Genomic DNA, 461,373 nt, shown 5'->3' on the forward strand with positions numbered 1-461,373 from the left:
TCTGTAAATCTGGGCTCATCGATACCTCCCTCAAAACTGAAGACATTCAATCAATCTCGGTGTCTTCGAGGCCCACAAAAGCATCTACTCCCGGTTCTTGAGAGCAAAAATGTTGATCTTGTCTTCTGTGACTTCCTCCTCAGGGGGTTGATCAGCGCCAGCCGCCGATCAGGTACGTGAACCCGGTAGCGGGTTCACGGGTACGTTGGGGCTCGGATCGATGGCCGCGCCGGGAAACTGAGACACCGCACCCGGTTCGGCAATGATTCGATTGAGCCCATCTCGCATGTGTTCGATCATTACATCATCGGCAACCTTCATGTCACGCGCCTCGATCGCTTCGACGATCCGGCGGTGTTCGGCGATCCGTTCCTGCGCCGACACATACGTTCCGCGCATCGCACCAAGGCACATCCGGGTCTCCACCAGAATCGTCTCGTGCAACCGCGACAGTCGCGGGCTGCCGGACTGTTCGACCAGTGCATGGTGAAACGCCATGTCAGCGTCCGCAATCTGCGGACCGTTCGGCTCGTCGGCATAGCGTTCCATGTCCGCGACACAGTCGGACAGGACCGCAGCCGCTTCATCAGGAGTTCGTAGTATCACCTGTTCGAGCGCAGCCCGTTCCACCGCGGTGCGGGCCACATACATGTCACGTATGTCGCCGTCGTCCATGGTGATCACAAACAGGCCGCGGTTACGGTGGCTGACCAGCAGGCCTTCCTGGGTCAGCCGCTGCATCGCCTCGCGAAGCGGGCCACGACTGACCCCGAGTTCGGCGGCAAGCCCGGATTCCGTCAGCTGGCAGCCCGGCGGAAAATCTCCACTCGCGATGGCATTACGCAACTGTCGCGCAATGATCGCCGGCGTCGATTCCTGCACCAGCGGCTGGAGGACACGGGAACGCGCCGAGCGCTTGCGAGCCGGTTCCGGGCGGGCCGAAAATGGAGGTTTTGTGGGGTCGGACATCATTCCACCCTCTGATAGGTCAATGTTTCACCACATGCGCCGCCCATCGAGACATCATTGCAGCCCGCGGTCCGACCATCTGCAGACGACGGGCAGGCGGTCGACAAACCCGCATCTTGGTCGATTGTTGACAATCTACCGTAGAGTACCGGGTGGACAGAGGTCGACGCAACGCCGAGCCCCCCAAATCTGACTCCAACAGCCGCTCGCACGTAGCTCTCGGCTAAGCTGTTCATCTATCGAAGAGTCTCGATCGATGATCGGAAGTGTTTGTGCCAGAGGACCTTCAGCGTTCAGCGGATCCTGCGTACGCGGTGCTGGCAAACGCGATCCGCAAGCGCATCATCTCGGGTGAACTGCAGCCCGGCGCACGCCTGCCGACCGAGGCCGAACTGCGCAGCGAATACGGGGTCGGCCAGAGCACGGTCCGTGAGGCGATTCGCTCTCTGGCCAGCCAGAATCTGGTCCACACCACCCGCGGGGTCACCGGCGGAACCTTCGTATCGGTCCCCAGCATCGGTCACATCAGCGCGCATATCGAAACCGGCGTCACCCTTCTGACCGCTGCATCGGCGGTGACCGTCGACCAGCTGATGGAGGTCCGTCAGCTCATCGAGGTGCCTGCCGCAGGCGTCGCGGCCTACCGGCACACCGAGGCGCAGCTGGACGAACTACGTGCCACCATCTTCGACCCGTCCGGCACCATCGGCCCGGAAACATACGAAAAGAACCAGGGTTTTCACCTGGTGCTGCTGCGCGCAGCGAACAATCCGCTCCTCGAGCTGGTCACCGCACCCGTGTTCCGGGTCCTCGGAAGCCGATTCGGGCGAGAATCGGCCCCCGAGGGGTTCTTCACCTGTGTCGCCGACGATCACGGCGCGATTCTTGATTCATTCGAGCGACGCGACTCGATCACCACGATGAACCTCATGCGACGCCATCTCGATCACCTCGGCGACGCCTACAAGCAGATGGACCTTCTGCTCACCGATCCTGATCGGCTTACTCACCGGTCCTGATCGCCTACTCGTTGATCCTGATTGCCTACTCGTTGATCCTGATCGCATTGAGCGGCGGAACTTTTCGCTGCCATGCGATCTGATCCTGAAGAGCCTGTGCCACCGCGAACAGCACTTGCTCGCCCCCACGGGCGGCGGTGAGCTGGGCGCCGATCGGCATACCCGAAACCGGATGAAAACCGACCGGAACACTCAGTGTCGGCCCGTCGTGCAGCGACCACGGATAGCTCAGTTGACCCATCCGACGAGACTGCGCGATCACGTCGTCTCCACCGACGATGTGCGGAACATCGACCGGAAGTGTCGGCGTGAGAACAACATCGATGCCGGAGAAATATTCGCGCATTCCGGCGCGGAAAAGATCACGTCGACCGAGAGCCTCTTCTTTGGCCGCCGCCGAGATCGTCAGCCCCTGCGAGATACGCGCGCGGGTCGCCTCCTGAAACAGCTCCGGCTGATCACGTAACCGAGTCCGATGCAGGTCGGCGAGGTCGGCGTAGATGATCGTGTAGACGATGTCTTGCGCGTCTTCCATACCCACGAGCGGATCCCGGATGACGCTGTGTCCCATATCTTCCAGCAGCCGACCGGTGTCGGCGACCGCCGCCAGGATCGCCGGGTCGACGTCATCGGTGATGAACGGAACGGGCATCGCGATCCGCAGACCGTCCGGTAGGGCAACATTCGGGGTCGGCGCCAGCACGTCGAAAACCGCCTTGACCTGCTCCACCGATCGCGCAAGTGGTCCGACGGTGTCGAATGACGAACTGACCGGAAAGATCCCGGCGGTGTCGATGAGACCGAGCGATGGCCGCAGCCCGACCACGCCACATGCCGACGCGGGCAGTCGGATGGAACCACCGGTGTCGGTCCCGAGCGCGACATCGACGAGGCCGGCGGCCACCGCGGCTGCGGAGCCGCCACTCGAGCCGGCCGGAACCCTGGTCGGGTCCCACGGATTACGCGTTCCGCCGGCTGCCGAATTCTGCGACGTCACCCCGATGGCAAACTCTGCCATGTTCAGGGTGGCGGTGATCTGTGCGCCTGCCGCGCGCAGACGTTGCACCACCGAGGCGTCGCGTGTCGCGACCCGGTCGGTGAAAAACGTTGATGCACAGGTCGAACGGACACCGGCTATCTCGATGTTGTCCTTGACGCCGATACGAACACCGGCCAGTGGCCCGGTGGCCGCAGGAGTCGGATCAACCCAAGTGATCACCGAATTGACGGTGTCATCGACTTTCCGGGCTTCGCGGGCGGTGCCGGCTTCGTCGCCGGCACCGCCCTGCGAGAGATTCAGCTCGCCACCTTGGCATCGCGCAGTTTCGCGGTCTCCGCGTCGTTGACAACCCACTTCTCTGTGTCGACGACAACGCCGTAGTCGCGACGTGCGTCTTCGGCCGTCAGGTACTCATCCCAGACGTCCGACAACACCGCGAAGGCGTCCCGCTCGAAAGGATCACCGAATCCGCCACCGGAGGGCATCTTGATCTCCAGGGTTTCCCCGGCGTGGATGACCTCGTTGGTGACCTTCGAGTACAGCACCTCTTCCCGATCGGTACCCGGGTTGCGGGTGAACGAACCGGAAACGCCTGTGGAGCCACCTAGCGCACCTGCCGGGGCGTCGCTGCGGTTGTCGGCCTCAGAGCCGAGGAACGTATCGGTCTCCATCAACCACGTACGCACACTGCCGATGCCGCCGCGCCACTTGCCCGGCGCCGGTGCCTCTTCGCGAAGCTCGTAACGTTCGGCACGCATCGCGTGATTGAGTTCGAGTTCCTCGATCGGGTTGTTACGGGTGTTCGCCATCAACGTGTCGACGGCGTCCATTCCGTCTTTGCCGTTACGCGCACCGTAGGAGCCCTCGTTGATCTCGATGTAGACCCAGTACGACTCACCGTCGGCGGCCACACCCGAATAGGCGATGGCGCACAAGGCAGCCGACGAACCAGCGATCGCCCGGTCGGGAAGTACCGGTGCCAGTGCGAGGTTGATCGAGTCGAAGATCCGGTTGACCTGTGAGAACCGCGCGAAACACGATGCCGGGAAGTCCGGGTTGAAGATCGTGCCCTCGGGCGCGTAGGCCTTCACCGGCCGGAAGCAACCGTCGTTCTGGGGCACGAACTCCTCGGTGAGTTCTTCGTCGAGAAGTATGGTCCGAATTGCGCTGACCGCCACCGGCAGTACCGAACCCTCGAACGGAACGTTGAAGGCCGTGGGGACCTGCGGGTTGGAACCGGTCAGGTCGATGAGGACGTTGTCGCCGTCGACCTGCACGCGGACCGCAACCGCCACCGGCTCGCCGCGGTTCTTGCCGTCATCGTCGAGGTAGCCGACGGGAGCCTCGTAGCTGCCGTCGGGGATCTCACGAATCTTGGCGCGCAGCATGGACTCTGAGTAGTCCATCCATCGCTCGGCTGCGCTCATCACGATGTCGAGGCCGTACTTCTCCAGCAGCTCGACAAAGCGCTTCTCGCCGATACGCGAGCAGGCGATCAGTGCTTCGAGGTCGCCGCGGTTCTGCTCGGGGGTACGGACGTTGTCCAGGATGTGCTGGATCAGCATGTCGTTGCGGACGCCGGCGTCAAAGATCTTCATCGAATCCATGAGCTTGCCTTCGGCCCAGACGTCGACGACGTCCATGCACAGACCCGGGAAGTTGCCGCCGATGTCCGAGACGTGCCCGGTGCAGCCGGCGAAGCCGATGTGCTGGCCTTCCCAGAAGATCGGGATCACCACGCCGTAGTCCGGCGAGTGCGCTGCACCGTGATACGGATGGTTGTGCAGGACAACATCGCCCGGCTTGTAGGTTCCGGCCAGTTTGCGGTTGATGCCCTTGATGTAGGCCGGGATCGAACCACAGTGCATCGGAGTCGAATCCGACTCACACAGTTCGCGTCCCATGACGTCGAAGATGCCGGCACCGAGGTCTTCGGATTCGCGGATCAGGCTGGAGTACGCCATCCGGTAGAGCACCTGGGCCATTTCCTTGGCCATCGAGTTCAGGGCACCACCGATCACGCGCAGGGTGATCGGGTCGACCTCGACGTCATTCCAGACGCGGTGGCCCTCCGCCGCCAGCGAGACGCCGGTTTTGGGCATCAAAGTCTTGGCCATGTCAGGAGTTCCTCTCGATGATGATGTGACCGACGGCGTCGACGGTGGCCCGCTGGCCGATACCGACGATCGTCGTGGAGTCGAACTGCTGCACGATCGCGGGACCCTCGAACACGTTGCCCGCCTTCAGCAATTCACGTTCGTAAATGGGTGTCTGGACCCATTCCGGGTCGGCGTTCTCCGACTTCCAGAACAGCGCCCGCGTGGTGGTCGCGATCGCGGCGCTCGCGTCGGCGTCGCCCTTTTCGATCTCGGCGATACGGACGTGCTCGACTGCACCGACACCGGTCACGCGAATGTTGACCAGCTGCACCGCTTTGTCGTCGAACCGCTGCGAGTAGGTGCGCCCGTGGGCCTCGTGGAAGGCCTCGGCCGTTGCTGCCACCCAGGCCTCGTCGATGTCGCCGTCGGGGGCGTTGACCCGGAGCTCGTAACCCTGTCCGACATAACGGCAGTCGACACTGCGCTCCAGCGAGATGTCGTCGTCGCTGATGCCGTCGGCCTTCAGCTGGGCCACCGCGTCGGTCGCCAGTCGGTCCATCTGGGTGCGGATGAGCTCGAGATCGGGTTCGTCAGAGGACGTCCAGACCGTGGTGGGAACCTCGTACCGGATGTCGGTGGTCAGCAGACCCACCGCGGAGGTGATTCCGGGGTGTCCGGGGATGATCACGCGCGGGATGCCGAGCTGGTCGGCGATCTGCCACGCGTAGAGCGGTCCGGCGCCACCTTCGGCGATCAGCGAGAAGTCGCGTGGGTCATAGCCTTTGCGCACGGAGTGCAGGCTGATGGCCTCGGTCATCGAGTGGGCGAGGATCTTGAAGATGCCCATCGCAGCATGCTCGACATCGGAGCCGAGCTTGTCGGCGATGTGGGTCTGGACCGCTTCGGTGGCCAGCTCGGGCTTGATCGCCATGGTCCCGGACAGGAAGCTGTCTTCGCGCAGCCAGCCCATGACGACCATCGCGTCGGTGGACGTGGGCTCGGTGCCGCCACGGTTGTAGCAGGCAGGCCCGGGCACGGCGCCGGCGCTGCGGGGACCGACACGGAACATGCCACCGTCGTCGATGGTGGCAATCGATCCGCCGCCGGCACCGATGGTGTCGACCTCGGCCATCGGGACCATCGCGTGGTAGTCACCGACCTGGGTGTCGAGCAGATGCTTCATACGCAGCTTGCCGTCGGGTGCGACGCCGATGTCGGCGGAGGTGCCACCGACATCGAGGGTGATGACGCTGGGGAAGCCCGACGCCTTACCGATCGCGCAACCACCGAGGAGTCCGGCGATGACACCGCTGGTCAGCAGCGACACCGGAATGTCACTCGCGCTGCGCGAGGTGACCAGTCCGCCTGCCGACGTCATGAGGTGCACGTCTTCGCCCACCTGTGCGGCCTTCGCCTTGGCAGCGAGATTTGCGATGTAGGTCGAGGTCTTGGGACCGATGAAAGCGTTGAGGGCGGTGGTGGAGAACCGCTCGTACTCGCGGTACTGCGAGGCGACCTCGCTTGAGATGGAGATGAAGACGCCCGGATATTCCTCGGAAATGATCTCCTTGACGCGCTGCTCGTGCACCGGATTGCGGTAGGCGTGCAGGAATGCCACGGCGATCGCCTCGACGCCGCGTTCGCGCAGGAGCTGCACCTCGCGGCGGACGGCGTCCTCGTCGAGCGGCGTCAGGATGTTGCCTTTGGCGTCGATGCGCTCGGCGACGGTGCGCCGGTTGCGACGCGGCACGAGCTGCCACTTCTGCCAGGGCAGATCCTGGTAGTTCGAGTAGTTCAGGGGCCGCTTCTTGCGGGCGATGTGCAGGATGTCCCGGAAGCCGTCGGTGGTGATCATGCCGACGTCACTGCCGTTGTGCTCGAGAACGATGTTGGTCGCCACGGTGGTGCCGTGAAAGAACATCTCGATGTCGGACGGAACGAGCCCCGCGCGCTTGGCGAGCACCTCGATACCGTCCATGGTCCCGATCGAGGGGTCATGGTTGGTCGACGGCGTCTTGTGCACGGTGACGTTTCCGTCGTCGTCCCACAGCACGAGGTCGGTGAACGTGCCACCGACATCCACTCCAATACGTTTCATGGAAATCCATTCTCTCAACTGCTGTCACCGACCACGCCAGGGCTGGATTCGGTCTCGTCTCATACTGCGAACAAGAGTCCGAAACCGAAGCCACTGTGACCTCGGCCATGCCGGTCTCTGGTCCACATCCTGCAATACCTCGGAACTTTTCGCCAGTGTCGGCACCAAATTCGTCGGAAATTGCCAGGATCTCCACCTTGACGGCCACATACCTCTGATGTTTAGCTCGGTACGGCGGACCGCGCTCGGTCCCATGCCCGCAAATGAGGAGGCAACGTGACGGTCCATCCCGCAACCCTGGGTCGATTTTTCGAGGATTACGAGATCGGGGACGTGTACCAGCACCCACTCGGGCGAACGATCACCGAGACCGACAACGCATGGATCACCTGCCTGTCGATGAACACGAACCAGAATCACTTCAACAGCCACCTGGCTGCGCAGAATCCGATCACCGGCGGCCAGATCATCGTCAACTCCGGATTGACCATCGCCGTGGTGCTCGGATTGTCGGTCATCGACATGAGCCAGAACGCCGTGGCCAACATGGAGTTCACCGACGTCAAACTCCAGCATCCGGTGTACGTCGGCGACACTCTGTACGCGGAATCCGTCTGCACCGGCCTGCACAAATCGAAGAGCCGCCCGTACGCCGGCGTTGTCTCGATGATCACCCGCGGTGTGAACCAGGACGGCAAGATCATCATCAGTTGGAAACGCTCGGTCATGGTTGCCACCCGCGAGAGCGGCATCGGGCAGAACTATTTCCCCGAGGTCGAAGGGGAATCGTTGGCCTCACTCGCCGAAGCAGTGAAGAACGAGGGAACTCAGTGAAACCACTCGAAGACGTCCGCATCATCTCGCTCGAGCAGTACGGCGCGGGTCCGTTCGGCAGTGTCCACCTGGCCGACATGGGCGCCGACATCGTCAAGATCGAAGACCCGAATGTCGGCGGCGACGTCGGCCGTTACGTACCGCCCTACAACAAGGGCGAGGATTCGCTGTTCTTCGAAACCTTCAACCGCAACAAGCGGAGCATCTCGCTCGACCTCACGACCGATGCCGGCCGGGCGGTCTTCGAAGACCTGGTGCGGACCAGCGATGCGGTCTACTCGAACTTGCGCGGCGACGTACCGGCCAAGTTGCGGATCCGCTACGAGGACCTCAAACACCTCAACCCGGCCATCGTCTGCTGCAGCCTGACCGGCTTCGGGATGACCGGCCCCCGCGCGAACGAACCCGGCTACGACTACATCCTGCAAGGCCTGGCCGGATGGATGAGCCTGACCGGCGACCCCGACGGCCCACCCACCAAATCCGGGCTCTCCCTTGTCGACTTCTGCGGCGGATACATCGCCGCGCTCAGCCTGATGGTCGGGTTGCACGCAGCCCGCCGCGACGGCGTCGGCGGCGACTGCGATCTCTCGCTCTACGACACCGCGATCTCGATGCTCACCTATCCCGCCACGTGGCATCTGAACGCCGGCTACGAGCCCGCCCGCACCAAGAACTCCGCGCACCCATCACTGGTGCCGTTCCAGGCATTCGAGGCCTCCGACGGCTGGCTGGTTGTCGGCTGCGCCAAGGAAAAGTTCTGGACCCGGCTCATCGAGGCCATCGACCTACCCGAACTCGGCGCCGACCCGCGGTTCGAATCCTTCACCACCCGAGGCGAATACAAAGACGACCTGTTGCCCGTCCTCGAGAAGCGGTTCGCCGAGAACACAGTCGATCACTGGCTCTCGCTGCTCACACCCGCAGGCGTGCCCAGTGGACCGATCAACGATGTGGCGCAAGCCCTGCGGGAACCGCACACCATCGCACGTGGGCTCATCGCCAAAACCGAACATCCGGTCTGGGGCGAGATCGAGCAGGTTGTCTCGCCGGTCCGGTTCGGCAACGAGGAGATCGTGCATCGCCGGGCGCCGCTGCGTGGCGAGCATTCCGCCGACGTCCTCGCCGAGCTCCCGGGTTACACCGCCGAACGCATCGCCGAACTGGGCAAGGCAGGCGCTTTCGGCCCGGACACCGAGATCGCATCGCGATGATCGGCCAGCAACTGGCCGACTGGGCTGCCGGCCTCGGTCACTCCGACATACCCGCCGAGGTTCGACACGAGGCTGCACGGCACCTGATGGACGGGGTCGGAAATGGCATCGCCGCAAGGAAATTCGGCGACGGTGACGCCGGACTGACTGTCGCCCGAGAACTCGGCGGACCACCACAGGCGCATCCGCTCGGGGACCGGACCGCGATCTCCGCACCTGCGGCCGCCTTTGCAGGCGGAGTCCTGATGCACGCATTGGATTTCGACGACACCCACGCCGGAGCGCTGGTCCATCCCACGGTGGTGGTCGCCCCGACCGCCCTGGCCGTGGGAGAACAACTCTCATCCTCTGGCACCGAGGTACTCACCGCAGTGACGGTGGGACTCGAACTCGCCTGCCGAATCGGTGCGGCGGCTCCACATGCGTTCCATGCCAGAGGCCTTCACGCCACCGGCATGGTCGGACCGCTGGCCTCGGCTGTCACGGCCGCTCGGCTGCACGTCTTCTCCGGGTCCAAAACAGCCGACGCGCTCGGGATCGCAGGCTCGTCGGCGAGTGGTCTTCTGGAGTTCCTCGAAACCGGTGACAACACCAAGATCGTGCACCCGGGCTCGGCCAATCTCAATGGCATCTTGGCAGCACGGTTGGCGGCACAGGGTGTCACCGGACCGGCTTCGGTACTCGAAGGTCCCCGTGGGCTCTTCGCGGCACTGGCCGGCCGGGCGCCGGACACCGAGGCACTCCTCGGCGACCTGGGTGTCACCTGGCAGGCAGGCAACATCGGGATCAAGCCGTACCCGAGTTGCCAATTGATGCACGTCTCCCTCGACGCGGTGGCCGCCGCACTCGGCGACCGATCCGTCGATCCGGGTTCCATCGAGTCGATAGTCCTGCACGTCCATCCCGACAGCGTCCCTATCGTCTGCCCACCCGAGACCGGGAAGCGTTCACCCCGAACGATTTACGATGCAAAGTTCGACCTTCTCTGGAGTGCCGCTTCCCTGGTGCACGACGGAAGTGTCACCCTTCATTCATATTCTGATGCCGCGATCCGCCGCGCAGAGGTACTCCGGACCGCTGCGAAAGTGGTTGTTCAGACCACCTCAGCCACCGGTCCGGCCGCCGACGCACCGGGCCACGCCGAAATTCATCTCACCGACGGCACCACGCTGATCGGTGACGTCGTCGGCAGTCGTGGCACCACGGCAGTCCCGATCTCCGACGCCGACCTCATCGCAAAGTTCGTCCAGAACTGCGGCAATCACTCGGCCGCAACCGAACTGGCCGAGTTCCTGCTTCACCTCGACGATGCGCCGTCGTTGCACACCCTCACCACGCTGGCCGCCGACATCGTCACCGATCTCGGCTGACCACACTTCTTTCAGACCAGGAGCACCATGGACTTCACCTTCACCCAGGAACAGAACGACTTCCGGGCCGCATTGCGTCAGCTTGTCGACAAGGAGATCATTCCGGTCGCCAACGAGTGGGAGCGCTCCGGCCGCTACCCCACCGAGATCGTCGAACACCTCAAAGCCATGGGGCTTTTCGGGATCACCACACCCGAGGAATACGGCGGCCTGGCCCTCGACATGGTGTCGTTCACACTGGTTTACGAGGAGATCGCCCGCGGCTGGATGGGTATCGCCGGCATCCTCGGCAGCCACAACCTGTCGTGCTGGATGATCGCCAAACACGGCACCGAAGCCCAGAAGCAGCAGTGGCTTCCGAGGCTCGCCACCGGCGAATGCCGTACGGGCATCGGCCTGACCGAACCCGGTGCAGGCACCGACCTACAGGGCATCACCACCACCGCAACCAAAGACGGCGATCACTATGTCGTGCGTGGAATGAAGACCTGGATCACCAACGCCCGCCACGCAGACGTGTTGCCGGTCCTGGTGAAAACCGATTCGACCACCACCCCCGCGCACAAGGGGATGAGCCTGTTGCTCATCGACACCTCGTCCAAAGGTTTCGAAGTCCAACGTGATATGGGCAAGCTCGGATACAAGGGCACCGAGTCGTGCGAGATCCTGCTCGACAACGTCCGGGTCCCGGAAGACGCACTCCTCGGCGGGGTCGAGGGTCGCGGTCTGCAGCAAGCCCTTTCGGGTCTCGAGATCGGCCGCCTCAACATCGCCGGACGAAGCGTTGGCATCGCGCAGGCCTCCTACGACGCCGCGCTCAACTACGCCCGCGAACGCACCGCATTCGGCAAACCGATCGCCGACTTCCAGGCCATCCAGCTCAAACTCGCCGACATCGCCACCCAGCTCCAGGCCGCCCGCCTGATGACCTACTGGGCCGCATCCAAGGCCGACTCCGGAGCGCGGATCGACATGGAGGCCGGCATGGCGAAGTACTTCGCCTCCGAAACCGCGATCACCGCCAGCCTCGAAGCGATGCGCGTGCACGGCGGCTACGGCTACTCCACCGAGTTCAACGTCGAACGCTACTACCGCGACGCCCCGCTGATGTCCATCGGTGAAGGCACCAACGACATCATGCGCACCGTCATCGCCAAGGCACTCGTCGCCGGCCACGGATCCATCGGATGACCACGAGCGCCCGGTCCTACCTCTACGTACCGGGCAACAGGCCCGACAGGTTCGACAAAGCATTGGGGTCCGGCGCCGACGCCATCGTCCTCGATCTCGAGGATGCAGTTGCACCGGCCGACAAGCAGCGGGCTTCCGAAGAGGTCGAACGCTGGCTGTCCGGTGTCGAGAACCACCCCTGCCCGATCTGGATCCGCGTCAATGCCGGGGACCGTCAGGCCGACGACGTCGCGATGGCGGTCCGGGCGGGTGCAGATGGGATCTTCGTGCCGAAATGCAGTGAGGTACAGGCGCTTGTCCTGCTGGACTATGACTTGGTCCGGCTGGAAAACGAATACAAGCGGATGCCGCTGGCGGTGTCTCCTCTGCTGGAGACCGCTCAGGGCATTCTCGATGCTCCGGACATCGCCGCCGCGCCGCGGGTGGCGTTCCTGCAGATCGGTGAGGTCGATCTGGCCGCTGACCTGGATATGGAACCCAGCTCCACCGGTGAGGAACTGCTGTGGGCGCGGTCGCGGGTTGTGGTGGCGTCGGTGGCGGCGCGGATCTCGTCACCGCTCGGGGCTGCGTCCCCGAACATCCGGGATACCGATGCGTTTGCCGACGAGACCCGTCGGCTACGCCGGCTCGGATTCTTCGGGCGCGCCTGCATCCATCCCACACAGATCGCGACCGTTCACACCGTGAACACCCCGTCGCAGCGGGACGTCGATGCGGCGGCCGCGATCGTGCAGGCATTGGAAACTGCCGACAGTGGTGTCGCGACAGATTCCGACGGGAACCTGATCGACGAGGCTGTCGTACGGTCGGCCCGGAGAGTTCTCGAACGGGCCTCGAACTGACCGGTGCGATCTGACCCGGGGGTCCTCAGCTGTCAGCGGTGATCGACAGACCTACGGTCCCACCCTTGCCACGCCGTAGCAGGCTGGCCTTCACGGTGATCCAGCCGATGATCCCGTATTTCTTGGTCACGACCTTGCGGACGTGGTCGGTGCCGGCCTCGTCCAGAACAGTACCGGTTCCGTGGATCGGTTCTCCGAAGGTCTTCTTGCCCCGCGCATCACACGCCTGCACGATCACCGCCGGATTGCGACGCAGCCGTTTGACTTTCCAGGAGTCGGTGGTAGTCCACATCAATAACTTGTTGCCGTCCAGAGCAGCCCACAGCGGTGTGGCCACCGGGGTCCCGTCTTTGCGGAACGTGGTCAGTTGCACGTACTTTGCGGTACCTGCCTGCCCGAATGGTGCAGTCATGTGAACCTTCCTGATCGGCCGATAACACCGATGCTACGCACCACCGCTTTCGTACCTGTTACATCGTCGATCCGGATGTTCTCCAATCGAGTCACCATCAAGAAGATGTCGGTGGAGGCCATCGCCCCCACCGACATCCTGAACTCGTTATCCGTTCGCCTGCGACCACCCCGCAGGTACGGGTGTCAACTCATCCAAATATTCTCGGGCAGAGGCGATCCCAGGGTATAGAGATCGACGCCGTGTACGTTTTCGCCGTAGATGACCGAGGGTACCGCCTGCGCGTACCAGATTCCTGGCACTATCGCCACCAAACGCTCCTGAGCGATGTCATATGCGGCCTTGCGATCGGCGTCGGACTCGGCGATTCGGCCGGCGTCGAGTGCCTTGTCGAGCTCAGGATCATTGGTTCCCACGAAATTGCCCGGTGACTTGGAGTGAAAAGCAGTCCAGAGCGGGAAATCGGGATCCTGGATGATCGCCGAGGTGACGAGCATTTGGAAATCACGTTGCCCTGCACGTGCGGTGAGGGTCGCGAAGTCGAGTACTTCGACGTTGATGTCGACATTATCGTAGGCGGCCAGCTGCGTCTGCAAAGCTTCGGCGAGCACCCGGGTCTCAGGAACCGGATAGGACAGGAATGTGAACGAGACCGGCTTACCCTCGGCGGCCAGCTCGTCGAACAACCTCTGAGCCTCTACCTTGTTCGAGTCCTGAAGCGCGATATCGGCGAAGAAGGGCGATTCTTCCGCGAACAGGGTCTGCGGGATCACACCTTCGCCGTTGAAGACGACGGTGTTCAAAGCATCTGTGTCCGTGGCCAACTGAACGGCGCGGCGGGCCCGCACGTCGTCGAACGGGGCGCGTCGCTCATTCATTCCGATGATTTGCCCACCACCGGTCGGCACGATCTCGGTCCGGAAGCCTGCGGCTTCTGCCTTGCTGATGCTGGACATGCTCGACTCCGAGGACAGCTCTGCTCCGCCGGTGGTGATGGAATTGAGTCGCTGATTGCTATCTGCCACCGTCTTGATGACGAGATTGTCCAGGTACGGTTTGGGCGCATCCCAGAACTCAGGATTCTTTTCCAATTCGATCGAGTCTTGGCGAGTCCACTTGGTCAGCGTGAACGGACCGGCGCCGACCGGATTTTCGTCATAGGCCGCGGCCCCCTTTTGCAGGGCAGTGGGCGAAGCGATCCAGTTCAGTGCGCCGGCCACCAAGGATTGAGCAAACTGCTGGTTCGGTGCGGCCAGGGTGACTTTCAGGGTGGTCGGATCTATCACCTCGTTGCTGGCGATCTGCGCTGCCTGCCGGATCGATGTCGAGCCAAGAGCCGGGTCGCGCAACCGATCCCAGTTGAACTTGACCGCCGCGGCGTCCAGTGGGGTGCCATCGGTGAACGTCAGTCCGGGTTGCAACGCCAGCGTGAACGTGGCGCCATTGTCGGTGGACGAGAAATCGGTGGCCATCTTGTATTCGATTTCGAGCGTCTCAATATTGTTGATCATCAACGTCCCGTATAGGGCATTGCCCAATACCGGCTGGTGGGCATAAGTATTCGACAACGACCCCGGATCAAGAGACCGTGGCTCCCCGACCTGCAATACCCTCGCCGTTCCGCCGGATACCGGATCCCCTTCATCTTCCTGGGCACCCGTTCCCGTGGTGCTACCACTTTCACCGCCGCAAGCGGCGACGAACAGGAACAGGGCAACAGACAATATCGCTGTGGCAACTCTTCGAAAATGCCTGTGCGCAGACATGGTTGACCTCTCAGGTTGATGGAGATCGAGGCGACAATCCTCGAGTGCGTCAAACAAACGTCGACGGAAGCAGAGAAGGCGTGCTATCGCAGATCTGCGAACACCCCCGAGAACGCCCCGACGCCGTGTCGGTGATGTGAATCACAAGAATAACCATACGATGCGGTCAAGTTAATGTCCAGATCCCCCGAACAACCGCGTCGCGACCGCCGCGGGCAACGCCATCCGAGGTACCCAGCGTCACCCTGTTTGCCCGATCGAGGCTGCCAGAAAAAGACTCGGCCGGGCCTTGCTCACGCAGGGTCCAATGGTTAGGCTCACCTAACCGCACAGCGGGACTGATGGAGGGGTGGAAACCCGCAGGTTGGTGACCATGGCCGCCTCCTGGACCGATGCACTGGTCGCGATGGACATTCCGATCACTGCGGAGTACGTGACGGAGGGTTACGCGGGCGAGAACAATCGATTCGAGTGGACCCCGGAACACCAGTCGGAAATCGTCGCCTCCACCGGCACCGAGTCGGTTACCGTGCCGCAGCTCGCCGCCTTCGAGCCAGACCTCATCCTGGTCGGATACATCGGCAGCGAAGAAGAATACGAGCGGCTCAGTCAGGTGGCCCCCACCATCCCCGTGATGGCCATCGACTCCATCATGGATCCGTGGCAAGACGTCACCCTGACCACGGGCAGGATCTTCGGCAAGGAGGATCAGGCGCAGACGATGGTCGACGACGCGGAGGCCCAGGTCACTGCGTTCAAGACGGAATACCCTGACGCGCAAGGGAAGACCTTCTCGTTTGGCCAGTTGTCCCCGGACGGACAGATCGGCCTGATCGCCGACGAGAACGATCCGACATCTCAACTTCTCGCATCCATGGGCTTTGTTCTCGACCCGAAGATCAAGGAAGTGGCCGCGGGCCAGAGTCGCGTCCTCGTCTCACCGGAACGCACCGATCTCCTCGACTCGGACCTGCTGATCCTCTGGCCGCTGGACAGCGGTCCTGAGGCATTCGACGCCCTACCGGGCTGGGCGGACCGCGCGGCAGTGCAAAGCGGCGCAACGGTATTCGTGGACAACAACAACTCGTCCGCCCTGGCCAACCCGACCATCTCGTCGGTGCCGTACGCACTGGACCTCATCGGACCGGCGGCAGCGAAGATCCCCGCCTAGACTCGTTCAGAGTTGCTGGGGCTCAGACGTCTCTGGCAATTTCACAGAACGTCTTGTACGTGGCCTTGAGCGTTTCGGCGGCCACCGCCGAGTCGGCAATCCCGCCGGTCCGTCCGCATCGCCAGGTGTCGAGCGAGATGTGCATGAGCGACATGAACACCGACACGATGACCCGAACCCGCGGATTGTCGGTGTCGGTGTCCATTCGCTGAGCAACCGTGTCGGTGATGCTGCGGAACTTCTTGTCACCGAGTTCGATACTTCGCGCATTCACCGAGGGCGCGTCCTGGATGATCCGGTTCATCGTCTCGAATCGGGTGAGGTCTACGGCGCCGACCGGACACTGCCCACCGAGGATCTGCACCTGCGCGTCGACCAACGCCTTGATCTCATTCCCCGTTCGGGGCTGGGCGTCCAGCGAGGCGGCCATCGCCACGATCATGTCTTCGATCGGCGCGAGCACCACATCTTCTTTGGTGGCGAAATAGCGGTTGAAGGTGCGCGGCGAGATGTCGGCCGCATCCGAGATCTGATCAACAGTGGTCGCCTCGAAGCCCTGCTGGTCGCATAGTTCAAGCGCCGCAGCGATCAGTCGATCGCGCGTCTGCAGCTTCTTCCGTTCCCGAAGACCGGCCTTGACCTGGCCCGTTCGGGGTTCCGCGAGTGTCACGTCCACATGATAACCCCGCACAGGGGGATTTTCGCAGACCCTGCCGTTTGACCATGTCCGAATATTGTCTCTTGACGACTTCTGTCTGACTCTGCCATTATTGGCTCTGCGTTGCTTTTCATTGCCGATTCGTCAGCCCTCTAGATTTGAGGATCTCGTGGCTTCATCCGACACCGCCATCTCCCAAAAATTGTCCGACCCCCCAACAACCCCGACCGCCGACCCGCGCCGCTGGTTGGCATTGGTGATCATCGCACTGGCCCAGCTCATGGTGGTGCTCGACGCCAGCATCGTCACCATCGCATTGCCTTACGCCCAAGCAGATTTGGACATTTCGGACGCCAATCGTCAGTGGGCCCTCACGGCCTACACCCTGATGTTCGGTGGACTGCTCCTCCTCGGTGGCCGGATGGCCGACTACCTGGGCCGTCGCCGAATGTTCCTGATCGGCCTCGCCGGATTCGCCGCATCGTCGGCCATGGCCGGATTTGCCTGGGACGCGATGTCCTTCTTCGCCGGACGCGCCCTCCAAGGCGTGTTCGCAGCCATCCTTGCACCGGCAGCCCTGTCACTGATCACCGTCACATTCATCGAACAGAAGGAACGTGCACGCGCCTTCGCCGTGTACGCAGCCGTTTCCGGAGGTGGAGCAGCAATCGGCCTCATCGCCGGCGGTGCGCTCACCGAGTACTTCTCGTGGCGCTGGACCCTGCTGATCAACACGCCGATCGCCATCATCGCCGCCATCGGCGGGGTGCTGGTAGTGATCCGCGACCGGCCATCCAAACGCACCGGCGGATATGACCTGCCCGGCGCTGTCACCGTGACCCTCGGCCTGATCAGTCTGGTGTACGGATTCACCAAGGCCGCCGAATCCGGGTGGGGCGCGACATCAACCATCCTGCTGTTTGTCGCCGCCGCCGTATTGCTGGCCGCATTCGTGACGATCGAGGTCCGTACCCCCAATCCACTGCTGCCACTGCGCATTCCCGGTGAGATCAGCCGGGGCGGCGCCTATCTGGTCGCCTTCATCACCCCAACGGCCATGTTCGCCATGTTCCTGTTCCTCAGCTACTACTTCCAGAACACCCTTGGCCACCCCCCGTTGTGGGCCGGGGTCCTGTTCCTGCCGTTCCCGATCACCGTCATCATCTCAGCCGGCTTCACCAGCTCACTGCTGCCCCGATTCGGACCCCGTCCGCTGCTGATGTCCGGCACGGCACTCGGCGCAACAGGTTTTCTCCTTCTGGCACAGTTGGATTCGAACTCGAGCTGGGTGGCGCACGTATTGCCCAGCGAGATCCTCATCGCGTTCGGCATGGGCCTGGTGTTCGTCTCGTCGCAATCGACGGCACTACATCGGATCAAGGAAGCTGATTCCGGCGTGGCCAGCGCACTGCTGAACACCTCCCAGCAGGTGGGTGGATCAGTCGGTGTCGCACTTTTGAGCACGATTGTGGCGCAAGCCTTCTCCGGACACAGCGGTTCGGCCATGACTCAGGATCCGGCAACCGGAGCACCGGTCCCGGTCGATCCGGCTGCCTTCACGGAAGCCAATATCTACAGCTACGACGTGGCGTTCTACTGGGGCGCCGGATTCATGGTCCTGGCGTTCCTGGTCTCGACATTCATGATCCGAATGGGTCGTCACTCACTGGGTGATGAACCGCAGAACGCGGCGGTCGTCGCAGCCTGAGAACCTTTTTCCTGCCGAGAACCGGGTCGCAGCCTTCGGGCGCGGCCCGGTTTTCTCTCTTCTCGGCTGTGCGCACCCGGTAAGTTCAGTCCTTGACCCTCACACAGTGTCAGGTTGCAACGTGGAGACCGCCATGAACACCATCGGAGATTTTGCCAAGCTCGGCCGGGTATCGGTCCGAATGTTGCGGCACTACGACTCGATCGGGCTACTCACACCGTCACGTACCGACCCACACAGTGGTTACCGGTTCTACGAGGTGAACCAGCTCGAGCGGCTCAACCGCATTGTTGCACTGAAGGATCTGGGTCTGCGCCTCGACGAGGTGCGCCAGATCGTCGACAACGAGCTCACCGGTTCCGACCTGCGCGCGATGTTCCGGCTGCGCCAGGTGGAACTCGAGTCGCAGATCCGCCACGACCAGCATCGCCTCGCCCGGGTGGACGCCAGACTCCGACTCATCGAAGGAGAAGAAGGCATGTCTGAATCCATCATCACCACCAAAACCGTTGCACCGACCAAGAATGTGGGACTGCGCGCGTTGGCCGCCAGCACCACCAACGAGGACATCGGACCGACCATCCGACAGCTGTATCCGCGCATCGGCGAAGCACTTCATGCCGCGCGCGAGACCCCCGTGGGCCCCAGCGTGGCGTACTACTCCCCCGCCCCCGAGGAATCCGAGGACGCGGTGTGGATCCACGCCACCTTCCCCGTCCTGTCCGGATCGGTTCCAGGTCTCGACGCCTTCGAGATCCCGGGCGGCGAGGTCGCGTCCCTGATCCATCACGGAGCGATGGATTCGATCGACTCGGCGTACCAGACCCTCAACCGCTGGGTCACCGATCAGGGATTCACCCTGACCGGGCAGGGCCGGGAAATCTATCTCGAAATGGCTGACAAGGAATCCGATTGGGTCACCGAAGTCCAGGTCGACTTCGTCCGCTGATCCGCACGCAGCCTGGGATTTCGAGCCCGACCAGCCTCATTCCCGCTGGTCGGGCCCGGGTTCGGTTTCTTCGTCTGACTCATGCGGCCGGGACGGTGGTGACACCCCACATTCGCGCTTTCGTTGCTCCAGTTGCTCGTGACGGCGGGATCGCATCAACTCCCGCGCCTCGGCGAGGGCCTCGTCAGGGTGATGGGCGCGATTGACCAGTGGTTTGCGTTCCGGATCGATGAATACCGGCGGAATCCACGCACACCGACCCGCATCCGGCCCTTCGGTGAGCATCACCGTCTGCCATTGATTGACCCCCGGACCGATCAGCTTGTGATGCTGCGGACATGCCGGCGCCTCGTTGACGATGTCCGTGAACCCGCCGAGCACCCATTCCCGAATGTGATGCGCTTCGGCCCACAGCGCCGGATTCGAACATCCTGGCGTCGAGCAACCGCGATGAGCAGCAAACATCGCCAGCCGCTGCGACTCGCTCGCCAACCGACGCGCCCGCCCGAAGTACAGGATCTCGTTCGAGTGATTCTCGAAGATCGCCAACGATTTATCGCTGCGCACAGCGAGCTTCACTGCATCACCGATGGGCAGGATTGTTCCGGTTGCCGTGTACGCCACACCTGATCCGTACGGCTGCACCGGATTCCGACTTCCACATGGCACCATCTCGCCCGGTACCTCGACCTCGACCTCGACCTCGACAATGTCATCGTCGTAGTCGTAGTCGGCGCTGTCGATGACCACGCCTGCACCGGGTGAAGGTCGCACCGATTCGTCGAGCTGATCTTTCGTCATCGAGATGATCACCTGCACCGGCAAACCACGGTGCGAATCGCCCAGTTGCCCGGACTCGATCAAATACAACAACGCGGCCTTCAACGCATCATGATTGCGCTGCGCCTGACTACGAATGTCGTTGTCAGCAGAGGCCTGCAGGATGTCTTTGTCCAAGGCGGGGTCATCTACCGCACCCGACGGGGACAGCGGGTCACCAGGATTGTTCATCCCTTTCGCGGCCCAGACCGTCAACATCACGTCGAGCAACGCGCGCGTCACCGGGTCCAGATGACCCGTGATCTTCGACATCAAGTTCGTAGACTGCTTACCCAGGCTCAGACCGCGATGGCGGGCGCGGTCCGCGTCGTCGGTCAACGTGCCGTCGGGATCGAGATACTCGACAATCCGCTCACCGATCCGCTCCACTTCTGTCGGGGTGTACCGCTGGCACAACTGGGCCATCGCGGCCTCGGTGTTCTCCCGCTTTTCCGCATCGACCTTTGCGGGGATCTTGGCCATCACGTCCATGACGATCGCGGCATGATCGAGATCGATCGCACCGTCCCTCAACGCCGCCGCTGTCTCCGGATACCGCGGTTCGATGACCTCGCCACTGGGCGTCACCGATGCTGTCAGAGCGTCCATTGCCTCCAGCCGTTTACGGGCCGCCCCGGGCCGCAGCCGAAACAGGTTTTTGAGCATCGCCACCGGTGAGCCGAAGCCTGCCTTCGAAAATGCCCGTCGCACAGTCACTTCCCGCAATACCGGCAAACCAGCGGCCTGCAACCGTCGCGTCGAGGTTTCGATGCGCTGAAGCACCCGCACGCAGTCCTCATCAGAGATCGGCATCAAATCCATTGTGGCGATGCGCTCAACAGCAGCATCGAGCTCGAGCAGCGCAGCATTTGTGGGCATGTCGATAGCGAACTGATCTGACACCCCGGACCCCCCAGCCCCTGTGAACGAATACGAACAGCCGTAGTGATTTCTCGGAATCCCACGTATTTCGGAAGCGCTTGAACACCAGTGTAGCCCAAAATCACCACTGGTTCAAACATATGTTCGAATAGACCTCGACAGTCTCACTCTTCGTGCCCGCCAAAAGCAAGAACCCCTGCACCGATGTGGGTGCAGGGGTTCTTGTTCAATTGGTCAGCCAGGTCAGCCAACGACCAACGTCTCGCCGTCGTCGCTGGTGGTCACCGGGACGACGTCGCCGTCGGTGATCTTGCCGGCCAGCAAAGCCCGGGCAAGCTGATCGCCGATGGCCTGCTGCACCAACCGGCGCAGCGGACGAGCACCGTAAAGCGGATCGAATCCGCGTGTGGCGAGCCACTTCTTGGCGTCCTCGGAAACCTCCAGTTGCAGCCGGCGTTGCGCCAGACGCTTGCCCAGCTGTCCGAGCTGGATGTCGACGATCGACACCAACTGTTCGGCCGTCAGCGCGTCGAACACCACGACGTCGTCGAGTCGGTTGATGAACTCGGGCTTGAAAGCCGACCGGACCGCCGCCATCACCTGGTCCTTGTCGCCACCTGCTCCCAGGTTGGACGTCAGGATCAAGATGGTGTTGCGGAAGTCGACCGTGCGGCCTTGACCGTCGGTCAACCGGCCTTCGTCGAGCACCTGCAGCAGGATGTCGAATACGTCCGGATGCGCCTTCTCGACCTCGTCGAACAGCACCACCGTATAAGGGCGACGCCGAACGGCTTCGGTCAACTGACCACCGGCCTCGTAGCCGACATAGCCGGGAGGAGCACCCACCAGCCTTGCCACGCTGTGCTTTTCGCCGTACTCGCTCATGTCGATGCGAACCATGGCGTGTTCGTCGTCGAACAAGAACTCGGCAAGAGCCTTGGCCAACTCGGTCTTACCGACACCGGTCGGTCCGAGGAACAGGAACGAGCCCAGTGGCCGGTTCGGGTCGGCGACACCGGCCCGAGCGCGACGAACCGCGTCGGACACAGCCTCGACGGCCAGCTTCTGGCCGATGACCCGGGAACCGAGTTCGTCTTCCATCCGAAGCAGTTTCTCGGTTTCACCCTCGAGCATGCGGCCGGCCGGAATACCGGTCCAGGCAGCGACCACCTCTGCCACATCGTCGGGTCCGACCTCTTCCTGCAACATCACGTCGCCGGTCGGATCTGCACCCGACTTCTCAACGGCGGCAGCAAGTTCCTTCTCCAAGGTCGGGATTGTGCCGTATCGCAGTTCAGCTGCCCGGCCGAGATCGCCATCGCGTTCGGCCCGCTCCGATTCACCGCGAAGTGTTTCGAGGCGTTCTTTGAGGTCACGCACCGAGTCGATGGCGTTCTTCTCACCCTGCCAGCGGGCGGAGAGCTCGTTGAGCTTCTCCCGCTGGTCGGCGAGCTCTTGACGGAGCTTGTCAAGACGAATCTTCGACGCGGCGTCGGTTTCCTTCTGCAGCGCGACCTCTTCGACTTCGAGCCGACGAACGATACGTTCGACCTCATCGATTTCGACTGGGCGCGAATCGATTTCCATACGGAGTCGAGATGCCGCCTCGTCGACAAGGTCGATGGCCTTGTCCGGCAGGAACCGCGACGTGATGTAGCGATCACTCAGCGTCGCGGCGGCCACCAGTGCGGAGTCCGTGATCCGGACGCCGTGGTGCACCTCGTACCGCTCCTTGAGTCCACGCAGGATGCCGATGGCATCTTCGACCGACGGTTCGCCGACGTAGACCTGCTGGAAACGGCGTTCGAGGGCCGCATCCTTCTCGATGTACTGACGGTATTCGCTGAGCGTGGTGGCACCCACCAGTCGCAGCTCACCGCGGGCGAGCATCGGCTTGATCATGTTGCCTGCGTCCATCGCGGAATCGCCGGTGGCACCGGCACCCACGATGGTGTGCAGCTCGTCGATGAACGTGATGACCTGTCCGGCAGAGCCTTTGATCTCTTCCAGAACGGCCTTCAGGCGCTCTTCGAACTCGCCGCGATACTTGGCTCCGGCGACCATCGAGCCCATGTCCAGGGACACAACGGTTTTACCGCGCAAACTCTCCGGGACGTCACCGGCGATGATGCGCTGGGCGAGCCCTTCGACGATCGCGGTCTTACCCACACCGGGTTCACCGATGAGGACCGGGTTGTTCTTGGTCCGGCGGCTGAGCACCTGGACCACGCGGCGAATCTCGGTGTCGCGGCCGATGACCGGATCGAGCTTGCCTTCACGCGCGGCGGCGGTCAGGTCGGTGGAGTACTTCTCCAAGGCCTGATAGGTGTTCTCCGGGTCGGCGGAGGTCACGCGAGCGCTGCCGCGGACTGCGACAAACGCATCCTGGAGAGCCTGGGCGGTCGCGCCGGCGCCGGACAGAAGTTTGGCGACGTCAGAGTCACCCTTGGCCAGGCCGACAACCAGGTGTTCGGTCGAGACGTACTCGTCGTCGAGTTCACCGGCGAGCTGTTGAGCTGCCGAAATAGCCGCGATGCTCTCGCGGCTGAGCTGCGGGGTCGAGCTGGCGCCGGAGGCCTTGGGCATCCGGTCGACGAGCTGTTGTGCCGCGGTGCGAATCTGAGCAGGATCAACGCCCACCGCCTTGAGTAGGGGCGCAGCGATCCCGTCGGACTGATCGAGAAGGCCCACAAGCACGTGAGCAGGCCGGACATCGGGGTTTCCGGACGCGGCTGCATCCTGGATCGCGGCCGACAACGCGGCCTGTGTCTTGGTGGTGGGGTTGAAGCTGTCCACGAGTCACCTTCCTTCGAACATCGATACAAATACACTACGAGCGCCATTGCACCCGTTCATGACCTGTAACACACAGAGAGTTGAGTCTGTTCCACTCAACTGTACATTTCTTCGGAATGTCAGTTCGACGCGGGACCGGCGCTGCGGTCGCGGGCCGATGCCCGCTCCCCACCTCACCGAATCGTGTACACCAGGCCCAACCCGTCGCGGGCCAATTCGGTCATGAAGGTCTGGGCCCGACGCAGGAACTCATTGACATAGCCCGCATCCGACCATGGAAACTCCTCCTTGATCACTGCGTCATCGACGGGGTCGAAGAGCACGATGTCCCGTGCAACCTCGTCCACCACCTCCGGCGGCAACACATGCACGAAACCGATGTGCCCACCGTGCGGACGCACCGGCGTCACATTGCCTTTCACCAGTTCCAGCGAGATGCGCGGACGCAGGAATCCGTCCTGCACCGTGAACACATGCTGGAGTTCACGCCACGCCTTGTCCAGATACAGCATCCGCGGCCGGTCAGCCTCCGATCCCCAGGCGTCCATCAGCGGATCATCGGAGAGGTATGGATAGGGATCGTGGCGCGCAGCGACGACGTCGTCGGGTTGAAGCGGATATGCATAGTATCGAATGCCCATGTCCCCGAGGCTGTCACGGCCGAGGAGCGCGAACACCGACTCAGCGGCCACCTGTGCATAACCAAAACCGTTATCCACAGCCACGCAGTGCAGAGCGATCCACCGATTCCGGGAGGAGACCTTCAACTGCGGCCACAGAATTGCGAGGTGGTTGAAGTGCCATGATCACAAGCCGCTTTGCTCATCACCGACCGTGACGGTCCAGTGTCCATAACCCGACCGTCAGCGCGATCTGACCGGCGAGTGTGTTCGGATCCATCCCGATGAGAGCATGGATGCGGGAAAGTCGATGGCGGACCGTGTTCGGGTGCAAAAACAGTTCCTCCGCGGTGCGCTTGAGGGATACGTCGTTGTCCAGGAATGTCCGCAGAGTCAGGATGTGCTGGGTTCCGCGACTCTCGTCGGCATCGAGTAGTGGGTAAATCAGCTGGTCCACAAAGGGTTTGAGGCGAATGCTCGACTGCTGCTCGAGAAGGCTGTCCAGTCGCGCCAAATTATCTGGCCCGACAGACGCGCCTCGCCGGACCGCGAGATCCAGGGCCGCACGGGCCTGAGAGATCGCCAAACCCAGGTCAGGGAGTGCCACTTCGCCTGAATATCCACACGGCAGACCGACGGCTGATGCCACGGCCTCGAGATTGTCCGAACGGGCGGTGACCATCAACCCCACCCCGGGCGATTCACCCACGATCCCCTCAGGGGCCTGCATCTCGAGGACGGCGCCTGCGCCGCCAGGCCAGGCAGACACGACATAGGTCGACTCCGCCGGAAAATTGACTTCCAGTACCTGGACGAATGCCGCCGGATTGAGGAGCCGGTCCTCGACGAGCAGTAGAAGCTGCCCAACACGCTCTCGCGCCAGTGCCGCCTCCACGTCGCGGCCACGCAACGCCGCCTGCACAAACATCGTCAGCTGGTTCAACGACCTCGGGTCGGGAGCGCGACCGTCGCCGGACCAGATGAGCTCGCCCACATCAGCTGAGCCGGCGCGTACGTCATGGTCAGGCGACGCCGGGCCGGAACCGGCAGTCCAGGTTTGCTCACCGAACCGCAATTCCAGTTTCCCGCCGAGCACCGCCGCCGCCTGCTCGAGAAGGTGCGGCAGCGAATCGCGCGCGCGCAGCGAAGCGAGCATCCGGGTGATCAACTGCTCGGTGGTGTGCAGCAGATCCACCTCGGACTTGAGCTGCCACTGGGTGAGAAACTCCCCGATCATGCTGAACGGCGCACCCGCAGGCGCCAGGATCAATGGCAGATCAAGCCTGTTGCAGGCGGCGACCAACGCATCGGGAGCAGTCGTGTGTACGTCGCCGATCCCGAAACACACTCCGGCCGCGTGCGCCGAGACCACGTCGACAAATCGCGTGAACTCGTCGTCCGAATCGAGCATCGCGCCCACGGTGCAGACCAGCTCACCCCCGCGGAGATAACCCGAGGGATCGGCGAGCTCGGTGACGTGGACCCATCGAACCATCCGGTCGACGTCCGCCTGTGCGGCCGGGTGCAGCATCAATCGCAACGCTTCTTCACTGAGCAGCCGGCCGATCGTCGGCCCGATGGGGCGCTCGCTGCCGATACCACTTACGTCGCCCATGGACAGGACAGTAACCGCCTCCCGTCGACCCCACACTGCGAGGCGTTGGATGTTTACACAAAGCCGGCAACTCCACATAGTGGGTTACTTGCGAGTTGCTCCCCCCGATTGCGGAGAGGATGACTTCGGGTGAAGGTTTCTCCAACAACAGGCCATCTACAGGAGAACCCGCATGGAAGACACAACCCTTCAGGCATGCGGGGACGAGACCCTCGCCAGGGAGTTCACGCTCTGGTCGTCGTTCGCCTTCGCCTTTGCCTTCATCTCCCCGATCGTTGCTCTGTACGGAATCTTCGGACTGGCAATGACTACCGCGGGCCCGAGCTTCTGGTGGGGATTCCTAATCGTGTTCGGCGGCCAGCTGTTGGTCGCCATCATCTTCGCGATGCTTGTCTCCAAATGGCCGATCGAAGGATCGATCTATCAGTGGTCGCGGCGGCTGATGGGGACAACATATGGCTGGTTTGCCGGCTGGGCCTACATGTGGACGCTTGTCATCGCAATGGCAACAGTTGCTTTGGGTGCCGCCAATTTCATCGCAGGCATCGCCGGGATCCAGGATCCGGGCAGTGGCACACTGGCACTCATCGCACTGGCGATCTTGTTGGCGGGCACCGTGATCAATTTGGCGGGACGCAAAGCACTCAAACTCTTCATGACCGCGAGCATCATCGCCGAGGTGATCGGTTCCGTCGGCCTGGGTGTGTGGTTGCTGTTCTTCCACCGCAACAACGGACTCGAGGTGCTGACCGAGGGTGGCGGCGACGGGTCTGACTTCACCACCTATCTGACCGGTCCCTTCCTGATGGCGGTGGCGTTCATCGGGTGGTCTTTTGTCGGCTTCGACAGTGCCGGAGCGATTGCTGAAGAAGTACACGAACCGCGGAAGAACCTGCCAAAGGCAGTCATCTTCTCGCTGTGCTTCATTGCCATCGTCGTGATGTTCTCCGCGCTGGCAATCATCCTCGCAATCCCCGACATGCAGGCGGTGACAAGTGGTGAGGTGAGCGACCCGGTTTCGGCGACCCTGACCGCGGCCCTGGGCAGCGGCGCCGCCAAACCCGTCGAGCTTCTCTTTGTCATCGGTTTCGTCGCGAGCTTCCTCGCGTTGCAGACGTCGGCGTCGCGCGTCATCTGGGCCTACGCCCGCGACAATGCCCTCCCCTACTCGAATGTGCTTGCACGCGTTGAAGGAAATGCCCGGATTCCGCGGTCCGCGGTCTTCGTCACGACAGTGGTCGGAGCCTCACTGTTCTTGCTTAGCATTGTCGCCGAAGATACCTACACACTGATGGTCAACTTCACCACCGGCGGCTTCTACCTGGCCTTCCTGTTCCCGCTCCTCGGCGTCCTTGTGATGCAGTTGCGCCGCAGGTTCGTCCCGGGGCCGTTCACGTTGGGCCGGTTCGCTTTACCACTGACCGTCTTTGCGACAGTCTGGGTTATATTGCAATTCATCAACATCGCGTGGCCGCGGGTGGCATACCCGGATCGCTACCTGGACTGGTCGGTGTGGATCGGAACCGGCATTCTCGCCGTCGTCGGGGTTGCGGTGCTCGCAACCATTCGTCGACGTATCAGCGAGATCGACGACACGTTCGACTTCGATGACACGTACGAAGACATCGGCGTCGGGAGCCCACAGTGAGCACACCAAAGGCGGGTCCGGTCGCGCTCGTGACCGGTGGTGCCAGTGGCATCGGCCGCGCGGTCGTTGATGAACTGACCCAAAGTGGTTGGGCAGTAGCAAGTCTCGACCGCGACCACGCCCCCGATGCCGCATACAGCACCACCGCAGATGTCTCCGACAGCGCCGCCGTCGCGGACGCGATCGCGGCCATCGAGTCGAACCTGGGACCGATCAGCGCGGTGGTTTCGGCCGCGGGCCACTACGAGATGATTCCGATCACCGACATCGACCGGGAGTCCTGGCACCGCATGCTGCGGGTTCACCTCGGTGGCTTTACCAACGTCACCCGCGCAGTGCTTCCCGGAATGATTGAGAGGGGTGCGGGATCGCTGGTCGCGGTCGTGAGTGAGCTCGCCATCGGCGGCGGCGACGAGGACGCGCACTACGCAGCCGCGAAAGGCGCGCTGATCGGGCTGGTTCGCAGTCTTGCCATCGAGCTGGCCCCGAAGGGAATCCGGGTCAACGCGGTGGCGCCAGGACCGACGGATACCCCGATGCTTGCCGCGGACTCACCGTGGCGAGCCGAGCCGTACCTCCAGACGCTGCCGCTACGCAGACTCACATCGCCACACGAAGTCGCGCTGGCCGCGGCGTTTCTCGTCGAGAGCGGGACCTTCTGCGCCGGGGAGATCCTGAACGTCAATGCAGGAGCAGTGATCTGAAGGTGACATCTTCAACACCGACACCCCGGCTATCCCGGAAATCCTTGCAGGGCAAGGTCGCGCTCGTCACCGGCGCACTGGGCGGCATGGGTCGCGTGCACTGTCGACGACTTGCCGCCGAAGGCGCCCTGGTCGCGGTGTCCGACGTTGCCGACACAGACGAATTACATTCCCTGGCAGCCGAGATCAACGGGATCTCGGCGCCCGGCGACCTGTCCGACCCGGATGCCGTCGCGGCGATGGTGCAGGAGCTTCGCCGACACTGCGACTCCATCGACGTCCTGGTGGCCAATCACGCGTACATGACGATGGCACCGTTTCTCGATCACGATCCCGATGATTGGTGGCGCATCATCGACACCAACCTCGGCGGCACGTTCCATCTCATCCAGGCAGTGGTGCCGCACATGCGCGAGGCCGGCTCCGGCCGCATCGTGATCGTCACCAGCGAGTGGGGGTTGACCGGCTGGCCGGCCGCATCGGCGTACTCGGCATCAAAGGCCGGCCTGGTCGCTTTGACCAAAACCCTTGGCCGCGAACTGGCACCGGAAGGCATCATCGTCAATGCCGTCGCCCCCGGGGTGATCGACACACCGCAGCTCGAAGTCGACGCACGGGAGGCCGGACTGAGTGTGACCGAGATGAAATCCGTGTACGCGCAGTCCATTCCGGCCGGCCGGGTAGGGTCGCCGACTGAAATCGCAGACGTCGTGGCCCTGCTCACCGACTTCTCGATGTCGGCGATGATCGGCCAGGTCGTCAGCGCCAACGGCGGATCCACCCGCAGCAGAGCCTGAGTCGTGCGTACATCTCATACACCCAGAACTTTGGAGACCCCATGACCAACAAGCACACCGTCTTTGACACCGGCACCGTCGGGCAGGTCGATGCAACAGCAGTACCGCGCTACGCGGGGCTGTCCACGTTCGCGCGACTACCGCGTATGGAAGACATGGAGAATTACGACATCGCCGTCGTGGGTGTGCCGTTCGACTCCGGCGTGACCTACCGCCCCGGAGCTCGATTCGGGCCGGGCAGTATCCGTGAAGCCTCCAGACTGCTCAAACCGTTCAATCCCGCACTCGACGCCGAACCGTTCCGCTCCGCACAGGTGGTCGACGCCGGAGACATCGCGGCGAATCCCTTCGACATCGAGACCGCGATCAACGAGACACGTAACGCCCTGTCGCACTTGATCGGTCCTACCGGACGTCCCGTGCTCACCTTGGGCGGAGATCACACGATCGCGTTACCGGCTCTGCAGGCGGTCCACGCGGTGCACGGACCCGTTGCCCTCGTGCACTTCGATGCCCACCTCGACACCTGGGACACCTACTTCGGGGCTTCCTGCACGCATGGCACACCGTTTCGCCGCGCTTCCGAACAGAACCTGATCGTCAAAGGACACTCCGCGCACGTCGGCATCCGTGGTTCGCTGTACGACCGGCAGGACCTGGTCGACGATGCCGAACTCGGCTTCACGATCGTCCATTGCCGGGACATCGAACGCCGAGGTATCGACGACGCCCTCAACCGTGTCCTCGAGCGGGTCGGTGATCATCCCGTCTACGTGTCGGTCGACATCGATGTGCTCGACCCCGCGTTTGCTCCGGGCACCGGCACACCGGAGGCCGGTGGCATGACGAGTCGTGAACTGCTCCACGTGCTGCGCGGCATGAAGGACCTGAACATCGTCGGCGCCGACATCGTCGAGGTTGCACCGGCTTACGATCACGCTGACATCACCGCGGTTGCGGCCTCGCATGTCGCGTATGAATTGCTCTCGATCATGGCGATGCGGGTTTCGCGATGACGCCATCGCATTCGGCCGCGGAGCCCGTTCAGTGGCCTGGTGGCAAGACTTCTGCGGCCGCCTTCACCTTTGACGTCGACGCCGAATCCGCGGTGCTGTGGGGAGACCCCGCAGCCGCGTCGCGCATGAGCGTGATGTCGCATCAGGCCTACGGCCCCCTCGTGGGCGTTCGGCGGCTACTCGATCTACTCGACACACATGCGATTCAATCGACGTTCTTCGTACCCGGTTTCACGGCGCACCGATATCCGGATGTCGTGCGCGACATCGCCGCCGCCGGCCACGAAATCGCCCACCACGGGTACTTGCACGAGCAGCCGACCGCGTTGACCGAAGAGCAAGAGATCGAGGCCATCGATCGCGGACTCGACGCGCTGGCCGAGGTCGTCGGTATCCGGCCCGTCGGGTATCGGGCGCCCATGTGGGACCTGTCATGGCGCACCCCGGAGTTGTTGCACGAGCGAGGATTTCTGTACGACTCGAGCCTGATGGACGCCGATCATCCCTACGAGCTGGCCATCACGCCGACATCAGATCAGTCTCTCGTCGAGATCCCGATCCAGTGGGCCCTCGACGACTGGGAGCAGTACTGCTTCTTGCCCGACCTCTCAGGATCAGGCTTGATCGAGACCCCACGCAAGGCGCGCGAACTCTGGCAGGACGAGTTCGAAGGGCTGCGGGCAGTGGGAGGTTGCTGGGTCCTGACCAATCACCCGTTCCTGTCCGGCCGACCGTCGCGGGCCCATCAACTCGGGAAGCTGATGGCGCACGTGAAGTCGTGCGACGACGTCTGGGTAGCACCACTCCACGAGATCGCCGAGCACGTGCGGACATTGGACCTGACACCGCGCACGATCACCCCGATCAGCACACCCGAAGCCGGCGCCTAGCCAGACCCCTTTGTGGCGCGTTCCAGAATCGCTGTGCTCAAGCGCGGGCTCGTCTGCGCATAGTGTGGGGAAAGGCGATTCTGCCGACACAGAGGAGACTGCCCGTGAAGCTGTCCATCGTCGATTTGGGGACTGTTGCTCCCGGCACCACGGAGAAGCAGGCCCTGGCCGATTCTCTGGAGACCGCCCGCCACGCCGAAAGCTCAGGCTTCCACCGCATCTGGTTCGCCGAACACCACCTGAGCCGTTCGGGAGCCTCCCATCACCCTGAACTGCTGATCGCGGCCGCGGCGACGCAGACTTCCGACATCCGGCTCGGTTCCGGAGCCGTACTGATGAACCACTACAGCCCATTCAAGGTCGCGGAGATGTTCCAGCAATTGGAAGCGATGGCCCCCGGGCGCATCGACCTGGGCATGGGTCGCGCGACGGCAGGTCCTGTCATCGATATGGCCTTGCAGCAGAACAGAGAACACCAGACCCACGTCGACCACCAACAACAGGTACTCGAAACCCTGTCGTGGCTGTATGACGCCTTTCCCGACAAGCACCCGTTCGCCGGACATCAGCTCATGCCGTCGGTACCCGAGGTCCCGCAGACCTGGCTTCTCGGGTCGAGTCCGAACGGTTCGAACCTGGCGGCAGGCCTTGGTATCGGCTACACGTTCGCCGGTTTCATCCGCCCGACCGAGGCAGCGCCTGCGCTACGCCACTACCGCAAGAACTTTCGTGCCCAAGGCTTCGGGCTCGACACTCCGCGCGCGATCCTGGCCGTCAACGTCACCGTCGGCGAAACCAGGGCCGACGGCGAACACCTCGCGAACTCCGCGAAAGGGTTCTACGCACGCCTGAGCCGTGCCGGACGCTCTGCGGGATCGGTGACCATTCCGTCCGCTGACGAGGCAGTCCGGGAGATGACCGATGCGGAGAAGAGCGAGCCCACGACCATCGTCGACGGTAGCTGGCCCCGGTTCGTGGCCGGCGGTCCTGACGACGTGCGCGCAACTCTGGAACAGATGGCCGAGGAGAGCGGCGCCGATGAAGTGATGCTCCAAGACCTCATCGCCGACCCCATCGCCCGGCGCCAGTCCCATGACTACATCGCGCAGGCGTTCGGCCTATCACCACGGCACGGTTCCACCAACGCTGCCGGGGAGGCCGTTCATTGAAATCCCCCACGCCCACGGTGTCGGCAGGCCAGGGAATTAAACGGACCGCAGTTCTATTTATATGGTCATGAAGAACATCGGATTTCTGTCGTTCGGGCATTGGTCGGACTCGCCGGGCTCACAGACGCGATCTGCCGCGGACACTCTCCTGCAATCCATCGATCTTGCGGTTGCGGCCGAGGAACTCGGAGCGGACGGCGCCTACTTCCGTGTGCACCACTTCGCCCGCCAACTCGGCTCGCCTTTTCCGCTGCTCGCAGCGGTTGGCGCAAAAACAAATCGCATCGAGATCGGCACCGGCGTGATCGATATGCGCTACGAGAACCCGATGTACATGGCCGAAGATGCCGGCGCTGCCGACCTCATTTCAGAAGGCCGACTGCAGCTGGGAATCAGCCGCGGATCCCCCGAGCAGGTGATCAACGGTTACCACTACTTCGGTTACGTACCCGGCGACGGCTCCAATGACGCCGACATGGCACGCGAGCACACCGACGTCTTCCTCAAGGTCATCTCCGGCGCCAAGTTCGCCCAGCCCAACCCGTCGCCGATGTTCCCGAATCCGCCCGGTGCGCTCGGTATCGAACCGCAGTCGCCGGGCCTGCGCGACCGGATCTGGTGGGGCGCGGGTAGCCGCGCGACCGCCGAATGGACCGCGAAACAGGGCATGAACCTGATGAGTTCGACGTTGCTGGCCGAGGACACCGGTGTCCCCTTCCACCAGCTACAGGCCGAGCAGATCGAGCGATTCCGCGACACCTGGAAAGAGGCCGGCCATGAGCGGGAGCCACGAGTATCTGTGAGCCGCAGCATCTTTGCACTCGTCGACGACCGCGACCGCGCCTACTTCGGTCGTGGCGGCGACGACGCCGATCAAGTCGGTGTCATCGACGGAGGCATCGCCCGGTTCGGTCGCAGCTACGCCGACGAACCGGACCGACTGATCGAGCAGCTCCGCGAGGACGAGGCGATCGCCGCGGCCGACACCTTGCTGCTCACCGTGCCGAATCAGCTTGGCGTCGACTACAACGCCCACGTCATCGAATCGATCCTCGAACACGTCGCGCCCGCACTCGGCTGGCGCTGACCACCGGGTCGAAAAAGGGCCGCCTGCACACGCGCTGCCCGACGTACCATCGCGATATGGACGAACCCGGGCGACAACCGCCGGGTCGGCGAGGTCCGCCGGAGATCCGCATCGCGCCCCCACAGGTATCCGCCGCCGACCACCGACCCCACCTCGTCGACGCCGCCGCGGTCGTATGGCTTGTCGCGGCGACGACGTTGGCCGCCGCCGCCGCCGGGACAGCCTTCGACTACGTGGAAGTGCACGATGCGGTGGCCGATCACTTCACCGCGGCGCACCCCGCGACCGACCCCGACGACACCGCCGAGACAGTGGACTTCATCCTGATCGGCAACGGAGCCGTGGCATTGTTGATCGTGGCGATCGCGGTCGTCGGGTTCATCCGGGTCCGCGACCGACTCAACTCTGGACGCACGGCACTGGCCGTCATCGCCGCACTCGCGGTGGCCGTCGAGATCCAGTACTGGCTGGTGTCCGAGCCTGCCCATGAGGTGGTCGGCGGGGTGATCTCAGTTCTGCCGCTCGTGATGGCCGGTTTCGCGGTGATCGGTAGTGCTCTCCTGTACGCACCCGCCGTGGGCACGTGGCTCGATGCACCCCTGCTCGCGGACGGAGGGTGATCCCTGCCGAAACAATTCGCTACATAGGCCTTGTATTGAAAACAGACCCGTTGTAATTTGGACGTGTGTCGACCGCCAAGGAAGACGCCGAGGCAGTGGGTACAACGCCAACAACACGTACGTACCGATCCCCGCGGCGACGTTTACAGGCGGCTCAAACCCGGGCCGCCGTTCTTCAGGCCGCCAACGAGCTGTTCGCCGCGAACGGGTGGGTTGGCACCAGCATGTCGCTCATCGCGCGCACCGCAGGTGTATCCATTGAAACCATCTACGCCACAATCGGATCCAAGGCCGAAGTGTTGAAGCTTGTTGTGGACGTGGCGGTCGCCGGTGACGACGAACCCGTCGCATTGGCCGATCGACCCGAATACGTCGCGCTCGGACGCGGGCCCACGCTTCGAACCAGAGCCCGTGCGGCGGCCGAGTTGATGGGCGCCATCAACGAACGCACGTCCCGCCTGGACGCCGCGCTGCGGCAGGGTGCGGCGACGGACGACCGCCTCGCCGAACTTCTCGGCACGCTCGACCGAAGCCGCCGCGAGCAAACTGCCGCCGGTGGCCACCTGATCGCGGGCCGCAAGCTCCGCGACACCGAATTCGACGAGATCTGGATGCTCACGAGCATCGCGGTTCACGACCTGCTCGTCCGCGACTCCGGTTGGAGCCGGGATCGGTACGAGAGCTGGCTTGCCGACCGCATCGAGGAACTGTTTTCACGCCCGGCGTGACAAGCCAGGCCCGCCGAAAGGCATGAAAGATGAACACCGATCCGACCGCACCCGCCGACACGCGGATCAACAGCATCGTGCACGCCGCGCTGCGCCGAGACATCACCCGAACGAAGACCGCGCTTCGACAACAACATTCGCCAGATTCCGTCCAGCGGACGGCAATTGCCGACCACCTGATCTGGATGGCCGGGTTCCTGCACCGGCATCACACTGCCGAGGACGGGTTGTGGCCGCTGATCCGGCAGCGCAACCCCGACGCCGGTCCGCTGCTCGATCAGATGGAGGCCGACCATGCGCGAGTCTCTCCGGCGATCGATCGCTTGGCCGCAGCCGCCACGAAATACCGCGCTTACGACTGGGCACTGCCGGAGCTTGCGTCTTCGGTCGAGGCGCTCGAGAACGAACTCCTCCCACACTTGCGTCGGGAGGAGGACGAGATGATGCCGATCGTCTCGCGCACTCTCACCCGTGCCGAGTTCGACGAGTGGGACCAGGCGACGAACATCGCACCAAAGAGCAAGCGCGAACTGGGGATCGAGGGACACTGGCTCATCGACGGTCTCGATCAGGAACGGTACGACCTCGTCGTCGATCTCGTGCCCCCGGTTGTACGTTTTATCGTGCTCCACGGGTTTGCCCGTCCGTACCGGCGCGCGTGTACCGCGCGGTGGGGGCCGAACGTAGACGTCACCCCGCGACCGCAACGCGCTGACCGCAGGTTTCGCACCGATGGCACGGTGAGCCTGCACATCGACGCCGAGCCGGGAGTTCTGTACGACGCCGTCGCCGACGTCACCAACATCGGTGGACGAAGCCCCGAATGCCGCTCGTGCACATGGCTTCCCGGTTCACAGCCTCAGGCGGTGGGAGCTCGGTTCCGCGGACACAACAAGTTCCGGTACGCGCGCTGGTCCCGGGTCTGCGAGATCGTCGCTGCCGAACCCGGCGGCGAGTTCACGTTCCGCACGATTCCCGAGCGCATCGACCGGACCCGGCACGACTCGACCACCTGGTCGTACACGTTCACGCCCGATGGCAACGGAACGCTGGTCACGCACTCCTACCAAATCACCGTGCTGCCCGCGCGACCACTGATCTGGCTCTATTCCCGGCTCTTCCCACACCACACCGACATGCGGCCGCACATGCTTCAAAACCTCACAGCGCTGCAGCGGCAGACCGTCGGCAGCGAGGTTCACGCAGCCGCCCGGGACACCTGACGCTCAGATCTGTGGTCTCGGTAGGCTTCCTTCCATGGCCGGACCCGGTGAGAGCGTCAGTTGATGGAGACCGTCCTGCTCGGATCCGGTGCCGCCGACGGATGGCCGAATGCGTTTTGCCGGTGCGATTCCTGCATCTCCGCGTTGCGTCGTGGTGACATCCGTGGGCAGACGGCGGCCCTTGTCGACAACACACTCCTGATCGATTGCGGACCGGAGGCACCTGCTGCCGCCAGCCGACTCGGACGCACGCTTGCGGATGTCCGCACCATCCTGATCACACACGACCACCCGGATCATTTTGGACCGCAGGCGTTGTTGTTCCGATCATGGATTACCGGTGCCGGACCGATCGACCTGGTGGGTCCGGTTGATGCACTCGATCGAGCAAGAGACTGGATCGGACCGAACGATCCGGTCACTTTACGGACGGTCGCTGCCGGTGATCGAATCATGCTCTCCGGCTATGAGATCCGGGCGCTGGCAGCGAACCACCACGTCTACCGCGACGGCGACTGCGTGCTGTACGACGTCACGGGTCCGGACGGTTCACGGCTCCTGTGGGCCACCGATACCGGTCCGCTGCCAGACGACTGGTTCTCCGAGAACACCGGTGCGCGCTATGACGCGGTCTTTCTCGACACCACGTTCGGGGATACACCCCACTCCCCCGGCCATCACACACTCGACGACGCACTCAAGACGATCACTGCCCTGCGTGCCTGCGCTGCCGTCCACGACCTGACGGAAGTTGTCGGGGTGCACCTGAGTCATCACCATCGGTCGATCGATCACGTTGCGTCGGAACTCTCCACTGTGGGAGCACGGCCCGGCGCCGACGGCGACATCATCGGTCGCTTGGTTCGCGCACCCAGGTAGACGGTCGCGTCGCTATCCTCATCCGGTGGCCCCTTCATCTGCCGGTACCCGCCGCTGTCCCTGTACCAGTGGTCTGACGTGGGAAGACTGCTGCGGACCCATCTTGGCCGGTGACCGGCAGGCCCCCACCGCCGAAGCACTGATGCGTTCGCGCTTCTCCGCCTTCGCGGTCGGTGAGCGCGACTATCTCTTGCACAGCTGGCACCCGCGAACCCGGCCCGATTCGCTGGACCTCGACGAGTCCATGCGCTGGCGTCGCCTCGACATCGAATCCACAAGCAAGGGTTCGCTTTTCGACTCCGTCGGCGAAGTCACCTTCACCGCGTTCTACCGGATCAAGGGCGACGGCGCCGGAACCCTGCACGAGCACAGCCGGTTCGAGCGACTCGACGGACGCTGGGTGTACGTCGACGGCGTCGTCACCGACTGAACCGTGACGGACTGAGCGATTTTCGATGAACCGACGGTGATCAGGATCCTGTGGACGAACCGATCGATGACCCGCCACCACTGGTGGAGCCCGACCCCCACCCCGCGCCGAGGACAAGCGCGCCGGTTACACCGAGCAGGTTGGGATTCAGGTTGCAGACGCTCACCACCGCATAAACCCCGTTGGGGATGTCCTCGAAAGTCCCGGACACCACGTTTTCACTGTTGGCACCTCGCAGCAGGTAAATCGCAGTGATCGCACCAGAGTCTTCGAGTTCCTGCAGCAAGGCAAGAACATCGATGTCAGGGTTACCCAGGATGTACTCGAGCAACACCGGGCCGACGACCGGCGCCGCTCGAACCGCGTCGACCACAGCGGTGGTACAAGAGCCCGGCAATGTGATCGACCCGATGAGCGGCACCCGCGGCACATCGGTGGCCGTGTAGGTGATGGAATTGCCGCTGACCTGGACGGAGTACCCGATCCCCTGGGCAATTCCTATTGCCGGGACGACACCGGGTTCAGCGGGTTTCGCATTGACGAGCGCGGGAGCCGCAAGAGCGGTCGCAGCCACAGTCGCGAGAGTGAGCACGGTTCTTGCGAGCACGTTACGAAGCATCGCATGCCTTTACGTAGGATCGTGAATAATCATTTCGATCGTAAACCCTAGCTAGATATCACAATCCGCGCGGCGAATCCGCTCAATGTGTCTGTTCAGCGTCCGGATCGGGTGTGACGTGGCGGCGGGACAGTTCGTAAATCGCCCTGAACACGCGTCTGGATGATTCGGCCCACGGCATGAGAATCGGGAAGACGTGGAACATCCCACGTTCCTCCATCGCGTGTACCCGCACGCCTGCACCCTCGAGGTTGGCGACGAACTCCCGGATGCCATCGCGGAACATCTCGTCAGCGCCCCAACACACAAATGTCGGCGGGAACCACGCCGGATCGGCGGCGGCGTACACCGCGGAGACCCGTTCGTCGTTCGGCTGGACGCCCTGCAGGTACGGCGCGGCCGGCAGGTTCCAGGGCAGGATGTCGAGCTGCGCGTTTTCGGTGATCGACGGGTGGTCGAAGTCAAAATCGACCTCAGGGGAAAACAATGCGATCGCGGCCGGAGCGGGCAGATCCTGCCGGTGGAGATGCGAGATCAGGGATGTTGTCAATCCACCTCCGCCGGAGTCACCGGCGACAACGAGGTGCTCCGCCTCGACACCACGGTCGAGGAGTCCCCGATAGACGTCCGCGGCGTCGAGCATGCCGGCAGGGAATGGGAACTCGGGGGCCATCCGATAGTCGGCGATGAAGACTTCGGCTCCGGTTATCCGCACCAACGATGAGGCAAATGCGGCATACATGATCGGTGAAGTACCGATGTATCCACCGCCATGGAGGTAGAGGATGGTCGCGCCGATCGCCTGTTTGTCGTCGGTTTCATCGACGTAGGCGTCGGTGCTGGCCTTCGCCCGGCACCAGATTCCTTCGATTCCTCCGATCGTGTCGTCAGTGATCTCGACGCTGTCGGTGGCCTCGACGAACGGCGGCACCACCACCCGGCAGATATCGTCGAGAATTTTCTCCATCGACCGGAACTCCTCGATCGGTAGCCCCATCGAGTAACCCATGAACGAACGGACGGCCTGCCGGGTGACCGATTGGCCAAGGTTGTCGAGCAAACCGCCAGGCCCCTCCCACGGCCGCCGGAAAGGCACCTTGGCCAGCCCGTTCAGCATGCTATCCGCCAGACCCATCACGGCCAGAGCAGTCACCGGCTTGGACGCTGTCTTCACATCGGGACGATCAGCCATCACCATGCCATCCATCCTATGGGCGGATGGTCACAGATTGTGGTCGTCGCGCCGGCACCGAGATCCGAACTGAATCAGGCTGTGATAATCGGCCGAAAACATCGAGGGGGGCTCAGGAGCCATATTTCGAGTTCACAGGGACGTCTGCGCTGCCCTGTTCAGTGGTGATCACAGGCCGCGATGACGGCACGTTTACAGCCGCAGAAGACCAGCTCTGACTTGTGCAAGCAATAGCCAGCATCTAGGCTCGGATGATGGTCATAGGTCAGCCCGTCGAGGCACCCACCCGCGCAGACAACTCCCGCTGGTACGCCCTGGCCGCAGTCTGTTTCGGCATGATGCTGACATTCCTCAACATCACCGCAACCATCTCGTCCGTTCCGGCCATCGAGGAGGATCTTCAGGCGGGCAGCGCGACGATGGTCTGGATCCCGAGCATCTTCGCGCTCGTGGTGGCCAGCCTGGTGCTGTCTTCGGGAACCCTCGGCGACGTCATCGGTCGCCGGACAGCGTTCGTGATCGGGTCGGCCATCATGTCGGCGGGCAGCCTCTGCTCCTTCCTCGCACACTCCAGCGGATGGGTCCTCGCCGCACAGGCCATCACCGGAGTGGGCGCAGCGCTCGTCCTACCCAACAGCCTCGCCATCATCAGCAACAGCTTCACCCAACCCAAGGAGCGCACCGAGGCCATCAGTATCTGGGCCGCCTGTTCCGGGCTCGGACTGGCCATCGGGCCGCTCTCTGCCGGTGCGGTTCTGGGTGAGTTCTCTTGGAACGCAGTCTTCTTGGTGAACGCCATCGCTGCTCTCGTCGTGACCCTTGTCGCGCCGTTCGTGGTTCCGCAGAGCAAGGTGGCCGGCGCACATCTAGACCTTCCCGGACTCGTCACCGCTACTGCCACCATCGCCTCCCTGACGTTTTGGGTCATCGACGGATCACACAACGGATTCGGGTCGACGCGTGCAATCGTCGCGATCGTTGTATTCGTCTGTGCCCTGGCCTTGTTCATCGCATACGAGCGCGCCGTCGACGCGCCGATGCTCGACTTGAAACTCTTTCGTTCACCATCGTTCTCCACCGTCATGGTGGTGAGCGCCACCGTCCTCTTCGGGTTCACGGGCCTGTCCTTGATCTCGGTACTCTTCCTCGAACGGGTCGGCGCGCTGAGCGCGTGGACGACCGGTCTCCATCTCCTGGCACTCATGGCGACATACGTGGTGGTCAGCGGGATCGCGCCACGACTGCTGCCGCGCTTGGGTTTCAAGGTGATGCTCACCGGAGGATTGCTGATCACCTCTGCCGGCTCACTGCTGTTGTTGCGGGTACACCCGAATGATGGCTGGACCGACCTCTCCATCGCATTGGTGGTCCTGGGCATCGGATTCGGTTCACTCATCGCGCCCGCCACCGCCGCCGCCATGAACAGCGTGGCTCCCGCCCAAGCCGGGATGGCCAGCGGCACCGTCAACATGTTCCGCCAACTAGGCGGGGTTCTCGGGACCAGTGTGCTCGGATCAATCCTGACAGCACAGCTGGCCGAAGGTCTACTGACACAATCGCCCGCCGAAGCCTTCGAGTCCGCCTTTCACGTCTGCGCGGTGGTTGCCGCGATCGTGTTCGCGGTCGTGGCGATACCTGCCGCTCTATTCGTTCACAGCCGCCCGACGCACAACTGACCCGCATTCAGCGAGCCTTCTTGAGGATTGGGTCGGCGGCGGGGTACGAATGGTGGACAACCAGATCAAGGGGCGACAATGAGCGAGTGGTACTACAACCTCTCCACAGGCGAGGTCAAGGAAAAGATGCCGCGGGGTTTCGACCGGATGGGGCCATACCCGACCGAGGACGCCGCACGCCATGCCTTGGACTTGGCAAAAGAACGCACCAAGGCAGCTGACAAGTACGACCAGGACTGAGCATCGCCGGATGCACCCCACCGCATCGAACGCACTACGTCGATGCCTTCGAACTCTGATCCGTACCGTGGACCGGGCCGGCGCCGCCGATGGTTCCGCCTTCGACGAGCCCGACCTCATACGACCTCACGTGGGTTCAAAACGGTTCGGCTGGACCCACTTCGGGATCATGATCCCCGACCTACCCGAACCGCATCGATTCTTCTCGGTCATGTCACTGGTCGGCGCGACCGGTTCGCTGGCATTCGACAACGATCAGGCCCTGGCTGCGCAGCCCCGTGACAACGCTGCGGTGGTCGCGGGCACTGCAGCATCACATCCCGCACATTTTGGGAACTACGCGATCGGAATCGATTTCGTCTCGCACCCGGACGGCTCGCTGATCAAGTTCGGCGACGACCTGACCCTGACCGGCACCTACCCGAAGTATCAACTGACGGGCAGCCTCAATGGAGTCGACATCTCCCTTGAACTCCGCAATACAGACAAGGTGTCGTGGTTCTTTCGCACACCGGTCTACAAGCATCTGAGCCTTCTCACCGAATACCGCGGAACGTTCAGCCACCGGGGCGTCGACACCGCCGTCGAAGGGTTGTGCGCATTCGAGTACGGTGCCTGCCCGAGCCCGTACCTGTTGCGCTCCAAGCCACTTCCCGCATCCCTCAAGGCACCGCTGGACTACTTCGTCTACCACATCATCAATCTGGACGACGACAACCAGGTTCTGCTCAGCCAGTATTCGATCGGCGGCACCCCGTTGATGACCACCGCGCTGCATCGATCCCGTACCAGCTACGGAACCCGTTTTACCGACGTGCAATTCGAGGTGACCGCCGTACGAGACGCACCTGAGCCAACACCCTATGGAACGCCCATGCCGCTACCGCGGTCCACGCGCTTTGTGGTGCGAGACGGTGCCGGCAAACCCTGGCTGGATGTGCACACCGACATGGACACCCCCTTCACCTACGGTCTCGGCACCGGATTTGTCAGCGGATTCGCTTACACCGCAACGTGGCAGGGCCGTGACATCACCGGTCGCGGATACGTCGAATACATCGATCGCCGTACCCGCTGACCGATCAACGTCGACGAAGTGCCGGGTCGAGGAGCGACGGCGGAGTGTCAACCTTCTCATCGGGAGCGAGGTCAACACCGGGAGCGACTATCTCATCGATCGCGTCGAGGACATCACCCGGCAGAACGGTGTCCGCGGCCGCGAGTTGAGAATGCAGATGATCCATCGTGCGCGGACCGATGAGCGCACTGGTGACGGCCGGATGCGCGGTGACGAATCCGAGCGCGAGCTGGATCATCGTCAGACCTGCTTTGTCGGCGACCACCGCCAACTGTTCAACTGCCTCCATCTTTGCGCGATTGGTGGGGATGGCCGTATCGAACCGCTGCGGCATGAAAGCGGAACGGCTCGTGGTGATTTCGCGATCCTTTCGGATTGCGCCGGACAGCCAGCCAGAGGCCAACGGGCTCCAGGCCAACACGCCGAGTCCATACTGCTCGGTGACCGGCAGGACGTGGGATTCGATACCCCGCTGCAGGATCGAATAGCTGGGCTGTTCGGTCACATACCGGCTCGCGTGATTCGATCTGGCGGACCACTGCGCCTGCACGATTCGGTACGCCGGGAATGTCGAACTCCCGAAGTATCGGATCTTTCCTGCGCGTTGCATATCCGTGAGTGCCGACAAAGTCTCCTCGTCGCTTGTAGTCGGATCCCATCGATGAATTTGGTAGAGATCTACGTGATCGACGCCCAGTCGACGCAGGCTGTGGTCGAGTGCGGTGATCAGCCAGCGGCGCGAACCACCCCGATGGTTGCGCTCATCGCCCATCGGCATGGTCGCTTTGGTGGCCAGGACGACGTCGTCGCGTCGGCCTGCGATCGCCGCACCAACCATCTCCTCCGACTCCCCCTGGCCGTACATGTCGGCGGTATCGATGAGGTTGACGCCCGCGTCGATTGCGGCGTCGACGATCGCGGCGGACTCCTCCGTGCTGACCCGACCGATACTGCCGAAGTTCATCGCGCCCAACGCCAGCGTGCTGACCTGCACACCCGTCTGACCCAAAGTGCGGTACTGCATGTGATCTCTCCTCGATAGGGATTTCGGAGGAACGCCCGACTGGTGCCGCATCAACTGCTCTGGCATCCTGGATAAACGGATCGACGTTCCGTTAACCAACATACGGAACAAGGTTCCGTTTGCCAAGGGGAATCCTCAGACAGGGGCGAAGTGGCCGAGAACGAGAGCAGTCCGGGGTCGCCGGTGCCGAAGAAGCGTGCCGACGCGCGCCGAAACAATGAGGCGCTGCTGGACGCAGCAGCGGCCGCATTTGCCGAGTCCGGCGTCGATGCGGCAGTTCGCGACATAGCCGCCCGGGCCGGGGTCGGGGTCGGCACGATCTATCGCCACTTCCCGACACGCTCCGACCTCATCGTCGCCGTCTACCGGCACCAGGTCGAGGCGTGTGCCGAGGCGGGCCCCGCACTGTTGGCCAATGGCACTTCGCCACACGCGGCCCTGGCGTCGTGGATCAATCTCTTTGCCGATTTCCTCGTGACCAAACACGGCCTCGCAGAGGCACTTCAGTCGGACGAGGCGGGCTACCGGACGCTGCACGCCTACTTCATCGACCGACTCGTACCGGTCTGCGCCGACATCCTCGAAGCCGCCCGAAAGGCCGGGGAAATACGTTCTGACATAGGCGCTTACGAGCTGATGCGTGCGGTCGGGAATTTGTGCATCGGCAACGAGCACGACGAGGGGTACAACGCTCGGCGCATGGTCGGGGTCCTCATCGAGGGCCTTCGCCTCGCCTGACCGCCGACCACCGCGATCCGACGCGGCCGGTAGTCGCCGTCAGCGCGGCACCGGGATCTCGATCGGCCCGACTCCGGGAACGGTGATCGTGGTGGGTGCAGCGGGGCGGCGACTGGTCGATTCCGCACGGCCGGTGCTGACCGAAAGCGTGATCGTGCTGCCCGGTATCGCCGACTCACTCGGTGTCACCGACACAACCGTCCCGGCTCGCTGCCCGCCGGCCACGTTCTCGGTGGTCACCTTGAAACCCTCCCCTTCGAGGGTGGACGTCGCCAGATCAGAGGACATCCCGACCACGGACGGAACCTGTTTGCCGCCGACCCCGGCGACATACCTGGGATCATTCTTCGGTAGCGCCGTTTCGCCGAACTTCCCGGCAACCGGCAGCATCGCCGAGAACCAGGTGCGGGCCGGCTCGTTTCCGCCGTACAGACTGCCGTAGCCACACTGCCGCAGCGGATTCGAGCAGAGTTCGGAGATCACCGGTGAATCGTTGTAGACGTAGGTGGCACCGGCCAGGTTGTTGGTGAAACCCAGGAACGCCGATGACCGGTTGGCCTCGGTGGTGCCGGTCTTGCCGGACATCGGAAGGCTCCAACCCACCGAGCCCGCGGCGCCTGCTGCGGTTCCGGAACCACGGTCGTCCTCACTCATGGCGTTGGCCAGGGTGTTGGCCAGACCTTCCTCGACCACCCGCTCGCAGGCCGGGCGTTCGAATGGCACCTCCTGGACCGCCGGACCGCCCTGCGCATCGAGGATCTGATTGCCGTTGGCGTCGCGCTTCGGTTGAGTGATCGACGCGATCGGATTCGGCGGGCACCACACACCGCCCGAAGCGAGCGTGGCGGCGACGTTGGACAGTTCCAGGGTGTTGACGGCGGTCGGTCCGAGAGTGAACGAACCGAGGTTGTTCTCTTTGACGTAGTCGGCCAGACTCTGATCGCCGTAACCCGATGAGCCCGGGGCCGTGTACGAGCGCAAGCCCAGCCGCACAGCCATGTCAACGGTGGGCTCGACTCCGACGTCCTGCAGCAGTTTCACGAACGCGGTGTTCGGCGACTGGGCCAACGCCTGGGTCACCGTCATCTTCGCCGGATAGTTTCCGTCGTTCGATACGCAGTAGGTATTGGCGGGGCAGCCGTTGACGCCGCCGCTACTGCCCATGCCCTTTGCCTGCACGGTCTTCGGCACCTGCAACGACGAGCTGGCACCCAGGCCACGCTCCATCGCGGCGGCAACGGTGAAGACCTTGAACACAGACCCGGCTCCGTTACCGACCATCGAATAGGGCTGCGGCTGAACGGTCTGCCCGGCATCGCGATCCAGGCCGTAGTCGCGACTCGATGCCATCGCCAAGACGTCGTGCGACTCGGTACCCGGCCGGATCACGTCCATCACGTTGGCAACACCCTCGAGGTCCGGCGATGCGTACGTCCGGACGGAGTCGTGGGTTGCCTTCTGGATCTCGGGGTCGAGCGTGGTGCGGATGAGGTAACCGCCACGCGTGATCTCATCCCGGCTGATCCCGTTGTCGGCGAGGAACTGCAAGGCATAGTCACAGAAGAACCCGGCGTCACCGGCCGCGATACAACCCTGATCGATCGTGCGCGGCGACGGCAGCACGCCGAGCGGAAGGTCTTTCGCCGCTTGGTACTCGGCGGCACGGGCCGGGAAGTTCGCGATCAACGTGTCGAGCACGATGTTGCGTCGTTCCAGAACACCTTCGGGGTTGGTGTACGGATCGAGCGCCGAACTCGACTGCACCATGCCGGCGAGCATCGCCGATTCAGGAACGGTGAGGTCTTTGGCAGGCTTGCCGAAGTAGGTGTCCGCGGCGGACTGAATGCCGTAGGCGCCGTTGCCGAACGGGACCAGGTTCAGATAGCGGGTGACGATCGCCTTCTTGGCCTCTTGCTTTGCTGCGGCCGCATCGAGGTTCTTCTCGCGCATGGCCTGCTCGGTCAGGCTCGATTCCAGCGACTGCGCCATCCGGATCTCACGGAGTTTGCGAGCCGCGGTGGTCTCCGTCGCGGCTCGACGTTCAGCATCGGTGCGGGCCAGGACCAACAGTTGGTAGTTCTTCACATACTGCTGGTCGAGGGTCGATGCACCCTGCTGCACCTCGCCGGAAGCCTGGTTGGTGACGAATGCGCGCATGGTCCCCTTCCAGTCGACGCCGTCGTGTTCGAGGAATCGCCGGTCTTCGACGGAGATGATCGCGCGGACCATTTCCGGTGAGATGTCGTTGTAGCCGACCTGGAATCGACGCTGATCGTAGAGATAGGCGATCGGCCTGCCGTTGGTGTCGGTCATGGTTGTCACCTCCGGCACCTGACCCCCGACCAAGTCCGACTCGACGTTCTCGAGAGTTCCGGCAGCACGCCCGGCCGTGAACCCCACGCCACCGGCTATCGGGAACAACAAACCTGCGACAAGAACGCCTGCAAGCACACAACAGCCCAACAAGCTCCACAACGACCTAGATTTCGACACGATCGATACATTACGGACAAAAGGGATCGCGGAAACTTTGAGAGGCGAAACCGCACGCTATCGCAAACCTGGTGTGGCGTCGTGAACCAGGGAAAGGGTGTCCTTGATCATCGATTGCGCGACGCCGGCGGGGCTGCTGTCGCCGCCGAACATCGTGATCGATCCGAAGTCACCGCAGTCGAAGATCGCTGCTTTGTCGGGCCACCGGAGCAGGCCCAGTTGTGAATCGGCAGGAACCACGCGCAAAGACACCGTCACCAGGTCGGGGAGGTCGTGGTCTGCGACAGCGACCTGACGCAGTCGCAACCCCCGTCGTCCGGACCGGAACACCGAACGCTCGATCTCCGAGGTGATCGGTTCGAGGAGCACCTCGGCATCGGCTGGATCGCGCGCCCACAACAGTCCGGTCAGGATCCGGAGCTGGGTCGCCACATCTTCCCCCGACAGTTCCGTGGTGGCATCGTTACCCATCACTCCGGTCTGCCGGGCGGTGGCGGTCGCCAGGTCCAGGGTCACGCCCTCACTCAACTGGTCCAGAACGTATGTGGCGGTGGAGCTCAGACATCCACTCACCGACGTCACCGATATCCCCTGCCCGAGCGACCGCGCGAGGTCGACGGCAGGCAACATCCCGCCGACCGCGCCAGAAATCCTTACCGCGCAACCGAAGTCGATTGCCAACTGCTCGAGTTGCTTCCATCCGTAGAGCGGCGTCGACGTCGTTGCCGTGACCAGATGCGCACCGCACCGGATCGCGATCGTGGCGTCCGACACCGCCTGCGACGCGTCCATGTCGGCCGACGGGACCGCCTGCACCACAACCTTCGCCTCGACCTCACCCAGGAAATCAGCGAGATCGGTGAGTTCTTTCCACTCGGACAGAGGCGGAACCTCGCCGTCGCACACCACCTGCGATTGGTCTGTGCGTACCGCGACAACACTCAGATCGACGTCATGCCGCTTTCGACACTCATCGCGGTGCGCGCCGATCTGGTTGATATAGGCCCGCGCAACCGGCCCATATCCAAGAACCGCTATCGGAAGTCCGCGCATCGCCCCTCCCTCAGTTCTCCCGTCCACCAAGCCCCGACGTGCGTGAACAGTTCCGTTCACGTTCGCACACCGACCCCGAAACCCGCACGTCGTTCACGTCACCTCACTAGAGTGACTCAAATCACATTACGGCGCGAGTAGAAGGAACCACCATGAAAACGAAAGCCGCGATCCTGACAGAACTCAACACCGACTGGAAAATCGACGAGGTCGATCTGGGCGACCCGGTGTTCGGCGAGGTCCAGGTGCGGTTGGCGGCATCGGGCCTGTGTCATTCCGACGCCCATATCGTCAACGGCTCGAGCCCCATCCCGATCCTTCCGGTGCTCGGCGGACACGAGGGCGCAGGCGTCGTCACCAAAGTCGGACCGGGCGTGGCCGGCCTCGAAGAAGGCGATCACGTGGTGCTCGCCTTCGTGCCTGCCTGCGGCACCTGCCCCTCCTGCGCTCGCGGCCTGCAAAACCTCTGCGACAAAGGGGCCGGATTGCTGACCGGCCAAGCCATTGCCGACGGCACGTTCCGGGTCACGAAAGACGGTGCCCCCGTTCTTCAGATGTGCCTGCTGGGCACCTTCGCCCCCTATGTCACCGTGCATCAGGCATCCGTGGTGAAGATCGAGAAGGACATCCCACTGAAGACTGCCGCCCTACTGGGATGCGGCGTCTCGACGGGCTGGGGTTCGGCCACCGAGATCGGCAACACCAGACCCGGCGACACCGTCGTGGTTGCCGGGATCGGCGGCGTCGGTATCAACTCGGTCCAGGGCGCGGCCTACGCCGGGGCGCGCCACGTGGTGGCGATCGACCCCGTCGAGGGCAAACAAAAGACTGCACTCGACTTCGGCGCCACACATTCCTTCTCCTCGATGGAGGAAGCGCTGCCCCAGCTGGCCGATCTCACCTGGGGCACCATGGCGACCACGGTCATTCTCACCATGGGCGAGATCAAGGGCGAGTACATCCAGCAAGCCCTGTCACTGACCGGCAAGGGTGGCCAGGTGATCGTCACCGCGATGGGCCCGTACGACCAGATCGCCACCGACCTGAATCTGTTCGAACTGACATTGCTGCAGAAGCGGGTGCAGGGAGCGATCTTCGGAGGCGTCGGGCCGAGAACCCAGATCCCCAAGCTGCTCAACCTCTACCGTTCGGGCGCCCTCAAGCTGGACGAGCTCGTCACCACCACCTACCGGCTCGAGGACATCAATCAGGGCTACCGGGACATGGCCGACGGAAAGAACCTGCGAGGCGTCGTCGTCTACGGAGACGACGACTACTGACGGGACCCTGGAGCCCGCAGTAGCGAAGCCCTCCGGGACGTCGCACAGCAGAAACACCCACCGCCACGTGCGGTGGGTGTTCACGTTTGAGCCGCTAGGACCCCCTGAGCGACCCAACTTACTCCAATCCTCATAAGGATAGCAATACTTGTAAACCTGAGGGATTCACGCTTACACTTCCTCCAGAAATGTGGTCTGCGTCACGACCGCACTTTGTGTCATTCGTTCAGGACCCGGCGTCATTCCTCACGACAGGAGGCCCACCTTGGTACAGGCGGCCCGCTACACAAGCCAAAGCTCGTTCGGTCTCGCCGAGGGGTGGAATCTGAGCCGAGTCACCGAACCGAGCCGATTGTTCGGCGCCAACGGGATCCGATCCGGCCCCGATGGGCGCGTCTACATCGCGCAGGTCGCGGGCAGCACGATCAGCGCACTCGACATCGACACCGGCGATGTCGAGACCATCAGCGCCCAGGGCAGCGACATCGTCGCTCCTGACGACATGGCGTTCGATGCGAGCGGCGACATGTACATCACCGAGTACTACGACGGCCGCGTCAGCGTCCGGAGCCCTGATGGGAGTACCCGACTGCTGCGCGACGATCTTCCGGGCGCCAACGGGATCACCATCCACCAGGGCAGATTGTTCGTCAACGAGTGCCGCATCGGCGGACGATTGATGGAGATCAACCCCGCCGGTGGCGCCCCCAAGGTGCTCGCCGACAACCTCCCGATGCCCAACGCCATGGAGGTCGGCCCCGACGGGATGCTCTACTACCCGCTGGTCGCCACCAACGAGATCTTCCGGATCGACCCCAACGGTGGAGAACCCGAGCGCGTCGCCGCCGACCTCGGTGGCCCGACTGCGGTCAAGTTCGACTCCGCAGGATTCATCATCTCCACCCAGGTCGGCTCCGGCCAGGTCCTGCGGATCGACCCCCGCAGCGGCGACAAGACGGTGTCCGCCCAGATCGGGCCCGGCCTCGACAACCTCACCTTTGTCGGCGATCGACTCTTCGTGTCCGGCTTCACCGGTCAGATCACCGAGATCCTCGGCGGCGGCGAGACCCGCACCGCACTCCCCGACGGCCTGACCTGGCCGCTCGACCTGACGGTGGGACCGGACGGCACCCTCTACATCGCCGATGGAACGTTCCTGCTCGCACTCGAGGCCGACGGCGAATTGCGAACTCTGGGAATGCTTTTCAGTCCCGGCTACCCCGGTTACATCCGCGGCATGACGGCAATCGGCAAGGACCAGTTCATCGTTGCAGGCAACGGCGACGTCTCGCGGTACGACGCCGCCCAGGCCGAAAGCGAAGTCCTGGTCACCGGGCTCGATCAGGTCTACGGTGTGGCGGTTTCTGGTACCGGCGCCATCGCGGTCGCCGACTTCGGTGCCGGCGAAGTGCACTCCGTCGGATCCGGCAGCTCAGAAGTCCTGGCGAGCGGGCTCGACCATCCGACCGGCGTTGCCTTTACTGCCTCCGGAACTCTCCTGGTCTCCGAATCCGGTGCGGGACAGGTCGTTGCGGTGACCGGTTCGGGCACCGACACCGTTGTGGACGGACTCGAGCGTCCACACGGTCTCCTGGTTCAGGGCCAGACGCTGTACATCGTCGATGTCGGGGCCAAGACACTCATCGCCTTTGACCTGGAAACAAAGAGTCGCCAGACCATCGCGACCGACCTCCCGGTCGGCGCTCCTCCCGGGGTCACTCCGAAGCCGCTGCTCGGCCTGGTGCCGTTCTCCGGACCCCAGGGTCCGTTCACCGGTATCGCAGCCGGCCACGACGGCACCATCTACATCTCCGGTGACGCCGAGGGCAGCGTGCTGGCACTACGCAAGGAGGCCTGATCACAGCCATGGCGAACTCCCCAACCGACAGCAACGGTTTCGTCGATCTCACCGGCCGGGTCGTCATCGTCTCGGGCGCCGCCGGAGGTGGTATCGGCACCTCGGTGACCAGCCTGATCGCCAGGGCCGGTGCGACCGTCATCGCGGTGAGCCGATCGAAAGACAACCTCAAGACCCACATCGATCCCCTTGTGGGCGAAGGTCTCTCCGTCATCCCAGTCGCCGCCGACGCCGCCACCGACGAGGGCATCGCCGCCGTCATGGACGTCGCACGTCAGACCGAGGGTCGGCTCTACGGACTGGTCAATGTCGCCGGTGGCGCCGCTCCGGCCACCTGGATGCCTGCCACCCGGGTGACCCGCTCCGACTGGCGAGACCTGTTCACCCAGAACCTCGAGACGATGTTCTTCATGAGTCAGGCGGTCGCCGCCGAACTCAAGGCACAGGAACTGCCCGGATCGATCGTGTCGATCTCGTCGATCAGCGGAATGAACACCGCGCCTTTCCATATCGCCTACGGAACGGCCAAGGCGGCTCTGGTGGCGGCCACGCGCACCATGGCCGTCGAGCTGGCCACCGACAACATCCGGGTGAACACCATCGCGCCCGGTGTGACCGCAACGCCGTCCTCCGAGATGTATGTCGACAAGGATCCGGAGCGGGACCGACGCGCAATCGCGATGGGCCGCCGGGCCCGCCCGGAGGAACAGGCAGGCGCCATCCTGTTCTTCTTGTCCGATCTCTCGAGTTACATCACCGGACAAACCTTGCTCGTCGATGGGGGCCTGAACCTCAAGTGGACACATATGGGCGCCGACCACACCTCGCTGTTCCTCAAGGACGAGAACTTCCGCGCCGCCATGACGCAGTGATCCTCGTCGTCGCAGACGCACTGAGTACGAGCCCGACAACACGCTCCGAGTAAGCAATCACGACAATATATTTCAGGAGAATGTCATGACCGACACAGTCGACAATATCCAGAGAATCGTCACCACCACCGACGACGAGCCCCCAGTGACCCCGCTCGAGATCGGCGTTGAGGCGTATACCTCGAAGGACTACCTGCGCGCCGAGCAAGACAAACTGTGGAACAAGGTGTGGCAGCAGGTTGGCCGAGTCGAAGAGATCCCCAATGTCGGCGACTTCCTGACCTACGAGATCATGGATGACTCGTTCATCATCGCCCGGTCGACCGCGGACAAGATCAACGCGTACCACAACGTGTGCTCGCATCGGGGGCGCCGGCTCGTGGACACCCCGGACGGCAAGCATGAGGCCAAAGGGAATTGCCGGACCTTCGTGTGTGGCTTCCACGGATGGACCTACGACCTCGACGGCCAGAACACCTGGGCGGCAGAGCGTTCGGATTGGCCAACCGGGCTGACCGATGAGAAAGCCCGGCTCAAGAACATTCAGGTGGACACCTGGGGTGGTTGGATCTGGATCAACATGGATCCGGACTGTGAACCATTGCGGGACTACTTGGAACCGGCGGCAAGCCTGCTCGACCCGTTCCAGCTCCAGAACATGCGATACCGGTGGCGCAAATGGCTTGTCTTCGACTGCAACTGGAAGATCGCACTCGAAGCGTTCATGGAGACCTATCACGTCCCCTACACCCACCCCGAGTTCCGGGCCTACGGAACCTTTCTCGGCTGGTCCAGAGCGCAGGGCAAACACAGCAACATCGGTTACGACGCACCAAAGGGCATGGAAGACAATCAGGCCAAGCTGCGGGTGGCCGATGGTCCCGACGCCCGCATCTCGACGATCGACCTGCAGAACTTCACCTGGGAGAACGCCAACACCAACACCACCCGCACACTCGTTGACGCCGCGCAGCGGCTGGTGGACGAGCTGCCAGAGGGCACCCCGCCGGGCGAGGTACTCGCGCACTGGCTCGCCTCGGCCCGCAAAGACGATGCCGATCGTGGCGTGATCTGGCCAACCGTCGATCCGGCGACCGTCTCCCAGAGCGGCACCGCCTGGCAGATCTTCCCCAACTTCCAGATCGGGCACGCGCTGAACAACATGCTCTGCTACAGCGCCCGGCCATACGGCGACGACCCCGACAAGTGCTATTTCGAAGCTGCCGTCTTCGAGTTGTTCCCGGAAGGCGAAGAGCCGCAGACGGAGTGGGAGTACGCGCCGCCGGACGACCCGGGCTGGCGCACTGTTCTCCCTCAGGACTTCGTCAACATGGCCGCAATGCAAAAGGGCGTGAAATCGCGTGGGTTCTCCGGCCCCAAGCCCAACCCGTATCGCGAGCGCAGCATCGTCAACCTGCACCACAACCTCGCCAAATACCTGGGCACCGGCGCGCCCACCGATCTGGCCTGATCCCCTCCACCACTACCAAAGTCCCCGAACCTCGAGCTTAGGAATCACCATGCAGAACTGCGCACCTACGCAGACCCCGGACGTCGACAAAGCGGCCCTTCGGGAAAAGTACCTCCTCGAGCGAGACAAGCGCCTGCGCCCGGAAGGACAGCAGCAGTATCTGGAGGCAGAGGGCGAGTTCGCGGACTTCTATGAGGGCGATCCGTACACGCCGGTGGCGCCCCGGGAACCGATCACCGACGACATCGAGGTGGTCATACTCGGTGGCGGCCTGTCCGGACTCATCACCGCGCACCGTCTGCAGGAGTCCGGCGTCACCAACTTCAAGATCATCGAGCTCGGTGGAGACTTCGGTGGTGTCTGGTACTGGAACCGGTACCCGGGAATCCAAATCGACTCCGACGCCTACTGTTACCTGCCACTACTCGAAGAGACCGGCTACATGCCGAAGGAGAAGTTCTCCAAGGGCGACGAGTGCTTCGAACACGCGCAGCGGATCGGTAAGCATTTCAACCTCTACGACCACGCGATCTTCCACACCCTGATCCAGTCGCTGCAGTGGGACGACGAGATCAACCGCTGGCAGATCAAGACCAACCGTGGCGATGAGATCCGCGCCCGTTTCGTGATCATGTGCCAGGGCCCCTACAACCGTCCGAAGCTCCCGGGTATCCCCGGCATCAAGGACTTCAAGGGCCACACGTTCCACACCGCCCGCTGGGACTTCGACTACACCGGCGGCGACCTCCACGGTGGACTCGACAAGATCGGTGACAAGAAGATCGCCGTCATCGGCACGGGTTCCAGTGGCATCCAGGCGATTCCGCACCTGGCGAAGGGCGCGAAGCACCTGACCGTCTTCCAGCGGACGCCGTCGTACATCTTCGAACGCGCCAACTACCCCACCGACCCCGAATGGGTTCAGAGCCTCGAACCCGGTTGGCGTGCAGCACGTCAGCGCAACTTCCACAACGCGGCGTTCGCGTTCTACAACCCCGGCGAGCCCGACCTCATCTGCGACGGCTGGACCGAGGTCGCCCGCAACTTGGCCGCGAAACTGAACGCCACCGAAAACTTCGAGGGCTGGGCCGAACTGGCGGATCCCGCAAGGTTCATGGAACTCAAGGAGGACGAGGACTACCGGTCGATGGAACGGCTGCGGCAGCGCGTTGAGTCCATCGTCGAAGATCCTGTGACCGCAGAGGTCCTGAAGCCGTACTACCGCAACATGTGTAAGCGTCCGGTGTTCAACGACGAGTACCTGCCGACCTTCAACCGCGACAACGTCACGCTCGTCGACGTGTCCGAGACCAGGGGTGTCGAGCGCATCACCGAGAAGGGCATCATGGTCGATGGCGTCGAGCACGAGTTCGATTGCATCGTGTTCGCCAGCGGCTTCGAGATCACCACCGCCCTCGACCGGCAGTACGACATCGCACCGTTTGCCGGCAAGAACGGAACGTCGCTGTATGACCACTGGGGTAAGGGATTCCGCACCCTGCACGGCATCATGGCCAACGGGTTCCCCAATCACTTCGCCACCGGGTTCATCCAGGGCGGCGTGACCGCGGCCACGACGCTGATGTTCGAACAGCAGGCCGACCACATCGCGTACATCGTCAAGGAAGCACAGGATCGTGGCGCCACCTATGTGGAGCCGACCCCTGAAGCCGAAGACGGCTGGGTGCAGACCGTCCGCCAGTATTCGGTGGACAACAGCACATTCACCACCGAATGCACACCCGGCTACTACAACAGCGAGGGTGAACCCAACGGGCGTTCATTCCTCGGAGATCCCTTCTGGGGCGGCTTCTACGAGCTCACCGAACTATTGGAGGGGTGGCGCGGCACCGGCAAGCTGGAAGGTCTGGTGCTGGACAAATGAGCACCGAACTCAGGTTCGACGATCGGGTCGCCGTCATCACCGGCGCCGGTCGCGGTTTGGGCCGGGAGTACGCCCTGCTCCTCGCGTCCAAGGGCGCGAAGGTGGTGGTGAACGACCCGGGTAGCGCGATCAGCGGCGAGGACGTCGACAGCGGTCCGGCGGATGAAGTGGTCGCAGAGATCAAAGCCGCGGGCGGCGAAGCCGTCGCCAACACCGACACGGTGGCCACCGCCGAGGGCGGCAAAGCGATCATCGACACCGCGATCAACACCTACGGCAAGATCGACATCCTCATCCACAACGCGGGCAACAACCGCTACGCACCGTTGACGGAGATGTCGTACGAGGATTTCGATGCCGTCCTCGACGTGCATCTACGGGGCGCGTTTCATGTTGTGCGACCGGCATTTCCGCTGATGTGCGAGGCCGGATACGGACGTGTGGTCCTGACCTCGTCGATCGGCGGGATCTACGGCAACAAGAACGTTGCCAACTACGGGTCCGCCAAAGCCGGGATCATCGGGCTCTCGAATGTTGCGGCACTCGAGGGCCACGAGCATGGCGTGACCTCAAACGTCATCCTTCCGGCCGCCCTGACCCGGCTCGCCGAGGGCCTGGACACGTCGGCGTATCCGCCGATGGGCCCGGAATTGACCGCCCCCGCGGTGGGATGGCTTGCACACGAAACCTGTTCGATCACCGGCGAAATGCTGGTCGCGATCGCCGGCCGCATCGCGCGGGCGTTTGTCGCGGAAACACCGGGTGTCTACCAACCGTCCTGGACGATCGAGGAGGTCGGCGAACAGATCGCCACCATCCGCGACACCAGCGACCCCTGGATTCTGCCGGTGGTCCCGTCGGGTCACATCGAACACATCACGAAAAGCTTCACGACAGCCATGGAGGGCAGTGCACGTGTCAGTTAAGGTCTACGAACGAATTCTCGACCTCTTCGAGGCCGAGGGCATCAACACGATCTTCGGTATCCCCGATCCGAACTTCGTTCACCTGTTCCACCTCGCCGAAGAACGCGGCTGGAATGTTGTTGCCCCGCACCATGAAGAGTCGGCAGGCTTCATGGCCGAGGCCGTTTCCCGGATGACCGGCAAGGCCGCCGTGTGTATCGGCACCCTGGGCCCGGGTCTGGCCAACCTCGCAGGCGCCATCATGTGCGCCAAGGTCGAGAACTCTCCCGTCATCTTCCTCGGCGGCCAGCGGGCCCGGATCACCGAACAGCGAGTCCGCCGCGGACGGATCCAGTTCGTCCAGCAAACCGCGCTGGTCGAGAATTCCGTCAAATACAACGCGAGCATCGAATACGCCGACCAGACCGACGAGATCATCCGCGAAGGCCTGCGCAAGGCCCTGTCGGGCACACCGGGACCGGTGTACATCGAATACCCGCAGAATGTGATCCTCGAAGAGGTCGAGGACCGGCCGATCCTCCCCCCGTCCAAGTACCGCCTCGTGGGTCAGACCGCAGGCCAGGACTGGATCGACAAGGCCAAGGAACTCATCGGCGCGGCCAAGCAGCCCGTTCTGCTTGTCGGACACGGTGTTCACACCTCGCGCGCGGGCGCCGCGGTCAAGGAACTCGCCGATCTGATGGCCTGCCCGGTCATCCAGACCTCGGGTGGCACGTCGTTCATCGAAGGTCTCGAAGACCGCACGTTCCCCTACGGCTTCTCCAAGTCGGCTGTCGATGCCGTGGTCAAGTCCGACCTCTGCCTGGCGGTCGGTACCGAACTCGGCGAACCCGTCCACTTCGGGCGCGGGCGCCACTGGGTACCGAACGAAGCGAACCGCAGCTGGATCCTGATCGAGCAGGACCCGTCGGCCATCGGTGTCAACCGGCCGATCGATGTACCCCTCGTCGGCGACCTTCGTGCAATCGTTCCCCAACTCGTTGCGGCTCTGAAGGATTCGCCCCGCACCGCCACACCGGAGCTGGAGCAGTGGATCAAGGGCGACGCCGCGCAGCTCGCGGAGCTGGCCGAGACGGCGCCGTCAGGCCAGACACCGGTGCATCCGGCGCGTCTTATCGTCGAGGCCACCAAAGACTTCCCCGCAGACGGGATCATGGTCCGCGACGGCGGCGCCACCACCATCTTCGGCTGGACCTACTCGCAGGCCAAACCGCATGACGTGATGTGGAATCAGAACTTCGGCCACCTCGGTACCGGACTTCCGTACGCCGTCGGCGCAGGCGTTGCCGATGGCGGCAAACGTCCGATGATGCTCATCACCGGCGACTCATCGTTCCAGTTCCACATCGCAGAACTCGAAACCGCGGCCCGACTGAAGCTTCCGCTGGTCTGCGTGGTGGCCGTCGACTACGCCTGGGGCCTGGAAGTTGGTGTCTACAAGCGCACCTTCGGTCATGGATCCCGGGAGACCGGCGTCCACTGGAGCACCGAAACCCGCTTCGACAAGATCGCCGAGGGCTTCGGTTGCTACGGCGAATACGTCGAACGGGACGAGGACATCGCCCCCGCCATCAAGCGGGCCTACGCCAGCGGTAAGACAGGCGTCATCCATGTGGCCGTCGACCCGAAGGCCAACTCGGAAGAGATGCCCAGCTACGACGAGTTCCGGACCTGGTACGCCGAAGGTCAGCAGTGAGTCATACAGCGCAACAGAGGTATCGGGCAATATCGATGAATTGGGGAAATCATGCGTGAGTATCTGAAGTTCTACATCGATGGCCAGTGGGTGGATCCGGCGCAGTCGGGCACCTTCGACGTCATCAACCCCGCCACCGAAGAGGTCGCGGGCACGGTGGCCGCCGGTTCTGCCGGTGACGTCGACCGGGCGGTTGCCGCTGCCCGTAAGGCTTTCCCCTCGTGGTCGGCGACCTCCGTCGCCGAACGGGTCGCTGTGCTGGAAAACATTGCGGTCGAGTACCAGAAACGCATGCCCGACATCGGTGCTGCCCTGACCGAAGAGATGGGTGCACCAAAAGAGCTGGCAGGCGGATTCCAGGTGAATCTGGGTGCCGGACACCTGAGCACCGCCATCGAGGTCCTCAAGGGCTTCACCTTCGAGGAGCAGCAGGGCAGCGCGCTCATCGTGAAGGAACCGATCGGTGTCTGCGGGCTGATCACGCCGTGGAACTGGCCGCTGAATCAGATCGCGGTCAAGGTGTTCCCCGCCCTGGCCACCGGCTGCACCATGGTCCTCAAACCGTCGGAGCGTTCGCCGTTCGACGGTCAGATCTTCGCCGAGATCCTCGAGGCCGCCGGCGTCCCCGCCGGTGTCTTCAACCTCGTGCAGGGCGACGGACCGGGGGTGGGTGTTCCGCTCTCGAGCCATCCCGACGTCGACATGATCTCGTTCACCGGATCCACCCGGGCCGGAATCGAGATCGCGAAAAATGCTGCGGCCGGCGTCAAGCGGGTCACCCAGGAACTCGGAGGCAAGGGCCCCAACGTCATCCTCGACGACGCCGCCTTCGCCGACAACGTCAGTACCGGCGTGGTCACCATGATGCTGAACTCGGGACAGACCTGTAGCGCGCCCGCGCGCATGCTGGTGCCCAACGAGCGGATGGAAGAGACCATCGGCATCGCCAAGGCCGCGGCCGCCACGGTCACCGTGGGCGATCCGAACGGTGATTTCTCCATCGGCCCGGTGGTCGCGAAGTCGCAGTTCGACAAGATCCAGGAACTGATCCAGCAGGGCATCGATGAAGGTGCCACCCTGGTTGCCGGTGGCCCCGGCCTACCGGAGGGGATCACCAAGGGCTACTTCGTCCAGCCCACCGTCTTCGCAGATGTGAAGAACGACATGACAATTGCCCGCGAGGAGATCTTCGGGCCGGTCCTGACGATCCTGGGCTACGACAGTGTCGACCACGCCGTCGAGATCGCCAACGACACCGAATACGGCCTGGCCGCATTTGTCGCAGGCGCCGATCTCGACGCCGCGCGCGCGGTGGCCCGCCGAATTCGTGCGGGGTCGGTGGCGATCAACTCCGCCTTCGATTTCGGCGCTCCGTTCGGCGGCTACAAGAAGAGCGGTAACGGACGCGAATGGGGCGAGTTCGGATTCCACGACTACCTGGAGATCAAGGGCATCATGGGATACGCGCCGGAGGGTGACGGCGAATAGCGATGAGCGGTAACGATCTGGAGGCTCTACTCGACCACCATGCAATTCGCACGTGCCTCGCCCGGGTCGCCCGCGGCGAGGATCGGCGAGATGCGGAACTGATCACTACCTCCTACTGGCCGGACGCCACCACCGACTTCGGGATCTTCGCCGGCTCTTTCGACGAATACCTGGCGTGGGTGGTGCCGGGCTCGCCGGCGATCACCGTCACCCAGCACACCCTCGGGCAGACATTGACGGAGCTGAATGGCGATGTGGCACTGTCCGAAACCCACATATCGGCTTATCACCGGGTCAACATGGGTACCGAGGAAAGCGATGCCGTGATCGGCGGGCGATATCTCGACCGGATGGAAAAACGGGGCGGCGAATGGCGTATTGCGCACCGCACCATGCTCTATGACTGGGTCCGTAACGACGGCGCGTCGGCGGACTGGTCGCAGGGCTTGATGGGTGCACCGCTCTCCGGTGACCATTACACCGCCAGATCGGTCGGCGATCACAGCGAGCACTTCTTCGCTGCAGCCGATCGGCTCTGAGGGTCTCCGGTGAACTCTCTCGAGGGCAGGGTCGCTGTTGTGACCGGCGCCAGCCGCGGTATCGGAAAAGGTATCGCGCTGGCGCTGGCGCAGCAGGGCGCCACGGTGTACGTCACCGGCCGCACGGTGCGGGCGGGGGTGGACCCGTTGCCCGGGACCATCGGCGAAACGGCCGAGGAATGTGACCGCCGGGGCGGCAAAGGTATTGCCGTCGCGGTGGATCATTCGCAAGACAACCAGGTTGCCGCACTGTTCGACCAGGTTCGGCAGGAACAGGGGCGCCTGGACCTTCTGGTCAACAACGCCTTCGCGCTGCCCGACGATCTGACCGATCCGGATCCCTTCTGGGAGAAGCCACTGTCCAACTGGCAGATGATGGATGTGGGTGTGCGATCAAACTTTGTCGCCGCCTGGCACGCCGCCAAGATCATGGCGCCACAGAAGTCCGGCCTGATGGTGGCCATCTCTGGATACACCGGGGTGTCCTACACCTATGGGGTCGTCTTCGGTACCGCCAAGTCGGCTGCCGACCGCATGTCGCGAGACATGGCCGTCGAGTTGAAACCATTTGGCATCACGTCGATCTCACTGTGGCAGGGGTTGACATTCACAGAGCGGGCGGAGCGAAATCTCGCTGCGATCGAGCACCTCGGCGAACAGGCCGCGACCCGACCCGAGAATGGTTGCTCCCCCGAGTATCCGGGACGGGTGATCGCGGCTTTGCTCAACGATCCCGGTCTCCTCGATCGCAGCGGTGGAACCTTCATCACCGCCGAGCTCGGCGACGACTACGGCATCAAAGACATTGACGGCAGGGCGATTCCGTCGCTGCGTTCCACTCGCGGATCGCCGATCTGGTCACCCGTCTGACATCAAATGCAGTGCACCAATCACCAGAACTGGAGGACATCGTGAGTACGTTGGCCACGCCGGAGCGGCAAGCAAAGTTGGAAGAACTCATCGACCGTCAGGAGATCCTCGACGCCCTGACCCGGTTCTCCCGGGGTATGGACCGATTCGATCGAGACTTGTTCCTGTCCGCATTTCATACCGATGCCACCATCGCTGCCGGCGAGTTCGTCGGTGGTCCGACCGACCTGTACGACTGGGCCTCCCCCATGCACGAGCAGGGCCAGATCGCCACCCACCACAACCTGCTGAACCACACCTGTGACATCGAGGGCGATGTGGCCCATACCGAGACCTACTATCTGTTCGTCGGCCGAAATCGCGACGACAGCAACTGGATTGCCGGCGGTCGTTACATCGACCGGGTCGAGCGCCGCGACGGGCAGTGGAAGATCGCCTTGCGCACCAACGCGATCGAGTGGTCGGGCCTGGTTCCGACCATGGACATCCCGTTCAGCGATGTTCCGGATGTCTTTCTCAACGGCACCCCGTCACGCAGCACCGGCGATCCGTCGTATCAGCGTCCGCTGTCGAACATCCGGCCCGCCTTCATTCCCACCTGATCCGGCAACCGATTCACCGAACCCCCAGTATCTAGGAGAAGGACCATGACCACACTTGCCGTCGAGCGGCTTTCGGACACCGTTGGAGCGAAGGTGCTGGATGTCGACCCCGCTCGTCTGACCACTGATCCCGATCTGGCCGATCAAGTCGCCGAGGCCCTCGAAACCCATTCCGTACTACTGTTTCCGGAGCTGAACGCCGACGATGAGACACTGGTCGAGTTCTGCCGCAAGCTGGGCAAGCTGATCAACTTCTCCCACCTACCGCCGGAGACCGCCGAGGTGATGGAGATCAGCTTCGATCCCAGCAACCCGAACGCCGAGTACTTCGCCAGCAACTGCTTTTGGCATATCGACGGGTTGCTCGACGAGATCGCCCCGAAGACATCGATGCTGACCGCTCGGGTGACGTCGGCCGAAGGCGGTGAGACCGAGTTCGCCAGTACCTATGCGGCCTACGAGGCGCTGACCGACGAGGAGAAGGAACGGTTTGCCGACCTGCGGGTGGTCCACACCTTCGAGGCCATCCAGCGGCTGACCTATCCGAATCCGACACCGGAACAGGTGACCGAGTGGGCTTCTCGCTCTGTTCGTGAACATCCGCTGGTGTGGGAGCACGATTCCGGTCGGCGCTCACTGGTGCTGGGGGCGACGGCATCCCACATCGTCGGCATGGACATCGACGAAGGCCGCGCACTGCTGAAGGAACTGCAAGAACGCATCACGGCACCCGGCCTGGTCTGTCAGCACAGCTGGTCCGAGGGTGACACGGTGCTCTGGGACAACACCGGCCTGGTCCATCGCGTCCGAGACTTCGACCGGCTCAAGCCACGAACAATGCACCGATCCACCGTCGCAGGCCAGGAGAAGATCAAATGAGTGACCGCACAGCAATTGTCACCGGGGGCGCCTCCGGGATCGGCAATGCCATAGCCAAACGTTTTGCCGCTGATGGCAATCTGGTGGCCATCTTCGATATCAACGGCGCCGCTGCCGAGGCCGCGGCCTTCGAGATCGAGAAGGCCGGCGGCAAGGCCATCGGCCTCGCCGTCGACGTCACCGACCGGGACCGGATCGACTCGGCCATCGCCGAGGTCAAGTCCACGCTGGGACGTCCGACGGTCCTGGTGAACAACGCCGGCCTGACCGTCGCCGAACCGTTCCTCGACATCACCCTCGAGACCTGGAATCGTGCGCTGGCAATCAACCTGACCAGCGCATTCCACTGCTCTCAGGCGGTGATCCCGGAGATGCTCGAAGAAGGCTGGGGTCGGATCGTCAACATCTCATCCTCCAGCGTCCACAGCGGATCGCCCGGTCTCGGCAGCTATGTGACCGCCAAGTCCGGTGTGGTCGGACTGACGAAGGTGCTGGCACTCGAATTCGGCAGGCGCGGAATCACTGTCAACACCGTGCCGCCCGGATTCATCGACACCCCGATGCTCCGCCGGACCGTTGATACGGGGTTGGTCGACGTCGAGGCGCAGGTTGCCAAGACCCCGGTCGGCCGGATCGGTCAGCCCGAAGATATTGCGGCCACGTGCGCATTCCTCGTCAGCGAGGAAGCCGGCTACATCACCGGACAGATCATCGGTGTCAACGGCGGGCGGAACACGTAATGCCCGAAGATGTACGCGTATCTGTTGTTCCCCGGATACCGCCGGCCCGCAGAGCGGATTGGTCCGCCGAGATGCAGGCCTTTGTCGACGGATTCCGTTCATCGGTCGCGAGTGCCGGACCAGAAGAGGGTCGGCAAGCGGGCGACAACCTGCTCGGCACGCTGGCCCGCTACCCGTCGCTGGCAATGGCTTTCCTGACCTTCAACAAACATCTGTTGTCGGGGTCCGCGTTGTCGGTCCGCGAGCGTGAGCTGCTGGTATTGAGGGTGGCGCACCTACGGAATGCCGAGTACGAGTGGGCACAGCACGTCATCCTCGCCGACCGGGCCGGTATGACCGCCGACGAGATCGCCCGGATCGCCACCGGCCCTGATGCCCCGGAATGGATTCCGATCGAACGCGCCCTTCTGCAATCGGTGGACCAGTTGCTGAACGACGGCATCGTGAACGAGCAGACGTGGGGTGTGCTCGCCGGTGAGTTCGACGAGCAGAAACTGATGGACGTGGTCTTCACCGTCGGCTGCTACTCGATGCTGGCAATGTCGTTGCGGTCCTTCGGAATCGAGCCCGAAGACGGGTTGCGCCCCTTCCTACCTGCTGCCCGCTAGCCCCTGGACGAACATCAGTACGTCGGTGGCGGACTGTCGCGTCCCCGCTCCTCGCGGAGTTTCTGAGTGAGTTGCTCTTCCAGTTGACGCTGTCGGCGGTTGGCCATCCGTTCCTGCTGACGGCGTTCGTGTTTCGCTGCGGTGCGCGACTGTTGGCGGGTTTCCGGTTTGACGCACGATGCAGTTGGCTGCCGGCTTGGTGAGCCGCGTTGGTTGTCGAAGACGATGAGCCTCAAGGTGGGGAACAGATCGTCGCCGGTCCAGCCTGGGCCGTGGTAGTTGCGGCCTTCGGGTGTGGTGAAAATCAGCCGGGTCCGCCCGGTCTCGGAGTCGGGGTATTGGTCGTCGAGCCAATCGGAGTACGTCTTCAACAGATGGTGAAAACGGCACAGCGTCTTCATCTCTGACGGATGGGTGCAACCACCGGCTTCAGGCTCGTTGTGGTTGTACTCGCAGGTGTGGTCAAGGTCGGCGCCCCAGGCCTTGTGCTCACATCCAGGCCACATGCAGTAGACGTCCCGGATTCGAAGGTAAGTGTCCAAGACGACCGAGGGCCGGTATTGATCACCAGGTTGGGTGGCCGGGAGTGGAATCACCTGTGGAAACGGCGCTGTGACGACGGCACTGTCGCCGCCGTCATCGGGGAGGTTCTCGACTGAAGGGTTCTGAGGTCGGCGCACGTACACGTTCGGCCGCTTCGGTTTTGGTGTCCCCTGCTCGGGCAGCGCTGGTTCTGGCTGCACTGGTTCTGGTTGCTCCGACTGTGCGGGCGCAGGTTTGTTGCCCATTGGCCGCTGCACGGTTTCCGGGCGGGCTGCGATATCGCGAACGTGATCGGCAGAGATCACGCCGTGACCATCCAGAAATCCTGGATTCTCGGCGCGACCGTCGAGGGTGACGTGATCGGTGATCACGTGCAGCACGATCTTCACGTCCACACCCGAAACCAATTGGCCGGCAGGAACGGTGACAATCTCAGCGGTGCAGGGGTGTTTTGGGTCGTTCGGGCATTCACAAAGGAACTCACGGCCCATCACCGTGGCGAACAACGCATCAGCCATCCGGTCAGACTTCTTCCGCGGATCGGCCTTACACGTGGCCATGGCCAGCTTCTCCAACCGCGCCATGATCATCGCCAATTCCTCAGCCGTGGAATGCGCGTCCATCACCGCCATCCCGTGGTCGGTGTTGTTGGCCCACACCCCACGATTCTTCTTCGCATCCTCCCGGTTGTTGCGGACCAGATCCGGATCGCGGCGGAAAATGATCGCATCAACCATGTCTCGCATCCGACCCTTCGACCACGACCCACGCCGACCCAGCGCCTCGGCGATACCGCGATCGATCTCAGTCATATGGGCCGAACCCTCGATCAACTCGGTCCGGGCAATGATGTCAGGGACATGGTGTGCAGCAACCCGTCCCGCCTTCAACAGCGCATTGACCGCAGGCAGGCGATCCCGCAACGCCACCCCGCGATTGATCTGCAGCTCCGCGGTCCGTTGCGTCAACCCCTGCGCCGCAGACAATCTCGCCGCACACTGGGCGAACGGATCAAGAGCCCGCATCTCCGCCTCAGACCCGGCGGTGGGCTCGACGAGATGTCTGTGCAGCATCGCCGCAGCGGCGTATCGCTCCCACTCCATCCGCGACTGCTGGGCCATCGCAAGTTCGGTGTTACGTAACAACTCGTTGACACCCAGCGACTCGACAGGGCCGATTTCATCGTCCCCACCTGCATTTTCGACCTCTTCATCGAACATACAAGCGAGTCTAGATCAGGTGTCCGACAATCCGGATTGACTGCGAACGCGCCCCGAGCAATCGGCGCTACGCCAGGTCGCTGAGCACCGCGGGAGACCAGGACGGCCACCGCGCGACACCGACGAGTGTGCCCGCCGTGTACTCGGCGACAACTGAAGGCGCGACACCTTCGGCGGTGTTGTAGACGGTCGCTTCGTCGGCACGCCCGATGGCAACGGCGACCAATGGCCACAGGCGACGGTAGCGGTCCCGGATCTTGGTCTCCGGCACGGCATGACCGCCTGCCCGGGTGCGGTACTCCACACGCCGCACCGCAAGTGATTCCGGGACGATCATCGCGTGCAGTGCGACCGTGAATCCGGCGCGCTGGGCGTCGTCGATCAGGTTGAGTTTCGAAGCGTGAGAAAACACTGTTTCGGCAATGAACGAGCGACCCTGCTCGATCAATTGGTTGCGCGTGGCCGCCGCGATCTGAGCGGCCTCATACGACTTCGCCTGAGCCTGGTCTGGCCAGCGCTGCGCGGCGATCAGGTCCGCGTTGACGAACACACTTCGGGGCAGCAGCGGCAGCAAGGTCAGTTCGACAAAGGTCGACTTTCCCGACCCGTTCGGACCGACGACAAGATCGAGGCGCTTCACTCGTTGTCGAGGACCGCGGTGGTGCCGTCGGGTCGGTATTCGACCAACCGACCGGCCTCATCAAGTGCAACGGTCGTGACACCGCGCGAGGCCAGCACGCTGCGATAGTCGGCCTTCGCGAGGTCTTCGGTGATGCGCGCCCGGATCTCGGCGTTGAATATCCGTCCCTCGACATCACCCAGGTCGCTTGTCGGTAGATCACCGTTCAAGACTGCCTGAATTCGGCGGGCCGAGGCGGTTTCGTGTGCGGTCACAGAGCGGCCGACGAGTGCCCAATGTTCGAGTTGCTGACGTCCGGTGCGTTGTTGACGGCGACCCTCGGCGATCGCGCTGTCGACCAGATCCGCGTCCATGCGCGTCACCTTGTCTGCGGCTCCTGGCATCGCGATCTCCTTGTGGTAGCAATGTGCTACCCGATTGTAGCAACCAGCTACGCACACCCGCCGGGAACGGCAGGCATTCGTTCAGTTGCCGGTCCAGACAGGGGCCCGTTTCTGCGCAAACGCAGCGGGCCCTTCTTGGGCATCTGCGCTGTTGTAGCAGTCTTCGGCGGCGGCCCTGGCCGCGGCCAATGCCTCCGACCGGCCCATCTCGGTCGCGATCATCACTGTGTCGCGCGCGGCCTTCACCGATAGCGGCGCGCCGGCCAGGATGTCCTTCGCAAGCGCGATCGCCTCGCTCAGCAAGCCCTCCGGCTCGGCGATCCGGTTGACCAGGCCGATTTCATAGGCGCGCTGCGCGGTAATCGGTTTTCCGGTGAGCAGGATTTCCATCATGATCCGTTGCGGGATCATGTGGATCAGCGGCGACGCCCATGGTGAACTCCGGCCGACCTTCACCTCGGTGACGGCAAACTTCGCGCTGGTGCTGGCTACACACAGATCACAGGCCTGCGCGATCATCCAGCCGCCCGCGAAGGCGTATCCGTTGACCGCCGCGATGGTCGGTTTCGACAGTTCGACGGTGTCATAGGGAAGCGCGAACATGTCGCGTGGCGGCACCGCAATCCCGGCCGCGACCATCTCCTTGAGATCACCTCCGGCACAGAATGTCTCACCGGCGCCGGTCAGGATCGCCACCCGTAGCGCGGTGTCGTTCTCGAAACGTTCCCAGGCATCACGCAAGCCTTCGCGAACCTCCAGCGACAGGCAGTTACGGGTGTCGGGACGATTGATCGTGATGATCGCTATCCCGTCGTCGCGGGCATCGAACAGGACGGCGTCGCTCACTAATATCCCCTCTGCTGAATGATGTGCGCCTCGCGCGAGAGTTCTTCCTGGAAGTCCGGATGCGCAATGGCGATAAGGCGTTTGGTGCGCTCGGCCAAACTCTGGCCACGTAGCTGCGCGGCGCCGAACTCGGTGACGATCACGTCGACATCACTGCGCGGCGTGGTGACCGGACCCGACAGCTGGGCAGTGATGCGGCTTATCGTTCCCTTCTTCGCGGTTGCCGGGAGCGCGATGATCGCGTGCCCACCCGGCGAGCGTGCGCCCCCGCGAACAAAGTCGAGCTGACCACCGGTGCCGCCGAGATAGGCGGCGCCACTCTGCTCGGCGTTGACCTGCCCGGTCAGATCCACTTCCAACGCCGAATTGATGGTCACCAAGTTGTCGAGTTGCGCCATCACGGCCGCCTCATGGGTGTACGCCGTGTTGCACATCCGGAGTTCGGGGTTCTGATGAGCGAAGTCGTACAACCGCCGGGTCCCGATCAGGGCACCGGCGATACTCACGCCGCGGTCGATCCGCTTGCGGGCGTTGGTGACTGCCCCGGCCTCGATCAGGTCCACCAGCCCATCGCCGACCATGCCGGAATGCACACCCAGATCGCGGCGATCGCGCAGGAGCCGCAACATCACCTCCGGGACCGCGCCGATACCCATCTGGATGACCGAACCGTCACCGATGAACGCCGCCGCATGTTCGGCCATCGCCAGATCGGTGTCGCTGATCGGTGCAGACGTCACCTCGACCGGAGTCCGCGAGACGTGCACGGCGTAATCGATCGCGGTGGCGGGCACCTTCTCGCCGCAGGTGTACGGCACCTGATCGTTGACCTCGGCGATGACGACGCGCGCCCTGGCGACCGCGGCCTGCACGTAATCGCTGATGAGTCCGAGGCTGTGGTTGCCGTCCGCATCGGCGGGACTGACCTGTATCAATGCGATGTCGCAGCCCATGTGACCGCCCGCGATCATCGGGGCGATCTGGCCGACGTGGCACGGAACGACATCGAGCTCATGGGCCTTGCTCATCACCCGCAACGAGCCCATCGCACCCATGCTCGACAGCGAAAAACTCTTGGCGGTCTCCGGCGTGAAGAGCCCGGAGAAGCTGGTCGAGATGAACGCCGACAGCCCGCCCACCTCGTGACCCTGCTCGATCAGGGCTTCGATGAGTGTCGTGGGTTCACCACAGGCCTGACCGATCACGATCCGATCGCCAGGGAGCAGATACCGCTGCAGGTCGATCGCCGTGGAAGCCGCCATCAGGACCAGGCCCCGTCTGCCGAGCGCACCTGGGCCTTGACCTCTTCGGTGTTCTCACCGAGTCTGGGGGCCGCACTGTCGATCCGTCCGGGTGTTCGGGAGAACCAGGTGGGCGGACCGGGGAAACGGACTGAACCATAAGGCGATTCGACCTCTTCGAAGAAGTCCACCGCCTCCAGGTGCGGGTTGTCGAACAGTTCGTCGAGTGACCGGACGGGCGCAGCCGGGATATCCAACGAACGCAGCAGGTCGAGCCACTCCTGGGTGGTGCGTTCTGAAAAAGTTTCTCCCAGAAGCGAGTACACCTCGTTGATCCGCGCGGCGCGCTGCCCGAGGGTGGCGAAATGCTCACCCGCCCATTCGGGGGCGACGGCGGCAACAAACGCGTCCCATTGCTTGTCGTTGTAGACCAGCGCCGAGATGTGTCCATCCTTGGTGCGGTACGGCTTTCGGTTCGGCGACACCGCGCGGTGATAGGCCGCCGGTCCGAGGGGCGGCGTGAACATCGCACCGCCGGCGTGTTCGACCAGCATGAACGCGGCCATGGTCTCGAACATCGCCACCTCGACCTCTTGACCTTCGCCGGTGCGTTCGCGATGGAACAGCGCCATCGTGGTGGCGTAGAGCGCCGTCATCCCGGCGACCTTGTCGGCGATGATCGTGCCGACATAGCCGGGCTCGCCGGTGAGCTGTTCCTGCGCATACGGCAGTCCGCATTCGGCCTGGATGGTGTCGTCGTAGGCGGTGAGGTTCGCGTCCGGTCCGCGGCGGCCGTACCCGTAGCAGTTGGTGTAGATGATCGACGGGTTGATCGCGGCGACCGCGTCGTAGTCGAAGCCGAGTTTGGCGATCGCCGTCCCGCGCATCGAGTGGATGAACACGTCGGCGCCGCTGATCAGGTCACGCAGGACCTGCTTGTCCTCGTCGGTTCGCAGATCGAGGACAACGCTGCGCTTGCCGCGATTCACGTTCACGAACACGCCACCCATGCCCGGTTCGGGACCCACCGAGATGTATCGGGTGTTGTCCCCGGCCGGGATCTCGATCTTGATGACGTCGGCGCCCATGTCTGCCATCACCTGAGTGCAGTAGGGGCCCATGACCATTGCCGTCAGATCGACCACGCGTACGCCGACCAACGGACCTGTGTGTTTCATCCCTAACCCGCCTCTTCGACAACGAACCCAAGCTATCAGGTCAATGTTTACAAGGATAGTGGTATGACTAGCAGGTGGAGATTTTCAAGCCGATCGGAAACGTCCTGGACCGCGCGGTCACGGAGCGCCCGGATGCCGCCGCGGTCGAGGCCGCCTCCGGCATCTGGACGTACATCGAACTCGATGATCAGGCCCGGCGGGCCGCAGGCGCACTGTGGTCATTGGGCGTACGTCCGGGCGATCGGGTCACCGCCTGCCTGCCCAACGATCTCGACATCGTGGCGGCATTCCATGGCGCCCAGCGGATCGGTGCGATCTGGGCCGGCGTCGGAGAAGCACTGTCGGCAGGCGAGCAACAGGACATCATCGACCTGTGCGGACCCACTGCGGTGCTGTCGGGAACGAATGGCAAGGTGACCGGCCCGGAATGTGTTGAGCCCGAACGATGGTCCGAGTTGCTTCGCAGCGACTTCGAGGCACCGGATGTGGAGCCGGACATCGATTCACCGGCCGGGATCGCGTTCACCAGCGGCACCTCGGGTCGCGCCAAGGCCGTGGTCCACAGCCACCGAAATCTCCTGTTGCCCGGTGCCGTGCTCAACAAGACCCGCGGATGGGGTCCCGACCTGCGCAAGGGCGACAGCTTCCCCCTGACGATCCTCAACCTCATGGTTCTGTCGACACTGCTCACCGCCCAGGCCGGCGGGTGCGCGGTGGTGATGAACCGTCGTGATGTCGATGGCCTCATCGAGTGGATCAGCACCCGGCGCGTGACGGTGTGGAACGGTGCGCCCGCGCAGCTCTACGACCTCGCCCGCCGTCCCGACGCCGACCTGAGCTCGTTGCGTGAGGTGTGGAGCGGCGGCGGCGACACGTCCGACGCCCTGCGGCAGGAATTCGCCGACGCCCACGGACTGATCCCCCGCGTCACCTACGGCCTGACCGAGGCACCCACTGTCGTCTCGATCGATCCACCCGATGGCCAGTGGCGAGTGCGGGCCAGCGGGCAGATACTGCCGCACTTCGACGTCGCCGCGTACGACGACAACAACAATCGACTGCCTGCAGGCAAATCCGGAGAGCTGAAGTTGGCCGCTGCTCCCGGCGGAGAATGGGCCGGAGCCTGGCGACCCCTGCTCGGGCACTGGGGTCCGGACGGGCTCGATGAGGCAGCGCCGGGCCCGCTACCGACCGGCGACATCGGAACCGTCGACGGCTCCGGGTGGCTGACGGTGATCGACCGCAAAAAGCTGGTGATCATCCGTGGCGGGGCCAACGTCTATCCACTCGAGGTGGAGCGAGCAATCAGCACGCACCCGGACGTCGAGAAGGTGGCGGTGTACCCGATCCCCGATGACCGCCTGGGACAGCGAGTGGCGGCGGTGGTCGAGAGTTCGTTCTCCACATTGGATTTCGACGATCTCAGGGCGCATTGCCGTCGCGAGGTGTCGTCGTACAAAGTCCCCGAGACCTGGACCCAGGTCGATGCGCTGCCGGTGAACGCGATGGGCAAGGTGCAGCGGGCCGGGCTTGCCGAGTTCGTTGAGCAACAACGCATTCCCAGCCGACAGGTCACCTCGAAGGGAACCACCGCGTGAGCGAGCTGTTCAATCTCAAGGGCAAAGTCGCAATCGTGACCGGCGGATCGTCAGGCCTCGGGGTTGCGGTCGCTGAAACCCTGGCCGAGGCCGGCGCCCGGGTTGCGGTGGTGGCGCGGCGCAAAGACAGGCTGAGCGCGGTCGCCGAACGGATCAACGGTCTTGCGGTCGCTTGCGACCTGTCCGACCTCGAACAGGTCGGCACGATCGTGCCGACCGTGGTGGACGAACTCGGACCACCGGACATCATCATCAACGGCGCAGGCAGCATGTTCACCGAGGAGAAGGCGGAGTCCGAGCCGCTGGAGGCCATCCGGCAGACCCTCGGCCTGAATCTGATGGCACCTTTCCTCTTGGCCCAGAGCGCTTTTCCCCACCTGGTCGAAGCAGGCGGCGGTTCGATCGTGAACATCTCGTCGATCAGTGGCCAGGTCGGCATCCCCGGGATCCCGCAGGCGTCTTATGCCGCAAGCAAGGCCGGGCTGTCCGGGCTGACGGCCGAACTCGCGGTGCAGTGGGCCAGGCACTCGATCCGGGTGAACACCGTGGCACCCGGCTTCTTCCGCAGTGAGATCACCGGCCCGCTCTACACCAGCGAGCGGGCCTCGGAGTACCTACGCCGCAACACACCCCTACCGAAAGAAGGTTCCGCGCAAGACATTGTCGGCGCCGTGCTCTGGCTCGCCTCCGACGCCGGGAGTTATGTCACCGGCCAGACCATCGTGGTCGACGGCGGATGGACAGCACGCTGACTCCCGCTGATTAGCACCTGCAAGCATTGCAATCCTTACGAGGATTGACGTAATGTCGGCCACATTGTTGCCCCACTTGGGGCGGTTGAAAGGACTACTTCTCTCATGTTTTCGGCAGTTGTCATCGAAAAGGGCGAAGCAGGGCAATCCGTTGCCCTCAAAAACGTCGAGGAATCCGAGCTTCCCGAGGGAAACGTCCAGATAGACGTGGACTACTCCTCACTCAATTTCAAAGACGCACTTGCCATCACCGGCAAGTCCCCGGTGGTCCGCAAATTCCCGATGGTGCCCGGCATCGACCTGGCAGGCACCGTCACGGCCAGCTCGCACGGCAAGTGGTCCACGGGCGATCGGGTCGTCCTCAACGGCTGGGGTGTCGGTGAAACCCACTGGGGCGGCTTCGCCCAGCGCGCCAGCCTCAACGGCGACTGGCTGGTACCGCTGCCCGCCGAGTTCACCGCCAAGCAGGCCATGGCGATCGGCACCGCCGGTTACACCGCGAGCCTCTGCGTCGAGGCGCTGGTCAACGCAGGCGTGCGCCCCGAGCAGGGCGAGATCCTGGTGACCGGAGCCACCGGCGGCGTCGGCAGCGTTGCGATCGCACTGTTGACCAAGGCCGGCTTCACCGTGGCCGCCTCGACCGGCAAGACCTCCGAGGTCGAGTATCTCCAGGCGCTCGGAGCGTCCACCGTCGTCGATCGGGCCGAGCTCTCCGAAAAGGGCAAGCCGATGCAGAAGGAACGCTGGGCAGGTGTTGTCGACTCGGTCGGCAGCTTCACCCTGGCCAACGCCTGCGCGCAGACCCGCTACGGCGGCACCGTTGCCGCCTGCGGTCTCGCCCAGGGCATGGACTTCCCGGCATCGGTCGCGCCGTTCATCCTGCGTGGGGTATCGCTCCTGGGCATCGACAGCGTGATGGCACCCATCGAGCGACGGATCACCGCCTGGGCCCGCCTGTCCCGCGACCTCGATCCAGGCGCCCTGGAGTCGATCGCCACCGAGATCTCCCTTGCGGAATCGATCAAAGCAGCCGACCAGTTGATGGACGGCACCGTGCGTGGCCGCATCGTTGTCGACGTCAATCGCTGAAACAGGAGTACACACATGACCACTAGCGAGACCGAAGCCGTCCAGCTCGACCTGACCGACGTCGACCACCGGGTGGGCAAACCCGTTGGCGGCGGGCAACTCTGGGACCCCTGCAGCACCTCGGACATCCGCCGATGGGTGATGGCGATGGACAACCCGAACCCCTTGCACTGGGATGAGGAGTTCGCGCGCAATTCGAAGTTCGGTGGGCTCGTGGCACCGCAGTCCATCGCGGTGGGCCTGGACTACGGACACGGGGCGGCGCCTGCCTGTGTGGGGCATATCCCGAACAGCCACCTGATCTTCGGTGGCGAGGAATGGTGGTTCTACGGCACACCCGTGCGACCGGGCGACAAACTGTTCCAGGACAGGTGGTTTCACGACTACAAGGTGGCCGAGACGAAGTTTGCCGGCCCCACCATGTTCTCCCGCGGCGACACCGCCCACAAGAATCAGCATGGGGCATTGGTCGCCAGGGAGCGGTCGACCGCCATCCGCTATCTCGCGGCCGAGGCCACCAAGCGCGGTATGTACGACAACGAGATCGGCGTGGTCAAGAAGTGGACCAATGCCGAGCTACTCGAAGTAGAAAAGCTCCGGGACGACTGGCTGATGTCCAACCGATTGGGCGTCTCACCGCACTTCGATGAGGTCAACGTCGGCGACAAACTCCACCGCCGGGTGATCGGTCCACACACCATCGCGAGCTTCACCACCGAATACCGCGCCTTCCTGTTCAACATCTGGGGCACTTTCCAATGGGTTGCACCCGAAGGGGTCGACGATCCCTGGGTCTATCAGGATCCGGGGTGGGTCGAGGGCTTCGGCTTCGACGAGGAGGGCGCCAAGATCGATCCACGCAAACGGGACGGCCTATATGTCGGCCCCTCGCGTGGACACATCGACGCCGACAAGGCCGGTGAGGTCGGCATGGCACGCGCCTACGGGTACGGCGCCACGATGGGTGCCTGGTGCACCGACTTCCTCGCCAACTGGGCCGGCCATGACGGCATGGTCCGGCACACCAAGGCCGATTTCCGCGGACCCGCATTCGAGGGAGATGTGACCTACTTCGACGCCGAGATCGTGGACAAAAAGGCCGACTCCGAGTGGGGCGTACCGCTTGTCCAGATCAAGCTGAAGCTCACCAGCCAGGACGGCACCACACTGGTGACCTGCACCGCCGAGGTCGAACTACCGCTCTGACAGACCCAGCCGCGACAAAGACGACAACGAGGTCAGCCTTGAGTACTCAGATCACCACCGAATCGACCGCCGCAACGTCGGTGGTATCTGGTCCACCGCTGAGCGAAGAGCCCGGCCTCGGCACACTCACGATGCCGGGCTTTTTGCGTGAGGTGACCGAGTTGTACGGCGACCGTGAGGCACTGGTGATGCACACCCCCGAGGGTGTCATCCGCTGGTCCTACACCGAGCTGTGGGAACGTGCGGTCGAGGTGGCCCGGGCGCTCCATGCCTCCGGCATCGGCAAAGACGGTCGTGTCGGTGTACTCATGACCAACCGACCCGAGTGGATCACCGCGGTGTTCGGCACCGCACTCGCCGGCGGTGTGGCCGTCACCCTCAGCACGTTCTCGACCGCCGCCGAGTTGGACCACCTGCTCGGGGTCTCCGGCGTCTCAGTGCTGTTGTTCGACCGCAAGGTGCTCAAAACCGACTACGCGAGTGTGTTGACCGCGCTCGAACCTGCGATCAACGACGCGGCCCCCGGCGAACTCCATTCGTCGAAATACCCTTTCCTGCGTCACCTTGCAGCGGTTGGCGATGGTTCCGATCTACCGGGTGCGATCGAGACCTGGGATGACTTCGTCGCCCGTGGTCAGGCCTCACCGCGGGAGCTGGTCGAGGCAACGGCCGCAGCGGTGAAGCCGAGCGATACTGCGGTGCTGTTCTTCTCGTCGGGATCAACCAGCAAACCGAAGGGCATTTTCAGCGCCCATCGTGGGGTGTCCATTCAGCTGTGGCGATTCCGACAGCTCTACCACTTCGGCCCGGAGGACAACATCCGGTGCTGGAGCGCGAACGGATTCTTCTGGTCCGGCAATTTTGCGATGGCACTGGGCAATACGCTGTCCAGCGGCGGCTCACTCGTACTGCAGACGACCTTCGATGCGACCGAGGCGCTGGAGCTCATCGAGTCCGAAAAGGTCAACTTCCCGTTTGCCTGGCCGCATCAGTGGGCGCAATTCGAATCCGCACCCAACTGGGCCACCGCAGATCTGAGCAGCTTGCGATTTGTCGACCATCGCACCCCGGTGGCGCGCCATCCGTCGGTCACAGCGGAGTGGATCGAACCCGGTTATGCCTACGGCAACACCGAAACCTTCACGATCTCAGCCATTTACCCGGCAAACACCACCGAGGAACAAGCCGGTGGCAGCAGCGGCAAACCCCTACCGGGCGTGACGTTCAAGATCGTCGACACGTTGTCCGGCAAGACCGTGCCGGTGGGCGAACGGGGCGAGATCTGCGTCAAGGGACCGACACTGATGCTCGGCTATCTCGGCACACCACTGAGCGAGTCTGTCGACGACGAGGGCTTCTTCCCCACCGGCGACGGTGGGTATGTCGACGGCGAAGGCCGGTTGTTCTGGGAAGGACGCCTCACCGACATCATCAAGACCGGCGGCGCCAACGTCTCACCCCTCGAGGTCGATGAGGTTCTGGTGGCACATCCCGGGGTCAAGGTCACCCGCACCGTTGGTGTCCCCCACGACACGCTCGGCGAGGTGGTTGTCGCATGCATCGTTCCGCATGCCGGCGCAGATCTGAAGCCCGATGAGATCCGCGCGTACATCAAGGGCGAATTGGCCAGTTACAAAGTGCCCCGGCATGTTCTGTTCTTCACCGATGACGAGATCACTCTGACCGGTAGCGCCAAGATCAAGACCAGCGATATCCGCGATCTCGCAGCGAAGAGGCTCACCCCCGCATCCCGATGATGTGGGGTTCTGGCGATGTCCACCTGCGGGTTTCGTCGCCAGAACCGCACACTATCGGAGTCTGGCGGCGAGCGCCTCGCGATGTTGTGCGGGCGAACCGAATAGTGATCGATTCAGGATGGCCCGCTTGAGGTAGACGTGGATGCCACTTTCCCACGTGTAACCCATTCCGCCGTGGAGCTGCATCGCACTGCCCGCCACCTCGACGGCCATGCCGCCGGTGAACGACTTGGCCATCGCGACGGCCACCGCGGCGCCCGGCTGGTCGGCAGCGAGCGCACGTACGGCCGCGTCGACGAGCTTCTGTGCGACCGTCACCTGAACGAGCATGTCTGCGCAGGCATGTTTGACGGCCTGGAACGATCCGATCTTGCGGCCGAATTGTTCTCGCACCCCGACATATTCGACAGTTGCCGCCATTGCTGCCTCGCTGAGCCCGAGGCTGTCACAGGCCACACCGAGCGCGGCGCGATCGTGAAGATGACGCAATGCCTCTGCGCCTTCGGATTCGAACTGCCACACCGAGTCCGCCGACACCACCACGTCCGCTGCGGTCACACGACCGAAGCTGCGGGTGAGATCGACAACCGGCTGATCGACAATGGTCAATCCGGCGGTGTTGCGATCGAGGGCCACGATGACGGTCATACCGGGTTCATCCGGATCGAGTGCCGGGATGAGAAGCCGGTCGGCATGAGGTGCGCCCAGGACCAGGTCGGCCTCACCGTTCAGCTGCCATCCGGCCTCGCTGCGGGTGATCCGGAACGTGGTCTGATCAACCTCGTCGAGGTTGTTCTCGCCTTCGACCACAACGATCGGAACCACATCGCCAGATACGGTGTCGCGCAGCAATTGGTCGCGCTCAGGAGCCGGCGCCAGCAACTCCAGCAGTCCCAGGCTCAGCGTTGCGACGGCCGGGTATGGGCCGGTCGTCACCGCTCGGCCCGTTTCTCGGAGCACGACGGCAACCTCGGCGAAGGTCGCGTCGGCACCGTCGAAGTCCTCGGCAGCCTCCAATCCCAGCCACCCGGAACCAGCAACCAACTGCCAGTCGACCGGCGTACCCACCTCGGCTTTGGCAAGCAGATCGCGTGCCACCGCGCGCAGTTCCCCGTGCAGTTCGGAAAGGTTATCGGTGGGCATCAGGCTCCTGCCGGTTCTCGCGGCAGGCCGAGGCCTCGCTCGCCGATGATGTTTCGTTGTATTTCGCTGGTCCCGCCTGGGATGGTCCATTCCCACGATCCGATGAAATCCAGGACCCAGGAACCCGATTCCCATCCGCTTGACAGCGGTTTGCGCAGATGGGTCTGTGCCGACAGCCCGGCGACCTCGGCACCGAAGTCGGTCAGCTCCTGCAGCAACTCGCTGTAGAACAACTTCACGATCGAGGCATCCGCGGGCCCGGGGTGATCATTCGTTGCAAAGTCCGAGCAGAGTAGACGCAGTCCTTCGATCTTCGTCTCCAGCATCGCCAGCCGATCCGCCACCAGCGAATCATCCACTGGCACACATCCGTTTCGTCTGGGTCTGGAACACTCTTCCACCAACCACCGAAACCCGCCGTGCGCCAGGCGCTCCGACAATTCGAGCATCGTCATTCCGCGTTCGGCACCGAGAGTCTCCTGGGCGACCTGCCAGCCGGCGTTCTCCGGCCCGACGAGGTTCTCGGCCGGAATCACCACATCGTTGAGGAAAATCTCGCAGAAGTGTGATTCGCCGGTCGCCTGCCGGATGGGCCGGACCTCGACGCCGGGTGTCTGCATGTCGAGCAAGAAGTACGAGATACCGCGCCGTTTGGGGGCATCCGGATCTGTCCGGGCCAACAGCAGACACCAATCCGAGTGCAGCGCACCACTTGCCCAGAGTTTCTGGCCGTTGACGATGTAGTTGTCGCCCCCAACGCCATCAGAAACTCTGCGGGCGGATGTCTTGAGCGCGGCCATATCTGAACCCGCACCGGGTTCGGAGAATCCCTGACACCAGATCTCGCCGCCGAGGATCGCCGGGAGGTGACGTTCGCGCTGTTTCTCGGTACCCGCGGCCAGCAGCGTCGACGCCGCGTGGTGGATCGAGACGAATGGCAACACCAGTCGTGGTGCGTCGTGGGCGGCGAGTTCCTGATAGAGCACCACCTGCTGCTCGACGGTCATGCCGCCGCCCCACTGCGCCGGCCAGTGCGGCACGGCGTAGCCGGCCTCGTTCAGCTCGGCGAACCATTGCTTCTGGAAGCGGACGAACACCTCGTCCGAGACACCGGTCTGCGCCGCCCGCCAGTCCGCCGGAATGTGTGTCACACACCAGTCCCGGACCGTCGCTCGAAAGTCCCCGTTCCGAAAGTCACTGCGCTCTGCTGCCATCAGGTGCGCGCCCGTTCCACGAGTGCCAGAAGACGATTGCGGTGTTCCTCGGTCTGCATCGTGACGACTTCAGCGGCGAACCCGGCCTGCAGAGGTCCGGCCAAAGCCTGGCTCAAGTGCATGTTCACGATCCGTTTTGTGCTTTGCAGCGCCTCGCGGGGTTGCGCGGCCAGGCGCTTCGCAAGGGCGCCTGCCTGATCGGCGAGTTCGTCGGGGGCACAGGCACGGGTTGCGAGCCCGAGTTCGACCGCGGTGGCCGCCGGGATCCGGTCGCCGGTGTACAGGTACTCCCTCGACCTCAAGATCGGGGTGAGCAGCGGCCAAAATGCCGCTCCCCCATCACCGGCGGTCAGGCCGACCGCCACGTGAGGATCGGCGAGATAGGCCTTCTCCGAGATCAGGACGATGTCGCACAACACCGCGATGCTGCATCCCAAGCCCACGGCCGGACCGTTGACGGCAGCGATGATCGGCAGCGGGAAACGCAGCATCTCATCGATGATCTCGGCACCTTCGCGGATGCTCTCATCGCGGCCGGCGGGGTCGTCGAGAAATGAGGTGATCCAGGCGAGATCCCCACCGGCGCTGAACGCCCGGCCGGAACCGGTGAGAATCACGACGGCCGCGTCGCGGTCAGCAGCGATCTGCCGCCAGACGTTGGCCAGGGCCCAGTGCAGATTCTTGTTCACCGCACCCAGGTCATCGGGACGATTGATGGTCACCGTCCGGACCGGGCCTTCGCAGGTCACCGTCAATTCGTCGGGCAGATCGTACTTCACCGGTCCCCCAATGGTTTTCACTGAACGGGTTTTCATTGAATGATCGCCACCGGCTCGGGCACCGTGGCAAGAGTGTTGCCGAACAGGCCGGTCAGGCCTTTGCGCCCCACGCGAGAGGTGAGGGCGGCGCCGGTTGCGGACAGACCCAGCGGTAGTCGTCGCAACGGCAGGCTGTACCGCGAGAGCCACGAGAGGGTGGTCTCGTCGCAGAAGCCGGTGGCCCCGTGCAGTTGATGAGCGACGCGGAACACGACGTCTGCCGCCTCCACTGCGGCCAACCGCAGCGCCAGTGCATCGTCGACGGCCTCGGCCTGCCGCGCCTCGATGCTCCACAACGCGTACTTGGCAAGGACTTCCACGCCACTGCGCTCCACCTCCGCATCGGTGAGCTGGAACTGGACACCTTGGAGTTGGGCCAGCGGTCGGCCGAACTGTTCACGCATGAGTACGTGCGCTCGGGTGAGTTCGAGAGCCCGGTCGAGCATGCCCAACAGCGTCCAGCAGGGCAGCACCAGCCCGAGCGCCAGATCCTTCTCGCCATTCTTGTCGATCGACGTGAGTGCCAGCGGTGCAACAAAAGCCGATGTGCGCGGCGGCGCTATCGCAGGCAGCACGGTGACGGAGCTGCGCACACCACTCAATGCGACTGCAGACCATCGCAATTCGATGTCGGCGATCGCAGCTGCCGGACCATGATCGGCAACCACCACCAATCCGTCGACATCGAGGTCAACCGGCCTGGCGAGACGCTCTGCCACCGGATACGGGATACCCCAATAGCCGGCACTTCGACACAGCGCAGCCGCCGCCTCGAGTTCATCGGCATCTCCGCGAGGATTGAGCTCCCAGGCACCGAGGCCCGCGAAAACCGATTCCAGGGGTCGTTCCCGACCCGCCGGGTCGACCTCTGCTCCTTCGAGAAGCCGGTCGCCACCGGCGGCTTCGAACGCGCGCAACGCCGCAGTGCCGTATTCCGTTGCTTCCGGGGTCAAGTCGATGTTCATGATGCCGCCAGCAGGTTGCGGGCAAGCAGGATTCGCTGCATCTCGATGCTGCCAGACGCAACCGTCGCCGCCTGCGAGTAACTCCAGTGCGCTTGCACGTCCAGCCGGAATCGTTCTGCCTCTTCACCCGTCAGGGGCGCGTATGTGGCCAGCTCGGTCAGCACATTGGCGCTGGTTTGGTCGAGTGTGGTCACCGCGATCCGGTACAGCGCGGCGTCGGCCGGGCGTACCCGCCCTTCGCTCTGCATCGACACCACCCGATACGCCAGCAGCCTGGCCCGTCGACAATGAACCAACATCCGGGCCCAGCGGGCGTGGAGTTCGGCAGGCAGGTCATCCCACGCATCGCCCAGCACCGTAGGTGCTTCCTGCAGCAACCGCTCGCATCGGGCGTACCTGGCGATGCCCACCCGCTCGAACGCGAGTACCTCCTGGACGACTTTCCATCCCTCGTCCACCGTTCCGAGGACGTGGGCCTGCGTGACCTTGAGGTCGTTGAAGAAGACCTCGTTGAGGTGATGGGGGCCCAGCATCGCGCGGATCGGCCGGACTTCGATGGCCGGATCGGACATCGGAACCAGGAAGACCGTCAGACCGTGCTGCTTTCGCTCACCCGACGAGGTGCGGGCGAGAAGGAAGCACCACTGGGCCATGGTCGCGTATGAGGTCCAGATCTTCTGTCCGGAAATGCTCCACCCGTCACCCTCCCGTCGCGCTGCGGTGCGCAATGAGGCCAGGTCAGAGCCGGACCCCGGCTCGCTGAACCCCTGACACCAGATCACCTCGCCGCGCGCGATCGGCGGGAGATGCAGCTGCTGCTGCTGCGTTGTCCCGTGGCGCATGATTGTCGGCCCGACCCAGTTCACGCCCATGTATTGGGCACCGCGCGGTTCGTGATGTGCCCACATCTCCTCGCGGACCACCGTCTGCTCCCAGACCGAGGCACCCCGCCCGCCGAACTCCTCGGGCCAGGCCATACACAGCAGGTCACGATCAGCCAGAAAGCGACAGAAGGCCTGCGCGGTTTCGAGATCGTCCGGGTCATCGGTGAACGCACCCCGAAACTCTGCCGGAACATTTTCCTTGATCAGCCAGCGAAGGTCGTCGCGGAGCGCGTTCGCCGCCTCACCCAACGTGAAGTCCATGCGAGCACGGTAACTCAATCCTCATAAGGATTGGAATACTTGAATGGTAAGTCTCGTCAGATTAAGCTGGCCGAGTGAATATAAGGTGGCGAGCGTGACATCTGCCCAGAGCCGCCGCGTTCCACAGCGTCGGATTGCCGAAACCGTTGCCGACGAGCTGCGGGACAACATCCTCGCCGACGACAACTACCGTCTCGCGACCCAGGAACAACTGGTCAAGGATTTCGGTGTCAGCTACCCCTCGATCCGCGAGGCCTTGCGCATCCTGGAGACCGAAGGCCTGGTCACCGTCCGCCGCGGCAACGTCGGCGGCGCGGACGTCCACCGCCCCGATGAGACCTCGGCTGCCTACCACCTCGGGCTTTCGCTGCAGGCCGGCCGCGTCACCCTCAAAGACCTCGCCGACGGGCTACAGATGCTCGAACCCATGTGCGCCGCGGAATGCGCCAAGCGCGAAGACCGCCTCGAGGTTGTGGTCCCGGCCCTGACCAAGGCCATCGACGAATCCGTCGAACACATCACCAGCGGCGTCGACTTCACCAACTCCGCCCGCGACTTCCACGACCTGGTCGTGGCGTTCACCCCCAACGCGACCATCCGTTACGCCGTGGGCAGCTACGTCGCACTGTGGTCGGCGCAGGAAGAAGCCTGGGCGGAAGCCCGCACCCGGCACGGCGAATACCCCTCCCAGATCGAGGCCGAAGGTGCGGTCCACGCCCATCGCCGCCTCGTGGAAGAGATCGCAGCCGGACGGGCCGACGAGGCCGCCCGCTTTGCCCGCGCCCACCTCGCGGCAACACAGGCACTGGTGCTGGAGCGCTATGGCGATCGGGTTGTCAACGCGTCGGCAGCCATGTCTCGCCAGACCATCCAGTCCAGCCGGCGGTCCCGCATCTGAGTTTCCCCACGGGGCAGCTCATACTGGGAAGTTTTCAGCCCTGACCCACATTGGCCGACACAGCATCAAGTTGAAGTAGTTCGGTGTCAGTCAGTTCCAGGTCGACCGATGCCAACAGAGCGCCCAATTGCCCCGGGACCCGCGCGCTGGCGATGGGCGCGACCACGGTCGGCTGTTGGCGTGTCCACGCCAGGGCGACACTGGCGATCTCCACGCCCCGAGCTTGCGCGATGACCGCCAGCTCGTTGACCACGGCCAGACCTTCGGCGTTGAAGTAGCGGTCGACGATCTTGCTGCGCGCAGCGGCGTCCACGTCGGACTGCGTCCGGTACTTGCCGGTGAGAAAGCCACTGGCGAGAGCCCAGTAGGGCATCACACCCAGGTCGAACCGCTCGGCAAGTGGGCGCAGTTCCGACTCGAAGGGCTCTCTGGCAACCAGACTGTAGTGCGGTTGCAGGGCAACCGGTTTCGCAAAGTCATTTGCTTCGCAGATCGACAACCACTCCGAGATGCGCTCGGGCGAATAGTTCGAAATGCCGAGATGTCGAACCTTGCCTGCTCGAACCAGCGCATCGAACGCGCCCAGCGTCTCCTCCAGCGGCACACTGGGATCGTCGTAGTGCGCGTAGTAGAGGTCGATGTGGTCGGTCTGCAGGCGGCGCAGGGATGCCTCTGCTGCCTTGGCGATATTGTCCGGTGCCAATCCCAGAAATTCCGGATGCCGACTCACCTTGGTGGCCAGGACAATGTCGTCTCGCCTGCCACGTGTGGTGAACCACTGCCCGAGGATCGTTTCCGACTCGCCGCCCGAGTTGCCCGGAATCGAGGCCATGTAGCTGTCCGAGGTGTCGATGAAGTTCCCACCCGCGGAGACGAACTCGTCGAGCACTGCGAACGACGTGTCCGCGTCACTGGTCCAGCCAAAGGTGTTGCCGCCGAGATTGAGCGGGAATACGTCGAGGTCAGAGCGTCCGATCCGAGTCATGGCATCTCCAGGTCATTGGGGGTCGCCCAGGACGATACCCTCGCGACGCGGGTCGACTCCGCCAGACCAACCCTGATCAGTCCGTACCAGCGCGCTCAGGCCGCTGGACTGATCAGCGACGTCCACTTGATGTCCCAGCTGCCGAAGGCCAAGGATCAGAGGATCTGCGGCACCATCGTCTGCCGTGTCGATACCCGGATGCTCGCCGCCGACATTGGTTTTCGGGGTGTTCGCGGCACCGAAGTCGACCATTGACACGGCCTGCTGGGGATCCAGTCCCCAATCGATGAGTCCCACCAGTGTTTTCACGACGAACTGGATGATCACCGAGCCCCCTGGTGATCCGAGTACCATCTCGAGCTGACCACGTTGATCGTCCTGCGGCCCAGCGAAGACGAGCGTCGGCGCCATCGAACTACGCGGTCGCTTGTTCGGTTCCACCCGATTTGCCAGCGGAAGGCCCTGCCCGTCAGCAGGTTCCGCCGAGAAGTCGGTGAGCTGATTGTTCAAGATGAAGCCATCGACCATGTGGAATGACCCGAACGCCGACTCGACCGTGGTCGTCATCGACGCCGCGTTGCCATCCTTGTCGACAACGGAGACATGACTGGTGCCGTGCTCGACTCCGGCATACCAGCCCATGGGTTCACCGGTGTCGAATGCACCTGCGGTAGCGGTACCCATGGATCGTTCCGGATCTATCAGCGAAGCACGGTCTTTGAGGTACGCGGGGTCGAGCAGCGCATCTGAGTTCCCACCCGGTAGCGGCACAAAATCTGAGTCGGCGATGTACTTGTCGCGATCGGCATAGGCCAGACGCTCAGCCTCGGCGATCAAATGAACCCCCGTAACAGAGGGCTCGCCACCATTGGCGTCGACTGCGGTCGGACCGTACTGGTCGAGGGGAAAGTTCGAGAGAATGCCGAGCGTGGAAGCCACGGCCAGACCGCCCGAGGACGGGTTCGGCATTCCGCACACCTGGTTATCGCGATACCCGACGCATATCGGTTCACGAACCTTTGCGTCGTAGTTCGCAAGGTCCTCGAGTGTGATCAGTGACGGTGTCATCCCGTTCTCGGTCGAGCCCGCCTTCGCAACAACGGATTCCGCGATGGGACCGGTGTAGAACGCGTCTGCGCCCTCTGACGCGATAGCGCCCAGAGTTTTCGAGTATGCGGGATTCGTCAACACGGTCCCGGCAGGCTTGGCGGTACCGTCGGGATTCAAGAAGTACTCACGGGCGGCCGGATCGGCGGCCAGTTCTGTGGTCGATGCAGCGATGGCTGCCGCCATCCGGGGACTGATCTCGAATCCACTGTCGGCCAATCGCGTCGCAGATCCGAACAGGCTCTGCCAGTCCGCGCTTCCGTGCTCATCGTGGACGTCTTCGAGGAGTCGCAACACGCCCGGCACGCCGATGGATCGGCCACTCGCACGCGTATTCGGCACCGGTTGGGTCCGGTTGGCATCGTCAACCCAGCGAAGGTAGTTCTCCGTGGCGGCGGCCGGCGCCACCTCACGACCGTCGTAGGCCTGTACCGATCCGTCTTTCGCGTCGTAATACAACGCGAAAGCGCCGCCTCCGATACCCGAGCTCTGCGGCTCCACCAGACCGAGCATCATCTGGGCGGCGACCAGTGCGTCACCCGCGCTTCCCCCGTCGGCCAACACCTCGCAGGCGGCCTCGGTGGCCAACGGATTCGCGGTGGCCGCGGCGAACGAGTTCGTGTGCACCGCGACCATATCGCTGCGATAGCCGGTGGCAACCTCGGGATTTGTCGAAATATCCTGCGCCGCTGTGGCACCCGGGGCCGGCGATGCGGCAGCGGCAACCGAAGTGGTTGCCGAGTCCGTCGGGATGGCGCAGACGTCAGCGGACTGTGCGTTTTCGTTCGACGGCGTCGAACAGGACACCGTCAGCGAAAGTGCGACCACCGCCGCCGTGACGCCGGCGACCCGACGGACCCGTACCACCAGCGGTTCTACCTTCTGACCAACTTCACGATCCACAACAGGATCACCGAACCGAGTAGCGCCGTGAGGAATGTGAAGAACCATCCACCGCTTGCAGTGTCAAAGGCGAAACTCAGGAGGAAGCCACCGAGGAAGGCGCCGATCACACCGACAACGATGTTCAGCAGGATGCCCATATCCTTGTCGGTGCCCATGAACTTGCTGGCGATCCAGCCGGCGAGACCGCCGATGATGATGTAGCCGATGATTCCGACTGATGTGGTGGTGGTCGACCGCTCGGCCAAGACCTCGACTGCTTGATACGTGGTACTCACGATTCTCCCTACTTCGGTGAGAGGCTTCTGGTTGCCCACCGCGGGCGACCATCCCTCCCAAGAGGACTGCCCGCTGACCGAGAATCGTAAACCTCGGGCCGGCGAACAGTGCTTCCAGTCTGGTCTACGCGTTCGTCATCCGTCCCACGACTGGCAGATCCGGTCGGATCTCCAGCCTGAACACATCCCGCGTCAACACCACCGACACCGGGTTCACGTGCGACTTCAGCGCAGCGCCACCAGGTTTGCCACCGAATTGCGAACGTCGGAATCGATGACCTTGGCAACAAGGTTGCCGATCGGGCCGTTCATCACGCCACCGCTGATCGATGCGCCCAGGTCGAAGACAGAGCCGTCACCGTCAGGAGTCACCTTCAGCTCGATGTCGATGTGAACACCACCACGTCCACGCCCGGAGAGTTCGAGGAGTTGAGGTTTCTCAAACCGCGTAACCGTCCAATGGATCGTGTTCCGGAAACCTTTGACCTTTATCAGGGACGACACCTTCGTTCCCAGCTCGACCTCTTCCGGCACCGGGCTCTTCCATCCCGCAAAGATCGTCATCCACTCGTCGAACCGACTCAGGTCCGAAGCCATCGCCCACGCGGCATCCGGGTTCAGATCGGACCGCACCGAAACATCCACACCAGCCATAAAAGGACCTCTCCATCATCGTTGTCGTCCCGGGCGCCGGGAACCGGTATCAAAACAGCTGTGGCAGAACCAGAACCATCACAATGGTCCACAAAACATGGGTGAAGATCGGCGCCAGGACGCCGGCCGTTGCCCGACGTTCGAGGGCACAGACCAGCCCCAGCAGAATCGCCGCGAAACCCAGCATCGGATTGCCGCTGGCAAGCGTTGCGATCACGTAGATGACCGTCGAGAAGATCACCGGTGCATAACCTTTGAGCGCGGAGTAGACAGCACCCCGGAAGAACATCTCCTCGGCGATGCCGTTGACGATCGCGGTCGCGAGCACCAGCGCGATACCACCGCTGTCGGCATGATCGAGAACGTCGGCGATGTAGTCGCGCAGCGGTGGGATCTCCCTCGTCAGGAGACCACCAACCACAAAGATCGCACCGAGAACGAGACCGGCCGCAGCCCCGATCCCGGCCGCACGCACCGGACCACCACGCGGTGGCGGGTACGCACCGAGCCGTAAGCGGCCCGACAACAGCGCGCCCACGATCCACACCGCGGCGAGCGCAAATGTCATGGGATAGAAAGCTGAGTCGCCCGGTTTGATCGACAGTGAAATACCCAGGAACACGCTGCCGACGATCAGGACGACGGCAACGACGATTCGACGCCACAGCATGGCCCGCCGCGACTCCGGAGGTTCGACGGAATCGTCTTGGACTGTGCCGACCAGGAACTCGAGCTTCTCGGGCAATGCGATCACAACGCGTGCCACAACTTGTCGAGGCCGGTGGTGCCTGCCACTGCCCCCACCACCGTCCGGACCGGTGCGACAACACGGTCGCGCACAGCCCTTTTCACCCGCATCAGATCCCCACCTGCCCAGGAGGGGTCGGTGTCGGCGAGGTGATGGATGTCTGCCAGTTCGTCCACCGGCCGCGGCATCGGGCTTTCGACCGACCGACGCACCGCTTCTCGGATGGTCAACAGTCCTCCTGCCGGATCGGGGACATGGTCGCGAATCGTGTGCTCCGAGGCTTTCATCGGATGATCCAGTGAGCGCACCAGATCCGACGCGAGGCCACTGGGCACCGGAACCAGAAGACCCCCGAAGAAACCGGCAAGCCGGACATCGACGCCTGGCATCACCACTCCCACCCGCGGCAACCCGGTCGCACGCAGGTATGCGAACAGCAGTGAACTATACGATGAGTTCTCGGCGCCGGCGATGTCGTAATACCCCGGCGGCACCGTTTCAAACGCAGAGGCTGCGAGGTAATGGACGGCGTCGCGTACCGAGATGGGATCCATCGGGTTGTCGACCCACGACGGAAGCGGGATCACGGCAAGCCGATCGGACATGTAGCGCACCATCTCGAACGACGTCGAACCGGCACCGATCACCACCGCGGCCCGCAGCCAGACCAATTCGGGGCCGCCCTCGATGTCGAGCGCGCGACCTACTTCGGCCCGGCTCTCCAGGTGCTCCGAAAGTTCGTCGCCGTGAGGTACGAATCCGCCGAGATAAACGATGCGTCCCACCTGATGATCACGCGCCGCCGCAGCCACATTCTGTGCTGCCGACTCGTCGTCTCTGCGGAAGTTCTTCTGTCCGATCCCGTGAACCAGGTAGTAGACGACGTCGATCGGACCTGCCGCCTTCAGTCCGGCGCGCACCGATTCGGGATCCATTGCGTCCAGTTGTACGGTGCGGACATCGTCGAACCACCCGAACTGCTTCAGCCTGTTCAGATTCCGCGACGCTGCCACCACCTCGTGCCCGGCCGCGAGCAGCGCCGTGACCAGTCGGGCACCGATGTAGCCCGTTGCTCCCAGTACTAGTATTCGCATGTCATGGCCGTCCGTTGGATCTGCGCGGTCTTTCGATGGCGGGGCCCCTGTACTGGAGCGGATGTGCCCTCATGCTTAGCATCCGAACCCACCGAACGCAGAACTCGAAGGATCCGTCAGGTCCCGAACCGGCGCCACCGACGCCACCCGATGCGGTAACGCAGCTCCCAGGCCAACTTCGCCAGCCCCCGATCCATCCGGTAGGTGGTTGACGCCGCTTTGCGGGCGCTGCGCAGCGGTCACACAAACACTCCAGGCACCGAACGCGCTGAGCGTTCGGTGCCTGGACCCGAGGTGGTTGGTGCGGGTAGGTTACGCCGCCGCGAGTGCCTTTGCCTTCAGGTGCTGGAACTCATCTTCGGTGATCGTGCCTGCATCCAGTAGCGCCTTCGCGGACGCGATCTGATCTGCCGGCCCTGCGGTTCCGGCCGCCTGCTTGATGTAGGTCTCTGCCTGCTTCTGTGCCTGGAGCTGGGCATCGCGAGCCCGCTCAGACATTCCGCGACCACGCGCGATGAGGTAGACGAAGAGGGTTATGTACGGCAACAGGACCAGGAAGAGAATCCAAACCGCCTTGACCCAACCGGACGTCTTGTGGTCACGAAACAGATCTATCAAAACGTTGAAAAGAATCATCAAATACGCAATGAAGGCGAAAATCACCAACGTGTACCAGATGAAGTCCCAGAATGAATCCCACATAGCCCGCGTGCTCCTTGCTCGGCAGATCGCCGGCTATCGGCGACCAATGAATCATCGCACGTCAGCGATCGAAATCCAGGTTATAACGCGAGCGGATTTGTGCCCTATTCAAAGCTTGGCTAATCAAATGGCGAACGCTGTGCAACAAATCGGTCAACGCGTGGTGGATATACCACCATCAACGGGAATCACCGCACCGGTGAGATAGGCGCCCGCTCGGCTCGTCAGGTAGACGACGGCGCCGACCATGTCGTCAGGACGGCCGATGCGGCCCAGTGGAGTACCCGACTCGATCTCGTCTCGTCGCTCATCCAACATCGCCCGCATCATGCGGGATTCGAAAGGTCCTGGCGCGATGGCGTTTACGGTGATGTTCCGGGAACTCAGATGGCTCGCCAGATGACGGGTGAGCTGGTGGACCGCAGCCTTGGCCGCCGAGTACGAATACGACGGGGTCTGCGGCACCCGGATCCCGTCGATGCTTCCGATCATGACAACCCTCGAAGGGTCCGGCGGCGTGGCGGCCCGATCGAGCGCAGGCAACAAAGCCTGCGTCAAGAGAAAGGGCGCACGGACATTCAGTCCGAGGACCTTGTCGAAGGCGGACGCCGGGAACTCATCCACCGGGGCACCCCAGGTCGCTCCGGCGTTGTTGACCAGGATATCCAGCGAATCGACCTGACCCAGCACATCTTGCGCGAGCTTTGTGCAACCCTCGGGTGTCGACAGGTCGGCGCCGATTGCGATCAACCCTGCGTCGGAAGCTTTCTCGAGCGCGTCGGGCTTGCGGCCTGCGATGATCACCCGGACCCCACGCTCGTGGAGACCATGGGCGATCATCGCTCCGATCCCGCTGGTACCTCCGGTGACCAGGGCAGTTTTTCCGCTGACGTCGAACAGATCGGTAGTCATGCTCTGTTGATATCAAGCCTGCCCCCACAAAGTGCGGGAATCAGCCTTGCGCACCAACCCCTTCACGCACCGAGTCGTCGATGGTGGAATTGACCCCACCCACCCGGTAGGTGGCGGCGCGGTGGTGGTCGGGCAACAGATCGCCCTTGCCGAAGAGCTTGTGCCGCAACGTACCCGGCACATACTCGCGGTCATACGCACCGCGGGCCTCGAGAGCCGGGACCACATGGTCGATGACATCGGTGAACGTACCCGGGGTCACCGCATATGCGAGGTTGAAACCGTCGACGTCGGTGAATTCCGCCCACTCGAGCAATTGCGCGGCGACACTCTCACCCGACCCGACCAGCACGGGGCCCATACCGCCGATGCCGCCCCAGGCCGCGATGTCCCGCACCGTCCACTCCTTGAGGTCGCCGGAGGCCTGACTGAAAGCGGCCACGGCCGACTGGATCGCATTGCTGTGGACATTGCCGATCGGCTCGTCGAGGTCGTACTCCGACAGGTCGATTCCCATCCAGCCCGACATGAACACCAAGGCGCCCTCGGCGCTGGCGTAGCGCTGATATTCCTCCGCCTTCGCCTGCGCGGCTTCCTCGGTCTCGTCGGTGATGATGGTCAGCAGCGTGTAGATGCGGGCGTCGTAGGCATCGCGTCCGGCGGCGACCAGCTCCTGACGGATACTCGTAACCAGTGTGCGCAGAAGCTCTTTGGTGGGCGCGCCGACAAAGACGGCTTCGGCGTTCTGGGCGGCGAACCGCACTCCGCGCGGTGACGCCCCGGCCTGATAGATCACCGGCGAACCCTGCGGCGACGGCTCCGACAGATGGATGCCCGGCACGCTGAAATGCTCACCGCGATGGCCGATGTGGTGAACTTTCGCCGGATCGGCGAACACACCATGGTCTTTGTCGCGACGCACCGCATCACGCTCCCAAGAGCCCTCCCACAACTTGTAGAGCACTTCGAGGTATTCGTCGGCATGGTCATAGCGGGCGTCGTGCTCGAGCTGATCGACCTCGCCCATGTTCCGGGCCGCCGACGGCAGGTAACCGGTGACCACATTCCAGCCGATCCGGCCGCGGGTCAGGTGGTCGAGGGTCGAGAGCCGACGCGCAAACGGGTACGGGTGCTCGAACCCGGTGCCCGCGGTGATCCCGAAACCGAGATGCTCGGTGGCGTGGGCCATCGCCGAAACCAGGAGCAGCGGATCGGCGACCGGGATCTGAGCGCCCTGACGAATCGCCGCCTCATCGGTGCCGGCGTAGACGTCATAGGTGCCGAGGACATCGGCGATGAAGAGGCCGTCAAAACCACCGGCCTCCAGGACTTTCGCCAGGTCGACCCAGTAATCGAGGGTGTTGTAATCCCACGACCGGTCCTGCGGATGCCGCCACAGGCCGGGCGATTGATGAGCGACGCAATTCATGTCGAACGCGTTGAACCTGATCTTGCGGGACATCAGTAACCGACCTCTCAACTCGTACACGGCCGATGTCGGCCGGCTCGATTTTCTCCCCGTCGGATCGGCGCCGGAAACACTTAGGCCCACGCTGAGCTGAACACCGCGCTAGATTTGACGAGGTGACCTCGCCCGCGCCCGATCCCAATGACCGTCTGACGCCTGCGATTGTGCTGGCAACCACCGAACAATCGCGCAACACCGTCATCGACGAGATCCGCAGCCGCTACGGCCGCGACTACACCGTGAAATACGCCGATAGCGGCGATGCCTGCCTCCACATCGTCAAAAGCCTTGTGGAACAAGATGTCCCAGTGGCGTTGATCCTTGTCGAGCTCGAACAGCTCGGTGCATGGCAGGGCTCTGACCTGCTCCAGAAGCTGCGGTTCGTCGTACCCAGCGCGAGGAGGGTCGCCCTCATCCCGGCCATACGGTTCGGGACCTCGTATGACGAGTTACGAGCCGGTGTCGCCGAAGGACGCTACGACACCTACCTCGGTATCCCCCGCGGCCAGCGCGACGAAGAGTTCCACGCGGCCATCGTCGAGTACCTGTCGGACTGGGGCTGGTCGGTCGCCGCACCCGAGGTCGCGTTCCTGCAGATCGTCGCCGACGGTCCGTCGCCCGAACTGGCCGAGATCCGCGACTTCCTCGACCGGATGGGCATGCCCGTCCAGATCCACGACCCCGAGTCCCCCGCCGGTCGGGAGATCCTCCAGTCGGTGACGGGCGACTCCGAACTGCCGATCCTGCATCACCCCGGAAAACCACCACTGTCTCGGCCGACGGTCAGCGACGTCGCCGCCAGCATCTACGGCACCCCCGACAACATCCCCGAAGGCACGGTCGCCGACCTGCTCGTGATCGGCGCCGGTCCCGCGGGCCTGGCCGCCGCCGTCTACGGCGCATCCGAAGGTCTGTCCACCACGGTCATCGAGACCGGTGCAATCGGCGGGCAGGCCGGAACCAGTTCGATGATCCGCAACTATCTCGGCTTCCCGCGCGGGATCTCCGGTATGCGGCTGGCACAACGGGCCAGGATTCAGGCCGGCCGATTCGGGGCGCAGTTCTTCTGCGGTCGCGGCGTCACCGAGGTCGAGATCGATTCGCGGTTCGACCATCACCACGTGATGGTCGACGAGGCGCGGATCTGCGCGCGCACGATCGTCATCGCCACCGGTGTCGCCTATCGCCGATTCGGTGTCCGCGGCTGCGAAGACCTCGTCGGATCGGGTGTCTACTACGGCGCTGCCACCAGCGCGGCCCGCGAGATGACCGGCCGCGACGTCGTGGTGGTCGGCGGCGGCAACTCTGCCGGACAGGCAGCGATGCACCTGTCGCGGTTCGCCCGGTCGGTGACGATCGCGATCCGCCGTGAATCGCTGACAGAAACGATGTCGGACTATCTGATCCGGGAGATCGAGGCCAGTCCCTGCATCACGGTGCGCGGACACACCGAGGTCACCGACGGCGGCGGCGAAGGCCATCTGGAATGGCTGGAGCTGTGCGACAACCAGAACGGCTCATCGCAGCGCATCACCGCGTCGGGCCTGTTCCTGCTCCTCGGAGCGGCACCGACGTGCGACTGGATCCCACCACAGGTCAAGCGTGACGAGCGCGGCTTTCTCATGACCGGGCGGTTCATTCCCAAGGAGTACTGGCGGGGTGGCCTGCCACCGGCGTTCCTGGAGACCACGGTGCCGGGGATCTTCGCCGTCGGCGACGTCCGGAGCGGATCGATGAAGCGCGTGGCGGCAGCGAGCGGCGAAGGGGCCTCCGCGGTTCCGCTGGTCCACGACCGACTACAGCAACTCCGACTGGAGAACCTGCCACCGGCGCACTAGATCAGCCCAACTTGTACACGCGCCGGGCGTTGTCGCGAAATACCTTCCGGAGCAGATTGCCGCCGTAGGGTTCCAGGACTTCCAGCTGGCTCCCGACGATCATCTGCAGCGTCGCGTTCGGTTTGTCGCCCGGGTAGTTGGACCCGAACATCAACCTGTCCGGCCCGAACGCCGTCACCGCGTGTTCGATCAGCGGGCCGGTCATGTTGGTCAGCGTCTGCTGGGTGCCGATGTTCCCGGAACGCTGATGGCCGTAGCCCAGCAACGGGAACGCGATACCCGACAGCTTCGCAACCACATTGCGGCAACTCGCCAAAGCCGAGATGTCCTCGCGCCAGGCCCGCAACAGCTCGTGCCGCTGCGCGGCGGTACTGCCGGTTGTCTGCCCCATCGGACCGAACAGCCCGACCGGGGTCCCGAGATGGTTGAGGACGATGGTGGTGTCCGGGAACTCGCGCGCCAAGGCCCGCACGTCTCGGAGCTGATGCGAATACACCCAAGCCTCGAATACCAGTTTGTGCTCTGCAACCGCGGCGAATCCGGCCAGGAATTCCGGGTCCATCAACACGCCCTCGGCTTCGACCCAGCTGCGAACCTTGGGGTCGGGGTGCCAGGCCGACACACAACGAATACCGCGAACCTTGTCGCTGATATCGAGATGCCGATCGATGAGCTGCCCGAACGTCGAATGGCGCGGATCGCCTCTGGCGACGATCGCAGCGAGTTCGGGGGCGCCGTCTATTCCGAACGGAAGGTTTGCCACCCAACGTGTTTCATCGGTTGAACCGAAGGGTTCATCGAAGACCCAATCGGTCTGCATGTACACCACTGATTCGACCGGGACACCCGCCGTCGGTTCCGCACCTCGGAAGTCGGAGTAATAGTGCTTCGGAAGGTACGGCCGCGCCACGATCCGGGGATCGAGGACGAGTTCACGATCGCCCTGCGCCACCGCATACCGGAAGATGGCCTTGCCGAGCACCGGGGCGGCCCGAGAGAGCCGGGCTCGCCGCGTGGACTCCCACGGAGAATGCAACGGATCCCAATGATGGACGTGTGTGTCGATGATGCTGGGAACAACCCGCCCCAGTAGGCCCGAATCACCGGCGGCCGCTACCCGCGCCTGAACCCCGGACCATTCGGTAGGACCGGCGAGCGCCCTGTCGCGCACATAATTACTGGCGCGCTCCTTTGCCATAAGAAGACTGTACCCAGCTGACTGCCATCACTTGATCGTAAGTGGGAGCAAAACACAATAAACTGTGGCCAGGGTGGCGAGGCCGACCAGATTCGCTCGATGAACTGCGCGGTGCGCAACCATCGAGCATGCCTCTCACCTGGCAATTGTAGGCAAATCAACGGAGAGGCCGGGGCTGAGCGTGGGTACCCATACGCGGCACGTGCTGTTGCAGGTGCGCGATGTGCTGGCTCGGGATCCGGAAAAATTCACCGCCAACTTCTACAACCGACTATTCGCAACAAATCCAGCGCTCCGTGAACTCTTTCCGGCGAATATGGCACGGCAGCGAGAAACCCTGTTCCGGGTAATCGATTATGTCTTTGAAGCGGTCCCCGACCGGGAGAACCACGCACTGCTGCTGGAGTTTCTCGGCCAGCTCGGTCGCGATCACCGGAAATACGGTGTCACAGAAGAGAACTACAACGAGTTCTTCGTCGCGCTGATGCGCGAGATCGCATCGGTCATGGGTGAGGCCTGGGACGAGGAGGCAACAAACGTCGTCTCTCAGGCGTTGATGCTGACGACAGGCGTCATGCGTGGGGCCGCGCATTCTGCAAAGGGTCCGGCGACCTGGCCTGCCACCGTTGCCGAAAAATATCGACTGTCAAGAGATCTCGCAGTGGTCCGGCTACGGACCGGCGAGCCGCTTCGATATGCGGCCGGGCAGTACCTCGAAGTACAGATCCCCCAGTGGCCGCGGATCTGGCGGCACCTGTCACCGTCGATCCCTCCGAATCCCGACGGCGAACTCGAGTTCCATGTCCGCGCGATCCCCGGCGGAACCGTCAGCAACTCGGTCGTCACCGAAACCCAGGTCGGTGACGTCTGGAATCTGGCGCAGAGTCACGGCACCCTCCATGTCGACCCCACCGGTAACGACGTGCTGATGGTCGCGGGCGGAACAGGGCTGGCACCGTTGCGCGCGATCATCATCGATCTGTCCCGTCTCGTCGCCCCGCCTGCGGTGCACCTGTTCTACGGTTCGCGGTACCCCGCCGACCTATATGACTTGTCGCGGCTGTGGCAGATCGCCGCCATGAACCCATGGCTCAAGGTCACCACGGTGGTCGAGGACACCGACGACCCCTGGTGGAGCACGTCGAGCGAACATTCCGGGCGGATCACGTTCGAACGCATCCAGGGACAGCTGTCGGATGCGGTCCTCGCGTACGGCAAAGACTGGACCTCACACCAAGTCCTGATGGCCGGATCCCCCGAGATGCTCGTCAACACCCGTCGACGATTCCTGATCGCCGGAATCCCGGCCAGCCGCATCCAGCACGACCCGTACTGAACGACCGCAGGCCGATCTGGGCTGAACCAGACCGATCCGCTACTGCGGGACCAGCGGTGGTAGTAGTTGCGGGAGTTGCGGGAGCGGCGGTAGCAGGGCCCCATCTTCTCCTGGCACGCTTGTCGACGGTGTCGTCTCGCTCGGCGACGAGGGCGACTCGCTGGGCGGCGGTGTCGTCTCGCTCGGCGGCGGGGGCGACGGCGACGGCGACGGCGGGGTCTGCGTGATCGTCGTCGGTGGTGGGACCACGGTGACAGTGGTCGGTTCCTCGATCACCGGCGGAGCCTGCGTTGTGGTCTCGGGCACGGGTGTGGGCGAGGAAGTCGTCGTCGCAGGTGTGGATTTCTTCGTGGTGGTCGTGGTCGTACTCGTTGTCGTGGTCGTCGACTCTGCAGAGGTCGGATGGTCTTCGACGGCGGTGGTGGGTTCCCCGGAATTGCCGGTCATCACCACTGCGGTGATCACGCCGATCGCCACCAACAGAGCGGCCGCAGCCGCGGCCGACAACAGCACCCAACGGTTGTTGTCGCTCCCGCCGGTCGCGGCAGCTCCGACCATCGCGGCGCCGTAGGCAGTTGCGTACTGCCCGTCATCGGTGACCTGCACCGGCAGTTGCAATGCGTATTCAAGGGATGGCGCGACACCGGGAATCGCTGCACCGGGACCGAGTACCACAATGCCCTGCAACGCACCGGATGCGTAGGGGATGACCCCCACCGCATCGCCGACGAGCTGTGCTCCATCGGGTTCGGTGACCGGTGGACGCGCCCCGATACCGGAGATCTCGCTGGCCCCGACCACCACGCGGGTGTTGGTGTCGACAAGCGCAACGGACTGTCCGGGGAACAGTGCACCGGAGCGGTCGAGGTCGGCGACGAGCACCAGACCGCGAGCGCCGAATATCACTGCCGCGATCTCCGCGTAGGCCACCGGAGACCCCACCACCGTCGTCCGGGCAAACCAGTCCGGTGTCGATGATGCGGTATTCGATGATGCAGCCCCGGCAGCGCTTTGCGGCGGCATCAGATGTGCGGGAAGCCGACCGGAGTCGATGATGTCACCGATGGCAAGGGTGGTCGCGCTGTCGGCACAGGCAATCGTGATCGCCCCCGGCATGATCGGCGCGGATTGCACAAGCTGGTAGATCGCGTCGAAGACGTCGTCGGGGGCCGAACGCTGCAGCTCCAGGAAGTTGCGGGCCAGCACCTCGCCGGTGCTCGCGTCGGCCACGACCGACGCGATCTCCAGGTCGGTGACAGATATCCCGACTACCTGGCTCATGGCTTATATATCGCCTTACTGATTGCTCGTGTTACCTGTGGACGCGAAGCCCGGTGGAACTGATCCACACTCCGGCGGGTTATCGATTGCCGCGTTCTCGTCGCGGTTTCCACACTACGAGAGCGTTGGTGCGAGGGACAGGGACGAGGTCACCTCTGCGCGGCGAACGTTGCGCGAGCTCGGCTTCGAGTTCGCGCACGCGGCTCTGGAGCGCATCCACCTGATTGGTCAGTTCGATGACCCGTTTGATCCCGGCGAGGTTCACACCGTCGTCCTGCGACAGGCGCTGCACCTCACGCAAGAGTTCGACGTCGCGGCTGGAATAGCGGCGACCGCCGCCTGCCGCCCGCTCCGGGGTGACCAGTCCGAGACGGTCATAGGTCCGCAGCGTCTGGGCGTGCATCCCGGCGAGCTCGGCCGCCACCGAGATCACGAACATCCGTGCCGATTCCGTCGCTTCCCGGTCTCGGGCTTCCCGGTCTCGGGTTTCTCTGTCTCGATCATCCGGCGGCGGCTCGGTCATGACTTACCCCAGTTTGCACGCGGGTCGAACCCGCTGGCTTTCTCTGCGGCGGCGTACTTGTTCAACGCCTCGATCGCGGCGTCGTCCAACGTCGGCGGGACGGCTACCTTGACGGTCACCAACAGGTCACCGGCACCACCGGTCCGCTTGGCCACACCGCGTCCGCGAACCCGGAGGGTCCGTCCGTCCACGGTGTTCGGCGGGATCTTCAACCCAACACTGCCCTCGAGCGTCGGCACCGACACCGTGGCGCCGAGTACCAACTCCGAGAAGCTGACCGGCAACGTCACCTTGATGTCGTCGCCGCTACGGGTGAAGGTGCGGTCGGGTGCCACGTTGACGGTGACATAGAGGTCACCGGACGGGGCGCCACGGAGACCGGCTTCGCCCTGACCTGCCAGTCGAATGCGGCCACCGTTCGAAACACCCGGCGGGATCCGCACGGTGATCGGACGGGTCCGGATGGTTGCGCCGTTGCCTTCGCAATCGGGGCACGGATCGTCGATCCGCGAACCGGTGCCACGGCAATCGGTGCAGGGCTCGCTGAATCCGAATGCGCCCTGGTTACGACTGACCACACCGGCGCCGTTACAGGTCGGGCAGACCCGCGGGCTGGTGCCCGGCTTGGCACCGCTGCCATGACAGCTGGTGCACGGCGCAGAACTGGTGATCGTGAGGGTGGTCGAGGTACCCAACGCAGCTTCTTTGAAGCTGAGCGTGGTCTCGGTTTCCAGGTCGTTGCCGCGCCGGCTCCGGGTCTGTGTCCCCCGCGATCCGCCACCACTGCCGCGGTTGAACAACCCGCCGAACAGGTCGCCGAGGTTCGCGTCGGATCCTCCGCCCGATCCGTCACCGAACAGGTCGTTGATGTTGAATTCCTGGCCACCGGACTGTCCGCCGTAACCACTGGGGTATCCCCCGCCGCCGGCTCGGGTGCCACGTCCACGTGCTCCGGCGAACATGCGCCGGGTCTCGTCATAGTCTTTGCGTTTTGCCGGATCGGACAAGACGCTGTGCGCCTCGGAGACGAGCTTGAATCGCTCCTCTGCCGCGGCGTCGTTCGGGTTGGCGTCGGGATGCAATTCCCGGGCCAGCTTCCGATAGGCCTTCTTGATCTCGTCGGCGGACGCACCGGGCGCGACGCCCAGCGCTTTGTAGAAGTCCTGTTCCAGCCACTCACGTTGTGGGGCCACCAGGCGTCACCTCCTTCTGTAGATCTTCGCTGTTTTCGTTTGCGTTGTATTCATTGTGTGCCGAAGATGCCGGCCCAGGCACTCGAAGTGCCTGGGCCGGTCAGCTCCTAATCCTGTGGCGGCGTCGTGTCTGCGGGCGCCGGCCCGTCGACAACAACAACCATCGCCGTGCGCAGGACGCGATCACCGAGGCGGAAGCCCTGGCGATACACGGTCCCGATCACCGGGCGAGCGCCCTCGCCCTCGTTTTGCACGGCCTCGTGCAATGCGGGGTCGAACTCGTCGCCCTCGGCTCCGAAGGCCGCGAGGCCGGCGGAACTGAGCGTTTCGGTGATCTTATCGGCCACTGCACGCAGAGGTCCGGCTTCGAGATCACCATGTGCCCGCGCCCGGTCCAGGTCGTCCAGCACCGGCAACAGCGACCTGATCAGGTCACCCTTGCCGTACTGCTGAGCCGAGACCTTCTCCCGTTCGGCACGCTTGCGGTAGTTGGCGTACTCCGCATGAACGCGCTGCAAGTCGGCCAGCAATTCAGCCTCCTTGTCCGAGCCCGCCGCGTCAGCAGCGACCTCATCGATTGCGGCATCCACTGTGTCCACCGAATCCGGTTGCGCCCCTTCTGTCTCCGGAGCGTCCGTGTTCTCGCCGGGGCGCACCTCACCCGTTTCGGGGTCGATACGCCGCTTGTCGGTCACGGTCACCGGTTCGGATTCGGGACGGGTCACTTGTTGTCTCCGGCGTTTTCAGAGCCGTCGACACCCTCGTCGACAACCTCTGCGTCGACGACGTCATCGGCGCCGCCGGGCGTCGGTGCACCCTCTTCGGCAGCGGCGTTGGCGTAGATGGCCTGACCGAGCTCCTGCGACTCGGTGGTCAGCTTCTCGACGGCCGACTTGATGGCGCCGAGGTCGCTGCCCTTGAGCGCTTCGCGAACACCTTCGATCGAGCCCTCGACCTTGGTCTTGAGATCGGCGGGAACCTTGTCGTCGGAGTCCTTGAGGAACTTCTCGGTCTGGTTCACCAGCGACTCGGCCTGGTTGCGGGTCTCGGCCTCTTCACGACGCTGACGATCCTCGTCTGCGTGAGCTTCGGCATCCTTGATCATGCGGTCGATCTCGTCCTTGCTCAGGCCCGAGCCGTCCTGGATACGGATGGTGTTCTCTTTGCCGGTGCCCTTGTCCTTCGCGGTGACGTGCACGATGCCGTTGGCGTCGATGTCGAAGGTCACCTCGATCTGCGGGACACCCTGCGGGGCAGGAGCGATACCGGCGAGCTCGAACGATCCGAGGAGCTTGTTGTGCGCAGCGATCTCGCGCTCACCCTGATAGACCTGGATCTGCACCGAAGGCTGGTTGTCTTCGGCCGTTGTGTAGGTCTCCGACCGCTTGGTCGGGATGGTGGTGTTGCGCTCGATGAGCTTGTGCATGACGCCACCTTTGGTCTCGATGCCGAGGCTCAGCGGGGTCACGTCGAGCAGCAGCACGTCCTTGACCTCACCGCGCAGCACACCGGCCTGCAGTGCGGCACCGACGGCCACGACCTCATCGGGGTTCACGCCCTTGTTGGGCTCGCGTCCACCGGTGAGCTCCTTGACCAGTTCGGTCACGGCCGGCATACGGGTCGAACCACCAACGAGCACAACGTGATCGATGTCGGCAACCGAAACGCCGGCGTCCTTGATCACGGCCTGGAACGGCGCACGGGTGCGCTCGAGCAGATCGCCGGTGATCTTCTGGAACTCGCTACGGGTGAGCTGTTCGTCGAGGAAGAGCGGGTTCTTGTCCGCGTCGACGGTGATGTAGGGCAGGTTGATCGAGGTGCTCTGTCCCGAGGACAGTTCGATCTTCGCCTTCTCGGCAGCCTCACGCAGACGCTGCAGGGCCATCTTGTCCTTGGTCAGGTCAATGCCGTTCTGGGCCTTGAACTTGTCGACCAGCCAGTCGACGACACGCTGATCCCAGTCGTCGCCACCGAGGTGGTTGTCGCCGGAGGTCGCACGGACCTCGACAACGCCGTCGCCGATCTCCAGGAGGGACACGTCGAAGGTGCCGCCACCGAGGTCGAACACGAGGATGGTCTGTTCTTTTTCACCCTTGTCGAGGCCGTACGCCAACGCAGCCGCGGTGGGCTCGTTGACGATACGCAGGACGTTGAGGCCGGCGATCTGGCCGGCTTCTTTGGTCGCCTGACGCTGGGCGTCGTTGAAGTACGCGGGCACGGTGATCACGGCGTCGACAACTTCGTCGCCGAGGTAGGCCTCTGCGTCTCGCTTGAGCTTCATCAGCGTGCGGGCGCTGATCTCCTGCGGGGTGTACTTCTTGTCGTCGATCGCAGTGGTCCAGTCTTCGCCCATGTGGCGCTTGACGGAACGAATGGTGCGGTCGACGTTGGTCACAGCCTGGTTCTTGGCCGGCTGTCCGACCAGGACCTCGCCGTTACGCGCGAATGCGACCACCGACGGGGTGGTGCGGGCGCCTTCGGCGTTGGCGACGACGGTGGCTTCTCCACCTTCGAGCACTGACACCACCGAGTTGGTGGTGCCCAGGTCGATTCCTACAGCACGAGCCATTTCTTGCCTCCTATAAGCAGTGCATCCGCAGCAGCGCGGCGCACGGACGTTCACGTTTGTGGTTGTAACTGAAACCTCAGCGCGATCGACTCAACTTCTACCGAGTCTCGACGTCTCAGTCAAGTCCGGTTGAGTCGGAGACGCTCAAGTCTCACGTGGTTTGTAACCGCAGGCATCGCGAATGTGTTCCCAACCTCGCAAAAAAGTTGAGCTTTGTCGACTCAAGTGTGACGCTCCCTCGGATGATCACGCCCGATCACCGAGTGCTTCCGATCACCCGAATCGGATACGGGTGAGGTCTGTCACGAATAGCGCGCCGGGGTTTGCGGATGCCACATGGTTGCCCTACGCTAACTAAATCGTGTGACTTAAATCTGCACAAACTGTTCGTAAGCCTATGGAGAGCCTTTGATGTCCACACCCACCAATTCGCCGTCATTGGCGAAGACCCCACCAACCGGGCCGATCGTGGCAGTGCTGGCATTCGCCGGCATCGTGGCCTCTCTGATGCAGACGCTGGTCATCCCGATCATCCCGCATCTGCCCGAATACCTGAACGCACCGGCGTCCGACACCGCGTGGGCCGTCACGGCCACCCTGCTGGCCGCTGCCGTGGCAGTTCCGACAATGGGCCGCCTCGGTGACATGTTCGGCAAGCGGCGCATGATGCTGATCAGCATCGCGCTGCTCGTCGTCGGTTCCGTCGTCGCCGCACTCTCTTCGAGCGTCATCCCGATGATCGTCGGCCGTGGCCTGCAGGGCCTGGCCGCGGGCCTCATCCCGCTGGGTATCAGCGTGATGCGCGACATCCTGCCGCCTGCGAAGCTTGCCGGCGCAGTTGCCATGATGGGCGCTTCGCTGGGTGTTGGTGGCGCACTGGGACTTCCGATCGCCGCGATCATCGCCGAGTACGCCGACTGGCATATGCTCTTCTGGGTCTCCGCAGTTCTTGGCCTGGTCGCAGCCGCACTGGTCGTCCGCATGGTCCCCGAATCTCCGGTACGCACCGGCGGCAAGTTCGACTTCGCCGGTGCGATAACCCTCGCCATTGCCTTGATTGCGCTGCTGCTGCCCATCTCGAAGGGTTCCGACTGGGGCTGGAGCAACAGCAAGACGATTACCCTGCTTGTCATTTCGCTCATCGCATTCCTCGTCTGGGGTTGGTGGGAACTCCGCACCGCCAAACCGCTTGTCGACCTTCGGGTGTCCGCTCGCCGGCAGGTCCTACTCACCAACGCCGCGTCTATCGTTTTCGGGTTCGCCATGTTCGCCCAGACGATGGTCTTCCCTCAGATCGTTCAGCTACCCGAGGCCACCGGCTTCGGACTCGGTGGATCGATGCTCGTCTCGGGTCTGGTGATGGCACCGTCCGGCATCATCATGATGCTGATCTCGCCGATCGGATCGAAGATCACCAACGCCGTCGGCCCCAAGATCACGCTGATGATCGGTGCCGTGATCGTGGCACTCGGATACGGCATGGGTGTTGTTGCGATGCACTCGATCTGGCAGCTCATCGTGATCGCCCTGATCATCGGCGCCGGAACCGGTATGGCCTACGGCGCGATGCCCGCTCTCATCATGGCAGCGGTTCCGCCCACCGAGACCGGTGCGGCGAACAGCTTCAACACCCTGATGCGTTCACTCGGCACCTCGTTCGCCAGCGCCATCGCCGGCGTCATCATCGCCAACATGACGATGACACTCGGCTCCGCGTCCTTGCCCTCCGAGGACGGATTCCGGATCGTCATGGCACTGGCTGCCGGCTCGGCGATCGCAGCGTTGATCATCACCGCGTTCCTGCCCAAGTTCCGGGCACCGAGCGCCGCAGAGGTTTCCGATGCCGCGGCCGATCACGAGGCTGCACTCACATCGTCCAAGTGAGCATCACCGGATAGCAATCCGATCCCCCGAAGGCGCTGCAGCTGCAGCGCCTTCGGGCGTCATCGGGTCACGAGAACAATCAAGAGGAGAAGGCGAGAATGTCGAAATCACCTGTGATCGTCGGAGTCGACGGTTCTGAAAGCTCGGATCAAGCCGTTGTATGGGCCGCGAACACCGCCCAGCTGACCGGCAGTGACCTCGTTGTCGTCGGCGTCTACGAACCACAGCTCGGCGGATACGCTGCGTCGTCGTTGGCATACACCGGCGACCTCGTCGCCATTCTCAAGAAGGCTGCCGAAGACACCGTCGCAGCTTCCGAGCAGCTGGCCCGTACCACCGCCCCGTCGGTGCAGGTGTCCGGCCGGGTCGTCCCAGGGTCCCCCGCTTCGGTGCTGACCCACGAATCGGCCGACGCCGCAATGGTTGTCGTGGGTAGCCGCGGCCTCGGTGCAGTCCGTGGCCTGATCGCCGGATCTGTCAGCACGGGTGTGGCAGCGCACGCCACCAGTCCGGTGGCCGTCATCGCCCATGCCCCGGGCACCGGTCCGGTGGTGGTCGGCATCGACGGCTCCGAGATCGCCGATCGTGCGCTCACAGCAGCGTTCGAGCAGGCCGCACTGCGGGGAACCAGCCTCACCGTCGTCCACACCTGGACGGACATGGCCACCAACACGTTCGGCGGGGTCGGAATCACCGACGAAATGATCCAAGAGGTCCGGGACGAGGCCAACAAGCTTGTCGCCGAACGAGTTGCGGCCCACTCAGTCGGATTCCCCGGCGTCGGGGTCTCGACCGTTGTCGCCGCGGACGGACCCGCACACCAGCTGCTGACCGCTGCCGCCGAAGGAGCCCAGCTCCTGGTCCTCGGCAGTCGTGGACGCGGCGGTTTCACCGGCCTGCTGCTGGGGTCTGTGAGCCAGACGGTGCTGCACCATGCGCCGAGCCCGGTCCTGATCATCAACTCCCACAACAGCTGATCTTCCGCGTACTGCACTCGGCCCCGCATGCTCTACGGAGTGCGCGGGGCCGAGTTCGGTAAGTGGTGTGTGGTCGGGTTACGAGTCACAGCGCAGTCAGATCACAGAACGGTGAGGATCCGCGGTCCGTCTGCAGTGATCGCAATCGTGTGCTCGCAATGGGCGGCGCGAGCACCGGATGCGCTTCGCAGCTCCCACCCGTCGGCGGCATGAACGTATCTGTCGTCGCCACCACGGATCAGCATCGGTTCGATCGCGATCACCAGTCCGACACGAAGTTTCATACCGCGGCCCGCCCGTCCCTCATTGGGGACGTGTGGGGCTTCATGCATCGCCTTGCCGATGCCGTGACCGCCGTGGTTTTCGAGCATCCCGTATCCGGCTGCGCGAGCCGGTCCTTCGATCGCATGCCCGATGTCGCCCATCTGACCGCCGGGTTGGGCGGCTTCGATACCGCGCAACAGCGCGGCCTCGGTTGCTGCGATCAAGTCCACGTCGGCCGGATCAGCTTCACCCACAATAAAACTGACCGCGGCATCACCACACCAGCCGTCGAGGAATGCCCCGCAGTCGATACTCACCAGATCGCCGTCGCGCAACTTTCGCCCATCGGGGATGCCGTGCACGATCGCATTGTTGACGCTGGCGCAGATGACTCCGGTAAACGGCGACGGAGCCCACTTCGGGTGGTAGTTCAAAAACGGCGACTTCGCTCCGGCCCCGGAGATGACGGCAGCTGCCACATCGTCGAGTTCTTTGAGAGTTGAACCGACAGCGGCGTGCGCCTCAACCGCGCTCAGCGCCCGCGCCACCACCCGGCCTGCCTCGCGCATCATCTCGATCTCACCCGGTGACTTGAGTTGCACCATTGCCACGCCCCTTTCGCCGTCCCCCGCCATAATCCTCCACTACGAAGCCCGGGGGACGACGCCTACTCTGCGTCGACCGCATCCGTCGACGAGGCGGCCGCAGACGTGGCCTGCGCCTGGGTCTCGGGTTCGGTCCAGCGGGTTTCCGGTTCGGCGCTTGCTTTGCCGTCAGGACCTGCGGCGTCAGGGGTATCGGCGGTATCGGGGCTGTCTGCGGTATCGGGTGCCCGGTGTTTCCCGACGTACTCTGCCGGTGCCGCTTCCCGGTCCGCAGCTGTTACGTCTTCAGCGGGCGCCTCGAACGAAACCGGTGCCGCTGCCGTCCTGGCGGACCCCGACGAGGACCCGGACGTCGAGGATCCGGACCATGAGGATCCGGACGACGACTGGAACAGGTCGGTCTCGACCCGGATGCCCGACGGTCCGCCCACACCGACCCGCAGAATGTCGCGATCGAAGTTCGGGATCGGCAGCGGGATCAAGCCCGCGTCGTCGTTGAAGAACTCGAGGGATGTCGGGTCCGCGATCGCGTAGACGTACTCGGGTGAACCGGCCTCCTGACTCACGCTGAAGATGAACAGCACTCCCACACAGCTGCCGACACTTGAATGGGAGGCCTGGGCGAAGATCGCCATGCAGCTGACGTTCTCGACGAGTCCGAGCGGGACATCACCGATCGCCGTCGCGAACCCACCCAGAGCAAGAGCAGAAGCGTCGCCGGCACCAGCAAACGCAATGGTGACGCCGAGCGGCAGCGACGTCGCCTTCGTGGTGCCCGGCTCCTGTTTGAAGCTGAACTGCGGAAGGTTGACCGCAACCGCCGCAGACAAGAAACCCCAGGCATTCGCTTCAGCGGTGCTGCCTGCCGATGCGAATTGCGAGTCCGCGTAGGCCAGACCCGGTCCGGAAATCTTGGCTTCGGTACCGCCCAGAATGAGCGTGCCGAAGATGGGCAAACGCAGGTCTTTGCGCGCGGCTGCAGTGCTGTTGAGGTCGACCGGCAAGCCGAGCAGCGGCAACAATTCCCCAACCGGCGGATCGATACTCCCCGTGCAATCGAGATTGCCGGTGGCTACGCCACTCCCACCGGCGCATTCGACAAGCGGCCCGAACTCGAACGCCGACGCCTGCCCGGCGCCGAAGGTGACAGTGGCACCCATCGCCGCGGTCATCAGAGCCGCAGTGGCCACCCCGGCCCGTTGTTTCTGGCGGCGAGCGCTCTTGGACTTCTGCGAACCTGCTCTTGCGCCTCGCGACATTGCGGACCGCCTCTCTGCTGGACTGAATCGAAATTACAGTCCGGTCAGGGCCGCGAATCCCAAATCGCCCGATTACCCAAAAGTGCACATAACGGTCCCCGGGCCCGGACAACGCCGTCCGAACGGTGGTGTCACGACAAAGTAGGGAGATCTGACTCATAGAACCGGGTTGTCGACGCCGGGTTTTGGCGTCCCATCTGGAAGAATCTGCCGCGTGAGTGCGACCGTGACCGACCTGTCCGTCGCATCACACTCTCCTCATACCGCCCCTGGCAACGAATACCGAGTCGATCTCGACGGCCTACGCGGCATCGCGATCACTCTGGTGGCGGTCTTCCACATCTGGTTCGGCAGGGTCTCCGGCGGAGTTGACGTCTTCCTGACCCTGTCGGGTTACTTCTTTGTCGCTTCGCTCCTCAAGCACGTCCTCGCGACGTCCCCTGCCACCGCCGGCTGGACGAACACCCTGAACCCGGGGCCGCGGCTGTGGCGCCTGGCCCGACGACTGCTGCCAGCACTGCTCACGGTGCTCGTGTTCATCGTGGTGATGTGCCTGATCCTCATGCCCAGGACCAGGTGGGCGCCTTTGGGCAGTGAAGTGATCGCGTCGGCGTTCTACTACCAGAACTGGCATCTGGCGCTCGCCGCCCAGGACTACACGGCAGCCGACTCGGCGAACAGTCCGCTGCAGCATCTGTGGTCGATGTCGGTGCAGGGGCAGTTCTTTGTGGTCACCCTTCTCGCGGCGCTGGCGCTCGGCGGGGTCCTGAAGGTGTTGGCCATGCGATTTCCCACGTTCCGCAAACCAGTGGTGATCAAGTCGATCATTGGCACGGCGTTGCTGGGGGTCGCACTGCTGTCGTTTGCTTGGGCGCACCATCGCCACGGCATCAATCAGCCGTTCAACTACTACGACACCATTGCCCGCACCTGGGAACCGATCGCCGGCGGGCTGCTCGCGGTCGCGATGCCCCGGGTCCGGATGCCCCAGTGGCTGCGCAACACCCTCGGACTCGTCGCCCTGGGCCTGATCATCACGTGCGGCTGGTGGATCGTCGGAGTCCAGCAGTATCCGTCGACGATGGCACTGGTACCCGTCGGCGCCACGCTGCTCCTGATCTGGAGCGGCTCACGGCAGACCGCACCCACCGACATCACCGGACCCGCCGCGGTCAGCTCCTGGCTGGCCCACCCCTCGATCGTCTGGCTCGGTTCCATCGCCTACGCGCTGTATCTCTGGCACTGGCCGCTGCTGATCTTCTACTTGACCTGGCGTTACAAGGACAGCGTCAACGTCATCGAAGGGGCAGGCATCATTGCGGCCTCACTGGCACTGGCATGGGCGACAACCAAGTTCATCGAAAAGCCGCTGCGCCAACCCAAGGAAAAGCGACTGCGTCAATCGAACCAGGCCCCCGTGGACGCGCAGCGCCGCCGGCAATGGTTGAGCTACGCATCGGTTCTCACGTCGACGCTCGTCGTTCTCACGGCCGTCGCCGGAGTCGGCATCGTCGCGTGGAACAACCACGTCAAGAACCTGACCATCGACACCGAGAACCTCGACCCCCGGCTCTACCCGGGAGCCCGCGCCTACCTCGACGGCACACCTGTTCCCCACGTCGAGGCAGAGCCCACTCCGGATGTGGCCGACAAGGATTGGCCGATAACGTCATACGACTCCGTCATCTCCGGATGGAAGGACGGTTCGATCAATGTCGGGGTCTACGGCGACCCCACCGCGCAGCGGACCGTCGCTCTCGTCGGCGGGTCGCATGCCGAGTACTGGATCACGGCGCTCGACGCAGTCGGCAAACAGCAGGGCTTCAAGGTCACGACGTATCTGAAGGTCGGGTGTCCGCTGACCACCGAGCACGTCTTCACCTGGTTCGGACAGAAGTATTACCAGTGCAACGAATGGTCGCGGGACGTGATGGACCGTCTCGCCATCGACAAGCCAGATGTGGTGTTCACCAACAGCACTCGGCCGGTCGAAGGTGAGGTCACCGGCGACTTCGTCCCGCAGGATTACATCGACATCTTCAGCGAGTTCCGCGACCGCGGCCAGAAAGTCATTGCGGTCCGCGACAATCCATGGACTGTCGGCAAAGAGAGCCCGCCGGAGTGCCTGGCGCTGGGTAAGAAACCGTCGGCCTGCGGCGTCGAGCGGTCGCTGGTGATGGCGCCGACCGATCCGGCACTGGCCATCGCAGGCGACTTCCCCAACATAAGCTTTCTCGACTACACCGACGCGATGTGCGACGCCACCTACTGCCCGGCGGTCGTCGGAAACATCCTGGTGTGGCACGACTTCCACCACCTCAGTGCCACGTTTGTGCGGAGTCTGATCCCGGCGCTGGGCACCGACATGCAAAAGGTGTTGTCCGGCTGGTGGTGAGTACGCAGAAGGCCGGGGCCGCGCGCGGCTATCGGTTCGATCTCGACGGTTTGCGCGGGCTGGCGATCACGCTCGTGGTCGTCTTCCATATCTGGTTCAATCGGGTCTCCGGCGGGGTTGACGTCTTTCTGACCCTGTCCGGCTACTTCTTTGCGGCATCGCTGCTCAAACACATCCTGGCAAATTCCGCCGGATCGGGCTCGACGTGGGCCGCAGCCTTGAATCCGCTCGGCCGGCTGTGGCGCCTTGCCCGACGATTGGTACCGGCGCTGGTCACCGTGCTGGTCGCCGTCGTTGTGCTCGCCGTGGCCGTGCTGCCGCGGGCCCGCTGGGAAGGGCTGGGCGACGAGGTGATCGCCTCGGCGCTCTATTTCCAGAACTGGCATCTGGCGCTGGCCGCACAGGACTACGCCGCCGCAGACTCGGCAAACAGCCCGATGCAGCATTTGTGGTCGATGTCGGTGCAGGGCCAGTTCTTTGCCGCCACGCTGGTGGCACTACTGCTGGCCGGCGGAGCGGTCCGATTGATCGGTGTCCGCTCGGAGACCTTCCGGCGCCCAGCGGTCATACGCGGCGCACTGGCCGGCGTCATCGCCCTCGCGGCGCTGGCATCGTTCGCCTGGGCGACACATCGACACGGAATCAACCAGCCGTTCAACTACTACGACACCTTTGCCCGGGCCTGGGAGCCGCTACTCGGTGGCCTCCTGGCGTTGTGGATGCCCCGTGTTGCGTTGGCGCAGTGGATCCGCAATGTGACCGGCGCCGCAGCACTGGTTCTCATCGTCAGCTGTGGATGGTGGATCTCCGGCGTCGACGAGTATCCGTCGACGATGGCTTTGGTACCCGTCGGAGCGACGGCGCTGCTGATCTGGATCGGATCGACTCACACCGCTCCGGCCGTGCCCAATCCGTCCGCCATACCCGAGCCGGCACAGGTGAGTTCGTGGCTGGCCCATCCTCGACTCGTCTGGCTCGGATCCATCGCCTACTCGCTGTACCTCTGGCATTGGCCCGTTTTGATCTTCTATCTGGCCTGGCGCTATCAGAGCGACGTCTCGCTCCTCGAAGGTGCCGGGATCGTCGCGGTGTCGGTGGTGCTCGCTTATCTGACAACCAAATTCATCGAAGTGCCACTTCGGGCCGGCCGAGCGAAGGTCAAGCCGGCGCGCATCAACGGGCGCCGCACAGTGATACCGGGCTACGCCACGGCCCTCACGTGTGTGCTCGTGGTCCTCACCGCCGGCACCGGTCTGGCGATCCATGAATGGCAGTCCCGTTCGGCAAACCTGATCATCGACGCACAGAACCTGGACCCGGAGCTGTATCCGGGCGCCCGGGCATTTTGGGGCAACGCAGCGGTTCCGAGGGTCAGTCCGCAACCGAATGCACTTGCCGTCAAGAATGATTGGCCTATCTCGTCGGGCGATGGAGTTGTATCCGGATGGACTGATGGTTCGGTGCGGGTGGGTGTTTACGGCGCTCGTGATGCCACCCTGACGATCGCAGTGGTCGGTGGCTCACACTCCGAACATTGGCTGACCGCTCTCGATGCGATCGGCCGGGAGCAGAACTTCCGGGTGACGACCTACCTGAAGGTCGGTTGCCCGTTGATCACCGACACAATCCTCACCCCGATCGGCGACGAGTACCCACAATGCAACGAGTGGTCGCGGATGGTGATGGATCAGCTTGCCGTCGACCAACCCGACGTCGTCTTCACCACCAGCACCCGCCCCGCCGACGGCGAGGGTTCCGGCGACTACATCCCGTCCGACTACCTCGACATCTTCACCGAGTTCCGCGACCGCGGTCAGCAGGTGATCGCAATTCGCGACACCCCATGGGCGCTCGGCCCCGAGCTGACTCCGCCGGAGTGCCTCGCGGAAGGCAGATCAGCCATCGACTGCGGGGTCGATCGCGAGCAGGCGCTGTCCCCGGAGGATCCCACCCTCGCCATCCGATCGCAGTTCCCGAACATGTCGTTTCTCGACTTCTCCGACGCCCTCTGCGACGACACCAATTGTCCGGCGATCGTCGGAAACATCCTGGTGTGGCACGACTATCACCACCTGACCACGGCTTTCGTCTCGAGCTTGACCCAGGCCATGTCCGACGGCCTACGGGATGCGCTGCCCGGCTGGTGGTGACCCTGTCGGTGGCGATCCGACTGCTTGACTAGCTCTCGGTGCCTGCCCACCGCGCGATGTCCGCATCTGTGATCTCGACCGGAGCGGCGGCCGGTTGGGTGATACGGATGTGGTTACCGAAGGGATCGCGCAGCGCACAGTCGATACCGTAGGGCTGCTCTGCCGGCTCCTCGGTGAACTCCACACCCTTGGCCAACAGTTCTTTGTAGGTCTTGTGGCAGTCGTCCGTGGTCAGGGTGGCGGCCATCCCGAGCGCCCCTTTGGTCAGGACGTCACGAACCTGCGCTGCCACGTCTTCGGTCATCGAAGGCGGTGCAGGAACCTCGAGGAGGATGTGCCGGCCGGGGTCGGACGGCAGTGCGATGGTGAGCCACCGCATGAAACCCATGTCGACGTCGTCCGCGACTTCGAAGCCGAGCTTGCCGACGTAGAAGTCAAGCGCTTCATCCTGATTGAGAACCATGACCGAGTGGATTCCGATTTTGTTGAACATAGGTGAACAGTAGAGCCCGTCAGTGTGTTGGCGCTTCTCCGAAACTGCTCGGTTTCGACCAGGTCTTCACAAAGCACACCGGCACACGCAACGGTTGTGCGCGAGCGCGGAATTCACTGGGCGAGCTACCCGTGATGGCTCGGAAGGTCCGGCTGAACGTGCCGAGGCTCTCGAAGCCGACTTTGCGCGCGACGTCCGTCACCGATGCATCCGGACCACGTAGCAACGCCATCGCCCGCTCGATCCGTCGCCGTTGCAGGTGCCGATGGGGTGTTTCACCGAACGTCGCCCGAAAGGTGCGGATGAAATGGGCAGGCGACATGTACGCGATGGCCGCCAGCTTCGCGATGTCCAACTCGCTCGCGTACTGGCGGTCCATCATGTCTCGGGCGCGCAGCAGGCGCCGATTTTGATCTTCAGCAGGGCTCATCGACACACCAGAAGCCTAGTGGTCCGTTGACCCGCACGTCAGACGACGTTGTATTGACGCGGCGCCAGCCGAAGCCGACAGCGAACACCTGCGCCTCTACGGTTTCTCCTCGAACACTGCCACAATAAGTTCGGGCACATCCGACGGTCTCAGGACCACTGATCCCACGCGAGTTTGATGGACATCACGACCACCACCGACAGGAGCGCGATCCGAATCACGCCCGTGCCGCGGTTGAGCACCGTCCGCGACCCGAGGATCGATCCGACGACGTTGGCAACGGCGAGTATCAAACCCAGTGCCCACCAAATGTTTCCACCGATGGCAAAGACCACCAGCGCTCCGAGGTTGGTGGCCGAGTTGGCGATCTTGGCCAGCGCCGCACTCTCGATGAAGTTGCGCGACAACAACGCGGTGAGCGCGATGATGAGGAACATACCGGTCCCCGGACCGAAAATGCCGTCGTAGTAACCGATCACGGCAAACGTGATACATGCACCGATCATCTGCTTGCCGGTCAGCGGCGGACTCTGGCCACTGTTACTCCCGAACGAGGGCCGGACCGCGACAAAGATCCCCACCGCCAGCATCAGCACGATCACCAACGGCCGGATCACGTCGGCCGAGATCGCTGCCGCCGACAGCGCACCGGCAGCAGAAGAGACAAACGCGATCGGTACCGACACCAGCGCCAGCTTGCGAGGAACCGTGACCGCTCTCGAATAGTTGAATGCGGCCACACTCGTCCCCGCGATCGCCGCGAGCTTGTTGGTTCCCAGCGCCGTCGCCGGCACCGCGCCCGGAAAGGCGATCAACATCGCCGGGATGAGGATCAGCCCGCCACCGCCGATGACAGCGTCGATCCAGCCTGCCACCCCCGCCGCCGCGAGCAACAACACCAGGACATCCCAGTCCGGAATCATCGCGCCCACCTGTCATGCATCACTGCACCGTAGATCGCAGGCCATTGTGATCCGGATCTCCCGTCTAGCAAGTGAACAGATGGTTACGGCATGCTGTACGCGATGCTTTCCCAGAACTCCACGCGCAACGCGATCGCGACGACCGTCACCGAGACGGGTCGCCCGCGGACTCGCCGCGCTTATCTCCATCACGTGGACCTGATCCGCGCGGCCACATTTTCCCTGGTCATCTTCGTGCATTGCCTCACCGCGACGACCGACGAGTTCAACAGCATGCCGGTGAATTCAACGACGCTGCTGCTGCATTTCACCCGGAACATGTTCTTTGCACTGACCGGGTTCGTGTTGATGTATCAGAATTTCGATCGGACTGATTTCCGGACGGTCCACTTCTGGCGTCGTCGGATCAAGCTCGTGATCATCCCGTATCTCATCTGGTCATTCATCTATTGGGTGATCGAGGACATGTGGGATCGCGGCCGCCTCGGCGAGGTTCCGGGAAGCCTGGACGAGTTCTGGGATCTGCTCAAGTGGGGCCTATCGGGCTTCCATATGTACTTCCTGTTCGTGATGCTGCAGGTGTACCTGCTGTTCCCGTTGGTCCTGTGGATTGTTCGCGCGACCAGGAACCACCACGCGGCGCTGCTCGCGGCCAGTTTTGCGGCCCAGATCGCGATCGTCTCGATCATCACGTACTGGGAGCCGCCTGCCGACTGGGCCGGCGTCTGGTGGCACTACTACGCCACATTCGTCCCGTACCAGTTCTTCATCTTCCTGGGCTCGGTCGCCGCGGTACATCGCGAGCAGATCCGGCTCTGGCTGCAGGGCAAGGGCTCGTGGCTGTTCGCGGCCCTGCTGCTCACCGCGGGTTTCGCGCTCGTCGCGTTCTGGCGACGCGTGTGGGGCCTGGACCAGATCCCCATGTACGCAAGTGCCGCCTTCCAGCCGACGCTGTTGCTCTTCCTGGTCGTGGCCATCACCTGCCTGTACGCGCTGGGCCAGCACTGGACCGACACGTACCGGCTACAGACGCCCGGTTTCGACCGGTTGGTCAAGTACGCATCGAACCGGTCGTTCAGCGTGTTCCTGTGCCACGCCATCGTCATCTTCGCGATCTTGCACCCACAGAAGAACGGACAACCGTGGATCAACACCCTCGGCTCCCCGTGGGCCCCGATCCTGATGTACATCGGCACGATCGCGGGTTCGCTGCTGCTGGTCGAGATCCTGCGCCGCCTCCCCGGTTCGTCCTACCTGACCGGACGCCCACGCCTTCCGCTGCCAGGTCAATTCACCAGCACACCGCCTAGTTCGTCAGGCTCGTCAACAACGCCCGCGGTCGCGCCAGAAATGTCTCGCGAATGACGTTCCGGGCCACCGTCCACACCGCGCAATCGCAGTCGGCGTAGACCCCGCGAGCATCGACCCCGACATCACGGCACAGCGCGATCGCGCGCCCGAGGTGGAAGTCCTGCGTCACGATGAGAACGTCGTCGAAGCCGAAGACGTCCCGGGCCCGACGACAGCTGGCCGCGGTGTCGTATCCTTCCGGGTCGTCGACGATCGCGGTGGCCGGGACGCCATGTTCTTCGAGGTAGGCCCGCATCACAGCCGGTTCGTTTCCGGCCTCGGGGCGCCCGTTGCCGGAGTTGAGGATTCGCTCCACCCGGCCCGTTCGGTACAGCTCGAGGGCGGTCTCGAGGCGGCCCCGCACATACGAGCCGGGTCCCTGATCATCAACCTTCGACCCCAGCACCAGGGCAATGGGCGCCGACGGTGCGTCAGGGGCCGAGAATTCGCGGTCGAACGCCATCACATAAATCCACGTGGCAGCCACTGCGATGACAAACTGGACAGAGATGGCGACCACACCGATCAACACAAGGATTCTGACGCGATTTATGGCAGACATCACAATCAACCTTACCGATTAGTAACTTAGGTCTACCTGCGCAATAGTGCTGTGAAGCTAAGCCTTAACGTACCTATCGGAGAACACTGCGTGCACTCTGCGCTGTGTACTGCCATCCCGGTGAACGCCCGCCTTCTGTTTCGAAGTAGCTGCAACGGAAGTCGGGGAGTTCGGTAAGAGAAAGGTCGAGACGCCGTGAATGCCACGACGATCACCCTAGGAACCATCGGGGCGCTCCTGAGCCTCGTGTGTTGGGCCCTATTCCTCCGTGGAGTCGGCCGAATCTTCCGGACGATCATGAAGGGTCAGCCGGCGCCAGATCGCTGGCGCCCCTTCATCCCGCGCTTCAAGACGATGATGGTCGAATTCATCGCGCACACCCGGATGAACAAGTTCCGGACCGTCGGCTGGGCGCACTGGCTGGTGATGATCGGCTTCCTACTCGGATCACTGCTGTGGTTCGAGGCCTACGGACAGACGTTCAACCCGGAATTCCACTGGCCGATCTTCGGTGACACCTTCGCCTGGCATCTCCTCGACGAGATCCTCGGCCTGGGCACCGTGATCGGCATCATCGTGCTGATCATCATCCGACAGATCAATCACCCCCGCGTGCCCGAGCGCCTCTCCCGGTTCGGTGGCTCCAACTTCAGTGCCGCGTACTTCGTCGAGATCGTCGTCCTGCTCGAGGGCCTGGGCATGATCTTCGTGAAGGCCGGCAAGATCGCCACCTACGGCCACGCCAACGCCGGCTCCGACTTTTTCACCATGCAGGTCGCCAAGCTCCTGCCCGCGAGCGCGGTCATGGTCTCGATCTTCGCGCTGATCAAGCTGATGAGCGGCATGGTCTGGCTCGCTGCCGTCGGCCGCAACATCACCTGGGGCGTTGCCTGGCACCGGTTCGCGGCATTCTTCAACATCTACTTCAAGCGTGAAGACGACGGCGGCGTTGCACTCGGTGCGGCCAAGCCGATGATGTCGGGCGGCAAGGTCCTCGACATGGAGACCGCAGACCCCGACGTCGACGCGTTCGGTGCAGGCAAGATCGAGGACTTCTCCTGGAAGGGCTGGCTCGACTTCACCACGTGTACCGAGTGTGGTCGCTGCCAGAGCCAGTGCCCGGCCTGGAACACCGGAAAGCCGTTGTCACCCAAGCTGCTCATCATGTCGCTGCGTGACCACGGTTACGCCAAGGCGCCGTATCTGCTGGCCGGCGGAAAGAAAGACCTGGGCGGCGACGAGGTGGGTCTGGTCGACGCCGAGGGAAACGTCTTGCAGGACAAGCTCGACGCGATCCCCGAGTCCGCCCGTACCGAGGCCGAGCGCAAGCTCGTCGGTGAGAGCGAGGGCACCACCGGTGCCGTCATCGACACCGAGACATTGTGGAGCTGCACCCAGTGTGGCGCCTGTGTGGAACAGTGCCCCGTCGACATCGAGCACGTCGACCACATCATCGACATGCGCCGCTACCAGGTGCTGATCGAGTCGGACTTCCCGACCGAACTCGCCGGACTGTTCAAGAACCTCGAGAACAAGGGCAACCCCTGGGGCCAGAACTCCAAGGACCGCACCAAGTGGATCGACGAGATGGACATCGAGATCCCGGTGTTCGGCAAGGACGTCGAGAGCTTCGAAGGCTTTGAGTACCTGTTCTGGGTCGGTTGTGCCGGTGCCTACGAGGACCGCGCCAAGAAGACCACCAAGGCCGTTGCCGAGCTGCTCGACATCGCAGCCGTCGACTTCCTGGTCCTGGGTGAGGGCGAGACCTGTACCGGTGACTCCGCTCGCCGCGCGGGCAACGAGTTCCTGTTCCAGATGCTGGCGCAGCAGAACATCGAGATGCTCGGAGAGCTCTTCGCCACCGCCCCGCAGCAGAAGAAGAAGATCGTCGTCACCTGTGCGCACTGCTTCAACGCCCTTGGCAACGAGTACCCGCAGGTGGGTGGCAACTACGAGGTCGTGCACCACACGCAGCTGCTGAACCGACTTGTCCGCGACAAGCGACTGATCCCGGTCGCCGAGGTCAACGAGGACATCACCTACCACGATCCTTGCTTCCTGGGTCGCCACAACAAGGTCTACGACGCTCCCCGCGAGCTGATGGCCGCCTCGGGCGCCACTCTCAAGGAGATGCCTCGCCACGGCGAGCGGTCGATGTGCTGTGGCGCCGGTGGCGCCCGCATGTGGATGGAAGAGAGCATCGGCAAGCGCATCAACATCGACCGGGTCGACGAGGCCCTGGGCACCAACCCCAAGAAGGTTGCCACCGGTTGCCCGTTCTGCAAGGTGATGTTGACCGACGGTGTCACCGCACAGACAGCAGGAACCGAGAACGAGGGCAAGGTCGAGGTTGTCGACGTCGCGCAGCTGATCCTGGAGTCCGTCAAGCGCGGTGCTCCCGAGATCAAGCGGGGTGGACGGTTCCTCGGAGCCGCCTCGCTCGGCCTCTCTGCTCCGACGATCGAGCCCGAAGTCCAGAAGGCACCAGAGCCGGCAAAGGTCGCAGCGCCCGCAGCTGTAGCCACCGCCTCGACCGACACCATCGAGAAGCCGAAGGTCGGCGGCGGCCTGGGTATCGGCGGCGGAGCCAAGAAGCCCGGCGGCGGTGCACCTAAACCAGGTGGAGGCGCCCCCAAGCCCGGCGGCGCAGCCAAGAAGCCAGGTGGACTCGGTATCGGCGGCGGCGCGAAGAAGCCCGGCGGCGGAGCTCCCAAACCAGGTGGGGCAAAGCCTGCGGCAGCAGCACCAGCGGAAGCCGCAACCGAGGCACCCACAGCCGAGGCACCGGCAGCCGAGACCGCTCCAACCGAAACCGCAGCACCCGCTGCCAAGGGTCTGGCCATCGGCGGCGGCGCCAAGCGTCCGGGTGCACCCCGGCCCGGCGGCGCAGCCAAGAAGCCGGGCGCAGCCAAGCCCGCAGCAGCCGAGCCCGCAGCGGCAGAACCTGCTGAAGCACCGGCAGCCGAGGCCACTCCCGAAGAGGCCAAGCCGGCAGCTGCACCCGTGAAGGGTCTGGCCATCGGCGGCGGTGCAAAAAGGCCGGGCTCGCCCGGGGCCAAGCGTCCGGGAGCACCTCGTCCCGGCGGCGCAGCCAAGAAGCCGGGCGCAGCCAAGCCCGCAGCAGCCGAACCGGCCGCGGAACCGGCTCCTGCCGAAGCCGCACCGGAAGAAGTTGCACCGGAAGAAGTTGCAACCGAAGCCGTGACCGAGGCTCCGAAGGAGCCCACGGTTCAGGTCAAGGGTCTGGCCATCGGCGGGAAGGCCAAGCGTCCGGGCGCAAAACGTCCCGGAGCGCCGAAGCCTGCCGCAGCAGCACCAACTGCGGAACCGGAGACGGTTGACACGAAGGCCGCCGTGCCCGAGGCAGCCGAGCCTGAGACGACTGAGCCCGAGGCAACTCAGGCCGAGCCCACTCAGACCGAGCCCACTCAGGAGATGTCGACGGAGACCCCATCGACAAACGGTGAGGCGCGGACGCTCAGCGAATCCGGACCGGCAAAGGCCAAGGGCTTCGGCATCGCAGCAGGCAAGAAGCGGCCGGGTAAGAGCTGACCTACCCGGGTCAAAATTAGAGAAACTTCACACTGAGCGCGGTCGCGGCCGCCGGTCTTGGCGAAATACAACGCCAAGTCGGCGGCCGCTGCCGTTTTCGATACAACGCGTCGGCGCCCAATACCCGTTCCAGCTGCAATTTTTGGGGCTTGCCGGGCAAAAAAGAGACCAGTTCGAGGGCAATCCCCTCGCAGCCTGAAACCCACTTGCCCGGTACTGGCACCATAAGGACGTGAGCAGACCACACGTTTCGCATGTTTACCGCGACCTGAAACCACTCGAGCAATCGGCAAAGCTTCGCAATGTCGCCTACGAGATCCGCGGACCCGTCACCGCCCACGCGGCCCGCCTCGAGGCGGAGGGTCATCGAATCCTCAAACTGAACATCGGCAATCCCGCCCAGTTCGGCTTCGAGGCCCCTGACGTCATCATGCGCGACATGATCCACGCTCTCCCCTACTCGCAGGGCTACAGCGACTCGCTGGGCGTCCTGTCGGCCCGCCGGGCCGTGGTGACGCGTTACGAGCTCCTACCCGACTTCCCCTATTTCGACGTCGACGACGTGATCCTGGGCAACGGTGTGTCCGAGCTGATCACCATGACCATGCAGGCGCTGCTCGATGACGGCGACGAAGTCCTGATCCCGTCGCCGGACTATCCGCTGTGGACCGCGATGACAGCGTTGTCCGGCGGCAAGGCCATCCACTACGCGTGCGACGAGGAAAACGGCTGGAACCCGAACATCGCCGACATCGAATCGAAGATCACCCCGCGCACCAAGGCACTGCTGGTGATCAACCCGAACAACCCCACGGGCGCGGTCTATTCACGCGAGGTCCTCACGGAGATCGTCGAGTTGGCGCGCAAGCATTCGTTGCTGATCCTCGCCGACGAGATCTACGACAAGATCCTCTACGACGAGGCCAAGCACATCAACATCGCCTCGCTCGCGCCAGACCTGCTCTGCCTCACCTTCAACGGCCTGTCCAAGGCGTACCGCGTGTGCGGTTACCGGGCCGGCTGGGTCGCCATCACCGGACCCAAGGATCACGCAAAGGGTTTCGTCGACGGCATGAAGATGCTCGCATCGACTCGCCTGTGCGCAAATGTGCCCGGCCAGCATGCAATCCAGGTCGCGCTCGGCGGCTACCAGAGCATCGATGCCCTCGTCCTCCCCGGTGGACGCCTACTCGAACAGCGCAACATCACCTGGGAGAAGCTCAACGAGATCCCCGGCGTCAGCTGCGTGAAGCCGATGGGCGCGTTGTACGCGTTCCCGAAGATCGACCCCGAGGTGCACGAGATCCACGACGACGAAAAGTTCGTCACCGACCTCCTCCTGCGCGAGAAGATCCTGGTTGTCCAGGGAACGGGCTTCAACTGGCCCAGCCCGGACCACTTCCGCGTCGTCACCCTGCCCTGGGCCCGCGACCTCACTGACGCCATCGACCGCCTCGGCAACTTCCTGGCGAGCTACAAGCAGTAGTTGGTGATCGAATCTGCAGTTGTGAAGGCGTCGGCCGAGAAGAGTCCTTCACAATTGCAGACTCGATGCCTCCCATAAGGCCTGGCGGACCTCGTCCAGTGATGTTCGCCGTCGTACTCGACCGCGACCTTCCACTTACGCCAGCCCATGTCGAGACGGATGTATGCGTGCCCGTACTCGTCGACGATCTCGATCTGAGTCTCGGGCGTCGGTAGCCCAGATCTGATGAGCCACAATCGAGTTCGGGTCTCGGGGGGCGATTCCGCTCCACTGTCGACCAGTGTCAGCACTGCATGGAACTGGCGCACCCCGCGATAGACCGCCACGAAATCCTTGCGGAGCTCATGCGTGGTCAGAAGCCCGCGCGCAACAGAGTTCCTGCCCGAGAACGGCCCATCCAGCTTCCCCATGATCTTTGGACGCGGACTCGGCCAACGGGGCTCCCGACGATTTGAGTCTGCAGTTGTGAAGGAATCAGCCGAGAAGACCTCTTCATAACTGCAGTTTCGAGGAGATACCCAGGTCAGGGCGGGTTGATTTATATGTGACTGCTGGTAACGTCTAACGCATCACAGCGAACTCAAAGGGGAGTTGATGACCGCTATCGATAGCGAAGGGTCCGCACCACCGGTTGTATGGCGCCGACGGACGGTTGTCCGCGACGGGGTCCGACTGGCGGTTTTCGAGTCGGGCGAGCCCACGACCGACCGACCGACCGTTGTCCTGGTGCACGGGTGGCCTGACACCCACCTCCTCTGGACATTGGTCGCGGCAGACCTGGCATCGCGCTATCACGTGGTCGCCTACGACACCCGCGGCTATGGCGAGAGCGACCACCCGCAGGGCGATGCACCGTATCGGTTACCTGAGCTCGCCGCCGACCTGTTTGCGGTGATCGACGCGGTGAGCCCGGAAACTCCCGTTCATGTTGTCGCCCATGACTGGGGTTCGGTACAGACGTGGGAGGCCGTCACCACGCCCGGTGCCGAAGCCCGCATTGCTTCGTTTGTCTCGGTGTCCGGCCCCAACCTCGACCACCTGGGCCTGTGGGCCCACGAACGCCTACGCCATCCCACGCCGAAGTCGTTGGGCCAGGCCCTGTCTCAGGCAGTTTCGTCGGCCTACACCGTCATCTTCCAGCTGCCTGTTGTGCCGAATGTCCTGTTCGGCATCGGCTTACACGCTCCGGTCTGGCGTCGATTCCTCACCGGCCTCGAAGGCACCGACCCCAAGAACATGACCCTGGCGCCCACATTCCGCGCCGACGCGGTGTCCGGTCTGCGCTACTACCGCGCCAATATCCGCGAGCGGATCACCAACCCCGACCCACGCAGCACCCGGGTTCCGGTGTTCGAAGTGGTCAACACCCGCGATGTGGCCCTACGAAGCGCGATCTTCACCAGTACCCACAAGTTCGCGGATCGACTGTGGCGCACAGACACTCCCACCGGACACTGGCTGCCCTACACCAACCCGGGATATCTGGCCGACATCGCAACTCAGTTCATCGAGTCGATCCGAGGAGACGAGATGTCACCCACCATCGCGCGAACCCGCCAGAAGGGCGAGCATCGATCGCTGAACGGCAAACTCGCAGTGATCACCGGAGCCGGCAGTGGCATCGGACGCGAGACCGCCTACCTCTTCTCCGAGAACGGTGCCGAAGTGGTGCTGGCCGACATCAATCTCGATGCCGCCCAAGAGACCGCCGCGGAGATCACCGCCACCGGCGGCACCGCACATGCCTACGCACTCGACGTTTCCGATACCAGCGCGTTCACCGAGTTCGGTGAGCAGATCACCAAAACGCACGGTGTCGCGGACGTGGTGGTCAATAACGCCGGAATCGGTTTGGCCGGACACGTTCTCGACGCCACCGACGAACAGATCCGGCGCCTCGTCGACATCAACCTGATGGGTGTCATCACCGGCAGCCGGGTGTTCGGCCGCAAGATGGTCGAACGCGGCCTCGGCGGGCACATCGTCAACCTCGCGTCGGCCGCGGCGTTCATGCCGCAGCAAGGTCTGGGCGGCTATGCCGCCACCAAGTCCGGCGTCCTGATGTTCTCCGAATCGCTGCGTGCGGAACTGGCCGAGCACCGCATCGGCGTATCGGCGATCTGCCCCGGCATCGTCGACACCAACATCGTTGCCGCCACCGAGTTCGCCGGTGTCCCGGAAGATACCGAGAAGCGGTTGCAGGACAAGATGAGTGGACGCTACAAACGACGCGGCTTCACCCCTGATCGGGTGGCCACTGCGATCCTCCGCGCCATCGCCGACAACAAGGCCGTGGTTCCGGTGACCATTGAAGCAAAGGTCGGCTACCGCATCTACCGCTTTGTTCCTGCCCTGTCACGCCGGATGGCACGCACCAAACTCTTTTAGCACCAGCGTTTTCGGGAGGATGAAATGTACAACTTCGATCCGGGACCAATCGAACTCCATGCCCGCAATGTCGAGTTCGATTGGAAGGACACACCTCTGCACTGGATTCCGGACCACCCGGTCCCGTCCAATGTGGTCAGCATGCTCAACCTGTTACTCCCAGAGGGAGAACGCTGGTTCGTCCAGACGTACAACGAGGCCGTGCCGCTGGTGAAGGACGAGGAACTCGCAGCGGCCATGCGCGGATTCATCGGCCAAGAAGCGATGCACGCCGAAACCCACGACCGCGTGCTGTGGGAGTTCATGGAAGCGCGCGGCTTCGATCCAACACCCTTCCAGAAGCAGATGGAATGGGTGTTCCGCAAGGTGCTCGGGCCATCGCAGCATCCGGATGCCGAAGTGCGGCACAAACATCTGGTCGAGCGCCTCTGGCTGATCGCGGCCATCGAGCACTACACCGCCATCCTGGGCGACTTCTCGCTCAACAACACCTGGACCGAGTACAACGCCGACCCGGCGATGGCAGATCTGTTCCGTTGGCACGGCGCCGAAGAGGTCGAACACCGCGAGGTGGCCCACGACGTGGCCACCTACTTCGGTGACAGTTACCTCAAGCGCGGCCGGGCGATGCTCGCCGTACTGCCTGCTCTGTTGTTCGTGATCCACCGGGGCACCCGATTCCTGGCGGTCAATGATCCGACCGGCAAGATCGGCTACGCGAAGACCATGCTCGGATACTTCCGAGGCGCACGCATGGGACTGCTACCCACGGTGCGATCGATCGTCTTGGCCACCTTCACCTACTTCAAACCGTCCTTCCGACCGACCCAGGTCGGATCCACAGCACAAGCCGTCGCCTACCTCGCGTCGTCGCCGGCAGCAAGGGCCGCGCACAAGTGAATCAGCGCCGCCTCGAGCACACCACCACGATGACCACCGCGCCTCCACATCTGCGGGGCCGCTATCAGCACGATCCCGCGATGCGAGTTGCCAGCGCCATCGGTAAGGTCTGGTTTCCGTTGTGGGGCAGGTTCACTCACCTGAACATTCCCGATCAGACCGGTCGCGTCACCACGCTGGAAGTCGTCGGTCGCGAGGTTGTCGCGCACGACAACAACGTGGTCGCGCTGACCATGGCCGCACCCGATGGCGGCGAACTGACGCCTTGGTATGCCGGGGCACATCTGGACCTGTTGTTACCGTCGGGCCGAATGCGGGAGTACTCCCTGTGTGGAGACCCGGCCGACCGCCACCGGTATCGCATCGCGGTCCGGCGAATCCCGGAGGGTGGCGGCGGATCGATCGAGGTCCACGACACCCTCGACGTGGGCTCCTCGGTCCGGATCAAGGGGCCGCGCAACGCATTTCCGCTTGCCGCACCTGGCCATGGCTCACCGGCAAAGAAACTGCGATTTGTCGCAGGCGGCATCGGGATCACACCGATTCTGCCCATGCTCGGCGCGGCACAACGTCTCGGACTGGATTGGTCGATGGTCTACACCGGCCGCAGCGCCGATTCACTACCGTTCCTCTCAGAACTCGCCGACTACGGCGACAAGGTCACGGTCCGCACCGACGACCGGCACGGACTGCCCGCCGCCTCAGACCTGCTGGGGCCGATGCAGGCCGGGACCGCCGTGTACTGCTGCGGCCCGCCACCGATGCTCAACTCGATCCGCACAGAACTACTCGGACGTGGCGACGTAGAACTCCACTTCGAGCGGTTCAGTCCACCACCGGTGGATAATGGGAGGCCGTTCACGGTCAGTCTCAATTCGAACGAACAGCAGATCCCGGTCAGTGCAACAGAATCCGCGTTGGCCGCGATCCGGCGCGAGCTTCCGTCCGTTCCCTATTCATGCCAGCAGGGCTTCTGCGGAACCTGCAAGGTCCGGGTACTCGCGGGCGAGGTGGATCACCGCGACAACATCCTGACCGAACCCGAACGAGAAGCGGGCGTGATGCTCACCTGCGTCTCCCGCGCCGCAGGCGACCACCTCCGCCTCGACCTCTGAACTCCAACCATTCCAGCCCAGGAGACTCCCATGGCGTCAGCCGACATCCCACAACCTGACCACTCCGTCGCACCTGATCACAACGTCGCACCTGATCACACCGTCGCGATCATCGGTGCCGGGTTCGGTGGGCTTGCCGCCGGAATCAAGTTGCAGGAACGCGGTATCGACGATTACGTCATCTTCGACCGCAACGATGATGTCGGCGGGACCTGGCTCGCCAATCAGTATCCCGGCGTCGAGGTCGACATTCCGTCCGTCACCTATTCGTACAAGTTCGCGCTGAACCCTGACTGGTCGCAAGTATTCGCCCCCGGCTCAGAACTATTGCAGTACGCCCGCGACATCGCCGAGCGCTACGGCATCCGCAGGCACATCCGTTTCGGAACACCGGTCACGGCAGCCGATTTCGATGAGGCCACCGATCTGTGGACCATCACCACCGCCTCCGGCGACACGGTCACCGCACGGTTCCTGATCTCCTGCCACGGCGCACTGTCGACGCCCGCCACCCCAAATCTGCCTGGTCTGGACAACTTCTCGGGCAAGGTTCTGCGGTCGGCATCATGGGATCACGACTACGACCTGACCGGCAAGAAGGTCGGAATCATCGGCACCGGTGCCACCGGGATCCAGATCATCCCCACCATCGCACCGCAGGTGCAGCATCTGACCGTGCTGCAACGCACCGCGATCTGGGTCCTTCCCAAGCCCAATGCGCCCATCCCCGGATTCCTCCGCAACATCTACCGGCGGGTCCCCAAACTCCAACTGCTGCCCCGTTTTCTGATAGACACCACATTCGAGATCTCCGAGACGGTCGGCGTCGTCTACAACAAACAACTACCGGCCATCACTCGTGGCGTGGAGAAGTTGTGTCAACGGCATCTGCGCGGCCAGGTGAAGGACAAGCGTCTGCGCGAGCAACTCACCCCGCACTATGGCTACGCGTGCAAGCGTCCGTCCTTCTCCAACGACTACTTTCCCACGTTCAACCGGGACAACGTCGATCTGGAAACCGCATCGATCGACCGGATCACCAGTACGGGAATCGAATTCACCGACGGCCGCACCCTTGACATCGACACCTTGATCCTGGCAACCGGGTTCAAGATCTTCGACCTGCCCTACCAGATCACCGGGATCGGCAACCAGGACCTGGCCAAGACATGGGATTCCGAGCGGATGCATGCCTACGAGGGCATCACGGTACCGGGCTTCCCGAATCTGTTCCTCACGCCAGGTCCGTACGGTGTCATCGGGTTCTCCTGGTTCGACACCATCGACCTGTGTGTCACCCACGCGGTGCAGGTGGTGGCCAAGGCCGTGCAGTCAGGTTCGTCGCGGGTCAGTGCCACCGACGCGCAGACCACCGAATTCGTGGAGAAGATGCGCAAAAAGGTGCGCAACACGGTCTTTGCAAGTCCGCGCTGCGCCGGGTCGAATACGTATTACATCAACGCCCAGGGCGATTCGCCCTACCTTCGGCCGACCACCCGAATCGAGTCTGCACTCTCACTCCGCAAGGCCCTCAAAGAAGGTTACGAATACTCGGCCTGACGTTCAGCGGGACTCCACGATCTCAGACTCCGCATCCTCGTCCACGACGCTCTCAACCACCACGGCATCACCGAGTTGCTTGCCCCGTAGCGTGAACCATGCGATCGGCGCCGCCAGGCCGGCGGCGGCTATCGCCGCGATGACAGATGTGTGCAGCCCGTCGACAAATGCGTCCTGAATGGTCACCATGATCTGCTGACCCGATGGACCGCCGATGTCGGATGCCATCTGAACACCGGCCATCACCGAGTTCTTCGCTGCATCAACAGCTTCCGGCGGCAGGCCGACGTTGTCGAGTTGGGTTCCGATTCCGGTGGTGTACATCGAGGTGAGGATGGAACCGAGGACTGCCACGCCCAGCGTTCCGCCGATCTCTCGGGTCACGTCGTTGACCGCCGATCCGGCGCCGGTCTGTTCCGGGGACAGAGAATTGGTGATGATGTTGGTCGCCGGGCCCTGAACAAGCGCCAGCCCCATCGCCATCAAACTCATCGACCAGATGATCAGCCCCCAGTACGAAGCTTCCCGTCCGGCCAACAGGACCAATGCGAATCCGCATGCCATCGTCGCCGAACCGAGGGCCGCAACCCGGCCGGGTCCCAGGCGCCGAGCCAGAATCATTGCCAGCGGCGAGAACACCGCCATCACCACCGCAAACGGGAGCGTGTGAAGGCCTGCCGACAGCGGGCCATATCCCTTGACCGCCTGGAAGTACTGGGTGATCAGGAAGATGAATCCGAACAGGCTGAAGAACGCTACCGCGATCAACCCGGAAGCAACAGAGAAGTGCCTGTTCGCAAAGAGCCGGACATTGAGGATCGGATGCGCCGCGCGTAGTTCCCGCAGCACGAAGAGCGTGAGAATGACTGCTGCACCGATGAATCCGGCAATCGTCGTGACCGATCCCCAGCCGTGGTTCGGCCCTTCGATGACGGTGTACACCAGCAGCGAGACACCCACGATGGACGCGATCGCACCGATTGCATCGAAGGAACCAGACTGCGACTTGCCACCACTGGGCACCACGAGCGCAACACCGACCAGTACCGCGGCCGCGATCGGCAGATTGACCCAGAACACCGACGACCAGGAGTAGTGCTCGAGCAGCCAGCCACCGAGGACCGGACCGATGGCCACCGCGATACCGGATGTACCGGCCCAGATGCCGACGGCGATCGCACGCTCCTTGAGGTCGGGAAACAGTCCGATCAGCAATGACAGGGTCGCCGGAAACACCATCGCGGCAAACAATCCGAGACCGGCCCTGGTGGCGATGAGTTGCCCAAGCGTCTGCGATTCGGCGGCAACCACCGAGACCGCGGCAAACCCCAGGACACCGATCACCAGCAGTCGGCGACGACCGAAGCGGTCTGCGAAGTGGCCTGCCGTCAGCAGCAGTCCCGCGAAGGTCAACGTGTACGCGTCGACGACCCACTGCAGACCTGAGTTGTCAGCGGAGAGGTCACGGCTGATGGTCGGCAGTGCCACGTTGACGATCGTGTTGTCGATCATCACCAACAGCACGGCGCCACAGAGGGCAACAAGTGCCCACCAGCGCTTGTCGGTTGCCGGCGATGTCGCCGGCGCAACCAGGGTCCGATCACTCATCGATACTCCTCGAGTAGAAGGTTGATCTATTGTTGTAGGACACTGTTCTACTTAAGAAGAACATTGTGCTACAACGGTGTCAAGGGATTTCCAGAACCTTTATGGAAGGATCGACGTCGTGGCTGTCAGATCGTCGGGACCGGCAACAAGAACTCCGGCCGGTGACGTGCGCGGATTGCTGCTGGCCGCCGCGCTGCGCGTTCTGGACGAACACGGCGAAAAAGGTTTGACGGTTCGGGCAGTGGCGACCGAGGCCGGAGTGGCACCGATGGGTGTCTACAACCATTTCGACGGCAAAGCCGGACTGCTGACCGCAGTGGTCACCGAAGGATTTGAGCGGCTACGCGCAATGGTCGGCGGTGCGGCCGATTCCGACCCACGAGCCCGGCTCAGAGGTTCTGGTGTGGCGTACCGCGAGTTCGCCCTGCAGTCGCCGACCCTGTACCGCCTGATGTTCTCCGGCCAGTGCAAGCCGGAAGGTGACCTGGCGGAGACCGCCTTGTATGCGCTGACCGAGATCGTTCGGCACGGACAGGCCGCCGGAACCATCCGAGCGGGCGATCCGATGATCCTGACATTGCAGATCTGGGCCTGCGTGCACGGCGCCGTCAGCCTCGAACTCGACAGCCGGGAGTTCGACGGCGGCGGACCTTCCGGCACCAATTCGCACTGGCCCCTCGTTTACGAGCAGACCCTTGACCTGATCAGCCGGGGTGTCGCGCCCTAGCTGGGAATAACACCTAGCTCACCCTCAGTCCAAACGACGGAACCCTCAGGGCAAAACGATCGGGGGCTGCCCGGGGATCGGATTCGGGATCGTGTTCTGCCTCGGGCGCGGCGGCGTGACCCGCCGTGTGGTCGGTGGTGGTGGTGGCGGCGGCGTGGTGTAGACGACGATCGGGGCGAGCGCGGCCTTGGTGTCGATCGGCGGGATCGCGGGCGTCGACGGGGTGGACGAAGTCGTCGATGTGGCCGGCGCCTTGGTGGTGGTTGTGGTGCTGCCGCTCGGTGCCGTCAGATAACGCTGCGACTCCAAGCCGGTGGTGTCCTCCCGCCACGGACCGACAGCGGCGGTGATTCCGCCGGCCACGATCACCGCCGCAATCGTCGCGGCGCCTGCCATCACCAATCGGTTCTGTTTGTGTCGGCGGTCCGCAGCCCGCGCATCGAACAGCGGGGCAGGCTCCGTGATCGGTCCGGGAAACGGTTCTGGCAGCGGGTCCGGGAGCGAGTCGTTGAGCTTCACGGGCTCCGGCGGTTGCACCGGCATCGGCGCCGGTTCGGTGCGTGTTTTCGGAGCATAGAACGGTGCCGGTGCCGGTGCCGGAGTCGAGGTGGAGGTCGGGGTGGGCGTCACCGCCGGGACGACGTCGGGATTGTCTGCCGACGAATGCGAATGCCTACTCTCGCGGGTCGGCTTCGGCGTCGTGCCGATCTGCAGCACCGGCAACTGGCCATCGAAAGCCCGCGACATCTCGCCGAGCAGACCCGGCCATTCGACGTGGGACATCACAACCACTGCACAGATCTGGCTGGGAGAGGCCAACGACACCGACCGAGCCACACTGACAGCCTGGACCGCAGCCGGGTTCAAGGCCTCTTCGACATCCGCCTTTGTGACCCGGAGCAGGCCGACGTCCTGTTCACCCATCACAAAGGTGGCCTCGGCGATTCCGAGCACCTTTCTGGCCTGCGGCATCAGCCCGACCAGCTCGCGGGCCCACTCGGGCTTTGCGGGCATCTCGGTTTTGCCGGTACGCACCAGGTGGTCGGCAATCGCGCGATCGAAACATGCAGAGTCGAGGGTGTTGTCGTAGAGTTCGACAATTCGCTGGCCGGTCTCGGCATTCACAGCCGCCCCGCGCACACCACCGTCGTCGACCTCTACCAGCACAAAGGCCGGTCCGAGGGCACCAAGGGTGGCTGTGAGCAGCTCCCGGATATCCGCGAGTACTGCCGCGTCGAGCCAGACCACCCGGCCCGGTGCCAGCGCCTCTCCCGGATCGTGATCCACCACTGCCCCCCGCCGTGACCGACTCACCTCTGCGAACGTTGTCGGTCGCCATTCTGCCTGAGCCATCGACACTGTCGCCTACGGGACCTTCGCCGCGACGAACTCTGATCAAATCTGTAGTCAGATCAGCCGATGGCGTCTTGCCGTGCGAACTCAAGTCGCCGAACCAGGAAACATTGTTGCATTTGCAGCCGCAATCGGTCGGCTATCGCGTTCAACTCCACAAGCTCGGGATGTGTCACGGTGGACTGCGCCATTTGTGAACGTGCCGTTTTGCTCCGCTAGAATCAACCCTCGACCTGTCGTGAACGAATCCGAATATGCAGCTCGATCGAAAGCGGCCTGATGACCGAGTACCGGATCGACGACCTGGCGCGAGCCGCGGGAACCACCACCCGCAATGTCCGCGGCTACCAGGACCGGGGGCTGCTTCCCAGGCCCACCCGGCGTGGCCGCATCGCGATCTACTCCGACAGTCACCTGGCCCGGTTGAAGGTGATCAATGACCTGTTGCACCGCGGATTCACCATCCGGCACATCGGCGACTTCCTGCACGGGGTGCAACGCGGCGACGACCTGGCCGACGTCCTCGGTCTTCGCGAGGTTGTCACCGAGCCGTGGTCGAAGGCGCACACCGAGGCGATCTCCGCCGAGGGCCTCAAGGCATTGCTCAACTCCGGCAACCCAACTCATTACGACAAGCTGATCGAATACGGGCTCATCGAGCGCACTGATGACGGCTACACGCTGCTCGACCGCGAAACGGTGCGAGCGTTCGGCAGACTCACCAAGCTCGGGCTGTCCCTGTCGATGCTCCTCGATGTGTACGGCCAGGTGGAAGCGGACATGGCCCAGGTCGCATCGACCCTGATCTCGGCCGGACGCACGGTCATGGCCAAAGAACACGGCGACGGATGGATTCCGAAGACCGATTCCGAATCCGAGTGGGCCGTCGAGTTGGTCCGCGAAATGCGCCAGGCCGGAACAATTTCCGCTCACAATGCACTCGACCGCGCATTGGACCGCGATCTGGCCGAGCAACTCGACGACTACCTCGGCCACAAAGAACGCGGCCACAAAGAACGCGGGCGCAAAGACCCCGAATAAGCCGTTATGATCGCCGTCCTGCCAATGCGGGACGCAGCGGCGTGGCGGGTAGGTCACGGACGGGGCCACCCAGGCTCGAATACGTCCAGCCGGCCCGACGCCACGCACCGGCGTCCAGGCATCGTCGGCCGTCGATCACGTTCATGTTGCGGACGAGCGGTTTCAGCGCTTTCGGGTCCATGTGGACGAACTCGGTCCACTCGGTCAGCACCAGTACCGCATCGGCCTGCAGGCAGGCATCGTGTGCCGAGCTTGCATAGGTGAGCGTCGGAAAGACTTTGCGGGAGTTGTCCATTGCCTTCGGGTCGAAAACACTGACTGTGGCCCCTTTCAATTGGAGCTGTCCGGCGACGTTGAGTGCAGGCGAGTCACGAACATCGTCGCTCTCCGGCTTGAAGGCCGCTCCCAGCACGGCAATGTTCTTGCCCAGCAGCGTGTTACCGCAATTCGCGGTGGTCAGCTCGACCATCGCGGTGCGGCGTCGCATGTTGATGGAATCGACCTCACGCAGGAATGTCAGGGCCTGATCGGCGCCGAGTTCACCGGCACGTGCCATGAATGCACGAATATCCTTGGGCAGGCAACCACCACCAAATCCCAGACCCGCATTGAGAAATCGGCGCCCGATGCGATCGTCGAACCCGATGGCATCGGCCAGCATCGTCACGTCGGCGCCGCTTGCCTCACATACTTCACTGATGGCGTTGATGAACGAGATCTTGGTTGCCAGAAAGGCATTCGCCGAAACCTTGACCAGCTCGGCGGTCGCGAGGTCGGTGACCAGGAACGGGGTCCCGGCGGCCAGGATCGTGCTGTAGAGCTCGCGCACCTTCACTTCGACAGCACCGGCGTCAGCGGTGCCCGCGGCGTCGACCCCCAACACGATCCGGTCGGGACGCAGAGTGTCGTCGACGGCATGGCCTTCGCGGAGGAACTCCGGATTCCAGGCAATCGTGATCTCGGTGCCGTTGCCGGGCTCGGCACCACTGCCTGCCGCACCCTGCGCGCGACGCTTCAGTTCTTCCGAGGTGCCAACGGGAACGGTCGATTTGCCGATGATCAGGTGGTCACCGTGCAGCCGCGGCGCCAATTCGTCGATCACGGCGTACACGTGGCGCAGATCTGCCGCGTATTCGCCCTTCTTCTGCGGGGTGCCGACGCCCAGGAAGTGCACGTCGGCAAAGGCCGCAGCCCTGTCGTAGTCCGTGGTGAACTGCAGGCGCCCGGCGGCGAGGTTGCGCCGCAGCACATCCGACAGCCCGGGTTCGTAGAACGGGAGGTCACCGTTCTGCAATCCGGCGACCTTGGCCGCATCGACGTCGACGCCGAGTACGTCATGCCCGAGTTCGGCCAAACACGCAGCGTGGGTGGCTCCGAGGTAGCCGCATCCAAATACTGTGACGTTCATACCCCTGTGGGTACTGAACGCGGTTGGCCATCAGGCATCGATCAGGTGGCGCGTCGGCCACCGTCAGCGGAACCCTTCAGTCGTTCTGCTTCTGGGGAAAGTTCAGGTAGGCCTTGGACGGGGTCGGGCCGCGTTGTCCCTGGTACTTGGATCCGGCCGCGGCGCTGCCGTACGGCGATTCCGCCGGACTGGACAGCTTGATCAGGCACAGCTGCCCGATCTTCATGCCCGGCCACAACGTGATCGGCAGGTTCGCGACATTCGAGAGCTCCAGCGTGATGTGTCCGGTGAAGCCGGGGTCGATGAAACCTGCCGTCGAGTGCGTCAGCAGCCCCAGTCGACCCAGCGACGACTTGCCTTCGAGGCGGCCGGCCAGATCGTCGGGGAGGGTGCAGACCTCAAGCGTCGACCCGAGGACGAACTCGCCGGGGTGCAGCACAAACGGCTCACCCTCGGTTCGCTCGACAAGCGTTGTCAGCTCGTCCTGCCGTTGAGCAGGGTCGATGTGGGTGTAGCGGGTGTTGTTGAAGACCCGGAAAAGACCATCGAGCCGGACGTCGATGCTGGACGGCTGGACCAGCGTCGGGTCGAACGGATCGATGGCCAACCGGCCGTCAGCTATCTGGGCACGGATATCGCGGTCGGAGAGCAGCACAGGACGAGGTTAGCCGCTCCCGGAGTCAGCTCCACGTTGTGCCTGCGGGTTCTTGAATCGTCACGTTGATGCGGTTGAAGAAATTGATGGTTGCAATCGCCAGGACGATCCCCGCCATCGCCTTTTCGTCGAAGAGGTCGGCGGCCTCGTCCCAGACCGCATCCGGAACGGCTGTGCCAGGCGAATCGGCGAGCCGGGTGGCTGATTCCGTCAGGTTCAGGGCGGCCCGCTCAGCGTCGGTGAAGAAGGGCGATTCCCGCCAGACCGCGACAGTGTCGATGCGATCTTGGGATTCGCCTTCGTTTCGCAAGGCCGCGACGTGGCCGTACACACACGCCGCGCATCCGTTGATCTGGCTGGCGCGAAGCATGATGAGTTCGCGCAACGTGAGCGAGACACCGCCTTGGTCAATCGCACCGAGCAGATGCGGGATGGCCTTGACGGCCTGCGGCAGGATGGTGGCTGGGTTGGTCATACGTGCGGACATTTTCGGCTCCTCGGATCGGCCCGGCCGATGTGCATGTCACATCTGCGGTGTCGGGCGGTTCATAGCTCTGACACCCGAGGGAAGGGAAATGTGACCGATGGACACCACCAATTTTTTGCTCACCGAGTTCGAGGCCAATCGTGGACACCTGCGCGCCGTTGCCTATCGGATGCTGGGGTCGCTGCCCGAGGCCGAGGACGCGGTGCAGGAGACCTGGCTGAAGGTCGCCGCCGCCGACACCGATGACATCGCCAATATCGGCGGCTGGTTCACCACGGTCACCTCACGCGTGTGTTTGAACATGTTGCGGTCGCGACGGACCCGCCATGAAGAATCGATGGAGATCGTGCATCTGCCCGATCCGATTGTGGCTCCACTCGACTCGGCGGACGACCCGGAAGGCCAAGCCATGCTGGCCGACTCGGTGAGTGTCGCGCTACTGGTGGTGTTGGAGACGCTCACGCCGAGTGAGCGGTTGGCATTTGTTCTGCACGATCTGTTCGCGATGCCGTTCGAGGAAGTCGCGCCGATCGTCGACAAGACACCCGCTGCGGCCAGGAAGCTGGCCAGTCGCGCGCGTACTCGCGTGCAGGGTGCTACGCCCCGGTCGCCAAAGCATTCGGAACAGCGAAGGGTGGTCGAGGCATTTCTTGCTGCGTCTCGTGGCGGCGATCTCGACGCACTCATGGCGGTGCTCGACCCGGACATCGTGTTGCGCAACGATCATGCGGCCGACAAGGCTCCGATGGAGCTGGTGGGCGTCAATCAGGTGGCCCGCGGCGCGATCATCTACCGGGCTGCGAACGCACGCAGTCACATGGTGCGCGTGAACGACGGCATCGGTGTGCTGTCGTTCGCCGGCGACGAGGTGTCCGCGATCGCATCGTTCACCGTTGCCAATAATCGCGTGCTCGCGATGAACATTGTTTCCGATCCGGAACGGATTGCGCGGATGGATTTCTCGGGGGTCTTCTGACCCGTCAGTCACTATCCCCTCGGACGTTGTTCCCTTCGGCGTGCAACCACGTGAAACAAGGGAAATCGATAGTCGGCGTCGGGGCGGTTGATGGTGCGCCACAGTTCATCAAAGCCGGCGTCAAACAGTGCTTCTGCCAGCCGGTTAGGGTGCCACCGCCACGCCGGTGCCACCGCATGATCGAACTCGACGACCGCGTTCACGTCGTCGGTGGCCTGGCAAGCGACCGCGACGAGCGCCCCTGGGTCCATTCTCGCTGCCCATCTGGCGAATACTGCCGGGATCTCTGACGGCGGTACGTGAATCAGACTGTAACGCGCCAGAATTGCGATGACGCGCTCGTCTGCCAACTCCACCGACCTCAGCTCGGCGTCATCGTGGACGAATCGGAGTTCGGGATGGTTGCGACGAGCGATCTGCAACATTTCCTGACTCGGATCGACTCCGATCACCTCCAGGCCCCTGCGGGACAGGTCAGCAGCCACGTGTCCGAGCCCGCAACCCACATCCACCACGATGCCTGCGCGTTGACCTTGCAACACCAGGTCAGCGAAGGCCGCGACCGTGTGCTGCTCGAGCGGGGACTGGTACGCCGTCGGAAAGGTCTCGGAGTAGACCTGCGCGAGAGCGTCATAACCAGGTTGCGTCATTGCGAACATCCTTCCCGGACCCGCGGGCCCACGCACGTACTTACGCACAGTTCAGTCTCCGCATGCGCAGTTCACTCCCCGCATGCGCAGTTCATCCCCATCAGAACGGCGCCGGCGGGATGCTCCGCTCTTGGTCTTCGCGCCGGCGGCGATTGCGGAATCGTTCTTGTTGGCGGCGTGCGTGTTTGGCTGCGGTACGCGGTTGCGTGCGGTGTTGCTGCGGCGTTGGCGGTGACGTTGCCGGTGGCGGCCGACGTGACGGACCGCGGTGTTTGTCGAAGACGATCATCCGTAGCGCGGGAAACAAATCCTCGCCAGTCCAGGCGGGGCCGTCGTAATCCCGCCCTTCCGGGGTGGTGAACACCAATCGGGGGCACCCGGACTTCGGGTCGGGATACTGGTCGTCGAGCCAATCGGTGTACGTCTTCATCAGATGATGAAACCGGCACAGCGTCTTCATCTCTGACGGATGCGTGCAACCACCGGCATCGGGACACTGATGGTTGTATTCGTGCGTGTGATCGAGGTCGGCGTCCCAGGCCTTCTCATCGCATCCGGGCCACATGCAGTAGGCGTCTCGGATCCGGATATAACTGTCGAGCACTGTCGATGGCCGGTAATCATCGCCGGGTTGGGTTGCTCGGAGTGGAACTGTCTGCACGAAAGGCGCTTTGACGTCCTTCGCCGAGACCGGAAAGTCCGCGAGGTCCGGGATGGGCTGGATCGGCGGAGCTTGCACATGGAGTTTCTTGGTCTTGTTCGCCCGCCTGGCCTTCTTCGATCGCCGCGTCTTACGGTTCGGTTGGGGCGTGCAGCCGGCGGGCTGCCCAGCCTTGGTGTCCTCGGTCTTGGTGTGCTCCGCCTTGGCCTGCTTGGTCTTGTAGCCGATCGGTCGTACGACGACGTCTTTGCGGGTGGCGATGTCGCGGACGTGGTCACCCGAGATGACACCCTGTTCCGCGATGAATCCAGGATTGTTTGCGGTGCCGTCGACAGTGGCCTGATCGGCGATCACGTGCAGGACGATCTTGACATCCACACCCGAAATCAACTGGTCGGCAGGAATGGTGAGGATGTCAGCGGTGCATGGATACTTCGGGTCGTTCGGACATTCACATCGGAACTCGCGGCCCATCACCGTCGCGAACAGCGCATCGGCCAACCGGTCGGCCTTGCGCCGCGGATCAGCCTTGCACACCGCCATCGCGAGCTTCTCCAGGCGGGCCATGATCATGGCCATCTCTTCCGCGGTGCCATGCGCGTCGATCGTGGCCATGCCGTACTCGGCCGCTGTGCCCCAGATACCCCGATTGTTTTTCGCGTCCTCGCGTTTGTTGCGGACCAGGTCTGGGTCGCGACGGAAGATGCTGGCATCGACCATGTCTCGCATCCGCTTCTTCGACCACGAGCCCCGACGACGCAGATGCTCAGCGATATCGCGATCGATATCCGCCATATGCTCTGAACCCTCGATTAATTCGGTCCGAGTGATGATCGCCGGAATATGATGCGGGGCCACCTTTCCGTCCTTCAACGCCAGATTGACCAGTGGTAGCCGATCACGCAACGCCAGCGCCCGATTGATCTGGATCTCGGCTGCATACTGGGTGCTCAGCTGCGCCGCCCCGATCCTCGCCGCGCACACCGCAAATGGATCGGTCGCCCGCATCTCGGCCTCGGTGCCGGCATAGGGCTGCACCAACTGACGATGCAGTTCGGCAGCCACTGCGTAACGCTCCCATTCCATCCGAGCCTGCACCACCAGCGCCTGCTCGGCGTCGCGCAGCAGTTCGTTCGGACTCAACGACGCCACGGGACCGAACTCAGGGATCCCGACCGGCTTCTCATCGCTTCTATCGAACATGCATTCGAGACTAGACCAAGCCACCGACAAGTCGGTTTATGCAGCGTGCGGCCGGTTTTGGGGCGTGCGCACAGCGTCGGCACCAATGCCTGTTAATATCGCTCTCGCAGCCTTCGAGGCCGCACGCCGATGTAGTTCAATGGCAGAACGGCAGCTTCCCAAGCTGCATACGCGGGTTCGATTCCCGTCATCGGCTCCACCGGACGTCCGATCCAAGCCAAGCCAAGTCAGCGAGTCAGCCCGCCTCGGCGAGCACCCGTTGCTCAGGAACCGATTCGGATTCGAAGATATTGGTGTCGATGAGGCTTTCGGCCTCTTCCTCGGGAATCGACAAGACCAGGGACAACTCGGTGACCACCGGGCCGCGCGCCGACCGGAGCATTGCCTTCTCGCCTACCGAAACATGACTGTTGTGTTCACGCCGGGCCAGGTCCCGGACGACCTCGGCGGCAACAAAGAGGTCACCGCGCCGCAGCTTCTCTTGATTCTCTTTGAACCGCCGCGTCCACGACAACTGCTCGTCGCCGGTAGGCGCGCGCAACACCTCGATCAGTCGCGCGAGTCCGGCGGCGTCGAAGAGCGGCCGGACGCCAAGCTCCTCGGCCTGCAGGGCCGGCAGGTCGATGGTGAGATCGGAATGATGAATAGTGAGCCGCAGATACTGCGTTGGCGTCATCCGGATTGGGCGACTGTATATCTCGGAGACCGTGGCGGGTCCATGGTGCGGGTGTACAACAACTTGACCGGCAGAGAACTGCATAGTGATGTGATCCTTCTGATCGTGCTGGCGTCGCGCTCAACCGCAAGCACCCCCCGGGGCGCATACCCTCTACCTGACGATCATCACGCCGCCTGACCACCACAACGGACGATCGGTCAAGCAGCGCGACCACGGGACACTGCGCTCATACCGATGAGCACATCGGAGCCCGCGAGCCGACACTTCCATTGTCCTCCTGCAATCGCAGGACGGAACCGTGAGTTTGCTCACGCGCCACCCGCGCATCTGTGTTGTGCCGAGACATCCAGTGCTACAACACAAGTACGCGCTCACACGTACACACCTTCTGAATCCTAAGTCGGCCAGGAGATATCGTGCAGCCGGCGCCGAAGATCCTTCCGGTTGCGGCCTTTGGACTGTCAGCTTGCCGCTGCTGCAGACACGACGCCGGTGCGCTCGTAGTGCTTCATCTCCTCGATGTCGCCGATGTAGGGGCGAATGTGGCCGAGGAACTGCCGAAACAGGGGGCTGGAGCGGAAACCGCCCAGATGATCCTCCACGGAGGACCACTCGATCCGCAGAATGTACCGCTCCGGCTCCTCCACGCCGTTGCACAGCTCCCATCCAAGGCACTGCGGGGCGGCTGCCAGCTGTTCGGCGGCCGCGGCGTAGTCATTTTCGAACTCGATACGCCGCTGCGGATCTTCGATTCGGTAGCGGATGTATTCGACGGTCATCTCGTCTCCTGCCGTGCCACGTGGTGGCGCGACCCCAAGCAGGCCGTCGACGGGGAGATCCGTGGCGTATGTGCTCCCGCTGGCGACAACGCTAGGTGCCCGGCCCTGTGATGACAAGCACAACCTGTTGTTGAATGATGAACCTGCCCGTGGAGGCCCGTAGGCCCCCGAGACTAGAGTCTCGACCATGGCAGATGACCTCGTGGCGCAGAAGAACGGTTCGATCAGTGCGTGGTGGCAGAGCCAGACTGTTCGTGCCGGACGTTCAGCCGACGCAGTGCGGGCCGAGAAGGCCGCGAAGCGGAAGTTGAAGGCCCACCAGCCCGAAGGTGGGGTGTATGGCGCCGACTGCCTGGGGCGTCACAACCCTTCCGCACCTTGGCCATGCGATCTTGTCCGCGGCCTGGACAACCCCGGCTTCCGTAGCCGATAGGCCCGGCTGGCGAATACCCCTGCCGCCCAACCCAGACCGGGCTCCCCGGGGTCCGATTGCCATCCTCGACTTCACATCACGCGTAATCGATGTTGCGTCAACACTGCCCGACCGTCGTTTCGAAAGACGGCCGCAAACAAATCAGTTGCGGCCACGGTGAGGGTCCCGTTGTATTGCTGACGCTCACAACGATTTTCCGAGAAGGTGAAGGAGGACACCATGAAGCTGGCAGAAGCGCTGGCCCGACGCACCGATACAAGTCGACGTGTTGAGCAACTGCGTGCCCGTATCGCCGACAACGCTCGATACCAGGAGGGTGAGCCACCCTCCGAGAACGCCGCAGACCTACTGGCCGAGGCCGAAAACGCACTCAGTGAACTGGAATTGCTGATCCGAAAGATCAACGCCACCAACTCGGCGACGCCTCTTGGAAACGGCACCATCACCGACGCGCTGGCGCGGCGTGATGTCCTGCGTCTGCGCCATGCGCTGATCACCAGTTCGGCGAACGCGGCGGCAGGCAAGAATCAGCAGGCCTACCGGCAACTCCGTTCAGAACTGATGTACGTCTCGGCGCTGACGGTTCGGCCTCTGCGCGAGCGAGCCGACAACCTCGCTCGCGAACTCCGCGAGGTCGATCTGCAGGTCCAACAGGCCAACTGGTCCACCGATCTGATCGACTAGAGCTGGAAATCGACTGAAGATCGAATGCAGCAGGTACCCGATTGCAAGGCGAGCACACACCGTGCGGCGGCGGATCCGTCGCTCCTGGCGGTGCTGCGGGCGGCGCCGAGGGTTCGATTCCCTCACACACATCGCACGCCCTGCACACCGCACGGGTGAATGTGCAAAGCGCACAACACATCACCACGTGCTGATTGCCATCGGGGAGGGTAGGGCTAGGGGAACTGCATTCGGATACGCGTCGGCGGGTTATCCTTCGACCAGACGAAGGGAAGCGCATTGAATCTCGAGGAATTCCGTCAAATCATCCAGAACTCGGGCCCAGATGACTGGCAGGTGATCAAGCATCAGGGACCGAGCTACCACAACTGGTTCGACGGCGGGGTGACTCCCGACGGCTACCGCATCGAGGTCAACAGTCACTACGCAACCGCCTCGTACAAGCCCAACATCAACATCACGATCGCCTGGGGCATGGGACTGGATTTCGAGCACGCCGGAGACGAGAGCCACGCTCGCCGTTTCGAGTGGTCAAAGATCTTCTCCGACAAGACTGTCAATCTCTGTTTCGCCGACTTCTTCTGGTGCGGTGCACTCGTCGACCGGTTCAACTACGTGGTCGCCGACGGCGGACGCGCCGTACTGCCCTGGGCCATGGAGATCCGTGGCCTGGTGACCACCCAGCATGAACACGACACCGCAAAACTCATCCACCACTTGGGCGATCACGTCGAGGGATTCGAAGAATACTTCCGCCGAGTCGGTTTCGCCATCGAGGGTGGTTAGTCCAGCGTTTCGGCAAAGCGCATCACATCGATGATCAGATCGGCTTGATCGCGGAGCGCCTCGATCCTCACCGCGTTGGTCTCGTCCGGACCCCCGGTCCACGCGCGCGCCGCTGCCTCGTCCATTCCGAAACTCATGTGCCGCTGTACCAATCGCTCCAAGCGAACCTCTCGAGGTGCTTCGACGAACCAGATCTCGTCGAGCAGTGAGCGCAGCTGTCGCCACGGCTCGTCGGTATCGAGCAGGTAGTTGCCCTCGGTGATGACCACCGGAACCTCGGCGGGGATCGCGATGGAACCCGCTATCGACTCTTCGACACCGCGGACATAGTCGGGGGCATAGACCGCGGGTTCACCGACGTCGCGCAGACGTTTGATGAGGTGGAGATAGCCGAACCCGTCGAAGGTGTCGATCGAACCTTTGCGGTCGGCAAGACCCAAGCGGGCAAGTTCAGAGTTCGAGAGATGAAATCCATCCATCGGGACGACAACGGCATCACCGCCGAGTCGATCCGCCACCGCGGCAGATACTGTGCTCTTACCGCTCCCCGGGGCGCCGACCACACCGACCAGTACGCGATCGTTTCGTCGCCGGAGCGCCTCCAGGCGTTCGATCAACTCGTCCGTCTCAGTGATCACATTCGCTGCCTCTCATCGATTACCGAAGCCGATTATCGCCGTATCCGTACCTGGTGGGAAAGCTGTTCGACCGGGCATTCGACACCGCCAAAGCCATCCAACGGGTGGTCGCATGCCGCTTGACTTCGGGAAAACCGCCGAATATCACTGCAGATCTCTGCAACACTGAGAAATCCAGAATCGGCACGCAACACTGGTCACTTCGTATGTGCGTCCGGCACAAGGAGCCAATATGCCCGCATTCCGCTCGGTCACGATCGGAATATCTGTGGTGACACTCGCTGCCGCCGGACTCGTCGCGCTGGCGTCCCCCGCCGTCGCGCAACCATGTGGAAACGGCGGCAACGGAAGTAGCGGAAGCAGCGCCTTTGGCAGCAGTGGCCTGGGCAGCAGTGGCGGACAACCGCCGAAGGGTCCGCAAGGGGCGCTCCCGGTCATCGCGAGCGCCAACACCAACGCTGTCGAATGGGTCACCGGTCCCCGCAGCAAGAACAACACATACGACCGTTTCGCCATCTCGGGCACCGACCTCGGGATCAGCTGGGACAACGGATCCGGACAGATCCTGATGGCATTCGGTGACACCTTCGGAAACTGCTCGGTCCCCGGGCAGGAGTGGCGGCACAATGTGCTGCTCCGTTCCGATGACACAGACCCTTCTGACGGGATCACGATTTCGAGCGCGGTTCCGGGTGAACTCATCCCCGCGCTCGGCGTGAGCTACATCGAAGCGACCAGCATTCCCACGGCCGCGATCTCCATCGGCAACACCCAGTACATCAACTACATGTCGGTGCGCGCCTGGGGCGAACCCGGCCAGTGGGCCACCAACTTCTCGGCGATCGCGGTCTCGCACAACAACGGTCAGACCTGGGCCCCCGACACCAACACCATTCGTGTCAACGCCGACATCACCATTCCCGGCATCGGGCAAGTCCGTCAAGACAACAGCAAGTTCCAGATGAACGCCTACACCAAAGGGAACGACGGCTACATCTATCAGTACGGAACCCCCAACGGCCGGTTCGGTTCCGCCTATCTGGCAAGGTTTCTGCCGGAGAACATTCTCGACGTGAACAAGTACGAGTACTACACCAACAACGTGGCCCAGCGCTGGTCGACGGAGTTCGGAAACCTCGCAAACGTTGCACCACAACCCATTAGCGAATTGTCGGTGGCGTGGAACGACCACCTCCAGCGGTACGTGATGCTGCACACCAGCGACCGTGCAGGCGGACTCGTGATGCGGACGGCCGAGAAACCCGAAGGTCCTTGGAGCGCACCGAAACTCCTGGCTCCCGCGAAGGGACTCGGCGGCATCTATGCGCCCTACATCCATCCCTCGTCGTCGGGGAAGTACCTCTACTACACCGCATCGGTGTGGAAGCACTACAACGTGATGTTGCTGCGCACCGACCTCGACCGGGTCTGACCGCCCCTAACGCCCCTGCGCGAGCACCGGCAGAGACTCGTCGCGCTGCAGCGAGAAGAAGTAGGGCGGCGCCCCGCGCTGATCCATCAGGCCGATCACCACATCGTCGCTGATCTTGCGAAACACGTCGTTGATGGGATGCGCGTCGTAGACCATCGTCGCCGAACCCACGCCGCCGTACACGGTGGTCCGCAGCCGCGCCTTGGGCTTTTTGGTTCCCATCACCGGACGCGAGGCCGTCACCAGGCCGGCCAGCGATCGCCCTTCCAGCGACGGCAGTGGCGCGCGCTTGAGCAGGTTGAACGGCAGCCGGCGCGGGTCGAGCGCCCACAGCGCCTGCCCGTCGGCGGTCGGGAACAGCAACGGATGCACCGTTTCGGCATCGACGAACTGCTTGCCCCACCACCCACTGGCGGCGAGCATTCCGTCCATCCAATGACCGGTCCGGACTTCCGCGCCCCGCCAGGTTCCGATCATGAAGTCGGGGTCGACCGGTGGGGCGTCGTCGAAGACGGCCTGCGCCTGCTCGGTGGTGGCCTTCTGCTCGGCGATGACGTTCTCTGCGATCGACATTCCGACAATCTAGCCAGCCTTCGCGCTCCGGCCAACCGTTTGTCCGGGATCCGCGGAAGATTGCCAGGTACGCTGGACTTTGTCCGATTTCAGAATCGAAAGGGGCGATCATGGAAATATTCCTGGTCATCGCCGTCATTGCTGTGATCGTGGGCTTCGTTGCCATGTCCCGAAATCAGGGTTCCGTGCGCCGCCGCAACGAAGAGACCTCTTTGGCCGACGCGAAAGCCGATGCGCGCCAGGCCATCGAACGACTCGGCGGTCAGGTCTACAGCCTCATCGGCTCCAACGAACCGGCCAAATCGGCCATGTCCGATGCCTCGGAACGGTTCAATGCGGCCGGATCACAGATCGAACAGGCCACCACCCCCAAACAGGCACTTCTCGCGAAACAAACCGCATTGGAAGGCCTCTATTACGTTCGCGCGGCCCGCCTGGCCATGGACATGGATCCCGGACCCGAGATCGCGACGCTCGACGGCCAGAAGACCTCCGGAGCCGTCAGCGAAGACCGCGACATCGAGTTCGAGGGCCGGCACATCGCGGCCTCACCGAACCCCTCCGACAAGACGCCCAACTACTACCCGGGTGGACGCGTCGCGGGCCGACCGGTGCCCGCGGGCTGGTATTCCGAGCCGTGGTGGAAACCGGCGCTGGTGGCCGGCGCCTGGGGTCTGGGATCGGTCCTCCTGTTCAACGCGATGTTCTCCGGAATGGCCGGCGTCAACTACGACAGCAACGCCTTCGAAAGCGGTTACGGCGACGGCTATCAAGACGGCATGGACGCCGACCAGAGCGGTGACATGGGCGGGGACCAAGGCGGCGATCAGGGTGGGGACTTCGGCGGCGGCGATCAGGGTGGAGATTTCGGCGGCGGGGACTTCGGGGGCGGAGACTTCGGCGGCGGCGGAGACTTCGGAGGCTTCTGAGTCAGCCGAAGATCGACGTCAAGGCAGGCGCCACATCGTGATGATCCCGGATCAGGCGGCATCGTCCCCGGCCGATGGTCGCGAGGTCCCGGCCCAGGTCCACGTCGTCCTCCCCTGAGGTGTCGAGCAGGACGTCCAGACGTGGCAGTCGCGCCGCGACACCGCGCGGATCAGGACCCGCATTGTGGACGCAGTCGCTGAGCAGCAGTACCCGCGCATCCGCCGGTGGCACCCCGGCCAGCTCCCGCGCCGCCACCTCGAGAGCGAACGCGACGTTGGTCAGTCCCTGGGTCGGCAATGTCAGCAACTGATCGAGCACGGTCTCCGCGCTGACCCGCTCCCCCAACCGAACCAGGACCGCGGCATCTGACCAAAAGGCCACCACCGCAACATCATCACGGGCGAGTTCACCGACCATCGCGCCGACCGTCGCCGCCGCGGTGCGCACCTGCTCACCTTTGGTTGACCCCGAGATGTCGACAACCAGAACGATCGAGCGGCGGTTACGGACCCGTTCACGAACCAGGATGTCGTCGTCGGTGGGCAACGGATTACCGGCGATCGCCACCAGCGTCGCATCCAGATCGATCTCGTCGGTACCACCGCGCCAACGCATCGTGGTCAGCGCGCCGGTACTGGCCCGCCGGGCGCGACGTTGCCGCATCGGCTGCGCCAGCGCCAACCTCCGAGCAATTTGCTTGGCCCGCCGCCTACCGATCTCGTCGACGACCGAAACACTGTCGGAGTCCACCAGATCACCCTCGTCGTCGGTGGCACCCGGCGCTGACGAACCGGGCAACTGCATCGGCTTACCGCGCTCTGTTCCCTTGGGGATCAACGTGAATCCGCCACCTCCGGCCGACGGCTTGAGCAGTGCGGGTTCCTCGTCGAGAACCTTGGGTTTACGACGCAACGGCCGCATGTGCGCGCGATCCCGGCCGTGATCACTCTTCGACCGCCGCGACAGCGGGCTATCGGCCGCAACTGCTCTTCAACCCGGTTCGGCAGCCGCCGGAATCAGGATGAAATGGTCCTGCCAGATCTCGCGCAACACCGCTTCCGGCGTCTCGAAGGCGGTGTCGTCAAGGTGGATTCGCCCGGACAACGCCACCAACATCGCGTCGAGCATTGTGTTCGTGTAACCCTCCGGCAGGCCCCTCGGCGGCTCCACCGAGTCCACCGCGGGCAGCGTGATCCCACGCATCTGCGCCAGTTCCGACGCCAGCAACGCAACGTCGATGGCACCACGCACACTGCTCCCCTGGCGGATGTCGTCGCGCTCGCGGGTGGCCCGCGTGACCGCAACGGCATCGGCAACCACCCGAGCCGAATCGATTCCGGTTCGGCGCTTCACGATTTCGCGTTCAGCCACAGCGTCTTGATAGGTCACCACCAGTCGGCACATCCGGTCGTGCACGGACGTCGACAACCGGGTGGTGCCGATGTTGTCGTAAGGATTCATCGACGCCACCACGCGGAACGTCGGGAGCGCCTTCACGCTGCCCACCCGAGGGATCGTGATGACCCGTTCCGCCATGGCTGTGAGCAACGTGTTGAGTGTGTCCTCCGGCGCCCGGTTGAATTCCTCTATGTACAGGAACCCGCCCGTCCGCATCGCCTCGATGAGAGGGCCCTCGACAAAGTTGTCCGCCGAGTAGTCCTCCCGCAGAACCCGCGCAGGATTGTGATGTCCCACAAGCCGACTCGGGGTCAGATCGGCATTGCCCTCCACGAACACCAGCGGGATGTCCCACTCCGCCGTGATGGTTCCCAGCAACGTCGACTTCGAGGTCCCGGGAGGACCTTCGAGCATCAGGTCCCGTCCGGCCGACACCGCTGCCAGCAACAGGTCGACCTCACGCTCGCGTCCCACCACCTGCTCGGCGATCCTGGCCCGGATCTGAGCGGTTGCGGCCACATCTACGAGAGCTCTTGTCATGCCATCAATCTAAGGTCGACGGGCACCGACGACAAGGGACGCTGTACGCAGCTCAGCTGCCATCGCTTTCGGGCCACGTAGGTGAGACCATGGCACACAGCCATACAAACCCCGGGGGGAACGTCATGGAACAAGCGACGATAGACAAGGGCGGGAGACCGGCCACGACCAGCGCTCGCAAACTGGCGGCCGCCGCACAGGAGCTTTTCATCGCCCAGGGTTTCGAGCGCACCAGCGTCGAGGACATCGCCGCCGCAGTCGGTGTCAGCCGCCGAACATTCTTCCGATACTTCCCAACCAAAGCCGATGTGCTCTGGGCTGAATCGGATGCCGAAATCGACCGCCTGAACGCCTTCCTCGCCGCCGACGAAGGCATCTACCCACCACGCGAGGTGCTCGAATCGGCAGTCGTTGCGGCACTGCTGTGTCGCCCTGCCGATGAGCGATGGGCCAGGCACCGCGCCCAACTGATCCTCACCGTGCCTGCAGTCCACACCCAGGCCGCCAGGATGTACGGCAGGATCCACGAGTCGGTGATCGCATTTCTGGAGCGGCGCGGCATCTGGCCCGCGAACGAATTGGCGGCGCTGACGTTTGCCCACGCGACAACCGCCGCCATCATGGCCGCGCACGAATACTGGATAGCGCACCCCGAAACCACACTCGCCGATTGTCTTCGGTCGACGATCAGGCTGCTGGTCCCGGTGGATCCGGGATCGGAGTGGACCACACAGCTTCCGGCCACCGTGCCGTCGATCTGTATGTCCAGGGAACCAGCCATTCACTCCGGGTGGTGAGATCCGCAGGCGAACCCGGGTCTCCGGTCGACCCCGGTCTCGGCCCCTGAGGGGGCCGAGAGCCTCGATCGACCCCCTGAAATATCACCGCATGTGGGCACCCGACACGCACATATCGTGACCGAGGTCACATTCTTCGCATTGCTAAATGTCTGACCTGCGACGGGTCTCGATCCTGCAACGCACCCCCCGGCGGTCGATCACGGAACGATAACGAAGGGGGCCAATTCTGGTGTAGCGTCGGCGCGGACTCAACGGGCGAACGCCCCCTACAGGAGGTTCATCGTCTTGGGTAAGCATTCGGCACCAAAGACGTCGACCCTGAAAACGAAGTGGCGCTCGCCGTACGCGCTGGCCACCCTTGTCCCCATCGGACTGATCACCGCAGTAGCCGGTGCCCATGCGGGTCAGCAGATAACGGGCGAACCGACGAAGCAGGTGGCCGACAGTGCCGCATCGGCCGCGGTGAGATCGGCATCGACCACCGAATCAGTGACACCTGCGGCAACCCCGGTCGTCGAGCAGGTCACCACTGAAACCGAACCGGCCCCCGCGACCGCACCCGAAGTGGTCCCGGCGAGTGTGACCAGTGGCCAGATCCCCCGCATCAACTACGAGGCGTATCACGCCGCCGGTTCGAAGCTGGCGAAGGAACTTCCCGGCTGCGGTGTCTCGTGGCAGCTGATCGCCGGAATCGGCCGCGTCGAATCGACCCACGCCAACAACGGTAAAGCCGATCCGACGGGCCTCCTGGAGACGCCCATCCTCGGTCCGGTGCTGGACGGCAGCCTGGCAGGCAACAACGTCATCCACGACACCGACGGCGGCAAACTCGACGGAAACCCCTACTACGACCGCGCGGTAGGACCGATGCAGTTCCTTCCAGAAACCTGGAATCACTACGCCGCAGACGGAAACGGCGACGGCGTCGCCGACCCCCAGAACCTCTTTGACGCGGCCCTGACCACTGGCCACTACCTCTGCGACGACGGTCTCGACCTCCGGGATCCGGCCCAGGTCGTCAAAGCCGTCCTGCGTTACAACAACTCGATGGACTACGTGTCCAAGGTGCGTGGCTGGGCCGAGGGCTACTGATTCGAAGGTGCCGGCCAGGCCGCAGGTGTGGTCGTCTCTCGCGGCAGGGTCAGCAGCGTGACGACACTGACGATGATGAGCAGGATCGCGCCGACAATGAGGAACGTGGTGACCGCGGCGCCCGGCAGGAACAGCACGACGATGCCGGCGATGAGTGAGATCACGCCGGACCCGATGAGGAACCATTTGGGCGCGTACAGGGCACCGCCGAGTCCGGCGGCGATCTCCTGAATCCCCTGGAAGATCCACGAGATACCGATCACGATGGCCAGCAAGACCAGTGATTCAGCCGGGTTGAACAGGCACACGATGCCCGCGATCAAGATGATCGCACCCATGAGCCCGAGGAAGAACCGCAGCCCGGTTGGCAGCAGCTTTGCCGAGAAGGCCATGGTCAGGCGGTAGATGCCGGTGAAGATCAGGGTGATCCCGAAGAGGACCGCAACCACGACAAGTGTGGGCTCGGGCCAGATGAGGGCCACGATGCCGATGATGATCCCGATGGCCGCGGTGGCGATGAGCCCGGCCCGCACCGCATTGCGCAGCTGATCGGGAAACGACTGGGTGACAACAATGTTCGTCATGGGTGGAACTTACCCCGCGAAACTCCTGGTGACGCGGTAATTCAGGGCAAGTCTGTGCCATCCGGCCGGAGCCCGGCAAGGAAGATGGCCAGTACTCGCGGGATCAATACATCAACCGTGGTGTTGCCCGCCACCATCGGGTCGGCCTCCAGCGACGGTTGGGGCCGGGTGATCAATGCCAGTCCGGCGAAGAAGTCGAGCTCTGTGAGATCCTTGCGCACAACACCTTTGGCCTTGGCCCGAGTGAGAACCTCGCCCAGCATGGCAAGGTTTGCGTGACGTTCGTCGATCAGATGCTGCGGCAACACGTCGACATCGCGGACGATGATCGGTATCAGCGAGCCCAATCGCAGTGACACGAACATTCCACTGAGCCTTACCAGCGCCTCTGCCGGATTCGCGTCGACGTCCTCGATCAACGCTTCGAGGGTCGCGCGGGCCCGGACCAATCCGTCCTCCAACAACGCGACTTTCAGGTCGTGGCGAGTTGGGAAGTTCCGGTAGAGGGTGGCAATACCGACCCCGGCACGTTCGGCAATCGCCTCGAGTGGCACGTCGTAGCCGACTTCCGCGAACATCTCCCGTCCGGCGTCCATCAATCTGGCCCGCCGCTGCACCGCATCCGCCCTCACTTAGACGCCCCCTTCCTCGCGACACCGCATTTGACAGCAGATTCTATACGGAGGAATATCCTCCATATCAAGTGGAGGATATTCCTCCACATATGACAGGTGGAGGGTTCCCATGAACCGCAAGATCGTAGGGGCGATGATCGGACTGGCCGGGGTGCTGGCACTGATCTCGCTCGCTTTTGTCCTGCCGATGAAAAACTCTGGAGCACAAGATCTTCCGATCGGTATAGCCGGACCGGTGACGGCGAGCACGCCCATCGAGAATGGATTGCGGGCACAGTCCGCGGACACATTCGATCTCCGCCACTACGACTCGGTCGACGAGCTCCGGACCGGCATCGAGGACCGGGAGGTTGTCGGTGGCATCGCCGTCACCGCCACTGGGCCGACGACGGTGTTCGTGACATCGGCGGGCGGAGCACAGATCGCCCAGACCCTGCGGGCCGTGGCAACCGCGATATCGACGGCGAGCGGTGTGGCGGTGCCGGTCGAAGATGTCGTCGCCACCACGGCGGACGATCCGCAGGGCACCGGCATCGCCGGGCTGGCACTGCCACTGGTGCTCGGCGGCATCATCCCCGCCGTCGCCTTCAGCAAACTCCTTCCGGGAAAACCTCGCCATCAGGGTGCGGCCGCGGTCGGCATGGCAGTTCTCGCCGGATTCGCGCTCGGACTGATCCTGCGGTTTGCCGTCGGCACATTCGACAGCAACTTCGTCGCGGTATCGCTCGGGATCGCGCTCGGGATGTCTGCGATCAGCCTGACCCTGCTCGGACTGGCCGCCAATGTCGGCATGGTCGGATTCGGCGCCGGGGCAGTCGTCATGATGATTGTCGGCAATCCGTTGTCGGGCATCGCGACGAGCCCGTATTGGCTGCCTTCGGGGTGGGCCGAACTCGGCCAACTGCTACCCCCGGGCGCATCGGGAACGCTCCTTCGTTCGCTTGCCTTCTTCGACGGCCACGGCGGCATCCACGCAGTGATCGTGCTGTTGTGCTGGACCGCGATCGGTGCAGGCCTGATACTCCTCGCGCACAAGCGGACTCCGTCCGCCGACGACGAGACATTCGGCGCCCTCGCCACGGTCGATTCCGGAGTCTCCCCAGAGCCAACAAAAGCGAGCCCTCGCTCGGTACAGTGAGTCGAAAGGCCTCAACTTAGGAACACCGATGCCCACTCGGCACAACCAACTGACCCAAATCGACAGCAGAACATACGCTTTCATGCACCTACCCGGCGGATGGGGGCAGACCAACACCGGGTTGGTGGTGGGCGACGACGCAGCGATGGTGATCGACACGGTCTGGGACCGTGGCCGGGCGCAGGCCAACGTCGAAGCGTGGTCGTCGGTGAGCGATGTCCCGATCACCGAAGCGGTCAACACCCACTCCGACGGTGACCACTGGTGGGGCAACAACACACTTCCCGAAACGACACGCATCACAACGTCGGTGGCCGCGCTGGCTGCGATGAAAGATGACACACCACCGGGGGCGGTGGCCTCGTTCGCCTCGATCGGCAAGCTGAGCCGGTCGATACCCGGTCCGGCAGGACATCTCGGCCGATACATGCATCAGGTGACGGGCGGCGCCGACCTACCCAAGCGGCTACCGCGGCTGCCCGACCACACCTTTTCCGACACCGAAGACATCAAGGTCGGGGGCCGCGTCGCTCATCTACGTAACTTCGGGCCTGCGCACACACCCGGGGATCTCATCGTCCACATCCGCGACACCGGTGTCGTCTTCACCGGCGATCTCTTGTTCATCGGCACCACCCCGGTGATCTGGCATGGGCCGCTGGTTAATTGGATAACCGCAATCGACCATCTACTCCAACTCGACGGCGCGACGTACGTTCCCGGACACGGCCCGATCTGCGGTCGCGCCGAGATCGAGCTGTTGCGCGACTACTGGATGTGGTTGTCGCAGGCCGCCCGTGACAACCACGCCGCCGGGCGGGCACCACTGGCAGCGGCCCGTGAATTGATCCGTTCCCCCGAGTTCGTCCCCTTCTCGCAATGGGGCTCTCCCGAACGCATCGTGCTGAATCTCAGCACTTTCTACCGATTGTTCGATGGCGCGCAGCCCGCGCCGCCCACCATCGTTCGCCGGGCCCGGGCCTTTGCCGACGCCGGCAAACTCCAGCACGCCATGCAGTCATGAAGATCCGCCGCCTACCCGGGCCCTCGTCACTGGCGATCCTGCACGAGCCGTCGGGGCACTGGATCAGTCTGCGCGCCGCACTGGGGGCCCGGGACGGACTCGAAGAACTCACGCATCTGCAGTCAAATCTGTTGGCACTCCTGGCTGCCGGCGTGCAATCCCGCGCCAAGATCATCGACATCGTCGATCAGGCCGCGAATGCGGGTATCGGGATCTCCATTGATCCGCCACCGGCCATCCCCTACTACCCCAGCTCGTTACGCTGCTTTCTCGGGTGGGAAGAACACTGGATCAAGGCCGCACACGGCCTGGTCCAACGCAACCTCCCCGTCAGTCGGCCGATCATCCGGACCTATGAACGCTTGACGCGCAGGGTCTTTCCACTGCTACGACCGGGTGCCGCATTCTACGATCACCCCGTCTATTACACCGGCAATCATCTGACGGTGATCGGTGACGGTGAACCGATGCCTTGGCCCGCCTACACCACCGAACTCGACTACGAACTCGAGTTCGGCATGATCATCGCCCATCCCGTTCGCGATGCCACGCCCAAAGCTGCGGCTGCCGCGATTGGTGGATTTGTGGTGTTCAACGACTTCAGTGCACGCGACGTGCAGTGGGACGAGCATCGGCGCGGCGTGTTCGGACCCGTGGTGAAAACCAAAACCTTTGGTAGCTCTATCGGTTCGGTGGTGGTCACCGCCGACGAGATCCTGCCCAAGATCGACCGACTCACCGCCTCGGTCCGCGTCAACGGCGAGTTGTGGTCAGCCACCAGCACTCACGGATTGCGTTACAGCCCAGGTGAAGTCGTCGCCTGGGCCAGTCAGTCAGAGAATCTGCACGCCGGTGAACTGATCACCTCCGGCACCTTGCCGTCGGGATGCGGCCTCGAACTCGACCGCTGGATCCGCCCGGGCGATGAGGTGGCCCTGACGATCGACGGGATCGGTTCGGTGACCAACACGGTGGCATACCCGGGCTGAGACGGATCAGTCCGGTGAAGACCTACTCGGGCAACCAGTGCCGTCCGTGTTCCGGTTCGGGCTTGTCCAGTGGCAGGCGGTTGCTGCTGTTGCTGTCGTTGTTCTTGCTGTTGTCACCGGTCGGCCTGGTGGACAGCATCACCGCAACCGCGGTGGTCAGCGGAACCGACAGTGCAATCGCGATACCACCGACAAAGCTTCGGGCAAGTTCGATCGCCACCAATTCGGTGGTCATCAAGGTCCCGAGAGTCTGACCGGAGACCGAGAACAGCAGCAACAGCGGAAGTGTGCTGCCTGCGTATGCGAACACCAGCGTGTACACGGTGCTCGCGATGTGGTCTCGGCCCACCCGCATCGCGGCAGTGAAGGTCTGCAACCGATTGCCACCGTCGGCCGCGGAGAGCTCGAACACCGCCGACGCCTGGGTGATGGTCACGTCGTTGAGCACACCGAGCGCACCGATGATGAATCCCGCCAACAGGATTCCGTTCACCGAGATGGCGTTGTTGTAGATCTGCAGATTGATCGTCTGCTCCTGCGAGATGCCGGAGATGTGCATCGTCTCGATGGCCAGCCAGGACAGAAAACCTGCCAACAGAAGTGACGCCAGGGTTCCGAGCAACGCCGCACTGGTCCGCAGACTCAGGCCGTGCGCGAGATAGATGACCACGAACAAGATCGCCGCCGACGACACGATCGCCACCGCGACCGGCGACTTTCCGTCCAGCATCGCGGGCAGCGTGAATCCGAAGAGCACCGCGAAGGCGAAGACGAGTCCGATCACCGACCGCAGTCCCCGCCACGAGGCCACCAGGACGATCGCAAACACGAACACCAACGCCCACACGATGATCGACGTCGAGCGGCCGTAGTCGAAGAACGAATAGGTGTCGGTCCCGTCGACACCGGCCGAACGCGACAGCTTGATGTTGTCGCCGACCTTCAGGTCCGGTTGACCGGGCAACGGCTGCGCAAGCTGCTGCGCCGTGAGCTCATCACTGCCCGAATCCTGCGCGATCCCGGCCTGCACCCGATGCGTCGGGACTTCGATCAGTGTGTTGGCGCCCTCATTGGGCCCCGACGTCAGCCGCACGGTGTTCTGGATGCACGGACCGTCGTTGACGGACGCGACCGCCGCATCGCCTGCGAACACCTGCCCGGACTGCCGATTGAGGCAATCGGAGGTGGCCTGTGCCACCACCTGCCCCGATTCGACCTGGATGGAGCCACCACCGACCGACTGGAAGTTCACCGGGATGTCGTGATCCCGGTCGCCGGGCCAGAGCAGGACGAGTCCGAGGACAACCGCGATCGCGGATGCGACCAGCAGCCCGATGACCACCTTCGCCACGTTCGGATGCAGGTCCACCGGGCCCAGCTGGTGGTGATGATGTTGGTGCGACTCGTCGCGACGAGAGGGTCGGCTCACCCGGTCACCCTAGTGGTCGCGCCCACGCGTTCGCCGAACGTCACGTCTTGGGTTCGATCCGGCTCGTCGACAGACGAGGCCTACCGTCCCCGGCGAGATCGGGCCTACCGTGGAAATGGCTCATCCATATACCACAAGAAAGGAATATGTCACCATGAAACGCTCATTCTCCGTCGCAGCGGCAGCAATCCCCGTGGTGACGGCGGGTCTCATCGGAGGGACCTCCGCCCCAGCGCAAGCCGAACCAACGCCGATCTCCTGCACGCACGCCTGGTCCGACAAGGACACTGGCAAAGGCACCGCCAAGTCGAACAATGCGGTGTTACGCACCGGACCGGACAACACCTGCAACGTCGTCACCGGTGTTCCGGGGGGTGTCTTCCTGGACTTCGACTGCTACATCATCAACGCCGCAGGCAAGAAGTTCGTACACGTCCAGTTCGACGACGCCCACAAGCAGGGCTGGATTTCACACGTCTACCTCAACACCAGCAGCAACACGCGCTGCTGACCTGAGTCGGGCCCCGACCGGCGGTCCGGCGTCGACCACCTCATCGACAACCTCATCTCAGCGGATATCGGTGAATCGCCGCAGCGAGACACCGGATACGCCAGAGTGAACGTGTGCTCGATGAAATGCAGCGCGAGGCCACCGAGCTCTTCGAAGCCGGTGAATACGAACATGCGCTTGCGGAATTCTCGGTTCTGAAAGAGATCCGCTGCCGCCGTGAAGGTCCTTATTCACTGAAATGCCTCTCGAACCTGCATGACGTGATCCGGTGCCAGGTACGGCTGGGGCTCTGGGCCGAATGCGAACCGCAGTGCCGCGAACTACTCGCGAAGTACACATTCACCCACGGACCGATCGACCCCGACACCCTCGACGTCGTCGAACACATGGCGCGAACCCTGGACGGCCTCGGACGTCCCGACGAGGCCGCCGAACTGTGCGAGCGCACCGCTGACTCACTGACCGCCGACGGTCAACACCGCAAGGCGCTGTCCTTCCGCGACGCCGTCGTCCGCTATCAGGCAGAAATCACGAAACCCGCAGCTCACTGACACCCCCGCCCAGGCACCCCGGGTTGAGCTGTTCCGCGGGTCCGATGCTTAGATACAAGTTGTGTCTAAGGAGTTGTCCGCCTCGGAGCGCGCATATCAACAGGTGAAAGGCCAGATCCTGGCCGGAACGCTGGCCGGCGGTGAGCTGATCAGCGAAGGCGAGATCGCCACCACGCTCGGAACCTCTCGCACCCCGGTCCGCGAAGCGTTTCTGCGCCTCGAGACCGAGGGCTGGATGAAGCTCTATCCGAAGCGGGGTGCCCTCATCGTGCCGGTTCCCGTCGACGAGGCCGAGCACGTCATCACCGCGCGGTTTGTCGTCGAGACCGCTGCCGTGCGGATGCTCGCCTCTCGCGATCGCGCATCCCTGGTCGCAGATCTCCGCAATGCACTCGACAGGCAGGCCGCTCACGCCGACGCCGATGAGGTCGACGAGTTCACCATCGCCGATGCCGCATTTCATCGCATGTTCGTCGAGGCTGCAGGCAACCCGCTACTGGAAGGCTTCTACGACACCCTCCGGGATCGTCAGCTCCGCATGACGAGTACTTCCGTCCAACGTGATCGCGCCCAGATGCAGCGGATCATGTCCCACCACACCGAGCTCACCGAACTCATCGAAGCCGGCGACGCCGATGGATTCGCGAGATCATTGGCCGCGCATCTGAGTGCGGTCCACGATCTCCGGACGCCGCTGCCCGACGGCACGCCGTCATGAGGGACTGGCGCGGAGTCTCCGCGGCAATGTTTGCAATCGCCTGGGGTGGAAACGAATTCACGCCCCTATTGGTGTTCTACAAGCATGAGTACGAGATGGCCGGTCCGACTGTCGACGTCTTGCTCTTTGCCTACGTGGTCGGCATGGTGCCCGCGCTACTGATCGGCGGCCCACTCTCCGACCGGTTCGGCCGCCGTCCTCTGATGCGTCCGGCCGCATTCATCGCCGCAGCCGGATCACTGGTACTGGCACTGGCATCGGACTCCGTCCCACTGCTCACCGTCGGCCGCATCCTCAGCGGCATCGCCATCGGACTGGCGATGGCGGTCGGCACCAGCTGGCTCAAGGAACTCTCCAGTCCCCCATTCGATCCCGCCGGCACCGGTAACGGCGCCCGCCGGGCCGCGATGAGCCTGACCGCAGGTTTCGGCATCGGAGCGGCCTTCGCCGGAACGATGGCGCAGTGGGGTCCATGGCCACACTGCTCGTCGTACGTGGTGAACGCAGCGGTCTGCCTGATCGCCGCGGCCTGGATGTGGTCGGTGCCGGAAACGCGACGTCCAGCAACCGAGAAGACGCGGCTGCGCCACGACCTGCGGATCCCGTCGCTCCGCGATCGCCGGTTCCTGCTGGTCGTGGTCCCGCTGGCGCCGTGGGTGTTCGGGACCGCCATCGGATGCCAGGCGATCCTGCCGACCCTGATCGCGCCCGAGGTCGATGCGGCTCCGATGGCTTTTGCGGCATTGATCTCGGCAGTCACACTGACGTGCGGCTTCACCATCCAATCGGCCGGTCGCCGGATCGACCGGCCCGATTCGGCCCGAGCCAGCCAGGTGGCATTGCTCCTGATGATCGTCGGGATGGGCGCGGCCGCACTGGCGGCAGCGCTGCTGACCATCTGGGCGGTACTGATCGCGTCGGTGATCCTGGGTGCCGGGTACGGCATCGCACTGGTCGCCGGACTCTCCGAGGTGCAGCGCATCGCCGGCCAACGCGACCTCGCCGGCCTCACCGCGGTTTACTACGCACTCACCTATCTGGGGTTCGCCATCCCCGCGACCCTCGCCTACCTGCACGAATACATTCCGGCGGTCACGTATCCACAGATGTTCGGATTCGGGGCGATCGCCGCGACACTCACTCTGGCGACGATCACGCGCCAGTCCCGCAAGAACCCGCCGCCGGTGGTCCCCGATACCCAGGGCAACGAGATCTCCGCAGGTCTGCAACTATCAAATGGTGTCTGACCCGAGCTACTTCACCCTCGACGCCGACGGCGCCACGCTGATCCCGACAACATGGGCGCGAAGCGCGTGGGGCCCGAACTCATTGAACGGTCCCGCAGTCTGCGCCGCGGCGGCCCACGCCCTCGAACGCGACTACGCCGATCCCGACTTCGTGCCCTCACGCATGACGATCGACTTGTTCAAGTCGGCACGCAACGAGCCCACGGTGGTCAACACCCGCAAGGTCCGGTCCGGTCACCGGATCGTCGTCGCCGACGCAGAGGTGATGCAGGGCGAGACGATGGTGGCCCGGGCATCCGTCGTGTTCCTGCGCCGGTCGGCCCCGCCGCCCGGAAACGAGTGGCGTCCCGAGTCCACCTTCACCCCGCCGGAAAACGCCTTCGACAACAAACCCCGTCACCCGTACGTGCAAACCGACGGCAGCGCATGGACCCAGAGCATCGGCGGGCACCAGAACGTCGCACGGAAGCGGGCCTGGAGCACCGGCATGGGTGTGCTTCCCGGAGAACCGTGTTCACGCCTCGTCCACGCCGTCCAGTGCGCCGAGTCGACAAGCCTTGTCACCAATCTGGGTACCGAAGGCATCGGCTACATCAACTGCGACCTCACCATGGCGTTGTCGCGGATACCCGAGGGACACGAACTCGGCATCGAGGCCGACACCCACATCACGGCGGACGGGATCTCCGTCGGAACCGCAACGCTGTATGACCGAAAAGGACCATTCGGAACCGGTATGGTCACCGCAGTCAGCAATGCTGCGGCGCAGATCGACTTCTCGGCGCGCAAGGGACTGCTGTAGGACCGAAAGGCGCGATCCATGGAGACGGTGACGCTGGAAACCGGAGTTGTCCTTGGCTGCAAGCGCGTCGGCGAAGGTCCCACCATCCTGCTCAACGGTGGGCTCGGGATGCCGTCGCTCGTGTGGGACATCTGCGGGCTCGTCGACTCACTGGTCGGTGCCGGATTCAGCGTGATCTCCTACCACGGCCGGGGACTGGCACCCTCGTCCGCGCCACCCTCGCCGTATTCCGTCGCCGACCTCGCCGACGACGCCTGCGGTCTCCTCGACCACTTTGACGTCCCACAGGCGATGGTTGTCGGATTCTCGATGGGCTGCTACACAACTCAGATGATGCTGCGCACTCGACCCGAATTGATCAGTGCGGCAGTATTTTTCGCCGGCCTACAACCGAGTCCGATCGGCGCCCTGGTCGGCGAGATGGAACTGGCCCTCATCGAGCAGATCGGTGAGATTCCGCGCGCGGTACTGGTTTTCGAACAACTCATGACCACGTTGCACACCACACTCCTACAAGATCCGCACACGGTGGCCGGTTGGCGTGACGCGCTAACCAACTCCGATGGCGGCTGGACGAGCCCGGAGGGATTTGCCGGCCAACTCACCGCCTCGCATGAATGGATCAAGGCCGGTGAACCGATCGCCGAGCATCTGGCCGCGATCGACATCCCCACCCTGGTTCTCGCTTTCGAACACGACGTGTTCTTCCCGCCGGAGCAGAGCGAGGCAACCGCGCGACTGATCCCGGGCTCGCAGTTCGCCCAGATCGACGGGGCCGGCCACGGCGGGCTGTTCACCGGACCGGGCGACAGTGTCGAGCGCATCACCGAGTTCTGCACCCACCAACGCTGAGTCAATTCAGAGCGGCTGACCATCCCACTCGTGGTCGTGCATGAACCCTTCGGCCAGACCCACCCGGTACCGCACCGAGTCCCGGAGGATGTTTCCCAGCGCAAACGGAATACCCAGAAATGGCCCGATGTCGTCCCTACGGGTGATGATCTCGTCGGTGTTCCGGAAATCCCGTAAGAAGCCGCGCAAGGTGTTTCCTTCGAGCGCCGACTTGCGCCAGCCATAGAGCAGCATTCCGGGGCCGACCATCTTCCGGACACCCACATCGGGGGTGATGACCTCCTCGTTCTCACCGAAGAACGCGAGGTCGACACGGTTGTGCGGCTCGAACATGAGGATCCCGCTGGTAGAACGCGGATTGCATTCGATGGTGAACAGAACGCCCGACGAATCTTCGATGAAATCGAATCCGATTTGTCCGGTGAAATTTGTTTCTTTCACCCTCTTGGTCACCCACTCTGTGATTCCAGGGTGCTCAACCGACTCATAGGTAAGGCATGAGTGCCCATCAATCGCATAACGAACCGGATAAATCGCGTGCGCGTAAATCCGCCCCTCATGACAGATCGAATACGTGCAATATTTGTTGCCTTTGAGCCACTCCTGGGCCAGCCACGGATTGTCTGGGTCGAATTCGAGACCTTCCGGCATTTGCCCCGGTGTCACTTTGTACACCTGCTGCGAACCCCGCGAGTAGACCTGCTTCAGCGCAAAGGGCTTGTCAAAATCCAGCGCTGCGAACTCTTCCGCAGATCGCACCTGTGCGTACTTCAGTGTCGGAACACCGAGGGCATCGAGCAGGACCTGGTACTCAAACTTGTTGTGCAGCCGGTACTCGGTCTCGAAATCCGACAACAGCAGACGACATTCCGGCGGGAACTGATCACGCGCCATCGCCAGGAAGTCGGTCTCCTCGTGCACCGGTATGACCATGTCGATGGATTCGGATCGAACCAGTCGCGCAATTTCCGCGACATACTCTTTCCGCTCAAATTTCGGCCGTGGTACCCGAAATACTTTTTGCACCGAATTGGAGAAACGAGTGATCGGGAATGGCACCGAATCGGCGATGTACACATCGTGCCCACCGGCATTCATCAATCTCGCAAGATCGAGTGTGAGAAACGACCGACCAAACGTTATGAGGACCTTTTTACCGCTACGATCGGACATCGAACCTCGCAGGGAAACCGGGAAATGGCTGCACTCGCAGCATGGTAGCTTAAAATTCGCTGCATAACAGTCGCATGGTGTATGCCGCCGTGCTGTGAGGGAGAGGTGTCCGAATGTTCCTGATCGGCGTACTCTTCGCGAGCGCTGCCGCTGTCGCATATGGCGTATCGACCGTCCTACGGGCCTTCGGCGCCCGCAAAGCGGCCGTCGCCGCCCGCGATGCCAACAAGCAAGATCAGGTCACCAGTGAAGGCGGCCCCTCGGTCGCCTCGACCCTGGACACCTTCAAGACACGTGAGTTCATCATCGGAACATCCCTGGTGGTGATCGGCTTCGGTGCCGGAGCGGTGGCGGCCCGATTCCTCCCGCTGTTCCTGTCCCAGACGATCGTGTCGGCCAACTTGATCGTGACCGCCCTGCTCGGGACCGCCATCCTCGGCATCGGTTTGCACGGCCGCGACTGGGTTGCCATATGCGTGGTCGTCTTCTCGCTGTGCGCCCTTGGCGTGTCGTCGTCACACAAGAGTGGTGGCGACGAAGAGAGCAGCTTCCACTGGGGCCTGTTCGCTGCCACGTGCCTCCTGGCGATCGTGGCATTGCTGGCCGTCTACCGCCTCGGTAAACGCGGGGCCATCGTCGGGGGAGCCGCTGCCGGACTCCTGTTCGGCATCATCGCGATCTCGGTCCGCATTCTGCGCGGGGTCCATCCTTTCGACATCGTCGAACTGCTCACAGATCCGGCCGCCTGGACGATCGCGGTCGCGGGCGCGGTGGGCTTCTACGTCCAAACCGTGGCCCTGCAGCTCGGCCAGGTCAACGGGGTCACCGCACTTCTGGTGGTCGGCGAGACCGCAGGCCCCGGGATCATCGGCGTGGTGTTCCTGGATGACACCGCCAAACCCGGACTTGCCTGGCTCGCGTTCCTCGGATTCATCGGTGCCGTGGTCGGGGCCATGTTGGTGGCGCTGTACAGCTCCGTGGACGCCGACCACTTCGGCGAAGCCGAGCCGGATCCGGGCGGCTGGAGTCTGCGACGGTCCAAGCGCACCGCTTCCAAGGGCTCTGCAGATTCCAAGGGCCCCGCAGGTTCCGACAGCACAACCTCGTCCACGGATTCGGGCACCGATGCCACGGATGCTCTGCGCGATCAGGGCACCTGACTCAAACGCCCGAGAAACTCCTCTTCTTTGTTCATTTTTCGGGCTGTCAGATATTTGTCTCCCCAACCGACCACAACAACCGCGAATACCGCGAGCCCCCAGCCGAGCAGGATATCGATCACAAAATGCTCGGCTGTGTAGACGAGGGTGAATGCCATCGCAAATGCGTAGCCCACGAACAATGTTCGGGCCAGCGCGCCCACTCTTGGCCACATGAACAGGGCGAGAAACATCGTCAGGCCGGCATGTAGCGAAGGTATGGCCGCCACCAGATTCGCTTTTGCCTGACCGAGTCGCAGCAGCCCGGACGCCGCGTGGATGTCGAGGACGTCCCAGCCCCTGGCCGAGATCCGTTCCACGTACGGCGCCGCGCCCTCGTGTTCGGGCGTCACGTCGCCCAGCATGCCGCCACCCTCATACGGAGCGCGGTCCATACAGTCCGGATGCCGCGGATTGTCGGTCACCTCGGCGGCCGAACACTGGGCGGCGGCCCACGGCGGCGCGGCGGGCACCAGTGTGTACCCGACCAGCGCCAAAAACGTCGTCAGCAGAAAACCCACCGCATACCGTCGCCAGGCATGACGGTCGCGGAGCCAGAGCAGCGCGGCCGCCGCGTACGGAACGATGAAATACGACATGTAGACAATGCTGGTGATCACCTCCCACCACGGCGGGTCGGCCTGTTTCAGGTGACTCTGCAGAAACGCCGTCGGGTTCACCCCGAACATCCAGTGATCGAAATCGACGGCCAGCGCCCACTGGGTTGGCATGTCCAGCCACTGGGCGATATTGCGGGTGAAGTCGTAGAGCAGCAGGATCAACGCAAACGGCAGCCAGTCGATGACCACCGTGATGACGCGTCGGCGTCCGATGCTGGCCGCCGCCAGCCCGGCACACAGAAGCAGCAACAGCCGGGTCCGGTCGAAGGCCAGTCCGAGGTAAGCGATGTGCCAGATCACCACCGCCAACCACGCCGCCAACGCAACCGCACGCCACAGTCTCGGATCGGTCAGGCGGATTCGCCTCACATCACTGAGCCGCGTGCGCCAAGACCGATCGGCGAGCGGCCCACCGGCGATCGCCACATCGGACCGATCGGCCTCACGCGTGCCCATGAAGCCACGTTGTCACCAGAGACCTACTGTTGGCCAAGAATTCGCGAAAACGTTCCTGCCCGGAACCAGACGTTCATCTCCCGGTTCGGCTCGGTCCAAACCGGCCTTCACCAGAAGTGGCGTGAGTCACACTGATTGCACACGCAACCGACTCGACTCCGGAGGCAACGTGCCCAACAAGTATCTGCGATACGGCGATCGGCGCTACATCATCAACAACGAAGCCGAAGCACGCCTGAACCGGACCTTGGAAGCGGTCTACGCCGATGGCAGCCGGGGCCACCAGTGGCTGAGCCTTTACCGCGACTCCGAGGCGCCGTGCCGGCTGCTCATCGCCACCGGTGTTCCGATCACCATCGAAACCGAGATCTGTCTGGACGACTGAGCCATCGCAACGGACGCCTGTTCGATGTGCGAACCGTCCTCGATACGCTCTGCAGTTGTGGACACGGCCGACGCGGGAGAGACCGAAACCGCCTACCGCACGTCACAGCTGATCACCTACATCGGCAACAAACGCCAACTACTGGTCCTCATCGACGAGGCGCTGGCCCAGGTACAGCAGCAGGTCGGCAGGCGGCTTGTCACGCTCGACGCATTCTCCGGAAGTGGTGTGGTCTCGCGGCTCGCGAAGGCCCGGTCGAGCATGGTGATCGCCAATGACCTGGAGAGCTATGCCCGGGTGATCAGCGACTGCTACCTGACCAATGCCTGCGAGATGGATCCGGAACTGCTCGCCAAGACTGTCCACGAGATCAATCAGGTCGTCGAATCAGGCCACCGGACAGATGGTTTCATCGCCGAGCACTACGCACCGGCGGATGACAACCAGATCGCCCCGGGGGAACGGGTTTTCTACACCAGCGACAACGCGCGCCGACTGGACTCCTACATCCATCTCATCCACGAACTCGACGAACCCCTTCGCACATTGCTACTCGGACCGCTGCTGTCGGCAGCCTCGGTCCACGCCAACACCTCCGGGGTGTTCAAGGGTTTCTACAAGGACCGCGAGACGGGGATCGGACGATTCGGCGGCAGCGGCGCCGATGCCCTGAGTCGCATCACCGGAACGATCACCCTGCGCCCGCCGGTCCTGAGCACGCACCACTGCGAGCGCCGGGTACTGCAGACCGACGCCGCGAAGTTACCGGCACTGGTCGGGGGCGTCGACGTCGCGTACCTGGACCCGCCATACAACCAGCACCCCTACGGCTCGAACTACTTCATGCTCAACCTGATCGCCGACAATCGCGTGCCAACGGCCATGAGTCCGGTCTCGGGCATCCCCGGCGACTGGAACCGCTCGGGCTACAACGTGCGATCAACCGCCGCCGGGCTGTTGGGGTCACTGATCGACGAACTCGACGCCAGGTATCTGCTGATCTCGTTCAACGACGAGGGCTACATCGCCCCGGAACAGATGCGTGACATGCTCGAGCCCATCGGGGTCGTCACCGAATTCACCCAGCGCTACAACACATTTCGCGGCAGTCGGAACCTCCGTGGCAGGAGCGCGCACGTCACCGAGCACCTCTACCTCGTGGAGCGGTCCTGATCTACAGCGGATAACGGGCCCGGTACACCGCGTGATCTCGCCGTGCCTCGATGTCGTGGGTGTGCTCGTCGGAGATCCGCGGAATCGCGCGCATCGACACGATCGCCAGCACGACGAGGCCCAGCACACAGGCGCCGGCGACGGCACCTTCCACATAGTGTTCACTCGCCATCGCAAGGATCGTCAAAGCCGCGGCCGCCGCGCCGGCCAAGCCGGAAAAGTACGCAAGCCAGCCGGCCGGCCAGACCGCAAGCCTGCGAACGTGTAGTGAGGTTCCTGAATGCATGACATCTCCTTACTCTCCGCCCGACCGTGATCCATATCACTTTTTCCTGATCCTACGCTCCGTGTAGAAGCGGCGGCAGGACCATTTCCCCCGTACCGTCGAACAGATGGAGAGTTCTTTGACCAGGGTCCGCAATGCGATCTTGCGCCGGGCCGAGCGCATCATCGACCCCTATCCGGTCCACGACCTCCCCGACGGCCACATGGTCTACCTGCCCGGACGCGGTTCGACGTACGTCACCGACTCCGGGCCGAAAGACAAACCGGCGATATTCCTGCTGCATTCGGTCATGACCAACGGGCTGCTGTGCTGGTATCCGCTGATTCCCGAGCTCAACAAGGAGTTCAGGGTCATCACGCTGGACCAGCGGTGGCACGGACGCGGCATCCGCGACGGTCGGTTCGATCTCGACGACTGCGCCGACGATGTGGTCGCACTGGCCGATGTCCTTGGCATCGACACCTTCACCGCTGCCGGGTTCTCGATGGGTGGCGGTGTGGCGCAGCTGGCCTGGCGGCGGCACCCGGGCCGCGTCAACGGTCTGATCCTGTGTTCCACCGGCCCGTTCTTCGGCAGCCACGACCCCAAACGCCAGACCAGCATGGCGAACATCGGCCGGATCATGAAGGTCATCCATCCGCCCCACGTGCAACCCAATGCCGCAAAGCTCGACGATCGAACGGTCCCAGACTCGTTGTGGGCGATTCGGCAATTCCTGGCGACGCCACTCTCTCGGCTCGGACCGCTCGGCGACGGCATGGCCAAATTTGATTCACGCCCGTGGCTGTCCGAGATCGACGTGCCGAGCGCTGTCCTGATCTCGACCAAGGATCGGGTGATCCCACGCTGGCGCCAACAGCTGCTCGCTGACAACATCCCCGGCATCAAGGTCTTCGAAGTCGACGGTGGCCACGCCTGCTGTGTCCTCGAGGCCCCCAAATTCATCCCGGTCTTCATGGCGGCCGCGAGAGAAGTCTCCGCGCGCGTTCTCGCGCCGGTCGAGAGCTAGTCGCAGGCTTCCAGGAGTGCCTTCACCTCGTCTTCGAAGGCCTGCATCAACGGCCACGGATCAGGGACGAGTTCTTTACAGCCGATGACACCGACGTTGAGTTGGCCGTCCAGCGAGAACACGGTGATGTTCATGCCTGCACCGTGGAACACCGGCCCCAACGGGTACATCCCCTCGATCTTCGCGCCGAGGTAGTACATCGGGAAGTCGGGTCCGGCCACGTTGGAGATCACCAGGTTGTAGATCACCGGATGCCGATCTGCCAGCTCCTGTGACGCATACAGCCGCATCGCCATGCCGATGGTCGCCGGTGGCACGAATTGCGCCCAGCCCCGAAACAGGTTCGAGTCCATCGAGCCGTGGTGCTCCTTGGACTTGCGGACCTGGTCGCCCACAGTGGTGATGCGTTCGATCGGATCGGCGATGTCGGTGGCGAGTTTGGTGAACATGCCGGTGACCTTGTTGGTGCCCTGCGTCACCAGGTCGTCGTCGTTGTCGCCGTGGACCGACACCGGGACCATCGCGACCAGCGGCTGGTCCGGGAGTTCGCCCAGATCGTCGAGGTAGCTCCGCAATGCCCCCGCGCAGACGCTCAGGACGACGTCGTTGATCTTGACGCCGAAGTGATCCTTGATGCGTTTGACGTCCGTCAGCGACACCTGCGTGTACGCCAGGCTCCGATGACCGGTGATCGACTTGTTGAACGGCGTCCGCGGCGCCCGGAACGGTAACGGCATCGCCTCGTTGCGGCGCGCCCGCGAGATCCAGTCGAATGGCACCTGCGCCGTCTTGGGGAGCAGTCGCGCGAAACTCAGCGGCCTGCGCGCGACCTGGAGCACACCGTCGACCGCAAGGCCGGCGAGCGAGGCATCCCCGGCTGATTGGGCCAGCGCCTCCTCATCCAGCTCGGGTTCGTCAGGAGTGATGGTGCACAGTTTGGCCAGCAGGTCCGCAGCGCTCACACCGTCGACACTGGCGTGATGCATCCGGAGCAGCACCGCGATCTTCCCGTCGACCAGCCCTTCGATGACCCACATCTCCCACAGCGGCTTGCTGCGATCGAGCGGTACGCCTGCGATGTGTGCACAGAAATCTGCCAGTTCGTGGCGTCCGCCAGGAGGCGGGACGGCCACCCGGTGGACGTGACTTTCGATGTCGAAATTCCGATCCTCCACCCACACCGGATGGTCGATGTTCAGGATCGAATCCCGAAGCTTCCGACGGAATGTCGGGAGTCCGGCGACCCTCCGGTCGAGTACATCGCGCATCTTCTCGAACGAATACCCGCCCTCGACGGTATCCGGGTCGAGCTCGATCAGCCCGACGATGTGCATCAACTGCGCTCGTGATTCGAGATAGAGAAATGAGGCGTCGAGACCACTCAAACGTTCCACGTTTACTCCCCCAAAACAGTTCGTCCGACAGGGTCTTACGGATCTCCACTCTGCCCCTAATCGACGGCAAATACCCCGGGATCGCCGAGGAAAAACACTCTTATCAGGCTGAGCCTCCTAAGCTGTGGTCATGCGCACAGGTGTCCACGTACGACAAGACAGCGATCCAATCGGCCGCGCCGAGGAACTCGGCGCCGAATTGCTACAGATGTTCGTGACCGATCCACAGGGTTGGGAAAAGCCGAAACCCCATCCGCTGGCAGAACAAATCCGCAACTCCCCGATCGATGTGGTGGTGCACAGCTCGTACATGATCAACGTGGCCAGCCTCAACAACCGGCTGCGGATGCCGTCGCGGCAGGCCGTGATCAACCAGGCCAAGGCCGCAGCCGACCTCGGCGCGTTCGGGCTGGTGGTGCACGGCGGCCACCTCCGCGATGACGAGGACGCGAAGGACGGATACGAGAACTGGCGCAAGCTCTTCGAGCGGGCCAACGAAAAAGGCGTTGGTTTTCCCGTCCCGATCCTGATCGAGAACACCGCAGGCGGCGAGCATGCGATGGCCCGCACCCTGGAGAACATCAAACGACTATGGGATGCGGTCGGGGAGTACGACGACGCAGGCTTCTGCCTCGACACCTGCCACGCGTGGGCGGGCGGCGAAGACCTCGTCGACATCGTCGAGCGTGTCAAGGCCATCACCGGGCGGATCGACCTGATCCACCTGAACAATTCACGCGACGAGTTCGGCTCCGGCCGCGACCGCCACGCCAACCTCACCGACGGCAAGATCGACCCCGATGTCCTGGTCGCGGTGGTGAAGGCCGCGGGCGCCCCGGTGATCCTCGAGACACCTGAGGAAGGTCTCGCCGACGATCTGATCTATCTGCGCGAGGCGCTGGCCTGACACATCGTCAGAGCTCGCGATTTCCACTGCCGTGGATCTCCCGCCGGATCGCCTGCATCCTCTGATCGAGGATGTTGGCGGTTTCGGCGGCCTCGGTCAGCTCGTCGAGGAGATGGGCGGGCACGGTGCGGTCGTATTTGTAATAGATCTTGTGCTCGAGGCTGGCCCAGAAGTCCATCGCGATGGTGCGGATCTGTAGTTCGACCTTCACCGGCAACTGGCCGGTGCTCAGGTTGACCGGCGTCTCGACGATGGTGTGCAGTCCGCGATATCCGTTCGGTTTCGGATGGGCGATGTAGTCCTTTGTATGCAGGGTTCTCACGTCCGGTTGCGCACACAACAGCTCGGTGAGCTGATAGGCATCGGCGATGAACGTGCACGACACCCGGACTCCGGCGATGTCGTCGATCTGACCCTGGAGGGCTTCGGGGTTCATCGGGATGTTGCGGCGATGGGCCTTGGCGAGCAGACTCTCGGGACTCTTGACCCGGGCGCTGATGTGTTCGATCGGGTTGTAGTCGTTGAGGTAGGCGAACTCATCGCGCAAGATCTCCAGCTTGGTGACGATCTCTTTGATCGCGAACTGAAACGGCAGCATGAACTTTTGCATGTTCTGACCGATCTCGACGAGGTCGGCGGGCGCGAGATCGCGTTCCGGTCCGGCCTCGGCCAACCATTGCACCAGGGGTCCGGACCGTTCGCTCTGCACACCTTCACTGCTTTTTACCGCGTCAGACATGCCATCCATGGTGCCCGATCTGCCGAACACGCCACCGGTGAGCCATCTCTACATCCGGCCTTTGATGTGCCATCCATCACATTCACTGATGCGCCGAGCGTTTGTGCGACGTGGTAAGCGGATGTATATTCGGGTTGTTACTGGTGAGTAACTTACTGTGCAGTCCACCAACCGAGTACTCACCACAATCAAAAGCAGTTCGACGATTGCAAAGGATTCTGCAATGGGGCATTACAAGAGCAATCTCCGCGACCTCCAGTTCAACCTCTTCGAGATGTTCAAGCTCGAAGAAGTACTGGGTAGTGGAGATTTCGGCGATCTCGACAAAGAGACCGCCATCGACATGCTGCGCGAGGTCAACATCCTCGCCCAGGGCCCGCTGGCGGAGTCCTTCGCGGACGCCGACCGCAACCCGCCCGTCTTCGATCCGGAGACCCACAGCGTCACCGTCCCCGAGTCGTTCAAGAAGTCGTACAAGGCCCTGACCGACGCCGGCTGGGACAAGCTGGGCATCGACGAGGAACTCGGCGGCCTACCTGCCCCCCGTTCGCTGTACTGGGCGATCGGCGAACTGCTCCTCGGCGCCAACCCGGGCGCGTTCATGTACGCCGCAGGCGCCGGATTCTCCAACATCTTCTACAACAACGGCACCGACGAGCAGAAGAAGTGGGCCAAGATCAGCGCTGACCGCGGCTGGGGCGCCACCATGGTCCTGACCGAGCCCGACGCCGGTTCCGATGTCGGCGCCGCTCGTACCAAGGCGATCAAGCAGGAAGACGGCACCTGGCACATCGACGGTGTGAAACGCTTCATCACCTCGGCCGACCAGGACATGACCGAGAACATCATCCACCTGGTGCTGGCCCGCCCCGAGGGCGCGCGTCCGGGCACCAAGGGCCTGTCGCTGTTCTTCGTACCGAAGTTCCACTTCGACCCCGAGACCGGCGAACTCGGCGAGCGCAACGGCGCATTTGTCACCAACGTCGAGCACAAGATGGGCCTCAAGGTCTCGTCCACGTGTGAGCTGACCTTCGGCCAGCACGGCGTCCCGGCCAAGGGCTGGCTCGTCGGCGAGGTCCACGACGGCATCGCGCAGATGTTCGACGTCATCGAGCACGCTCGAATGATGGTGGGCACCAAGGCAATCGCCACGCTGTCGACCGGTTACCTCAATGCGCTGGAATACGCCAAGGAGCGCGTGCAGGGCGCCGATATGACGCAGATGACCGACAAGGCCGCCCCGCGTGTCACGATCACCCACCACCCGGATGTACGTCGGTCGCTGATGACCCAGAAGGCGTACACCGAAGGTCTGCGCGCGGTGTACCTGTTCACCGCCTCGCACCAGGACGAAGCGGCCGCCGTGGCCGTTTCCGGCGCCGACAAGGACATGGCGTACCGCGTCAACGACCTGCTGCTGCCGATCGTCAAGGGTGTCGGCTCCGAGCGGGCCTCCGAGCAGCTCATCGGATCGCTGCAGACGCTCGGCGGTTCGGGCTTCCTGCAGGACTACCCGATCGAGCAGTACATCCGCGACGCCAAGATCGACTCGCTGTACGAGGGAACCACCGCCATCCAGGCGCAGGACTTCTTCTTCCGCAAGATCATTCGTGACAAGGGTCAGGCCCTGGCTCACGTCGCAGGCCAGATCAGCGCCTTCATCGAGTCTGATTCGGGCGACGGCCGTCTCAAGGCCGAGAAGGCGCTCCTGAAGACCGCCCTCGATGACGTCCAGGTCATGGCCGCCACCCTCACCGGCTTCCTGATGAACGCGCAGGAACAGCCGGCCGAGTTGTACAAGGTCGGACTCGGCAGCGTCCGATTCCTGATGAGCGTTGGCGACCTGATGATCGGGTGGCTCCTGCTGCGTCAGGCCGATGTGGCCCTGAGCGCACTCGACGCCGGGACCAGCGAAGCCGATACCGCCTTCTACAACGGCAAGGTGGCCGTGGCGACGTTCTTCGCGAAGAACATGCTGCCCGAGCTCACCGCCGTCCGCGGCATCGTCGAGAAGGTCGACAACGACATCATGGAGCTGGACGAAGCCTCGTTCTAGCCAACTGACGAGAGAGTGGGTCGCACCAGTTCAGGGGCGGCCCACTTTTCGTTTCCGGTGACCACGACATACTGGCGCCATGGCACAAGCCGATCTGGATCCCCACACAGCTTCCCGTCCCGTATCACCTGAACTCGCTCGCTCGTGGCTGTTGGTCAATGCGTCAGTCCGCTCGGCGTACCTGATCGCCGCCCGATCAGCGACCGATCAGATCATCCTCGACATCGAGGACGCCGTCGGCCCGCAGGACAAGGACGCCGCACGCAGCGGCGTCGTCGACTGGCTCCGCGCATCGACGGCCTGGGTGCGTATCAATGGTCGGACCACCACGTTCTGGGCAGACGACATCGACGCGCTCCGTGACGTACCCGGGCTCGCCGGAGTCGTGCTCGCCAAGACGGAGCATCCCGACCAGGTGGACGAGACGTTCCAGCGTCTGGGTGGGCGCACCCCGGTGATCCCACTCATCGAGTCGGCCATCGGGATCGAAAATGCCGCCGACATCGCCCACTGCCGCGGGGTGCTGCGCCTCGCCTTCGGCAGTGGCGACTACCGCCTCGACACCTCCACAACCGCGGACGATCTGGTGATGGCGTATCCCCGCTCGCGTTTGGTGGTGGCCAGCCGAGCGGCGGGGCTGCCAGGGCCCATCGATGGGCCGGCCGTCACCGATGACGACACCGTGCTGCGCGAAAAGACCTTCACCACAGTCGCATTCGGGCTCTCCGGCAAGCTCTGCCTGGTACCGGAACAGGCCGGCGTGATCAATACCGTCATCGGCCCGAGCCCGGCCGACGCGGCCTGGGCCACCGAATTCCTCATCGATTTCGAGACCCGAGGCCGCGTCGTTCGGGACGGCAGCGATCTCCCCCGCCTCAAACGCGCCGAGCGAATTGCCGAGCTCGCAGGCGAATTCGGTATCTCACCGGTGTGATGCCCGCGGTTCATCTGGCCGGGATAGATTCCCACCGTGAGCGACTCTCTCCTGGCAATAGTGTGCGCACTGGGCGCGGCACTGTGTATTGCGATCGGCACTGTGGTGCGCCAACGGTCGGCGTCGGTGATCAGCGACGACGACGTCGGGGCGCTCGGGCCCATCACCACCCTGGTGCGCCGACCGGAGTGGTGGCTCGGCACCCTGGTCGGCTTCGGCGGCTACGCACTGCAGGCGGCGGCGCTCGGACTCGGGTCGCTACTGCTGGTCCAGCCCGTTCTCGTGCTGTCTCTGTTGTTCGCGCTCCCGATCAGCGCACGCTTCTCCGGGCGGACGGTTCGCGCCCGCGACTGGGTGTGGGCGGCCGCCTTGACGGTGTCGATCGCGATCCTCGTGGTGGTAGGTGACCCTCGGCCGGGTGTCGAACGCGCGGAGACCGAGCACTGGATCATCATCTGTGTCGTCGGGCTCCCGTTCGTCGCAGCATGTCTGCTGCAGTCCCGCACCGGTTCGCGGTCGCGCCGCGCACTGCTGCTCGGTCTCGCCGGCGGATCACTTTTCGGTGTCGCAGCGGTACTGACCAAGGGCGTCGTGCACCTGGCCGGCCGCGGGATCGTCCCGCTCCTGACATCGGTCGAGCTGTACGCCCTGATCGTGGTGGCGGTCGTCGCGATTGCCGTGCAGCAGTCGGCCTTTCAGATCGGCGCCTTGCAGGCCTCGCTTCCGGCGACCACCGTCATGGAACCGATGGTCGCCGCCCTGCTCGGATTTGTCGTCCTGGGTGAATACCTCCACGCCGATCACGTCGTCGCTGCCGTCCTGGTGGTGGCCCTTGCCGCCACGGTCGCCGCCGCGATCGCTCTGGCTCGCAGTGCCGCCGACGAGGAAGCGGTTCCCGAGCCGGCAAACGCAGTGTGATCTGCTGCAAACACGAGCCTCTGATGTCGCGAATCTGCTGGCGCAGTTGGCCATCCCTCAGCTGCTACCAAATGCTCCCTTGAGGCCGCCGAGAACATCGTCGAAGAAATCGCCTGGATCGAAACCTTCGCCGAGTGGAGTCGTCACCACCAGTTGGCCGCGCAGGTAGAAGTCAACCCACCGGTCACCGGTGGTCGACCCGTTATCGGTGGTCTCCACGTCCAAATACAGCTTCTGCGTCACTCGGGCCAAGGTGCCGAACGCCGGGGAATTGAAGCTCGAAATGGTGAAATCACCCGATCCGCGCGACGGGATGTTGCCCTCCACCACCTCGCCGGCGGTGGTGTAGAACTTCAGGTAGGTCCCACCCTTGCCGTCACTGTCGTAGACAACCCCGCCATTCACCTTCCGGAAGCCCACGGGTGAGCTGTCGTCGTAATATCCCGTTGCATCGCAGCGACTGCCGTCGCGCCCGAAAGGCTGGTTCTTCACGCAGTGCACTCCGCCGGCACCGCCGTCATTTGAGCGAATGTGAATATTGAACCGTTTCCACTCCGCACCCAGGACGGGTTCCGCCGACGCAGTTGCGGTAGGCACAACGAGACCGGTCGATACGGCAGCGCTGATCACAGCGACGACGGCGAGCCGTCGGAGACGAGAAATTATCATGCGCTCACCCTGGCATTGCACTGCACGAATTCTGCAACTCTCGGGTAGCCACGCGCCGATCAGGTTGCGTTGCAAAAAAATTGCACTCCTTCCCTACGGTTCGGAGCAGGTATGGCCGTCGTCATCCCTGCATGCCTGTGAAGGAGTCAGACAGTGTTCTCAACCCGCAGCAATCGTGCCCGGGCTCGAACCGGCACGTTGCTACTCGTCGCAGCTATCGCTGTCGCATCTCTCGGCAACGCGGGGACGGCAAGTGCGGAACCTCCGTTCTCCATCGACTTGCCCGGCGCCGGATCGTCGGACTCCGGCTCCTCGGATGGCGGCTCATCCGACTCTGGTTCCTCCGACAGCGGCTCCTCGGACGGCGGCTCATCCGACGGCGGTTCGTCCGGTCCGAACCCGAATGAACCCGGCTCGACCGGCCCTGGCGGATTGCGGTTGTTGTCGCCGAACGCCGGTGAGCCCGTCCTCGGTGTGCCGATCGAGACCCTCTCCGACAACCCTGCAGCGTCCATCATCGTCAACGGTGAGGGAATGCCGTTCGCGGCCGATCGCCAGAACCTGCTCATCGCTGTCCTGGATGCCAAGACCCGCCAGCCACTCAACTCCGGAACCGCCCCGAACAACATCGTCGGTCTGCGGACACTCATCAGCATCACCAATTCCTACCGAGACAGGGCTGACACGATCGTCATCGTCAGCGGTCACCGGGGCATCACCAATGCCGGCCGCGAACCTGCAGTGGGCGAACTCGTCCGCGCTCTCGGATCGACTCCGATGACGGTCAATGACCTCAGTCGGATGGAGACCGGAACACCTTTCTCGATGATCGGCAAAACCGGCGCGGATGAGGGCACCGCGTACACCAGAGTCGGTGTCGACGTGGGCGACCGCGACGGAGCCAACATCACCGGACTGCTCCGGTGGAGTGCCGCTGGTCAGCGTTACGATTTCACCCCGCCCGCACCGCTGTCGTTCACGACTCGTCAGGAGACCACCGACGGGCCGACGGTGACCATGCGACTCGGGAACGCCACCTACCCGTCGACGCCGAGTGGCCCGAACGGCTTCGTCATTCGCGGCTTCGACGGTCAATCTCTCGAACCCACGTTCAACGCCACCGTTGTCACCAACAACGATGCCGGCGATCGCGAGTTGACCACCAAACTCGTCGCGGTCGCGAACCAGGTCGACGCGGCCGGGCGACCGTACCTGGTCATGATCCAGAGTTTCGGCCGACCCAAACCGTCCGCAGCCTGGCAGGAAGGCGCCGATGCCATCGTAAAATTCGGCGGCTCGAGGCTCTCCTTCCTCAGTCTCGACGGTACGAGCGACTACACCCTCATCGGCGGCTTGGCCGCCGGGTCATCCGTCGTAGAGAGGGGATCGATCCTCGGAAAGCCCGGTCCTGCCATGGGATTGATCGCACGAAGTCACGACTCGTCGTATCTACCGTTGCAATCGGGTCCTCTCGGCGGCGTCGACCTACGGCAAAGCGAGATCATGTACCAGCCCGCGTACCAGGGCGGGGCCGACAGAGCCCCGAGTTTCCCGTCGATCAACGCCGCCGCGGAGAGTTACATCGGATGGAAAGCAAACGTACCCGGGTGCGGGTCAACGACCGTCGTCACGTGCAACATTCGAGAAAAGTATCGAACGAACTACAACGCCGCGTGGACATCCATCAAACAGAACCTCTTGAGCACGGTCACCATGCCGACCGACGGGGCCACGTACGCCTTCACCGCCGCGGAGTTCGATGCGGCCCTCGTGCAACTTCGAAAGGAAGTCACCTCGTACGTCACAGTCAAGACCTACTACGACAACGTGCAGAACTCCGTAGGGCTGGTTCGCGGTGACGCGAAACTGAGTGTCAGCAAGATCGGTAGCGACATGGCCAACGAGGTGGCGCCACCGGCAACCAGCACCGCATTCGCCGACGGCGTCAAGCTGACGAATGTGGTCATGAGTGTGGTGACGCTGGTGGCTCCGGAGCTGAAGGCCGTGTGGGGCCCGATTTCGACGCTCCTCGGGCTCGGCTCATATGCCAGCGGCGACGCCAACACGAATGCGCTGGCGAACAAAACCCGGGTCAGATCCGATCGACTGGCACAGCAAGTCGAGGATTCACTTTCTGCCTCCACATACGGATTCACCACAGTCGCCCTGATCATGGCCTCCGACTACGGCAAACTCGACGCCGCAAACACGGAGATCGCCCTTGAACATTGGGTCGCGCCAACCGATCCCGGTGAGCTGCTGAGCACAATGACGACCGGTTTGCGCACATGGTTCGCAACCGCGTTCGTTTCGACGACCTATCCCTGGTTGATGCGTGGGACACCTCCTCCGCGCGGTCCCGGAGACGTGAACGGCCTGAGCTGTGCCGAGCACCAAGAGTCCGGCGGCGGGGACGTACAGCGCCATCCCTGGTCAACAATGCCCCGCAACGCTCAGATGCGCGCGACCTGGAGTTTCAGCGCCGGCGGAGAAGCCGAGGAATGGAACATGTTCTTCACAGTCCAACGGCCGAGAGCAGATGTCGACAACTTTCACTCAGACTTCATCCCGCCAGGCGTCGCCAACACGATGTTCGGAACTGGACGAAATCAGTTGGGAATAAATCTGTACGACTTCATGAGTCCCCGATACTTTGGGCCGACGACGCATCAGGTGGACGATGCCGCCATCGCATGCAACCTCCCTCAGTGAGCGCACGCCACAGTTGACCGGGCCTTTAAAACCCTTGACCGGGACCTTATTTCGATGAGTGGGCGGTAAGGTCTCCGGGTTCGGGCGATGAAAAGCAATGTCAGACCCCACATTTAGACTAGAAGCATGTTCGAACCGTGGCCCGGCGTGGACCCCGCCATCACCGGGATACAACCGGCGATGTTGTTGGGCACCAACGATTTGTTGGATTCGATGGAGCGTGCGATGGCCGGGCAGGGGTATTTGGAGTGGGCCCGGTACGCCTATGCGGCGGAGTTGCATCGGCAACTCGATGCCGAGAGCCTCGACGCCTCGGACTTCCTGAAGGACGCCTACACCCAGTGCGCGGCCCGGTTGGCGTTGGCGCAGCGGATGAGTCAGACGGTCGCTGAAAATCATCTGACGTGTGCGTTGGCGTTGCGTGATCGCCTTCCGCACGTGGCCGAAGCCCTCAAGTACGGTCTGGCGGCAGCGCATCACATAGCGGCGATCGCCGCCCGCACGGATCTGATCGAAGGCACCGATCACGCCGCCGACATCGACCGAGACATCGCCGAGAACCTGCGTCGCCGCGGGTCGTGGTCGGCGAAAGCGATGCGGGACATGATCGATGCCACCATCTTTCGCCGCGACCCCACCCTGGTGCGCGAGGAAGACGCAGAACACCCCTGCCTGGCCGAAATCCTGTCCGTACCCAGCAGACACCTCGTCTCCGGGATCGATGTGAAGATCGTGCTGCACGCCATCGTCAACCAATCCACCCTCGACGGCGACGACGAGCAACCCGGCTACCTCGAAGGCCACGGCGTCATCACCGCCGACCACGCTCGCGACCTGGCCGACCACGACGCCACCACAGTCCGACCGCTCGGCAACAAAACCAAACCCGCACCAGCACCAGCACCTGAGTCGGCACCCGCAGCGGCCGGCGATCCTGAAGCCAACGATGCTGTGGCACAGCAGTACCCGACCCCACCGGCCGGCCCGAACCGCAAGGCCCGCCGCGCAGCGAAGAAGACAGTGCCGATGCAGGGCCCACCCGATCCACGACTGGCGGGCGTCAAGCCTGACGACTGGACGCGGGTCAAAGAATCACGGCTGCAAACAATTCCACTACCGGTCGTCAAACCCGGTGACCATTACCGACCGTCCGCAGTCCTCGATGCATTCATCCGCATCCGTGATTGCTACTGCACCTGGCCCGGCTGCAACAAACCAGCCTGGACCGGCGACGATCTCTTCCCAGCACTACGACACATCATCTGGGACGAGACATCACCGCCACCACGACAGCGGGCACCGGACAAACCACCAAAAAGAAGACCCCGCACCGAAGCCAAATACAAACGCCGACAACAGGAGCGAGAACGTAACCGAAATCGGGTTCGTTCCCGGGCCGACAATGGCGCCGACGAATCGCCGGCGCCATGATCGCAGCGTCCCTTCAGAAGTCCGTTTGCTACTTCGGTGGCAACCGCACGCCGCCGTCGACGCGGACGACCTCGCCGTTCATGTAGGAGTTGGTGATGAGTTCGATGACCATCGACGCCAGTTCGTCGGGGGTGCCGAGCCGACGCGGGTAGAGAACGCTCTCACCGAGCTTGGCCTTGAACGCCTCGGATTCGGGACCTGTTCCGTAGATCGGGGTCTCGATCAGACCCGGCGCGACGGTGTTGTTGCGAATGCCTGCGGCCGCGAGGTCGCGGGCGACGGTCAGGGTCAGGCTGACGATGCCACCCTTGGACGCCGAGTACGCGGCCTGGCCGATCTGGCCGTCGAACGCGGCAACACTGGCCAGGGACACGATCGCGCCCTTCTCGCCCGTTTCCGTCGGCTCGCCGCGGCTCATCGCGGTGGCGGCCAACCTGGTGGCGTCGAAGCTGCCGATCAGGTTGATGTTGATGACCTTCCGGAAGACATCGATGTCATGCGCGGAGGCGAACTCGCCGTCCCGCCCGATGGTGCGCTGCGCTGATCCGATACCCGCCGAGTTGACCAGCGCCCGTAGCGGTCCGAGTTCGAGGGCCTTGTTGACCGCCGCTTCGATCTGCTCGGTCTTGGTGACATCGACGCTGACAAAGGCTCCGCCGATCTCTTTGGCCAGGGCCTCCCCCTTGTCCGCCTGCACGTCGGCCACCACCACCTTGGCTCCCAGTGCGGCGAGTTGCCGCGCCACTGCAGCACCGATACCCGATGCCCCACCCGTCACAATTGCGCTTGCTCCGTTGATTTCCATCCTCGCACCCTATGACCGAGCGCTTGTTCGGTTCAAGGGTCAATCGCGATCAGTACAAATACGAGCGGTACAGCTCCTGTCGGCGGGGCTCGTCGGCAGGCACGGTCTCCGCGTGCTGCTCGGCGTAGATGTCGCGAACCGTCGGGACGTCGTCCGGATCGGCGAACCGCTCGGGATTCCACAGATCCGACCGCAGGATCGCCCTGGCGCAGTGGACGTAGACCTCGTCGACGTCGATGACGACGGCGAGTGTCGCCGACTTGCCCTTGATCGCCATGGCATCCAGCAGATCTGGGTCGGTGCGCAACCTCGCCCGACCGTTGACCCGGACCACCTCGTCGATTCCCGGAACCATGAACAACACCCCGACGTGGGGATTCGCCAGGATATTGCGGTAGGAGTCGACCCGGCGATTGCCCATCCGATCGGGCAGCACCAGGGTGTGCGGGTCGGGGACGAGTACCGCCGAGTCGACGTCGCCGCGCGGCGAGCAATCACAGTTACCGTCGGCATCCGCCGTGGCCAACACGAAAAACCTTGCGCGCTCGAGATACTCGACGATCAACGGGGTCATCGACGATGTGTGCTTGTTCAGGACACCTTCGTGGGCCACTCCGAGCACCCGCTCGAGGTCCGCCGGGGTGGTGATCGCGTGGGTGTCGCCTGAGCTCGATGCGGGTTGGGTCGTCACGCTCCCATCAGACACCAGGTTCCGAGCCGCAGGCCAGTGGGGTTGGTTATCCTGCCTGCCGGAAAGTCGTGAAGTAATCTCACGACATGAATTTGCGCCGCTCATTGTCGACCGATTTGTCCGAAATGATGCGGCGCGGGAAATGGGTTCCGGCAGCGGTGGCAGTGTGTGCGTCACTGGCGCTCGGTGGCATCGTCGCACCGGCCGCCAACGCGGTGCCCACCACCTTCAACCCTGGTTCTCGTCCCGGCGATGCCGCGGAAGTGGCGGCGGTCATCGCCGCTGTCGGTTCGCAATTGACCGACACAACAGGGGCTGCGATCGCGATCGTGAAACCGGCTCCGGGCAACCCGAGTGCATCGATCACGACCACCTATTACTTCGGCGACGCCGACAAGGCTCAGTCGTTGCCCGTGGGACCGCAGACCCAGTTCGAGATCGGTTCACAGACCAAGACTTTCACCGCCTCGCTGCTTGCCTTGCGGGTTCAGTCCGGCGAGGTGGCGCTGCCCGACCGCGCTCAGAGTCGCTTGCCCGCCACGGCCGACCTGACTCTGCCGGGAGCAGACGGCAAATTCATCACCATGGGCGAGCTGGTCACCCATCGGTCGGGGTTGAAGCGGGATGCGATGAATCTCGGTCCGGGCTGCTATGCCGAGATGAACTACGACATCACCAAGCTCGCAGCGGGTTTGGACAACAACTACGACGCCCTGATCCACACCCCGGGTACGGATTGGCTGTATTCGAATTGGGGGTTCGGGTTGCTCGGATCGATTGTCAGCGGCGGGTTCAAGCCGGGCGCGGGTGAGCCCTACGGACACACTGTGGCAAACGAACTGACCGGCCCGCTCGGGATGTCCGCCACGGAGTTGGAGCCGGGGCCGAATCCCGATCTGGCCGTGCCGTACAGCGGCGGACAGCCGGTCTGCTACCACAACAACACCGAGGCATACGCCGGCGCCGGTGGCCTGGTCAGCACCGCCGAGGACATGGCGACGTGGGCGCAGGCGTCAATGGGACTAGGCGGAAATCCGCTGGCAGCAACCCTGAAGACAACACTCAACCGCGTGGCGCCCGGAGGTTCCGGCGGCATGCAGATGGGCATGGCCTGGCAGCTGTACCCGGCGTCGAATGCCAACCCCCTGCCCTACGCGTACAAAGACGGCACAACCGGCGGATCACAGAGTGTCACCGAGCTCGTGCCGACGACGGGTTGGGCGGTCACCGTGTTGACCAATGAGAACTCGGCGAATCCCACCGCGGTGGCCGATCAATTGCGCCGAGCGTTGGCCGCGGGTACCGCCCCGGCCCCCGGCTCGTCGGTCACCGGGTCATCAGTCACCGGCTCGTCGGTCACCGGGTCGTCGGGCCGGACGCGATAGCGCCGTCGCGGTCCCGGGACCAGGCGGACCACAACCGTGCGTAGCGGTCGCCTGCCGAAACCAGGTCTGCGTGGGTCCCGGACTCGACGATGCGGCCCCGGTCCATCAGGACGATCCGGTCGGCCATCGCCGCCTGGCTGAGCCGGTGGGCGATGATCAGTGCCGAGCGTCCCGCGATGGCGGCCTGGGCGGATCTCTCGAGCGCCTCGGCGCCATAGCTGCCTGCGTCGGATGTCGCCTCGTCGAGGATCACCACCTCCGGGTCGAGCAGAACCAACCTGGCCAGTGCGACCTGCTGCACCTGTACGGGCGTGAGCCTGACTCCGCCCGCGCCGACCACCGTGTCCATACCATCGTCGAGCGCACCGACCCAGTCCCAGGCGAACACCACCTCCAGCGCCGACCTCAGCGCCGAATCACTGGCATCCGGCGCGACCATCCGCAGATCCGCGGCCAATGGACCGGCAAAGACGTGGACATCCTGGGTCACCATCGCGATCCGGCGGGCCCGATCGGAACCTTCGAGATCGCGAACGTCGGTCCCGCCGAGGCAGATCCGGCCCAAGGTGACCGGATGCACGCCGGCCAGCAGCAATGCCAACGTGGTCTTGCCCGCACCGGACGCCCCCACCACCGCCACCTTCTCGCCCGGAGACAGGCGGATGGAGATGTCCTGCAACACCGGATGTTCCGCCGAGTATCCGAAGCTCACCGACTCTGCAGACAGTTCGGCACGACCGGTGGTGTTCTGTGCCACCGGCGCCGGTGGCGCATACCCTTCGGCCTCCTCGATGACGCCGACGATCCGTCCCAGGGACGCCGCACCCGACTGCAGATCGTCGATCACCAGGAGCAGGGCCGAGATCGGCCCGAACAGCCGCAAGAAGAAGAGCATGGCGGTGGTGGTCGCACCCACCGTCGACATCCCGGCGCCCACCAGGTTGTATCCGACGATCAAAATCGTTGCCATCCCCAGGAATTCACCCAGGTTGATCTTGCCGAAGAACCGGTTCTGCACGATCCGGGCACGCAGCGCCCAGCGCACGACATCCCATGACCGGTCCGCGATCCGCGCACCCAGCCCCGCCGACAGCCCGAAGGCGTACACGGTTTCCAGGCCGTGGATGGCACCGAGGACGTGGTGGGCGCGTTCTGCCATCGCCACCCGTTCGGCCGCATAGACCTGTGGTGCCTCGCGCAGATACATCCGCACCCCGACCACGTACACCGGCATCAACACCACAAAGACCACGAGGTAGCGCCAGTCGAGTACGGCCAGGCCGATACCGGTCAGCACGATCGTGAAACCCGAGGTCGACAGTGCGGGAACAGCTCTGGAGATCGCATCGCTCACCACGCTGACATCGTCGGTGGCCCGGGAGACGACATCGCCGCTACCTGCCGACTCGACGCGTGCCAGCGGTAGCCGCAGCACCGCATCGAGCATCTGTTCACGCAGCCGCGCGAGCATCGTCTCGAAGAGCTGCGACGACAATGCCACGCCGAGTCCGGTCAGCACCGCATACCCGAACGCCGCTGCCATCATCAGTCCACCGAGCTGCCACACCTGACGAAATCCGCTGTCGTCGATGGCGATGTCGACGATTCGGCCGAGAGCCCACGGCGTGACGAGACCGAGCGCGGCCGCGCCGATCAGCACCACGATCACCACCGTCAGGAACCACCATCGGCCCTGCAGGGTCGCGGCCACCCGGCCACCGACCGCCCGTGGCCGCGCCACGGTCATCGGCACGGTTGTCGGCGCACTCATGCCTGCTCACTCTCATCGAGGACGACGATCTGATCGGCGACCGCAAGCAGTGCCGGAGATCGCGTGAAGACAATCGTCGTATGGTCGGCGCGCGCCTTCGCGATGCGTTCGGCAACAAGGGATTCGGTGACAGAGTCCACCGCCGTTGTGGGGTCGACCAGTACCAGCACCGCCGATTCCGCGGCCAGCGCCCGGGCCAGTCCCACGCGCTGACGCTGACCACCGGACAATCGGCGACCTGCCTCACCGACCGGGCTGTGCAGGCCCTGCGGCAGGACCTCGGCGATGTCGTCGCAGGCCGCGGCGAACACGGCCCGCGCGACCGCCGCCTCCCGGTTCGGCGACTCGGCGACATCGGCGCAGATGTTCTCCAGCACCGAGCCCTCGAACAGATCGGTGGCATGCGGGACCACGCGGACATTGTGCCGTGCGGCAACATCATCGAGGTCGAACAGGTCGACGCCACCGACCCATACGGTTCCGGCCTGTGGTCGGCGCAACCGCGCCAGCACCGCGGTCAATGCGGCGGTCGTCTCGTGATCGGCGACCACGGCAACAAGCCCGCGGTCGGGCAGTTCGAGGTCGAGCGCCCTGATCGGATCCAGGGTCAGCCCGTCGCAGCGAACCGAGACGCACTGTGCAACAACCACTTCTCCAGCAGATGACACGGACGCAGGTGTCACCGCCGGTGCCTGCAGAACCTTGAGAACACGTTCGGCCGATGCAATCCCCGCCGACCAGATCTTCCCGAAGCCGGTGCCCAGATCGCTGAGTGGTTCCATCACGAACTGCGTCAGACCGACCACCGTGATCAGCTCGCCGACACTGAGTGACCCATCGACCGCCATCAGGCCTGCCGCGATGGCGACAGCCACCACGAACAGGCCGGACACCCACTCCATCGCACCGAGGTACCAACCCTCGGATCGACGCGCCGCCAGGACCCCGGCGAGCGCGCGCGAGCTGACCTCGTCATACCTGCGCCGCGCCTGCGCCTCTGCGCCAATACCTTTGACGACGCGGAACCCGGCGATCAGATCCTCCGCCGTGGCAGCGGCTTCGCCTGCCAATTCCTGCTGATGCTCGCTGCGCCTGCGCAGCGGTCCACCGGACAGGTCGAGGACCAGCAGGATGACCGGGGCACCGATCAGGATCGCCACACCCAGTGGCCACGAGATCCACAGCAGCACAACGCCACAGAACAGAACCGCGGAGAGCTGTCCGACCGGATATACCGCCACCGCCACCGCAGCCGACAGCTTCGCCACGTCCGCGGTCGCGATCGAGAGCAACATGCCGGACATCGCCGGGGGACCTTCCATCCCGGCCGGATCGAGGATCCGGTCCGTGACCCGGCTGCGCAGCTGATGCTGGATCGATTGCATCCCGAGGAATCCGATCCGGGAACCGAAGCGGAAGGAGAACGACAACATCGCGAAGATGCCGCCGAGGACCACCAGCCAGATCACCAGAGCGGTCAGGTCGTGGTCGGTGATCGCCTGGTCGATCGCCAGACCCATGACCACCGGGACAAGCGCTTCACCCACCTGGTGACCGATCATCAGACCGGCCGCGGGCAGGGTGCGCCGTTTGGCCGCGAAGATCGTCCGCAGGGTGAATTGCCGCGGGGTCGTTGTGGCGTCGACCTCGATCCAGGTCGAGTCGACCGGTCCGGTTGGCGCATCGAAGAAGACCGGTAACCGGCGCCGAGCGGGTGGTCTGGGGGGCGCTAAGGAGGACACCTATCAAGAACTACATAATTCGGATAGGCTATTTCTACTGGCGTATGGCCGGAAGCATTAGGCTGTTCACAGCCGACAAGCGTTTAAGGGGTTAGTCAGACCATGTCCACCACATCCGCCGGTACACGCTCGAAGCCGGAGGCCACGACGATCGGCGCCACGGCAGAAACGACTCCGGCGTTTGTGCTCTCACGCCCGGGCTATCACCTGCTGGCGACCGGTATCAGCGCCCGCTACGACAGCATCGCGGAGGCCCGCGAGGCGCTCGAACGCGGTGACCACAACTACATCGTGGGTGCACTCCCCTTCGACACCGAGCGGCCCGCCGCCCTGTTGGCGCCGACCGAGGTGACCCACACCGCACAGCAATGGCAGTCACCGGACGGGGCACTTCCGCCGGTGGAGATCGTCACCACGGTGCCTGCACCCGAAGAACACGTCCGACGCGTGCGCCAGGCCCTGCGCGCTCTGACCGATCCGGCCACCGAACTGTCGAAGGTGGTTCTGGCCCGAACACTGGTGTTACGGGCGAGCGCGCCGATCGATCCCGTCGCGCTACTCGGCCGATTGGTCGACGCCGACCACGGCCACAACGGTTTCCTTGCCGATCTCTCACCTGCGGGGCCCGCCTTCGACGGCCATCTCCTGATCGGGTCCAGCCCGGAAGTGCTTGTCCGCCGGACGGGTTCGACGGTGACCTGCCATCCGCTCGCCGGCTCGGCACCACGGTCGGCTGATCCGGACGTCGATCGAGAGCAGGCTCAGCGACTGGCCGCATCGGCCAAAGACCAGCACGAACACGCCTTTGTTGTCGAGGCGCTTGCCGAACGGCTGCGCCCACTGTGCGGCGACGTCATCGTGCCCGCCACACCCTCCCTCACCAGGACGCCGACCATGTGGCATCTGGGAACGGAGATCTCCGGCCAGATCCGCGATCCGTCCATCACGGCACTGGACCTGGCCCGCATCCTGCACCCGACGCCCGCCATCTGCGGTACACCCACCGCACAATCTCGCGACCACATCCTGCGCACCGAGGAGGACCGGCGTTTCTACGCAGGCGCGGTCGGATGGTGCGACGCCACCGGCAACGGAGAATGGCTGGTCAGCATCCGATGCGCCGAACTCGAGGCCGACCGTCGCACCATCCGCGCTTCGGCGGGCGGCGGTATCGTGGCCGACTCCGACCCGGACCAGGAACTGGCCGAGACGTCCGCAAAATTCCGCACCATCCTCACGGCGTTGGGTGTCGGTTAAACTGCTGTGTCGCGGCTGAGTTGTCGTTGACCACGCTGCTCGACATAACCGCTGCACCCGAAAGGTCGTCTTGATGCCCGCCGCGAATGCAGTTCGCCCGCTGGCACACCGCCGCTGGGTTGAGCTTCTGCCGTGGCTCGATGACTATCGGTCCGGTCCATCGATCCTGTCGGAGAACGAACTGATCCCGAACGCGTGGATCGGCGCGTCTCCGGCGGAGAGTCTGACCAGCGAAAACTTCGACGCATTCTGCACACTTGTTGCGGCCAGGTATGTCGCCGACCGGCCAGATCGCCTGCTCGCCTCCGACTTCCCCCATGGCGCACACGCCGACCAACGGCTCCATCGGACGGTGAACCAGCTACTCGAATCCCCCGGTATCGACCGCGGCGCGGTAGCCGAGATCGTCCGGAACCTCATCGCGACCACAGCAATTGCCGGCGATCCATCGCCGGTTGATGACGCACTGCCGGTCCCGCTGACCGAAGACCGGCGCGTGCGGGAGTTCGTCGACGGACTCGACGACCGCGACCGTCTCATCCTCGGTGAACGTATCGTCACCTCGCGGCCACGCACGCAAGCCCATCTGGCCACACAGATAGGCCTGTCCCGTGAGCGGGTCAACCAGCTCGACCGGAGCCTGCGCCTGCAATTGGCCGAGATGGTCGAGGCATCGACCATGCTGCGCCCGTTGCTGTCGGAGATGACCGCCAGGGCCAACCCGATCGCCGACATCTCCGACGTGATCGCGGACATCCCCGAGCTGGGACTGCAGTTCCCCACCCTGGAGATCCCGCTGTGGCGCATCCTCGGCGCCGGGTCCGCCGAACTCCACATCACCGACGACTGGATCGTCAAAGGTAGTGTGCAAGAGGCGAATACCCGGGTACGGGGGATCCTCGACGAACACGCCGGACCGGAGTCGGTGGTCCCGCTCGCCCCAGTGGCCGAGGCGTTGATGCTCAGTGTCGAAACCACCGCCCGCTGGCTGGGCCGCAACGGTTTTGCCGTGATCGGCGATCACGTGGTGACCGCCTCGACCGCGACCGGCGATCTGGTCGCGGCCACGTTGTCCATCGCGGGCACCTCGCTGACCTTCGACGAGATCGTCGACTCCATGGCGGACACTCCGCGGTCGCGCTCGAGCATCCGCAACGCCATCGCCACCGACGATCGGATCGTGAAGACCGACCGCACCACGTACGGTCTGGCCCGCTGGGGCGGAGAACGCTACCTTCCCGTCCACCGGCAGATCGGCGCGATACTCGACGAGGTCGGCGGCCAGATCGGCATCGAGGATCTGATCGGCCGGATCATGGCCAAGTACAACGTCACCGAATCATCCATCCGCGCATACGCCGGGGCCGGGGAGTTCATCACGCGCGACGATGTCGTCGCCCGGCGTGAAAAGCGTTACGTGAACCGCAAATCGCCTGCGAAGACCCGAAATCTGTACCGCGACGGCGACATCGTCCGCTGGCGCTCGGTGGTATCAAAGGCGCACATCAAGGGGTCGGCGTTCAACATCCCGTCCGCACTGGCCGGGCATCTGGGCGTCGGACCGGGCAACCCGCTGCAGCTGCCGTCCAGACTTGGTCCGCAATCGATCATCTGGGTATCGGTGCAAGGCCGGTTGGGCACCATCAAACGGTTCATCGACGACCTCGGCCTGACCGAGGGTGACGAGATTTTCCTGGAGTTCGCACCCCAGCAGTTCGATGTCCGGCCGTATCGTCCCCCGGTCGGAGCCGAACCGGCACAACAGATCCTGGCGATGCTCGGCCGCCCGGATGGGCGCACCGCGGATGTTGCACACCTGCGAGAGATCCTGGTGTCGGCCCTGTGGTTGCCGGAGGACTCGGATATCGCGGCGGTGATCGACACACTCCGGCACCGCCGAGAAGACGCTTTGGCCGAACTGGTGAATCTCGCGACCGGGCCCCCTGGCGCAGACGCTACGAAACCGACCTCAATCTGATCGGGCAGTTCTCCGCCTCGTAGATCGCAACGTTCCCGACGCACTGGCGAACCAGGCCATACCGGCGTTCGACCACCTCCGGCACGGCGTCCCGCATTTCAAGGGCCACCCGAAGGCTGCGCCAAAGCTGTTGTGGTGCTTGCTCGATGAATGCGCACACAGATGCAGACGGCGCAAAGAGGACTGATGCCTGCCCGTTTCCGATGCCCGGCCAGGTGTTCGCATCCACCGCCCGTGGAGCGATCTGCAAGCAGGATCCGGCGCTGGCACAAGCGAGAATAACCATGACCGCCGCTGCACTCTCGCAACTTCCACAGAGCATCACCTGAGCCTGCGAATCCAGATCCAGCCCCCTGCGGACCTCGTCGACCGCTTCGCCACATCGGAGCCAGCTCCACATCGACCGATCGGACCCGCCGAGTACAAATCCGCCGTTTCGGTCGATGGGACCGTCCCCGACACCGATCAGTGTGAACTCATCGGCGACGCTGAACATCGGGGCGCAATCACGTTCACCGACCAGCGTGGCCACGTCCTCGACGAGGTCGTTTTCCAGCACGTGGGACACGACGTAGTGAAGGTCGAGATCGCGTGCGCCGACAAGCGCTTCGTCGTCGAGAGGATTCAGCGGGACGATCACGGCGTCCATGCGCATCAAGGCGTGCAACGCCAGCACAAACTGCCATCCTTCGCGGATACAGAGTCCCACCCGATGGCCCGACCGCAGGCCGCATGCGGATAAATCCTCACAGAGCCAGTCGACGGATTCGTCCAGCCGCTCGAAATCCACCACGTCGTCACCGCAGACCATGGCCTCCAACTGCGGATCGGCACACACAACGTGATCGAACATCGCATTCGGCGCAACAGCGAGCATGCGGCAATTTCCTCCCGTCGGTATGGCGTCGGCGCGCTCGACGCCGTGCCAACCAGACACGGGCCACTCACCAACTTCATGAGGGTAGCCTTATCTTATCTGGGGCGCCAGCCTCCCTATTCGATTTACATGAATGCTTATCTATGTTTTGCGAACTCAAACTAAATATCGGACATATCCGAGGTGCGGTTTATGATGGCGGATGCCCACGCATCCAAGAATTGAGCGTCGATATCCTTCTGAGCTCCACAAACCCGGAGGTCAAGCGATTCTTCTCGGATGCGGTAGCTGAACACCAATTGATAGAAGAGGTCGTTACTTTCGCGTATATTCGGCCGCGCGCTTACCCCGTATTTCCTGGTGAGCAATATCGGCGACGCCGCATATCTCTTCGCCTTCTTGCGGCCCTCACGTGTTCCGAAGCGGACCAACGGATTCCAGGCCCGTGCTGCCGGGTCCGCAGGCGCGCCGCCGCGCGCGGCCGGCCCGGTTGCCGTCCACCAGCCGAATGCGTCGTGACCGTTCCGGTCGTCGGCATCGACAAGCAGTCGCAGATCGGCATCGACGTCCACTGCCGAACCGAACTCGCCCCGGTCCGCCGCCTGCCCTGCAGCCTGCAGGAATGCCGCCTCCACCACTGCGGCGTCAGCACGGGTGGGCACCTCGCGGGTAAAGGTCTGCGCCAGGTCCCCGGTACTGGCGGACGAAAGGGCCTGCCCCGCGGCGGATCCGGGGTCGCACAGGTCATCGATCGAGTCCGTGGCCAGCGGTGACTGGGATAGATCATTCAACGCAACGGCCATGTCCACCACGGAGATTCCGGCATCGGCGGGCTCGAGCACCCGCGACCCGGCGGCGAGTGCGGTCGCCAGCGTGTGCAAGGACCGATTGTCGGCGGCCGTCCCGTGCACCGCGACCACCAGGTGGTGTCCGGCAGACGAGGCAACCACCGCCACCCTGCACATCACACCCTCGGCGGCATCGAGTTCGCCACACACCTGATGCGCGACGTGGGCGGTGGCGGCATCGGCGGACATGTCGAGGGTGTGGAAGGAGATGGCATCGGCAACGGCAGAGGCCGATACCGGCAGCACCTCGGCGAGCAATACCCGGCCCCGGGCCCGGACCCGTTGGCGCAGCGCATCATATCGGTGCACCTGCTCCAGCAACGCTACTTCGAGGTGGCCGCGGCCGGGGGCCTGCGCGAGGTCGATCACCTCGGTGAGGGCGAATCCGGCGACATCCACATCGGATGCCCGGAGCCGATGCTGATTTGCCGTCGGAACCACGGCCACCACGGCTTCATCACGCGCCGCCGGACGTTCGAGATCCGCCACAGAGATCAGGGCCAGAGCGGCCTGTTCCCAGAGTTCGGCGATCTCGGCGAGGGCAGATCCGTACTCCACCCGATCGGATTCCAGTGAATAGTGGAACTCCACGCCGCCTGCGGTGCAACGGCCCGCGATGTTGACCACCAACGGATGCGCCGGGCGTGCCGGATCTGTCGCGATCAGGCGTGGGAGCCCCGGCGGTGTCGTCCACACCCGCGCCTGCGGCGACGAGGTAGTCATCCCGCCATAGTTGAATTGGACCTCCGCGGTGGGCAATTGGTCGAACATCTCCCGGCTCTGATTGTCCAGGTACCGCAGGATGCCGTAACCGAGTCCGTCGTCGGGAACCTGATCGAGGGCGCGGTCGACGGCATCGAGCGCATCCAGTCCCACGATCGACGAATCGAACAAACGCCCGGACAAGTGGTCCGGAACCCGAAGGGCGATCGGCTTGACAGTGGTGAACCACCCCACCGCACCCTCTGTCGGCGGCGCGTCCGGTCGGCTCACCCGGCCATGTCCTTCGACGTCGACCAGAAGACCAGCCCAGGGCTCCTGCCCGTCGCGCTGGCGCCGGATCCCCAGTGCCAGTGCCAATCCCGCCAAAAGCACCGAGTTGACGAATCCGTCGCGCCCGGCCACACCAGCGGCGACGGCGGCCGAGGCCGCCTCGCCGAACGTACCGGTATGTGCGACCCTGTCGATCCGGTCCGTCTCTGCCACAACCTGATTCGAACCGACCGCCCCGATACGCTCGGTCCAGTACGGCAACTGAGGACGGAACCGATCGAGTGTCGAATCGGTGTTGAGGTATTCCATCCACTCGAAATACGAAAGGTCCACCTCCTCTGCGAGCACTGGGCGCTCGTACATCTGCGACAGGTCGGCGACCAGGATCTCCCAGGACACGAAGTCGACCGCAAAATGGTTGACCACCCAGGCCACCACACCCTCGCCTCCGCCACGGTCGAAGTGGACCATGGTGGTCAGAACTCCGTCCCCCAGATCGAGTTCCTGCGCCGCCTTCTCCTCTTCCGCCCGGATCAGGTCGGTGAACTCATCGCTCGACAGTCCTTGGGCATCAACGGTTCTTATATCCGTAAGCACCGGGTAAGGATCCCCCGCATGCACCGACGGATGCCCGTCATCGCGGGTGACGCGGAGCGACAACGCGCCGTGGATCGCGATGGTCGCGGACAGTGCCTCACGCAGCCGCACGAGATCGACATCGGTTGGTGCGGTGAGCAGAAGTGTTTGCCGCACCCTCGACTGATCATCTCCGACACCATCGGAAACGGAGGCAAGTTGCCGGTGCATGATGGGCATCAACGACGTCGGACGGTGGGTCAGGTGCACCCGATCCGTTGCTGTATCGGCACCGTCGACAGGGTCAGCCTGTGCCGCGATGTCTTCGACCGTCCGGTGATCGAACACCATCCGGAGGCTGGTGAGGGCGCCGTGGGTCCGGGCGTGCCGGACGACCGCGAGCGCCGCGATGCTGTCACCGCCGAGATGGAAGAAGTCGGTGTCCACCGCCACGGAGTCGAGCCCGAGGACGGTTTCGAAAGCCTTTGCCACAGCGACCTCCATCGGTCCCTCCGGTCCACGCGCATCGGTACTGACCTGCAGCACGTCCTGTGGGTTGGGCAGCGCCCGTCGATCGAGCTTTCCATTGGTGGTGAGCGGCAACGCATCCAGACCGATCACATGACCGGGCACCATGTGCGCCGGAAGCGAGGCCTCCAGGTGTTCGCGAAGAATCTTGTCGATGTCGCCGGCCAGGTCACTTCGGCCCTGATCTGCGCCCACCCAATACGCGACCAGGTATTTCTCCGGCACGTATTCCGCCGGAGACCCGCCACGTTCACGTTCGGCGACAACAACCACCGCCGATTTCACCATCGGGTGCGCTTCGAGCGCCGCCACGATTTCATGGAGTTCGATTCGGAATCCACGGATCTTGACCTGTTCGTCCGCACGCGAGGCATATTCGAGTAGCCCGTCGGAGTTCCAGCGCATCAGGTCGCCGGTGCGGTACAGGCGACTGCCACCGCCATCGAAAGGGTTGGCCACGAACCGAGTTGCGGTCAGACCGGGACGATTCCAATAGCCCTGTGCCACCTGAACACCGGCGACATATAGTTCACCGACGACGCCAGGGGGAACCGGCGCCAGGCGGTGATCCAGCACGTACGCGTTCAGGTTGTCGAGCGGTCGGCCGATGACACTGGCCCGCGGTTCGGAATCTCCGCTGAGCCGATGGACGGTGGTGTGCACCGTCGTCTCGGTGATCCCGAACATGTTGATCAGATTCGCGGTGCTCTCCGGATGCGATTCGTACCATCGGCGAAGCTTCCGGAAATCGAGCGCCTCACCACCGAAGATGATGGTACGCAGGGCAAGTGAGGTATCACCGGTGCGCTCGCACTCGGCATCGACAAACGCGTAGAAGGCCGACGGCGTCTGATTGAGTACGGTCACCTGTTCCCGGCGCACGAGATCACCGAATGCCGCCGGGTCCCGGGACGTGCCCTGGTCGACAACCACAAGATGTCCACCGGTGCACAACGCACCCCAGATCTCCCAGACCGAGAAGTCGAAGGAGTAGGAGTGGAACAGCGTCCAGACGTCCTGCCCACCGAAATCCATGTCGCCGGTTGCGTCGAGCAGTGCGATCACGTTTCGGTGCGGCACCACCACACCTTTGGGCGTGCCGGTGGAACCGGAGGTATAGATCATGTACGCCGGATCCGTGTTCACATGCCGGCGACGGCGTTCGGTTTCGGCAACCGGATCCGCCGACAGCACCTGAAGCTGCTCTGTCACTTCGGTATCGGTCAGCACGATGCACGGAGCCGCATGATCGGCAACGATCCGGCACTCGTCCTCGCCGTGGACCAGCAGCACCGAAGGATCGCTGTCGGTGAGCAGATGATCGATCCGGGTTGCTGGATAGCCCGGGTCGACCGGCACATACGCGGCACCTGCCGTCAGCGTCGCCAGCACCATGATCACCAATTCCGGCCGCCGTGGCGCGAGTACGGCCACGCGGTCCCCCGCACCGACACCGCGGGCGATCAGCAACCGGGCCAGGCGGTTACCGGCTTCCGACAGCTCCCGATACGTCCACCGGACCTGCCCTTGTGACAGCGCCACCGCATCGGGGTCCGCGGCGGCCTGCTCGGCAAACAACCCGTCGATGGTGTGTGCACGCACGTCCACCCGCGGTGCACACGACCAATTCTGTACCAGCGCACGCTCCCGATGGTCGGCGATGTCGAGGTCACTGATCCGCTCGGTGGCGGCACCGGCAAGCTGCTGCAGCGCCCGCACCAGGGTATCGGCGTAGCGCTCCCCGGTACCACGGTCGAAGAGGTCCGCAGCAAAGACGACGTCGGCGGTCAACGCCCCCGAATCGAGCTCCACCAGTTCGAATTCGAGGTCGAACTTGGCGGTGGTGGCCGGCGTGTGGATCAGCTCGATCGGCACGTCGCCGATGTCGGCGGGCAGTCCACGCGCGTTCCGGTAGACGACCATCGTCTGGAACAGTGGGTGTCGCGAAGCGATCCGCTCCGGATTGAGTTGATCCACCACCCTTTCGAACGGCACATCCTGGTTCTCGAACGCGTCGAGAACCAGCGCTTTTGTCCGCTGCAACAAGTCCGCGACAGTGGGATCACCGTCGAGGTTGTTCCGGACGACAAGTGTGTTGACGAAAAACCCGACCAGATGCTCGATACCCGGCTGTCCGCGACCGGAGACCGGTGTACCGATGGGAACATCGGCGCCCGCGCCAAAGTGTCCGAGCACCAGTGCGATCGCGGTCTGCGCGAACATGTACTCGGTGATCTCGTACCGGCGGCAGGCCGACTTGATCGCGCGCAGCACGCTCGGGTCGAGGACCCGGCTGACGGTGAAGCCCTCTTGGCCGGCCACGGCCTGCCGTGGCCGGTCGGTGAGGATCGGCAGTTCGTCCGGCAAATCCGACAGTTGCCTGTTCCAGTGGGCCAGTTGGCGCCGGATCACCTCCACCGGTTCCGTACCGCCTGCTCCCCCGCCCAGCATCACCTGCTGCCACTGGGCGTAGTCCGCGTAGTGCACCGGGAGTTGTTCGGGCTCTCCGACAGCCTCACCCAGGAACCGCCGGTAGGCACGGTCGAGGTCGGTGAACAGGATCGGGACCGACCACTGGTCGAAAGCACTGTGGTGCACAACAATGCACAACACAGAGTCGCCGTCCGAGCGTTCCAGCACCGACACCCTGATGGGAATCTGCGATCCGAGGTCGAAGCGATGCCCACGGCAACGATCCACGAAGTCCGGCTCGTCATCACCGGCGGTGAACGCCACACCTTGATCCGCCTCGTCGACGGCGAGCACGTTCTGAACCGGACCCGTCGCCGTGTCCACGAAGACGGTGCGCAGGGGTTCGTGCCGGGACAGCAACTCGCGCAGGGCAGCACGGAGCGCATCGGCATCGAGCCGACCGTGCGCCCGAAGGGGGATCACGATGTTGTAGACCGGGCTCGGGCCTTCGAGCTCATAGAGGAACCACAGGCGCGCCTGCGATGCCGACAACGGCGCCGGGCCCGACTGCGCTCGGGGCAGGATCGGCGGTGCGGCGTCAAAACCCCCGGCACTACGCTTGCGTTCCACCACGACGGCCAGGGACCGGATGCTCGGGTTGTCGAAAACGTCCCGCAATGACAGCGCAACGCCTGTCTGTCCCGCAATCCGCGCCAGCACCCTGGTTGCCGACAGTGAATGACCACCGAGGGCAAAGAAGTTCTCGGTGGTTCCCGGATCCGCGACACCGAGGGCATCTGAGAAGTACTCCGACAGCAGCGTTTCCGTCGGGGTCGACGGCGCGGTGGTCTCGGCACGCCGGGGCCGGAAGTCGCGGAGCGTCAATGCGGCCCGGTCGAGCTTGCCCGAAGTGGTGACCGGCAACTCGTCGAGTACCACCACCGCTGCCGGGACCAGATACGCAGGCAGGGCCGATGACAGGTCGGTGATCATCGCGGCGGGATCAAGATCTCCGACGCCTTCGGCGGTGACGTATCCGACCAGAACACGCCCACCGTCGCTCTGGGGATGTGCGACCACCACTGCGGTCGCCACCCCGTCGAGTCCGCCGAGGACCGACTCGATCTCACCGAGTTCGATACGGAATCCACGGATCTTCACCTGCTGATCGGCGCGTCCCAGATAGACGAGTTCACCGTCGGTGGTCCAGCGCGCAAGGTCACCGGTGCGGTACATCCGGGTGCCGGGGGCCCCTTGCCGCGCGGCAACAAATCGTTCCGCACTCAGCCCGGCCCGGCCCCAGTATCCGCGCGCCAACTGCGTGCCGCCGACGTAGATCTCGCCAACGGCACCCGGGGGCACCGGTGCCAGCCAACGGTCGAGGATTTCGATGGTGGTGCCCGGGACCGGCCTGCCGATCGTCACCGACCCGGACCCGCGGAGTTCGGCGTAGGCCACATCGCCGGCCACCTCCGATGATCCGTAGGAATTGATGACCACCGAATTCGGCGCCACCCGAAGCAGATCCGCGGTCAGCGATTCCGGTAGGTCTTCACCGCTCGATATCCATCGCTCGACACCGGAGAGCTTGTCGCCTGCCACATCGATCATCGAGCGCAACAGCGAGGGCACCGCGGTCAGCTGTGTGATCTGATGCGTGTCCAGCGCCTCGGCGAGGGCCCGCGGGTCGGAAGCGATCTGATCATCGGCCAGCACCACCGTGGCCCCCGCGGCCAACGCGGCAAGCAACTCCGTGGTGCCGTCGATGAATCCGGCCGAGCTCTTGGCGATCCTGACGTCGCGGCGACCGGGATCGACCGGGCCCCAGGCCGTGGCCGCCCATCCGATCCGGTCTGCCAGCGCTCTGTGCGTTCCGGCAACACCTTTGGGCTGCCCGGTCGAGCCGGACGTGTAGATGAGGTAGGCCATGTCGGCGGGTTCCACCGACCGGCCGAGTTCACCCACCTCGATCCGGTCACCCGAGAATTCCGAGATGCGCGAGCGGGTTTCGGGGTCGTCGAGCACGATGACACGGGTGCCGCGGGAGCCCAGCAGGTCTGCCCATTGCACCGACAGCTGCCCACTGGTGACGATCACGTCGGGCAGCGCATCATCGAGCACGTAGCCGATCCGGGCCCGGGGATAGTTCGGATCGACCGGAACAATCGCCGATCCGAGGGTGAGTGCACCCAGCATCGCGATGACGTGTTCGGTTCCGCGGTTCAGCAACAGAGCAATTCGGCTCGCCGGGCCTGCCCCTTCGGCCGACAGCATCCGGGCCAGGCGAGCCGCGTCGCGGGCCAGCTCGGAGTAGGTCAGTTCCCCGGTCGGAGTGATCAGTGCCGTGCGTCCGGAGCACTCGATGGCGCGCGAGGCGAATTGGTCGGCAACGGCCGGACGTTCGGTCGTCGGCAGGCGGCCGGATCCGGACCATTCTGCGATGCAGCGGATTTCCGCCTCGGTGACAGTGGTGACGTCACCGATACGGGTCGCCGGGCCTGCGGCCGCGATCCGGCTGAAGTAGTCCGCAAACCGGTCGAGCAGGGCTTCGAGTGCTTCCGGTGTGTAGAGGTCCGGGTTGGCGTCACAGTCGAATACGAAGCCGTGGATCGGGTCGTTGTACACCGACAACGCCACATCGGTGACCGGTCCGGTGGCGACGCTCTCCGGGACGACGTCAAGGGCGCCGAACTCGTATCGGTAGTCGAAGGCCTTGATGTTGACGAGGGAGCCGACCGGCTGCATATCGGTGCCGACGAACCCGTTGTCGCGGGCGATGTCCTCGACCCGGTACTCCTGATGGGCCCGTAGTTTCTTGAGCCCTGCCACAACCGCTTTCACCGAATCGGCGATGGTTGCCCCGCCGTCAAGGTCGAGGTGCAGGGGCAGGATGTTGGCGGCCAGCATCGGCGTGCGCAGCGCGGCCGGGCCACGTCGCCCCATCATCGGCATACCGACAATCACCTGGTCGGACGCCATGAGATGGCGGGTATAGGCCGCCCAGCCGAAGATCACCACCTCCGCCCACGTCGAACCCGTGGCCTTGCAGAGGCTTTCGATGTCGGAGATGACCTGGTCGGCCACCACGCGGCGGGCGTGCAACCCGAACCTCGGGTTGACCGATGCGAGCGACACCGATTCACCGGCCAGTGACCGGCTCACACCACGCCCGCCGACCGTCGTCGACCAGAAGTCCCGGTCGGCGGCAACAGCATCGGGCGATCGCTCGGCTGCCTCCGCGACCGTGGTCAGCGCGGCGAACGACGAATCCTCCACGGGCTTGCCCGCAACGAGTGCGGTGTACACCTGTGCGACGCGCTTCGAGACCAGCGACAGGCCATAGGCGTCGATGAGGATGTGATGGATGCGCAAGAACCAGACCCACCGGTTCTCACCGAGATCGAACAGTATCGAGTCCACCAGATCGGCACCGTGCAGGTCGCGGGCGACCGCCAGTTCTGCCTCCATCGCGCGACGGACCCGGCTATCGGCCGTCTCTGCGCCGGACGCATCGGACGACAGGTCGATGACGCTCCACGGCGCTGCCCGATCGTCAGGGCATGCCAACGCGCTGTCACCGTCGGCGACAAAGCGGGAACGCAGTACTTCGGCGTCCCTCCACGTTTGCCGCCATGCACCCTCGAGCGCCCGCGCGTCCAGCTCTCCGTGCAACCACATCGCCTGACCGATGTTGAACACTGCGCTGTCGGGCATCAGCTGCTGGGCGAACCACACACCCTGCTGAGCTCGCAGCAGTTCGATTCCGGTGACTGTCGACGTTGACATGTTCATATCTCCTAGATCGAATTACGAGTTCAGCGAAGGTGCTGCGCCCACCACGGCGCCCATTCGGAGACGCCGGTGGCCGACACCATGTCCTCGTGGTCGACGTCCACAAAGCGGAGCTCGACGCCTTCGTGGAAGTGACGGCTCCACTGCTCGGTGGTCTGGCGGGTCGAGTCCGCGTGCTCCCGGCCGAGGACGAGCAGACCTCGGGCCTTGAGCACACCTCTGGTGGGCCGGGCCTCCATCAGCCGCAGGCACCGCTCGAACGAATCCATGAACGCCAATGCCTCGCGGTCACCGAGATTCGAGAGCGGACCGGTTGTTGCCGCGTTGAGCTCCTGGATCTCCGCGCGGGACAGTCCGGTGACATCGGGCAGTTCGGCGAAGCGTGCGAACGAGGTCCGCACCTCGTGTTCCCGTTCCTCGTCATCCCAGACGATCACGGTCGACTTGGTCACCGGTGGGGTGTCCAGGATCGTCACGGTCGCAACCTCTTTGCCCATCGCTTCGAGTTCACGCGCGATACCGAACGCGATGTGGCCTCCGTACGACCAGCCCACCAGGTTGTACGGCCCCTGCGGCGCACACGCCAGCACGGAGCCGGTGTAGAAGTCGACCAGCTCATCGAGGGTCTCGAAGTCCCGCTGATCGCCGGCATGAGACGGATCCTGCAGCGCCACCAGGCCTCTACCGGATTCGACGTACGACGTCAGCGTCGAATAGACGGTCCCGAAACCTGAGCTCGCATGCACGGCGATGACCGGTTGCTGCCCGGTGCCGGTATCGGCCAGGCGCAGGAGCACCGGATCGGTGTCCGATCCGGTGGCGCGGTCAGGATCGAGGGCATGCGCCAAAGCGCCGACCGACGGGGCGGAGAACACACTCTGCATGGTCAGCGAACTGCCGAGGTCCCGGTTCAGTCGCGTGACAAGGCGCGCGGCCAGGAGCGAATGCCCACCGAGCCGGAAGAAGTCGTCTTCCAGCGAGAGCGTCTGATCGGCGGCAAGACCCAGGATCTCCCGCACCATTTGTGCCACAGCCCTTTCGAGGTCCGTGGTCGGCTCCGTGCCGCCTTCGTTCGAGTTGCCCGGCTCCGGCAGCGCTTTCACATCGAGTTTGCCGTTGACGGTGACGGGTATGGCCTCCAGCGAGACGTATGCCGACGGCACCATGTAGTCGGGCAGTCGCGCCGACAGATGTGCTCGCAGTGTGCGTTCGATTGCTGCCGGATCAGCGGCGGCGAACTCGGGCCCACCGGACGCCTCGACACAGTAGTAGGCGGCCAGGTAGCGGTCCGAAGAGGTGACGCCGCTCCGGTCACGCGCCACCACGGCCGCCGACCGAATACCCCGATGCTGCTCGAGAACTGTTCTGATCTCGTCGACCTCGACCCGGAATCCACGGATCTTGATCTGATCGTCCACCCGCCCCAGGTACTCCAGTGAGCCGAATTTGTTCCACCGCACCAGGTCTCCGGTTCGGTAGATCCGCTCCCCCGTGGCGCCGGGCATCGGACTTGCCACAAACGCGGTGGCGGTCAGGTCCGCTCGACCATGGTAGCCACGGGCCAGCTGCGGACCGCCGAGGTACAACTCACCGACCACACCGACCGGGACCGGCGACAGGTACCGGTCGAGTACCAGGGCCTGCGAATTGTGGGCGGGCACGCCGATCGGTAATCCACCGCCGAAACGTGCCCCTGATTCGAGCAACGCCGAACTGACCTTCTGCGAGGTGATTCCCACCGTGGTCTCGGTGGGCCCGTAGAGGTTGAACAGGATGTCTCCGAATCTCGCCAGTGCCGCGGACGCGGTGGCCACCGAGAGTGCCTCACCACCGCAGAAGATCCGCCGCAGACTCGACATGTCCACGTCGTCGAGACCGTATTCGAGGAGTGCGTCGAGCATCGACGGGACGAACTCGATGGTTGTCAGTTGCTCTTCGGCGATGATCCGCGCCAGGTAGGCCGGATCCCGATGTCCATCCGGATCCGCCATCACCACCGTTGCGCCGATCATCAACGGCACGAAGAACTCCCAGAGTGACGCGTCGAATGATATCGGCGTCTTCTGAAGCACTCGTTCGTCGGGTTCGATACCGGTGACCTGTTGCTTCCACCGCAGGAAGTTCACGAACCCGTGGTGCTCGATCACCACGCCCTTGGGCCGGCCGGTCGATCCCGATGTGTAGATGACGTAGGCCGCATCGGATCCCAGGATCCGGCGAGGACGCTCTTCGTCATCGATCGGGGCACTGCCGAACCGCGCGAGTTGCACCTGCACGTCCGGACTTCCGAGGTCGATGACCGTGACGCCGTCACCGATCGCCACCCCCTCCAACGCGGCGCGCGTGGCGGATTCGACGATAACGATGGTCGAACCGCTCTGTGTGAGAACGTATTCGATCCGGTCCGCCGGGTTTGACGGGTCGACCGGAACGAACGTCGCACCAGCACGCACGATTCCGCTCAACACCGAAGGGAGTTTCACGGAGCGATGCAGCAGGACGGCCACCCGGGCCTCCGGTGTCACACCCCGCGCCAGCAGGAACCGGGCCAGCCTGTTCACCGCGCCATCGAACTCCGCATAGGACAATTGCTTCCCACCACCACGAACCGCGGGCACGGCGGCATGCGTCCGCGCGGCCTCGGCCAGCAGCACGTCCACGGTCACATCGTGATCAAGGGGTAACACCTCACCGCGCGACCAGCCGTCGATCTGCACCAACTCCGCGGAACCGATCACCGCGACATCCGACAGCCGCCGATCCACATCGCAGGCAAAAGCCGCCAGCACCTGACGCATTCCATCGGCCAACCGGTGTGCGGTGACCTCGTCGAACAACGAGGACGCGCACGAGATGGTGCCGACGAGACTGTCACCGGCTTCACCGATGTCGACCTCGAGGTCGCTCTTGACAGCCCCGATCCCCACCCTGTCGGGAAACGGCGAGAAGCCCTCTGCCAGCAGTGACTCCACACTCGAGTCGAGCACTCCGGCAACCCGATACGTCACGAGCGTCTGGAACAACGGGTTGTGGGCGCTACTCCTCCTCACGTCGGAGTCCTGCACGATCTGGCCGAACGGCACGTCCTGATTCGCGAAACCATTCAGGACAACCTCCCGAACGCGGGCCAGCACCGTGGCCAGGGTCGGGTTCCCATCCAGCCGATGACGCAACGGCAGAGTGTTGACAAAATAGCCGACAACGTCATCCAGATCCTCGTCACCACGGCCACCCACCGGAGACCCCAGCACCACGTCATCACCGGCGCCGAATCCGAACATCATCACGGCGACTGCGGCCTGGACCACCATGTACATCGACGCGCCCGACGACGCACACAGCTCCCGAAGACTCTGCGTCACAGTGTCATCGATGTCGAACTCGAGCGAGAATCCGTCAAACGCCGCGACCACCGGGCGCGGCCGGTCCGTCGCCACCATCGACACCTCCGGCGCACCGGTGAGATGTTCGTGCCAATGAACCAACTGCTCGTGACCGACCGATCCCGGATTATAGAAGTCGCCCAACAACTCCCGTTGCCACACCGCGTACCGCCCGTATGGCACCACCGGACGGTCCCAGACCGGAGCGCGGCCATGGCGACGGGCCGAGTACGCCATACCCAGGTCGCGCAGCAATACCGGCAGCGACCACTCGTCAACCGCGACATGGTGGATTGCCAGCGCCACGATGACCACCCGGTCATCCGCGCTGCTGTCGACGTTCGCGAAGACAGCAGCACGCACCGGGAAGTCGCGACCAACGTCGACGGGGCGCTGCACCCAGGATTCGACCCGCGCATGAGCATCAGTGCTCGCGGTACCATCGACATCGGAGCCCGAAAGATCCAGCTGTTCAACGCCGAACCACGAACCGAGGCCATCGGTAGGGACAACCCGCTGCACCAACACACCCTCGCCGGAGTCGACGAGCAGTGTTCGCAACGCCTCCTGCCGGATCAGCACATCGGTCAACGCCGCCGACCATGCGTACTCGTCGAAATCAGCACCAACCGTGAGGACCACCGGAATCGTGTAGACCGAGCCCGCACCGGTCACCTGCCCGATCAGCCACAGCGCTTCCTGACCGAAGGACGCAGGCACGACCTCGCCGCACGCCACATCGGCGAGCCGAATCCGGCCCGCCCCACTGGCGGCCGAATCGAGGACGCCGGCAAGCCCTGCCACCGACGGACGGTCGAACACATCTCGCAGCGACAACGCCGACCCGAGCGCGCCGTTGATCCGCGACACCACCCGCATCGCCAACAGTGAATGACCGCCAAGACCGAAGAAGTCGTCGTCGGCCGCCACCCGATCCACGCCCAGCACATCGGCGAACGCGGTAGCGATCAGCTGCTCGGTCGGGGTCTCGGGCAACCGCCCGGTGCCCGCGGAATCCTCCGGTGCGGGTAGCGCACTGTGGTCGAGTTTTCCGTTTGCGGTGCGCGGCAACGTCTGCACCACGATCACCGCTGCCGGAACCATGTGCGCCGGGATGTGATCGAAGAGTGCGTTCCGGATCGCCGACGGGTCGAGGTCGTGGATCGTCCGGCGCCCGGCCGGGGTCACGTATGCGATCAGGCGGGACACTCCGTTCGGCGTATCCAGCACGGTCACCGCGCAGTTCGCGACGCCGGCGATGGACCCGAGTGCGCCCTCGACGTCACCGAGTTCGACCCGGGACCCGTTGATCTTCACCTGGTTGTCGGCCCGGCCGACAAAGACCAGATCACCGGATTCGGTCCATCGCACGAGATCACCTGTGCGATAGACCCTCTCGCCGTCGGCACCTGCCGGGGAGGCGACAAATCGTCCGGCGGTCAGGTCAGGGCGATCCAGGTAGCCGCGGGCCAGTTGCGCTCCACCCACGTAGAGCTCGCCCGTCACCCCAGGGGCGACCGGCCGCAGGAGATCGTCGAGCACCAGTACGTGGGTGTTCCAGACGGGCGAGCCGATCGGGATCGCACCCCGGCTGTCGGTATCGCCGCTGAAGCTGGTGACCTCCACCGCGGCCTCGGCCGGACCATAGGTGTTCCAGACCGGCACACCCCAGGCCTGTGCGATGCGTTCACGGAGAGCCCCGGACAACGCCTCGCCACCGGCGGACAGGTATTTCAGTCCGGAGCCGGACAGGTCGATGCCCAGTTCGATCATCGCGGCGATCACCGACGGGACGAGTTCGACAAAGGTGATGTCGCCGGCGTTCAGCTCGCGGCCGAGGTAGATCAGGTCTTTGTCCCCGCCGTCATCGGCGAGGACAACCGTGCCTCCGACGACCAAGGGCCACAAGATTTCCGGGATCGCCGGATCGAATCCCACCGACGTCTTCTGCAACACACTCTCACCAACGCCGAGGGGGAATTCCGACTGCCGCCACCGGATCAGGTTGATGATCGCCGCATGATCGACGACAACGCCCTTGGGACGGCCGGTGGACCCGGACGTATAGATGACGTAGGCGGCGTTGGACGAGCGCAGCGCCGGTAGCCCAGCGCCGAGACCGGCAGTCTCCGAGAAACTCTGGTCGGTTTCATCCAGACAGATCACACGTGCACCGAGTTTTCCGGTGATCTCCGAGATGGCCCGGGCCAATCCGGATGTGGTCAACACCATCGCCGGACGGCAGTCGTCCAGAATCATCCGGATGCGTTCGGCGGGATACGACGAATCCACCGGCACCACGGTCGCTCCGGCCACCAGTACGCCGACAAACCCCGTCACCATCTCGATCGATCGCGGGACGAATACTGCGACACGGTCTTCGGGTGTGATCCCGTCGGCGATCAGACGGTGCGCCAACCGCGTTGTGGCCCCACCCAACTCCCGGTAGGACAACTCCCTCCCACCGCCGCGGACCGCAATCGCATCCGGCTGCGTGCGGACCACATCGGCCACCAGCACATCGAGCGTCGCGTCACGATCGGCGGGTACAGCTCCACCCTGCGACCAGCGTTCGATGTGTCCGAGATCCGATGAGCTCACCACCGCGAGGTCCGAAAGACGACGGGTGAGATCGTCGGCAAATGCGGCCAGCACTCGCGACAGACCGTCTGCCAATCGCCTGCCCGTCGACTCATCGAACAGCGCTGCCGCACAGGCGATGACACCGGTCAGTCCGTCGACACCATCTGCGATGTCGATATCGAGGTCAGTCTTGACCGTTCCGATCTCGACCCGCTCGGCATAAGGTCCGAATCCTGCTGCCGCAAGCGAATCAGCACTCGACCCGACCACGCCGGCGGCCCGATAGGTCACCAACGTCTGGAACAGGGGGTTGTGCGCGCTGCTGCGCGTCACCTCGGAGAACTGCACGATCTGGTCGAACGGCACATCCTGATTCGCGAAGCCACCGAGTACGACCTCACGCACCCGATCGAGCACCTCGACCAAGGCCGGGTTGCCGTCCAGTCGATGGCGCATCGGCAAGGTGTTGACGAAATAGCCGACCAGATCATCGAGGTCCTCGTCACCGCGGCCACCCACCGGAGACCCCAGCACCACGTCATCGCCGGCACCGAAGGCACTCATCGTCACCGCCACAGCCGCCTGCACCAGCATGTACATCGACACATCCGACGACGCCGCCGAGGCCCGGAGCCTCTGCGTCACAGCGTCATCGACCGAGAACTCCACCGAAAAGCCGTCATAGGACGCCAGTGCCTGCCGAGGCCGGTCCGTCGCCACCATCGACACATCCGGCGCATCCGCCAGATGCGTGGCCCAATAGCTCAGCTGCTGCGCGGCAACCGAACCCGCCACATCACCCTCACCCAACAGCTCCCGCTGCCACAGCGCGTACTGCCCGTACGACACCGCCAACGGCTCCCATGCCGGGTTCCGTCCGCGGCTGCGTGCCGCGTACGCAACACCGAGGTCGCGCAACAACACCGGCAACGACCACTCGTCCATGAACGCGTGGTGTATCGCCAGTGCCGCGACCACGGGCGCGCCCGCAGCGATCCCATCGGATCCACTGCAGAACACCGCAGCGCGCACCGGAAAGTCGCGGCCCACGTCCATCGGTTGCCGGACCCAGCCCTGCACCTGCTGCGGCACATCCGAGGCCGCCCTGCCGGTCACGTCGATGTTCTCGACAACAAGCCACGAATCGACCTCGTCGGCGGCAACCAGCTGCTGTTCCAGGACTCCGTCGCCGACATCGACAAGCAAGGTCCGCAACGCCTCTTGACGTGTCACCACATCCGTCAACGCCGCAGACCACACGGCCCGATCGAAATCGGGACCGACCGAGAGCAGCACCGGAATCGTGTACACCGAGCCGGCGCCGGTGACCTGCCCGATCAACCACAGGGCCTGCTGGCCGTACGACGCAGGCACCACATCTGCGCGCGCCACGTCGGCCACTTTAAGGCGCCCGACACCGGAAGCATCGGAATCAACCACCGCCGCAATGCCTGCCACCGATGGACTATCGAATACATCCCGTAACGACAACGCCGAATCCAGTGCCCTATTGACCCGCGACACCACCCGCATCGCCAACAACGAGTGGCCGCCCAGCGCAAAGAAGTCGTCATCGGCCGACACCCGGTCGAGATCCAGGATCGAGGCGATGACCTCGGCGACAACCTCTTCGGTCACCGTGCGTGGTGCCACGTAGACGTCCTCACCGGTGTCCACTGCCGGGAGCGCCCTGCCATCGACCTTGCCGTTGATGGTCAGCGGTATCTCGGTGATCACGCCGAACGCCGACGGGATCATGTAGTCCGGCAGTCTCTGCGCGACGTGCGAACGAAGAGCATCGGTGTCGATCTGTTGATCATGTTCCGCAGCAACCACATACGCGATCAGGATCGGGCCCGCAGCACCGTCCCGGACGACCACGGTCGCCTGCGCGACGGACGGCGCATCGAGCAGGACGTTCACGATCTCCCCGAGCTCGATGCGATAGCCCCGGATCTTCACCTGGTCATCGACCCGACCCAGGTATTCGATGCTGCCGTCGGCACGCCACCGCGCCAGATCGCCGGTGCGGTACATCCGCTGACCATCGCCCCAGGGGCAGGCAACAAATCGGTGGCCGGTCATCGACGGCTGTTCGAAGTAGCCACGCGCTGTCCCCGCGCCTGCAAGATACAGTTCACCGGCAACTCCGGGGAGGGCCGGATTGAGTCCGGAATCCAGGATGTGTGCGCGTGTGTTGAAGATCGGGTTCCCCACCGACGACACGGTGCTGTCGGCGACATCGGCTCCCAGTGCATTGATCGTGTATTCGGTTGGGCCGTAGAGGTTGTAGCCCTCCACCCCGGGCGCTTCCCGCAGCGCGGTCCAGAGCACATCCGGTACGGCCTCGCCGCCGAGCGAGACGAACACGACGCCGGCAGCAGTCTCCGACACCGACAGACCACGCGGACGATCCCGCTCCAGAAGTCCCTGCTCGATCAGATACATCGCATACGAGGGCGTGACGTCGAATCCGTCGATCACCTCGCGGTCGTAGTAGGCCAGCAACGCGGTCGGATCCCGGCGCATGTCCTCGTCGATCACGTGCACCTCGTGTCCGGCGAGCATCCAGAACAGTTGCTCCCACGAGGCGTCGAAGGAGAAGGAGGTGGTGTGGGCGATCCGCATCCGGCGTCCACCCTGCCCGGCGACCACACGATCGAAGATGCGCTCGGCATGGTTGAAGTACATGTTGGTCAGGCCGCGGTACGGCACCGCAACACCTTTGGGGCGACCTGTCGAGCCCGAGGTGAAGATGATGTACGCGAGATTGTCCAGATGTACCGGCGTACCGAGTTCGGTGGCCGACAGGGGTCCGGGCGCATACGCACCGAGTTCGGCGATCACGTCTGCGTCGTCGAGGTCGAGGACGGCACAATCCACCGAGCCCAGTCGGGCCCCGAGGTCGGTGGTGGTCACGACCAGGGTCGGTGCGGCAGCCTCGATCATGTATCCGATCCGGTCGATCGGATAGTCCGAATCGACAGGCACGTATGCCGCCCCGACCGCAAAGGTCGCGAACATCGAGATGATCATCCGCTCATCCCGCGGAAGCATCAGGATCACCCGGGATTCCGGGGCCACACCGCGGGCCCGCAACGCACGAGCGTATTGGTGGACCTGCGTGCTGAGTTCGGCAAACGTCAGATGCATCCGGCCGGAGCGCAGAGCGACCTCATCCGGCGTCCGGGCCACACCGGCATCGAAAAGCTCTGCAACGGTGACGGGTTCGACATCCCGCGTGGTTGCATTCCATTCGGAAGTGACCAGCGCGTATTCACTGTCGGTCGCCACCGCGATACTGCCAACCGACGACGCGGTGTTCGCGGACATGTCCTGCAGAACACCCCGCAGCCGATCCACCAGCACCGCAACCTGTTCGGCCGTATACAGGTCGCCACGGTAGGCGCACCGCACGTGAATCTGCTCACCGGGATACAACGCAAAGGAGACGGGATAGTGGGTTGAGTCGGTCAGCGCGGCATCGGCGACGCGCATCTCACCTGCCGGACCGTAGGTCTGTCCCTCCCGGCGTCCCGGATGGTTCTGAATGATGAAGAGGGTGTCGAACAACGTTCGCAGACCGACCATGGCCTGCATGTCACCGAGCCCGATGTAGGGGTGTTCGAGGACGTCCATGTTGCGCGCGTGAAGGTCGCCCAGTGCCTGTGCCACCGTGAGATCCGGACGCAGCGTCATCCGCACCGGAACGGTGTTGAACAGCAGCCCCACAATCGATTCCGCCCCGTCGAGGTCTGCGGGCCGACCGGACACAGTGGTCCCGAAGACGACATCGTCCTTGCCGACCAGCCGCGACAGGGTGATACCCCAGGCCGCCTGCAGGAATGTGCTCACGGTGACACCGGTCGCTGCGGCAGCGGCCCGGATGTCATCACTGAGCGATCGCGAGAGGTCTTCGTGGTGGTCCCTGGCCATCGCCGTGGTCGCCGCGATTGCCGCAGCGTCCGGACGCAGCAGGGTCGGCTCATCGAATCCCGACAGTTGACGGCCCCAGATATCGCGGGCCACCAACAGATCCCGTCCGGCCAACCATTGCAGGTACGTCCGGAAGGACACCACCTCGGGCAGCGAACTCCCCGACGGGTCGGTGTAGAGGTCGAGGAGCGTATCCATCATCAGGCCCGCGGACCATCCGTCGGCAAGGATGTGCTCAAAAGTCACACACAGTACCGAACTGCGCTGCGCAACCTCGATCAGCACGAACCGGATCAACGGCGGCGTGGTTGCGGAGAACGGCTGCGCCCGTTCGTGTTCGAAGACCTGCACGACGGTGTCGAAGTCCCGCCCCCACACATCGCGACGCAGGTGATGGAAGGGGACCTCGATGACGGACGGAACCACGGACAACGTGCGATCTCCGAGCGTGACAAAGCCCGCAGCCAGGTTCGGGTAACGGAACAGCAGCGCACGCACCGCCGCCCGCATCCGGGCCGCATCGATCTGACCGTCGATGGTCAGATGGAACTGTGATGCGTACAGGTCACCTACCTGCGATGCCTGCGCGGACTGCAGGTGAAAGAGCAGACCCTCCTGAAGTGCCGAGACGGGCAACAGATCTCGCGGTGGCCCGAACAACGCCACGATGCGCGCGCTGGTCTGGTCGTCGAAGGACACCAGCGACGCCATCGCAGGATCGGCGGCAAAAGCAGACCCCACACCTGCCACATCACCGAGATGTCCGGCACCCCAGACACCCAGCGAGGCAGCCATGGACGCAGCCAGATCGCCGGCACCGGGCTGGGCATCGGGGCGAATCGCCACGTCGACGACCACCGGTTGTCGCCCGTCGATCGCCGTCGCACCGATCCAGACCGTCGCCACGACCGCGTACCGCCCGAACGCCATCTGATCGCCATCGCGGCGATCCGAGGCAGGCAGTGCGTCACCGAAGCGTATCGAGACCAGGATGTCGGCTTCGGCAAGGTCGTCGAACATGCCTTCGGCCAAGGGATTCGCGAACCGCAGCGCGCCATGGTCCGATGCGGTCGGGCCGTCGATATCCACCACCGCGGCCAGGCCGGCGAGGTACTCGGCCGCTGAACCAACCGTGGAATCAGCAGCGGCAGCGACGAGTTCGCCCGGGATCAAGAGCGGGAATCGACGACGGATACGGCCCGGGATCAGTGCCCAGCGCTGCGTCCGGGCGGGTTCCTCGACGTCGATGAGCACGCCGTCGGCGGTGTCGCCGTCGAGCACGCCGGAATCCACCAGGGCCCGTAGCACCGATCCGACCACCACAACCCTCGACGACAGACCGGAAACCGCCACCGGAGCGTGGATTCGGAGCCGCAGACAATCAGTGTGCGCGGTGCCGGTCTCACGGCCTGCCGGGTCGATCCCGATGGTGGCCGGCGCGAGTTCCTCGAGCTCGGTGGCGAATTCGGCCCAATGATCACGTTCGAGCAGTTCGGGCGACTCCGCTTCGAGGAGGTACTGCGCGAGAACGGCCCGGCCATTGCCGAGAGCAACGGAGCCCCCCCGATTCTCGAGCCGGTCGTGGGCCAGTCGCCGGATGACGTCGGCGGCGCCGGAGATCCATACCTCGTCGAGATCGTTGGTGGTGACATCGATTGTCAGTTCCAGGACACCGCCGACGGTGTCGATCAGACAGGTCGCGTCGACGATGGCATCAGGGTCCGGGGTGCTCAGATCGCCCCGGACGGTGCTCACCCGGTATGCGGGCTGCGACGCGCACCCCGACGCACGCAGCAGGCCCGAGTAGTGACTGAACCAGCGTCGAACGGCCCATTCGACAGCAGATTCCGGAAGACCGTGCACGCCCGATACCGCAATCGACAGGCGGACCGGCGGTTGGCCGAAGCCGGCATCCACATCGGCGTCGGCAAGCAGATCGACAGTGCCACCGGCATATTCACTGCCGAGCGTCGCCGGCACAACGCCTGCAGTGGTTGTTTCGAATGTGTCAGTCATCAGAACCGAACCCTCCGTGGCACCCCGGTCGGACTATCTGCACGACCTCACGCATACTTGCCTATTGGTTTAGGCTATATGAAGTGCCGGGGTTTGATCGGATGCCCCGAAAACGCCGTGAGCCACCCCGGCCGGGCCGGGGTGGCTCACATGGATTCAAACTGACGCGAATCGCCTATTTGCTTGCAGCAGCTGCCAATTGCGGAGCCAGCTGGTTCACGCCCCACTCAAGACTGATCGGCGACGGGAACGCGAGGGCGAACGGCACACCCTCGGTCTTCGGCACCACGGCCACCGCACCCTTGGACACGGCGGTCAGCGTCGGCCACAGTGGCTGCGACTGAAGGACCTGGACCTGATCGGGGGTATCCGGGATCACCCACAGCAGATCCGCGTCGAGATTGGGCAGGTTCTCCCAGGAGACCTCACCCTTTCCGCCGTCACATTCGACGGTCTGCGCGTAGTCACTGAGCACCAGCCCGAGGTCGGCCATCACGCGTGCCATGTTGTCTTCTGTCGAACACAACACGTACACACCATCTTCAGACGGCGAGATGATCGCGTTGTAGGTCTTGCCCGCCAACACCGGGTTGTCGGACTTGGCGGTCGCGACGGCCGCCTCGGCGGAGGAGATGCTCGCCTCGGCCTCGCCGGCGCGGTCGACTACCTGGCCGATCTTGCGCACGTTGTCCTGCCACGGATCAGCGTTGGCCTCGGTGTCGAAGTGCAGCACCGGAGCGATCTCGGACAGTGCCGCGAAGGACGTCTCGTCGAGGCCCCAGAAACCGGTCGCCACGATGAGATCGGGATCGAGCGCCGCGACCGCTTCAATGCTGAAATCGGTGGCAGGCGCAGCGATCTTCGGTGTATCGGCCGGGTACTTACCCTCTGCCCAGGGGTAGATGCTCGTTCCGTTGGTCGCCGCATCGGTTTGCGGCATGCTCGGAATCGCGATCGGCGTCACTCCGACGGAGAGCAGGAAATCGGCATCGGTGGCCGACATCGCAACCACGCGCTGCGGCGTCTCTTCGACGACGGTCTCGCCGTATGCGCCGGTGACCGTCACGGCTGATTCGTCCGACGAACTGGCATCGGAGTCGCTCGAGCATGCAGCCGGGAGCATGAGGGCGAATGCCAGGATCGCCACCCGGCCCGCCACACCCGTGGCTCGACTATTGGATTTCACTTTGTGCGACTTCCTTTACTTGCAGGCAGAGCCCAGTCGTGCCCTGCGCTATCCAGATGATCTCCGCGAATAGTACCTTTTTAGGAAGTCTCTGTATAGGTTCAAATGGCTGACGCGGAGAAGCCGCCGGGTTGATCTATGCGTCGTCGGACAAGTACCCGCCACCGTGCGGGAAGAAGTCCAGAGCGTTGTGTTCGACGTCGTCATCGGTACGGACGCGTTCGATCACCAGACCATGGTTCTGGCCCCGATGCGCGTTCGGGCCGGCCACGATCACCATGCCGTCACCCTCCTTGATGAAGATCCGGCCGGGTGTACCCCCGTAGATGCCCCGCGATACCCGCGCCTTGGTGATTCGGATGCGCTGACCACGCACAAACGTGTACGCGTTCGGATAGGGGTCGGACAATGCGCGGACGAGCCGATCGAGATCCTCTGCGGGCCAGGACCAATCGATCAGGCTGTCACGCTCGGACCGCTTGTGGAAGAAGGTCCGATCGTCGAGGTTTTGTGGCGTCCATGTCGCAGTCCCGGACTCGATCTGCGAGAGCGCATCGAGCAGCACCTCGGGGATCAGATCGATCGTGGCGCCGACGAGTTCGGTAGCGGTGTCGGTTGGCCCGATCGGAACCGACCTCTGCACCAAGACATCTCCGGTGTCCAGATCGTCGTCCATCCGGTGTGCCGTCAGCCCGGTCTCGGATGCCCCACTGATCATCGACCAGATCACCGGGGAAAAGCCGGTGAACCGAGGCAGCAACGAATCGTGCAGATTCAGGGTGCCGTGCGGCGGGAGGTCGAAAAGCTCTCTTGGCAACCAGGTTCGCCAGTTGTTGGCCACGATGATGTCGGGCTCGGCGAGCTTCACGCGTTCGATCAGCTCTGCCGTCGGGCGGGTGGCGAGCTCCACATCGACCCCGTTCGACCGGGCCAGGTCCTCCACGGAATCAGCCCAGATCGACTCGTACCGCTGCTCACTCACCGGGTGGGTCACCACCAGGGCCACCTCGTGATCGGATCCGATCAGCGCCTCGAGGGTTTTGTACCCCCACGTCTGATATCCGAACATCACGACACGCATCGTTCACCTTCCATAGGGTTCGCCCCGGTCTCATCGACGTCGGACGGATATTACTGCGGGTACCACTGTGTCACCGTGACGAGCGCTGATCAACTGCCCCCGGAACCGGCTGCGCCACATCATTTCCCAGCGCCACAATCGAGTTGCTCTCGTCGACATGGACAACCTTGATCTGGTGTACCAGGACCTCGGCCTCGTCGAGTTGGACGAAGGACATGATGATCACCAGATCGCCCGGGTCCACCAGGTGGGCCGCCGCACCATTGATGCAGATGACCCCACTGCCCGCGGCGCCGGTGATGACATAGGTCTCCAACCGCGATCCGTTGGTGATGTCGACGATGCTGACCTTCTCGCCCTCGACGAGGTCCGCCGCCTTCAACAGGGTCTCGTCGATGGTGACAGATCCGACGTAATGCAGATCCGCCTGGGTGACGGTGGCGCGGTGGATCTTTCCGTTCACAAGAGTGCGCAACATCAGATCACCTGACTCGATGCAACCTGCGCGGGCACAAGGTCCATGGCGTCCCGAAGGCTCTTCGGTCGCATGTCGGTCCACTGCTGCTCTACGTGATCGAGACATGACTGCTTCGACGTCCCCGCGTCGCTTCCGTGCACGATTGTCCAGCCCTGCGGAACCGTCGCGAAGGTCGGCCACAACGAGTATTGCTCCTCGTCGTTCACCAACACATAGAACTTTCCGTCTTCGTCATCAAAAGGATTAGTTGACAAGAGTGGGCACCCCTTCCGTGTCCATATCACCGACACGCGGTCTCCCGGCCAGTGAATTCACCAATTCGCCTGATCGCACAGCAAGATTCGAGAGCAGGGTCGATGTCAGTCCGTGCGTGTGTTCGGTATTGCCCTGAAGGTAGATGTCACCTTCGACCCCATCATTGGTCACGATGCGGTATTCGCGATCGATGAGCGGTCTGCCCTGCCCGTCGATCTGACATTCACCCGCCAGCGGACCGAGTAGCTCCGCGAGGGCCACCGGCTGGAATCCGGTCGCGAATATTATCGCATCACAATCGATTTCGGTGTGGTCCCGGGTCGTCCGGTGACCGATCCGGACCGTGACGCCATCCCCGTAGTCCCTCACGTCGGCGATCTCGGATGCCCCGTGCACAAACAGTCGCCGGCTATCGGAGACCCGCTCGGCATACTCCCGCCGGTAGAGCTCTTCGATCAGCGGCAGATCCACCGCGGAGTAGTTGGTGGCGCGGTGATAGTCGAGCAGTTGCTGGCGGAGTTCGGCCGAGGCACTGTGAAACTCGACCACCGCCTCCGGATCGAAGATGCGATTGGCATAGGGGCTGTCGTCGGCCGGCGTGTAGCCGTACTTCCCGAAAACGGCGTGAACTTCCGCCTCTGGATATGAATCATGCAGGTAAGCAGCAACTTCCGCCGAACTCTGCCCGGCCCCGACCACCACGAACCGGTGGTGCGTCGGCGTCGGCAGGACACGCAGATGGTCGAGCAGCCGATGATTGTGGAATACCCGAGCGCTCGAGGCGATGCCGTCGGGGAGCTTGGCGCGCAGACCGCCCGCGACCACCACGTTGCGCGCGGTGACCGGCGCGCGGTCGCTCATGCACACCTCGAACGCATCTGAGATCTGGCGCACGCCCGTCACCTCGGCCCCGTACAGAACCGGGACATCCACCTGCCCCGCCGCCCATTCGAGGTAGTCGTGGAACTCGATCCGGGTGGGAAAGAAGCTCTGCTGGTTGATGAAATGCGTCAACCGGTTGCGCTGGGACAGATAGTTGAGGAAGGAATAGCGACTCGTGGCGTCCCGCTGGGTGACCAGGTCCTTGAGGAACGAGATCTGCATCGTGGTCCCCGGCAACAACATCCCCCGGTGCCATCCGAATCGGCTCTGCTTCTCGATGAAGCACGAGGTGATCTGGTCGGCGGGATCAAGGTTCCGATTGTGCTCCTCGAGCGCAATCGCAAGTGCAAGATTCGAAGGACCGAAACCCACGCCCACGACATCGAAGTCGGCCTTCATGAATCGGCCACCGATCCCCGAACGGCCGACGTCTGTTCCCGTCTCGCAGGATCCCGTCGGGTACCGGTGCATCTGTTGCGCACGTCGTGGACCATGAGCACTCTCCTACCTGTGGCCCCTGCTGATCGATCTGCAGGGCCCGTGTCGGCCATTAAAACTACAAAGTTAGCCTAGCCTGATATTGCTACCAATGGTAATTCAATTCATATAGGCTTTATACCGACCAGCTTGATTCGCCACTATTCACCCGGGACTCCACGTCCCCGCGACCAGGCATTCCAGAGCTGGCAGTAGCGACCACCTCGCGCCACCAGATCTGCATGCGTGCCCACCTCCACGATCCGGCCACGCTCCATGAACACGATCCGGTCGGCACGGGCGGCCTGGCTCAGACGGTGCGCGACGATCAACGCGGTCCGTCCCTTCAGCGCCGCCTGCGCCGACTCCTCGAGCACCCCCGCACCAACACTGCCTGCGTCGGCGGTCGCCTCGTCGAGTATCGCAACCTTGGGATCGAGCAGTACGAGCCGCGCGAGCGCGAGTTGTTGCGACTGCATCGGAGTGAGCTGATGTCCTTCCGAACCCACCTCCGTCCCAATGCCGTCGGGCAGGTTGCGCACCCACCCACCGGCGCCGACGAGTCCGAGTGCCGCGGACAGATCCTCGTCGGTGGCCTCGGGTGCAGCCATCCGAAGGTCGGCGGCCAGTGTGCCTGCGAAGACATGGACTTCCTGCGTGACAAGGGCGATCGAACGGGACAGTTCCGACGGCTGCACCGACGCGATGTCCACACCTTCGAGCAGGACCCGGCCTGCCGTCGGCCGATGAACACCGGCCACGATCGTCGCCAATGTGGTCTTTCCGGCACCGGACGGCCCGACAACCGCGACATGTTCACCGTCGACCAAGGTCAGCGAGATGTCGTGTAGCACCTCGTGTTCAGCCGAATAGCCGTGACTGATGCCCTCCAGTTCGAGCAGCGGTCCCGATGGTTTCGGCGGGCCAGACGCGATGGGGTCCTCGACCGATTTCGATTCTTCGATCACACCGACGATCCGGCCGAGCGCTGCCGCGCCGGACTGCAGGTCATCGACAACGAACAGCAGCATGCCGATCGGATCGAAGAGCAGCAGGAAGAACAACATTGCCGCGGTGACGGCACCGATGGTCAGGGAGTTCCCGTCGACCAGGAAGAATCCCACGATCAAAATGGTTGTCATACCGACGAATTCGCCCGTGTTCACCCGGACACCCAGGCGACTGAAGAGCACGCTCGCCCGGATCGACCAGCGGACCACTTCCCACGAGTGCCGATCTATCCGCCGGTTCAGCAAAGCCGACAACCGGAATGCGTGCACGGACTCGAGCCCATGAATCGCACCGAGCACGTGATGCGCCCGGTCCGCGGTGGCCTCGCGCTGCGCCGCATAGAGCGCAGGGGCGTGCCGCAGATACATCCGGATCCCGTTGACGTACACCGGGATCACCAACAGGATCACGATCAGGAATCGCCAGTCGAGGGCGGCCAGTCCGACAAATGTGACGCCGATGGTGAAGACCGCGGTCAGTACCGCGGGCACGGCTTTGCTGATCGCCTCACTCACGGTGCTGACATCCGCCGTTGCCCGCGACACGAGGTCACCACTGCCTGCGCCCTCGATCCGCGACAGCTTCAACGTCAGTGACGCCGCGATCATCTCCTCGCGCAGATCGGCGAGGATCGATTCGAAGATCCTGGCCGACAACACGACTCCGAAAGCCGCGAAAATCGCGGCGCCGACCGCGGAGGCCGCCATGATGGCGGCCAGCCGCCAGATCTCGGCGGCGTCACCATTACCGCTGTCGCCGTTCACGATGTCGATGATCGTGCCCAGAGAACGCGGGGTGACCAGACCCAGTCCGGCGGCCAGGGTCATGATCACCGCAAGAAGTAACAGTTGCGCGGTATGCCTGCGCAACTGCGCCCGCAGATACCGCATCGTCATCGAAAAATCGGTGACCAGGAGTTTCGCGTTCGGCATCGGGGTACTCACCGACCGCCCCCGAGCGCTCCGGCGAGCATCGAATCGGCGTCCGCCAAGGTGCCCTGGTAGCGCAGTCGCCCGTCTTCGATGATCACCACCTGATCGGAAATCTCGAGCAGCGCAGGCGAATTGGTGAACACCACGGTTGCCCGGCCGGCTCGCGCCTGATGCAGGCGGGAGACAACGGTCGCCTCGGTGACCGAATCGACCGCGGTGGTCGGATCGTTGAGCACCAGGATCGCCGAGTCCGCGGCCAAGGCCCTGGCCAGGCTCACCCGCTGACGTTGACCACCCGACAACATCCGGCCCGCCTCACCAACCGGGGTCTCCAAACCATTCGGCAGTACGTCCGCGACATCGTCGCAGGCGGCCGCGAAGATCGCTCTGGTGATCCGCGAATCGCGGTCGGGCCCGTCCGGCACCCCGGCGCCGATGTTCTCCAGTACCGTGCCCTCGAACAGGTCCGGGGTGTGCGGCACGGTCCGGATCAGCTCACCGCTCACGTCGCCGTGCAGATCGAACAGATCGACGTCGCCGACCGTCACCTGCCCGGAGTCGGGATGAGCTTTTCTGGACAGCACCGCGCTGATGGCCTCGGTGACCTCGGGAGGACAGACAACAACGACCACCCCGTCGGTCGGCAGCGTCAGGTCGAGATCCTCGACCGGACCGATCGTGACGTGGTGGAACGACAGCGCCCCGGCAGCATCGCGGACGTCGCCGGTCCTGGTCGCCGGTTCCGCCTGCAACACCGACAGCACCCGTTTTGCGCAGGGAACCGCGCTGTTCCAGACCCGGCCGAAATTGGTGCCCAGGTTGTTCAGCGGCCCCATCATGAACTGGGTGAGCCCGACCACGGTGATGAGTTCACCCAGACTCACCTTCCCCTCGAGTGCCATCAGCCCCGCCGCGATGCACACACCCACCACGAACAACGCCGAAACCATCTGCATCACACCCGTATACGCACCCTGGGTGCGTCCGGCACGGATGGCGGCGTCACGGGCACGCGAGCTGGCCGCCCGGTAGCGGCGTCCGGCCTCGGGTTCGGCGCCGAGACCCTTCACGATGCGCAGGCCTGCCACCAGATCGGTGGCGGTCCCGGCCGCTTCCCCGGCCACCTCTTGTTCCTGCTCGGTCCGCGCTCGCAGCGGGCCTCCGGTGAGATCGAGAATCCAGAGCAGCACCGGGGTCCCGACGAGGATCGCCAGACCCAGCGGCCACGAGATGAACAGGAGCACACCGCCTGCCACCAGCACCGCGGCCATCTCGCCGATCGGGAACACCGCGATGAACACCGCCATCGACAACCGGTTCACGTCAGAGGTCGCGATGTTGAGTGACACACCCGGCAGGCGGGCGGGGCCCGCCATCCCCTTCGGATTCAGGATGCGATCGGTCACGCGCATCCGGAACTGGTGCTCGACCATCGTCTGCCCATAGACGGCGAGCCGCTCACCGAACCGCCAGGTATAGGACAACAGGACGAAGTCGGCGGCCAATGCGATCAGCCAGATCACCAGCGATCCGACGTCCCCGGTGGCCACTGCCCGATCGATGGCGATACCCATGATCACCGGCACCAGCGCCTCACCGACAAAGTGGCCGACCATCAGGACCGCGGCCGGGATCGTGTACCTACCCGCACCGAAAATCGTGCGGAGGGCAAACTGTCGCGGTGTTGTGTCCGCGTCGACGCGAATCTCTTTGCCACGAACCGGTTCTGCGGGTGGAACGAGGAACACCGGCAACCTGGTACCGGGGTCATACCTGTCAGAATCCACCCGAAGCCTCCGGCCATAGTCGTCGCGCAGATCGGTCGTCGCGCAGATCAGTCGTTTCGCAGATCGAACATCTGCGCTGGTGAGTCGTCCGCGCGCGTGAGATGCCGATCTGCACTCGAGGCGACACCCTAGTACCACCCGGCGGCGCACAATCGTCCCGGGGCGCGGGGCGAACGTGCCTTGTTACAACCCGACTCGCTCGAGCGCATCGTCGTATATCTCGTTGGCCACCTTCGGGCTCTTCCCTTCGGCGAGCGCCTTGGTGTAGAAATCGAGCGCTTGCGCACCCTGTTCGGAGAACTTGCGCGCCCACTTCTCGCCATCAAAACGCCAGTACCCGATGATGTCGCACTGCTCGGTCTTCCAGCCGAACTGGCGGCGCAGATGTTTGCGCACCGCCCTCGACGCCTTGGCCTCGGCGGCAAACCAGCAGTAGCCACGGCCTTCGGGATGCTCGAACTTTTCGACGGCCACGTCCAGGCGGCTCTCACCGTTGCCATTGCCGCTGCCGATCAGCGTGATGACGTCGACGCCGTCGCGCGACGGCAGATAGTCGAGATCGCTCTCATCGACCACTTCCACGATTGCCGTGGCTTGCGCGCCGTCTGGCAATTCTTCGATGATGCGTGCCAACGCGGGCAACCCGGCCAGGTCGGCCACCAACAGCTGCCAATCGGTGGTCGGTTCGGGGCAGTACCACCCGCGGCCATGGGCCATCGCCACCTCGTCGCCGACCTGCGCACGCTGCGCCCACATCGTGGCAACGCCGTGGTCATGGACAACAAAATCAACGGTCATCACGTTGGTGCCGGGCTCGATGCCGCGGACCGTGTAGTTGCGTCCCTCGGGCATCGGATCGACGTCGTAGTGGCCCCAGACGCCGTCCCGGCACTCCATGTCGGGAGGTGAATCCTGGCCGTCTGCCGGGAAATAGATCCCGACGACCTCGTCGGCGAGCTTGGGTAGTGCAATGTCGGCGAGGTTGGGAAGGTCCAACCGGATCCTGAGCAGTCGAGGATTCAGGATCGTGGTCTCGACCACTGTTGCGCGCGAATAGCCCATGCAACGAAGGCTAGCCTAAGCAGTGATGGATGCGACAGACCCAAACATCTGAGGCAGGCTTGGATTCATGAACGCAAATACTCAGCCACGCATCGGGATCATCGGCGGATCCGGCTTCTATTCGTTCTTCGAACCCGGTGCGCGGCAGGTCACCGTCGACACCCCGTACGGCGATCCGAGCGCCGCGATCACCATCGGTGAAGTCGGCGGGGTGCCGGTGGCATTTCTTCCCAGGCACGGCCTGTCCCACGAATACGCACCGCACACCGTTCCTTATCGGGCCAACGCGTGGGCCCTGCGGTCGGTGGGTGTGCGCCGGATTCTTGCGCCCTGCGCGGTGGGCGGGCTGAACCCCGATCTGGAACCCGGGACCATGGTGATCCCCGATCAACTCGTGGACCGCACTTCCGGACGGGCGCAGACCTTCTTCGACGGACCGGCCGTCCACGTCGCATTCGCCGACCCCTACTGCCCGACCCTGCGCCAGGCAGTGGCCACCGCAGCGCCCGAAGCCGTTCTCGACGGCACGATGGTCGTGATCCAGGGGCCGCGCTTCTCGACCCGCGCCGAGAGCCGTGCGTACGCAGGCCAGGGATTCACCCTGATCAACATGACCGGTCAGCCCGAAGCGGTGCTGGCCCGTGAACTACACATGTGTTACGCCTCGGTCGCCCTGGTCACCGACACCGACGCGGGACTGGTCGAAGGCGAAGGGGTGATGGCCTCACAGGTGTTCGCCGTCTTCCAGGAGGGGCTGAGCCTGATGCGGGACGTGCTGACCGCAGCGATCGGTGAGGCCGCCCGTCAACCGGAATGCCGTTGTGCGCAAGGCGAACACGAGATCGCGTCCGTGATGAACCCGATCTCCTGACCCCGCGCGGATCGCTCGGGAGAATGCGACGCCGGTTGAGCTACAGGGTCGGGGGTCATGTAGCTCAACCGGAGTCATCAGGTTCATCGCCGGGGTTCTGTGCGGCGTTACACAGTCGTCGAGCAATTCTTAAAGACCCGTTTGGTGGCCTCTGACGGCGGTGGTTCAGGCCTCGATGATGGCCGTCACGCCCTGTCCGCCCGCGGCGCAGATCGAGATGAGCGCACGGCCGCCACCGTTCTCGCTGATCTGCTTGGCAGCCTGGGCCACGATCCGTCCGCCGGTGGCGGCAAATGGGTGACCGGCGGCCAGCGACGAGCCGTTGACGTTCAGCTTCGACCGGTCGATGCTGCCGAGCGCGCCGTCCAGTCCAAGGCGTTCCTTGCAGTACTCCTCGGATTCGAACGCGGCCAGCGTGCACAGCACCACCGACGCGAACGCCTCGTGGATCTCGTAGAAGTCGAAGTCCTGCAAGGTCAGGCCATTGCGCTCGAGCAGACGCGGGATCGCGTAGGTCGGGGCCATCAGCAGACCGTCGGGGCCGTTGACGTAGTCGACCGCAGCGGTCTCGACGTCGACCAGGTGGGCCAGCACCGGCAGCTTCTGCTCCGCGGCCCACTCGTCGGTGCTCAGCAGCACCACCGAGGCGCCGTCGGTCAAAGGTGTGGAGTTGCCCGCCGTCATGGTCGCGTCACCGAGGGAGACCCCGAACACCGGCTTGAGTGTCGCCAGCTTCTCCACGGTGCTGCCCGGACGCAGGTTCTGATCGCGGGTCAGACCCTGGAACGGCGTGATCAGGTCGTCGAAGAACCCGCGGTCGTAGGCGGCGGCCATCTTCTGATGGCTGGCCGCGGCGAGTTCGTCCTGATCTTCGCGCTTGATGCCGAATTCCTTGGCGGTGATGGCCGCGTGGTCGCCCATCGACATCCCGGTGCGGGGTTCTCCGTTGCGCGGGATCTCGATACCGAGGGAGGTCGGGAGCTTGGCGATCGCCTTGAGCCGTGCGCCCGTGCTGCGGGCCCGGTTCACGGCCAGCATCGCCTGACGCATGCCCTCGGAGACACCGATCGGGGCGTCCGAGGTGGTGTCGACGCCGCCGCCGATACCGGCGTCGAACTTGCCGGTGGCGATGCCGTCGGCAACCGCCGAGATCGCCTGCAGTCCGGTTCCGCAGGCCTGCTGCAGGTCAAACGCCGGCGTGTACGGCGACAGTGCCGATCCCAGCACCGACTCGCGGATCAGATTGAAGTCGCGGGAGTGCTTGAGCACGGCTCCGCCCGCGACCATGCCCAGTCGCTGACCCTGCAGGTTGAAGCGGCTGACCAGCCCGTTCAGCGTGGCGGTGAACATGTCCTGGTTGCTCGCCTTGGCGTAGGCGCCGTCCTGACGGGCAAACGGGATCCGATTGCCGCCGACGATAGCCACCGGCCGCACGCTGCGGGTCTTCCGTGATGTGGCGCCGGCACCACTGGTATCTGCGGAGCCGTTGATCGGCCCGTTGTTCGTTGCACCGTTGTTCGTTGCCACTGCGGATCTCCCAAGTTGTGGATGGCTCTTATGGCGTATTCTTACTCCCGAGTAAGTTCGTTGTCGACTCCGCCCCGGGGGTTACCCCCCAACGGGTGGCGCAAACAACACCGATGCCGTCTGAAACCCCGATTGAGAACCCAAGGAGTGCACGTGCCTTCCAACGGAACCACCGACCTGTATTCGACGTTTGTGAACTCCGGCCCGGGATCATTCCTTGCCGGAAAGATCGGCTTGCCGCAACCGCCCCATCTGCGTCGATACCGTGCAGGCGAACCCGCACTCACCGGTCCGGTCCTGCTCGGCGGCAACGGCAGGCTGATCGAGCCGCTGCGCGAGATCCTCGGCGACCCGGACAGCGGCTATGAGCTGATCACGAATAACACCGCAGGCCGGGGCGCCGACAAACTCGGCGCCGTGGTCCTCGACGCCACCGGGATCACCAAGTCGTCCGAGCTGTCGCAGCTCTACGAGTTCTTCGGTCCGGCGATGCGCGCCAGTGGCAGCTGCGCCCGGTTCGTCGTCATCGGCACCACCCCCGAACTGGCGAAGACACCCGACGAGCACATCGCCCAGCGCGCCCTGGAAGGCTTCACCCGTTCCCTTGGCAAAGAACTGCGCAAGGGCTCGACCGCTCAGCTCGTCTACGTCTCGCCCGATGCCACGACCGGACTGTCCGGGCTCGAGTCGACACTGCGCTTCCTGCTCTCCGCCAAGTCCGCGTTCGTCGATGCCCAGGTCATCCGCGTCGATGAGAAGGATGCCGTCGCCCCGGCCAGCTGGGACAAGCCGTTGCAGGGCAAGGTCGCGCTCGTGACCGGTGCCGCCCGCGGTATCGGCGCCACGATCGCCGAGGTCCTCGCCCGCGACGGCGCCCACGTCATCGCCGCCGACATCCCGGCCGCAGGCGACGCCCTCTCGCACACCGCCAACAAGGTCGGCGGCACGTCGCTGCCGCTCGATGTCACCGCCGACGATGCGGGCAAGCGGATCGCCGAGCATGTGCTGGCGCGTCACGGCGGCCTCGACATCATCGTCAACAACGCAGGCATCACCCGCGACAAGTTGCTCGCCAACATGGATGACGCCCGCTGGAGCTCGGTCATCGGCGTCAACCTCATTGCGCCACAAAAGCTTGTCGACGACCTCCTCGAGGCAGGCGCACTGCGCGAAGGCGGCTCGGTCATCGACGTGTCGTCGATCGCCGGTATCGCGGGCAACCGCGGGCAGACCAACTACGGCACCTCCAAGGCCGGTGTCATCGGCCTGGTGGACGCCTATGCGCCGATCCTGGCCGACAAGAAGATCACCATCAACGCCGTGGCCCCCGGATTCATCGAGACCGCGATGACCGCCGCGATCCCGCTGGCCACCCGCGAGGTGGGACGCCGGATCAGCTCGCTGCAGCAGGGCGGGCAGACCGTCGACGTCGCCGAGACGGTGGCCTACTTCGCCAACCCCGCGTCGAGCGCTGTCACCGGCAACGTGGTGCGCGTCTGTGGTCAGAGCATGCTGGGGGCCTGAGATGCCGAATACCGTTACCCTGCACGAGTTTCCATCCACCGGCGACATCTATCGCCGGGCCGTGACCGCCATGCTCCCAGTGGTCGGCAAGTCCGGCCGGGTGTCCGCTGATGCCGTCCTGCCCGACACCACACTGCGGCTGCCGGACGTGAAGGTCGACCTCGACCAGCTGCGCGACTACTGCGCGTGCACCGGTCAGCAATACGGCGACACCCTGCCGCTGACGTTCCCGTTCGTGCTGCAGTTCCCGCTCGTGATGAAACTCCTTGTGGCCAAGGACTTTCCGTTGACCGCAATCGGGTCGGTACACATGGAGAACAACATCGAGCGGTTCCGCCCGATCAACGTCCGTGAGCCACTGACCATCGAGACCCACGCGGAGAACCTGCGTGAGCATCGCAAGGGCATGCTCGTCGACGTCATCTCCGAGTTCTCGGTCGGCAACGAACTGGTCACCCGACAGACGGCGACGTTCCTGAGCCAGCAACACACGAGCCTGTCCGACGGTCCGCGTCCGCCGGCACCGGCCGAGCACCGGCCACCGCCGCCGGATGCCACCCTGGTGGCCGATCTGGGACAGATCCGTAGATATGCCGCGGCCAGTGGCGACCGGAACCCGATTCACACCGGCAACCTGAGCGCCAAGGCCTTCGGATTCCCGCGGGCCATCGCCCACGGGATGTGGACGGCCGCGCGGGTGGTGGCGAACACCGAGGGCCAACTCGCCGACCGGGTCACCTACAACGTGAAGTTCGGCAAGCCCCTGATCCTGCCTGCGAAGGTGAACGTCTACACCAAACGGGCAGAGAGCGGCTTCGACATCTCTGTCCTGAACCCGAAAAAGGGCTACCCGCACCTCACCGCAACCCTCCGCTGACGACCCCCAACCCCCGATGATGTGGCCTTTTGGCGGCGCCGACCAGACGTTTTGTTCGCCAAAAGGGCACATCATCGGGGGTTAGGGGCGGTCTCCGGCGAGGCCGCGCCAACCCATCGAGACCATGAGGTCGGCGGCCGAGTCGAGGTCGATGTCGCCTTCGGAAATCCGGTCGGCCACGGCCTCACCGGCACCGACAAGCGCCACGGCCATGAGTTCGAAATCGGTGTCACTGGGATGCGGGACGGTGGTGCCGCGGCGGAGAAGGTCGGCGACCATCTCGATCAGCCGGGCCCGGCTGGCGGCGACGAGACCGGCGAACTTGGCCTGTCCGGTGGCCAGGCGATAGAGCACCCGCCACGACTCCCTGTTGTTGTGGACGTAGTGCAAAAAGTCGTAGATGACCGTGCGGGCCTGATCGTGCTGCTTGAGATTCGGATCGAAGCCGGCGGTCATCGCCTCGATGAACCGGGCACCCTCACGGTTGATGCAGGCGCCGAAGAGTTCATCTTTGGAGCCGTAATAGAGGTAGAGCATGGGTTTGCTGATGTCCGCCTCGGCGGCGATCGCATCCATCGACGTCTCGCGGAAGCCGTTCGCAGCGAAGACGTGCACCGCGGCGTCGAGCATCTGCTGCTCGCGGACGGCGCGCGGCAAGCGTTTGGTTCCTCCGGCCACGACACCAACTTCCTTAGACCTTCTGATCCCGACAACCTTACCAGTCGGTAAGTTCTCTCGCGGTCAGGCGCACGGCCGTCTCAACAGTCGAGAACACCCTTGGCCCGCAACACCCGGACCACCGAGTCATCCACCTGATCGGCCGACAGCTCTCCACTGCCCACCGCCTCGGTCAATGCGTCCAGGACTGCCGGGACGTCGTTCGTCGAGAGCCACAGGGCGATGTCCGCGCCTGCCGACAACGCCAACGTGGCCGCCTTCTCGATGCCGTATTTCGCCGAGATCGCCGCCATCCCCGACAGGTCGTCGGTGAAGATCGGCCCCTCGAAAGGCGGTGCGCCGTAACCGGTGCCGTCACGCAGCAGCGAGATCGCAGGCTGACTGATGCTGGCCGGGGTGTCCGGTCCGGTCAGTCCCGGGACGATGAGGTGTCCCATCATCACGCCGGCCCCCGGATCCGTGACCAGGGTGCGGTACGGCACCAGATCGCTGGTCTGGAGCTCCGCGAGCGGCGGCGTGGCCACGGTGCCGGTGTGTGAGTCGCCCGAACCGCTGCCGTGACCGGGGAAGTGCTTGAACACCGGCATGATGCCCGCGTCTTTCAGACCCTGTGCGAACGCCTCGGCGTAGATGGTCACCGTCTCCGGATCATCGCTGAATGAGCGGTCACCGATCACCTCGTTGGCAGACTGCGCACTGACATCGACCACCGGGGCGTAGTCGACCGTGATGCCCAGTTCACTCATCGCCTGTCCCTGGGATGTCGCCAGCTCCTGAACCTGGGCCGGGGTCATCGTCTGCGCCATTTCGCGGGCGGAGGGGAAATCGATGCCCAGCGACGACAGCCTCGAGACCCGGCCACCTTCCTGATCCACCGAAACCATCACCGGGAAGTCCGCGGCCTGCTGCATCGCGCCGACGCCACCACTGGACAGAATCGACAAGTCGGTCCAACTACCGATGAACACCCCACCGACCTGTTCGGTGGTGACCACGTTCAGGGCATCGTCGGTACCGGTGACACCGACCATCAGCAGCTGGGCCAGCTTGCGACGCAGCGGCATGGACTCCAGCTCGGACGCCCCACAGACGGCCGGGGTCACCATCGGCGTTCCCGACGTCGCCGGGGGCGCGACCGAGCTCGCCGACGTCCCGGAATCCGAGCTCAGGAGCTCCTCGGGTTTGTCGTCCGACCCGCTACAGGCGGCCACCATCAACCCGACGGTGATCGTCAGGGCGGCCAAGGCACGGCGGGGGCGGTGTTCGACATACATAAACCGAGTCTTGCACGGTATCGCAGTGTGATGTCCGTTACATTCAACCGGTATCCTCGACAGCGGAGGACCTTGCACAGGAGGCAACCATGTCCGGGCAGCAAACCAACGTCAAACCGGGACATACCGGACAAGACACGATCATGATCGCCTACGACGGCAGCGAGAACTCGAATCGGGCGATCGACTATGCAGGCAGATTCCTGCAGTCACACATGGCGTTCGTGGTGACCGCATGGGAGTCGGGCGTACACCAGAGCGCACGGCTATCGGCACTCTCGGGCGGCATGCAGCCCGTGCTGCATTCCGTGGTCGATCAGGGCATCGAGGACGCACTGCACGACGAGGCCCGCGACCGGAACACCCAGGGCGTCGAGCGCGCCATCGCCGCCGGCCTGCAGGCGCAGGGCCGCCTCGCCGAGGTCGACTCGACCGTGTGGGCCGCACTCGTCGACGCCGCCGACACACTCGAGGTCGACATTCTCGTCACCGGCACCAGCGGCGCCTCCGGACTGCGCGCACTGCTGCACAGCAGCGTGTCCGAGCACGTCCTCAAGCACTGCCATCGTCCAGTGCTGGTGGTCCCGGCCGGATGCGATCGGCGGAACGAAGATGCACGGGCACTACGTAGGTCGAAGGCCAGGATGGTAACTTCGCACACATGATGAACAACCGCCTGATTGCGGGCGCTGTCGCCGGAGTTCTGGGCGTTGTATTTGCCATTGCCGCTGTCTTCCTTGGCGGCGTGCTGTCGTCCGAAGATTCGCCGGCCACTGATGTGAACAGCTTCAACGCAGAAAACGGCTTTGTCGAGGGAACTGTCGACTACGGCACCCGCGACAACGCCGGAGTCACAAACTGACCAAACGAGGACTGCTGTACGCAGCTCTCGTGGCGCTGTTCGCGTCGTTCCTCCAGTCCCCCGGCCTGATATCGGCTGACACCAAGCTCGACCTGACCGGAGATCCACTCGGCTTCCTCGGTCGGGCGGCGCATCTGTGGTCGTCGATCGCACCTCTCGGGCAGGTACAGAACCAGGCCTACGGCTACTTCTTTCCCCACGGCGCGTTCTTCGCTCTCGGCGATCTGCTGTCGCTACCGGCGTGGATCACCCAACGTCTGTGGTGGGCACTGCTGCTCTGGGCGGGTTTCGTGGGGTTCGTGCGCCTCGCGGACGCGCTCGGGGTCGGCTCGCGGTGGTCCCGGATCTTCGCGGCCGTCGTCTTCGTGACGAGCCCCCGAGTCCTGACAACCATCGGCTCGATCTCTTCCGAGACACTGCCGATGATGCTGGCACCCTGGGTCCTCGCCCCGGTGGTGATGGCACTCAATCATGCGGTTCCGACGAAAACCCCACGCCGCCTTGCCTTCGAATCCGCCTGCGCCCTCGCCCTGATGGGCGCGGTCAACGCGGTGGCGACCCTGGCCGCGGCGTCGGTGGCCATCATCTGGTGGCTGTTGCACACACCGTTGCGCAAAAACGCCGCGCGCTGGTGGCGTTTCGGACTGTGGTGGCTCCTCGGCAGCGTGATGGCCTGCCTGTGGTGGGTCGTGCCGCTTCTCATCCTGTCGCGGGTCAGTCCCCCGTTCCTGGACTTCATCGAATCATCCCGCGTGACAACCGAATGGGTGTCACTGACCGAGGTTCTCCGCGGCACCAGCGCCTGGACCCCATTCGTCTCTCCGGAGCGGGTCGCCGGAGCCGGGCTCGTCTCACAGCCCGCCGCAGTCGTCGCGACGGGTGTTCTGGCCGCTGCCGGGCTCACCGGACTTGCGATGCGGGCAATGCCTGCCCGCGGACGGCTGACCGTCATCCTGCTCATCGGCCTGCTGCTGATCTGCCTCGGCTACCCGGGGGAACTCGGATCGCCCATCGGTGAATCGGTTCGGAGCTTCCTGGACGGCGCCGGCGCCCCCCTGCGCAACGTCCACAAATGGGAACCGCTGATCAGGATCCCGTTGGCCCTGGGCATCGCACACCTGTTGGCCCGGGTTCCGACCCCTGCGACCGTCGGATGGCGTGGCATGCGGGCGGCGTTCGCGCACCCCGAGCGATCGAAGCCGGTCGCGGCCGCAGTGGTGGTGCTGGTGGCCCTGCTCGCCGCCGGTTCGATGGTCTGGACCCGATCGCTCGCCGCGCCGGGCAGCTACAGCGCGATCCCGTCGTACTGGAAAGACACGGCCGACTGGCTCGACGACAACGGCGCGGACGAAAACCGTCGGGCCCTGGTGGTTCCCGGTTCCCCGTTTGCCAACCAGACCTGGGGGTTGACCCGCGACGAGCCGCTGCAGGTGCTCGCCGATGAGCCCTGGGCCGTCCGCGACGCCATCCCACTGACCCCACCGGGCGCCATCCGGGCGATGGATTCGGTGCAGCGGGCGATCGCCGCGGGCAGGCCGATGCCCGGTCTGGCCGCGACCCTGGCGCAACAAGGGATCTCGTACGTGGTCGTGCGTGCCGACCTCGATCCCTCTTCCTCCCGTTCGGCCCGCCCGGTGTTGGCGCAGCACGCGATAGCCGGATCGCCCGGCATGATCCCGGTGGCAACTTTCGGCCCGGAGGTCGGAGCCGCCACCATCGACGACGACATCGTTTCCGACAGCGGCCTGCGACCAAAACTGCCCGCAATCCAGATCTTCGAAGTCGACTCGAGCGTCGCATTCCCGGGTACCCGAGCCGCAACCGTCCCACTGGACTCGATGCCGCGTGTCTCCGGCGGCCCCGAATCCCTTGCCCAGCTACAGAACAACGCGGCAATCGCCGACGAGCCACCTCTGGGCCCGATTGTCCTGCAGTCGGATGCGCAGGAGGCCGGCCTGCCCGAGGTCCCGATGGTCGTCACCGACACCCCAACCAACCGGGAGGTCGACTTCGGCCGGGTCGACGACCACAGCTCCGGCATCCGCACCCCCGACGATCCCCGACTGACACAGAACGACGTGGCCGACTATCCGGTCGACGGCCAGCCCCTGGTGCAAGGTGACTGGCTGCTCGACGGCCAATCCGATCAGATTTCGGTCAGCGCATCCGGATCAGCCTCCGATGCAACACAACTGGGGCAGAGCTCCCCTGGCAGCTCACCTGCGGCCGCCTTCGATCAGAATCCGAACACCAGCTGGGTCAGCCGCGGCCTGGACTCCGCGGTAGGACAGTGGCTACAACTCGACTTCACCGAGCCCCGCGAGCGACTCGCCCTCGACATCACCCTGGGCACAGCTCTGGGTCCAGGCGTCTCCACACTGCTGATCACCACAGAAGCAGGCAGCACCGTCGCCTCCGGGGTCTCACCCGGAACCGTGACCAGAGTCGTGCCGCCGAGCGGACCGACCCGATGGGTACAGATCCGGGCCGTCGACACCGAGAACCACACTGCCGGAAATCAATTCGTGATCTCCGAGGTCGAGTTGCGGGATGCTGCGGCCGACCGGGTCCTCCCGATCCGTCACCGCATCGTCCTTCCTGAACTGGTTGCCGGACAACAGGTCTCACAGTGGGACCTCGGTCCCGAACTGCCCGGCCGCGCGGCCTGCGTCCCTGACGGCGACGTGACACTCTGCTCGGATTCGCTGAGCCTGCCCACCGAGGAGCCGGGCACCTTCGGCCGGGTGCTGTCGGTCCCGTCCCCGGTGTCGGTCGAACCGTCGGTGACGGTCACCGCCCGTCCGTCAGAAGCGTTGACCGCCTTGCTCTCCGATCCGACCGAGGTCACCGCGACCGGCGAATCGGCCATCGTCGACCCACGCGGCGGGCCGTCGGCCGCCGTCGACGCAGACCCGGGTACCAGCTGGATCGCCCGCGCCGGAGAGGGCGGCGACGCCCGTCCCACACTCCGCCTGCAACTGCCGACACCGCAGGTCGTCGACGGGCTGAAGATCACCGTGCCACCCCGGCAATTCCCCGCCGATCCGCTGCTGGTCGGCGTCGACCTCGGTAACGGGCGACAGGTTCGGGAGGTCGGCGACGACGGCGTCATCCGGCTCGATCCCCATGAGACCTCCGCGATCACGATTGTGATCCTGGAGAAGCAGGAGATCCTTGACGCGAACAGCCTCGGATTTGCCGATCTGGCCCCGACCGGTATCGCGGAGGTCGAGGTCCTCGGCACCGACATACCCCAGGCAGACCCGGACCGGCCGATCGAGATCGATTGCTTCGACGGCCCCGGACTCACCATCGCCGGGACCGCCGCCCGTTTCTCACTGAAGACCACCGCGGCAGCACTGCGGTCCGGCGCGCCGATCCCGGCCACACTCTGCGGTTCGACGGCCCTCGCACTCCCGGCCGGTGAACAGGAGCTCGCGGTCAACCCCGGCGACGCGTTCTCGGTCTCGGCGGTGACGCTGACCGCAACGGCCGCGCAGATCCCGCGCGCCGTCCCCGAGCCCACCACCGTCACCCGCTGGGACGCGACCGATCGTCGGGTCGAGGTGGCCGCCGCATCCGACGAACGGGTTCTGATCGTTCCCGAGAGCGCGAACCCCGGCTGGGAGGCCCGCGCCGGCGACATCACTCTGAAGCCGCTGACCGTCAACGGCTGGCAGCAGGGCTGGATCATCCCGGCCGGGTACGCGGGCGCCATCTCGCTGACGTTCCCGCTCGACCAGCCATATCGGTGGTCCATCGGGATCGGCCTGGCGCTCGTCGCGCTCCTCTTCATCGCCACGTTGCTGCCGACCCGTCGCACCCCCGCGTCGGTTTCGCCAGCGCTCATTCCAGCTGCGGCGCAGCCCATCCGGGCCGGCGTCGCGGCTCCGTTGCTGCTGGCCGGTGCCGTCTACCTACTGACCGGGCCGATCGGGCTGGGCGTCTGCGCCGTTGTCACCGCCGCGGTGACCGCTTCGGCACTACGTGTGCGCCGTCCCCGACGACGGAATTCCGGTGCGGCCCTTGTCGCGATCATGATGCTGCTGGCGACCTTCGGTCTGGCTTCGGGCCCGTGGCGGTCGTCGCTTGGCTACACCGGCTGGGACTGGTGGGTTCAGCTACCGGCTCTGCTGGCGGTCGTATTGGTCGCGTGGCTCGCGATCGACGTGCCGCGATGGCTGATCCGCCTGACGTCCAGGCTCCGCCGATAGCGCCTTGCGCCGGGATTCTGCCTGCGCCGACCGGGCCTCACTGTCGCGCAACCACTGCCGGGTCGGTTCCTCGATCCAGGCGTAGCTGGCCGCCGCCACCCCGATGGTCAACAGCACGGTCAACGTGAACACCACGAACATCGACCCGGAAAACGGAACGATCCCGCCCAGGGGAAAGACCCAGGCAAGCACCACCAGATGCCAGATGAAGATGGAGTACGACCATCGGCCCAGCGCCTGCATCGGCGCCGAGTCCAGGAATCGGTGGCTCCGGGCGGGATTCAACGTCAGCGGGGCGATCAACGCGAACCCGATGATCACACCCAACACCATCTTGACCGCGAACTGCCACGGCTCGAGCGGGGCCAATCCGGTCGGTCCGGCGAGTTCTGTGCACGAGAGCGCGAAGGCCACCGTGGCCACACCGGCCATCAGCCACTGCCGACCACCCAGACGCACGAGGCGCCCGCGAATCCCGCCCGCACTCGTTGTTCCCAATTCGGCCAGAACCAGACCACATACGAACCACGGCAGGTGTCCGGGCAGCCAGTTCTTGGCCTCCACTCCGGCCGCCAGTGGCAGCGCATCGGCGACCCAGGCCCAGCCCAGGCTGATCACTCCGGTACTCACGAGCACCGGGATCCGCCACCGCGCCGAGCTCCCGCGCAGACGCACCATCAACCAGGCGATCAACGGCAATGCCAGATAGAAGCTGACCTCCACCGACAGGCTCCACATCTGGGTGAGGCCTGCGGTCAGTGTCAACGGCACGTAGACCTGGGTCAGTGTCAGGTTGGCGATCCAGACGGTGAAGCTCGCCGGCCGTGCATCGGGCAGCAGGCACAGGACCACCACCACGACCACCACGTACGCGGGCCAGATCCGGACCACCCGGTGCCGCAGATATCGCCAGGTCGAGGGCACCTTCCGGCGCGGGTCCCTGGCGGCTTCGGCATGCGGACGCCACAGGAGATAGCCGGAGAGCGCGAAGAACAGGGCCACCGCCATATCGAACCGGCCCCAGACCGCTCCCAACACGCTTCCATCCACCGAGCCGGTCTGGAAAGCGACGTGCGTGACGATGACACCGACGGCGGCGACCGCACGCATGCCTTCGAGTGCTCGGTTGAAACCGGCGACCGGCCGCTGAGAGCTCATGATGAGCCCAAAGTACCCGGCGTACCGGGCGACCGCGGCTTCACGGCACTGAAGGTGAGTGCCGCGACTGTTAGTCTCGCTGTGCCGTAAGCGTTGCCGCTCAGATCTGAAGGAGAACCGCCGGATGGCACCTCAGCCACGGATGTCAGCAAAGGATCTCGCTGGTCCGGTCGCGATCTTCTTTGGAGCATTGTTGCTGGTGGCCGCCATCGCGCTGCCGCTCTATTATGTCGACACGCTCAAGAAGACCCCGATGGACCTCGACATCACCAGCGTCGCGACAAGCCAGCCGCAGGCCACGGTGTCCGGAAGCGACTCCCAGCCGGCGAAGATCTTCAACAGCTGTTCGGTCGATGAGGCCCGCGCGGAGGTCTCGGACGCCCGTCTCACGCAGCAGCAGCGTGTGATCGTGGTCGATCCGGCCGACAGCAACATCGCCACGTTCCAGGCAGGCAAGTCGACCAGGATCGATTCGTACACCAGCGGTGACGAGACGATCACCCCGTCGGCGACGGGTGCTGCGGACGGGTGCATGTCCTCGCTGCTGACCGCGACGCGCGACCTCGTCACCACCAACCGGGAAACGGCGGAACCGGCAATCTCCGGTGGCGGACAATCCGAGGTCAAGGTCGACGCCAGCGACAACAGCGTCAGCCTCCCCGATCGCACCGGCCTGCAGTACCGCTTCCCGTTCGGTGTCGAGAAGAGCGACAAGTATCAGTACTTCGACCTGACAACCCGGACCACCAACCCGCTGACGTACGTCGACGACAAGACCGAGATCCACGGCGTGAAGGCCTATCACTTCACCCAGGAGGTTCCGGAAGTCGACCTGAGCACGTTGGTCGACGCCAATGACCAGCAGCTGCCCGGCACGTCCCTTGATCAGACGTCGGGTTGGTACGGCGGATTCCCCGGCTACCGCAACAATGACAAGTTGCCGGCCTCGTTGATGCAGTCCAGTACCCGCGACCTCTACGTCGATCCCGCCAGCGGCACGATTCTCAATGAGCAGCAACACATTCGGCAGGACTTCAAGCTGAACGTGAGCGAGGATTCGCCGAAGGAGATGCTCGACTACCGCCTCACCGCGCTGGACGTCGTGTTCTCGTACGATCAGGACACCCAAGAGGAATTGGCTTCGGACGCAAAGAGTCTGAGTGATCCGATCACGCTGTGGGGTCGCTGGATCCCGATCGTCTTCGGCATCGTCGGCGCTGTCCTGCTCGCGCTGGGGGTGTGGCTCCTGTTCCGTTCCGGCGGTGGCCAGAAGCCGGCCGTTGCCGCGGACGGGCCCACCGATTCAGGCGAGCAGCCCTATCAGCCGCGCCCCGAGGATTCCGCGCACCGGGGATCCACGTACCCGGAGCAGCAGTACGAGCAGCAGCCCTACGATCCGGATCAGACCCGGCAGATCCCGATCGTGCGCGACGACGGTGATGGGTTCACCGACTGGTCACCGCCCGGCCGCTCCTGAGACAAAACCACACGGTCCAGTCATTTCCAGCTGTTGCAACTGCTGGAAATGACTGGACCGTGTGGTTTTGCGGGAAGTTCAGTTCACCAACGGGGACAAGGCTTTTCCCGCCAGGGTGATCATCCCCGGGACGTGTCCGTTGGAGATCATGTTGATGGTGATGCCGTCGATGCCGACGTCGAGCACCCGGGTCTTGATCTGCACCGCAACTTCTTCGGGTGAGCCGACAAAGAACCGGTCCGTGGCCTCGGCCCACTTTTCGGCGCCGACATCTTCGGCGTCGAGTCCGCGGGCTTTCATCATGTCGACGAGGGACTCGCGGGCCTTGTCGCCGTCCGGGTCGAGGATCACTGTCGCCAAAAAGCTCGTCTTGAGCGTGCTGCGATCACGGCCGACCTCTTCGCAGCGTTTCGCCAGCGCCTCCAGTTTGCGCGGTAGTTCATCCGCCGCCGCAATGATGTTCAGGTGCTGGGCGTAGCGCGCCGCCAGCCCGAACGTCTTCTTCTCGCCACCACCACCGAGCATGATCGGCAGGTCGGTACGTAGTTGTGGGTGGTTACGGGTGCCGTGGGCCTGATACCACTTGCCGTCGAGTTCGGGCTTGTCGCCGCGCAGCATCGGCTCGATGATCTGCAGTGCCTCTTCGAGACGCTCGAACCGCTCGGTGAACGTGCCGAACTCGTAACCCATCTCGTGGTGCTCGAGTTCGTACCAGCCGGCACCGATTCCGAGGATCGCGCGGCCGCCGCTGATCACGTCGAGCGTGGTGATCGTCTTGGCGAGCATCGCCGGATTGCGATAGGTGTTGCCGGTGACCAGGGTCGACAGGTTGATCTTCGACGTTGCGGTCGCCAGGGCACCCAGGGTGGTGTAGGCCTCGAGCATCGGTTCGTCCGGATCACCGATACCCGGCAATTGGTAAAAATGGTCCATCACCAAAACCGTGTCAAAACCGGCACTTTCGGCTTCCTGGGCCTGCGCGATGACCGTCGGGAAGAGTTCGGCGACACCACCGGGATAGGTGAAGTTGGGGATTTGATAACCGAGGCGAATGCTCATGCATCCACAGTACGACTGTTCCCGATCCTTCGATGTGTTGTCAGCGCACCAAAAGTGAGCGCGGTCCCGGCCACCGCGCAGGTCGCGGCGGTCACCGCCAGTGTCGTGATGCTGTGCGCCCACACCACGATCACCACGATCTCGGCCACCAGCACCACCCAGCTCAAGGCAGCCACCAGGGTGCGGTCGGCGGCGATCGCGGCGAGCAGGCCCACCTGCAGAATCGACAGGGCGCTCCCGGTGAGCGCGAACACCCACAGAATCGGTACCACCGGGCGGTACTCGTCGCCGACGAGGACCGGGACCAGTGGCGCGCAGATGGCGGCGCCTGCCACCACCACCGCACCGATCCCGGCCAGCCAGACCACCGCGGTCTTCAACGCGTCGCGGGACTTCGCGGAGTCGGCGAACTGCGGGAACAGCACCACCCCGATCGCCTGCGGTAGCCAGAATGCGGCTTTGGTCGCGATGGTCCCGAAGGCATAGACACCGGCATCCTGCTCCCCGAGCACCGGCCGGGACAGCAGTAGGTCGGCCGACGACAGTGCGATGAGGACCAGCTGCACCTGGGAGGCCCGCAACACCATGCTCAATGCCAGCGCCTGCGCCGCCGCGCCAGGTGATGCCGGGACCGCGTCCGTCCGCGTCACCGCAACCCAGACCCCCGCGGCGGCGAACGCGGCGCCACCGGCGGTGGCGGTCAGCGCTCCGGCAGCGCCACCACCGGCCGCCAGGATGACGATGCCCGGCACGGTCCGCAAGATGCCCACCGCGGCCAGCACCCAGGACAAGACCGAGAAGTGTTGCCGCCCTTGCAGAATCCCTTGACCGGCGGCGATCAGGACCAGCAGCGGGGCGGTGGCGAACGCGGCGATGGTGGCGGCAAGTCCGGTATCGGCGATCGCCATCATCACCGGAACCGCGATCACAGCGGCGATCAGCACCGCGGCGGTGGTACGCAACGTGATCGAGATCAGATCGGCAGTTGCCCGGCCCCGCACCACTTCCCGGGCGATCACCACCTGCAGCGCCAACGCCGGGACGCCGAGGATCAGCATCGCCTGGAGCAGGACCGCGAACTCGCCGTAGTCGCTCTCGGTCAGCCAGCGGGCGGCAGGCAGGTGAATGAGGTATCCGCAGATGTTGGCGACCATCGTGCCGACCGCGACACCCCCGACACCAGCCATCCGATTCGCCATGGCGTTCAGTGTCTCAGGACCACCTCGGCTCGTGGCGAAGGGCTGGTATCAGCCGTATTCGGATGAACTTCGACCGTCCGCAGTCGTGCCCGCTGGGCGATCCAGACCAGCAGGCTCAGCACGACTGCGACCAGGTAGATCCAGGCGTCGAGTCGCTCGCCGAGCAACAGTGCCGACCACACGATCGTCAGGAGGGGCTGGATCTGCTGGATCTGCCCGATCCGGGCGATACCGCCGCGGGCCAGACCGCCGTACCAGGCGAAGAATCCGAGGAACTGCGAGATCACCGTGATGTAGAGCATCCCGGCGACGACGGAGGTGGTCAGTGAGATCGATGTACTCATCACCGCGACGAGCGCGACGGGTATCGACAATGGCAACAACAGGACCAGCGACCACGAGATGCTCTGCGCGCCACCGATCCGCTTGGCCACCGACCCACCGACCGCATACCCGAACCCGGCGCTGACGGCGGCCAGGAACATCCAGAGGTGACCCCAGCCCAGCGTGAATCCGGCCAGGCCGGACGGACTGGTCGCGAGAAGGTACGTGATCAAGACGAGAACGCCGGCACCGGTGGCCGACCAGAACAGCCACGGCAAGCGTTCACCACCCAGGAGCGCGGCAAATATCGCGGTGAGCGCGGGCAGCAGGCCGATGATGACCGCGCCGGTTGCCGAATCCATACGTTCCAGGGCCAGTGAGGAGAACAGCGGGAACCCGACCACCACACCCAGACCCGAGCCGACCAGCGCGGCCAGATCGCGACGGCCGGGCACGGGCGCCCGCACACAGAACAGATAGGCCACCGCCAATAGTCCGGCGAGCGCCGCGCGCACCGCGGTCACGGTGAACGCGTCCATGCCTGCGACCGCGAGTTTGTTGGCAGGTAGCGAGAAACTGAAGGCCAGGACACCCAGACCGCCGAGCAGCACTCCGGCCGGGAGTACACGTGACCGGCGTGCGTTATCCGATATCGGCGTTTTCGCCGAACTGTTATCCTTGGTTCTCATGTTCAACGATAGCGGAGTATCGGTGCTTCGCGATAGTCTGCGCACGCTGATCGCCGGGAGCGGCCCCGGTACACAGTTGCCCTCGGTGCGGTCGCTGCAGCAAGAACATCGGGTCTCTCCCAACTCGGTGCAGCGGGTGCTCCGCGAGCTGGCCGTCGAAGGCCTGGTCGACGTCCGTCCCGGCGCCGGATCGTTCGTGGCCGCCGCCTCACCGCCGCGCGCTCCCACAGACACCTCCTGGCAGGAATCGGTGCTCGGCAGCCGCATCCCGCCGGAACTCACGCGGACGCTCGACCTGTGGCGCATCCCCGGCTCCGACGTCATCCGCCTCAAAGGCGGATATCTGGACGACGAACTGCTCCCCAGGGTCGCGCTCGACGCCGCGATGGCCCGGGCGATCAAGCGCACCCCGAGCTGGGGCCGTTATCCGATCGAGGGCAGCGAAGACCTACGCCGATGGTTCGCCTCCGAGATCGACGGTGTGCACGCCTCCGAGGTGATCGTGACGGCGGGCGGGCAGAGCGCGTTGTCGGTGGCGATCCGGGCGCTCGTACGTCCCGGTGAACCCATTATCGTCGAAAGCCCCACGTACACCGGCACAATCGCCATCGCGCGCAGCCACGGCGCCGAGGTGATCCCGGTACCGACCGACGCGGACGGGATACGGACCGACCTTCTCTCCGACGCCATCGAACGCACCGGCAGCCGGCTTGTGGTGCTGCAGCCCGCCTTTGCCAATCCCAGTGGTGTCACGCTGTCCCGATCCCGGCGCGAGGACGTTCTGGCCCTGGCACAACAACATTCGCTGTTTGTCCTCGAGGACGACTACGCCCGCTACCTGGGCATCGACCACGAGCCTCCGCCGCCGCTGATCAGCGCAGACCCCGGTGGCCATGTGGTGCATGTTCGTTCGCTCTCCAAACCGGTGGGACCGGGGCTACGGGTGGCCGCACTGTGTGCCCGGGGTCCGGCGCTGGCCCGGCTGCGGGCGGCGAAGACCCTCGACGACTTCTACGTGTCGGGTCCGATCCAGGAGACCGCCGTCGAGTTCCTGAATTCACCGGCCTGGCCGCGCCACAACCAGCTGGTCCGGCGCACACTCGGGCAGCGCCGGGACGCCCTGGTCTCGGCCATGACCCGGCTGATCCCGCAGGTCGGCATACCCGCCGTCCCCCATGGAGGCATCCACCTGTGGGTCCGTCTGCCCGCAGGCATCGACGACCGAGACGTTGCCGCTGCCGCGTACGCCGAGGGTGTCCTGGTCGGCGAGGGAACCCCCTGGTTCCCCGCCGGTTTCGATCACTCCCATCTGCGCCTCACCTACGGCGAGACACCGGCCCCGATGATCGGCGAGGCAGTGTCCCGACTGGCCCGGGTACTGCCCCCTTCCTGATCCGGTGTCACCGGATCGGGGTGCCCGCTCATGAGTCCGTTAGGGTCCGTTCATGACCCGCCGGCACTGGATCACGCTGTGGCTGACCAGTGCCACGCTTTCGCTGGCGATCACCGCACCCATCTTCCGATCCGGCTACCTGTTGATCGCGGACATGGTGAGCACGCCCCGTTCCCATCTCACCGATTCGGCGATGGGTCTGGGTGTCGGTGCCCCGCGGGCGGTGCCGCAGGACTGGTTCATCGCGATGATCTCCCACGTGGTCGACGGCGGGATCGTCGTGAAGGTGCTGACCACGCTGGCACTGGTCGTTGCGGGCGTCGGATACGGCCGGCTGGTGCGGCTTGCGCTGCCGGGCGCCGGTCTGCCGGGCATGCTGGTCGGCACCACGATCGCCATCTGGAATCCCTATGTCGCAGAACGCCTCCTGCAAGGGCACTGGAGCCTGTTGTTCGGCTACGCCGCGGTGGGCTGGATCTTCGTGTGCGTCAATCGGGTTCGGCGTCGCGCAGACTTCACCGGATGGTCGATGCTGGCCGCCTGGCTCGCGGTGGCCGGACTGACGCCCACCGGATCAATGCTGGCCCTGTTCACCCTGGTGGCCGCACTCTTGATCCCGGTTGTCATCGACTCCCCCGGCCGGATTGCCGCCAGGACCGGCATGATTGCCATCGCGATCTGGTCGGCGTCGGCTCTGCCCTGGATCATGGCGTCGCTTTTGGGTGCTGGTGCCGCGACCGCGGACTCCGCTTCGGTGGCGGTTTTCGCCGCCCGCGCCGAACCCGGTCTGGGAACCTTCGGCGCGCTGCTCGGGCTCGGCGGCATCTGGAACGCCGACGCGGTGCCGGCCAGCCGTACCTCTCCCTGGGCCGCCGTCGCGACGGTGACGCTGCTGGTGATCGTCGCTGCGGGCCTGCCCGCGCTGTACCGACGTCGGCGTAATCCGGTGGTGTCAGGCGCTGCCGGGCTCGCCGTGACGTCGATCGTGTTGATCGGCCTGGCCGCGACGGATCCGGGCATCGCGGTCCTGGAGTGGGCGGTCGACACCATCCCTGGTGCGGGACTGCTGCGCGACACCCAGAAGTGGATCGCCCTGGTCGTCCCCCTGTATGCGCTCGCCGCCGCGGCAGCCGTGCAGACCTGCGGCCGATGGGTCCCACGGGCTTTCGCGGCGGTGGTGGTCGCGGTGCTCATCGTCGCACCGGTGCCCGACCTCGCGTGGAGCGTGGGCAACAAGCTCAGCGTGAGCACCTACCCCGATGATTGGCAGCAGGTCGCCGACCTCATCGGAGCCGACGACGGCGACGTTCTGCTGTTGCCGACCGGCATGAACCGGCGCTATGAGTTCACCGGCCATGTCTCGCTCGACCCCGCGCCCCGGCTGCTGCGCGCCGACGTGTTGCAGACCGGCGAGCTCGTCGTCGGCGGCACGGCCGTCGACCGCACCGAATCGCGGGCCACCGACGCGGAATCCGCGTTGAGCTCGGGTGCCCCGCCCGAGGAACTCGCAGAGCTCGGTGTCGGATGGATACTCGTCGAGGGGCAACTCGACGCCGACGCACCGGCCCAGCGGACACTGGCCGCGGCGACCAAGGTCTTCGACGGCAGCGACCTGCGCGTCTACCGGATCGAGGATCCCCGGACGATCTCCGCTTCCACCGTCGACCTGGCATTGGTCTGGGGTGCCCACTTGTTGTGGATTGTGCTGATCGCCAATGGCTTTGTGGTGTTTGTGCTGCAATGGGCGCACCGATCAAGCCGCCGGAAGAAGGTCAGCCAGTGAATGACATCGAAGCCATCAAGCAGGTCAAGTACCGCTATCTGCGGGCCCTGGACACCAAGGCGTGGGACGACTTCGAGAGCACCCTCACCACCGATGTCACCGGCGAATACGGCGAAAGCCTGTCGTTCAGCGACCGCACCACGTTGGTGGATTTCATGCGTTCCTCGGTGGGGCCTGCGGTGATCACCGAACATCGCGCCGATCATCCGGAGATCACGGTGGAGGGCGACGAGGCGACCGGCCAGTGGTACCTGCAGGATCGGGTGATCGTGGCCGACTTCAACTTCATGCTGTTCGGCGCGGCCTTCTACAGCGACCGCTACCGCCGAACCGAGCAGGGCTGGAAAATCTGCGCCACCGGCTACAAACGCACCTACGAGGCGACACTCTCACTCGAAGACATCCCGAGCTTCAACTGCAAACCCGGAGCGGCACTCAATCTTTGACGAGTCCGGAGATCGGCTTGCCTGCCACTGCCGCGGCAAGTACCTGATCGACACCGGCCGCTGCCGCCGCCCACGAGTATCCGCCCGCGCGCTCGCGTGCCTTGTTGCCGAGATCGCGGCGCCGCGCCGGCTCGTCGAGCAATTGCGTTGTCACAGTGCCGAGTTCGTCGATGTCGTCGACCAGCACCCCGGTCACTCCATCGACCACGGAGTCCGTCAGACCACGCGACGACCGGTAACCAATGGTCGGGACGCCGTACCCGGCGGCCTCGATCACCGCCAGACCCCAGCCCTCGGTGCGCGAGGGCATCAGGTGCACCGCGGCGCCGGCCAGGAGTTGGTGCTTGCGCTCCTCGCTGACATGTCCATGGAACACCACCCGATCGTCGATGGCGAGTTCAGATGCCTTGGCGCGCAATTCTTCCGACCACCATCCGTTGCCGATCACATCCAGCATCACATCGGGGTGGGTCACCGAGATCCGGGCCATCACCTCGAGTGCGTGTTCGATCTGCTTGTGCGGCACCAACCGCGACAGCACACAGAGGCGACGCGAATCGGTGTCGACCTGATCAGCAGGCACGGCAACAGGCGACGGATCGGTCCCGGCGCGCACCACGGCCACCCGCTCGGCATCGACACCCATCGACACCAGATCTTCCGCCGACGGCAGGGAGACGGTCAGATATTGGGCGTCGCGATGCACCCGCGGCGACAACCACGACTCGATGAACCAGCCGACCTTGCCCATCAACGCACCGGCCACCGGCCACTGTCGCTTATGGCAGTGATGCACCAGCACCACAACCGGCGCCCGGCTCACCAAGCGCGCGAAGAACGGGATCCCGTTCTGGGTATCGATCACGACGTCGGGGTTGATCCCGGCCAGCGGGCCACGGCCGATACGCGCGGCCAGGATCGCCGCCATCGCGCTTGGGTACACACTCAGGCGTCCACCGCCCCGCGACACCGTCATCCCGGCCCGCGATTCGGTGGCCGGAGCCCCCGGATAACCCGCGGTCCGGAACGTCACCTTCACACCTTGGCCTGCCAGTTCGGCGCCGACCCGTTCCAGGTAGCGCTCGCTGCCCCCACCCTGCGGATGGTCGCTGTCGCGCCAACACAGCAACAGCACCTCACGCAGAGGTGCAACAGGTGTGCTGTCGTCGTTGGTTTTCACTTCAAGACAGGGTAGCGGCCACGACCTGCGCACCACCACCCGTATCCTTTGGCCGGTGAACGCTGCCACTTCCCGAGCGCAGAAGCGGGCAACGTTGCCGCGGTCAGTTGCTCTGCTGAATCATTTCCGGTACGAACAGCCCGATCCGGACCGGTTCTACGGCGCCCTTGCCGACGACTCCGTCGAGCTCATCGAGGCCCTGCATCTGGACGTCAACCACGCCGGACTCGGTGGACTGACCGTGCTCGATGTCGGTGGCGGGCCCGGCTACTTCGCCGAGGTCTTCCGATCACGCGGCGCCGATTACGTATCCGTCGAACCGGACCCCACGGAGATGCACGCGGCCGGGCTCCCCCAGCGGGCCAGTGTCCGGGGCTCGGGCATGGCGTTGCCGCTCTTCGACGACAGTGTCGACATCTGCTACTCGTCGAACGTGGCCGAACACGTGCGTGATCCGTGGACGATGGCGCAGGAGATGCTGCGGGTCACCAAACCCGGCGGACTGGTGCTGCTGAGCTACACACTCTGGTACGGCCCGTTCGGCGGCCACGAGATGGGACTGACCCACTACTTCGGTGGGGCCCGGGCCGCTCGCCGGTACACCCGCAAACACGGCCATCCCCCGAAGAACCTCTACGGCACGTCGCTGTTCAAGGTCACCGCGGCCGACGGCCTGCGCTGGGCCCGGTCGGTCCCGGGGCAACAGGCCACGTTGCTCGCCGCGTTCCCGCGCTACCTGCCCGGCCGGATGTGGTGGGTGATGCGGGTACCGCTGGTGCGAGAGTTGTTGGGCAGCAACCTCGTCCTGATGCTTCGGAAAAACTGACCCGACCGTTGCCGGAAAATGCACCAAGCCCCTGCACCGGGATACGGCACAGGGGCTTGGGCACAGCGGATCAGTTGATGACCCACTGCCCGAGATGGCTATTCGGCGATCGCCTCCAGCGGTTTGGTCTTGGCCGCCCGCGACGCCGGCCACAACGCGGCCGCCACACCCACGAAGGCCGCCCCGATCAGGGTGATGATGATCAGACCCGTCGGCAGAACCGGATCCCCCAGGCCCCAGTACCGCAGGGTCCGGACCAGCGCCCAACCGAACGCGACACCGAGCACCACACCGAGTACCGCACCGAAGATCGCGATCAGCAGCGATTCGACGTAGATGGTGCGGCGTACCTGCGACCGGGCCATACCGATCGCCCGCAACATGCCGATCTCCCGTTTGCGTTCGATCACCGACAACGCCAGGGTGTTCACGATGCCGAGCACCGCGATCACCAGCGCGAGGCCGAGCATCGCGTACAGCACGCTCAGCATCTGATCGATCTGCGACGACTGCTCGCCCTTGAACTGCGACGGGGTCTGGACCTTCACCGTCAGGTAATCGGCAGTGACATCCTCGATCCGATCGCTGATCTCGTCGACGTTGGCGCCCGGAACGGTCTTGACCGCCGCGAACACGTCCTGCCGCAAGGCTTCCGGGACCAGCTTCTGATAGGCGTCATCGCCCATGGCCCACGGATCGATCAGCGGATTGTCTTCGAAGATGCCGGTGACCGTCACCGGGACAACGGTTCCGTCATAGTTGCTGAACTCGATGACGTCGCCGACCTTGAAACCGTTCTCCTTGGCCACGCGCTCGCTGAAGATGATGCCGTCCGGCTCGATCGTGGCCGAACCCTCCACCATCTTGTAAGGCGTCACGGAATACATGTCACCGCTCGGCGAATAGCCGAACACCGAATCGCCGTCGGCCTCCGCCTGGATCGCACCGAACGAGACCACGGTTTCGACCCCATCGATATCTTGGATCGCCTCACTCACCAAGGGAGAGAAGCCACTTCCCTGCGAACCCGAGACGATCAGGTTCGCGGTCAGTCCGGTGTCGATCGCGTCGTCGATGGTGCCCTTGAACGTCGAACCGAGGGTACCGATGACCGCAACCAGCATCAGTCCCAGTGTCAGCGCGAAAGCTGTTGCCGCAGTGCGCCTCGGGTTACGGACCGCGTTGGTCCGGGCCAGCTGCCCGATCTTCCCGAACGGTCGGGCGAGCACCGCGCCGAGCACCCGGACCACCGGCCGCGACAGCGCCGGAGACGCGAAGACCACCGCGAAGATCATCACCAAGGCACCGAGGCCGACCGTGGCGGCCGCGTTGCCACCCTCCCCGGACGCGCCGACGGCCAGCAACACAATTGCGATGACCCCCAAGACGATTCCGATGATCGTGCGCACCTTCAGCGATGCCTGACCGTCGGTCGCGCTCTCCCGCATCGCCTCGACCGGCGACACCTTGGAGGCCCGCCGGGCCGGCGCATACGCACTAACCATCGTCACGCCGATACCCACCACCAGGCAGGCGATGATCGACGACGGCCCGACCTGCAGCGACGTACTGGGCAGACCGGTCGATGCCGTCAGTGCCCGCAGCAACGCCGCGATACCGATTCCGGCGGCCAACCCGACCAACGCGCCGATCAACCCGACGACAAACGCCTCGAGCAACACGGACCGAGTGACCTGTTTCCGGCTCGCGCCAATCGCCCGCAGCAGAGCCAACTCTCGCACCCGCTGCGCCACGATCATCGAGAAGGTGTTGTAGATGATGAACGTTCCCACGATCAGGCCGATGGCGGCGAACGCCAGCAGGATGTAGTTGAAGACATCGAGGAACTGGTTGACGTTGTCTTTCTCGTCCTGCCGTACCTGGTCGCCGGTACGCAGCTTGTAGTCGTCGCCGAGGAGACCGGCGACCCGCGACTTGAGCTCGTCGGCGCTGACCCCGGGCACCGCCTGCAGATCGATCGACTGCGCGTGCGAACCATCCGTGAACAAGTCCCGAGCCGTCGACTCGAGGAACTGCACATTTGTGAAACCACTTGTCGCGCCGGGAACATCGAGGATTCCGACAATCGTGACCTCCACCGGCGCATCGCTGCCCCGGCTGGTCGCGACCTTGGTGGTCGAACCCACCTCGAGGTCGGCGTCGGCGGCGGATGACTTGTTGAGGGCCACCTCGTTCGGTGCCTCGGGTGCGCGCCCTTCGATGAGGTCGCTCTCGACATCGGACAACCGCTGGTCCGGCGGCACGAACGCGCTGCCGATACTCGGCGCACCTCCGGTCTGCAACGCCTTGCCGTCTTTCTTGGCAATGGTTGCCGGCCCCGAATACGTCGGCAGGATCTTGGCGATACCGAGTTCGGACTTGTTGTCCTGCAACTGGGTCAGCACCGAATCCGGGACGCCTGACGAGTTGGAATCCTTGGGCGAGACCTGGGTGTCCACCCCGAGCGCAACCTTGTCGAAAATGCCGTCGAAGGCCGAAGAGATCGTTGCGGTGAAGACCATCGACCCGGCCACGAAGGCGGTACCGAGTACCACCGACAAAACCGTCAGGACGAGCCGGAGCTTATGTGCCGCAAGATTTCTCAGCGACACCTTTCGCATGGTGTTCGAGGCCATCACAGCTCCCGGGGAGCTTGCGCGAAGCCTCCGGTCGACGGGGTCTCGTCGAGGTTCTTCATGTATTCGAAAATCTCGTCGGCGTCGGGGTTCCGCAGTTCCTGGACGATCTGACCGTCGGCGAGGAAAATCACGCGATCGGCGTAGGAGGCCGCCCGCGGATCGTGGGTCACGATCACCACGGTCTGTCCGAACTCATTGACCGAGGCCCTCAGGATGCTGAGCACCTCGCCCGAGGAACGGGAGTCGAGGTTACCGGTCGGCTCATCACCGAAGATGATCTCCGGGCGGCCGACCAGCGCGCGCGCACAGGCGACACGCTGCTGCTGCCCACCGGACAGTTCGCTGGGACGGTGGTCGAGGCGATCGCCGATGCCGAGACGGCCGATGACGGTGTCGAACCACTCCTGGTCGGGCTTGCGACCGGCGATGTCGATCGGCAGCGTGATGTTCTCCCGGGCGGTCAGGGTCGGCACCAGGTTGAACGACTGGAACACGAACCCGATCCGATCACGACGTAGCATCGTCATCTGCTTGTCCGAGAGTCCGGACAGATCGGTATCGCCGATACTCACCGAGCCGCTGCTCGAGGTGTCGAGGCCCGCCAGACAGTGCATGAGCGTCGACTTGCCCGAACCCGATGGGCCCATGATCGCGGTGAATTCACCACGTACGAAGTCCACGGAGACGCCCGCGAGCGCGACCACCTGGGTGTCGCCACTGCCGTACACCTTCCTCAAGTCGGTCGCGCGGGCTGCAACTGCAGTCGGTGGGGCAGTCATGTTCTGGCCTTTCTCGATGTCGGTCAGTGGTGCACAAACTCTGGCGTCGCCGGTGCCCGCGATGAGCGGAAACCGGCGGAAACGATGTCGGCAGGTCGGGCAGTACAAATAGTGACTGCTGCGGCGCCTCCGAATCATCGGGGACCACCCTGATCTTTCCCCCCACATCCTTGCCGGGCCCGCCTTCGCGCCCGACCTCGATGCGTCCTGACAAGTTAAGGACGATCCGATCATCACACGCAACCGATTAACGATCCACCCTCAATAATGCACAAGCACCTACAGGCTGTGCCTGTAGGTGCTTGTGCGAAAACAAAAGCGTCTGAGGAATCCTCGGACTACTTGGCGCCCAATCGCTGCTTGAGGGCGTCGAACTCATCTTGGAGACCGGTGGGCAGCTTCTCGCCGACGAAGTTGAACCACTCCTCGATCGACGGGATCTCGCCGAGCCATTCGTCGTTGTCGACCGCAAGGGCCTCGGCGACGTCGGCCGCGGAAACGTCGAGTCCTTCGAGGTCGAGCGACTCGGGGGTTGCCACGATCCCGATCGGGGTCTCGACACCGCCTGCCTTGCCCTCGATGCGTTCGACGATCCACTTCAGCACGCGGCTGTTCTCACCGAATCCTGGCCACAGGAAGCGCTTGTCGTCGCCACGACGGAACCAGTTGACGTAGAAGACCTTCGGCAACTTGGACTCATCGGCGTTCTTGCCGAGGTTGATCCAGTGATTCAGGTAGTCGCCCACGTTGTATCCGAGGAACGGAAGCATGGCCATCGGATCGCGGCGGATCGCGCCGACGGTGCCCTCTGCCGCTGCGGTCTGCTCGGAGCCGACCGTGGCGCCCATGAACACACCGTGCTGCCAGTTGCGTGCCTCGGTGACCAGCGGAACCGTGGTCTTGCGACGGCCACCGAACAGGATCGCCGAGATCGGCACACCCTGCGGGTCGTCCCACTCGGGAGCCATGATCGGGCACTGTGCCATCGGCGTGCAGTACCGCGAGTTCGGGTGCGCAGCCGGCGTATCCGAATCCGGGGTCCAGTCGTTGCCGCGCCAGTCGATGAGGTGCTTGTGCTCGCCTTCGAGGCCCTCCCACCAGATGTCACCGTCGTCGGTCAGCGCCACGTTCGTGTAGAGCGTGTTGCCTTCTTCGATGGTCTTCATGGCGTTCGGATTGGAGCTGTAGTTGGTGCCGGGTGCAACACCGAAGAAACCGAATTCCGGGTTCACGGCGTAGAGCTGGCCGTCCTCGCCGAAACGCATCCAGGCGATGTCGTCGCCCAGGGTCTCGGCACGCCAACCCGGGATCGTCGGCTGGATCATCGCGAGGTTCGTCTTGCCACAGGCGCTCGGGAACGCGGCCGCGATGTAGTAGGCCTTGTTCTCCGGGCTGATCAGCTTGAGGATCAGCATGTGCTCGGCGAGCCAGCCCTCATCGTGTGCCATCGCCGAGGCGATGCGCAGCGAGTAGCACTTCTTGCCAAGCAGTGCGTTGCCGCCGTAACCCGATCCGAAGGACCAGATCTCGCGGTCCTCGGGGAAGTGGGTGATGTACTTCTCCGAGTTACACGGCCACGGCACGTCGTCCTGACCGGCTTCGAGCGGGGCGCCGAGCGAGTGCAGCGCCTTGACGAAGAACCGATCCTCGCCGAGGGCGGCAACCACATCGGGTCCGACGCGGGTCATGATCCGCATCGAGAGCACCACGTAAGCGGAGTCGGTGATCTCGACACCGAGCTTCGGGTCGTCCGAGCCGAGCGGGCCCATGCAGAACGGGATGACGTACATGGTGCGACCGCGCATGCTGCCGCGGTAGAGGTCGGTCATCGTGGCGCGCATCTCGGTCGGGTCGACCCAGTTGTTCGTCGGGCCGGCGTCGACCTCGTTCTTCGAGCAGATGTAGGTCCGCGACTCGACCCGCGCGACGTCGGCGGGGTCCGAGTGGGCCAGGAACGAGTTGGGCTTGCGCTCTTCGTTCAACTTGGTCAGAGTGCCCGCCGCCACCAGCTCAGCGGTGAGGCGATCCCACTCGGCGTCGGAGCCGTCAGACCAGACAACCTGGTCGGGCTGGGTCAGTTCGGCGATCTCCCGCACCCAGGCCAGAAGCTCTGAGTGTGAGGTGGGAGCGCTGTCGGGGTCCAAACCAGGAATTGTCGCTGAAGTCATTGTTATCTCTCCTGCTGGTGACCGGCCGGTGTCGGTAACGCCAAGGTGTGCGTCTGCGCCGGTCAGCCCCTCCGTGGGGTGCGTTGTCAGGTTACTTCGACCGCACCCGATCTGGTCAATCGGGTGCGTGCGTTACGGCACATCTCATCACGCAAAGTGATCAAACACTTGGTCGAGGTCCAAGTTACAGCTGTGACAATAATCGCGAAATCGGCTATTCGAGCTTACCGCTGTCTGCAAGAATTCACGGGCCGGTCGGCAATTTCGCACGTGAAGCGCGGTCTCCGCTACCTGGCGGCGGTCTTGTACCCACCCGGTGGGGACGAAATGGTTGTCGCCATGAATCAGGAGGCCAGAGGGTCGTTCCGTTTCGTTCAAACGGTTGCAGAATGTCGCCGAACTTACTTCACGCAACTAAACTTGGTTGGCTTTATGATCCCGCATATCGGCTTTTCACACACCCGAACAATGGCTTCGTTGCACAAATAACTATTCGAGCCTGCCGCTGTCGGTGGCCGTCCATTGGCCGCTGGTCGGATCAAGTCTCGACGTCCGGTAACCACCGTCGCGGTTGACCTCGGTGATCAGATCGACCTGTCCGTCGCGATCGCTGTCGGTGTACACCGTCATCCCCTCCGGTCCGGTGCGTGTGAGCGAGTCGGCCACACCGTCGGCGTCGGTGTCCAGATCAGCGGGACCGAGGTCCCAGACCCTGTCGTTCTCGACGATCCAGAGGTTGTCATATGCGTCGCTGCCCACATCGAGGTCGGGTGTGATCGCGGCGACCGGGTGAAACGTCGGCCCCCGATCCACCGGATCGTCACCGAATTCGGATCCGAACTCGCCGTCCATCTCATCCACCCCCGTTGTAGTGGTCTGCGTCGTCTTTGGGTCCGATCTCTTGGACGCATCCGACCGGCGACCGGTTCCGCGGCGGTGAAATCAGTGACCGATGGCGACCAGAACCTCGTCGAGCCGGTCGCGAGCCTCCACCGCCGCAGCGAGTCGACGCAGGTCACGCTCACGCGCTTCGGGTGCCGCGCGACGTCCGGCCCGGATCTGTGCGTCGAGTTCGGCCACTCGGTCGGAGACCATCTGCGCGCGACGCTCGTAGTAACGCGCCAGCCGGCCGCCGATCACCGATTCGGCGGCCTGCACCTGTCGCGAGACATCCTGTTCGATACGGCCCCGAGTGGTGGCGATCGCCTCAGCCGCCCAGGCAGACATGGACGTTCGTAGCGCCGACAGCCGGCGCAGCCGCACCAATCCGACCGCGATCGCCGCCCCGAGCACCAGCGTCAGCGGCATCGCGATCCATTGCAACGTGTGGACGGCAGAGAGCGGCATGACAAGCAGTCGTCCCAGGCCGAGTCCGGCCGAGGCACCGAAGACCACCAGCAACGCCTCTTCCACACCGCGACGCTTCGGAGGTATCGGCGGCACTTGAAGCGACAAGGGAGGTCGGTCCGGCGGCGGTCCCACCTCCTCGAGTCCGAGTAACGCCCGATGTTCGAGCGCGCTGCGGTCCTCGTCGAAACGCTGTTGCGCCCGATCCCCCAGGGCCGTGAGCCGGCCCGCGAGCCACTGCGCGAAATCTTCCGTACCCGATCGGCTCAGCGCGGCTGCGCGGGCGGCGGCATCGCTCGACAGGTCGCGGGCCGCTCCGTCGAGTTCGGTGAGCGCCGCGGCCCGGATCTGGTTCGCACCTCCGCGCACCGCCGCCAACCTGTCGGACCGGCCACGATCGCGGGACGCGATCACGCTCGCGCGCTGCACCAACAGATCAGCAGCCGGATCGCCGCGCTCTGTCGCGAGTTCGGAGATGAGGTCGTCGAGATGCCGTTCGGCCTCGAGGGATTCGAGTCGTTCCGGGCGGGCCGGGCCGTCGACCTGGTCGTGCAGCCACTCGATCAACTCGTCGAAACCGGATTCGGCCCGGTAGCCGGCCAGCGCCGCGGCCGCCGACACGGCGAAGATCGGCATGCGGCCATCGGGGTCGACGATGCCCCGGTTGAACTTCAGCAAGGTCGGCCAATCCCAGTAGGCATCGATCTTGTTGCAGACCACGGCCACCAACGACGCCAACTCACACAGCCGGCGCACCACCTCGACCTCGGTGTCGGACACCCCGGACGACGGATCGAGGATCAGCAACGCCACCGCCGCCCGTCGCCCCGATTCGGACCACTCCCGCGCAGGCACGCCGTGGTCACAGAGCACCCTCGTCACCGACGTGACCCCGACCTTCCCGGTACCCCCGACCACCACATCGGTCGCGTCGATGCCGGCAAGTCCGCTTCCGGTCAGCTCGGCGACCTCGGCGATGACTGATCGCATCTGCATCACGTCCATATGAATTCCTCCCCTACCGCACCGGCGAGCACCGACCCTGACAACAGATTCTCGATCTCATCGCGCAGAACACCCTGCGCGGCAAGGATTTCAAGCTCTGCGGCCACCCGGCGCAACCGCACCGCCGGAGCCACTGAGGCAAAGGCCCGGAGCGGCCCTGCCAGCGCGTCGAGCCCGCTGCGCTGTGTGAGCAGCTCGGAGAGTTCATCAGCCGAGCAGCGCGCATTGCTCAACACCGCGATCGTGGCTGCGATGCCGTAGGCGTCGAGACGCCGCAGCAGCGCCATCCGCTGCAGCCGCTGCCCCGGTCCGCCTGCGTCGATGAACGTGGCCTGCATCGGCGGCACCTGTTCGCTCGCCTCGGCCATCGCCGCCAGCATGTCGATCTCCTCGTCACCGAGGTCGGCGATGGCCAGCAGAGGCATCACCGGGATCACCGGCCTGGCCAGCTCCTGTGCGCACTCGGCGGCACGAGCACGCGCGGCCGGCCACGAACCGAGACTGTCGGCCTTACCCAGCAGGACCAGGCTGCGCCGGGGGTCGCGGCCCGCCAGCGCCGCGACATCATCCGCTCTGGGCCAGCCCGCGATCACGTGAAACCAGGCATCGGCGTCGTCGGCGTCGTCGCCGGGCCCGATCGGGCTGATGTCGAAGCGGCGGCGCAGGGCCCCGGCGAGCGTGTCACGGCCGGTACCGAAGCGTCCGGTCACCGCAACCCGCAGCGGACCCCGCAGTTCCGAGACGGCCCGATTCAGGTCAACGGCGCCCGATATCCGCGCAGACAACCCCTCCAGCCGAACCGCCAGATCGGCATACGCCGCATCCCCGACTCGCAGATCTGATTGATCCAATTCACCCTCCCGGAGAAAAACCCGCCGCCAACAGGTCAGACGCGCCCCGCAACGCTATGGTTCCGGTCACTTGCAGGTAACAATCGGCAGGTGGTTGGTCAACCCCTGCTGTCACATCCGTGCGGAATGCGGGACTATGGGCCGGTGACCAGCCCACGCTCGAACCCGAATGCGGACACCGACCAGGGCGTCGATACCGAATCCGACGTCTCCGCCGTGACCCGATCGGAGATCGCCGATACCTCCGACTCGGTAGCCGATGATGCCCAGCTCCGCGAACGCGCCCGGCTTTACCCCCGCGTGACCAGCTTCCGGACCCGGCGCGGAAGTCTGACTCCGGCTCAACAGGCCAACTGGGAGCGTCTGTGGCCAACCGTGGGGCGTGACGTCAGTGAAACCGACCAGATCGATCCCGTCGCCTGGTTCGGCCGCAGCGCACCCCTCATCCTGGAGATCGGCTGCGGAACCGGTACCTCGACAGCCGCGATGGCGGCGGCGGAACCCGAGAACGACGTCATCGCGGTCGATGTCTACCGACCGGGTATCGCCCAGCTCGTCGGCGCGGTCGGCCGGGACGAACTGGACAACATCCGGATCATCCGTGGCGACGCCATCATCGTCCTGAAGAACATGCTCACACCGGCATCTCTGACCGGGGTCCGGGTGTTCTTCCCCGACCCCTGGCCCAAGGCCCGGCATCACAAGCGGCGACTACTCCAACCGACGACCATCGAACTGATCGCCGACGTCCTGAAGGACGGTGGAGCACTGCACATCGCCACCGACCACGCCGAGTACGCCGAATCGATCGCCGCGGTCCTCGCCGCGCAGAGCCTGCTGGTCCCGACCGACGAGAAGGTGCCGTTCTCCACGCAGCGCCCGGTCACCAAGTTCGAGGGACGGGCCGCGGTCGAAGGTCGCCCGGTCACTGAGTTCGTTCTCACACGGGTGCCCCGATGAGCCCCGCGTCGTACGGCGATGACGCCGCCCGCGGACCCGACAATTCGGTCGCTCACACCATCTCGGGGGCCAGCCAGGAATCGCGCGTCCTGCTGATCTGGGACGCACCGAACCTCGACATGGGGCTCGGATCGATCCTCGGTGGCCGTCCCACCGCAGCTCACCGCCCTCGATTCGACGCTCTGGGCCGGTGGCTACTCAATCGGACCGCGGAAATCTCCGCATCGGTGCCACGGGTTGCTGCCGAGGGTGAGGACCGGCCCAAGTCCGGGTACTCCCCGATCCCCGAAGCCACCGTCTTCACCAACATCGCCCCTGGGACCGCCGAAGTGGTCCGGCCGTGGGTCGAAGCGTTGCGTAATGTTGGTTTTGCTGTTTTTGCCAAGCCCAAGGTCGACGAAGACAGCGACGTGGACTCGGACATGCTCGACCACATCGAGCTGCGGAGGCACACGGTCGGGCTGGCCGGTCTGATCGTCGCATCGGCGGACGGACAGGCCTTCCGGGAGCTGCTGCTCGACGTTGCCTCCGATGGTGTGCCTGTTCAGGTGCTCGGGTTCCGGGAGCACGCCGCGTGGGCACTGACGTCGGAGAGTTTGGAGTTTGTAGACCTAGAGGACATCCCAGGTGTGTTCCGCGAGCCCTTGCCGCGGATCAATCTGGATTCGCTTCCCGAGGAAGGCGCCTGGTTGGCTCCCTTCCGGCCGCTCACAGCTTTGCTGTCCGGCCGCCAGAACTGAAAGCAACTATCCACAGTGGTGTGCAAGCCCGGTCCACGACGTGACCACCTATGCGCCGATGAGAATCTGCGTGACCACAATGACGGTCTGAGTACAGAAAGGACGCTGCGGTGTTTGGTGCCATAGGCAACTTCGTGTACCGGATGCGCTTTGCGGTCATCGCGGTGATGGTCGCGTTGATGGCCGGTCTCGGTCTCTACGGCCTCGACCTGAACAAGCATCTGAGTCAGTCCGGTTGGTTTGATCCCGGCTCCGAGTCCGTCGCGGGCTCGCAGCTGCGTGACGAGATCCTCGGCCGTGACCACAAGTCGGACGTGATCCTTCTGGTCACGCCGCCTGCCGGGACCCAGGTCGACGATCCCGCCTTCGGGGCGAAGGTCGAGCAGATCGTCGAAGATCTGGTGGCGCAGTACCCGGACATCATCGATCGCAACGATCCCGGCATCATCGATCCGTTCACCGCGACGACGAACGAGTTCCAGAAGGGAGCTCAGCAGCAGATCCGGGACCGCCTGTTCGATGACTCCCTGAAACACGCCTTCATCAGCATCGGCATCCGCGGTGACGATGACACCACGATCCTGAACAACTACAAGACCGTCGCACCGTTCTTCGACGATCTTGCGGAGAAGTACGACCTGCCGGGCACCACCTTCGAGCTGGCCGGGCTGCAACCAGTCTCAGGCGCGATGTCGGCAGGCATGGACGAGGACATCAAACGGGCGGAGATCATCGCGCTGCCGCTGGTTGCGGTCATGTTGTTCTTCATTTTCGGCGGGGTGATCGCCGCCTGTCTGCCGGTGGTGGTCGGTGGTCTGACGATCGCCGGCTCACTCGGCATCATGAAAATCTTGGCCCAGGTCACCGAACTGAACGTCTTCGCCCAATCGGTGGTGACGCTGATCGGGCTCGGCATCGCCATCGACTACGGATTGTTCATAGTCAGCCGGTTCCGAGAGGAACTCGCGGAGGGCTATGACACCCCGAGCGCGATCCGAAGAACCGTGATGACAGCAGGGCAGACGGTGGTCTTCTCGGCGACGATCATCGTGGCCGCGCTGGCCTGTCTGCTGATATTCCCGCAGGGCTTCCTGAAGTCGGTGGCCTACGGTGCCATCGCGTCGGTCACCCTCGCAGCGGTCTGTTCCCTCACGGTCCTGCCTGCGATCCTGTCGATCCTCGGTCCACGGATCGACATGTGGGGCTTCTCCTTCCTGCGCCGGACCAAGACCAAAAAAGAGGTCGAGGACGGTTTCTGGGGCAAGCTCGCCAGCTGGGTCATGCGGCATCCGCTCAAGACCGCGATCCCGGTGGTCTTACTGCTCCTGGCCCTGATCATTCCGTTCGCGGGCATCCAGTTCGGCGGCATCACAGAGAAATATCTGCCGCCGAACAACGACAACCGCATCGCGCAGCAGCACTTCGACGAGTTCTTCCCCACCGAGCGCACCGAAGAGATCAAGCTCGTCATCCTCTACGACCCCGAGAGCAACGACGACGCGGCCAAACTGCAGGCGATCGCCGACCAGGCCAACGAGATCCCGGGATTCACCAAGGAGTTCACCCTCGACGGGGCACTTGCCGAGGGCAACCTCGTCGAGATGTCGGCCGGACTGATCGACATGAACACCGCCGGTGAGGCCGTCGACGAACTCCGGGCGATCGATACCCAGGGTCTGCAGATGTATGTCGCCGGAACCCCGGCGCTGACCCAGGATTCGATCAACGCATTGCTCTCCGATCTGCCGTTGATGGTGGTGATGCTGATCCTTGTGACGAGCCTGCTGATGTTCCTGGCGTTCGGCTCGGTGGTCTTGCCGATCAAGGCGGCACTGGTCTCGGCGCTGGGGCTCGGTGCCACGCTGGGCATCCTGACGTGGATCTTCATCGACGGTCATGGCTCATCGCTCGCGAACTTCACTCCTGGGCCGCTGATGTCGGCCGTCCTGGTGTTGATCATCGCGATCATCTACGGCCTGTCCACCGACTACGAGGTGTTCCTGCTCTCCCGGATGGTCGAGGAGAGACAGAAGGGCGCCAGCACCACCGAGGCGATCAGACGGGGTACCGCCCACACCGGCCGCATCATCACCGCTGCCGCCGCGATCCTGGTGGTGGTCACCGGAGCGTTCGGTCTGTCGGAGATCGTGATGATGAAGTACATCGCGTTCGGCATGATCGCCGCGTTGATCTTGGACGCCACCATCATCCGCATGCTGCTCGTCCCGGCGATCATGAAGCTGCTTGGCGACGACTGCTGGTGGGCTCCGCAGTGGATGAAGAAGGTGCAGGAGAAAATCGGGCTCGGAGAGACGATCCTCGACGACGACATCGGTGCCGGACGTTCGGCTCAGGTCGCACGCGGCGCCCGCAGTGCGGGAACCGTTGTCGCCGAAGCACCGACCTCGGCCTTCGGCTCGAAGTCGACCACCGGCCGTAAACCGGTTGCGGTTGGTGCCTCGGCCGGCCTCACCAAGGCGTCCGGGCCCATCAATCGACCACCGCAGGGCCCGCGTCCACCGGTCGCACCGACCGGCGCGGGACGTGGTGCCAGCCAATCCGATCCGGATCGGCCGTCGGGTCCCCGGCAGCCGCAGGCACCTGGTTCCACCGCCGCGACACCCATTCGAAGCGGGCCGAATCCGGCTTCGATACCCACCGGCCGGATGCCCGCACCGCGGAACGACTCCGGTCCGGCACACCGCCCCGAGCGGCCGTCCGATCCTCCGGTCAGCGGGCCGATCCGACGTTCACCGAGTCGTCCGGCACCCGATTCCGATCCGATGGTGCCCCGGACACCGAGTCGGGAGAATGCCCGCCGGAACAGTCCCGATACCGGTGGTTGGAGTCTCGGCGCAGGCGGAATCCGCCTGGGCGGCACCGATACCCCCGGCGCCGGCGGTTCCGGAACCGGTCCGGCGGTACCGGTGAACGGTGCTCCGGCCACCGGATCCGAACCGACCCGTCAGCCGGGTCGTCCACCCCGTCCTACGCCGCTCCAGTCCGGTGGCACGACCGGGCCGAACAGTCGGCCCGCCGAACCCCGGAACCCGAGTCCGGGGCCGGGGCCGGGTCCACGCACGGTTCCGGCCGGACGGCAGGATCCCTCAGGTCGTGGTCCCACCACGACAAGCCCATACGACGGGGAGCAGAGCAGCCCGTTGCGGCGTCGGCCCGAACTGGGACCGCAAGGCGGAGCACCACTGATCGCATCGCTCAATCCGGAGCAGTCGGTACCGCCGAGGAACCCGGAGCAGCCCGCTCGGCCAAGGACCCCGGAGCAGTCGGCTCCGCCGAGGCGGAACGGGCAGCCGCCGCAGCCGAGCGCACCGACTCCGGCACCGCAACAGCCGCAGGCGCAGCCGGAAGATGCTGAGTCGCAGGACTCATCGAGTGGACGGCGACGCGCTCGCGGTCGGGGCGATGGGCAGATCAGCGTCCGTGATCTACTCCGTCGCGGCAACGACTCCGACAACTGATCGAAACCTCCGACAGGCCGGCCGTTCACCGAACGGTCGGTCTGTTCTGGTTTCGCGATGTTTCTCCGGTTCCTACGGCAACATTCCCTACTGCGTCACTCGTTTCGGCAGCAGCAGCCCGATCAATCCGGCAGTGCCCGCAACAGCGGCGAGGACACCGAAGTTCAAGGACCAGTTGGTCGACGACTCCGACAGCAACAACCCCATCAGGGTCGCACCGGTGGCCGCGGTCAGCTGGACCGTGATGAACAGCGACGTGGTGGCCTGCGGCACTGCGCCTTCCGGGACCACCCGGTAGACGTTGGAAAAGGTCGGCGAGGCAACCGATCCGAAGGTGACGCCGATCAGCACGTACAGAACCAGCAACACCGGCAGCGCGATCACATCGATGGTCAACGCCACCAACAACATCAGTGCCGCCGTGAGCACACCACCTGCGAACACCAGCGGACGCGGGCCGATCCTATCGCTCATTGCGCCGGAGACGCTCATGCCGAACAACAGTCCGACGCCAAGGGACGCGACGATGATTCCAGCCATCGCACCGTCGCGCCCGAACTCGTTGCGGGCCAACTCGGGCAACATCACCAGCTGCGAATACATGATGAAGCCCACCATGGCCATCACACCGAGACTCGCCGCGTAGCCGCGCGATCGGGTGAGCATCCGGAGGTCGATCACCGGCTTGGGTGCACGAAGCGCGTGCCACACGTAGCCGGCCAGCAAGGCAGCCCCCACAAGCGCGGGAACCGTTATCCGCCAAGGCGATCCACTCCCCGATTGCTCTACCGCGAGGAGCAGGGCGGCAAAGCCCGGCGACAACAGCAAGAGGCCACGGATATCGGGTCGGCCGGCGGTGCCCACCTCATCATGAGCCCGTTTCGGAAGCAGCGTCACCGCACCCACCACGATCACGGCACCGATCGGTACGTTGATCCAGAAGATCCAGTACCAGGTGTCCGGGCCACCCAGGAAACCACCGAGCAGCGGTCCGGCGATGGGCGCAAAGTTGATCACCAGCGAGAGCAATCCCATCACCTTGCCCATGCGTTCCTTGCCGGCAACCGCCGCGGCCAGGCTCAGCGACGTGGGTTCGAGGAGCCCACCGCCGAAGCCCTGGATAACCCGGAAGGCGATCAGGCTCTCGATCGACCAGGCCGCTGTGGTCAATACCGAACCGGCAACAAACAGCACCAGCGCACCGACGATCAGCTTCCGCCCGCCGATTCTTTCCAGCAACCAGCCGGAGATGGGCAGCACCAGCGCGGCCGCCAGCAGGTAGCCCGAGACGACCCACACCACCGACGTCATCGGTGCATCAAACGACTCGCCGAACTGGTCGAGAAGGGTGGTGACGGCCGCGCCGTCGAGTACTGCCATGAAGGCGGCGAGCGCCAACAGCACGATGATCAGCATCGGAGCCTTTTCCGTCGTTCCGGCCCCAGGCTTTTCCATGTCGATGGTCATGGCGACAAAACTAAACTAAACCGTTTAGTGTAGTCAAGAGATTGGTGCAGGTAGAATCAGAAACCATGACATCCACGCAGGTCACCGGCGAGCAGTCCGCGACCCGCCGGCTGCGCCCGGACAAACGTGAGGCCATCCTGCGAGCGGCGGGTGAGATCTTCGACAACGAGGGGTACGAGCGCACCAGCATCGACGCGATTGCGGCCAAATCGGGGGTATCGAAGCCGACGATCTACAACCACTTCGGAAGCAAGGAACAGCTGTTTCGCGATCACGTCGCGTTCGCCGCCCAGACCCTGAACGTTCGGACCACAGAAGCCGTCCTCGAGATCGATCCCGACTGCAGGCAGTGGCGGCAGGTCCTGACAAAGGCCGCGCTCCAATTGGCCGAATGCCAGCGCAGCCACTGTTCCATCTCACTCAACCGACAGCTGCACGCGGCGGTCGGCCGAGACCCGTCGGTTTATCAATACGTTCTCGACAATGCCGCCGCGCCGGTGCTCGCCTTGCTGGCGGACAAGCTCGCCCGACTCGGCGAGGCCGGCCACTTATCCGTTCCCGACCCCGCTCTGGCCGCCCGGCAATTCCTTGCCCTGATCAGCGCCGAACTACCCGAGATGAGTCGACTGGGAACGTTGGCGATCAGCGACGACGACTTCACCCGCGCAGTGACTTCCGGCCTCGATACATTCCTGCGGGCCTACGCCCGCTGACCGGTATCCCCCACCGGCGGAGAGAGATCCCGCGAGCCGAGCAGTTTGTCGGAGAGCTTGGTGATCGGCCCGGCGGCGATCAGACCCAGGACCGGCCACAGCCCGAGGCGCGGGATCGCGATCGCGACTCCCATCGCCACGAGAATAACGATGAGGGGCAGCACTTTCGACACGATCTGACTCGCGGTCAGACCCGGGTCTGTCAGTAATCCGGCATGCGCCAGGATCATCTCTTCGACGCGCGTCATGATCATCGTGAACGCAACCGTGCCGAGATAGTAGGCAATCGCCCCCCGATCACCCGAGGATGCGGACACATAGAGGACGGTGGCCAGCGGTATGTTCACCACACCCGCCAGCCACATCAGGTTCACGCGCAGGAGCAACGGCGTGTATCCGGTCGCGCGCTCGAATAAGCGGTGGTGATCCCGCCAAAATGCGCCGATCACCATGAAGCTCACGGCGGCGGCGATGAGCCTGGAATGGTTGTCGGCGAGAAAGTCTGCGACCGATGCCCCGTCGAGGTCACGTACCTCGTCGACGAGAGGCAGCACCACGAGAGTGATCGCGATCGCCAGGACGGCATCGGTGAAGAACACGAGCCGGTCAAGCCCTTTGTCGGTCCCTCTTGGTTCGGCGGTCACCTTCTCGAAGCTAGTCGTTTCCCCGGGCGTTCGCAGGCAGGCCTTCTGACCACAAAACCCACCCGTTCCAGCCAAATCCACATGATGCAACGTGTGGTTTTGACTGGAACGGGTGGATTTACGGATTCCACAGGATCAGTGCTGCGCACCTACAGGGTTGCGGGGCTGATCGCCGGCAGAGGTCGCACCCTGACCGAGCGCCCGGGCGTAGCCGGAACCCAGCGCCAGCAGGATCAGACCGACCACGATGAAGACAGTGACGCGGAAGATCCCGTCGAGAGTGGCCAGATCGAACAGGAACAACTTGGCCACTGCCGCCGCTGTCAGCAACAGTCCGGCCGTCACTGCGACATTTCGTCCGATGCCACCGAACATCCTGCGTCCCTTGGCGATCGAGATGGATATGACCAGCAGTCCGGCAGCGACGATCATCCAGCAGATGGTTGCGGCGACGTGACCACCGAGGAATCCTCCGGAGGGTCCACCGAGAGCGACGCCGGCGCTCACCGTCAATGCGGTCACCGCGTACAGCGAGGCCAGCGCGACGAGGATCCCGAAGGTCTGAACATTCTCCGCCGAATGGCGTTCGGCGGCCTGGTACCACGACCACATCAGGGTCCACATGGCAGCAATCACCAGAATGCTGGCCACGATCACCGACACGGATTGGGGCACAGCCAATTCAGAAGGTTCGAACAATTGCTCCGGCGGCGAGATGGCCAGGTAGTTGACACCTCCGAGAACCCCGATCGTCGTGGCGATCACCCGGCCGACCCGATCGTGTCGAGCGGCTAGTGCAATCACAATCGACATCGCGAGGAGCACCGGCGCGATCACCGGACCCTCGAAGGCCACCACCACTCCGATGACCGCGACCAATGCAGCACTCGTCACGTAAATGTACCGGCCGATGCTCTGCTGCTCACGATCCGCCAACGCCACCGCGAGCAACAGTGCGGCCACGCCCCAGATCAGGCCCGCGGCAACCGGGCGGTCGAACACCATGGGCGACAACAGGACCGGAAGAACCGTGGCACAGCCGAGCAGCGACGTCAGCGACGGAAGTTTGGTGCCACGCACCAGGACCACCGAGGTGATGATCCCGAATGCGGCGTTGACGGCCATTGCGACGGCCCCGAGCACGAGGTGCTTGTCGTCCCCGACAACGCTTGCCACGATCCAGGCGAGCAACACGAACGTGCTTGCGGCGGCACGCACCCCATGAAACCAGATCCAGTCCTTTCCGAGCTGGATCGGGAACGATCCGATCGTCATGGCCAGCATGAATCCGACCAGCAACAGCGACGGTCCCGCGGTGAGGACGGGAGCGAGGACGAAGACCGGCACGAGTACCAGCAACCCCAGATGCTCGGAATCCCAGCGACGGGCCAACAACAGTCCGGTGAACGTGACCAGGCCGGCAAGCACGAGGCCACCGTAGTCGGGCAGCCAATCGTAGATCCGGGTGACCGCGACAACGTCGAAGTAGGCCGCCGCAATACCGGTGGCTGACAGGGCGATTGCGCCGACCCGGCCACCGGGACGCTCGGCCATCCGAATCGCGATCACAATGAGCGCGATCGCCAGCGCACCGCCGGCGGCGACTCTGATCTCCGGCCGCAGGATGCCCGCCTGCGCAGCCAGTACCAGCATCATCACCACGCCGATCAGTGTCACCGTCACACCTGCGACAGCGAGGATCTTTCCGATCAGACCGCCCCCGGATTCGGCGGTCATCCGCTGCCACAGCGTCGGTTTCGACGGCGGAGGAGGTCCGGGTCGGCGAGGGGCAGCGGCACCGTATGCCGATGAATAGGAACCGGCCGGTGCATGTTGCGGCTTCGGTGCCTGCTGAGGTTTCGGTGGCTGAGGTGCGCCATATCCATGCGCCGCGGGCCCCATCGGATGCGGCTGCCAGGCCTGCGGCGCAGGCATCGGCGGAAACTGTGCCGTAAACGGCGGGACCGGTTGTGGCTGTGGCTGCGGCCGCGGCTGCGGTTGTGGCTGGGGCTGTGGCTGCGGCTGGGGCTGCTCTTTGAGCTGCGTGAGCACAGTGTGCAGTTCGTTCAGATCGCCCGACACACGAGCAAACTGATTCGACAATGAGTGGAACTCAGTGGACAGCCGGCTGATGACAGCTTCGTTCGGTTGGGTCATGTATCGATCGTCGCGGGGCGGGCGTCCTCGCGGATGAGTAGCACTACTCACTTCACCTAGGGATTTACCGCGAGGGGATTTACCGCGAGAGGACTTACCCCGGTTCGGTGTCGAGGCCGTGTTCGATGGCGTAGCGGGTCAACTCGACCCGGTTGCCCAGCTGCAGCTTGCGCAGTGTCGCCTGGACATGGTTCTCCACGGTACGGTGACTCAGCGTGAGTTTCGAAGCTATCTGCTTGGCACTCAACCCTTTTGCCACATACCGCAACACCTCGGTCTCGCGGTCGGTGAGCGCAGGCGCATCGATGGCCCGATCGGGGTCGCGGGCAATGCGCCGATATTCGCCGAGCACCAGGCCGGCCAGACCCGGGGTGAACACCGCCTGTCCGGCTGCCGTCGACCGCACAGCTGCCAACAGTTCTTCCTTCGACGCACTCTTGACCAGGTAGCCGCTGGCGCCCGCCTTGACCGCCTCGAGCACGTCGTCGCGCTCGTCCGACGCCGAGAGCACCAACACCCGAGTGTGGGGCGAGGTCTCGAGGATCTCAGCGGTGGCCTGCGCCCCGTTACCGTCGGGCAACTGCATGTCCATCAGCACCACATCCGGTCGAACCGCGCGCCCGCGTGCGACCGCAGCGGCCACGCTGTCGGCAACCGCCACGACGTCGAACCCGGCGTCGGCCAGGTCGCGCGCAACACCGTCGCGCCACATCGGATGGTCGTCGACCACCATCACCCGCAGCACTCCCGGATCTCCCACATCGGCCATCAGAACCGCCCCTCACTCTTGTTGTCCGCGCGCTTGTCGAAACCCGGCTTCCCAGAACCCGTTTCCTTTGACACCGTGAGTTCCCATTCGGTTCCCTCACCGGGACCGGTGTCGAGTTTTGCCGTACCGCCAAGTGCCTCGATCCGTTCCACGATCGACCGCGACACACCCATCCGGCCCTGCACGGCGGCCTCACCGAGCCGCCCCTCCTCGATGCCGACTCCGTCGTCGCGGACGCTCACCACGACCTCGTCACCGAGATCTTCGACGAGGACGTACGTACGCGCCCCCGGCCCGGCGTGCAACCGCGCGTTGTCGAGCGCGTTGACGACCGCGGCCTCGATTTCCATGGCCCGAAAGTGGTCGAGCAGCACCGCCTCCCCCGGTTCGCTGACCGTCACCAGATCATCGGCGTGGGGTCGCAGCAGCATGCGCAGATCCACCTCGGCCGTCTTCTGGCCCGTCAGGGGCGGTTCGATATCCGCGATCAGTCGGCGCAACGAGCGCTCCTGTTCGCCTGCCATCTGAGCGAGCTGAGCTGTCTCTCCGCCGATCTCGGCTCCCCGCCTGCGAATCAGGGCCAGGACCTGCAGCACCCCGTCGTGCACCTGTCTGCTGAGCCGATCCCGTTCCGACGCCGCCGCAGCCAGGCGCAAGGCGCGGCCGATCCGCTCATGATTGCGACGGGCCGAATTGGCGGCAAGCCCGACCCCGACACCCACCGCCAACAGCACCACCACGGTCGCATCGCGACCGACGTTCAGGTCGTAGCCACCCTTGGCCACCGCACTGGCCACCCGGACCGCCAGCCCGAAGACCGCACCCACCACCGGGCCGCCCAGGATCGCTGCGGAGACAACCGCATTCGTCCCCCACAACGTCGTCGGAAAGGACTGGTTGTCCGCGGCCCACTGCGCCGAGGCCAGCCATCGGGTCGCGACGATCAGACCGCAGGCCACCACCAGGTCACAGGCGACCCAGAACCAGCGGCGCCCGGGACCCTTCAGATAGAGGATGGTACTGGCACCCGTCCACAGCGTCAGCAGTGCGAAACAGAACCAGCTCCAGCCCACCCGTTCGTAGTCCTCGTGGACAGCGAGCTGAAAGCCCAAGGCGTAGAGGTAACTCAGGAGACGAAAGACCTGCGCACCACGCCACAGCGGCGCCACTGGATCGTCATCGGTGTCCGCTGATCGCAGTGGTGTACTCGAGGATCGGATCACGGGCACCCTCAGCTGGGATCGCCTGTGTTGTCCTGCTTGTCATCCGGTATCGAATCACCGTCGATGGCATCGAGTTCGTCCCACTTCGGCTTGTCCGGAGCGGCCTCGTACATCCGATTGTGTTCGCCACGGGCTACCGTGGCGAACTCTGCAAGATCGGGATCGGATTCGACCAGATGCGATTTCGCCACCAACGTGCGAACCGCGGTGTTCACGAATGCGATGACCGGAACGGCCAGCAGACCACCGACGATGCCCGCCGTGATCAGGCCCGCGGCGATACCGAGCACCACTGCCACCGGATGTAACCGCACCGACCGTCCGAGCAAGAACGGCTGCAGCACATGACCTTCCAGTTGCATCACGCCGACCACCACGGCGAGTGCGATCAAGGCGGCAACCCAACCCTGCGTGACCAGGGTGACCAGCACCGCGAGGCCGCCGGTCACCAGCGCACCCACGATCGGGATGAATGCGCCGATGAACACGAGCGAAGCCAGCGGTAATGCCAGTGGAACCTGCAGGATTGCGAGTCCGGCTCCGATCGCGATCGCGTCCGTTGCCGCGACAACCACGGTTGCCCGCACATATCCAACCAGCGATCCGAAGCCGTTTCGTCCTGCCTCCCAGACCTTTTCGCGAGACTTCACCGGGACCGCCAGGGTCAAAAAGCGCCAGATCTGACCACCGCCGTACAGGAAGAAGATCATCAGGAAGAGCATCAGGAACGCGCCGGTGACTATCTCACCGACCGTGGTGGCGGTCGACAAAGCGCCCGAGGTCACCTTGTCCTGGTTGTCTTTCAGAACCTTGATCGCATCATCGCCGAGATGCGCGATCTGATCATCGGCGAGATTGAGTGGTCCGTCGACCAGCCAACCGCGGCTCTCGTTGATGGTTTTGGTGATCTGCTCGGTCAGTTCCGGAAGCCCGTCGATGAACTGCTGGACAACAAAGGCCATGACCCCGACGAGCAATCCGATGGCGACGAGCAACGTCCCCAGCACCGCGAGCGGGCGAGGAATGCCGCGGCGGTTCAGCCAATCGACCACCGGGACAAGGAACGCAGTACCCAGCACCGCAAGCCCGATCGGTACGAACACCTCTTTGTATTCCGAGACGACCAGCGACACCACGAACAGCCCGGCCGCGATTGCCAACAGTCGCCAGGACCATTCGGCCGCAGCGCGGACAACGGGGTGCACATTGAGGCGGTCGGCCGGGTGGCTGTCGACTACGTCACTACTACTCAAGTTTTTCGCCTCGCTCACCAGCGCAACATTAGACTGAACGTGCCCGCTGCGCGCTGGACAACCGCGCTAGACGACACCGTCTGCCGGAGGTCAGTTGAGAACTTCATGCCTCCTGGTCACCAAGTCGGACACTCTGGACCGATAGGCTGCAGACCATGACGGCGACGAACAGGACCCGCCGCCGCTTTTGGTGGGTGCGATGGCTGACACTCGCACTCGTTTTGGTGATCCTGGGCGTCGAGGCCTATCTGATCTGGCCCAAGCTCAAACAGACCTGGTTCCACCTCGACGAGATCGAGTGGGAGTGGGTTGCGCTGTGCATTCTGGCCGCGATGCTGTCGATGGACAGTTTCGCCCAGGTCCAGCGTGCGTTGTTGCGGTCGGCAGGCCTCAAGGTCAAACAGTGGCAGTCGCTGTCGGTGGTGTTGGCCGCGAACTCACTGAGCCAAACCATGCCCGGTGGCCAGGTCCTCTCCCCGGCCTTCACCTACCGCGAGACCCGCAGATGGGGCGCCACCCCGGTGATCGCCTCCTGGCAGGTGGTGATGTCCGGATTGCTGATGGGCGTCGGACTCGCCGTCCTCGGTCTCGGTGGCGCCCTGCTGGCTGGTGCCCAGACCAGCCCGTTTTCGATCATCTTCTCGATCAGCGGCTTCCTGGCCTTTGCAATCGTCGCCCAGTACATCGCCCGGCACCCTCATTCGATCGAGGGCCTCGGCATCACGCTGCTGCGCTGGATCAACAACATGCGCGACAAGGCGTCCGACCACGGCGTCGAACGCTGGCAGGAGATCCTGCGGCAGCTCAAAGCCGTCCAGCTCAAACCCAAGGAAACGTCGATCGCCTTCGGTTGGTCGCTGTTCAACTGGGTCGCCGACGTCGCCTGTCTGGCCTTTGCCTGTTACGCCGTCGGCGGTCAGCCGAGCATCTCGGGACTGATGGTGGCGTATGCGGCCTCCAAGGCCGTGGGTACCGCCATCCCGCTGCTCCCCGGTGGCCTCGGTGTGGTGGACGGGGTTCTGGTGCCCGCGCTGACCTCGGCGGGCATGGGTGCCGGCGAAGCGGTGACCGCCGTGCTGGTCTACCGGATGATCAGTTATCTCCTGGTGTCACTGGTCGGCTGGGTGGTGATCTTCGTGAAGTTCCGCACCACGTACCGCTCCCTGGAGAGTCCCGACGAGGTCGAAAAAGTGATCGAGGCCGAGATAGACGCCGAACTCGGCCGCAACAAGTCGGCGTCGGCAGAAGGCGAGAGCTCCGAAAACGGCGATACGCCGCCCGACGCGGTTCGCTGAACGCGCCGCGCGCCCGCTAACGTGGCGGGTATGCGCCGATTGTTCACCGCCTTTGCAGATCTCTTGGCGGTGGTTGTCTTCGCCTTCATCGGCCGGATGAATCATGACGAAGGACTCTCCGTCCAGGGCGTCTTCAGCACCGCATGGCCGTTTGCACTCGGTGCGGCGATCGGCTGGTCGCTGGCCTATCTCTACGCACACATGCGGTCCGACCACGGCCACACCTACGGTTTCCGGCCCGAACGTCTGGTCCCGGACGGGGTCTTGGTCTGGATCGGGGCGGTGGCCATCGGAATGCTGTTGCGTCAGCAGTTCCATCAGGGTGTGGCCTTCAGCTTCATCATCGTCGCCACGATTGTGCTGGGCATATTCCTGCTCGGATGGCGTGGTGTCCGGATCAGGTTGAGCCGACGGTCCGTCACCGCTTGAATCGGCGGCCTCACACCGAGTCCGGGCCTCGTTCGCGCGGGATCAACGTTCGTAGCCGTTCGAGCTTGTGTGGATTGCGGACGAACAGCAACCTGCTGATTCCCTCGGGTCCCACCTCGAACGCCAGCAGCGTGTCCGGTGCACCGTCACGCACCGTCAGGACTGCCGGGCTTCCGTTCACCTCCACCAGCACCGGGCGTGAACCGGTTGCGAACTTCGCGATCGCCCCCAGCACAAACCTGGCGACCTTGGCCCGGCCGACCACCGGCATCCTGGCCGCACTGACAACGCCGCCGCCGTCACTGACCGAGACGACGTCTCGGGTCAACACCGATTCGAGTGCGGTGAGGTCTCCGGAGGTCGCGGCGGCAACGAATGCCGTCATGATGCGATTTCGTTCGCCCGGATCGATCTCGGTTGCGCGCTCCCGCGCGATATGACCGCGGGCCCGATGCGCGAGCTGACGGGCGCCCGCCTCGCTGACCGCGAGCACCTCCCCGATCTGCCGGTATGGGTAGTCGAAAGCTTCTCGGAGCACGTAGGCCGCCCGCTCGGCGGGTTCGAGCCGTTCGAGCAACATCACCACCGCCAGTTCGAGTGCCTCGGCCCGATCAGCGCCTAGAGACGGGTCGTCGGCGGTCGAGACCGGTTCGGGAAGCCACGAGCCAACGTACGTTTCGCGGGTCGCTCGCGCGGATGTCAGTGCATTGAGCGACAGTCGGGTGACCGTCGTGGTGAGGAACGCCTCCGGACTGCGCACCGAGTCCCGGTCGGCGCCCTGCCATCGCAACCAAGCGTCCTGCAGCACGTCATCGGCTTCGGTGACCGACCCCATCATCCGGTAGGCGACCCCGAACAGTCGTGGCCGGAGCTTCTCGAATGCGATCAATGCCGTGTCCTGCGTCACTTCGAACCTATTCTCGTCACAAACGCGAACCCCCATCGGTCTCAACTATTACCAAGCAACGCAGCCGGCGAGAGGATCGAACGATGACAACCTATTTGATCACCGGGGCCACCGGGACGATCGGAACCCCCACCACCGCAAAGTTACGGGCCGACGGCCACGATGTGCGGGCGCTGAGCCGCCGGAGCGGGCCGGGGCTGGCCACCGGAGACCTCCTCAACGGCACCGGCATCTCTACCGCGATGTCGGGTGTCGACACCGTCATCCACCTGGCGACAACCAACGGCGCCAAAGACATTCAGATCGCCGAGAACCTCTTGACCGCCGCGGCGAACGCTCAGGTCCGGCACGTGGTGCTGCTGTCGATCGTCGGTATCGACAAGATCCCCATGGGTTTCTATCGACAGCGCCTCGCGATCGAAACGCTGGCGCTGGATTCCGGCGTGCCGTTGACGTTGCAGCGGTCCACCCAGTTCCATCCGTTCGTCGAGCGCCTGTTCAACGCCCAGCGCTTCATGCCGGTTCTGATCACCCCGTCGATCCGGTTTCAGCCGATCGCCCCGCAAGACGTCGCGACGCGGCTGGTCGACCTCGCCGCCGAAGCGCCGTCAGGACGGGTCGACGACATCGGCGGACCGGAGAAACGGACTGCCGCCGATCTACACGCCGCATGGAAGGACGCCCGCGGTTCCCGCAGGCCTGCCGTACCACTGCGCCTTCCCGGCAAACTCTTCAAAGCGTTTGCCGACGGCGAAAACCTGGTTCCCCGAACGCCTTTCGGACAGATGACATTTGAGCAATACCTCAGCGAGAAGTATCGCTGAGGAACTCCTTCAGCGCGCCAGAAACTTCAGCAACACGCCGTTGACCTCATCCGCATGCGTCCACAGCAGACCGTGGGGCGCACCCTCGATCTCAACATATTCCGCCTCGGGCAACAGCCGCGAAAACGGACGTCCGGTGGCGTCGATCGGCAGGATGTTGTCTGCGGTGCCGTGGACGATCAGCGTTGGCACATCGATTTTCGGGATGTCGTCGCGAAAATCGGTGAACCACGTCAACGGCGCAGCAGCCGACGCGAAGGCCCCGGATCCGGCGGCGACATTCCAACTATTCTGCAGCGCTTCCTCGCTCAGCCGGGTACCGAGGAACTCCTCGGTGTTGTAGAAGCCGGCGTAGAACTCGGTGAAGTAGGCGTAGCGGTCCTTCTTGATGGACGCGACGATGTCCTCGAAGAACTCACGCGGAGCGGCCCCGTCGGGATTGTCGTCGGTCTTGAGCAGGTAGGGCTCGAGCGACGCCAAGAATGCGGCCTTGGCGACCCGTCCGGAACCATAGCTGCCGATGTATCGGGCAACCTCCCCTGTGCCCATCGAGAATCCCACCAGTACTGCATCTTTCACATCCAGTGCTTCCAAGACGGTGTTCAGGTCCGAGGCGAAGGTGTCGTAGTCGTATCCGACTGTCGGTTGGCTCGACTGCCCGAAGCCGCGACGGTCGTAGGTGATCACTCGGTATCCGGCATCGAGCAGCGCAGCACTCTGCTTCTCCCAAGAATGCCCGTCGAGGGGGAATCCGTGGATCAGCACAACGGGCTGCCCGGTGCCGTGATCTTCGTAGTAGAGGTCGATGTTCGTGGCGTTCTCGGTTCCAACAGTGATGTACGGCATGTCATCGCCTTTCAGCGTTCCAGTGAGACGAGCAGGGATGAAGCGGGACAGGCAGTTTGGAGCTCAAACCCACGGAGAATGATGATTCTCCGTTGTTGTTGCTACTCTAGAGAATGTTCGTTCTCCACGCAAGGCGGTACCGATGAAAGACATTGACAAGTCCCGCGAGCTGATCATCGAAACCGCGGACCGGCTCTTCTACAGCCATGGCATCCAGGCTGTGACGATGGCGCAGATCCGGGCGGAAGCCCAGGTCTCATTGAAACGGCTCTACGCCACCTTCCCGTCCAAGGACGATGTGGTGCTCGCGGTGCTCGATCACCGCCGGAAGATGTGGGAGTCCGGCGTTGCCCAGGCAACCAACCAGGTCCCCACTCCCCGCGACAAGATCCTTGCGATCTACGACTTCTTGTTCGACTGGTTCGGCCAAGACGACTATCGGGGATGCGGTTTCATCAACGCCTTCGGTGAACTCGGTGCGACGTTCCCGGCCGTTGCCGCCGCGGCCCGCGAGCACAAGCAGGCGTTTCAAAGGCTGATGGCAAACCTAGTCGACCAGGCCGGAGGCGGAGGATCGCTCGGTATCCAACTCACCATCCTTGCCGAAGGGGCTCAGGCGATGTCGGCGATCTGCGGTGATCCTGAAGTCGCACACCACGCCCGTGCCGCCGCCGAGGTCCTCATCGACCACGCCATACCCGCTTGTGCGACAGCCTGATAGCACGCGGTCACTTTCGTCCTCACCGGCCGGCCCATCGGGGGTCGTCGCCGTTCCGAATCGCCGCAGTCGCGAACACCCCGGTACCCACGTCGGTGTCGCCCATCGCCTGCGGGCGATCCCCGAAACCCGTTACGGTCACTGGTGAACAATTGTTCACCGGAAACCGTCAACGGGAAGGATCCAGCCGTGGACTATGCCGTACCCGAGGCGATCACCAGCACTCTGCGCGAGATCGACGAGTTCATCGACACGCAGATCCGGCCACTCCAGGAGGCCGACGACAACGTCCGTTTCTTCGACCACCGCCGCGAGTGGGCACGCACCGATTTCGAGGGCGGTGGTGTGCCACGCCCCGAGTGGGAAGAGCTGCTCGGCCAGATGCGCCGACTCGCCGACGAGGCCGGCTGGCTACGGTATGCACTGCCCACCGAGATCGGTGGCCGCGGTGGGAGCAACTTCGACATGGCGGTCATCCGGGAACACCTGGCGCACAAGGGACTCGGATTGCACAACGACCTGCAGAACGAATCATCGATCGTGGGTAACTTCCCGTTTGCGCACATGCTGCTCGGCCACGGCACCAAAGAGCAGCAGGACGAGTTCCTCGAGCCGATGATCCGCGGCGAGGCCCGGATCGGCTTCGGGCTGACCGAACCCGATCACGGCAGTGACGCCACCTGGATGGAGACCACCGCCCATCAGGTCGGCAATTCCTGGATCATCAACGGCGGCAAGCGATTCAACTCGGGCATGCACAACGCCACCCACGACGTGGTGTTCGCTCGGACATCGGGCAAAGACGGCGATGCACGGGGGATCACCGCCTTCTTCGTACCCACCGATACCCCCGGATTCTCGGTCGACTTCCAGTGGTGGACGTTCAACATGCCCACCGACCACGCCGAGGTCACCATCACCGACGTCGAGGTACCGGAGTCAGCGATCTTCGGCGAAGAAGGCGAAGGGCTCGCGGTTGCCCAGACGTTCGTACACGAGAATCGGATCCGCCAGGCCGCCTCGGGAGTCGGTGCGGCCCAGTACTGCATTGACCGCAGCGTCGAATACGCCAGGCAGAGGATCACTTTCGGGGCTCCACTGTCGAGCCGGCAGGCGATCCAGTTCCCGCTGGTCGAGCTACACACCGAGGCCGAGATGGTCCGCGGACTGGTCCGCAAGACCGCCTGGGAGATGGACCGGATCCCGCATACGGAGATCAGCGACCGCGTGTCGATGTGCAACTATCGCGCCAACCGGCTCGTCTGCGACGCCGCGGACCAGGCCATCCAAGTCCACGGCGGCATGGGTTACACCCGGCACCTGCCCTTCGAGCACATCTATCGACACCACCGCCGATACCGGATCACCGAGGGCTCCGACGAGGTACAGATCCGTAAGATCGCCGGCTACCTGTTCGGCTATGCCGGTCCGCGCCGCAACCGACCCGCGAACCAGAGCTGATGTCGGAGAACGATATCGGCGAGCTGCTCGCCGCCCGACTCAGCGTGGTCTTCGACGACGACGTTCGGGTCGAGGATCTGCACAGACTGACCGCAGGCGCCAACATGCAGACCTGGTCGCTGACCTGCCACCGTGGTACGGATGTGCAACGACTGATCCTGCGACGTCAACCCGATGCCATGCACGAGCCACTGGGTATGCGCCGCGAATCCGAGGCGATCTCGGCCGCTGCGAGGGCCGGTGTCCGGGTACCGCGGGTGATCGACTTCTCCGACGACACCGAGGCGCTCGGCGCGCCCTACCTGATCTGTGAGTACATCGACGGCGAGACGATCCCACGAAAGCTGTTGCGCGACGCGCGCTACGCCGGGGCGCGCGCGGGCCTGGCCACCGAACTCGGCCGCACCCTGGCCCGTATCCACTCGATCCCGCTGTCGACGGTGCCGACCCTGCAGACCGGAGTCCGCAGCGGACTCGACGAGTTACGGCAGCAGTATCTCGACCTCGACACCCCCTCTGCGGTCACCGAGATCGCGCTGGCCGCGCTGGCGCTGTACCAACCGGACCCGGTGCCCGAGACTGTGGTGCACGGCGACTTCCGCAACGGGAACCTACTCATCTCCGACACCGGGCTCGCCGCGGTCCTGGACTGGGAGCTCACCCATATCGGCGACCCCCGAGAAGATCTCGGCTGGCTGCTGGTCAAGTGCTGGCGATTCGGAACCGCACCGGAGGTCGGCGGATTCGGGACCGTCGACGAGCTACTCGACGGCTACGCGGAAATCGCCGGAGCACGACCAGACATCGAGGCGGTGCGGTGGTGGCAGCTCTATCGCACCGTCTGGTGGAGCATCGTCTGTGCGCAGATGGCCGAAAGGCACCTGTCCGGCAGGCAGCGTTCGGTTGAACTCGCGGCCATCGGCCGACGCGTCTGCGAACAGGAACACGACATCCTGCTGGCGCTCGGCCGTCCTGCCACCGCCACCTATTCACCCGATCCCACAACACAACCCGATCTTTACGGGCGTCCCACGGCCGCCGAGTTGGTCAATGCGGTGTCCGAGTTCCTCCGCACCGCGGTGATGGCCGGAGACGACGTCGGGGACGCAACACGATTTCAGGCCCGCGTTGCCGCGAACGTCCTCGACATCGTCGAACGTGAACTCAACGCCGGCTCGGGCCCTTTCGACCGTCAGCGAGCCGCACTGGCAGAGCTGGGCTTCGACTCCGAGACCGAGTTGGCATTGGCCATCCGATCAGGTGAGGCCAACCCGCAGGACCCGCGGATCATCGCGGTGGTGCGGACCGCTGTCACCGATCGGCTGATGGTCGCCAATCCGCGGTATCTGGAGCTGTGAGAGCGTTTTACTGCGGATGCGGCCGCGGGGTCAGGAAGCGTTGCGCCACAGCAAGTGCGGCACTACCCGACCGCTCACCTTCGCAGTAGACGACGAACACCCGGTCGCCCTGGATCCCGACGAACCAGCCGGGGCCCTGGGGTCCATTGGTTCCCACCAGCGCTCGCAGACCGGGGGCATTCACCAGGTCACTGGCATTGCCGTCGGCGGCGGTGGCCTTCATGGCGCCCTCGACCGCAGCGAGAACCTCGGGATCGACGGCACCGAGTTCACCGCCTTCGACCTGTCCGGGCACGCCTGCGATGACGGATGGGGCCACCGAGCTCGTGCGGGCCACGGCCACGCCGAGCGTCGCCATGTTCAGTGCCGATACCCGCAGATCCTCGGACCGGAAGGTCATCGGCTTGACAGTGCCCTGCTCACCACCGGTGCCCGCGGGGCGAACACCGGCGACAGTGAAGTCGACGGCAAGACCCAGCGGGGCGAGCAACTGCCTGGCCTTGGCGTCGTCGGACCCGGCCTCGCGGTTGATCACGTCGGCCACCGGGCCCAGGGTTGTGCCCGGGGTGTACTTCTTGTCGATCCTGATGTCCGAGACTTCTGCCTGGTCGTTGCGCATCGCCGCCCGGATCTGTCCGGTGTTCGCATCCACCACCAGAATCGATGCCGGCTGCGCCACCTCGACCACGGCGTCGAGGGCGTCGAGTTGGATGTTCGGATCAATGTTCGTGGTCACGTCGGGTCCGGGCGGTCCTTGCTCACCGGCGAGCTGCACCGGCGCCTGCCCGGGCACAACGGTCTGGACGGCCCAGCCCGAGGTGGCATCACGGATTGCCTGCCAATAGTCGCGCACACCGTCGAAGACCGGTGAATCGAGCCGCCGGTCGAGCAGGACCAGCTTGGGTTCTTTGCCGATCGTCACCCCCGGGATCGCCGCCGGGTCGCCTGCCAGCGCAATCATGTCCGAGTCACGAACCGACACAACCGTTACCGGCTTGTTACCGGCGTCGGCCAGCTGGCGGTTGATCACCTCCGGCGTGACCAGTTGTGCCAGCGGTTCGATGGTTGTTGCCAGCTTCGCGACGGAGCCTGGGACATCACCGGTCGCGGCCGGGTCGAGGACGATGTTGTTGATCGTCTGCAACGTGAGCATCCGCTTGCCGGAACGGTCGAGGACCGCGGGCGCCGGAGTGGCATCGGTGCGGACCTGACGCAGGCTGCCGCCGGCAGGCAGGTCTTCGGTGAGCAGTCCCGGTTCCCACTGCACCCGCCAGCCCGGAGTGAGCTTTCGGGCCGAACCCTGCGTGGTCGTCTGGAACTCGCGGTCCTCCCCGAGGGTCCAGGTGGTCTTGGCCTCGAAGGTGGCGGTGCCATCCGAGTATTCCTCGGCGCGTTGAATATCGACGTCGACCTTCTCCGCGGCCATCCCGTCGAACGTTGCCTCGTACGACTTCATGGCCAATTCAGGCGACGATGTCAGCAGGGCGGTGGCACTGGGATCCTGGTCTTCGATCGCCTTGGCAAAGTCGCTCAGCATCGCTCCGGCCCCGGTGTCGGTGGACTTGCCGAGGTTGCCACAGGAAGCAACGGCAAGTGCGCATACAAGCGCAAAAATGGATGCGGCCGCAAGGCGGCCGGGGGAACGACGCATAGTCACAATTTTCACTCCTGTAACAGGGTGAAGGTCACGAATGTGGTACTCAACTTGCTTACGAGGTCGTAACGATCTCGCAACTACCCTTAATTCACGTGCGCCCCGGCTGCATCAGACGCCGATTTCTATTTTTGCACCATCAGTCCACGGTGGCGGAGTATTGGAAAGGTGAGCTCCAGATATTTTCCTCTTCGTGCGAACGAGCGACTTTTCACCGGTCTCGACTGGCTCGATTCGCGGCATGGTTTTTCGTTCGGCGACCACTACGATCCGGACAACACACATCACGGTGTCCTGTTGGTACACAACGACGAAACCGTTGCGTCACAGCAAGGCTTCGACACCCACCCACATCGCAACATGGAGATCGTCACCTGGGTTCTGTCCGGGTCACTGGTCCACCAGGATTCGATGGACCACTCCGGTGTGATCTATCCAGGTCTGGCGCAACGGATGAGCGCGGGCAGCGGTGTCACGCATTCCGAGCGCAACGACACCTGGCAGGGTGGGCTGATCCGCGCCGGCCGCCCGGTCCCGACCGGCGCCACCCCGGTGCACTACATCCAGATGTGGGTCCTGCCCGACGACCCCGACACCGAACCCGGCTACGAACAACTCGACGTCACCGACGAGTTACGGTCCGGAGCGCTGGTGACCGTGGCCTCGGGAATGCCCGCCTACGATTCGGCGATCCGGATCGCGAACAGCTCGGTCGCGTTCCATGTCGCCAGGCTCGATGCCGGTCAATCGGTGACCTTGCCCGATCTCCCCTGGGGTCATGTGTTCGTCGCCTCCGGGTCGGCCCGGCTCGAAGCCGTCGCCGACGACCTCCACACCGGAGACACGGTCCGGATCACCGGTGGCGGCGGCGAACGACTCACCGCGATCACCGCCACCGAGGTTCTCATCTGGGAGATGCACCGCGCCCTGGGTGGCTGACCCGGCCTAGACGGCCACCGCAGCGGCCTTCACCGCGTGACTGACCTCCGAACGCAGCGCGTTGTATTCACTCGAGTTCCGGAGCTCGTCGCCCTCGATCCGACCGCGGGGCAGATCCAACTTCAGGTCGAGGGCGACCTTGCCCGGCCGTTTCGTCAGCACCACGATCCGCGAGCCAAGGAACACCGCTTCCTCTGCACTGTGGGTCACGAACACCGACGTCCGGCCGGTGTCCGTGCTGACAGACCGGACGTCTTCCTGCAACCGCTCACGTGTCAGCGCGTCCAAAGCCGCGAACGGCTCGTCGAGGAGGAACAGCGGATTCTCTGCCGCGAGCGCCCGGGCAATCGCGACCCGCTGTTGCTGACCTCCCGAGATCTCCCAGATCCGGCGCCGGGCGGTCCCTTCCAGACCCACGCGCTCGAGCAATTCGTCTCGACGCGTGGTCCGTTCGGCCTTCGGCACTCCGGCGTACTTCAACGCCAGATCGACGTTGCCGCCGACCGTTCGCCACGGGAACAACCGGGGTTGCTGGAACACGACACCGGCCGATTCCCCAGGGACCGGCGCCCGGCCCAGCACGTCGATCTCACCTTCGGTGGGCTGTTCGAAGCCGGCAATCAGTCGCAACAACGTGCTCTTGCCACATCCCGATGCCCCGACCAGGACCAAGAACTCCCCGGCAGGCACATCCAGCGACACCGGACCCACCGCGGTCACCGCATCGGCCCCGGTGCCGTAACGATGCTCGACGTTGTCCAGCCGGATCGCAGGCGCCGACGGTTCATCACTGGTCGAGGGCACCCGGCAGACCTTCCACATAGATCGCCTGCTGAAGCTCTTCGAGGGTCGGAGCCTTCTCGATCTGCTTCTGCGCCAACAGGAACTCCGCGGCGCTGAGCAGATTGTTGGCGATGTTCCCCACCGCTCCGGGTGTGCCCAGCCACTGCGGCGACGCGATCTGCGCGGGGGTCAGGAAGACGCCCTGCTTGAGCTGACCGAGGGCCTCGTCGGCGCTGATTCCGAGTTCCTGGCCGACGAACTCGGCGGCGGCCGCGGGATCGGTGTTGATCAGGTCCAGCGCGCGGGCCTGCACCTTGCGCCACGCATCGACTGCCTCGGGGTTGTCACTGATCAGCTTGTTCGAGACCACACCCAGATCCAGGGTCGGATTACCCGATTCACCGATCGCCCGGCTCGTGACCAGGTCTTTACCGGTCTTGCGGAGCTCGTCGAGGGTCGGCAGCCAGGTGTAGGCCGCATCGATGTCGCCGCGTTCCCACGCCGCGAGGATGGCCTGGGGCTGCAGATCGACGATCTTGACGTCGTCGGCCGACAGTCCGGCCTGCTCCAGCGCGACGAGCAGGCTGTAGTGAGCGGTGGACGCCAGCGCCGTGCCGATGGTCTTGCCCTTCAGCTCGGCAACACTGTTGATATTGGTCCCATCGCGTGCGACGAGTGCTTCGTTGTCACCGGCGACGTCGAGCACAAACGCCACCTTGTACTCGATCGGCGAAGTTCCGGACAGGCCACGGGCGACCGGGCTCGATCCGATGGCGCCGATGTCGATCGAGTTGGCGATGAAGGCCTGGTTGATCGTGGCACCGGACTCGAACTTGGTCCATTTGATGGTGTAGTCCGGAAGAGCTTCTTCGAGCCACTTCTGGTTCTTCACGATCAGATCGCCGCTGGGGAACGACTGGTAGCCGATGGTGATCGTTTTGCCACCCTCGCTGTCGTCGGAGCAGCCGGCCAGACCGAGTGTGAGAGTCAGCGCCGACAACGCGGCGACAAGCGCCACCCACGGCCGACGCAGGCGAACAGATATAGGGAAGCGACTCATGGGAGGTTGGTTCTTTCTCTAGTGGGAGTTCGTTGTGCAAGAAGTGCAGTGCGCCTGGGGATGGTGACGATCAGACCCGGCCGCGCCATGGGACGGATTTGCGCTCGATGAACTGGAGCAGGCCGTCGATGATCAGACCGGAGGCTCCGATGGCGATGATCCCGACCAGTACCACCGGCGTGTTGTTGTAATTGGATGCGTCCCTGACCATTCCGCCGATCCCGGGGAGTCCGTTGACGAGTTCGGCCGCGACGAGAGATGAGTATGCAACGCCGACCGCGAGCCGGATACCGGTGAACGTCTCCGGCAGCGCCGAGGGCACCACCACGTCTTTGATGACATCGAACCTGCTGGCTCCCAGCGCTTTTGCGGCCTCGACCAGACTTTGCGGTGCGGCCAGGACAGCCGATGTGGTCGCCACCGCAACCGGCGGGAAGGCTGCGATCGCCAGCAGCGTGATCTTGGGTTCCTCGTTGATACCGAGCCAGATGATCAACAAGGAGAAGTAGGCCAGTGGCGGAAGTGTGCGCAGGAACGTGATCCAGGGTTCGAACAGCGCACGAACCTTGCTGAAGGTGCCCATCAGCAGGCCGAAGGCGATTCCCACCACGATGCCGATGGCTATGCCGTATCCGATTCGTTCCAGGCTGATCAGCAGGTGTTCCCACAGGTATTTGCCTGCGTATCCCCGCACCCCGTCATTGGTGGTCGAGGTCTTCACAAAGGCGTCCCACACCGCGGACGGCGGCGGCACCAGGGTCTCGTTCCACAGTTTCAGGCTGACCACGAGTTGCCAGAGCGCCACGAACACGACCAGCGAGACGATGGGCAATCCGACCCGCGACAGCAGCGGCCGGACCCGCGCCCCACGACGGTGTGAGGGCGGCGCATTCGCACCGGCCGTATGCGACGGCTTCTCGATGGCGGGAACTACGGACACTACGAACCCCTGGTGGCTGGTGGAGAAGGAAGAAGAAGTCATCGCCAAGGCCGACGGCGCCAAGGCCGACGGTGCGCACGACGGAAGTTCGATCGACCTCCGGATCACACCGAAGGTTCCGAGCGGGTGACCTACGGAAAGATACTCACAGACAACAGCTCTGCGAGCCGATGCGGCAGAGGTCCACCGAGAGCCGGCGCACCAGGGTTGTCATGAACACCGCGTCACGTTAGCCCGGCAGATCCGGCCGCCGCGGCTTTGGATTTGGTCCAGGTTCAAACCTTTACCGGTAGGTTCATAGCTGATATGCGGCGGGCCGTCGTCTCCTGAGATCGCAGCTTCGTGTTACATGATCCTTAGCTCGTCGGATACGCGGGCTGCGTTGCCAGAGGGTCATGTCCGTTGGACGATTGTCAGGTGGCCGACAACCACTGCTATTGGTCACGAGGGAGCAAGTGATGGAGAGCGACAGCACCGGCGCCGAGCAAGTTGGAAAAGTGCTCGGGGGTGTCATTCAGTCTGCGGGCAGCTTCCGCTTCCTCATCGAAGCGCAGCAGTGGTTCTGGTCCGACGAGGTCGCCGCGATTCACGGTTACGGCCCCGGCGAGGTCACCCCGACCACCGAGTTGCTGCTTTCGCACAAACACCCGGACGACCGTCAGCGCGTCGAGCACGTCGTCGAAGAACTTCTCGAAGGCAAGGCGTTCAGCAGCCGGCATCGCATCATCGACCGCAGCGGACACGTTCGGCACGTACTCGTGATCGGCGACCGGATGACAGACCCATCCGGAAAGCTGATCGGCACCGAAGGTTTCTATGTGGACCTTACGGAATCACACAAAACAGAGTTGAAAGAAACGATGGACGCCGCGGTCAAGGACTTTGCGGCATCCAGGGCGGTGATCGAGCAGGCCAAAGGCATGTTGATGCTCACCTACGGGATCTCGGACGATCGGGCGTTCGAAGTGCTGACCTGGCGTTCGCAGCAGACGAACACCAAACTCCGCGCGCTGGCCCAGAACATCGTCGATGCAGTGGTCGCCGCGGTTCCGATCAGCGACGAGAGCCGTCGCGGATTCGACCATCTGCTGCTCACCGCACACCTGGAGGAGGGGACTGCGATCAACGGCAGCTGACGAACCGGTCCGAAGATGCCAGGATGGTCTGGTGACTTCATCAACCGAGACCGCTGCCGCCACCGACTCACCGGATCCCCGGTCCGGAATCGACCTGCGCTGGGTCGATGATTCCGCGCGACCGCAAGACGACCTTTTCGAACATGTGAACGGCGTGTGGTTACGCGACCACGTGATCCCTGACGATCGCGCCGTGGACGGCGCATTCCATGTGCTCCGTGATCGCGCCGAGGAGAACGTCCGCGACCTGATCACCGAGTGCGCCGAGTCCTCGCCTGCACCCGGCAGTGATGCCCAGAAGATCGGCGACCTGTACGCCAGCTTCATGGACGAAGAACGGATCAACTCGCTCGGCATCGAACCGATCCGGGCCGATCTCGCCGCGCTGTCCGCGGCCGCCGACCGCACCGAGCTCGCCCGCCTGATCGGCGCGCAGCAGCGCCGGGGCATCGGTGGCCTGCTTGGCTACTACGTCGACACAGATGCCAAGGCGTCCGACCGCTATCTCATCCACATCACGCAGTCCGGGCTCGGATTGCCCGACGAATCGTATTACCGCGAAGAGAACCATGCCGAGTCGCTCGCCGCGTACCGCGAGCACGTGGCAAAGATGTTGCAACTGGCCGGTTTCGACGATCCCGAAGGTGCCGCCGCGACCGTTGTCGATCTCGAGACGGCAATCGCCGCCCAGCACTGGGATGTCGTCCGGCGTCGTGACGCCGACCTCACATACAACCTGCGGACGTTGGCCGAATTCAAGTCCGAGGCAACCGGTTTCGATCTCGACGCCTGGACCGCCGGGCTGAGCACCCCGGCCTCCGAAACGTTCGGCGAAGTGGTCGTCGGGCAGCCCTCGTTCATCTCTGGTGTCGCGGCGCTTTTCGCCGAGCGCGATCTGGCCGATTGGAAGCTCTGGGCACAGTGGCGGCTGTTGCACTCGGCCGCACCGTACTTGTCGGATGAGTTCGTCGCTGAGAACTTCGCATTCTATGGCAAGACGCTGACCGGCTCCGAGATCATCCGCGACCGTTGGAAGCGCGGTGTCGGCCTGGTCGAGCAGGGCCTCGGCTTCGCTGTCGGCAAACTGTATGTCGCCAAACACTTTCCACCGCAGGCGAAGGCCCGGATGGACGAGCTCATCGAGAACCTGGTGAAGGCCTACCGCCGTAACATCAGCGATTTGGACTGGATGAGCCCGGAGACCCGCGAGAAGGCCCTCGTGAAGCTCGAGAAGTTCACGCCCAAGATCGGGTACCCGGCCACCTGGCGGGATTACTCCTCGTTGACCATCGAGCGCGATGACCTCTTCGGGAACATCGCCCGCGCAAGCGCTTTCGAAGAAGATCGGGAGTTCGCCAAAATCGGCGAACCGGTGGACCGCGACGAGTGGTTCATGACGCCGCAGACCGTCAATGCCTACTACAACCCGGGCATGAACGAGATCGTCTTCCCGGCGGCAATCCTGCAGCCACCGTTCTTCGACCCGGAGGCCGACGACGCCGCCAACTATGGCGGGATCGGCGCGGTGATCGGGCATGAGATCGGTCACGGCTTCGACGACCAGGGCGCCAAGTACGACGGCGACGGCAACCTGATCGACTGGTGGACCGACGCCGACCGCGCCGAATTCAGCACCCGGACAAAGAAACTCATCGAGCAGTACAGCCACTTCACGCCCAAGGGACTCGACGAGAAGTACAAGGTCAACGGCGAGTTCACGATCGGCGAGAACATCGGCGACCTCGGCGGGCTGTCGATTTCACTGGTGGCCTACCAAATCGCACTCGACGGAAAGCCGGCTCCCGAGATCGACGGCCTCACCGGTCTGCAGCGCGTGTTCTACGGGTGGGCGCAGGTGTGGCGCACCAAGACTCGAGATGCAGAGGCGATCCGTCGGCTGTCCATCGATCCGCATTCACCGCCGGAGTTCCGCTGCAACGGCGTGATCAGCAACATCGACGCCTTCTACGACGCCTTCGACGTCAAGACCGACGACGCCCTCTATCTCCCTGAGCCGGAACGCGTCCACATCTGGTAGCCCCGCACCCCGATGATGTGCCCTTTTGGCGACGCTGACCTGCGGGTTTGTTCGCCAAAAGGGCACATCATCGGGGTCAGGGAGCGGTGAAGTCGGTGAGCCCGTCGGTGGGATCGACCGTTCCGCCGACGGTGTTCTGCACGATGACCGGGGCACCCTTGGGTGCGTTCTCGAAGAACCACCTGGCGTCGTCGGTGCTCACGTTGATGCCACCGCGCGTGACGTTGGTGTTGCCCTGCTGGCCGACGGACCATGGCGCCGCGTGCAGGAATATGCCGCTGTTCGACAGCCGGGCCGCGTACTCGACGTAGGTGCGGTAGCCACCAGGCGAATTGACCGGCACACCGTCCGTGGAGGAGTCCATGTACATGTCGGCAAAGCGTTCGCCCACCGTGTAGGTGCCGTTGGGTGTCGGATTCTCGTTGGCGCCCATCGATGTCGGGATGGTGCGGGCCGTCGCGCCGGCGACGGTCACCGTGATGAGGTGGGTGTTGTCGTCGGCGACCGCGACCCACTCGTCTCCGATGGTGAAGCCTGAGGCCGCACTTCCGGCCTGCACCTTGACTTTGGTTCCGGCCGGCCAGAATCCCGCAGGCTTCCAGCGCAGCTCCTTGTTGCCCACCCAGCGGTAGGTGCCGTCGACCTCAGGTTCTGTGGACACCCGGATCGCCTTCTCGGCGGTTTTCCTGTCGTCGATGGCCGCCGTGAACGAGATGATGACCGGCGCTGCGATGCCGACTGTTTCACCGTCGGCTGGATCGAGGGCGGGAGTGGAGAAATTGGCCCGTGCCAGGGGCTGCCCTTCGGACGGTTTCGTATCGGCCGACTCGGGCACCGGGGTGCTCGGCGTGGACAACCCGGGGATATCCGGGCCACCCGGCCAGATCGGATCGGCCTGTACGGACACCACCGAACCGCCGGCGACCAGGGCGCAACCCACAGAGGCAAATGCCAGACGCCCCACGAAGCGCCTACCGATCATGCCGAGCTGCATGCAACGTCCCTTTGGTCATCCCCCGTGCGACAGAGCGCCCCCACCGCGCCGGAAACGTCGATCGGCGCCAGACTGCCCAAGATACGTCAGTGCACAACCATTCACCACGAAGTCACCCAACCACGACGATATCGATCGTGGAATGCCGATGAATCTGATGAATACGCTGGTGTACCGCATTTCAGCGGACGATAAAGACAGCCGACCTCAGCGCGACAGGAAATCGAGAACCGCTCCCTCGAAGGCCGTCTTGGCCTCGATCATGACCCAGTGCCCGCATTTGGGGAAAACATGTAGCTCGGCTTCAGGGATGAGCCGCATCGGGAGCATCGCCATGTCCGGCGGGCTGACCCGGTCGTCACGTCCCCAGGTCAGCAGGGTCGGACAGGTCACCTTGTGCATCATCGCCCAGTACGGAGGGGTGTCAGAGGCGGCCATGAACTGTTGCTGCATCTCGAAAGCCGCCGAGCCGTACATCATCTGGGCGGTCGCCTGCGCGTCCGGATTGATCGCCGCTTCCCAGCGCTCTTCGATCAGTTCCTCGGTGATCAGATCACGGTTGTAGACCATCCCGGTCAGCCAGCGGATCAACTTTTCGCGGTCGGGCGCATCGGTGAACTCCTGGAGCAACCGCAGGCCCTCGCTCGGACTGGGACTGAAGACATTTGGCCCGACACCGCCGATGGTCACCAGCTTGCTGACCCGGTCCGGTTTCTTGATGGCCAGGTTGATGCCGACGACGCCGCCCATCGAGTTGCCGATGATCGGTGCCGACTCGATACCGAGGGCGTCCATGAACCGGATCACCGACGAGCCTGCGGTCAGGACCGGATGACCCTTGACCGGATCACTGACCCCGAATCCAGGAAACTCCAAGACGTAGCAATGGTGGGTTCGCGCAAAGACATCGATGTTGCCCCGGTAGTTGCGCCAACCGGTCACGCCTGGACCCGACCCGTGGAGCAGGATCAGCGGCGGCCCGGAGCCCGCCTCGTGATAGCGCAACACCCCGGCGTCGGTCTGCAATTCTCGCTTGCTGTTCTCATAGGTCACGTCCACCGAATCAGACTAGAACGTGTTCCACTTTCATGGGCCACTTGGGTGCAGATTCGCACCTCGGGAGTTTGTCCGTGTCATGGCCATGCCCGATTCATCTATTGGTCGGTAACGCATCGCCTTTCGTCCATCCACGTTGTGTTCAGTACAAGGGGCGACATCTACGCCCATTCACAACGGATCGTCGGGCACGTTCCTGCCCGTGAAGGGATTTCCCATGGCCAGTGTTACTTTCGACCGCGCCACCCGTACATACTCCTCGACCGACAGACCAGCGGTGGACCACCTCGACCTCGAGATCGCCGACGGCGAGTTCCTGGTGATGGTGGGTCCATCGGGTTGCGGTAAATCAACGTCACTCCGCATGCTCGCCGGTCTCGAGGATGTGGACTCCGGCCGCATCCTCATCGGCAGCCGTGACGTCACCGACGTCGATCCGCAGGATCGAGACATCGCCATGGTGTTCCAGAATTACGCGTTGTACCCCCACATGACCGTTGCCGAGAACATGGGGTTTGCACTCAAGATCGCGGGGGTGCCGAAATCAGAACGCAAGGCGCGAGTACTCGAAGCTGCCATACTGCTCGATCTCGAGCAGTATCTCGATCGCAAACCCAAAGCGCTGTCAGGAGGTCAACGTCAGCGAGTTGCCATGGGAAGAGCCATTGTTCGTAACCCTCAGGTGTTCCTGATGGACGAGCCGCTGTCGAATCTCGACGCGAAGTTGCGGGTGCAGACGCGCGCACAGATCGCCTCCCTGACCCGGCGCCTGGGGGTGACCACCGTGTACGTCACCCACGATCAAGTCGAGGCCATGACAATGGGCGATCGCGTCGCCGTCCTGAAAGACGGAGTGCTGCAACAGGTCGACACACCTCGCACCCTGTATGCGAAGCCGGCAAATGTGTTCGTCGCCGGATTCATCGGATCGCCGGCGATGAATCTCCTGGAACTGCCAGTGGTCGACGGTGGGGTTCGTCTCGGTGATTCGATCCATCCGATCGAACGGGAGGTACTCGATTCGGCGCTCTCCGCGACCGTCACCGTCGGGATCCGGCCGGAAGCCTTCGAAAGGGCGCCCGAGACAGAGGGTCTCGCCGTCACCGTTGATGTGGTGGAAGAACTCGGAGCCGACGCCTTCCTCTACGGACACATCGACGACGGGGCCATCCGCCGTGACATCGTCGTCCGGGCGGAGGGCCAGAACATGTCGGCGATCGGTTCCACCGTCTGGGTGCGACCGAAAGATGGGGCCTTCCATCTGTTCGACTCGGTGACGGGCCTGCGGTTGACGCAATCCGATCCGGCCTCTCGCCTGGTTTCCGCCATCGGCCGGTAGTCGGCGCACCCTGCCTGTCCGTCACCCGCGAATCAGGTGACGGACAAGCAGAGGCGGAAGACCGCGGTTCAAGCAGACTCGACGACACCTACTCGCGCAGCGACCAGGTCGTTCAGATCGTCAATGGTCTTGCCCTGCAAAGACGACCACGTCGTGGTGTGCGGGTGGTCAGGTAGGACCACCATGTTCGGGACTCCCACGGTGATTGCACCCGATGCCCGTGCTGATTCCACGCCCGGCAATGAGTCCTCAATGGCAACTATATGATCCATCGATATCGAACCCACACGCCGTGCCAGTTCCTCGGCGGCCCGCAGATACGGCTCAGGATGTGGTTTGCCGTTGTTCACCATGTCGCCCGTGACCAGGAACGCGAACGTGCCCTCGGGCAGTTCCCGAGCTATCACCTCGGCCAGGGGCGCTTCGCTCATCGTCACCATGACACACGGGATGTCTGCTGCCCGAAGTTCTTCCAGAAGTTCACGCGCTCCCGGTCGCCAGACGATCGACTGGGACACCTCACCGATCACTGATTGCAGCAATTCGTCCACGATGTCGCGAATCGGAAGGTCGGCGCCCGCGGCTTGCAGGATCGCGGCCGAATCAGGCAGTGCGTTCCCGACGAGGCCGACGGCCTGCTCCTCGGTCCATTCGACACCGAAGCGGCTCAACAGAGCGATCTCTGCAGCGAACCAGCAGGGCTCGGTGTCCACGATCGTTCCATCCATATCCCAGAAGACCGCTTGAAGCATCAGATGTTCCTCTCAATTGTGAAATCGTCCGGAGTAGGGATCGGGACGACGCGTACATGGACACCTGCATCGCGAATCGCGACGATAATCCGTTCGGGTGCAGCGGAATCGGTGATCAATTCGTCGATATGGTCCCAACCACCGATGTGGTGCAACGACGTCTGCTCGAGCTTGGAACTGTCCATCAGCATGACCCGGCGACGCGCACACGAGATCATCGCGGATTTGATGGACACTATTTTTTCCTCTTGGTGGTAGATGCCGTCGGCATCGGCGCTCGACGTCGAGAAGAACAGCGTGTCGACCCGCATCGCTCGCACCGCCCGCACCGCACCTTCACCGAGGTACGACTCATGACTGTGGTCGTAGTCCCCGCCCAACGCGGTGACGGCGAGATTTCCGTCGACCGCCAGTTCGTTCAGGGTCGGCAGGAAGTTCGTGACCACACGCAGTGCTTCGATGGCCACCAGATGCGGAAGCATCTGCGCCACTGTGGTCGAGTCGTCGAGCATCACCACCTGGCCCGGTTGCACCGCCTCGGCTGCGGCCGCGGCCAGTGCCTGTTTTTCAGGTAACGCGAGACGACGCCGCAGTGCGGCCGCGATCTCGAAGTTGCTGGTGCGATCGATGTTCACACCACCACGGAACTTGCGTACAACACCTCGACGCTGCAACTCGTCCAGATCACGGTGAACGGTCATCAGTGAGACACCGAACTGGATGGCAAGACTCTGAGCCGATGCGGTGTCATCCTCCATCAGGCACTCGAGAATCCCGTCCAACCGTTCCTGTCGATTAGAGCTGATCATCCGACGCGTCATGAAACCCCTTCACGCTGACACAACTTTGTCGATGACAGTTATATCACTTTGACCGATATGAATAGACCATGAACGACGTCGGAAGACTTTCCGACCAAGACCACCCCGTTCGGTGCCGCCGCGCATTCCGGCCGATCCAAAGATTACATTATTCCGTTGTGCCCCTATAGATTTCGAGAATCGATGCCGCCGAGGAAAGTGCTTGTGCACCGCCGAGCGCCCCATTTGACCCCACCCTGGCCACCGTGCAACATGATTCGCGGCTAGCTACTCGTATCACTTCAACTGTTATCTAAGAGAATGGTCCCGACATGTCGCTGACAGCTCAGCGCTCACCCGCGCGTGCTTCACAAGCGCCCGCGGACCGGGGTGAGACTCCGCTGCGGTCGCGAAAGAGACGAAAGCGCAAGAGCTACCGACTTTTCGTACTGTTTGCGCTGCCCAACCTCGCCTTGATCGCAGTATTCGCATACTGGCCGGTGATCGGAAACGTCTATCTCAGCCTGACCGAGTGGGACATGATCGCACCCGAACCACTCTTCGTCGGGCTCGACAACTACACACAGCTGTTCAACGACCCCGCATTCATATCGGTATTGCGCCTCACCCTGATCTGGGTGGTTGCCATCGTTGTTGTCAGTCTGGTCCTCGGACTCGCTTTGGCCTGCCTGTTCAACCGAAATATCCCCGGGCGGGGCGCCGTGACGGCTCTGGCGTTTTCTCCGCACATCCTGTCGGGTGCTGCCGTGGCAGCGATCTGGTTGTTCATCTTCGACCCCAACTACGGGCTGTCCCGCGCCGTGTTCGGTGCATTTGGCGCCACGTCTCCACATTGGACGACGACGAGTGACTGGGCCCTCCCGGCGCTGATCATCGTCTCGATCTGGAAGGGCGTCGGATTCGTCTCCATCGTGTACCTCGCCGCCCTGCAGAACGTACCGGAGGACGTTCGGGAGGCAGCCCGACTCGACGGCGCAAGTCAGTGGCAGACGTTCCGGCACATCACCTTCCCGCTGTTGTCGCCTACCACGTTCTTCCTGGTGGTGACGCAGGTGATCAGTGCGTTCCAGTCGTTCGACATCATCGCGATGATGACCGGGGGTGGACCCGCCGAGGCGACCACGACGTTGAGCTGGTTCATCTACCAAGAAGGCTTCAAATCATTCAGCGCGGGTACGGCCGCGGCCGGGTCGATGGTGATGTTCGTGATCCTCATGTTCGTCACCGGCTTTCAGATGCGCTTCATCGAGCGGAAGGTTCACTACTGATGGCACTGCTACCCGCTCCTACCGTTGACCTCGATACCGACAAACCCACACCGCGTCAGAAGGTTCGGCGCAAAGACTGGTGGGCTTGGCCGTTGTTGGCCATCGTCGGGTTGATCTTCTTCATTCCGTTCTTCTGGATGATCACGTCGGCGATCAAGCCGGAAAACGAGATTTATCAGTGGCCCCTGCAGTGGATTCCGAGCGAGATCGTCTGGGACAATTTCTCGCGCGCCTGGAACGCGGTGCCGTTCGGCGATTTCTTCGTCAACTCGCTCATCGTGACGTCGATCGGCGCGACCGGAAAAGTGGTACTCGCCCTCTTCAGCGCCTATGCCTTTGCGTTCCTGGACTTTCCGGGCAAGAAGTGGATCTTCCTCGCGGTTCTCGGCGCCCTGATGGTGCCAGGTCACGTCACGTTGCTGATCAACTACATCACCATCGGCAATCTCGGACTGATCAATACGTATGCCGGCATCATCCTGCCCGGGATGGGCAGTGCTTTCGGCACCTTCCTTCTGCGCCAGCACTTCCTGTCACTGCCCGAGGAGGTGATGGAAGCCGCAGAACTCGATGGCGCCGGGCACATGCGCCGCCTGTTCTTCTTCGCACTTCCCATGTCACTTCCCGCCGTCATCACTGTTGCGTTGATCGCGGTGATCGACGAATGGAACGACTTCATCTGGCCGTTGTTGGTGACCAACACAGTTCAGATGCGCACACTGCCCATCGGTTTGATGTCGCTCAAGGAATCCGAGGGCGTCGATCAGTGGGGAACCATCATGGCCGGTACCACCTTTGTGGTCATGCCCATGCTTCTGATCTTCCTTTTCGCTCAACGATTCATCATCGCCGGTCTGGCCGGCGCCTCGATGAAGCGTTGAAGTACGTCCATCCCGCCAGTCAAGTCAGTCACCGAGGAGTCAGTTCCATGTCCTTGTTCTCTCGTTCGGCGAGTACACCACTCGCGTCCAACGTCAGTCGCCGCGGATTCCTCAAAGCCGCGGGCGCAGTGGCGGTGGCAGTCCCCATCCTCTCCGCCTGCGGCGGCGGAGCCTCGTCCGGATCGTCGCTCGGACAACCAGACGTCAAGGCTCCCAGCCAGTTCGCCGGACGGATCAACACCGTCATCTGGAGTCCATGGGCCGGGAACAATCACGAGGTGTTCACCGGGGTCCTGCAGAAGTTCAATGAGTCGCAAACCGACATCTACGCCGAGGTCCAGCAGTTCGACGGCTACGACGGTGTGACCGAGAAGATCGCCGCCGGCCTGCAGGCCCGTCAGGTCCCCGACATCGGCGTGTTCTCCGATGTGTCGTGGAACAAGTTCTTCATGAATGGAACACTGGAACCACTCGATGGATATTTCGATTCGAGTTTCGGTCCGGCAACGTTCAACGAGCGGCTCTTCAACGAGGGTGTCGTGCGCGGCGAGAGCTTCTGGATCCCGTTCGGCCGGTCGACCCCCCTGTTCTACTACAACAAGGAGATCTTCTCTGCCGCCGGACTTCCCGATCGCGCGCCTGCGACGTGGGACGAGTTCCGCTCCTGGGGCAAACAGATCACCGGCCAGAAGTACAAGGGCAACACCCTGCACATGCGCGCCTACACCGGCGCCGACGACTGGTACATGCAGGGTCTGCTGTGGAACTACGGCGCTTCGATCAGCAATGGCCTGGACGTCACACTCGATTCCCCGGAGGCAATCAGTGCCGCAGAGTTCGATCGCGCCATCGTCAACGACGACAAATCCGGTTATTTGGCACAGGATTTGAACACTGACTTCACCAATGGCCTCGTCGCCACCATCACCAACTCCACCGGCTCCTTGACCGGGCTCATCAAGGGTGCCGAGTTCGAGGTGGGCGCGGGCTTCTTGCCCCAGGGAGTTGCCTCCGGCGTTCCGACCGGTGGCGCCGGACTCGGAATCATGAAGGGTGCGTCCGCTGAACGCAAGGAAGCGGCAGTCGAGGTGCTGCGGTACCTGTCGCAGGAAGACGCGTCATCGACATGGACCGTGGGCACCGGATATCTCCCCGCCACCATTTCAGCCGCGAACTCCGCGAAGGTGAACAAGGTGATTGCCGAGAATCCCAGCTACAAGCTGGCCGTCGACCAGCTCGCAATCGCCCGTCAGCCCGATGCCGTGCGTCGCTATGTGCAGAGCACCATCATCGAGATGCGCACCGCGATCCAGAAGCTGTACGCCGAGAACGCCGATCCGGCGGAGACGCTGAAAGCGACGGCTTCGAAACTCCGCGCCGACACCGAGTCGGTCAAGACCCAATACGACAAGTTGGTGGCATGATCATGCAGACGAAGACGTTCAAAGTGGTCGGTCATCGGGGTGCCATGGCGCACGCTCCGGAGAACAGTGTCGAGTCTTTTCTCCTCGCCGAAGAACACGGTGCCGACGAGATCGAGCTCGATGTACGACTCACGGCAGACGGTGCCGCGATCGTGCTGCACGACGCGACCCTCGACCGGACGGCCACAGATGCCTCGGGGAAGAACCTCGGACCGGTCGCGGACCTGACCTTGGAACAGATCAAGACGGTGATCACCGAATCTGGTTTTCCGACGCTGACATTCGATGAGGCACTGGATGCGACGACAGTGTCCTTGCAGGTGGAGATCAAGGCAACCGAGGTAGTTCCAGAAATCGCCCGGATCCTGCGCGACCGACCGCGAGACGCCGAGCGTGTGCAGATCACCAGCTTCCTGCCTGCAGCCCTGCATGCGGCGGCCCAGCACGCCCCCTCGGTTCCCCGCGGTCTGATCGTGATGGGGTACCCGAGTCTCGAGCGTCATCCGGATGGCATCGAGGCGGTCCTCGTGGCCACCGGATCGAGTTCCTTCTATTGCGGCTGGGAGGGTCTGACCGCCGAACTCGTCGACCAGATGCACGAGGAAGGGTATGACGTGCACGGGTGGCCCATGCGCTCGCCTGCGGACGCCGCGCGCGCTGTCGAATTGGGTCTGGACGGCAGCACTGCCGACGATCCCAGGAATGCCCGCCAATGGTTGGACGCAGCACGAAGCTGACAGCACTCAACCGGCGCCGAGGTCACCCCTATGTGGCGACCTCGGCGTCGGCTTTGTCGGTGCAATGCCGATTCCCGATTGATGACGGGGCCGAAGGCCGTGGGTGCCCGCTCCGCTCAAGTGCCCTTGCGGTCAAACCCGAGCGATTGGTCAATCGCCTGCAATTGCTTCACTTCTACCGAGCGCAGCACCGAAAGAGCCGACGAAACGGCCAGTTCACAGGCGGCGTCGACACTCGCGCCTGCGACGATCACCGCGCGGTGGGCGACATCGAGGGTCATCCCGATCAGCATCGAGGCCAGGACGTCGACACCCACGCCGACGGTGTGCCCCCGGTTGGAGAAGGCGGCGCGGAGACGTTGTGCGAGTCTGGGTTCCAGCGCAGAGGACAGTTGCCGCGCGGATTCGCGGTGTTCTTCCCTGTTGGTCAGCAGCACCCGGAACCCTTCCGGATTGCGACGTGCGTATTCGAACAGCACCTCGACCGAATACCGGGTGTGATCGCCGTATGTCATCTCATCGCCCTGGTCGTAGGCGGCAAGCTTCCAGCTGGTCAGGGTGGTCATCTCCCGATCCAGCACCGCATCGACCAGCGAATCCCGAGAACCGAAGTGCGCGTACAGCGTGACCCGCGATGTGCCCGCCCGATCGGCGATCATGTCCATGGTCGCCCGCCCGGCACCCACATCTGCGATCACCGCCAGCGCAGCATCCATCAGCTCGCTGTCGGTCGGCCGATTCCGGGTACTCCGAGCGGTTTTGGGCCCAGGTGCGGATGACCGCGGCGTGTTCGACACAATCGGCTCCTCCAGCCCTGGTAGCGGTGCGGTCTCAATCGGTGGACACTGTCGCCTCATCGTCAGAGCCATCGACTCTGCCGAAGTATGCAGCCTCAACCGTCTCACGCTGGGCGCTGAGTTCTGCGGCCGGTCCGGCCAATGCCACCCGACCATGATGCAGCACGATCGCCGAGTCGGCGATCGCAAGCGCAAGGTCGATGTGCTGCTCCACCAACACGATCGCCATCTGTTGTTCGTCGGCGATGGTGCGCAGCCGCGGCAGCAGATCCTTCACCGCGATGGGTGACAGTCCCAGACTCAGTTCATCGATGAGCAGGATCTTGGGCCCTGGCAGCAACGCCTTGGCCAGCGCCAACATCTGCTGCTCGCCGCCAGAGAGGTTGCCGCACTTGCGCCCCCGCAGGCCGGCGAGCTTCGGGAAGTACTCGAAGACGACATCGATATCCGCACCGCCTTTGCGGTGTGCCAGTCGAAGGTTGTCTGAGACCGACAGTTTGTGGAACACCCCGCGGTTGTCCGGCACCAGTGTGATGCCGCGTCGGGCATTGCGTTCGACCCGTTTGTCCAACGGTTCTCCGAGCGCTTTGACGGTCCCCGACATCAGCGGCAAGGCACCGACCGCGGCCAGCAGGGTGGTGGTCTTGCCTGCCCCGTTCGGACCGAGCAGTGCCAGGATCTCCCCTGCGTGGATGGTCGCGTCCAGATCCCGGACCGCGGGCACGCCGCCATATCCGACGGTGAGTCCCTCGATCGTCAGGACCGGTTGCGTGACAACAGCTGTGCTCATCCGGCGTTCCCCTTCTGCAGCCCGGCGCCCGGTGGGACGTCGATGTCGATGTCGGCGTTGCTGACCTCGGGGCTGCCGAGGTAGGCCGCGATGACCTCCGGGTTGTCCCGGATATCCTGCGGCGCACCAGAAGCGATGACACGCCCGAAGTCCAGGACATACAGGCGATCACACACTTCCAGGACCAACGACATGTCGTGATCGATCAGCAGGATGCCGATCCCGGTGTCGGCGATCCGCCGCAGTTCTGCGCCGAATGCCTTGCTCTCGTGCGTGTCGAGTCCGGCCGCCGGTTCGTCGAGCAGCACCAACCGGGTGCCGCCGACGAGCGCCCGGGCGACACCCACCATCTTCTGCTGGCCCAGGGTCAGTTCGCCCGGCCTGCGATCGGCGACATCGGTGAGCCCGACCATTGCCAGCGCCTCACCGATGGTGGCCGCAGGCGGTTTCGATCCGGTGAAGACGTCGGCGATCAGAGCTCGCAACCCTGGACGTTGCACGGCGACGGCAAGGTTTTCCGCGACTGTCAGGTCGACGAACAGTTCGCCTGCCTGCCACGTACGCGCCATTCCAGCGCTGCGCCTGCGATGCGGACTCTGCTTCTCGATGCGGGTCCCGGCCAGGGAGACCTCACCGGTCGATCTGGTGAACCCGGTGACGGCATCGACAAACGTTGTCTTGCCTGCCCCGTTGGGGCCGATCAGACCGACGATCTCACCGGCCTCGACCGACAGGGCGATGTTGTCGTTGGCGACCACACCGCCATATCGCACCGAGAGATCGCGAGCCTGCAACAGCGAGGTGGTGGTTTCAGCCGACATGAGAACTCGCTTTCGGTTCGGAGTTGTCGTTCGGTGGCGGCGGAGGTGACGGTTCTGCCGGTGATGACCGACCGAACCTGGCCTTGACGTGGGCCACCGCCTCCTGCACGGCACCGACGACCCCGACAGGATTGAGCACGGCCATCAGCAGCAGGCCACCGGCGGCGATGAGTTGGTAATACTGTCCGAGATCGAGTGTCTGGGTGAGGAATACGTATCCGACTCCGAGAGGACCGATGATGCCTGCGATGAACGCACCCCAGACCGAGGTGATGCCGCCGACGTATGTCATCGCCAGCAGGACCAGTCCGACGATCACCGTGAACGATGCCGCCGACAGTTGTCCACGGCTGTAGCCGATCAGGCAACCACCGACGCCGGCCAGGAAGGCCGACAGGGCGAACCCGAGCAGCTTGGTTGCCGCGACATTGATCCCCACCGACGCTGCCGCACGTTCGTTGGAGCGGACCGCCAGAAATGCTCGCCCGGTGGAACCGGCCATGAACCGCATGACGATCAGGGTCAGCACCCCGACAACCACCAGCACCATCATCGAGAACTCGACCGTCGTCAGCTCGGACCCCTGCCGCACCGACAGGTCCCAGCCGAACAGCTTCGGGTCCTCGATCAGGTTGCCCTCGAACGGCGTGATCGATGGATTGTTGAAGACGAAACTCTGAATCGCCAGGGCAGCAGCCAAAGTCACCACGGCGAGTTGAGCACCCCGGATTCGCAGGGCCGGAACTCCTACGATCACACCGAGTGCGGTGGCCAGCAACGCCGAGATCAGGATGCTGAAGGGAAAGGGCACACCCCAGTTGGTGGTCACCTTCGACAACGCAAATCCGGCGGTGCCTGCAAAGGCCATGCTGGCCAGTGAGATCTGCCCCAGATAGCCCGTGAGCAACACGAGCGACAGTGCGATGAGTGACAGGATCATCGAGGTCACTATTCCGAAACGCCAACTGCCCGAGGTCAACAGGACCGCGATCACCACTGCGACGATGACCGCGACAACCGGGATCGGGCGAAGCCGGGGAATCGTCACAGCCGGCATCTTCGCCTCCCCGAGGGAGCCACGGGAAGGGATCTTGCCACCGAGCAGGAACAGGGCCACCACCACGATGACAAACGGGACGGCGTCACCGAGTCCGGTCTGCGCCCAGCTCGGCCACCAGTCGAGTGTGCCTGCCCAGAGGATGACCGCCTGGAATGAACCCAACACAAGGCCTGCAGCACAGGCGATCCCAAACGACGTCAGGCGACCGACGAGGGCAACCGCCAACGCCGGGATGATGTAGAACGTGTAGCTCGCCGAGTCCAAACCGATCGTGTACGCACCCAGGACAACTATCAACCCGGATGCCGCACCGGTGATGACCCAGACGATGGCGGCAAGTCGATCCGGCGAGTATCCGGCGAGCCGGGCGGCGAGTTCATCCTCGGCGCCCGCCCGCGTGGCCACACCAAGTGTGGTCAGCTGGAAGTACGCCCAGAACAATCCGGCGATGACAATTGCAGTGCCGGCCAGCAACAGGTCACTGACATTGATGACCGCACCGGCGAGTTCAAATATCTTCTCGGGCAGTACCGGTAGCGCCATCAGCGAATCGGTTTCGAAGCGAAGGGTCACCAGGGCCTGGATGAAGAGCATCAATCCCACCGAGGCAACCACCTGTGCCAGGACCGGGGCCCGCCGCAACGGCCGGAAGATCAGGAGGTGGGCCAACAGTCCCCAGAGTGCCGCGGTGGCCACACCGATGATGATCGCCGGGACCATCGCTGTCGGATCATCCTCGCTGCCCAGCGAGATACTGCCGATCGGTAACACAAAGGTGCCATCAGTACGCAGTGCGGCAACAACATACACCGCCCACAGGGCTATGGACCCCTGCGCGAAGTTGATGACCCCGGTTGCGGCGTAGATCCCGACCAGGGACGTCGCGAACACGGAATAGATCGCGCCGACTGACAGGCCGAGGAAAACGAACTGAAGAAATTGACTCATGAGACCGTGGCCACCTCATTCCCGCTTGTGGACTTCGTGTGTGGGCACCGATGCAGAATCTGCACCGAACCGGCAAGGTGTTGCTCCCAAAGCTCTTCCCGCACGACGCGTTGGGGGTTGATTCGGGGATGCACCGCGCGGCGACTGCCGCGCAGCACACCCCCGAATCTGTTGTGCGTCAATCCCGCTACTAGCTGGCGCCCGGGATCATTGCCAGCGCCTGCGGGTTCGGCTGAATCAGGCCACCACCGATGGGTTCGGTCTTCTTGTCACCGGTCACCTCGAAGACGAACATCTCCGTGGTGCAGTTGGGGCTTGTCGCCTTGCCGCAACTGAGCACCGGTCCCAGCCAGCTCTGGTAGCCATCGACCGCCTTCAGCGCGGCCAGAACGGTCGGTCCGGTGACCTCGGTCGGTGCGGCCGCACCCAGCGTCCTCGCGAAGTCGACAAAGGTGGAGAAGGTGCCATAGGCATAGAAGCCTCCGTTGCCACCCTCTTCATCGACGTATTTGGCTGTGATGTCGATGTTTTCCTGCATCGGTGCCGGCGCCGAATCCTTGGCAGGCTCGAGCCAGATCGGCGAGTACGTCTGCGCGCCGACCGCCTGCGCACCCATCGTGTCGATGAACTCGGTGCAGGCCGCCAGGAACATCGTGTTCTGGAACCCGACGCTGCGCAGCGACTGCGCCAGCTTTGTGCAGTTGGCATCGGTCTGCGACGTCATCAGGCCGCCGACATCAGGGTTGCTCGAATTGATGGTCGAGGCCAGTGCGGTGTAGTTCGGGTTGGTCGCCGAATAGTAGACGCTGTTCACCTCGAGCCCGAGCTGTGCACCAAGGGGTTTGAGAATGCGGTCAAATGTCTGGTGCGCAGCAGCGACATCGACGTTGGCCAGCGTCAGAGAGTTCTTTCCCTGCTGCTTCAGCGACTGCATGACACCGATCAGGAACGATGCCTGCGGTGGCCCGAAGTAGACCCGATTGTCGGGCGAGGAGCCGGTGACCGAGTCGAACGGAATCTGGCCGACCAACGGGATGTTGGCCGATTGCAGGATGGGCAGGGCTGCACTCGATGCCGCGTCGTAGCCGTCTATCACCGCGACCACGCCGGCCTGCGCGAGTTGATTGGCACAACCGATGGTCGATTCCGGGGACGTGACGTCGACGGCGCAATTCACGACCTCGATCGGCCGCCCGGCGATGCCGCCCAGCTCGTTGTTGATGTAGTTGACTGCCGCCTTCTGTCCGGTCTCGACACCCGGCTGGGTGATCGGCCCGTTGGACGGGTTCAAGAAGCCGACCTTGATCGACTCGCCTACCGCCTTGATACCGCTCTCGGACGGAGACGCACTGCTGTCACCATCGGAATCACTGTCGTCGCTACAGGAGACGACGGAGAAGACACACACCGCTGCGACAAATGCTGCCGCTATTCGGCCGGTTCTCTTGCGCATTTCAATGCCTTTCCCGGCGGCATGTGGTCGCGATGGATATGCGCTGACGACATCGATCCGCACGCGGCGAAATTCGATGTTCGGGCACATTGTTGATCCCGGCCAGATCCTCCGAGTTACACGGGGTTGCAACCGAATAGCGTCTGTGCCATCCGTCGTGCCCAGTCCGGGTGTGATCTGGGCCACTCGAAAAGTAGCCCTTGCCTTACAGCCGTGTCAAGGTGCAATTCGGCGTCGGATCAGCCAATGCGTTTTGACCCGAAACCACTGAGCGCGTGCATAGAATGCCGAGCTCAGGCAGGAGAGATGACCTATCCGGCCCATTCGCTTTGCGTACTAAATGTCGGGGGCTCAAGGCCCTGGTCTCGCGCGCCAAACGGCCGCACAAAGCCCACGAATGATACTGATGGCCGTTTTAGCGTCTATATTCTGTCGAGATCGGTTCGGTGCCTGGCGACCTCGGTCGAGGCCGAGCCGATCGGTGTCGTAGAGATGACCCTTCATCCAGATCCCTGGACATGAAGGGACAGCGGTTGACGAAGAACAGTGGAGCTGCGTGACGTGAAGCGAATAGGCGTGGTGGAGGACCACTCATCGGTGGTGCTGGGACTCAAGGCCATGTTGGCCGACCATCCGGGATTGGTCGTGGCCGCGGCCACCCCGACCGTCACCGAACTTCTTGCTCTACGTGCCGAATTGGATTTGGTTCTGCTGGATCTACGACTGTCCGACGGTTCCTCTCCGACAGCCAATGTCGACGAACTGCGTGGCGCCGGCCTGCAGGCGCTGGTGTTCACCGGGGCCGAGAACCCTTATCTCGTGCGCCTGGCCGCGAAAGCCGGTGTGCTGGGTGTGGTTCGGAAGACCGAGTCAACCGAGGTGGTGGTCGCGGCGATTGCTGCTGCCGCGGAGGGACGCCAGGTCGTGACCACCGAGTGGGCCGCGGCGATCGACGGCGACCCCGGGCTCCACGATGTCGGCCTGAGTCCTCGCCAGCGCGACGTCCTGAGCCTGTATGCCTCGGGAGAGAAGGCAGATCGTGTCGCCCGGCTGACCGGGCTGACGCCGCACACCGTGAACGATTACCTGGCCCGCATCCGGGCCAAGTATGCCGACGCCGGCCGCCCGGCCGGAACCAAGATCGAGCTGTACAAGCGTGCCGTCGAGGACGGCCTACTTCCGATGCCAGAGGCACCGGAGCCATGAGCTGTCAGACACTGATTCACCCCGGCAATCTCGGTGGCGGGGAGAACACCCTTCGTCTCGTCCGAATGTTCGCGCGCTTCATCAGCGTTGGGTATGTCGCCTATCTCGCAATCCTGCTTCCCGCCATCGGCATGTTGGCCCCACGGATGGACTCCTGGTGGACCCCGGTCACCGTGGTGCTGGTCTTCGGGTCGGGGATGCTGCCCGGGGCACTGTCGTTTCGGTCCGATCCGAGGCCCATGCGGATCAGCAGTGGCATTGCAGCAGTGGCGTTTCTGGTCGCGGCGGCAACCTGGCCGCTGGCGTGGAACGGCCCTCACATCGAAGACGGCGACGGTGTCTGGCTCGCCTTCTTCCCGGGCGTCGCGAGCCTGGCCGCCGTCATCGTATGGCCGCCGCTATTGGTGTTCTCGCATCTGGTGATCGGGTGTACCGCTGTCCAGGTGATCAACTTCTATGCCAGAAGTGACACCTCGGCCTGGGTGCTGGTTCCGGAGATCATGTTCGCGATCATGTTCTGCACCCTGTTCGTGGGCGGCGGTGCAATGGCGATGCAGACCGGTCGCCTACTCGATTCCACTACCGAGACAACATATACCGCTGCTGCGATGGCGGCGGCCGGTCATGCTCGCACGGTCGAACGCGAGCGGTTCGACGCTTTGATCCATGACAGTGTGATGTCGACGTTCCTGGTCGCCTCCCGAGGCCAACCCCCGGAGATCATCAGTGCGATGGCGGCAACCACACTCGAAGAACTCGACAACATCAGCGCCGAATCCTGCCCAGACCAATACTTCTCGCCAGAACAGGCGACAACTCATCTACGCGCGGCCTGTGTGGACGCCGACCACCAGGTCTTGTTCCGCGTCTCCGAGGAACCAGATCAGAAAGTGGCAGCTCTGCCCGCCGATGTGGTCCGCACGATGGGATCAGCATTGTCAGAAGCGTTGCGCAACAGCCGGCTCCATGCCGGCGCTGAAACCACCCGCACCGTGGATGTCAAGATCGCCGACACCGGACTGGGTGTGGTGGTGGCCGACGACGGCACCGGTTTCGATCCGGCTGCTGTTGCCCCGCACCGCCTCGGTATCGCGGTCAGCATCCTGGGCCGAATGCGCAACCTTCCTGGCGGCACTGCGCACCTCGATACCCGGCCTGGCACCGGCACGCGGGTGTATCTGGGATGGGAGAGCCGATGACACTGTCCCGGACCACAATCGACGACCCGAAGTCGGTCGGTGACGCGGGTTCACTCCTGGGACTCCACACGCCCGCCGCGCGAATTCTCGTGGCGGCATACGTTGTCACGTTCGCGGTGGTCAGTTGGACGGATCCACCGGCAGGCGGCTTGTGGTACGAGTTCGCCGCATGGATTGTGGTCAGTATCGGCGCGATCAGTCTGATCTCGATCCCTGGCGACCCCCTGCCGAAACCGGCAGCACACTGTCTCACCGTTGTCGGTCCGATTGCCGTCAACCTCAATTTCGTGAAAACAGCACTACCCCTCGAAGGTCACCTACAGCTGTGGACGCTGGGCGCGTCAACGGCCATTTACGCGTACATGGCTGTTCGCGGGCGCCCTCTGTTGGCGTGGATCGGGATGGCGGCGACTCTGGTCAGTTGCATGGTGTGGGCGGCGAAGGCCGGAGAAGGTGCGCTATACGGGCTCTCTATTTCTGTCATCAATCTGGCGCCGCTGCTGATGGCCACATTCTTCGCGTGGACCATCCGTCCGGCGGCCCGCAGCATCTTCGAACTCCGCCGTGAGGGGACCTTGCGCGTGGCAGCCGAGGCCGCCGGAAAAGCCATTCTCGAGGAGCGCGATGCCAGGCTCGCCGAACTCGACGAACTGGCCCGGCCACTCCTCGAACAGATGGCAGAACCCCGGCCGCTCACCGAAGATGAACGGCTCGCGGCAAAACTCGTCGAAGCCCGGCTCCGTGACTCGCTGCGGGCACCCGCGCTCGACCTGCCCCGGATCGCGGACGCCGCCCGGGCTGCCCGCTCCCGCGGGGTCGATGTGGTGTTGCTCGACGACCACGGCCTCGACACCACGCCCCCGGAGGTCTGCGCCGAGATCCATCGCGCCGTCACCGACGCCCTCATGCGCGCAGATGCCGGAACCCTCACCATCCGGATCCTCCCGCCGCACCGAGATGCCCTGGTCACGATCTTGCACAGCACACCCGACGACACCACCCGGGTGGAATACGGCCACAACGGGCAAGCGCTGGCACCACGCCTGTGAGTCACCCGCCCTAGCTGTATGACCAGGGAGGGGTGAACGGTGTGGCGCGGGCAGCGCAGCGCGTTGAGAGCCGATAGCTCGTCTATCGCACCGTAACCACAGGATTGGGCTCGAACACCTCGTCGGCGACGCTCAGCCTGTTGTGTGCGACGACATTGTCGCCGTCTCGCCACACCTTGGCCCGCAACAGATAAATGCCGGCGACCAGAGCGACTGCGCCGAACGTCGCAAGTCCGCTCTCTCCGGCAACGTAGGCCAAGTCGTCCGGTGACGAGGCGATGACCGCGGTGGCGCCCAGAGTGAATGCGGTATTGGCGGCGTTGTGCGCCACGGCAACCGGCCACACGGTATGCGAACGATCCCAGAGGTAGGCGTAGAACACACCGGCCAGGGTGAGGGTGGCGACCACGGCCGGGGCCACGATCCAGCGGACACCGTCAGCATCGTAGGTGGTGGCAATAAGGACCAGTGGCATGTGAAAGAGACCGTGGATGAACCCGGTCAGCAGTGCGGCGCGGCGCTGCCCGGTCAGCTGCTGAATACGCGGCAACAGGAATCCGCGCCAGCCGATTTCCTCACCGAGGATGAAGAGGGTGCCGATGGTGAGTTCGATGGCGAGGTCGGCGACCCAGCTCGCGGTGCCGAATGGCGTGGCGTGGATGGAGACGAAGTCGGCAACACCGGTAAGGACCGCGGCGCCGTACGCAAGGAACACCAGCACTACCGGGATGAGCAGCGCCGGACGCAGTGCCGAACCGCCGGAGTTATTCAGACCGAAGCTCTTCCAGAGCTCTTTGCGTTTCCCTCGCGGGATGACGGTGAACGTCACGATGGCGACCGAGATCACCGGCACGAACACACTGAGTACGACGTTGATCTCGGCATCGGGCAGTGCGACGGCTATGGCGACGGCCAGCGAGAATGCCACCGCCACAAAGGCGGTGATCTCGCGAATGACTGGGGAGCGGAACATCGGGGGACTCCTGGTTGACGGTGGCCGGTGGCCACTGGAGGTGGTGCGGCCGGTTCGGCCGTGTCCCATCAATCTGCTCCAGGAGGGGGTGGTGGGACATCTGGCGCGAGACCTGGCTTTATCCGCCGTGTCTCTATCCCCGGATAGAGGCATCGGAGTCAGGCGCCGGGGACGGCGAGACCTGATTCGTAGGCGTACATGACCAGTTGCGCGCGGTCGCGGCTGTCCAATTTGGTCAGCAGGTGGCTCACGTGGGTCTTCACGGTTCCGTATCCCATGTGCAACGCGGACGCGATCTCGTTGTTGGACAGTCCTTGTGCGACCGCGAGTAGCACTTCGCGTTCGCGGTCGGTCAGTCCGTCGTCCGGGTGTGAGCGTGGAGTCGAATCCGGCAGGGCGGCAAAGCGTTCGATCATCCGTCGGGTGACACTGGGGGACAGGAGAGACTCGCCGGCCGCGATGACGTTGATGGCGTCGAGCAGCAGGTCGGGCCTCGTGTCTTTGAGGAGGAAACCACTCGCGCCCGCACGGAGCGCCGCCACGACGAGTTCATCCTCGTCGAAAGTGGTCAGTATCAACACTTTTGTGCCCGCGCAGCCGGGGTCCGCCACGATCCGCCTGGTGGCTTCGATGCCATCCATGTCTGGCATCCGGACATCCATGAGGACGACGTCGGGAGTGGTGCGCAGGCACAGGTCCCAGGCTTGTTGCCCGTTGCCGGCCTCACCGACGATCTCGACCTCGGGCTCAGAATTCAGTAGCACGACGAATCCGGATCGGACCAGGGCCTGATCGTCGACAACTGCCACCGTGATCATCAGGTGCCGTTCTGCTGGATGGGAAGCCTCGCGTGGACACCGAATCCGCCGTCGGGAGTCGGGCCGGACGTCAGGGAGCCGCCGACCAGGTGGGCGCGCTCGCGCAGCCCGATCAAGCCGTGGCCGCCAGTGTCTTCAGAGCCGGGTACGACTGAGCGTCCGCCCGGGTCGGTGACCCCGATATCGAGGTGATCATCGCGATAGTCCAGACGAATGCGCGCTGACGGTCCACCGTGTTTGAGCACGTTGGTCAACGACTCTTGGACGATGCGATAGGTCGCCAACTCGACGGCCGCATCCAACTTCGTTGGGGCGCCGGTGATCTCGAGGGTGACATCGAGTCCCGCAGAGCCGACCACCGCCACCAATGCAGGCAGGTCATCGACCCCCTGGGGTACCGGGCCGCCGACGGGATCGTCTTGTTCGCGAAGGACCCCGAGCATCGACCGCGTTTGGGCCAGCGCCTCCCGGCTCGTGTCGGCAACGACCTGCAGCGCGTGTTCGGCGGCATCGACGTCGGTGCGGATGACGTGGGCGCCGACGCCCGCCTGGACCGCGATGAGCGACATGCTGTGCGCCACCACATCGTGCAGTTCGCGCGCGATGCGCAGGCGCTCCTCGGCGACCGCTCGCGTGGCCTGTTCGCGCGCCAGAGCGGCATCGTGTTCGGCGGCGTGGATCTCTCCGCGCTGTTGGCCTCGGCGGGCGCGGATGGCGTCGCCCACGGCCCAGGCGGTGATCAACAGGGCCCAGGCCTGCAGGAGGTCTGAGGTGCGCAGGTCGGGAATGTCGGCAGCGGCGAGTGCCCCGAATGTGGCCATGGTCGCGACGAGTGCGATCGCTGCGTTGCGCCGGCGTCCATGCGCTGCCAGCGAGTACAGGCTCAGGAGCAGGATGGCCGATAGCGACCCGATGTAATGGTCGGTGAGCGTGACGACCAGGCATCCGGCCGCGAATATGCAGTACGACGTCGTCGGGTAGACGCGTCGCCAGTACAGCGAAGCCGTCGCGACCACGGTGCCGACAACCGCGACGACGTCGGGTTCCCGCAATCGCGGATCGATGCTTTCGATGTCGGTCTTGAAGAGGGCGCCGAGAGCGAATGCGGTCGCGAGCACCGCGATGGCGATGTCGAGAAACGGCGACAACCTGCGGGCCGCGCCCGCCCAGATGCTGCTGTCGTGCTGCATCACCGGGACGGGCTGCTTCATCTCGCGGATGCTACGCGGAGGCCCTCGAGTTCGACCGAGTTGTGTCGAATCGCGCCTACGCCATTTCGGGTGTCGCCGCGTACGCCGCCGCAAGGTCGATGCGCAGCCAGCCTCCGTCAGGGCCGGACTTGTCGAGGGGGTAGCCGGACGGAATGGCCGTCTGCTCGAGAATCTCGAGTCGTTGCGCATCGGTCAGATGCGGGAACCTGGTCTCCAGCAGAGCAGCGGCTTGTGCCGGAATCTGGTTCTGCTGGCCGGGGTTGATGAGTGGGAGTCCATACGTCATCAGAGCCCGGTGCTCGTCCACGGCCTCCTGCGTGCTCAGGTACTGCGAGTCGGTGGCGATGAAGTCTGCCAGCGGCACGCCGGTGAACTTCTCGAGTTGTTCACGCAACTGGGCGCCGGCTTCGTCGATGAGCCGATCGAACCCGGGGTCGGACAGGCGGGCCGCGCTGAGGTCCATTGCCATGAGTCGACCGCCCATCACATCGAGCGGGTAGTGGACTCCGAGGATGACCCGGCTGAGCCCTATCTCTCCGGCGCGGGCAATGATCTGCGGGCCGAGCTCCGGCAGCCACGACGCCAGCAGCGCGCCCTTCCAGTAGCCCATGTTGGTGTGACCGGACGGGTACGACCCGTTGGTCTCGACCTCTGCGTAGAGGTCGCCGCCGGGCCGGTCGTAGCGCTTGATGCTGTCCGGGGCCACAACGAACGGGCGTGGATTGTTGAAGAAGGTCTTCTCGGGCAACGTCGTTCCCGAGGGCAGTCCGGCGCGGGCGAGGTCTCCCTCGGCAAGAGCCGCAACCTTCGGTAGCCGGCCGTCTTCCAGAAGCTTCAGGAACACCGGGCCAAGCTTCTCGCCGAGTGCCACCGAGAGCGAGACCAAACGGTCGTCGTAGTTGACCTCGATCGCGTCCGCCTGCGCTTCCGGGGTGGCCTCGTTGTTGATGCGCACGACGGTCTGCAGATTCTGCGCGATGAGCGCGGGGTTGTTGTCGCGCAGCGCGGTGAATCCGTCGAGGACCGGCAGATACGACCCGCCTGGTGGGAGATCGGACGGGTAAGGACCGATCAGCTGGGCGAGCGTGAAATCTGCCGGCGCGGTGTCGGCGGTGGCGACCCCACTGACCGGAAGAACGAGAGCGACGGCCGCCAGCAACGTCAAGACGGTGCGGCGTGAACGAGACAACGACATGACCAGCATGTTTCCGCAACCAGGCAGCATCCACAAGTTCGGTGAACCGCTCATCGCGAGGCGTCCAAGGAGAACTCCGAACGGTCATCTCGAGTTGCCGCTGCATTCATTTGGCGCTCACCTAGACTTCCTTGGTGCATTTCTCCCGTTTTGTTGCCATCGGCGACAGTCAGACCGAAGGCATCGGTGACGGCGATGACCTCATCGGCCACCGTGGGTGGGCGGATCGCCTCGCCGAACAGCTGTCGCTGGTCAACCCAGGCCTCCACTACGCGAACCTCGCGGTACGGGGACGCCGGACCCGGCAGATCCGAGATACCCAGCTCGAACCCGCGATCGCGTTGTCCCCTGACCTGATCGCCGCCCCGCTCGGGATGAACGATGTGTTGGCGAGTTCGACGCTCGACGACGTTCATCACGATCTCGACCACATCTACTCGCGGCTGGCCGCAACGTCGGCGACGGTGATCATCTCGACCTATCCGAACATGGCCAAGACCGTGCCGATCGCCAAACGCCTCGAGCCGCGCCTGCTCGCGTTGAACGAGATGATGCGTGAGTTCGCCACCACGTACGACTTCATCCTCGTCGATCTCCATGCCGCGCCGGTATTGGTCGACACCCGTTCCTGGTCGATCGATCGGCTGCACGCTTCCCCGTTCGGTCACGAGCGGTTTGCAGCCGGCGCGGCCCACGCACTCGGCTTGCCGGAAAGCGATCCGGATTGGGGCATCTCGATCGCGCCTGCCGACCCGATGTCATTGGTGCAGAAGTCGATCCGCGAGGCCCAGTGGGCTCGCGCGTTCCTCCTGCCGTGGATGATCCGCCGGCTACGCGGGGTTTCGACGGGCGATGGGATGAGCGCCAAACGCCCGGAGCTGACGCCGGTGATACCACCGCCCCCGATCTAGAGAAACGACCGCGGCCCGGTTCCCCTTTCGGAGAATCGGGCCGCGGCCTTGGATCAGTTCACTGAATCAGTGTACTGCTCAGTACTTCTCGCCTTTTGCGGCCTTGTCGACCAGCGACTGCGGCGGCTCGAAGTGGCTGCCGTACTTGCTCGCCAGATCGCGGGCGCGATCGACAAAGCCCTGCAGGCCGCCTTCGTACTGGTTGATGTACTGGATCACGCCACCGGTCCACGCGGGGAAGCCGATGCCGAAGATCGAGCCGATGTTGGCGTCGGGCACGGAAGTCAGAACGCCTTCGTCGAAGCACTTGACCGTCTCGATGGCCTCGGCGAAGAGCATGCGCTCTTTCATGTCCTCGAACGGGATCTCGGTGCTACCCGACTTGAAAGCATCACGCAGGCCCGGCCAGATCTGCGAGCGCTTGCCTGCCTCGTCGTAGTCGTAGAAACCTGCACCACCGGAACGGCCCGGGCGGCTGAGCTCGTCGACCATCTTGTCGACCACGTCGGACGAACCGTGCTGCACAACCGGCTTGCCCTCGGCCTCGAGTGCCTTCTCGGTCTCCCGGCGGATCTTCTGCGGCAGCGTGAGCGTGAGCTCGTCCATCAGCTGCAGCGGCGGTGCCGGGTAACCGGCCTGTGCGCCCGCCTGCTCGATGAACGCCGGCTCGATACCCTCGCCGACGGCCGCGATGGCCTCGTTGATGAAGGTGCCGATGACCCGCGAGGTGAAGAAGCCGCGGCTGTCGTTGACCACGATCGGGGTCTTGCGGATCTGCAGGGTGTAGTCGATGACCTTGGCCAGGACCGCGTCAGAGGTCTTGGCGCCCTTGATGATCTCCACCAGCGGCATCTTGTCGACGGGTGAGAAGAAGTGGATGCCGATGAAGTCTTCGGACCGCTTCACACCCTCGGCCAAGATGGTGATCGGCAGCGTCGAGGTGTTCGAGCCGAGCACCGCGTCGGGTTCGACGATGTCCTCGATCTCGCCGAACACCTGCTTCTTGACCTCGACCGACTCGAAAGCCGCCTCGATCACCAGGTCGACACCCTTGAAATCGGCCGCATCGACGGTCGGGGTGATCCGCGCCAGCAGGGCGTCGGACTTCTCCTTGGTGGTCTTGCCACGCGAGAGCGCCTTCTCCTCGAGCTTGACCGAGTAGGCCTTGCCCTTTTCGGCGGCTTCGATGCTGATGTCCTTGAGGACGACCTCGATGCCTGCCTTGGCAGACACGTACGCGATGGCCGCGCCCATCATGCCGGCGCCGATGACACCGACCTTCTTGGCTGTGAACTTCTCGTACCCGTCGGGGCGCGATCCGCCGCCGTTGATGTAGTTCAGGTCGAAGAAGAACGCCTTGATCATGTTCTGTGCCACCTGACCGGTGACCAGGGACACGAAGTAGCGGGTCTCGATCAGATCCGCGGAATCGACATCGACGTACGCACCTTCGATGGCTGCGGCCATGATGGCGCGTGGTGCGGGCATCGGTGCGCCCTTGAGCTGCTGACGGAGCAGCGACGGGATGGCAGGCAACAGCTGCGCCAGAGCCGGACTCGTCGGTGCGCCACCGGGGATCTTGAAGCCCTTCTTGTCCCACGGTTGTGCGGCTTCAGGATTCGCGGCGATCCAGGCCTTGGCGGCCGGGATCAGCTCGTCGATGGAGGAGACGACCTCGTCGACAAGGCCGGTGTCCTTGGCCTTGGTCGGGCTGAAACGGTTGCCCTGCAACAGCACATTCATCAGCGCGCTCTGGATGCCGAGCAGACGCACGGTCCGGGTGACGCCACCGCCACCGGGCAGCAGGCCGAGAGTGACCTCGGGAAGGCCGATCTGGGTGCCCTTGACGTCTGCCGCGATGCGGTGGTGGGCGTGCAGTGCGATCTCGAGACCGCCACCGAGCGCGGCACCGTTGATGGCCGCGACAACCGGCTTGCCAAGGGTCTCCAGCCGGCGCAGAACGGCTTTGATGCCGTCGGCCTGCGCGGTGACCTGCTTGGCCAGCTCGACCTTGTCGACACCACCCTTGTCAGCAGTCATGTCCTTGAGGTCGCCACCGGCGAAGAAGGTCTTCTTCGCCGAGGTGATGACGACACCGGTGATGTTGTCTTTTTCGGCCTCGAGCCGCTCGACGGTGGCAGCCATCGACGAGACGTAGAGGTCATTCATGGTGTTGGCGCCCTGGTTGGGGTCGTCCATGGTGAGAACAACGACGCCGTCGCCGTCTTGCTCCCAGCGGATCATGTTGTCAGTCATAACTTTTGAAGTTCTTTCGTGAAGGTTGGAAGAAGCCTGTCAGTGAGCGTCAGCTGACTCAGATGCGCTCGATGATGGTTGCGACACCCATGCCGCCGCCGATGCAGAGGGTGACCAGGCCGTAGCGGCCACCGGTACGCTCCAGCTCGTCGAGGCAGGTGCCGAGGATCATCGCGCCGGTGGCACCGAGGGGGTGACCCATGGCGATTGCGCCGCCGTTGACGTTGACCTTCTCGTGCGGGATCTTCAGGTCCTTCATCCACTTCATGACGACCGACGCGAACGCTTCGTTGAGCTCGAAGACGTCGATGTCGTCGACGGTCAGTCCGGCCTTCTTGAGCACGAGCTCGGTGGCCGGGGTCGGGCCGGTGAGCATGATCGTGGGGTCGCTGCCGGTCTGCGCGGTGGCGACGACACGGGCGCGAGGAACCATTCCGGCCTTCTTGCCTGCGGCCTCACTGCCGACCAGGACCAGTGCCGATCCGTCGACGATGCCCGACGAGTTGCCGCCGGTGTGAACGTGATTGATCTTTTCGACGTTGACGTACTTCTGACGTGCGACGTCGTCGAAGCCGCCCATGGCAGCCAGGCCCGCGAATGCGGACTTCAGCTGGCCGAGGCTTTCGACGGTGCTGCCCGGACGACGATGCTCGTCGTGATCGAGCAGGGTGATGCCGTTGATGTCTTTCACCGGGACAACAGACTTCGCGAAGTAGCCGGCCGACCAGGCAGCCTCGGCGCGACGCTGCGACTCGGCGGCGTACGCGTCGACGTCTTCACGTGAGAAGCCCTCGATGGTGGCGATCAGATCGGCACCGATGCCCTGCGGGGCGATGTAGAGGTCGAACACGGTGGTGGGGTCGGTGAACATCGCGCCGCCGTCACTGCCCATCGGCACGCGCGACATCGACTCGACGCCACCGGCGATGACCAGGTCATCCCAGCCCGACGCGACCTTCTGTGCGGCGAGGTTGGTCGCTTCCAGACCGGAGGCGCAGAAGCGGTTCACCTGGGTTCCGGGGACGGTCTCGGGAAGTCCGGCGACCAGTGCGGCGGTCCGCGGCAGCACTGCTCCCTGCTCGCCGACCGGCGACACGATGCCCAGGACGACATCGTTGATGTCGGCGGGATCCATGTCGGGGAAGCGAACCCTGAGTTCGTTGATCAGGCCGACCACGAGGTCGACGGGCTTGACGGTGTGCAACGAGCCCTTCCGCTGCTTGCCACGAGGCGTACGAATGGCCTCGTAGATAAATGCATCAGTCACGCTGGGTTCCTTTCAGATGAACTGCGCTGTCCTTCGCGCCCGCCGAAACTACGGCACGGCTAACGCGCTGTAACTTATTTGACCATACCCCGAGTACAGACGTGCATTCAAGGGTGCAGCCATGCGCTAGGGTTGATTCACAATGTCGTCACATCCCGATGTCGGATCCGGCCGGGCCGCGAGTCGCACTCGCCGCCCTGCCGACCGCAAACGCCAGTTGGTCGACCGCGCCGCCGAGCTGTTCCTCGCGCGCGGGTACGACCATGTCTCGGTGACCGACATCGCCAAGGCGGCCGGCGTGACCGGCCCGTCGATCTACCGGCATTTCTCGGACAAGCAGGCCATCCTCTTCGCAGCGGTGATGGCCGGGGTCGAAGAAATCGAGACCTGTACCGACACCGCCCTGTCCCCCGCCGCCGACGGCGAGGTCCCCATCGGCAAGGCCATCGAGAAGCTGTGCGCCCTCGGCGTCACCAACCCGAATGCGGCGGCGCTGTGGCGCTGGTCGTCGGCCCATCTGTCACCGGAGCAGAACGACGAGGTGGCCCGGCGAACCCAGAAGGTCCTGCACCGGTGGTCCGGTGCCGTGTTCTCGCATCGAATCGGCCTGTCATCCCGCGACATCGACCAGCTCGCGTGGACCATCCTCAGCGTGAACGGCAGCGTTTCGGTTCACCGGACACGCATCTCCACCTCCCGCGCGGTGGCGCGGCTGGTTGTTCTGGTCGACCGCGTTGTCGAACTGAGTCCCGGCCTGGCCGGGCCCATCGATCCCTTGCCGAGGGCGCTGGCCGAGCCCTCCGGACGACGCGACGAAATCCTGGATGCCGCGGCGGCACTGTTCGCCCAGCGCGGCTTCGCCACTGTCGGGGTCGACGAGATCGGTGAAGCGGTCGGGATCTCCGGACCCAGCGTGTACAACCACTTTCCGAGCAAACAGGCCATCCTCATCGGCATCAGCCAGCGCAGTGCAAACCGACTCGAGGCCAGCGCGATCGCCGCCTATTCGGTGGCCCATGACCCGACGGCACTACTCGGCCTCCTGATCGATTCCTACGTCCAGGTGCTCACCGCAACACCGGATCTCTCTGTTTCCTTCAACAGTCGCAGCGTGCTCGAGAGCTTCGATAATGGCGATCTCATCACTTATCAACGCCGGTACGTGGCACGCTGGGTCAACCTGGTCGAACAGATCGAGACCGACCTTCCCACCCCGGAGGCCGCAGTGACCGTGCACGCAGCACTGACAATCGCGAACGACGCCATGCGATTGCGGCGCAACTGGAATCGTCCCGAGGTGCCTGCTTTGCTGGCCTACCTGATGAAAGGCGTCCTCGGACTGCCTCAGGTCCCGGCGGTCGCGGTTCGATCCGCGTCATGACCAAACCGCCGGACGTCGCAGGCCGCGCCGGGATCACCGCCGAATCGATCGAAACAGAACTCCTCGGCGGTGAGCGACTCTTCACACTCGAGGACATGTCCGCGGCCCTGAACATCTCGGAAGAACACGCCCGCCGGGTGTGGACGGCGTTCGGGTTCACCATGGACAACAGCGACGACAAACTGTTCACCGCCGATGACGTGCAGGCCCTGCAACTGGTCCACGCCGTCGACGCGGATCGACCACTCGAGTTCGAGGTGGCGATGGCACGCACCCTCGGCCAGACGATTTCGCGCCTGACCGATTGGGAGGCACACAACATCGCCGACCGCATCCGGTCCGACGCCGAGGCCGGCAGGGAGAGCCTCGACCTGGCCACCATGGTCAAGGCCGTGCAGCGGGTGCAAACGCTCGTCTGGCGACGACATCTGGCTTCTGCGCTGCAGAATGCACTGGCCACCACCGACGGCGTGAACCGAACCCTCACAATCGGATTCGTCGACATCGTCGGATATACCAGCCTGTCGCGCCAGCTCGACATGAACGAACTCGACAATCTGCTCGACCGCTTCGAGACCAACGCCTACGAAACGATCACCCTGCGCGGTGGTCACGTGGTGAAGACCATCGGCGACGCGGTCATGTTCGAGGTCGAGGACCCGATCGCCGCCGCCGAGATCGCACTTGCGCTGCAACAGCTCTCCGCCACGCACGATCTGCCACCGCTTCGGGTCGGGATGGCGCTGGGCACCGTGCTGACCCGTCTCGGCGACATCTTCGGCGAACCCGTCAATATCGCCTCCCGGCTGGCCAGTTCAGCTCGTCCCGGCACCATCCTCGTCGACACCACCCTGGCATCCGCCGCCCAGCACGACCGCTACTACTTCAAATCAATCGGTCCACTCAATGTTCGTGGCTACAAACGACTTCGGGCCCGCACCCTGGAATTGAACAAGAAGGCTGCCTCGACCGACTGACTGCCGTCGAGGCACTTACCGGAGCAGACCTCGGTCGCCACGTCAGCCGTCACAATTCGGCGCCGGTCCGATAGCCCTCCGCGATGGCATGACTCAGGCGACGAGGGGTGACTGCGTCACCGATCACGCTCACCGTGGGACCTGGTGCCAGTCCCAGGGATGAGACCGGAACACGCGGCTGATGCCAGACCGTGAGCACGTCATCCAACACAACATCACCACCTCCGAAGACCGGCCGCAGGAACAACGGGGCCGAGGGTTCCTCGGAGACCACCAGCGAGCTACCCACCCTGAATTCAACACCTGCGGCACCGAGACGCCCGAGGAGCGGTGCCGCACTTTCAGCCGGGATCCTGGAGGCCAACGCGGTGAGCGGGGTGGCGAACGTGACCTGCCAGCCACGCTGGGTCAGTGCCTCGGCCGCACTGTAAGCGGGCCAGAAGCCGTCACCTTCGTCGAAGACCACGGCCCGACGACTCTCGACCTCGGGCACCCGACCCAACAGCACATCATCCACAGTCGCCGCGGGCCACCCGTCCAGACCTGCCGGTAGGTCCGCGGACCGCGAGCCGGTGGCCACGATCACGTGATCGGCTGCATCGAGAATGGCGGCAACATCGTCGACATCGATTCCGGCAGAGAGGTTCACGTCGACCTTGAGACGCCTGAGTTCGCGCTGCAGGTAGTCGATGACGTCGATCAAGGTAGCTCGGTGGGGTGCCGCCGCAGCCACTCCGAGCGCGCCTCCGAGCAACGTGTCCCTCTCGAACAGGGTCACCCGATGCCCGCGGCCTGCGGCGACGCGTGCGGCTTCGAGGCCACCGGGACCTCCTCCGATGACATAAATCTCTTTGGTTCTCGGCGCCGTTGCGCCCACCCCGGGATGCCTGCCACGACCGACTTCGGCGTTGACCGCACAGTGCAGGTGCGGATCAAATGCCCGGCAGTCTTGATTGATACCCAGGCAGCCGCGGATCTCGTCCAGCCGGCCTGTTTGGGACTTGATGGGCAGATCGGGATCGGCAATGAGCGCCCGCGCCATTCCCACCATATCGACGTGACCGGATTTGATCGCATGGTCGGCGGTGGCCGCATCGCGGATCCGTTGGCCGACAAGGGTGGGAACGCCCGTTGCAGCGCGCACCCGCGATGCCGACGGTATCGCCACGGCATCCGGATTGGTCGAATCCTTCACATACTTGCCACGGGTTCCGTGGGTGATGCTGAAGTAGTCGATGCCCAGCTCGGTCAGATTCTCGGCAACCCGCACACAGTCCTCGATGTTCATCCCACCAGCGATCTCTTCTTCGCCACTGAGCCGCACGCCAAGAAGGAAGCCGGGCGGAATCACGGATTGCATCGCCTCGATCACCAAGCGCGAGAATCGCATTCGGTTTGCAAAGGAACCGCCGAAATCATCTGTTCGCTGATTCGACAGAGGCGACATGAACTGCGCCGGTAGATAACCATGTGCCGCATGGAGTTCGACTCCGTCGACGCCGGCCTTGACCAGATTCTCCGTCGAGATCCGCCAGCCCTCCACGATGTCGTCGATCTCGGCCACGGACAACTCGTGCGGTGGATACGCATCTCGCACGGTCTTGATCGCAGATGGAGCCGAGGGCGGGGCATCCGATTCTCCGCCGATGAACTCTCGGCCGAGGTGACACAGCTGAACCACGAATCGTGCTCCATGCCGATGAATGACCTTCACCTTTTCGGCTGTGGCGGGCACGAATTCGTCGATATAGGCCTCGATGAGCTTTCGTGAGCGAAGCGTTGTCGTCGGGTGGACCACCGTGGCACCACCGATCACCAGGCCGACGCCCCCAGCCGCGATTCGCTCGAAGTGTTCCGTATCCCCATGTGTCGGAACACCTTGCAATGCCATACTCGTCCCGGCCGGCAACGCCACCAATCGATTTTTGAGCGTGATTCCGCCAAGGTCATACGCCGAAAACAGATGGGGAAATTGAGTTCCCACGCGTCGCCCTCTTCTATTGGTCACCGTGACTTGTCATCACGGACGTCGATGGGTGAACTCAGGAAAATGCGATTTCAGGTGTCCGCGCGATGAGTAGTCGCCGAACCTTGCCTGCGCCGTTCACCTGGGCCGTGGCGTTGAACGACGCCTCGAAGGATCCGTGACGGGTCGTGCGCCCCAAGACCAGTTCCACTTGGCCCACAAGGGATCCGGCATCGATGTGATGGACCAGGACACTCTTCTCCCGTTGCGCCAGGTAGGCGATGAGACCGGCGTGGTCGCCCACGAATTCCGCGGCCTGTCCGCCACCCTTGGAGAACTGCACCGACATCTCGAAGTCGTCGGTGACCATGGTCAAAACCCGGTCTGGATCATCGGAATCCATGTATTCGAACCACTGCGCGAGAACCGGTGTCGAGATGGCGGTATCGGTCATGGGTCAGACTCCTTCAGGGGCCAGGGCTGCGGTGGGCAGCAATGAGAACTCGGCGTCGAACGACACCTGGTAGCGGTCGACGAGTCCGTCGGCGCCGACATGCATCACGCCGACGAAGTATCCGGTGGTGACGCCGTCGTCGGTCACCGCGCCGTGGGCGAACTGCAGATCGTCGGTGACGGCAACCCGCTGGACCACGTGTCTGCGGTCCACGGGCGGACGCCCCTGCAGGTAGCCGAGCATGACCTCGCGGCCCCGGTCGTGCTTGATGCCGGTGGGCAGCACCATGGCGAACTCGACATCGGCGGTCAGCATCGCAACCGCGTCCTCGAGGCGACCACTGTCGACGGTGGCGTAATACTTCTCGATCTCGGAACTCATGAAATGAACTTAGTTCGGGAAACCCTTTCTTGTCGAGAGCGTACCGGGTTACTGTGGAAATAAATCGAACTGAACTCACGTCAATTGGAGCGATATGTCCTCATCCACGGCCGTCGAGGCGCCTTGGCCCCGATCCGAGCCCTCCACACTGACCCCAGGGACCGAACAGGCAGAACTGCGGAGTGCGGTCCGCGGCCTGTTCGGCAAACACAGCAGCATCGAACAGGTTCGCGCCGCGGCCGACTCCCCGACCGGCTATTCACCCGAGCTCTGGCGACATCTGGTCGACGACATGTCGGTGACCGCGCTCGCGGTCCCCGAGGAGCGCGACGGACTGGGCTACGGCATGGTCGAACTCGGGATCATCCTCGAAGAATGCGGCCGTAGCCTGGTCTGCGAGCCGGTCTACACGTCGGCGGCCGTGGGGGTTTCGGCTCTTTTGTCGGCCACCACCGACGACGATCTCGCCGAGCTGCTCGGCAACGTCCTCGCCGGCACCTCGATCGCCACCGTTTCATCACTGACACCCGAGACCGACGACGTCCGGGCGCACGAGAACCGCGGCACCTGGACACTGTCCGGCACGGCCACGCACGTACTCGGCGGCGCAGGCGCCGACGTGATCATCCTGTCCGCCGAGACCGCCGCCGGACGCCGCCTGTTCGCCACCACGGCGGGCGAGCACCTGTCCGCATCCGACCGCGAGGTCATCGACCCGACACGGCGGCAAGCAAACCTCACGCTGCGCGAGTCCCCGGCGACCCCGCTGACCAACAGCGCCGACCACGACCGGGTCTGCACCCAACTGCAGGACCTCGCGACGCTCGCGCTGGCCTGCGAGAACACCGGCATCGTCGACGCGCTGCTGGAGATGACCGTGCAATACGTACAGACCCGGCACCAGTTCGGACGCCCCATCGGGTCGTTCCAGGCGGTCAAACACAGATTGGCCGATGTCTTGCGCGAACTCGAACGCGCCCGTTCGGCCTGCCGCTATGCCGCCGCGGTCTACGACGAAGATCCCGCCACCGCCCGACTGGCCATCGCCGTGGCCGGGTCGGTCTGCACCGATGCCGCCATCGGCGCGGCCGCCGAAGCCGTCCAACTTCACGGAGGCGTCGGATTCACGTGGGAACACCCCGCCCACTCCTATTTCCGGCGCGCCATGGGAAATGAAGCACTACAGGGAGATTCGCGTGCCCATCGCGCCCGAATCGCCACTCTCATCGGAATCTGAACCTAGTTCAGGTTGGGTATTGACGCATGCCTCCCGGTGGTCAATACTGAAGTGAATCCAGTTCAATTTTGAAGGTCGACAGAAAGGCTCAATCATGATCGAGACTGATCACATCCTGTTGGAGAAGGACGGCGAAGTCGCCCGCGTGTGGCTGAACCGCCCGCACAAGAAGAACGCGGTCACCGTAGAGCTGCTACACCGTCTCGACGAGATCATCGTCGAGGTCGACAACGATCCGAACCTCAAGGTCCTGGTTCTGCGCGGCGTCAACAACACCTTCTGCTCGGGTTTCGACCTCGATGATCTGCTGTCCGACTTCATCGGCAGCACGACCGCGATGGACGTCGCCGTGCTCTCGGCCAAGGTCTGTGACCGCCTCTACTCGATGAACACCCCTTCGGTCGCAGTCCTCGAGGGCTACGTCACCGCCGGCGGCTTCGAGCTGATGATCTCGTGTGACTTCGCGATCGCATCTGACGACGCCAAGATCGGCGACTTCCACATCCGTCGCGCACTGTTCGGTGGCGCCGGCCCGATCTACCGCCTGCCCCGCATGATCGGCATCCGCAAGACCAAGGAGCTCATGCTCACCGGAAAGCTGCTGTCGGGTCAGGAAGCCTCCGCTTTCGACCTGATCAACGATTCGGCACCGGCAGATCAGCTCGACCAGCGCGTCGATGACTTCATCGCGACTCTGACCGACAAGAGCCCGTTCATGATGAAGCTCACCAAGATGTGCATCGACCGCGGCCTCGACGCCGACATCCAGTCACTGATGGTCATGGAACACCTCGCCGTGGGCAACGCCCTGCAGTCCGAAGACGGCAAGGAAGGCGTCACCGCATTCCTCGAGAAGCGTGAGCCGAAGTGGGTCGGTCGCTGATCTCCCGTTAGATCTTCAACCTGAAGGGATGGACATGGAAGAGGCGTTGGCATTGTCGCAGAGCTCCCAGGCCGCGGTACTCCGCGGCAGTAAATGCTCCACATGTGGCACCGTTGGATTCCCGGCGAGCACGATGTGCAGTAAATGCGTCACCCCGACCGCAGATCCACTGGATCTGAGCACCGAGGGTGTGGTGTGGGCGTACACGATCCAGCGCTTTCCTCCGAAATCGCCGCCGTATGTTCCACCTGCAGAGGGTTTCTCGCCCTATGCGGTGGGCTACGTCGAACTCCCCGAAGGCATCAAGGTCGAGGCAATCCTCGACTGCGATGATTTCACCGAACTGGACCGGGCCCCGGTGAGCTTGATCTCAAGCTCACCGGTGCCTCGGTTCGCGGTCGGACGCTTCACCACGCAAGGAGCCTCCAAGTGACACAGCCTGTTTCGATCGTCGGAGCCGGACTCTCCAAGTTCGGACGGCAGCCCGGTATCTCCGGACGCGACATGGCCGTCACCGCGATCAACCGCGCGCTCGCCGACGCCGGCCTGACCTGGCCCGATGTGCAGGTCGCGTTCGGCGGCAGCGACGGGTCCGGCCTCGCCGACACCCTCGTCGCCGAATTGGGCTTCACCGGAATCCCTTTCACCAACGTCAAGAACGGCTGCGCCACCGGCGGTAGCGCGCTGTTCTCCGCGGTCAACGCCGTCCGGGCCGGTGCCGCCGACATCGCACTCGCGGTCGGCTTCGACAAGCATCCCCGTGGCGCATTCGACCCGCGCCCCGCAGAGTGGGGTCTACCAGAGAGTTACGGCGATGCCGGCCTCATGGTCACCACACAGTTCTTCGGCGCCAAGATCTCGCGTTACATGCGCCAGTACGACATTTCCGCCGACACGCTCGCCCGGGTGGCCGAAAAGGCCTATCGCAACGGCACTCTCAATCCCAATGCCTGGCGGCAGGAAGCGATGTCCGCAGAGACCATCGCCAATGCCGACATGGTGAACGATCCGTTGACGCGCTACATGTTCTGCTCTCCCGGTGAAGGTGCCGCCGCCATCGTGGTCGCCAGCGCCGAAGCCCTCGAGCGGATCGATCGCACACCGGTCCACCTTCGGGCGATCACGCACCGCACCAGGCGATTCGGCTCCTTCGAGGTCTTCAGTCCTGCCGTGCAGGGCAGCGGAGAACCGACCAGCGTCAGTGCCGATGCCGCCAAGGCCGCATTCGAACAGGCAGGTCTGACCCCGTCGGACGTCGACGTCGCACAGCTGCAAGACACCGAAAGCGGCGCCGAGATCATGCACATGGCCGAATGTGGCTTCTGCGAACCCGGTGAGCAGGAAGAGATGATCGCCAGTGGCGCAACCGAGATCGGTGGACGAATTCCGATCAACACCGACGGCGGGTGCATCGCCAACGGTGAGCCGATCGGCGCATCGGGCCTGCGACAGGTCCATGAGATCGTCACCCAACTCCGCGGCGAGGCCGGCGCCCGCCAGGTCCAGGGCACTCCCCGAGTCGGATTCACGCACGTATACGGCGCACCGGGCATCAGTGCCTGCACCGTTCTGACCGTTTGATGAGACACAGGCGCAGAAGGTAAATTCAGTGACAGCACACACCCTCCCCGATCTCGCCACCTTCACCGAAGAAGCAGTCTCGTGGCTGCAGAGCGTGGCATCGACCCGCACCGAATCGGTCTGGGGCACCGGCTCCGACTCCGTGGCCGTCTTCGAGAACTGGACGGCCGCGCAGGAGCGCGAGCACACCGACGAGATCTCGCGTTACGAGAAGCTCAAGTACGACGCCGGGTGGGGTGCCTTGAACTGGCCTGCCGAATACGGTGGCCGCGACCTCCCGCTGTCGTACGTGCTCGCCTTCCGTCGCGCCGAAGAGGCTTTCGACATTCCTCGCCGTACCGAGATGTTCTCCGTGACTCAGCAATTGGTGGCACCGACCATCGCGCAATGGGGTACCGAGGAGCAGAAGGAACGCTATGTCCGGGCGATGCTGCGCACCGATCTCATCGCGTGTCAGCTGTTCTCCGAGACCGAGGCCGGTTCCGATCTCGCTGCCGTCCGGACCAAAGCCGTTCAGAGCGAGAACGGTTCGTGGCAGATCGACGGCCACAAGGTCTGGACCTCCGGCGCTCCGGTGTCCGACTTCGGTGTTGCGGTCTGCCGCACCGATCCGACCGTCGCCAAACATGCCGGCCTCACCGTCTTCCTGATCCCGATGGACGCCGAGGGCGTCACCATTCGCCCCATCCAGCAGATGACCGGCGGCAGCTCATTCAACGAGGTCTACCTCGAGGGCGTTGTTCTCGATGACACCTACCGGCTCGGCCCGGTCGGAAAGGGCTGGCAGGTCGCCCTGACCGTCCTGGCTGCCGAGCGTCTCGACGGCGGCAATCTCGGTCTGGCGAACGCCGATCAGGCTGTGGCACTTGCCCAGAACCTCGGACGCGAACTGACCGAGATCGAGCGCGACAAGGTCGCCGATCTGGTGACGCGGAGCTACCTGCAGCGCGTCAGCAACATGCGCGTTGCCGGCGCCGTGGTCGCAGGCAACGACCCGGGCCCCGAGGCCTCGCTCGGCAAGCTACTGGCCACCGACACGATGGCTCGAACCTCCGAAGTCGCCCGCATGCTGCTCGGCCGCGACCTCGCCTCCAACTCCGGTCAGTGGGGAACATTCGCCTGGAGTGAACATGTTCTCGGCGCCCCCGGCTACAAGATCGCCGGCGGAACCGATGAGATCCAGCACAACATCATCGCCGAGCGGGTGCTCGGTCTACCGAGGGAGCCGCGACCATGACCGGGCAGGATCTGAAAACCAGAGTCGCACAGCGGTTACAGTCCGAATGCGGACTCACCATGACCGATTTCCAGGTGCTGCCCGGAGGACACTCCGGGCTGACCTATCGCGTCAGCACCTCTGGCTCAGACGTCGTGATCAAGGCGGTTCCCGAAGGTCAGCGCTCGATCGGCCGACATGACATGTTGCGCCAGGCCACAATCCTGAAGGCACTCGAGGACACCGACGTACCCGTTCCCCGCATCGTCACCGTCGACGAGACCGAACCCGCCTGGTTCGCGATGGAGTTCGTTGCAGGCGAATCACTCGAACCGGTGCTCGACGATCCAGCGGTGGAGCCCGAACTCGCCGCCGCGCGCATGCGTCGCGCTGCCGAGGTACTCCCTCTCCTGCACGCGGTCGATCTCGCGACGATCCCCGGACTGGCCGAACCACTCACCCCCGCAGATGAATTGGCTCGCTGGGCACGGACATTGGGCGCGGTCCCACCGGAACTCGTGGTCGGCGGCGCCGAGCTGCTCGCGCTACTCGAGGCTGATATCCCCGAACCCATCACGCCCACCCTGGTACACGGCGACTACCGCCTCGGCAACATCATGTCCCAGGGTCTCGAACCGGTCGCCCTGATCGATTGGGAGATCTGGAGTGCAGGCGATCCGCGTGTCGAACTCGGCTGGTTCCTGGTCTTCGCCGACGGCAGCAACTTCCCCGATGTGGGACGCGAGGTCCCCGGCCTGCCCACCGAAGACGAACTCATGGCGCTCTACACCGGCGGAACCTCGGACCTGCCCGACCAGAACTGGTTCAACGCTCTGGGCCGCCTGAAGATGGCCGCGATCATGGGCCACAACCTGCGCCGCCATCGCGAGGGACGCCACCACGATCCCGATCAAGAAAAGCTTCCGGCCACGATCAACAGACTGATCGAGACCGGCACCGCCCTGCTGCGCCGGTAGGCGCACACCTTCAAACCACAGGAGTCATCGTGGATTTCGCCTATTCCGCCCGCACCGAGGAACTGCTCGGCAAGCTCGAAACCTTCATGTCAGAGCACGTCTACCCCGCCGAGAAGGTGTACGACGAGCAGATCGCGGCCAACGAGAACCCGCACGAGCAGCCGCAGATCATGCGCGACCTGCAGGCCATCGCCCGCGAACAGGGACTGTGGAACCTGTTCATGTGTCACGACAATCTGGGCGCCGGACTCACCAACCTCGAATACGCACCCCTGGCCGAGATCGTCGGCCGATCGATCATCGGCAACGAGACCATCAACTGCTCGGCTCCCGACACCGGCAACATGGAGATCCTCGCCATGTTCGGCACCGAAGAGCAGAAAGAGCAGTGGCTGAAGCCGTTGCTGGACTGCAGCATCCGTTCCGCATTCGCGATGACCGAGCCGTTTGTCGCGAGCTCGGATGCCACCAACATCACCTCGACCATCACCCGTGAAGGCGACGAGTACGTCCTGAACGGCCGCAAGTGGTACACCTCGGGCGTCATGGACCCGGACTGCAAGCTCATCATCTTCATGGGCAAGTCCGATCCCGACGGCCCCACCTATCGCCAGCAGAGCATGATCCTGGTGCCCGCCGACGCACCCGGCATCGAGGTCCTGCGCGATCTACCGATGTTCGGATTCAAAGACCGACTCGGCCACGGCGAGGTCCAGTTCACCGACGTACGGGTACCGGCGAGCAACATGCTCGGTGCCGAAGGTGACGGATTCGCCATCGCCCAGGGACGACTCGGACCCGGCCGCATGCATTACGCCATGCGCGCAATCGGTATGGCCGAACGCGCACTGGACATGATGTGCAAACGGTCGTTGGAGCGCATCGCTTTTGGCGGACCACTGTCCGATCAAGGTGTCGTCCGCGAGTGGATTGCCCGCAGCCGCATCGAGATCGACCAGATCAGGTTATTGGTCCTGAAATCGGCATGGCTGATGGACACCAAGGGCAATGCGTCGGCACGGTCGGAGGTCGCCGCGATCAAGGTGTCCGCCATGGAGGTCGCGCACAACGTGGTGAACCGCGCCGTGCAGACCTACGGTGCGGCCGGGGTCAGCGATGACACCATCCTCGCCCGCCTACACGCCATCACCCGTGCACTGCAGATTGCGGACGGCCCCAACGAAGTTCACCTGCGGACCATCGCACGCCTGGAAGTGAAGAAGCACAAATGAGCACATCGGACCTGACCGGCAAGGTCGCCCTGGTCACCGGCGCGAGCCGCGGTCTGGGACTGGCCATCGCCAAGGGCCTCCTCGAGGCGGGCGCGACCGTGATCGTGTCCAGCCGCAAGATCGAGGCCTGCGAAGCAGCGGTTGCCACACTCAGCGACAGCGGACCGGGCACCGCACACCCCTTTGCCCTGCATGTGGGCAAATGGGAGAGCATCGAGCCTGCGGTCGATCAGATCATCGAGCAGTTCGGAAGCCTGGACATCGTCGTCAACAACGCCGGCATCGCGCCGCTCGCCGAGAACCTCGTCTCGGTGACGGAAGGTCTGTGGGACAAAACGATCGAGGTCAACCTCAAAGGGCCGTTCCGCCTGATGGCCGTTGCCGGTGAGCGCATGGTCTCCGCAGGCGGTGGTTCGATCATCAACATCTCGAGCATCGGTGCCGAACGACCCAGCCCGCCCGAGGCCATGTACGCCGCCGCCAAGAACGGACTCAACGCCCTCACCCGCGCCTTCGCGCAGGAATACGGGCCGACCGTCCGGGTGAACTGTGTGATGCCCGGTGGTTTCGCCACCGACATGGCCGAGAACTGGGATGACGAGTTCATCGGCAAGATCGTCGATCGGCTGCCCGCAGGCCGGCTGGGATTGCCGGTGGAGATCGCCGGCATGGTGACCCATCTGGCCTCTGACGCAGCTGGTTACACCACCGGAGCCATCATCCCCGTTGATGGTGGCCGAACCGCGGTCTACTGATGACCAGTCCGAACTGTGATGCACGGGAGAAGTGATGACTGACAACACACCTGGATCGGGATCGATGCTGACCTCGATGTTCGGTCTGTCCGACCGCGCGGCGATCGTCACCGGCGCCTCGTCCGGCCTCGGGCTCGGGTTTGCCCGCACGCTGGCAGCTGCCGGTGCAACGGTCTATGCCGCCGCCCGCCGACTCGATCGGCTCAATGCACTGGCCGACGAGGTACCCGGCATCGTCCCGGTTCGTTGCGACATCACCGACGACGGCGACCGCAAGGCCCTGGTCGACGAGGTCTACAACACCTCCGGTCGCCTCGACATCCTGGTGAACAATGCAGGCATGCCCGGCCCACCGAATGCCGAAGACGAAACGGTCGACGGGTTCAACTCGATCCTCGAGGTCAACCTCGTCGCAGGGTTTCATCTGGCGACGTACGCGTCCACCCGCCTTTCCGAGGGCGAAACGGCCTCGTACATCAACATCTCGTCGGTGATCGGGCTGGTGTCCACCGCCCCGATCGGCGGAGCCAGCTACGCCGCGTCCAAGGCCGGCACCCTTGGACTCACCCGCGAACTCGCCGGTCAATGGGGCCGACGGGGCATCCGCGTCAACGCGGTTGTCCCCGGCTGGTTTGATACCGAGATGACCGATGGCCTGTTCAGCAACGACAAGTCCGCCGGCTGGGTCCGCCGCAACACCATGCTCGGCCGCGGTGGCACCGAAGGCGAGATCAACGGCGCCGTGCTCTTCCTGGCCTCGGATGCCTCGTCGTACATGACCGGGCAGACCCTGATCGTCGACGGCGGCTGGACCGCACGCTGATGTTGGCCGTTCAGCTCACCGCCTGGCGCCATTCACCTGTGGTCCGGGAGATCCCCGACCCCGTGCCCGGCGGCGAACAGCTCCTGATCAAGGTCGGGGCGGCCGGATTGTGCCGCTCCGACCTCAGCGTCATGGACTCCCCGACCGACCGGTTCGACTATCCGCTGCCGCTGACACTCGGACACGAGGTCGCCGGAACAGTTGTCGACGCCGGACCGGCAGGCGACCGCAGTCTGATCGGCAAATCGGTGGTGGTGCACGGTATCTGGTCCTGCCGCAACTGCCGCAACTGCCGTCGTGGACGGCAGAACTACTGTCTCGAACTCGTGCCCCGACCCGACGGGCGGCTTTCGCCGATCGGCAACGGACTCGGCCATCACGGTGGGCTCGCCGAGCTGATGTTGGTCCCGTCCGCCGAAGTACTCGTCCCCACCGGATCCCTGCCCGCCGAACAGGCCGCGCCCCTGGCCGACGCCGGGTTGACCGCCTACCACGCGATTGCAACCCACAAAGACCTGATCGACAGCGACACTGTTGCTGTAGTTGTCGGAATCGGTGGACTCGGCCATCTGGCAGTACAGATCCTGCGGGCGTTCGGTGTGCGGCACATCATCGCCGTCGACAACCGCGCGCAGGGCCACGACCTGGCGCTCGAGTTGGGCGCGCAGACAAGCCATCTGAGCCTGGAAGCTGCCGCCCCCGACATCGCCGCACTCGGCGGCGCCGATGTGGTCTTCGACTTCGTCGGCGCACCTGCCACCGTCGAACCGGCACCGGCGCTACTTGCCCCCGGCGGACGAATTGTCGTTGTCGGTACCGCAGGTGGGCGCCTCACCGTCGGCAAAGACCTTGGTATGCCGAATGGTTGGCAGGTCAATGCCCCGTTCTGGGGAACCACCACAGATCTGCGCGACGTGGTCGCGTTGGCACAGGCGGGCACCCTGCACTCAGAGGTCACGAGATTCGGTTTCGCAGACATCCCCACGGCATACCGACAATTACGTTCCGGCGCTTTCGCCGGCCGTGGGGTTCTGGTCCCCGGGGTCTGAGCTCCCATCTGAACGCGACATCGACAGCAACCGAAAGAGACAGCGCAGTGAAAAAACTTGCACAGGAAATGGTCGCCAGGGCCCAGACTGATCCGGATTCCATCGCCGTCATCGACGAACTGGGCAACCACAGTCTCAAAACCGTGGTCGACGCTGCTCGCGAACTCGCCGACCGCATCGCCGCCATCGACGAAGCACCGCCGACCGCACTCATCCAGGCCGACAACACCTGGCAGACCCTGGCCACCGCGGTGGCCGTCGGGATGCGGGGCGGTCTGGTCGCCGTCTTCAGCCCGCACGCAACCGAATCCGAGTTCGACCTGGCCCTGGAAGACATCGCACCCGACATCATTGTCGGCGACCCGGCATCGCTGGCTCATTGGGGCGTGGACACCGAGCGGTTCGGCAACTCGGTACAGGCCTTCGACACCCGCCTGCTGCGTTCGGGCACAGCAGAATTCGGGGACATCGACCGTTGGCAGGGAGGCACCGCAATCGCGATGACCTCTGGTTCGACCGGGCGACCCAAATGTGTTGTGCAGTCAGAAGATGCCATCCGCTACGCCTGTCAGAGCACGATCGACACCGTCGGACTGCGGTCAGGCGAGGCCATCGGCGCGTTTGTCCCACTGTCATCGGTTGCGGCCTTCTGCTTCGGCATGTATCTCCCCGCCTACCTCGGCGGACCTCTCGTCGCCATCGGGAAGTGGTCGCCCGCAGCAGCCGTGGACGCGATGGCTGAACACGCTGTCGCCTGGACGATGCTGGTACCGACCATGGCACTGCAGCTGTCGGTGACCGATGGTTCGCAGGGCCGGCTCTCGAACGTACGGGCACTGACCGTCGGCGGCGGGCCGATGAACGAGCGCGCACTCGAAAACGCCGAGACGACATTGGGAACCACATTCCTGCGCGTCTTCGGAATGTCGGAGTGCCTCGGCCACACCACACCTGCGCTCGACGATCCCCCCGCGATCCGGCTCGGCCGAGACGGTCGTCCGTTTCCGGGCACCACTGTGCGGGCCGTCGACACCAGCGGTGTCCCGGTACCCACCGGCGAGATCGGTGATGCTCAGGTCAAAGGCCCGTCTATGTTCATCGGTTACGCCCGCGGTGGCAGCCCGGTTGCGCCCGCGCTGTCTCCCGACGGATTCCTGCCCACCGGCGACCTCGTCGAGGTCGGCGACGACGGCACCATCGCGGTGATGGGTCGCCAGAAGCAGATCATCATCCGCGGTGGCCGCAACATCGACATCAACGAGATGGAGTCGGCCATCGCCGGACTACCCGAGGTTGTCCAGGTATGTGTGGTCCCGGTCCCCGATGACATGCTCGGCGAACGCGCTGCGGCACTGGTGGTCACCCGCGGCGAGCAGCTCACCCTGGAAAGCGTGACGCACCAGCTCGCCGCAACCGACTTCCCCAAGTTCAAGTGGCCCGAGTACGTCTTCACGGTCGACGATCTGCCACAGAATCGCGTGGGCAAGCTGTCGCGACCGGACGCGGTGAGCCTGGCCACCGGCCTCGCATCCAAAACTGACCCTAATTCACCTCAGTGAGAGGTAGAGTCGGAACAGCCGTGTACATGCCAGACCCCAGGGGGCCCAATGACCACTGATACCGAGGTTCGTCGCGAGAGCCCGCGATCCAAACGAACCCTCATCCTATCGGTGGCGATCGACCAGTTCGGCAAAGTTGGCTACGAACACACCAAATGGGCGTCGATCGCCGACGAAGTAGGTATTGGCCAAACCGCGCTCTACCACTACTTCGAGTCCAAAGCGCATTGCCTTTTGACGATCATGCGCCTCGAATTGGCCGAATCCGCCGAACGGTTCACCGCTGCCACGGCCGGTATCACCGATCCCAAGGACGCCCTGCGTGCCGCGGTCGCCGCGGCACTCGAAGCAACTCCCACCGAGGCATCGCAGCGGCGAATCCTGCAGAACCACATGGATCTGCTGGCCACCGAGCGCCAGTCCGTCAAAGAGGAAGCCGAACGTCTCCGGTCGCGCGACCTGGTCGGCGAGATCGAGCAGAACTGGACCGACCTGATCGCCCGCGGCATCAAATCCGGCGACTTCGTCGATTCCGATCCACATCTGCTGGGCCGACTCGTGCTCGCCCTGGTCATCAGCATCTGGCGCTGGTACCGGCCCGGCGGCAAGATCACGCTCGACGAGATCACCACGCTGGTCACCGACGCCGCCATCCGGGTCGTCAGCAAATAGATCGCCGCCTTCGATCGACGTTGCCCTTTTCGTCGGCCGAGCGTAATGAACTGAATTCACTTAGGAGTTTTGATGTACAACCTCATCCTCATCGCAGCGCGTCCGACCGACTGGACCCATGATCAGTTCATGACGTGGTGGCGGGGAGAACATGCCGACGTGACCTACCCACTACCCGGACTACTGCGCTGGCAGCACACCGAACTGCTCGAATCGTTCGGCAGTCGGTCAGAAGGATGGGATGGACTGTCGGTCTTGAGCTTTGAGTCACGAGAAGCTCTTGAAACTGCGCTGGCGAGCCCACAGTGGCAGGCCGCCGTCGACCATGTCGGCACCATGGGTGGTCGTCGGATGATGTGGTACGGCGACGAAACGACGATGGTTCCACTCGGCACCAGCGAAGAATGACCACCTCAGCATGACAGTCGAGTGGGCGCGGGCCGGGTGCACGCAGATTGTCGATGGCGTGCACCGGATTCCGCTGCAGATGCCGCAGGACGGGCTCCGCGCGATCAATGTGTACGTGCTGGAGACCAGCAATGGACTGGCCCTGATCGACGGCGGCTGGCACCGGCCCTCGACCCACGATGAGCTCTCCGCAGCACTCGCCCAGATCGGGCGCAAGCCGTCGGAGATCCACGACATCTATGTCACCCATGTGCACCGCGATCACTACACATTTGCCATAGAACTCCGGCGCTGCCACGGATCTCGGGTACATCTGGGTCGCGCCGAGGCCCCTGGGATCGATGCGATCAAGCGACTACGCAGCAACGTCCCCGAGAGTTCGATCCGCGAGTTGCATCGAGCCGGCGACACCGCCATCGCCGAGCAGGCCTATCGGAGTTCGATCGACGAGCCCTTCGCCACCGACGACTGGGAGCTGCCGAACACCTGGCTCTCCCCCGGGCCGATCGACATCCCGGGCTATTCCATGACCGCGGTACACACACCCGGTCACACGAAGGGCCACATGGTCTTTCACGATACTGAGCGCGGCGTCTGCTACACCGGTGACCACGTCCTGCCGACCATCACACCGTCCATCGGATTCGAACTCGGCGACTGGGAATTACCCCTGGGCCAGTATCTACAGTCGTTGACGATGCTGCTCGACGAACCCGAGTGCACCATGCTCCCCGCGCACGGTCCCGTCGGCAGCGATGTGCACACACGCTGCTTGGAACTGTTGGCCCATCACGCTCGCCGCCTCGACCAAACCCTCAGTGCTGTCGTTGAATTAGGGCCAAGCGTAGGCCTCCGGATCGCCCAGTCCCTGACGTGGACACGTCGCGAACGACGCTTCGCCGACCTGGATTCTTTCAATCAGATGGTCGCGACGTGCGAAACACTCGCCCACCTCGACGTGCTGGTCGACCGCGATCTGCTCTCGGTGACCAAGAACGACGGCGTTGATACCTTCAGCATCCGCTGAGTGGTTCACGCGTGCATCTGTTGTTCTGAAATGGGTGTTGGTGACGCGCAATCCAGCGACGCCACCACTTGTCGGTGGGTGCTGATAGAGCTGTTTCATGACGTCGGGGGTGGCAGATCTGATCAACCGTATCGAGGGCATGGCCCTTGATGCGGAGGAGGTCGTTGCTGTCCGTGAGGTGTTGTCCCGCAAACTCGTTGACATTTCTGCGCCATCATCTGCGGGTTTCGGCAGCGCAGGCCAGCGGCCGATCGAAAAGAGCTGAGCGCGTCGGTGATTGGCACACACCCTCGGGCGAGGTGATTGCACCGATCTATCCGCATACTGCTGCAGCATTGCGTGACGGCGCGATCGGGGTAGCACATTACAACGTGATCCACGATGTGTTGATGGCCTTGCCGGGCACGATCCGCAGCGATCTACCAACTTGGTCCGAGGGTGAACGTTTGATGGCCGATGCGGCGCGGACGATGGACCCCGATGAACTGAAAAAGGTTGGTCTGCACCTACATGCGCATCTGAACCCCGACGGCGAGTTCGACGACAGCGACCGTGCGCAGAAGCGGGAGTTGCCGGTATCCAAGCAGGGCGCAGATCATATGGCCGGGATCAAAGGCACTCTCGACCCGGCGACCAAAGCGCTGTGGGATGTCGTCGCGGCGAAGTGGGCGGCCACCGCGGCCTACCCGCACAGGTCATCGTGACGATGACGTTGGAGCAGCTCGAACAAGAAACCGGTCTGGCCACCACCGCCTCTGGTGGGGTGTTGGCCGTCAAGGACGCCCTGAAGTTGGCCGGGGTGAGCCGCAAGTTCCTGGCGTTGCTCGATGACAAACATCGCCCGCTGTATTTGGGTCGTGAAGAACGGTTGGCCACAGCAGATCAACGGTTGGCGTTGATCGCCGCGGAGCGGGGCTGTTCGCGTCCGGGCTGTGATGCCCCGGCCTCCGAATGCGCGGTCCACCACATTCGGGAGTGGGCCAAGGGAACCCGGACAGTGACGCTGATGCGCAATGGTTCGTGCAGCGTGCGCGGGCAGTGTTCGAGGAGAAAACCGTCGAGCCGCAAGAGTTCGCAGTCGATCTCGGCTGGCCCGATACCCCCTGGCGCTACGCTGCCTGAAACCCTTGTTCAGTCAGCAGTCCAGCCGCCGTCGACGTACATTTCCGAACCCGTCACGAAGGTCGAATCGTCGCCGGCCAGGAAAGCCACCATCGCAGCCACCTCCGAAGCTCGGCCCAGACGTCCCATCGGGGTGTGGGCAACCATCGAACGATACCGATCGGAGCCCGCGTAGCGATCCAGCAGCGGCTGGGTCTCGATGAAGCCGGGGTGCAGCGAGTTCACCCGCACACCCTTCGTCGCCCAATGCAGCGCAGCATTCTTCGTCATCGTCCGCACAGCGCCCTTTGCGGCAGCGTAGGCGAAGCTGTTGCCCAGCCCGCCCACGCTGCCGAGGATCGAACAGATGTTGACGATCGAGCCGCCGCCGGTCTGCTCGATGACCGGGCCGGCATGCTTCATCCCGAGCCAGGTACCGGTCTGGCTGACCGCGATGACACGGTTGTATCGCTCGAGGTCCTCGTCGACCACGGTCTCCAGGCTCCCGATGGCGCCGTTGTTCACCAGTGCGTCAAGATGTCCGAACCGCTCTGAGATCGACTCGATGACACTCTGCCACTGCGCTTCCTGCGTGATGTCGAGTGCAATTGCCTGGTGCCGCTCAGGAACATCCTGAGCCGCCACCAGTGCCTCGCATGTCAGCCCGTCCACATCGGTGGCGACCACGTGAGCGCCTTCCGAGGCGAGACGAGCAACGATCTCGATACCGATCCCGCCGGTGGCCCCCGTCACGAGGACCACCTTGTCGAGGAGTCGAGTGTTCATCGAAGTCACTGTCTCTGAATCCTTTTCCGTCATAGCTTGCCCGCCTGTCTACAGCTTGCCCGCCTGTCTACAGCTTGCCCGCCTGTCTACAGCTTGCCCGCCTGTCTACAGCTTGCTCAGTACGTTACGTCCGCCGAAGAGCATTGCGACCGCAACACCCACGGTGGTCACCGCTGTCATCAACAGTGCCATGGCGGCCACGAGCGGGTACGACCCGTTCTGCCACATGTCGTAAAGCAATGTGCCCATCACCTGCGTTGTGGAAGCCCGCACGAGCAGGGATGCCGCGAACTCGTGGGTGAGCAGGATGAAGATCAACGCAATCGCACTGAAGATCGTCGGACGCATGAGCGGCAACATGATTCGCAGTGTCGTCACCATCGGTGAGGCACCACTGGTTGCCGAGGCCTCGGTGTAGGTGTTGCCCAGCGACAGCATCGAAGTCATCTGCATGCGGACCGCGAACGGCAACATCAAGACCACATACACCAGGATGATCACCAGTCGAGTGCCGTACAGGATGAACGGCGGCTCGGTGTACACCATCAAGAAGCCAACACCGAAGATGACAGCCGGAATACCCATCGGCAGCGCGGTGATCAGATCCGCGATCAATCCCAAGATCTTGAAACGACGGCCCCGCACAAGGAGATTCGCTATCACATAGCCGATCGGAATACAGATCGCCACGGCTCCGATGGATGTCACAACGCTGGTGATGACCGATTCCACGATCGAGTTCGTTGCGAACAGTTCTTTGTAGTTCGCCAGCGTGAACAGATCCCAGCTCAAAGATCCCGACCAGTACGGCGTCAGCGAGACGATGATCAGGCCGATCAGCGGCAGCACCAGCGCGAACAGGGAGAAGATCGCGATGACCGCCGCCGACCAGGTCCCACGTCCGGCGGGGTTCACAAACGACTTGCCGCCGTGCGTGACAAACCGCGACTGATTTCCGAGCAGTCCCTTCTGGATCAGGACAACTGCGAGACCGAAGATCACCAGCGGCGAGCCTGCGGCCGCTGCGGCGGCGAAATCCGAAGGCGATTGCGACACCCGCTGGTACATCTCGGTGGTGAGAACTTTGACGCCGCTGTTCTGACCGAGCATCAACGGTCCGGTGAACTGACCGAGCCCGAGCAGCAACGCGATACCACCACCGTAGATCAGCGATGGACGCAGCAGCGGGAGAACCACTTTGAAGAAGATCCCGAATGTCGACGAACCACTGATCTGCGCGGCCTCGAGATGTTCGGAGCTGATGTTCTGCATGCCCGAACTGACGAACAGGTAGACAAAGGACGTCAGGCTGAAGCCGGTGAGGATGATGATCCACGGCACTGTGTAGACGTCGATGGGTCCGGAGTCGAGACCGCTCCACCACGGAAGCTTCCGAAGGAGCACGTTGAGGTATCCGGGTCCCGGGGAGAGCAGGAATGCCCAACCGACGATGTTGGCCACCGAGGGCATGACGATCGGGAGGATCGGAATGATCTTGAGCCAGCCCAGTTTCGCCGGTAGGCGACTGGCCGCGTAGGCCAGGAGGGTGCCCAGCACCAGAGCGATCACCAGCGAACCGACAGCAAGTGCGCATGTGGTCCACAACGTCTTGGCGATGTCATAACGACCGTACTGCGACTTGTAGCCGGCGGCACCATCTTCGAACGCCAGCATCTGCAACCGGACCATCGGCAGCACCACCAGGTATCCCAGGACTGCCAGGAGTGCGATGTATCCGATCCGGGCGCGCCAGTGCGACGGGATCGTCAGCGACCGCGTGGGGGTCGCTACGGCGGCAGTGGTCATGACGACATACTCCCGCTGCCTGCCGCGACGAGATCCGAGGCATTCGCCGATGAGCCAGTCGGATCTCCGTAGACACGCAGGCTGTCCGGCGAGAAGCTGATGACCATCGGGGCGCCGGTCGACGTCTGACGCAACCGCGATCCATGATCAGAAGCCTTGGCGCGCAACGACAGCTTCTCGGTTCCGGTCTTGACCATCACGTCGAAGTACCGGCCACCGTATTCGTGATCCACCAGCTCGGCATGCAGTGCGACATTGCCTGCGGGCACATCCGAGAGCGACTCGTGCAGGAAGACGTCGTCCGGACGGAACCTGGCGACGGCGTTCTCACCCTCATCGGCCCGATCACGCACCACGGCACCGCTGAGATCGATGATGTCGCCGGCACTGGTGATCCAGCCTTCGTGACCACGCTTGAGTTCGAGCCGGTTGCCCATTCCGATGAAGGCGGCAACGTACTCCGACGCCGGCTTCTCGAAGACGTGTTCCGGGGCGTCGTACTGTTCGATCTTTCCCGACTTCATGATCGCCAACCGGTCACCCAGGGCAAAGGCCTCGGCCTGATCGTGTGTGACGAAAACTGCTGTGAATCCCAGCTTCTGGTGCAGTTGGTGAATTTGCGAACGCACCTGGTCGCGCAGCCGAGCATCGAGGTTGCTCAGTGGCTCGTCGAACAGCATCAGGTCGGGCTGGGCAACCAGTCCGCGGGCCACCGCAACGCGTTGCTGCTGGCCACCACTGAGCTGGGACGGGTAACGGTCCAGGAGGGCACCGCAATCGACCATGTCGGCTGCGGCCTCGACGGCGCCGTCGGAGATCGCCTGCTTCAGCTTCCGAACCTTGAGGGGGTACTTGATGTTTTCGCGGACAGTCATGTGCGGCCACAGCGCGTACGACTGGAACACCATGCCGATATTTCGTTTGTGTGCAGGCACATTGAGCTTGGCATCGGAATCGAAGACCATCTTGTCGCCGAAAGCGATCGAACCGCCCTGCGGGGTCTCGAGCCCTGCCAGACAACGCAGCGTGGTCGTCTTGCCACAACCGCTGGGTCCGAGGAGTACCAGGAACTCACCCTCCTCGATGTCCAGGTCGAGTCCATCGACCACCACATTCGATCCATAGGTCTTGTTCAGCCCGGAAACTTTGAATTGAGAGGTCATTTCGCGACTCTTTCTGTCGAGATCTTCGGTGTCCGGACTCCGGCCGCCTGACCACCGTCGATGATCAGGTCCGTTCCCGTGATGTAGGCGCTGTCGTCGGTGGCGAGGAAACGAATCGACTTGGCCACTTCTTCTGACGATCCCCGCCGCTGCATCGGAATGCTCCGCACGTAGGCAACGGTGTCATCGGCAGCAAAGTCCGGCACGGACGTGATCTCGGTTTCGATGCTGCCCGGGCAGACCGCGTTGACCCGGATACCCCGGTCTGCGAGTTCGAGTGCCGCAACCTTTGTCAGTGCGCGCACACCCATCTTCGCGGCGCCGTATGCGCCCAGTTCCGCGGTGGCCAGAACGCCACGCAGCGACGCCAGGTTCACGATGGAGCCACCGCCGACCATGGCTTCGGCGGCGGCCTTGATGCCGAGGAAGGTACCGACCAGGTTGAGGTCGATCATCTTCCGGAACCCGTCCAGCGACGTGTGCTCGAGCGGCGCTTTGATGGCCGCACCCGCGCTGTTGACCAGGACGTTGAGCACGTGGCCACTCGCGGCCATGGCCGATGTGACCGCAGCCCAATCACTTTCACTGGTCACATCGAGATGGAGGTAGCAGGCGTTCGGCCCGAGCGTATCTGTCCGGGCCTGCCCCGCAGCGTCATCGACATCGGTGAGGTACACCGTCGCGCCCTGTGCTGCAAACAGTTCGGCACTCGCGCCACCGATTCCGCCGGACGCACCGGTCACCAATACGTTGAGTCCGCGCAGCGAAGCTGCCGTGTCATCCATCTTCGTAATACCTTTCGGTTCTTGTCCGCAGGGCGTCAGCTCTGGAAGAGCTTCGACCACTCCTGGGAGTACTGATCAACCTTTTCCGGGGTGAGATCGTCGGTCTCGGGAGATGCAATGTCCTGCGCCCGGGCAACAGCACCCGGAATGTCGGGGAGAACCGCGGCGTAGCCGTCGTTCAGAGCGGTCTGTCCTTCTACGGTCACCAAGAAGTCTGCGAGCACCTGGGCCGCGTTCGGATGCGGGGCACCCTTGAGAACCTGTGTGTACCAGGGTGTTCCCCACGGCTTGGCCGGCAGCGCCCAGTCGACCGGGGCTCCGGCGCTGACCTCGGTCACCAGGGGCTGAACCGAAGGACTGACCATGACCTCACCCGAGGTCAGTGCCTGGGCAACACCGAGGGCACTGGGGTAGACGCGGGGATTCAGGGCAGCGATCTGCTTCCAGTAGTCCTCGCCGTAGTTGGCGGAGAAGAAGCGGTACATGTCGACGTACGAGGCGATTCCGGTCGGGTTTACGATGCCGATCTTGCCCTTGTAGGCGGGATCGATGATGTCGTCGGGAGTGCTCAACCCACCCGGGACAGCGGTGGTGTTCCACCCCATAGAGAAGACTGCGGCGCTGGTGAGGAAGAAGCGATTGTTGATGACACTCTTCTCGGGCTCGAACGCCGGAGCTTCGAGAGCCGGTCCGACGAGTTCTGCGGAGTACGCGCCCGATTCGGCGGCCGTGTTGATCCACGACGCGTCGGTGAGCATGTGGACGTCGGCGGTGCCTTTGCCGGTCTTGCTCTCGGTCTCGACCCGGGGGTTGATCTCGGGGTCGGTGCCACGAACGAACTCCATGGTGATCTCTGGATACTTCGCCTCGAATGCCGTCTTGAGAGACTCCAGGTTCGCCGGCTTCTGGCTCGAGTACAGCATCACGCTGCCCTCCTCGTTGGCCGCCGCCACGACGTCGTCCCAACTCCCGTCGACGGCCTGGTTCGACGAGTTCGAAGAACCACCGCAGGCGACGGTCGCGAGAAGGGCGAAGGCCGTGGCCGCAGCGCCCAATGCCCTGGAAAAGGTTTTCATGTTCCTGGTCCCTTCGGACTCGACGATGAGCCTTCGACGTGGAGCGGAAGTCCAGGAGTCACCTTCCTGAACTGATTTCAGTTTGAAAGCTACTGTTCCTCCGCTGTGGTGTCAATCACTTCTCGGAAATTGAAGTGAATTTGTTTCGGATGCCCTATAGCGGCGGCATCGGCCCCGCGGACCCCGGATTCATCTCCCACCGAACGGTGGGTCAACACGCGATCAGGACGCCGTGGCAGCCGCGGTGAGCCCGAAGACCAGGGCCGAGGCGATACCACCGGCGTAGGCCCCATGCCACAGGCCGCCGGTATCAGACCCGGCCGCAAGCAACCCCGGGATCGGAGCGCCTGCGGCGTCGAGGACTCGCGCCTGGTCGTCGATCAGGATCCCGTGAAACGGGAAGGTGACGGCCGGGACCGTCTCGATGACGTAGTACGGCCCCTCTGAGAGCGACTCGCGATCCCGCTGCCGTCCGGGCGTCAGGTCCTCGCCGTTATCGGCGGCCCGATTGAATTCGGCGATCGCAGCTCCGATGGCGACGCCGTTGTAGCCCCACTCTTCAGGTAGGTATTCGAGCTCATCGAGGTCTTCGGCCATACCCACCCGGCCACCGCGCTTGCCTGCCAGCTCGAACTTGTCGAGCGCAACGGCACCTTCGACGTAGGACGCGAGCATCCAGTCACGGTGCACGCGCGCATCCGCGATCAGCAGCCCGCGGCCCTCCGGCTGGTCGAGAAGAGCCATCGTCGTCAAATGATCGCCGAGTGTCTCGTCCACGAAGCGCTTGTTATCGAGGTTGAACAGCAACGCATGCTCGCTGTAATAGAGAGACATGTCGACGAAGTCGGCCGGGTCCGCGAGTTCCACACCACTGGGGATCAGGTGTCCATAAAAGCCGACGTTGTCCGGACCGGCGGCGGCACCAACGGCCATCGCCAGCCGATAGCCTGCACCACAGCTATTCGGGTTTGAGCGCAGCTGCATCTTCCCGGCACCAGGATGGACGTGTTGGGCGAGTAGCTCTTTGTCGCCCTGGAAACCTCCGGTCGCGAGCAATGTGTTCGCGGCCGAGATCTCTCGCGACTCACCGAGACCAGTTCGCACGAGAGCGCCGGTCACGACTCCGTCGACGCTGAGAAGGCTGTCGGTCTCGGTGCGGAGCAGGACCTCACCACCGGCATCGATGACAATGCGACGGCACGTGTCGATGTAGTGGTTGGTGTCGAATTTGTGGCCCTGTCCCCCGAAGCTCAGGATCCGTTGGGCGTCGTCAACGTCGATCCCGACCGAGCGGATCCACTCCACACCCCCAGGAAAGCGGTCGACCAGAGCATGCTTGAGCGCCGTATCTCCGTGCGGATTCTCTGCATCCATCACCTCACGGGTGGGAGCAGTCCAGGCATAGCCGGCAAACCGCGCCGATCCGCCGACGTCCCCGCCGACCTCCAGCAGACAGACCCTCTTTCCGCACGACGCGGCTTTGGCGCCTGCCGTCAATCCGGCCATTCCGGCACCGACAATCAGAAGGTCAAAGGCTTCGTTGGACATACGCTCCTCTACTTTCGCCCGCCAAGAGGCCGGCAGCTGATGGCCCGTCGGCAGCCACGCAAAAGCGGGTAGACCAGGCCACACGGAAACAGAACTGATTTCGGTTCAGTAAGATTTTCACGATTCGTAAGCGGTGTCAATCACCAGTCCACCAGATGCGAGGCCTACTGCATACAACGCTTGCGTTGTGGGGTGGATCACCCTAAGCTGAACCGAATTAACTTCAGCTTTCAGAAAGAGGACGCCCCGAAATGAATCGCAACTTCATCCGCGCTGCGGTGGCGGTCGCCGCCGTTGCCCTGACGCTGACCGCGTGCGGTAGCAGCTCGTCGGGTACTTCTGAGCCTGTCTCCGGCTCGTGGGACGACGTCGTCGCCGCGGCCAACGAAGAAGGCAAGGTCACGATCTACTCGACGCAGGCCGCGCCCCGGCTCGCAGCGCTCGAGGCAGCATTCGAATCCGCCTATCCGGAAATCGATCTCGAAGTGGTCCGAGGTGTCGACGCCGATCTGCTGTCCAAGATGGACGCCGAGAGCAAGTCCGGCAAGGGCATCGGCGACCTCGCCGTCATCACCGACGTCTCATGGATGCAGGCCAATGAGGACTCGGACGCCGCAGTCCCGTTGATCGGGCCGAGTTTCGACAACCCCGACTATGACCGCGACGCGAGCATCCTCAACGACCGCTTCTTCCTCGAAGGCGCCGTCCTTCTCGGCTTCGGCTGGAACACCGGCCTGCTGCCGACCGGCATCTCCACGCCTCAGGATTTCCTGGATCCGGCACTCAAGGGCAAGGTCGGCATCGTCAATCCGGCGACCTCGCCCACGTACCTGGACTACTACTCACATATCGAGAAGTACTACGGCGGACGCGAGATCCTGGAACAGATCGCAGACCAGAATCCCCGCATCTACCCGAGCAACCAGCCCCTGGCCCAGGCGATTGCGTCCGGTGAGATCAGCGCCGGGCTGATGGCAGACCCGATGTTGCCCAACAAGGAAGCCGGCGCACCGGTCGAATGGGCCGCGGGCGAACATGTCTGGGGTGCCAAGTGGTACGGACTCGCACTGGGTACCGCGCCGCATCCGAACGCCGCACAGGTCCTCGCCGACTTCATGGTCACGGCACCGGGGCAAGAAGCCACGTCCGTCGGATACAGCTCGGTGCTGCCCGACATCGAAGGTTCGCTCGCTTTGGCCCAAGAGGTACCGGACCAGAACACGGATGTGACCGTCGGAGACGGCGCAGACAAATACCGCGACGAACTCGAGCAGATCTTCAACTGACACAACCTCGCCCGCGTGCAGCCGGTTCCGGCAGCACGCGGGCTTTGTCGTCCCGGCCGGGCAGTGCCGGGGCGTTCGACATCAACTGAAAGGCAGAAGATGACCGACAAGCAGTTCGCCGGCAAGATCGCGGTTGTGACCGGCGCCGGATCCGGCATCGGCGCGGCGACGGCAAAGGCACTCGCCGATCGCGGCGCCCTGGCCGTTTACCTGTGCGATGTGAACAAAGCCGCCGCGGAGGCGGTTGCCGCCGAGATCGAGGTCGGCCAGGCCATCGGACTCGACGTCAGCGATTCTGCCGCGGTGGCCAATGCCTTCGGTGCGATCATCGCCGCACAGGGACGCATCGACGTGGTTGTCCATGCCGCCGGTGTCGACGACCCGAAGAGCAAGCAGCGCATGTACGACGCCGCCGAAAAGGGCGAACCGATCGACATCCTCTCCCATCTCGAGGACGACGACTGGCGGCGCGTCATGTCCATCAATCTCGACGGCACGTTCTACGTACTGCGTGAAGCCGTGCGTGCGATGAAGCCGGTCGGGATGGGATCGATCGTCACCATCGGATCGTCATCCGGGTTCGACACCCTCATCGGGTACCCGCACTACGGTGCGTCCAAGGCCGGCGTGCACGCACTGAGCCAGTCCGTGGCCAAAGAGGTTGCTCCCTTTGGCATTCGCGTGAACACCGTGGCACCGGGGCCAGTGGACACCGGCATGGCGGCCCGCACCCCCGCACACTTGCGCGAAGCGATGGCTTCGAGCGGCGCCCGCGGCTATGCCACGCCCGAAGAGCTGGCCGACAACATCCTGTATCTGGCATCCGACGCCGCCGTGAACCTCGTGGGCGTTGTCCTGCTCAGCAACGGTGGTCGGTTCACGGTCTGAGAACCGCTGCACCACAAGTGAATCCGTGCGCCCTCACGGGGTCTTCGGTTCGACCAGCACCCGCGTCCGCGGTTCGGTCACCAAATACTCCGTGAGGAGCGTGCGCAGCCGGTACTCCGGCACGGTGAGCCGCTCGGTCTCCTGGGACCGATACTCCGACCAATCCTTGAACATGCAGTACTCGACGAAGGTGTCGGACGAATCCGCAGACGTGGCCAGCGTCCATCGCCTGGCACCGAGTCGAAGGCGTGAGCGTCGGAGCTCATCCATCGCCTCGACGAACCCACTCGCACCTTCTGGGATCACCCGATAAGTGGTCTCGATGATCACCCACTTGCCCTCATGCCCGGGCGGTGGAGCAACCGGGGCCGGAGCCTGCGCGAGGTCTGGAGCGATCTGATCACTGGGCATGATCCCGCGCCGGATCACCTCAACCGCCGAAATGGCCATCATCAACGCGGACAGCAGGATTGCCGTACGCAGACCGACCACGTCGGCGAGTACACCCCACAGCACCGCACCCACGGCCTGACTGCCCTGGAACATCAGCATGATGAACGCGATCACCCGCGCCTTGATCCATGGCGGCACAGCCGCGTGAGTTGCGATCATCCACGTGCTCTGGACACCCACCCAAGCTGCCCCGACAACCACCAGCAGGGCGAACATGACGCTGAACCAGGGCACCAACGCCAGGCCTGCGAGCACAATCGCATACGCCCCGGAGCCCAGCGCCACAAAGTGATTCCAGCTCATCCGGGCCCGCACCGGCATCAGCGCAACGGTACCGAGTACCGCCCCGACCCCGATCGCCCCGGAGAGCACCCCGAACTCGAATGTGGTCACCTGTAGCCGCTCGTGTGCCACGATCGGCAACAGGCCCCACAGGCAACTCGCCGGTATTCCAAACATCGTCAGCCGCAACAGCAGTCGGCGAGTCCATCGGGAATGCCGGATGAACCGCAGGCTGCCACCGACTGCTTCAGACACCGATCGGTGCGGGTCGGCTCGTCCGATATCGCCGGGAACATTCCATGCCGAAATCGCCGTACACAGCGCAAACAGGACCGCGATCAGCACAAATGCCCATGTCGCACCGAACCCGGCCAGGACCGCGCCCCCGACAACCGGTCCGACTGCCCGGGCTCCGTTGAACACAGCGCCGTCGATGGCCGGTACCACCATCAACATGTCTCGAGTGACGATGTGGGGTAACAACGCCTGCCAGACAATGGCAACCGAGGCCAGCCCGGCGCCTGCGATGAACACCGCGCTCATCAGAACGGGTGTCGTGGCCATGCCGAGTTCTTCCAGGACAGCCAGCAAGATCGATGCCGCCAACAGAACGAGCGAGGTCCCGACAAGTAGTGACCGATGGCTGACGAACTCGGCAATCGCGCCCAGTGGCAGGGCCAACAGAAAGAACGGGAGGCTGGCAGCAAACTGAACCAGCGATACCGTTGCCGCCGATTCGCCGGCTTCGGTGAGCGTCCATTGGACGGCGAGCACGAGAATCCAGACCGCCACACTTGCGCTCAGCGAGAAGCCGAGCATGTTGCGCAACCGCCGCACACGCAGTGGCGCAACAAGGCTCATCGTCTGAGCGCTGCTCATCATGTTCCAACTCCGTTGATCGGTCCCGTTTGAACTTAGTTCAGGTGACACCGAGTGTGTGCTACTTTCGGGCAAATACCCAAACTGAACTCACTTTTGTTCGGCGGATATTGCATCTCACTCAACGGAGGTTCGCCATCACCACTGCAAACCGGATCGTCTGCCTCGCGTCGGCCCCCACCGGAGCTCTCACCGCTGAACACTTCTCGATCGTCGAAGTAGATGTTCCAGAGCTCACACCCGGGCAGGTGCTGGTGCAAAATACCTGGCTGTCGATCGATCCGTCGATCCGAATCCGCCTGGGCACCAACGCTCCGGCCGGGTACCTACCTCCGCTACGAGCAGGTGATCCTCTCGCGGGTTTGGCACTGGGAGTGGTGGTCGAGTCCCGCAGCCCCGACTTCGCTCTCGGTGACCTGGTCTCCCACATGCACGGCTATCGGGATTACGCCGTGGCCGATGCCGGGGTCGCCGGTGCGCTGGGTGGAGCCGGAGCACTGACCAAGATCAATACCGGAGGCCTTGAGCCCCAATGGTTCCTCGGCCCGCTTGGCAGCTCAGGACTGACCGCGTACGTCGGTTTGTTCGAGATCATCGGCATCAAACCCGAAGAAACACTGTGGGTTTCCGCTGCCGCCGGCGCGGTCGGAAGCATCGCCGTGCAGTTGGCCAAGCTACGCGGTGCCACCGTTGTGGCATCAGCCGGAGGCTCCGGCAAGGTCGCCCAGCTCACCGGACTCGGCGCCGACCACGCATTCGACTACCGCAGTGGCGATCTTCCCTCGCTCGTGGCCGAGGCCACACCCGGCGGGATCGACGCCTACTTCGACAACGTCGGTGGTGATCATCTGGCTGCCGCGCTCGACAATCTGCGCGAACACGGCCGCGTTGCCATCTGCGGAGCGGTGTCCACCTACGACACCGACACACCCACTCCGGGCCCTTCGAACCTCTTCCAGATAACCGCAAAGAGTCTACTACTCCGTGGTTTTCGCGCTGGTTCGTACAACCACCTCTACAACCAGGTGCGCTCAGAGATCGCGCAGCACCTCACCGACGGCACGATGAGTCACCAGGAGTCGGTGTTCAACGGATTGGATCAAGCGCCCGCCGCGCTCGTCGCAATGCTCAACGGGCACACCACCGGAAAAACGCTATGCCGACTCGATTGAGCCGGCATAGCGCAGTGCTCTGGGCTCAGCCCACAAACAGCTTCTCCCACTGCTCCTGATAGCGGGAGATCGCCTCCGGCGTCAGCGAAGCGGTGTCAGGGAATGCAATATCCTGCGCCCGTCCAACAGCTCCCGGGATATCCGGCAGTACGCTGCCGTACCCCTTCGACAGAGCCACCTGGCCATTGGTGGAGACGAGAAAGTTTGCCAGGACCTGGGCCGCATTCGGATGCGGTGCCGAGGTCAGCACATGGGAGTACCACGGCGTCCCCCACGCCGGATCCGGCAGAATCCAGTCGACGGGAGCGCCGGCCTCCATCTCGCGGATGAGCGGCTGCACCATGGGTGTTGCCACGATCTCGCCGGAAGCGAGCGCTTGCCCGATAGCCAATGATCCGGGATAGATCCGCGGCTCGAGTGCCGCCAGATCTTCGTTGAACTGTCCATCGCCCCAGTTCTTTTCAAAGAATTGGTATTCATCGACGACCGCCGCGAAACCGGACGGGTTGACCACTCCGATCCGCCCACGCAGAGCCGGATCGAGCAGATCTTCCGGAGCCCGCAGGCCTTGCGGAAGTTCGTTGATGTTCCACCCGAGCGCCATGATCGCAGCGCTGGTCAGGAATAGTTTGTTTCCGAGCACACTGCTGTCGCGGTCATAGGCCGGATCATCGAACGCGGGGCCGACGATGTCCACCGAGTACGCACCGGAATCAGCGGCGGCCTTGGCCCATGCGGGATCGGACAGCATGTGCACATCAGCGATGCCCTTGCCGGTCCGGTTTTCCGCCTCCACCCGCGGGTTCGTCTCTACGTCAGTACCGCGCGTGAACTCGAGCTTGATTTCTGGATACTCCTGCATGAAAGCAACTTTCAACGCTTCCAGGTTCTCCGGATGTTGCGTGGAGTAGAGGTGAACGCTGCCCTCTTCCTTGGCAGCGGCGACGATGTCATCCCAGTTCCCTTCCACGGGACCGGAGGCCGATGTATCACCCCCGCACGCCGTCGTGAAGACCAGCGCACCGGCGACGCCGACCGCAATCGTTGTTCTGGCAAGCAATTTCAACGTGACCTCCAGATGACCGTGGCAGACACCGATGGCTGCCACGTGACGAGACTCGGATAATCGAGACACAAACTGACATCAGTTCAAGTAACTTAGCCGACTAGAATTCGTGATGTCAATCACGATGCGGATCACGTGAGATTGCCATCACGTCACAGACGATCGTCTCGAGAAGCTTCAGCGAGGGTGGTACAACGTGACCTCGCTGGCCTTGATCACCAGGTACACCTCGTCGTCGGCAACCAGGTCGAGATCGGCGACAGCCGCCCACGTGATCGCTGCAGCGACCGCCTGGGTACCTACACCGGTATCCACCCGCGCCAGATCACCTTGCGGAACGATCCGCGTGACAACGGCTTTCACGACGTTTCGAGGACTTCCCGTCGGCGGTGTCCGGTAGATCGCGACCGCGGTCGGCGAAAACGCGGCCATGACCGGGTCACCGACGGCCAGCCGGGTATCGGCCATCCCGGTGATGCCGAAGACCCCGGCATCGAGGGCATCTCCGTCCCAGTGCCCGGCAACAAGATTGAGTCCGGCCAATTGCGCGGCAAACTGATTCGCCGGACTGGTCAGCAGTTCACGCACCGGACCACGGTCCACGACCTTGCCGTCGCCCAAGATGATCGCCGAGTCGGCCAGGGTGACCGCATCGGCGATGTCATGGGTCACGAGCATTGTGGTGCGAGCACGGTCCGCGAGGATGCCTCGCATCAGCACCCGGATACGCTGGGCCACATCGATGTCGAGCGCACTGAACGGCTCGTCGAGCAACAGGAGCGCCGGATCGGCTGCCAGAGCCCGGGCCAGCGACACCCGCTGCGCCTGCCCGCCGGACAACTGTGACGGTTTGCGGTCTGCCAGGTCGATCGCATCCACTGCTTCCAGCCACCGCTGGGTTCGCGCGCGCACCTCGGCGCGGGGCAGTCGTGCCGCCGCCGGAGCGAACGCGACATTTTGCCGAACGGTCAGATGGGGGAAGAGCATGCCCTGCTGCGAGAGCATCGCGACACCACGCTTGTGCGGCGGGACAAACACTTTCGGGCCGACGAGTTCACGCCTGCCGACGGTTATCGTCCCCATTGCGGGTTTGAGCAGACCCGCCAGCAAGTTCATGAACGTACTCTTGCCTGCGCCGTTCGGGCCCAGGACAGCCACCGTGGCACCGGCCGGAACTGTCAGCTGCAGGTCCAGAAACGGGACGTCACTGCGTAATTCGGCAACAAGATCCCCGCTCATATCGCAACCGCCCGATGAGAATCGCGCAGGTGCACGGCGATGACCACAAACAGCGCCACCAGTACCAGCACCATCGACAGCGGCAGGGCCTTTTCCGGTTCACTGATCGATTCCACGTAGATCGCCAGCGGCGCGGTCTGGGTGACCCCCTGCAAGTTGCCCGCGAAGGTTATCGTGGCGCCGAATTCACCGAGCGCACGCGCAAAGGCCAGGACCATCCCCGAGAGCAACGCCGGAAACACCAACGGCATGGTCACTTTCCACAGGGTGTGCGTCGGCGATGCCCCCAATGTGGCCGCCACCTGTTCATACCGGTTGCCGACGCTGCGTAACGCCCCTTCGAGACTGATCACCAGAAACGGCAACGCCACGAAGGTCTGAGCGAGGATGACCGCCGTTGTCGAGAACGCGATGTCGATGCCGATCGCCACCAGATGTTCGCCGACCAGGCCGAACTTGCCGAAGGCATAGATCAATCCGATACCACCGACCACCGGCGGCAGCACCAGTGGTAGCAGCACCACCGAGCGCAGCAGCCGAATGACCACACCGGTACGCCGGGCGAAAACGATGGCCATCGGCACACCCAGCACGATGCACAACACGGTGCTGATCATCGCGGTCCGAAGGCTAAGCAACAGTGCATCCCGTGAGACATCAGAGGTGATGTTCTCCCAGAAGTCACTCCACGGCGTGTTGGCGGCAAGGGCGATCGGCGGCAGCATGACCAGGGCCACGCCTATCGCGGCCGGGATGTACAGCCAGGCCGGAACCGATTTCAGCCCACTGGTTTTCAATTGGCAGGACCAAAGCCCATCGACTGCAGCAACGCCGCACCCGGTGTCCCGAGCACCATGTCGACGAACCGCTTCGCTGCGTCTTTGTTCTTGCTCGCAGCGACGACACCGATCGGGTACGCGTTGACCACCGAGGCAAAGGCGGGATCGGACACGGCAGTCACCGTATCGCCGGCACCGGTGGCGTCGGTGACGTACACCAGTCCCGCATCCGCCTGCTTGGTCTGCACTTTGGTGAGCACGCCGGTGACCGCGGTTTCCTCACTGACCGGTTTGATGTCGATACCGGTGTTCTCCTCGACCTTCGCGGTGGCGCTGCCACACGGCACGTCGACCGCGCAGATCACTGTGCTGACATCAGGTTTCGTGAGATCTCCCAGGCTTTGTATGTTCTTCGGATTGCCCGGTTGGGTGATGATGGTGAGGATGTTGGTGGCGAAGATCTGCGGATCAGTCACCGCGTCACCGAGTTTCGCCATGTTCTTCTCATCGGCGGTCGCGATCACATCCGCTGGTGCACCCTGCTGGATCTGGGTCACAAGTGCCTGAGATCCGTCGAAGTTGAACTTCACCTCGATATTCGGGTTGTCCTCGGAGAACTGCGTCGCGAGGTCGGTGAAGCTCTTCTTGAGTGATGCCGCGGCGAACACGGTGAGCGTGATCTTTTCCGTGCCGGATGCAGTCCTACTGCCAGTTGAGCTGTCATCGTCGTTCGACGAACACCCCGCCAGAAGCAATGCTGCCGACAACAACAGAGCGAACGCTGCGATGATTCTGGACTTCATTCGGCGGGTCTCGTTTCGACGATTACGTTTGTGGCCTTGACGACGGCAGTTGCCACCGAGCCGGGTTTGAGGTCGAGTTCGCGCACCGCATCGGTACTCATCAATGAGGTGACCTCGAACGGACCGCATTGCATCGTCACCTGACTCATCACCGGATCCGACTTCACCTCGGTGACCAGTCCGACAAAGCGGTTGCGAGCAGACCGCGCGACGGGCGCATCGGATGAGGACAGCACCGGCGCCCGCTCACTGGCGAGTTTCGCCAACTCGGCACCGTCGACCACCTGGCGACCACTTGCATCGCTGTGTGCGGACAGTTCGTCCGAAGCGATCAGTCGCCGGACGGTGTCGTCGCTGATCCCCAGGAGTTCGGCGGCTTGGCGGATTCGCAGCTCGGTCACCCACTGAGATTGATCCGCTGCTGCGGTTCTGTCAAGCCTCTGCTTCCGCAGATGCGGAACCCTCTCGTCGCGATGAGTTTTCGCGCGCACCCTGGTCTATGCCTGTGAAGCTTTCGAATCCACCGCCAACGAGGAGACCAACACCATGCCTGCCATCGATTCCCAATCCGACGGCGTTCCCGTCTGGTTCGACCTGTCCAGCTCAGAGCCTGTCGCCGCCGCGAAGTTCTACGGAGAACTGTTCGGCTGGGACTGCACCGAACCCGCCGAGCAGTTCGGCGGATACGCGAACTTCACCTACCAGGACAAACTCATCGCCGGAATCGGTCCGAAGATGGCACCCGACACACCGGACTTCTGGGGGATGTACTTCCAGACCTCCGACATCAACGCCTCGGCGAAAAAGGTGACCGAAGCAGGTGGGAGCATTCTCGTCGAGCCGATGGAGATCCCCGAACTCGGGACGATGGCCATCGCCACCGACCGCGGCAGCAACCCGGAGACCACGCCCGGACTCAATCCCCATGGCGCGGTATTCGGCTTCTGGGAACCGCAATCCCACAAGGGTTTCCAGCTCTCCATGGAAGTCGGCGCCCCCTGCTACTTCGAACTCCAGACAACCGACTTTCCAGCGGCCGTCAAGTTCTACCACGATGTCCTCGGCAATTCCGTGGTCACGGTCAGTGACACCGACGAGTTCCGCTACAGCCAACTGGCATTCTCGGACCAGGGACCGGGCGAGGGACACGCGGGGATCATGGACGCGTCGAAGTACCTGCCGCCGGAGGTGCCATCACACTGGTCGATCTATATCGGTGTCGAGAATGCGGACGCAACCGCGGCCAAGACCGCTGAACTCGGCGGCACCGTGGTCCAGGCCCCCGAGGACACTCCCTACGGACGTCTTGCCGCCATCGGCGATCCCTGGGGCGCAATGATCAAACTGCATCAAGTCCTCGAATCCTGATCGCACCCGTCGGACTTTCTTCATCCACCACGACATGACGGGTAAGGGATCACGCTCTGCCCTTGACTTCATGTCCACTTGAAGTCGGAGGATCGGCATCGACACCTTGCCAACAAACAATAAGGGGAATCCCAGTGTCAGTACTTGGCAGCAAAACCACGGCCCTCGACAATAAAACCACTGGCCCTGTGTCGGACCACGTCGCTACCGTTGCGGACATGACCTCCACCGCCATAGCAACCGACTACGCCATCGAAGCCATCGACCTGGTCAAAGAGTTCGATGGGGTCCGCGCTGTCGACGAGGTGAGCTTCACCGTTCCCCCCGGCTCGGTCATGGGCCTGCTCGGCCCCAACGGCGCAGGCAAGACCACCATCGTGCGCATGATGACCACTCTGAGCAAGCCGACGTCGGGCACCGCGAGAATCGCGGGCTTTGACGTGATCGAGAATCCCGACCTGGTGCGTAGCCGGATGGGTCTCACCGGCCAGGCGGCCACCGTCGACGAGTTACTGACCGGCCGCGAGAACCTGTGGATGATCGGCAGCCTCTACGGTCTGCCCCGTAAACAGGTCCGGCGTTCGGGCGATGAGTTGCTCGAACAGTTCTCGCTGAGTGACGCCGCAGATCGAGTGGTCAAGACCTACTCCGGCGGCATGCGCAGGCGCCTCGACCTCGCGGTCAGCCTATTGGCGTCACCGCCGGTCCTGTTCCTCGACGAACCGACCACCGGCCTCGATCCGAGAAGTCGCCAAGAACTCTGGGACGTTCTGCTGTCGTTGGTGAAGCAGGGCACCACCCTCCTGCTCACCACGCAATACCTCGAAGAGGCCGACCAACTCGCCGACGACATCGTTGTCATCGACAAGGGCAAGATCATCGCGGCAGGCACACCGTTGCAGCTCAAGGAGCAGGCGGGCAAGGCCAGTCTGGTGCTGACCGTGTCGAGATCCGGCGACCTGCCCGAGGCGACGCGCCTTCTCCGCGAGAACAGCGGAGAAGTATTCGTGGACGAATCGGCCAGGCAACTGACAGCCGCCGCCAACGGGATCGCCGACCTGACCAAGATCGCCGGAATCTTCGAACGCAGCGAAATCGAGGTCGACGACATCGGACTGACCCGCCCCAGTCTCGATGACGTGTTCCTCTCACTCACCGGGCATCGCGCAGAAGATGCCGACACCGAGGAGACCAACTGATGACCACCACCGCCGCAGGCACCGCCGGCAAGCAGGCCACCCGCGATTTCACAGTAGGACGCCCCGACCTTCTGCGGGAATCATTGGTCATGGTGCGACGCAACCTCATTCACACCAAACGCCAGCCCGAGATGCTGTCGGATGTGACGGTGCAACCGATCATGTTCGTATTGCTGTTCGCATACGTCTTCGGGGCATCGATCAATCCCGGTTCGGGTTTCGACTACAAGGAGTGGTTGCTGCCCGGGATCATGGGCCAGACGATCGCATTCTCCGCTTTCATTGTGGCACTTGGTCTCACGAACGATCTGGACAAGGGCATCATCGACCGGTTCCGGTCGTTACCGATGTCACGATCATCGGTGCTTGTCGGCCGATCGGTGGCCGCGCTGATCCACTCATCGATCGGCATCGTGGTCATGGCCATCACCGGACTGCTGATCGGGTGGAGTATCAACGAGGGATTCCTCAAGGCAGTCTTGGCATTTGCGCTGGTGTTGCTGTTCGGTTTCTCGATGATCTGGTTCGGGATCCTCATCGGCTCGATCATGCGGTCACCCGAAGCGGTCAACGGCGTCATGTTCACATTGCTGTTCCCGATCACGTTCCTGTCCAACGCATTCGTGCCGACCGCCCCGATGCCGTCATGGTTGCGGACCATCGCCGAGTGGAACCCCATCTCGGCACTGGTGCAGGCGATGCGTGAACTGTGGGGCAATGGTCCGACTGCTCCGCCCGGGGCACCCTGGCCACTGCAGAATCCTGAACTGGCAACGGTCCTGTGGTCGGTGGCATTGACCCTGATCTTCGCGCCATTCGCCTTGTTTGCGTACCACAAGCGCACCACCGACTGACCAACCAAACCGTCGAATCAAACCGTCGAATCAAACCGTCGAGCGTGCCCTGATTACCGTTGACCGTGCCAATAATGCGGCTACGCAGGTGATTTCGGCCCGCTCGGCGGTGAGTTACGCGGTACGTGCGAGGGCTTCGATGGGATCGCTGTAGATCGCATCGAGTGAGACCGCACCGGCGGCCTGTTGCTGAACTGTTGCCCCGGAACGTGAGACGCGAACGTCGCGTCGCGGGGCGACGGAGGTTTCACGGACGGCCTGGGCGACCATCGGAAGCGTCGAAGGCGCATCGGTGAATGCCTGGCCGCCGAGGACAACGTGGTCGGGATTGAAGATGTCACCGATCAGACCAACTGCACGACCCAAGACCGTTGCACGCTCGGCCAGGATCGCCCGGGCGAGTTCGTGTCCCTCGGCCGCCAATTGGTGCACCTCGTCGACGTTGGCGATCGCAAGCCCGGCAGCGATCGCGGCATCGACGATGCCGGTGTCGCTGACCGTCGACTCGAGCTGCCCGGTCCCCGTGGGATCGAGCAGTTCGGTCTTCCCGACCGGGAAGTGCCCGATCTCCGGCGGTCCGCCTGCCGGTGTGTAGACGCTGCCGCCGACGGTGAACGCGATACCCACCGATTCACGGGCGTAGAAGTACACAAAGCTGCCGCCCTCTTCAGCCGGGTCCACCAGCAGTTCGGCCTGGGGGTTGAGCAGCAGTTCAGCGGCAGCCATGGCTTCCACATGTGAGGCCACCGAGATCGGCAGACCGATGACCGATGCGAGCACCTCGCCGACCGGGGCGGATTCCCACGCGAGTCGTGGGTGGGTGTTGCGGCCGGCCTTGTCGACCCGACCGGCAAGCGCAACGCCTGCCCACAGCATTTTCTTGTTCGGCCAGCGAGACAAGAAACGTTTGGCGCTCAGACCAATCGACGTCAGAGTCTGTTCCGGTGTGTCCGCGACCGGCGTCGGGATCTGAATGGCACCGACAACTCGGTGAAAGAGGTCGTGGGTGGTGATCGAGGTGACCTTGAGGCCGATGTGGATGCCCACGGTCAAGAAATCGGCGGTGTTGAGCTCGAAAGGCAACCGTGGGCGCCCGATGGCGCCTGCCGGGGCCAGATCGGCGCGCTCGCGCAGCAGACCGGACTTCAGCAGCGCGCTCACCTGCCGGTTCACGGTCGAGATACTCAGTCCCGAGGCACTGGATGCGGCATCCCGGAACACCGGTCCGTGAAGGCGCGCTGCCCGCAGCACAACCGCTGCCGGCTTGGTCGACAGATGCAGCTGCGGGTTCGCGATGTAAATCTTGGGTGCCTTCTTCGGGCCGGGAACACCCAGCGGACGGGCAGGGCGCCCGGGTGCGGTGACGCGGGAACCGACCAGAGGTCGCGACCCGCTCCGCTCGGACGGACGGGTGACGGTGGAGCGAGTGGTGGTGGAGCCAGAAGTGATGGGGTGATCAAGTGTTGCAGTCATCGGATGTCCTCGTCGAATGATCGCACCTGGAGAACCAATGGGTTCGCCAGGGCGGGAAGTTGTCAGATTCGAAAATGCCGCGAGCGCGGCGAGATCAGATCAGGACATTCGACAACAGAGGACGCGAGCAAACGGCAGACGACATCCCAGCGCGGTGGTCACATAGGTGACCTCCGGGATGTAGTGACCTGCGCTCGACATAGGCGCAAACATAGCAGTGAGATAACCGGGCTGCAAACGATCCACCGATGGCCACCAGGTAAAGCGAACTGTTTGCGGCGGTCGGCCGAACCCCGGCCGGAGTGGACCTCACCGGCGACAATAGCCCCGGCGCCGACCTCTACGTCGACTTGAAATCACGACGAACGAAATTGTGGAAACGAATCCCGAATACAGCCCACACTGGGTTGCGTTCCTCGTTTCCAAAAGAAAGGCACCTGTCGTGTCCCTGCATTTCCATTGGTTCCTGCCGACGTATGGCGACTCCCGGAATCTGATGGCAGGTGGTCACGGTTCGGACATGTCAGGCGATCGCCCGGCAACCCTGCGTTATCTGAACCAGCTTGCCGGCGCTGCCGAGATCAACGGTTTCGAAGCCGTCCTCACCCCGACCGGCCTGTGGTGTGAGGACGCCTGGCTGTCGACGGCGATGCTGTTGGAGACGACCGACACCCTCAAGTTCCTGGTCGCGATGCGTCCCGGGCTGACCAGCCCGACCCTGGCGGCGCAGATGGCTGCCACCTATCAGTGGCAATCCAAGGGACGGCTGCTTCTCAACGTCGTGACCGGTGGTGAATCGTCCGAACAGCGAGCCTTCGGCGACTTCCTCTCGAAAGACGCCCGCTATGAGCGTTGCGGCGAGTACCTCGACATCGTCCGGCGTCTGTGGACCGAGGACGCGCCCGTCGACTTCACCGGCAAGCACCTCCGGGTACAGGGCGCGCAGCTCGCCAGGCGCCCCGACCCGGTGCCCCCGGTCTTCTTCGGCGGATCTTCGCCTGCAGCGGGCGCTGTGGCCTCGAAGTTCGCCGACACCTACCTGACCTGGGGCGAAAAGCCCGAGGCCGTCGCAGCCAAGCTCGACTGGATCCGCGGACTCGCGGCCGCCGAAGGCCGCGAACTGACGTACGGGATCCGGTTGCACGTCATCTCCCGCGACACCTCCGAACAGGCATGGGCCGAGGCAGATCGACTCCTCGGAGCCCTCGATCCCGCAGTGGTGGCCGGCGCCCAGAAGAACCTCGCACAGTCCGAATCCGAAGGACAGAAGCGGATGCTCGAACTCCACAGTGGTGGAGCCGCTTTCGACTCGACCACCGACGCCCGCTCATTGGAGATCTACCCCAACCTGTGGACCGGGGTTGGCCTGGTCCGCGGGGGTGCCGGAACCGCACTTGTCGGATCGCATGACGAGGTTGCCGACCGGATCGAAGAATATGCCGCACTCGGCCTCGACCACTTCATTCTCTCCGGATACCCGCATGTCGAAGAGGCCTACCACTTCGGCGAAGGCGTGCGTCCGCGTCTGGTTCGGCGTGGACTGCTCGACGCCGACGACCACGCACACGAACCGGTTCGTGGCGCGTTCTTGAGCTCGTACGAGCCGGCCAGCGCCTCGTAAAGCCCGCCTCCACCACAACTTTTGGAGAACCCATGACCACCGAGAAGATTGCCGACCAGATCAAGTTCGCGTACTGGGTGCCCAACGTCAGTGGCGGCCTGGTCACCAGCGACATCGAACAACGCACCGGCTGGGACTTCGAATACAACAAGAAGCTCGCCCAGACCGCCGAGAACAACGGTTTCGAGTACGCCCTGTCGCAGGTGCGCTACATGGCCTCGTACGGTGCCGAGTTCCAGCACGAATCAACCGCTTTCAGCCTTGCACTGCTCGGTGCGACCGAGAAGCTGAAGGTGATCGCGGCGATCCATCCCGGACTGTGGCATCCCGCAGTGCTCGCCAAGTTCGGTGCCACCGCCGATCACCTGTCGAATGGCCGCTTTGCGATCAACGTGGTGTCCGGATGGTTCTCCGGTGAGTTCAAGGCGCTCGGCGAACCGTGGCTCGAGCATGACGAACGCTATCGGCGTAGTGCCGAGTTCCTCGAGGTGATCCGAAAGATCTGGACCGAGGACAACGTGGAATACGCGGGCGACTTCTACCGGATCCGCGACTTCACCCTCAAACCAAAACCGCTCAACACCCCGCAGCGCCCGAATCCCGAACTGTTCCAGGGTGGTAATTCCACCGCGGCCCGCAACAACGGTGGCCGCTACGCCGACTGGTACTTCTCCAACGGCAAGGACTTCGACGGCGTGACCGAGCAGGTCGAGGATCTGCGGGCGGTGGCACGGGCGCACAACCGCGAGGTCAAGTTCGGCCTCAACGGATTCATCATCGCCAGAGATACCGAGGCCGAAGCACACGACACTCTCCGCGAGATCATCTCGAAGGCCAATCGTCCCGCGGTTGAAGGTTTCCGCGACGCGGTACAGCAGGCAGGCGCATCCACCTCTGACCACAAGGGCATGTGGGCCAACTCCTCATTCGAGGACCTCGTGCAGTACAACGACGGTTTCAAGACCAAACTCATCGGCACCCCCGAGCAGGTCGCCGAACGTATCATCGCCTACAAGCGTCTCGGGGTCGACCTGGTACTCGGCGGCTTCCTGCACTTCCAGGAAGAGATCGAGTACTTCGGCGCCAAGGTGCTCCCGCTGGTTCGTGAAATCGAAGCGGCAGACGAAGCAGCTGGTGTCAGCGCGTCGTGAGCAGCACCGCAATCGCAACCCGCATCGACTCTGCGGAACAAGCACTTTCAACCGCACGCACCCTGGCGGCACATTTTGCGACCGGGGCCGCCACCCGCGACCGTGACCGCAAGCTCCCCCACCGCGAGATCGACGAGCTCTCGGCCAGCGGACTGCTGGCGATCACCGTGCCCGCACAGTTCGGTGGGGCCGACCTGACGCCCGGCGTCGTGGCCGAGATCGTCCGGATCCTGGCCACGGCCGATCCGAACATCGCGCAGATCCCGCACAGCCATTTCGTGTATCTGAATCTGTTGCGGCTGGCCGGCACTCCGACCCAGCAGCGGGATATCTTCTCGGATGTCCTCGGCGGTGGCCGTATCGCCAACGCCCAGTCCGAGCGCGGCGGCAAAACGATTGCCGACATCTCGACAACGATCAAACCCGTTGCGGGAAGCCTGCAGCTCGATGGTTCGAAGTTCTACTGCACGGGCTCCCTATACGCCCATACGCTGGCGGTACTCGCACGGCTGGACGATCCGGACGGTGAATCAGGGTTGGAGCCCGGCGAATACGTGGCGTTCATACCCGCCGACATCGCCGGGGTCCGCATCGTGGACGACTGGAACGGGATCGGACAGCGCACCACGGGCAGCGGCACGATTTCCTTCGAAGCCGTCGCCGTACAACCGCAGCAGCTGGTGGCGCGAGCGAAGGCGATCGATGCCCCGGCCGGCTATGGCGCGTTTGCCCAGTTGCTCCACGTTGCGATCGACGCCGGTATCGCGCGTGGCGCTTTGCGCGCCGCAACCGATTTCGCACGGACAAAGAGCAGGCCGTGGTTCGAGGCCGGAGTTGATCGGGCGATCGACGATCCGCTGCTGATCCAGCGGTTCGGCGAACTCGCCGTCGAAGTCCGTACCGCCGAAGCAACATTGGCTGCGGCCGGGGACGCCGTGGACGAAACGTTCTCGGCGACCACGGAAAATGCGGTCGAGCGTGCGGCGGAGGCGTCGATCGCGGTCGCAACGGCCAAGATCGTCGCGGACCGAGCCGCCAACAACGTGTCGTCGGCCCTGTTCGAGGTGTCAGGGACTCGCAGTGCGGCAGCCGATCTCGGACTCGACCACTTCTGGCGCAACGCCAGGACCCACACCCTGCACGACCCGGTGCGCTGGAAGTACCAGCACATCGGAAGGGCGCTGCTCCACAACGAACCACCGCCGCTACACGGCGTCATCTGATCGCCCGAAGACCACTCATGCCCATGCACACCGCGGTGTGCATGGGCATGAGCTGTTTGCAGGTTCGCCCGAAGGTTCCGGTCTAGCTGCTCGCTGCCTGCCGGAGCATGGAGGTGGCAGCGCCGTCTGTGTTGGTCTTCAGATCCACCGTCAGGGTGTTACCGGGTCCCGAGACCAGCGAGTTGAGCACGGGGCCGACGAGGTTGCCGCAGCCGGTGAACGCCGGGATCTCGTAGGTGCCACTGAGGACGGTGTCGAGACCCTCGTTGAGGTTGGCCGTGCCGCTCAGGTTGGCCGTGGTCACCGACGTCACACAGTTCGCTTTCGGGGACAGCAGGTTCAGATTTGCCGAACCGGTGCTGATGCCCAGCGGCTGAATGCTGTCGATCTTGATCTTGAAACTCTGCTGAGCCTTCAGGCTCACGTCGAATGTCTCCAGGTCGATCGCCGCGGTGCCGGTGACCTCTGAGGGATCAACGATCGACATCGTGATCGTTGCCAGGTTCAGTGGTCCGAGTTTGAGGTCGGTGCTGGTGGTGGGGAGATTCAGCTGGCCGCTGAGCGTGCCTTTTTCGAGACTGGGGAAATCCAGGCTCAGCGTCGTGACGAGCGGGGTCGCCGGGAAGTCGACCTTCTGATTGAGCTTCTTGATGACGGTCGAGGTGTTGGCGGTGTAATCGACCTCGAGATCGATGGTGTCGGCAGCGGCCGGGCCGGCCAGTGCGACGCCGAGCGTGAGTGTGGCGGCTATCGCTGCGGCCGAAGAAACAACACGGGTCTTCATCCCCATTTTCGTGGAGCCTTTCTGATCACTATCGCTGATGCGTGGTGCATAAGAACTTACTGCAGCGTAAGTTCCTGCACCGGACTTTATTGCTTTTGCTAACCTTCGTGTGTTTCGTCCGCCTGATTACGCTTCTCAAAAGTGACCGTGACCTGCTCGAATCCCTTGGCCCGCTGGGCCTTCGCCTGCCGCGTGTAGGTCTTTCGATCGCCCCGGGTCAGATCGACGTTGTCGGTGAACGGGGTCAGCAATGCCCGGGGATACAGCCGGTGTTTGCGCACCACGTTGATCTCGGCGGATATGACAACGGCAATCGCCGCCAGATAGAAGTACGCAAGTAGACCCAACACCACCGCGAAGACGCTGTTCGTGGTGCTGGCATTCCTGACCACGCCCGTCACGTAGACCGCTCCAAAGGTCTGCAACAGCTGCCACACCACGCCCATGACAATTGCGCCCGGTAACACATCGCGATAGCTCACGCTCGCCGATGTTGTGCTCAGCCGGAAGGCAACGGCAAAGATCATCGAGTTTGTCAGCACCGCACCCAAACCCACCACGATGCTCTGCCACATGTTCAGTGGACCCGAGAGCCCGCCGAATGTCGAAAGGACCGTCGTCGCGACGAGCGCCAGCGCAATGAGTGTGAGCAACAGCAGACTTCGCGCCCGCGACAGGATCGGATTCGGCCGACTGTTTCGCGGCACCTGCCACGCCGTGTTCATCGCATTCTGGGTGGCCTGCCCGATGCCGGAGGCACCGTAGATGGCACCGATCAGACCGATGACGATGCCCGCGACACCGCCGCTCAGTTCTTGCGGTGTTCCGAGTTGATCACCGATGACCGGGAACTGACTCAGTGCCGAATCGATCACCGTTCGTTGGAGTTCGGGATTGCCCTCCAAGACGATGCCGACCGTGGTGGTGAGTACGAGCAGCAACGGAAACAACGACAGGAATGCGTAATAAGTGATCAAGACCGCGAGATAGCCACCCTGATCATCGACGAACTTATAGATGACGGCGATGCCGAAGCCCAGGACCGGATGCCGTCGTTGCAGCCTGTCGAGTCGGTCGATCATCAGAGCACCTCAAGTCATACCGACATCCTGAAAAAATTGGCGCCGTTCACAAACCGAGTGCGCTGACCGACAACGCTACCCGAGTGCCTCACTCGAGCCGGTCGAGCAGTGCCCGCGCGTCGTGGGGCGCACGCACCTTGGCGTCGTTGTCGAAATAGACATAGACGTCGCCGCCGGCCGCGCGTTCCCGAAAACGCGACGCCCACCGGTCGAGGGCATCGTCGGTGTATCCACTGGTGTATAGCTCGTGCTCACCGTGCAGCCGGGCGTACACGAAGTCCGCGGTCACCTCGTCGATGACCGGGAACTTGCCCGCGGAATCCGCCAAGACCAGTGCGATGTTCTTCTCCCGCAAGAGTTCTGGAACCTGCGGTGTGTCGAAGCTCGGGTGCCGAACCTCCATCGCGTGCCGCAATGGGCGATCGGCGTCGGTTGTTGTCCAGGCACGTCCGTCGACCTTGTCGCTGTGGCCCTGCGACATCGTCGCGGCCTCCGCGGTGGTCCGGGGCAACAGATCGGCAAACGCGGCGATCACTTCCGGGTCGAAGGGCAGATTCGGGGGCAGCTGCCAGAGCACCGGTCCGAGCTTGGGCCCCAGCGCCAGCACGCCCGAGGCCAAGAACGTCGCAAGTGGTTGATCGACATCGACAAGGCGCTTCATATGCGTGATGAACCGCGGTCCCTTCACCGCGAACACGAAGTCGTCGGGAACCTGCTGTGCCCATTTCCGATAGCTCGTAGGGCGTTGCAACGAGTAGAAGGAACCATTGATCTCAACCGAATTCAAGGTGCGGGAGAGGTACTCGAGTTCGCGACGCTGCGCCAGACCAGGTGGATAGAACTCACCTCGCCATGGCGGATACACCCACCCGGAAGTCCCGACTCGAATCACCCCTCAACCACTACACCAGAGGACGCACCCGGCACACTTATATCCATGACCGATATCGACGACCACCTGTTGCGCCGAGCCGTGGCCGTGGCCCGACTCTCCCGTGAATCCGGAAATCATCCTTTCGGCGCGTTGCTGGCCACCAGCACGGGAGAAGTTGTCTTCGAAGCACAGAACACCGTGGAAACCGGAAGGGACGCGACCGGACATGCGGAGACCAATCTCGCCCGGATGGCGTCGGGCCGGTTCACACTCGCCGAACTCGCCACGATGACCATGTACACCTCGGCCGAGCCCTGTGCGATGTGCTCGGGCGCGGTCTACTGGGCCGGTATCGGAACCGTCGTATATGCGCTGTCTGAGGCCGACCTGGCCACCATCACCGGGGCCGATGAGCTCAATCCGACCATGGCGTTGCCCTGTCGCGAGGTCTTCGCGGCCGGCCAGCGGCCCACCGCGGTACATGGTCCGGTCCCGATGCCCGAGGCCGCCGAGGTACATGAAGGTTTCTGGAACAACTGACCGATCCTGCCTTTTTGGGCTGGTCGGTGTCCGACTGCTCCCGTAATCTGTGCCACATGACTGTTGAGACGTCAGCGGACTCCGACTTCCTGGAAGTCACCGAACCGTTCCGCCGTGAATTGCTGGCGCATTGCTATCGGATGATGGGCTCGCACCACGACGCCGAGGACCTGCTCCAGGAGACCTTGATCCGGGCCTGGCGTGGGTACTCCAACTTCGACGGCCGCGCCTCGGTCCGCACGTGGCTCTACAAGATCGCCACCAACACCTGCCTGACCGCACTGGGTTCCAAGCAGCGTCGACCATTGCCTTCCGGCCTCGGTGGCGATTCGTACGATCCAGAGGCTCCGCTGCTGCAAGACAACGAGGTCCCCTGGCTCGAGCCGTTTGCCGACTCCGATGAGACTCTCTCCGAGACCGCGGACCCGGCCACCATCGTCGGAGCCCGCGAATCGATTCGACTCGCTTTCATCGCTGCGCTCCAACACCTGCCCGAACGTCAGCGGGCCGTGCTGATCCTGCGTGATGTGCTGCAGTGGCGGGCGGCAGAGGTCGCCGAAACCCTCGACTTGACCACCGCAACGGTCAACAGCCTGCTGCAACGGGCGCGGGCCCAGCTCAAAGAGGTGTCACCCGAACGCGATTCCGTCACCGAACCCGACGACCGGGCGCAGCGAGAAATGCTGCAAAAGTGGGTCGAGGCCTTCGAGACCTACAACATCGACGCCATCGTGGCGCTCTTCACCGACAAGGCAATCTGGGAGATGCCGCCGTTCACCGGCTGGTACCAGGGCCCGGCTGTCATCGGCCGTCTCATCGAACACAATTGTCCGGCAGAGAAGGCCGACGACATGGTGTTGCTTCCCACCACCGCCAATGGTCAGCCTGCTTTCGGGCTGTACATGCGCGATCCAGAGGATGGCGTACACCGCCCTTTTCAGCTGCAGGTTCTCGACATCATCCGAGGCGGTGTCGCGCATGTCGTGGTGTTCTTCTCCGAAACGATGGTCGAAGATTTTGCCCGATTCGGGTTGCCGGCCACCGCATCGCCGACAACCCGGGCGGCTGCTACTCAGCCCTCGATCGCCGATTGATCCATCCAGGAGACCTCCCAGACGTGTCCGTCTAGATCGAGGAAGCTGCGGCCGTACATGAAGCCGTGATCCTGCGGGTCCATCCAGGCCGATCCACCGGTTGCCAGTGCCTTGTCGACCAAGGTGTCCACGGCTTCGCGCGATTCGGCCGACACGGCGATGAGGACCTCCCGGTCCTTGCTCGTGTCGGTGATCCCACCCGTGATGAAGTCCTCGAACCGGGCCGGGGTCAGGAACATCACGAATGCGAGGTCGTTGACGATCAGGGACAGCGTGTTCTCGTCGCTGAACGTCTCGTTGAACTCGAATCCCAGACCGGCGAAAAACGTTCGGGTCGCGGGGATGTCGGTGGCCGTGGTGTTCAGGAACATCATGCGGGACATGGCGGGTACTCCGTATCTGGGTGTTCTGGTCGATAATTCAGTAGTGCAGACTCTTACCCATCCGAAAAGTAATCGCGGGCACCGCTTCGCGGCGACTATTCAGACTTTCGCCTGATGCGTCGCCGATCGTGGCCGTAGAACATCGAGGGATGAGCCGCGCCGATGCACCACCCAGCAACGGCTGGGACAGCCTGCCCGCGCGTCCGGCATGGGTGCCCGGTGCAGTGCGCGAAACCCTCGAGGCCGACCCTCATCCGCTGATGGGTCGACGCACCAGCCGCGACATCACGATCGACGTGGTCATGGTGTTGCTCGCCGCGGGGATCGGCAGTCTCACGATTGGTGGTCGTCTCGAGAATTGGGGTCCGCTCCTCGTTGCCGACATCGTTGTCGGCCTACTCGGCTGCATCGCCTTGGTGTGGCGCCGTCGGTGGCCCGTCGCGATCGCACTGATCCTCACCGTCGCATCCGGGTTTGCCTCGTTCATCACCGGACCTGCGTTCCTGGCGCTGTTCTCGCTCGCTGTGCACCGACCGCTGCGCTATTCCCTGTCCGTCGGCGCACTCGGGATCGGCGCGGCGATGTCGAACTACTTCCTATACCCCGATGCCGAGCAGGACTCCTGGCCCGTGGTCCTGGCGTTCTCGGTGCTGCTCACCGTCGCGGCGCTCGGCTGGGGGACGATGGTGCGCAATCGTCGTCAGCTGCTCATCTCGCTGGCCGAACTCGCACGCAATATCGAGTCCGAGCAACGCGAGCGGATCGCGCACGCCAGGGCCGCCGAACGCGAACGACTGGCGAGGGAGATGCACGACGTACTCGCGCATCGGATGAGTCTGCTCTCGGTCCACGCGGGTGCGCTGGAGTTCCGACCAGACGCCACACCGGAGGAGATCAGCCGCGCCGCCGGTGTCATCCGCGCCGGAGTCCATCAGATGCTGGTCGATCTGCGGGACGTGATCGGCATGCTCCGCGAGGAGACCGACGACGATCTCGCCGCGCCGACCAGGGCTCTGGCCACTATCGGAGAGCTCTTCGACGAGGCAGAACTGGCCGGAAGTCAGGTGAAGGCGACAATCGACATCGCGGATGTGGACAAGGTGCCCGGCGTGGTCAGTCGCGCGGCCTACCGCATCGTCCAGGAAGGTCTGACGAATGCCCGCAAGCATGCTGGAGCTGTGCCGGTGACCGTCCGGATCGGCGGGTCACCCGGGTTAGGGCTGACGGTCACCATCTCGCAGCCGCTGAATGCGGACCTGCCGCAGCCATCGATCCCCGGAGCCGGTTCGGGGCTGGTCGGCTTGAACGAACGCGTGACGCTGGCCGGGGGGACGCTCGACCACGGCATCATCGACCGGAACTTCGTGCTGACCGCACGGCTGCCGTGGGAGAAAGAATGCCCGAGGTGAGCGACGGGTTGGATACGGACATCCGGCTCTTGTTGATCGACGACGAGTGGCTGATTCGTGCCGGATTGCGAACGATGCTGACCGGTCAGCCAGACATCACCATCGTCGGTGAGGCCGCAACCGGAGCCGGCGTGGCCGAACTCGTCCGCGAGACCGACGCGACCGTGGTCCTGATGGACATCCGGATGCCGAAGCTCAACGGGCTGGATGCGACCGCAGTGTTGCGTGCCCTGCCCCACCCTCCGCACGTCATCATGCTGACCACCTTCAGCACCGACGATCTGGTGCTGCGGTCGCTGCGGGCGGGCGCCAGTGGATTCCTGTTGAAGGACACGCCACCACCCGATCTGATCGCGGCACTGCGCAAAGTGGCCGCAGGCGAGCCGATTCTCTCACCCGCCATCACCCGCAAACTGATCCAGCGCTACACCCAGCACGACGCTCGGAACAGCCGGGGCACACAACAATTCGAACAGTTGACGGCCGGAGAACAACGGGTGGCGGTCGCTGTGGCCCGCGGTATGTCCAACGCCGAGATCGCAGCCGGCCTCCATGTTTCCGTCGCCACCGTCAAGACACACATCTCCCACATTCTCGAGAAACTCGGACTCAACAATCGAGTTCAGATCGCTCTTCTCGTGCACGATGCACTGCCCGACCAGGTGCTGTAGTGCCGAAAAGCAGCGGAATGATCCGGTGACCATGCAGGTTGAACCCCACACAAGTCGTCCATCAACGCAAGGGGTCAGCAGTGAGAATCGGGATCATCGGAGCAGGTTTCATCGGCGGAACGCTGACGCGTCGCCTGACGCAGTTGGGTCACGACGTGCGCGTCGCCAATTCGCGGGATCCGCAGACCCTTGCCGAACTGGCCACCGAAACCGGCGCTGAAGCAGTATGGGCGAAGGACGCCGCCCGGGATGCAGATCTGGTGATCGTGAGTATTCCCCAAAAGAACGCACCTGACCTTGCACCGGGAATCGTGTCAAATCGCAAGCCCGGGGCACCGGTGATCGAGACCAACAACTACTACCCGCAGCAACGCGACGGGAAGATCGCTGCCATCGAAGACGGAACCCCTGAAAGCGTGTGGGTCTCAGAGGTTCTGAACGAGCCCGTCATCAAGGTCTTCAACGGCATCTACTGGAAGCATCTGCTGCAGAAGGGAACCCCGCCCGGAACCGCCGGCCGGATCGCATTACCCATCGCCGGTGATGACGCCGAGGGCAAGAAGATCGTGTCGGTCCTCATCGACGAACTCGGCTTCGATCCTGTCGACGCCGGATCCTTGGCGCAGTCGTGGCGCCAACAGCCCGGAACCCCGGTGTACGGCAAAGATTTCGACGCCGAAGCCACCAAAGACGCACTCGCGCAGGCAACCCCGGAACGCACTGCCGACTGGCGCGCCTGATCCCACAAAAGCACACCGTTCGGTCAAAGGCACACGTTCGAACGTGTGCTTTTGACTGAACTGTGTGCTTTTGTCGACTCGCGGTCCTAGGTGAGCACCGGCTCGACGCTCTCGACGAGCACCGACACCAAGTCCTCGAGTGAATCCGCCCCCAGCGCGCCGACCATCTCGTCGGACCGCATGCTGATTACCGATTCGACGAGCCGGAACGGCAAGTGCCTGCGGGGATCGGTCTGGTTACCAAGCACCTCGCCGGCCAGCTGTGCGTAGATCCGCGCCAAGTCGCTTCGGGCACTACGAAACTCGGCGAACCGCTCGGTCCGCAACTCTGGCAACAGATACAGCGCACCGAGGTTCCAGCGAGAGCGGGCAAGTTGTCCGGCATCGAAGCGCGCCAACTGCTGCAGCCGATCCAGCGCTGATCCGTCGGCATCGAGTAACGCGGTCGCCTGCTCGAGCGGCGCGATCACGGTGTCCTGCAGGAGCGCCTCGAGGATGTCGTCTTTGGTCTTGAAGTGGTGGTAGAGCGAGGCCTGCCGGATTCCGACGGCCTCCGCGATCATCCGGGTGGACGTACCCGAGTACCCGCGCGTCGTGAAGAACTCAGCTGCAGCGTCGAGGATCTCGTCGCGCGCGGTTGCCCCACGGCGGCGCTGTTCCACCAACCTCGGGCGCCCCGGCCCTGCCGCAATCTGACTCACAAGCACTTACCCTACTGTCGCCCGAACTCTTTCGGGCGGAACGAATCACCAGCGTAAGCCCCCCACCTGCGACGCAGTGTGGTTTGCGAAACCTAATTGTTTCACGTGGTAGCACCCCGGTAACAAACCTGTCACCCGATAGAAATCGCTGCACGATTATCTATCACTCGACAGGTTCATCGGGCCGGAGCGCCCACGACCAGGAAGACCCGCCATGACCGCAACAGCGCAACCACCCTCGGCGCCGAGCGCCGGGAGTGCCTCGCAGATCGGCGACTCCGACGATCTCTCTGCCTTCGGTTACACCCAACAGTTGCACCGGTCATTGGGGACCTTCGCATCCTTCGCGGCAGGATTCTCGTTCGTATCGATCCTGACCACGATTTTCCAGCTCTTCGGTCTCGGCTTCTCCTTCGGCGGGCCGGCATTTTTCTGGACATGGCCCATCGTCTACGTCGGCCAGTTCCTCGTCGCGCTCTGTTTTGCCGAAATCGCTGCCAGATACCCGATTTCCGGCGCCATCTACCAGTGGGCGCGGCGCATGGGCGGTGAGGTCATCGGATGGTTCGGTGGCTGGTTCATGATGCTCGCGCAGATCGTCACCGCGTCTGCCGCGGCAATCGCGTTGCAGGTGGTCATGCCGTCGATCTGGGAAGGCTTCCAGATCATCGGCGACGACGCCGCTCTGACCAGCACCAGCGGAGCATCCAACGCGGTCCTGCTCGGCTCGATCCTGCTCGTCATCACGACCTTCATCAACTGCATCGGCGTCAACTGGATGAGCCGGATCAACAACATCGGCGTCACCTGCGAGATCGTCGGTGTGATCGCGGTGATCCTGGCGTTGTTCACCCACGCCGAGCGTGGACCCGACGTCGTCTTCGACACCGGCATCCCCGGCGAACAGCCCGGCTACATTTGGGCATTCATCGTCTCCGGTCTGATGGCCGCTTACGTGATGGTCGGATTCGGCTCTGCAGGCGAACTCGCCGAAGAGACCAAGAACCCGCGCCGCGTTGCTCCACGCACCATCCGCCTGGCACTGACGGTGTCTGCGATCGGCGGCGGCCTGATGCTGCTCGGCGCCCTGATGGCCGCACCCAGCCTGGGTGAAGAACTCGCCGTCGGCGGTCTCCCCTACGTCCTCGACTCGGTCCTCGGGTCATTCTGGGGCAAGGTCCTGCTCTGCGACGTGGTCATCGCGATCTTCATCTGCACCTTGGCAATTCAGACCGCGTGTTCACGACTGATGTTCTCGATGGCACGTGACGACCGGCTGCCCGCCTCCAAGATCCTGGCGCACGTCAACCCGAAGACCGGCACCCCAATCGCCCCGTCGATCCTGATCGGAGTCCTGTGCATCGCCGTGCTGGTGGTCAACGTCGGCAACTCCGCGATCTTCGCAACCCTGGCCAGCGTCTGCATCATCCTGATCTACCTCGCCTATCTGTCCGTCACCGGTCCGATGCTCTGGCGCCGGATCAAGGGCTGGCCCGGTGAAGACGTCCCCGTTGACAACGAGGGTAAGAAGCTATTCAACCTGGGACGCTTCGGGATTCCGATCAATATCTTTGCCGTCGTCTATGGATTCCTGATGGTGATCAACCTTGCCTGGCCGCGCGAAGAGATCTTCGATCCGGCCGGTGACATGCCGATCCTCAAGTGGGCAGGCCCGATCTGCATCGTGGCCGCGATCATCGTCGGTATCGCCTGCTTCCCGCACGGCAAGAAGCATCCGATGCCGGTCCCGGCGCCGTCAGCTGCAGCTTCCAAGTAGCAGAACGTTCAATCTACCTACTGCACAAGGATATTCACCATGACCACAACCGGAGCCACCACCGGAACCACAGCGGGCGCCCGCGAGCATGCCCGCGCTCAGGCCCAGGCCATCACCGACTCCATGCCGGTTGTTCCCGCCTCGGCCTGGCCGGCGATCCCGGAACAGGTCCCGCCGCAGGACATGACGTGGGCCGAGACTATTCCCGGTGGGCGCTACAGCGTCAAGGTACTGGCACGGGGTACGCGGCTACGACTCCGCGACGTGACCGGCACGGGATGTGCGCATCTATTGCTCTGGCGTGCCGATGCCCCCTGGGAGAGACTCAACGTCGCCGACACGGTCAAGGTGCCGTGGCAGGCGTACCTCGGCGCCGGCCATCCCCTGCTCAGTGATCAGGGCCGGGCGCTGGCCACCATCGTCGAGGACACCTCCGGCCACCACGATGCCCTGTGTGGCACCACCACACTCAGGACCAATACCGAGAAATATGGTGCCGGAGAGGTCCATTCGCACTCCCCGGCCGGCCGGGAGCTGTTCACACTGGCCGCGGCCAAACAAGGACTCACCCCCACCGACGTGGTGCCGTCGATCTCCTTCTTCCACAGTGTCGTGGTCGAAGCGGACGGCTCGCTCACCTCCAAAGGATCTGCTGGACAGGACAAGTACGTCGACCTGGTGCTCCATCTGCCCTGCATCGTTGCCATTGTCAACACCGCCCATCCCCTCGACCCCTCCCCGACGTTCGATGTCGGGCCGGTGGAGGTGCTGGCCTGGAAGGCACCCGCCGACCTCGACGCCGCTGTTGCCGGGCTCGATGACACCGCCCCCGAATACCAGCGCGCGGTCCTCAACTCCGAAGACGCCTGGAACGCTGCATATTTCGAAAGGACCATCTGATGTCCACCACCGCAACAGCAGCCGCCGCCACGACATCGGCCGCAGAGCTGGCCCTGGTCGCCGGTGAGGTGATCGCCGACCACGTGATCGGAGATCGCGCACCATGGTCGGGTGTCGTGGCTGCCGGCGACGTGTTGACCATGGTCGACCTGCATGGCAACCAGGCCGTTGACACCCTCTTCTTCGGCGCCGACGATCATCGGGTCAGATACTCCGCCCAGGCGACGATCGCCGCGCAGGGCAACATTTTCCTGACCACCGGCAGCGTCATCCGGGATCACGAAGGGGCCCCGATGATGACCATCGTGGCCGACGAGGTCGGCAATCACGACACGGTCGGCGGCGCCTGTTCACAGGAATCGAACACGCTGCGATACGGGCACCACACCAAGCATCAACACGCCTGTGTCGAGAACTTCCTCATCGGCGGTGCGCCACACGGTTTGGGCAAGGCCGACCTGGTCGGCAACATCAACTTCTTCATGAATGTGCCGGTCGACGCCGACGGTTCGCTCGGCATCGTCGACGGATTGTCTGCGCCGGGGCGGCGACTGGCCCTGCGCGCCGAGATCGACACCCTGGTGCTGATCTCCAACTGCCCGCAGATCAACAACCCCTGCAACGGATTCGACCCCACCGCTGTCCGGGTGATCGTGACCCGGCCGGCTGCAGTTTCGAAAGGCGTCTGAAGCAATGTCGACGATCTCGGTGCTGCGCGCAGGTCCGCAGACCACCATCCAGGATTGGCCCGGACGCATCCGGCACTGGCAGGTCGGTGTCCCCCCATCCGGACCGATGGACGACCTGTCCTTCCGGTTGGCCAACGTCGCGGTCGGAAATCCCGAGGGCGCAGCAGGACTCGAGTGCACCCTGATGGGCCCGCGGCTGACCTTTGCCGAAGACACCGTCGTGGCGGTGACCGGTGCACCGGTGATTGTCACCGTGGGTTCGACCCCGATGCCGCAGTGGGTGCCAATCCCGGTGAAGGCCGGCGAGGTCCTCGACATCGGCGCTGCCGGACCGGTCGGGATGAGGGTCTATGTGGCCGTCGCAGGCGGTGTGGACGCACAGGAGTATCTGGGTAGCCGTTCCACGTTCACACTCGGCAAGTTCGGTGGAAAGGACGGCCGTCCACTGATCGAGGGCGACACGCTCACCTGCGCCGGTGCCGATCTGGTCAGTGCACCCCGGCGCATCCTGAACGAGGAGAAGCCGGCCCTCACCGACAACTGGCATCTCGCGGTGACCGTCGGCCCGCACAGCGCGCCCGAATTCTTCACCGTCGAAGACATCGAAGACCTCTACAACACGCCCTACGAAGTCCATTTCAACTCCGATCGGACCGGCGTCCGACTCGTCGGCCCACAGCCCCGTTGGGCCCGGACAGACGGCGGCGAAGCCGGGCTGCATCCATCGAACATCCACGACAACGCCTACTCCGTCGGTGCCCTCGATTTCACCGGCGACACCCCGATCCTGCTCGGTCCCGACGGCCCGAGCCTCGGCGGATTCGTCTGCCCGGTCACCATCACCACCGCCGATCGCTGGAAGATGGGCCAACTCAAGCCGGGCAACACCGTGCGCTTCGTCCCCGTCCGTTCAGCCGAGACCGCCAGCCCGGCCGACCTCGGTTCGGCCCGCCGCTCCGACATCAGCGTCGTCTTGTCATCCGGCGGCGATCTCGACAACGGTGTCCTGGGATCGACCATGACCGCCGACGGCAGCACCGTGGTCACCTACCGGCGCAGCGGCGACGACAACATCCTGGTCGAGTACGGCGAGATGACCCTCGACCTGGCCTTGCGGGCGCGGGTTCATGCGCTCGCCCAACGGATCGATGCGGACCGTCCGGCCGGACTCATCGACCTCACCCCGGGCATCCGATCGCTGCAGGTCAAGGTCGATCCGACCAAGTTGCGGCAGTCAGTTCTGCTGGACTGGCTGATCGAATGCGAGGCCCAGCTTCCGGCCGCATCGGAGTTGGTGGTCCCGAGCCGCACCGTCCACCTGCCCCTTTCGTGGGACGACCCGGCGACGCGGGAAGCCATCGAGCGCTACATGCTCGGAGTCCGTTCGGATGCCCCGTGGTGCCCGTGGAACATCGAGTTCATCCGACGTATGAACGGACTCGGTTCGGTCGACGACGTGCATCGCATCGTCTTCGACGCCGAGTACCTCGTGCTCGGCCTCGGCGATGTGTATCTCGGTGCCCCGGTTGCGGTGCCACTGGATCCTCGCCACCGACTGGTGACCACCAAATACAACCCGGCACGCACATGGACACCGGAGAACGCGGTCGGGATCGGCGGCGCCTACATGTGCATCTACGGTATGGAAGGCCCCGGCGGCTACCAGTTCGTCGGGCGCACGACGCAAGTGTGGAATCATCGACACCCTCTGGAGGCGGCAGGGTTCGACCCCGAGCACCCGTGGTTGCTGCGCTTCTTCGACAAGATCAGGTGGTACCCGGTGAGCGCAGACGAACTGCTCGACCTGCGGGCCGACACGGCCGCCGGACGCGGCCGGGTGGAGATCGAGCAGGGAACGTTCTCACTCGCCGAACATCAGAAGTATCTCGAGGAGAATTCCGCCGACATCGCCACCGAGCGAACGTCGATGGAGATCGCCCGAAACGAAGAACGTCGACGCTGGTCCGACAGTGGCGAGTTCGCCATCAAAACAGGAAGGGTGGCATGAGCCGCATCACCGAGATCTACGCCGCCATCGCCGCGGCCGATCGCCCCGAAGTCTTCATCACACTGCGCGATGAAGCCGACGTAACCCGGGAACACACCGCATCTTTGGCCGCCGGAGGTCCGCTTGCCGGTGTTGTCCTGGCAGTGAAAGACAACGTTGATGTGGCCGGCCTCCCGACCACCGCCGCCTGCCCCGGATACGAGTACCTGCCCGACGTCGATGCCGCTGCGGTCGCCGCACTCCGGGCAGCGGGCGCGGTCGTCATCGGCAAGACCAACCTGGACCAGTTCGCGACCGGGCTTGTCGGTACCCGCAGTCCCTATGGAGCGGTGCGTGATTCCCGCCGTGACGACCGGATCTCCGGCGGTTCCAGTTCCGGATCCTCAGTCGCCGTCGCCCTGGGCTTCGCGGACATCGCGATTGGCACCGACACAGCCGGATCCGGCCGCGTACCGGCCGGATTGCAGGGCATCGTGGGCATCAAACCGACGCTGGGCGTGGTCAGCACCACCGGCGTTGTGCCTGCGTGTGCGAGCTATGACTGTGTCACGATCCTCGCCGCCGACCTCGATCTCGCCAATCGTGCGATGGGCGTCATGTCCGACGTCGGAACATGGCCCGCCAAAACACATTTCGCGGCCGGCGAGCAGCCCGTGGTTGCGGTCCCGGACACATTGCCCGCATTGGATGAACACTGGCAGGCCGCATTCGAAGCGGCCGTCGGGCAGGCCGAGTCGGCAGGCATCGCGGTCAAGCGCATCAATCTCGACGACTTCCTCGCCGCCGCCAAACTCTTGTACGAGGGAGCGCTGGTGGCAGAGCGCTATGACGCTGTCGGCGAGTTCATCTCGGCCGCCAAGGATTCGGACGGCCTCGATCCGACCGTGGCCGGCATCATCGGTGATGCCGATCGCTTCCGGGCAACTGATCTATTGGCCGACCGTCGACGCGTCGAGGAGCTTCGCGTCCGCGCACTGGAGACGCTCGGCGACGCGACGGCACTCCTGGTTCCGACTGCCCCGATGCATCCGACACTGGCGCAGGTGGCTGCCGATCCGGTTGGTGTCAACGCGACGATGGGCACGTACACCAACTTCTGCAACCTGTTCGACATGTGCGCCGTGGCGGTCCCGGCCGGAGAAGTGATCGAATCGGACGGCAGCACAGCGCAGTTCGGGATCACCGTGATCGGACGAGCATACGACGATGCCGTCGCCCTCGACATCGCCGGGCGCATCGGCAGCAGCCTGCCTGCCACCGGTCCATCCTGGCCGGAGCGGGCCGGCGCCGACGCCACCGAGGTGTTTGTTGTCGGGGCCCATCTTCGTGGACAGCCACTGGACCGCCAGCTGACCAGTCGTGGCGCCCGCTGGTCGGGTGAGGCCGCGACCGCACCGGACTATCGTCTGGTCGCACTCGACACTCAACCCGCCAAGCCAGGACTGGTTCGAGACAGCGAACACGGCAAGTCCATCCGCGGTGAACTCTGGACCCTGTCACCGGCAGCCCTCGGCGAATTCCTCGCAGAGCTGCCCGCACCGATGACACTGGGGCCGGTAGAACTGTCCGACGGTCGCTGGACCGTCGGCTTCGGATGCAGCCACGACTCGGTGGCCGATGCCGAACCACTCACCGCGACACACTGGTTGGAGCGCTGACCACTCCGCACTAACCCCGCAGTTCCGAGATGACCCGCCCGTACGCCTGCATATCGGCGGCGGGCGGGTCGATCGGCGTGATGTAGCTGACCCCGAACCTGTCCCGCAGTTCCCGGATGCGCGCAACGACCTCACTGTGACTGCCGTGCAATCCGTTTGGCAGGGACAGGAGTTCGGCATCGGTATCCGTCGGCCGATGGCTGCGAAGGACATCGAGGTCGGGGTCACGATTGATGGCGAGATCGAAGATGATCAGATTGATCTCGAGTTGATCGAACCGATCACCGGCCTTGGATCGGATGAAATCAACACGCTCGGCCAGCATCTCGTCGTCGGCCACTGCGGCGATGGCGACGATGTCGGCATGCTCCGCCGCGAGGGTGAGAACCTTGTCTCCGGTACCGGCGATCATGATCGGCGGCGGAATCTGCACCGACGGAGGCTCATGGTCGTCGCGGCCGAGAAGGTCTTTCAGTGCCAGCACCATCTCCCGCAAATGCTGCACCCGCTGCCCAGGAGTCCCGAAAGGTATTCCGGCAGACTCGAACTCATTCTCCACATAGCCGGCGCCGAGACCGATCTCGAACCGTCCACCACTGAGTTGATCGACGCTGGCGATGTCCCGGGCCAACAGTACCGGTCGATAGAAGCCGGCATTGAGCACAAACGTGCCGACCCGGACGGTGGGCGCGGCCGCCGCTGCGGCGGACAGCATGGGGAAGGGCGCCCCGAGTTCCAGGTGGTCTGGCAACAAGATCACATCGACGCCACATCGTTCGGCATCACGCACCTCCGCCAGAAAATCATCCGCGCTGCCACGACCCAGCAGATTCACACCGAAACGGAATTCACGCGTTGTACCCATTTTCTCACCATATCGAAAGAGAATGGAGTTTGGGACGGCGGTGGCGGGCAGCCCGAGAACTTCAGAAGGTCGTTGATGTCAGTACCCCTCATTACACTAATGGACCGCGAACGTGAGTTTAGCGAAAGATGTTGCAGTACAACGGGATCAGTTACTCCGAACACTTGTGCGAATGCGATGGGACGAGTAAAATTGGGCCATGGACTTCGGGGGAACGTTCGCCAGGTTGTCCGATCTGGCAGGGGATGCGGCTTTGGTCGCCGGTGATGATGCGCAGGTATCTTCACGAACGGTGGCAGTTATTCGACTCAATCATGTTGTGGAGCAAGTTCTTTTCCGTCTCGTCGGCGAGGTCGATAAGCGCCGGATCGCACAGAAAAGGGGCGTGGGGTCCACAGCCAAACTATTACGGGACGCAGGTGTCGCGCCGACCGTCGCACACCGGTATGTGCGAGTAGGTAAGGCACTCAGCGACATTCCGTCGATTGCCGATTACGGAATCGACGGACAACTATCCGGTGAGCACGTGGATGCGATTGTGAAGGGGCTCCATCATATTGAGCGTCGCAATCCAGAACTCCCGGCTACTGACCGTGCCGATTGTGAGCGCGGACTACTGACCGAAGCGTTGATGGGGACGCCGGCGGCAGTATCGGTACGGGCACGGCATATGGCGTTGGTGTTATCGCCGCCGGATAAAGAGATCCCGGACGCCGAAAACCATGATTTGAACGAGTTGTCATTCGGAACCGGCGATGACGGACGCACCCACGGCACCCTCGATCTCGATAGTCTGCTCGGCGAAAAGCTGGCGGTGGCACTCGATCCACTGTGCAGGCCGGTACCTGAACCCGACGGCTCGCCGGATCCGCGGAGCACAGGCCAAATCCGGGCTGATGCGCTGGAACGATTGCTGGATTCGTATTTCGATCAGGAAGACCGGCCCACCCGGGGCGGGGCGAAACCACATGTGACGGTGACAGTCTCGCCGGAATATCTGCAACAACTGCAGCTGCGCGGTATCCCAGGTCCCACACCGCCGGCCATGGCGCCAAAATTCGAATGGACCGGCCCCGCCTCAGCACCCACCGCCCAGATGGTGGCCTGTGATTCGGTGATCACCAAGATCCTGCTCGACAGTGAGTCGGTGCCACTCGATGTCGGACGCGACCAACGCACCGTCACCCCCGCGATCCGCAAAGCGTTGATCGCCCGCGATCAGGGGTGTGCGTTCCCTGGATGCGGCTGCGCCGCGGTCTACACCGACGCCCACCACATCGACTTCTGGCGCAACGGCGGCACCACCAGCCTGACCAACATGGTCCTACTCTGCCGCCGACACCACCGCTACATCCACCACCACGGCTGGACCGTGTTCCTGGGCCACGACGGCCATCCCTGGTTCATCGCACCCGGCACCACCACCGAACTACGATCCCACGCCCGCCGCACCCTGACCACCGAACTCACCGCCGCATAAGACGGCGGGGCACCGAACCGCAAGACCGAGCAACACAGGCTGAACCCTGTGTACTGCAGGACCTTTGACAACTGAATAGTGAACCCCCGGGGCCATCAGATCCCGGCCCGGCCTGGTAAACGCGCACTGGCGCGATTCTCACCAGGCCGGCCGGGACATGGTGGTACAGCTTCGCATGACAGCGCAGTGGTCGACCACGATTTCGGGAGCGAAACATCCTGCTGCTGAGGCATTTTCGCACAGGCGGCCGCCACGCGGCACAGTCCTACCGCGAAGGTCTGCCACGCCCGACGCCACGCACGCCGCGAACTGCTTTCCGCGCGGCACGTCGGGTCACGTTGCGGATCGAAATGGGTGGGTTGGCCCGCAGTGCAGCCAGTTCTTCGTCGTGTCGGCGCTGGAGGTCGGCGATCTCGTCACTGTGCTGCGCACGCTGTTGCTCGAGCTGGTGTACGAGTTCGTCGCGATTGACGGCGGCCTCGGCCATCTCGTATTGCATGGCGAGAACGCGGGTGTACAGCGCAATCCGATTGTTCTCCATGGCCGCCAGCAACGGCGAATTGTTATAGGGTTCGAGCGCCTCACGGAGACGCTCCGCGCGCTCCACGTCTCCGGTTGGGTAGATGATCCCGAGTCCAAAAATTGCCGGCACCAAAGCGAACTCGTGCGTACCCGACGGTTGCGCTGCCAGTGCGTCTTCGACCGCGGTCAGCACGCCGTTGCGCTCACCCCCGGCCTCGACGGCGACTGTGAACTGACCGAGACCGACGAAACCCGCCGGAGTGACCTCGTCGTGCCACACCGTGGGCCCGTCATCACCGTGCTCGTGAACAGCCTCGGTATCGACCGCGTCGGCGTCGTAATACAGATCTCGCCGACCCCAGGGCCACAAGACGTCATGAAGTATGACGATCGCGTCGGGAGCCTTGGCCAGAATCCAGTCGAGTTCGGCACGGACGGTGGCGTAGTTGTGGTCACCGTCGAGTACGTAGACATCGCCACTCGGTATACCGTCGAGAATCTCCGGCGAGAACCCCTCCACCAGGTGGAGATTGGGGTTATCCGCCAGAGCATTTCGCATCTCCTCGGTCGGACTCGATTCGATGCAGTACACGTCGTTTGCACCGCGCTCGAGGTAGATCGAACTCGCGCCGCCGGATTCGACGCCCACCTCCACCACGATCGCCGGACGCGCCGCCGCGAAGACGCGGCCGATCACCTCGGAGAACAGGGTCAATGAGTGCAGAAGCAGTGGAGCCCTGCGCGCATTCCGCGCCTGGGCATGTGGATCGCCTCGATCCCCGAACTCAGGTGTCGTCACGGTCGTCGTCCTCTTCCTTCGGTGGAGGTGGCGGACTCCCGGCGCGAGTGACGATGCGGGCCACACCGGCAGCCAATGCCAGCGGCCCACCCGCCCGCAGTTCTTCCTTGGCGCGAGCGGTCAACCTGGCGAGTCGCGGTCCGGGTGGCGGTCGATGCTGCAGGCCCGACAACGACTGCGGGAGAACAGCAAACGCGATGGTGACCTGAGCGGTACTGACCGGAGCACCGGCCCGCGCGGCCAACGGTATCCACAGCGCCGAATGTGGGGCGTGGAACTCGACCAGATTGCCGCCCAGCCACGTCGATTCCGCGTACACCAGGCCGGAGAAGTCCCCGGGATGCTCCCAGCGCAGCGGTTCCGGCAACCGATGTCCGCCTGCGGTGACGGTGGCCTCGATCCAGTCCACCCGCACCAGCGCCGGACGCCCCGGGATCGCCAACGAGATGTCGGTCGCGTCGAACGCCTCGAAGTTCAAGCGCGCGAACGACAATCCGTTCCGGTTGATCCGCAACGGAACCTTCGGTCCGTCATGCCACTTGCCGTCGCCGGTCCGGAAACGCAGCACAGTCTCGCCACCCGGGTCGTCCGGTTCGAAGACCTCGGCCGGTACGGCACCCGAATTCACGGCCTCGGCAGCTGCGGCCAGCTTCGGATCCGTTGCCGCCAGAACCTGCGGCCAGAAAGAGTCCCGCATCAGGAGGTCAGTGACATCCCCCGGCGACATGTACCCGACGGCGGGTAGGAGATCCACCGGGACAACATGACTCACCAGATCGGAGCCGAAGTTGTCCTCGTGCTCCCACGCGCCGAAGACCGAGGCCTCGTCAGCAGTGGGCGAGATGATGGACGACGCCAGGATATTACCGAGCAGCGGCACCTCACCACCGTTGAACGCCGGCCACTCCGACAACGCCGAGGCGTAGCGAATCCATTCGCCCTGGAACGCGTGAACACCCTCGTGCAGGGCTGCGCGCGCGTGTATCTGGCTTGCCGAACCCGCTATCGGTCCGAGGATCGGTTCGCCCTCAGGGGTGAAGTCGAGCAGCGATCCGCAGAGGCTGCTCACCCCCTGTTCCAGAACCTCCGGACTTCGGATGAGGGGGCCGACGATCTCGACGGGTTCACCGGCGGAACCGAGATAGCCTTCCAGACGCAGACCACGCAGTGCGACCGCGGTACTGCGCGTGTCAGTCGCGAGGTACAGGCCTGCCGGTGTGATCGGAATCCCGGCCAGCTCCAAGGCCGTTGCCAGCTGGCTCTGGATGGTGGCGCCCCACCCCAGATCCACCAGCGTGAGATCGGTCGAGTCGAGTGCACCAACCGACCGCAGATGCGCGAGGAGCCGTTCTCGGGTGGCTGTTGCCGTGGTGGCGATCCGGTTGCGTATCGACGGAGACTCGGTCAGGGCGGTGGCCACGTCGTCGGCGATGATCCCGTTGTCGAGCACCGTGCCGAGCCGCGCCGACAACGCCGGGACGTCACCGGGCCGCAGCTGGAGGATGCCAAGCAAGCCGCCGATGGTCATACCGTGACGGCGCCGCATGAACTTGTGGATGCTGTCCTGATCGACGACTCCCAGTGCCGCAACCGATGTCAGATGCCGGGACAACCACACCGGCTTCGCGGTGACATCGAAGCCGTGTTGGCGGGCAGCGTTGTTGATCAGGGTCGAGAGCATCTCCCCTTCCCGCATCGGACACCAGAGCGTCGAGGTGCCCTCTTCGTGAGCCCGGCGCGCGGCCCATTCGGCAAAGCCGGTGAGCACCGGTCCGAGCACCGATGCGCCGTAACGCCACGTGCAGGCCACATCGGGCGCGACGGCATCGAGTTGCGCATCCTCGATCAACTTGGCGCGCAGGCTCGTGATGCCGAAGTCGCCCTGCGTCAGATCCAGACGAGGCGCGCTGGGACCAAACGGTCCGAGTGGGCTGCGCTCGCGGCGCAAGATCGGCTCGTATCGCTCACCGATTCGCGTGAAGTGCACGGTCCGGACACCCAACTTGCCGGGCACCGTCACATCCGGACGCTTGTTGTCGCCGATGTGCACGATCTGGCTTGGCACCACGCCCAGCGCCTTGACCACGATCTTCCACAGACCTTCGGCCTTGTCCACACCGTGCTCATGCGAGCGAAAGAACCTCGCGGACTTGAGCGGTTCAAGACCCGGCTGGTCGAGAAAGCGGTCGAGATGTTCCTGGAGGAAGTAGGTGTCGGACACCAGAACGATCGGAATCGAGTGCGTGTGAGCGGTGTTGATCACCGACGCGATGTCGAGGTCCGGAACCAGGGTCCGGTATTCCTCGGCGATCTCGGCCTCGACGTAGTAGTCGATGTCGCCTGCCAACATGATCGCGGTGGGCATCTCACGCCAGATGTCATAGATCGACACCTCGGGGCCGAGTGCTCCCCGTCGCTCCCGCGAATCCGATTCGGCCACGATCCGCATCCGGCGGAAGGTGGCGGCATCCACCCACGACGGTAAGGCGCCCTCTCTCGCCAGCCGTTCACCCAATACGGCGAACAGATCGGTCGGCCGCGGAACCCGCCGCCACAACACCGTGTCGAAGATGTCCAGCGATAGGACAGAACATGATCCGTCCTGCAGCATCTGCTGTACGTCTGAGAGGGTGGTCCGGCCGCGACGCACCACCTGGTTGTCGGATTCCATCACTTCGTTGATCAGGGCTCTGTCCAATCGTGTTCGTCTGGGTCCAGCCCATCCTAGTGACGCAACCCACTCATGGCGCGAATGACTGATTTGCCGGTCTCGAAACAATGGCGGTCCAGGTACAGAGTCTTGCAATCCAACATCGCGGACTGCGGATATCTCACCGGAACTCAAGTGGGCCAGCATGTTGATCACCGACCCGGTACCTGCAAGATGAGTGGCATGGGTGTCATCTATCTGGTTCGGCACGGTCAGGCCGGCGTCGACGAAAACGGCTACGGCAGTTTGACGGAACTGGGCCGCAGGCAGGCTCGCAACGTCGGCAGGACGCTTGCCGCCCGCGCAGGCAAGGTGAACTTCACGGTGTCGGGAAACCTCGCGCGCCAACTCGAGACGATCGAGGAGATCGTCGCGCAGTTCCCGAGCGGTGCAGCGCCGGAACCGGTGGTGAACCCGGGCTGGAACGAGTACGACCTCGAGCGCCTCGCCCAGACCCACGTGCCGCCCACCGGCAACGCACCCGAGGCCGCCTCCGCGCAGCGCGGGTTCCAGCGCAACCTGGACGGCGCGTTGATCGAGTGGGCGAATGCGGCTGACGGTTCGTATGCGAAATACCGCGACGGTGTTCGAGGGGCCCTGGCCCAGATCGCCGAACACGCCGGACCCGGCCAGGTGGCGATCGCGGCGTCGTCCGCCGGAACCATCGGCGCGGTGATCGCGGACCTCTGGGGCATCAGCCCGGAGAACTGGCCCGCGGTCTCCCGGACGATGGTGAACGCGTCGATCACCAAACTCCTCGTTGGCAGCTCGGGCATCAACGTCATGTCGGTGAACGATCACGCCCACGCCGACATCGATGACGACAACGAAGGCACCCGGCCGATGATGACCATGCGCTGACCGCAGACCGGGCGAGGGCTGATCAACGTTTGCCAGCGGCTGCGCTGGGCACACTGCGGATATGCAGCCGCAACGGACGCAGGCCCGCAACATCCTGGTCACCGGCGCCACCGGATACATCGGCGGGCGCCTGGCACCGCGATTGATCGAACGAGGGCACGATGTCCGGGTGCTGGCGCGAACACCGGACAAGCTCCGGGGTGCCCCGTGGGCTGAGCGCGCAACGGTGATCAAGGGAGACCTGTCGGATCCGGCATCACTGGCCGAGGCGTTCGACGGCGCCGACGTGATCTATCACCTGGTTCACTCCATGGGCGGGACCAAGGACTTCAAAGCCGAAGAGCAGCGCGCGGCCCGCAACGTGGTCGCAGCGGCCGAGGCCGCCGGAGTGAGTCGCATCGTCTACCTCAGTGGATTACATCCCACCGGCGTCGAGCTCTCGGAGCACCTCAGTTCACGCTCCGAGGTCGGCGAGATCCTGATGGACTCCGGCATCGAGACGATCGTTCTGCAGGCAGGCGTGGTGATCGGCTCGGGTTCGGCGTCGTTCGAGATGATCCGGCACCTGACCGAGCGTCTACCCGCCATGACCACGCCCCGGTGGGTGCACAACAAGATCCAGCCGATCGCGGTGAACGACGTCCTCCATTTCCTGGTCGAAGCCGCAACCGCCCCGGTACCGGAATCCCGGACCTGGGACATCGGTGGCCCTGATGTCCTCGAATACGGCGACATGATGCAGGTATACGCCGAGGTTGCGGGCCTCTCCAAACGACGAATCCTCGTATTGCCGCTGCTCACACCAACACTCGCGAGTCGATGGGTGGGCACCGTGACACCGATTCCCGGCGGGCTGGCCCGCCCGCTGATCGAATCACTCGAACACAATGCGGTCGTCTCCGAACACGACATCGCCACCGTGATACCGCCTCCCACAGCAGGATTGACACCGTACCGGAAGTCTGTCGAGCTGGCACTGGCGCGGATCGACCGCGGAGAGGTCGAAAGCACCTGGAAGAACGCATCACCCGACCATCCTCCTGCCGACCCGATCCCCACCGATCCGAAGTGGGCGGGTGAACAGTCCTACACCACCAGCCATTCCGGCAACTCGCTTGTCGACCCGGCACGGCTCTGGGAGGCGGTCGAAGCCTACGGCGGCAACAACGGCGAGTACTCCGGTCCTCGGCGATGGATGTGGAAGATTGTTTCGGCCGAACCCGGAAAGGCGCTGCGGCTCAGATCAACTCATAAGGTCCCGGGGTCCGCATGGCTCGATGTGGCCGTATCTGACACCGGGACCGGATCCCGCCTCGACCTGCGCACGGTGTTCTATCCGCGAGGTGTGGTCGGACGTGGCTACTGGTACGCGACGTTACCCGTCCACCGAAAAACGTTCGACACCATGGCAACCGATATCATCCAGCGGGCCGAAACCGGATCCTGACCCCGGCGACAAGGATTTTCATCCCTGCATCGAGGCAGGAGGACCATACTGAAGTGATGGAGAACGTTCCGGACCCTGGTGGTGAGGCGTTCGGCCGGCTCGCTTGGGAGACGGCGTACAAGTACCTGTCCGCGGCTGCCAATGACGCACCGCCGGGCGTCGACGATCTCGAGCGCCTCGCTGTCGCCGCCTATCTCACGGGACGATACGAAGAGAGCATCGACGTGTGGGAGCGGGCATATCAGGCAGCAATCACCTCGGGCGATGTCGTCCGGGCGGTGCGCTGTGCTGCGTGGCTGGCATTCGGCTTACTCAACCGTGGTGAGCTGGCTCGCGGCGGCGGCTGGGTCTCGCACGCGCAGCGACTGCTCGATGATGCGGATGTGCACGGTGTGGAGCGTGGATTCCTGGGCTATCTCGCCGCGGTGAGACTCCATTTCGAAGGCGACACCGACGGCGCTCATCGAGGTTTCGTCGAGGCCTGCACGACGGGCGAACAATTCGACGATCCCGAACTGGTCGCGCTGGCGCGGGTCTGCGTCGCGCGGTGCCTGATCGAAAGGGGTGAGGTCACAGAAGGAGTGGCATTGCTCGACGAAGTGATCGTTGCGATTGCCGCACAGCAGGTTTCACCGATCGCCATCGGCGACATCTACTGCATGGCAATCGACGGTTGCCATGAACTCTTCGACCTCCGGCGCGTGCAGGAGTGGACAGCGGCGTTCAACCGGTGGTGCGAGAACCAGCCCGAGCTTGTGCTCTACCACGGTCAATGCCTCATCCACCGCGCCGAGATGATGATGCTGCACGGCCGGTGGACCGATGCCGCCGACGAGGCCGAGCGGGCATTCGACCGGTTGTTCAGCCACCCGGCCGTCGGCGAATCACTGTATCTGCGAGCCGAGTTGCACCGACTGCGCGGAGAGTCGGCATCCGCAGAGGTCGCGTACCGACAGGCGAACCGCCAGGGTCGGCAGCCGCATCCGGGGCTGGCGCTGCTACGCCTGGCCCAAGGCGACGTGGACGGGGCAGGTGCGGCGATCCGGAGGGCGCTTGCCGAGGCCACGCGTCCGGCCGAACGGGCGGCCCTGCTGGCCGGCTACGTCGAGATCGTCCTCGCCGGTGGTGATGCGCTCGCCGCTCGGGCCGGGGCCGACGAACTGGCGTCGCTCGCCACCATGTGGAGCACAGCCTTCCTGCGCGCCGCCGCCGACCACGCGACCGGCGCCGTACTCCTCGCCGACGGGTCACCAGCGCAGGCCCTGATCGCCCTGCGTCGTGCCGTCGAGGGGTGGCGCGACTTGGGCGTGCCGTACGAACGGGCCCGGGCCATCGTGTTGATCGGTCGTGCCTGTCACCGGCTCGGTGACTCCGATGGCGCCGAGATGGAGTTCGCGGCGGCCCACGCCATCTTCGCCGAGCTTCGTGCGACCACCGACCTGCACCGACTCGAGGTGACCACGACGTCTACGCGGCAGGGGTCGGCATGCGGACTGAGCCCCCGCGAGCTGGAGGTGCTCTCGCTCGTGGCCACCGGCGCGACGAACCGAGCGATCGCCGCCGACCTCGTGATCAGCGAGAAGACCGTGGCCTCCCATGTGAGCAGCATCTTCACCAAGCTGGACCTGTCGTCGCGGGCCGCCGCAACGGCCTACGCGTATCGGCACGACCTCATCTGACCAGCCCACCACGCCGAGACTGCGTCCCTCCGCAGAATCACCTACTCGCGCCGGGGTCGAAAATCAGTGATTTGTCCGATGTGGTCGAGCTGTGTGCTTCGTACGGTTGTTTCACACCACCAACCCACGGGAGACATCATGAGTGACGCAGATATCGCCGTTGTACGGCGTTTCACCACACACGGATGCGTCGCAGGCAAACTCGACGTGATCGACGAGGTCTTCACCGAAGACTTCGTCAACCACGACCCGATGCCCGGGCATGACACCGGCCGGGAGGGTATGCGGCAGACGATCCAGATGCTGAACGACGGGTTGTCCGACCGGAAGATGGTGCTCGACGAGTACCGGTCGGCAGGCGACACCGTCGTCCAGAACGCTCTGTTCGGCGCGATCCATACCGGCGAGATGCTGGGTGTTCCCGCGTCGGGCAACGAGGTCATGGTGCGCGGTATCGAGATCTGGCGCGTTGCCGACGGTCAGATCACCGAACGGTGGGGCGTGATCGACGTCGCTGGTCTGCTCGCCCAATTGGGCGCCACCACCGCGGCGGCCGGGGCGACGTCGTGATGTCCGCCGTCGACATTGCCGACCGGCCACCGACGAGCGAGGCGGTCACGATTCTCGACGGCGTGGCGGCGATGGCACCGTCCATAGCCGATCGCGCCCGCGAGATCGAGGCGGCCCGACGAATGCCCGCCGATCTACGTGCGGAGCTAGACGCTCTGGGATGCTTTCGAATGCTGTTGCCACGCAGCCACGGTGGGCTCGGTATCGAGTTGCCTTCGGCGATGAAAGTCCTCGATGCACTGGCGCAGGCCGACGGGTCGGTGAGCTGGACGGTGGGGATCGCCGCAAACGGCTGGCTCGACGCGAGCCACCTCTCACGCGGAGCCTTCGACACCCTCTACGCCGACGGGCCGACGGTCATCGTCGGCGCTTTCAACCCGAGCGGGGTGGCGGTGCGCGAGGGTGACGGCTACCGGGTCAACGGTCGCTGGGCCTTCGCCAGTGGCTGCCAGGACGCGCACTGGCTGTACGGCAACTGCATGGAAGGCGACGGCTCTGACGGATCGGATCCGCAGATCCGATTTGTTGTGTTCTCGCCCGAGCAGGTCGAGATCGAGGACACCTGGGACGTGTCGGGGCTCTGCGGCACGGGCAGCCACCATTTTTCGGCTCGAGACGTCCTCGTCCCCGCGGAACGGACCTGCCTCATCATGGTCGACGAACCGTGTCTCGACGACCCACTGCTGCGCATCCCGGTTCCGGCCTTGATTGCGCTCCAAATCGCCAGTGTCGCAGTCGGTATCGCGACCGGAGCACTCGCAGACGTCGTCACCCTGGCAACGCGAAAGGTGCCGCTGCTTGGCCCGTCAACGCTGGCCGCGAACCCGCTGTTCCAGTACCAGCTGGGTAACGCCGATGCCACGCTGCGCGCCGCGCGCAGCCTGTTGTATGCCGATGCCGCCACGACCTCGGCGAGGGCTCGGGCCGGCGACGAGTTCACACCGGAGTTCCGGGCGCACCTGCGCGCGGCGTGTACGTGGGCGGTGGCAACTGCGGTCGAGGTGGTCGACACCGCATACACGGCCGGGGGTGGCACCTCGCTGTACTCCGATCACCCACTCCAGCGCAGGCTGCGCGACGTTCATGCGATCACCCAGCATTTCCTCGTAAAGCTCGACAGCCTCACAACGGCGGGTGCGATACTTGCCGGACAAGACGTCGACCTCACCGTCTTCTGACGCACCGGGTCCGGTGCGCTGATGCGGTGGCGGAGGTGGTCACCATGCACGGTGACGGAGTACGTGTCCTGATCGTCGGCGCCGGTATCGCCGGTCCTGCCACCGCACGCTTGTTGCATGACTGGGGCGCGGCCGTCGAGATCATCGAGCGGGCCCCGACCCCGGATCCCGGGGGCACCGGAATCTACTTGCTGGGCAACACTGTTCGAGCGCTCGAGGCCATCGGACTCGCGCGCCCGGTGGTCGGCCTCGCCGTTCGAATTTATCGCCAGCGCACAGCCGACCACCGTGGTCGTCTGCTGTTCGACGTCGACGTCGACGAACTCTGGGACGGGATCGGATCGTGCCTGGCCATGCCCCGTGCCGACCTGAACCGAGTGTTGATCGACGGGGTCGCCGATGTGCCGATTCGATGGGGTGACTCACCACAGACCATTGATTCGGACGGAACCGACATCACGGTGCGAACGACCGCGGGCCATGTCGGCCACTACGACCTCGTCGTGGGCGCCGACGGTGTGCACTCCACGGTTCGCAGACAAGTCTTCGATGTCGACCCGACCGCGCCGGTCGGCCAGTACGCATACCGCTTCCTGACGGAGTGGGACGGCCCGCCCGGGCTGTGGTCGGTGCGGCTCGGGCCGGGTTCGGCATTCCTGATGATCCCGATCGGCCAGGGTCAGGTGTACTGCTACTGCGACGGGCCGATCAGCGATCCGGTGGTTCCGCTGCGAAATGTGCTGTCGGACTTCGCTGAACCGGTCCCGACCCTGCTCGATGCGCTGGACAAGAGGGGCCCGGAAGCGGTGCATGCCGGGCCGGTCGAGGAGGTCGTGCTCGACCGGTGGTCGCGCGGAAACGTCCTACTCATCGGCGACGCCGCCCACGCCACCTCCCCCAACATGGCTCAAGGTGTCGCGATGGCCCTCGAAGACGCCACCGTCCTGACCGAATCCCTTTCGGCAGCAACGAATATCACCGAGGCACTGGCGGCATTCGAAAAGCGCCGCCGCCCGCGGACGGACTGGGTCCTCGCGCAGACCCATCGCCGCGACCACGCACGCAACCTGCCACCGATGATCCGCAACGTCGTGCTCCGCCGGGCCGGCAAGCGCATCCTCCACGCGAACTACCGGCCTCTGCGCGACATCCCATGAGCCACGGCAGTTTCGACCCTCAGGCCCGACCGAGGCTGGTTCCCGGTCGAGTCAACACGACGCCGGGAAGTACTGCGTAGCGGGACAACTGCGTCACCGCCATCGCGATCGTCGCGACATCGGCCGCGGTGATCATCTCCTCCGGCGGGATCGTGGTCCAGGACGACATATCGGTGTTCACATATCCGGGAGAGATGGTCGATGCGGACACACCTCGCCCGGACTCCTCCAGATTGAAGGTCTCGCACAACGAGATCAGCGCGGCCTTGGTCGCGCCGTATGCCGCGAGTTCCGGTTCGGGATGAACTCCGGTGATCGATGCGATGGCGATGACCTTTGCGGCCCCGGCCAATTCGGCCGTGCTGCGCAGCGTCGGGAGCAGCATCTGCAGCAACACATACGCCGACCGCACGTTCACCTGATACAACTTGTCGAAACGGCGGGCGGGCAGGTCGCTGATCGGACCCTTTTGGCCCATACCGGCATTGAGTACCAGCGCATCGAGGCGACCGTACTCGGTGACGTGCATCGCGGCCAGATGCATCAGCTGCTCTTCGTCGGCGGCGTCCGCGGTCACCACTTCGATGCGCCCACCGAAGGTGTTGGTCAGCCGGGTTGCCAGCTCCTGCAGCGGCTCCGGACTCCGCGCGCTGATCGTCAGATCCCAGCCATCGGCCGCGAACCTCGACGCGATCTCGGCGCCGATACCCCGTGAGGCACCGGTCACCAACGCGACTTTACGACCCTTGTCCTGCTCTCCCACCGAGACCTCAGCTCTTGTTGTTGATCGCCCGCAGGCCGGCCGCCATGAACTCGCCCGTTGCGGCGGCGGCACTTTCGGCACCGTCGCCGGACGACGAGCCACTGCGTGCCCGGTGGGTGATGCCCTCACCGATCACACCGAGCTTGAAGTTCGCCAGCGCCAAATAGAAGTTCCAGTCGGACAATTCGCGACCGGACGCTTTCGCGTACCGCTCGGCGAGGTCGTCCGGCGACGGATAGCGGTCGCTCGTCCATGCCGCGTCCATGCCGAGCACCGCGTCGAAGATCGGCGCGCGGTAGACGCACATCAGGGCCACGTCGGTGAGCGGATCGCCAAGCGTCGACATCTCCCAGTCGACCACGGCCTTGATCTTGCCCGGATCATTGGCGTCGAGAATCGTGTTGTCGACCCGGAAATCACCGTGGACAATCGAGTTGGACGTCTGCTTCGGAATCGCTTCACTCAGTGCCGCATGCAGTTTGGCGACATCGTCGAGTTCGCGGGTCTTCACGTGTTCCCACTGGCGCGCCCAGGTCTTGACCTGCCTGGCCACAAACCCGTCGGGCCGACCGAACTCGCCGAGGCCCACGGCCTGGTAGTCCACCGCGTGCAGGTCAGCAAGCGCCTGGATCAGGCCGTCGACATTCCGCTCGACATCGTCGTCGGTGAACGCCTTGAGGTCGTCTGCGCTACGCACAACTGCACCGTCGACGAACTCGACAACGGTGAACGGCGCACCGAGCACTTCGCCTTCCTTGTCGAAGGCGACGGTGCCCGCCACCGGGACCGCGGTGTCCTGCAATCCGTTGGTGACCGTCCATTCGCGGTTCATGTCGTGCGCCGATGGCGTCAGTCCGCCGGTCGGTGGGCGCCGAACAACCCAGTGCGAGTTGTCATCTCGGACCGTGAATGTCAGGTTCGACCGCCCGCCGCTGATCAGCTCGACCACCAGATCGCCTGAGACCGGAACACCACGCTCGATCAGGAACGTGCGGAGCTTGGCGACATCCATCCCGGGCAGCGAGGTCATGACGCCTTCCCGGCGGCGATGGCCTTCTTGGTCCTGCCCACGGCGCGCTTGGCGATGGCCCAGCGGTGCACCTCGGACGGACCGTCATAGATCTGGAACGGACGGAGCTCACGCTGCAATCGGGCCAGCGGCAGCTCATCGGAAACGCCCATGCCGCCACACATCTGGATCGAACGGTCGACCACTCGGGAGAATGCCTCGGCACCGAACGTTTTCGCAATCGAGGTCTCATCGCCGGCATTGGAACCCTGATCGAGGGCCCAGCAGGCCTTGACCAGCAACGCCCGGGCAGCGGCGAGGTCGATCTCGTTGTCGGCCACCATTTTCTGGATCATGCCGAGGTCGCCGAGCTTGCCGCCGAATGCCTCGCGCTGTGCGACGTAGTTCAGCGCAACGTCGTGCGCCCGGTTGGCACTACCCATCCAGCGCATGACGTGGGTCATCCGGGCCGGTCCCAGACGGACCTGCGCGTAGCGGTAGCCCTCGTCGACCTCACCGAGGACATCCTCGTCGGGGACGAACACGTCGCGGAATGCGACCTCGCAATGCCCGCCGATCATCGCCCGGTCGATCGTGTTGATGTGGCGTCCGACGGTGATGCCCGGAGTACCTGCCGGGGCGAGGAACATCGTTGCTCCGCCGCGATCGCCGGGGGCACCTGCCGTGCGGGCCATGATGATGAAGAATCCGGCGCCGTCGGCTCCGGTGATGAACCACTTGTCGCCGTTGATCTTCCAGCCGCCGTCGACCTTGGTCGCCGCGGTGCGCAGAGCTGACGGATCGGCACCGGCACCGGGTGCGGGTTCGGTCATGGCAAACGCCGAACGCTGGTCACCGGCGGCCAGCGGCGCGAGGTACTTCTGTTTCTGCGCGTCGGAGGCGATGTGGGCCAGCATGTGCACGTTGCCCTCGTCGGGGGCACCGATGTGCAGGGCGATGGGCCCGAAGACCGAGTAGCCGGCCGCCTCGAAGACCGGCGCGCGGTCCGACATGTTCAATCCGAGACCGCCGTATTCAACCGGGGCGTGCGGTGCGAAGACACCTGCCTCACGGGCACGAGCGCGCATCTCGAGCCGGCGCTCGTCGCCACCGGCCGCGGTGATGTCGCCGGCGAACTCATCCTCGATCGGCAGCACGTAGTCGCGAACGAAGACGTTCGTCTTCTTGATGATGTCCTCGACCTGGGGATCGTAGGAAAGCTGAATCGCCATGGGCACCTCCTTGTGCGCGGTGCTCGGCGATCCGGAACCCGGCCCGACCGAGCGATCGTTCGGTAGTTGGGGATCACCGTGCCATGCCGGGACCGGGGTGGTCAAGCCGCCCGGTTCACTGCGCCCCGGGCATGACTCCCACCATCTGCCGTGCGATCAGCAGATATCGAGACACCAACTCGTCGGGACCGAGGCGTCCCCGTGGCCGGTACCACGTCGAAACACCGACACACATGGTGGCGACGGCCCGCGCAGCATCCTTGGGATACGGGCACACGAAGTCCCCCGTCGCCACGCCTGCCTCGACGATGTCGTCCACCATCCGTTGCTGGCGGTCGCGGAGCGCGATGTACTCGAGACGGAAGTCCGGTTCGAGGCTCCGGGTCTCGGTGGAACCGACAAACGCCCGCGCCCGGCGGTACATGTGGAACCGGAGGAGCGATTCGACCACCGCGTCGAACTGCTCCAAGGGCGCAGGACCGGCTTCGGCCAACGCGGACTCCGAACGGTCCAGGAGATCGCTCATCGTCCGCTCGAGCAGCCCCTGCAACAGCGACTGCTTGGACGGGTAGTGGTGATAGAGGCCCGGCACGCTCAGACCGGCGCGAGCAGCGATGTCACGTACCGACGTGCCGTGGTAGCCGTGCTCGGCAAATGCCGAGAGCGCAGCAGCGAGGGGGACCGGGAGGTCTTCCTCATCCCCGTACTGTCGCCACGCACCGGAGCTCCGCGCACCATCATCGCTGGCGTGCGACGTCGGATCGACCCCGGAGTTCATGGATCTCAACCTAGCTTGTCGCGCCGTCGGCCCCATGCGCACGCACCGACTCACGAGCCCGATTGGTGATCCGTCCCGATGATCCGGCAAGCTGAACCGATGCAGGCCGACCCCAATTCGTCCCGGCCTGGTTCCGTCGGTATCAGTTCGTCACTGACGCTCCTGTTTGCCCTCACCTGCGGCCTATCGGTCTCGTCGCTGTATCTGCTGCAACCGGTCCTCGACGCGATCCGCGCGGACTTCGCCGTGAGTACCGCCACCGCAGCACTGGTGGTGACCGCCGCGCAGCTCGGCTACGTCATCGGCATGCTCCTCTTGGTTCCGCTCGGCGACCTGTGGAATCGAAAGCTGTTGGCGCCCAGCATGATGGCCGCGTCCGCAGGCGCCTTGCTACTGAGTGGACTGGCCCCCGGATTCATCGCACTGTTCGCGACATCGGTCCTGGTCGGGATCAGCGCGGCCACCGCGCAACTCGTCATCCCCTGGTCGTCGTCTCTGGCACTGCCCTCCGACCGCGGCCGCGTGGTGGGTGTGGTGATGAGTGGATTGCTGATGGGCATCCTGCTCGCCCGCCTGGTCAGCGGCCTGATCGCCGAGTTCGGTGGCTGGCGATCGGTGATGTTCGCCTGCGCCGGACTGATGGCGGTCCTTGCGGTCGTCGTGTATTTCATGGCGCCTCCCGACGCCGCCCGGCCGCATCAGCCGTACGGGCAACTGCTCCTGTCGGTGGCCCGGATGGTCCGCACCGAGACGATGCTGCGCCAGCGGATGGCACTGGGATTTCTGACGATGTTCGGATTCAGCGCGATGTGGACATCGACGGCATTCCTGTTGTCCGGCAACCGCGGTGAGCACTTCGACTACTCCGAATCGGCGATCGGTGCCTTCGGGTTGGCCGGGATCGCCGGCGCCGCGGGCGCACCGCTGATCGGCAAGCTCGCCGACCGCGGACATCTGCGCCTTGCAACAACTTCGGCGTGGCTTGTCACCATCGCGGGCTGGTTGCTGCTGGCGTGGCCCGGCACCCCGCTGGCCGCCTTCATCATCGGGCTCGTGGTGTTCGACCTCGGAGCGCAGGCTTCACAGCTGTCGAACCAAACCGCCATCTATTCACTGGCGCCCGAGGCCCGCAGCCGCGTGACCACCGCCTACATGGTCACGTATTTCACCGGCGCGGTTGCCGGTTCGGTGTGCTCGGGATTTGCCTATGCAGGTGGCGGCTGGGGCGCGTTGTGCCTGATCGGGATCGGCGTCTCGACCCTCGGCCTGCTGTTGTGGGTCGGCTTCGACCGCTGGAACAACCGCCGGCTCAGTGGTTCTGATCAGCCCGCTGCGGAAGCAACTCCGACACCGCGCCGTACATCATCGTGACACATAGATCGACGAGTTCGTCTGTGCTGCAGTCGATCCTGCCATCGATCCAGGCGGACAGGACCTGCCCGAACCCGCCGACGTAGAAGTGGGCGGCGCCCTGCACCTCGGGTCCGTTGTCCTCGGCGCCCGAATTCTGCATGGTCAGCGCCGCGAACATCAGGATGGTGTCCATGCGCTTACTGGCGAGTTTGCCGCTCAGCAGGGTCTGCGAGAACAGCACCCGCCCGCGCCTACGGTCGGCATCGATCCGGTCGACGATGACCCGCACGACCGACGCGATCTGGTCGCGGGTCGATCTGCCGCCTGCCAGCACGGCCTCTTGCGCAGCCGCCGCGATGTCGAGTACGACCTCGTCGTACGTGGCCGCGACCAGCGCGTCTACATCCTCGAAACTCTCGTAGAAATACCTGGCCGTCAGACCGGCCCGCCGACAGACCCCGCGCACGCTGATCAGCCCGCCGTCGGGCGAACCGAGGATGTCCAAAGCTGCGTCCACCAAAGCAGCCCGGCGCCGTTTCACCCGGTCTGCTCCGTTTTCGCCGCCATATGGGCGCAAGGGGTCAGCCATCCTCCCATCTTGTCACCTCGTGTTCTACACCATTGACTTTCGGTCAACGGGTCGGTTGAATAAAAGCGACAACGCACGTAGTCACAATGTTCGCGGCGAGAAGGGCAGACAATGACGTCTGGGATCATCGATGGAAGCAGCGCCCGCTCTGCGGAGACACTCACACCGCTGTGGACCCGGGACGAGGCTGACCGCGCTTCCGGAGACCTGCTGGAAATGCCCGGCATCTCGGCTCTCGCCGGTGCGGCAAATGTGATCATGCAACTTGCGCTGCCTGCGGTTGGTTACGGCGTCGCCGAGAGCAAGGTCGACTCCGGCAACCTGTTCAAGCACCCGCTCAAAAGGGCCCGCACCACGCTGTCGTACTTGGCGGTCGCGGTCAACGGGACCCCTGCGGACCGCAAGGCCTACCGCAAGGCGATCGGCCACGCCCACGCCCAGGTCAAGTCGAGCGCCTCCAGCCCGGTGAAGTACAACGCCTTCGACCCGAACCTGCAGTTGTGGGTTGCCGCCTGCCTCTACAAGGGCTGGGAGGACATGCAATACCTCTACGGGGATCCCGAGGCAGTCACCGAGGAGGCCTACCAGCAGGGCGCTCTCATGGGCACCACGCTGCAGATGCCCCGCGACATGTGGCCGGCGACTCGTGCCGACTTCCAGGAGTACTGGGACACCACCGTCGCCGCACTGGAGATCGACGACACAATCCGCGAGTTGCTGCTGTCGATCTCCAAGTTCGAGTTCCTGCCGCGGCCGTTCTCCTTCGTGATCGGCGGCTACGGTCTGTTCGTCACCACCGGCTTCCTGCCACCCGAGTTCCGCGACAAGATGGGCTTGGCCTGGTCCGATCGGGACCAGCGGATGTTCGACATCCACAACCAGCTCGCCCGGGCCGTGGCGACCCGACTACCGAAGCCGTTGCGCGCCTTCCCCTTCAACACCTACCTGTGGGATGTCCGGCGCCGGATCCGGACGGGCCGCGCCCTGACCTGACCGGACCGGCCTATCCGACCTGCGGATAGAGCGCCTCGATGGGACCGGCCAGGCCCGCCTTGACCGCAATGCTCACGTCGTCGGCCAACACTTCGCTTGCACCGGCCTCGAGGCCGGCGTAGGCGGCGCGAATCACGTCCGCGGGATCGTTCTTCGGGACGTCGACGCCTGCAATCATCGGGGTGTCGGTGTAACCCAGATGCAATCCCAGCACCTGCGTGCCCTGCGAGGCCAGTTCCAATCGCAGCACATTCGTTGTCATCCACAGCGCCGACTTGGACACGCTGTACGACCCACCAATCGCCAACCAGCTCAACACCGAATGAACGTTGAGCACCGCGCCGCCACCGCGGGACGCGAGTGCGGGCGCGAACGCCTTGGTCACCAGCAGCGGTCCATACACATTCGTGTCCATCAGCCTCCGGATCTCCGAGATCGACTGATCGAGAAGCCTTCCGGGGAGAATCGTTCCGGCGTTGTTGATCACGACGTCGACGTCGGGCGCCTGCTGTGCCGCCGTGGCGATCGACTCCTCATCGGTGACGTCGAGGCGTAGCGGCACGATCCGATTGTTATCCCAGTCCCGTGGATTCCGGGCCGCCGCGTAGACCTTGTTTGCTCCCAGCGCGATTGCCTGATTGACGAATTCCGTTCCCAGGCCGCCATTTGCGCCGGTGACCAGCACGGTCGCATCCTTCAGTTTGACCATGTGCGTTTCTCCCTTCGCGATCAGAGGTTGACCGCTCTGTCGAGACAGTACACCTCTGACTATTGTTTGCAATAGTCAGGAATTCCTCTCAGATCACCCTCTTCAACGAAGCCGGTGTCAGATCAGCGACGCTCGTGTGGCCCGACAGCCCCAGCGTCAGATCCAGTTCGGCGATGATGTTGGCCACGACGTCGCGGGCACCATCGGCGCCGGCCAAAGCCAGCCCATACATGTGCGGCCGACCCACACAGACCGCATCGGCACCGAGTGCCAGCGCCTTGAAAGCATCGGCGCCTCCCCGAATTCCCGAGTCGAGCAACACTTTTGCGCGCCCCTGCACCGCGGCCACAACGTCCACCAGCGCGTCGACCGATCCGATCGCCCCATCAACCTGCCGACCACCGTGGTTGGACACCAGAATCCCGTCGATCCCCAGATCTACGGCCTGCAGGGCATCGTCGGGATGCAGGATGCCCTTGAGCACGATCGGTAGCGATGTGCGCTCACGAAGCCCGGCGATATCTGCCCAACTCAGCGAGGGGCGCGAATAGATCTCCAGGAATGTCTGCACCGATTCCCGCGGAACAGGTGAAAGCAGGTTGCGCACAGCACCTCCCGGCGTATTGCGTGCCATCGAGATCAGGGACTTGATGGCGCCGACGGTGATCTGCGGTCGCTCCCGCGGGAGCGCTGCCGCGATCCGCTCGCGGACGATGTCGATGAACCGTGGGTCCGAGGTGTACTGGTCGATCCCGAGCCCCTGGGCAAAAGGCAACGACCCCAGGTTGAGATCCTGAGGACGCCATCCCAGCATCGTGGTGTCGAGAGTGACGACTATGGCCGCGGCCCCGCATTTTTCGGCCCGATTCAGGAAGCTGTCGACCAGGTCCTCGTCGGTCGACCAATACAGCTGATACCACCGCGGCGCACCGGCTGCGACCTCATCCATCGCAGCCGCGGTCTGTTCCATCGGCACACTGCCCTGGCTGGAGAAGATATACGGAACGCCGATCTCTGCAGCGGCACGTCCGATGTGAATGTCGGCCTGCGGGTACGCCAGAGCACCGGCTCCCACGGGAGAGAACAAGATCGGCGCCGACAGTTGCTGCCCGAAGAGTTCAGTTGCCAATGTCCGCTTCGATACATCTCGCAGCATGCGGGGCACGATCGCCCACCGGTCGAAGGCCTTGCGATTGGCCGACATCGTGCCGCCGTCACCGGCGCCACCGGCCACGTAAGCCCATGCCTTCGGTGACATCTTCTTCTTCGCTGCCCGCTCGAGCGCTTCAAAATTGGTTGGCACCTGAGGTTTTCGGCCAAAGACACCGTCCGAATAGATGGCGTTCTGCCGGGCCCGGCCCACCGAATCCACCCCGCCTGCCGAATCTGAAGCGTCGCTACTCATCGCTCCACCGTAGTGACACCGGGTTGCGGAGAACAATGGTTGACGGAACACGGCACCAGGGGCACGGTGGAGGCACAGACTCGCGAACCCGAGATCGATTCTCGATGAGGAGAGATATGACAAACGCGACCCGTATCGTGCTGGCCGAGCGGCCGCACGGTGAACCCAAGGACTCCGATTTCCGTTTCGAGGAGTTTCCACTGCGTGAGCCACAGGACGGCGAGGTCTCGTTGCAGACGCTCTACCTCTCCCTGGACCCCTACATGCGCGGCCGGATGAGTGCCGCGAAGTCGTACGCGCCACCGGTCGAGATCGGCGACACCATGGTCGGCGCGACGGTGTCCCGCGTCATCGAGTCCACCGTCGACCGATTTGCACCGGGCGATGTGGTGCTCGGTTACGGCGGTTGGCAAACCCATTCGGTGGAGCCTGCCAAGCAACTGCGGCGTCTCGACCCGAAAACGAACCCGCCTTCAACCGCGCTGGGCGTCCTCGGCATGCCCGGGTTCACCGCGTATTCGGGGCTGCTGACCCTCGGCAAACCCAAACCCGGCGAAACCGTAGTGGTGGCGGCTGCGGCGGGACCGGTGGGATCAGCCGTCGGCCAGATCGCAAAGATCAAGGGAGCGCGCGCCGTTGGCATCGCCGGTGGTCCCGAGAAGGTCGCCTATCTGGTCGATGAACTCGGATTCGATGCCGCGGTCGACCATCGCGCCGACAACTTCGCCGAGCAGTTGGCCGCAGCCACACCCGACGGCATCGACGTGTACTTCGAGAACGTAGGCGGCGCGGTGTTCGACGCAGTGCTGCCTCGGATGAATCTCTACGGCCGGATCCCGGTCTGCGGACTTGTCGCCAACTACAACCTGACGTCACTTCCCCAAGGCCCGGACCGGACCGGGCAGCTGATGGGAATCGTGCTGGCCCAGAGCCTGACAATCCGCGGATTCATCCAGACCGAATTCGCCGCCGAACAGATGCCGAAGTTCCTCGAGGAGGCCTCCGGATGGGTCGCCGACGGTTCGCTGAAATACCGGGAAGACATCACCGACGGCTTCGAGAACGTCCTCGACGCATTCCGCGGACTGCTCAAAGGACGCAACTTCGGCAAGGCCCTGGTCCGCGTCGCCAGCTGATCCCGACCCCCAGACCCCAGACCCCAGACCCCAGACCCGAAAGTGTGCCCTTTTGGCGAACAAAAGCCCAGGTGGGCGCCGCCAAAAGGGCACACTTTCGGGGTGCGGGGGTGAGTTGGGGCGGTCGGGTCAGCGCAGGCGTTTGGGCACGACCATCGGCAGATCGGTCACCGGATCGGGCACGACCACGGCGTCGAGTCCGAACACTTCCCTGATCAGGTCGGCGTTCACCACGTTCTCGGGACGGCCCTGTGCAACGATCCGGCCACCCGACAACGCAACCAGGTGATCGGCAAACCGGCAGGCCTGGTTGATGTCGTGCAGCACCGCGATGATGGTCCGGCCCGCATCCCGCAGGGACGAACAGAGCTCGAGCAGCTCATATTGGTGGGTGATGTCCAGGAACGACGTGGGCTCGTCCAACAGGAGGTAGGACGTATCCTGCGCCAGCACCATCGCGATCCAGACCCGTTGCCGCTGACCGCCGGACAGCTGTCCCACCTGACGCTCGGCGAGGTCGGTGACGCCGGCCTGCTCCATGGCGCGGTTCACCGCCTCCTCGTCATCGGGTGACCACATCGACAACACCGACTGATGCGGGAATCGTCCACGACGCACCAACCCGTGGACCGTGATGTTCTCCGGTGCCACCAGATCCTGTGGCAGAAAAGCGATCTGCCGCGCCACCGATTTCGGTTTGATCGAATTGACGTCCGCCCCATCGAACTCGATGATGCCGTCGACGGGTTTGAGCAGCCGCACCATCGCTCGCATCAGTGTCGATTTGCCGCAGGCATTGGGGCCGACGATCGCGGTGAACGCGCCGTCCGGGATGTCGAGGTCCAGACCGGTCGACACGACTCGCCCCTCGTATCCGAGCGTCACGCCACGCACCCGCAGTCGGGACGGTCTGGTCCAGGCCGTCGACCCGGCCACCTTGTCAACTGTCACTGTCCCAATCCTTTTCGTGCGCTCTTGACCTCTTTGACCAGCAGCCAGAGGAGGTAGGTTCCGCCGATGGCGGTGGTGACCACACCCACCGGCAACGACACCGGCGCCAACAACAACTGCGCGATGAGGTCGGCGGCCAGCAACAGCACCGCACCGGTGAACGCGGCCGGAATCAGTGCCACCCCTGCGGACCCGGCAAGTCGGCGCCCGATCTGCGGCGCTGCCAGTGCGATGAACACGATCGGTCCTGCCACCGCGGTCACAGTCGCAGTGAAGATGACGCCGACCCCAACCAGCAACAGCCGCAACCGATTCAACTGCACACCACTGGTGACGGCCAGATCGCTGCCCAACGTCGACTGATGCATCGGTGACGAGACCGCCATCAGTGCCAGCACCATCACCCCGATGATGACAGCCGGTAGCACGAGCTCATCCCAGTCCACCCCGTTGATCGACCCGGCATTCCAGCCCGCCGCAGCGATCGCCACATCGAGTTCGGCGCGCAGAATAATCCACGAATTGACCGCTGTGAGCATGGCATTGAAGGCGATGCCGACCACTATGAGGGTCACCCCACCACGCCCGGATCCGAGCGAGAACGCGTAGATGAGGGCGGCGGTGGCCAGGCCTCCGATCACGGAACTCACTGCCAACTCACCCGAGGTGCCCGACAGCACGGTGATCGCAACCAGCGCACCGGTGTACGCCCCGGCGTCGAGGCCGATGACATCCGGGCTGCCGAGTGGATTGTTGGTCAGATTCTGAAAGATGGCTCCTGCCAACCCGAGTGCGCCGCCGAAGACCAGTGCGGCAACGACTCGGGGCATCCGCCAGTGGGTGATCACAAACCAGTCGTCGCCACGCCCGACCAATGCTTGCAACACCGTAACCGGCGATGACCAGTCGCTGCCGTAGCTCAGTCCGACGAAGGCGAGTATGACGGCGAGGAAAGCCATGGTCGCACAAGCAGTCACACCACGTCGCTCGGCGCGTAGCGTCACCTTGCCGGTGCGGAGAACTATCGCGCTCACAGTGTCATCGCTCCGAACTTCCTGACAACCCAGATCAACATCGGCCCACCCAGGAATGCGGTCACGATCGCGACCGGAACCTCACCGGTCGGCAGCAGCAACCGGGCGATGATGTCCGACGCGACCAGGAGGATCGGTCCCACCAGCATCGAGTAGCCGATCAACCAGGGCACCGACCCGGCAGCCAGTTGACGCGCGAGATGCGGAACGATGAGTCCGACAAAGACAATCGGACCGGCGATCGCGGTTGCCACCGCCGCCAGCATCGTCACCAAGAGCACCACGATCGTGCGGGTCAGGCCAACCCTGGTGCCCAGCGAATGCGCAACGGTCTCACCCAGCGCGAGGGTGTCGAGCGAGCGCGTCATCATCATCGCCGCGATCAGACATCCGATGATGATCAGAATCGGGATCATCAAATCGGCCTGCTCACGGCCCGCCAGCGAGCCCACCGACCAGAATCGGTAGCGGTCGAACACGTCCGGCTTCATCAGACGCAGGCCCAACGAAATGCCCGACAGCACCGCGGTCAGCGCCACGCCTGCCAGGATCAGGTGCAGCGGAGAGGTGCGCCCAACGGCATAGACGGCAACGGACGCGATCAGCGCACCGACGAACGAGAGCAACACGATCGGGATCTGGCCCTGGACATCCCACAGGGCAACACCGACGGTCAACGCAAATCCGGCGCCTGCCGTGACACCGAGGATCCCCGGTTCTGCCAATGGATTTCGTGTCATCGCCTGGATCAATGCGCCGGATGTGCCGAGTGCTGCCCCGACCACGAAGCCGAGTAAGGTCCGCGGCAATCGCACGTCCCGAACGACGATGTGGCTGTCGTCGGTACCGGCATAGTCGGTGAATGCCGCCCAGACCTCGCCCGGCGCAGTGGTGCGCGCCCCCACGCACAGGCTCAACACCATCAGCAGAAGCAACGCCAGCAGCAGAGTTCCGGTGATCGCGGTGTTACTCAGACGCCGACGCGGACGCGCCGTGGCAACCGTGGTTGTCACACTCGCGCCCGCGCTCGAACGGTCCGAACCGAACTAGTGGTCGTGATCATGATCGTGGTGGTCGTGATCGTCGTGGTCGTGATCGTGGTCGTCGTCTTCTTCGTCGAGGTCCACCTCGTCCTCTGAGACGCCGCGTTTCCAGTAGCCGGTGATCAGCTTGTCGAGATCCCGACGACTGCGCAGCGGCTTGATGTCCCCGGCTTCGCCTGCGGCAAAGAGGAACACCCGACCGGGCGGCAGATCCAGCGCGTTGACCGTGTCGGCCAGCAACGATGAGCCCGCCGGACGGATCAGCCACCGGACCCGAACATCGCTTCGCGTCGCCAACGGGTACTGCTGGTGCTCGGGGTTCGTCACCTCGACGACCACATCGGCCGATACATCCTGCGGTGACTCGTCGAGCCACCGAGCCACAGCAGGCAGGGCGGTGGCGTCGACAGCAAAGACGTAGTGGTCATAGTTGTGCGGAAAAGTCTGGGCGCCAGGTGGTCCGGCCACCACCACCGGATCACCCGGCGTGGTGCCCGTCGCCCAATCCGATGCCAGACCGCCTTCATGCACCACGAAGTCGAGGTCGAGTTCGAGCAACTGCGGGTCGAACCGGCGAATCGTGTACTTCCTGGTCGTCGGATACGGCAGCGGCCAGTCCAGTTCCTGTTTCGCGTTCCGGGTCGGGATCCGAACCGTGCCATCGGCGTCCGCGAAGATGACCTTCACATGGTCATCGGCCTGATAGGTGTGGAAGCCGGCCAGTGCCTCACCCTGAAGCGTCAGGCGAAGCATGCCCGGTGACACCATTGTTCGGCGCTTGACGGTGACCGTGCGAATACCGATCGGGTATCCGATGCGTGCCAAGCGATCACCGGATCGATGATGGGTGGCAACGCGCTCGGCCGGATCGACGCGGCTTGTCCTCACGACGCAGCAGGGGCCGCCGACGGTGCCGGCTCCAGCAGTGGCGCCAACGCCGCGTCGATCGCGTCGAGGGTCTGCATCGCAGATGCGTAGGTCGCCGCCTCGGTGTACTGCAAGCCGTAGACCTGACCGGCTTGAACTGCAGGCAGATTCTTGAACAGCGGCGAATCGAGGACGTACTGGACCTCTGCATTCGGCTTACCGTCATCCCCGAGGGTGTAGGTGATCACCTGGGCGTCACCGAGACTGGCCGGAATCTCCTCGATCGACGGGTACTCCGAGACGGCAGCTGCGCCGTTGCCCTTCTCCTTGACCTCTCCGTAGTAGGTCACGCCGAGGTCCTGGGCGACATTCGTGCCCCACGATCCGCCGAACTCGCGCATGAAGTCACCGGCAGCGGAGTCTCCATATGCTCCGACATGCCCGAACTGCAGCGATCCGAGCACACCCGCGTACTTCTCTTTGAGGGCAGCGGCCTTCTCTTCGTAGGCCGCCTTGTCGGCCGCATAGGTCTCGCTTTCGCCTGCGGCGTCGAGCTGACGGGCGGTCATCTCTCGCCACGCCGACGGCACGCCGGGGGTGATGGCGACCACCGGGGCGATCGATTCGAGTCGCGCAATGTCGATGTCGCCGAGTGCGGGCTTCGGTACGCCGATCACGATGAGGTCCGGTCGCGCATTGGCGATCGCCTCGTAGTTGGTCTCGGCTGCCGATTCGCCTGCCACCTTCTCCAGCTCGTTGTACTCGGCCAGATCCTCTTCAGACATCAGGTCGGTGCCGCGCTCCCAGGTCGAGATGCCCACCAGCGATGCGTCCGACTCGACCAGTGCCGGGACCGCGTAGCCGGTCGCAACGATGCGCTCGGGGTTGACCGGGATCGTGATGTCCCCGTTGTCGGCGACAAAGACCCTGGTCTCGGCGCTATCGGAGCTGGAATCGTCGCTGCCACATGCGGCGGCGCCCAGGACCAGGCCGGCCGAGATGGCGACTACGCCCAGGCTCTGCCAATTCTTGTGAGCGAACATCTGCACTTCCTTCTACTACACGGAAAATCGTGATGCGTACCCCACGGCCGCATCCGAACACCAGCTGAGGTTAGCCTTACATGGCTACCTCACGGCTACTTTGAGAGGACACTTCGTGACGCTCGGAGGACAGTTCGATCGCTCCGCGACACCCGGCGTTTTCGGGGCCGCTGCCGACCCGTTGTGGGTTGAGGAATACGGGTACGGTTTGGGACCCACCACCGGGATCCGGATCTTGAAGTACGCATCGGGCGGCGCCCTCGAGATCGCGAGATCTCGCAGCGACTTCGTCCACCAGCTGTACTGGACACCGGACGGAATGCTGTCGGTCCGCCACGGCAACCGGACAGAGTTCATCGGCAACAAAGAAGCGTTATGGGCACGGCGCGGCGTCACCCACGAGGTGTTCGCCTCCCGCAAGCAGATCGTCTACCGCGTGTGCCTGCGCGAGACGCCGGCGAATCTGAAAGACCTGCGGGTGGCTGCGGTGTCGACGAACCTTCAGGCCCGTCGCCTGATCGAGCAGATCGCCAGGCCCGGGCAGGACGAAGGCGAGGCGCTGGCCGCACGGGCTCTGATCATGACCGGCCTCGGCGACACCCATCGCGACCTTGCGGGCCGACACCCGATTGGCGCGCCGGTCAGCCGCAGTGCAGGTTTTGCCGACACCATCGCCAGCACGTTGCTGCACGATCCGTCCGACCAGACCAGGCTCGACGAGTGGGCCACCCGACTGCACACCAGCACCAAGACCCTGCAGCGCGACTTCGTCCGCGAGTTCGGGGTGCCATTCTCACAGTGGCGCACCAAGATCCGACTCGAGGCCGCGGTCGTTCTGCTCGAGACGAGTTCGGTGACCGAGGTCGCCCATCTGGTCGGCTATGCGAGTGTCCCGGCGTTTGTGTCCGCGTTCGCCCGCGAGTACGGACACACACCGGGACGGTTCGTCACCCAGATGACCGACACCGCCTGACCTCCGCCAATCCCCCACCCCCAAACGCTCCAGGTATACGAAGACGATCCACATATATGTGGATCGACTTCGTATTTCCGGAGCGTTTGTGGAAGTCGGGCTCAGATCGGGAGCTGTCAGGCAGGCATCGTCAGCACCGGCTTGATGGTCGAGCCGGTACAGGCCGCTTTCCACGCGGTCCCGAAGTCATCGAATTCGTATGTGGTGACCAGCTTTTCGAGCGGGAGATCACCTCGCATGTGATGTCCGATCAGTTCCGGGATGAACTGCTCAGGCACACTGTCACCTTCCACGACACCACGAAGCCGCAATCCCCTACCCATGATCAGCCCGACCGGCAGATCTGCGGTGGGGACACCGAGTCCCACGATGCCCAGTTGTCCACGTGGACGTAGCGCGGTGAGTGCGTCCGACAGCACCGACGGCAGTGCTGTGGTGTCCAGCGCATGGTCGGCGCCGCCACCGGTGATCTCGACAAGTTCGGCGACAACCTCCGATGCCGCCGGATCCAGCACGTGGGTGGCGCCGAGATCGGTTGCCAGCGCGCGCCGTTCCGCTTTCGGATCCACCGCGACGATGATGTCGCAGCCGGCGATCCGGGCACCCATCACCGCGGAGAGTCCGACTGCGCCCGCGCCGAACACCACCAGTGACTGGCCGGCATCGGGGGTCAATGCATTGAGCACCGCCCCGACACCGGTTTGCACACTGCACCCCAACGGTGCCGCCAGCGAGGGGCTGATCTCATCGCCGATTCGAATTGTGTTGCGCTGATGCGTAAGTGTGTGGGTGGAGAAGCTGGACTGACCGAAGAAATCGCCGATGATCGGGCCGCCCGAATGGCTCAGGGCGTCGCCACCATTGCCACGCATGTTCAGTGCTGTCGACCGCTCACAGTAGGCCGGGGAGCCTGCCATACAGCTGCGGCAGATCCCACAGCTGTTGAACGTCAACACAACCCGGCTGCCCACCGAAATTGTGCAGTCCGGCCCGACAGCCTCGACGACACCCGTGCCCTCATGGCCGAACACCATCGGCAGGCGCTTGGCAGGCCACCGGGCCGCCAGGGAGATGTCGGTGTGGCAGATCCCCACCGCATCGATCCGCACCAGCACCTCGGCGCCGACCGGCGGCCTGATCTCGATCTCCTGCAATTGCGGCGATCCACCCACGGCGGTGAGGACCGCGGCGACCGCGCCCTTCCTGCCGACGGACGTCACTCGCGGACGAGGTAGAAGTAGAAATGCTTGTCACGTACCAGGCTGGTCTTGCCGTTCATGATGCCCATGACGTGGGTGTCGTCAACCTTCTTGAAGTGATCGATCACGGGTTGTCCGTCATAGACCATCGCCGCCGTGGTCTCGCCGCGGAACTCCACCGCCCACAGGCTGGCCTCACCCTTGCCGAGCTCCTTGTTCGAGTACAGGTTGCCGTCGTCGTCGCGGCAGACGAGCGGCTTGACGTCGTGGTAGCTGTCGAAGGTCTTTCCATGCCAGTTGACCAGCTCGAGCTGGCCGTCCATGGCATGGCCACTTGGCAATTCACCACCCGACCAGGCACCGAGCATGAAGTCTCGGCCGATCGGCTCGAGACCGGCCCACAGCTCGTCGAGCAGCGCGGGATCGCTGACGGCCTGGCTTTCCTTGAGTTCAAAGAACGTGGCAACAGCTTTGTCGTTGTTCATCTCCACCTCACTACACCTTCGACGATCCCGGCGATCCCGATCCAGCGGACTCTGAGAACGACAGTAGTCAGAAACTCGTCGCCCGCGAAATGTATGACCGAAATCCGTGATCATCAGAATGCCGCACCGAGTATCAACACGGTCCCCAACGTCCCCATCACCGCCGCGACCACGACATCCAACAACTGCCAGGCACGGGGTCTGGCAAACAACGGTGCCAGACGCGACGAACCGAAGCCCAACCCCGCGAACCAGAGCAACGACGCCACGCATGCGCCGGCAGCGAACACCCACTTGCTCTGCGGACCATGACTGTTGGCAATGGCGCCCAACGTGATGACGGTATCGAGGTAGACGTGGGGGTTGAGCCAGGTCAACGCGATCGCGGTCCCCACCGCTGCCCAACGCCCTGCCGCCGCGGTTCCATCTGCGACCTCCATCGCACCGGGTCGCATCGCCCGCCGTGCAGCCATCGCCGCGAGCACCAGCAGATAGATACCTCCTGCCACCGTGGCCACGTCGACCACCTGCGGATATGCCGCGACCACGGCACCGAGTCCGGCGACACCCGCCACGATCAGCACCACATCCGACACGGTGCAGATCGCCACCACCGACATCACGTGCTCACGCCTGATCCCTTGGCGCAGCACAAAAACGTTCTGCGCACCGATCGCGATGATGAGGCCGGCGCCGGTCAACAGACCCGCCACTGCGGGAACCAGAATGCTCACCAGACCACGCTAAGTCTCTGACGTGATTGAATCCAGCGATTGTTTTTAAAGAACCATTAGACTGAATGATGATGGACATCAGCAGTGAGGGCCTCCAGACACTGGCCGCGGTGGTCCGCGAGGGAACCTTCGACGCCGCCGCGGCAGTCTTGCACCTCACACCCTCAGCGGTGAGCCAGCGCATGAAGGCACTCGAGACCGCCGTGGGTGTGGTCCTGGTGCAACGCACCAAACCTGCCCGGGCGACGCCAGACGGCGAAATCCTGCTGCGCCTGGCCGCGCAATGGGATCTGCTCCGACTGGAGGCAGTCGCAGCGCTGGCCGGTAAACCCGAAGAGGGACATGAAGACTGGCGCGATGTTCCGCGAATGCATCTACCCATCGCCGCCAACGCCGACTCGATCTCCATCTGGCTGCTGCCGGTGGTCGCCCAGATCCAGCAGCTGCATCCGGTGGCTGTCGAGGTGTTGCGCGACGACGAGAGCCACTCCACCGGCTTCCTGCGCGCCGGGCAGGCGGTCGGAGCGATCACGTCCGATCCGCGGCCGGTCCGCGGTTGTACGGTGCTCCCACTCGGCACCATGCGCTATCTACCGGTCGCAACCACCGAGTTCATCGAGACCTGGCTTCCGAACGGACTACGGGCCGCCGATCTCGCCCGGGCCCCGATGGTCTCCTTCGACCGCAAGGACACGATCCAACTCGATCTCCTCAATCGACTCACCCGCAAGCACGTCGACCCGCCTGCGACCTACGTGCCCGCGTCGGTCGAGTACCACCGCGCCGTCGAGTTGGGCGCCGGCTGGGGTGCGGTGCCCGCCGCCCAGATCGAACCCGCGCTCGCCGCCGGGACCGTCAAGAAGCTCGGCAATCACCACGTCGACATCCAGTTGTTCTGGCAGTACTGGAAATTGGGGTCACCGATCATCAACGACCTCACCCGGCTGATCAAGGCCAGTGCCCAGAAGTTCCTGATCTGACGCCGCTTCCTTCCCTCCGCCCGCAGGCACGAGTTCTTCGACGCTCGGGGTATCACGTAGTGGGTTGGCGATCTCGTCGTCGCGCAGACGGAATGCAAAGAACGCGACCACGGCCAACGGAACCGGCACCAATCCGGCGATGACAAATGTTGCGGTCAGCCCGATCAGCTCACTGACCGGGGCAGCGATGGCCATCGACACCGGCATCAACGCTATCGAGACGAAGAAGTCGAGGCTGGAGATCCGGCCGAGCATGTGTGGAGGTACCCGCCGCTGTAACAGCGTGCCCCACAGGACCATCGGACCGTCGAATGCCATTCCAAGAACAAACGCTGCGACAACAAAAGCCCAGAGCTCCGTGGCGAGCCCGACCGCCACCAACGGCACCGAACACAGACCCCAGATCGCAAACATCACCGACAGGTAGCGGCGGGGCATCGGCATGGAGGCCAGGATGATCGCACCCAGTCCGGCGCCGAATCCGAAGGCCGCCAACACGATCGCGTGGTCGCCCGCGTCACCGCCTGCACGCTCCTTGATGGCGAACGGCACGAGTACCTCGATCGGCCCCATCACCATCAACACCAGGACCAGCGAGTACAAAAGCGTCGCCAGCAGCCAGGGGGTGCGCCACATGTAGGCGAACCCCTCGGCGATGTCGGTGACGGTACCGCGCACCAGGTCGGCTTTCGCGCGGGGCTCGTGACTCGGCGGCGTCGGACGCATCAGGAGGTAGAAGGCCCCGGACAGCGCCGAGGCCACCGCCGACCCGACTATGGCAACCCCGGGTGAGGACATCGCGATGAGTCCGCCGGCAAGAGCCGGTCCGGCAGCCTGAAAAATGGTGGGCCGCAATACACCTTCGATGCCATTGGCCGCCATCAACTCGTCCCGCGGAACCAACGACGGGATCATCGCCGAGTACGTCGGGTAATAGATACCGGTCGTGACGCCACCGATCAACGACACCAAAACCAGATGCCACAGCGTGATGGTCCCGGTCAGTGCGAGCACACCGACACCGCCGATCGCGACGAGCTTGACCGCCTCCAGCGCGATGAGGATGGTGCGCTTCGACATCCGGTCCGCGAGCACACCGCCGAGCAGTGTCGAGGCGACCATGCCGACGGCGGCAACCGCGGTGACGATCGACAACTGCCCCGGCCCGCCACCCATCCCGATGACCTGCCAGACAACACCGACCGTCCAGATCCCGTCGGCGAACATCGCCAGCACCAGGCCCGTACACAGAAGTCGATACTGCTGATGCGCGAAGGGCTTCAGCGCCCGGGGCAGGCCAGATGGTGCGGTCACCCACCAACTGTGCCCGATTGGGTACGCCGTACGCCAGCGATTTTCGCCCGGACCTGACAGACGAACTCGCCGCCACCTGGGATTTCGTGACGGCGAGTTGGCGTTGGGTGAGCGACCGATCAGATCAGTTCACACCGATGACTTCCTGCGCGATGGCAGCAAGCCGGGTCTGGGCAGCGGACACCACGCCCTGCCGGTTCTTGTGTGCCTCTTCGTAGGCGAGGACGGACCGGATGTCAGCCGGCTTGGTGAGTTCCCGGAGTTGGACGATCACCGCGTTGACGTTCAGCGAGTCGTAGTCGTCGATCGGCAGGTCGGCGGGATCGACCACGCCGGCGGCCTCGCGAACGGCGTGCACCGCATCCGCAGCGCCCACGGCACCCTGTGCCCGAGCAGTGTCCTCGGCGGCGTCGAGCGCCGCATCCCGGGTTGCCCGAGCGGTCTTGCGGGCGGTCTTTCCGATGTCGGCGGCACGCTCGGCGGCCTCGGCCACCTGTTTCGCAGCCGCATCACCGGTCGAGCTCAACCGTCCGACGGCGTCGTGACCGGCATCGGTGGCCAGTTTGAATACGGCCTCGCCGGTCTCCTGCGTCTTGTCGACGAATCCACCGAACCGGGCGGGCGCAGTGCGGAGCGCGTCGACAACACGTTCGGCACCACGCGCGGTCAGCGTCGCGGGGATACCGGCAACGCGCAAGGCGGTGCCGCTCGCGGCCTGCAAGGGACCGCGTCGCAGGGCCACCGGGCCACCGATGGCCTCTTCGGCCAAGAGCGTGGTGATCCAGTCGACGGTTGCCTCGTGGGCGACGATCAGCCGCTCGGCAAGTGCAACGATCTCGGGTTCACCCTCGGAGGTGGCCAGCGCCTTCACGTACTTCGCCCGGTCGAGCAGCTGATGCTCGAGGGCTAGGTCGCCGAGCAACGCCTCATCAAGGGGCTGGACCTGTTCGGCAACGGCCTTCGCGGTTGCTGCCAGCCGACCGAAGACGGGGCGCAGCACATCGGGCAGTCCGCCAAGTTCACGGATGGCTTTTTCGATCGCGACGGCACGGATACGACCGTTCGCGGCGTTCTGGGACAGTTCCCGGCGCACCGCTTCGGTGCGCGCCTGGGCGGTTCGGGTCTCTGCCACCTGGATCTCGGTATTGGTCAGGGTCAACAACGTCCGCAGCTGGTTGCGCAGAGTGCTGGTGGAAAGGCTCATATCAGTCTCCTCAGGATTGGTGGGCATCGATATTGAGCGTCCTCAGGAGGCGTACCCGTCAGCCCGTCAGATAAACGATGGAGAGAGCCAGATCACATATCGTTTCGCGTGTCGCAGTACGGTGAGACCGATCAGGTGGCCGACGACAAAGGAGATCGAGTGTCCCAACTGCACGGCGTACGAGGGCACACGACGCCGGACCACTGGGGTCCGGCCTTCGTCGATCTGGCCGATCCGCGGAAATCGACCGAGGAATTGGTCCCCGGATGCCTGATCGCCGTCGATTCGGGCGGCGGCCCGATCTCCGATGAGGCTGAACGTCTCGTCGGCCGTTCCACCTTTGCCCTCACGGAGGCGCCTGCGCACGATCGCCGTTTCATCACCGTCGACTCGATACCGGCGGCGATCGCCACACTGACGCAACGACTGGCCGACCGGCCGGTCTCGGCGGCGGTCTGCGACGACGTGCTGCGGGCAGGCGAATCGAACACCGAGACCTTCAGCGGGCTGATGACCGAGTCGCTGGCCTATTCGACGCTGCAGGCCGGCCGCGAGTTCGGAGACTGGCTGGCCGAGCAGGGACCACGCGGTCTGGCCGATCCGCCACAGCCCGTTGTCCTCGAACGGGCCGGCGATGTTGTTGTCGTCACGCTCAATCAGCCCAAGCGGCACAACGCTTTCAGCAACACCCTGCGCGCCGGCCTGATCGACGGCCTCAACGTTGCCCTGAGCGACCCGACGGTGACCGGGGTGGAGTTCCGGGGAAACGGCACATCATTTTGCAGCGGAGGAGATCTCACCGAGTTCGGCACCTTCTCCGATCCGGCGGCCGCCCATCTGGCCCGCACCCGTTTCAGCCCGGCGCTGCTTCTCAACACGTTGCGCGATCGACTCGGCGAAAACCTGCGGGCCTACACCCACGGCGCCACGATGGGCAGTGGGCTGGAGATGGCAGCGGTCTGCGGGCACGTCACCGCGCATCCCGCCACGGTCTTCGGACTCCCCGAACTCACCCTCGGGTTGATACCCGGCGCAGGCGGGACCGTCAGCATCCCCCGGCGTATCGGCCGCTGGCGCACCGCGTATCTGGTACTGAGCGGCGACACCATCGATGCCACAACAGCTTTGGACTGGGGCCTGATCGACGAGATCAGCACCTGACCGCCGAGGACTCGAGCGAACCGATGTCTACGCGGTCCTGATCTTCGGTACCGCAAAGGATTCCGGGTCGGCCCGCTGCCAGTCACGTTCCCATTCGCCGCGTTCGGTGCCACGGATCAGTTCACCTTCATCAAGCCACTCGAACAGATCCTCGAACGACTCCGCCGACGAGTGACCAACCCGCCGCATCACCACCGCGGGCCCGAGGTCGTCGAAGCTGGTCAATCCCATCGCGGCCAACACCTGCTTCGCCGACTCCACCGTTGCGCGTTGGTAATTGAAGACCCGATCACCTTTGTCCTCGACATCGAGCGCCCGTGCCCGGCGGGCATCCTGCGTGGCCACACCCACCGGACAATTGTTGGTGTGGCACGCCTGCGCCTGGATACAACCGACCGCCATCATCATGGCGCGCGCAGCGTTGGTGAAATCGGCACCGAGCGCCAGAGCCTTCACGATGTCGGTACCGCCTGCGATCTTGCCCGCGGCACCGATCTTGACCCGGCCCCGCAGGCCGGTGCCAACCAACGCGTTGTGCATCATCATCAGACCCAGGTTCAACGGTGTACCAACATGATCAGCGAACTCCGGCGGCGCCGCACCGGTACCACCCTCGGCCCCGTCGATGGTGATGAAGTCGGGCGCTATCTCGGTGCGCAGCATCGCCTTGCACAGCGCCAACACATCCGTGCGAGTGCCAACGCACAGCTTGAAGCCCACCGGCTTTCCCCCGGACAGGCGACGAAGCTCGGCCACGAAGTGCATCAGTTCGATCGGGCTGGTGAACTCGCTGTGCGCCGGTGGACTGATCACGGTGACACCCTGCTGCACACCGCGGGCCTGCGCAATCGCCGCAGTGACCTTGGAGCCCGGCAGCACGCCACCGAGCCCGGGTTTGGCTCCCTGACTCAGTTTGATCAGAATCGCCTTGACGTTGGGCAGATTCGCCTTCTCGGCAAAGCGCTGCGGGTCGAATCTCCCATCGACGGTTCGACAACCGAAGTACCCCGAGCCGATCTCCCACACCAGCGGTGCACCATATTCGAGATGGTGCGCGGTCAGTCCGCCCTCGCCGGTCTCGTGAAGAAATCCACCGCGAGCTGCACCTTTGTTCATCGCACGCACCGCATTTGCCGACAGCGCACCGAAACTCATCGACGAGATGTTGAACAGGGGCGCGTCATACGGCTGGGTGCACTGGGGTCCGCCGAGGCGTACGGTCGGGACGGTCTGCGCCATCGGAACCGGCGCCATCGAGTGCAGCAGGTAGTCATATCCCGGTTCGGTGATCTCACGTTCGGTCCCGAATGCCGCCTCGGCATGTAATCCCTTGGCCCGCTGATAGATCAACGATCGAACATTACGGTCGTATGGACGGCCATCGTAGTTTCGTTCGATGAAATACTGCTGCAACTCGGGCCGGATCGATTCGAGTATGAATCGCATGTGCCCGATCACGGGATAGTTCCGGAGTATCGAATGCTGCTTCTGAAGAACGTCATAGATGGCAACCAGCAAAACGATGACCACGATCGCAACCGCAAACCACCACACGGTGTGCCGGTTGACCGCAGCCGCGAGCGTGAGCACACCGGCCGCAGCCACCAACCCCAGGAGCACATTGAACTTCACCATGGATGGAGCTTAGCCGCGGCGCGCCAGCAGGTTTCGCCAACGCACCTTCGCTACGACGAACGCAGTAGTCGCCCGGTCAGGCCTCGATCGTCTCTTCTGCACCGACGCTGCCGAAGACCATCGCTTCCTCGATCCGGTCGAAACGATGATCGATCGCATCCAGGACGTAGTTGTGGCGCACATGCCAGGGTCGGCGGGTTCCCGATTTGGGCAGCACGTGGGGCGATCGCAGAATATATCCGGCGTGCAGATCGAACGCGGGAATCTCGGTGAGCGCCTCATCTCCGCGATGGGGATAGGCGTGCGTGTATCCGTTCGCACCCATATGTGCCAACAGTTTTGCCACCGACTGTGCGGTCATGTCGGATCGCAGCGTCCACGAAGCGTTGGTGTAGCCGACGCTCCAGCCCAGGTTGGGTACGTCTTCGAGTAGGTGGCCCTTGTAGACGAATCTGTCGTTGAGTTTGACCTCTGCTCCGTCGACACTGACGACTACACCGCCGAGCGCTTGTAATTGGAGTCCGGTGGCCATGATGATGATATCGGCATCGAGGTGTCCACCCGAGACAAGTGCAATACCGTCGGCATCGAACGATGCGATGTGGTCGGTGACCACCGTTGCCCGTTGTTCGGTGATCATCGTGAAGAGATCCGCCTCGGGTGACAGACACAGTCGTTGATCCCACGGGTTGTAGCTGGGCTTGAAATGGGTGTCGACGTCGTAGCCGTCCGGCAGATTGCGGACGGCCACGGTGTGCAGGATCTTGGTCATCGCGCCAGGTGCCAGGCGCGAGAATCGAAAGAGCAACCAGGCGAACAGTGCATAATAGTATCGGATGATTGCGTGTGAGGCCTTGCGCGGCAACACCTTACGAACAACATTGGCATATCGATTCACCCTGGGTCCGGAGAGGACATAGGTAGGTGAACGCTGCAGCATCGTCACTGACCCAGCCTGCTGCGCCAGCGCCGGAACCAGTGTCATCGCCGTGGCCCCACTACCGATCACGACCACATTCTTGCCCTCGTAGTCAAGATCCTCGGGCCAGAACTGCGGGTGGATTATCCGCCCCGTGAACTCGTCCTCACCGGGAAACACCGGCCGGTAACCCTCGTCGTAGTTGTAGTAGCCGGTCCCGAAGAACAGGAACCGGCAGCTGTACGTCACGTCGGTGCCATCCTGCTCGGCGTGCACGGTCCAGGTGTCGGATCGCGAATCCCAGTCGGCTGATCGGACCCGGGTGTCGAACGTGATGTGCTGATCGATCTGATGCCGCCGCGCGGTGTCGGTGAGGTATTCGCGGATGTGATCACCGTCCGCGATCGCCTCCGGCCGCGTCCAGGGTTCAAACGGATAGCTGAGGGTGAAGATGTCGCTGTCCGAACGGATCCCCGGGTACCGGAAGAGGTCCCAGGTGCCGCCGATCCGGCCGCGTCGTTCCAGGATTGCGTAGCTCAGTCCCGGGTTTCGTTCCTTGATGCGGTACGCGGCGCCGATACCCGACAAACCCGCTCCGATGATCAGGACGTCGGTGAACAAGGCATCCTCATCGGGGATACCTGATGCTGACTGTGCGGTCATACGGAAATCTCCCAGTCGTCGTCGACTTCGGATCGATTCGCGCTTCACCGCTCACCCGGGGGTCAACCCAGTGCGATGACCATGCCAACCGATCCGAACACCACGATAAGCACCAGGAGGTCGATAAGTCTCGGAGTCCGATCAGATCGGGCCACCGATCCGATTCCGCCACGGGCTTCGACGGCCGCCGCGAGCTCCCTGCCGTTCTGCACCGCCAGCGAACAGACGACTGTCAGGCAGGAGATCCAGCCGTTGATCTGCTCGCCCATCGATGGGCGATGGTCGGGTTTGCGTTGCGACATCGTCTGCAACAGAGTCCGGAAGTCGCTGATCATGAACGGACACAGTCGCAGCGCGAGGGCCACCGACATGGCGGCGGACTGGGCCGGGATACCGATGCGCGCGGCCCAACCGACCAATCGTTGCGCAAACGAAGGTATTTCAACCATCGGTGTCGTCCAGCAGAACAGCAATGCGCAGTAGAGCGACAGCACCGTCATGCAGATGAGGATTCCCCAGTAGATCGCCCCACCGAGTCCGAGTTCCACCCCGGCAACCGTGACGTACGGTTCGTCGCCGCCCAGCGCCGTGATCAATCCGCCGAACAGGGTGATGCCGATCAGCCACTTCGGCAACCGGGGCAGTGCGGCGCGCGGAACCTTGCCTAGCAAGGTCCAGCCGAGTGCGATTCCGGCCGCGACCCCGACACTGAGCCAGGTCGGCTCGAGCATGAACATCACCGCAACCGCAGCCAGCGTCAGCAACTTGGTCCCAACCCACAGTCTCCGGGCCGGCGAGGAATGTGGCAGCGCGCGAACAACATTGGCGAGGTTGGCGGTGGACTTCACCTCCGACGGATCGGGTGCCGGCTTGACCGGCGCTCCGTCGATCGTGCCCTCGTCGACAACCACGGTGCGGTCGACGAGGTCGGCGAGTTCACCGATGTCGTGAGAGATGACGACCAACGTGGTGCCCGAGGCCTTCACCCGGCGCAGTGCCCGGACCATCGCGGCTCGGGCCGGGGTGTCGAGCCCGGCCAGTGGTTCGTCGAGCACGAGCAATCGCGGCTTGCAGGCCAACAGACCAGCCAGTGCAACGCGGCGTTGTTGCCCGACCGAGAGCTGATCCACGAGCGCGTCACCGAGCACCGCCGGATTGAGTCCGAGCTCGATCAGTGCGACGTTCACCGCCAGGTCGTCGACGCCTGCGGCATCCTTGATGTCGGCGCGCACCCGCGAGCGCACCAGTTGCAGTCTGGAGTACTGGAATCCGAGCAGGGCATGCTCACGGCCGTTGCGGACCGGTTCCCCGTCGACCATCACCTGCCCTGACGTCGGTTTCTGCAATCCGGTGAGAACCCTTGCCAACGTGGACTTCCCGGCACCATTGGGTCCGGTGATCAACACGGCCGACCCCGCCTCGATCCGCAGGTTCAGGCCGCTGAAGATCTGGTTGTGCCACGGGGTACCCGCGTCATGGGCGAACCCGACGTCGTAGAGGGCAACGTGTGCGCCGTTGATGTGCCCCACCGACCGGCTGGGATTGAGCAGTTCGGTGGAGACCTCACGGTGGGACGAGTCGAGCACGATCTCCCGATCGGCCAGCGCTGCCTCGTCGACGTCGTGCGTGATCTGCAGGACGGCGGTGTCCCCGCCGTCGGCCAGTTCGCGGAAGACCTCGATCACCGACGTCCGGCCTTCCTGGTCGATCATTGCCGTCGACTCGTCGCTGATGAGGACGGCCGGTTCCCGCGACAGCGCGGCGGCGATGGCCAGACGTTGCAACTGTCCGCCCGACAGGGTGCCGGTCTCGCGGTAGAGCATCCCGCTCAGACCGACCCGGTCGAGCAACTTGTTCATCTGTGCCTCGGTGAGATCGTGATTACCCCAAGCCAAGTCGTCTGCGACAACCATGCCCAGCACCTGGGTTTCGGGACGCTGGCTGATGACAGCCGTGCCACCAGGCTTGCCGAGACCGACCGCACCGGGGCGACTGACGGTTCCGGTTGTCGGTGCCCGGCCGGCCACCACTTTCGCCAGCGTCGACTTGCCGACCCCGTTGGGTCCGGTCACCGCGACGACCTCACCGGCGTCGAGTTGCAACGAGACATCCCAGATCGCCGGGACCGGGGCTCCCGGATATTGCACCCCGACCCTGTTCAACCGCATCGGCAGCGGCGCAACCGGTCCGGACTCGTCGAGTTTCTCCTCGACATGCGGGACACCGAGTCTGGCGATCATGGGCGGCAACGGCTGCCGGTGCACGACGTAGACCGCCAGCCCGGACACCGTCACCCCGACAACGCCGACAGCCGGTATGGCGATCCACCAGTAGTCGATGCACCAGTTGATCACCGGGCCGATGGCACCGGTCAGTCCTTCGAGCCCGGCGTTGTTCATGACCCGTTCGGCGCCGCGCCAGCCGTTGCGGATCTGGGTGAACATGAACTCGCGGTAGTCGCTCAGTGCGGCGATCATCCCGGTGGCGATCGCCGCGGACGGGATGGCGATGAAGACAAACGTGTTCAGGGCAACCTGAGGCGACTTCCAACCGCGGCGCAGCGCTGTCCCGGACAGGATGCCGAAAACCGCTGCCGAGCCGACGAGGTTCGCCGCCGTCACCCCACCGAAGAGGAACGCGACGATCCAGCCCGTCATCGCGCCGAGCAGGCTCACCCGCAGCCGCCTGCGGCCGGCGAGGATGGCAAACGGTACCGACGCGACCAGGACCGCAGCGCCGCCGATGGGCAGCACCCGGCTCAGCACACAGATCGCCGCAGCGACGTCGGCCAGGGCAGCGGCCTCCGCGATTTCCACCGCGGTGACCCGGCGCCCGGTTCGGGTGTTCTTGCGCGCACGCACGGTGTCGCCGCGTTCAGGGATCGGTTCGTGTTGTTCGATCTGTCCAGATTGCCAGACAACCCCGATCGGGGGCGCGGGGCGGCGAGGTTCAGCCGGCCTTGCGCTTCGCTGGCGCTTTCTTGGCCGGGGTCTTCTTGGCGGCGGCCTTCTTCGCCGGAGCCTTCTTGGCCGCGGCCTTTTTCGCCGGAGCTTTTTTGGCCGCCGTGTCGCTGTCGGCGTCACCGGACGCAGAACCACCGCGGTCTTTCACCGACGCCCGCAGCGCCGCGAGCAGGTCGGCGACCTCCGAGTCGTCGCCCTCCTCCTCATCGTCCTTGGTCTCGGGTCCGGTGAACGCCTCGGTCCCCTCGGCCTTCGCCTCGATGAGCTTGCTCAGCTCTTCTTGATAGGTGTCCTCGTATTGGGTGGGGTCGAAGTCGCCTGACATCGACTCGATGAGCGAGGCGGCCATCTGGAGTTCTTGTGGCTTGAGGTCGGGCGATTCATCAAGAGACGGGAACGCGGCCTCACGTACTTCGTCGGGCCACAGCAGCGTCTGCAACGTCAGGACATCGCCGACCACTCGGAGCGCCGCCAGCCGCGTACGGTTCCGGAGCGTGAACGTGGCGATTGCCAGACGGTCCGTCTTCTTCAGGGCCTCGCGCATGAGCGCGTATGCCTTCGGCGACTTACTCGCAGGCTCCAGGTAATAGGGCTTGTCGAAATAGATCGGGTCGACCTGATCGATCGGCACGAAGTCGGTGATCGCGATCTCGGGGCTGCGCTGCACCGGGAGTTCGGACAGATCATCCTTGGTGAGAACCACCGTCTGCCCGGTGTCACTCTCGTACGCATTGGCTATCCGCGAGAACTCGACCTCATCATCGGTGCCCTCACGAACCTTGCGGTATCGGATGCGGGTGCCGTCCTTCGAGTCGACCTGGTGGGACGTACGGTCATGGCTCTCCGTCGCGGAGTACACCTTGACCGGCACATTCACCAGGCCAAAGCTGAGATCGCCCTTCCAAATCGAACGCATATCGCCATTGTGCAGGTATTGAGCATTTGACGCAGCCCCCTGCGGCGATGAAAAGTCGTGGCATGCCCAGGCGCGACACACTCGAGGTCGACGGACACAGCATTGCGGTCACCCACCTCGACAAGGTGATCTATCCCGCGACCGGCACGATCAAGGCCCAGGTCATCGAGTACTACAGCGCGATCGCCGACGTGATGTTGCCGCACATCCGAGACCGGCCGGTGACCCGAAAACGATGGCCCGACGGCGTCGAATCCACCCCGTTCTTCGAAAAGAACCTGCCTGACCATGCTCCGAAATGGATTGGCCGGGCGCGGCTCGGGCACAGTGATCGGGACGTGGTGTATCCGGTGCTGTCCTCTCGGGCCGAGTTGGTCTGGCTGGCTCAACAGGCCGCCCTCGAATTGCATGTCCCGCAATGGACCCTCGCCCACTCGACCGGGCGGGACGACGCGTCGTACAAGGCGGACCGGCTCACCGATCGAGTTGTGCTCGATCTGGATCCGGGCCCCGACGTCACCCTGTTCGACTGCGCACAGGTGGCGTTGCGGGTCAAGGACATGCTCGACGCCATCGGCCTGCCATGTTTCCCGGTGACAAGCGGATCCAAGGGCATCCATGTGTATTTCACGCTGGAATCGGCCATCTCATCGGATTCCGCGCGCAAGGTCGCCAAACAGATAGCCACCGGACTGCAGTCGGAGAGCCCCGATCTGGTGACCGCGCAGATGACCAAATCGGTGCGTGGCGGCCGGGTGTTCGTGGATTGGAGTCAGAACAGCGCGTCGAAGACCACCCTTGCGCCTTACTCGATGCGCGGCCGCGAGCAGCCCTGGGTGGCCGCACCGCGACTCTGGGAAGAACTGGAAGACAAAGACATCCGGCATATCTTGTTTGACGGGATGGCCGACCGGATCGACACGTACGGTGATCTGCTGGCTGATCTCGAGAACACGTCGGCAGCGCAACCGCTGCCGACATCACCAACCTCACCGACGACACCGGTCGTCGACCTCGGCGACTACCGCCGCAAGCGGGACGAGCGCAAGACCCCGGAGCCGTTCGGGGACAGTCGATCCGATGCTGATCGCAGTACCGAACCCATGTTCGTGATCCAGGAACATCATGCCCGCCGTCTGCACTACGACTTCCGCCTCGAGCGTGACGGCGTCCTGGTGTCTTGGGCGGTCCCCAAAAACCTTCCGCTGGAAGGCGACAAGAATCGGCTCGCGGTCCAGACCGAGGATCACCCGATTGATTACGCCGACTTCTCGGGCGACATCCCGTCCGGCGAATACGGTGGCGGTCATGTGGAGATCTGGGACCGGGGTACATACGAGACCGAGAAGTGGCGGGACAACGAGATCATCGTTCGCCTACACGGCGAACGCATCCAGGGCCGTTATGCGCTGATCAAGACCGGTGACAAGAACTGGTTGGCGCACTTGATGTCCGACGAAGCACGGCCGATCGTGCCCGACAGCCTGCGCGATCCGCGGCCGATGCTTGCCACCGACGAGACCATCGAGCATCTCACCGACGACAAATGGGCCTTCGAGGGCAAATGGGACGGTTACCGAATCCTGTTGCGCTACATCGATGGAAAGCTCCGATTGACGTCGCGTTCAGGCATCGACATGACTGCGGACTTCCCTCAGATCCACACGGTCACCGATGATCTGGGACTGCTCGATGTGGTGCTCGACGGTGAGATGGTGGTATTCGACGAGCAGGGACGCACCAATTTCACGCAGCTCGCCGGCCGCAACAACTCCGAAGACCTCGACGTCAAACTGCTCCTGTTCGACATCCTGTATCTCAACGGCTCGTCGCTGCTCCGACACACCTGGCAGGATCGGCGCGAACTGCTCGAGGAGATCGGCAAGGCGTTCTCGTCCGATGCGCCCGTGCAGGTTCCACCGCTTCTGCCCGGACCGGGTTCGGCAGCCATCGCCCACAGTCGTGAACGCGGCTGGGAAGGTGTTGTCGCCAAGCGGCGAGACTCGACCTACCAGCAAGGCCGGCGCTCCAAGACGTGGCTCAAGCAGAAGAACTGGAGCGACATCGAGGTGGTGATCGGTGGCTGGCGACCCGGCAAAGGTGGTCGCAGCAACCGGATCGGCTCACTGTTGATGGGCCTGCCAGAGGAGACCGGGCTGCGCTATGTCGGCCGGGTCGGGACCGGATTCACAGATGCCCAACTCGACGCCCTGCTCGCCGAACTGGAGCCCTTGCGCCGCAAGACTTCACCGTTCCTTGGCCACCTCGAGCGCCCCGTCGAGATGGACGCGGTGTGGGTTCTGCCCAAACTCGTCGCCGATGTGAGGTTCATGGACTGGACAAGCACGGGTCACCTACGTCACCCCTCCTGGCGCGGGATCCGCCGGGACAAGCTACCCGGCGACCTCTGAGAGCAGGGAAGTAGCACGGCTGCACGTGCCCAGAATCTGCGAGCGAGCTACGGTATTTACGGGTTCTGATGGCCGCCCTGCGCCCCGCGGGAACCCACAGCCGCACCAAAAGGAGTCCACGTGCTCGTAGTCGCGCACATCAGCGATCTTCACTTCAACGGAACCGCCGCAAAGCGCGACCGGATCCAAGCTGTGCTCGATTACATCAATTCCAGAGCCGACGGCATCGACGCGCTACTGGTGACGGGCGACATCACCGACAACGGTCTGCCATCCGAGTACAAAGAAGCCGGCGAAACACTGCACAGTCCGCTGCCGACCCTGATCTGCCCGGGAAATCACGACTCCCGCGACGAGTTCAACCAGACCTTCCTGGCCGGCGAGCCCTCCCTGCGCAGTACCGACCACACCGCTCCGCTCAATTTGTCGCGGACGATCGCGGGCACATTGTTCCTGATCTGCGACAGCTCCATCCCCGGCGAGAACGGGGGCTACCTGACCGACGAGACCCTCGCCTGGATGGACGAGCAGATATCCGCCGCCGGACCGCAGGTTCCGGTGTTCGTTGCGTTCCACCATCCCCCGGTTGTGCTGCAGATGCCGATGATGGACACCATCCGGCAGACCGGGGAAGAGCGGTTGGCCGCACTGGTCGAGCGGCATCCGAACATCACCATGTTCATGTGTGGACACGCCCACACCGGCGCCGTGACCACCTTTGCCGGACGGCCGCTGTGCCTGGCCCCCGGCGTGGCCTCGACCCTCAACCTGCCCTTCGAAGGGACCGATGTGGTCAACGAGACACAGCCTGCCGGGTTGGCGTTCCACACATACGCCGATGGCCGTGTGATCAGCCACTTCCGGTCTGTTCAGTGCTGAACCGCCGCGATCACGCGGCGGTTCGGTCCGCCTTGATGCGGTCTGACGGCAGGCCGAGGATGTCGGTCGCGTCCACGTAGATGTCCCGCTGATCAACCTTGGCGGGCACCGACAGGTTGCCGATCAGTTCCCGGGTCGATGTGGTCGCCGACACCACCGGTATCCCGGCGACAACCAGGTCGGCCGCAGCGCGCCGAACCTGATCCGGAGAGGTCACCACCACCACGTTCGCCAGGCCCAACTGCCCGGCGATCGCAGCGCAGGCCACCGCACCCTGCGCAGGCGAGCGGGCTGCGGAGTCGGCGTGCAGACGGGTGGCGGCGATACCGTGGTCGACCAGCCAGGTGCGCATCACGTCGGCCTCGTGTTGTCCGCGGGCTTCGGCACCCCCGGAGATGATGACCGGAGATTCGTGGGCGACGATCGCCTGGGTCCAGCCGGCGAACAACCTGCTGGCCGTCTCGGCGGTGGGTGTTCCGTCAGAGTTCAGGCCGGCTCCGAGCACCACGATCCCGGTCGTCTTCCCGTGCAGGCCCGGCACCGGATTCGGGCCGACGACCACTCCGCGGCTGATTCCGGAGAGCGCCTCGCGAACACGTCCCTGCAGTGCGCGATCATAGGTCCCCAGGGCGGCCAGTGCCGCCTGATTCGTCCGGGCGTCACCGCTGTAGTCCGACCAGATCGCTTGCAACGCAAGCGCATCGGTGTCGGCGGGGCCTGCCACCAGAAGCTGACGGAGTGCGTTGAGCCCCAGCGGCACCTCGCCACGGCGGAACTGGAGCTGGGCAGAGTTGTACAGGTTCGCCGTGTCCGTCCCGGACATCACCGGCGACACCGCGGTCGGCGTGTTCATGACAGTCGGGATCAGTGCGACCGCTCCGGTCGACATCCCGATGGCGGCGGCCGCGGCCACCAGCGCTCTATTCACTCGCGCCACACGCGCACCACTCGTCACACTGGCCACCATAGGCGGTCAATGCCACGGGACCACATTCAAGCGGTCTCAGCTCGATAACACCTACCGGCCGCCCCCTGGACATCATCCACACCGGGTGATGCCGGAAACACCCCGTGCAGGCACCATCGGCTCTCATGGGCCTGTTCAACCGTTCACACGAAGACAAACCTGCCGCGATCCGCTATCAGATGCGCGAGAAACTACTCTCCATCGGCGACGACTACTGGATCGAGAACAGCGCCGGAGAGAAGGTCTTCAAGGTGAACGGGAAGGCGGTTCGCTTCCGGCAGACGTTCATCCTCGAAGACAGCCGGGGCTCCGAGCTCGCGAAGATTCAAGAACGCAAGTTCAGCGTCCGGGACAAGATGCATATCCAACGCGGGGACTCAGAGGCCACCGTGCACAAGGCCATGCTCGGGATCCGGGATCGGTACACGATCAACCCGGATTCCGGGCCGGACCTCAAAGCCAAGGGCAACTTCGTCGACCATGAGTACGAGATCGAGCGCGACGGCGACACCATCGCCACGATCTCCAAGAAGTGGTTCCGGCTCCGGGAAACCTATGGTGTGGAGATCGCCGCGAACGAAGACCAGGCGTTCATCCTCGCCATCACCGTGTGCATCGACGAGTTGTCCCGCGGCTGAGCGTTCAGCAGGTGCTTGATCTCAGCTTGCCGCCCTCTAATGATCGGCCGCGTAGCTCGAGCGCGTCGTGCGCCAGGCCGATATACGTATGGGCCGTCGATATCCCGGCCTGGTAACCCTCGCTGTACTCAGCAACACCGGGCGGGACACCGCTGCCTCGTTCCTGATCGAGGCGACCCTCGATGATCTGCAATGCCGCGAGCTCCCAGCGGTGACGTCTGGCCGGGTTCTGTTCGACGAGTGGTGTTGTCGGAGCCCCGGCGAGCTGGTCGAGGACGCACAGGCGCGCAAAGCCCATACCCGCGCCATGCCCACGCCGATATTCATCCGGCTCATCCCTCCCGCAAGCAGTGGCCGAAAAGTGTTCATGCAATGAGGTCAGCATTTCCGTAAGCGTTCTCTCACGACTGGGCGCGTCAGGCATTTTTGCGCTTCCGCATAATAGATCCACTTTCCGCCACCCTTTTATTTTCGCGCTGCGCTTTCATTGCAATTCGCTTTTTCTTCGCCGTTGTCTTCTTTTCAGTCGCCATCGACATCTCCTTGTGGTCCGTAGCACATCAGCGACGCTCAGGCCGCTCACCTCCAAGACCATAGCCAAGCCCACAGGAAGGTCAAGTTGTCCATACTGTCCTGTGGGACTGCAACACAGTAGATTTCAGGATCTCATCCGGGGCAGATTGACCGGACTGGCTTTTATTTTTTTATGGGCTAGAGTCCATTGGACCGAGTGCGATCGGAGAAGGAGTGAGGATGCGCCGTGAAAACGGTACTGATGGAGGTTCGCTTTCGGGTGTGTGCCACACCCCGGCGGGCCCAACGCTTTTTTGACCACGTCGCCGACGTCGTTTCTTCTACGCTTCCCGAACGAGTACAGCGCTACCAATTAGTGCAGCAAACAGATTCTGTACTCTTGCGGCGCCAATGGGAACGCCTCAACGGCACTTTGGCCCTCGCCCCACCCCAGACGCAAGAGATCGGGTACGGACTCCACGATCCGACCGGACGCCTGACGGCGCAAAAGGTCGAGAGCATCGCCAACGACGCGCTCGCCGACCTCGCGTCGCAGCAATCACCCGGCGACAGGGCACAAGAATGCGTGCCGTGGATCCTGACCTTGAACGCCGCGACCGACCGCGCCTCCCACGATGCGATCACGGAGCAATATCCGCCGTTGGACGTCGGGCCGCTGCGCAGAACACATCCGAGAATCGCGATCTCCGGGCGCCACAAGACAAACCACTAAGGAACATCCATCATGACCACCACCGATCCGTCCTGGATCAGCGCTGCCACGCGCGAGCGTCTCGAAAATGAAGTGGCACAACTCTATCGAGAACGCGATGCGGCGTCGGCTGACCTGATCAAGCATCGGAACATGGGCGATCTGGACAACAATGACACATACCACCGAGCGGTCGGAGCGCTCGATCACGTCAATACCCGAATCGCGCGGACTCATGCCGTCCTGGCCACCGCAACAACGACCACCACAGACGACGGCACCGTACAGCCGGGCTCGATCGTGACAGTCCGGTTCGATCACGATCATTCCGACACCGACACATTCCTGCTCGGAATGCCCGAGGAACACGAGACCGGGAGGATGCAGGTGTGCTCACCCGAATCGCCACTCGGGCGGGCGATTCGAGGAGCCCGACTCGGTGACGACTGCCGGTTTCTTCTGCCAACCGGAAAACATTGCACCGCAACAATTCTCGCAAACACGCCCTATACCGCCTAGGCAATCTCGAACGCCACGGAATTCGGCCCCTATCCCCGAAGGGGGAATCATGCAGATTGCAGCCTCTCCCCGTATACCTGGTGGACCGTTGCAGCGACCACACCACGATCCGGTGTTGTTGTTGGGACCCACCGGCGGACTGAACGCGGCTGTCCGGCGCGCGCTCGCCGATCACGGCGTGACCGCCACCGATGATCCCCGCGATTTGCTGACACCCGAGGCGGGCGAAGCACTTGTCATCGTCACCACCAACACCCCGGCCACGCCCCGGCGCCGAGGGTTCGGCAGGTGGCGTGAATACGTGGTCCGCCAGGCCGCCGAAGACCGTCTCACCGAGGTCGTGGTCGACGCGGCGAGCACGGTATCAGGGGCGCGCGTTCTCCTACTCTGCGATACGTCCGACGCAGCGTCGTCACGAGCTGCGATTCGGGCAACCAGGCAACTGGGCCAACGTATGGCGTACGAGTGTGCATTGAACGGTGCACCGATCAGTTCCACGACCTACGTGGTGATCGACGATGCAACACCTTCCATCACCGCCATCAACGCAGCTGTGACCTGGTACTTCACCCACCAGACGCCGGCGATCGAGGATCGACCATACTGAGCGGACTCAAGCCACGGGTAACCCTGGAAGGACCGCCATGACCATTTCCCCGATCTCGCGCCGCGACCTCGATTTCCTCCTCTACGAGTGGCTCGACGTCACGGAACTGACGACGCGGGAAAGGTTCGCCGAGCACTCCAGGGAGACATTCGACGGAATGCTCGACCTGTGTGCCGATATCGCCGCCAAATGCTTTGCCCCGCATAACAAGAAGTCCGATCAGAACGAGCCGCACATCGGCCCTGACGGCAAAGTTGTCATGATCGACGAGGTCCGTGCCGCGCTCGCCGAGGTGGGCAAGGCCGGCATCATCGCCGCTCCGTTCAACGAGCAACTGGGCGGCATGCAACTGCCGACCATCATCACCCGCGCCGCCGGAGCCTGGCTTCAGGGCGCCAACGCCGCCACGTCGTCGTACGCCTTCCTCACGATGGCGAACGCCGGACTCTTGGTCGAATACGGCACGCCCGAGCAGATCGACACCTGGGTGCGCCCGATGCTCGAGGGTCGATTCTTCGGCACCATGTGCCTGTCAGAACCGCAGGCCGGATCGTCGCTTGCCGACATCACCACCAAGGCCCAGCCCGCAGACGACGGCAGCTACCGCATCACCGGTACCAAGATGTGGATCTCCGGTGGCGACCACGAACTGTCCGAGAACATCGTGCATCTGGTGCTCGCCAAACTTCCCGGTGGCAGCCCCGGGGTCAAGGGCATCTCCCTGTTCGTCGTGCCGAAGTATCTCGCCGACGGCACCCGCAACGATGTGGCGCTGGTGAGCCTCAACCACAAGATGGGCAATCGCGGCACCACCAATGCCCTGCTCAACTTCGGCGACGGCACCCACAGCCCGTCCGATCAGGCCGGCGCCGTCGGCTACCTCATCGGCGAGCCGCACCGAGGGCTCTCGTACATGTTCCACATGATGAACGAGGCCCGGATCGGCGTCGGATTCCTTGCCACCTCACTCGGTTACGCCGGATACCTGCAATCCGTCGAGTACGCCAAAGTCCGCACCCAGGGTCGCCCGGTCGCGTCCAAGGATCCGAGTTCGTCGCCGGTGCCGATCATCGAACACGCCGATGTCAAACGGATGCTTCTGGCCCAAAAGTCCTATGTCGAGGGCGCATTGGCGCTCGGCCTCTACTGTTCCAAGCTCGTCGACGAGCAGCGCACCGATCCCGATCCCGAATCGGCAGACCGCATCGAGTTGCTGCTCGACGTGCTGACACCCATCGCCAAGAGCTGGCCGTCGCAGTGGTGCCTGGAGGCCAACAGTCTGGCCATCCAGGTGCACGGCGGATACGGGTACACCAAGGAGTTCGACGTCGAACAGCTCTACCGCGACAACCGGCTCAATCCCATTCACGAAGGCGCACACGGCATCCACGGTATGGATCTCCTGGGCCGCAAGGTCGTCATGGGCGGCGGCACCGGCCTGGTGCTGCTGGCACAGACCATCACCGCCACGATCGATCGCGCCGGAGAGCGTGAGGCCGAACTCGCCGGCGCTCTGCGGACGGCGCTCGAGCGGCTCATCACCGTGACCACGCAGGTGTGGTCGGCGGGTGACCCCGAAGTCAGTCTCGCCAACGCCACTATCTACCTCGAGGCTGCCGGACATGTCGTCATCGCCTGGATGTGGCTGGAGCAACTCCTGGCCATCGGCGACCAGCAGGGAGCTTTCTACGACGGCAAACGCGCTGCTGCCCAGTACTTCTGCCGCTACGAACTACCGAAGACCAACCCGCAATTCGATCTGCTGGCAGCACTGGACCGCACCACCCTCGACACCGATCCCGGCTGGTTCTGACCGCACCCACGTGAATTCACACCGGCCACCTGAGGTTTCAGGTGGGCGGTGTGAATTCGGGTGGAGCTGTGGGCCGCAGCTTTGTTGTCACTGCAGCCCATTTGTTACAGCGCTTTGAGTTCCTCGATGATCAGGCCGACCGATTTCTTGGCGTCCCCGAACAACATCGACGTACCCGGCAGCGTGAACAGCGGGTTGTCGATACCGGCGTAACCCGATGCCATACCGCGTTTGAGGACGATCACCGAACGGGACTGATCGACGTTGAGGATCGGCATCCCGTGAATCGGCGAGCTCGGATCGTTGCGCGCCGCGGGGTTGGTCACGTCGTTGGCGCCGATGACCAAGGTGACATCGGTACGGGCGAACTCGCCGTTGATGTCGTCCATTTCCTTCATCGCGTCGTACTCGACACCAGCTTCGGCGAGAAGGACATTCATGTGTCCGGGCATACGACCGGCGACCGGGTGAATGGCGTACTTCACCTCGACGCCCTTCCCCTCCAGGATCGCCGCCATGTCCTTGACCGCGTGCTGAGCCTGCGCCACCGCGAGTCCGTAACCGGGGACCACGATCACCTGGTTGGCGTACGCCATCTGGATGGCCGCATCAGCGGCAGAGGTGGCCTTGACCGTGCCCTGCTCACCGGCCGGACCGGCAACACCGGCCGCTCCGCCGCCACCGAACGAACCGAACACGATGGCCGGGATCGACCGGTTCATCGCCGTGGCCATCAGGTTCGTCAAGATCGAACCCGACGCACCGACGATCATGCCTGCCACGATCATTGCCGTGTTGTTCAACGCCAGACCCGCTGCCGCAGCGGACAACCCGGTCATCGCGTTCAACAGCGAGATGACCACCGGCATATCGGCGCCGCCGATCGGCAACACCACGAACAGACCCATCACACCGGCAGCAACCAGCACCAGCACGATCCACCACTGCGAGCTACCCTCGCCCGGGCTGGCGTTGATGCCGATGAACACGCACGCCGCGAGCGCCACCAACAACAGGACGATGTTCGCAACCTGGAAGATCTGGGCGTTCTTGACGAATGCCTTCTCGACCTTCTTGTTCATCAACTCTTGCAACTTGAGGAAGGCGACCAACGAACCCCAGAACGACACCGAACCGATGATCGCCGCGAACAGCGATCCGATCACGATGTGAATGGTCGGTGATTCGCCATGCTTGAACTCGGAAAACCCTGCGGTCTCGATGAACTCGGCCCAAGCGATCAACGCGACCGTGCCGCCGCCGACACCGTTGAACAAAGCAACCAGCTGTGGCATCGCGGTCATCTTGGTGCGCTTGGCAGGCGGCACACCCAGGATCACACCGATCGCAAGACCGGCCACGATCAGAATCCAGTTGATGGCGTAGGTATCGCGGATCTCGATCAACGTCGCGATCACCGCCAACCCCATGCCGGCAGCAGCGATCCAGTTACCGCGGACCGCGGTCTTGGGCCCGGTCAGGCCCGACAAACCCAAAATGAACAGCGAAAACGCAACAATATAAAGAATATTGACCAGATTGTTCACTTCTGGACTCCCTCAGACGACCCGGCTGCATCTTTTTCGTTCAGCGGAGCCTTCTTGCTCTTGAACATTCCCAACATGCGGTCGGTGACCAAGAAGCCGCCCACCACATTCAGGGTTCCGAAGATCAACGCGATGAAAGCGATGATCCGCACACCCCACGGAGCATCATCGGGCAAGCGGCCCAACACGATCAGGGCACCGAGGACAACGACACCGTGAATGGCGTTGGTGCCGGACATCAATGGCGTGTGCAGGGTGTTGGGCACCTTGGAGATGACCGCGAAGCCAACAAACCCGGCCAGCACGAGAATCGCGATATTCGCGAGAAGTCCCGAATACATATCAGGCACCTGCCTTCTGTGTTTCGCGCGTGACACAGGCCGCGGCGAGGATTTCGTCGTCGAAATCGGGAATGATCTTGCCGTCCTCGCCGAGCATCAACTCGATCAGCGCAAGAATGTTTTTCGAATACAGCTCGGACGCGTGCTCGGGCATACCCGCCGGAAGATTGAGCGGTGAGCAGATCATCACGTCATGGCGGATCACCTCTTGGCCCGGTTCGGTCAACTCACAGTTGCCGCCGGTCTCACCGGCCAGGTCGATCACAACGCTGCCCGGCTTCATACCCTCCACCGCGCCGGCCGTCACCAGGCGCGGCGCCGGACGACCCGGCACCAACGCGGTCGTGATGACCACATCGAAACCCTTGATCGCGTTCTCCAGAGCCTGCTGTTGCTGTGCGCGTTCGTCATCGGTCAGCTCGCGGGCATATCCGCCTTCACCGGCCGCGTCGATCCCGAGATCGAGCCACTGCCCGCCAACAGACTTCACTTGCTCGGCAACCTCGGGACGCACGTCATAGCCGGTTGTCCGAGCACCCAACCGCTTTGCGGTCGCGAGCGCCTGCAACCCGGCCACACCCACACCGAGCACCAGTACCGTGGCCGGCTTCACCGTTCCGGCGGCGGTGGTCAACATCGGGAAGAACCGGGTCGAACGCTCAGCCGCCAAGATCACAGCCTTGTAGCCGGCGACGTTGGCCTGCGAGGACAACGCATCCATCGACTGCGCCCGCGAAATACGCGGAATCGCCTCGACAGCGAAGGCCTGCACACCCGCCGACTTCAACCCGCCGATCTGATTCTCGGCATTACGCGGATTCAGGAAACCGATCAACGACGAACCCGACGACAACCTGGCGATCTCGACATCAGTAGGCGGCGCAACCTTGACCACCACATCTGCCGACCACGGATCGCCGATCGAGGCACCGGCGGCCACATACAACGCGTCCGGGATCAACGCGCCCAGACCTGCGCCCGACTCCACGACCACCGATACACCCTTGCTCACCAAAGTGGCGGCAACCTTCGGAACCAGCGCGACCCGGCGTTCCCCCTCCGTCGTTTCGCGCACGACACCCACACTCATAGAAGCTCCCTTGTCATGGGGTTGGCGGTTCGTCGGTGACACCTTCGTCCGACGCCTGCCCACAAATGGCCGATGTGGCACACGACTCACGTGCGCCACATCACTGCGTTGGAACATAGCATGATCAAATGGGCAGGGGCAGTGTGTAACTGAACACAGTTCAGTTACACAACCGTGCCATTAAAGGCTCTTATCCGGTTGCCCAGTTATCCGCGAGTAACCGAGGTGGCGTGGTGTGTCCGGGTGCGCGACGTCGTCAGAAAGCGACAGCGACGACCGGGTCGCCTGTCGGCTGCGATGACCCACCCTCGGGTTCGACCGTGACACCGAACTCGTCCGACCCGGACACCCCGTCGACGGCAACGGCCTGACGGCCCGGTGACCCCTGCATCAGTCCGACAGACAAGGGCTCATGATCGTCCCCCATCAGCCACATCTGATACGTCTGGCCTGCGGGGACCGGGGGCAACCCATCGGCAAGGACAACCGCTTTGTTCTCGTCGCGCGAAGCCACGACGGTGACGCTCGCGCCATCGCCGATGTCGGCCTGCTTCATCTGCATGTCCGGCGCCGCCAGCACCTGACTGATCTGCTTGTCCAGGTCACCCTGCGCGACTGGTCCCTCGGCGTCCGGGGCAGTGACCCGGCCGACCATCACTCCGCCGATGATCAAAATCAGAGCCGCCGCGACCGCACCGACGGCGATACTCGCCCGACGACGGCGCGATGTGATGTCAACCACATTCGATCGTGACTCGGTGTCGGGCGCCTGTTTCGGCTCGCCGGACTCCGGTGCCGCCTCGCGCTGCGGCAACTCGGCCAGCAACAGTCCGCGGATCCGCGGTGGCGGCGCGGTGGCGTACTCGGCCGACAGCGAAGCCAGCGCCTCGTGGGTGCGGGTGATCTCCCCGCGGTACCGCTGCCGCTCGGCGAGCGGCGCTTCGGCGATCTCACGCTCGACGCGGGCGACCTCGTCCGCTTCCAGTGCCCCGAGGGCAAAGAGCTCGATGTGCTCGTCGAGCCAACTGTGCTCAGCCATGGGGGTTCGCCTCCAGACACTGCTTCAGGCGACGGAGGCCGTCGCGGATACGTGATTTGACGGTTGGGAGAGCTGCATCGAGCCGCTCTGCTACCTGCCGGTATGTCAGGCCCCCATAGTAGGACAGCTCAATACTCTGACGTTGCGTCGAAGTCAGGCTGCCCAGGCAGAACACGACGTCGTCACGTTCTTCACGGGACACGACGGACTCGGCCACGCTGTCGCTGGGCAGTTCCAGATTCGACACCGAGTAGTCGGTGGATCGCCTGCTGGCTGCTTCCTCGCTGCGAACGCGGTCGACTGCCCGCCGGTGCGCAATGGTCATCATCCAGCTCAGCGCAGAGCCGGATGCGGGATCGAACCCTTCGGCCTTCTGCCACACCTGCAGGTACACCTCCTGCAGCGTTTCTTCGGCATAACCACGATCTCGTAGAACTCGAAGGATCAACCCGAACACCCGGGCGCTCGTCGCGTCGTACAGGTCGGCAAAAGCCGCTCGATCGTGGCCGGCCGTCCGGATCAACAGATCGGCGAGGTCTACCCGCGCTTCGGGAATTCGGTCGGTCACATCCATGACAGTAGCGATAGTCATCAGAACACCTACTCAATCCGCAGCACTCGGTTGTGCCAACCGGTGGCGCCATCAGGTATCGGCGCAACCCGTTCCTCGGGTTGAACCTGTCCGGTCTTGTCGGTCGCGCGACAGTAGATGGTGTGTTGTCCCGCGGTGGCCTGCCAGGTCCAATACCACTGCCGCCAGGTGTCATCGGAATACTCCGTCGCCAGCGTCGCGGTGTTCCACGGACCGTCATCGACCCGGACCTCGACTTTGGCAACCCCGCGATGCTGCGCCCACGCGGTCCCGGCGATCACCACATCGCCCACCGGATGCCGCGACAATCCGGCAGGCCGGTCGATGCGCGAGGCGGTCTTTATCGGAGCCTTCTCACCCCAGTCACGCTTGGTCCAGTACGCCTGGGCCTTGTCGAACCTGGTGATCTCCCAGTCGACGACCCACTTGCATGCCGAGACGAAGCCGTACAGTCCGGGGATCACCTGCCGAACCGGGTATCCGTGTTCGAGCGGCAACGGCTCGCCGTTCATACCGATTGCCAGCATCGCGTCGCGGCCGTCCATCACCGCCTCGAGAGGTGTGCCCGACGTCCATCCGTCGACGCTCGTCGAAAACAACATGTCGGCGTCGTCGCGTACACCCGCCCGCTCCAGAATCGCCTTCATCGGATAGCCGACCCAGTCGGCCGTACCGGCCAGCTCGCCGCCGACTTCGTTGGAGACGCACGTCAGCGTCACGATCCGTTCGGTTGCCTGCATGTCCATCAGGTCATCCCAGGTGAGGGTGAACTCACGCTCGACCATCCCGTGCACCCGTAGTTGCCAATCGCCGGTGGTCAGCGCCGGGACCTGCAGGGCGGTGTCGATGCGATAGAAGTCGTTGTTGGCGGTGACAAATGGGGTCACGCCCTCGACCTCGACATTCGCACCTGCCGGAATCGGGGTGGCCGCACTGGCCGGCCGTGGGAGCTGCACGCGTTTGCGATCGGCGATGACGTCACCCATCGTCGAGATCTGCCTGCCGATGAAAGCGGCGGCTCCGGAGATCACCACGATCAGGCCGGCTGAGATCGCAAAACTCCTACGCGACAGGCCCTCCCGCGTCGGTGCGGGCTCATCGGACGCCACCGCGTTCACGTCATCCTGATCCGCGCGACCCTGCGCGATCTCACCCTGACGCGACCCGCTGAAGAGAAACCCCCGCAGGTAACGCAGCACCAGGACACCAACCACAATCGCAATCAGGGAGGGCAGCGCGTACCAGTTGTCCGAGGTGGGCCGGTGCATTGCCGCGATGACACCGAAGATTCCGAAGGCCGCGATCAACACCGAACCCACAGGGACAGAACGTCGTTCGACGATACCGGCCACCACCGACAGGAGTGCCACGGCAATCCCGATGCCCCACAACAACACCGGCTTGTCATTGGTTCCGAACGTCTCGATGGCGAACTCACGCATCGACGCGGGGGCGCGATCGACGAGGAACGATCCCACTGCGTAGAAGGGCGAGGCGTAGGAGGACACGAATGCTGCCGTCAACTCCCCGACAGCGAGTCCGGCACCTGCGGCCACCAGGCCGGCGAGCCCGTGGCGTGCCACCGCTGCTATGTGCAATTCCTCAGCCTCTCAGGAGTTTTCAATCTTCCTTTGTCGGGAGGTGATTCGTATCCATCGACGTTTCGGATGGCTGAGGGGCGGATCAGAAGTTTCCTTCATCCGCACCCATCCGCCCACCGAGCAGCTCCGAACCTGCCGTGACCGACAAATGATCGGCGCCACAGATGCCGCAGGTGGCCGGCGCCGCACATACATGACCGACGTTATGGATAAGGACAGCGAAGATGGCTCTCAAACGAATTCAGCGACTGGCAGTAACCGTGGCGAGCGTTGGCTTGGCAATCGGCCTCGTGGCAGGTTGTTCGGACGACAGTTCCGACTCCTCGTCGGACAGCGCCACGAACTCGGCGATGACCTCGGCACCGATGACCTCAGCGCCGATGACCAGCGAATCAGGTACTTCGGCAGAAGCCGCCACCCTGGTCGGCCCGGGCTGCGCGGCATACGCCGAAGCCAACCCGACCGGTGCAGGATCGGTTGACGGCATGGCCGCCGAACCGGTCGCCACCGCAGCCGCCAACAACCCGTTGCTCACCACCCTGACCGCAGCGGTCTCCGGTGGGCTCAACCCCGACGTCAACCTGGTGGACACCCTCAACAGTGGAGAGTTCACCGTCTTCGCACCCACCGATGACGCCTTCGCCAAGATCGATCCGGCGACCATCGAAACGCTCAAGACCGACAGCGACACCCTGACCAAGATCCTGACCTACCACGTCGTGCCCGGACAGTTGTCGCCCGATGAGGTCATCGGCGACCACGAGACCGTCGAAGGCCAAACGGTCACCGTGACCGGTCCCGTCGACACCCTCAAGGTCCAGGACGCCACTGTGGTCTGCGGCGGTGTGAAAACCGCCAACGCAACCGTCTACCTCATCGACACGGTGCTGATGCCCCCGGCCGCATAACCTGCGACCAGGCATTCACCAACTGAGGTAGATCAAGAACTCGGGCCGGGGCGGCTACACCCCCGACCGGCCGCTCCGGCCCGGGCCTTGCGTCTCCAATACATCAAGTTTCCACAGTTCGCCCGACAACTTCGCCCGCCGATACCACGAATTCCGATGTCCTCCCATATCGTGTTCGTTGTGACGGTAGGCCCGGTCCCTGGAGATCAGATCGAAACCGCTGCGGCGGAAACCGATCCTCCCCAGCGAGGAACTCTTGTCGAGTTCATGCGCAGGCCCCTGCCCATGCAGGTCCTGCGCTTTTCTGCGGTCGGGATCATGTGCACCACCGCATACGCCCTGATGTACCTCACGCTGCACGGGCTGGTCGGCGCGCAGGCCGCCAATTTCATCTCCATGCTTGTCGCGGCCGTCCTCAACACCGCCGCCAATCGCGCCTTCACGTTCCGGCTGCGGGGCTCTTCACAGCTGCTCACCCATCACATCCAGGGTGTGGCCGTCTTCGGCTTCGGCTGGGCGCTGACCGCGTTCTCGCTGTTCGTTCTGCACCAGATCTCAGAGCACCCGTCGAGCCAGCTCGAACTGGTCATCCTGATGACAGTGAATCTGATCGCGACCGGTGTCCGGTTCGTGACCTTCCGGCAGATGTTCGCTCGTGCGCTGCGGAAGCAGCTCGCCGCTGCCTCCGCCTGACGCCGCCCTTGGTACACACAAAAACGCTCCACGTGCAGCGAACTGCATGTGGAGCGTCTTCGTTTCTGTGGAGCGTTCAGCGGGATGCGGCGTGCCGACCGGCCCGACGGCCGAAGAACGATCCCTCACCCAGCTGAGTCCCGCTGGCGTAGCCCTTGCCGTCCTGCGCGAGGTTGGCGGCCCCGGCTCCGGCCGCGTAGAGACCGGGAATCGTCGCACCCGATTCGGTGAGCACCTCACCGTCGACCGAGGTTGCCAGGCCACCCATGGTGAACCCGGCATACATCGCCTTGCCAAGCGACATGTCGAACGCCGCCCACGGGCCCTGGTCCTGCGGCGCCAGCCACTCGGGACGTTTGCCGAAATCGGGATCTTCCCCGCGTGCGGCATATTCGTTGTACCGGGCCATCGATGTCTGCAGATTTCCTTCGGGGATCCCGAGCGCCGATTCCATCTCCGCGATGGTCTCCCACCCGTCGATGAACGGCACCAGCGGAAACTCCGGACGTTCCATGTGTGCCTCGTCGACGATGAGATAGGCCACCGCGTCCGGCTGCTCCATCACAAATGCCGACGTCCGCGAGTGATAGGAGTCCTCGCACACAAACCTTTGGCCGTCTTTGTTGACCGCGAGGCCCGTCAACAGGATCGACGGCGGGTAGACCGGGGCGGTCACAAACGGTTGATCCATGTGTTTGAGTCCGCCACCGACAGACGCCCCGAGCCGGATACCCAACCCGTCGTCGTAGGTGCTGCCCAGCGTGTAGGGCTTCTCGGACATCTGCGGGACGAACTCCGCGACCATCGACTCGTTCATCACGAAACCACCGGCCGCGATGATCACCGCCTTGGCCTTGATGAACCCCGTGGCCTGTAGACGCTTCCACCGCACTCCGACGACTTCACCGCTCTCGTCGACCACGAGGTTGCGGGCACCGGTCTCGTACCGGATCTCCGCGCCGATCTCGGCCAACCGTTTCACCAGCAGGTCCGTGACCATGCCCGCACCTCCCAGGTCGCCTTCGACCGGAACCTTGTGACCGCGCGGCGCCGGAACGGCCTGCTCGCAAAAGGGCCAGACCTTCTCGTTGCCGGTGTACATCAAGCCCTGGGTTCCGGGCTGGATCACGGCCTTCTCCGGGTAGTAGCTGCGCTCGAATTCGAAGCCGAGCGACTCGAGCCAGTCGAAGTGCTCGACACTTCCCTGGCAATAGGCGCGGATCTTGTCCGGTTCGGGTTCACGTGAAACAGCGAGCAGGTATTTCTCCATCTCTTCGGCCGAATCCTCGTGCCCGGTCGCCTTCTGCACCGCGGTGCCACCACCGAGATAGAAGTGTCCACCGGCCATCGCCGAGGTTCCGCCTGCAACGGCCGCGCGCTCGAGGACCAGCACCCGGGCTCCGGCGGTTGCCGCCTCGACCGCAGCACTGCCGCCGGAGACTCCGCATCCGACGACGAGCACGTCGACCTCATCGGACCACTCGTCAACCGTCGATACGGCCACCACCTCGGGCAATTCAGCCTTCATCAGCGCAATCCTCACTCTTCCCGCGGGCGACGCCGAGGTGAGCACCCCCGCGATTCGACCCTCCGACCTAAACTAGAACTCGTTCTACTTTAGGTCAATGAGGCGACTGGGGACACAGCTTCAGACGTGTTCGGAAATGAGCGCTGCGACCGTGTTCGGCTCCAGCGCCGAAAAGGTGTGCCGAACATCGCCTGGATAGTGGATGTAGTCGCCAGGCCCGAGTTCAACCGGTTCATCGATCAGACCGACCAGCGCTCGGCCGGACACGAGCACCACGTGCTCGACGACGCCTGACATGTGCGGGTCGGAATCGCGGGGTTCGCCCGGCTGCGCGGTGACGAGATAGAGATCCCTGCGGGCGTAGGTGGGACAGGCCGACAGCAGCGTCGCCACATAATCCGACCGCTCGGACGACAGGGCCGGGCCTTCGCCGGATCGGATCACCTGGACGCGCGGGGCCGGCGGCTGCACCAGCAGCGCAAACGGCACCTCGAGGGCGGTGCTCAGTGCCCACAGCGTTTCCACACTGGGGTTACCGTTACCCGCCTCCAGCTGCGACAGCGTCGACTTCGCGACACCCGCCCGTCGGGCGACCTCGGCCAGCGATAGTCCCGTCCGTTTGCGTTCGCGCTGCAGTGCGGTGGCGATGGCCTGCAGTGGTGCGCCGGTCATGTGGTTCTCCTCGAACTGTTCGGTATTACATACCAACGACTTCGTTCGACTGACACTACCGTTCGTTCGGGTTGACGAACACCCGCTCAAAGGTCCACTATAAAAGCCATGCGTTCGATATGGCGAACACTTGACCCTGCACTGGCCCGCGAGGTGGCACTCGTCTGTGCTGCGATCTCGTTGGTGGGGTTGTCCTTCGGCGCGATCACGGTCGGCAGCGGCTTCCCGATCTGGGTACCGATGCTGATGTCGGTGGTGGTGTTCGCGGGCGCCGCCCAGTTCGCCTTCGTGGCCATCATCGCCGCAGGCGGGACCATCTTCGCCGGGGTCGCCGCCGGACTCCTGACCAACGCGCGGCACATCCTGTTCGGATTCTCCCTCGGCGACGTATTCGGTAAGTCGATCGCCTCACGTCTGGTCGGCGCCCACCTCATGATCGACGAATCCGTGGCGTTCACCATCGCGCAACGTGACCCGGAGAGGCGACGAGCGGTCTATTGGGCCTGCGGCGCAGGCCTGTTCGTCTCCTGGAACCTCGGCGCTGTGTTGGGTGCGATTGGCGGCAGCATGCTCAGCGATACCAACGCTTTCGGGCTCGACGCCGCATTTCCCGCTGTGCTGCTGGCATTGATCCTGCCCAGCCTTCGGGACCACACCACACGTAAGGCAGCCTGCGTCGGCGCCGTCATCGCGGTGGCTGCATCGCCGTTCACCCCGGCCGGGACCCCAATCCTGTTGGCGCTCTCCGCAGTTGTCCTTGCGGTTCCGATCCGCCGACCGCAGCAGGCGGTGGCGAAATGAGCGTGAGCACACCCACGCTGCTTCTCGGGATCGCCGCACTGGCACTGGGCACCTTCGCGTTTCGCTTTGCCGGGCCCGTCCTGGCCGGACGATGGACCATACCCGAGCGATTCGAACAGCTCACCGCAATCGGTACCGTGGTCCTGCTGACCGCACTGGTCGCCACAGCCACATTCATCGAGGACCACGAGATATCCAGCCCGGCCCGAATTCTCGGAGTGGCCGTCGGCGGCGTACTGGCCTGGCGAAGGGTGCCATTTGTGGCTGTGGTGGTGGCTGCCGCCGGATCGACGGCGCTGCTGCGACTGCTCGGGATGTCCTGACCTTCGTCAGGCGCCCAGCCAATCCAAGATCTCCTTGGTCACCTTGTTCGTCGCATCCGAGTATTCGGGATGCTTCTTCAAGAATGCCGCAACCAGCGGGCACACACCGACGATCTTTTTACCTTGCGCGCGAGCATCATCGAGCGCTTCTTTGACCAGGATGGTCGCAAGCCCGCGGCCACCGAAGGCTTCTTTCACCTCGGTGTGATAGAAAACCCGTTGCGCCACACCGTGGTCATCGGTCCGGTCCGCGTAGGCCGCCAGACCGGCACGCTCTCCGCCGACCGTGACGATGTACCGATGTTCAGCCGGGTCGTCGGCCACCGTGACCGGTGCGCCGGTTTTGTCCGCGATTGCCCCACTGTTGTTGGTCATGACAGCTGAAACTGCCTGTGCTGCTCGAATATTCCAGCTCATCGCGACGGCTCCTGACGTGGTTTGATCCTCGCGTTGGGCAACGCAGGCGCAGGCAGGCGGATGACCGGTCCCTCATACCCGGCCACTTCACCGAATCGACCGGACTGCTGCTCCCACTGCTCCCGGTAGGTCACGATGTCTTCATGGCTGCGGCCGACGAAGTTCCACCACATCACCAGATCTTCGTTGAACGGCGTGCCACCGAGAAGTATCACCCGAGAAGGCTGGTCATCAGAGCTCTGCAACGTCAACTGGGTCTGCCCGGTTCCGATGTAAGCCATCTCCGTTCGCGCCACCTCGGCGCCGTCGACACTGACCGCGCCCTGATCGACGAGCACACCGTGTTCGAAGTCCGGATCGACCGGGATCGTCAGCATCGCACCGGTATCCAGGTCGATCTGAGCACCGAGCAGCGGACTGAACGTCTTCACCGGCGACGTACTGCCCATCAGCGTTCCGATGAACACATTGATCCGCCCGACGTCAACATACAGCGGTTCAGGCACGTAATGGTCAAACCCCCGGCCGGTATCCCGAGCGTCGGCAGGCAGCGCCACCCACAGCTGGACGCCATGGAGTTCGGTGGTTTCCGGCGTCGACACCTCCGAATGACAGATCCCGTGTCCGGCGGTCATCAAATTGACCTCACCCGGACGGACCATCGCGTGAATGCCGTGACTGTCACGGTGCTCGATCTCACCGGAGAACAACCAGCTGACGGTCTGTAGCCCGGTGTGTGGATGCGGTGGCACGTTCATGCCACCGGTGTCCTGCACGTTCGCCGGACCATAGTGGTCGGCAAAACACCACGCGCCGATGAGGGATCGAGCCCGTTGCGGGAGTGTCCGATGAACCAGCATCGCCCGTGGTCCACCCAACGGGACGTCACGCGAGGTCAGAATCTGCACATGGAGATCGGTTGACGGTGCTGATGCGCAGTCGATCTCCGGACCCTCGACAAGGTTGCTCATCAGCCACTTCTCCCGGTTCGCGTCATGATCCTGCAGGCATTTCCCAGTCCGAGCCACATCGAATATTCAACCGAGCAGACAGGTCATGCCGCAGTGGTGATAATTACCGATAGTAACGGCGATGTACGCCCGTAAAGCCCATTGTGGACGCTTGGCCCGTTGCATCGTGCGAGTTACCCCAAGATCATCACCACACCTGGAGGTTTGATCCAATGGCCACTCCGACCACAGTTCAGAAACTCGCCGCCGAGGCGCTTGGCACCTTTTGGCTCGTACTCGGCGGCTGCGGTACCGCAGTGTTCGCCGCCAAATCCATCGCCCAGGACGACGACACCGGAACGATGTACCAAGTGGGCGTCGGTTTCCTCGGTGTCTCGATCGCCTTCGGTCTCACCGTCCTGACCGGCGTCTACGCTCTCGGCCACATCTCGGGTGGCCACTTCAACCCGGCGGTGACCATTGGCGCGGCCCTGGCCAAACGCTTCGAATGGAAAGACGTTCCGGGGTACATCATCGTCCAGGTGATCGGAGGTATCGCCGGAGGCGCGATCATTCTGGCGATAGCCAGCGGGCGAGATGGTTTCGAGGCCAAAGGAAATATGGCCGCCAATGGATTCGGGGACCACTCCCCGGGCGGGTACGCATTGTGGGCCGCCCTGATCGCCGAGGTTGTGTTGACCGCAATATTTGTCATCGTCATCCTGGGCGCCACCGACACGCGGGCACCGGCGGGTTTGGCCGGTGTCGCGATCGGCCTGACCCTGACCCTGATCCACCTGATCAGCATCCCGATCACGAACACGTCGGTGAACCCGGCCCGATCCACCGCGGTGGCGTTCTTCAACGGGAACGGTGCGCCGGGTCAGTTGTGGCTGTTCTGGGTGGCACCGATCGTGGGCGCGGTCATCGCGGGCGTTCTCTATCCGTTGGTCTTCGACAAGGGTGCAGAAGAACCAGAGCTCGACCGGATTCCCAATCCGGCTCAAGGCCGCTGACATTCGCCAAACGACAAGGCCGTGTAAAACCGACCGTGGTTACCGGAATCGGCGCAGCCGCAGGCTGTTGCCCACCACGAACACCGACGACAGGGCCATCGCCGCACCCGCGATCATCGGATTGAGCAACCCGACAGCGGCGAGCGGTATCGCGGCGACGTTGTAGCCGAAGGCCCAGAAGAGGTTTCCCTTGATCGTGCGCAGGGTGGCCCGCGACAACCGGATCGCATCCGCGGCCGCTCTCAGATCACCGCGTACCAAGGTGATGTCGCTTGCCTCGATCGCGGCATCGGTTCCGGTCCCCATCGCGAGCCCGAGATCGGACTGTGCCAGGGCCGCAGCATCGTTGACACCGTCACCGACCATCGCGACAGTCTTTCCCTGTCCCTGCAGGTCTTTGATCGCGTCGACCTTCGCCTCGGGCAACACACCGGCGATAACCGTTTTGATGCCCACCTGCGCAGCAACGGTTTTCGCCACTGCCTCGTGATCTCCGGTCAGCAAGACCGGGGTCAGGCCCAGATCGACGAGTTCGGCAACCGCTTGCGCCGACGTCGGTTTGAGCACATCGGACACCACCAGCACACCGCGGATACGGCCGTCCCATCCGATCGCGATCGCCGTGTGGCCGGATCGGGCCGCCGAGTCGATTGCGGACGCGAGCTCATCGGGAAGGTCGAGGCCTGCATCGATCAGCCACTGCGGCCGTCCGACCGACACCGACACCTCTTCGACGATGCCGGTGACGCCGAGCCCGGCGGTGTTGACGAAGTCCGACACAGAGGCCAGGTCACCGACCCGCTCCTCGGCGCCGACGGCAACCGCCCTCGCAATCGGGTGCTCCGAGGCATTCTCGACCGAGCCGGCCCGGAGTATCACCTGGTGGATGTCTTCTCCGTCGGCCACCACCACCTCGGTCAGCGTCATCTGGCCAGTGGTGACGGTGCCCGTCTTGTCGAGCACGATCGTGTCGACCTGCCTGGTCGATTCGAGGATCTGCGGGCCCTTGATCAAAATGCCCATCGAGGCACCACGTCCGGTGCCGACCATCAGTGCCGTGGGAGTCGCAAGACCGAGGGCACACGGGCAGGCAATGATGAGTACCGCGACCGCAGCGGTGAACGCGTCGGTGGCGTTGTAGCCCAAGCCGAGCCAGACCGCAAGGGTACCCAGCGCCAGAACGATCACAATCGGGACGAATACGCCCGAGATCCGGTCAGCCAGACGCTGGACCTGCGCCTTTCCGGTCTGCGCCTGCTCGACCAACCGTGCCATCTGAGCGAGCTGGGTATCGCTCCCAATGCGCTTGGCCCGCACAATCAGCCGGCCGCCGGCATTGACCGTAGCGCCGACAACCGAGTCACCGGGTTCGACTTCCACCGGCACCGATTCGCCGGTGAGCATCGAGGCATCGATTGCGGACGAACCACTTTCTACCTCACCATCGGTGGCGATGCGTTCGCCCGGTCGCACCACGAACAGGTCTCCGACCGCGAGTTGCTCGATCGGGATCAGCTTTTCGCGTCCTCCGACGAGGACGGTGACGCTCTTCGCGCCGAGTTCGAGCAGACTCCGCAACGCACTGCCAGCCCGCCGCTTCGACCGCATCTCGAAATAGCGTCCCGCGAGGATGAAGGTGGTGACACCGGCCGCGGCTTCGAGATAGATGTTTGCCGTGCCATCGGACGAGGCCATATCCATGCCCCCGTGCGCGATCCCGGGATCACCGGCCGCACCGAAGAACAGCGCGTACAGCGACCATCCCAGGGCCGCCAGCGTTCCGACGGAGACCAGCGTGTCCATCGTGGCGGCGCCGTGGCGCGCGTTGATCGCGGCCGCCCGGTGGAATTGCCAGCCACCCCAGATAACCACGGGCGCAGCCAATGTCAGCGACAGCCACATCCAGTTGTCGAACTGCAGCTGCGGGATCATCGCCATCGCGATGACAGGAATCGACAGGGCCGCACTGACCAGGGTCTTGTGCCGGAGTGTGTGTAGTTCAGGATCGGGCTTGTCGTCGTCGGTGTGGTCAACGCCTGCCGGTTCCGGCACCTTGGCGTGATAGCCGGCCGCCTCGACAGCCGCGATGAGGTCCGCGGTGTCCACCGTCTCGGGGTAACTGACGCTTGCCTTTTCGGTGGCGTAGTTGACCGTGGCCGCCACACCGTCGAGTTTGTTGAGTTTGCGCTCGATCCGATTGGCGCACGACGCGCACGTCATGCCGCCGATCTCGAGATCGATCTGCGCGGGTGCTGTGGTGGTCATGCGTTCAGCCCAACCGGTATCCGGCATCGACAACCGCCTCTTCGATGAGCTCGCGCGCAACAGGTTGTGCGACATGGATATTCAATGCGCCGGTGCCCAGATCGACTTCAACGCGGTCCACCCCGGGGATCTCGCCGACTTCTTCGGTGACCGACGCGACGCAGTGCTGGCAGGTCATTCCGACCACCTGGTAGGTCTCGACACTCATCTCATACTTCCCCTCTATGAACGGACCAGCCGGGCGATCGCCTCGGTGGCCTCTTTGACTTTTGCCTGCCCCTGCTCGTTGCTTTCACGGGCGGCATCGACGACGCAGTGCGACATGTGCTCTTCGAGCAGACCGAGGCTCACTGCTTGCAGCGCCTTGGTCATCGCGGACACCTGGGTCAGGATGTCGATGCAGTACTTCTCTTCCTCGACCATCCGCTGCAGTCCACGCGCTTGGCCTTCGATCCGCTTCAGTCGCTTGAGGTAGTCGTCTTTGCGGTGAATGTAGCCGTGCTGATGCTCTTCGGTCATGGTTGCTCCTGTCGCCTGTCAACAGAACTACCATACCCCCCTATCGTATTCCCATCGACCAGATCCACCTGTCGATCGAACAGCAGACCGGGGTCGGTCAAGACTCGCGTTGCGCCTTGATGACCGTTGCCAACTCCGACAGGAGGCCGACCAGATCGACCAGCACCTCGTCGACCGAGCGCACCCTGCCTGCGACGTGGTCTGCCATCCATTCCGGCACCTCGCCCGCAGGCTCATCGGAGTGCCGGGAACGGCGACCGGTTCCGGCCCGGACATCGACCGGTTCGGGTGCCGGATCGGTCGATTCGTGCCGTGGACTGTGCGTTTCTGCCTCGGGAAGCGCTTCCGGGGCGGGGACGGGTTCAGGCGCACTCGGGGGCTCTGGAGCGTCGGGCGTGCTCGGGGTCGCTTCTTCCGCGGTCGCCACCGAACCTGATCGGCTCACACCGTTCACACTCACGGTGGTGTCGGACCGGTAGTGCGAGCCGAACCGCGGCGTTGACGTCGTCGGGACGTAACGGTGCGGTCCGCCGTGGCCTGCGAAGAAGACGCATGCCAGATCCGTGCTGTCGAGGACCGGGCAGGGTTCGAGTTCGGTCAGCCGATGGGCGTCGTCGTCATCCGACCACTGCAGCCACAGCCGAAAGCCGTCGCGTGGGCCCGCGCCCGCATCGGACGCGTGGATTCCGGGATGTCCCGAACCCAGGCGGCATCGCTGGACCCATCCATTGTCCGGAGCGTCATCGAAGGCGGCATGCGTGTCGGTGGCAGCAATTACCGTTGACCAACACACATCGAATTCTCCCGCCACGGGTCCATCTTGTCCTCAAGTGGTAGTGGTCGCGAGTTCGACACACGAGTTGGGAGTACTGATGATCGGTTTCGTGAAAGCAATTGCACTTGACGGTCCGAATCCGGTGGAACTGGCCAGTTTTTACCAGAGAGTGCTCGGCGGAGACCTCGACACCAGTGACTCCGAATGGGTCGAATTGGACTGCGGCTTGGGTAAGGCAAAGCTGACGTTTCAACGGTCGACGAGTTACGTCCCGCCGACATTTCCCGACCCGAACGGAAGTCAGCAGGTCCATATCGACATCCAGGTTTCCGATCTCGCCGCGGCCGAACCCCAGATTCTCGAAGCGGGCGCAACCAAGGTCGAGGGGCAGGAGTTCGAAACGTTCCGGGTCTATCTGGACCCCGTCGGCCACCCGTTCTGCTTGGTGCTGAACTGACCTGCGTCCGGACCAGAATCGCCTGACTGTGATAACCCCTAGTCAGGTGGCGTATATTTGGCGTCATGGTAGCCGTTCTGGATGACAAGTTGGCCGACCTCGATCGCTGGGTTCCCGGCAATCGGTGCTCGATCACGCGCGCCCTCGATGTGGTCGGCACCAAGACAGCGATGTTGATCCTGCGAGAGGCGATGTACGGCACCACCAGGTTCGACGGGTTCGCGCGCCGGGTCGGGGTCAGTGATGCCGTGGCCTCTGCACGCCTCAAGGGACTCGTCGATGCCGGACTCCTGGAGAAGGCCCCCTATCAAGAGCCGGGGCAGCGCACCCGGTACGAGTACCACCTCACCGAGATGGGCACCGACCTGATGCCCGTCGTCTTCGGGCTGATGCAGTGGGGCGACAAGTACCTCCAGCCCGAGGGCCACCCCCTCGACCTGATCTCCGACGTCACCGGTGAACCCGTGAAAGCCGGACTGACCACACCGGACGGCACCGAGGTGCCGCTCGACGAGCTACGGATATCGCTGGTCAAGCCCTGATCTGTTGGTCATGACCTCGACGGATAGACTTTTCACTCATGGTTTCCGACGCGGCGCTGCGCACTGATCTGGTCGTGGTCGGGGCCGGTGTCGCCGGCCTCACCGCAGCGGTGAGCGCAGCCGAATCCGGCCTGGATGTCCTGGTCATCAACAAGGGGCGCGGCTGGCATCCGGGCGACCGCGAACCCGGTACCGCCACCTATTTCGCCCAGGGCGGCATCGCCGTGGTCGAGCCCCACAACACCGAGGACTCGATCGCGCTCCACACCCGCGACACCGTCGTGGCCGGAGCCGGACTCACCGATCCGGCCGCCACCGAATCGATCGTGAGCGAGGGATTCGCGGCGGTCACCGCACTGGTCGGCTGGGGCGCAGAGTTCGATGTCGGCTCCGATGGCCGCTTTCTGCGGACCCGCGAAGGTGGCCACAGCGTTCGCCGCATCATCCACGCAGGCGGTGACGCCACCGGCGCCCAGGTGCAGCGGGCACTGACGCAGAAGGCACTGTCGCACCCGAAGATCAGGGTGCTCGACGACACGCACGCCCGGCAGATCCTGATCAGCGCTGACGGAACGGCCGTCGGCCTGAGCATCGGTTCGGGCGACGGCGTCCGCACCGAGGTGTACTCACCGACCGTTGTGCTGGCCACCGGCGGCGTCGGCCACATGTACCGAGCCACCACCAATCCACTCGGCGCGACCGGCGACGGCATCGCTCTGGCCCATGCGGCAGGCGCGGCGGTGGCCGACATGGAGTTCATCCAATTCCATCCGACGATGCTCTACCGGCCGGGAGTCCGGGGGCGCCGCACCCTGATCAGTGAGGCGTTGCGCGGCGAGGGCGCGATACTCGTTGATGTCGAGGGTAATTCGGTGACCGCAGGCGTTCATCCACTCGGCGACCTCGCACCACGCGACGTGGTGGCAGACGCGGTGAGCGCGGCGATGACCCGCACCGGCGCCGAACACGTCTATCTCGATGCCCGGCACATCACCGGCGTCGCTGCGCGGTTCCCGACCGTCACCGCCGGGATCGCCGAGATCGGCATCAACCCCGCGGCCGACCTGATCCCGGTGGTGCCCGGCGCTCACTACCTGTGCGGTGGCGTGGTCACCGACACCGTAGGGGCCACCACAGTGCCCGGCCTGTATGCCGCAGGCGAAGTTGCACGCACCGGCCTGCATGGCGCAAATCGGTTGGCGTCCAACAGTTTACTCGAGGGACTGGTAATGGGCCGGCGGGTGGCACAGGCTGCCGCCGGGCGCGTGGGCACCACGGTGGCGGAACCGGATTCGAGGCCTACTTCCCCGGTTCCGATCGCAACACGCCAAGAACTCCAGGACCAGATGTCCGCACATGCTGCCCTGAGCCGCGATCAGAGCGGCCTGAGCGCACTGGCCGACCGGCTCGAATCAGCGCCGGCACGCCACCCCCGCGACGTCACCGACCACGAGGACGCCGCACTCACCCTGACCGCACAGCTCGTGATCGCTTCGGCATTGGCGCGCAAAGAGTCTCGCGGATGCCATCACCGGACGGACGATCCGGCCATCTGACGGGCGCCGGCACGCGCAGTGCACTGAACCGCGACCTTCGACAAAGCGAGCGGACCAGTCGTCCCTGCCTGCCGAGCACCGGCGACCAACGCAACGCTCCGGAAGGCGACGGTGCCCCAGGCCGCCAGTAGGAGTACGTACAGGCACACCGAAATGACCTGGAGCAGAGCCGAACCGGTGGCGAATCCAAGGGCGGCCGCACCGGTGACGCAGGTTCCGACCGGGAAGGTGAAGCTCCACCAGGCCGGGGTGAAGCTCATTCCCTGCCGTGCGTTGTGGACCGTGACTGACACCGCCAGTATGAAGACGAAGACCGCAAACCCGCCCATCACCAGCCCGTAGCCGATTCCGAGGATTCGGAGTCCGGCGGCGATCGAGGTCTGATCGCCGACGAAAACCAGCGATGCCCGCTCCCCCAAAAGTACTGCGGCAGTGACGGACTGTCCGATCAGGCCGAGCATGATCCACATCGTCGGGGCGACCTGCGCCGAGGGAAGTCCACGGTGGATCAGTCGCGAGTACACCATGCCGATGGTCAGCAGTCCGACGAGCAGGCTCAGCCCGAACATCCCGTAGCAGATGGCGAGCACACTCATCCGCAGCTGACCGGCCGAAATGTGCTGGATCAGCAGCGATCCGACGGCCGCCGACACCATCGGGGGCACGACCGGCAGCAACCAGCTGGGCATCGCTCCTGACTGTGCGCTCTGGGTTCCGATGATCATTCGGAACGGGATCCAGACGGCGGTGAAGATGCCTGCGGCTGTGCCCGCCAACCACAGCAGTCCACCGATCCAGACGGCCACACCTTCGCCGATGAACTGCGGTCCGAGTTCGATGGTGCCGGCACCCACGGTCAGCAGCGCCATCGCGGGCGCCCCGTAGAAGTGGGCCATCACCGGATCGGCGGCATGCCGCGCCGGGCCACCCCGCAGGAACAGGATCGAGGCGACCACCAGTCCGACCGCAGCCAGCAACCAGAACGCCGTGGTCAGCGCATTGAATCCGGGGACGCTCGAGTGCAGTGCAACGCCGGAGGTCGCGACGATGCCTGTGCCCATGATTGCGGCGAACCAGTTCGGTGTCATGGATCAAGCCTGCGGCGAGCGACACTTGTGCGGTAGTCGGCTTGCCCTTGTCCCGATACAAGCTGTGCTTGTACCCTCGACCGATGGTGTTGCCCGCGCGAGTCCCCGACCTGTCCGCGTTGGATGTTGTTGTCTCGGTGGCCCGCGGGGGCAGCATGAGCGCGGCGGCGCGAGAACAGAATCTGAGCCAGCAGGCGATCAGCGCCCGAGTGCACTCGGTGGAGCGCGAACTGGGGATCGTCCTGTTCCGTCGCTCCCCCAGCGGAACCGAGCTCACCGCCGAGGGTGTTGCCGTCCTGGAGTGGGCTTCGGGGCTGTTGGATGCGGCAGAACGATTCTCGGCCGGTGTCGATTCACTGCTCGGGAGCAAGCGTGCGTCGCTGGCCGTCGCCGCATCCATGACCGTTGCCGAGTATCTCATCCCACGCTGGGCTCTCACGTTGCGCCGAACGCATCCGAACACCCGGATTCGGGTGCAACCCATGAACTCTGCCGATGTCACGCGCGAGGTCTTGTCCGGCTCGGTGGATGTCGGATTCATCGAGGGCCCGGAGACCGACAGCCGACTCGAGGCGCTGACCGTCACCCGCGACGAACTGGTGGTCATCACGCGTCCCGATCACCCGTGGGCGCAGCGCGGGCGACCCATCTCGCCTGCCGAGCTGCGCAAAACCCCGCTGGTGCAACGTGAACCAGGATCGGGTACCCGCGTGACCTTCGAGTCGGCCCTTGGCGACGTCACCGACCCGTTGCTGGAGCTGAACTCCGTCGCCGCCGTCAAGGCCGCGGTACTCGGCTCGGACGCCCCGGCCGTGTTGTCGAGTTTGTCTGTCGCACAAGAACTCATCGACGGCAGGCTGACCCGGATCGAGGTCGAGGACGTGTCGATGCCGCGGGACCTGCGCGCGGTCTGGCCCCGAGGATCCGGCCTCCGTGGACCCGCCCGCGATCTGGTGTCCCTGGCGGCCCACGAACAGCAGGCCACAGCATTCGAACATCGAGGCGGCCATGACATTTGAATCAGGCACCAGCCACCACGCCGATGTCCGCGAAGCCGAGATCGCCTGGTCCGAGTCCGGAGACGGTCCCGCCGTCATCTGGGCACACGGCCTCACCTCGAGCGGCTCCGGACAGGAACGGTCCGGGATGTTCGACTGGACGCCCCTGAGCGACGAACATCGGCTGATCCGATACGACGCCCGTGGTCATGGCAGCTCGACCGGGGAACCCGTGCCCGGGCACTACACCTGGCCGAACCTGGGCCTGGATCTGTTGGGATTGCTTGACCAGGTTGCCGGTGGCGAGCAGGTCGACGGAGTCGGATCGTCGATGGGTACCGCCACACTGCTCCACGCCGCGACCCTGGATCCGCGCCGATTCCGGCGACTGGTGCTCACCACACCACCCACGATGGGCTCGGTGCGGGCAGCGCATGTGCGCGGATACCTCGACGGCGCCGCGTTGATCGAACGTTCTGGTCTCGCCGCATACGAAAAGGCAAGTGCGGCAGGGCCACCGCCGCACATCTACTCCGGTCTGGTCGAGACGCCACCCGCGCTGGAGGTGGCGGAGTCCCTGCTCCCGTCGATCCTGCGCGGCGCCGCGCTCTCCGACCTACCCGACAGCGACGCCCTGGCCACGTTGCGGCCACCGGCACTGATCCTGGCCTGGTCGGGCGATGCCGGCCATCCACTGTCGACCGCACGCCACCTGGCCGAGGTGATTCCCGGCGCCGAGTTGGTCATCGCCGATACGCCCATGCAGTTGCGGCGATGGCCGGAGGTCGCGGCCGCGTTTCTTCGTTGAGCCCCAAGTTGCTGCGCCGAACCCGGTGTAGGTCGAACCCGGTGTAGGTCGAACCCGGCCTAGCTTGAGCCATCCACCAGCCGGTTGGTCAGGTCGATGAAGACCTGACGTTCCGCGGTTGTGAGGGGACTGAGGAATTCGTCCTGGACGCCGTCGAGCACCGCGTCGAGTCGCCGCAATTCAGTCCGTCCGGGTTTCGTCGCGGACACGACGTTGCGACGCCGGTCCGACGGATCGGGTTCACGAAGGACCAACCCGGCCTCCGACAGGAACTCGATCGCCCCGGACACGTCACTGCGATCAAGACCGGTCATTCGGCAGAGATCAGCCTGGCTAGAGGAACCGGCTTCCTCGAGTGCGGCGAGTATTCGATAGTGGTAGGGCCTCGCTCCGGCCTGTTCAAAAGCATCCCGCAGCAGTGTGTGCCCCCGCAGCTGTGCCCGACTCACCAGCCATGTCGCTCGCTCATCAAGTCGTTTCACCATGGCAACCACCGTATCAACTTGTTGGTTGGACCAACGGATTGCTATCGTTGGTCGCACCAACGATTACCGAACCAACACTCAAGGAGTGGTGATGATCGCTTTCGGACCCCAGCTCATCGGTCAGACCGAAAAGGCCCTCGGTGCCCTGCTCGGCCTTGCCCTGACCTCGCACAACCTGACCGAGCCCGAGTGGGTCACCCTTCGACTCGCCGAACAGTTCGGCACAACCGAAACCCCGGACACCGAATCCTTGGCGGAGTTCATCGGGAACAGGGCCCATTTCGCGAACCCCCGAGCATTGCTGTCGGGTCTGACAGAGCGCGGACTCGTCGCAGGCAACCTGCTCACCGAGGCGGGTGACACCACGGTTTCGGCAATCAAACGGGAGATCGCCGATCTGACCGCACCACTGTGGACATCACTCGACCCCGACGACATTGCCGCGGCCGAACGCACCCTGAACACCGTCCACCAGCGGGCACAGGCGATGCTGGCAATCCCCACCTGATCGACTGGTTAGCCTGCCCTATTCGTTGACCTGAACTTGAAAGTTCGGCTACCCGAACTCTACGATGTGAAGATGCGAATTCACGCAGGGTTCGCCCGCGCAACCGGCCTGCTGGTAGCAGCGGCAGCCGTGGTCACGCTGAGCGCCTGCGTGGGCAAAGTCGACCGTCTCGATGACCGATTGACCGTGTTGACCACCTTCACCGTGCTCCAGGACATCGTGGCCAACGTTGCCGGTGACAACATCCGCGTCGAGTCGGTCACCAAAGCCGGTACCGAGATCCACGGCTACGAACCGACGCCCGGCGACATGCGCCGCGCCGCCAGGGCCGACCTCATCATCGACAACGGGCTGCACCTCGAGGCCTGGTTCGAGCGGTTTGTCGATCGGCTCGACGCACCCCATGTCGTCGCCAGCGAAGGTGTCACCGACATTCCCATCTCCGCCGACGCCGGCGCGGGCAAGCCGAACCCGCACGCGTGGATGTCGCCGCTGAACGTGCAGATCTACGTCGATAACATCGCCGATGCACTCGTCGATCTCGACCCCGACAACGCCGCCGAATACCGGGCCAACGCCGACCGCTACCAGGCGCAGCTGCAGCAGATCCACGACGAGATGGTCGATCGCCTCGATGACGTCCCTGCGGCGAGCCGCGCCCTGGTCACCTGCGAGGGCGCCTTTTCTTACCTGACCCGGGACACCGGTTTGCGCGAGAAGTTCATCTGGCCGGTCAACGCCGAGCAGCAGGGCACGTCCAAACAGCTGCAGTCGACGATCGAGTTCGTCCGCGACAACAACATCGGGGCGGTCTTCTGTGAGTCGACCGTCAGCGACGCCGTGATGCGGCAGGTCGAACGGGCCACCGAGGCCCGATATGGCGGGACTCTGTACGTCGACTCGCTCTCAGAATCCGATGGACCCGTGCCCACGTACCTGGACCTGATCCGGCATGACGCAGGCGTCATTCTGGGCGCCCTCACCCAAGGTGGAAACCAATGACGGCAGCAGCCGAAGAATCTTTGCCACGGGCAGCTGACGAAGACCTGCCCCCGTCGGCCGTCACCGGTCCACCGGCACTGGTCATCTCCGGGGTCAGCGTCTATTACGGCGAGGTTCACGCCCTCGAGGACGTGAACATCACCATCGCCCCAGGACGCATCTGCGGTCTGATCGGCATGAACGGGTCGGGCAAGTCGACCCTGTTCAAATCGATCATGGGCCTGGTCAAACCGGATTCGGGCACCGTGTCGATCTCCGGCGGGACACCAGCGCAGGCTCGACGCAAAGGCCTGGTCTCCTACGTCCCGCAGTCCGAGGACGTCGACTGGTCCTTCCCCGTCTCCGTCCGTGACGTCGCCATGACCGGCCGCTACGGCCATCAGAACTTCATCCGTCGTGCGAGCAGGGCCGACAAGGAAGCGGTGGCACACGCGCTCGAACAGGTGGAGTTGACCGAGCTGGCCGATCGACAGATCGGGCGACTCTCCGGCGGACAACGCAAGCGTGCGTTCGTGGCCCGCGGCATCGCACAGGAAGCCGATATCCTGCTCCTCGACGAGCCGTTCGCCGGCGTCGACAAGAAGTCCGAGGCCACGATCATCACCTTGCTCACCAAACTGGCGGCCGAGGGCAAGACGATCCTTGTCTCGACCCACGACCTCGGTTCACTCGGGATGTTCTGCGACGAAGCCGTCCTGCTCAACAAAACCGTTCTCGTGCACGATTCACCCGACGTGGTCCTGCGGCCACGCGTTCTCGCCCGGGCATTCGGGATGGACATCGTCGACGGAAAGGTCGCGCCATGATGATCGTCGACTGGTGGCTCGATCCCCTCGCCGAGGACTTCATGGTCAACATGCTGTTGGCCACGACGGTCGCCGCCGCCGTCTGCGCGATGATCAGCTGCTGGATCGTGCTGATCGGCTGGTCCCTGATGGGTGATGCGGTATCGCACGCGGTGTTGCCCGGAGTGGTGCTCGCGTACATCGTCGGCGCCCCGTTCGCGGTGGGCGCGTTGATCTTCGGACTGGCAGCGGTGCTGCTGATCGGGGTGGTGCGCGACACCAGCCGGGTCAAAGAGGACGCGGCGATCGGCATCGTCTTCACGACACTCTTCGCGTTCGGCCTGGTGCTGATCTCCATCACCCCGAGTCAGACCGATCTCAACCACATTCTGTTCGGCAACGTGCTCGGGGTGTCACAGTCCGATCTCTGGCAGATCATCGGCCTGGCCATCGTGACTGTCATAATCCTGACCCTCAAACGTCGCGACCTGACGCTGTTCGCCTTCGACCCCACCCACGCCCACGCCATCGGCCTCTCGCCCCGCCGCCTCGGCGCCCTGCTGCTCGGACTGCTGGCACTGACTTGTGTTGTTGCACTGCAGATTGTCGGCGTGGTGCTCGTCGTCGCGATGCTCATCATCCCCGGGGCGTCGGCGTATCTGCTCACCGACCGCTTCAACCGGATGCTCGTCATCGCCCCGATCCTCGCCTGCGTTTGCGCCGTGCTCGGGATCTACTATGCGTACTACCTGGACGTGGCGCCCGGTGCGATGGTGGTATTGGCTCAGGGCCTGGCGTTTGCGGTCATCTATCTGTTCGCGCCGCGCCAGGGCGTGTTGGTCAAGGTGATCAACCGGGCACAGCGACGGCGCTCCTCGGCTCTCGTTGCGCCCTGACGCGTGAGAGGTGAGTGGCGATGGTTTCGTATGCGGAGACGTTTGCTCGCAGTGCGGATGATCCCGAAGGGTTCTGGCGCAAGGCTGCCGAAGCAGTCGACTGGTACCAAGCCCCCACCTCCGCCCTCGAAACGCTGCCGGGCGGCGCCTACCGCTGGTTTCCCGGCGCCACCCTCAACACCAGCTTCAACGCCCTCGACCGGCACGTCCTGGCCGGGAATGGTGATCGGACCGCCCTGATCTGGGATTCCGCCATGGTCGGCGAGACCCGCACGTACACCTACTCCGAACTGCGCGACGAGGTCGCGACCTTCGCAGGCGTGCTCGCCGAACGCGGTGTGAAGGCCGGCGACCGGGTCATCGTGTACATGCCCATGATCCCGGAGGCAGCCATCGCGATGCTGGCCTGCGCCCGCATCGGCGCCGTGCATTCGGTGGTATTCGGCGGCTTCGCCGGTCCCGAACTCGCGACCCGGATCGACGACGCGCGGCCCGTTGCACTGATCACCAGCTCCGGCGGTCTGGAACCCGGTCGCACCATCGAGTACCTGCCGATGGTCGCCAAGGCCCTCGAGCTGTCCGCGGAGCCGCCTGCGACGATCATCGTCAAGAATCGTGAGCAGATCGAAGGCAGCGCCGCCGACCACGAGGGCTGGCACGACTGGGACGAGCTGACCAAGAAAGCGACTCCGGCAGAACCTGTTTCCGTCGCGGCCACCGATCCGCTCTACATCCTCTACACCTCCGGCACCACCGGGAAGCCCAAGGGCGTGGTCCGCGACAACGGCGGACACGCGGTCGCATTGACATGGTCGATGGCCAACATCTACGACATCAAGCCCGGCGACGTGTGGTGGACCGCCTCCGATGTCGGATGGGTGGTCGGACACTCCTATATCGTCTACGCGCCCTTGCTGATCGGCGCGACCACCGTCATGTACGAGGGCAAACCCGTCGGCACCCCGGACGCCGGAGCTTTCTGGCGGGTGATCGACGACCACAAGGTCAAGGCCCTGTTCACCGCACCCACCGCCATCCGGGCCATCCGCAAGCAGGACCCGGATGCCAAACTTCTTGCCGATCACGATATCTCGACACTGCAGACGCTCTTCGCCGCCGGCGAACGACTCGACCCGGACACCTACGAGTGGGCCACCAAGGTCCTCGGCGTACCGGTTGTCGACCACTGGTGGCAGACCGAAACCGGATGGGCCATCGCCGCCAATCTCCGTGGCCTCGAACCGATGCCGATCAAGGCCGGCTCACCGACGGTGCCGGTTCCCGGATTCCGGGTGGAGATCGTCGACGCCGAGGGCAAGAATGTGGAGGCCGGCGGCGAAGGCAATATCGTCATCGCACTGCCATTGCCGCCCGGGACCCTCGCAGGTCTGTGGAACGACGAAGCGCGCTACCACAATTCGTACCTGAAGACCTTCCCCGGTTACTACCTGACCGGCGACTCCGGCTACATCGACGCCGACGGCTACGTCTTTGTGCTGGGCCGCTCCGACGACGTGATCAACGTTGCCGGACACCGCCTTTCCACCGGCAGCATCGAAGCCGTCGTGGCCTCTCATCCCGCGGTGGCCGAATGCGCGGTGATCGGGATCCACGACGACCTCAAGGGCCAGCGTCCCAGCGGATACGTGGTCCTCAAAGAAGGTGCCGAGATAGACGACGCCACTCTGCGGTCCGAGCTCGTGAAGATGGTGCGCGACGAGATCGGCGCGGTGGCCACCTTCCGTGATGTCACCGTCGTCAACGGTCTGCCCAAGACCCGGTCGGGCAAGATCCTGCGCAAGACGATGCGCCAGATCGCCGACCACGAGGACTACACCGTCCCCTCCACCATCGAAGACACCGCCGTCCTCGACGCCCTCAAGAAGCAGATCGGCTGACCCCCGCACCCCGATGATGTGCCCTTCTGGCGAACATAAGCCCAGGTGAGCACAACCAGAACAGCACATCATCGGAATTGCAGGGCTGCAATTTTGCAGTCCTGCAATTTTTGGCTAAGTTATTTAGATGGTTACAGCACACAAGGAATCACTGCGTGATCGGAAGCGTGCTGCCACCTGGGCCTCCATCCACCAGGCAGCAGCTGCTGCGGCCATGGCGCAGACCGACCTGACGAAGGTGACCATCGAAGAGATCGCCGCCGAGGCCAACATCTCGCCGCGCACGTTCTTCAATTACTTCCCCACAAAAGAAGACGCGATCCTCGGACTCCGCGCCCCGTTCATCGACGACGGCACCGCCGCGGCCTTTGTGATCGGCGACGACGACAACCTGCTCGAGAAGGTCGCACTGCTCCTCTTCGACGTCTTCGAGAAGACGGCCGGCGGTGCCGGCGGCCGCCAGGTGCGCGTCGAACTGATGCACCGCCACCCCGACCTCGCCCGGATGCGGCTCGCGCACACCGATCAGATCCGCCACCTCGCCCGAACACTTGTCGAGACCCGGCTCGCAGAATCCGGCCGGTGGCAACGCCGCAATCATTCGGTCGATATCCAAGCGACCGCGCAGATCCTGGTGACCGCGGGTCAATCCGTGGTCCGCATCGCAATCGACTGGCTACTCAATGAGCCCGATGCCGACATCCCGCCCGACGAACTCGTGCACAGGGCCGCGCAATCGTTCACCACCATTCTCGAGGAGGCCTAAATGGCAGTCGATGTCCCGTCGGTTCGCACGCCGGACACCGAAGGGCAGGCCTCGCACCGCTCTGTGCTGCTGATGTTCGCCGGGCTGTTGGTGGCAATGCTGCTCGCCTCGTTGAACACAACCGTGATGAGCGCGGCGCTGCCGACGATCGTCGGTGAATTGCACGGCACCAACCAGATGTCGTGGGTCATCACCTCGTACATCCTGGCGTCGACGGTTGCCATGCCCATCTACGGCAAGCTCGGCGATCAGTTCGGTCGAAAGCCGTTGCTGATCATCGCGATCAGCATCTTCACCGCGGCATCGATCGTCGGCGCACTCGCCCCGAACATGTTGACGCTCATCGTCGCCCGCACCATGCAGGGCCTGGGTGCAGGCGGTCTGATGGTCCTCGCCCAGGCGACGATCGCCGACGTGGTCCCGGCCCGCGATCGTGGTCGCTACGCGGGGATCATGGGCGGTGTCTTCGCGGTCTCCTCCGTCGCCGGACCTCTTCTCGGTGGATGGCTCACCGAGGGACCCGGCTGGCGCTGGACCCTGTGGATCAATCTGCCGCTCGGCGCACTTGCGATCATCACGGCGATCGCCTTCTTGCACCCCCCGAAGATCGCTCGCGTCAAACGCAAGATCGACATCGTCGGGATGGCCGTCCTGACCCTTGCGACGACCGGAGTCGTGCTCATCGCCAGCTGGGGCGGCTCGCAGTACGAATGGACGTCACCGACCATCATCGCCCTGGTGGTCGGCACCATCCTCGCGTGGATCACCGTGATCCTGGTCGAAAGCCGTGTCGCGGAACCAATATTGCCAATGGCACTGTTCCGGCAGCGCAACTTCAACCTCACCACGGTCGGCGGCTTGTTCGGCGGAATCGGTATGTTCGGCGTGATCTCATACCTGCCGACCTACCTGCAGATGGCACTCGGCGTCAGCTCCACCCACGCCGGACTTCTGATGGTTCCGATGATGGCAACTATGACGGCTTGTTCCATTGCCTGCGGGCGGTTCGTCTCACGCACCGGCCGGTACAAGGCGATGCCGATTGCCGGTTCACTGCTGATCGCACTGAGCCTGTTCCTGATGTCACAGGTGGCGTTGTCGACCCCGACCTGGATGATCTGCGTCTGCCTCGGAATCCTCGGAGGCGGACTGGGTATCAGCTTCCAGATCATAATCCTGATCGTGCAGAACACGTTCCCGTACAGCCTCGTCGGGACCGCAACGGCCGCCAACAACTACTTTCGTCAGATCGGAGCCTCCCTCGGAGCGGCATTGGTCGGCAGTGTCTTCGCGTCCCGCCTCGCCGAACTGTTGGTCGGTAGAATTCCCGCCGATGTCACCGCGGCAGGCGACGGTGCGAAGTCACTGACACCGGCCATCGTCCACGGCCTTCCGGACTCGGTGCGCGACCCGATTGTCAACGCGTACAACGAAGCACTGATGCCGGTCTTCCTTTTCATCAGCCCACTCTGCGTGCTGGGAGCGATCCTGCTGTGCTTTGTGATCGAGAAGCCTTTGGCCACAACGGTTGCCCAGGACGAACCGGTGACGTCGACAGCCGACCAGTCGCCGGTCACGCAAGCAACAGCCGACCGGTAGCCCGAGCAGCGCCGACGCCGACAGCAACCGGCAAAGGGATTGTCCGACACCGTCGGTAAGGTGACGCAGATGCCGTTCGCCGATGAACTACTCGGACCCGATGCCGTGTCCGGGCTGGCGCGATGTCTCACCCTTGGTGGACATCGCGCCACCGAGACAAAAGCAACCGCGGCAGTATTCGACGGGATGGCGCTCAAGGCCCGGTCGGATCTGGTGCGTGATGCACTGATCGTCGACCTCCCGGACGACTTCGATGATTTCGTCGCCGCGATCAACACCTTGATCGCGCAACCCGATTGCACCGGCTGGATGGTCTGGCCGATCACCGAGGCGGTTGCGGTCCGGTCCACGGAGGCAGGCACGGCCAAGGCCTTCGACACCGGCCTGGTCCTGCTGAGAAAGCTGACACCACGCCTGACCGCCGAGTTCGCGCTGCGGACGATGCTGATCGCCGACATCGACCGCACGCTGACCGCTGCAGTCCGGTGGACCACGTCAAAAGACGAACACGTCCGCCGGCTCGCCAGCGAAGGCACTCGCCAATACCTGCCGTGGGCCAGGCGGGTGCCTGCTCTGATGCAGCGGCCCGAGGCGACCGCACCCATCATCGATGCGCTCTACCGCGATCCGAGTGACTACGTACGCCGCTCGGTCGCCAACCACCTCAACGATCTGAGCAGGCAGCATGCCGACGTGGTTGTGCAGACTGCAGGTCGATGGCTGGCGGACCCCGACGACAACACCGAACGACTCGTCCGGCACGCGCTGCGCACCCTGATCAAACGTGGTGACCCCGATGCCCTTGCGCTGCTCGGTTTCGCGGCTCCTGCCACAATCACCGTGACCGAGTTCGATATCGATCCGCTGGTTCGGGTCGGTGGCAAACAGACACTTCGCGCCATCGTCCACAACACCGGCGATGAGCCCGTCGACGTGGTGATCGATTACAGCATCGGCTTCCGCAAGGCCAACGGCACAATCGCCCACAAGGTGTTCAAATTGTCCGGCAAATCGATCGCGCCAAACCAACAAATCACCGTCGCAAAGTCACATTCATTTGCTCCCATCACCACGCGCCGCTTCTACCCCGGCGGTCATGAGCTGGCCTTACAAGTCAATGGGCGCCGAATGGCATCCGCTGCATTCGAACTATATTTTTGATCTTCAACATTCAATTTCCCGCCATTGATCGGGGCGTTGCTGGTTAGAATCAGCGGGGCCCGGGTCCGTTTTGGGTGATGTGCATACCACGCGCTCTCCTGTTATCTTGCTGTTATCTTGCCTGGCCGCTCGGCGATCGCGGTCGATCCTGTGCTGTTCGGATTGCCTCAAACAACGACGTACAAAAGGAAACTCATGCGAGCAAAGACTGCCTGGCGGAAGATCATTGCCGGCTCCCTTGCCCTTGTTGCCGGAATGGCTGTCTCCGCGGTTGTCACTCCAGGCACTGCTTCGGCTGCTTCACAGACCGTTCGGGTCTACTCCGCCTCGATGAACAAGACCATCCCCGTGAAGGTCATCTCGGCGGACGGTGGTGGCAGCCACGCAACGCTGTACCTCCTCGACGGCCTGCGCGCGCCGAACAACAACAACGGCTGGCTCATCGAGACCGATATCGAGAGCTTCTTCACCGGCAAGAACGTCAATGTCGCGATTCCATTCGGCGGCGGCGGAAGTTTCTACACCGATTGGCAGCAGGACGACCCGACCCTGGGCCGCCAGAAGTGGGAGACCTTCCTGACGCGGGAACTGCCCGCGTACATGGCGTCGAACTTCGGCAGCGACAATCGGCGGAACGCGATCGCCGGCCTGTCGATGAGCGGTACCTCGGCGCTCAACCTGGCCAGCAAGCACCCGGACTTCTATCGGGGTGTCGCCTCGTACAGCGGCTACCCGACCGTCAGCACGCCCGGATTTGCCCAGGGCATCGCAGCCTCGGTGATCGAGATGGGCGGCAATCCCGTCAACATGTGGGGCGTCTGGCCCGGTGGCGCGTGGACCCAGAACGATCCGTCGCTGAACCCTGCCAGCCTGCGCGGTAAGCGCGTCTACGTCTCCTCGGGATCCGGCGCGTTGAGTACCGATCCGATCTTCAATCCGACCAGCGCGGCGTTCGATCCGGTGAAGTTCTCGCAGATGGTGCCACTGGAGACCGCCGCTTCGATCAGCAGCTCGCTCTACGTCGCCAGCCTGCGGGCAGCGGGCGTCAATCCGCAGACCCACATCACCCCTGAGGGTGTGCATTGGTGGACCTACTGGGCGGACCGCCTCAAGGAATCCTGGTACGGCACGCTGGCTCCGTCACTCGGGGTCTGACACTCCACCAGATCAGTACCTGAACAATCGGCCGCGATTCGGAACTTTCCGAATCGCGGCCGATTTGTTTGGTCGCCACGGTCCATCAGGAGACGGTGATGACAACCTTGTCCGGGTAGAACGCGAGATGCCCGGCGATCTCAGACACGGCGTCGTACGGCTCCTCGTACGTCCAAGCGGCATCCTCGATCACGCCGTCCGGGGTGACGAGGTCGTAATAGGACGCGTCGCCCTTGTAGGGGCAGTGCGTCTTCGTCGAACTACGTCGGAGCAGTGACTGGTCAACGGCATCCAGCGGAACATATGCGACCGGCGGATAGTCCGCTTCCTGAAGTATCAGGGCCCTGGAGGTGTCGGCGACGACGGTGTCGCCTGCCCGGATCCGGACCTGTCCGGCGCTGGGCTCCACGGTGATCGGATGGGTGTCGTCGGGTATCAATCGAGTTTTGGTCATGTGATCCACCTCTCATCTTTGTCCAACAACGACACCGTACGCGGATGCATTCCACCCGAACCCCATGCTGATCGAGATTCACAGGCGCCGAAGATATTGCGCCGTCTTGTCGTCGGCCGGATAAAAGCTCTCGACACTCAGTTCGTCGACGGTGACATCGAGCGGTGTCCCGAAGGTCGTCACCGTGCTGAAGAACAAGAGCTCTTTGTCGTCGACGCGCAACCGGAGATAGACCGCGACGTCACCGGAGAGCGTCGGATCCTCGTCGACGTCGTCGGTGAACGGATAGGCCTGCAACTCGGCGAGCAGCTCGATCAGAACCGGGTCGCCGGTCACCTTGATCTGGCGATCCAACCGGTCGAACAGGTGGCGCCGCCACTGGCCGATGTTGACGATCCTGTCGCCGAGTCCCCGGGGGTCGAGACTGAATTTGAGGACGTTGAATGGCGGTTCGAGCAGGTCGTCGGGAGCATCCTGGGTGAAGAGAGCCACCGCAGCATTGGCGTCCACCAGGTTCCAGTGCCGGTCGACGGCCAAGGCCGGGTACGGCTCGGTAGCGGTCAAGACTTGGCGCAAAGCGCTGCGTACCATCGTCATTCGGTCACCGTCGAGTGACGACTCCCCATAGGTCGGTGCATACCCGGCCGCCAGCAAAAGTTGGTTCCGCTCCCGCAGCGGTACATCGAGATGTTCGGCAAGCCGCAGCACCATCGTCCGGCTCGGCGCCGAACGGCCGGTTTCCAGAAAGCTCAGATGCCGCGCCGACACCTCGGACACCGATGCCAGTTCCAATTGCGGGACCTTTCGGTTGATTCGCCACTGCCGCAACAGGTCCCCGAACAAATAGCGCTGCTCGCCGGTCATCGTTCACATCCCTCATATGGTCGCCTGTCGAGCATTATCGACCCTGCGGTCACTGTTGGCACCTATGATCAGGCCCGGACCATCGACCCGCAGGAGTGAAACCATGAGCGTGCTCGACCGTTTCCGGATCGACGACAAGGTCGTGATCGTCACCGGCGCATCATCCGGGTTGGGTGTTGCGTTCGCCAAGGCGTTTGCCGAAGCCGGCGCCCGGGTCGTCCTCGCGGCGCGCCGAGCCGACAAACTCGAGCAGACCGCCGCACTCGTCGAATCAGTAGGTGGCACTGCTTTGACCGTGGTCACCGATATCGCCGACCCGGACCAGGCCGGCGCTCTTGTCGACGCCGCGATGGCTGAGTTCGGGCAGGTCGACGTGCTGGTCAACAATGCCGGAGTGGGCACCGCGTTCCCCGCCACCAGGGAGACGCCTGAGCAGTTCCGGTCGGTCATCGACATCAATCTGAACGGTTCGTACTGGGCTGCCCAGGCTTGCGGGCGGGTGATGACGCCGGGAAGCTCGATCATCAACATCTCGAGCATCCTCGGCATCACCACCGCCGGTCTCCCGCAGGCTGCGTACTCGGCCAGCAAGGCTGCCATCTCCGGCCTGACCCGTGATCTGGCCCAACAGTGGGGTAGCCGAAAAGGCATCCGGGTCAACGCGATCGCGCCGGGATTCTTCGAGTCGGAAATGACCGACTCGTACGCGGACGGCTACCTCGAGTCCATGGCTCCGCGAATGATCCTGGGCCGCAGCGGCGATCCGGAAGAGCTGGCCGCCACCGCAATCTGGCTGGCCTCACCGGCTGGCGGATACGTCACCGGCCAGACCATTGTCGTCGATGGCGGCGTCAGCATCACATAGGGGCACTAGCTTGCCCCGGGCATCTTGTCGATGAATCCGTAGACGCTGGTGATCTTGTTGTTGCTGTCGACGGCGGTAACGTCGAATCCGACCACCAGCGGCTCCGCGCCTACTTCCGGCACCAGCTCCCACGTGAAACGGGCGATGTTGTGGTGGGTGTCGAACACGTCTCCGCGAACAAACTGCAATCCCGCGAATTGTTCCTGGGCGCCTGCGATCACCGCGTCGATTGCGTCCAGACCGCTCACCGAGGCGAGCGGGTCTGTGTAGACGCCGTCGTCGGCCCAGACTGCGCTGATCAGATCCCGCCGGGCGACGGCATCGGTCTCGTTCCACGCGGCAAGATACTGATCGATCAGCGCAGACGCTGCGGCCTCGTGTGTGGTCAACATGGTTTCGGTCATCGGTTTCTCCTTCACCTGAGGTGTTCTTTGTGGGTGAAAACCATGCTGCCCGTGGCAGGTACCTCCCGGCGATGACGTCCGAGGTAAGTATTTTCGCCACGTTTGTGACATAGGTGATTCGGGCATGCTCGGGGCATGACCTTTCCCCATGAGAACGAAGAGCCCCTCGGCGAGACCGAGCGGACAGCCGAAGAAAAAGAGGCATACAACGCCGCGCAACACGGGGCCGATGACGAGCGCGATCACGCGATCGGCGGCACCGAGGGCACCACCGACGGCCAGTGATCCGCCTTCATTACATCCGCTAACCATGCGTGGTCGGCACCGCGGTGTTTAGGATTGTCGACAGAATCTCCATGGATTCCCCCGTGGCGGAAGGACGAGGCTCACTTGTGGCTGTGCCAAGCAGGTCATTCGATGAACAAGGACTTCCGGTCAGCCTTGTGGATGTCGCAGGCCGCCGTGTCCGGGAATCGATCCTCTCCGGGGCGTTGAAACCCGGAGACAAGATAGTCGAAGAACAACTGTGCGCCAGCCTCGGCATCAGCCGGGCACCATTGCGCGAGGCACTGCGACTACTCGGACAGCAGGGGCTGGTCGAGCATCTACCGCGACGCGGATCCCGGGTCACCGCGTGGTCACCGCAGGACATTCTGCAACTGTTCGAGCTGCGGCACGTCCTGGAGCGGCATGCCATCGAATCCGCACTCCCGCTGGCCGACCTCGAAAAGGACCTCGATCCGGTTCGTGAGGCGCTCGAGGACATGCGCATCGCCGCCGACCGCGACGATGACCTCGAGAAAGACGATGCCCACCGCCGGTTCCACGCCTCGGTTGTCGGGCTGGCCGGCAACCGGCAACTCGACATCGCGATGGAGCCGATCCTGCTCAAGCTCCAGCTCCCGATGGCCATCAACCTGCGCAGCGAAGCCCGCGTGCACGACCCCGCCGACGGAATCCGGCGGCACCAGCACGTGCTCGACGCTCTGGAGACCAACGATCCGCGGATAGCTGTCGCGGCCGCCAGGAACCACGGGCAGCTCGATTATCTGGACCTGGAGAGCAACAGCTAACACAATCGATACGCAGCCGTTCCGCGGTTGGCACCATTCTGTCGACAATCGACATTATGACTTTCGATTTCACCGCAGCAGGACCATCCATCGGCCCATCGGTGGCGGAGATCCTGCAATCGCACGCAAGTGGCACCGGCTCACCCACCAAAACCGCCGCGAGAGTGGCCGACGCGATCGCGGCCCGGGGCGACGACGGCACCTGGTTGTCGACGGTGCCGCGCGCCCAACTTCTCGCCGCCGCCGAAGAAATCGAACAGCGCCCCGGCGCCCGCACGCTTCCGCTCTACGGGGTGCCGTTCGGTGTGAAGGACAGCATCGATGTCGCAGGCGTCCCCACGACCCTCTCCTGCCCCGACTATGCGTACGTCGCCGACGCCACCGCACCGGTGGTGCAGCGGCTACTCGATGCCGGCGCCCTGTACGTGGGCAAAACCAATCTCGATCAGTTCGCCACCGGACTCAATGGCACCCGAACTCCACATACGGTGCCACGCAGTGTCTACGGCCGGGACATGATCTCCGGCGGGTCGAGCTCCGGATCGGCGCTCGCGGTTGCACTCGGGCAGGTGCCGTTTGCCGTGGCCACCGACACCGCAGGCTCGGGGCGGGTGCCGGCAGCCCTGAACGGTGTTGTCGGGTTCAAGCCCTCTCGCGGGCTGATCAGTACCGTTGGCCTGGTCCCGGCCTGTAAGTCGTTGGACTGCATCACCGTCATGGCCGGATCGATCGATGACACCGACCGAGTTCTCGATGTGGTGATCGGACGCGACAACAACGATTCCTGGTCCCGTGACCGCGGCCCGCGGTACAACCACGGCGCGATCCGGGTCGGACTGCCTGCCACCGATGAGCTGGAGTTCTTCGGCGACACCATCATGCAGGACGCCCACCTGGCATTCCGGGAACGAATCACTCTGAGCGAGACAGTGGTTGCCGCACCACTGGCACCTTTTCTGGCTGCAGGCGCCCTGCTCTACGCCGGCCCCTGGGTCGCCGAGCGACTGGTCGAGTTCGCCGATTTCCTGGCCGCGCATCCCGATTCGATCCATCCGGTGGTCCGCGACATCCTGCACAGTGGTGAAAAGTACACCGCTGTAGACGCATTCGCCGCGCAGCAGAAGCTGCAAGAACTCAAGGCACAGGTGTCCCGCCTCTGGGAGCACATGGATGTGATGATCGTGCCCACCATCGGGACGACGTTCACCGTCGAGGAAGTCCTGGCGCGGCCCATCGAGTGCAACACCGTCCTCGGTCACTACACCCACTTCGGCAATCTGCTCGACCTCACCGGAGTAGCGGTACCGGTGGGTATTGCCGCCGACGGACGTCCGCTGAGCGTGATGATCTTGGGTCCGGCATTGTCCGACGACACCGTATTGGCCCTGGCCGCACGCATTCTCGACGAGCCGCGCGACACCAGTGAGCTGCCCACAGATGTGCAGCAAACCCTCTCCACAACAACCACATCCACGAGGGAGAATTCATGACCCCATCCACCGTAGAGACGGCCTCACCCGGTCCGTTCACCCTGATACCCGAGAAGACCGCGCTGATCGTCATCGACATGCAGCGCGACTTCATCCTGCCCGGCGGCTTCGGCGAGAGCCTCGGCAATGACGTGGACATGCTCCTGAAAGTGGTCCCGCCCCTGGCCGATCTCATTGCCGCCGCGCGGGCCGCCGGCATGTTGGTGATCCACACCCGCGAGGGCCATGAACCCGATCTATCCGATTGTCCGCCTGCGAAACTCAACCGCGGAGCGCCATCCAAGCGGATCGGCGATCCGGGCAAGTACGGGCGGATCCTGATCCGCGGCGAATACGGCCACGACATCATCGACGAGCTCGCCCCTGTCAGCGGTGAGATCGTCATCGACAAACCCGGCAAGGGCGCCTTCTACGCCACCGAACTCCAGCAGATCCTCACCGACGCGGGCATCACCCAACTGCTGGTCACCGGGGTCACCACAGAGGTGTGCGTGCACACCACCACCCGGGAGGCGAACGACCGCGGATACGAGTGTCTGGTCGTATCCGACTGTGTTGGTTCATATTTCCCGGACTTCCAGCGAATCGGGCTGGAAATGATCTGCGCACAAGGTGGAATCTTCGGCTGGGTTGCCGATTCCGCGGCGGTCATTCCCGCCATTGCCGATCTACCCGTCAAGTCGGAACCCGCACCTGCCTCCCGAGGCTGAAGGAACCAGAAGTCATGACCACTGAAGTCAACGAAAAGACCCCTGTCCCTGCCGCGCCGGACGGACCCGTGACCATCCCCTGGTGGACCCGAGGTGACACCAACGCCTTCTTCGGCCTCGGATTCAACATCCTCGTCAACGTCCTGACCCTCACCGGACTCCTGATCTACGTCGTCGGCGTCAACGAAGGCGACGTCTTCGGTACCGTGCTCCCCGCCCTCGGCGTCGCCCTGATCCTGGGCAATCTCTACTACACGTGGTTGGCACGGCGCCTGGGCCGCAAGGAAAATCGCACCGACGTCACCGCTTTGCCCTACGGCCCGAGCGTTCCGCACATGTTCATCGTCGTGTTCGTGGTGATGTTGCCGGTGTACCTGAGTACCGACAACGCCGTCGCAGCCTGGCAAGCGGGTCTGGCATGGGCATTCATGATCGGCGTGATCGTGATGATCGGAGCCTTTGTGGGCCCGTACATCCGCAAGATCACGCCACGCGCAGCGATGCTCGGCACCCTGGCCGGTATCTCCATCACCTTCATCTCCATGCGGCCTGCCGCCCAGATGTGGGAGGCCGCATGGATCGGCCTGCCGGTACTGGCGATCATCTTGATCGGCTTCTTCACCAATGTTCGCCTGCCGGGCAATGTTCCGGTCGGTTTGGCTGCGCTGCTCGTCGGTACCGCCATCGGCTGGGCCGGCGGGTTCATGGATGCACCGGCGGTCGGCGACGCCGTCGAGAACATCGCGCTGGGCATTCCCGACCAACGATTCGACATGCTGTTCGACGGTCTGGCCGACCTCGCACCACTTCTCGGCACCGCAATACCCCTTGGTATCTACAACTTCACCGAAGCGATGAGCAACGTGGAGAGCGCAGCTGCCGCGGGAGACAACTACAACCTGCGCAGCGTGCTCCTCGCCGACGGTGCCGGCGCCTGCATCGGTGCCGGGTTCGGTTCCCCCTTCCCACCGGCGGTCTACATCGGCCACCCGGGGTGGAAGGACGCCGGTGGCCGGGCAAGTTATTCACTGGCCAGCGGTTTGGCGATCGGCCTGCTCTGTTTCCTGGGATTGTTCGGGATACTCGAAGCGCTGCTACCTGTTCCGGCGATCGTGCCGATTCTGCTGTACATCGGTTTGTTGATCGGCGCGCAGGCCTTCCAGGCGGTTCCACGGATCCACGCCATCGCGGTGGTCGCGGCAATCCTGCCCAACCTCGCGCAGTGGGCCCATGGGCTCATCGACAACGCTCTGGCTGCCGCCGGCACCAGTGCCGGTGAGGTCGGCTTGGGCGCATTGAACGAGGCGGGTGTGGTCTACGAAGGCCTCAAGGTACTCGGCGAGGGTGCGGTTCTGGTGGGCCTGGTGCTGGGCACCATGGTCACCTTCATCATCGACAAGAAGTTCCTGTACGCCGCCATCGCCTCTGCGGTCGGTGCCGTGTTGTCATTCATCGGTCTCATCCACGCACCGGAGATCGCCTGGAATGCCGCCCCTGAAGTGGCGCTGGGCTACCTGTTCTTCGGAATCGTCTGCCTTGCATACTCATTCCTTCCCGGAGCAAAGGAGGAAGTCGTCCACGACGAGTCCGACGTGATGGCGGAGTAGCCGCAATCCTCGAGACTCAGCGTCCCGACCTCACCGTCGGGGTGCTGAGTCGACCGGCCCCATCGGGGAGTAGACAAGACACCCACCGGGGCCGTTAATCCGGGTTTGTCAGACCCATTCGGTAGACTGCCGGGATTTGCGCGTTCCATCGGAATACACTGTGGGACAGTCGAAATACTCATATCGAACACTTGTGCGTATAGCTTCCTTCGGGTAGCTTGGAATCATGGACTTCGGGGGAATGTTCGCCAGAATCTCAGATCTGGCAGGGGATGCGGCTTTGGTCGCCGGTGATGATGCGCAGGTATCTTCACGAACGGTGGCGGTTATTCGACTCAATCATGTTGTGGAGCAGATACTTTTCCGTCTGGTCGGTGAACTCGATAAGCGTCGGATCGCGCAGAAGAAAGGCGTGGGGTCCACAGCCAAACTATTACGGGACGCAGGTGTCGCGCCGACCGTCGCGCACCGGTATGTGCGAGTAGGTAAGGCGCTCAGCGGCATTCCGTCGATTGCCGATTATGGAATCGACGACAACTATCCGGTGAGCATGTGGATGCAATTGTGAAGGGGCTCCATCATATTGACCGTCGCAATCCCGACCTTACTGACGCCGATCGCGACGATTGTGCGCGCGGGCTATTGACCGAAGCACTGATGGCCACACCGGCGGCGGTATCGGTCCGGGCACGGCACATGGCCTTGTTGCTGTCACCACCAGACAAAGAGATACCCGACGCGGAGAACCATGACTTGAACGAGTTCTCGTTCGCGACCGGGGATGACGGCCGTACGCACGGCGTGTTGGATCTGGACAACCTTGTGGGTGAGAAACTGGCCGTCGCGTTGAAGCCACTATCGACACCGGTTCCCGAACCTGATGGGTCACCAGACCCACGCAACAACGCCCAAATCCGGGCCGATGCCCTGGAGCGACTGTTGGATTCCTATCTCGGACAGGAAAACCGGCCTTCCAGCGGCGGCGTGAAACCGCATGTGACGGTGGCAGTGACACCCGAACATCTCCAGGCAATACAGTTCCGCGGACTCGTCAATGCCAAACCGCCGGCGCCGGTGCCCACGTTCGAGTGGACCGGCCCAGCCTCAGCGTCCACTGCGCAGATGGTGGCGTGCGATTCGGTGATCACAAGGATTCTGGTCGACAACAACTCGGTGCCTCTAGATGTCGGTCGGGACCACCGCACCGTCACCCCCGCGATCCGCAAAGCCTTGATCGCCCGCGACCGGGGTTGTGCGTTCCCCGGTTGTGGTTGCGCTGCGGGATACACCGACGCCCACCACATCGACTGGTGGCGCAACGGCGGCACCACCAGCCTGACCAACATGGTCCTGCTCTGCCGCCGACACCACCGCTACATCCACCACCACGGCTGGACCGTGTTCCTGGGCCACGACGGCCATCCCTGGTTCATCGCACCCGGCACCACCACCGAACTACGATCCCACGCCCGCCGCACCCTGACCACCGACCTCACCGCCGCATAAGACGGCGAGACACCACACCGCAAGACCGAGCAACACAGGCTGAACCCTGTGTACTGCATGACCTTTGAGAACTGAATAGTGAACCTTATGAGGCCGACCGGTCGGAGTGCTCGACCACTCCGACCGGTCCCCTCACGGGGGCGACGCATACTAGCGTTGAGCCGTCGGCCGCACCACGATTTCGTTGACATCGACATCATCGGGTTGGTTGATGACAAACCCGATCGCGCGGGCAATCGCTGAAGGCGCAATCGTGTTGGCCCGGTACACCGCCATCGCCTCTTGTGCGCTCTTGTCGGTGATTGTCGAGGCCAGCTCGGATTCGACCACGCCCGGGGTGATCGTGGATACCCGAAGCCACGGCTCGCTCTCCTGCCGGAGGCCTTCGGTGATGGCCCAGGCGGCATACTTGGTCCCGCAATAGACCGCCGCGGTGGGCGACACCTGATGAGCCCCAACCGAAGCGATCGTGACCACATGCCCGCTGCGCTGCTCGGCGAACACCGGTAGGACCGCGTTGATGCCATACAGCAGCCCGCGCACGTTCACATCGATCATGCGTTCCCACTCGTCGACCTTGCCAGAGCTCAAGGGAGACAGCGGCATCACTCCGGCGTTATTGACCAGCACGTCCACCCGACCGTGCTCGGTGCGGGCTGCTTCCACGAAAGCCTGAACGTCACCGCGGTCGGTCACATCCAGGGTGTGCGCGGCGGCTCGGCCGCCGGATGCCTCGATCCGCTCGACGAGTGCGTGCAGGCGGTCGATCCGTCGGGCACCCAGCACAACGGTGCAGCCCTGTTCGGCCAGGTGCAGTGCGGTTGCCTCGCCGATTCCGCTGGAAGCGCCGGTGATGAGAACGATTTTGTCCATCGGTTATGTCCTTGTCTCGTACGGATTTTGATTCCGATTACCATGATGGTCGCGGAATCATCTGCGTACCAGGACTTATCGACCCGAGGAGTGGCACACCCAGCCTCAGACAGCCGTCCGACTCGGTCAGCTGCGACGGGATCCGGGTTCGGCTGCCTGCGAACGGGTCGCGACCAGGGCACCCAGAAGACGAAGAGCGTCGCGGGCCGGGGTACCGGGTTCCGCGGTATACACGATCAGTTGCTGCCCAGGCGCTTCCCGGATGTCGAACACCTGGACGTCCAAGGTGAATTCGCCGGCATCCGGGTGCACGAAGTGTTTGGACTCCGACGTCTTCCCTCGGACCTCATGTCGCTTCCAGTACCGGCGGAACTCGGTGTTGGCGAGCAGTTGCTCCAGCAGCTCCCGAAGCTCGGCGTCAGAGCCGTCCCGGCCGATCACCGTTCGCAAGTTGGCCGCACAGGTCTCGGCCGAAAGATGCCACCGGGCAAAGAACGTCGGTGCCGCCGGATCGAGGAACACCATCAACGCCACATTGTCGAAACTCTCGAACGGCGAATAGAGCTCGTCGGCAAGGGCATTGGAAGCCAGGACGTCGAGTCTGTCGTTGATGATCATCGCCGGCGTATCGGTCCAGGCATCGAGCATGATCTGCAGCTTTGGTGACGGACGTGCGCGCCTGGACACCGGGCTCGGATGAAAGGCGACGTCGGCAAGCTGGAAAAGGTGTTCTCTCCCAACGCTGTCGAGCCGGAGCGCTCTGGCCAACGCATTCAGCACGGCCGCCGACGGATGTCTTTCGCGCCCCTGTTCCAGACGCGCGTAATAGTCCACACTCACCCCGGCGAGCGTGGCGATCTCCTCGCGACGGAGCCCGGCCACCCGCCGGTGACCGGTCGAACCCGGCATCCCGACGTCTGCGGGCGTCACCGCGGCCCGTCGGGCCTGCAGGTAGACCCCGAGTTCTCCCTGTTTGTTCACTGCGTTCACCTTAGGTGCGACATCGTCGGTGAGCCAGGGTGCCGCGCTCCCTGGATGATGACGGCCTCGACATCCACGCCGACCTCTGGTTCGTTGTAACCACACACACCCGGGCATAGAGTTCGAACTGCGCCGGACACTCGATCGGACCAGTCCGGCAGGTGATGCGAGAGACGAGGACGTGGGATGAACGCCGAGGCAAGCAGCGCACCGGTAGTTGTCGGGATCGACGGTTCAGAGGGCTCCCTGGGTGCCGCACGGTGGGCAGCGGATTTTGCCGCCCGTAGCGGATCTCCACTGCAGTTGCTGCACGCCATCCCCCGGCTCGAGTGGTACTTCGCGAACGCGATGGTGTTCAGCCCGGAGTCGCTGGCCGAAGAACTCGCCGCCGACGGCAACAAGAAGCTCGACGATGCCGAGAGCGTCGTCCGCGAACGCCACCCCGAATTGACGATCGGCCGCCGGATCGTCAATGAATCCGTGCCCACCGTCTTTGCCGAGAGCTCGGAGACCGCGCGCTTGATCGTTGTCGGCGCGCACTGGCACAACGCCGCGAGCGATCTGGTGCTCGGCGGCCACGTCATCCGGATCGTCAATCAGGCGAAGTGCCCCGTACTGGTCTGGCGCGAATCCGAGGCCACCCGCACCGGCAAACCGTTGCCGGTGGTGGTCGGCGTCGACGAATCCGAGAATTCCCTCCGGGCCATCCGTGCGGCGTTCTATGTCGCCGACACCCTTGGCGCGCCGGTGACGGTGGCCCACA

The 461,373-nt window shown here is 63.9% G+C and carries 404 protein-coding genes, 1 tRNA gene and 1 pseudogene (2 of these 406 running past the window's edge); 210 read left to right on the plus strand and 196 right to left on the minus strand.

Translation table 11 applies throughout. The annotated features are described in order from the left end of the window. Together AC1TQG_RS05645 and AC1TQG_RS05650 are read right to left on the minus strand one after the other, a co-directional pair. Nucleotides 1–19, minus strand: the 5' end (the start) of a protein-coding gene (locus AC1TQG_RS05645) for an MFS transporter (protein ID WP_482135948.1). 1,373 nt of this gene lie to the left of the window's left edge; only the first 19 of its 1,392 coding nucleotides appear in the window; the start codon lies at nt 17–19; its stop codon lies beyond the left edge, outside the window. Between the two features lie 149 nt (nt 20–168). Then, entirely contained in the window at nt 169–972 is an 804-nt protein-coding gene (locus AC1TQG_RS05650; RefSeq protein WP_482135949.1) for a GntR family transcriptional regulator, read from the minus strand. Between the two features lie 269 nt (nt 973–1,241). Between AC1TQG_RS05650 and AC1TQG_RS05655 the strand changes: the two genes are divergently transcribed. Continuing rightward, nucleotides 1,242–1,988: a FadR/GntR family transcriptional regulator gene (locus AC1TQG_RS05655; RefSeq protein ID WP_482135950.1), complete on the plus strand. Its 747-nt coding sequence runs from the start codon at nt 1,242–1,244 to the stop codon at nt 1,986–1,988. A 25-nt stretch (nt 1,989–2,013) separates the two neighbouring features. On the opposite strand, the gene AC1TQG_RS05660 is transcribed toward AC1TQG_RS05655, so the two are convergent. The 3 genes from AC1TQG_RS05660 to AC1TQG_RS05670 all read right to left on the minus strand — a co-directional run bounded on the left by AC1TQG_RS05660 (nt 2,014) and on the right by AC1TQG_RS05670 (nt 7,185). Further along, a complete protein-coding gene (locus tag AC1TQG_RS05660; protein ID WP_482135951.1) occupies nt 2,014–3,207 on the minus strand; it encodes an amidase in 1,194 nt (397 codons plus the stop codon). Nucleotides 3,208–3,284: 77 nt separating this feature from the next. After that, a complete protein-coding gene (locus AC1TQG_RS05665) occupies nt 3,285–5,105 on the minus strand; it encodes a hydantoinase B/oxoprolinase family protein (protein WP_482135952.1) in 1,821 nt (606 codons plus the stop codon). Between the two features lies 1 nt (nt 5,106). Beyond that, the gene (locus AC1TQG_RS05670; protein WP_482135953.1) at nt 5,107–7,185 is read right to left on the minus strand and encodes a hydantoinase/oxoprolinase family protein; all 2,079 of its coding nucleotides are present in this window, start codon (nt 7,183–7,185) and stop codon (nt 5,107–5,109) included. A gap of 276 nt (nt 7,186–7,461) precedes the next feature. Between AC1TQG_RS05670 and AC1TQG_RS05675 the strand changes: the two genes are divergently transcribed. From AC1TQG_RS05675 to AC1TQG_RS05695, 5 genes are read left to right on the plus strand one after another with little or no spacing between them, the layout of a single operon-like run. After that, nucleotides 7,462–8,019: a MaoC family dehydratase gene (locus tag AC1TQG_RS05675; protein ID WP_482135954.1), complete on the plus strand. Its 558-nt coding sequence runs from the start codon at nt 7,462–7,464 to the stop codon at nt 8,017–8,019. Continuing rightward, the gene (locus AC1TQG_RS05680; protein WP_482135955.1) at nt 8,016–9,233 is read left to right on the plus strand and encodes a CaiB/BaiF CoA transferase family protein; all 1,218 of its coding nucleotides are present in this window, start codon (nt 8,016–8,018) and stop codon (nt 9,231–9,233) included. The genes AC1TQG_RS05675 and AC1TQG_RS05680 overlap by 4 nt, the downstream gene beginning before the upstream one ends. Further along, the gene (locus AC1TQG_RS05685; RefSeq protein WP_482135956.1) at nt 9,230–10,603 is read left to right on the plus strand and encodes an MmgE/PrpD family protein; all 1,374 of its coding nucleotides are present in this window, start codon (nt 9,230–9,232) and stop codon (nt 10,601–10,603) included. Before AC1TQG_RS05680 ends, AC1TQG_RS05685 begins: the two co-directional genes overlap by 4 nt. Before the next feature lie 27 nt (nt 10,604–10,630). Next, a complete protein-coding gene (locus tag AC1TQG_RS05690) occupies nt 10,631–11,794 on the plus strand; it encodes an acyl-CoA dehydrogenase family protein (RefSeq protein WP_482135957.1) in 1,164 nt (387 codons plus the stop codon). After that, nucleotides 11,791–12,636: an HpcH/HpaI aldolase/citrate lyase family protein gene (locus AC1TQG_RS05695; RefSeq protein WP_482135958.1), complete on the plus strand. Its 846-nt coding sequence runs from the start codon at nt 11,791–11,793 to the stop codon at nt 12,634–12,636. Before AC1TQG_RS05690 ends, AC1TQG_RS05695 begins: the two co-directional genes overlap by 4 nt. 25 nt (nt 12,637–12,661) lie before the next feature. On the opposite strand, the gene AC1TQG_RS05700 is transcribed toward AC1TQG_RS05695, so the two are convergent. Continuing rightward, entirely contained in the window at nt 12,662–13,048 is a 387-nt protein-coding gene (locus tag AC1TQG_RS05700) for a PPOX class F420-dependent oxidoreductase (protein ID WP_482135959.1), read from the minus strand. A gap of 185 nt (nt 13,049–13,233) precedes the next feature. Continuing rightward, nucleotides 13,234–14,559: an ABC transporter substrate-binding protein gene (locus AC1TQG_RS05705; RefSeq protein ID WP_482135960.1), complete on the minus strand. Its 1,326-nt coding sequence runs from the start codon at nt 14,557–14,559 to the stop codon at nt 13,234–13,236. Nucleotides 14,560–15,187: 628 nt separating this feature from the next. On the opposite strand from AC1TQG_RS05705, the gene AC1TQG_RS05710 reads away from it, so the two are divergent. Continuing rightward, nucleotides 15,188–15,985 (plus strand): ABC transporter substrate-binding protein, encoded by a 798-nt coding sequence (locus AC1TQG_RS05710; protein WP_482135961.1) that lies wholly within the window; start codon nt 15,188–15,190, stop codon nt 15,983–15,985. A 22-nt stretch (nt 15,986–16,007) separates the two neighbouring features. Here AC1TQG_RS05710 and AC1TQG_RS05715 read toward each other — a convergent pair whose 3' ends face one another. Beyond that, the gene (locus AC1TQG_RS05715) at nt 16,008–16,655 is read right to left on the minus strand and encodes a TetR/AcrR family transcriptional regulator (protein WP_482135962.1); all 648 of its coding nucleotides are present in this window, start codon (nt 16,653–16,655) and stop codon (nt 16,008–16,010) included. A gap of 157 nt (nt 16,656–16,812) precedes the next feature. On the opposite strand from AC1TQG_RS05715, the gene AC1TQG_RS05720 reads away from it, so the two are divergent. Next, nucleotides 16,813–18,351 carry an MFS transporter gene (locus tag AC1TQG_RS05720; protein ID WP_482135963.1) on the plus strand — a complete coding sequence of 513 codons (1,539 nt, stop codon included), beginning with the start codon at nt 16,813–16,815 and terminating at the stop codon, nt 18,349–18,351. Between the two features lie 133 nt (nt 18,352–18,484). Further along, entirely contained in the window at nt 18,485–19,300 is an 816-nt protein-coding gene (locus tag AC1TQG_RS05725; protein WP_482135964.1) for a MerR family transcriptional regulator, read from the plus strand. A gap of 36 nt (nt 19,301–19,336) precedes the next feature. Here the strand turns inward: AC1TQG_RS05725 and AC1TQG_RS05730 are convergent, their stop codons facing one another. The 4 genes from AC1TQG_RS05730 to AC1TQG_RS05745 form a co-directional block, all read right to left on the minus strand. After that, nucleotides 19,337–20,998 carry an HNH endonuclease signature motif containing protein gene (locus AC1TQG_RS05730; protein ID WP_482135965.1) on the minus strand — a complete coding sequence of 554 codons (1,662 nt, stop codon included), beginning with the start codon at nt 20,996–20,998 and terminating at the stop codon, nt 19,337–19,339. Between the two features lie 246 nt (nt 20,999–21,244). Further along, nucleotides 21,245–23,797: an ATP-dependent chaperone ClpB gene (clpB, locus tag AC1TQG_RS05735; RefSeq protein WP_482135966.1), complete on the minus strand. Its 2,553-nt coding sequence runs from the start codon at nt 23,795–23,797 to the stop codon at nt 21,245–21,247. Nucleotides 23,798–23,970: 173 nt separating this feature from the next. Next, nucleotides 23,971–24,438: a hypothetical protein gene (locus AC1TQG_RS05740; RefSeq protein ID WP_482135967.1), complete on the minus strand. Its 468-nt coding sequence runs from the start codon at nt 24,436–24,438 to the stop codon at nt 23,971–23,973. A gap of 184 nt (nt 24,439–24,622) precedes the next feature. Continuing rightward, nucleotides 24,623–26,032 carry a PucR family transcriptional regulator gene (locus AC1TQG_RS05745; RefSeq protein WP_482135968.1) on the minus strand — a complete coding sequence of 470 codons (1,410 nt, stop codon included), beginning with the start codon at nt 26,030–26,032 and terminating at the stop codon, nt 24,623–24,625. Between the two features lie 172 nt (nt 26,033–26,204). Between AC1TQG_RS05745 and AC1TQG_RS05750 the strand changes: the two genes are divergently transcribed. From AC1TQG_RS05750 to AC1TQG_RS05805, 12 genes are all read left to right on the plus strand, one after another. Further along, nucleotides 26,205–27,680 carry an APC family permease gene (locus AC1TQG_RS05750; protein WP_482135969.1) on the plus strand — a complete coding sequence of 492 codons (1,476 nt, stop codon included), beginning with the start codon at nt 26,205–26,207 and terminating at the stop codon, nt 27,678–27,680. Beyond that, nucleotides 27,677–28,384 carry an SDR family NAD(P)-dependent oxidoreductase gene (locus tag AC1TQG_RS05755; protein WP_482135970.1) on the plus strand — a complete coding sequence of 236 codons (708 nt, stop codon included), beginning with the start codon at nt 27,677–27,679 and terminating at the stop codon, nt 28,382–28,384. The genes AC1TQG_RS05750 and AC1TQG_RS05755 overlap by 4 nt, the downstream gene beginning before the upstream one ends. Before the next feature lie 2 nt (nt 28,385–28,386). Beyond that, nucleotides 28,387–29,181 carry an SDR family NAD(P)-dependent oxidoreductase gene (locus AC1TQG_RS05760; protein ID WP_482135971.1) on the plus strand — a complete coding sequence of 265 codons (795 nt, stop codon included), beginning with the start codon at nt 28,387–28,389 and terminating at the stop codon, nt 29,179–29,181. Nucleotides 29,182–29,222: 41 nt separating this feature from the next. Further along, the gene (gene speB, locus AC1TQG_RS05765) at nt 29,223–30,197 is read left to right on the plus strand and encodes an agmatinase (protein WP_482135972.1); all 975 of its coding nucleotides are present in this window, start codon (nt 29,223–29,225) and stop codon (nt 30,195–30,197) included. Beyond that, complete coding sequence (locus AC1TQG_RS05770; RefSeq protein ID WP_482135973.1) at nt 30,194–31,087, plus strand: polysaccharide deacetylase family protein; 894 nt, start codon at nt 30,194–30,196, stop codon at nt 31,085–31,087. The genes speB and AC1TQG_RS05770 overlap by 4 nt, the downstream gene beginning before the upstream one ends. A gap of 104 nt (nt 31,088–31,191) precedes the next feature. Further along, nucleotides 31,192–32,256, plus strand: a complete 1,065-nt coding sequence (locus tag AC1TQG_RS05775) for an MsnO8 family LLM class oxidoreductase (protein ID WP_482135974.1) — start codon at nt 31,192–31,194, stop codon at nt 32,254–32,256. 67 nt (nt 32,257–32,323) lie between these two features. Further along, the gene (locus AC1TQG_RS05780) at nt 32,324–33,343 is read left to right on the plus strand and encodes an LLM class flavin-dependent oxidoreductase (protein WP_482135975.1); all 1,020 of its coding nucleotides are present in this window, start codon (nt 32,324–32,326) and stop codon (nt 33,341–33,343) included. A 56-nt stretch (nt 33,344–33,399) separates the two neighbouring features. Next, nucleotides 33,400–33,963, plus strand: coding sequence for a hypothetical protein (locus AC1TQG_RS05785; protein WP_482135976.1), 564 nt, complete (start codon nt 33,400–33,402; stop codon nt 33,961–33,963). Nucleotides 33,964–34,028: 65 nt separating this feature from the next. Then, nucleotides 34,029–34,691, plus strand: a complete 663-nt coding sequence (locus AC1TQG_RS05790; protein ID WP_482135977.1) for a TetR/AcrR family transcriptional regulator — start codon at nt 34,029–34,031, stop codon at nt 34,689–34,691. A gap of 29 nt (nt 34,692–34,720) precedes the next feature. Continuing rightward, nucleotides 34,721–35,914 carry a hemerythrin domain-containing protein gene (locus AC1TQG_RS05795; protein WP_482135978.1) on the plus strand — a complete coding sequence of 398 codons (1,194 nt, stop codon included), beginning with the start codon at nt 34,721–34,723 and terminating at the stop codon, nt 35,912–35,914. Nucleotides 35,915–35,977: 63 nt separating this feature from the next. After that, on the plus strand, nt 35,978–36,793 hold the full coding sequence (locus AC1TQG_RS05800; protein WP_482135979.1) for an MBL fold metallo-hydrolase: 816 nt from the start codon (nt 35,978–35,980) through the stop codon (nt 36,791–36,793). Between the two features lie 25 nt (nt 36,794–36,818). Then, nucleotides 36,819–37,223, plus strand: coding sequence for a YchJ family protein (locus AC1TQG_RS05805; RefSeq protein WP_482135980.1), 405 nt, complete (start codon nt 36,819–36,821; stop codon nt 37,221–37,223). A gap of 40 nt (nt 37,224–37,263) precedes the next feature. Here AC1TQG_RS05805 and AC1TQG_RS05810 read toward each other — a convergent pair whose 3' ends face one another. Together AC1TQG_RS05810 and AC1TQG_RS05815 are read right to left on the minus strand one after the other, a co-directional pair. After that, on the minus strand, nt 37,264–37,830 hold the full coding sequence (locus AC1TQG_RS05810) for a hypothetical protein (RefSeq protein ID WP_482135981.1): 567 nt from the start codon (nt 37,828–37,830) through the stop codon (nt 37,264–37,266). A gap of 94 nt (nt 37,831–37,924) precedes the next feature. Next, nucleotides 37,925–39,040, minus strand: a complete 1,116-nt coding sequence (locus AC1TQG_RS05815) for an alpha/beta hydrolase (RefSeq protein ID WP_482135982.1) — start codon at nt 39,038–39,040, stop codon at nt 37,925–37,927. Nucleotides 39,041–39,288: 248 nt separating this feature from the next. On the opposite strand from AC1TQG_RS05815, the gene AC1TQG_RS05820 reads away from it, so the two are divergent. From AC1TQG_RS05820 to AC1TQG_RS05830, 3 genes are all read left to right on the plus strand, one after another. Further along, nucleotides 39,289–40,710: an MFS transporter gene (locus AC1TQG_RS05820; protein WP_482135983.1), complete on the plus strand. Its 1,422-nt coding sequence runs from the start codon at nt 39,289–39,291 to the stop codon at nt 40,708–40,710. Between the two features lie 78 nt (nt 40,711–40,788). After that, nucleotides 40,789–40,950, plus strand: a complete 162-nt coding sequence (locus AC1TQG_RS05825) for a hypothetical protein (protein ID WP_482135984.1) — start codon at nt 40,789–40,791, stop codon at nt 40,948–40,950. Between the two features lie 10 nt (nt 40,951–40,960). Beyond that, the gene (locus AC1TQG_RS05830; RefSeq protein WP_482135985.1) at nt 40,961–42,028 is read left to right on the plus strand and encodes a DUF6670 family protein; all 1,068 of its coding nucleotides are present in this window, start codon (nt 40,961–40,963) and stop codon (nt 42,026–42,028) included. Between the two features lie 4 nt (nt 42,029–42,032). On the opposite strand, the gene AC1TQG_RS05835 is transcribed toward AC1TQG_RS05830, so the two are convergent. Next, a complete protein-coding gene (locus AC1TQG_RS05835; protein WP_482135986.1) occupies nt 42,033–43,052 on the minus strand; it encodes an aldo/keto reductase in 1,020 nt (339 codons plus the stop codon). A 150-nt stretch (nt 43,053–43,202) separates the two neighbouring features. Here AC1TQG_RS05835 and AC1TQG_RS05840 point away from each other — a divergent pair, with 150 nt between their 5' ends. Then, nucleotides 43,203–43,790 (plus strand): TetR/AcrR family transcriptional regulator, encoded by a 588-nt coding sequence (locus AC1TQG_RS05840; RefSeq protein WP_482135987.1) that lies wholly within the window; start codon nt 43,203–43,205, stop codon nt 43,788–43,790. Between the two features lie 39 nt (nt 43,791–43,829). Here AC1TQG_RS05840 and AC1TQG_RS05845 read toward each other — a convergent pair whose 3' ends face one another. Both AC1TQG_RS05845 and AC1TQG_RS05850 read right to left on the minus strand, forming a co-directional pair. Further along, nucleotides 43,830–46,283 carry a penicillin-binding protein gene (locus AC1TQG_RS05845; RefSeq protein WP_482135988.1) on the minus strand — a complete coding sequence of 818 codons (2,454 nt, stop codon included), beginning with the start codon at nt 46,281–46,283 and terminating at the stop codon, nt 43,830–43,832. Between the two features lie 57 nt (nt 46,284–46,340). Next, a complete protein-coding gene (locus tag AC1TQG_RS05850; protein ID WP_482135989.1) occupies nt 46,341–47,336 on the minus strand; it encodes a hypothetical protein in 996 nt (331 codons plus the stop codon). A 152-nt stretch (nt 47,337–47,488) separates the two neighbouring features. Between AC1TQG_RS05850 and AC1TQG_RS05855 the strand changes: the two genes are divergently transcribed. The 14 genes from AC1TQG_RS05855 to AC1TQG_RS05920 all read left to right on the plus strand — a co-directional run bounded on the left by AC1TQG_RS05855 (nt 47,489) and on the right by AC1TQG_RS05920 (nt 63,050). After that, nucleotides 47,489–48,616: an NDMA-dependent alcohol dehydrogenase gene (locus AC1TQG_RS05855; RefSeq protein WP_482135990.1), complete on the plus strand. Its 1,128-nt coding sequence runs from the start codon at nt 47,489–47,491 to the stop codon at nt 48,614–48,616. A gap of 265 nt (nt 48,617–48,881) precedes the next feature. Beyond that, a complete protein-coding gene (locus tag AC1TQG_RS05860; RefSeq protein WP_482135991.1) occupies nt 48,882–50,474 on the plus strand; it encodes an SMP-30/gluconolactonase/LRE family protein in 1,593 nt (530 codons plus the stop codon). A gap of 8 nt (nt 50,475–50,482) precedes the next feature. Then, nucleotides 50,483–51,346, plus strand: a complete 864-nt coding sequence (locus tag AC1TQG_RS05865; protein WP_482135992.1) for an SDR family NAD(P)-dependent oxidoreductase — start codon at nt 50,483–50,485, stop codon at nt 51,344–51,346. An 85-nt stretch (nt 51,347–51,431) separates the two neighbouring features. Further along, nucleotides 51,432–52,817, plus strand: a complete 1,386-nt coding sequence (locus AC1TQG_RS05870) for an aromatic ring-hydroxylating oxygenase subunit alpha (RefSeq protein ID WP_482135993.1) — start codon at nt 51,432–51,434, stop codon at nt 52,815–52,817. A 49-nt stretch (nt 52,818–52,866) separates the two neighbouring features. Beyond that, entirely contained in the window at nt 52,867–54,702 is a 1,836-nt protein-coding gene (locus AC1TQG_RS05875) for a flavin-containing monooxygenase (protein ID WP_482135994.1), read from the plus strand. Then, a complete protein-coding gene (locus AC1TQG_RS05880) occupies nt 54,699–55,628 on the plus strand; it encodes an SDR family NAD(P)-dependent oxidoreductase (RefSeq protein WP_482135995.1) in 930 nt (309 codons plus the stop codon). The genes AC1TQG_RS05875 and AC1TQG_RS05880 overlap by 4 nt, the downstream gene beginning before the upstream one ends. Further along, a complete protein-coding gene (locus tag AC1TQG_RS05885) occupies nt 55,618–57,324 on the plus strand; it encodes a thiamine pyrophosphate-binding protein (RefSeq protein ID WP_482135996.1) in 1,707 nt (568 codons plus the stop codon). Before AC1TQG_RS05880 ends, AC1TQG_RS05885 begins: the two co-directional genes overlap by 11 nt. A 51-nt stretch (nt 57,325–57,375) precedes the next feature. Next, nucleotides 57,376–58,812, plus strand: coding sequence for an aldehyde dehydrogenase family protein (locus AC1TQG_RS05890; protein ID WP_482135997.1), 1,437 nt, complete (start codon nt 57,376–57,378; stop codon nt 58,810–58,812). 2 nt (nt 58,813–58,814) lie between these two features. Further along, a complete protein-coding gene (locus AC1TQG_RS05895; RefSeq protein ID WP_482135998.1) occupies nt 58,815–59,351 on the plus strand; it encodes a nuclear transport factor 2 family protein in 537 nt (178 codons plus the stop codon). A gap of 9 nt (nt 59,352–59,360) precedes the next feature. Continuing rightward, complete coding sequence (locus AC1TQG_RS05900; protein ID WP_482135999.1) at nt 59,361–60,221, plus strand: SDR family NAD(P)-dependent oxidoreductase; 861 nt, start codon at nt 59,361–59,363, stop codon at nt 60,219–60,221. Between the two features lie 41 nt (nt 60,222–60,262). After that, the gene (locus AC1TQG_RS05905) at nt 60,263–60,823 is read left to right on the plus strand and encodes a nuclear transport factor 2 family protein (RefSeq protein WP_482136000.1); all 561 of its coding nucleotides are present in this window, start codon (nt 60,263–60,265) and stop codon (nt 60,821–60,823) included. A gap of 45 nt (nt 60,824–60,868) precedes the next feature. Then, nucleotides 60,869–61,702: a TauD/TfdA dioxygenase family protein gene (locus AC1TQG_RS05910; RefSeq protein WP_482136001.1), complete on the plus strand. Its 834-nt coding sequence runs from the start codon at nt 60,869–60,871 to the stop codon at nt 61,700–61,702. Then, nucleotides 61,699–62,442 carry an SDR family NAD(P)-dependent oxidoreductase gene (locus tag AC1TQG_RS05915; RefSeq protein WP_482136002.1) on the plus strand — a complete coding sequence of 248 codons (744 nt, stop codon included), beginning with the start codon at nt 61,699–61,701 and terminating at the stop codon, nt 62,440–62,442. Before AC1TQG_RS05910 ends, AC1TQG_RS05915 begins: the two co-directional genes overlap by 4 nt. Then, nucleotides 62,442–63,050: a carboxymuconolactone decarboxylase family protein gene (locus AC1TQG_RS05920; RefSeq protein WP_482136003.1), complete on the plus strand. Its 609-nt coding sequence runs from the start codon at nt 62,442–62,444 to the stop codon at nt 63,048–63,050. The genes AC1TQG_RS05915 and AC1TQG_RS05920 overlap by 1 nt, the downstream gene beginning before the upstream one ends. Before the next feature lie 14 nt (nt 63,051–63,064). Here AC1TQG_RS05920 and AC1TQG_RS05925 read toward each other — a convergent pair whose 3' ends face one another. From AC1TQG_RS05925 to AC1TQG_RS05950, 6 genes are all read right to left on the minus strand, one after another. After that, a complete protein-coding gene (locus AC1TQG_RS05925; RefSeq protein ID WP_482136004.1) occupies nt 63,065–64,813 on the minus strand; it encodes an HNH endonuclease signature motif containing protein in 1,749 nt (582 codons plus the stop codon). A gap of 67 nt (nt 64,814–64,880) precedes the next feature. Continuing rightward, nucleotides 64,881–65,453, minus strand: a complete 573-nt coding sequence (locus AC1TQG_RS05930) for an ATPase (protein WP_482136005.1) — start codon at nt 65,451–65,453, stop codon at nt 64,881–64,883. Next, nucleotides 65,450–65,836: a TA system antitoxin ParD family protein gene (locus tag AC1TQG_RS05935; protein WP_482136006.1), complete on the minus strand. Its 387-nt coding sequence runs from the start codon at nt 65,834–65,836 to the stop codon at nt 65,450–65,452. The genes AC1TQG_RS05930 and AC1TQG_RS05935 overlap by 4 nt, the downstream gene beginning before the upstream one ends. Before the next feature lie 81 nt (nt 65,837–65,917). Next, nucleotides 65,918–66,682 carry an enoyl-CoA hydratase/isomerase family protein gene (locus AC1TQG_RS05940; protein WP_482136007.1) on the minus strand — a complete coding sequence of 255 codons (765 nt, stop codon included), beginning with the start codon at nt 66,680–66,682 and terminating at the stop codon, nt 65,918–65,920. Further along, nucleotides 66,682–67,944, minus strand: a complete 1,263-nt coding sequence (locus AC1TQG_RS05945; protein ID WP_482136008.1) for an acetyl-CoA hydrolase/transferase family protein — start codon at nt 67,942–67,944, stop codon at nt 66,682–66,684. Before AC1TQG_RS05945 ends, AC1TQG_RS05940 begins: the two co-directional genes overlap by 1 nt. After that, entirely contained in the window at nt 67,944–69,101 is a 1,158-nt protein-coding gene (locus AC1TQG_RS05950) for a CaiB/BaiF CoA transferase family protein (RefSeq protein WP_482136009.1), read from the minus strand. Before AC1TQG_RS05950 ends, AC1TQG_RS05945 begins: the two co-directional genes overlap by 1 nt. A gap of 74 nt (nt 69,102–69,175) precedes the next feature. Between AC1TQG_RS05950 and AC1TQG_RS05955 the strand changes: the two genes are divergently transcribed. The 5 genes from AC1TQG_RS05955 (at nt 69,176) to AC1TQG_RS05975 (ending at nt 75,503) form a co-directional block, all read left to right on the plus strand. Beyond that, nucleotides 69,176–70,699, plus strand: a complete 1,524-nt coding sequence (locus tag AC1TQG_RS05955; RefSeq protein ID WP_482136010.1) for a class I adenylate-forming enzyme family protein — start codon at nt 69,176–69,178, stop codon at nt 70,697–70,699. After that, nucleotides 70,696–71,451: an SDR family NAD(P)-dependent oxidoreductase gene (locus tag AC1TQG_RS05960; protein ID WP_482136011.1), complete on the plus strand. Its 756-nt coding sequence runs from the start codon at nt 70,696–70,698 to the stop codon at nt 71,449–71,451. The genes AC1TQG_RS05955 and AC1TQG_RS05960 overlap by 4 nt, the downstream gene beginning before the upstream one ends. Nucleotides 71,452–71,556: 105 nt before the next feature. Next, nucleotides 71,557–72,540, plus strand: coding sequence for an acrylyl-CoA reductase (NADPH) (gene acuI, locus AC1TQG_RS05965; RefSeq protein ID WP_482136012.1), 984 nt, complete (start codon nt 71,557–71,559; stop codon nt 72,538–72,540). A gap of 15 nt (nt 72,541–72,555) precedes the next feature. Next, nucleotides 72,556–73,746 (plus strand): MaoC family dehydratase, encoded by a 1,191-nt coding sequence (locus AC1TQG_RS05970; protein WP_482136013.1) that lies wholly within the window; start codon nt 72,556–72,558, stop codon nt 73,744–73,746. Between the two features lie 38 nt (nt 73,747–73,784). Continuing rightward, entirely contained in the window at nt 73,785–75,503 is a 1,719-nt protein-coding gene (locus AC1TQG_RS05975; protein WP_482136014.1) for a class I adenylate-forming enzyme family protein, read from the plus strand. Nucleotides 75,504–75,554: 51 nt separating this feature from the next. Here AC1TQG_RS05975 and AC1TQG_RS05980 read toward each other — a convergent pair whose 3' ends face one another. The 5 genes from AC1TQG_RS05980 to AC1TQG_RS06000 are packed head-to-tail and all read right to left on the minus strand — an operon-like array spanning nt 75,555 to nt 80,788. Further along, nucleotides 75,555–76,646, minus strand: a complete 1,092-nt coding sequence (locus AC1TQG_RS05980; protein ID WP_482136015.1) for an acyl-CoA dehydrogenase family protein — start codon at nt 76,644–76,646, stop codon at nt 75,555–75,557. After that, complete coding sequence (locus AC1TQG_RS05985; RefSeq protein ID WP_482136016.1) at nt 76,646–77,860, minus strand: acyl-CoA dehydrogenase family protein; 1,215 nt, start codon at nt 77,858–77,860, stop codon at nt 76,646–76,648. Before AC1TQG_RS05985 ends, AC1TQG_RS05980 begins: the two co-directional genes overlap by 1 nt. Continuing rightward, complete coding sequence (locus AC1TQG_RS05990; protein WP_482137269.1) at nt 77,860–78,639, minus strand: enoyl-CoA hydratase/isomerase family protein; 780 nt, start codon at nt 78,637–78,639, stop codon at nt 77,860–77,862. The genes AC1TQG_RS05985 and AC1TQG_RS05990 overlap by 1 nt, the downstream gene beginning before the upstream one ends. A 32-nt stretch (nt 78,640–78,671) precedes the next feature. Beyond that, on the minus strand, nt 78,672–79,643 hold the full coding sequence (locus tag AC1TQG_RS05995) for an acyl-CoA dehydrogenase family protein (protein WP_482136017.1): 972 nt from the start codon (nt 79,641–79,643) through the stop codon (nt 78,672–78,674). After that, nucleotides 79,640–80,788: an acyl-CoA dehydrogenase family protein gene (locus AC1TQG_RS06000; RefSeq protein ID WP_482136018.1), complete on the minus strand. Its 1,149-nt coding sequence runs from the start codon at nt 80,786–80,788 to the stop codon at nt 79,640–79,642. Before AC1TQG_RS06000 ends, AC1TQG_RS05995 begins: the two co-directional genes overlap by 4 nt. Before the next feature lie 94 nt (nt 80,789–80,882). Here AC1TQG_RS06000 and AC1TQG_RS06005 point away from each other — a divergent pair, with 94 nt between their 5' ends. Further along, a complete protein-coding gene (locus AC1TQG_RS06005; RefSeq protein WP_482136019.1) occupies nt 80,883–81,686 on the plus strand; it encodes a FadR/GntR family transcriptional regulator in 804 nt (267 codons plus the stop codon). A 34-nt stretch (nt 81,687–81,720) separates the two neighbouring features. On the opposite strand, the gene AC1TQG_RS06010 is transcribed toward AC1TQG_RS06005, so the two are convergent. The 9 genes from AC1TQG_RS06010 to AC1TQG_RS06050 all read right to left on the minus strand — a co-directional run bounded on the left by AC1TQG_RS06010 (nt 81,721) and on the right by AC1TQG_RS06050 (nt 90,531). Beyond that, on the minus strand, nt 81,721–82,671 hold the full coding sequence (locus AC1TQG_RS06010) for an aldo/keto reductase (RefSeq protein ID WP_482136020.1): 951 nt from the start codon (nt 82,669–82,671) through the stop codon (nt 81,721–81,723). A 12-nt stretch (nt 82,672–82,683) separates the two neighbouring features. Next, complete coding sequence (locus AC1TQG_RS06015; protein ID WP_482137270.1) at nt 82,684–84,645, minus strand: gamma-glutamyltransferase family protein; 1,962 nt, start codon at nt 84,643–84,645, stop codon at nt 82,684–82,686. 8 nt (nt 84,646–84,653) lie between these two features. Further along, on the minus strand, nt 84,654–84,959 hold the full coding sequence (locus tag AC1TQG_RS06020) for a GlsB/YeaQ/YmgE family stress response membrane protein (RefSeq protein WP_482136021.1): 306 nt from the start codon (nt 84,957–84,959) through the stop codon (nt 84,654–84,656). 225 nt (nt 84,960–85,184) lie between these two features. Next, nucleotides 85,185–85,613 (minus strand): type II toxin-antitoxin system Rv0910 family toxin, encoded by a 429-nt coding sequence (locus AC1TQG_RS06025; protein WP_482136022.1) that lies wholly within the window; start codon nt 85,611–85,613, stop codon nt 85,185–85,187. A 49-nt stretch (nt 85,614–85,662) separates the two neighbouring features. Next, nucleotides 85,663–86,379, minus strand: coding sequence for a CPBP family intramembrane glutamic endopeptidase (locus AC1TQG_RS06030; protein WP_482136023.1), 717 nt, complete (start codon nt 86,377–86,379; stop codon nt 85,663–85,665). Next, complete coding sequence (locus AC1TQG_RS06035; RefSeq protein WP_482136024.1) at nt 86,364–87,455, minus strand: NAD(P)H-binding protein; 1,092 nt, start codon at nt 87,453–87,455, stop codon at nt 86,364–86,366. Before AC1TQG_RS06035 ends, AC1TQG_RS06030 begins: the two co-directional genes overlap by 16 nt. A 312-nt stretch (nt 87,456–87,767) precedes the next feature. Then, entirely contained in the window at nt 87,768–88,157 is a 390-nt protein-coding gene (locus tag AC1TQG_RS06040) for an SHOCT domain-containing protein (protein ID WP_482136025.1), read from the minus strand. 153 nt (nt 88,158–88,310) lie between these two features. After that, nucleotides 88,311–89,069, minus strand: coding sequence for an SDR family oxidoreductase (locus tag AC1TQG_RS06045; RefSeq protein ID WP_482136026.1), 759 nt, complete (start codon nt 89,067–89,069; stop codon nt 88,311–88,313). 40 nt (nt 89,070–89,109) lie between these two features. After that, the gene (locus tag AC1TQG_RS06050) at nt 89,110–90,531 is read right to left on the minus strand and encodes an LLM class flavin-dependent oxidoreductase (protein ID WP_482136027.1); all 1,422 of its coding nucleotides are present in this window, start codon (nt 90,529–90,531) and stop codon (nt 89,110–89,112) included. A 122-nt stretch (nt 90,532–90,653) separates the two neighbouring features. Between AC1TQG_RS06050 and AC1TQG_RS06055 the strand changes: the two genes are divergently transcribed. Then, complete coding sequence (locus tag AC1TQG_RS06055) at nt 90,654–92,375, plus strand: NAD(P)/FAD-dependent oxidoreductase (protein ID WP_482136028.1); 1,722 nt, start codon at nt 90,654–90,656, stop codon at nt 92,373–92,375. A gap of 1 nt (nt 92,376) precedes the next feature. On the opposite strand, the gene AC1TQG_RS06060 is transcribed toward AC1TQG_RS06055, so the two are convergent. After that, on the minus strand, nt 92,377–93,573 hold the full coding sequence (locus AC1TQG_RS06060) for an amidohydrolase family protein (protein WP_482136029.1): 1,197 nt from the start codon (nt 93,571–93,573) through the stop codon (nt 92,377–92,379). A 181-nt stretch (nt 93,574–93,754) separates the two neighbouring features. Between AC1TQG_RS06060 and AC1TQG_RS06065 the strand changes: the two genes are divergently transcribed. Then, on the plus strand, nt 93,755–94,909 hold the full coding sequence (locus AC1TQG_RS06065) for an FAD-binding oxidoreductase (protein WP_482136030.1): 1,155 nt from the start codon (nt 93,755–93,757) through the stop codon (nt 94,907–94,909). Between the two features lie 39 nt (nt 94,910–94,948). Here the strand turns inward: AC1TQG_RS06065 and AC1TQG_RS06070 are convergent, their stop codons facing one another. From AC1TQG_RS06070 to dnaK, 5 genes are all read right to left on the minus strand, one after another. Continuing rightward, nucleotides 94,949–96,190: a DUF7159 family protein gene (locus AC1TQG_RS06070; RefSeq protein ID WP_482136031.1), complete on the minus strand. Its 1,242-nt coding sequence runs from the start codon at nt 96,188–96,190 to the stop codon at nt 94,949–94,951. Between the two features lie 79 nt (nt 96,191–96,269). Then, nucleotides 96,270–96,629, minus strand: coding sequence for a heat shock protein transcriptional repressor HspR (locus AC1TQG_RS06075; RefSeq protein WP_482137271.1), 360 nt, complete (start codon nt 96,627–96,629; stop codon nt 96,270–96,272). Between the two features lie 80 nt (nt 96,630–96,709). After that, nucleotides 96,710–97,906, minus strand: coding sequence for a molecular chaperone DnaJ (gene dnaJ, locus AC1TQG_RS06080; RefSeq protein ID WP_482136032.1), 1,197 nt, complete (start codon nt 97,904–97,906; stop codon nt 96,710–96,712). Between the two features lie 107 nt (nt 97,907–98,013). Continuing rightward, nucleotides 98,014–98,631 (minus strand): nucleotide exchange factor GrpE, encoded by a 618-nt coding sequence (gene grpE, locus AC1TQG_RS06085; RefSeq protein WP_482136033.1) that lies wholly within the window; start codon nt 98,629–98,631, stop codon nt 98,014–98,016. Further along, nucleotides 98,628–100,475, minus strand: coding sequence for a molecular chaperone DnaK (dnaK, locus tag AC1TQG_RS06090; RefSeq protein WP_482136034.1), 1,848 nt, complete (start codon nt 100,473–100,475; stop codon nt 98,628–98,630). The genes grpE and dnaK overlap by 4 nt, the downstream gene beginning before the upstream one ends. A 411-nt stretch (nt 100,476–100,886) precedes the next feature. On the opposite strand from dnaK, the gene AC1TQG_RS06095 reads away from it, so the two are divergent. Together AC1TQG_RS06095 and AC1TQG_RS06100 are read left to right on the plus strand one after the other, a co-directional pair. Beyond that, nucleotides 100,887–102,359 (plus strand): MFS transporter, encoded by a 1,473-nt coding sequence (locus AC1TQG_RS06095; protein WP_482136035.1) that lies wholly within the window; start codon nt 100,887–100,889, stop codon nt 102,357–102,359. A gap of 98 nt (nt 102,360–102,457) precedes the next feature. Further along, complete coding sequence (locus AC1TQG_RS06100) at nt 102,458–103,336, plus strand: universal stress protein (RefSeq protein ID WP_482136036.1); 879 nt, start codon at nt 102,458–102,460, stop codon at nt 103,334–103,336. 101 nt (nt 103,337–103,437) lie between these two features. Here AC1TQG_RS06100 and map read toward each other — a convergent pair whose 3' ends face one another. Both map and AC1TQG_RS06110 read right to left on the minus strand, forming a co-directional pair. Next, a complete protein-coding gene (gene map / locus AC1TQG_RS06105; protein ID WP_482136037.1) occupies nt 103,438–104,205 on the minus strand; it encodes a type I methionyl aminopeptidase in 768 nt (255 codons plus the stop codon). Between the two features lie 62 nt (nt 104,206–104,267). After that, the gene (locus tag AC1TQG_RS06110) at nt 104,268–105,395 is read right to left on the minus strand and encodes a hypothetical protein (RefSeq protein WP_482136038.1); all 1,128 of its coding nucleotides are present in this window, start codon (nt 105,393–105,395) and stop codon (nt 104,268–104,270) included. A 283-nt stretch (nt 105,396–105,678) separates the two neighbouring features. Here AC1TQG_RS06110 and AC1TQG_RS06115 point away from each other — a divergent pair, with 283 nt between their 5' ends. Next, nucleotides 105,679–107,859: an acyltransferase family protein gene (locus tag AC1TQG_RS06115; protein ID WP_482136039.1), complete on the plus strand. Its 2,181-nt coding sequence runs from the start codon at nt 105,679–105,681 to the stop codon at nt 107,857–107,859. Next, nucleotides 107,856–110,009 (plus strand): acyltransferase family protein, encoded by a 2,154-nt coding sequence (locus tag AC1TQG_RS06120; protein ID WP_482136040.1) that lies wholly within the window; start codon nt 107,856–107,858, stop codon nt 110,007–110,009. The genes AC1TQG_RS06115 and AC1TQG_RS06120 overlap by 4 nt, the downstream gene beginning before the upstream one ends. Before the next feature lie 28 nt (nt 110,010–110,037). Here the strand turns inward: AC1TQG_RS06120 and AC1TQG_RS06125 are convergent, their stop codons facing one another. The 3 genes from AC1TQG_RS06125 to AC1TQG_RS06135 form a co-directional block, all read right to left on the minus strand. Continuing rightward, on the minus strand, nt 110,038–110,502 hold the full coding sequence (locus AC1TQG_RS06125; RefSeq protein WP_482136041.1) for a VOC family protein: 465 nt from the start codon (nt 110,500–110,502) through the stop codon (nt 110,038–110,040). A gap of 19 nt (nt 110,503–110,521) precedes the next feature. Continuing rightward, nucleotides 110,522–110,932: a helix-turn-helix domain-containing protein gene (locus AC1TQG_RS06130; RefSeq protein WP_482136042.1), complete on the minus strand. Its 411-nt coding sequence runs from the start codon at nt 110,930–110,932 to the stop codon at nt 110,522–110,524. 149 nt (nt 110,933–111,081) lie between these two features. Next, entirely contained in the window at nt 111,082–111,855 is a 774-nt protein-coding gene (locus AC1TQG_RS06135) for a TSUP family transporter (RefSeq protein ID WP_482136043.1), read from the minus strand. A gap of 102 nt (nt 111,856–111,957) precedes the next feature. On the opposite strand from AC1TQG_RS06135, the gene AC1TQG_RS06140 reads away from it, so the two are divergent. Continuing rightward, nucleotides 111,958–113,220, plus strand: a complete 1,263-nt coding sequence (locus AC1TQG_RS06140; protein ID WP_482136044.1) for an acyltransferase — start codon at nt 111,958–111,960, stop codon at nt 113,218–113,220. Here AC1TQG_RS06140 and AC1TQG_RS06145 read toward each other — a convergent pair. After that, nucleotides 113,162–113,767 (minus strand): SanA/YdcF family protein, encoded by a 606-nt coding sequence (locus AC1TQG_RS06145; RefSeq protein ID WP_482136045.1) that lies wholly within the window; start codon nt 113,765–113,767, stop codon nt 113,162–113,164. The genes AC1TQG_RS06140 and AC1TQG_RS06145 overlap by 59 nt on opposite strands. 195 nt (nt 113,768–113,962) lie before the next feature. Here AC1TQG_RS06145 and AC1TQG_RS06150 point away from each other — a divergent pair, with 195 nt between their 5' ends. Beyond that, entirely contained in the window at nt 113,963–117,319 is a 3,357-nt protein-coding gene (locus AC1TQG_RS06150) for a (Fe-S)-binding protein (RefSeq protein ID WP_482136046.1), read from the plus strand. A 232-nt stretch (nt 117,320–117,551) separates the two neighbouring features. Further along, the gene (locus AC1TQG_RS06155) at nt 117,552–118,805 is read left to right on the plus strand and encodes a pyridoxal phosphate-dependent aminotransferase (RefSeq protein ID WP_482136047.1); all 1,254 of its coding nucleotides are present in this window, start codon (nt 117,552–117,554) and stop codon (nt 118,803–118,805) included. Here AC1TQG_RS06155 and AC1TQG_RS06160 read toward each other — a convergent pair. After that, nucleotides 118,793–119,215 carry a hypothetical protein gene (locus AC1TQG_RS06160; RefSeq protein ID WP_482136048.1) on the minus strand — a complete coding sequence of 141 codons (423 nt, stop codon included), beginning with the start codon at nt 119,213–119,215 and terminating at the stop codon, nt 118,793–118,795. The genes AC1TQG_RS06155 and AC1TQG_RS06160 overlap by 13 nt on opposite strands. A gap of 184 nt (nt 119,216–119,399) precedes the next feature. On the opposite strand from AC1TQG_RS06160, the gene AC1TQG_RS06165 reads away from it, so the two are divergent. From AC1TQG_RS06165 to AC1TQG_RS06180, 4 genes are read left to right on the plus strand one after another with little or no spacing between them, the layout of a single operon-like run. Continuing rightward, a complete protein-coding gene (locus tag AC1TQG_RS06165) occupies nt 119,400–121,193 on the plus strand; it encodes an SDR family oxidoreductase (protein WP_482136049.1) in 1,794 nt (597 codons plus the stop codon). 24 nt (nt 121,194–121,217) lie between these two features. Further along, nucleotides 121,218–122,093: a metal-dependent hydrolase gene (locus tag AC1TQG_RS06170; protein ID WP_482136050.1), complete on the plus strand. Its 876-nt coding sequence runs from the start codon at nt 121,218–121,220 to the stop codon at nt 122,091–122,093. Continuing rightward, nucleotides 122,090–123,208 carry a PDR/VanB family oxidoreductase gene (locus AC1TQG_RS06175; protein WP_482136051.1) on the plus strand — a complete coding sequence of 373 codons (1,119 nt, stop codon included), beginning with the start codon at nt 122,090–122,092 and terminating at the stop codon, nt 123,206–123,208. Before AC1TQG_RS06170 ends, AC1TQG_RS06175 begins: the two co-directional genes overlap by 4 nt. A 30-nt stretch (nt 123,209–123,238) precedes the next feature. Beyond that, nucleotides 123,239–124,768 carry a flavin-containing monooxygenase gene (locus AC1TQG_RS06180; RefSeq protein WP_482136052.1) on the plus strand — a complete coding sequence of 510 codons (1,530 nt, stop codon included), beginning with the start codon at nt 123,239–123,241 and terminating at the stop codon, nt 124,766–124,768. Between the two features lie 3 nt (nt 124,769–124,771). Here AC1TQG_RS06180 and AC1TQG_RS06185 read toward each other — a convergent pair whose 3' ends face one another. Further along, nucleotides 124,772–126,376: an MFS transporter gene (locus AC1TQG_RS06185; protein ID WP_482136053.1), complete on the minus strand. Its 1,605-nt coding sequence runs from the start codon at nt 126,374–126,376 to the stop codon at nt 124,772–124,774. Nucleotides 126,377–126,494: 118 nt separating this feature from the next. Here AC1TQG_RS06185 and AC1TQG_RS06190 point away from each other — a divergent pair, with 118 nt between their 5' ends. Continuing rightward, a complete protein-coding gene (locus AC1TQG_RS06190) occupies nt 126,495–127,103 on the plus strand; it encodes a TetR/AcrR family transcriptional regulator (protein ID WP_482136054.1) in 609 nt (202 codons plus the stop codon). A gap of 45 nt (nt 127,104–127,148) precedes the next feature. On the opposite strand, the gene AC1TQG_RS06195 is transcribed toward AC1TQG_RS06190, so the two are convergent. Beyond that, entirely contained in the window at nt 127,149–128,390 is a 1,242-nt protein-coding gene (locus AC1TQG_RS06195) for a hypothetical protein (RefSeq protein WP_482136055.1), read from the minus strand. Nucleotides 128,391–128,735: 345 nt separating this feature from the next. Between AC1TQG_RS06195 and AC1TQG_RS06200 the strand changes: the two genes are divergently transcribed. Next, nucleotides 128,736–129,497, plus strand: a complete 762-nt coding sequence (locus AC1TQG_RS06200) for a MerR family transcriptional regulator (protein ID WP_482136056.1) — start codon at nt 128,736–128,738, stop codon at nt 129,495–129,497. 4 nt (nt 129,498–129,501) lie between these two features. Here the strand turns inward: AC1TQG_RS06200 and AC1TQG_RS06205 are convergent, their stop codons facing one another. The 3 genes from AC1TQG_RS06205 to AC1TQG_RS06215 form a co-directional block, all read right to left on the minus strand. Beyond that, on the minus strand, nt 129,502–130,905 hold the full coding sequence (locus AC1TQG_RS06205) for a UDP-glucose dehydrogenase family protein (protein WP_482136057.1): 1,404 nt from the start codon (nt 130,903–130,905) through the stop codon (nt 129,502–129,504). A gap of 76 nt (nt 130,906–130,981) precedes the next feature. Beyond that, entirely contained in the window at nt 130,982–131,560 is a 579-nt protein-coding gene (gene dcd, locus AC1TQG_RS06210) for a dCTP deaminase (RefSeq protein ID WP_482136058.1), read from the minus strand. Nucleotides 131,561–131,585: 25 nt separating this feature from the next. After that, nucleotides 131,586–132,047, minus strand: a complete 462-nt coding sequence (locus AC1TQG_RS06215) for a carboxymuconolactone decarboxylase family protein (RefSeq protein WP_482136059.1) — start codon at nt 132,045–132,047, stop codon at nt 131,586–131,588. A 97-nt stretch (nt 132,048–132,144) separates the two neighbouring features. Between AC1TQG_RS06215 and AC1TQG_RS06220 the strand changes: the two genes are divergently transcribed. Further along, nucleotides 132,145–133,023 carry a sigma-70 family RNA polymerase sigma factor gene (locus AC1TQG_RS06220; RefSeq protein ID WP_482136060.1) on the plus strand — a complete coding sequence of 293 codons (879 nt, stop codon included), beginning with the start codon at nt 132,145–132,147 and terminating at the stop codon, nt 133,021–133,023. A gap of 11 nt (nt 133,024–133,034) precedes the next feature. Here the strand turns inward: AC1TQG_RS06220 and AC1TQG_RS06225 are convergent, their stop codons facing one another. Continuing rightward, nucleotides 133,035–133,673, minus strand: coding sequence for a class I SAM-dependent methyltransferase (locus tag AC1TQG_RS06225; RefSeq protein WP_482136061.1), 639 nt, complete (start codon nt 133,671–133,673; stop codon nt 133,035–133,037). Nucleotides 133,674–133,773: 100 nt separating this feature from the next. Beyond that, complete coding sequence (locus AC1TQG_RS06230) at nt 133,774–135,537, minus strand: HNH endonuclease signature motif containing protein (RefSeq protein ID WP_482136062.1); 1,764 nt, start codon at nt 135,535–135,537, stop codon at nt 133,774–133,776. Nucleotides 135,538–135,662: 125 nt separating this feature from the next. Here AC1TQG_RS06230 and AC1TQG_RS06235 point away from each other — a divergent pair. Beyond that, nucleotides 135,663–135,736 (plus strand) — tRNA-Gly (locus AC1TQG_RS06235). Between the two features lie 36 nt (nt 135,737–135,772). Here AC1TQG_RS06235 and AC1TQG_RS06240 read toward each other — a convergent pair. Further along, nucleotides 135,773–136,297, minus strand: a complete 525-nt coding sequence (locus AC1TQG_RS06240) for a CarD family transcriptional regulator (protein ID WP_482136063.1) — start codon at nt 136,295–136,297, stop codon at nt 135,773–135,775. A 380-nt stretch (nt 136,298–136,677) separates the two neighbouring features. Continuing rightward, nucleotides 136,678–136,995, minus strand: a complete 318-nt coding sequence (locus tag AC1TQG_RS06245) for an antibiotic biosynthesis monooxygenase family protein (protein ID WP_482136064.1) — start codon at nt 136,993–136,995, stop codon at nt 136,678–136,680. Nucleotides 136,996–137,182: 187 nt separating this feature from the next. Between AC1TQG_RS06245 and AC1TQG_RS06250 the strand changes: the two genes are divergently transcribed. The 3 genes from AC1TQG_RS06250 (at nt 137,183) to AC1TQG_RS06260 (ending at nt 138,898) form a co-directional block, all read left to right on the plus strand. Then, the gene (locus AC1TQG_RS06250) at nt 137,183–137,428 is read left to right on the plus strand and encodes a hypothetical protein (RefSeq protein WP_482136065.1); all 246 of its coding nucleotides are present in this window, start codon (nt 137,183–137,185) and stop codon (nt 137,426–137,428) included. A gap of 219 nt (nt 137,429–137,647) precedes the next feature. Continuing rightward, a complete protein-coding gene (locus AC1TQG_RS06255; RefSeq protein ID WP_482136066.1) occupies nt 137,648–138,112 on the plus strand; it encodes a DIP1984 family protein in 465 nt (154 codons plus the stop codon). A 279-nt stretch (nt 138,113–138,391) separates the two neighbouring features. After that, nucleotides 138,392–138,898, plus strand: a complete 507-nt coding sequence (locus AC1TQG_RS06260; RefSeq protein WP_482136067.1) for a hypothetical protein — start codon at nt 138,392–138,394, stop codon at nt 138,896–138,898. On the opposite strand, the gene AC1TQG_RS06265 is transcribed toward AC1TQG_RS06260, so the two are convergent. Further along, nucleotides 138,895–139,536 carry a nucleoside/nucleotide kinase family protein gene (locus AC1TQG_RS06265; RefSeq protein ID WP_482136068.1) on the minus strand — a complete coding sequence of 214 codons (642 nt, stop codon included), beginning with the start codon at nt 139,534–139,536 and terminating at the stop codon, nt 138,895–138,897. The two genes, AC1TQG_RS06260 and AC1TQG_RS06265, sit on opposite strands and share 4 nt — an antisense overlap. A gap of 232 nt (nt 139,537–139,768) precedes the next feature. Here AC1TQG_RS06265 and AC1TQG_RS06270 point away from each other — a divergent pair, with 232 nt between their 5' ends. Beyond that, entirely contained in the window at nt 139,769–140,968 is a 1,200-nt protein-coding gene (locus AC1TQG_RS06270) for a DUF4185 domain-containing protein (RefSeq protein ID WP_482136069.1), read from the plus strand. A 6-nt stretch (nt 140,969–140,974) separates the two neighbouring features. Here AC1TQG_RS06270 and AC1TQG_RS06275 read toward each other — a convergent pair whose 3' ends face one another. Then, complete coding sequence (locus tag AC1TQG_RS06275; RefSeq protein ID WP_482136070.1) at nt 140,975–141,541, minus strand: DUF4334 domain-containing protein; 567 nt, start codon at nt 141,539–141,541, stop codon at nt 140,975–140,977. A gap of 164 nt (nt 141,542–141,705) precedes the next feature. Between AC1TQG_RS06275 and AC1TQG_RS06280 the strand changes: the two genes are divergently transcribed. Continuing rightward, complete coding sequence (locus AC1TQG_RS06280) at nt 141,706–142,470, plus strand: DUF1542 domain-containing protein (protein WP_482137272.1); 765 nt, start codon at nt 141,706–141,708, stop codon at nt 142,468–142,470. Between the two features lies 1 nt (nt 142,471). Here the strand turns inward: AC1TQG_RS06280 and AC1TQG_RS06285 are convergent, their stop codons facing one another. Further along, entirely contained in the window at nt 142,472–143,392 is a 921-nt protein-coding gene (locus tag AC1TQG_RS06285; RefSeq protein ID WP_482136071.1) for a vWA domain-containing protein, read from the minus strand. Between the two features lie 69 nt (nt 143,393–143,461). Next, nucleotides 143,462–144,409, minus strand: coding sequence for an AAA family ATPase (locus AC1TQG_RS06290; RefSeq protein WP_482136072.1), 948 nt, complete (start codon nt 144,407–144,409; stop codon nt 143,462–143,464). A 125-nt stretch (nt 144,410–144,534) separates the two neighbouring features. Here AC1TQG_RS06290 and AC1TQG_RS06295 point away from each other — a divergent pair, with 125 nt between their 5' ends. Together AC1TQG_RS06295 and AC1TQG_RS06300 are read left to right on the plus strand one after the other, a co-directional pair. Further along, complete coding sequence (locus AC1TQG_RS06295; RefSeq protein ID WP_482136073.1) at nt 144,535–145,206, plus strand: acyl-CoA-like ligand-binding transcription factor; 672 nt, start codon at nt 144,535–144,537, stop codon at nt 145,204–145,206. Nucleotides 145,207–145,494: 288 nt separating this feature from the next. After that, nucleotides 145,495–146,301, plus strand: coding sequence for a lytic transglycosylase domain-containing protein (locus AC1TQG_RS06300; protein ID WP_482136074.1), 807 nt, complete (start codon nt 145,495–145,497; stop codon nt 146,299–146,301). Here the strand turns inward: AC1TQG_RS06300 and AC1TQG_RS06305 are convergent. Further along, nucleotides 146,295–146,885 (minus strand): HdeD family acid-resistance protein, encoded by a 591-nt coding sequence (locus AC1TQG_RS06305; protein WP_482136075.1) that lies wholly within the window; start codon nt 146,883–146,885, stop codon nt 146,295–146,297. The two genes, AC1TQG_RS06300 and AC1TQG_RS06305, sit on opposite strands and share 7 nt — an antisense overlap. Nucleotides 146,886–146,926: 41 nt before the next feature. Beyond that, nucleotides 146,927–147,517, minus strand: coding sequence for a TetR/AcrR family transcriptional regulator (locus AC1TQG_RS06310; protein ID WP_482136076.1), 591 nt, complete (start codon nt 147,515–147,517; stop codon nt 146,927–146,929). A 112-nt stretch (nt 147,518–147,629) separates the two neighbouring features. Between AC1TQG_RS06310 and AC1TQG_RS06315 the strand changes: the two genes are divergently transcribed. From AC1TQG_RS06315 to AC1TQG_RS06325, 3 genes are read left to right on the plus strand one after another with little or no spacing between them, the layout of a single operon-like run. Continuing rightward, nucleotides 147,630–148,658 carry an ABC transporter permease gene (locus AC1TQG_RS06315; protein ID WP_482136077.1) on the plus strand — a complete coding sequence of 343 codons (1,029 nt, stop codon included), beginning with the start codon at nt 147,630–147,632 and terminating at the stop codon, nt 148,656–148,658. Between the two features lie 28 nt (nt 148,659–148,686). Beyond that, the gene (locus AC1TQG_RS06320) at nt 148,687–149,682 is read left to right on the plus strand and encodes an MBL fold metallo-hydrolase (protein WP_482136078.1); all 996 of its coding nucleotides are present in this window, start codon (nt 148,687–148,689) and stop codon (nt 149,680–149,682) included. Next, nucleotides 149,679–150,671, plus strand: a complete 993-nt coding sequence (locus tag AC1TQG_RS06325) for a fumarylacetoacetate hydrolase family protein (protein WP_482136079.1) — start codon at nt 149,679–149,681, stop codon at nt 150,669–150,671. Before AC1TQG_RS06320 ends, AC1TQG_RS06325 begins: the two co-directional genes overlap by 4 nt. A 22-nt stretch (nt 150,672–150,693) precedes the next feature. Here the strand turns inward: AC1TQG_RS06325 and AC1TQG_RS06330 are convergent, their stop codons facing one another. Then, a complete protein-coding gene (locus AC1TQG_RS06330; protein WP_482136080.1) occupies nt 150,694–152,100 on the minus strand; it encodes a YibE/F family protein in 1,407 nt (468 codons plus the stop codon). A gap of 154 nt (nt 152,101–152,254) precedes the next feature. Here AC1TQG_RS06330 and AC1TQG_RS06335 point away from each other — a divergent pair, with 154 nt between their 5' ends. The 6 genes from AC1TQG_RS06335 to AC1TQG_RS06360 all read left to right on the plus strand — a co-directional run bounded on the left by AC1TQG_RS06335 (nt 152,255) and on the right by AC1TQG_RS06360 (nt 156,781). Beyond that, nucleotides 152,255–152,611, plus strand: coding sequence for an SH3 domain-containing protein (locus AC1TQG_RS06335; protein ID WP_482136081.1), 357 nt, complete (start codon nt 152,255–152,257; stop codon nt 152,609–152,611). A 113-nt stretch (nt 152,612–152,724) separates the two neighbouring features. Continuing rightward, the gene (locus AC1TQG_RS06340) at nt 152,725–153,162 is read left to right on the plus strand and encodes a hypothetical protein (RefSeq protein WP_482136082.1); all 438 of its coding nucleotides are present in this window, start codon (nt 152,725–152,727) and stop codon (nt 153,160–153,162) included. 61 nt (nt 153,163–153,223) lie between these two features. After that, the gene (locus tag AC1TQG_RS06345) at nt 153,224–153,880 is read left to right on the plus strand and encodes a GntR family transcriptional regulator (RefSeq protein WP_482136083.1); all 657 of its coding nucleotides are present in this window, start codon (nt 153,224–153,226) and stop codon (nt 153,878–153,880) included. Further along, nucleotides 153,877–155,127: an MFS transporter gene (locus AC1TQG_RS06350; RefSeq protein ID WP_482136084.1), complete on the plus strand. Its 1,251-nt coding sequence runs from the start codon at nt 153,877–153,879 to the stop codon at nt 155,125–155,127. The genes AC1TQG_RS06345 and AC1TQG_RS06350 overlap by 4 nt, the downstream gene beginning before the upstream one ends. Further along, nucleotides 155,117–155,929 carry an acyl-CoA thioesterase domain-containing protein gene (locus AC1TQG_RS06355; protein WP_482136085.1) on the plus strand — a complete coding sequence of 271 codons (813 nt, stop codon included), beginning with the start codon at nt 155,117–155,119 and terminating at the stop codon, nt 155,927–155,929. Before AC1TQG_RS06350 ends, AC1TQG_RS06355 begins: the two co-directional genes overlap by 11 nt. An 18-nt stretch (nt 155,930–155,947) precedes the next feature. After that, nucleotides 155,948–156,781, plus strand: coding sequence for an alpha/beta fold hydrolase (locus tag AC1TQG_RS06360; protein WP_482136086.1), 834 nt, complete (start codon nt 155,948–155,950; stop codon nt 156,779–156,781). 6 nt (nt 156,782–156,787) lie between these two features. Here AC1TQG_RS06360 and AC1TQG_RS06365 read toward each other — a convergent pair whose 3' ends face one another. Then, nucleotides 156,788–157,954, minus strand: coding sequence for an ATP-grasp domain-containing protein (locus tag AC1TQG_RS06365; protein WP_482137273.1), 1,167 nt, complete (start codon nt 157,952–157,954; stop codon nt 156,788–156,790). Between the two features lie 113 nt (nt 157,955–158,067). On the opposite strand from AC1TQG_RS06365, the gene AC1TQG_RS06370 reads away from it, so the two are divergent. Then, nucleotides 158,068–159,114 (plus strand): EamA/RhaT family transporter, encoded by a 1,047-nt coding sequence (locus AC1TQG_RS06370; RefSeq protein ID WP_482136087.1) that lies wholly within the window; start codon nt 158,068–158,070, stop codon nt 159,112–159,114. Here the strand turns inward: AC1TQG_RS06370 and AC1TQG_RS06375 are convergent. Continuing rightward, the gene (locus tag AC1TQG_RS06375; protein WP_482136088.1) at nt 159,102–160,229 is read right to left on the minus strand and encodes a phosphatase PAP2 family protein; all 1,128 of its coding nucleotides are present in this window, start codon (nt 160,227–160,229) and stop codon (nt 159,102–159,104) included. The two genes, AC1TQG_RS06370 and AC1TQG_RS06375, sit on opposite strands and share 13 nt — an antisense overlap. A 169-nt stretch (nt 160,230–160,398) precedes the next feature. On the opposite strand from AC1TQG_RS06375, the gene AC1TQG_RS06380 reads away from it, so the two are divergent. After that, nucleotides 160,399–160,614 carry a hypothetical protein gene (locus AC1TQG_RS06380; RefSeq protein ID WP_482136089.1) on the plus strand — a complete coding sequence of 72 codons (216 nt, stop codon included), beginning with the start codon at nt 160,399–160,401 and terminating at the stop codon, nt 160,612–160,614. 57 nt (nt 160,615–160,671) lie between these two features. Next, nucleotides 160,672–161,787, plus strand: a complete 1,116-nt coding sequence (locus AC1TQG_RS06385) for a DNA adenine methylase (protein WP_482136090.1) — start codon at nt 160,672–160,674, stop codon at nt 161,785–161,787. A gap of 1 nt (nt 161,788) precedes the next feature. Here the strand turns inward: AC1TQG_RS06385 and AC1TQG_RS06390 are convergent, their stop codons facing one another. Next, on the minus strand, nt 161,789–162,073 hold the full coding sequence (locus tag AC1TQG_RS06390; RefSeq protein ID WP_482136091.1) for a hypothetical protein: 285 nt from the start codon (nt 162,071–162,073) through the stop codon (nt 161,789–161,791). A 106-nt stretch (nt 162,074–162,179) separates the two neighbouring features. Here AC1TQG_RS06390 and AC1TQG_RS06395 point away from each other — a divergent pair, with 106 nt between their 5' ends. Beyond that, a complete protein-coding gene (locus AC1TQG_RS06395) occupies nt 162,180–163,082 on the plus strand; it encodes an alpha/beta fold hydrolase (RefSeq protein WP_482136092.1) in 903 nt (300 codons plus the stop codon). Here AC1TQG_RS06395 and AC1TQG_RS06400 read toward each other — a convergent pair. Next, nucleotides 163,079–164,476 (minus strand): WS/DGAT/MGAT family O-acyltransferase, encoded by a 1,398-nt coding sequence (locus tag AC1TQG_RS06400; RefSeq protein ID WP_482136093.1) that lies wholly within the window; start codon nt 164,474–164,476, stop codon nt 163,079–163,081. The genes AC1TQG_RS06395 and AC1TQG_RS06400 overlap by 4 nt on opposite strands. A 130-nt stretch (nt 164,477–164,606) precedes the next feature. On the opposite strand from AC1TQG_RS06400, the gene AC1TQG_RS06405 reads away from it, so the two are divergent. After that, the gene (locus AC1TQG_RS06405; protein WP_482136094.1) at nt 164,607–165,383 is read left to right on the plus strand and encodes a deoxyribonuclease IV; all 777 of its coding nucleotides are present in this window, start codon (nt 164,607–164,609) and stop codon (nt 165,381–165,383) included. 7 nt (nt 165,384–165,390) lie between these two features. Here AC1TQG_RS06405 and AC1TQG_RS06410 read toward each other — a convergent pair whose 3' ends face one another. Next, entirely contained in the window at nt 165,391–166,122 is a 732-nt protein-coding gene (locus AC1TQG_RS06410) for a GTP pyrophosphokinase (protein WP_482136095.1), read from the minus strand. Nucleotides 166,123–166,345: 223 nt separating this feature from the next. Here AC1TQG_RS06410 and AC1TQG_RS06415 point away from each other — a divergent pair, with 223 nt between their 5' ends. From AC1TQG_RS06415 to AC1TQG_RS06425, 3 genes are all read left to right on the plus strand, one after another. Next, on the plus strand, nt 166,346–168,178 hold the full coding sequence (locus AC1TQG_RS06415) for an acyl-CoA dehydrogenase (RefSeq protein WP_482136096.1): 1,833 nt from the start codon (nt 166,346–166,348) through the stop codon (nt 168,176–168,178). 79 nt (nt 168,179–168,257) lie between these two features. Next, nucleotides 168,258–169,112, plus strand: coding sequence for an HpcH/HpaI aldolase/citrate lyase family protein (locus tag AC1TQG_RS06420; protein WP_482136097.1), 855 nt, complete (start codon nt 168,258–168,260; stop codon nt 169,110–169,112). 36 nt (nt 169,113–169,148) lie between these two features. Next, nucleotides 169,149–170,030 (plus strand): DMT family transporter, encoded by an 882-nt coding sequence (locus AC1TQG_RS06425; RefSeq protein WP_482136098.1) that lies wholly within the window; start codon nt 169,149–169,151, stop codon nt 170,028–170,030. A 57-nt stretch (nt 170,031–170,087) separates the two neighbouring features. Here AC1TQG_RS06425 and AC1TQG_RS06430 read toward each other — a convergent pair whose 3' ends face one another. Further along, a complete protein-coding gene (locus AC1TQG_RS06430; RefSeq protein WP_482136099.1) occupies nt 170,088–170,522 on the minus strand; it encodes a hypothetical protein in 435 nt (144 codons plus the stop codon). Between the two features lie 330 nt (nt 170,523–170,852). Here AC1TQG_RS06430 and AC1TQG_RS06435 point away from each other — a divergent pair, with 330 nt between their 5' ends. Then, nucleotides 170,853–173,411, plus strand: coding sequence for a hypothetical protein (locus AC1TQG_RS06435; RefSeq protein ID WP_482136100.1), 2,559 nt, complete (start codon nt 170,853–170,855; stop codon nt 173,409–173,411). 126 nt (nt 173,412–173,537) lie between these two features. Next, the gene (locus AC1TQG_RS06440) at nt 173,538–174,842 is read left to right on the plus strand and encodes a DUF222 domain-containing protein (protein ID WP_482136101.1); all 1,305 of its coding nucleotides are present in this window, start codon (nt 173,538–173,540) and stop codon (nt 174,840–174,842) included. A gap of 28 nt (nt 174,843–174,870) precedes the next feature. Here AC1TQG_RS06440 and AC1TQG_RS06445 read toward each other — a convergent pair whose 3' ends face one another. Further along, the gene (locus AC1TQG_RS06445) at nt 174,871–175,647 is read right to left on the minus strand and encodes an SDR family oxidoreductase (protein ID WP_482136102.1); all 777 of its coding nucleotides are present in this window, start codon (nt 175,645–175,647) and stop codon (nt 174,871–174,873) included. A gap of 49 nt (nt 175,648–175,696) precedes the next feature. Beyond that, on the minus strand, nt 175,697–176,338 hold the full coding sequence (locus tag AC1TQG_RS06450) for an MSMEG_1061 family FMN-dependent PPOX-type flavoprotein (RefSeq protein WP_482136103.1): 642 nt from the start codon (nt 176,336–176,338) through the stop codon (nt 175,697–175,699). 86 nt (nt 176,339–176,424) lie between these two features. On the opposite strand from AC1TQG_RS06450, the gene AC1TQG_RS06455 reads away from it, so the two are divergent. Then, nucleotides 176,425–177,723: a serine hydrolase domain-containing protein gene (locus tag AC1TQG_RS06455; protein ID WP_482136104.1), complete on the plus strand. Its 1,299-nt coding sequence runs from the start codon at nt 176,425–176,427 to the stop codon at nt 177,721–177,723. Here AC1TQG_RS06455 and AC1TQG_RS06460 read toward each other — a convergent pair. Then, nucleotides 177,695–179,494: an ABC transporter ATP-binding protein gene (locus AC1TQG_RS06460; RefSeq protein ID WP_482136105.1), complete on the minus strand. Its 1,800-nt coding sequence runs from the start codon at nt 179,492–179,494 to the stop codon at nt 177,695–177,697. The genes AC1TQG_RS06455 and AC1TQG_RS06460 overlap by 29 nt on opposite strands. After that, the gene (locus AC1TQG_RS06465) at nt 179,491–181,236 is read right to left on the minus strand and encodes an ABC transporter ATP-binding protein (protein ID WP_482136106.1); all 1,746 of its coding nucleotides are present in this window, start codon (nt 181,234–181,236) and stop codon (nt 179,491–179,493) included. Before AC1TQG_RS06465 ends, AC1TQG_RS06460 begins: the two co-directional genes overlap by 4 nt. Nucleotides 181,237–181,338: 102 nt before the next feature. Between AC1TQG_RS06465 and AC1TQG_RS06470 the strand changes: the two genes are divergently transcribed. Then, on the plus strand, nt 181,339–182,493 hold the full coding sequence (locus AC1TQG_RS06470; protein ID WP_482136107.1) for an isochorismate synthase: 1,155 nt from the start codon (nt 181,339–181,341) through the stop codon (nt 182,491–182,493). A 73-nt stretch (nt 182,494–182,566) separates the two neighbouring features. After that, the gene (locus tag AC1TQG_RS06475; protein WP_482136108.1) at nt 182,567–184,471 is read left to right on the plus strand and encodes a hypothetical protein; all 1,905 of its coding nucleotides are present in this window, start codon (nt 182,567–182,569) and stop codon (nt 184,469–184,471) included. On the opposite strand, the gene AC1TQG_RS06480 is transcribed toward AC1TQG_RS06475, so the two are convergent. From AC1TQG_RS06480 to AC1TQG_RS06530, 11 genes are all read right to left on the minus strand, one after another. Next, complete coding sequence (locus AC1TQG_RS06480) at nt 184,449–185,348, minus strand: AMP-binding protein (protein ID WP_482136109.1); 900 nt, start codon at nt 185,346–185,348, stop codon at nt 184,449–184,451. The two genes, AC1TQG_RS06475 and AC1TQG_RS06480, sit on opposite strands and share 23 nt — an antisense overlap. Nucleotides 185,349–185,509: 161 nt before the next feature. Then, complete coding sequence (locus AC1TQG_RS06485; RefSeq protein WP_482136110.1) at nt 185,510–194,491, minus strand: amino acid adenylation domain-containing protein; 8,982 nt, start codon at nt 194,489–194,491, stop codon at nt 185,510–185,512. A 29-nt stretch (nt 194,492–194,520) separates the two neighbouring features. Continuing rightward, nucleotides 194,521–206,415, minus strand: a complete 11,895-nt coding sequence (locus AC1TQG_RS06490; RefSeq protein WP_482136111.1) for a non-ribosomal peptide synthetase — start codon at nt 206,413–206,415, stop codon at nt 194,521–194,523. Between the two features lie 175 nt (nt 206,416–206,590). Beyond that, on the minus strand, nt 206,591–207,601 hold the full coding sequence (locus tag AC1TQG_RS06495) for an ABC transporter substrate-binding protein (protein ID WP_482136112.1): 1,011 nt from the start codon (nt 207,599–207,601) through the stop codon (nt 206,591–206,593). A gap of 136 nt (nt 207,602–207,737) precedes the next feature. Then, entirely contained in the window at nt 207,738–208,682 is a 945-nt protein-coding gene (locus AC1TQG_RS06500) for a methionyl-tRNA formyltransferase (RefSeq protein ID WP_482136113.1), read from the minus strand. A 70-nt stretch (nt 208,683–208,752) separates the two neighbouring features. Next, complete coding sequence (panD, locus tag AC1TQG_RS06505; protein ID WP_482136114.1) at nt 208,753–209,160, minus strand: aspartate 1-decarboxylase; 408 nt, start codon at nt 209,158–209,160, stop codon at nt 208,753–208,755. Then, the gene (locus AC1TQG_RS06510) at nt 209,160–209,414 is read right to left on the minus strand and encodes an MbtH family protein (RefSeq protein WP_482136115.1); all 255 of its coding nucleotides are present in this window, start codon (nt 209,412–209,414) and stop codon (nt 209,160–209,162) included. The genes panD and AC1TQG_RS06510 overlap by 1 nt, the downstream gene beginning before the upstream one ends. Next, nucleotides 209,404–210,696, minus strand: coding sequence for a lysine N(6)-hydroxylase/L-ornithine N(5)-oxygenase family protein (locus tag AC1TQG_RS06515; RefSeq protein ID WP_482137274.1), 1,293 nt, complete (start codon nt 210,694–210,696; stop codon nt 209,404–209,406). Before AC1TQG_RS06515 ends, AC1TQG_RS06510 begins: the two co-directional genes overlap by 11 nt. A gap of 239 nt (nt 210,697–210,935) precedes the next feature. Continuing rightward, nucleotides 210,936–212,729: an ABC transporter ATP-binding protein gene (locus tag AC1TQG_RS06520; protein ID WP_482136116.1), complete on the minus strand. Its 1,794-nt coding sequence runs from the start codon at nt 212,727–212,729 to the stop codon at nt 210,936–210,938. After that, the gene (locus tag AC1TQG_RS06525; RefSeq protein WP_482136117.1) at nt 212,726–214,504 is read right to left on the minus strand and encodes an ABC transporter ATP-binding protein; all 1,779 of its coding nucleotides are present in this window, start codon (nt 214,502–214,504) and stop codon (nt 212,726–212,728) included. The genes AC1TQG_RS06520 and AC1TQG_RS06525 overlap by 4 nt, the downstream gene beginning before the upstream one ends. A 183-nt stretch (nt 214,505–214,687) precedes the next feature. Continuing rightward, nucleotides 214,688–215,566: a siderophore-interacting protein gene (locus tag AC1TQG_RS06530; RefSeq protein WP_482136118.1), complete on the minus strand. Its 879-nt coding sequence runs from the start codon at nt 215,564–215,566 to the stop codon at nt 214,688–214,690. 67 nt (nt 215,567–215,633) lie between these two features. Here AC1TQG_RS06530 and AC1TQG_RS06535 point away from each other — a divergent pair, with 67 nt between their 5' ends. Continuing rightward, nucleotides 215,634–216,437, plus strand: coding sequence for an S-methyl-5'-thioadenosine phosphorylase (locus AC1TQG_RS06535; RefSeq protein ID WP_482136119.1), 804 nt, complete (start codon nt 215,634–215,636; stop codon nt 216,435–216,437). 165 nt (nt 216,438–216,602) lie between these two features. On the opposite strand, the gene AC1TQG_RS06540 is transcribed toward AC1TQG_RS06535, so the two are convergent. Beyond that, nucleotides 216,603–217,928, minus strand: coding sequence for an acetyl-CoA C-acetyltransferase (locus tag AC1TQG_RS06540; RefSeq protein WP_482137275.1), 1,326 nt, complete (start codon nt 217,926–217,928; stop codon nt 216,603–216,605). Nucleotides 217,929–218,117: 189 nt separating this feature from the next. Here AC1TQG_RS06540 and AC1TQG_RS06545 point away from each other — a divergent pair, with 189 nt between their 5' ends. Continuing rightward, nucleotides 218,118–219,488 (plus strand): 3-oxoacyl-ACP reductase, encoded by a 1,371-nt coding sequence (locus AC1TQG_RS06545; RefSeq protein ID WP_482136120.1) that lies wholly within the window; start codon nt 218,118–218,120, stop codon nt 219,486–219,488. A 1-nt stretch (nt 219,489) separates the two neighbouring features. Further along, nucleotides 219,490–220,365 (plus strand): MaoC/PaaZ C-terminal domain-containing protein, encoded by an 876-nt coding sequence (locus AC1TQG_RS06550; protein ID WP_482136121.1) that lies wholly within the window; start codon nt 219,490–219,492, stop codon nt 220,363–220,365. An 81-nt stretch (nt 220,366–220,446) separates the two neighbouring features. Here AC1TQG_RS06550 and AC1TQG_RS06555 read toward each other — a convergent pair whose 3' ends face one another. Next, nucleotides 220,447–221,043 (minus strand): TetR/AcrR family transcriptional regulator, encoded by a 597-nt coding sequence (locus tag AC1TQG_RS06555; protein WP_482136122.1) that lies wholly within the window; start codon nt 221,041–221,043, stop codon nt 220,447–220,449. Nucleotides 221,044–221,123: 80 nt separating this feature from the next. Further along, entirely contained in the window at nt 221,124–222,317 is a 1,194-nt protein-coding gene (locus AC1TQG_RS06560; protein WP_482136123.1) for a glycoside hydrolase family 3 N-terminal domain-containing protein, read from the minus strand. A gap of 89 nt (nt 222,318–222,406) precedes the next feature. On the opposite strand from AC1TQG_RS06560, the gene AC1TQG_RS06565 reads away from it, so the two are divergent. From AC1TQG_RS06565 to AC1TQG_RS06575, 3 genes are read left to right on the plus strand one after another with little or no spacing between them, the layout of a single operon-like run. Beyond that, nucleotides 222,407–222,982: a universal stress protein gene (locus tag AC1TQG_RS06565; protein WP_482136124.1), complete on the plus strand. Its 576-nt coding sequence runs from the start codon at nt 222,407–222,409 to the stop codon at nt 222,980–222,982. Beyond that, entirely contained in the window at nt 222,979–223,179 is a 201-nt protein-coding gene (locus tag AC1TQG_RS06570; RefSeq protein ID WP_482136125.1) for a DUF2613 domain-containing protein, read from the plus strand. The genes AC1TQG_RS06565 and AC1TQG_RS06570 overlap by 4 nt, the downstream gene beginning before the upstream one ends. A 29-nt stretch (nt 223,180–223,208) precedes the next feature. Then, nucleotides 223,209–227,393: an alpha-(1->3)-arabinofuranosyltransferase domain-containing protein gene (locus AC1TQG_RS06575; protein WP_482136126.1), complete on the plus strand. Its 4,185-nt coding sequence runs from the start codon at nt 223,209–223,211 to the stop codon at nt 227,391–227,393. On the opposite strand, the gene AC1TQG_RS06580 is transcribed toward AC1TQG_RS06575, so the two are convergent. Beyond that, a complete protein-coding gene (locus tag AC1TQG_RS06580; RefSeq protein WP_482136127.1) occupies nt 227,301–228,551 on the minus strand; it encodes an acyltransferase family protein in 1,251 nt (416 codons plus the stop codon). The genes AC1TQG_RS06575 and AC1TQG_RS06580 overlap by 93 nt on opposite strands. Nucleotides 228,552–228,675: 124 nt before the next feature. Between AC1TQG_RS06580 and pgfA the strand changes: the two genes are divergently transcribed. After that, nucleotides 228,676–230,028 (plus strand): cell envelope lipid trafficking protein PgfA, encoded by a 1,353-nt coding sequence (pgfA, locus tag AC1TQG_RS06585; RefSeq protein WP_482136128.1) that lies wholly within the window; start codon nt 228,676–228,678, stop codon nt 230,026–230,028. Nucleotides 230,029–230,106: 78 nt separating this feature from the next. Here pgfA and AC1TQG_RS06590 read toward each other — a convergent pair whose 3' ends face one another. The 3 genes from AC1TQG_RS06590 to AC1TQG_RS06600 are packed head-to-tail and all read right to left on the minus strand — an operon-like array spanning nt 230,107 to nt 233,299. Further along, nucleotides 230,107–231,087 carry an LLM class F420-dependent oxidoreductase gene (locus tag AC1TQG_RS06590; protein WP_482136129.1) on the minus strand — a complete coding sequence of 327 codons (981 nt, stop codon included), beginning with the start codon at nt 231,085–231,087 and terminating at the stop codon, nt 230,107–230,109. Continuing rightward, a complete protein-coding gene (locus AC1TQG_RS06595) occupies nt 231,084–232,286 on the minus strand; it encodes a lipopolysaccharide biosynthesis protein (protein ID WP_482136130.1) in 1,203 nt (400 codons plus the stop codon). The genes AC1TQG_RS06590 and AC1TQG_RS06595 overlap by 4 nt, the downstream gene beginning before the upstream one ends. Nucleotides 232,287–232,291: 5 nt before the next feature. After that, nucleotides 232,292–233,299 carry a DMT family transporter gene (locus AC1TQG_RS06600; RefSeq protein WP_482136131.1) on the minus strand — a complete coding sequence of 336 codons (1,008 nt, stop codon included), beginning with the start codon at nt 233,297–233,299 and terminating at the stop codon, nt 232,292–232,294. Here AC1TQG_RS06600 and AC1TQG_RS06605 point away from each other — a divergent pair. From AC1TQG_RS06605 to AC1TQG_RS06615, 3 genes are read left to right on the plus strand one after another with little or no spacing between them, the layout of a single operon-like run. After that, nucleotides 233,298–234,692 carry an aminotransferase-like domain-containing protein gene (locus tag AC1TQG_RS06605; protein WP_482136132.1) on the plus strand — a complete coding sequence of 465 codons (1,395 nt, stop codon included), beginning with the start codon at nt 233,298–233,300 and terminating at the stop codon, nt 234,690–234,692. The two genes, AC1TQG_RS06600 and AC1TQG_RS06605, sit on opposite strands and share 2 nt — an antisense overlap. A gap of 52 nt (nt 234,693–234,744) precedes the next feature. Further along, a complete protein-coding gene (locus tag AC1TQG_RS06610; RefSeq protein WP_482136133.1) occupies nt 234,745–236,475 on the plus strand; it encodes an MmpA family trehalose lipid delivery protein in 1,731 nt (576 codons plus the stop codon). Further along, nucleotides 236,472–236,921: a nuclear transport factor 2 family protein gene (locus tag AC1TQG_RS06615; RefSeq protein ID WP_482136134.1), complete on the plus strand. Its 450-nt coding sequence runs from the start codon at nt 236,472–236,474 to the stop codon at nt 236,919–236,921. Before AC1TQG_RS06610 ends, AC1TQG_RS06615 begins: the two co-directional genes overlap by 4 nt. Here AC1TQG_RS06615 and AC1TQG_RS06620 read toward each other — a convergent pair. Further along, nucleotides 236,911–238,065: a glycosyltransferase family 4 protein gene (locus tag AC1TQG_RS06620; protein ID WP_482137276.1), complete on the minus strand. Its 1,155-nt coding sequence runs from the start codon at nt 238,063–238,065 to the stop codon at nt 236,911–236,913. The two genes, AC1TQG_RS06615 and AC1TQG_RS06620, sit on opposite strands and share 11 nt — an antisense overlap. A 91-nt stretch (nt 238,066–238,156) precedes the next feature. On the opposite strand from AC1TQG_RS06620, the gene AC1TQG_RS06625 reads away from it, so the two are divergent. Next, nucleotides 238,157–238,927 carry a class I SAM-dependent methyltransferase gene (locus AC1TQG_RS06625; RefSeq protein WP_482136135.1) on the plus strand — a complete coding sequence of 257 codons (771 nt, stop codon included), beginning with the start codon at nt 238,157–238,159 and terminating at the stop codon, nt 238,925–238,927. Nucleotides 238,928–239,025: 98 nt separating this feature from the next. Here the strand turns inward: AC1TQG_RS06625 and AC1TQG_RS06630 are convergent, their stop codons facing one another. The 6 genes from AC1TQG_RS06630 to AC1TQG_RS06655 all read right to left on the minus strand — a co-directional run bounded on the left by AC1TQG_RS06630 (nt 239,026) and on the right by AC1TQG_RS06655 (nt 247,716). Next, the gene (locus tag AC1TQG_RS06630) at nt 239,026–241,563 is read right to left on the minus strand and encodes an ABC transporter permease (RefSeq protein ID WP_482136136.1); all 2,538 of its coding nucleotides are present in this window, start codon (nt 241,561–241,563) and stop codon (nt 239,026–239,028) included. After that, the gene (locus tag AC1TQG_RS06635) at nt 241,563–242,345 is read right to left on the minus strand and encodes an ABC transporter ATP-binding protein (RefSeq protein ID WP_482136137.1); all 783 of its coding nucleotides are present in this window, start codon (nt 242,343–242,345) and stop codon (nt 241,563–241,565) included. Before AC1TQG_RS06635 ends, AC1TQG_RS06630 begins: the two co-directional genes overlap by 1 nt. A 338-nt stretch (nt 242,346–242,683) precedes the next feature. Beyond that, complete coding sequence (locus AC1TQG_RS06640) at nt 242,684–244,513, minus strand: phosphoenolpyruvate carboxykinase (GTP) (protein ID WP_482136138.1); 1,830 nt, start codon at nt 244,511–244,513, stop codon at nt 242,684–242,686. 489 nt (nt 244,514–245,002) lie between these two features. Next, the gene (locus tag AC1TQG_RS06645) at nt 245,003–245,365 is read right to left on the minus strand and encodes a DUF6802 family protein (RefSeq protein ID WP_482136139.1); all 363 of its coding nucleotides are present in this window, start codon (nt 245,363–245,365) and stop codon (nt 245,003–245,005) included. 90 nt (nt 245,366–245,455) lie between these two features. Then, nucleotides 245,456–246,865, minus strand: a complete 1,410-nt coding sequence (locus AC1TQG_RS06650; RefSeq protein WP_482136140.1) for a hypothetical protein — start codon at nt 246,863–246,865, stop codon at nt 245,456–245,458. After that, entirely contained in the window at nt 246,856–247,716 is an 861-nt protein-coding gene (locus AC1TQG_RS06655) for a hypothetical protein (RefSeq protein WP_482136141.1), read from the minus strand. Before AC1TQG_RS06655 ends, AC1TQG_RS06650 begins: the two co-directional genes overlap by 10 nt. A gap of 126 nt (nt 247,717–247,842) precedes the next feature. Here AC1TQG_RS06655 and trmB point away from each other — a divergent pair, with 126 nt between their 5' ends. From trmB to AC1TQG_RS06670, 3 genes are all read left to right on the plus strand, one after another. Beyond that, entirely contained in the window at nt 247,843–248,676 is an 834-nt protein-coding gene (trmB, locus tag AC1TQG_RS06660) for a tRNA (guanosine(46)-N7)-methyltransferase TrmB (protein WP_482137277.1), read from the plus strand. Continuing rightward, nucleotides 248,673–249,416, plus strand: coding sequence for an NYN domain-containing protein (locus tag AC1TQG_RS06665; RefSeq protein WP_482136142.1), 744 nt, complete (start codon nt 248,673–248,675; stop codon nt 249,414–249,416). Before trmB ends, AC1TQG_RS06665 begins: the two co-directional genes overlap by 4 nt. A 110-nt stretch (nt 249,417–249,526) precedes the next feature. Next, complete coding sequence (locus tag AC1TQG_RS06670; protein ID WP_482136143.1) at nt 249,527–252,895, plus strand: MMPL family transporter; 3,369 nt, start codon at nt 249,527–249,529, stop codon at nt 252,893–252,895. Between the two features lie 87 nt (nt 252,896–252,982). Here AC1TQG_RS06670 and AC1TQG_RS06675 read toward each other — a convergent pair whose 3' ends face one another. Then, on the minus strand, nt 252,983–254,362 hold the full coding sequence (locus tag AC1TQG_RS06675; protein ID WP_482136144.1) for a DHA2 family efflux MFS transporter permease subunit: 1,380 nt from the start codon (nt 254,360–254,362) through the stop codon (nt 252,983–252,985). A gap of 65 nt (nt 254,363–254,427) precedes the next feature. On the opposite strand from AC1TQG_RS06675, the gene AC1TQG_RS06680 reads away from it, so the two are divergent. Further along, entirely contained in the window at nt 254,428–255,075 is a 648-nt protein-coding gene (locus AC1TQG_RS06680) for a TetR/AcrR family transcriptional regulator (RefSeq protein WP_482136145.1), read from the plus strand. Here the strand turns inward: AC1TQG_RS06680 and AC1TQG_RS06685 are convergent. The 5 genes from AC1TQG_RS06685 to AC1TQG_RS06705 form a co-directional block, all read right to left on the minus strand. After that, nucleotides 255,063–255,719 (minus strand): TMEM175 family protein, encoded by a 657-nt coding sequence (locus AC1TQG_RS06685; protein ID WP_482136146.1) that lies wholly within the window; start codon nt 255,717–255,719, stop codon nt 255,063–255,065. The two genes, AC1TQG_RS06680 and AC1TQG_RS06685, sit on opposite strands and share 13 nt — an antisense overlap. 135 nt (nt 255,720–255,854) lie before the next feature. After that, nucleotides 255,855–257,876 carry a DUF2339 domain-containing protein gene (locus tag AC1TQG_RS06690; RefSeq protein WP_482136147.1) on the minus strand — a complete coding sequence of 674 codons (2,022 nt, stop codon included), beginning with the start codon at nt 257,874–257,876 and terminating at the stop codon, nt 255,855–255,857. Nucleotides 257,877–257,970: 94 nt separating this feature from the next. After that, complete coding sequence (locus AC1TQG_RS06695) at nt 257,971–258,645, minus strand: response regulator (protein ID WP_482136148.1); 675 nt, start codon at nt 258,643–258,645, stop codon at nt 257,971–257,973. Next, a complete protein-coding gene (gene macS / locus AC1TQG_RS06700; RefSeq protein WP_482136149.1) occupies nt 258,645–259,868 on the minus strand; it encodes a MacS family sensor histidine kinase in 1,224 nt (407 codons plus the stop codon). Before macS ends, AC1TQG_RS06695 begins: the two co-directional genes overlap by 1 nt. Nucleotides 259,869–259,876: 8 nt before the next feature. After that, a complete protein-coding gene (locus tag AC1TQG_RS06705) occupies nt 259,877–261,139 on the minus strand; it encodes an AI-2E family transporter (RefSeq protein ID WP_482136150.1) in 1,263 nt (420 codons plus the stop codon). 137 nt (nt 261,140–261,276) lie between these two features. Here AC1TQG_RS06705 and AC1TQG_RS06710 point away from each other — a divergent pair, with 137 nt between their 5' ends. Together AC1TQG_RS06710 and AC1TQG_RS06715 are read left to right on the plus strand one after the other, a co-directional pair. Next, nucleotides 261,277–262,416 carry a lysylphosphatidylglycerol synthase transmembrane domain-containing protein gene (locus tag AC1TQG_RS06710; RefSeq protein WP_482136151.1) on the plus strand — a complete coding sequence of 380 codons (1,140 nt, stop codon included), beginning with the start codon at nt 261,277–261,279 and terminating at the stop codon, nt 262,414–262,416. 30 nt (nt 262,417–262,446) lie between these two features. Next, a complete protein-coding gene (locus AC1TQG_RS06715; protein WP_482136152.1) occupies nt 262,447–262,845 on the plus strand; it encodes a DUF3054 domain-containing protein in 399 nt (132 codons plus the stop codon). Nucleotides 262,846–262,855: 10 nt separating this feature from the next. Here AC1TQG_RS06715 and AC1TQG_RS06720 read toward each other — a convergent pair whose 3' ends face one another. Then, the gene (locus AC1TQG_RS06720; protein ID WP_482136153.1) at nt 262,856–263,752 is read right to left on the minus strand and encodes an RNA polymerase sigma-70 factor; all 897 of its coding nucleotides are present in this window, start codon (nt 263,750–263,752) and stop codon (nt 262,856–262,858) included. An 83-nt stretch (nt 263,753–263,835) separates the two neighbouring features. Here AC1TQG_RS06720 and AC1TQG_RS06725 point away from each other — a divergent pair, with 83 nt between their 5' ends. Beyond that, nucleotides 263,836–264,576 (plus strand): SDR family oxidoreductase, encoded by a 741-nt coding sequence (locus AC1TQG_RS06725; RefSeq protein WP_482136154.1) that lies wholly within the window; start codon nt 263,836–263,838, stop codon nt 264,574–264,576. Nucleotides 264,577–264,585: 9 nt separating this feature from the next. On the opposite strand, the gene AC1TQG_RS06730 is transcribed toward AC1TQG_RS06725, so the two are convergent. After that, nucleotides 264,586–265,422, minus strand: coding sequence for an alpha/beta fold hydrolase (locus AC1TQG_RS06730; RefSeq protein ID WP_482136155.1), 837 nt, complete (start codon nt 265,420–265,422; stop codon nt 264,586–264,588). A 142-nt stretch (nt 265,423–265,564) separates the two neighbouring features. On the opposite strand from AC1TQG_RS06730, the gene AC1TQG_RS06735 reads away from it, so the two are divergent. From AC1TQG_RS06735 to AC1TQG_RS06745, 3 genes are all read left to right on the plus strand, one after another. Next, on the plus strand, nt 265,565–266,140 hold the full coding sequence (locus AC1TQG_RS06735; protein ID WP_482136156.1) for a TetR/AcrR family transcriptional regulator: 576 nt from the start codon (nt 265,565–265,567) through the stop codon (nt 266,138–266,140). A 189-nt stretch (nt 266,141–266,329) separates the two neighbouring features. Continuing rightward, nucleotides 266,330–267,601 carry an acyl-CoA dehydrogenase family protein gene (locus AC1TQG_RS06740; protein ID WP_482136157.1) on the plus strand — a complete coding sequence of 424 codons (1,272 nt, stop codon included), beginning with the start codon at nt 266,330–266,332 and terminating at the stop codon, nt 267,599–267,601. Beyond that, on the plus strand, nt 267,601–268,959 hold the full coding sequence (locus AC1TQG_RS06745) for a phosphotransferase family protein (protein ID WP_482136158.1): 1,359 nt from the start codon (nt 267,601–267,603) through the stop codon (nt 268,957–268,959). The genes AC1TQG_RS06740 and AC1TQG_RS06745 overlap by 1 nt, the downstream gene beginning before the upstream one ends. Before the next feature lie 7 nt (nt 268,960–268,966). On the opposite strand, the gene AC1TQG_RS06750 is transcribed toward AC1TQG_RS06745, so the two are convergent. Continuing rightward, the gene (locus AC1TQG_RS06750) at nt 268,967–270,610 is read right to left on the minus strand and encodes an NTF2-like N-terminal transpeptidase domain-containing protein (protein ID WP_482137278.1); all 1,644 of its coding nucleotides are present in this window, start codon (nt 270,608–270,610) and stop codon (nt 268,967–268,969) included. A gap of 171 nt (nt 270,611–270,781) precedes the next feature. Between AC1TQG_RS06750 and AC1TQG_RS06755 the strand changes: the two genes are divergently transcribed. Further along, nucleotides 270,782–271,552 carry a pirin family protein gene (locus AC1TQG_RS06755; protein ID WP_482136159.1) on the plus strand — a complete coding sequence of 257 codons (771 nt, stop codon included), beginning with the start codon at nt 270,782–270,784 and terminating at the stop codon, nt 271,550–271,552. Between the two features lie 6 nt (nt 271,553–271,558). On the opposite strand, the gene AC1TQG_RS06760 is transcribed toward AC1TQG_RS06755, so the two are convergent. The 3 genes from AC1TQG_RS06760 to AC1TQG_RS06770 form a co-directional block, all read right to left on the minus strand. Then, nucleotides 271,559–272,374, minus strand: a complete 816-nt coding sequence (locus tag AC1TQG_RS06760; RefSeq protein WP_482136160.1) for an ABC transporter ATP-binding protein — start codon at nt 272,372–272,374, stop codon at nt 271,559–271,561. Then, nucleotides 272,340–273,395, minus strand: a complete 1,056-nt coding sequence (locus tag AC1TQG_RS06765; RefSeq protein ID WP_482136161.1) for a taurine ABC transporter substrate-binding protein — start codon at nt 273,393–273,395, stop codon at nt 272,340–272,342. The genes AC1TQG_RS06760 and AC1TQG_RS06765 overlap by 35 nt, the downstream gene beginning before the upstream one ends. 70 nt (nt 273,396–273,465) lie before the next feature. Then, nucleotides 273,466–274,335 carry an ABC transporter permease gene (locus AC1TQG_RS06770; RefSeq protein ID WP_482136162.1) on the minus strand — a complete coding sequence of 290 codons (870 nt, stop codon included), beginning with the start codon at nt 274,333–274,335 and terminating at the stop codon, nt 273,466–273,468. A 458-nt stretch (nt 274,336–274,793) separates the two neighbouring features. On the opposite strand from AC1TQG_RS06770, the gene AC1TQG_RS06775 reads away from it, so the two are divergent. Together AC1TQG_RS06775 and AC1TQG_RS06780 are read left to right on the plus strand one after the other, a co-directional pair. Beyond that, nucleotides 274,794–275,471 (plus strand): PAS and ANTAR domain-containing protein, encoded by a 678-nt coding sequence (locus AC1TQG_RS06775; RefSeq protein WP_482136163.1) that lies wholly within the window; start codon nt 274,794–274,796, stop codon nt 275,469–275,471. A gap of 31 nt (nt 275,472–275,502) precedes the next feature. Further along, nucleotides 275,503–277,509, plus strand: coding sequence for a M13 family metallopeptidase (locus AC1TQG_RS06780; RefSeq protein WP_482136164.1), 2,007 nt, complete (start codon nt 275,503–275,505; stop codon nt 277,507–277,509). A gap of 76 nt (nt 277,510–277,585) precedes the next feature. Here AC1TQG_RS06780 and AC1TQG_RS06785 read toward each other — a convergent pair whose 3' ends face one another. Together AC1TQG_RS06785 and AC1TQG_RS06790 are read right to left on the minus strand one after the other, a co-directional pair. Then, nucleotides 277,586–278,503, minus strand: coding sequence for a L,D-transpeptidase (locus tag AC1TQG_RS06785; protein ID WP_482136165.1), 918 nt, complete (start codon nt 278,501–278,503; stop codon nt 277,586–277,588). A gap of 207 nt (nt 278,504–278,710) precedes the next feature. Then, nucleotides 278,711–279,562, minus strand: a complete 852-nt coding sequence (locus tag AC1TQG_RS06790) for an alpha/beta fold hydrolase (RefSeq protein WP_482136166.1) — start codon at nt 279,560–279,562, stop codon at nt 278,711–278,713. Nucleotides 279,563–279,776: 214 nt separating this feature from the next. Between AC1TQG_RS06790 and AC1TQG_RS06795 the strand changes: the two genes are divergently transcribed. Next, nucleotides 279,777–280,898, plus strand: coding sequence for an ABC transporter ATP-binding protein (locus AC1TQG_RS06795; RefSeq protein WP_482136167.1), 1,122 nt, complete (start codon nt 279,777–279,779; stop codon nt 280,896–280,898). A 68-nt stretch (nt 280,899–280,966) separates the two neighbouring features. Here the strand turns inward: AC1TQG_RS06795 and AC1TQG_RS06800 are convergent, their stop codons facing one another. After that, nucleotides 280,967–281,650 (minus strand): HAD family hydrolase, encoded by a 684-nt coding sequence (locus AC1TQG_RS06800; RefSeq protein ID WP_482136168.1) that lies wholly within the window; start codon nt 281,648–281,650, stop codon nt 280,967–280,969. After that, a complete protein-coding gene (locus tag AC1TQG_RS06805; RefSeq protein WP_482136169.1) occupies nt 281,650–282,459 on the minus strand; it encodes a DeoR/GlpR family DNA-binding transcription regulator in 810 nt (269 codons plus the stop codon). Before AC1TQG_RS06805 ends, AC1TQG_RS06800 begins: the two co-directional genes overlap by 1 nt. 323 nt (nt 282,460–282,782) lie before the next feature. Between AC1TQG_RS06805 and AC1TQG_RS06810 the strand changes: the two genes are divergently transcribed. From AC1TQG_RS06810 to AC1TQG_RS06825, 4 genes are read left to right on the plus strand one after another with little or no spacing between them, the layout of a single operon-like run. Beyond that, complete coding sequence (locus AC1TQG_RS06810) at nt 282,783–283,739, plus strand: carbohydrate ABC transporter permease (protein ID WP_482136170.1); 957 nt, start codon at nt 282,783–282,785, stop codon at nt 283,737–283,739. Further along, nucleotides 283,739–284,620 carry a carbohydrate ABC transporter permease gene (locus AC1TQG_RS06815; protein ID WP_482136171.1) on the plus strand — a complete coding sequence of 294 codons (882 nt, stop codon included), beginning with the start codon at nt 283,739–283,741 and terminating at the stop codon, nt 284,618–284,620. Before AC1TQG_RS06810 ends, AC1TQG_RS06815 begins: the two co-directional genes overlap by 1 nt. Before the next feature lie 47 nt (nt 284,621–284,667). Continuing rightward, nucleotides 284,668–286,044, plus strand: coding sequence for an ABC transporter substrate-binding protein (locus AC1TQG_RS06820; protein WP_482136172.1), 1,377 nt, complete (start codon nt 284,668–284,670; stop codon nt 286,042–286,044). Further along, entirely contained in the window at nt 286,041–286,781 is a 741-nt protein-coding gene (locus AC1TQG_RS06825) for a glycerophosphodiester phosphodiesterase (protein WP_482136173.1), read from the plus strand. The genes AC1TQG_RS06820 and AC1TQG_RS06825 overlap by 4 nt, the downstream gene beginning before the upstream one ends. 116 nt (nt 286,782–286,897) lie before the next feature. Here the strand turns inward: AC1TQG_RS06825 and AC1TQG_RS06830 are convergent, their stop codons facing one another. The 5 genes from AC1TQG_RS06830 to AC1TQG_RS06850 all read right to left on the minus strand — a co-directional run bounded on the left by AC1TQG_RS06830 (nt 286,898) and on the right by AC1TQG_RS06850 (nt 292,650). Continuing rightward, on the minus strand, nt 286,898–287,578 hold the full coding sequence (locus tag AC1TQG_RS06830; protein WP_482136174.1) for a TetR/AcrR family transcriptional regulator: 681 nt from the start codon (nt 287,576–287,578) through the stop codon (nt 286,898–286,900). A gap of 34 nt (nt 287,579–287,612) precedes the next feature. Continuing rightward, nucleotides 287,613–288,368: an ABC transporter ATP-binding protein gene (locus AC1TQG_RS06835; RefSeq protein ID WP_482136175.1), complete on the minus strand. Its 756-nt coding sequence runs from the start codon at nt 288,366–288,368 to the stop codon at nt 287,613–287,615. Next, nucleotides 288,365–289,189: an ABC transporter ATP-binding protein gene (locus AC1TQG_RS06840; RefSeq protein ID WP_482136176.1), complete on the minus strand. Its 825-nt coding sequence runs from the start codon at nt 289,187–289,189 to the stop codon at nt 288,365–288,367. The genes AC1TQG_RS06835 and AC1TQG_RS06840 overlap by 4 nt, the downstream gene beginning before the upstream one ends. Next, complete coding sequence (locus AC1TQG_RS06845; RefSeq protein WP_482136177.1) at nt 289,179–291,197, minus strand: ABC transporter permease; 2,019 nt, start codon at nt 291,195–291,197, stop codon at nt 289,179–289,181. Before AC1TQG_RS06845 ends, AC1TQG_RS06840 begins: the two co-directional genes overlap by 11 nt. 190 nt (nt 291,198–291,387) lie before the next feature. Further along, nucleotides 291,388–292,650: an ABC transporter substrate-binding protein gene (locus AC1TQG_RS06850; RefSeq protein WP_482136178.1), complete on the minus strand. Its 1,263-nt coding sequence runs from the start codon at nt 292,648–292,650 to the stop codon at nt 291,388–291,390. A 561-nt stretch (nt 292,651–293,211) separates the two neighbouring features. On the opposite strand from AC1TQG_RS06850, the gene AC1TQG_RS06855 reads away from it, so the two are divergent. Genes AC1TQG_RS06855 through AC1TQG_RS06865 form a run of 3 tightly spaced genes read left to right on the plus strand, consistent with a single transcriptional unit; the run spans nt 293,212 to nt 296,104 of the window. Then, entirely contained in the window at nt 293,212–293,856 is a 645-nt protein-coding gene (locus AC1TQG_RS06855) for a helix-turn-helix transcriptional regulator (RefSeq protein WP_482136179.1), read from the plus strand. Then, nucleotides 293,853–295,055, plus strand: coding sequence for a sensor histidine kinase (locus tag AC1TQG_RS06860; protein ID WP_482136180.1), 1,203 nt, complete (start codon nt 293,853–293,855; stop codon nt 295,053–295,055). Before AC1TQG_RS06855 ends, AC1TQG_RS06860 begins: the two co-directional genes overlap by 4 nt. Beyond that, nucleotides 295,052–296,104, plus strand: a complete 1,053-nt coding sequence (locus AC1TQG_RS06865; RefSeq protein ID WP_482136181.1) for a hypothetical protein — start codon at nt 295,052–295,054, stop codon at nt 296,102–296,104. Before AC1TQG_RS06860 ends, AC1TQG_RS06865 begins: the two co-directional genes overlap by 4 nt. Nucleotides 296,105–296,186: 82 nt before the next feature. Here the strand turns inward: AC1TQG_RS06865 and AC1TQG_RS06870 are convergent, their stop codons facing one another. The 4 genes from AC1TQG_RS06870 to AC1TQG_RS06885 form a co-directional block, all read right to left on the minus strand. Next, nucleotides 296,187–297,077, minus strand: coding sequence for a CPBP family intramembrane glutamic endopeptidase (locus AC1TQG_RS06870; protein WP_482136182.1), 891 nt, complete (start codon nt 297,075–297,077; stop codon nt 296,187–296,189). A gap of 158 nt (nt 297,078–297,235) precedes the next feature. Further along, nucleotides 297,236–297,895, minus strand: a complete 660-nt coding sequence (locus AC1TQG_RS06875) for a response regulator (RefSeq protein WP_482136183.1) — start codon at nt 297,893–297,895, stop codon at nt 297,236–297,238. Further along, nucleotides 297,895–299,106, minus strand: a complete 1,212-nt coding sequence (locus AC1TQG_RS06880) for a sensor histidine kinase (RefSeq protein ID WP_482136184.1) — start codon at nt 299,104–299,106, stop codon at nt 297,895–297,897. The genes AC1TQG_RS06875 and AC1TQG_RS06880 overlap by 1 nt, the downstream gene beginning before the upstream one ends. A 55-nt stretch (nt 299,107–299,161) precedes the next feature. After that, nucleotides 299,162–300,355, minus strand: coding sequence for an acid phosphatase (locus AC1TQG_RS06885; RefSeq protein ID WP_482136185.1), 1,194 nt, complete (start codon nt 300,353–300,355; stop codon nt 299,162–299,164). Between the two features lie 80 nt (nt 300,356–300,435). Between AC1TQG_RS06885 and AC1TQG_RS06890 the strand changes: the two genes are divergently transcribed. Continuing rightward, nucleotides 300,436–301,212, plus strand: a complete 777-nt coding sequence (locus AC1TQG_RS06890) for an SGNH/GDSL hydrolase family protein (protein ID WP_482136186.1) — start codon at nt 300,436–300,438, stop codon at nt 301,210–301,212. 78 nt (nt 301,213–301,290) lie between these two features. Here the strand turns inward: AC1TQG_RS06890 and AC1TQG_RS06895 are convergent, their stop codons facing one another. Both AC1TQG_RS06895 and AC1TQG_RS06900 read right to left on the minus strand, forming a co-directional pair. Further along, a complete protein-coding gene (locus tag AC1TQG_RS06895; RefSeq protein WP_482136187.1) occupies nt 301,291–303,468 on the minus strand; it encodes a 3-hydroxyacyl-CoA dehydrogenase NAD-binding domain-containing protein in 2,178 nt (725 codons plus the stop codon). Between the two features lie 58 nt (nt 303,469–303,526). Then, complete coding sequence (locus AC1TQG_RS06900) at nt 303,527–304,735, minus strand: acetyl-CoA C-acetyltransferase (protein WP_482136188.1); 1,209 nt, start codon at nt 304,733–304,735, stop codon at nt 303,527–303,529. A gap of 142 nt (nt 304,736–304,877) precedes the next feature. Between AC1TQG_RS06900 and AC1TQG_RS06905 the strand changes: the two genes are divergently transcribed. Then, the gene (locus tag AC1TQG_RS06905; protein WP_482136189.1) at nt 304,878–306,116 is read left to right on the plus strand and encodes a TetR/AcrR family transcriptional regulator; all 1,239 of its coding nucleotides are present in this window, start codon (nt 304,878–304,880) and stop codon (nt 306,114–306,116) included. After that, on the plus strand, nt 306,113–307,093 hold the full coding sequence (locus AC1TQG_RS06910; protein WP_482136190.1) for an adenylate/guanylate cyclase domain-containing protein: 981 nt from the start codon (nt 306,113–306,115) through the stop codon (nt 307,091–307,093). Before AC1TQG_RS06905 ends, AC1TQG_RS06910 begins: the two co-directional genes overlap by 4 nt. Before the next feature lie 49 nt (nt 307,094–307,142). On the opposite strand, the gene AC1TQG_RS06915 is transcribed toward AC1TQG_RS06910, so the two are convergent. Genes AC1TQG_RS06915 through AC1TQG_RS06925 form a run of 3 tightly spaced genes read right to left on the minus strand, consistent with a single transcriptional unit; the run spans nt 307,143 to nt 309,894 of the window. Next, nucleotides 307,143–309,077 carry an oxidoreductase gene (locus tag AC1TQG_RS06915; RefSeq protein WP_482136191.1) on the minus strand — a complete coding sequence of 645 codons (1,935 nt, stop codon included), beginning with the start codon at nt 309,075–309,077 and terminating at the stop codon, nt 307,143–307,145. A gap of 58 nt (nt 309,078–309,135) precedes the next feature. Beyond that, nucleotides 309,136–309,513 (minus strand): hypothetical protein, encoded by a 378-nt coding sequence (locus tag AC1TQG_RS06920; RefSeq protein ID WP_482136192.1) that lies wholly within the window; start codon nt 309,511–309,513, stop codon nt 309,136–309,138. A 3-nt stretch (nt 309,514–309,516) separates the two neighbouring features. After that, on the minus strand, nt 309,517–309,894 hold the full coding sequence (locus AC1TQG_RS06925) for a nuclear transport factor 2 family protein (RefSeq protein ID WP_482136193.1): 378 nt from the start codon (nt 309,892–309,894) through the stop codon (nt 309,517–309,519). 94 nt (nt 309,895–309,988) lie between these two features. On the opposite strand from AC1TQG_RS06925, the gene AC1TQG_RS06930 reads away from it, so the two are divergent. From AC1TQG_RS06930 to AC1TQG_RS07010, 17 genes and pseudogenes are all read left to right on the plus strand, one after another. Next, on the plus strand, nt 309,989–311,131 hold the full coding sequence (locus tag AC1TQG_RS06930) for an acyl-CoA dehydrogenase family protein (RefSeq protein ID WP_482136194.1): 1,143 nt from the start codon (nt 309,989–309,991) through the stop codon (nt 311,129–311,131). A gap of 94 nt (nt 311,132–311,225) precedes the next feature. After that, nucleotides 311,226–312,014 (plus strand): enoyl-CoA hydratase/isomerase family protein, encoded by a 789-nt coding sequence (locus AC1TQG_RS06935; RefSeq protein WP_482136195.1) that lies wholly within the window; start codon nt 311,226–311,228, stop codon nt 312,012–312,014. Nucleotides 312,015–312,042: 28 nt separating this feature from the next. Further along, the gene (locus tag AC1TQG_RS06940) at nt 312,043–312,447 is read left to right on the plus strand and encodes a Zn-ribbon domain-containing OB-fold protein (protein WP_482136196.1); all 405 of its coding nucleotides are present in this window, start codon (nt 312,043–312,045) and stop codon (nt 312,445–312,447) included. Beyond that, nucleotides 312,444–313,595 (plus strand): thiolase family protein, encoded by a 1,152-nt coding sequence (locus tag AC1TQG_RS06945; RefSeq protein ID WP_482136197.1) that lies wholly within the window; start codon nt 312,444–312,446, stop codon nt 313,593–313,595. Before AC1TQG_RS06940 ends, AC1TQG_RS06945 begins: the two co-directional genes overlap by 4 nt. Before the next feature lie 28 nt (nt 313,596–313,623). Then, on the plus strand, nt 313,624–314,832 hold the full coding sequence (locus tag AC1TQG_RS06950) for an acyl-CoA dehydrogenase family protein (protein ID WP_482136198.1): 1,209 nt from the start codon (nt 313,624–313,626) through the stop codon (nt 314,830–314,832). Then, entirely contained in the window at nt 314,829–315,788 is a 960-nt protein-coding gene (locus tag AC1TQG_RS06955; protein ID WP_482136199.1) for a phosphotransferase family protein, read from the plus strand. Before AC1TQG_RS06950 ends, AC1TQG_RS06955 begins: the two co-directional genes overlap by 4 nt. Nucleotides 315,789–315,817: 29 nt before the next feature. Next, nucleotides 315,818–317,020, plus strand: coding sequence for an acyl-CoA dehydrogenase family protein (locus AC1TQG_RS06960; protein ID WP_482136200.1), 1,203 nt, complete (start codon nt 315,818–315,820; stop codon nt 317,018–317,020). Further along, nucleotides 317,017–317,775, plus strand: a complete 759-nt coding sequence (locus tag AC1TQG_RS06965; protein WP_482136201.1) for an SDR family NAD(P)-dependent oxidoreductase — start codon at nt 317,017–317,019, stop codon at nt 317,773–317,775. The genes AC1TQG_RS06960 and AC1TQG_RS06965 overlap by 4 nt, the downstream gene beginning before the upstream one ends. A gap of 34 nt (nt 317,776–317,809) precedes the next feature. After that, nucleotides 317,810–318,598, plus strand: a complete 789-nt coding sequence (locus AC1TQG_RS06970; RefSeq protein ID WP_482136202.1) for an SDR family NAD(P)-dependent oxidoreductase — start codon at nt 317,810–317,812, stop codon at nt 318,596–318,598. Beyond that, nucleotides 318,598–319,647 carry an alcohol dehydrogenase catalytic domain-containing protein gene (locus AC1TQG_RS06975; protein ID WP_482136203.1) on the plus strand — a complete coding sequence of 350 codons (1,050 nt, stop codon included), beginning with the start codon at nt 318,598–318,600 and terminating at the stop codon, nt 319,645–319,647. Before AC1TQG_RS06970 ends, AC1TQG_RS06975 begins: the two co-directional genes overlap by 1 nt. Nucleotides 319,648–319,694: 47 nt before the next feature. Then, a complete protein-coding gene (locus AC1TQG_RS06980) occupies nt 319,695–321,206 on the plus strand; it encodes a class I adenylate-forming enzyme family protein (RefSeq protein WP_482136204.1) in 1,512 nt (503 codons plus the stop codon). A 48-nt stretch (nt 321,207–321,254) separates the two neighbouring features. Beyond that, a complete protein-coding gene (locus tag AC1TQG_RS06985; RefSeq protein ID WP_482136205.1) occupies nt 321,255–321,878 on the plus strand; it encodes a TetR/AcrR family transcriptional regulator in 624 nt (207 codons plus the stop codon). 72 nt (nt 321,879–321,950) lie between these two features. Further along, entirely contained in the window at nt 321,951–322,286 is a 336-nt protein-coding gene (locus tag AC1TQG_RS06990) for an EthD family reductase (RefSeq protein ID WP_482136206.1), read from the plus strand. Nucleotides 322,287–322,296: 10 nt separating this feature from the next. Next, on the plus strand, nt 322,297–323,313 hold the full coding sequence (locus tag AC1TQG_RS06995) for an MBL fold metallo-hydrolase (protein WP_482136207.1): 1,017 nt from the start codon (nt 322,297–322,299) through the stop codon (nt 323,311–323,313). Nucleotides 323,314–323,410: 97 nt separating this feature from the next. After that, on the plus strand, nt 323,411–323,578 hold the full coding sequence (locus tag AC1TQG_RS07000; RefSeq protein ID WP_482137347.1) for a hypothetical protein: 168 nt from the start codon (nt 323,411–323,413) through the stop codon (nt 323,576–323,578). Then, nucleotides 323,511–324,154 (plus strand): annotated as a pseudogene (locus AC1TQG_RS07005) (DUF222 domain-containing protein); the annotation flags it as partial. The gene AC1TQG_RS07000 and the pseudogene AC1TQG_RS07005, both read left to right, overlap by 68 nt. Nucleotides 324,155–324,288: 134 nt before the next feature. Continuing rightward, nucleotides 324,289–324,435, plus strand: a complete 147-nt coding sequence (locus AC1TQG_RS07010) for a hypothetical protein (RefSeq protein ID WP_482137348.1) — start codon at nt 324,289–324,291, stop codon at nt 324,433–324,435. A 9-nt stretch (nt 324,436–324,444) separates the two neighbouring features. On the opposite strand, the gene AC1TQG_RS07015 is transcribed toward AC1TQG_RS07010, so the two are convergent. The 6 genes from AC1TQG_RS07015 to AC1TQG_RS07040 all read right to left on the minus strand — a co-directional run bounded on the left by AC1TQG_RS07015 (nt 324,445) and on the right by AC1TQG_RS07040 (nt 331,578). After that, the gene (locus AC1TQG_RS07015) at nt 324,445–325,200 is read right to left on the minus strand and encodes an SDR family NAD(P)-dependent oxidoreductase (RefSeq protein ID WP_482136208.1); all 756 of its coding nucleotides are present in this window, start codon (nt 325,198–325,200) and stop codon (nt 324,445–324,447) included. A 105-nt stretch (nt 325,201–325,305) separates the two neighbouring features. Further along, nucleotides 325,306–327,006: an ABC transporter permease gene (locus tag AC1TQG_RS07020; protein WP_482136209.1), complete on the minus strand. Its 1,701-nt coding sequence runs from the start codon at nt 327,004–327,006 to the stop codon at nt 325,306–325,308. Further along, nucleotides 327,003–328,169, minus strand: a complete 1,167-nt coding sequence (locus tag AC1TQG_RS07025) for an ABC transporter ATP-binding protein (protein ID WP_482136210.1) — start codon at nt 328,167–328,169, stop codon at nt 327,003–327,005. The genes AC1TQG_RS07020 and AC1TQG_RS07025 overlap by 4 nt, the downstream gene beginning before the upstream one ends. Beyond that, nucleotides 328,166–328,954: an SDR family NAD(P)-dependent oxidoreductase gene (locus AC1TQG_RS07030; protein WP_482136211.1), complete on the minus strand. Its 789-nt coding sequence runs from the start codon at nt 328,952–328,954 to the stop codon at nt 328,166–328,168. Before AC1TQG_RS07030 ends, AC1TQG_RS07025 begins: the two co-directional genes overlap by 4 nt. Before the next feature lie 35 nt (nt 328,955–328,989). Continuing rightward, nucleotides 328,990–330,030 carry an ABC transporter substrate-binding protein gene (locus tag AC1TQG_RS07035; protein ID WP_482136212.1) on the minus strand — a complete coding sequence of 347 codons (1,041 nt, stop codon included), beginning with the start codon at nt 330,028–330,030 and terminating at the stop codon, nt 328,990–328,992. 222 nt (nt 330,031–330,252) lie between these two features. Continuing rightward, nucleotides 330,253–331,578, minus strand: coding sequence for an FAD-dependent oxidoreductase (locus AC1TQG_RS07040; RefSeq protein ID WP_482136213.1), 1,326 nt, complete (start codon nt 331,576–331,578; stop codon nt 330,253–330,255). Between the two features lie 251 nt (nt 331,579–331,829). Here AC1TQG_RS07040 and AC1TQG_RS07045 point away from each other — a divergent pair, with 251 nt between their 5' ends. Together AC1TQG_RS07045 and AC1TQG_RS07050 are read left to right on the plus strand one after the other, a co-directional pair. After that, nucleotides 331,830–332,864, plus strand: coding sequence for an ABC transporter substrate-binding protein (locus AC1TQG_RS07045; protein ID WP_482136214.1), 1,035 nt, complete (start codon nt 331,830–331,832; stop codon nt 332,862–332,864). A gap of 99 nt (nt 332,865–332,963) precedes the next feature. Then, nucleotides 332,964–333,752 (plus strand): SDR family NAD(P)-dependent oxidoreductase, encoded by a 789-nt coding sequence (locus AC1TQG_RS07050; protein WP_482136215.1) that lies wholly within the window; start codon nt 332,964–332,966, stop codon nt 333,750–333,752. A 33-nt stretch (nt 333,753–333,785) separates the two neighbouring features. Here the strand turns inward: AC1TQG_RS07050 and AC1TQG_RS07055 are convergent, their stop codons facing one another. Next, entirely contained in the window at nt 333,786–335,369 is a 1,584-nt protein-coding gene (locus tag AC1TQG_RS07055) for an MFS transporter (RefSeq protein WP_482136216.1), read from the minus strand. A gap of 107 nt (nt 335,370–335,476) precedes the next feature. Here AC1TQG_RS07055 and AC1TQG_RS07060 point away from each other — a divergent pair, with 107 nt between their 5' ends. After that, a complete protein-coding gene (locus tag AC1TQG_RS07060; RefSeq protein ID WP_482137279.1) occupies nt 335,477–336,538 on the plus strand; it encodes an NADP-dependent oxidoreductase in 1,062 nt (353 codons plus the stop codon). 25 nt (nt 336,539–336,563) lie between these two features. Here AC1TQG_RS07060 and AC1TQG_RS07065 read toward each other — a convergent pair whose 3' ends face one another. The 5 genes from AC1TQG_RS07065 to AC1TQG_RS07085 form a co-directional block, all read right to left on the minus strand. After that, nucleotides 336,564–337,604 (minus strand): ABC transporter substrate-binding protein, encoded by a 1,041-nt coding sequence (locus AC1TQG_RS07065; RefSeq protein ID WP_482137280.1) that lies wholly within the window; start codon nt 337,602–337,604, stop codon nt 336,564–336,566. Between the two features lie 177 nt (nt 337,605–337,781). Further along, entirely contained in the window at nt 337,782–338,843 is a 1,062-nt protein-coding gene (locus tag AC1TQG_RS07070; RefSeq protein WP_482136217.1) for a sulfate/molybdate ABC transporter ATP-binding protein, read from the minus strand. Continuing rightward, entirely contained in the window at nt 338,840–339,640 is an 801-nt protein-coding gene (locus tag AC1TQG_RS07075) for an ABC transporter permease (RefSeq protein WP_482136218.1), read from the minus strand. The genes AC1TQG_RS07070 and AC1TQG_RS07075 overlap by 4 nt, the downstream gene beginning before the upstream one ends. Next, nucleotides 339,637–340,425, minus strand: coding sequence for a molybdate ABC transporter substrate-binding protein (gene modA, locus AC1TQG_RS07080; protein WP_482136219.1), 789 nt, complete (start codon nt 340,423–340,425; stop codon nt 339,637–339,639). Before modA ends, AC1TQG_RS07075 begins: the two co-directional genes overlap by 4 nt. Continuing rightward, complete coding sequence (locus AC1TQG_RS07085; protein WP_482136220.1) at nt 340,422–340,826, minus strand: TOBE domain-containing protein; 405 nt, start codon at nt 340,824–340,826, stop codon at nt 340,422–340,424. Before AC1TQG_RS07085 ends, modA begins: the two co-directional genes overlap by 4 nt. Nucleotides 340,827–340,971: 145 nt before the next feature. Between AC1TQG_RS07085 and AC1TQG_RS07090 the strand changes: the two genes are divergently transcribed. The 3 genes from AC1TQG_RS07090 to AC1TQG_RS07100 all read left to right on the plus strand — a co-directional run bounded on the left by AC1TQG_RS07090 (nt 340,972) and on the right by AC1TQG_RS07100 (nt 343,846). Then, on the plus strand, nt 340,972–341,793 hold the full coding sequence (locus AC1TQG_RS07090) for a VOC family protein (RefSeq protein WP_482136221.1): 822 nt from the start codon (nt 340,972–340,974) through the stop codon (nt 341,791–341,793). Between the two features lie 218 nt (nt 341,794–342,011). Next, nucleotides 342,012–342,992, plus strand: coding sequence for an ATP-binding cassette domain-containing protein (locus tag AC1TQG_RS07095; protein WP_482136222.1), 981 nt, complete (start codon nt 342,012–342,014; stop codon nt 342,990–342,992). Continuing rightward, complete coding sequence (locus AC1TQG_RS07100) at nt 342,992–343,846, plus strand: ABC transporter permease (protein ID WP_482136223.1); 855 nt, start codon at nt 342,992–342,994, stop codon at nt 343,844–343,846. Before AC1TQG_RS07095 ends, AC1TQG_RS07100 begins: the two co-directional genes overlap by 1 nt. A gap of 114 nt (nt 343,847–343,960) precedes the next feature. Here AC1TQG_RS07100 and AC1TQG_RS07105 read toward each other — a convergent pair whose 3' ends face one another. Further along, on the minus strand, nt 343,961–345,319 hold the full coding sequence (locus tag AC1TQG_RS07105; RefSeq protein WP_482136224.1) for an ROK family protein: 1,359 nt from the start codon (nt 345,317–345,319) through the stop codon (nt 343,961–343,963). Between the two features lie 442 nt (nt 345,320–345,761). Here AC1TQG_RS07105 and AC1TQG_RS07110 point away from each other — a divergent pair, with 442 nt between their 5' ends. Genes AC1TQG_RS07110 through AC1TQG_RS07120 form a run of 3 tightly spaced genes read left to right on the plus strand, consistent with a single transcriptional unit; the run spans nt 345,762 to nt 349,314 of the window. Further along, nucleotides 345,762–346,940, plus strand: a complete 1,179-nt coding sequence (locus AC1TQG_RS07110; protein WP_482136225.1) for an LLM class flavin-dependent oxidoreductase — start codon at nt 345,762–345,764, stop codon at nt 346,938–346,940. Between the two features lie 32 nt (nt 346,941–346,972). Continuing rightward, the gene (gene sfnG / locus AC1TQG_RS07115; protein ID WP_482136226.1) at nt 346,973–348,091 is read left to right on the plus strand and encodes a dimethylsulfone monooxygenase SfnG; all 1,119 of its coding nucleotides are present in this window, start codon (nt 346,973–346,975) and stop codon (nt 348,089–348,091) included. Next, entirely contained in the window at nt 348,088–349,314 is a 1,227-nt protein-coding gene (locus AC1TQG_RS07120) for an SfnB family sulfur acquisition oxidoreductase (RefSeq protein ID WP_482136227.1), read from the plus strand. The genes sfnG and AC1TQG_RS07120 overlap by 4 nt, the downstream gene beginning before the upstream one ends. Nucleotides 349,315–349,396: 82 nt before the next feature. Here the strand turns inward: AC1TQG_RS07120 and AC1TQG_RS07125 are convergent, their stop codons facing one another. The 3 genes from AC1TQG_RS07125 to AC1TQG_RS07135 form a co-directional block, all read right to left on the minus strand. After that, a complete protein-coding gene (locus AC1TQG_RS07125; RefSeq protein WP_482136228.1) occupies nt 349,397–350,098 on the minus strand; it encodes a hypothetical protein in 702 nt (233 codons plus the stop codon). 98 nt (nt 350,099–350,196) lie between these two features. Next, a complete protein-coding gene (locus tag AC1TQG_RS07130; RefSeq protein ID WP_482136229.1) occupies nt 350,197–351,180 on the minus strand; it encodes a YihY/virulence factor BrkB family protein in 984 nt (327 codons plus the stop codon). An 88-nt stretch (nt 351,181–351,268) separates the two neighbouring features. After that, nucleotides 351,269–352,072 (minus strand): DUF72 domain-containing protein, encoded by an 804-nt coding sequence (locus AC1TQG_RS07135; RefSeq protein WP_482136230.1) that lies wholly within the window; start codon nt 352,070–352,072, stop codon nt 351,269–351,271. A 45-nt stretch (nt 352,073–352,117) separates the two neighbouring features. Between AC1TQG_RS07135 and AC1TQG_RS07140 the strand changes: the two genes are divergently transcribed. Both AC1TQG_RS07140 and AC1TQG_RS07145 read left to right on the plus strand, forming a co-directional pair. Next, nucleotides 352,118–352,594, plus strand: coding sequence for a nucleoside deaminase (locus AC1TQG_RS07140; protein ID WP_482136231.1), 477 nt, complete (start codon nt 352,118–352,120; stop codon nt 352,592–352,594). A gap of 56 nt (nt 352,595–352,650) precedes the next feature. Further along, nucleotides 352,651–353,688 (plus strand): sigma-70 family RNA polymerase sigma factor, encoded by a 1,038-nt coding sequence (locus AC1TQG_RS07145; protein ID WP_482136232.1) that lies wholly within the window; start codon nt 352,651–352,653, stop codon nt 353,686–353,688. On the opposite strand, the gene AC1TQG_RS07150 is transcribed toward AC1TQG_RS07145, so the two are convergent. Beyond that, nucleotides 353,667–354,071, minus strand: coding sequence for a VOC family protein (locus tag AC1TQG_RS07150; RefSeq protein WP_482136233.1), 405 nt, complete (start codon nt 354,069–354,071; stop codon nt 353,667–353,669). The two genes, AC1TQG_RS07145 and AC1TQG_RS07150, sit on opposite strands and share 22 nt — an antisense overlap. A gap of 149 nt (nt 354,072–354,220) precedes the next feature. Between AC1TQG_RS07150 and AC1TQG_RS07155 the strand changes: the two genes are divergently transcribed. From AC1TQG_RS07155 to AC1TQG_RS07165, 3 genes are all read left to right on the plus strand, one after another. Continuing rightward, nucleotides 354,221–355,480 (plus strand): sensor histidine kinase, encoded by a 1,260-nt coding sequence (locus tag AC1TQG_RS07155; RefSeq protein ID WP_482136234.1) that lies wholly within the window; start codon nt 354,221–354,223, stop codon nt 355,478–355,480. Continuing rightward, a complete protein-coding gene (locus AC1TQG_RS07160) occupies nt 355,477–356,151 on the plus strand; it encodes a response regulator (protein ID WP_482136235.1) in 675 nt (224 codons plus the stop codon). The genes AC1TQG_RS07155 and AC1TQG_RS07160 overlap by 4 nt, the downstream gene beginning before the upstream one ends. Nucleotides 356,152–356,231: 80 nt before the next feature. Next, nucleotides 356,232–356,891, plus strand: coding sequence for an NADPH-dependent F420 reductase (locus AC1TQG_RS07165; protein ID WP_482136236.1), 660 nt, complete (start codon nt 356,232–356,234; stop codon nt 356,889–356,891). Between the two features lie 86 nt (nt 356,892–356,977). Here the strand turns inward: AC1TQG_RS07165 and AC1TQG_RS07170 are convergent, their stop codons facing one another. Next, nucleotides 356,978–357,592: a TetR/AcrR family transcriptional regulator gene (locus tag AC1TQG_RS07170; protein ID WP_482136237.1), complete on the minus strand. Its 615-nt coding sequence runs from the start codon at nt 357,590–357,592 to the stop codon at nt 356,978–356,980. A 214-nt stretch (nt 357,593–357,806) separates the two neighbouring features. Here AC1TQG_RS07170 and AC1TQG_RS07175 point away from each other — a divergent pair, with 214 nt between their 5' ends. Genes AC1TQG_RS07175 through atzF form a run of 5 tightly spaced genes read left to right on the plus strand, consistent with a single transcriptional unit; the run spans nt 357,807 to nt 364,624 of the window. Next, complete coding sequence (locus tag AC1TQG_RS07175; RefSeq protein ID WP_482136238.1) at nt 357,807–359,369, plus strand: amino acid permease; 1,563 nt, start codon at nt 357,807–357,809, stop codon at nt 359,367–359,369. Between the two features lie 39 nt (nt 359,370–359,408). Then, nucleotides 359,409–360,269 carry an urea amidolyase associated protein UAAP1 gene (locus AC1TQG_RS07180; RefSeq protein ID WP_482136239.1) on the plus strand — a complete coding sequence of 287 codons (861 nt, stop codon included), beginning with the start codon at nt 359,409–359,411 and terminating at the stop codon, nt 360,267–360,269. Continuing rightward, on the plus strand, nt 360,269–360,958 hold the full coding sequence (locus AC1TQG_RS07185; RefSeq protein WP_482136240.1) for an urea amidolyase associated protein UAAP2: 690 nt from the start codon (nt 360,269–360,271) through the stop codon (nt 360,956–360,958). Before AC1TQG_RS07180 ends, AC1TQG_RS07185 begins: the two co-directional genes overlap by 1 nt. A gap of 4 nt (nt 360,959–360,962) precedes the next feature. After that, complete coding sequence (locus AC1TQG_RS07190; protein ID WP_482136241.1) at nt 360,963–362,966, plus strand: 5-oxoprolinase/urea amidolyase family protein; 2,004 nt, start codon at nt 360,963–360,965, stop codon at nt 362,964–362,966. Beyond that, nucleotides 362,963–364,624: an allophanate hydrolase gene (gene atzF, locus AC1TQG_RS07195; RefSeq protein WP_482136242.1), complete on the plus strand. Its 1,662-nt coding sequence runs from the start codon at nt 362,963–362,965 to the stop codon at nt 364,622–364,624. Before AC1TQG_RS07190 ends, atzF begins: the two co-directional genes overlap by 4 nt. 10 nt (nt 364,625–364,634) lie before the next feature. Here atzF and AC1TQG_RS07200 read toward each other — a convergent pair whose 3' ends face one another. After that, nucleotides 364,635–365,489 carry a TIGR03621 family F420-dependent LLM class oxidoreductase gene (locus AC1TQG_RS07200; protein ID WP_482136243.1) on the minus strand — a complete coding sequence of 285 codons (855 nt, stop codon included), beginning with the start codon at nt 365,487–365,489 and terminating at the stop codon, nt 364,635–364,637. A 199-nt stretch (nt 365,490–365,688) separates the two neighbouring features. On the opposite strand from AC1TQG_RS07200, the gene AC1TQG_RS07205 reads away from it, so the two are divergent. Next, on the plus strand, nt 365,689–366,969 hold the full coding sequence (locus AC1TQG_RS07205) for an HNH endonuclease signature motif containing protein (protein WP_482136244.1): 1,281 nt from the start codon (nt 365,689–365,691) through the stop codon (nt 366,967–366,969). 265 nt (nt 366,970–367,234) lie between these two features. Here the strand turns inward: AC1TQG_RS07205 and AC1TQG_RS07210 are convergent, their stop codons facing one another. Then, nucleotides 367,235–368,290, minus strand: coding sequence for a class I SAM-dependent methyltransferase (locus AC1TQG_RS07210; protein ID WP_482136245.1), 1,056 nt, complete (start codon nt 368,288–368,290; stop codon nt 367,235–367,237). Continuing rightward, on the minus strand, nt 368,277–370,961 hold the full coding sequence (locus tag AC1TQG_RS07215) for an HAD family hydrolase (protein ID WP_482136246.1): 2,685 nt from the start codon (nt 370,959–370,961) through the stop codon (nt 368,277–368,279). The genes AC1TQG_RS07210 and AC1TQG_RS07215 overlap by 14 nt, the downstream gene beginning before the upstream one ends. Before the next feature lie 222 nt (nt 370,962–371,183). Between AC1TQG_RS07215 and AC1TQG_RS07220 the strand changes: the two genes are divergently transcribed. From AC1TQG_RS07220 to AC1TQG_RS07245, 6 genes are all read left to right on the plus strand, one after another. Continuing rightward, nucleotides 371,184–371,861 (plus strand): histidine phosphatase family protein, encoded by a 678-nt coding sequence (locus tag AC1TQG_RS07220; protein WP_482136247.1) that lies wholly within the window; start codon nt 371,184–371,186, stop codon nt 371,859–371,861. A 61-nt stretch (nt 371,862–371,922) separates the two neighbouring features. Then, complete coding sequence (locus tag AC1TQG_RS07225) at nt 371,923–373,308, plus strand: DUF2867 domain-containing protein (RefSeq protein WP_482136248.1); 1,386 nt, start codon at nt 371,923–371,925, stop codon at nt 373,306–373,308. Between the two features lie 56 nt (nt 373,309–373,364). Then, complete coding sequence (locus AC1TQG_RS07230) at nt 373,365–374,987, plus strand: LuxR C-terminal-related transcriptional regulator (RefSeq protein WP_482136249.1); 1,623 nt, start codon at nt 373,365–373,367, stop codon at nt 374,985–374,987. Nucleotides 374,988–375,125: 138 nt separating this feature from the next. Beyond that, a complete protein-coding gene (locus AC1TQG_RS07235; protein WP_482136250.1) occupies nt 375,126–375,557 on the plus strand; it encodes an ester cyclase in 432 nt (143 codons plus the stop codon). After that, nucleotides 375,557–376,735 (plus strand): acyl-CoA dehydrogenase family protein, encoded by a 1,179-nt coding sequence (locus AC1TQG_RS07240; RefSeq protein WP_482136251.1) that lies wholly within the window; start codon nt 375,557–375,559, stop codon nt 376,733–376,735. Before AC1TQG_RS07235 ends, AC1TQG_RS07240 begins: the two co-directional genes overlap by 1 nt. A gap of 44 nt (nt 376,736–376,779) precedes the next feature. Next, a complete protein-coding gene (locus AC1TQG_RS07245) occupies nt 376,780–377,892 on the plus strand; it encodes an FAD-dependent monooxygenase (protein ID WP_482136252.1) in 1,113 nt (370 codons plus the stop codon). 19 nt (nt 377,893–377,911) lie between these two features. On the opposite strand, the gene AC1TQG_RS07250 is transcribed toward AC1TQG_RS07245, so the two are convergent. The 4 genes from AC1TQG_RS07250 to AC1TQG_RS07265 all read right to left on the minus strand — a co-directional run bounded on the left by AC1TQG_RS07250 (nt 377,912) and on the right by AC1TQG_RS07265 (nt 381,674). After that, the gene (locus AC1TQG_RS07250) at nt 377,912–378,655 is read right to left on the minus strand and encodes an SDR family NAD(P)-dependent oxidoreductase (protein WP_482136253.1); all 744 of its coding nucleotides are present in this window, start codon (nt 378,653–378,655) and stop codon (nt 377,912–377,914) included. A gap of 7 nt (nt 378,656–378,662) precedes the next feature. After that, on the minus strand, nt 378,663–379,685 hold the full coding sequence (locus AC1TQG_RS07255; RefSeq protein ID WP_482136254.1) for a phosphotransferase family protein: 1,023 nt from the start codon (nt 379,683–379,685) through the stop codon (nt 378,663–378,665). Further along, nucleotides 379,682–380,896, minus strand: a complete 1,215-nt coding sequence (locus AC1TQG_RS07260) for an acyl-CoA dehydrogenase family protein (protein ID WP_482136255.1) — start codon at nt 380,894–380,896, stop codon at nt 379,682–379,684. Before AC1TQG_RS07260 ends, AC1TQG_RS07255 begins: the two co-directional genes overlap by 4 nt. 115 nt (nt 380,897–381,011) lie before the next feature. Beyond that, on the minus strand, nt 381,012–381,674 hold the full coding sequence (locus tag AC1TQG_RS07265) for a TetR/AcrR family transcriptional regulator (protein ID WP_482136256.1): 663 nt from the start codon (nt 381,672–381,674) through the stop codon (nt 381,012–381,014). A 78-nt stretch (nt 381,675–381,752) separates the two neighbouring features. On the opposite strand from AC1TQG_RS07265, the gene AC1TQG_RS07270 reads away from it, so the two are divergent. After that, entirely contained in the window at nt 381,753–383,045 is a 1,293-nt protein-coding gene (locus AC1TQG_RS07270) for an MFS transporter (protein WP_482136257.1), read from the plus strand. Here AC1TQG_RS07270 and AC1TQG_RS07275 read toward each other — a convergent pair. Beyond that, nucleotides 382,984–383,616 (minus strand): TetR/AcrR family transcriptional regulator, encoded by a 633-nt coding sequence (locus AC1TQG_RS07275; protein ID WP_482136258.1) that lies wholly within the window; start codon nt 383,614–383,616, stop codon nt 382,984–382,986. The two genes, AC1TQG_RS07270 and AC1TQG_RS07275, sit on opposite strands and share 62 nt — an antisense overlap. Before the next feature lie 111 nt (nt 383,617–383,727). Between AC1TQG_RS07275 and AC1TQG_RS07280 the strand changes: the two genes are divergently transcribed. Next, entirely contained in the window at nt 383,728–384,609 is an 882-nt protein-coding gene (locus AC1TQG_RS07280; RefSeq protein WP_482136259.1) for an oxygenase MpaB family protein, read from the plus strand. Nucleotides 384,610–384,619: 10 nt separating this feature from the next. On the opposite strand, the gene AC1TQG_RS07285 is transcribed toward AC1TQG_RS07280, so the two are convergent. Continuing rightward, entirely contained in the window at nt 384,620–385,318 is a 699-nt protein-coding gene (locus AC1TQG_RS07285; RefSeq protein WP_482136260.1) for an SDR family oxidoreductase, read from the minus strand. Between the two features lie 88 nt (nt 385,319–385,406). Beyond that, nucleotides 385,407–386,723 carry an alpha-hydroxy-acid oxidizing protein gene (locus AC1TQG_RS07290; protein ID WP_482136261.1) on the minus strand — a complete coding sequence of 439 codons (1,317 nt, stop codon included), beginning with the start codon at nt 386,721–386,723 and terminating at the stop codon, nt 385,407–385,409. Nucleotides 386,724–386,839: 116 nt separating this feature from the next. On the opposite strand from AC1TQG_RS07290, the gene AC1TQG_RS07295 reads away from it, so the two are divergent. Continuing rightward, the gene (locus AC1TQG_RS07295) at nt 386,840–387,859 is read left to right on the plus strand and encodes an NADP-dependent oxidoreductase (protein ID WP_482136262.1); all 1,020 of its coding nucleotides are present in this window, start codon (nt 386,840–386,842) and stop codon (nt 387,857–387,859) included. 129 nt (nt 387,860–387,988) lie between these two features. On the opposite strand, the gene AC1TQG_RS07300 is transcribed toward AC1TQG_RS07295, so the two are convergent. Genes AC1TQG_RS07300 through AC1TQG_RS07320 form a run of 5 tightly spaced genes read right to left on the minus strand, consistent with a single transcriptional unit; the run spans nt 387,989 to nt 392,797 of the window. Next, complete coding sequence (locus AC1TQG_RS07300) at nt 387,989–388,810, minus strand: ABC transporter ATP-binding protein (protein ID WP_482136263.1); 822 nt, start codon at nt 388,808–388,810, stop codon at nt 387,989–387,991. Next, the gene (locus AC1TQG_RS07305) at nt 388,807–389,844 is read right to left on the minus strand and encodes a FecCD family ABC transporter permease (protein WP_482136264.1); all 1,038 of its coding nucleotides are present in this window, start codon (nt 389,842–389,844) and stop codon (nt 388,807–388,809) included. The genes AC1TQG_RS07300 and AC1TQG_RS07305 overlap by 4 nt, the downstream gene beginning before the upstream one ends. After that, the gene (locus AC1TQG_RS07310; RefSeq protein ID WP_482136265.1) at nt 389,841–390,857 is read right to left on the minus strand and encodes a FecCD family ABC transporter permease; all 1,017 of its coding nucleotides are present in this window, start codon (nt 390,855–390,857) and stop codon (nt 389,841–389,843) included. Before AC1TQG_RS07310 ends, AC1TQG_RS07305 begins: the two co-directional genes overlap by 4 nt. A gap of 33 nt (nt 390,858–390,890) precedes the next feature. Then, a complete protein-coding gene (locus AC1TQG_RS07315; protein WP_482136266.1) occupies nt 390,891–391,775 on the minus strand; it encodes a siderophore-interacting protein in 885 nt (294 codons plus the stop codon). Continuing rightward, nucleotides 391,772–392,797 (minus strand): ABC transporter substrate-binding protein, encoded by a 1,026-nt coding sequence (locus AC1TQG_RS07320; protein ID WP_482136267.1) that lies wholly within the window; start codon nt 392,795–392,797, stop codon nt 391,772–391,774. The genes AC1TQG_RS07315 and AC1TQG_RS07320 overlap by 4 nt, the downstream gene beginning before the upstream one ends. 115 nt (nt 392,798–392,912) lie before the next feature. Between AC1TQG_RS07320 and AC1TQG_RS07325 the strand changes: the two genes are divergently transcribed. Next, nucleotides 392,913–393,770, plus strand: a complete 858-nt coding sequence (locus AC1TQG_RS07325) for a helix-turn-helix transcriptional regulator (RefSeq protein ID WP_482136268.1) — start codon at nt 392,913–392,915, stop codon at nt 393,768–393,770. A 116-nt stretch (nt 393,771–393,886) separates the two neighbouring features. On the opposite strand, the gene AC1TQG_RS07330 is transcribed toward AC1TQG_RS07325, so the two are convergent. The 3 genes from AC1TQG_RS07330 to AC1TQG_RS07340 all read right to left on the minus strand — a co-directional run bounded on the left by AC1TQG_RS07330 (nt 393,887) and on the right by AC1TQG_RS07340 (nt 396,191). After that, on the minus strand, nt 393,887–394,990 hold the full coding sequence (locus AC1TQG_RS07330; protein ID WP_482136269.1) for an NAD(P)-dependent alcohol dehydrogenase: 1,104 nt from the start codon (nt 394,988–394,990) through the stop codon (nt 393,887–393,889). Beyond that, the gene (locus AC1TQG_RS07335; protein WP_482137281.1) at nt 394,987–395,454 is read right to left on the minus strand and encodes a DUF4334 domain-containing protein; all 468 of its coding nucleotides are present in this window, start codon (nt 395,452–395,454) and stop codon (nt 394,987–394,989) included. The genes AC1TQG_RS07330 and AC1TQG_RS07335 overlap by 4 nt, the downstream gene beginning before the upstream one ends. Before the next feature lie 113 nt (nt 395,455–395,567). Further along, nucleotides 395,568–396,191, minus strand: a complete 624-nt coding sequence (locus AC1TQG_RS07340; RefSeq protein WP_482137282.1) for a LysE/ArgO family amino acid transporter — start codon at nt 396,189–396,191, stop codon at nt 395,568–395,570. A 68-nt stretch (nt 396,192–396,259) separates the two neighbouring features. On the opposite strand from AC1TQG_RS07340, the gene AC1TQG_RS07345 reads away from it, so the two are divergent. Beyond that, the gene (locus AC1TQG_RS07345) at nt 396,260–397,168 is read left to right on the plus strand and encodes a LysR family transcriptional regulator ArgP (protein WP_482136270.1); all 909 of its coding nucleotides are present in this window, start codon (nt 396,260–396,262) and stop codon (nt 397,166–397,168) included. On the opposite strand, the gene AC1TQG_RS07350 is transcribed toward AC1TQG_RS07345, so the two are convergent. After that, nucleotides 397,106–398,482: an MFS transporter gene (locus AC1TQG_RS07350; protein ID WP_482136271.1), complete on the minus strand. Its 1,377-nt coding sequence runs from the start codon at nt 398,480–398,482 to the stop codon at nt 397,106–397,108. The two genes, AC1TQG_RS07345 and AC1TQG_RS07350, sit on opposite strands and share 63 nt — an antisense overlap. Nucleotides 398,483–398,606: 124 nt before the next feature. Continuing rightward, the gene (locus AC1TQG_RS07355; protein WP_482136272.1) at nt 398,607–399,686 is read right to left on the minus strand and encodes a ferritin-like domain-containing protein; all 1,080 of its coding nucleotides are present in this window, start codon (nt 399,684–399,686) and stop codon (nt 398,607–398,609) included. Nucleotides 399,687–399,911: 225 nt separating this feature from the next. On the opposite strand from AC1TQG_RS07355, the gene AC1TQG_RS07360 reads away from it, so the two are divergent. After that, nucleotides 399,912–400,847, plus strand: a complete 936-nt coding sequence (locus AC1TQG_RS07360) for an enoyl-CoA hydratase/isomerase family protein (protein WP_482137283.1) — start codon at nt 399,912–399,914, stop codon at nt 400,845–400,847. A gap of 27 nt (nt 400,848–400,874) precedes the next feature. Here the strand turns inward: AC1TQG_RS07360 and AC1TQG_RS07365 are convergent, their stop codons facing one another. The 4 genes from AC1TQG_RS07365 to ku all read right to left on the minus strand — a co-directional run bounded on the left by AC1TQG_RS07365 (nt 400,875) and on the right by ku (nt 407,943). Beyond that, nucleotides 400,875–402,482 carry an FMN-binding glutamate synthase family protein gene (locus AC1TQG_RS07365; RefSeq protein ID WP_482136273.1) on the minus strand — a complete coding sequence of 536 codons (1,608 nt, stop codon included), beginning with the start codon at nt 402,480–402,482 and terminating at the stop codon, nt 400,875–400,877. 76 nt (nt 402,483–402,558) lie between these two features. Beyond that, nucleotides 402,559–404,064, minus strand: a complete 1,506-nt coding sequence (locus tag AC1TQG_RS07370) for a flavin-containing monooxygenase (RefSeq protein ID WP_482136274.1) — start codon at nt 404,062–404,064, stop codon at nt 402,559–402,561. A 62-nt stretch (nt 404,065–404,126) separates the two neighbouring features. Continuing rightward, complete coding sequence (locus AC1TQG_RS07375; protein WP_482136275.1) at nt 404,127–406,925, minus strand: DUF2232 domain-containing protein; 2,799 nt, start codon at nt 406,923–406,925, stop codon at nt 404,127–404,129. A gap of 88 nt (nt 406,926–407,013) precedes the next feature. Next, the gene (ku, locus tag AC1TQG_RS07380; RefSeq protein WP_482136276.1) at nt 407,014–407,943 is read right to left on the minus strand and encodes a non-homologous end joining protein Ku; all 930 of its coding nucleotides are present in this window, start codon (nt 407,941–407,943) and stop codon (nt 407,014–407,016) included. 62 nt (nt 407,944–408,005) lie between these two features. On the opposite strand from ku, the gene AC1TQG_RS07385 reads away from it, so the two are divergent. Then, the gene (locus AC1TQG_RS07385) at nt 408,006–410,354 is read left to right on the plus strand and encodes an ATP-dependent DNA ligase (protein WP_482136277.1); all 2,349 of its coding nucleotides are present in this window, start codon (nt 408,006–408,008) and stop codon (nt 410,352–410,354) included. A 120-nt stretch (nt 410,355–410,474) separates the two neighbouring features. Further along, a complete protein-coding gene (locus tag AC1TQG_RS07390; RefSeq protein ID WP_482136278.1) occupies nt 410,475–411,233 on the plus strand; it encodes a metallophosphoesterase in 759 nt (252 codons plus the stop codon). Nucleotides 411,234–411,243: 10 nt separating this feature from the next. Here AC1TQG_RS07390 and AC1TQG_RS07395 read toward each other — a convergent pair whose 3' ends face one another. After that, nucleotides 411,244–412,170, minus strand: a complete 927-nt coding sequence (locus AC1TQG_RS07395) for a YdcF family protein (protein WP_482136279.1) — start codon at nt 412,168–412,170, stop codon at nt 411,244–411,246. A gap of 155 nt (nt 412,171–412,325) precedes the next feature. Between AC1TQG_RS07395 and AC1TQG_RS07400 the strand changes: the two genes are divergently transcribed. Further along, complete coding sequence (locus AC1TQG_RS07400; RefSeq protein ID WP_482136280.1) at nt 412,326–412,838, plus strand: LURP-one-related/scramblase family protein; 513 nt, start codon at nt 412,326–412,328, stop codon at nt 412,836–412,838. A 4-nt stretch (nt 412,839–412,842) separates the two neighbouring features. On the opposite strand, the gene AC1TQG_RS07405 is transcribed toward AC1TQG_RS07400, so the two are convergent. Continuing rightward, nucleotides 412,843–413,136, minus strand: a complete 294-nt coding sequence (locus AC1TQG_RS07405; RefSeq protein WP_482136281.1) for a hypothetical protein — start codon at nt 413,134–413,136, stop codon at nt 412,843–412,845. A gap of 462 nt (nt 413,137–413,598) precedes the next feature. Here AC1TQG_RS07405 and AC1TQG_RS07410 point away from each other — a divergent pair, with 462 nt between their 5' ends. Genes AC1TQG_RS07410 through AC1TQG_RS07425 form a run of 4 tightly spaced genes read left to right on the plus strand, consistent with a single transcriptional unit; the run spans nt 413,599 to nt 417,002 of the window. After that, nucleotides 413,599–414,084, plus strand: a complete 486-nt coding sequence (locus tag AC1TQG_RS07410) for a hypothetical protein (RefSeq protein WP_482136282.1) — start codon at nt 413,599–413,601, stop codon at nt 414,082–414,084. A gap of 12 nt (nt 414,085–414,096) precedes the next feature. After that, nucleotides 414,097–414,582 (plus strand): GreA/GreB family elongation factor, encoded by a 486-nt coding sequence (locus AC1TQG_RS07415; protein WP_482136283.1) that lies wholly within the window; start codon nt 414,097–414,099, stop codon nt 414,580–414,582. 49 nt (nt 414,583–414,631) lie between these two features. Beyond that, nucleotides 414,632–415,189, plus strand: a complete 558-nt coding sequence (locus AC1TQG_RS07420; protein ID WP_482136284.1) for a hypothetical protein — start codon at nt 414,632–414,634, stop codon at nt 415,187–415,189. 37 nt (nt 415,190–415,226) lie between these two features. Continuing rightward, nucleotides 415,227–417,002 (plus strand): acyl-CoA dehydrogenase, encoded by a 1,776-nt coding sequence (locus AC1TQG_RS07425; RefSeq protein ID WP_482136285.1) that lies wholly within the window; start codon nt 415,227–415,229, stop codon nt 417,000–417,002. 104 nt (nt 417,003–417,106) lie between these two features. Here the strand turns inward: AC1TQG_RS07425 and AC1TQG_RS07430 are convergent, their stop codons facing one another. From AC1TQG_RS07430 to AC1TQG_RS07455, 6 genes are all read right to left on the minus strand, one after another. Continuing rightward, nucleotides 417,107–418,549: an NAD(P)(+) transhydrogenase (Re/Si-specific) subunit beta gene (locus tag AC1TQG_RS07430; protein ID WP_482136286.1), complete on the minus strand. Its 1,443-nt coding sequence runs from the start codon at nt 418,547–418,549 to the stop codon at nt 417,107–417,109. After that, complete coding sequence (locus AC1TQG_RS07435) at nt 418,546–418,890, minus strand: NAD(P) transhydrogenase subunit alpha part 2 (protein ID WP_482136287.1); 345 nt, start codon at nt 418,888–418,890, stop codon at nt 418,546–418,548. The genes AC1TQG_RS07430 and AC1TQG_RS07435 overlap by 4 nt, the downstream gene beginning before the upstream one ends. Nucleotide 418,891: 1 nt before the next feature. Further along, nucleotides 418,892–419,980 carry a Re/Si-specific NAD(P)(+) transhydrogenase subunit alpha gene (locus tag AC1TQG_RS07440; RefSeq protein ID WP_482136288.1) on the minus strand — a complete coding sequence of 363 codons (1,089 nt, stop codon included), beginning with the start codon at nt 419,978–419,980 and terminating at the stop codon, nt 418,892–418,894. Between the two features lie 256 nt (nt 419,981–420,236). Next, nucleotides 420,237–421,019 (minus strand): anti-sigma factor, encoded by a 783-nt coding sequence (locus AC1TQG_RS07445; protein ID WP_482136289.1) that lies wholly within the window; start codon nt 421,017–421,019, stop codon nt 420,237–420,239. Continuing rightward, nucleotides 421,012–421,593 (minus strand): ECF RNA polymerase sigma factor SigK, encoded by a 582-nt coding sequence (gene sigK / locus AC1TQG_RS07450; RefSeq protein WP_482137284.1) that lies wholly within the window; start codon nt 421,591–421,593, stop codon nt 421,012–421,014. The genes AC1TQG_RS07445 and sigK overlap by 8 nt, the downstream gene beginning before the upstream one ends. 26 nt (nt 421,594–421,619) lie before the next feature. Beyond that, on the minus strand, nt 421,620–423,194 hold the full coding sequence (locus AC1TQG_RS07455; RefSeq protein WP_482136290.1) for a molybdopterin-dependent oxidoreductase: 1,575 nt from the start codon (nt 423,192–423,194) through the stop codon (nt 421,620–421,622). Nucleotides 423,195–423,436: 242 nt separating this feature from the next. Here AC1TQG_RS07455 and AC1TQG_RS07460 point away from each other — a divergent pair, with 242 nt between their 5' ends. Together AC1TQG_RS07460 and AC1TQG_RS07465 are read left to right on the plus strand one after the other, a co-directional pair. After that, a complete protein-coding gene (locus AC1TQG_RS07460) occupies nt 423,437–424,120 on the plus strand; it encodes a fasciclin domain-containing protein (protein WP_482136291.1) in 684 nt (227 codons plus the stop codon). A gap of 180 nt (nt 424,121–424,300) precedes the next feature. Further along, a complete protein-coding gene (locus AC1TQG_RS07465) occupies nt 424,301–424,813 on the plus strand; it encodes a GtrA family protein (protein WP_482136292.1) in 513 nt (170 codons plus the stop codon). Between the two features lie 76 nt (nt 424,814–424,889). Here the strand turns inward: AC1TQG_RS07465 and AC1TQG_RS07470 are convergent, their stop codons facing one another. Then, entirely contained in the window at nt 424,890–426,341 is a 1,452-nt protein-coding gene (locus AC1TQG_RS07470; RefSeq protein ID WP_482136293.1) for an FAD-binding protein, read from the minus strand. A gap of 120 nt (nt 426,342–426,461) precedes the next feature. Continuing rightward, nucleotides 426,462–427,013, minus strand: coding sequence for a helix-turn-helix domain-containing protein (locus AC1TQG_RS07475; RefSeq protein ID WP_482136294.1), 552 nt, complete (start codon nt 427,011–427,013; stop codon nt 426,462–426,464). Between the two features lie 108 nt (nt 427,014–427,121). Between AC1TQG_RS07475 and AC1TQG_RS07480 the strand changes: the two genes are divergently transcribed. Continuing rightward, on the plus strand, nt 427,122–427,814 hold the full coding sequence (locus AC1TQG_RS07480) for an AzlC family ABC transporter permease (RefSeq protein ID WP_482136295.1): 693 nt from the start codon (nt 427,122–427,124) through the stop codon (nt 427,812–427,814). After that, nucleotides 427,811–428,137, plus strand: a complete 327-nt coding sequence (locus AC1TQG_RS07485; protein ID WP_482136296.1) for an AzlD domain-containing protein — start codon at nt 427,811–427,813, stop codon at nt 428,135–428,137. The genes AC1TQG_RS07480 and AC1TQG_RS07485 overlap by 4 nt, the downstream gene beginning before the upstream one ends. A gap of 6 nt (nt 428,138–428,143) precedes the next feature. Here the strand turns inward: AC1TQG_RS07485 and AC1TQG_RS07490 are convergent, their stop codons facing one another. Next, entirely contained in the window at nt 428,144–428,512 is a 369-nt protein-coding gene (locus AC1TQG_RS07490; protein ID WP_482136297.1) for a GNAT family N-acetyltransferase, read from the minus strand. Between the two features lie 38 nt (nt 428,513–428,550). Beyond that, the gene (locus tag AC1TQG_RS07495) at nt 428,551–429,525 is read right to left on the minus strand and encodes a pirin family protein (protein ID WP_482136298.1); all 975 of its coding nucleotides are present in this window, start codon (nt 429,523–429,525) and stop codon (nt 428,551–428,553) included. Between the two features lie 212 nt (nt 429,526–429,737). Between AC1TQG_RS07495 and aqpZ the strand changes: the two genes are divergently transcribed. Next, nucleotides 429,738–430,520: an aquaporin Z gene (gene aqpZ, locus AC1TQG_RS07500; RefSeq protein ID WP_482136299.1), complete on the plus strand. Its 783-nt coding sequence runs from the start codon at nt 429,738–429,740 to the stop codon at nt 430,518–430,520. A 39-nt stretch (nt 430,521–430,559) separates the two neighbouring features. Here the strand turns inward: aqpZ and AC1TQG_RS07505 are convergent, their stop codons facing one another. The 4 genes from AC1TQG_RS07505 to AC1TQG_RS07520 form a co-directional block, all read right to left on the minus strand. Continuing rightward, complete coding sequence (locus AC1TQG_RS07505) at nt 430,560–432,785, minus strand: heavy metal translocating P-type ATPase (protein ID WP_482136300.1); 2,226 nt, start codon at nt 432,783–432,785, stop codon at nt 430,560–430,562. 4 nt (nt 432,786–432,789) lie between these two features. Further along, nucleotides 432,790–432,993 (minus strand): heavy-metal-associated domain-containing protein, encoded by a 204-nt coding sequence (locus tag AC1TQG_RS07510; RefSeq protein WP_482136301.1) that lies wholly within the window; start codon nt 432,991–432,993, stop codon nt 432,790–432,792. A 14-nt stretch (nt 432,994–433,007) separates the two neighbouring features. Next, complete coding sequence (locus AC1TQG_RS07515) at nt 433,008–433,304, minus strand: metal-sensitive transcriptional regulator (protein WP_482136302.1); 297 nt, start codon at nt 433,302–433,304, stop codon at nt 433,008–433,010. A 97-nt stretch (nt 433,305–433,401) separates the two neighbouring features. Beyond that, on the minus strand, nt 433,402–434,115 hold the full coding sequence (locus tag AC1TQG_RS07520; RefSeq protein ID WP_482136303.1) for a hypothetical protein: 714 nt from the start codon (nt 434,113–434,115) through the stop codon (nt 433,402–433,404). 61 nt (nt 434,116–434,176) lie between these two features. Here AC1TQG_RS07520 and AC1TQG_RS07525 point away from each other — a divergent pair, with 61 nt between their 5' ends. The 3 genes from AC1TQG_RS07525 to nadB all read left to right on the plus strand — a co-directional run bounded on the left by AC1TQG_RS07525 (nt 434,177) and on the right by nadB (nt 436,634). Continuing rightward, complete coding sequence (locus AC1TQG_RS07525; protein ID WP_482136304.1) at nt 434,177–434,536, plus strand: VOC family protein; 360 nt, start codon at nt 434,177–434,179, stop codon at nt 434,534–434,536. A gap of 65 nt (nt 434,537–434,601) precedes the next feature. Continuing rightward, nucleotides 434,602–435,078 (plus strand): winged helix-turn-helix transcriptional regulator, encoded by a 477-nt coding sequence (locus AC1TQG_RS07530; protein ID WP_482136305.1) that lies wholly within the window; start codon nt 434,602–434,604, stop codon nt 435,076–435,078. 38 nt (nt 435,079–435,116) lie between these two features. Next, nucleotides 435,117–436,634 (plus strand): L-aspartate oxidase, encoded by a 1,518-nt coding sequence (gene nadB / locus AC1TQG_RS07535; RefSeq protein WP_482136306.1) that lies wholly within the window; start codon nt 435,117–435,119, stop codon nt 436,632–436,634. On the opposite strand, the gene AC1TQG_RS07540 is transcribed toward nadB, so the two are convergent. Then, nucleotides 436,607–437,722, minus strand: coding sequence for a TDT family transporter (locus AC1TQG_RS07540; RefSeq protein WP_482136307.1), 1,116 nt, complete (start codon nt 437,720–437,722; stop codon nt 436,607–436,609). The genes nadB and AC1TQG_RS07540 overlap by 28 nt on opposite strands. A gap of 83 nt (nt 437,723–437,805) precedes the next feature. Between AC1TQG_RS07540 and AC1TQG_RS07545 the strand changes: the two genes are divergently transcribed. Both AC1TQG_RS07545 and AC1TQG_RS07550 read left to right on the plus strand, forming a co-directional pair. Further along, nucleotides 437,806–438,741: a LysR family transcriptional regulator gene (locus AC1TQG_RS07545; RefSeq protein ID WP_482136308.1), complete on the plus strand. Its 936-nt coding sequence runs from the start codon at nt 437,806–437,808 to the stop codon at nt 438,739–438,741. Continuing rightward, nucleotides 438,731–439,528: an alpha/beta fold hydrolase gene (locus tag AC1TQG_RS07550; protein WP_482136309.1), complete on the plus strand. Its 798-nt coding sequence runs from the start codon at nt 438,731–438,733 to the stop codon at nt 439,526–439,528. The genes AC1TQG_RS07545 and AC1TQG_RS07550 overlap by 11 nt, the downstream gene beginning before the upstream one ends. A 59-nt stretch (nt 439,529–439,587) precedes the next feature. On the opposite strand, the gene AC1TQG_RS07555 is transcribed toward AC1TQG_RS07550, so the two are convergent. After that, nucleotides 439,588–440,013 carry a MarR family winged helix-turn-helix transcriptional regulator gene (locus AC1TQG_RS07555; protein WP_482136310.1) on the minus strand — a complete coding sequence of 142 codons (426 nt, stop codon included), beginning with the start codon at nt 440,011–440,013 and terminating at the stop codon, nt 439,588–439,590. 91 nt (nt 440,014–440,104) lie between these two features. Between AC1TQG_RS07555 and AC1TQG_RS07560 the strand changes: the two genes are divergently transcribed. From AC1TQG_RS07560 to AC1TQG_RS07600, 9 genes are all read left to right on the plus strand, one after another. Beyond that, nucleotides 440,105–440,521 (plus strand): hypothetical protein, encoded by a 417-nt coding sequence (locus tag AC1TQG_RS07560; protein WP_482136311.1) that lies wholly within the window; start codon nt 440,105–440,107, stop codon nt 440,519–440,521. A 72-nt stretch (nt 440,522–440,593) separates the two neighbouring features. Further along, nucleotides 440,594–441,523, plus strand: coding sequence for a metal ABC transporter substrate-binding protein (locus AC1TQG_RS07565; protein WP_482136312.1), 930 nt, complete (start codon nt 440,594–440,596; stop codon nt 441,521–441,523). Further along, on the plus strand, nt 441,520–442,329 hold the full coding sequence (locus tag AC1TQG_RS07570; RefSeq protein ID WP_482136313.1) for a metal ABC transporter ATP-binding protein: 810 nt from the start codon (nt 441,520–441,522) through the stop codon (nt 442,327–442,329). The genes AC1TQG_RS07565 and AC1TQG_RS07570 overlap by 4 nt, the downstream gene beginning before the upstream one ends. Next, a complete protein-coding gene (locus AC1TQG_RS07575; protein WP_482136314.1) occupies nt 442,326–443,204 on the plus strand; it encodes a metal ABC transporter permease in 879 nt (292 codons plus the stop codon). The genes AC1TQG_RS07570 and AC1TQG_RS07575 overlap by 4 nt, the downstream gene beginning before the upstream one ends. 20 nt (nt 443,205–443,224) lie before the next feature. Then, the gene (locus AC1TQG_RS07580) at nt 443,225–445,102 is read left to right on the plus strand and encodes a propionyl-CoA synthetase (RefSeq protein WP_482136315.1); all 1,878 of its coding nucleotides are present in this window, start codon (nt 443,225–443,227) and stop codon (nt 445,100–445,102) included. 127 nt (nt 445,103–445,229) lie between these two features. After that, complete coding sequence (locus tag AC1TQG_RS07585; protein WP_482136316.1) at nt 445,230–445,868, plus strand: TetR/AcrR family transcriptional regulator; 639 nt, start codon at nt 445,230–445,232, stop codon at nt 445,866–445,868. Then, nucleotides 445,869–447,467 carry an MDR family MFS transporter gene (locus AC1TQG_RS07590; RefSeq protein ID WP_482136317.1) on the plus strand — a complete coding sequence of 533 codons (1,599 nt, stop codon included), beginning with the start codon at nt 445,869–445,871 and terminating at the stop codon, nt 447,465–447,467. A gap of 69 nt (nt 447,468–447,536) precedes the next feature. Continuing rightward, a complete protein-coding gene (locus AC1TQG_RS07595; protein WP_482136318.1) occupies nt 447,537–448,628 on the plus strand; it encodes a DNA alkylation repair protein in 1,092 nt (363 codons plus the stop codon). A 195-nt stretch (nt 448,629–448,823) separates the two neighbouring features. Continuing rightward, nucleotides 448,824–449,783, plus strand: a complete 960-nt coding sequence (locus tag AC1TQG_RS07600; protein WP_482136319.1) for an alpha/beta hydrolase — start codon at nt 448,824–448,826, stop codon at nt 449,781–449,783. Between the two features lie 85 nt (nt 449,784–449,868). Here AC1TQG_RS07600 and AC1TQG_RS07605 read toward each other — a convergent pair whose 3' ends face one another. Next, nucleotides 449,869–450,237, minus strand: a complete 369-nt coding sequence (locus AC1TQG_RS07605; RefSeq protein WP_482136320.1) for a DUF427 domain-containing protein — start codon at nt 450,235–450,237, stop codon at nt 449,869–449,871. A gap of 78 nt (nt 450,238–450,315) precedes the next feature. After that, nucleotides 450,316–451,101, minus strand: a complete 786-nt coding sequence (locus AC1TQG_RS07610) for a helix-turn-helix domain-containing protein (protein ID WP_482136321.1) — start codon at nt 451,099–451,101, stop codon at nt 450,316–450,318. Between the two features lie 103 nt (nt 451,102–451,204). Between AC1TQG_RS07610 and AC1TQG_RS07615 the strand changes: the two genes are divergently transcribed. Next, nucleotides 451,205–451,966, plus strand: a complete 762-nt coding sequence (locus AC1TQG_RS07615) for an SDR family NAD(P)-dependent oxidoreductase (protein ID WP_482136322.1) — start codon at nt 451,205–451,207, stop codon at nt 451,964–451,966. Nucleotides 451,967–451,971: 5 nt separating this feature from the next. Here AC1TQG_RS07615 and AC1TQG_RS07620 read toward each other — a convergent pair whose 3' ends face one another. Beyond that, nucleotides 451,972–452,370: a nuclear transport factor 2 family protein gene (locus tag AC1TQG_RS07620; protein WP_482136323.1), complete on the minus strand. Its 399-nt coding sequence runs from the start codon at nt 452,368–452,370 to the stop codon at nt 451,972–451,974. A 135-nt stretch (nt 452,371–452,505) separates the two neighbouring features. On the opposite strand from AC1TQG_RS07620, the gene AC1TQG_RS07625 reads away from it, so the two are divergent. The 7 genes from AC1TQG_RS07625 (at nt 452,506) to AC1TQG_RS07655 (ending at nt 458,756) form a co-directional block, all read left to right on the plus strand. Continuing rightward, nucleotides 452,506–452,655, plus strand: a complete 150-nt coding sequence (locus tag AC1TQG_RS07625; RefSeq protein WP_482136324.1) for a hypothetical protein — start codon at nt 452,506–452,508, stop codon at nt 452,653–452,655. Nucleotides 452,656–452,762: 107 nt separating this feature from the next. After that, on the plus strand, nt 452,763–453,443 hold the full coding sequence (locus tag AC1TQG_RS07630) for a GntR family transcriptional regulator (protein ID WP_482136325.1): 681 nt from the start codon (nt 452,763–452,765) through the stop codon (nt 453,441–453,443). A gap of 56 nt (nt 453,444–453,499) precedes the next feature. Next, entirely contained in the window at nt 453,500–454,933 is a 1,434-nt protein-coding gene (locus tag AC1TQG_RS07635; protein ID WP_482136326.1) for an allophanate hydrolase, read from the plus strand. Next, on the plus strand, nt 454,930–455,643 hold the full coding sequence (locus AC1TQG_RS07640; RefSeq protein WP_482136327.1) for a cysteine hydrolase family protein: 714 nt from the start codon (nt 454,930–454,932) through the stop codon (nt 455,641–455,643). The genes AC1TQG_RS07635 and AC1TQG_RS07640 overlap by 4 nt, the downstream gene beginning before the upstream one ends. A gap of 14 nt (nt 455,644–455,657) precedes the next feature. Further along, nucleotides 455,658–457,250, plus strand: coding sequence for a SulP family inorganic anion transporter (locus AC1TQG_RS07645; RefSeq protein ID WP_482136328.1), 1,593 nt, complete (start codon nt 455,658–455,660; stop codon nt 457,248–457,250). A gap of 226 nt (nt 457,251–457,476) precedes the next feature. Continuing rightward, nucleotides 457,477–457,818 (plus strand): hypothetical protein, encoded by a 342-nt coding sequence (locus AC1TQG_RS07650; protein WP_482136329.1) that lies wholly within the window; start codon nt 457,477–457,479, stop codon nt 457,816–457,818. Beyond that, entirely contained in the window at nt 457,815–458,756 is a 942-nt protein-coding gene (locus AC1TQG_RS07655) for an HNH endonuclease signature motif containing protein (protein WP_482136330.1), read from the plus strand. The genes AC1TQG_RS07650 and AC1TQG_RS07655 overlap by 4 nt, the downstream gene beginning before the upstream one ends. 150 nt (nt 458,757–458,906) lie before the next feature. Here AC1TQG_RS07655 and AC1TQG_RS07660 read toward each other — a convergent pair whose 3' ends face one another. Together AC1TQG_RS07660 and AC1TQG_RS07665 are read right to left on the minus strand one after the other, a co-directional pair. Continuing rightward, nucleotides 458,907–459,629 (minus strand): SDR family oxidoreductase, encoded by a 723-nt coding sequence (locus AC1TQG_RS07660; protein WP_482136331.1) that lies wholly within the window; start codon nt 459,627–459,629, stop codon nt 458,907–458,909. 126 nt (nt 459,630–459,755) lie between these two features. Then, nucleotides 459,756–460,610 carry a helix-turn-helix transcriptional regulator gene (locus AC1TQG_RS07665; RefSeq protein ID WP_482136332.1) on the minus strand — a complete coding sequence of 285 codons (855 nt, stop codon included), beginning with the start codon at nt 460,608–460,610 and terminating at the stop codon, nt 459,756–459,758. A gap of 186 nt (nt 460,611–460,796) precedes the next feature. Here AC1TQG_RS07665 and AC1TQG_RS07670 point away from each other — a divergent pair, with 186 nt between their 5' ends. Beyond that, nucleotides 460,797–461,373 carry the 5' portion of a universal stress protein gene (locus AC1TQG_RS07670; RefSeq protein WP_482136333.1) on the plus strand. Its footprint extends 320 nt past the window's final position, so only the first 577 of its 897 coding nucleotides appear in the window; it begins with the start codon at nt 460,797–460,799; its stop codon lies beyond the right edge, outside the window.

It is taken from the genome of Williamsia sp. Y844, from assembly GCF_056786475.1.

Coding starts and splice junctions, on each gene's coding strand:
- AC1TQG_RS05650 (WP_482135949.1), bottom strand. CDS start 972: ATGATGTCCGACCCCACAAAACCTCCATTTTCGGCCCGCCCGGAACCG.
- AC1TQG_RS05665 (WP_482135952.1), bottom strand. CDS start 5,105: ATGGCCAAGACTTTGATGCCCAAAACCGGCGTCTCGCTGGCGGCGGAG.
- AC1TQG_RS05670 (WP_482135953.1), bottom strand. CDS start 7,185: ATGAAACGTATTGGAGTGGATGTCGGTGGCACGTTCACCGACCTCGTG.
- AC1TQG_RS05685 (WP_482135956.1), top strand. CDS start 9,230: ATGATCGGCCAGCAACTGGCCGACTGGGCTGCCGGCCTCGGTCACTCC.
- AC1TQG_RS05690 (WP_482135957.1), top strand. CDS start 10,631: ATGGACTTCACCTTCACCCAGGAACAGAACGACTTCCGGGCCGCATTG.
- AC1TQG_RS05695 (WP_482135958.1), top strand. CDS start 11,791: ATGACCACGAGCGCCCGGTCCTACCTCTACGTACCGGGCAACAGGCCC.
- AC1TQG_RS05700 (WP_482135959.1), bottom strand. CDS start 13,048: ATGACTGCACCATTCGGGCAGGCAGGTACCGCAAAGTACGTGCAACTG.
- AC1TQG_RS05705 (WP_482135960.1), bottom strand. CDS start 14,559: ATGATCAACAATATTGAGACGCTCGAAATCGAATACAAGATGGCCACC.
- AC1TQG_RS05710 (WP_482135961.1), top strand. CDS start 15,188: ATGGCCGCCTCCTGGACCGATGCACTGGTCGCGATGGACATTCCGATC.
- AC1TQG_RS05725 (WP_482135964.1), top strand. CDS start 18,485: ATGAACACCATCGGAGATTTTGCCAAGCTCGGCCGGGTATCGGTCCGA.
- AC1TQG_RS05730 (WP_482135965.1), bottom strand. CDS start 20,998: ATGCCCACAAATGCTGCGCTGCTCGAGCTCGATGCTGCTGTTGAGCGC.
- AC1TQG_RS05740 (WP_482135967.1), bottom strand. CDS start 24,438: ATGGGCATTCGATACTATGCATATCCGCTTCAACCCGACGACGTCGTC.
- AC1TQG_RS05745 (WP_482135968.1), bottom strand. CDS start 26,032: ATGGGCGACGTAAGTGGTATCGGCAGCGAGCGCCCCATCGGGCCGACG.
- AC1TQG_RS05750 (WP_482135969.1), top strand. CDS start 26,205: ATGGAAGACACAACCCTTCAGGCATGCGGGGACGAGACCCTCGCCAGG.
- speB (WP_482135972.1), top strand. CDS start 29,223: ATGACCAACAAGCACACCGTCTTTGACACCGGCACCGTCGGGCAGGTC.
- AC1TQG_RS05770 (WP_482135973.1), top strand. CDS start 30,194: ATGACGCCATCGCATTCGGCCGCGGAGCCCGTTCAGTGGCCTGGTGGC.
- AC1TQG_RS05780 (WP_482135975.1), top strand. CDS start 32,324: ATGAAGAACATCGGATTTCTGTCGTTCGGGCATTGGTCGGACTCGCCG.
- AC1TQG_RS05785 (WP_482135976.1), top strand. CDS start 33,400: ATGGACGAACCCGGGCGACAACCGCCGGGTCGGCGAGGTCCGCCGGAG.
- AC1TQG_RS05795 (WP_482135978.1), top strand. CDS start 34,721: ATGAACACCGATCCGACCGCACCCGCCGACACGCGGATCAACAGCATC.
- AC1TQG_RS05800 (WP_482135979.1), top strand. CDS start 35,978: ATGGAGACCGTCCTGCTCGGATCCGGTGCCGCCGACGGATGGCCGAAT.
- AC1TQG_RS05815 (WP_482135982.1), bottom strand. CDS start 39,040: ATGGTGATGGCTGATCGTCCCGATGTGAAGACAGCGTCCAAGCCGGTG.
- AC1TQG_RS05820 (WP_482135983.1), top strand. CDS start 39,289: ATGGTCATAGGTCAGCCCGTCGAGGCACCCACCCGCGCAGACAACTCC.
- AC1TQG_RS05825 (WP_482135984.1), top strand. CDS start 40,789: ATGAGCGAGTGGTACTACAACCTCTCCACAGGCGAGGTCAAGGAAAAG.
- AC1TQG_RS05830 (WP_482135985.1), top strand. CDS start 40,961: ATGCACCCCACCGCATCGAACGCACTACGTCGATGCCTTCGAACTCTG.
- AC1TQG_RS05835 (WP_482135986.1), bottom strand. CDS start 43,052: ATGCAGTACCGCACTTTGGGTCAGACGGGTGTGCAGGTCAGCACGCTG.
- AC1TQG_RS05850 (WP_482135989.1), bottom strand. CDS start 47,336: ATGCGCGGACTTCCGATAGCGGTTCTTGGATATGGGCCGGTTGCGCGG.
- AC1TQG_RS05855 (WP_482135990.1), top strand. CDS start 47,489: ATGAAAACGAAAGCCGCGATCCTGACAGAACTCAACACCGACTGGAAA.
- AC1TQG_RS05865 (WP_482135992.1), top strand. CDS start 50,483: ATGGCGAACTCCCCAACCGACAGCAACGGTTTCGTCGATCTCACCGGC.
- AC1TQG_RS05870 (WP_482135993.1), top strand. CDS start 51,432: ATGACCGACACAGTCGACAATATCCAGAGAATCGTCACCACCACCGAC.
- AC1TQG_RS05875 (WP_482135994.1), top strand. CDS start 52,867: ATGCAGAACTGCGCACCTACGCAGACCCCGGACGTCGACAAAGCGGCC.
- AC1TQG_RS05880 (WP_482135995.1), top strand. CDS start 54,699: ATGAGCACCGAACTCAGGTTCGACGATCGGGTCGCCGTCATCACCGGC.
- AC1TQG_RS05890 (WP_482135997.1), top strand. CDS start 57,376: ATGCGTGAGTATCTGAAGTTCTACATCGATGGCCAGTGGGTGGATCCG.
- AC1TQG_RS05895 (WP_482135998.1), top strand. CDS start 58,815: ATGAGCGGTAACGATCTGGAGGCTCTACTCGACCACCATGCAATTCGC.
- AC1TQG_RS05910 (WP_482136001.1), top strand. CDS start 60,869: ATGACCACACTTGCCGTCGAGCGGCTTTCGGACACCGTTGGAGCGAAG.
- AC1TQG_RS05915 (WP_482136002.1), top strand. CDS start 61,699: ATGAGTGACCGCACAGCAATTGTCACCGGGGGCGCCTCCGGGATCGGC.
- AC1TQG_RS05920 (WP_482136003.1), top strand. CDS start 62,442: ATGCCCGAAGATGTACGCGTATCTGTTGTTCCCCGGATACCGCCGGCC.
- AC1TQG_RS05925 (WP_482136004.1), bottom strand. CDS start 64,813: ATGTTCGATGAAGAGGTCGAAAATGCAGGTGGGGACGATGAAATCGGC.
- AC1TQG_RS05935 (WP_482136006.1), bottom strand. CDS start 65,836: ATGCCAGGAGCCGCAGACAAGGTGACGCGCATGGACGCGGATCTGGTC.
- AC1TQG_RS05945 (WP_482136008.1), bottom strand. CDS start 67,944: ATGGCGGCTTCCACGGCGATCGACCTGCAGCGGTATCTGCTCCCTGGC.
- AC1TQG_RS05950 (WP_482136009.1), bottom strand. CDS start 69,101: ATGAAACACACAGGTCCGTTGGTCGGCGTACGCGTGGTCGATCTGACG.
- acuI (WP_482136012.1), top strand. CDS start 71,557: ATGTTTTCGGCAGTTGTCATCGAAAAGGGCGAAGCAGGGCAATCCGTT.
- AC1TQG_RS05970 (WP_482136013.1), top strand. CDS start 72,556: ATGACCACTAGCGAGACCGAAGCCGTCCAGCTCGACCTGACCGACGTC.
- AC1TQG_RS05980 (WP_482136015.1), bottom strand. CDS start 76,646: ATGCCCACCGATAACCTTTCCGAACTGCACGGGGAACTGCGCGCGGTG.
- AC1TQG_RS05985 (WP_482136016.1), bottom strand. CDS start 77,860: ATGGCAGCAGAGCGCAGTGACTTTCGGAACGGGGACTTTCGAGCGACG.
- AC1TQG_RS05995 (WP_482136017.1), bottom strand. CDS start 79,643: ATGAACATCGACTTGACCCCGGAAGCAACGGAATACGGCACTGCGGCG.
- AC1TQG_RS06000 (WP_482136018.1), bottom strand. CDS start 80,788: ATGGACTTCACGTTGGGTGAGGCGGCGAACGCGCTCCGCGACGACCTT.
- AC1TQG_RS06010 (WP_482136020.1), bottom strand. CDS start 82,671: ATGACTCGGATCGGACGCTCTGACCTCGACGTATTCCCGCTCAATCTC.
- AC1TQG_RS06025 (WP_482136022.1), bottom strand. CDS start 85,613: ATGGCTGGTGTGGATGTTTCGGTGCGGTCCGATCTGAACCCGGATGCC.
- AC1TQG_RS06035 (WP_482136024.1), bottom strand. CDS start 87,455: ATGCGAATACTAGTACTGGGAGCAACGGGCTACATCGGTGCCCGACTG.
- AC1TQG_RS06040 (WP_482136025.1), bottom strand. CDS start 88,157: ATGTGGGATTCATTCTGGGACTTCATCTGGTACACGTTGGTGATTTTC.
- AC1TQG_RS06045 (WP_482136026.1), bottom strand. CDS start 89,069: ATGACTACCGATCTGTTCGACGTCAGCGGAAAAACTGCCCTGGTCACC.
- AC1TQG_RS06050 (WP_482136027.1), bottom strand. CDS start 90,531: ATGTCCCGCAAGATCAGGTTCAACGCGTTCGACATGAATTGCGTCGCT.
- AC1TQG_RS06060 (WP_482136029.1), bottom strand. CDS start 93,573: ATGGCAAAGGAGCGCGCCAGTAATTATGTGCGCGACAGGGCGCTCGCC.
- AC1TQG_RS06070 (WP_482136031.1), bottom strand. CDS start 96,190: ATGAGCCAGGTAGTCGGGATATCTGTCACCGACCTGGAGATCGCGTCG.
- AC1TQG_RS06075 (WP_482137271.1), bottom strand. CDS start 96,629: ATGTTCGTGATCTCGGTGGCGGCCGAGCTCGCCGGGATGCACGCCCAG.
- dnaK (WP_482136034.1), bottom strand. CDS start 100,475: ATGGCTCGTGCTGTAGGAATCGACCTGGGCACCACCAACTCGGTGGTG.
- AC1TQG_RS06095 (WP_482136035.1), top strand. CDS start 100,887: ATGTCCACACCCACCAATTCGCCGTCATTGGCGAAGACCCCACCAACC.
- AC1TQG_RS06100 (WP_482136036.1), top strand. CDS start 102,458: ATGTCGAAATCACCTGTGATCGTCGGAGTCGACGGTTCTGAAAGCTCG.
- map (WP_482136037.1), bottom strand. CDS start 104,205: ATGGTGCAACTCAAGTCACCGGGTGAGATCGAGATGATGCGCGAGGCA.
- AC1TQG_RS06125 (WP_482136041.1), bottom strand. CDS start 110,502: ATGTTCAACAAAATCGGAATCCACTCGGTCATGGTTCTCAATCAGGAT.
- AC1TQG_RS06130 (WP_482136042.1), bottom strand. CDS start 110,932: ATGAGCCCTGCTGAAGATCAAAATCGGCGCCTGCTGCGCGCCCGAGAC.
- AC1TQG_RS06135 (WP_482136043.1), bottom strand. CDS start 111,855: ATGATTCCGGACTGGGATGTCCTGGTGTTGTTGCTCGCGGCGGCGGGG.
- AC1TQG_RS06140 (WP_482136044.1), top strand. CDS start 111,958: ATGCTTTCCCAGAACTCCACGCGCAACGCGATCGCGACGACCGTCACC.
- AC1TQG_RS06145 (WP_482136045.1), bottom strand. CDS start 113,767: ATGTCTGCCATAAATCGCGTCAGAATCCTTGTGTTGATCGGTGTGGTC.
- AC1TQG_RS06160 (WP_482136048.1), bottom strand. CDS start 119,215: ATGGGGAAGCTGGATGGGCCGTTCTCGGGCAGGAACTCTGTTGCGCGC.
- AC1TQG_RS06165 (WP_482136049.1), top strand. CDS start 119,400: ATGACCGCTATCGATAGCGAAGGGTCCGCACCACCGGTTGTATGGCGC.
- AC1TQG_RS06170 (WP_482136050.1), top strand. CDS start 121,218: ATGTACAACTTCGATCCGGGACCAATCGAACTCCATGCCCGCAATGTC.
- AC1TQG_RS06180 (WP_482136052.1), top strand. CDS start 123,239: ATGGCGTCAGCCGACATCCCACAACCTGACCACTCCGTCGCACCTGAT.
- AC1TQG_RS06185 (WP_482136053.1), bottom strand. CDS start 126,376: ATGAGTGATCGGACCCTGGTTGCGCCGGCGACATCGCCGGCAACCGAC.
- AC1TQG_RS06200 (WP_482136056.1), top strand. CDS start 128,736: ATGACCGAGTACCGGATCGACGACCTGGCGCGAGCCGCGGGAACCACC.
- AC1TQG_RS06205 (WP_482136057.1), bottom strand. CDS start 130,905: ATGAACGTCACAGTATTTGGATGCGGCTACCTCGGAGCCACCCACGCT.
- AC1TQG_RS06215 (WP_482136059.1), bottom strand. CDS start 132,047: ATGTCCGCACGTATGACCAACCCAGCCACCATCCTGCCGCAGGCCGTC.
- AC1TQG_RS06220 (WP_482136060.1), top strand. CDS start 132,145: ATGGACACCACCAATTTTTTGCTCACCGAGTTCGAGGCCAATCGTGGA.
- AC1TQG_RS06225 (WP_482136061.1), bottom strand. CDS start 133,673: ATGACGCAACCTGGTTATGACGCTCTCGCGCAGGTCTACTCCGAGACC.
- AC1TQG_RS06230 (WP_482136062.1), bottom strand. CDS start 135,537: ATGTTCGATAGAAGCGATGAGAAGCCGGTCGGGATCCCTGAGTTCGGT.
- AC1TQG_RS06240 (WP_482136063.1), bottom strand. CDS start 136,297: ATGCAGTTCTCTGCCGGTCAAGTTGTTGTACACCCGCACCATGGACCC.
- AC1TQG_RS06245 (WP_482136064.1), bottom strand. CDS start 136,995: ATGACCGTCGAATACATCCGCTACCGAATCGAAGATCCGCAGCGGCGT.
- AC1TQG_RS06250 (WP_482136065.1), top strand. CDS start 137,183: ATGGCAGATGACCTCGTGGCGCAGAAGAACGGTTCGATCAGTGCGTGG.
- AC1TQG_RS06255 (WP_482136066.1), top strand. CDS start 137,648: ATGAAGCTGGCAGAAGCGCTGGCCCGACGCACCGATACAAGTCGACGT.
- AC1TQG_RS06270 (WP_482136069.1), top strand. CDS start 139,769: ATGCCCGCATTCCGCTCGGTCACGATCGGAATATCTGTGGTGACACTC.
- AC1TQG_RS06275 (WP_482136070.1), bottom strand. CDS start 141,541: ATGTCGATCGCAGAGAACGTCATCGCCGAGCAGAAGGCCACCACCGAG.
- AC1TQG_RS06280 (WP_482137272.1), top strand. CDS start 141,706: ATGTCCCGAAATCAGGGTTCCGTGCGCCGCCGCAACGAAGAGACCTCT.
- AC1TQG_RS06285 (WP_482136071.1), bottom strand. CDS start 143,392: ATGCGGCCGTTGCGTCGTAAACCCAAGGTTCTCGACGAGGAACCCGCA.
- AC1TQG_RS06290 (WP_482136072.1), bottom strand. CDS start 144,409: ATGACAAGAGCTCTCGTAGATGTGGCCGCAACCGCTCAGATCCGGGCC.
- AC1TQG_RS06295 (WP_482136073.1), top strand. CDS start 144,535: ATGGAACAAGCGACGATAGACAAGGGCGGGAGACCGGCCACGACCAGC.
- AC1TQG_RS06305 (WP_482136075.1), bottom strand. CDS start 146,885: ATGACGAACATTGTTGTCACCCAGTCGTTTCCCGATCAGCTGCGCAAT.
- AC1TQG_RS06315 (WP_482136077.1), top strand. CDS start 147,630: ATGAACCGCAAGATCGTAGGGGCGATGATCGGACTGGCCGGGGTGCTG.
- AC1TQG_RS06320 (WP_482136078.1), top strand. CDS start 148,687: ATGCCCACTCGGCACAACCAACTGACCCAAATCGACAGCAGAACATAC.
- AC1TQG_RS06325 (WP_482136079.1), top strand. CDS start 149,679: ATGAAGATCCGCCGCCTACCCGGGCCCTCGTCACTGGCGATCCTGCAC.
- AC1TQG_RS06335 (WP_482136081.1), top strand. CDS start 152,255: ATGAAACGCTCATTCTCCGTCGCAGCGGCAGCAATCCCCGTGGTGACG.
- AC1TQG_RS06350 (WP_482136084.1), top strand. CDS start 153,877: ATGAGGGACTGGCGCGGAGTCTCCGCGGCAATGTTTGCAATCGCCTGG.
- AC1TQG_RS06355 (WP_482136085.1), top strand. CDS start 155,117: ATGGTGTCTGACCCGAGCTACTTCACCCTCGACGCCGACGGCGCCACG.
- AC1TQG_RS06360 (WP_482136086.1), top strand. CDS start 155,948: ATGGAGACGGTGACGCTGGAAACCGGAGTTGTCCTTGGCTGCAAGCGC.
- AC1TQG_RS06365 (WP_482137273.1), bottom strand. CDS start 157,954: ATGTCCGATCGTAGCGGTAAAAAGGTCCTCATAACGTTTGGTCGGTCG.
- AC1TQG_RS06370 (WP_482136087.1), top strand. CDS start 158,068: ATGTTCCTGATCGGCGTACTCTTCGCGAGCGCTGCCGCTGTCGCATAT.
- AC1TQG_RS06375 (WP_482136088.1), bottom strand. CDS start 160,229: ATGGGCACGCGTGAGGCCGATCGGTCCGATGTGGCGATCGCCGGTGGG.
- AC1TQG_RS06390 (WP_482136091.1), bottom strand. CDS start 162,073: ATGCATTCAGGAACCTCACTACACGTTCGCAGGCTTGCGGTCTGGCCG.
- AC1TQG_RS06395 (WP_482136092.1), top strand. CDS start 162,180: ATGGAGAGTTCTTTGACCAGGGTCCGCAATGCGATCTTGCGCCGGGCC.
- AC1TQG_RS06405 (WP_482136094.1), top strand. CDS start 164,607: ATGCGCACAGGTGTCCACGTACGACAAGACAGCGATCCAATCGGCCGC.
- AC1TQG_RS06410 (WP_482136095.1), bottom strand. CDS start 166,122: ATGTCTGACGCGGTAAAAAGCAGTGAAGGTGTGCAGAGCGAACGGTCC.
- AC1TQG_RS06415 (WP_482136096.1), top strand. CDS start 166,346: ATGGGGCATTACAAGAGCAATCTCCGCGACCTCCAGTTCAACCTCTTC.
- AC1TQG_RS06420 (WP_482136097.1), top strand. CDS start 168,258: ATGGCACAAGCCGATCTGGATCCCCACACAGCTTCCCGTCCCGTATCA.
- AC1TQG_RS06440 (WP_482136101.1), top strand. CDS start 173,538: ATGTTCGAACCGTGGCCCGGCGTGGACCCCGCCATCACCGGGATACAA.
- AC1TQG_RS06445 (WP_482136102.1), bottom strand. CDS start 175,647: ATGGAAATCAACGGAGCAAGCGCAATTGTGACGGGTGGGGCATCGGGT.
- AC1TQG_RS06455 (WP_482136104.1), top strand. CDS start 176,425: ATGAATTTGCGCCGCTCATTGTCGACCGATTTGTCCGAAATGATGCGG.
- AC1TQG_RS06460 (WP_482136105.1), bottom strand. CDS start 179,494: ATGAGTGCGCCGACAACCGTGCCGATGACCGTGGCGCGGCCACGGGCG.
- AC1TQG_RS06470 (WP_482136107.1), top strand. CDS start 181,339: ATGTCCACCACATCCGCCGGTACACGCTCGAAGCCGGAGGCCACGACG.
- AC1TQG_RS06475 (WP_482136108.1), top strand. CDS start 182,567: ATGCCCGCCGCGAATGCAGTTCGCCCGCTGGCACACCGCCGCTGGGTT.
- AC1TQG_RS06480 (WP_482136109.1), bottom strand. CDS start 185,348: ATGCTCGCTGTTGCGCCGAATGCGATGTTCGATCACGTTGTGTGTGCC.
- AC1TQG_RS06485 (WP_482136110.1), bottom strand. CDS start 194,491: ATGTCAACGTCGACAGTCACCGGAATCGAACTGCTGCGAGCTCAGCAG.
- AC1TQG_RS06490 (WP_482136111.1), bottom strand. CDS start 206,415: ATGACTGACACATTCGAAACAACCACTGCAGGCGTTGTGCCGGCGACG.
- AC1TQG_RS06500 (WP_482136113.1), bottom strand. CDS start 208,682: ATGCGTGTCGTGATGTTCGGATATCAGACGTGGGGGTACAAAACCCTC.
- panD (WP_482136114.1), bottom strand. CDS start 209,160: ATGTTGCGCACTCTTGTGAACGGAAAGATCCACCGCGCCACCGTCACC.
- AC1TQG_RS06515 (WP_482137274.1), bottom strand. CDS start 210,696: ATGAAGGCCGACTTCGATGTCGTGGGCGTGGGTTTCGGTCCTTCGAAT.
- AC1TQG_RS06530 (WP_482136118.1), bottom strand. CDS start 215,566: ATGGGCTATTCGCGCGCAACAGTGGTCGAGACCACGATCCTGAATCCT.
- AC1TQG_RS06535 (WP_482136119.1), top strand. CDS start 215,634: ATGAACGCAAATACTCAGCCACGCATCGGGATCATCGGCGGATCCGGC.
- AC1TQG_RS06550 (WP_482136121.1), top strand. CDS start 219,490: ATGCCGAATACCGTTACCCTGCACGAGTTTCCATCCACCGGCGACATC.
- AC1TQG_RS06560 (WP_482136123.1), bottom strand. CDS start 222,317: ATGTATGTCGAACACCGCCCCCGCCGTGCCTTGGCCGCCCTGACGATC.
- AC1TQG_RS06565 (WP_482136124.1), top strand. CDS start 222,407: ATGTCCGGGCAGCAAACCAACGTCAAACCGGGACATACCGGACAAGAC.
- AC1TQG_RS06570 (WP_482136125.1), top strand. CDS start 222,979: ATGATGAACAACCGCCTGATTGCGGGCGCTGTCGCCGGAGTTCTGGGC.
- AC1TQG_RS06580 (WP_482136127.1), bottom strand. CDS start 228,551: ATGAGCTCTCAGCGGCCGGTCGCCGGTTTCAACCGAGCACTCGAAGGC.
- pgfA (WP_482136128.1), top strand. CDS start 228,676: ATGGCACCTCAGCCACGGATGTCAGCAAAGGATCTCGCTGGTCCGGTC.
- AC1TQG_RS06590 (WP_482136129.1), bottom strand. CDS start 231,087: ATGAGCATTCGCCTCGGTTATCAAATCCCCAACTTCACCTATCCCGGT.
- AC1TQG_RS06595 (WP_482136130.1), bottom strand. CDS start 232,286: ATGGCGAATCGGATGGCTGGTGTCGGGGGTGTCGCGGTCGGCACGATG.
- AC1TQG_RS06605 (WP_482136132.1), top strand. CDS start 233,298: ATGTTCAACGATAGCGGAGTATCGGTGCTTCGCGATAGTCTGCGCACG.
- AC1TQG_RS06600 (WP_482136131.1), bottom strand. CDS start 233,299: ATGAGAACCAAGGATAACAGTTCGGCGAAAACGCCGATATCGGATAAC.
- AC1TQG_RS06610 (WP_482136133.1), top strand. CDS start 234,745: ATGACCCGCCGGCACTGGATCACGCTGTGGCTGACCAGTGCCACGCTT.
- AC1TQG_RS06630 (WP_482136136.1), bottom strand. CDS start 241,563: ATGGCCTCGAACACCATGCGAAAGGTGTCGCTGAGAAATCTTGCGGCA.
- AC1TQG_RS06635 (WP_482136137.1), bottom strand. CDS start 242,345: ATGACTGCCCCACCGACTGCAGTTGCAGCCCGCGCGACCGACTTGAGG.
- AC1TQG_RS06640 (WP_482136138.1), bottom strand. CDS start 244,513: ATGACTTCAGCGACAATTCCTGGTTTGGACCCCGACAGCGCTCCCACC.
- AC1TQG_RS06645 (WP_482136139.1), bottom strand. CDS start 245,365: ATGGACGGCGAGTTCGGATCCGAATTCGGTGACGATCCGGTGGATCGG.
- AC1TQG_RS06650 (WP_482136140.1), bottom strand. CDS start 246,865: ATGGACGTGATGCAGATGCGATCAGTCATCGCCGAGGTCGCCGAGCTG.
- trmB (WP_482137277.1), top strand. CDS start 247,843: ATGCGGGACTATGGGCCGGTGACCAGCCCACGCTCGAACCCGAATGCG.
- AC1TQG_RS06665 (WP_482136142.1), top strand. CDS start 248,673: ATGAGCCCCGCGTCGTACGGCGATGACGCCGCCCGCGGACCCGACAAT.
- AC1TQG_RS06675 (WP_482136144.1), bottom strand. CDS start 254,362: ATGACCATCGACATGGAAAAGCCTGGGGCCGGAACGACGGAAAAGGCT.
- AC1TQG_RS06680 (WP_482136145.1), top strand. CDS start 254,428: ATGACATCCACGCAGGTCACCGGCGAGCAGTCCGCGACCCGCCGGCTG.
- AC1TQG_RS06690 (WP_482136147.1), bottom strand. CDS start 257,876: ATGACCCAACCGAACGAAGCTGTCATCAGCCGGCTGTCCACTGAGTTC.
- AC1TQG_RS06695 (WP_482136148.1), bottom strand. CDS start 258,645: ATGGCCGATGTGGGAGATCCGGGAGTGCTGCGGGTGATGGTGGTCGAC.
- AC1TQG_RS06710 (WP_482136151.1), top strand. CDS start 261,277: ATGACGGCGACGAACAGGACCCGCCGCCGCTTTTGGTGGGTGCGATGG.
- AC1TQG_RS06715 (WP_482136152.1), top strand. CDS start 262,447: ATGCGCCGATTGTTCACCGCCTTTGCAGATCTCTTGGCGGTGGTTGTC.
- AC1TQG_RS06725 (WP_482136154.1), top strand. CDS start 263,836: ATGACAACCTATTTGATCACCGGGGCCACCGGGACGATCGGAACCCCC.
- AC1TQG_RS06730 (WP_482136155.1), bottom strand. CDS start 265,422: ATGCCGTACATCACTGTTGGAACCGAGAACGCCACGAACATCGACCTC.
- AC1TQG_RS06735 (WP_482136156.1), top strand. CDS start 265,565: ATGAAAGACATTGACAAGTCCCGCGAGCTGATCATCGAAACCGCGGAC.
- AC1TQG_RS06745 (WP_482136158.1), top strand. CDS start 267,601: ATGTCGGAGAACGATATCGGCGAGCTGCTCGCCGCCCGACTCAGCGTG.
- AC1TQG_RS06750 (WP_482137278.1), bottom strand. CDS start 270,610: ATGCGTCGTTCCCCCGGCCGCCTTGCGGCCGCATCCATTTTTGCGCTT.
- AC1TQG_RS06760 (WP_482136160.1), bottom strand. CDS start 272,374: ATGTGGAAGGTCTGCCGGGTGCCCTCGACCAGTGATGAACCGTCGGCG.
- AC1TQG_RS06765 (WP_482136161.1), bottom strand. CDS start 273,395: ATGAGTCGCTTCCCTATATCTGTTCGCCTGCGTCGGCCGTGGGTGGCG.
- AC1TQG_RS06775 (WP_482136163.1), top strand. CDS start 274,794: ATGGAGAGCGACAGCACCGGCGCCGAGCAAGTTGGAAAAGTGCTCGGG.
- AC1TQG_RS06785 (WP_482136165.1), bottom strand. CDS start 278,503: ATGCAGCTCGGCATGATCGGTAGGCGCTTCGTGGGGCGTCTGGCATTT.
- AC1TQG_RS06795 (WP_482136167.1), top strand. CDS start 279,777: ATGGCCAGTGTTACTTTCGACCGCGCCACCCGTACATACTCCTCGACC.
- AC1TQG_RS06800 (WP_482136168.1), bottom strand. CDS start 281,650: ATGCTTCAAGCGGTCTTCTGGGATATGGATGGAACGATCGTGGACACC.
- AC1TQG_RS06805 (WP_482136169.1), bottom strand. CDS start 282,459: ATGATCAGCTCTAATCGACAGGAACGGTTGGACGGGATTCTCGAGTGC.
- AC1TQG_RS06810 (WP_482136170.1), top strand. CDS start 282,783: ATGTCGCTGACAGCTCAGCGCTCACCCGCGCGTGCTTCACAAGCGCCC.
- AC1TQG_RS06815 (WP_482136171.1), top strand. CDS start 283,739: ATGGCACTGCTACCCGCTCCTACCGTTGACCTCGATACCGACAAACCC.
- AC1TQG_RS06820 (WP_482136172.1), top strand. CDS start 284,668: ATGTCCTTGTTCTCTCGTTCGGCGAGTACACCACTCGCGTCCAACGTC.
- AC1TQG_RS06825 (WP_482136173.1), top strand. CDS start 286,041: ATGATCATGCAGACGAAGACGTTCAAAGTGGTCGGTCATCGGGGTGCC.
- AC1TQG_RS06835 (WP_482136175.1), bottom strand. CDS start 288,368: ATGAGCACAGCTGTTGTCACGCAACCGGTCCTGACGATCGAGGGACTC.
- AC1TQG_RS06840 (WP_482136176.1), bottom strand. CDS start 289,189: ATGTCGGCTGAAACCACCACCTCGCTGTTGCAGGCTCGCGATCTCTCG.
- AC1TQG_RS06845 (WP_482136177.1), bottom strand. CDS start 291,197: ATGAGTCAATTTCTTCAGTTCGTTTTCCTCGGCCTGTCAGTCGGCGCG.
- AC1TQG_RS06850 (WP_482136178.1), bottom strand. CDS start 292,650: ATGCGCAAGAGAACCGGCCGAATAGCGGCAGCATTTGTCGCAGCGGTG.
- AC1TQG_RS06860 (WP_482136180.1), top strand. CDS start 293,853: ATGAGCTGTCAGACACTGATTCACCCCGGCAATCTCGGTGGCGGGGAG.
- AC1TQG_RS06865 (WP_482136181.1), top strand. CDS start 295,052: ATGACACTGTCCCGGACCACAATCGACGACCCGAAGTCGGTCGGTGAC.
- AC1TQG_RS06870 (WP_482136182.1), bottom strand. CDS start 297,077: ATGTTCCGCTCCCCAGTCATTCGCGAGATCACCGCCTTTGTGGCGGTG.
- AC1TQG_RS06875 (WP_482136183.1), bottom strand. CDS start 297,895: ATGATCACGGTGGCAGTTGTCGACGATCAGGCCCTGGTCCGATCCGGA.
- AC1TQG_RS06880 (WP_482136184.1), bottom strand. CDS start 299,106: ATGAAGCAGCCCGTCCCGGTGATGCAGCACGACAGCAGCATCTGGGCG.
- AC1TQG_RS06885 (WP_482136185.1), bottom strand. CDS start 300,355: ATGAGCGGTTCACCGAACTTGTGGATGCTGCCTGGTTGCGGAAACATG.
- AC1TQG_RS06895 (WP_482136187.1), bottom strand. CDS start 303,468: ATGACTGACAACATGATCCGCTGGGAGCAAGACGGCGACGGCGTCGTT.
- AC1TQG_RS06905 (WP_482136189.1), top strand. CDS start 304,878: ATGTCGTCACATCCCGATGTCGGATCCGGCCGGGCCGCGAGTCGCACT.
- AC1TQG_RS06910 (WP_482136190.1), top strand. CDS start 306,113: ATGACCAAACCGCCGGACGTCGCAGGCCGCGCCGGGATCACCGCCGAA.
- AC1TQG_RS06920 (WP_482136192.1), bottom strand. CDS start 309,513: ATGACCGATACCGCCATCTCGACACCGGTTCTCGCGCAGTGGTTCGAA.
- AC1TQG_RS06925 (WP_482136193.1), bottom strand. CDS start 309,894: ATGAGTTCCGAGATCGAGAAGTATTACGCCACCGTCGACAGTGGTCGC.
- AC1TQG_RS06930 (WP_482136194.1), top strand. CDS start 309,989: ATGTCCTCATCCACGGCCGTCGAGGCGCCTTGGCCCCGATCCGAGCCC.
- AC1TQG_RS06935 (WP_482136195.1), top strand. CDS start 311,226: ATGATCGAGACTGATCACATCCTGTTGGAGAAGGACGGCGAAGTCGCC.
- AC1TQG_RS06940 (WP_482136196.1), top strand. CDS start 312,043: ATGGACATGGAAGAGGCGTTGGCATTGTCGCAGAGCTCCCAGGCCGCG.
- AC1TQG_RS06955 (WP_482136199.1), top strand. CDS start 314,829: ATGACCGGGCAGGATCTGAAAACCAGAGTCGCACAGCGGTTACAGTCC.
- AC1TQG_RS06965 (WP_482136201.1), top strand. CDS start 317,017: ATGAGCACATCGGACCTGACCGGCAAGGTCGCCCTGGTCACCGGCGCG.
- AC1TQG_RS06970 (WP_482136202.1), top strand. CDS start 317,810: ATGACTGACAACACACCTGGATCGGGATCGATGCTGACCTCGATGTTC.
- AC1TQG_RS06975 (WP_482136203.1), top strand. CDS start 318,598: ATGTTGGCCGTTCAGCTCACCGCCTGGCGCCATTCACCTGTGGTCCGG.
- AC1TQG_RS06985 (WP_482136205.1), top strand. CDS start 321,255: ATGACCACTGATACCGAGGTTCGTCGCGAGAGCCCGCGATCCAAACGA.
- AC1TQG_RS06990 (WP_482136206.1), top strand. CDS start 321,951: ATGTACAACCTCATCCTCATCGCAGCGCGTCCGACCGACTGGACCCAT.
- AC1TQG_RS06995 (WP_482136207.1), top strand. CDS start 322,297: ATGACAGTCGAGTGGGCGCGGGCCGGGTGCACGCAGATTGTCGATGGC.
- AC1TQG_RS07000 (WP_482137347.1), top strand. CDS start 323,411: ATGACGTCGGGGGTGGCAGATCTGATCAACCGTATCGAGGGCATGGCC.
- AC1TQG_RS07015 (WP_482136208.1), bottom strand. CDS start 325,200: ATGAACACTCGACTCCTCGACAAGGTGGTCCTCGTGACGGGGGCCACC.
- AC1TQG_RS07020 (WP_482136209.1), bottom strand. CDS start 327,006: ATGACCACTGCCGCCGTAGCGACCCCCACGCGGTCGCTGACGATCCCG.
- AC1TQG_RS07025 (WP_482136210.1), bottom strand. CDS start 328,169: ATGACCTCTCAATTCAAAGTTTCCGGGCTGAACAAGACCTATGGATCG.
- AC1TQG_RS07030 (WP_482136211.1), bottom strand. CDS start 328,954: ATGGATGACACGGCAGCTTCGCTGCGCGGACTCAACGTATTGGTGACC.
- AC1TQG_RS07035 (WP_482136212.1), bottom strand. CDS start 330,030: ATGAAAACCTTTTCCAGGGCATTGGGCGCTGCGGCCACGGCCTTCGCC.
- AC1TQG_RS07040 (WP_482136213.1), bottom strand. CDS start 331,578: ATGTCCAACGAAGCCTTTGACCTTCTGATTGTCGGTGCCGGAATGGCC.
- AC1TQG_RS07045 (WP_482136214.1), top strand. CDS start 331,830: ATGAATCGCAACTTCATCCGCGCTGCGGTGGCGGTCGCCGCCGTTGCC.
- AC1TQG_RS07050 (WP_482136215.1), top strand. CDS start 332,964: ATGACCGACAAGCAGTTCGCCGGCAAGATCGCGGTTGTGACCGGCGCC.
- AC1TQG_RS07055 (WP_482136216.1), bottom strand. CDS start 335,369: ATGATGAGCAGCGCTCAGACGATGAGCCTTGTTGCGCCACTGCGTGTG.
- AC1TQG_RS07070 (WP_482136217.1), bottom strand. CDS start 338,843: ATGAGCGGGGATCTTGTTGCCGAATTACGCAGTGACGTCCCGTTTCTG.
- modA (WP_482136219.1), bottom strand. CDS start 340,425: ATGAAGTCCAGAATCATCGCAGCGTTCGCTCTGTTGTTGTCGGCAGCA.
- AC1TQG_RS07090 (WP_482136221.1), top strand. CDS start 340,972: ATGCCTGCCATCGATTCCCAATCCGACGGCGTTCCCGTCTGGTTCGAC.
- AC1TQG_RS07095 (WP_482136222.1), top strand. CDS start 342,012: ATGACCTCCACCGCCATAGCAACCGACTACGCCATCGAAGCCATCGAC.
- AC1TQG_RS07100 (WP_482136223.1), top strand. CDS start 342,992: ATGACCACCACCGCCGCAGGCACCGCCGGCAAGCAGGCCACCCGCGAT.
- AC1TQG_RS07105 (WP_482136224.1), bottom strand. CDS start 345,319: ATGACTGCAACACTTGATCACCCCATCACTTCTGGCTCCACCACCACT.
- sfnG (WP_482136226.1), top strand. CDS start 346,973: ATGACCACCGAGAAGATTGCCGACCAGATCAAGTTCGCGTACTGGGTG.
- AC1TQG_RS07125 (WP_482136228.1), bottom strand. CDS start 350,098: ATGAAGACCCGTGTTGTTTCTTCGGCCGCAGCGATAGCCGCCACACTC.
- AC1TQG_RS07130 (WP_482136229.1), bottom strand. CDS start 351,180: ATGATCGACCGACTCGACAGGCTGCAACGACGGCATCCGGTCCTGGGC.
- AC1TQG_RS07140 (WP_482136231.1), top strand. CDS start 352,118: ATGACCGATATCGACGACCACCTGTTGCGCCGAGCCGTGGCCGTGGCC.
- AC1TQG_RS07145 (WP_482136232.1), top strand. CDS start 352,651: ATGACTGTTGAGACGTCAGCGGACTCCGACTTCCTGGAAGTCACCGAA.
- AC1TQG_RS07150 (WP_482136233.1), bottom strand. CDS start 354,071: ATGTCCCGCATGATGTTCCTGAACACCACGGCCACCGACATCCCCGCG.
- AC1TQG_RS07155 (WP_482136234.1), top strand. CDS start 354,221: ATGAGCCGCGCCGATGCACCACCCAGCAACGGCTGGGACAGCCTGCCC.
- AC1TQG_RS07175 (WP_482136238.1), top strand. CDS start 357,807: ATGACCGCAACAGCGCAACCACCCTCGGCGCCGAGCGCCGGGAGTGCC.
- AC1TQG_RS07180 (WP_482136239.1), top strand. CDS start 359,409: ATGACCACAACCGGAGCCACCACCGGAACCACAGCGGGCGCCCGCGAG.
- AC1TQG_RS07185 (WP_482136240.1), top strand. CDS start 360,269: ATGTCCACCACCGCAACAGCAGCCGCCGCCACGACATCGGCCGCAGAG.
- AC1TQG_RS07190 (WP_482136241.1), top strand. CDS start 360,963: ATGTCGACGATCTCGGTGCTGCGCGCAGGTCCGCAGACCACCATCCAG.
- atzF (WP_482136242.1), top strand. CDS start 362,963: ATGAGCCGCATCACCGAGATCTACGCCGCCATCGCCGCGGCCGATCGC.
- AC1TQG_RS07200 (WP_482136243.1), bottom strand. CDS start 365,489: ATGGGTACAACGCGTGAATTCCGTTTCGGTGTGAATCTGCTGGGTCGT.
- AC1TQG_RS07205 (WP_482136244.1), top strand. CDS start 365,689: ATGGACTTCGGGGGAACGTTCGCCAGGTTGTCCGATCTGGCAGGGGAT.
- AC1TQG_RS07215 (WP_482136246.1), bottom strand. CDS start 370,961: ATGGAATCCGACAACCAGGTGGTGCGTCGCGGCCGGACCACCCTCTCA.
- AC1TQG_RS07220 (WP_482136247.1), top strand. CDS start 371,184: ATGGGTGTCATCTATCTGGTTCGGCACGGTCAGGCCGGCGTCGACGAA.
- AC1TQG_RS07225 (WP_482136248.1), top strand. CDS start 371,923: ATGCAGCCGCAACGGACGCAGGCCCGCAACATCCTGGTCACCGGCGCC.
- AC1TQG_RS07230 (WP_482136249.1), top strand. CDS start 373,365: ATGGAGAACGTTCCGGACCCTGGTGGTGAGGCGTTCGGCCGGCTCGCT.
- AC1TQG_RS07235 (WP_482136250.1), top strand. CDS start 375,126: ATGAGTGACGCAGATATCGCCGTTGTACGGCGTTTCACCACACACGGA.
- AC1TQG_RS07240 (WP_482136251.1), top strand. CDS start 375,557: ATGTCCGCCGTCGACATTGCCGACCGGCCACCGACGAGCGAGGCGGTC.
- AC1TQG_RS07245 (WP_482136252.1), top strand. CDS start 376,780: ATGCACGGTGACGGAGTACGTGTCCTGATCGTCGGCGCCGGTATCGCC.
- AC1TQG_RS07255 (WP_482136254.1), bottom strand. CDS start 379,685: ATGACCTCGCTGCCCGGGATGGATGTCGCCAAGCTCCGCACGTTCCTG.
- AC1TQG_RS07260 (WP_482136255.1), bottom strand. CDS start 380,896: ATGGCGATTCAGCTTTCCTACGATCCCCAGGTCGAGGACATCATCAAG.
- AC1TQG_RS07265 (WP_482136256.1), bottom strand. CDS start 381,674: ATGAACTCCGGGGTCGATCCGACGTCGCACGCCAGCGATGATGGTGCG.
- AC1TQG_RS07270 (WP_482136257.1), top strand. CDS start 381,753: ATGATCCGGCAAGCTGAACCGATGCAGGCCGACCCCAATTCGTCCCGG.
- AC1TQG_RS07275 (WP_482136258.1), bottom strand. CDS start 383,616: ATGGCTGACCCCTTGCGCCCATATGGCGGCGAAAACGGAGCAGACCGG.
- AC1TQG_RS07280 (WP_482136259.1), top strand. CDS start 383,728: ATGACGTCTGGGATCATCGATGGAAGCAGCGCCCGCTCTGCGGAGACA.
- AC1TQG_RS07285 (WP_482136260.1), bottom strand. CDS start 385,318: ATGGTCAAACTGAAGGATGCGACCGTGCTGGTCACCGGCGCAAATGGC.
- AC1TQG_RS07290 (WP_482136261.1), bottom strand. CDS start 386,723: ATGAGTAGCGACGCTTCAGATTCGGCAGGCGGGGTGGATTCGGTGGGC.
- AC1TQG_RS07295 (WP_482136262.1), top strand. CDS start 386,840: ATGACAAACGCGACCCGTATCGTGCTGGCCGAGCGGCCGCACGGTGAA.
- AC1TQG_RS07320 (WP_482136267.1), bottom strand. CDS start 392,797: ATGTTCGCTCACAAGAATTGGCAGAGCCTGGGCGTAGTCGCCATCTCG.
- AC1TQG_RS07335 (WP_482137281.1), bottom strand. CDS start 395,454: ATGAACAACGACAAAGCTGTTGCCACGTTCTTTGAACTCAAGGAAAGC.
- AC1TQG_RS07345 (WP_482136270.1), top strand. CDS start 396,260: ATGGACATCAGCAGTGAGGGCCTCCAGACACTGGCCGCGGTGGTCCGC.
- AC1TQG_RS07355 (WP_482136272.1), bottom strand. CDS start 399,686: ATGAGCCTTTCCACCAGCACTCTGCGCAACCAGCTGCGGACGTTGTTG.
- AC1TQG_RS07365 (WP_482136273.1), bottom strand. CDS start 402,482: ATGGTGAAGTTCAATGTGCTCCTGGGGTTGGTGGCTGCGGCCGGTGTG.
- AC1TQG_RS07370 (WP_482136274.1), bottom strand. CDS start 404,064: ATGACCGCACAGTCAGCATCAGGTATCCCCGATGAGGATGCCTTGTTC.
- ku (WP_482136276.1), bottom strand. CDS start 407,943: ATGCGTTCGATTTGGAAGGGCGATCTCAGCTTTGGCCTGGTGAATGTG.
- AC1TQG_RS07385 (WP_482136277.1), top strand. CDS start 408,006: ATGCCCAGGCGCGACACACTCGAGGTCGACGGACACAGCATTGCGGTC.
- AC1TQG_RS07400 (WP_482136280.1), top strand. CDS start 412,326: ATGGGCCTGTTCAACCGTTCACACGAAGACAAACCTGCCGCGATCCGC.
- AC1TQG_RS07405 (WP_482136281.1), bottom strand. CDS start 413,136: ATGGGCTTTGCGCGCCTGTGCGTCCTCGACCAGCTCGCCGGGGCTCCG.
- AC1TQG_RS07415 (WP_482136283.1), top strand. CDS start 414,097: ATGACCACCACCGATCCGTCCTGGATCAGCGCTGCCACGCGCGAGCGT.
- AC1TQG_RS07420 (WP_482136284.1), top strand. CDS start 414,632: ATGCAGATTGCAGCCTCTCCCCGTATACCTGGTGGACCGTTGCAGCGA.
- AC1TQG_RS07425 (WP_482136285.1), top strand. CDS start 415,227: ATGACCATTTCCCCGATCTCGCGCCGCGACCTCGATTTCCTCCTCTAC.
- AC1TQG_RS07435 (WP_482136287.1), bottom strand. CDS start 418,890: ATGTATTCGGGACTTCTCGCGAATATCGCGATTCTCGTGCTGGCCGGG.
- AC1TQG_RS07440 (WP_482136288.1), bottom strand. CDS start 419,980: ATGAGTGTGGGTGTCGTGCGCGAAACGACGGAGGGGGAACGCCGGGTC.
- AC1TQG_RS07445 (WP_482136289.1), bottom strand. CDS start 421,019: ATGGCTGAGCACAGTTGGCTCGACGAGCACATCGAGCTCTTTGCCCTC.
- sigK (WP_482137284.1), bottom strand. CDS start 421,593: ATGGATGTGACCGACCGAATTCCCGAAGCGCGGGTAGACCTCGCCGAT.
- AC1TQG_RS07460 (WP_482136291.1), top strand. CDS start 423,437: ATGGCTCTCAAACGAATTCAGCGACTGGCAGTAACCGTGGCGAGCGTT.
- AC1TQG_RS07470 (WP_482136293.1), bottom strand. CDS start 426,341: ATGAAGGCTGAATTGCCCGAGGTGGTGGCCGTATCGACGGTTGACGAG.
- AC1TQG_RS07475 (WP_482136294.1), bottom strand. CDS start 427,013: ATGACCGGCGCACCACTGCAGGCCATCGCCACCGCACTGCAGCGCGAA.
- AC1TQG_RS07480 (WP_482136295.1), top strand. CDS start 427,122: ATGCGTTCGATATGGCGAACACTTGACCCTGCACTGGCCCGCGAGGTG.
- AC1TQG_RS07485 (WP_482136296.1), top strand. CDS start 427,811: ATGAGCGTGAGCACACCCACGCTGCTTCTCGGGATCGCCGCACTGGCA.
- AC1TQG_RS07490 (WP_482136297.1), bottom strand. CDS start 428,512: ATGACCAACAACAGTGGGGCAATCGCGGACAAAACCGGCGCACCGGTC.
- AC1TQG_RS07495 (WP_482136298.1), bottom strand. CDS start 429,525: ATGAGCAACCTTGTCGAGGGTCCGGAGATCGACTGCGCATCAGCACCG.
- aqpZ (WP_482136299.1), top strand. CDS start 429,738: ATGGCCACTCCGACCACAGTTCAGAAACTCGCCGCCGAGGCGCTTGGC.
- AC1TQG_RS07505 (WP_482136300.1), bottom strand. CDS start 432,785: ATGACCACCACAGCACCCGCGCAGATCGATCTCGAGATCGGCGGCATG.
- AC1TQG_RS07510 (WP_482136301.1), bottom strand. CDS start 432,993: ATGAGTGTCGAGACCTACCAGGTGGTCGGAATGACCTGCCAGCACTGC.
- AC1TQG_RS07515 (WP_482136302.1), bottom strand. CDS start 433,304: ATGACCGAAGAGCATCAGCACGGCTACATTCACCGCAAAGACGACTAC.
- AC1TQG_RS07525 (WP_482136304.1), top strand. CDS start 434,177: ATGATCGGTTTCGTGAAAGCAATTGCACTTGACGGTCCGAATCCGGTG.
- AC1TQG_RS07530 (WP_482136305.1), top strand. CDS start 434,602: ATGGTAGCCGTTCTGGATGACAAGTTGGCCGACCTCGATCGCTGGGTT.
- nadB (WP_482136306.1), top strand. CDS start 435,117: ATGGTTTCCGACGCGGCGCTGCGCACTGATCTGGTCGTGGTCGGGGCC.
- AC1TQG_RS07540 (WP_482136307.1), bottom strand. CDS start 437,722: ATGACACCGAACTGGTTCGCCGCAATCATGGGCACAGGCATCGTCGCG.
- AC1TQG_RS07545 (WP_482136308.1), top strand. CDS start 437,806: ATGGTGTTGCCCGCGCGAGTCCCCGACCTGTCCGCGTTGGATGTTGTT.
- AC1TQG_RS07550 (WP_482136309.1), top strand. CDS start 438,731: ATGACATTTGAATCAGGCACCAGCCACCACGCCGATGTCCGCGAAGCC.
- AC1TQG_RS07555 (WP_482136310.1), bottom strand. CDS start 440,013: ATGGTGAAACGACTTGATGAGCGAGCGACATGGCTGGTGAGTCGGGCA.
- AC1TQG_RS07560 (WP_482136311.1), top strand. CDS start 440,105: ATGATCGCTTTCGGACCCCAGCTCATCGGTCAGACCGAAAAGGCCCTC.
- AC1TQG_RS07565 (WP_482136312.1), top strand. CDS start 440,594: ATGCGAATTCACGCAGGGTTCGCCCGCGCAACCGGCCTGCTGGTAGCA.
- AC1TQG_RS07570 (WP_482136313.1), top strand. CDS start 441,520: ATGACGGCAGCAGCCGAAGAATCTTTGCCACGGGCAGCTGACGAAGAC.
- AC1TQG_RS07575 (WP_482136314.1), top strand. CDS start 442,326: ATGATGATCGTCGACTGGTGGCTCGATCCCCTCGCCGAGGACTTCATG.
- AC1TQG_RS07580 (WP_482136315.1), top strand. CDS start 443,225: ATGGTTTCGTATGCGGAGACGTTTGCTCGCAGTGCGGATGATCCCGAA.
- AC1TQG_RS07585 (WP_482136316.1), top strand. CDS start 445,230: ATGGTTACAGCACACAAGGAATCACTGCGTGATCGGAAGCGTGCTGCC.
- AC1TQG_RS07590 (WP_482136317.1), top strand. CDS start 445,869: ATGGCAGTCGATGTCCCGTCGGTTCGCACGCCGGACACCGAAGGGCAG.
- AC1TQG_RS07595 (WP_482136318.1), top strand. CDS start 447,537: ATGCCGTTCGCCGATGAACTACTCGGACCCGATGCCGTGTCCGGGCTG.
- AC1TQG_RS07600 (WP_482136319.1), top strand. CDS start 448,824: ATGCGAGCAAAGACTGCCTGGCGGAAGATCATTGCCGGCTCCCTTGCC.
- AC1TQG_RS07605 (WP_482136320.1), bottom strand. CDS start 450,237: ATGACCAAAACTCGATTGATACCCGACGACACCCATCCGATCACCGTG.
- AC1TQG_RS07610 (WP_482136321.1), bottom strand. CDS start 451,101: ATGACCGGCGAGCAGCGCTATTTGTTCGGGGACCTGTTGCGGCAGTGG.
- AC1TQG_RS07615 (WP_482136322.1), top strand. CDS start 451,205: ATGAGCGTGCTCGACCGTTTCCGGATCGACGACAAGGTCGTGATCGTC.
- AC1TQG_RS07620 (WP_482136323.1), bottom strand. CDS start 452,370: ATGACCGAAACCATGTTGACCACACACGAGGCCGCAGCGTCTGCGCTG.
- AC1TQG_RS07625 (WP_482136324.1), top strand. CDS start 452,506: ATGACCTTTCCCCATGAGAACGAAGAGCCCCTCGGCGAGACCGAGCGG.
- AC1TQG_RS07635 (WP_482136326.1), top strand. CDS start 453,500: ATGACTTTCGATTTCACCGCAGCAGGACCATCCATCGGCCCATCGGTG.
- AC1TQG_RS07640 (WP_482136327.1), top strand. CDS start 454,930: ATGACCCCATCCACCGTAGAGACGGCCTCACCCGGTCCGTTCACCCTG.
- AC1TQG_RS07645 (WP_482136328.1), top strand. CDS start 455,658: ATGACCACTGAAGTCAACGAAAAGACCCCTGTCCCTGCCGCGCCGGAC.
- AC1TQG_RS07650 (WP_482136329.1), top strand. CDS start 457,477: ATGGACTTCGGGGGAATGTTCGCCAGAATCTCAGATCTGGCAGGGGAT.
- AC1TQG_RS07660 (WP_482136331.1), bottom strand. CDS start 459,629: ATGGACAAAATCGTTCTCATCACCGGCGCTTCCAGCGGAATCGGCGAG.